Source organism: Marinifilum sp., assembly GCF_965230805.1.
GTDB lineage: Bacteria > Bacteroidota > Bacteroidia > Bacteroidales > Marinifilaceae > Marinifilum.
The window spans coordinates 3,517,957-3,979,329 of sequence record NZ_OZ246019.1; the positions used below are offsets into that span (position 1 = coordinate 3,517,957).

Genomic DNA, 461,373 nt, shown 5'->3' on the forward strand with positions numbered 1-461,373 from the left:
TAAGAGGAAAAGCCGTACCGGTGCAGGAGAAGCAGATCGATGCGCTCAAGTGTTTTCTGGAAAACGAACAAAGAAGTGTTGAAATATGCAATGCTGACCTGGAGCTTGGAAAACGGGTGGAAGTAATGACAGGCCCATTGAAAGGAGTGCAAGGAGAAGTTCTTGAAATCCGAGGCAAGCATCGTTTGGTAATCCGATTCGAATCGCTTGGTGCCTGCGTGCATACAGAAATTAAAACAGAAGAAGTAAAACTGACCGAAGCAGCTGCAATGGTTTAATGTTGGTATTGTGCCGGTATTCGCATGAAATTGCTCTTCTTCTTTTGTCCTTTTGAGTTGATTCTTACTGATAGAATATCGCTATAGCTAAAGCAAAGTCGCTTTTTTATAGCCATGCCTAAACTCAAAATTCTCAAGACCATTTAAGCTCATTTCATAATTTAACTGGTAAAAATCCGTGCTATCGCTGCCTGCAAAGGAGACAGACCAAAAGCCGAGTTCATAATAAAAATAGATCAAAAATTGTAACAAGTCATTTAAAAGCTTAATAACCTGCATGTAAAATATTGAAACATATCGTTTCTTTTTTTTAAGCCAAATACAGGGATCAATACTGGATCAGAAACGCATAAAAAACGGTATTACTGTGGATAGGGTTGGGAGCTGACAAAGAAATTCTAAGGGGATATGACTAAATTGAATAAAAGCCTGTTAAGAGAAATGATGGATGAGGTCATTATCTCGCACAGGAATGGAAAACCATACCTTAAAAGAAGACCCAAAAAGGTTAAAAACCCCAAAACAGAGCAGCAGATTAATCAAAGAGGAAAGTTTCGTGCGGCATCTGCCTTTGTAAGCAGAAACTTGGATGTGTTAATTCGTCCTTACTGGAATCCCGAAGCCAAACGCAGGGGAATGACAGGCCAGAATCTTTTTTGTAAGATCAATACCCAAGCGTTTGATGCCGATGGGAATCCGGATTTTGAAAAATTACAGTTGGCGGTGGGCGACTTAAAGGGAATTGAATGCCTTCGTACCGAAGTGAAAGTTGAGAATTCTATTTACCTGAAGTGGAAAAACAATTCGGGAAATGATAAGACCATTGAAGAAAATGAAATAAAACTATTTGGAGTGGATGAAGCATTGCAGGTTGAAGCGATTGAATGCAATGTCACCCGCAAACAAGAGTCTTGTTTGTTTAGCTTAAATCTTGAAAAATACAGTGCTTTGTTCCTTTTTTTCTGGGACAGGGAATTGCATATGACTTCGATGCCTGAGTGGATTATATTTTAACATTCTGGAAAATTAGAAATCAGAGCTGCTTAAGAAAAGAATAAGGTGAAAGCCTTGTGTTTTAACCTCGTGGCTTCCTCCTGGTTGATGATCGACATGACAAACGAATGAAAATGATAAAGAGATGACAAAAAAACAAATCAAAAACATTTGCTGTATTGGAGCAGGATATGTTGGCGGACCTACCATGGCCGTTATGGCGCAAAAGTGTCCGCACATTAAAGTGAATGTGGTAGACATGAATGAGCAACGAATTGCAGATTGGAACGATAGCGATTTGAACAAGTTGCCAATTTATGAGCCGGGTTTGGCCGAAGTTGTGGACGAGGCGCGTGGCAGAAATTTATTTTTTTCAACTTCAATTGAAAAAGCCATTGATGAAGCCGAAGTGATTTTTATTTCGGTTAATACACCTACCAAAACCTATGGTGTTGGAAAAGGAATGGCTGCTGATTTGAAATACATTGAATTGTGTGCACGACAAATTGCAAGCGTGGCCAAGGATGATAAGATCATTGTGGAGAAATCAACACTTCCGGTTCGAACAGCCGAAGCCATTAAAACCATTTTAGATTCTACAGGTAAAGGTGTACAATTCGATATTTTATCTAGTCCTGAGTTTTTAGCTGAAGGAACCGCCATTCAGGATTTAACCCGGCCGGATCGTTTCTTAATAGGAGGTGAACAAAGCCAAAGTGGAGAAGAAGCTGTGCAAGCATTGGTTGATGTATATAGCAATTGGGTGCCTCGTGAAAATATTGTGACGACTCGTGTGTGGTCATCTGAGCTATCGAAATTGACTGCCAATGCATTTTTGGCTCAACGAGTTTCGTCGATCAATGCCATTTCAGCCTTGTGTGAAAAAACAGGTGCCGATGTTGACGAAGTGGCCAATGCCATTGGCAAAGATTCTCGTATTGGAGCAAAGTTCCTGAAATCATCCATTGGTTTTGGAGGTTCTTGTTTCCAAAAGGACATTCTGAACCTGGTGTATTTGTGTCGTCATTTTAATTTGCCTGAGGTTGCCTATTACTGGGAACAGGTAATTAAAATGAACGATTACCAAAAGCATCGGTTCGCTAAGATGATTATTGATAGCTTATTCAATACAGTTTCGGGAAAGAAGATAGCTTTTCTGGGTTGGGCTTTCAAGAAAGATACCAATGATTCGCGAGAGTCGGCTGCAATATACGTAGCAGATGAATTGCTGCAAGACCGTGCCGAAATTCATGTGTACGATCCTAAAGTAACGGCAGAGCATATCTATGCCGATCTGGAATATTTGCAGGAGCACCGAGTAGGCCAGTATGTAGAGCAGGGAGAAAAAATGAGTATGGAGGAAATCCGCAATCTGGTAACCGTTCACAGCTCAGCATACGAAGCCATGAAAGCTGCTCATGCCATTGCCATTCTTACCGAATGGGATGAGTTTAAAACTTACAATTGGCAGCAGGTTTACAATGATATGTTGAAACCTGCTTTTGTGTTTGATGGGAGAAATATTGCTCCGAAAGAGGAGATGAATGAGATTGGGTTTGAGGTGTATAGTGTAGGGAGAGGGAAGTAGTTGAATTGTCAATACACTAATAAATTTTTATAGAGAATCCTGTAGGTTAAAATAATGCAAGAAGCTAAGAGAGTAGTTTTAAACACGGTGTTTTTGTATGGTAAGATGTTGATTTCAATGTTTATTGCATTGATTTCAACGCGTATTGTTCTAAATGCACTTGGAGTAGATGATTTTGGAATATTCAACCTGGTGGCGGGAGTTATTGCCATGCTTTCATTTCTGAATGCAGCGATGGCGGTTTCCACTCAGCGTTATCTATCCTTTTATTTAGGGGTCAATGACAAGCAAAAGTTGAATTCAATATTTAAGTCAAGTGTTGTATTGCACTTGCTAATCGGAATTCTAGTTGTCGTTGTTATGGAGGTTGCAGGAATGTTTCTTTTCGATGGTTTTTTTAATATTGCTCAAGATAGAATACCTACAGCAAAGTTGGTTTACCATTTTATGGTAGTAAGTACTTTTTTTACAATCAATGCAGTTCCATACGATGCTGCAATAATAACGCACGAAAAACTGTTGTTCGAATCTGTTGTTGGAGTTTTAGAATCGGCATTAAAGCTGGCCATTGCGATAGTTTTAACAATTAGTGTAAAAAATGATAGATTAATTCTGTATGGTGTGTTAATGGCAGCTTTAACTATTGTGATTCGAATTATTAAAAGTGTTTATTGCTACAGGGAATTCTCCGAGTGCAAATCATACCGTCAATCTGCTCTTAAAATTTCCTTGATAAAAGAAATGTTCTCTTTTGCAGGGTGGAATATGTTTGGGGCATTGTGTGGAATAGGAAGAAGCCAAGGCTTGGCAATAATTCTTAATCTATTTTTTGGTACAGTGGTGAATGCTGCTTATGGCATAGCAAATCAGGTAAACGGACAGTTGGCAGCGTTTTCGCAAAACATGCTTAAAGCTCTTAACCCTCAAATCATAAAGAGTGAGGGGCGTGGCGAGCGTCAGAAGATGCTCTTGCTCGCAATGATGGCCTGTAAATATGGCTTTTTCTTGATGGCTTTTTTTAGTATTCCTATAATTTTCGAAATGCCTTATATCTTGAAGTTGTGGTTGAAAATTGTTCCTGATTATACGATAGTATTTTGTCAGCTAGCCTTACTGGCAACGCTTGTTAATCAATTAACAATCGGCCTGCAAACAGCTTTGCAGGCCACTGGAAAAATAAAAGTATATCAATCTATTGTCGGGAGTCTTTTGTTATTTAACCTTCCGATAAGTTGGATCTTACTTAAGCTTGGTATGCCAGCATATAGTGTTTTAATTTCAATGATTTTTATTGAAATGATGGCTTGTTTGATACGGATTATTCTTTTAAAGCAAATAGGTGCATTGAAAATCAGAGAGTATTTTAATAAGGTAATATTAAGAATAATTATTCCTTGCACATTTACATGTTGTGTTGCTTTAATCCCACACACCTTTTGTGATATGGGTTTTCTAAGATTTGGACTGGTGATTATTGTATCGTCATTGACTTTTGTAACATCATTCTATTTTACAGGAATAGATGTTGGTGAAAGAGTTCAAATAAATAAGGCATTGTTGCAGGTTAAGAGTAAATTTTCAAATAATAGATACCGTGAACAATATTCTTGAAAAGGGAAATAACCCTTGCAGTAGTTGTGGCGTCTGTGCCATTATTTGTCCAGAAAATGTGATAAATATTCAGCATAATGATGATGGCTTTTACCAACCAATAGTTGATGAAAATAAATGTATTAACTGTGGGCTGTGTCAAAAAGTATGTTATCAATACTTGGAAACCCCACGAGCTTTTAATAACTATTTTAAGGATAAAGAAATTTATGGAGCTTGGAGCAAAGACGAAGATATTGTTCTAAATTCATCTTCAGGAGGGGTAGGACACGAATTAATTATACAAGCTTTAAACGATGGATACGAAGTAGTTGGAGTGACTTTTGATACGGAAAAAGATACGTGTAGGCATGAAATAGCAGGTAAGATTTCTCATGCGGAAAAATTTCGTTCTTCAAAATATCTACAAAGTTATACCATAGATGCTTTTGATCAGTTTAAAGCAAACAAAAAATATTTGGTAATTGGAACGCCCTGTCAAATCTATGGTCTCAGGAAATATGTACAACTAAAACAATGGGAATATAATTTTATTCTTGTTGATTTTTTTTGTCATGGTACTCCCTCGTATTTGCTCTGGAAGAAGTATAGGCAATACATCCAAGATAAATTCGCACTTAAAGAGTTAGCGCATGTCAAATTTCGAAATAAGCGAGAATCTTCATGGCATTCTTATTCGATGAAGATTGATGATATTAGTGGCAAAGGTTATATGCAAATAAATGCATTTACAGAGGATTTGTTTTTTAAATTTTTTCTTTCAGATACCTGTTTGAATGCATGTTGTTATAAGTGTTTGATGAGACTAGATAATTGCACTTCTGATATAAGATTAGCTGATTTTTGGGGAGATAAGTATAAGGAGAATGAAAAAGGAGTTTCACTTGTTTCTCTTAATACAGATAAAGGGAAAAGCTATTTCAAAAAAGTGGAGGATGCTTTGCAAGTCGAACATTGTTGTTTTGAGGATTTGCAAAATTCACAAGGGAAAAGATTTGGAGCCATTCCTGGAAAAAGAGACTTGGTTATGTCTTTATTAAAATCGGATGTTGGAATTTTAGATATTTATAAGTTAACGATTCGAGCATCATTTATGAAAAGAGCTAAGCATTTCTTAAAAGAATCAATTGTTAAATATCAAAAATAAAATTTGATGAAAAAAAAGACTAAGATTGGAATATTGACTTTTCATTTTGCAAATAATTATGGTGCAGTCATGCAAACTTATGCGTTGTATAATTGTTTATTAGAGTTAGGATATCAACCTACAATAATCAATAGGATTCCTAATTATTCTAATTTCTTGCTAAAAACATTGAAAAGAAGGTTAAATAAATTATTTATTTCTTTCTTTTCACATTCATTTACATTGTTTAGGCGTGAGAATTTCAAATCGATCACTAATGTGATCGCTTCTAATAAAAAAATGAAAGATGTAAGTCATATGTTCGATACCATAATAGTTGGAAGTGATCAGATATGGCGAATGGATTATACTGAAGGACTTGATTATAATTACTTTCTTGATTTTGCTGATGAGAATGTAAATAAAATATCGTATGCGGCGAGTTTTGGTAAGGATTCTTTTTGTGGTTCAGAGGAAAATAAACGCAGAGTAAGAGAGTTGTTATCTCATTTTGATTCAGTTTCAGTGAGAGAGGATTCTGCAGTCCAGATTTGTAAAAATGTTTTCAATATTGAATCACAACATGTGTTAGATCCAACCTTATTGCTTGAGAATTATTCTGATATCATTTCTGATAAAGAAGAAAAAAACTTGGAAGAGTATATTGCCACCTATTTCTTGGATAGTAGTGTGCATAAATTAGATGTTGCTGCGAAAATGTCTTCTAGATTTAAAATAAAAACAAAAAATATATACAGAAAAAGCAACAAAAACTTCTCATTAAGAAACATTAGTTTTCCTTTATCAGATTATAGTTTCCCTAAAGTGGAATCTTGGCTCGGAGGGATTAAGAGATCGAGTTATGTAGTCACAGACTCGTTTCATGGTGTAATTTTTTCAATTCTATTTGAAAAACAATTTGTGTGCATTGGTAATAAGGAGAGAGGTTTGTCAAGGATAACAAGTTTATTGAAAATGTTTGAGCTTGATAATCGATTGGTATTGGAAGGTGAAAAATTAAATGAAAAAAACTTTGATACTATTGATTATGAAAAAACAAATAGAATTTTAAGAAAGAAAAGAAAAGAGTCTTTGGATTTCATGATTTCTGCGTTAAGTAAGAAAAAGTCTATTTGTAATTAGGAGTTTTTGCTGTAATTAATATATAATGAAAACGAAACTCTATAAGGTTATATTAATTGTAATCTTTATTTTGCCTTTTTTTTATGAATACTTTACTGTACTTCCTGTAGCTTTTAAGTGGTTAAATGATATAGTAATTTTTGTTTTTGGATTTTTATACTTCAAATCTAATTTTAAATACCTTAATAAGATTATGAATCGTAAAATGATTCATCTTAGAGGTTTAATAATTTATACAATTCTATCTACTGTATTTTTATTAATATCGAGTTTACTAAATTACTGTCCTTTCATATTGTTATTATTAACTCTTAAGAAAACATTTGTGCCGCTTATTCTGTATTTAATTATTCTAATTGAAATTTCTAAAAACAATTTTTCTAATATTTATGATTTGTACAAAAAAATATTTGTTGTGCAGTTAGTTTTGATTCCTATTGAATATTTATATTTTCTTGAGCCATCTATCAGAAAATATCTGGTTGATTCCTTGGCAATAAATGAACTAGATATAGCTTGTGGTACACTTGGAGCAGGGCAAACAGGAATACTAGGGATGATATTAGTTTGTTTTTTCCTATTTACATTGTTTACTAAACAATTTTTTAAGTCTCTACTATGTGCTATTCCTTTGATATTTATTAATTCTGGAGGGGCGGTAATTTTATTTTGCATAGTTTATTTGCTTTTTATTTTATTAGGAGGTGTCTCAGTGAAGAAAAGGTTAAAGATTTTAATTGCAACGTTAATTATTGTTCCAATCCTATTTGAGTATAGTACTGATTTATTAGGATATGATTTAATCGATCGATATCAGCGTTCATATTTAGGGTATTACGATAATATAGTTGAGAATAAAGCTACTTGGGCAGGAGAGAATGAAACTGCCGATAAACTTGACCGTATTGCAGGATACTTTTACGTATTGGATCAGTTTAATGCTCCAATGGAGGTTGTGTTTGGATTAAGCCCACAAAAATTAGCTAATAGTAAAACCTTAGGTATAAAATCATCAGGAATAGGTGAAGGCGTGACTGATATTAAAAATGATTTTTTATATATACTAATTGAAAAAGGTTTTGTAGGTATTATTGTTTTGTATGGATTAATTATACTAATGATTTTTAATTCATATTCTAAAATGAGAAATAGAGCTTTAAGATTAAAGAAAGTTGGGTTATTTAATTTGATTTTTGCCTTAGCCCTGTTAATAATGTCATTTTATGTAAGAATGATTTATCATTACCAATTAATTGCTGTTATTGTGACATTTATGGCTTTTTTTGATTCTATATATTATAGAGCGCATATTAATGTAAAAACCAAAAAAATGTTAGCCCAATATGATTTTAAACCAGTGATAAAATAATATAAATAGAACATGTTATCTTTTATTGTAATTGGAAAAAACGAAGGTGCAAAACTGTCTAAATGTTTTAAAAGTATAGATAATTGCATAGCGAAAAATAATTTGAAGAATGTTGAGGTTATCTATGTTGATTCGAATTCGAATGATGATAGTATTGCAATAGCGAAATCTTTCAATGTTCAGGTTTATAAAATAAAAGGAGAAACGAATGCTGCACATGGAAGAGTTATAGGTGCTAAAAACGCTAATGGTGATGCTTTTTTATTTCTAGATGGGGACATGGAGATAAATGCAGAAGTGTTTTCTGAATTTTATACTGAAAAGAAAGGGCTTTTTTATCCATTTGTTACAGGAAGTTTTATCGATGTGTTTCATGATTATAATTGGAATAAAATTGGTATTGGGAAAAAAAATGTAGTAACAGAAGATAAATATATTAATTTGGGTGGTGGATTATTTTTCGTTGCTTCTAGTTTATGGAATTCGGTGGGAGGTATGGATCCTAGGTTTAGAATTAATGAGGATTATGAGTTTACTATTCGAGTCAGAAAAAAAGGTGTTAAATTGTTAAAGAAAAAAGAAATATTAGTTAATCATAACACAATCAATTATTTGGATGATTCAAGAAGGTGGGCGATGTTGAAAAATGGATATTTTATGTACTTTTCATATCTATGTAAGAAATATCTATTTGGAAATGGATTACTAAATGTTTTTATTCGAAATAATTACACTTTATTAGTACTTATAAGTAGTCTAATAATAGCGGTTTGTTTTAATTTGTATTGGGTGTTCTCGTTTTATCTTATAATTCTAGTGTTAAGATCCATAATTAAAAAGAAAAATTTAATTCTATTCTATTTTTTAAGAGATCTTCAAGTACTTTATGGATTGTTTTTCTTTCGTCCAAATCTCAAAGAAATTACAATTAAAGAGATTTAATAATTAGATAGTCAAAATCTAATAATTACAACCAATTATGGTCTGTTGTTTATCATATTCGATATGATACGAAGATATATTAGTGTGGTTTGTTATTATATTTTCTAGGCATTTGTTAGAAAGCACCTATCTTTTTTAGGTTGATTTTTTTCTCGCAATTCAGAATGTTCTTGTCCATTTTATCTTTAAATCTACAGGTAAAGGTGGTAATGTTGAAAATAGTAGTATGTTTTGGAATATGTAAAAATGTACATATCGGAAATTATTCTCGAATTGAAAAAATGTAGTATTCCAGCAGATGATAAATAGAGAAGGATGTGTGAACATGAGAAGATGTTATTTATTTACAATTCTATGTAATTTCATTAATTTGATAGTGTATAACTCATGTATTGATTAAAAGGATCTTTCAATCATCAAATGTTAGAATATAAAAAGATGAGAGCCCAGGAGCAAAGATTCTAATTTTTCTTCAAGTAAGCCATTCGGAAAGTTTATTATAATATTATCTGAAAATCATTTGCTCAATAAATTAATAAAGTAAAAAAGGAGCGATAAATTTTTAAATGTAAAATGTATGTTAAGTAATATGACAGAGACTTGTGATAGAATGTTTTCTATCGTAAAATGCATGGTTTTATTATTTCAAAAAAAAATCAAATTTAAATCTCCTTTTTTTATTGGAAAAGGTGCAACATTTTTATTCTCATCGAGCTACTCAAAAATTACTTTTAAGGGGAAGACTAAATTATGTCGTTATGTAGAGATAGGGGGTAGTGGAAAGATAGTTGCAGGCAACCATTTAGTTGTAAATGCTTATAGTAGAATAATAGCAGAAAAACAGATCACAATAGGGCATGATGTTCTAATAGCAAGATATGTTACAATTTTAGATCACGACCATAGTATAGATAATGTATTGAATGGAGATTTTAACACGCTTGAATCGAAGGAAATTTCCATAGGTAATTATGTTTGGATAGGTGATAAGGTGACAATCTTAAAAGGTGTTCATATTGGCAATAAGGTTGTTATAGGTGCACATTCCGTTGTTACGAAGGATATTCCTGATAATAGTGTTGTAATTGGAATTCCGGCAAAGGTGGTACGAAAAATTTAAGTCTGATATAATTATCTAAAGAAAATTTTTAAACTGATATGAAAAGGATAAAAATACTTTTAACAGGTTCTAATCCAAACGCAAAGAAAAATGTTGCAGGAATTGGGACGGTAATAAAGGTTTTGGAAAAAAATACAAATATTGAACCAATCACAATTCCTGTAGGAAGGTCAAGTGGGGAGAAAAGGGGTGTAAGTTGGATTATTTCATTATTGAAAAAGAAAATTGAAGTAAAATCGATAATAAAAAACAATAAAATCGATGTTGGTCATATTAATACATGCATGAATCCTCCTGCATTGCTTAGGGATTATTATATTTTAAAACAGGTAAGGAAACATGGAATTAAAACCATCCTTCATATTCATGGAGGAAAATACCTTTTTAAAAAGACAAAAAATATTTTTCTAAAGTATATCATTGATAGAATGCTTGTTAAGTCAGATTTAATAATCGTTTTGAGTGAATATGAAAAAGAACATTTTCCTTATAATATTTCCAAAACAAAAATTGAAGTACTAAAGAATTGTATTGATACAAAACAAATACCCAATCATCTACCTAATTCACAAAAAGCTAATATTATTTATATGGGTCGAATTGTTGAAAGTAAGGGTATCGAAGATTTATGCATTGCTTTAAAGTTACTTGCTGAAAAGAAGATAGATTTTCATTTTAATTTATGCGGGTCTGGTCCATTGCAAACTAAAATTGTTGAACAGTTAAAAAGTATCATTCCGGAAAAGTTTACTTTCCATGGAATTGTAAGCGGTGATAAGAAATGGAGTTTGCTTTCTCAATCGGAGATTTTTATACTTCCATCACGTTGGGGAGAAGGATTGCCTATGGCATTATTAGAGGCTATGGCACTGGGAAAATGTGCTGTAGTAACGAATGATGCCTCTATGAAAATGATTATTAAAGATCGTCAAAATGGGATTTTAGTAAAAAAACATAATCCTGATGATATTTTTAAAAAATTAAAAGAATTGCTTACCACAAAAGATATTCCAAATGAAGTGGGACAAAGAGCAAAAAAATACTTTCAAAATAACTTTAGTTTGAAAGAGTATTACCATGGTATAAATAACCTATACAATAGATTGTTGAATTAATTATTCTTCGGAATTGATGAGTTTTATAAATAATGATTTTACAAAAGGTTAATATATTCGATTTGCAGATTGCAAATGTTGATATGCAAGAGGCTTGTGAGGAGGTTGTAAACCTTGTTAATACCCAAGGTAAATATCATGGAGTTTTTACACCAAATGCTCACATGACTCTAATGGCTATTGAGGATGATAATTTTAAACAAATATTACAAGATGCATCTTTGTTATTGGCAGATGGCATGCCTGTGGTATGGGCTTCTAAATATTTCGGAACACCTTTAAAGGGAAAAGTATCAGGGAGTACCTTTTTTCAGGAAAGTTGCGCAACTATTTCTAGGTACAATTTAAATGCATTTTTTCTTGGAGCTATGCCTGGGGTAGCCCAATTGGCTGCAGATAAGTTAAAAGAAAAATATCCTCAACTAAATGTAGTTGGATGTTATTCCCCAGATTTTGGTTTTGAAAATGATCCAAAAGAAAATGGAAAAATAATTGAATTGTTAAAAAATTCAGGTGCGGATGTTTTATATGTTGGGTTATCCGAAGGTAAAGGTGAAAAGTGGATTGTCGAGAATAAAGAAAGATATCAAATACCGGTTAGTATCCAAATTGGCGCTGCATTTGACTTTGCGGCAGGCTTAAAAAAAATACCTCCGAAAACTTTAAAAAATGTTGGATTAGGATGGTTGTGGAGGTTGATGCATGAACCCAAAAGATTGTGGAAAAGATATTTAATTAAGGATATTCAGATTTTTGAGCATATAATAAAAGAAAAGAAAAAAAGAAAAAATTATGCATAAAATGAAAAAAGCACTTATAACAGGAGTAAATGGTCAAGATGGCTCTTACTTGTCAGAATTTTTATTGGAAAAAGGATATGAGGTACATGGTTTAATTCGACGTAGTTCTTCTTTTAATCGAGAAAGAATTGAGCACTTATACCTAATAGATTTCTTAAGGGAGAATACATTTAGGGGTAATTTCTTTCTTCATTATGGAGATATGACTGACTCAAGTAATCTAATTAGATTGGTTAAAGAAATTCAACCCGACGAGATTTATAATCTTGCTGCCCAGTCGCATGTGCAAGTCTCTTTTGAAGTTCCAGAATACACTGCAGATGTTGATGGTATTGGAACTTTGCGTTTGATGGAGGCTATACGATTATTAGGGATGGAAAAAAAGACAAGAATATATCATGCATCTACTAGTGAATTATATGGAAAAGTACAAGAGATTCCTCAAAGTGAAACAACACCATTTTATCCACGCTCTCCATATGGTGTAGCTAAACTTTATGCATTTTGGATGGTGAAAAATTACAGGGAAGCATATAATTTTCATGCAAGTAATGGAATATTATTTAATCATGAATCAGAACGACGAGGAGAATCTTTTGTGACTAGGAAAATAACTCTTGCTGTAGCCAGAATTAAACATGGCTTAAAAGAAAAACTTTCACTGGGTAATTTAAGTGCAAAGCGTGATTGGGGGTATGCGAAGGACTATGTTCGGTGTATGTGGTTGATGCTTCAGCAGTCTGAGCCAGATGACTATGTTGTAGCAACCGGAGAGATGCACTCGGTTAGAGAGTTTACCGAGCTTGCTTTTAAAGTAGCTGGAATTGAATTGCACTGGGAAGGTGAAGGTGTTAATGAAAAAGGTATCGACATAGAATCTGGTAAGATACTTGTTGATGTTGATCCCAAATATTTTAGGCCGTCAGAAGTAGAGTTGCTCATTGGAGATCCACAAAAATCAATTGATGAATTGGGTTGGAATCCAAGAAAAACTTCGTTTAGGAAACTGGTAGAAATAATGGTAAATCATGACTTGGAGTATGTGTTAAAGAATAGTGTAAGTTACGTATAAATATATCCGATATGAGTTTTTGGCACAAAAAAAACATCTTAGTAACGGGAGGGAATGGATTTCTTGGAAAAGCTGTAGTTCGAGGATTACATTTACGAGGTGTAGAAGACAAAAATATTATAATTCCTAATTATCCAGAAAATGATTTGCGAGATTATCTTACATGTTTGAATTTTACAAAAGATATTGATATAGTAATACATCTTGCTGCGAAAGTAGGTGGAATCCTTTTTAATCAAAAGCATCCCGCATCAATGATTTATGATAACATTATGATGGGCTTTAATTTAATGGAAGCTTCTCGGATAAATGGGGTTAAGAAATTAGTGAATTTAGGAACAACATGTTCATATCCTGAAAATGCCCCAATTCCTTTCCTTGAGGATAGTCTTTGGGATGGTTACCCAGCTTTGGTTACAGCTCCTTATGGCTTAGCAAAAAAAATGTTGAGTGAATTATCGAAAGGATATAAAACGGAATATGGATTTGAATCAATTTTTCTTCTTCCAGTTAATTTATATGGACCAGAAGATAATTTTATTAAGGAAAATGCACATGTTATCCCAGCTTTGATTCAACGATTTGAGAATGCTTTTAGCGAGGGAACACCTTCTGTAAAAGTTTGGGGTACAGGGAAGGCAACACGTGAATTTCTTTATGTCGATGATGCTGCTGAAGGGATATTGATGGCTACTGAATATTATAATGATACTTCCCCGGTTAATCTTGGTACGGGTATTGAAACTTCGATTAAAGATCTTGTAACAATTATAGCTGATTTGATCGGATATAAGGGAGATATTGAATGGGATTTAAGTAAACCAGATGGTACCCCTCGCAGGTGTCTTGATGTTTCAAGAGCAGAAAAATGTTTTGGATTTAAGGCAAATGTTTCGATGTTAGAGGGGTTACAAAAAACTATTAATTGGTACCGTTCTGCACTTCTCTCAAATGTTTCGTCATAAGATTATAAGATAGGTTTGTTTAAACTTATTAGTTCTACCAATATCTCCCTGAAAACAATTTTATTCTTTTGTCCTTTCAAGTTTATTATTGGATAAAAAATATCGCCGTAGCTGCGGCTATGCTTCTATTTATAGCCTTGACTAAACGCAAAATTCTAAAAACAATTTAAGGCTTCTTTCATCTGTTTATAATTTCTTTCTATTTGCCCGATGGAAGCCACAAGATCAAAGTCATTATTATCGTGTGTGTTTAATAATTATTTTAATCATGCTTGTTTCATAATAAAACAAGTATTATCGCTACGGGTATAGCCAATCGGAACACAAGCTATATCTACTCACAATAAGTTGTAAATCGTTTTACGAATGAAAAAGCAAGAGAGAATATCTTGTTATTTGGATTTTATTATGGTTCTAATCTTTCAATTTGAACAGTATGAAAACTAAAGAAAAAAAATTAATTCTTTTTTATTTTTGGATGGACCTAATTTTATTGAATTTATCTCTAATATTGGTTGGGTTTGTTTATATGAATAAGCACAAGCCTTTTGATTTTATAAACTATGCATTGCTTCTAAATTTAAGTTGGATAATTATTTTCTTTTTGTATCCAAAGAGAAATCTCTTTTTAAGGGATGGATTTACAAATCGACTAAAGCAACAGGTCATTCGTTTTTGTTTATATGCTTCACTGGTTTCGTTTGTGTTATTATTTCTTAACCACTTGTCCTTTATTATTTTATTTGGTACAATTTTACTTTTTTTTAGTTTTAATATCAATGCATTTTTTGCTATCTACACCTATTTGGGTTACAAAAGGCGCCAAGGAAGGCACGTAAGAAAAGTTTTGGTTGCAGGGTATAATTTGGGCTCAGAGGAGATTAATTGTTATTTAAATGATAATCCGGAATTAGGGTATAAAATCATAGGTTATGTTGATTTTAAAGATAATTTAAATGCTAAATTTAATTATTTAGGGGATTTAAATAGCTTTCAAAGTATCTATGATAGATTTTCTTTTGAAGAAGTGTTGATAGCACTTCCGGTTACGTTAAAATCTGAGATTGACAAATTGGTGAAACTTTCGGAGTTTAATGGGGTGAGAATTCGTCTTATACCGGACTATTACAGTTTACTGAAAAAGAATGTGAAAATCAATCAGATTGGAAATGTTCCATTAGTAGATGTGCACAGTGTGCCTTTGGATAAATTCAACTCGAGATTTCTTAAGAGAATATTTGACATTATATTTTCATTTTCGGTTATTGTTCTGGTTCTTCCTTTGATGACAATTGTGGCTTTAGCCATAAAGTTAGAGAGCAGAGGAAGTGTTTTTTACAAACCCGTACGCATAGGTAAGAATGGAAAAGAGTTTTCGGTTTTAAAATTTCGTTCGATGAGAAATTCAGACAGTGTATATGGAGGTGTAAAATCTACAATCAAAGGAGATCCAAGAATTACTAAAGTTGGTGCATTTATTCGTAAAACAAACTTGGATGAATTGCCGCAGTTCATTAATGTTTTAAGGGGAGAAATGTCTGTAATTGGACCACGGCCTCATCGAGTAAATCTGAACAAAGATTTACAACGCAAAATGTCTGAATATATGACAAGAAGTTATATAAAGCCTGGCATAACAGGTTGGGCTCAGGTGAATGGTTGGAGAGGACCAACCGAGACGCGTTTGCAATATAACGGAAGAACCCTTCATGACATTTGGTACATAGAAAATTGGTCGTTTCTTCTGGATATATATATTGTGTACCTAACTTTATTTGGAAAGAAAGTAAGAAAGAATGCTTTTTAATAAAACGATAGATTAATCTAAGCCCCCCTAATAATTGTTTTTGAACGAATAGCCTATTTATTATGAGTTGGAAGAATATGGAAAACTTGGTTTCTGTCTTGTCATGGTCTAACTTTTCGTGTTTTTTGGATTCACATTCTTATAAGGCACAAATATTTTATGATTTAGTGTTGGTATCAATGATTTTTGAATTCGTGCATATCAATAAAGAATGAGGCTTTAGGCCAAAAGCTTTGCGGAAGAATAAAGATTTCAATGATGATAAGGGGGGCATAGCCCTGATATCTGTAATCGAGGTAAATACACATTGGAAAATTCAATAAGCCTTTTGAGAATCAAACAATGATATGATGAGGTCAAGACTAGTGTAAAGAATGCTAATTCCCCGAACTAATTTTTTGACCTATTTTCCTTTCAACTGCGTTAAGCTTTTTCGCCGTAGCTACGGCTATGCCTGTAAACCTTGCCTTGTAAAAAGAAAAATATTTTCAAAAACTTTAATTCGTTTTATTAACACTCTTCACACTAGGCCTCTTTTCTTATTCACCTAAGTTCGATTAAAACTATTCGCCACAGAAATTCAGATTTATACATGATTTGCATTAAAACATCTGAAAGAATATCGGGATATTTTGAAGATTTTTTAAAGTAAAGATTGGGTGAAGATGATTTTTCAAAGAATTTAATTGCTTTTGGCATAAATTTCCTCATATCCGCCCGCAATATCCCGATATTCCTTCGGGAGTTTGAGAAAATTTCTACTCAAAATCAGTGTAAACTGTGACAATATATTTAGTCGAACTCAGGTTAAGCCGACTTGATGTTGATAATCTCAGATTGGTTTTTAAACGAAATTACTACTTTTTAATTATATACCTACAAAACGCTCCAATACAGAGCTTTGAAGACCATTTTTCAATTATTAATAAAATCTTAGCTTTACAAACCTTAAAGAATGAATAAACTATTTTATTTACTCCTGTTAGTTTCAGGATGTTTTTTCAGCTCATGCAAAACCAGCAAGGATCTGGTATATCTAAACAATACCAGCGACGAAGAATTGCTGGAAATTATGTCTGCCAATATTGCAGAGTATGTGATTAAAACCAGCGATAATTTGTATGTGGATATTCAATCCATGAGTCCTGAGGTGAATGCCATGTTTAATCCTACAAAAGGATTGAACTCTACCGGAGGCACATCACAAAATTATGGTCAGCCTTCTTCACAGTATTTAAATGGCTTTCAGGTTGATTTATCAGGCAATGTTAATTTACCGATTATTGGAGATGTTGGTGTTGCCGGGAAAACCTTGAAGCAGGCAAGAGAAACAATTCAGGAACGGGCCGATGAATACTTAAAAGATGCCACAGTGAAGGTAAAATTATTGAGCTTTAAAATTACTGTTTTAGGAGAAGTAAAAAGAGCGGGAGTATACTACAACTACAATAACAACATGACCGTTTTAGATGGGATCTCAATGGCGAATGGAATTACCGATTATGGTAGAATTCAAAAAGTATTGGTAATGCGTTCAAGCGAAAAAGGAGCAAAAACTTATCGTTTAGATCTTACCAATAAGAAATTTTTGAACTCTGAGGCATTTTTCCTACAACCAAACGATGTGGTTTATGTAGAACCGGACAAATACAAAAATGTGAAGCTAAATTCACCAATGTACTCACTTTTCTTATCCACATTATCCACATTAATTCTGATCCTAAACGTATTATAAACTGAATAAAGTTGTAGTGTTTTAAATTTTATTCGTTTTACTATAGTCTTATTTTTATGAATAACAATAATATCAATGAAATGATGGAATTCTTCGAGCAAGAAGAAGGAACAAACATCAAAGAGTTTATTTTTAGATTATTATCGAAATGGCACTGGTTTGTGCTTTGCGGGTTTATTGGCATCTGCTTAGGTTTTTTATTCAGCAAATCAAGTCCGTCGGAATATAATTTAAATGCTTCGGTTTTGATTAACGATGAATCTAAAAGCATGGGCTTGGATGATTTGTTTGATAGCTTTGATTTGAGAGATAAAGCAAACATAGAGAACCACATTCTGATGCTACAATCCTATACCTTAAATCGACAGGCATTGGAAAATTTAAATCGAGAAGTGTCCTGGTTCAAAAGTGGATTGTTGAAAGACACAGAATTGTATGGTTCCTATCCATTTAAGGTAAAAATTAATGATAGGGAAAAGAACTTGTCAGGAATTGAAATCGAAATTACTCCAATAGATAATAAATCATATCGCTTAAGTGCCGACGGCAAGTATCAAGAAAATGATTTGGAAATGGACGTGGCTTTTGAAGTGATAGGGAAATATGACAAAGCTTTTACAAATCAATTCTTTGATTTTGTTATTTCTAAAAATGAGAGTTTTGTTCGTGATCCCGAAGATGAATATTATTTTAAAATCAATAATCTGGATAATTTGACAAAGCTTTGTTTACGGAATTTAAATGTGAGTTTAGCAACTAAAAAGGCCGATGGGATAGTAATTACATATAAAGGGAATATCCCTCAACGGGATGTAGATTATTTAAATGAATTGATTCGTGTTTATATGAATTATGGATTGAACGAGAAGAATAGAACTTCTGAAAATACCGTTCAATTTATTGATGCTCAGCTGCAGGGAATTGTAGACTCCTTGAATATTGCCGGAGATAGGTTTACCAAATTTAGATCGGAAAATGGAATTGTTGACTTGAGCAAAGAAGCAGAACTGGTTGCCGAAACCATTGAAAAATTGGAGGAAGAGAGAGAATTGGCACGCAGACAGCTTTCTTACTTTAAGAACTTACAGGCATACATGGGTAATTCGGAGCAAATGAAACATATGGTAGCTCCTTCTGTTGTTGGTATTGTAGATGCGGGTTTGAATGCTCAAGTCGTAAAGTTAGGGGAATTGTATGGTAAAAGATCTTCTTTGTCTGTTATTGCTAAGGATAAAAATCCGGGTCTTGTAATGATTGACAAAGAAATTGTAATGACTTTAGCTGGTTTGGAAGAAAATGTAAACAACTTAATCGTAAATGCAAAGATTAATTTAAATGGCCTTGACCGACGCATGAAAAAGATCAAGTTGGAATTGACCAGTCTTCCTCAAACCGAACAGCAATTGATTGATATCAAAAGACGTTTTGACCTGAATAACGAGTTATATACTTTTTTACTACAAAAAAGAGCTGAAGCAGCTATTACAACGGCCTCGAATGTTTCGGATGCGCAGGTTCTTGATCCTGCAAGAGTGGAAACTGCTGATAAAATTGGTCCCAAAACGATAATCAATTTGTTAATTGGTGCAATTTTGGGAGGAGTAATTCCTTTTATTGTAATTGTTGTGGGGGATTATTTTAATGATTCCATACAATCAAAAGAAGATATTGAAAAGGATAGCAAATTGCCAATAATGGGAGAGATTACGCACAACCATTACACTTCTGAATTGGCAATTGTAAAACATCCTAGATCAGGAATTGCAGAATCGTTCCGTGGTTTGCGCACAAACTTGCAGTATATGTTCAAGCAGAAAAAAGATTGTAAGGTATTGGCGCTTCACTCCATGATTCCCGGAGAAGGAAAAACCTTTAATGCGGTTAATTTGGCAACAATAATAGCCATGGATAGCAAAAAAGTTCTTTTGGTTAGCTGTGACTTGCGCAGGCCCCGTCTGAATAAAATTTTTGGAGACAACAATAAATCAGGTTTATCAACCTATTTAATTGGTCAGCATTCGTTGAAACAAGTTATAGAAACAACAGATATTAAAAACCTATCATATGTGAATTCAGGTCCAATTCCACCCAATCCTTCCGAATTATTAGGAACGGAAGAATTTGCCAGATTCGTTGAGGAGGCAAAAAAAGACTATGATTACATTGTAATGGATAATGCACCGGTAAGCCTGGTTACAGACGGATTATTGACAGGGAAATATGCCGATGCGAATCTATTTGTTTTGCGTCAGGGATATTCAAATAAAAGCCAGATTAAATTCATAAACCAGATGGCAGAGAAAGAGAGTATCTCGCAGATCGGTATTGTTTTTAATGATGCAATGTATAACGCGCACGGATATGATAAGAATTATGGATACGGATACGGCAATGGCTATTACGACGAAGACATGATAAAACACAATTGGCATACCAAGCTGTTATCTAAATTCTCGAAAAACTAAATCATATTAACCAGAGCTCGACCTAAAATGTCATCCACCGAAACTTCTATTTCTATGAATCGAGTAGGATTAAAATAATTATTAAGCATACACTTTAATGATTATTTTGATCTTGGGGCTTCCATCTGACAAATAGAAGAAAATTATATACAGATGAAATTACTACTTGCTGCAATTGCCTCCCTATTATTTGTGCTTTCTGCAAATAGATGTTTAGCCAGGGAAAGACAAGAATTATTAAGTGAAGAATTGTGTTTGCTTGGCTTCGAGAATGTGAAAGTGCTCACTTCGGGTAATATACTTTTGGCATGTATGGAAAATAATATATACGGATGGAATGTTGAAGGTATTGTCATTGTATTGGATTGCTTGTCGAAGAATAGTACTGCAGAAAAAGAAATCATTCTTTACGCTTTGGATCATGGAATTCCTCAAATACGGATAAAAGTAAATTCGTTGGCCTGGAAAAGCTTTCGCAATGGAGAAATTCAAGCTCATGCCTTGAGAAAAATGTTATCGGTGGATTCTAAACTTCAGAAAGATTACAAATTATTAGAGAATACATTGTATTGGAATTCCAATTTAAATAAAATCGACTTTGTTATTTATCCGCAATTTGCGCTTCAAAACACAGGCTTTAATCAAATTTATGAGACTCAATTAAATTTGGCTCCGGCAATGGAAGTGGATTTGTGGAAAGGAATGCAGTTTACCGGTCAGGTAATTTTCCCCCTCCACAACGAATTGAGTAAAGAGGGAGATGAAGTTCGTCCTGGTTTTGTAAGCATATCTCAGAATTTTAGAATTGCTTCGGATTATTTTGGGAAACTAGTGGTTGGGAATTTTAATGCAAACCGCTATGGGGGCTATATGAGTATGAGACGTCCGATTTGGAAAAACAGAATTGAAATAGGCGCAAATGCGGGAATCACAGGAAGCTCATATTTCTATAAAGGGAGATGGTTGAAAGGGAATGTGAATGAGTTGAATTGGTTTCTTAAGGCCAGGTACTTTCACCATCGATATGATTTGCAGTTTGACCTGAGCTATGGGAAATACATTGCGGGAGATCATGGTATTCGTGCAGATTTAACCCGGCATTTTGGAAGGATAGCAATAGGTTGTTATGTGATGTGTTCTGATGGCAGATCCAATGGAGGTTTTCACTTTAGCCTTCCTTTGGCTAAGAAACAAAATCGTAGGCATTTAATAAGAATCAAGCCTGCAAATTTCTTCGATTGGGAATACAATGCAGGAACTGAATTTGTAAAGGGACGTTATTATGAAACACGGCCAAATGAAAATAGAACAGAGAATAATTATAATCCTATGTATTTAAAAACTCAATTATTGAATTTATGAAAAAGAAGCGAAACCTTAGATTTTTGTCTTTGATCTGTGCAATTCTTATTGTTACAGGATTAGGTGTTTTTCATGCCTGTCAGGAAGACGTAGAACCAGTGTATTTTCAAACACCAGAAGCTGTTCAGACAGTCGAAATTGTGGTAGAAAATTTTGAAACAAAAGCTAACTTGAGTGATGTTAGTGCTCAGATTACTTATCCTGATACTTCAGGAGAAACCGTAACTTTAAGCGACGGTGTTTTGTTACTGGATATAACAAGTCGGGAAGATGGTGAATTGTTGGTTAAGTTTGAAAAAAACGGATTTATTCCTACTGAAACAGTAGTAATAATCGACAGAAGTGAATTGCCGGCTAATTCTGATTGGACCTACGAAACCATGGCTGAAATGGTAGAAATTAACAGTTCTGTTACCGTTGATCCTTCTAAAGATTTGAATGTTGAAGTGGAAGGTTCAGAGGCATCAGTTAAATTTCCAGCTGGCTGCACGAATGAGGTTGCAGAAATAACCATCACCGAGGTACCTGCCGGGGCAGAGCTTGCTGAAGAAACTCATGAAATTCAGTTAAAAGAAGGGCACGTTGCATTGAAATCCTTTAATTTCTTACCGGAAAATCAAAAATTTGAAATTCCTATTGAGATAACTTTCCCAATTCCTGATGAAAGTACAGAACTATTATTTGCCACTCTGGTGGATGGAGATTGGGAAACTACAGAAGTTAGAAAAAACGGAGATGGTACAGGAACAGCCTTGGTATCACACTTTTCTGATTATATTTTAACAACAGTAGATATCTGGGTAATTGAAGGTGAAAGCTTATCTGAACCGATATCATTTGTTGGGAATTGTGATGAAGAGTTGGTAGCAACAATTGAAAATGATTTTAATACTGATGACACGCAAGCAAAAGATGAATTGCCGGAAAATATTCATATCTCATTTTCGGTAAGCAAAACAGTAGAAGCCATGGTTGGTCATGAACGAACAATTCAAGGGGAATACACCATTAAAACCTATAGAAATCAGACCAAAGGTTATAGTATTCAAATACCATCTCTTCCGGTAGTTTGGCAAACTCCGGGACAACAAGTATGTCACACAGGTGGTTCAGGTAATTAATATCCGTATAATTTTAAAATTGAAAAACATGTATAAAAAATTGATCATATGTTTGCTGCTTGTCAATACAGCCTTTATGCTTCAAGCGCAAAATTACAATTGGGCTAACAAACGTTTCAGAAAAAGGAGTGAAAATACTATAGTTCATAGTGTAAATTTAAGTGTAGGTGTTTATTCTCCGAAAATGGATTATTGGAATGATATCTTTTTACCTGCATCAGGTAGTGATGGAGAATTTAAATCGGGTCTGCTTTTAGGAGGAAATATCACTTTTAGGATAGTAGAAGAATTTAGGGCTAGAGTAGGTGCGACATTCTGGTCAGATGAGGTAAAAGAAAGTGGAGTAGGTTTTAATCGATTAGATATTTCTTTCACACGATTTTCAGCAGGAGGATTCTATGTTCCTAAATTTGCATCTTTTGGAGATGGTTTTCAGGGATATGCTGGTTTCGAAATGTATTATTATGACATCAAAAATGAATTGGATATAAGCTCTGATTCGGGCATTCTAAATTCTGGAGAACAGAATGGTCATGATATGGCATTTGCACCAGTTCTTGGACTTGAGAAAGTATTTGGTGAGAATATTTTAGTAGGAGCTGAATTTAGTTATGTCCTTGGGAAGTACAAGCAAGCCGAAGTTGAAGAATCAACAACCTTCGATGTATCGGTAGCAGGGCCGCAATTTACGATTTCCGTAGGATATAAATTTTAGTCATTAATGATAGATACTGTGCTGTGTTAGTTATGGTATCTTATAGATATATAGAATGAATCGCCTAAGTATAAATATGACGATTCATTCTATTGTTTTCTGCAACTTATTGTGAAAAGAATACTTCAATTGATTTTATTATTGTGTTTTTCCATTTTCTCGGAAGCACAAATAATTACTGGCAGTACTGGTTTGTTGAATACACCATCAGCTGAAATGCAAGAAGATGGAACATTTATGTTTGGAGCCAACTTTCTTCCGGAAGAAATGACTCCGGATAGATTTAATTATGATACGGGTAATTATTTCTTAAATCTAAGCTTTCTCCCATTTTTGGATGTTACATATAGATGTACCTTATTTAAGAGAAGTTGGTCGGGAAAATATACAGGCCAGGATCGAACTTTTGGCTTAAGAGCGCAACTGATTAAGGAGAAAAAATACATGCCAGCCATTGTATTTGGAGGGAATGACTTGTATTCGGAGGAAAGTGATGGTAGCAATCAACATTTGGGAGCATTATATGCAGTTGCTACCAAAAATATTCGTTGTAATTATTTTTCTATTGGGATAAGTATAGGACATGGATTTAAAGCTTACAACGGAAGTCAGATCGATGGTTTTTTCGGAGGGATATCTATTTCTCCTGGCAAACGAAAGGCAATCTCTATGATAGCAGAATATGATAGCAATAATGTGAATCTTGGTGCATCTGTTTTGCTTTTTAAACACCTGTATTTGCATTCTTTTTTGTATGACAGCAGGTATCCCGTAGGTGGTTTTGCTTATAAGATATACCTGAAACGTTAAGAGTTCTTATTAGCCAATATCACAATACTTGAACAGGGGCAGTTTTAACGGCTAATTCACTTGAAATGATAAAAGACAGGAACTTATTTCGTAATAATACAAGTATTACACTTTAATTTGTTTAATGGTTAGGGAGCAAGCAATGAGCTTGCTCTTTTGCTTTTATATGGATAGGATCCTGTTTGTGTCTGTGACTAAAATCAGTTCTTGAACTGAAGTGATTAAAGGAACTGGTAAAAACTCTAAATTGATTGGAATTTAGGCATGAGAATCGTTATCTCATCAATTATTTGCTTAACGTGAGTTCGACGTAAAATTCGTTCAGAGTTTGATCTGATTTTGAGTAGAAATTTTCTCAAATTTTCGAAGGAATATCGGGATATTTCAAGAAGATTTGAGGAGATTTATGCCGAAAGCAGGCAAACACATAATGGAAAGTTCTCTTTACGACATCTTCACATTAAAAATTCCTCAAAATAGCCCGCTATTCTTTCCAAATTTTTAATGCAAATCTATCACAAATAGAACTTTCTGTGGATAGAATTTTACGTTGAACTCACGTTAGCTTAAACTATTGGATTGAGATACTACTTTATCCGATGGAAGGGAGCTAAAGTTAAATTGAGTTCGTTACTTGTTCAATTGGAAACTAAAAATTGATGTAATGACAGTATAATGATTTCGATCATTGATAAGGATTTTCCCTTTTTTTGGTTTACGATGTACTTTTTAAAGCAAAAGAAAAGCGACCACCATTAAGGTAATCGCTTTTATCTAAAGTCGGGGCGAGAAGATTCGAACTTCCGACCCCACGCCCCCCAGACGTGTACTCTAACCTGGCTGAGCTACGCCCCGAACTTGAAATGGCAAATATAGCTCACAAATTGTATCTGACAAAAAGTGAAGGAAAAAAGATTAGATAAAATTGATTTGGAGATTTAATCTTTCTATTTAATGAATACAGTTAATTATCTGGATATTTTGTAAATTTGTTTCTCAAATTATTATTTAGAAACAGAATATATAAATATACATGGAATTTAAATCAATGAACCTAAACGAAAAAACACCTGCTAATCAAGAAGGTGATGTTGAGAAAGTTAAATGTTTAATCGTTGGTTCGGGACCAGCGGGTTATACTGCAGCAATTTATGCCGCCAGAGCAAATTTAAATCCTGTAGTGATAGAGGGACTTCAGCCTGGAGGTCAGTTAACAACCACTACCGAGGTTGATAATTTTCCGGGATATCCTGATGGCATTACAGGACCTGATATGATGGCAGATTTAAAGAAACAGGCGGAACGATTTGGAACAGATTGTCGTTGGGGGCTTGTTACAGCCGTTGATTTTTCGGTGTATCCTCATAAAGTTGTTGTCGACGAGAAGAAGCTGATTGAAGCAGAAACTGTAATTTTAGCTACAGGTGCAACGGCTAAGTATCTTGGATTTCCAACGGAATCTAAATACATGGGATCCGGAGTTTCGGCCTGTGCAACCTGCGACGGATTTTTCTATCGAGGAAAGGATGTTGCAGTTGTTGGAGGAGGAGATACAGCAGCCGAAGAAGCTACTTACCTTGCCGGACTTTGCAATAAGGTGTATTTGATTGTACGTAAGCCATTCATGCGTGCATCAAAGGCAATGCAAGACCGCGTTTTTAAAACAAAAAACATTGAACTCTTATTCGAACACAATACAAAGGAATTGTATGGCGATGGTGTTGTTGAAGGAGCAAAGTTGATTAAAAGAATGGGTGAAGCTGAAGAACAAGAAGTGGATATCAAAATTGATGGATTTTTTGTAGCCATTGGTCACACGCCCAACTCAAAAGTGTTTTCTGATTATTTAAAAACAGATGATCAAGGATATGTGATTACGGAACCTGATTCAACCAAAACAAATGTTCCTGGTGTATTTGCTTCTGGCGATTTAAAAGATCCGCATTACCGTCAGGCGATTACCTCAGCAGGTTCAGGCTGTATGGCAGCCATGGATGCAGAAAGATTTTTAGCAGAGAGAGAATAGCAATTCTTGGCAAATAACATTTTAATATCGGTATTACCCGACTATCATTGATGGGGTTGGGTTTTTTTATACTTAAAAAAAGAGGCATCCTTTCGAATGCCTCTAAATATATCTTGAATAATAGTAGGATTACTGATTGAATACATCAGCAAATTTATCCTTACTATACTTTCCTTCTTTAAGTTTCTTAGCAACTTCTTTAAATGCATTCACAGTGTACTCTACATCTTCAAGTGAGTGCATAGCAGTTGGAATCAAACGAAGTAATAGTTGTCCTTTAGGAATTACCGGATACACTACGATAGAACAGAAAATGTTGTAATTTTCTCTCAAATCCATAGTAACCTGAGTTCCTTCGGCAACACTACCCGAAAGGTAAACAGGAGTAACAGGAGACTCAGTAACACCAATATCTAAACCAGCATCTTTTAATCCGGTTTGAAGAGTATTGGCAACGGTCCATAGTTTTTCGCGAAGTTCTGGCATTGTTTTTAACATTTCCAAACGTTTCAGTGAACCTTCAACAATTGGCATTGGAAGAGATTTAGCGAAAATCTGAGATCTCATTGTATATCTTAGGTAAGTACCAACTTCTTCGCTACAAGCAATAAATGCACCAATCCCTGCCATGGCTTTTGCGAAAGTACTAAAGTGAAGATCAACCTTGTCTTCAACACCAAAGTGTTCGATTGCACCAGCACCACTTTTTCCCATCACACCAAAACCGTGAGCATCATCTACCAATAAACGGAAGTTGAAATCATCTTTTAAAGCACAGATTTCATCCAGTTTACCTAGATCACCTGCCATACCAAAAACACCTTCGGTAATTACTAGAATACCACCGCCTGTTTTCTCAGTCCATTTGGTAGCGCGATCCAATTCTTTACGAAGGTTCTCCATGTCGTTGTGAGGATAAACGAAACGCTTACCTGGGTGAAGTCGAAGTCCATCCATAATACAAGCGTGTGATTCAGAATCGTAAACAATTACATCATGACGACCAACAAGAGCGTCAATGATAGAAACCATTCCTTGATAACCGAAGTTCAAAAGAAATGCATCTTGCTTCCCAACGAATTCTGCAAGTTTTGATTCTAATTCTTCGTGGAGGCTTGTTTGTCCCGACATCATACGAGCGCCCATAGGATATGCCAATCCCCATTTTTCAGCCGCTTCAGCATCAGCTTTTCTAACTTCAGGGTGATTTGCTAAACCAATATAGTTGTTCAAACTCCATGTTAATACCTCTTTCCCACGAAACTTCATTCTAGAGTTGATTTCGCCTTCCAATTTAGGGAAAGCAAAATATCCATGAGCTTGCTTTGCGTACTGTCCGATATTCCCTTTTTGGGTCTTAATTTTGTCAAAAATATCCACGATTTATGCTTTTTTGAGTTATTTTCCTTTGTAATTGTGCAAAAGTAATCTTTTTTGGATTTAAAGCAATAAATTATAAAGAATTGTATAATATGCGCAAGAATGTGTGCCATATTTCGTACGAAAACTTTATCTTTGCGAAATGCAAAAAAATATAGTAGCAAGATTTATGAGAAAAATTGTCTTATTGTTCGTGCTTTTCGCTTTCATTTTAGGAGGATGTAGCGAGTATCAAAAACTACTGAAAAGTACCGATAACTCTCTGAAATACAAGAAAGCTGTAGAGTATTATAATTCCGAGGATTATGCAAAGTCTGCAACTTTATTTGAAGAATTACTTCCTATTTTTAGAGGAACAAGTAAAGCAGAAACAATTAGTTATTATATTTCTTATTGCTCCTACGGCCAAGGTGATTACATCTCAGCCGGTTATTTTTTTAGAAACTTTATAAAAACATTTCCGGATAGCCCATATTCTGAGGAATGCTTTTATATGAGTGCATATTGTTACTATTTGGAATCGCCAAAACCAAGATTGGATCAAACGCCAACTCAAAATGCAATTGATGCATTTCAGTTATATATTAATAGGTATCCAAATTCGACACGAATTTCAAAGTGTAACAAATACATTGATGAGTTGCAGGATAAATTAGTTTATAAGTCTTATTTGAGTGCAAAGAATTATTACGACAGAGAGAAATATCCTTCTGCAATTATTGCACTTCAGAATAGTCTAAAAGATTATCCTGTATCATCGCATCGAGAAGATTTAATGTTTATGCTTTTGGAATCTAAGCATCAATTAGCTTTCAAAAGTATACCATCGAAACAACGTGAAAGATACAATAATGCAAAAGAAGAATACTACTCTTTTGTTGATGAGTACCCTGAAAGTAAGCACATAAAGCGTGCTGAAAAAATGCTTGAAGATATTGAAGCATATTTAAGTAAGTTTGATATAAATAATTAAAATAGATTTAATTCACGCACAGTATGGATTACAAAAAAACAAATGCAGCAAGTTCTACCGTTACTCGCAATATGAATGAAATGAGCAAAGAAGTGGGTAATGTTTATGAATCTGTTATGATTATGGCAAAAAGATCAAATCAGATTGCTGTTGAACTGAAAAGTGAGCTGAATAAGAAATTGCAAGAATTTGCTTCTTATACAGATAACTTGGAAGAAGTATTTGAAAACCGTGAGCAGATTGAAATCTCTAAATACTATGAGAGATTGCCAAAACCAACCTTAATTGCGGTTGAAGAATTCATTAATGGAGAAATCTATTATAGAAATCCTTCGAAAGAACAAAAATCACAAGACTAACAAGTAAATAATAGTTTGGTTCCCTTTTTTAAGAAGAGGGAACTTTTTTATTTATAGACCGAGCTTATGTTAATAGATAAAAATATAATTTTAGGTGTTACTGCCAGTATAGCTGCATATAAAGCAGCATCATTGGTTCGCCTTTTGATAAAAGAAGGTGCTAATGTTAAAGTAATCATGACTCCTTATGCCAAAGAGTTCATATCACCGGTAACTATGGCAACTTTATCTAAAAATACAGTGTTGTCTGATTTTTTTAAGCATGATGATGGTTCCTGGAACAGTCATGTTGATCTTGGAATTTGGGCAGATGTATTGCTTATTGCACCAACTACAGCAAATACGATGGCTAAAATGGCTCATGGTATTTGTGATAACTTGCTTCTTACTACTTATTTATCGGCAAAATGCCCGGTGATTCATGCACCGGCAATGGATTTGGATATGTTTAAACATCCTGCCACATTGCGTAATATGGATATTTTAAGGTCTTATGGCGACAACTTTATCGAACCTTCAAGTGGAGAGCTGGCAAGTGGTTTGTATGGTAAAGGAAGAATGGAAGAACCTGAAATTATTGCACAGAAACTAAGTGAGTTTTTTCAGGATAAAAAAAAAAGTTAAGTAACAAAAAGATATTAATTACAGCTGGTCCTACTTACGAGAAAATTGATCCAGTAAGATTTATTGGTAACTTTTCGTCTGGTAAAATGGGCTATGCCATTGCTGAAGAATTAGCTGATCATGGAGCAAGTGTTGTATTAGTGAGTGGGGTAACTGCTCTGAAAACAAAGCATCCAAATATTAGAAGAGTTGATGTTGTTACAGCACAAGAGATGTATGAAGCATGTATAGATAACTATGCGAATTGCGATGGTGGAATTATGACTGCAGCTGTTGCAGATTTCACTCCTTTAACTCCTGAAGACAAGAAAGTGAAGCGGGGAAAGGAAAATTATTCGATTGAACTAACACCTACAAAAGATATTGCAGCTTCATTGGGAAGAGCAAAGACAAACTCTCAATTTTTGGTAGGCTTTGCACTCGAAACAAATGATGAGGAATTCAATGCAAAATCGAAGCTCGAAAAAAAGAATTTAGATTTTATTGTTTTAAATTCCTTGAATGATACAGGAGCTGGATTTCAGTATGATACCAATAAAATAAGCATAATTGATCGTGAGGGCTCAGTCAAAAAGTTTGATTTAAAGCCGAAAAGAGAAGTGGCTAAAGATATTGTTACCGAAATTATCAATCTATACAAGAAATAAGTTGGAGTCTGTTTCGTTATAATTTTTAACTTTAGCTGAACTTTATTGAGATTAAATTATGCGTAGTTTTTTTCTGGTATTATTTATTGCATTGCTTTCGACTCCTCTTTTTGCCCAAGAGTTCAAATGTAATATTCAAGTAGTAAGTCAAAAAATACAAGGAACAAATAAGCAGGTTTTTAGAACCATGCAAACGGCAATTAATGAGTTTATGAATGCCCGACGATGGACTGAGCATGTTTATAGTTACGATGAAAGAATTGAATGTACATTTTTATTCAATCTGACGGAGCAAATATCAGCAGATGAATTTCGGGGAAGCTTGCAAGTGCAGGCAAGTCGTCCGGTGTACAATTCTTCATATAACACGGTAATGCTTAATTTTAAAGACGACGATATACAGTTTAAATATGTCGAATATCAAACTCTTGATTTTAACGAAACAGTTACGCCAAGTGAATTGACAGGATTATTGGCTTATTATGCATATTTAATTTTGGGATTAGATTACGATAGTTTTGCCATAGATGGAGGTGCTGCTTATTACGCAAAGGCAGAATCTATTGTGAATAAAATGCAGAATTCAAATACTTTAGGCTGGAAAGCTTATGAGAGTAAAGATAATAGGTATTGGTTAATCGAAAATATTTTAAATAATTCTTACAGTCCTGTTAGGGAATGTTTGTATCGCTATCACCGTTTAGGATTGGATAGGATGGCTGATCATCTTACCGAATCAAGATCAGAAATTGCCGAAAGTTTAAGCTTGCTCCAAAAGGCGTATCGAGCTCGACCTGGAGCCTTTATCCTAAAGATATTTTTTGATGCCAAGTCGGATGAGTTGGTAAATATTTTTAGAGAGTCTTTTTCAGATGAGAAAAAGAGGGTGTTTAATATATTGCGAGAGATAGATCCTGCTAACATCAAAAAGTACAACAAAATTATTGGACAAAAATAGCACAGGTTTCCAATAAGAAATTTCCTAATCCTTATTTTTACCAAAGTAAATAACTTATAGCTTGAAAAGATGATTCAATCAATATCCATACAAAACTATGCTTTGATAAATCAGCTTGAAATTGATTTTTCTGATGGATTTTCGGTTATAACCGGGGAAACAGGTTCTGGTAAATCAATTTTATTAGGAGCTTTATCCTTGGTTCTTGGTCAAAGATCAGAAGGAAATGTTCTGAAGGATAAAGAAAAGAAGTGTGTTATTGAGTGCACCTTTTTGGTTGAGAAGTATAAGCTACAGAGATTTTTTGAGAAACACGAACTGGATTACGAAAAGGAAACATTGGTTCGTCGAGAGATCCTTCCAAGTGGGAAGACAAGAGCTTTTGTGAATGATACCCCGGTAAATTTAAAAGTCTTAAAAGAATTGGGAGTTCGTTTGGTTGACATTCACAGTCAGAATCAAAATTTGGTACTGGGAAGTTTTGAATATCAGGTGGGTATTGTTGATACTTATGCAAAAAACGCAGCAATGTTGGCTAAATATCAGTCGAGCTTTAAGAAATATCAGCATCTAAAGAAAGAATTGAAATTACAAATGGAGCTGGCTGCCAAAGAGAAGGCAGACTTAGATTACTTTCAGTTTCAATTGGAGCAGTTGGTGGAAGCCAATTTAATTGAAGGCGAACAAAAGGAGATGGAAGAGGAGTTGGAAACCCTCAATCATGCCGAAGAGATTAAATCAGGTTTATATCAATCTTATGGACTTCTATCGGAGGGAGAGTCTTCTGTAATTGCGAAGTTAAAAGAGGCTCGGAGTTCGATTTCAAAAATTCAGGGAGTATACGGGGAGGCTGATGCTTATTTTGATAGGTTGGATAGTGTCTTAATTGAACTGCATGATTTATCGCAAGAAATGGATCGAAGCAATGAATCTATAGAATTTGATAATGCCAGAATCGATTTTTTAAATCAACGCTTGGATACAATCTACTCGCTTCAGCAGAAACATCGAGTGGATTCGGTAGAGCACTTAATTCAAATCAGAGAGGATCTTAAAGGAAAAGTAGGTAAAATTGAATCGAGCGATGAGCGGATTGAAGATTTGAAGCGTCAATTGTCTGAACAGCAATCAAAACTTCGAAAGTCAGCAGAAAGTCTAACAAATAGTAGGAGTAAATCGATACCTAAAATCGAAAAAACAATCATCAACCAACTTGTTTTGTTGGGTATTTCAAATGCAAATTTTAAAATTCAGATTTCAAATAGCGAAGAATTTCAGCTATTAGGAACCGATAAAATTTGTTTTTTATTTAGTGCTAACAAAAATGGGAATCCTGAGGAAGTGCAAAAAGTTGCTTCTGGCGGGGAGTTGTCTCGATTGATGCTGAGTATTAAATATTTGATATCTTCTTCAACAGCTTTGCCTACTATTGTATTTGATGAAATTGATACTGGAGTTTCTGGTGAAATTGCCGATAAAATGGGTGCAATGATGAATCAAATGGCTGAAAATATTCAGGTAATAAGCATTACCCACCTTCCACAAATTGCAGGAAAGGGAAAATATCATTATAAGGTTTATAAGGCCGATGATGAGCACGAAACCTTTTCAAACATTGTGCTTCTTGACAAGCAGAGTCGCATAGAAGAGCTAGCCAAGATGCTTAGTGGATCTGATCTTACCAAAGCAGCGCTTGAAAATGCTAAGGTGTTGCTAGATAGTTAAATATGCAGTTGATTTTTCAATTAAAGAATTTATTCAGTCTTAATTAATGAGCTTGTTTAGAATCATTATGCGAATTAATGGTTATCTTTACCCCCTGAAAAATTGAAAATTTCAAGTTATGTCGTATAATTTATTAAAAGGGAAAAAAGGGATTATTTTCGGGGCATTGAACGAAATGTCTATTGCCTGGAAAGTTGCAGAATTGGCTGTAGAAGAAGGTGCGGAAATCGTTTTAACCAATACACCTGTATCCATTCGAATGGGAACGATCAATGAATTGGCTGAGAAATGCAACGCAGAGGTAATTCCTGCCGATGCAACCAATCCAAAAGATTTGGATGAATTGTTTACCAAATCAATGGAAGTGTTGGGTGGAAAAGTGGATTTTGTTCTCCATTCAATCGGAATGTCTCCGAATGTTCGTAAGGGACACTCTTACGATGACTTAAATTATGAATATCTCAAGAAAACTCTGGATGTTTCAGCAACTTCCTTTCATAAAGTATTGCAGTCAGCAAAAAAATTAGATGCTATTAATGAGTGGGGATCGGTGCTTGCACTCTCTTATGCAGCTGCACAAAGAACGATGTATGAGTATAACGATATGGCTGATGCAAAAGCAATGTTAGAATCTATAGCGCGCAGTTTTGGTTATATTTATGGTCGCGAAAAACGTGTTCGTGTAAATACCATATCACAATCACCAACGCTTACAACAGCAGGTAGTGGTGTAAAAGGTTTCGATTCATTGATCGATTTCTCAGAAAGAATGTCACCTTTAGGTAATGCCGATGCACAAGAGTGTGCAAACTTCTGTATTACTTTGTTTTCGGATTTAACCAAAAAAGTAACCATGCAAAATTTATTTCATGATGGAGGATTCTCAAGCATGGGTATGAGTTACAGAGCCATGAGTCAGTATAACAAGAGTTTTAAAACTTGTGAAGACTGTGAATAACATATAAAAGTACCATTTAGAATCCGAGTTGAAAAGCTCGGATTTTTTTTGCTAAAAACGTGAATGATATAGACTGATTAGATTTTTTAAATCTAGTGATAATACTTACATTTGCGCATAATTTTCTTAAACCAGATGTGTTTTAAGCTATTATAGACTGTTACGTCGTACATTAGTTGGCATCATTGTGTAATGGCTTATTGCTACAGAATTATTTCGTTGTGTGTTTCAATGTACAGAAAGATGTATGTGTAAAAGGAAGCTTGAACGGACGATAAATACCCTTTCGGGGATGAGAAGTAAATAAATTTTTTTCGAATGAAGGAATACAATATTAATCATTTAAGAGAACTTGAGGCGGAATCTATTTTTGTAATTCGTGAGGTTGCTGCTCAATTTGAAAATCCTGTGATGCTGTTCTCAGGGGGAAAAGATTCCATCGTAATGTTTCATCTGGCTCGCAAGGCTTTTGCACCAGCAAAAGTACCATTTGCTTTAATGCATATTGATACAGGTCATAATTTTCCTGAAACGATTCAATTTCGAGATGAGTTGATGGAAGAAACCGGGACTCGACTAATAGTGCGTTACGTGCAGGATTCTATTGATCAAGGAAAAGTTGTTGAAGAAACAGGATTTGATGCAAGTAGAAATAAATTGCAAACCGTTACTCTTCTTGATGGAATTGAGGATTTACAAGTTGACTGTGCTATGGGGGGAGGTCGCAGAGACGAAGAGAAAGCCAGAGCCAAGGAACGATTTTTCTCACATCGTGATGAGTTTGGGCAGTGGGATCCCAAAAATCAACGTCCTGAATTATGGAATCTGTTCAATGGTAAAAAAAACATGGGCGAGCACTTTAGGGTATTCCCAATTTCGAATTGGACCGAAATGGACGTTTGGCAATATATTTATTTGGAAAATATTAAAATCCCAAATATTTACTTCTCTCACGAGCGTGAGGTATTTGTTCGTAATGGGAATTTATTATCTGTTTCTGATTTTATTCCCATGCGTGATACCGAAAAGATTGAGAAAAGAATTGTTCGCTTTAGAACCATTGGAGATGCTACCTGTACGGGTGCTGTGGAATCAGAAGCAAATAGTTTAGAAGATATCATTGAAGAAGTAGCAGCATCAAGAACCACCGAGCGTGGAACTCGTCATGATGACAAGCGTTCAGAAGCCGCTATGGAAGACCGCAAGAAAGAAGGGTATTTCTAATAAGATTATAGTAAAGAGTTTTAAGCTAAGGGCTAACAGCTAACAGCTAACAGCTAAAAATACAGATATGTCAGATAAAACATCAGGATATTTAGATATGGAGCTTTTACGATTCACTACTGCAGGTAGTGTTGATGATGGTAAAAGTACTCTTATCGGAAGATTATTATACGATAGCAAAGCCATTTTCGAAGATCAAATGGAGGCTATCGAAATCAGCAGTCAAAAAAGAGGTGACGAAGAAGTGGATCTAGCTTTATTAACCGATGGTTTAAGAGCAGAGCGCGAACAGGGTATTACAATCGATGTTGCTTACAGATATTTTGCTACTCCAAAACGTAAATTTATTATTGCCGATACTCCAGGTCATATTCAGTACACCAGAAATATGGTAACCGGAGCTTCAACTGCAAATGCAGCTTTAATTCTGGTTGATTCAAGAAATGGAGTGATCGAGCAGACTTTGCGTCACTCATACATAGCCAACCTACTTCAGATTCCTCATATCATTGTTTGTATCAACAAAATGGATTTGGTTGATTACTCGGAGGAGACTTACAATAATATTAAATCAGATTATAAAAAGGTTGCCGAGAAATTGAATATTAAAGATGTGCGCTTTATCCCAATTTCTGCTAAGTTTGGTGATAATGTTGTGGATGCATCAGAACATATGGACTGGTACCAAGGTGCAACTTTATTGAATCTTTTAGAGACCATCGAGATTGTGGATGATAGAAATCACGAAGATGCAAGATTCCCTGTACAATATGTAATTCGACCTCAGTCTGATGAGTATCACGATTACCGAGGTTATGCCGGTCGTGTAGCAAGTGGAGTTTTTCGTCCTGGCGATAAGGTAAAAGTATTGCCTTCGGGATTAGAATCTACGGTGAAGTCTATCGATACCTTCGATGGAGAAATTGAAATGGCATTCCCACCTCAATCGGTAACTTTAAATCTAAAAGATGATGTAGATATTTCGAGAGGGGATATGATTGTAGCAGCCGATAATCCTCCTAAGGTTGAACAGGAAATCGAAGCCATGATTTGCTGGATGAATGAACGAGCTATGATGCCACGCGGTAAGTATACAATTAAGCATACTTCTAACGAAGCTCGCTGTATGGTTCGTGATGTAAAATTCAAAGTGAATGTAAACACATTGGAAGAGGTGTCTGATGATAAACAGATTGGTTTGAATGATATCGCATGCATATCATTTAAATCAGCAAAACCTTTGTTCGTTGATCCATACAAGAAGAATAGAATTACTGGTAGCTTTATCATGATTGATGAAGGAACCAACGAAACTGTTGCTGCAGGTATGATTTTATAAGAGATTAAAATCTTTTTATATAAGCTGATATCATAGGGTATCAGCTTTTTTTGTGCATAAAAAAAGGTGGCCCGATGCCACCTTAAATAACGTGAGTTCGACGTAAAATAATAGTAGTGTTCTATATGATTTAGAATCTAAATCCAAATGTCATTCTTACTTGGTGGTTTTTGTTGTTTAATGTTACAATATCACTTTCCGGATAAAAAACATAGTCTTCATCATATTCTCTGAATTGATATCCCAAATCGAAGAAGAAATTATTTTGTTTGAATCCCAATCCACCAGAGTAAGCTTCATAACTTTCATCAATTGAACCTTTGTAAGGATCTCCGATTTTTGCATAACCGCCTCTTAAACTAAAATTAGGATTTACTCGCAATTCCCCACCAATTCTTAGGTTATGTGTTGATGAATAGGATTCAGATATTCTTTGGTTTAAGTCTCTGTAATCATTATCATCAAACTCATTGTTTGAATAGTCAATCATTTCATAATCTACACTAATAATTGCACGTTTTCCTAGCAGATAGGCACCACTTAGAATAGCTCGAAATGGAGTTTCCAAATCGAAATTACTTCTTGCTACAAATTCAGAATATTTATCGTGATACGCATTTCCATCTTCAGGAAACTCTAGTTGATTATTCATATCAGGAGTAAACTGAGAGCTCATGAAACTTTCATATCTCTCATCAAGATTGTAATAAGTAGGTGTATGTATGGCAATACCTAAGCGCAGATTTTTGACAGGTCTTAGAATTGCACCAATTTTAAAGTTTACACCAGCACCGGAAGTTTTTAAGAACTCTCTGAACGTAAACTCTTCAAGGGCACTTTCGTTTGGAATTATGTTGCCATCAAGTCCATAAATTGTTTCAATATAAGTTGTATTTGATTTATAATAAACATCCTGAATTCCTATGGATGCTCCCAAATAAAACTTATGCGAAACATTAAATCCACCTGCAATAATATACTCTCCGATATATCCTTTTTCATCGATATATTGCATTTGATCCATAACATCATTCTCGTAAAATGGCGTAAAATACCTTAAACTTTCATCCGGACTTAACAGGTAAACATCATAAGCAAGTCTTTCTTCAAATTCGTATAAACCATTTGGATCACCTGGATCCAAATCAGGATTCCTACCTTGAGCTTTTTGTGACCAATAATCTAATCTCGAACTTGGGGATTCCATGGTCATTACAAAACCTTCGCGATTGAAGTTTGCAACACGATTGTAACCAATGGCAAAGTTGAAATTTTGCACCCCTTTTTCAGGAGCCAAACGTGGCACCATACTGGCTACATACCCAATGTTTCCAATTGTGAAACTATACTTATCATTGGTTTCACCACTATTCGAGCTTTTCACTAGCTCAAGGGAAGGAGTGAATGTAAATTCAGAACTGCGGTAAACTGCAATGCCGGCAGGGTTTATGCTCAAGCTGGAAAAATCACCACCAAGGGCTCCAAATGCGCCACCCATCGACAATGATCGGGCTGTACCGCTATAGTTGTGTTTAGAAAATCGTAAGGCATCATCAATGGATTGAGCACTTAGACTTCCCGAAATCATTATAAGAATGAATATATAATAAAAGCGTTTCATATCTAGAGATTTTATTTGTTAATAGAAATAACAATTTCTAAAAGAATTGTGATTTGATGTTACTAGTTAACCAAGAGGAGATGGAGGACTTCACCTCTTGGTTTGGATATTATCTTCTACGAGATCCACCACTGCTTCCACCAGAGGAAGACCTGGATGAGCCTGAGCTTCCTGATGATCTGAATGATCCGGATGATCTGGAACTACTACCACTTGATCTGTATGAGCTACCGGAAGATCTTGATCGACTACTTCCTGATCTGTAGGAGCTGCTATTTGATCTTGATCGTGTTGAACTACTCTTATATCTGGATCCTGAAGAAGAACCAGACCTGTAATTAGGTTTCGATTTAGAAGAATTACTTCTCACTTTTGAGTAAGAAGATCTGGTATTGGTTTTTCCAGAGAAACTAGAACTTCTTCTTGATGAACTGCTTGTAGAGTTGTAAGAAGGCCTTGTGGCCGTTCTGGTTTTGTTGTAGCTTGGCGAACTTGTTCTTCTTGTGTTATTATAATTTGAAGAAGATCGTCTGGTTGTATTACTGTTTTCAGATGATACTGATCTGCGTGTATTTGAATAGGAACTTCTATTTTGATTGTATCTGCTCTGAGAACCATAACGAGTTCGTGTTGCAGGACTACCATCTACATTTCTGCGAGTTGAAGAATAAGAGCTTCTTGTGGCATTAGTTCCGGAGTAAGATCTTCTTGAGCTTGAACTATATCTGGCTGCGGCTCTGCTTCTTCTTGAATCACTCGATGTTGCAGAAGATACTCTTCTGGAAGTTCGTGTATTGGATGTTACAGCTTTAGTTCCAGATGAACTACGCCTTGTTGATGCAGTTGTAGCTCTGGTTCCGGCATTTGACCTTCTGTTTAAGTAGGAATTACTAACATTTCCTGCTTTATAACCATTTGCCCTTCTTGTTCCTCTATAAGTTGGAACTCCATAATATCCGTCATAGTGACCTGCATAATGATGATAGTGACCATGGCCATAATAACCATAGTAATTACCGTAAGGATAATATCCCCAGTGATAAGCATGATGGTAGGAAAGGTGATGCCCCCAACCAAAATGAAGATCCCAATACCAAGGATCCCAACCAAAACCGATGCTCCAACTTGGGTATGAATAGCCATAATAGTCATATGGATATCTGTAAGCCCAATAGTTTCCATATCTCATTGACGAGAAGTTGTATGGGGTGTAAAAATTGTAATTGGTCCAAGTAGGCGTCCACCATACTTTGTCACCATCAACATATACATTCCAATCCGAATCTCCGGCCAACCACATGGCCAAGCTGTAACCACTACCATCGTAGTATCCAAACCCTTGAGGATACATTTCTCTTAAGCGTTCAGCTTCTTCCAAATCACTTTCCGATCCGGTAAAACCACCGTAATAATAGCCCGTTTCTTCCGATTGATAAACCAAGGTATCGATACTACCAATTGAATCATTTGCAAGAATAGCAGAATATTGTTTTTGGATTTCTGCAAAGTCTCGGTCATCAGCGGGAGCAATATTGCTTGTTGTTTCCGTAACTACTTTAGTTTTATTTTTTTGAGCAGGAGCAAGAGCATTGTCTTTTTGTACAATTGCAGTTTTGCTTTCAGCTTTTTGCACAATCAACGGCGTATCGCTGGGATCATAATAAATATCGTCATCGTATAGGGAAGCTCCCATATACGAAGGCGAACATCCTGTTGCAAACAGGGCAGAAATGAATAGAATTTTGAAATAGGTTTTCATCGTATGTCCTCCAATAATGAATATCTAAGATAATTTTATACTTTTGTAAGAAATTTAAATCAGCCTAAAATTAGCAAATACTGTACCAAAACTATATTGAATGGCAAAAGTTTTAACGAGCAGAAGCGAAAATTATTCGCAATGGTATAACGATCTGGTAATGAAAGCAGATCTGGCAGAAAATTCTGCAGTAAGAGGATGTATGATTATCAAACCTTATGGTTATGCAATCTGGGAGAAAATGCAAGCGCAATTGGACAAAATGTTTAAGGATACCGGCCACCAAAATGCATATTTCCCATTGCTTATCCCGAAATCATTTTTAAGTAAAGAAGCAGATCACGTAGAGGGATTTGCAAAAGAATGTGCAGTTGTAACTCACTATCGTTTAAAGAATGATCCCAACGGGAGAGGTGTAGTTGTTGATCCTGATGCTCAATTAGAAGAAGAATTGATTATTCGACCTACTTCGGAAACCATTATTTGGAATACATATAAAAACTGGATACAATCATACAGAGATCTTCCAATTCTTTGCAACCAATGGGCGAATGTTATGCGTTGGGAAATGCGTACTCGTTTGTTTTTGCGTACGGCTGAGTTTTTGTGGCAAGAGGGCCATACGGCTCATGCAACTAGAGAAGAGGCATTGCAGGAAACCGAACAAATGATTAATGTATATGGCGATTTTGCTGAGAAATTTATGGCCGTTCCTGTATTGAAGGGGCATAAAACAGAATCGGAAAGATTTGCCGGAGCTTTGGATACCTATTGTATCGAAGCCCTAATGCAGGATGGAAAAGCATTGCAAGCAGGAACTTCTCACTTTTTAGGTCAGAACTTTGCCAAAGCATTTGATGTAAAGTTTGCCAACAAGGAGGGTAAAGAAGATTACGTTTGGGCTACATCCTGGGGAGTATCAACTCGATTGATGGGAGCTTTGATTATGGCTCACTCGGATGATAATGGTTTGGTTTTACCTCCAAAATTGGCACCAATCCAGGTTGTGATTGTTCCGATTTACAGAAAAGCAGAAGAGTTAGAGAAAATTGCTGCTAAAATAGATCCTATTGTTGGCAAGTTAAAATCGATGGGCATTTCTGTTAAATTCGACGATAACGATAACCGCAAACCAGGTTGGAAATTTGCAGAATACGAATTAAAAGGTGTTCCTGTGCGCTTGGCGATCGGAAATCGCGATTTGGAAAATGGAACCATTGAACTGGCACGTCGCGATAACCTGACTAAGGAAACTCTTCCTATTGATGGAATAGAGGAGGTGATAGATAAACTGATGGAAGAAATTCAAAACAATATTTTCCAAAAAGCACTTGATTTTAGGGCGGAAAAAACAACTAAAGTGGATTCATATGATGAATTTAAGGAGTTGTTGGAGACTAAAACAGGATTCTTTCTGGCTCACTGGGATGGAACAGCAGAAACCGAAGAGCAAATTAAGAATGAAACCAAGGCAACCATTCGTTGTATTCCTTTCGGTGCAGAAGAGGAGGAAGGAGTATGTATGGTAAGCGGAAAGCCATCGAAAAGAAGAGTGGTTTTTGCTAAATCTTACTAAAGGAATTTATACCAAAAGCAATCAAATTCTTAGGAAAGCTTGTTTTTAATCGAACTCAAACTAATAGTAACAGTCATCGAAATATCGGTGACTGTTTTTTTGTATATTTAATGCTTGCAAGAAAACTCGGATAACTGCATTACGCCTTTTTTTAAATCAGGTATTTACGAAAGTAGTATTGGAATATACTTGTTGATTTTTAGAAAAATGACAGGTCTTGTTCTCGAATCTTTCTTATCAAGCACTTATGAAAATCAGCACTTTTAGTGCAGCAATTATTTAGGGATTATACATAAATATCTATACAATGAATATATTAAATACAAAAACTGCCATTTTAAATACAATTCGAGAAAAATCAACATTAAAACAGCAAATCTACAGGAATACAAAAGAGATATTTGAAGATTTACGAATTGTTTTGAAGGATTTGGTGCTCGAGTACAATAATGAATTAAAAGGAGCAGACGAGAAAGTTCTATTGGAATATGAGGACAGAGGCGAATTTGAATTTCAGATTAAAGTGGCTTCGGATATTTTGGTTTTTAGTTTGCATACCAATGTTTTTCAGTTTAATAGAGATCACAATGTTTGGGAGCAGAACTATGTAAGAACCAATCCTGACAATGCATATTCCGGAATCATTAACATTTACAATTTTCTTTACGATTCGTTTAAATATACTCGCTACGATGATTTGGGATACTTGGTAGCCCGTATTTTTATTAATCGCGAGAAGCATTACATTGTTGAAGGTAAGCGTCAGATGGGATTGCTGCAAACAGATTTATCGGCAAGTAAAGCAAACAAGGAGAGCTTACGCAGAATTGTGGAAACGGCCATTAATTACTCCTTAAATTTTGACTTGTTGGTTCCTCCATATGATAATGTAAAAATCATGTCGGTGGCCCAGATTTTTGAGAAAATTCAGAATGCCCGAATACAAACGGGTAAACGTTTGGGATTTCAGTTTAAATCCGATGACGTGTAATGCTGGTATATGGCAATGATAAATAAGGTGAGTTCGACGTAAAATTCTATCCACAGAAAGTTATATTAGGGATAGATTTGCATTAAAAATTTGGAAAGAATAGTGCGGGCTATTTTGAGGAATTTTTAATGTGAAGATGTCGTAAAGAGAACTTTCCATTATGTGTTTGCCTGCTTTCGGCATAAATTTCCTCAAATCTTCTTGAAATATCCCGATATTCCTTCGAAAATTTGAGAAAATTTCTACTCAAAATCAGATCAAACTGTGAACGAATTTTACCTCGAACTCACGTTAAATAAGATTTGTAAGTTAAGGGTTCATATTAAAGGATCATTTTATTAATATTGTAGGCGCTTCATTGGCTTGAAGCGTTTTTATTTTAAGGGTATTACGAATATAATTACAATAAACAAATGAATACATTAATAGATAAATTTTTACGATACGTAAAGTACGACACAGAGTCAGACACAGAAACAGGTTTAACACCAAGTACACCCGGACAAATGGTATTGGCTAAATTATTGGCAAAAGAGCTGGAAGAGATAGGACTGGAAGAGGTAAGTGTTGATGAGAACGGTTATGTAATGGGGGTTTTACCTTCTAATATTGATAAAGAAGTACCAAAGGTTGGTTTTGTATCGCATATGGATACAAGTCCTGATTTTACAGGCAGAAATGTGCAGCCACAGATTATAGAAAATTACGATGGGGAAGATATTGTTCTGAATAAGGAGCAAGATATTATCATGAAAGTTTCGGATTTTCCTGAGTTAACAAAGTACAAAGGGCAAAGCCTGATTACAACAGATGGAACCACACTTTTGGGAGCTGATGATAAAGCAGGAATAGCGGAAATAATGACAGCAGTAGAATATTTGGCTAAAAATCCTGAAATAAAACATGGTTCTGTTCATGTTGGGTTTACCCCGGATGAGGAAATTGGAAAAGGTGCCGATTTTTTTGATGTGAAGAAATTTGGTGCCGATTTTGCCTATACTTTGGATGGTGGTGAGATAGGAGAGTTGCAGTATGAGAATTTTAATGCTGCATTCGCTAAAATCACCTTTAAGGGACGCAATGTGCATCCCGGAATGGCAAAAGACAAGATGATTAATTCGATGCGTATTGCAAATGAATTTGCTGCCAGACTGCCAAAAGATGAGGTTCCTGAGAAAACAGAGGGCTACCAAGGATTCTATCATTTGATTGCCATGAATGGCGGGGTTGAAAATAGCACGCTTCAGTATATCATTCGCGATTTTGACATGGACAATTATAAAGCTCGCAAACAGTTCATAGAAGATTTGTGCGATGAATACAAGAACAAATTCGGAGAAGCTAATCTTAGCCTCGAAATGACAAATCAATATTACAATATGCGCGAAAAAGTGGAACCTGTAAAGTATATTGTAGACATTGCAGAAGAGGCAATGAAAGAGGTTGGTGTTTCTCCAATGGTAATTCCTATTCGAGGTGGTACCGATGGCAGCCGATTGTCATACATGGGTCTGCCTTGTCCTAATATTTTTGCTGGCGGACACAATTTTCATGGTCGATTCGAGTACGTTCCGGTTCAATCTATGCAGAAAGCAGTAGATGTGATTCTAAAAATCGTTGAAATGATTTCGAAAAGGTAATGGCATAAAACTCTTATTACAATTTTTCTAGCAGGTAGGTGCAAATAAACTCCTTTTACAGTCATAGCCTTACATTTACAGCTTGCTTATCGTCGGAGCATGACTTACGGGAAGAAATAAGGACTAGCCCCCTTTGTAGTTTGATGCTCTCACTGGAGTGAGGGTATCAATTATTGTATTCCAAAAGAAAAATTTACCACTAAGGGATAAGGAAGGAACCCACCAAGGAACACAAAGGATGTTTGCTAATGATTCATTTGTTTTTTGATGCTCTCACTCTAAGTTGAGGGTATAAATAATTTACCACTAAGGAATAAGGAAGGAACTCACTAAGGAACACAAAGCTGGTCTGTTATAGTCATAGCCTTACATTTAAAGCTTGCTTATCGTTAGAGCATGACTTGCGGGAAGAGATAAGGACTAGCCCCCTTTGCAGTTTGATGCTCTCACTGGCGTGAGGGTATCAATTCATTGTATTCCAAAAGAAAAATTTACCACTAAGGAATAAGGAAGGAACTCACCAAGGAACACAAAGCTGGTCTGTTACAGTTATAGCCTTACATTTATAGCTTGCTTATCGTTAGAGCATGACTTGCGGGAAGAGATAAGGACTAGCCCCCTTTGTAGTTTGATGCTCTCACTTTAAGTTGAGGGTATCAATAATTTACCACTAAGGGATACAACAAGGACTCAAAGCTTGTCTGTTTTAGAAACCAAGCTGTCTAAGAAATTTATTAACTGCCTTGATCGATTGATAATGGCATATTAAAATTCTCTAGGGCCATTGTTCAAAAGGAAAAAGGCCTTTTGAATTTAAAAACGCACTTTGATCGACTGACAATGCCAAAATTAAATTCAAAATGGCCATTGTTCAAGTGACAATGGCCATTTTAAAATTCATACAGACATTGTTTAAGTGACAATCCGCTTTTTTAAATTCAAAAACCGCTTTTCTCAAAAGTCAAAGCCCTAAAAGTTTAAAAAGCCCTTTTTCCTTTTGAACAATGGCCCTAGGGAATTTCATAGGGCGTTGTCTTTTGAACAATGTGCCTAGAGAATTTCATAGGGCGTTGTCTTTTGAACAATGCCCCTAGAGAATTTCATAGGGCGGTTGCCTTTTGAACAATGCTCCTAGAGAATTTCATAGGGCATTGTCACTTGAACAATGCTCCTAGAGAATTTCATAGGGCATTGTCTTTTGAACAACGCCCCTAGGAAATTTCATAGGGCATTGTCTTTTGAACAACGCCCCTAGGGAATTTCATAGGGCATTGTCTTTTGAACAATGCGCCTAGGGAATTTCTACAGTCATTTTCTCCGACAATGCTTTTTTGTTCTGTTTTCAATTGCCATACTGTTGCAAACCATCCAGACCTAAAGGTATGATATGTTTATTTTGATGCATCAAAATGGCATTGATCCATATTCAACAAACCCAATGCGAATTGTTGCCTGTTGGATCGTGATAATATTGATTATAATTCTTAGATTTGGAATCGTGAATCAAAAATAAGTGCACAATACATACCAATATGGCGTGTATTGTGCACCTTTTTACTCTGAGATAAGAAAAATAAGTGCACCAGTGCACAAATTAATAGTTGTGGGCAATATAAACAGACAAACTGCAAATAAATATGCTATACGATTTATTCATATGTCATGCTTCTGAGGACAAAGACAATTTTGTGAGACCTCTTGCTGAACTCCTTCAAAAAGAGAATGTAGAAGTATGGTATGATGAATTTTCTTTAAAACTTGGAGATAGCATTCGGAGGTCAATAGATAAAGGATTAAGTCAATCCAGATTTGGAGTAGTTGTTATAAGTCCATCATTTTTACAGAAAGAATGGACTCAATATGAATTGGATGGACTTACAGAAAAGGAAATTAGTGGTAAAGAAAAAGTTATATTACCAATATGGCACGATATAGAATACAAAGAAGTCTTACAATATTCACCTTCATTAGCAAATAAAAAAGCTGCACTATCGAAAAACGGATTGCAGAAAATAGTTAAAGAAATAATGGGAGTTATCCATCCTCAAGGGAGTCCATTAGTTTCAGCTAGAGACATGCTTATTGATTGGGGTGTTAAACCACCTGTAGTTACTGATGAATATTGGATAGATGTTATTGAAGCTTCAAATAGAGCAAATTCTTTTGGAGGTACTATTCCAGAAAACTCTATCTGGGGAAGATGGAGTTTTCCTATTCCACCCAAAGATAGAGATGCGAAAAATTGGGGAGAAAGATTAGCTTGGACAGCAATGCAGATGTCATGGACAGATAAGGCTGATTCAATTCCAATTTCGCCATTAACAGACCCTATAGAATTATTAGATTTTATTTACAAAGAATCTGGTTTATATGAAACGTGTTTAACCTTTCCAAATTTTACAGCTGAATATGCTCCTCAGTTAACGATTAGAGGATTTGAAGGTGATTTTGAAGAGGTATTTGAGAAAGAATATTTAATATCCTTGACAGAAGGTCGAAAAAGAAGGGGCGAAAATTCAAATTATGGTTCAGCATTAACAGTTGATAAGCAAAGTCCCGAATGCGAAAGTAGCTGGGCTTTACGACATGAATATTTTGGATACTATACACCAAAACAAGTTGCTTATGAATATTTTAATGGTGGTATGTTTGGACCGCAAGTTTCTCCATTTGAATCTTTCGAACATCTAATCTGGCTATTTTCAAATAAATGTAAGTGGTTACCTGAGCGAATACATAAATGTTTAAAAGAAGGAATGATTGAATCATCAAATTGGATTTGGGGCGAATTAGGTGGTAGTGATAAAGGTGGAAATTGGAAAACAAATGGGTTTTTAGCTGATAAGCTTTATTCCTTCTCAAGAAATAAAAAAGAATTCTCTTGGACGAAGAAAATGATAGATGATTGTAAGAACCGAATTAAACATGCGAAAGAAGAACTTGATTTAAATGAAAGTGTAGATGACCTATTTGATATTTTTGTAAGCACTGAAATGCCTGAAAAATGGATTAAGAATAGAAAGAAAATTAATAAGAATAGGAAATAAATACTGCCCACAACAATGGTAACCGTTGCACAACCAAGTAATATTTCTAAAAAATAAGATAAAAGCGATAAAAGTATGCGGATTTGCAAGCTTTTAAGGCTTTGTTTTTTCTGTGTTTTTTGCTTGTGCTTTAAATTATTAAGTGCTTAAATTAACTCTAATTAAGCCAATACACTTCTTCAGGGAATGAAACAGAACAATGGCCTGATTTGTCATTGTTTCAGCTGTTTTATTCATAAATTTCATTAGTTTTTTAAGGTTATAGGCTGTTGCAGACATGTGCATTACCTTATTGGCCTGGGCAATTCCTATAGTGTTGATTTTTCGAAGTCCCATAAATTGTGTTAAGGTTCCGAATACAGGCTCGACTGTAGATTGCCGTTTGCCTTTCATGTATCTGCCGAACTTGCTCTTCACCCTTTTGTTGTTGCGTTTATACTGTTCTACATACACAGTTATTGCGATGCGTTTTTCGTGACTTTTGCCCAGGCATTTCTTCTTGATAGGACAGTTTTTGCAATCGCTTCGTTTGGTCAGATAATGATTCTGAAGAGAGTTGGTTACCATTTTTGTTTTTCGAAAAGTAACTTTCTTTCCCATGGGACAAATCCAGTAGTTTTCCTCTTTACAGAAAGTAAATCCTTCGGGACCGCCCTTGTAAGTTCCGTGTGGAGGTATGTAGCTGATAATGTTTTCCTTTTCCAGAAAAGCATAGTTTTCTCCGCTACTGTAACCGGCATCGGCAAGAAGGGTTGTCCACAACAAACCTTGATTTTTAAGTCTTCGCTTTAAACGCTTTGTGGCATCCTGCAAGTATTGATTGTCTTTTTTATCAGCATGGTAGGCTTTTACATCGGTGATCACATGATTGGCAGTATCAACACTGATATTATTTAGATAATTCAGCTTTCTGGCTTTGCCAGGTTTTACGCTGATTCTTGCATCGGGATCGGTTGGGCTGTAATGGGTTTTGTTACTGGTATACTTGGCTCCTTTGTTGGCAGCTCCCGGACGTTGATCCTGATTCTTTTGCCAATTACGATTGCGGGATTTTATTTCCTGCAATTCTCTTTTATCGGCTGTAATGATTTGCTGATTGCGAGAAGCCTTATTCTTTTTAGGCTTCCTGTCTTCTCTACTCTGGTAGCGAGCTTTTTGAAGATAAGCCTCCAGCTGTTCTTCAGGAACTTTCAGTTCCAAACTATCCATGCTGGCATTGGCTTTTATTGGTGCTGAATCCATGGCCTGAGTATGACCTGCAACCATTCCCTTGTCTACACACATGCTTAAAATATGAGTAAAAACCTCTTCAAATATCTTTTCGGGAGACAGTTGTCTTGTTCTGCTTAAAGTACTGTGCCATGGCAATTGCTCATCGATATCAAATCCTAAGAAAAATAGGATATCCAATCGCATGGAGCAGTGTTCAATTAACTGTCTGTCACTTATGATATTTTCTAAATACCCAACTAAACAGAGTTTATAAAAAACAACAGGATCAATGCTCTTCTGTCCACATTTCCCGTAGTAAGCTTGAGTCTTTTTGTATAAAAAGGATAAATCTAAAACTGATCTTAATCTTCGATAGAAATTATTTTCAGGAACTCTTCCGGAGAGTTGAAAGCTGGAAAATAACTTCTCTTGGTAAAGTTTCTTTCCTTGCATTTTTATTTACAAGTTAAGCTATTATCATTGCTAAGTAAAGTTATTATTGTTAGTTTTATAAACAAGTTATCAAGAGTTGTGCAACAGGCACAATGTATAAAAAACATAAGTGGCTCAGTGGTTTACGAATCTTTAGAGCATTTAACCAGCTCCGCCAAATCTGCGATTTGACGGGTTTATTTAATATTTTAAATTTGTGTCAAAACGCAAATTTGGCTCAGTGCTATTTGACAGGTAAGAGCTTCGAAATCACTTACGTTTCTTATACTTAACGTTGGCGAGCATTTCTAACATTTGATAGAAAACAAGATTCACTTTTGAATCATCGTGCAGGTTTAAAGTGTTTTGTATGTATAATAAAATTAAAACAGACTCAAAAATGAATTTAATTAGTAAGCAGAATAATACAAATAATATTTCAAAATTGATTAAAATATTCTTTCTACTTATAGTAGTAATTTCTTGTGATAAAAAAGATAATAGCGAAGATTTTGAAGTATTCGAAGATGGGTCTTCTACAGAAGAAATTTATGATTTTGGATTATCAAATTCTGTTATTGACTTTAAATATCCTTTTAGAAAGTTCAATTCAGATTCATCTTTAATTTATTTTATAGGCTTAAAAGAATCAAAGATTCATTTTGAATGTTTTGAGTATAAAACTAAAGATAACTTATTGTCATGGACTGAATTAGAAAAGGCTGAAACAAGTCTATCAATTGATCTTGGCTTCGGTGACATCCAAAGTCATAATATTGAAAATCACAGTATTGAGCAGGTCTCATACAAGAATAACTCACATATTATCATTTTAAATGAATCAGGAACAACAGGTTTATTACGAAGTAATTTATACTTTATATCAAATAATAACTTCAAAAAAGAGAAAACAATTGCGTTTAGAGCAGAGAACCAATCTTCTCCAATATACTACAGTAGAATAATGGATTGGTACGATAATAGCATCTTGGTACTACCTACAGATCCAGTCTTAGACCCTTATAGAGCCGAATTTAAATGCTTTTGTTTTACTACAGGTGGAGACTTAATATATGAAACGAAATTATTACCCTACCAAACATCATATGATTACTCTTTTGCTATAAGTTTTGAAGAATACGTTCAGCTTGAAACTATTTACATTTCTGGTGTTTGTGAAAGAAGCTTCGTTCGGAAAAATGCAAAAACAGGTGAAACCATTTGGTCAAATAAACTATCGGAACTATCAAAATCATCAAACGAGTTAACCATTAAAAATGTTAACACTTCTCAGTTTAACTCTGGTTTTGTCATATTTGATGTTTCTTGTATTCTGCCAAACGGTGAAGAAAGTTTCTTTAAGTTTAAAATTGATATAGAAAGCGGAAGCTTTGTTAAAGAATAACGCTCGCCAACACACGTAACCGTTGCACAACCAAGTAATATTTCTAAAAAATAAGATAAAAGCGATAAAAGTATGCGGATTTGCAAGCTTTTAAGGCTTTGTTTTTTCTGTGTTTTTTGCTTGTGCTTTAAATTATTAAGTGCTTAAATTAACTCTAATTAAGCCAATACACTTCTTCAGGGAATGAAACAGAACAATGGCCTGATTTGTCATTGTTTCAGCTGTTTTATTCATAAATTTCATTAGTTTTTTAAGGTTATAGGCTGTTGCAGACATGTGCATTACCTTATTGGCCTGGGCAATTCCTATAGTGTTGATTTTTCGAAGTCCCATAAATTGTGTTAAGGTTCCGAATACAGGCTCGACTGTAGATTGCCGTTTGCCTTTCATGTATCTGCCGAACTTGCTCTTCACCCTTTTGTTGTTGCGTTTATACTGTTCTACATACACAGTTATTGCGATGCGTTTTTCGTGACTTTTGCCCAGGCATTTCTTCTTGATAGGACAGTTTTTGCAATCGCTTCGTTTGGTCAGATAATGATTCTGAAGAGAGTTGGTTACCATTTTTGTTTTTCGAAAAGTAACTTTCTTTCCCATGGGACAAATCCAGTAGTTTTCCTCTTTACAGAAAGTAAATCCTTCGGGACCGCCCTTGTAAGTTCCGTGTGGAGGTATGTAGCTGATAATGTTTTCCTTTTCCAGAAAAGCATAGTTTTCTCCGCTACTGTAACCGGCATCGGCAAGAAGGGTTGTCCACAACAAGCCTTGATTTTTAAGTCTTCGCTTTAAACGCTTTGTGGCATCCTGCAAGTATTGATTGTCTTTTTTATCAGCATGGTAGGCTTTTACATCGGTGATCACATGATTGGCAGTATCAACACTGATATTATTTAGATAATTCAGCTTTCTGGCTTTGCCAGGTTTTACGCTGATTCTTGCATCGGGATCGGTTGGACTGTAATGGGTTTTGTTACTGGTATACTTGGCTCCTTTGTTGGCAGCTCCCGGACGTTGATCCTGATTCTTTTGCCAATTACGATTGCGGGATTTTATTTCCTGCAATTCTCTTTTATCGGCTGTAATGATTTGCTGATTGCGAGAAGCCTTATTCTTTTTAGGCTTTCTATCTTCTCTACTCTGGTAGCGAGCTTTTTGAAGATAAGCCTCCAGCTGTTCTTCAGGAACTTTCAGTTCCAAACTATCCATGCTGGCATTGGCTTTTATTGGTGCTGAATCCATGGCCTGAGTATGACCTGCAACCATTCCCTTGTCTACACACATGCTTAAAATATGAGTAAAAACCTCTTCAAATATCTTTTCGGGAAACAGTTGTCTTGTTCTGCTTAAAGTACTGTGCCATGGCAATTGCTCATCGATATCAAATCCTAAGAAAAATAGGATATCCAATCGCATGGAGCAGTGTTCAATTAACTGTCTGTCACTTATGATATTTTCTAAATACCCAACTAAACAGAGTTTATAAAAAACAACAGGATCAATGCTCTTCTGTCCACATTTCCCGTAGTAAGCTTGAGTCTTTTTGTATAAAAAGGATAAATCTAAAACGGATCTTAATCTTCGATAGAAATTATTTTCAGGCACTCTTCCGGAGAGTTGAAAGCTGGAAAATAACTTCTCTTGGTAAAGTTTCTTTCCTTGCATTTTTATTTACAAGTTAAGCTATTATTATTGCTAAGTAAAGTTATTATTGTTAGTTTTATAAACAAGTTATCAAGAGTTGTGCAACAGGCACACACGCTATGTACCATTGGCCGGTAACGGTTTTTCGAGGGGTTTGTGCTTTTAACGAGCAACGGCAAGGTAGCCATTTTAGAATTGTTATAGTTAAATGTAATCCTAAAATGACTGCCTTGCCTTTTTATAAAATTTAAAACATAAATCAACTAATGCGACTACGTTACATAGCGCCATCCGTTGTAGGGCATTCCCCATATAAGAACCTCCAGAATAGATATGAATTAAAGTTATCTATACCTCCAGCTCAGATTAAATTCTCTTGCTAACGAAGGGGTATCTCCGAATAAGAAGTTGTGCTATTTTCGTACTGACTCTATGCATGACCGACTTTTTAACTGGTGCTTTAAAAGCCCGTGGCGCATTCTGGTTGAAATGTAAAAAGCCCCTGAAGATGCATTTCAGAGGCCTGTTGATAAATTCAGTGGTGATGCCAGTGGCAACCCCGTTCAGAATATTTCTCGATTCAAAGATACATTTCCTTAGAGTTATTTTTACTAAAAAAAAAGAAAAAATGGCAAGGAAAAAGAAAATTGAAATGGAGATTGTGAATTATAATGCAGCAGGGATTGATGTTGGAAGCCGATCTCATTTTGTAGCAGTAGGACAATCTTTGGAAGATGTAAAAGAATTTGGTGTATATGCTGAAGATTTAGTAGAGCTATGTGAGTGGTTACTTTCCTATGGCATAACAAGCGTAGCCATGGAGTCAACAGGTGATTATTGGCAAAACTTATATGTTGAGTTGCAAAAGCATGGCATTGAGGTTGTTTTATGTAATGGAAAGTTCACGAAAAATGCAAAAGGGAAAAAGACCGATGTAAAAGATAGTCGCTGGATACAAAAGCTTCACTCATTAGGTTTATTGTCCGGAAGTTTTCTACCGGATGAGACCACAGAAATACTTCGTACCTATTGCCGTCAAAGAGCCAATTGGATTGACTTGGCTTCAAGTACATCTCACAAGATGGCTAAATATCTTAAGTTTTTGAACTTTCGGTTAGACGTAGTGGTTAATGATATCTGTAGGCTTACCGGACTAAAAATCATAGGCGATATCTGTAATGGCAACTTAGATCCTTACTCATTGGCAGAGCACCGTCATTACAATTGTAGAAAGCCCAAAGAAGAAATAGCAAAGGCTTTACATGGCAATAACAGAGAAGACTTTCTGTTTGGTTTGAAACAAGAGTTTGATAGCTATAACTACTTCCAAAAGAAAATAAAAGCTTGTGATAAAGAGATTGAGAAACTAATAAAAAAGGAAATTCGTAAGAATCCGGACAAGCAGAAACTTAAAACAACCGAAAAGCCATACAAAAGGGTTAATAAAAATGCTATTGAGATAAAAAACTTTAACCAAATTGCTTACCAATACTTTGGAGGTGTTGATTTGATGGCCATAGAAGGAGTTAGTCATGCAACAGTAATGGCAATCATGAGTGAAGTAGGAATCGATGGCTTTAAAAAGTTTAAATCAGCAAAAGAGTTTTGCTCCTGGTTGCGATTGGCACCCAACAACAAGATATCAGGAGGGAAAATACTAAGCAACAGAATACCAAAAGGAAGTGGCAGATTAAAAATAGCACTTCGTCACTCTGCAAATGCTATAGGAAATTTGAAGGATACGCATATGTCTGATTTCTTTAATCGTATTGCCTATAGAAAAGGCAGACAATCAGCAGTAAGTGCAACTGCAAGGAAACTCGCAACTATAATTTGGACAATGGTATCCCAAAATGTACCTTACAATCCTCCAACAGAATACCTCTTCCTCGACCAAAAAAGGAAGATGGGAATGGCAAAAAGAATTAAAAAACAAATGGCAAAATTTGATATAAAACCGGAAGAAATTGGAATTGGTAACTCATTGACTCCCAATTACAATTTTTAACGTTAGTCAGAATTCCCCTTTTAATTATGACCATTTTTTTATTTGAAGATTAAAAAATACTTTTGATAACTAAAATGCGCCAGATCGAAGCTCGGTGTTTTAAATGGTGTAAAGGTTGTAAAATCAACCCGATCAGAATTCTAGAGATGGGAACATTTTGAAAAATACAATGGTGGAGCGGAAAGCTACCCCGAATACAATAATTTCTAATAGTAATGTATATGTTCCTGTTCTGGCAAATTTTAATTTCTTGGACAAATAGCTTTCCTAAGTTTTCTTGGGTAAGGGATTTTACAACTAAAAATCAAGAATTTGCAACTAAATTGGGGTTTTCGTTATATACAATTCCCCTTTTAATTATGACCATTTTTTTATTTGAAGATTAAAAAATACTTTTGATAACTAAAATGCGCCAGATCGAAGCTCGGTGTTTTAAATGGTGTAAAGGTTGTAAAATCAACCCGATCAGAATTCTAGAGATGGGAACATTTTGAAAAATACAATGGTGGAGCGGAAAGCTACCCCGAATACAATAATTTCTAATAGTAATGTATATGTTCCTGTTCTGGCAAATTTTAATTTCTTGGACAAATAGCTTTCCTAAGTTTTCTTGGGTAAGGGATTTTACAACTAAAAATCAAGAATTTGCAACTAAATTGGGGTTTTCGTTATATACAATACTTTTGATAACTAAAATGCGCCAGATCGAAGCTCGGTGTTTTAAATGGTGTAAAGGTTGTAAAATCAACCCGATCAGAATTCTAGAGATGGGAACATTTTGAAAAATACAATGGTGGAGCGGAAAGCTACCCCGAATACAATAATTTCTAATAGTAATGTATATGTTCCTGTTCTGGCAAATTTTAATTTCTTGGACAAATAGCTTTCCTAAGTTTTCTTGGGTAAGGGATTTTACAACTAAAAATCAAGAATTTGCAACTAAATTGGGGTTTTCGTTATATACAATTAGGTACGTTATACAACCACCTTTTGCACTATCAAAAATACAATTTAGCTAAATATTGCACATTTGATTGTGCATTATTTTATATTTGTATAAACAAATGTCTAAAGCGATGAGAACTCTATACCAGAAATTTGAAATTTTATTACAAAATACGACCTCAGATTTTAAGAGATATCTGTATGAAGAAATTTCTTGGAACAGCCGAATGGTTGGAATTATTGGTCCAAGAGGTGTTGGAAAAACAACAATGATTCTGCAGTATATAAGGGAGAACTTAGGAAGTAAAAGGGCTTTATATGTGTCTGCAGATGATATGTACTTTAGTGAAAATAAATTAGTCGACTTAGCTGACTTTTTTTATAAAAATGCAGGGGAGTACTTATTTATTGATGAGATTCACAAATATGAAAATTGGTCGCGCGAATTAAAGAATATCTATGATTCTTATCCAGATTTAAAGGTTGTATTTACTGGGTCTTCTGTACTAGATATACTTAAAGGTTCTGCCGATTTAAGTAGGCGAGCATTGATATATCGATTACAAGGGCTTTCTTTTAGAGAATACCTCAATTTCTTCCATAAAAAAAACATTGAAACTTTCTCCTTAGAACATATCGTTAATGGTGAGGTTCAGCTTGCAGATATCAAACACCCACTGCCATTATTCAATGACTACCTACAACGAGGTTATTATCCTTTTGGAATAGAAAACGAGCTTAAACTTCGCTTAGGACAAATTGTAGTTCAAACTTTAGAGACTGATATTCCTCAATATGCAAATATGAATGTTGCCACTAGTCGGAAATTAAAACGCTTATTGTCGATAATTTCAGAGAGTGTTCCATTCAAACCAAATGTATCAAAGATTGCAGAAATGATTAATGTAAGTAGAAATTCACTAGATGACTACTTTACGTATATGGAAAAGGCCGGTCTTATCGGGCAACTGCGAAATGAGACTAGTGGGATTCGTGGTTTAGGCAAAGTTGATAAAGTCTATCTCGATAATACTAATTTAATTTATAGTTTAGCTGGCGAAAAATTTAATATCGGTAATATTAGGGAAACCTTTTTCTTAAATCAAATGAGGGTAAGAAATGAAGTAATCTCATCAAAAAATGCCGATTTTGTTATCAAAGATTTTACATTCGAAGTTGGAGGGAAGAATAAACAGCAAAAACAAATCGAAAAAGACGGTAAATCATATATCGTAAAAGATGATATTGAATTCGGATATATGAATATACTACCTTTATGGGCTTTTGGTTTAAATTATTAGAAGAATGCCAGGCACTAATCGAGTAGATGGCCAGTGAGCTACCCGCCCACTGGTACACCTCTCACACCACCGTACGTACGGGTTATACGGCGGTTCGTTAGGTATCAGTGTCATCGCTCTTTACACCAACAACACCTTTGCCCGATTTTAGAATAAGGCTAGACTCAAATAAATGAGAGCTTCCTTATTGAATTTATGACAACCTAAGGTTCAGCCCATCGCTACCTTGTGAGACTTCCACAGTGTCAATTTGTGGCTCATTTCCCCTAACTACTATGGCTTCTGCTGACTTCTTGCCATAACCAACTCGTGGTTGACAAGATATCCCCTGGTAAGAGCATTTTCCTTCCTCCAATTCCTGCCTGATGTACTACTTTGGAAATAGGAATTCGACTATTTGTTTAGGGAAAATCGTTTATATAAGGAAAAATTGAGTTTCACACTTCAAAAAAACATAGGTAATAAAAAAGTTTCTACTGGTATCTTATTAAAGAATTATATAGAATATGAATAGATTCTCATATAGATTTCAACATTTAACGTAAGAACCTGAACTTGTAACGTAAAAAGGAGAGCTTACAACGTAAAAATCTAAGCTTTTAATGTTAAAACCTGAGCTTGCAATATTAAAAAGAGAACGGGTAACGTAAAAAGGTGAGGTTTTAATGTTACTAGCCTAAGTTTGGATGTTTTTTGCTGCCTTTTTAGGTATACAAAGCATGCTTTTTCATTAAAACCTGAGCTTGTAGCATTAAAACCTCAGGTTGTTACGTTCAAAGCTCAGCTAAAAACGTTCGAGGAATAGGTTTTTGCGCTCAAAGCTTAGATATTTACGCAAAAAGCTTAGATATATACGTTCAAAGCTCTGGTATAAACGCAAAAAGCGCATGAAATAATTCCCTAATAACAAAACTAATACTAAGAAAAGATTAAAACGCTTCTTCTAACAGCTTATAAAGAAGTGATGTTTTAGCTTTAAATCGGTATAGTAAAGTGTTTTCGATATTTTAACTAAACTCAGCTTACAATAAAAACTCCTCGAATAATTAACATACACTTCATCTTTCAAGCTAAAAATTCATCTATATTATCGGCGAAAAGCATATCAAACCATCTTTTGATTAAATTTGCGACATGCGAAAAAAGCTTACATTTCATATCTCAAATCCACAAAAGTTTAAGGAACAATTGCTGTTCTGGAGCAAAAAGTTTCAGTATGTGTCTATTTTAGATAGTCATGAGGTAAATCGGAAAGAGAACTCAATGGCAGAATATAATACTTACGAATTGATAGCTGGCATTGATGCTTTGCAAATTATTGAACCAAAACAAGATTTTTTCTGCTATTTAAGCGAAGGAGTTAATCAGATTAAAGACTGGTGGTTTGGCTATTTGGCTTATGATTTAAAAAATGAGATTGAAGATCTAAAATCCGAAAATGAGGATGAGTTGAATTTTCCTGAAATGAATTTTTTTCGACCTCGTTGGGTATTCATATTAGATATCGATACTTTAATAGTTGATTATTTTGAAGAAGAGTTTTCGGGCGATGAGATTTATGCATTGGTAGAGAAGTTACAAAACCTATCGGTTCCAAAAGAAAAGGCAGTTCATGTAAAGCAGATTAAATCAAGAATCAGTCGAAACGAATATATAAACTCTATCAATCAGTTAAAAGATCACATTCGTAAAGGAGATATTTATGAAGTGAATTTTTGCCAAGAGTTTTATGCGGATGATTGCTATATAAAACCTCGCCAAACCTACCGAAAACTAATGAAAGTTTCGCCTACTCCTTATTCTTGTTTTTATAGAATGGGGGAGCAATATCTGCTATCAGCCAGTCCAGAGAGGTTTATGAAAAAAGTTGGCAGCAAAATTATCTCCCAGCCCATAAAGGGTACTGCAAAACGAGGGCTAAACCAAGAAGAGGATAAACAGATTAAGCAAAGTTTGTTAAACGATCCTAAGGAGAGGGCAGAAAATATCATGATAGTTGACTTGGTAAGAAACGACTTATCAAGAACTGCTGCTAAGGGATCTGTTATCGTTGAGGAATTGTGTGGAATTTATACCTTTCCGCAAGTCCATCAGATGATATCTACTGTAGTTTCTGAATTGAGTGATGAGGTTCATTTTATTGAAGCAATTCGCCAATGTTTTCCAATGGGATCGATGACTGGTGCTCCAAAGGTTCGTGCTATGAAGCTGATAGAAAAGTACGAGTCTACAAAACGGGGTTTGTTTTCGGGAGCCGTTGGATACATTACGCCCGAAGGCGATTTCGACTTTAATGTAGTAATTCGCAGTATACTTTATAATGCCAGAAATCATTATCTTTCGTTTATGGTGGGTGGCGCTATTACCATGCAAGCACAGGCAGAAAAGGAGTATGAGGAATGCATGCTAAAAGCCAAAGCCATTATGCGAGTTTTAAAGAATGAGTAAACTACATTTTATTACCTAATTATTACTTGATATTGTGTTTCGAAAATTAGTCCGGTTTGTTGAAGAGGAAGAGTTGTTTTATCGCGACGAGAAAATACTTGTGGCGGTAAGTGGTGGAGTCGATTCTGTAGTACTTTTTCATTTGCTCCTAAAAATGGAATTAGATTGTGCTGTTCTACATTGTAATTTTCAGTTGCGAGGGCTTGAATCGGATGGTGATTATGAGTTTGTTAAGAGCTTGGCAGAAATTAATCAGATTCCTTTCTATTCTAAGAGTTTCGATACCAAAGCTTACGCTGATACCAATAAGATCTCGATTGAGATGGCTGCTCGCGAACTGCGATACGAGTGGTTTTATCAGATACTCGAAAAAGAGAATTACCAATATATAGCAGTTGGACATCATGCTGATGATGTTGCCGAAACGGTTTTTATTAATTTGGTGAGAGGAACAGGAATTCATGGGTTAACGGGAATCAAATCTAAACTGGATAAGGTAATTCGTCCTTTGTTACCATTTACAAGAAAAGAACTGGTAGAATATGCTGTGGCCGAAAAATTAAGGTTTAGGGAAGATTCAACCAATAAAGAAACCGATTTTGTGCGTAATAAAATTCGCCACCAGCTTATTCCAATCTTGGAGAGTATTAATCCATCCATTCGCAAAACCATGAGCGAGAATGTTCAGCGTTTTCGTGAAGTTGAACAGATTTACAATGATGTAATTGAAGAAAATCGGCTTCATCTGGTATTCCAAAGAGAAAATAAATTGTTAATCTCCATTGCTCGTTTGCAGGAGTTAGCTTCGCCAACATCTCATTTGTTTGAGATTCTTTCTCCTTATGGATTTCATCATCGCGATGTAAGAATGATAACAAAATCTTTGGATTCAATATCCGGGAAACGCTTTTTTTCTTCTACTCACCAATTGCTTCGCGATAGAAAGTATTTAATCCTTTCTGAACTGCAAGAGAACGATACCAATGAGTATTTGTTGGAGGAAAAATCTGGGATGATTGAATTTCCAATCGAAATGGAGACTTTATTGTTCGATAGAACGGCAGATTTTATATTTCCTACAAAACCCCAAATAGCATGTTTGGATGCAAGTAAGTTAAGATTCCCGTTAAAACTAAGAAAGTGGCAAAAGGGAGATAGCTTTAAGCCAATGGGCATGAAGGGTAGCAAGAAAGTATCCGACTATTTTATCGATCAAAAATTCTCTTTACAGGATAAGGAGAACACATGGTTGCTAATTTCCGGCGACAAAATAGTTTGGCTGGTAGGACATCGTTTAGATGATCGCTTTAAAATTACGGACTTTACCAGCAAAATACTTAAATTGGAGTTGAAGTAAGAAACAATACTCAAGGGCACTGAAAAATCTTTTTAGCACCCTTGTTGTATAAGCGATATCTCAATTTTCTGTATTGACTAAACTCAAAATTCTCAAAAGATTAAGAATCATTTTATGATAATACTGGCGTTAAACACTCTTCCAGATCTTTTAGAAGAGCCTTTTTTACTTTTCGTGGCTTTTCGGCACTAATTTCTTTAAGAGCTTCGAATGCAAGGTTTCCAATTTCGTATAATCCAACAGGATTTTTATCGAAGTTATAACTTCCTATCACATACTCTAATTTTGATTTTATTTCATCATAAGCAGAATTTCCTGGTTTGTTCAAACAAATTAAGGCTTCCTGACAAACATCTCTTAGTTTTTCGTTCTGTTCGTTCATAGTTAAAGATTTAGAATTAAACATTAACTAAATTTACAAATTGATGTCCATTTGAGGATTAACAGTATGTTAGAAAAACGTTTCTAATTTATGGATATGCTTGTTTTGCTTGTCGAAATTGTTTTCGAAGTGTATCACAATGGTTTTCGTTTGTGATAAGAGAGTGGAATTCAAAAAGGCACAAGCCTATTGTTGTGCCTTTGCTATTATCAATCTGATTATAAAGGAATATTTCCATGTTTTTTAGGTGGATTTTGCTCACTCTTGTTGGTGCACATTTCCAATGCCTGAATCAGTTTATACCTACTTTCTTTTGGTTGAATAATTTCATCAATATATCCCAATTCTGCCGCTTTATAGGGGTGAGCAAACTTATTGCGATAATCTTCAATTGCATCGGCACGATCCGATTCGGATAACCCTTTATGCATAATGTTTACTGCACCTTCGGCACCCATTACTGCAATTTCGCCAGTTGGGTACGAATAATTGATATCTGCGCCAATATGTTTTGATGCCATTACATCGTAAGCACCACCGTAAGCTTTCCTGGTAATTAGGGTAATTTTTGGAACAGTTGCTTCGGCAAAGGCGTAAAGTAGTTTCGCTCCATGCTTGATGATACCACCGTATTCTTGTGCTGTACCAGGAAGGAAACCAGGAACATCCACGAAAGTGATTAAGGGAATGTTAAAAGCATCGCAGAAACGAACAAATCGAGCGGCTTTTGTAGAACTGTTGATATCTAAAACACCAGCCATATTAGCAGGATTATTCGCAACAATTCCGATGGGTTTTCCTGCTAAGCGTGCAAATCCAATGGTAATGTTTTGTGCGAAAAGCGGCATTACTTCAAAGAAATTGTGATCATCCACAATGGTTTCAATAATCTCTTTGATATCGTAAGGTTTGTTGGGATCGGCAGGAACAATGCTTTGTAATTTTTCATCTTCACGATGGATGTTATCGGTACACGGTTTTACCGGAGGATCTTCCATATTATTTGATGGAAGGAAACTGATTAGCTCACGTAGCATCATCATTGCCTGCTCATCGTTATCGGCAGTAAAGTGAGCCACTCCACTTTTTGAGTTGTGGGTTAATGCTCCGCCAAGCTCTTCTTTGCTTACTTCTTCATGTGTTACCGTTTTAATTACATCAGGTCCGGTTACAAACATATAGCTTGTATCCTTTACCATCATTATAAAATCGGTAAGAGCAGGAGAGTAGACAGCTCCTCCGGCACAAGGACCCATGATAGCCGAAATCTGAGGAATTACCCCGGAACCTCTAACGTTTTGATAAAAGATATCAGCGTATCCGGCCAGACTTTGAACTCCTTCTTGAATTCTCGCACCTCCCGAATCATTTAATCCAATAATTGGCGCACCCATTTTCATGGCCAATTTTGTTATTTTTACAATTTTATCGGCATTGGCTCTACTTAATGAACCGCCAAATACAGTAAAGTCTTGGGCAAACACATAAACCAATCGTCCATCTATTTTGCCATAACCACAAACCACACCATCACCCAGAATTTTATTTTTCTCCATTCCAAAGTCAGTCGATCGGTGTGTTACCATTTTATCAACTTCCACAAAAGTTTCAGGATCTAAAAGGTCGTTTATTCTTTCCCGAGCAGTTTTTTTCCCAGCAGCATGATGCTTATCAATTCTCGTTTGTCCGCCTCCTTCTTCTGCAGCCTTATTTAATTCTTCAAATTTTTTGATTTTATCTTTTAATGTTAACATGGTCTATCCGTAAATTATAAATTCATAACTCGATTAATCAATGAAAATTAATGGCTGATTACCATCAATGGTGTCATCTTCATTAACAAATATCTCTTTAATTACACCATCCTTCATGGCTTTGTATTCACTCTCCATTTTCATTGCCGAAACAATGATTACGGTTTCTCCTTTATTAACTTCCTGACCCAATTCTACCAGGATTTTAACCACTTTCCCTGGCATTGGAGAAGAAATCGTACTCTCGGCGGCTTCCAGATTTCCTTCATTTCGAGCCATTAAATATTTGCTTTCAGCATCAATAATTTCAGCTTCGTAAGAATGGTAAAAGGTATTTACTGTATATTTTTTTGGAGTGCCGTTTTCAATTAACTCCACATTATAAGAACGGCCTTTATACATCACCGAGTAAACTCCGTTTTCAACCTGCTGCATGTCCAGGTCGTATTCTCTGTTGTCAACTATAATTTTTACATGATTGCCGTCTTCATTAAGAAGTTCAACATTGGCAATTCTTTGATCTAATTTTATTTCTAGTGCCATAATATATTGCTTAAGTCTTTTTAATTTTCACTTGATCGGTATACACTTCTACGTCGACCAAAATCTTTCCATCTGCTCGAAACATTGGCTGTTTGATCCACTTGTGCATTTTTTAATTTGTGATGATAATCTAAAAAGGCTGTAACTATGGCCAGATCTTCGAATTGTTGCTTGGCTTCATCGTTGGCAAGTAAAAATTCTTCGTTATTCTGAATAAAATGAGTATCATAAGTTCCTTCTCTAAATTCCCGGCAGTCCATAATTCTTTCAAGAAATTTAATCGAAGTTTTTACACCTGTTATTTTGTATTCGTATAATGCTCTGCGCATCCTTTCGATTGCTTCTTCTCTGGTTCTTGCCCAAATGATTAGTTTGGAGATCATTGGATCGTAATGAATGGGAATTTCGTAGCCTTCATACACGTAACCGTCAGTTCTAACACCAAGCCCCATTGGTTCCGTTATGTGAGTTATCAAACCTGGACTGGGCATAAAATTATTGTCGGTGTCTTCAGCATAAATTCGGCATTCGATTGCATGTCCAAACTGAAAGACTTCTGCTTGTTTGATTTTTAATTCCTTTCCTTCTGCAATTAGGATTTGTTGTTTTACAAGATCATAACCTGTTGTTCTTTCCGTGATTGGATGCTCTACCTGCAATCTGGTATTCATCTCCAGAAAGTAGAAATTATGGTCGTTGTCGGCTAAAAATTCTATGGTTCCGGCTCCGTAGTAGTTTACAGCTTTAGCTGCAGCTACTGCCGCTTCGCCCATTTTTGCTCTTAGTTCGGGAGTCATCAAAGGAGAAGGTGTTTCCTCAACTACTTTTTGGTGACGGCGCTGCACCGAACACTCTCGCTCGCACAAGTGAATTACGTTTCCATGTTGATCACCAAGAATCTGAAATTCGATATGATGAGGAGAGGAAATGTATTTTTCTACATAAACGGAGTCATCACCAAAAGCAGTTCTTGCTTCTGATTTGGCAGCTCGAAGGGCATTAAGGATATTTTCTTCTTGATCCACCATTCGCATTCCTTTACCACCGCCACCAGCGGATGCTTTGATCATTACTGGTAAACCTATTTCACGAATCACTTTAAGTGCAGTTTCATCATCGTTAAGATTTTCTTTGGTGCCAGGAACAACTGGAACGCCACCATCTATCATGGTTTGGCGGGCTGTAATTTTATCACCCATAGTAGAAATCACTTCAGGGGTAGGGCCAATAAAAATTATGCCTTCTTCCTCGCATCTTTTCGAAAACTCAGCATTCTCACTAAGGAATCCATATCCGGGATGTATGGCGTCTGATTTTGAGCGTTTGGCAACTTCTATAATCTTATCGATGTTTAAGTAGCTCTCTGCTGAAGCTGCGGGGCCAATATGATATGCCTGATCAGCATATCTTACATGCATTGATGTTCGGTCAACATCGGAATACACCGCAACAGATTGAATTCCTAATTCTCTGCATGAACGCATTACTCGCAGAGCAATTTCACCTCGATTTGCAACAAGGACTTTTGAAATCTTCTTACTCATAGTTTTGGTTAATTGTTGATTCGGCTTTGTAAAAGCCTTTTGTTGAGTCAATTATATACTATTAAATTAGGCATGTTTTCCCCAAAAAAAGATAACGCACAACAAAAACATGTTGTGTAACATGCCAAAAATAGTTAAAAAATCGAAGTTTCCAAGTGATTAGATATGGACATATGTCAATTTACTCTACCGGGAGAACATGACAATAGTCATATGATTGTGTGATTGAATGAGCAATACAGGTATAAGTTTAGCAGTCCGATTTTGATTACAAATATTCTCCTCGGAAAATGAGCTGACAATTCTCAAAATCATTTTAGGCTAAAGAAAGAGTAGACAAAAAAAGGACTGTCGATTACTCAACAGTCCTTGTGATTATATATCAACAATAGCTTACATCAAGAAGCTTAATAGGATACCAGCGCCTACAGCCGAACCAATTACCCCTGATACGTTAGGAGCCATTGCATGCATTAATAGGTGATTTGACGGATCGTTTTGTAATCCCATATTCTGAACTACACGAGCACTATCTGGTACCGCCGATACACCTGCAGCACCAATCATTGGGTTGATAGGGCGATCTTTTGGTGATAACCAGTTCATGATTTTTGCAAAAAATACACCTCCAGCAGTTGCAATGATAAACGAAGCTGCACCAAGACCAAAAATCATGATAGAGTCGGCAGTTAAGAACACATCAGCCTGAGTAGAAGCACCAACTGTAACACCCAACAAGATGGTTATGGTATTGATTAAAGCATTGCTTGCAGTATCTGCCAAACGGTTTGTAACAGTTGACTCTTTTAACAAGTTACCAAAGAATAACATGCCCAATAAAGGCAGAGCTGTTGGCGAAATGTATGCAGTCAACAACAATCCTACAAGTGGGAAGATAATTTTCTCGAGACGAGTTACAGCACGCGGGGGCTTCATCTTTATCTTTCTTTCCTTTTTAGTTGTAAGTAGGTTGATGATTGGAGGCTGAATGACAGGAACCAAGGCCATGTAGGAATAAGCAGCAATCGCAATAGGGCCAATCAGGTTCTTTACGGTTTCACCATTAGCCATTACGTTCATACCATTCGCCAATTTTGACGAAAGGAAGATTGCTGTTGGGCCGTCGGCACCACCAATAATACCAATTGCTCCTGCTTCTGGTGGAGCAAAACCTAACCACAGAGCACCAAGGAAAGTAGCAAAAATACCAACCTGTGCTGCAGCTCCCAATACCATTAATCTTGGGTTTGAAATCAAAGATGAAAAATCGGTCATAGCACCAATTCCCAAGAAAATTAGCGGTGGATACCATCCGTTTACTACCCCGGAATATAGAATATTCATTACGGAACCTGGTTCGTAGATACCCAACTTCAAATTAAAGTCTACCGCCTGGAACATAGGAATATTACCGATAATGATGCCTGTACCAATAGGAATCAATAGTAAAGGTTCATAATCATATCTAATTGCTAAGAATATGAAAACCAAACCAATCAACACCATCAACAAGTGGCCACCTGTAACGTTAGCAAATCCGGTAAATTCATAAAAGTTTTTTAATCCAACTTCTGCACTAGAGTTGTGTTCACTGTCTAATATGGGATTTCCAAAATTTAAGAAATCGCCTTCCAATTTAGCAACACGCTTGCCAATTTGAAGCGTTTCAGTAGTTGTTACATATGCATTTGAACCTGAGTTAGGGTCAGTATTCTTATGCAAGTGAATAACTTCTTTAGGATTAAAAGTCATTGTTAAGTTAGTACCATTTAGTACCCAATTACCTGTAAACCTCTGCTTAATAGAGTCCATTGTAAAGGAATTGTCCTTTTTGAACTGGATCGTTTTGTAACGTTTTACCGTTTTATTCGATTCACCAATTGGATTTGGGATGTAACCATCTGTATGATTTACCCATTTTCCCCTGGTTAATTTTGTCGTTGTATCCTCCTGATCTTGTGCAACAGAGTTTATAGCAAAACCCATTAGCAAAATCATCGAGAATATCAATATATAAAGTTTTCTCATTAGTCTATTAATGTTTAATGATCGATGATTCATGCCTAATGGAAAAGCAGCAATTTGAAGCAAACCACACGCAAGAATTTACAAGCAATTGCTAAAAATGGAATTAAGCATTAATCATCAAACATTCATCATTTATGAAATTTCTATTAGAACATCATCCTGAAGTACACTATCGCCTACTCCAACTTTAATGGCTTTAACAGTACCTCCCTTTTCAGCCATCACATTGTTTTCCATCTTCATTGCTTCCATTACCAACAAGGTATCACCTGGGTTAATGGTATCGCCAACCGCAACGTTGATTTTAATAATGCTACCTGGAAGGGGAGCCTTTATAGTAATTGCACCAGCACCACCTTTTTGAATTTTTCCTTCTCCTGGTTTGTTTACAACAGGCTTACGAACTAGTCTGGGAGTTTTAGTTGCTTTTTCTTCAACGTGTACATCCACATCGTAACTAGTTCCGTTCACTTCAATTTTGGCATTCGATCCTTCAAAATCCTTGATTTCTACATCGTATTCCTGCCCTCTTATCGTAAATTTGAACTTCTTCATTTTTTATCTTGGTTGATTATTTACCCCATAAATCTTAGAACTCCATGGAGAATAATTCTTAGTAACTTTTTTAATTGTGATGATATTGCTTTCTTCATCGTGCAATTGGTTAAAGTGCATATGTAAAGCCATTGCAATAGCAGCATTTACATTTCCTTCAACCGTTAAATCATCAACTTCTGCGCAAGGCTTTCCTTCTTTTACAAGCTTCTTTCTCAAATTAAGATGCAAAAGTTTAGGCAAATTCGTAAAAACAATAACCAAAAGTACCAATGCAACAAATACAATTGAGTACCCCACTAATGCTACTGTCCATCCTCCTTGACTTCCTATAGATAATAAATTCATCATCATAGTGCTATTTTTTACAATGGAATATTAGAGTGCTTCTTAGGTGGATTCACCAACTTCTTGGTCTGTAGAGACTGGAATGCTCGAATTACACGGAAGCGTGTATTTCTTGGCTCAATTACATCATCAATGTAACCGTAAGAAGCAGCATTGTAAGGATTAGCAAATGCTTCGTTGTACTCACTTTCTTTCTCTTCGATGAACTTCACTTTTTCATCTTCGTTCAATTCGGCAAGCTTTCTTCCGTGAAGAACTTCAATAGCTCCTTTAGCACCCATTACTGCGATTTCAGCAGTTGGCCAAGCATAATTCAAATCACCACGAAGTTGCTTAGAAGACATTACATCGTGAGCACCACCGTAAGATTTTCTAAGAGTAATAGTTACTTTAGGTACCGTAGCTTCACCATATGCGAACATCAATTTCGCGCCATGAGTAATGATACCTCCAAATTCTTGTCCTGATCCAGGTAGGAATCCAGGCACATCAACCAATGTTAAAATTGGAATATTGAAACAGTCGCAGAAACGGATAAATCTAGCCGCTTTTCTAGATGATTCAATATCAAGAACGCCAGCAAGGAAGTTTGGTTGATTAGCAACCACACCTACTGACATTCCACCCATACGTGTAAAACCAACAATAATATTTTTAGCATAGTGGCGATGAACCTCCAAGAATTCTGTATCGTCAGCAATTGCATAAATAACATCCTTCATATCGTAAGGCATGTTAGGGTTATCAGGAATAATATCATTAAGAATGTCTTCCATTCTATCAATAGGATCGGTACACGCTACGATAGGAGCTTCTTCTAAATTATTTGAAGGCATGTAAGATAACAACTTCCGGATAATAGCGATACCTTCTTCTTCATCTTCCAACATAAAGTGAGAAACACCTGATTTAGAAGCGTGCATTTTAGCACCACCAAGATCCTCTACTGTGATATCCTCACCAGTTACTGTTTTTACAACCTTAGGACCAGTAACAAACATGTAGGATTTCTCTTCTGTCATCATAATGAAGTCAGTTAATGCCGGGGAATAAACAGCACCACCTGCACAAGGACCGAAAATTGCAGAAATCTGAGGAATTACACCAGAAGCAAGAATATTTCTTTCGAAGATTTCAGCATATCCTGCCAAAGCAGTTACACCTTCCTGAATACGAGCTCCTCCTGAATCGTTTAAACCGATAACCGGGGCACCCATTTTCATTGCCATATCCATGATCTTGCAGATCTTTTGCGCGAAAGTTTCCGATAAGGAACCTCCAAAAACTGTAAAATCCTGAGAGAATACAAATACCAATCGTCCATCGATAGTACCTTGTCCGGTTACAACACCATCACCCAAGAATTTGGTTTTTTCCATACCAAAATTAGTACAACGGTGAGATACGAACATATCGAATTCTTCAAAACTTCCCTCATCAAGAAGCATGTCGATTCTTTCACGAGCTGTGTATTTGCCTTTCTTGTGTTGAGATGCAATTCTTTTTTCACCTCCTCCAAGCTTAGCCTCTGCTCTTAAATCAATTAATTTTTTAATCTTATCCTGACTAGCCATAACTATTGTTGAGTTATTATATATTTATAGAGTTATTATTTTGTGCCGCAAAGTTCTGTTAAAACCCTCATTGTTGATTTTGGATGTAAGAATCCGATCTTTAAACCTTCAGCACCATCACGAGGAGCCTTGTCGATTACCTGGCAACCAGCTTCCTGTGCATCATTCAATGCTTCTTGCACATCTTCAACAGCAAAAGCCAAATGATGCATTCCACCGCCTGTTTTCTCAACAAATTTTCCAATTGGTCCTTCAGGATCAGTTGATTCTAACAATTCAATTTTTGTATCTCCAAGTTTAAAAAAAGCCGTTTTTACTTTCTGATCAACAACTTCTTCAATTGCGTAACACTCCAAGCCCAATACTTTTTCATAAAATGGGATAGCTTCTTCTAAGCTTTTTACAGCGATACCGATATGTTCAATATGCGATGGTTTCATGTTTTTGAATGTTTTAAATTAATACTCGACAAAAATATCTAATCCTAAATTTCTATTCAATGATCTTGAACACTATAAAAGTTGTTCTTCAACATGTTCTTAATAAAGTTTCAAAAATCTTTAATTCTTGTTTATCTGAATATTAACACTATTTGCGGATTCAAATTACACAGATCAGAAGCAAAATCTCCGAAAACCTTTGCATCCATATGCGTCATTTTTATTTGAGAATGTCAAAGGAAGTTAATTTATTTAAGATCCGCAGTAAGAATTCTGAAAGAATAACAGCCTGTATTAAGAATTTTCAGTCGAATTCAGCTTAGTATATTCTTCTACATTTCAGAACAAAACAGCATGAATTGGATCTTTCTAATCTACCCTATAAAAAAGGATCCTGCTATTCATGATTCAGGCAAATCAATACATGATAAAAGTAAAAATGCAAGTCTTTTATTTATATTTGCAGTTTGAAACAACATTCAACCAATTTTATAAACTTATAAGATGATTTTATTCTTCAAAAAAGACGAAGTACACTTTGTTGTTCAGGCAACAAGCCAATTGAATGGATTGGATTTTGATAAGCTGTCTTGGCTGTTTGGTAATGCTGAGTATGTAAATCAGGAAAAGCTTGATGGTATATTTGTTGGTCCAAGAAAAGAGATGATTACTCCTTGGAGCACAAATGCAGTCGAAATCTCTCAAAATATGGGAATTGATGGATTGCTAAGAATCGAGCAATACATACTTGTTAATTCTGAAAAAGCAGAATTTGACCCAATGCTTCAATCAATGTATGAAGGATTAAGCCAAGAGATTTATACTATCGATAAGCAACCCGATCCAATTGTTTACATTGAAGATATTGAAGAATACAATCAGCGTGAAGGCCTGGCATTGAGTGTTGAGGAAATTTCTTACTTGAATCATGTTTCAGAAAAAATTGGTCGCAAATTAACAGACTCAGAGGTATTCGGATTCTCGCAAGTGAACTCAGAACATTGTCGTCACAAAATCTTTAATGGTACTTTTATTATTGATGGCGAAGAAAAAGAATCATCATTGTTCCAATTAATAAAGAAAACATCTAAAGAAAACCATAATAGAATTGTATCGGCTTACAAAGACAATTGTGCTTTCCTTGGTGGACCTAAAGCTGAACAATTTGCTCCTTATTCTCATGATAAAGCAGACTATTTCTATACCAAAGATATTGATACCGTAATCTCGCTTAAAGCGGAAACGCATAATTTTCCTACAACTGTAGAACCCTTTAATGGTGCTGCAACTGGTACCGGCGGTGAAATTCGTGATAGAATTGCTGGCGGTAAAGCTGCTATCCCAATGGCTGGTACAGCGGTTTATATGACTTCATACCCAAGGTTGGAAGCTTCTCGCAGATGGGAAAATGCAACGGAAGCAAGGGAGTGGTTGTACCAAACCCCTGAAGAGATCTTAATTAAAGCATCAAATGGTGCTTCTGACTTTGGTAACAAATTCGGACAGCCTTTAATTGTGGGTTCGGTTCTTACTTTTGAACATTTCGAAAACAATAAGAAGTATGGTTACGATAAGGTAATCATGCAAGCTGGTGGTATTGGATATGGCCGTTTAGAACAAGCTCAAAAGGATGTTCCAGAACAAGGTGATAAAGTAGTTCTTCTTGGTGGAGATAACTACCGTATTGGAATGGGTGGAGGAGCTGTTTCGTCAGTTGCAACAGGTGAGTTCGACAATTCTATTGAGCTAAATGCAGTTCAACGTTCTAATCCTGAAATGCAGAAACGTGTTTGTAATGCGATTCGTGCCATGGCCGAAGCTGATGAAAATCCAATCATCTCTATCCACGACCACGGTGCAGGTGGACATTTGAACTGTCTTTCTGAATTGGTTGAGGAAACTGGGGGGAAGATCGATTTGAATGCCCTTCCGGTTGGAGATCCCACTCTTTCTGCCAAAGAAATTGTAGGCAACGAATCTCAAGAAAGAATGGGATTGGTAATGAAGGAAAAAGACGTGGAGCTTTTGACGAAAATCGCCGAAAGAGAAAGAGCTCCTATCTATCAGATTGGTGAAACAACTGGTGATATGAGATTTACATTCGAAGATAACAAAACAGGCGAAAATCCGATCGATCTTGGTCTTTCTGAAATGTTTGGTAAGCCACCAAAAACAATCATGAATGACAAGACTGTTAAGGAAGGATTTGAAGCTGTTTCGTACGATATAAATAAATTCGAAGAATATTTAGAAGATGTTCTTCAACTAGAATCTGTAGCTTGTAAGGATTGGTTGACAAACAAAGTTGACCGTTCGGTAACCGGTAAAATTGCCATGCAACAATGTGCTGGTCCTTTGCAATTGCCATTAAACAATTTTGGTGCTGTGGCTATCGACTTTAAAGGTGAAAAAGGGATTGCTACTTCAATTGGACATACTCCGGTAGCTGCTTTAGTTGATTCGAAAAACGGAAGCCGTTTGTCAGTTGCTGAGTCATTAACCAATTTGGTTTGGGCGCCAATCGAAAAAGGGTTAAATGGAATTTCATTATCTGCCAACTGGATGTGGCCTTGTAAAAATGAAGGCGAAGATGCTCGTTTGTACAATGCCGTTCAATCTATCAGTGATTTTGCAATCAAACTAGGAATCAATATTCCAACTGGTAAGGACTCACTTTCCATGACACAGAAATATGGAAAAGATGATGTTGTTTACTCTCCGGGAACTGTAATTATTTCTACTGTTGGTGAAATTATCGATATCAACAAGATGATTTCTCCTGTAATGAAAAATGATGCAAATTCTCACTTGGTTTACCTTGATTTCTCGAAGGATAATTTCCAATTGGGAGGTAGTAGTTTTGCTCAAATTGTTAACAAACTGGGAAAACAAACTCCTGATGTTACAGATGCTGATTACTTTGTAAAAGCATTCAAAACTCTTCAGCAATTAATTCTTGATGGAAAAGTATTAGCGGGTCACGATATTTCTGCCGGAGGTATGATTACTGCTTTATTGGAAATGTGTTTTGCTGATAACAAACTAGGTGCTAAGATCGATTTAAGCTCAATTGAAGAGAAAGACTTGATCAAAGTTCTTTTCAGCGAAAATCCAGGTGTAATTTTCCAGGTGAAAGACAAAAATGCCGTAAGCAAAGCTCTTGCTGAGAAAGGTCTTCGTTTCCACTTTATTGGTGCTCCTGCTGAAGCTGGTGCTCTTAATGTTTTAAAAGATAATCAATCATTCAAATTAGATATTGCAAGCCTTCGTGACCTTTGGTACAAGACTTCATACCTATTGGATCGCAATCAATCGGGAAATGATCTTGCCTTAGAGAGATTCGAAAGCTACAAGAAGAACGAATTGACCTACAAGTTCCCAGAGAACTTTACAGGTAAGTTTGCTCAATATAAAATTGATCCGAAGAGAAAAGACAAGTCAGGCGTTAAAGCTGCTATCATTCGTGAAAAAGGTGTTAATGGAGATAGAGAAATGGCCTGGATCATGCACCTTGCAGGAATGGATGTGAAAGATGTTCATATGACAGACTTGATTTCGGGTCGCGAAGATTTAAGCGATGTGAATATGATCGTTTTTGTAGGTGGATTCTCTAATTCAGATGTATTGGGTTCGGCAAAAGGTTGGGCCGGAGCTTTCCTTTATAATGAAAAAGCAAAAGCTGCATTAGATAACTTCTACAAGAGACCTGACACATTAAGTTTAGGTGTATGTAACGGTTGTCAGTTAGTTTCGGAATTAGGATTAATCTACCCTGAGCACGAAAAGCACCCTAAATTGCTTCACAATGATTCTCATAAATTTGAATCTGGATTTGTAAGCGTTGAAGTGCCAGAAAACAATTCTGTTATGCTTTCATCTCTTGCCGGAAGTACAATGGGTATTTGGGTAGCACACGGTGAAGGTAAATTCGAATTACCTTATGACGAAGAGGAATACAATATTCCAATGAAATATGCATACGATCAGTATCCTGCAAATCCTAATGGTTCTCCTTTTGGGACAGCAGCTATCTCTTCTAAGGATGGTCGTCATTTGGCTATGATGCCTCACTTGGAGCGTGCAACATATCCATGGAATTGGGCATATTATGACCAAAATCGTTTGGAAGATGAATTAACTCCATGGGTAGAAGCTTTTGTAAATGCTAAAAATTGGATTATCGAAAACAAATAATCCTTTTCAAATATGATTTTAAATGCCTCTGATTTTGTAGAGGCATTTTTTTTGCTCTTAAAAGAAGAAGCCTCTGTAATTTTTCATACCTTGTAATCTGCTAACTAAAAAATCACAAAAAGTATGAAAAAAAATTTACCTTTTTTGGCAATGTTATTTTTTTGCCTAGGGTGTTCTCCTCCTAAACAAGTGAACAAAACTCCCTCTAATTATCCCACCATCAAGCTTCACGAAAAAAAAGTTGAGTCTAGTCAACAAATTGCACCCGGTACTTGTTATTTATCTTTAAAAGATTGTGAAATAATTTCCGAGAATGTTATCAAGGGAAAGGTTTCTCAATTGCATGGATATGGAGCAGGTTTTACTGAGGTATTTCAATTAAATGAAGAAATTACCATTAAAATAAGTAATAACGATTTACCAAGGATTTATAAACTTCGTAATCTTTCTTGCGTAATTTCTAAAGTTGAAAAGATGAATGATTATTCTTTCCTGAAATTAATTGAAATAAAATAAGGCTTTTTGTTATTGTCGTGTTAGTTGTTTTGGTCTACTTTCAGACTAAACATCCCCCTAATGCCAAAGACTAATTTAAGATTACATGAAAACTACTTGTATCCTGCTATCCTGGGTATAAAACTAAGACAGACTAAAATGAAAAATTTATTAAGCATCATTATAATCATACTTCTTTGTTCTTCTTTGAATGCACAAAATAAAAAGTTTAGTGTAAAGAAGCATAAAAAAGTAGATGTCAAAAACATTGTTATTACCGAAAAAACATATGAGGATATTACCAACAGAACCTTAAACAAAAGAAAGTTATCTAATATAGCGGATAGAGAATCGGGCAAACCAAAGGTAGCTGATGATCCATTGGTAAGAAGACTATTCGAATTGCAGAAACTAAAAAATCCAGCTACGGGTAAGATTCCTGCTAATATTCGAGAATTGGAAAAAGCTTATGTCTTGTCTGCTAAATCGGGGCTGGTAAGCCGAACCAAATCAGTCGGGTTAAATTATACAAATAGTGGACCTAGAAATGTTGGTGGTAGAACCAGAGCTCTGGCTATAGATATTAACGACAGTTCGGGAAATACAATTTTGGCAGGAGGAAGCTCGGGTGGTATGTGGAAGTCTACAGATAAAGGTAAGTCCTGGATTAGGACAACAGAATTGGGAGAACATCCAAGTGTTACAGCCATTGCACAAGACCCAAGAGCCGGGCAAACTTCTACCTGGTATTATACTACAGGAGAATACATTGGATCAGCTAGTGCAAGTGGTGCATTCTATTCTGGAAATGGAGTATTTAAATCAACAAATAACGGCAACTCATGGATCAAATTAACTTCTACTTCCTCTGATACTTTTTCTTCTTTTGATAATTTATTTGATATCTGCTGGAATATTTGTGTTGATCCAAATAATGGAGATGTTTATGTGGCCACATACGGAGGCATCTATATCTCGAAGGATGGAGGAAATTCCTGGACTTTGGAAATTCAAACTGTCGATGCTTCATTAGATCGTGAAAAAAGAAGTTACTCATCAATCACTGATGTAATATGCTCTCCTGCTGGGGTTAAATATGCTACATTAAGTACAGGAGGAAATAAAAACTCAGGTATTTGGAGAAAAGGAGCCGAAACTAACGCTACTTGGGAAGAAATAACTCCAAATAATTTTCCATCAAACTATAGAAGAATTGTTATGGGGCATGCTCCTAGTGTTAAAGATACCGACATCGTATATTTCTTGGCACAAACACCTGGTAATGGTCTGCAAGGTCATAGCTTTTGGAAACTTACTTATGATGCTAATACTACCACTCCGGCAACTTGGGAAGATCGTTCTCAAAACTTGCCCGAAGGTGGCGATGGTGATAGAGATGTAAATGGGTACAACTCACAAGGATCTTATAATATGATTGTAAAGGTAGCTCCTGATGATGAAAATATGGTGTTTATTGGAGGTACAAACCTATTTCGATCGAATGATGCATTTGCAAGTAAAGCTTCTCCTCTTAGCGATGGTGTTACAAATAACTCTAAAACCTATTGGATTGGAGGATATGCTACCGAAAACAATGTATCTCAATACGACAATCATCACCCTGATGTTCATGCATTGGTGTTTATTGATAATAATCAACTTTTGTGTGGACATGATGGAGGGATAAGCCTTACTGAAAGTTATAAGCAATCTCTTGATTCAGGAACCGGTTCAGACAATAAACCCGTTGATTGGGTTTTCTTGAACAACAGCTATTTAACTACACAGGCCTATACTATAGCTATAGATCACGATGTCACTAAAAACAAATATCTTTTAACTGGTTTTCAGGATAATGGTACCTGGATTAGTCGAAACGAATTGGCTGATACTGATTGGACATATTGGGGTTCAGGCGATGGTAGTTATGCAAGTATATTGGATAAAGGGAAGCATTTTCTATCATCTTCGCAAAATGGAACTGTATATTTGGAAAATGATCCTGACGGTCCTGATAGTTATTATTACACCAGGGTTGATCCCGACGGTGCGGAAGGTCAATTGTTTATCAATCCGTTTATTGTTGATGCCAACAATAGTGAAATCATGTACTATGCAGCGGGACAGTTTGTTTGGAGAAATAAAGATATTTTTGAGATTCCTCAATTAAGTACCTCATCAGCTACCGTTAATTGGGAAAAATTAGAGATCACTAAAGTTTCTGAAACAGTTTCTGCATTAGAATCTTCCACTTACCCTGCGCACATTTTATACTTTGGTACTTCGGACGGTAAAATATATATGATGAAAAACTCTCATTCCTCTTCGGCAAAAGTAAGGGATATTACTGGTTCAAATATGCCTAACGGATATGTTAGTTCCATTGATGCCAATCCATTAAATGCAAATGAAGTGATTGTTAGTTTTTCGAATTATGGCATTGAAAGCATTTTCCATACGACCGATGGAGGTGCTAATTGGCAAGCTATTTCGGGTAATTTAGAAGATGGGTCGGATAGTGGAAACGGTCCATCAGTTCGATCGGTTGCTATTATGGTTTCGCCTACCGATACAACTTATTTTGCCGGAACGAGCACAGGATTGTATAGTACTTCAACTTTAAATGGCAGCTCTACTTCCTGGACATTTGATGCTGCTTCTAAGATAGGTACAACCATTGTAGAGATGGTAAAAACAAGGAGAGATGGTTTTATAGCTGCAGCAACACATGGGAATGGAGTATTTACTGCCGATGCGAATTACAGCTCACAAGCCCCAAAGGCGCTAATCGGTATGACAGCGGATACAATTTTTACCGGAGACTCAATCAATTATTTTGACAGGAGTATCGGGGATAGAATCAGTTCATATCAGTGGACATTTTCAGGAGCTGAGACCGAAAACTCGACCGAAGAGCATCCGGAATCAATAAAATATATTAATCCGGGCACATTTGATGTAAGTCTTACGGTTTCGAATAGAGCAGGAAGTGATACTCAAACCATAGCAGGAGCAATTGTGGTAAAATCAGTAGAAGCTAAATTTACGGCTAGTGCAACTGATATAAATGTTGGAGATGTAGTACAATTCAACAACTCATCTACAACTGGCAATTCAGCCGTTTCTTATTTATGGACTTTTCCTGGTGGAATACCGGAAAGCTCGGCAGAAGAAAATCCATCAGTAACTTATAATACTGTGGGAACATATGATGTGAGTTTAACTATAAGTGATAGTAATTTTAACGACACAGAAACCAAGACTGCATACATTACTGTTCAGGATCCTGATGATAAGGAAGATGATCTTCTTTATAACGTATTAGTTGAAGATGAAAGTAAGCTCTCTTTGTATTCCTTTACTGGAGACGAAAATTGGGGATATACTTCGGGGCATAATAGCTTTAATATGTCTGAATTTGCAGAAAAGTTCGAAATGATTAATACAAATTTAAATGTGGTAAGGAGTGTTCAATTAAATCCGGTAATAATTGAATCAAAATCGAGTGAGCCTAAAATACAATTGAAGATATGGAATGGTGATGATATGCCAAAAGAAGAGGTGTATTCTAAAGATATTTTATTTTCGGAGCTACAACGAAATCAATTTAATGAAATAGTATTAAATGAACCTGTAAGTGTTGAAAACACTTTCTTTGTAGGGTACAAGATATTTTATGAAGTTCCGGTTGATACTTTTGCGGTTTATCATCTCCCTATTGATGGAGAAATAACCTGGAACAATAGTGCTTATTTAAAATACAATGATACTTGGTATCCATTCTCTTCTTCTACTGTCTACGAAGCAAACTCAGCTTTAGCTGTGAAAGTGAAAGTGGGGTATGAAGAGGAGCCCGTAGCTGCAGATTTTTCCGCAAATGTAATTACAACCACTACTGATGAAGATGTGAAATTTAATGATTTATCAACGGGATCTTTAGAAAGTTGGGAATGGATCTTTGAAGGAGGTACAGCGGATGACAATACCTTACAGAATCCTACAGTTTCCTATAACGAAGCAGGAACCTATGATGTTTCATTAAGTGTGGTGGGAACAAATGGTGATACAGATACTGAATTAAAAGAGGAGTACATTACTGTTGAAATTGCCACAGCCATTAACGAATTAGGGGAAGAAGTCGAAAACATTCGAATTTATCCAAACCCAATGGTAAACAAATCTAAAATCGAATTTCCTAATAACAAAAATCAGAAATACCGACTAATTGTGGTTGATGCGAGTGGAAGAATCGTTCGTATAATAGAAAATATAACAGGAAATAATGTAATTCTAAACAGAGAACAGCTTAAGCCGGGAGTTCATATCATTAACCTTTCCGGAGAGAAACTTTACAAAGGAAAACTGATCGTGAAGTAAAGCATGGCATATTAGATAGGAATGAAAGAGCTTGCCGGTTCTGGGCGTACCTATTTCTACATTGCGTTAGTCCTGATTTGCAATCAGGGCTTTTGGAACTTAGGATATTTAATCCGAAAAGTTTAAATCAATAAAAGGGATCCGCAGTTAAAGCTTTGTCTCTATTTTGGCATTGATTTAACTCAAGATTCTCAAGACAATTTCAGGATCATTTCATAACAAAACGGGTGTAAATTATATAAATATATGTAATTAACTAATAATTATATGCATAATGCTAATAATTACATGTATTATACCTATAAATATAGTTCTTAAACCAAGATGTAGATGTATTTAACCCATAAATATAGGTTTTTAACCTATATTTATATGTATTTTACTAATAAATATATGTATTCGGCGTATAATTATATGTTATAGGCCAAAAAATATGTATCTAATACATATTCTTATAAGAATAATACATATATTTTTATAATTTTAGAGATATTCAGGAATGTAACAGTCTTAATCTATATGCTATGATTAAAAATCATGATAAAGTGCCATTTGATGTGCCAACAAAGATTCGAAAATACTTACAAGAAAAACGTATTCCTGTTGCTACGCTGTCTAGCGACATTCATGTTACACCCCCTTCATTGCACAAACAACTGTTTCGCAATACCATACAGGTAAATCGCCTTTGGAGCATTTGCAGGGCATTAAGATGGAATCTTTTTCAGGAGATTGCCAACTTAATGGAAAAAGAAATCTATGGAGAACAGGCCAAACAAAAGGGTATCGAAATACAGGATGTTCATGAAGAAGTAAATCAACTCAAACGAAAAGTAGAGTTGCTCGAAAGGGAAAATGATACTTTAAAAGAGGTAATAAAATTATTTAACGTGAGTTCGAGGTAAAATTCGTTCACAGTTTGATCTGATTTTGAGTAGAAATTTTCGAAGGAATATCGGGATATTTCAAGAAGATTTGAGGAAATTTATGCCTAAAGCAGGCAAACACATAATGGAAAGTTCTCTTTACGACATCTTCACATTAAAAATTCCTCAAAATAGCCCGCTATTCTTTCCAAATTTTTAATGCAAATCTATCCCAAATAGAACTTTCTGTGGATAGAATTTTACCTCGAACTCACGTTATTTAAAAGTTAATTCTTAAAAATAGCAAAACAGCATCGAATCCTTTCTATGGGGCGATGCTGTTTGTTTTATAAAATCTTTGTTGATTAGCTTGTTAACTGATCGAGTAAATTCTCTTCATCATCTAGATTAAAGTTTGAAAAATTAAGAGCCGTTTCAACAATGGCCAAATGCGAATAAGCCTGAGGAAAGTTTCCTAACATTCGTTTGGTAGCAAAATCAATATCTTCGGCAAATAATCCCAAGTGGTTAGAATAGGACAAAAGTTTCTCGAACTTTTCTTTTGCTTCTTTTTTCTTTCCAATTTTAAATAAACTGTTAATCAACCAAAAAGAGCAAATGGTAAATGCTGATTTTGGGGTTCCAAAATCATCTTGATTTTTATATCGATACATGAGTCCATCATGTTCTAATTCCTTTTGTATGGTTAGTACCGTAGATTTAAACTTTTCATCTTTTGCATCAATAAATCCATAGGTTTCCATGAGCAAAACCGAGGCATCCATATCTTGCGATCCATAATATTGGGTAAAGGCTTGTTTTTCCTTATTCCAGGCTTTTTTATAAATATTCTCTTTCACCGAATGCCTAAGAACCTTCCATTTGGCTACGTAATAATCACGCTGTAAAAGGTCGGCAATTTTCACCGCCCTGTCGAAAGCCACCCAGCACATTACCTTACTAAAAGTAAAATGCAGACTTCTGCCTCTGATTTCCCAGATTCCCCGATCCGGTTTTTTCCAGTTTTGCTCCACTACTTTTACAATGCTTCTTACAATGGTCCAAAGCTCCTCGCTATGTTCCAGTGAGGTTTCGAACATTTCGAAATGCTGATGGATCAGATCCAAAAGAATACCATAAATGTCGTTTTGCTTCTGCTTGTAGGCTGCGTTTCCTACTCTTACAGGTTTAGATCCTTGGTACCCTTGCAAATGCTCTAACTCGTATTCAGATAATTTCTTCTCTCCATTGATTCCATACATGATCTGAATTTTTTCATTCTTTTCAGGTATAATATCCATGATGAATTTAAGGTAACGCTTTGCCACATTATAATGTCCCAGTTGTGTAAGAATTTTTACCACCATGGAACCATCTCTTATCCAACAAAAGCGATAGTCCCAATTGCGAACTTCGCCAATTGTTTCAGGTAAAGAGGTAGTGAGAGCTGCCAATACTGCTCCGCTTTTTTGATAACTTAGCAGTTTTAAGACCAACGCACTACGCAGCACTTGCTCTCCATATTTGGGCAATTTTTTCGTTCTTTCGGCCCAATCTAACCAATAGGTTTTGGTGCGTTGCAATTTTAAGTAAATCCTTTCCTGTGTTTGTTCAAGCAATTTTTGATTGTAACTTACCAGGCAAAACTCGTCATTCTGCAAAACTATCTTTTCACTTTCCAATATATCAGAGGCATTTAAACTTGAGTATAAATACAAGGAATCGTAATTGCCCGATGTGGTATATGATTTTATAAAACCATCTCTGGAAATTTTACTTTTGGTGTGATTGCGAGCGTAATCGAGTTTCGGATTATACTTTAACCGAAAGCTTGGCTTGCCCGATAACAATCTAAAAAAACGAATGATGTCCGGAGGGGCATAATATTCCTTTTTGTCGGTAATATATCTGGGCATAAAATCAAGCAGCTCGAAACTTCCATCGGAACATTCAAAAATTGTTTTAAGAATATTTGTTGATTTTCTGTACTCTTGCTTAATCGCAACTAAATTTTCAGGAAGAACTTCAAAACTTCCTCCCTTATCGTTATCTAAAATTTTAGCAAATGCCGAAGAGGAATCAAATTGTGGTAAGCACACCCAATCTAACGATCCGTTTTCTGATATCAATGCCGCAGTCCGACAATTCCCAATTACTCCATAATTTAAATTCTTCATAAAAAATCACTACATTAGAGCTTAATCATAAAACCAATCTGTTGTTCTTTTTAATACTCAACAGACATACAACACACAAACACACCAATAACCAAATACTTAACTTGTTTAATTTGAAGAATCTTTAGGATTTTTCAAAGGTTACACTGTTAAATTTTAATCAATTTCGTTAGAAGCAGCTCGGAAATTATAGAATTTTCACGAGAGTTATAGCATTTCTGACAAAATAAAAAAACACATTTTATGAGTAGAATTCACATTGTATCAAATCGATTACCCGTAAGTATAAATGTCGAGAATGAAACTATTGATTTGGTGCCAAGTGTAGGTGGCTTGGCTACTGGAATGAGATCTGTTTACAAAGAGTATAATGGCAAATGGATCGGTTGGCCTGGCTTACCAAGTGATGATTTAAATGAAGAATTAAAATCTAATATTGATGAAAGACTAAAGGATGAAGATTGTGTTTCGGTTCATCTATCGAAAGATGAAATTGATTTGTATTACGATGGGTTTAGCAACAGAACCATTTGGCCACTTTTCCATTATTTTGCGCAATATATAGATTATAGTCCTGAGCTTTGGGATGCATTTGTTGGTGTAAATCAAAAATTTGCCGACAAGGCATTGGAAACATTGGACGAAGATGATACCATTTGGATTCATGACTATCAGCTTTTGTTGGTTCCAGAGATGATTAAATCGAAAAAGCCCGGAGTTACTGTCGGCTTCTTCTTGCATATCCCTTTTCCTTCATTCGAGGTATTTAGAATTTTACCGTGGAGAAAAGAACTTATACAGGGGATGTTGGGTGCCGATTTAATTGGCTTTCATACCTTCGATTACCAGAGACACTTTTTTAGTTGTGTACGTAGGTTGATGGGCTATGAGATATCCTTTAATGAAATACATATTGAAGACAGAATTGTACTTGTTGATTCATTCCCAATGGGAATAGATTACGATAAATTTAGAGATGCGGCAATTCAAACTTTCCAAAAGCCATTGCAAGAAAAATCTAAACTTCATCGCGAGTTGGAAAAGTATTTTTTGGTTTCTCCAAACAGAAAACTAATTCTCTCCATAGATCGATTGGATTATTCAAAAGGGATACCAAACAGACTTCAGGCATTTGCCAAATTTCTGGAAGAATATCCGGAGTTTATTGGAAAGGTAACTTTAATAATGCTAGCTGTTCCTTCGCGCGGAACGGTTGAACACTATATCAACCTTAAGCGAGAGGTGGACGAACTGGTAGGAAATGTTAATGGCCGTTTTGGAAGCATTAACTATACTCCGGTTTGGTATTTCTATCGTTCATTGCCATTTGAAAACTTAATTGAGCTTTATAGTTCGTGTGATGTTGCTTTGGTAACTCCGGTAAGAGATGGAATGAACCTGGTTGCTAAAGAATATGTGGCATCGAGAACGAACAGGACTGGCGTTATTATTCTTAGTGAAATGGCGGGTGTATCAAAAGAAATGGGTGAAGCTTTAATGATTAATCCTAATAACACCGGAGAAATTGCCGAAAGCATTTATCAGGCATTAACCATGCCACTTGATGAGCAAAGGGAAAGAATGATTTACTTGCAAGACAGAATAAAACGATACGATGTATTTAAATGGTCGTCGGAATTTGTTAAATCGCTAAGAAAGGTCGAGAAATTGCAAAGTTCCATTTATGCCAAAAAAGTTAGCTCATCTATTTTAGAGAAAATAAAAACCGAATATACCAATGCGCAGAAAAGATCTATCTTCTTGGATTATGATGGTACATTAACTGGATTTAAGAAAAACCCAAATGATGCAAAACCAGATGAAGAATTGCATAAAATTCTTAACAAGCTGGAAGAAGATCCTAAAAATGTGATAACAATTATTAGTGGCAGAGACAGGGACAGCTTGGAGAATTGGTTTGGAGGTCACAAAATCAATTTGATTGTAGAACACGGAGTATGGATTAAAAAATACAATAAGGAATGGAAAATGTTGGCCAATGCAAATGATACCTGGAAGCCAAGCATACGACCAATTCTTGAAACTTTCGTAGATAGAACTCCGGGTTCGTTTATCGAGGAAAAAAACTACTCTTTGGTTTGGCATTTTAGAAAATCGGAACCAGAACAAGGTGAGTTGCGAGCCAATGAATTAAAAGATGAGTTAACAACAATGATTGCCAATCACAATCTTGAAATTATGGAAGGAAATAAGGTGATTGAAGTTAAAAGTGGTGGTATTAACAAAGGAATGGCATCAGTACAGTTTCTTCAAAATCAAAATTTTGATTTTATACTTGCGCTAGGCGATGACTGGACGGATGAATACATGTTTAGAGAATTGCCTGATTCTGCCATAACGATTAAAGTAGGACTAAAGCATACGGCAGCCAGATATAAGGTAGATTCTGTTACCAAAGTACGCAGTTTACTTTCTGATCTGAATTAAAGAAATTACTTATTCCTAATAAAATTAAGGTGGCAATAATGTCACCTTTTTTCTGATACGAATTCTTATTTTAAAATCAAGCTTTATTTTTCTTCTAAAATCATTATCGATAAGATGAAAATAACTATTTTCGCACGAACCAAGATTTTTCAATAATGTTACACAAACAATTCGATTTTCTAGTAATCGGAAGTGGACTTGCGGGGTTGTATTCGGCTTTCGAAGCCTCTAAATATGGATCTGTTGCGATTGTTACAAAGTCGAAACTTGACGTTAGTAACTCCTATTACGCTCAAGGAGGAATTGCAGCTGTTACGAGTGAGAACGACTACCCCGAATTGCATTTGGAAGATACAATTGTTGCAGGAAGAGGTTTGTGCGATCATACCCCTGTTAATATTTTGGTTAAAGAAGGTCCTGATAGGATTAATGAACTGATAGGCTTGGGTATGGAGTTCGACACCGATAATGGAGAACTGTCACTTGCTCTTGAAGGCGGACATCATAGAAGAAGAGTTTTACATGCCGGTGGAGATTCTACCGGTAAGAAATTGGTTCAATTTCTAATTCGGAAGGTACTTGCTTCCTCAACAATTGAGATATTCGAAAACCAAATGGTATATGAGTTATTGGTTGAAGATAAGCATTGCTTTGGAGCGAAGAGCTTTAATCTGTCCAACCAGTCTAACTTATGTATTCAAGCAAAATCTACATTTTTAATGCTTGGAGGAGCTTCGGCAGTTTATCAGCGATCTACAAATCCTGAAACTACGGTTGGCGATGGAATTGCCCTTGCTTATAAGGTAGGTGCAAAAATTGCAGATATGGAATTTATTCAGTTCCATCCGAGCTCATTTTATTCACAAGAAGGTTATACCTTTTTAATTAGCGAAGCTGTGCGAGGAGAAGGGGCACACCTTCTGAATTTGAAAGGTGAGCGATTTATGGTCGAAATTCACGAATTAGCCGAACTGGCTCCCCGAGATATTGTTGCGCGGTCGATTTTTAACGAGATGCAAAAATATCAGGTTGATCATGTTACTTTAAGTTTGAATCACCTTAATGGTGATAAGATAAAAAAACGCTTCCCTTCGATTTACAAGAGATGTGAAGATTCGGGAGCAGATTTTTTAAACGAAATACCAATTGCCCCTGCTGCCCATTATACTGTTGGAGGAATCAAAACAGATACATATGGTGCAACCAATATTACAAACCTGTATGCTTGCGGGGAACTAGCTTCAACTGGAGTTATGGGAGCTAATCGGCTGGCATCGAATTCACTATTGGAGTGTTTGGTTTTTGGGAAAAGAGCAATAAAACATGCCTTAACAAATAAAGCCAATACCAATAAAATCTCTATTCATAAAAAAGGAATAGAAGTTGATAATTCTCTAAGCTCGAAATTTTTAAAATGTGCGAATGAGATAGCGGAGACAATGAATAATAATGTTGGGATTGTAAGAACTGAAAAAAGATTACAGGAAGTATTAAATTTGATTGCAGAAATCAAAAAGAAGTTCCCTTTTAAACTAGATGAATACTACAGTATTCGAATGTGTAATTTATTATGTGTTTGTTCTTTAATTGCTACTGCTGCAAAGGCTCGAAAAGAAAGCCGCGGAGGTCATTTTCGTGAAGATTTTGATGCGGAAAATGAAGACTTTCTGGCTCACTCTATACAAGAATTAAATAAAGAACTTACTTTTGTGCCCGTACAAGTAAAATCAGAATAATATTATTTCAATCAAATGGAACAATTAGGCTTGAATATTCAAGAATTAGAATATATCATCGAACATGCTTTTCGTGAAGATATTGGCGATGGTGATATTACCACCAATAATTTGGTTCCCGAAAACTCGGTAGCTACAGCCAGTATGACTGCTAAAGCAAATGGTGTAATTGCAGGCTTACCAATTGCTGAAATAGTATTCAAAAAGTTAGATGTAAACTTGGTTTGGAAACCTTTTGTAAAAGATGGAGACACGGTTAAAAAAGGCGATGTAATTGCTGAAATGGAAGGAAGTTTTCGGGCATTGTTGACCGGTGAAAGATTAGCTTTGAACCTAATACAAAGAATGTCGGGAATTGCTAGCGAAACAGCAAAATACGTTTCCGAAGTTAAGCATACCAATGTTCAAATTCTTGATACCAGAAAAACAGTTCCGGGACTTCGGAGCCTAGACAAGTATTCGGTAAAAACCGGGGGAGGTGCCAATCACCGAATTGGATTATATGATCTTGTAATGATTAAAGACAATCATATTAAGATTGCGGGCGGCATTAAGCCAGCAGTTGAGCAAATCAGAAAATCGGTTCCTCCTCATATAAAAATAGAAGTCGAGACTAGCAATCTTGAAGAGGTAAAACAAGCACTAACAGCAGGAGCCGATATTATTATGCTTGATAATATGAGCAATCAAGCAATGTCGGAGGCCGTAAAAATGATAGATGGCAAGGCAAAAACCGAGGCCTCAGGAAATATGAATCTTGAAAGATTAAAAGGAGTTGCAGAAACGGGTGTTGATTTTATCTCAATAGGAGCTCTTACGCACTCGGTTAAAGCTCTTGATATTAGTCAAAATATTATTCTATAATTAAACCGAAAGTAATTTCCTAAAATGGAGAATAAAGATATTGTCAGACAAATTGAGGAGCTGAAAAATGAAAAAAATGCTATAATTCTGGCATTACTATACAAATCCAGAAGTGCAGGATATAGCTGATTACATTGGCGATTCTTTAGGTTTGGCTCGCGAAGCAGGAAATACTAAAGCAGATATTATCGTTTTTTGTGGAGTGCATTTTATGGCAGAAACAGCTTCGGTTATTTCTCCTGTTAAAAAAGTTCTGATTCCTGCTCAGAAATGTGGTTGCTCCCTTGCGGAAAGTATTACAGGAAAAGATATTCAAGCCTGGAAAGAAAAAAATCCCGGAGGATTGGTGGTTTCATATGTAAATACGACAGCGGAGCTTAAAGCTGAAACTGATTACTGCTGCACATCCTCAAATGCCATTCAGGTTATTGAACACTTGGGTAAGGATAAAAAAATATTCTTCACTCCGGATAAAAACCTTGGTGCATATATTATAAAAAAAACAGGAATTAAAATGGACTTATGGGATGGAGACTGTTGTGTTCATGAAAGAATTGATAGCAAAATGATTCTTGATATGAATAAAAAGTACCCTGAAGCGGATATTTTAATTCATCCCGAAAGCAATTGTGTTAATAACAATGAGATTCTTAACATGCAAAATGCATATTTCTATTCAACTGCAGGAATTATTAAACATGCTTCCGAGTCAAACAAAAAGCAATTTATTATTGCTACAGAATTAGGAACTCTTCACCAATTACAAAAGGCTAATCCGGAAAAGGAATTCATATTAATTCATCCTAAAACCATTTGTGGTTCAATGAAAAGAGTTAGCCTACAAGGAGTATTAGAAGCTTTACAGGAAGAAAAATATGAAGTAAAAGTCGCAGGATCTATTTCAAAAAAAGCCATAACTTCCATTGAAAGGATGCTTGAAATAGGATAATGCTAGTTTGATTATGAAACGAGCATGATTAAAATTACTAGTTAAGTGGCTCGGTAATGATTGTTTTGTTCTTGTGGCTTCCACCTGACAAATGGAAAGAAATGATAAACAGAAAATGAGTATTAAGTTGTTTTTATAGCTTTACCTTGATTAAACTCAAAAGAACAAATGAAGGAGACTACTTTCATTGTAATATACTGGTATAAATCTTCAAAAACCTTCCAAAATTTCAAGAATACTTTTCTTTTATTGAACTTTGGTTAGCAGTTGCGTACAATTTCATTATCAATTATTTAATGAATTAAAAAAGAATAAGATATTTTTGACTGATTTTAAGAGTTAAAGTTATGAATTCTTCTAAAACCAAAAGCATTTTTAATCGTACACCGATACTGCAACGTCAAATGAAAACTTAACACTAATACCAAAATGCAATTTCCCCTTAAACTTGTATTGATATTTTGCTATTTTCTACCTAATTCAATTTTTGCACAAAATGTGATCGACCAACTAAAAGATCAGTTATCCAACTCATCCGATATTGAAAAGATTGATTTTTTAATTGATATTGCTTACCAGTACAGTTCTGTTAATCTGGATAGTTCTATTTGTTATGCAAAAAGAGCGCTTGAATTAGCTAAAATAGTAAATGACAACACTAAGCTAATCAACTCCAGACTTACTTTAGCCGATAGTTATTGTAAAAAAGATGATTTTAGTAATGTTTATAATCATTTGATAGAAGCTGAAAAACTTGCACAACAAACACAAGATTCTATTTTGTTAGGGAAATTATATTACCGTTTTGGAATTTTTTATCATAGATCAAGTAAATATGATGAGTCGATTCAGTTCTTTAATCAATCAATACAATACTGCAAAAATAAGAAAAACCAAAGAATACTTGCTAGCTGTTTAAATGGTTTAGGTATTGTTTATTGGGAGCGTGGCAATGCAGAACTTGCATTAAATAAATACCTGGGGGCATTTCAAATCTCCGAGGAAATAGATGATACCTCTCTTCAAAAAGCACTGATGCTGAATATGGCATTGATTTTTACTGATAAAAAGCAAAATAAAAAGGTTTTTGAAGTATATGATGAACTTCTTAAGATAGCTATTGAAGACAATGATAAACAAACTCAGGCTGTAATATATAACAATATGGCCACGGTATATCAGTATGAAAAAAGCTACGATAAAGCATTAGGTTTTTCTAAAAAGAGTTTGACTCTTTATACGGAAGTAGGAGATGAATCGGGTATTGCTTTAGCTATGAATAACATTGGAGAGAACTACTTTAAAACTGGTAAGATTTCGGAAGCGATCTTCTATTTGGATAACTCGTTAGCAATAAATAGGAACCTAAAACTTGATACAGAAATTATTTATAACCTGGAAGTATTAGCAAAGGTGTATTTGTTTTCCGGTCGATTGCGAAAGGTTGAAGATTTGGTTAATGAAGGAATTGAAATCTGTAGGCGACTTAAGATTAAAAATAAAGAACGAGACTTTCTTGAATTAAAGGCTGAATATTACTATTCATTGGGTAATTATAAAAAAGCTTACAAAACTCACGAGGTATACGATCAATTAAAAGACAGCTTAATCGAAGTTGTTAAAGCAGACAAAATTGCACATTTGCAAACTCAGTTTGAGACGGAGAAAAAGGAAAAAGAAAACGAAATATTACGCGTTAGCAACGAGTTAACTCAAGAAAAGCTTGACAAGGAGCGAGCTTTAACCAATTCCCTGATTGTATTCTTTGTCATTACTACAGCACTATTGATCTTGGTATGTTTTTTATATAAGTCAAAGACGAAAATTAATGACAGGATAAAGAAGATAAATGGCATGCTTGAGGAATATAACCAAGAGCTGAAAATCTCAAATGCCACTAAAGATCGGTTCTTTTCAATAATTGCACACGACTTACGATCTCCATTTAATTCGATTCTTGGATTTTCTGAATTAATAAAAGAAGAATTGAAAAAAGGAAAAGACCTTGACTTGATAGAAGAATTTAATGCGAATATCAATGAATCTTCAAATTGTTTATTTACACTTCTTGAAAACCTGCTTCAATGGGCTAAAAGTCAGCGAGGTGAATTGGAATTTAATCCTGTACAATTCGATTTGTATCAATTGGTAGAATCAACCTTAATCATTTTCAAATTAAAAGCAGCTAGCAAGTCTATTTGTTTAAGTTCTAATGTCAAACCAGGTACAGAAGCTTTTGGTGATATCAATATGGTGAGTACCATTTTAAGAAACCTCATTGGTAATGCTTTAAAATTCACCGAATCAAAAGGGAAAATAATCATTTCGGCTGATATAATTAAAGGTTTTGTGTTTCTGAAAGTGAAAGATTCAGGTATTGGGATTAGTAAAGAAAACCAGGAAAAATTATTTAAACTGCATTGCAACTACACAACAGTCGGAACAGCGGATGAAACAGGTAGCGGATTTGGATTAATTCTTTGTAAAGAATTTGCAGAAAAGAATGGTGGCGACATCTGGGTAGAGAGTGAAGAAAACAAAGGAAGTGAATTTATAATAAGCTTAAAAACAGCTTGATAAATAACGTGAGTTCGAGGTAAAATTCGTTCACAGTTTGATCTGATCTTGAGTAGAAATTTTCTCAAATTTTCGAAGGAATATCGGGATATTTCAAGAAGATTTGAGGAAATTTATGCCGAAAGCAGGCAAACACATAATGGAAAGTTCTCTTTACGACATCTTCACATTAAAAATCCCTCAAAATAGCCCGCTATTCTTTCCAAATTTTTAATGCAAATCTATCGCAAATATAACTTTCTGTGGTAGAATTTTACGTCGAACTCACGTTAAATAAGCTAGAGTAAGAGGGATTCGTCATTAGGATTCTGTTTGCAGTGTAATTAATTCCATTATCACATTGAATTGAAACTAATTCTCTTATTGTTTTTGGCGAAGAAAATTGTTTTCAATTGTCATATTAGTATTCATATAATGTTTCAGCGATTAAGGTTTGGGAAAGATAACTGAACAATACCTATATGTTGGTATTTTAAGATAATCTTATCTTTTAATAAATATCTACTCATCACTTTTTAAGTATTTTAATAACTTTGATCTTCTAGGAAGATAGACAAATAGAACAGAAGACATGAATTACATCAGCCAATTTATTATTGATTTTATTGACATTTTAAATGAAATGTCGCCTTATTTAATGTTGGGATTCTTTTTTGCAGGAGTTTTAAAGGTTGTATTTCCTCAACGTTTTATTGACAAATACTTAGGTCAAAAAAACAGTAAATCAGTCTTAAATGCATCATTAATTGGTATTCCTTTACCACTTTGTTCTTGTGGGGTTATTCCTACCGGAATTTCATTTTATAAAAGCGGCGCTACCAAGGGTTCTTTGGTTTCTTTTTTAATTTCCACTCCTCAAACCGGTGTTGATTCCATCTTGGTAACCTATTCTCTATTGGGTTTACCATTTGCTCTTCTCAGACCTCTAATCGCCCTGGTTACTGGTTTTTTTGGTGGTATTTTAGCCAACAAGCTTGATGACTCTTCTGAATCAATTCAAGTAGAAAATATTGACTCTGATTGTTCTTCTGAAAATAAAGATACGTTTAGATGTGACACAAAGAATATGAAAAAAAGATCGAAGTTGTACACACTTTTTCAATATGCTTTTGTTGAGTTTTTGCAAGACATTTCAAAATGGCTAATAATTGGACTATTGTTGGCTGCAGTAATTTCGGTTTTAATTCCTAATGATTTTTTTACCAGTTTTATTGGCAACGACATAATTGGGATGTTTGTGATATTACTTACTTCAATACCATTGTACATTTGTGCAACAGCTTCTGTTCCTGTTGCGGCGGTTCTTATGATGAAAGGATTATCACCTGGTGCAGCCTTGGTATTTTTAATGGCAGGACCAGCCACAAATGCTGCCACCATTACAGTTTTGAGCAAGGTTATGGGGAAAAAAATTATGTGGACTTATTTGGTTTCGATTATTAGTGGAGCAATTTTATTTGGAATACTAATAGATAATTTTCTTCCAAGAGAGTGGTTTGATATAGGAGGTTTACACAAACATATGTCGGCACATGAAGGACATTGGGAACTTCCAGATTGGTTAAAATGCGGCAGCAGCATTAGCCTTGCGCTGCTAATTATTAATGGATACATTCAAAAAAGCATATGTCCTTGAAAACGGAAATTAAAACACGAGAAGAAAAACTGCAAAAGGAGCAAAAGTTAGTAGGGGTTTACGGGATGAATTGCAATCATTGTAAAAGCAGTATTGAAAAACATATAGGATCCCTTCCGAATATTGATATAGCAGAAGTTAACCTTGAACAGAAAATTTTAAGAATTGTTGGAACATCAATTAATCTAAGTCAAATAAAAAAGGAGATTGAAAGTTTGGGATTTGAATTTGATGAAAATGTGGAATGTTAGAGTCCAGCAGTACTTTTTAGTCCCTAGCATTATGAAATTAATAGTGTTCAGAACACTTTGCTTGGGATCGGGAAGTTTCGTCGCATTTGTAAAACTTTCCTTCGAAAGGGATGCATTTTCCGTGGAAATTTGGGACGGTTTTATCTTGTCAAAGATCTATTTCTTATCTTAGCAAGTTGTTATATATTGATTGCCAGTCGTATCAAATGCAAGTTGGTTTTAAGGGAAAAGGCGAGAATGGTTTTATTTTTCGCTTCTCCTGTTTGGTTTTACAGGACTTGCAATCAGTAGAAACAAAAAAGCTTCGATTTTCGAAGCTTTCTATTACCAAAGTTTAAATCTACTTTGTGACTTTTCTTCCTTTTTAGCAATTTTAGGGACTTCAATGTCTAATATGCTATTGATATAAGACATACACTTTCCGCAACCTGTATTGGCTCCTGTATATCGTCTAATTTCTTCTATGGTTGTAGCATTTTTTTCGTGAATAGCTTTATCTATTGTATTTCTGTCTACCATTTGACAATTGCAAACTATGTCTCTCATATTAATCTCAATTTATATATAATTCTGATGTAAATATATATATTCTTACATATAAATCAGAGAAACAAACAAATTAATTTAAAATAGATCTAAATAAACGTGTTTAAAGATTGTTTTCCAGATATATTTTCATTTGACGATACATATCTATTACTTCATCTTTTTTAGGCAGGGATTCATAAATTTTTTTCAAATAATTTTTTTGGCTTACAATTTGAAAACTCATCTGGTAGTTTAGGTCAAAAACCCATGACATTTGATGAATTTTTAGTTCGTTAATGGAGTTTATGTCTTTCTTGTTCACTACCTTTTCTGCCAATATTGATTTGTATACTTTTTGCGATATTTCTGGCTTGTTAGAAAGTTCCAACTCCAGTCTTTTGTTTGTTCCAATTTTACATTCCGAATAATAATTTGATACAATATTTAAAACATCAATTCTATCGGCATCTCTGAGGATTTTAAGATAATCCATGGCATTTTTATTTATGGATTTGGGTAGTTCTTCGATATCATGGAATCTGATGCACTCCAGAATAATTGCAATTGTGTCCTCATTTAAATCGGAAAGTACGTTTTCTTTCTCAAGAATAGATATCCCTAAATCGCAATGGTTTAATTGATCTGATTCAGCGAAGGTTCCGAATTTTGAAAGTTGTATGAATCTTCCTATATCGTGCAGCAGTGCAATGGCTTTAGCAGTTAACGTATCTGTCTCATTGAATTCAAATAATGTACTTAAGTCAGAAATAATCTCAACAGTATTAAAAGAGTGATTCTTTTGTAGATCCAGATTAAGTTGAATTTCTTCTTTTTTACTATAAAAATGCTTGGTGTAATTAATAAACCAACATTCGATGTTTTCGTAAATTTCCTGATTCACATGATTTGAGTTAAAAAATAGCATGCAAAAGTACATTTTTTCTTTGATAACGGAAATTAAATTATCAAAGAAAAGGATTGATCAGACTTATTCCATGCGGATTATAAATAATGTCACAGTTTTAGTTGAATTAAAATTGCATTTAATTTGATGGGATGTTTTGAAGAATATCAATTAGTTGTTTCCAAAATCTTTCGACGGTTTCAATATTAATTCTTTCATCGGGAGAATTTACATCTCTTAAGGTAGAGCCAAAAGAAATCATCTCCATGTCTGGATATTTTTCAAGAAATAGTCAACACTTTAGTCCGGCATGAATAGATCTAACGATTGATTTTTTACAGAATTAACACTTATTGGAATTCGAAGTATAGTTAACATGTTGGAATAAATGTTAGGATTTAAGAACGAATAACCTTCGGTATGTTCAATTAAAGCCCAATTAAATTTAAAACACTACCTACCATTTGAGCACTTTTGTATTGTTCACTTTCGAAGTCATTTCTTTGCGATATAGTGATATGAATCTAATTCTCGACAACAAATTCTGGGGAAGCTGATTTGTAGAAGCTTCAACCATGCCAGGCATTCTTTAATTCATTGTAAAAACACCATTCAAACAAGCATGTAAAGCACAATTAGGTTATTGCTTGTAGCTCTATCTGTTACAAATTTTGGTTTCTCAGCTAATTCAAAAGTGATTTTTGTAAATGTACAATGATTCCAATATGTCGATATTTAAATCTAAACTTAAATCTTGTTTAAAATCTATAAGCTATGAGGTGTTAAAAAAAATGAGCGAAAAGTTAAGGGATATGACAAATGTCATGGTTTGTTTAAAAGTCATAAATTGTTAATTTGCATAAAAAACATAAAAAGACTATATTTAATTTTTACAATATCCATTAACCATTTTACATTATTACTTAATTACTAACTAAAAAAGTTGTTTATGAAGAAAATGATTGGACTGTTTGTGTTTCTATTTCTTATAGGTTCGCAAATGGTAATTGCGCAAAGCAAGCAGATTTCCGGTACGGTTACCAGTGCTGAGGATGGTCTAGGCATGCCTGGAGTATCTGTTGTTATTAAAGGTACCACGATTGGTGCCAGTACAGATATTGACGGTAAATATTCCCTAAAAGCATCTCCTGAAGATGTATTAATGTTTAGTTTCGTAGGTATGGTTACTCAAGAAGTTGCAGTTGGTAATAAAACTGTAATTGATGTTGTATTGCAAACAGAATCTATTGGTGTAGATGAGGTTGTAGTAACTGCCTTAGGTATTACTCGTGAAAAGAAAGCATTAGGCTATGCTGCACAGGAAGTTGGCGGAGATGAATTAAACAAAGTACAACAATCCGATGCGGTTAGTGCATTATCGGGACGAGTAGCAGGTGTTCAAGTTGCCTCTTCTACTAATATGGGTGGATCAAGTCGAATTCTTATTAGAGGTGCCAACTCAATTACTCAGGAAAACCAACCATTATTTATTGTAGATGGAGTTCCAATGGATAACTCTAACTATAATGAGAAAGGTGCTGCTTCCGGTGGAGGTGGTATTGACTATGGTAACATGTTGAATGACATTAATTCAGATGAGATTGAAGATATTTCCGTATTAAAGGGTGCTGCTGCAGCTCTTTACGGTTCTCGTGCTGCAAATGGTGTTGTGTTAATTACAACTAAACGTGGTACTAAAGGTAAAAAAGGATTTTCAATTGATTTTAGCCAAAGTATGAGCTTTGAGACTGTAGCTACTATTCCTGATATGCAACGTAAGTATGGTGGGGGTAGTATTGTTTCTGATGAAGCTGGGGGAGTTAACGGTTTTGCTCAAGTAACTAGTGGTGGACAAACTTATTTACATCCGCAATATCAAGTTGATGAATCGTGGGGTCCAAGATATAATCCTAATGTAAGTGTTGTGCACTGGGATGGTTTTAACGAGGATGGCTCAGTTAAGGAAACCAGACCCTGGGTAGCTCCTAAAAATGATGTTGAAGATTTCTGGGAAACAGGTGTTACATCTACTACATCTATTGGGATCAATAAGTCAGGTGAAGGTTATGGTATGCGTTTGGCATATAAATACACTGATGTTGATGGTACAATGCCTAACTCATCGCAACAGAAACATGATTTCAAGGTTTCAACAAAAGCAGATCTTACTGATAAATTATCTGTTAATGGTAGTATAACATATGTTAGAACAAAGGCAAAAGGTCGTCCGGAATTAGGATATGGTGATAATTCTGTAGGCCAGAAGTTTTTCCAGTGGGGACAAAGGCAATTGGACTATAAGAGATTAAAAAACAGCTATAAAACGTCAATAGGCGAAATGATTACTTGGAACAGAAAATCTTTCACTGATCCTCATGCCAAATATGCAGACAACCCTTATTGGACAGCTTACGAAAACTATTCGGATGATATGAGAAATAGATTCTATGGATCGATTTCGGCTTCATATGAAATTATAGAAAACCTTGTTGCAAAAGGTAGTGTTTATGGGGATTACTATAATTTTACAATTCGTGAACGTACGGCAGTAGGATCGCAATCAACACCATCTTATTACGAAGCTGCACGTGAATACAGTGAATTTAACTACGAAGGTATTATATCTTATTCAAAGAAAATCGATGACTTTGACTTATCTGGTTTAGTTGGTGCTAACAGAAGAGACGTAAGATATGATTTCTTGCGTGGAGAAACATCTGGTGGTTTAGTAGTATCTGGAGTTTATAACCTATTAAACTCAGTTGATCCTGCACTAATGAATGATATCACAGAAGAGAGACAAACAAATTCTGTTTTTGCTCAATTTGCTGTAGGTTATCGCAACATGTTATATTTAGAAGCTACCTATCGTACAGATTGGTCTTCTACTCTTCCTGGTGCTGAGAACAAGTATTCTTATCCGTCAATTTCAGGTAGTTTTGTATTCTCAGAATTACTTAAAGATATTACTTGGTTAAACTTGGGTAAATTAAGATTAGGTTGGGCTGAAGTAGGTAATGATACAGATCCTTATAAAGTGCAGAAAAGTTACGAGTATAATACCGATGGGGCTTTTAATAACACGCCACGTTTAAAAGTTCCTGATGAGTTGGTAAATAAAAACTTGAAGTCAGAAACTACAAGATCAACAGAAATAGGTCTTGACTTAAACTTATTAAACAACCGAATTGATTTAAGTACAACATATTTTGACAATACAACATTTGATCAAATTATGCCATTGCAAATTTCACAAGCAACAGGATATAAAACTCGTTATGTTAACGCAGGTGAAATGTCAAATAAGGGTATTGAAGTTGCTTTAGGGGTTACACCAGTTCGCACGAAAGATTTTGAGTGGAATGTAATGTTTAACTATACTAAAGTAAATAATAAACTAGAAAAGCTTTTTGGTGATCTTGAATCGTTAGACATTCAAAGCGCTCCTTTCGGTGGTGTTTTTTTAAGAGCTAGTTTAAATGATACATACGGAACCTTATGGGGAACTAATTTCATATACGATGATGCTGGAAATAAAGTAATTGGATCTAATGGTTACTATGAATCAACAGCTGATCTTGTTCCGCTTGGTTCAGTATTACCTGATTTTACCTTAGGCATTCGTAATGGTGTTTCTTTTAAAAACTTCGATTTGAATTTCTTAATTGATATTCGCAGAGGTGGTAAATTCTACTCACTTTCACACATGTGGGGAATGTACTCTGGTATGTATGAAGAAACTGCAGGAGTTAATGATAAAGGAAACGAAATTCGTGATGCTGTTGCTGATGGTGGAGGTATTAGACTACATGGTGTAACAGGTGATGTAACTTGGAATTCGGATGGTACTTATACAGTAACCAATACTGCTGAAAATGAAAAGTATGTATCAGCTGCAGGATGGGGAGCAAGACATTACCATGGATTTGGATATCCAAGTGCGCAGTCGGTTTTTGATGCAGACTATGTTAAGCTGAGAGAGGTGACTTTGGGTTACAATATTCCTAAGAGTTTCCTAAATGGAATTTTTAATCGTGCAAGAATTTCTGTTTATGGTAAGAATTTATTTACATGGGGTCTGGATAAAAAAGGTTTTGATCCGGAAATGGCTGCTAATGGTTCCGGTAATGTACAAGGTTTAGAAGGAGGTTTACAGCCAATGTTCAGATCTTATGGTTTTAACTTGAAATTAAACTTTTAGACATTAAAAATTATTGAAAATGAAAAACATAAAAATATTACTAGCGTTCAATCTGATTCTGTTCATGGTGGCGTGCGATGTGGATTACTTCGAAAATCCAAACGAACCAACCGCTGTGCCAACAGCAGCATTGTTTAATAATAATATGAAAAGAGTTGTTGATGCAACTCAAAACACTTGGTTTTCTGGTCGTTTTACATATGTTACCATGCAGTATTGGCAGCAGTCAGAATATGGTGACGAAGATCGTTATGTCTATAGAGAGTCGATGAGACAATATCAAAATACTTTTTATGAAGTAGCGGAAAACTTTAGAGAAATCATTCGTTTAAATGAAGATGAAAGTACAATGTCTGCAGCAGCAGTATCTGGAGATAATCAGAATCAGATTGCGATTTGTCGTATTATGCTTGCTTGGACATTTAATTTAATGGTGGACACTTGGGGAGATATTCCTTACTATTCATACGGAACTGAAGATCCGGATTTTCAAGCATTAAGAGTTGCTGGTTTTGGTGATGATGAAGCTTTGATAAGTCCCGCTTATGCTTCACAAGCAAAAATAAATGAAGATATCTTAAAAGAACTTCAAGCTGCGGCTAATCAACTTGATGAATCAAAAACTGGAATTAGCGGTGATAATATTTTTGGTGGAGATGTGGCAAAATGGAAAAAGTTTGCCAACTCACTTCGTTTAAGAATTGCAAATAAAATTAGAGGTGTAAATGCTTCTCTTGCTAATACTCATATTGCTGATGCCATTTCATCCGGAGTTTTTGAATCAAATGCTGACAATGCAATGTTTGTGTATGAATCTGGTGATAAGAACGCTGCTCCTATTTACAGAGCTTGGAATGTAGATAACCGTAGTGATTTCGCCGTGGGTCATAGTTTTATTAATCTATTAAAGGGTGAAAATCTTGTAGATCACACACACACCGAGGTGACAAGTGGGGCAAATCCAAATCCATTCTTAGGCATTATGGATCCAAGAATTCATGAATATGCTCAACCCAATTCCAATGGAGATTATGTTGGTATGTTTATTTCTGAAAGTTCAGCAGAAGCTGCAACATTTACAATTGAATCATTACCGGGTGATGGTATTATCAATAAGCCTGATTTTGCTGAAACCTTAATGGAATATGCCGAAGTTTGTTTTATTCAAAGTGAATTAAATGGATGGGATCAAACCTGGTACGAAACAGGTATTCGTGCTTCGATGAAAAAATGGGGTATAGAGGAAGCTGATATTGCAGATTATCTTGCTCTTGTTCCTGCAGCTAATATGGAAAATGTTATGACTCAAAACTATATTGCCTTATATATGCAAGGACATACTTCATGGATGAACTATCGTCGTACTGGATATCCAAAAACTGTAATTCCTCCATATGCAGAATATAGTGTTTATGATCCAACTGGAGATACATGGTTAGACAAAGTTTTTAATCCTTTGGTAGAAGAAGTAACAGATCTTCCCTACAGAATGAGATACCCTGCTCAAGAACAAACTTTGAATGGTGATAACCGCAAAGCCGCTGCCGATGCATTAAGCAATGGTGATGTTGTTTATTCCAAATTGTGGTGGGATGTAGACTAATGATTTAATAATCTTATAAAATTATAGCCAGTAAGTTTCCTAATACCTGTTTTATAATGAAATGAGTCTTAAGTTGTTTTGAGAATTTTGAGTTTAGTTAAGGCATAATAATAGATATTAATAACTAAGCGATATTTTTCACTAAGAATAACCTTAAAAGGGAAAAAGAATGAGACTCATTTCATGGTAATGTTGGTATTAAATGATCCATGAAAAGCATTGATTCAGACTTGTAAATGGCAATAAAAATCAAAAAATGAGGCGATCTTAAAAGTAGATTTATGTGTTGGTGAGTTGAGTATTAGAAAAATCTTACAGATACCTATCCGAATACAAAATCCTTTTGAGACAGCCTCATTCCATGCATAATCGGATTTAGATTATTAATAAATAATGTCACAGTTCGAGTTAAATTGAAATTACATTTGATTCGATGGGATATTTTGAAGAATATCAATTAGGTGTTTCCAAAATTTTTCGACGGTTTCAATATTAATTCTTTCATCGGGAGAATGCACATCTCTTAAGGTAGGGCCAAATGAAATCATGTCCATGTCTGGATATTTTTCAAGGAACAGTCCACACTCAAGTCCGGCATGAATAGATCTAACAATAGGTTCTTTACAGAATAAGCGCTTGTACGAATTTACAGCAATGGTTAAAATTTCGGAGTTTGGATTAGGAGCCCAGCCTGGATAACCATCGGAGTGTTCAATTACAGCTCCAGCCAAACTTAAAGCACTACCTACCATTTGAGCAATATTGTATTTTTCACTGTCAATATCACTTCTTTGCGATGTAGTGATATGAATCTTATTCTCGCCAACGAATTTTACGGAAGCCAGATTTGTAGAAGTTTCAACCATGCCAGGCATTCTTGAACTCATTGTAAAAACACCATGCGGACAAGCATATAAAGCATCAAGTAAGTTATTGCTTGTAGCTTTATCTATTACAAAGTTTGGTTTTTCAACTGATTCCAAAGTGATTTTTAGTTTTGGTTCATAAATCTCCCAAACAAGTTCCATTTCTGCAGCATAAATATTTAAATCCGCACGAATATTTTCTTTAAACTCTGATGGAATAGTAATTGTTGCATATGCTTCGCGAGGGATTGCATTTCTTAAGTTGCCACCATTAAATTCATGAATTCGAAGATTGTATTTCTTGTTGATTTGCCAAAGAAACCTGTTCAGTATTTTATTAGAATTGCCTCTTCCTTTGTTAATTTCGTCACCCGAATGTCCACCAAGAAGTCCTTTTACATCTACTTTTAATGCAAAATGTCCAGTTGGAACCTCTTCCTTTTTGTAATCTAGATGAGCCAACGTATCTATGCCTCCAGCGCATCCGATAAATATTTCTCCTTCGTCTTCTGAATCCAGATTAAGAAGAATTTTTCCATCGAAGAAGTCGGGTTGTAAAGCAAAAGCACCTGATAAACCAGTTTCTTCATCAACAGTAAAAAGACACTCAATTGAACCATGCTCAATATTGGTAGCAGTTAAAAGTGCCATTTCAGCAGCCATTCCAATACCGTCATCAGCACCAAGTGTTGTCCCTTTTGCTTTTACCCACCCATTGTCTATCCAAGGCACAATAGCGTCGGTATCAAAATTGTGTTCGGTTTCATTGTTTTTCTCACAAACCATATCCATGTGGGATTGAAGAACAACTGTTTTTAGGTTTTCTTTTCCTGGAGTAGCTGGTTTTTTAATTAAAACATTTCCGATTTCATCTCTCTTGGTTTCAAGGTTGTGCTTATTTCCAAATTCAATAAGAAAATCAATTATTTTATCTTCTTTTTTCGATGGGCGAGGAACTTGACAAATGTCTTCAAAATGTGCCCAGACTTCCTTTGGTTCTAGTTGGTTTAATATATTTTCCATTGTTGTTTAAATTTTTCTCAAATGTAATAAATAAACAAGTACATGAATTAAAGTGACATTGTCTTGTCGAAAATAAACTCATTTAATCCAAAAATATTGGGTAATATGATAATGAATGTTGGCTTTTCAATAAAAGATTAATAAGAAATAGAAAAAATAAGCACCTTTTTATGGTTTTTTTTTGCCCGAAAACTTCTAATGTGATTTTTGTAGATGAGGAATAACTATAATGTGTTGATATTTAAATGAAAGCTAAAATATTGTGTTGAAAATATGTAAGCTAATAATATGCCGTGAAAACAAACAAAAAGTTAAAAAACATGACAAAAGTCATAGTTTTATTGAGTACTAGTGGTTTGTAGATTTGTGTATAAAACATGAAAAATGCTATATTTAGGCTTTAGAATTACCATTAACCATTTTGCATCTTTACTTAATTACTAACTAAAAAGTTTTTTTATGAAAAAAATGATTGGACTGTTTGTGTTCCTATTTCTTATAGGTTCACAAATGGTAATTGCACAAAGCAAGCAGATTTCCGGTACTGTAACAAGTGCTGATGATGGGCTGGGTATGCCTGGTGTATCTGTTGTTATTAAAGGCACTACGATTGGTGCCAGTACCGATATTGATGGGAAATATTCTTTAAAAGCTGAAGCATCAGATGTTTTGATGTTTAGCTTTGTTGGAATGGTAACACAAGAAATTACAGTAGGAAATCAATCTGTAATTAATGTTGTGTTAGAATCTGAGGCAATTGGAGTCGAAGAAGTTATTGTAACTGGTTATACTGCTCACAGGAAGAGTGAGGTTACCGGTTCTACCGTTCAGGTAAGCGGGGAAACCCTTGCGGATATGCCAGTTACTAACATTGAGCAGGCACTTCAAGGTCGCATTGCTGGTGTGAACATTACCGCAGCTTCAGGAACTCCAGGATCGCAACAAAAAATTCGAATTAGAGGGCGTAGCTCCATTACTGCAGGTAATGATCCATTGTATGTAATTGATGGAGTTCCTATTATTGGCGGTAGTGTTTCCAATTTAACATCAACTTCTTCCTTATCTGCAATTGCAGCATTGAACTCGAACGATATTGAAACAATTACTGTATTGAAAGATGCTACTGCAACTGCATCTTATGGTGCTCGTGGTGCAAATGGTGTGATTGTTATTACTACTAAATCTGGTAAATCCGGTAAAGCAAAAATTAATTTCTCTGCTACTTATGGTATCTCTAACGATGCGGTTGATGGTCCTTCTGTGTTGACAGGTGCCGAAAGAGAGGAGTTGTTCTATGAGGCATTGATTAATACTTTTGGAGAAGATAATAATTTCAATGACCAAGCAGGAGCAAGAGCATATTATGAAGCTAATACCAGAGCGTTCCGTTCGGATTATTTAGACTGGAATGCGGTAGGCAGACCAGAAACAGATTGGGCTGACCTGATTACAAATGATAACGCAAAAATGCAAGAGTATAATTTGTCTGTAAATGGTGGTAAAGAGGGTGTTAATTATTATGTATCGGGAGGTTACCTGAAACAAGAGGCAACTGTTATTGGTTCTGAGCTTGAGAAGTTTTCAGGAACTGTTAATTTGGATGTTGATTTAACTCCAAGTTTGAAGTTATCTACCAAGAATACTGCAACTCACATGTTTTTGGATGGTCTATTGGAGGGTAGTGCATATTTCTCTTCACCCCGTTCTTCTAAATTCTTCATGCCTTCAATCGACCAACCCTATACCGAAGATGGTAGACTCGACTACGAAAATACTTCTCTTCCTAATCCTCTTTTTATTGCGCGGGAAGATATTGATGAGCAGAAATACACAAGAATTATTACAAACAATAGCTTGACCTGGAATACTCCAATTAAGAATCTGTCTTTTACAACGAAAATGTCTATCGACTTTCAAGTATTTAATAATAAGACATATGATAACCCGCTTAGGGGTGATGGTGATGGTGATAGACGTGGTCGAGGTAGTGCTGCCAGCAGAAATAGGGCAACTTACGTTTTCCAGAATATCTTAAACTACAAATTGTCTCTAGACGGTGGTCACGAATTCGACTTCAAAGCGATTCAGGAGTACGAAGAAAGAAGAAGATATTTCATGGAGGCTGGAGCGAATAACTTTGCTGATGTTGGTTTAACAAACTTGAGTTCAGCTGGTAATCCAACATTTACAGACTCGGAATATACCGATACAAAGCAAGCTTCTTACTTAGGATTAATTCACTATGCGTATCAAGGTAAATATGTAGCTGATATTACTTACCGTCGCGAAGGTAGTTCTTTATTCCATCCGGATCACAGATGGGGTGACTTCTGGGCAATTGGTGGTGCTTGGAATGTTAATCGTGAAAGCTTTATGGCAAACTACGAGTTTATTGATATGTTGAAGTTAAGAGCATCATATGGTAAGTCTGGTAACAACGATATCGGTATTAATAAATATCAGGCCTTACTTTCATATGACGCTAACTATGCAGGTGAAGGTGCTTCATATCCCGGAACATTTGGTAACGATCAACTTTCTTGGGAAACCTCATACTCTTTAGATATTGGTATTGATTTTGGCTTTTTTAACAACAGACTCTCTGGTTCGGTTGGATACTATAACAGAGAAACTCGAAGAATGCTACTGGAAGAACCACTTCCTCCATCAACATCATTTGAGTCCAGACAAGCAAACATTGGTAGAATGGAAAACAAAGGTTGGGAGTTCGAGTTCAAGGTAGATGTTGTTCGTTCTAATGACTTTAATGTTTTTGTTGGTGGTAATGTTGCAACCAACGATAATGAGGTGTTGGAGTTAGCAAAAGACCCAAATGGAGAATATCGATTAATCACAGAGAGCACAAGAAGAGTGGAACCAGGGCATCCTGTTTACGGATGGTATATGCCAACCTGGGCAGGTGTTGATGCTGAAACAGGTGATGAATTATGGTATGTTGATGGTGAAGGTAGTGCTAAAACTAATGTATTTAACGATGCAAATAAAGTCTGGCAAGGTGGAAGTGCAATACCGAAATTGACGGCTGGATTAAATCTTCATGTCGATTATAAAGGATTCTTCTTGGATGCAAGTGCTTTCTATGCAGGAGGTCACAAGGTATTTGAACATTGGAATCGTTACACAAATGGTACAGACAGGTTCAGTGTTCAGTTTTACCAAGGTATTGATGCACTGCTTGATAGATGGCAAAAGCCAGGCGATCAAACCCGATTTGGTAAGTTTGAATACACTACCAGACAATGGCGAAGAAGTTCAAAGTTCCTTTATGATGGAGATTATATTCGTCTTAGAGACCTTTCTGTTGGATATGATTTCAACAAAAATATTACTGATTCTATGGGATTAGGTGGCTTAAGATTATTTGTGCGCGGTACAAACTTATTAACCTGGGTTAAGGAGGATTATTTGAAGTATGATCCTGAGGTAGATGATGATGGTTTTACTGGTATGGAAACTCCGCCTGTTAAATCATTTATTTTTGGTGTTAACGTGAAATTTTAAGAAGGCATGAAGAAATTAAATATATTATTAAAGATTACAATGTTGTTTGTGTTCGTGCTAGCGATCAATGCATGTACAACAGATGATTTGGATCCATCTACGGAGCAAAACAAAGCAGTTGAAGGAGGAATTGCTTCCGCAGAAAACTTATATGGTGTTTTAAAAGGGGCATATAGTAGATTAACTCAAAGTGGTTATTATGGTAGAAACTATATCATTAATAACGAAGTTCGAAGCGACAACTGTTTTGCAAATGGTAACTCAGGTCGTTTTGTTGTTGAGGCAGCATTTAACTATTCTGCTACTACACTGAGTTTTTGGGATGAAGCTTACGAGGTAATTGGTAGTGCAAATATTATTATCAATTTAAATCCTGACGATTTAACAGGGGATTCTGATTACATTAAGCATATACAAGGCCAAGCATACGTGTTAAGAGCATTGACACACTTTGATTTGGTTAAGCAGTTTGGGCAACAACATGCAGGTGGCAATTTAGGAGTTCCTTATGTAAAGGAATTTAAGGGCGACGATCTATTTTTAGCCAGAAATACAGTGGATGAATGTAAGACTTTTATTATGCAAGACCTTGAAACAGGATTTGCAATGATGAATAAAGATTACGATATCTCAAAAGAGTTTGTTTCCAAGTATGCAGCTAAAGCTATAGAATCAAGAGTTGCTGTTTATTTTGAAGACTGGAGTGCTGCTATTAGTGCTTGTGAGGCTGTAATTGCTTCGGGTGATTATTCAATTATGACTGAAAGTGGATATGTAGCTTCATTTACCACAAAACAAGCGGCTAACTCAATTTTCGAATTGGCATTTAGTGCTACAGATAGTCGTGGAATTAATGGTTTGGCATACATTTACAGAACTACAGGTGGAGGTAGCTATGGTGATATTCAGGTTATTGATGAGGTTATTGATATTTATGATGATGGTGACGTTCGTGCTGATATTCTTGGTTATGAAGGTACAATGTTAAGAAATATTGGTAAATATCCTGATAACTTAGGTAATGACAATGTAGTTGTGATCAGATACGAAGAGGTAATCTTAAACTATGCTGAAGCTTTATTTGAAACAGGTGATTCTGATGCACTGGATCAACTCAACCTGATCACCTCAAACCGTGGTGCAACTGCTCATACTGAGATTACGAAGATGATTATCTTAGATGAAAGAAGAAAAGAATTTATTTTTGAAGGCATGCGTTTCGATGATCTGGTTCGTGCGAAGCAGGATATTGAAAAGAAATCTATGCAACAGAATTTTCTGGAAACTATTCCTTATGGCGACTATAGATTAGCGTTTCCAATTCCAATTGAAGAAATAGATGCAAACTCTAATATTGATCAAAACAAGAATTACTAGAGAGTAAAACAAATGATATAATGCAATGAAGAGTCTGTCCTAAAAGACAAATATAAATGTCATTCCGAGGAAAACGAAGAATCTCTGCAATTGAGAATTAGATTTTTTACCTTGTTTAACATGAATGATTTAAACTATCTTTTTGGACAGGCTCTTTTTTATATCAATTAAATTTGGCACATAATTCCCACCACAAAACTCCTCCCAACGCCTGAAATTCCAGAGGAATAAGGCCTGTAACGCTTATCAAATATATTATCGATAGAGAAATGTAAATCGAAGGATTTAGATATTTGGTAGGAGCTGCTCCAATTTACCACAAACCAGTCCGGAGAGTAGGGCATGCCATTTTTATCTTTTGCATATAAATAGGGCTTATCTTTTTCGACTTCGGCAAGCTTATCGTAGGACATTTTTCCATTGTATTCTAGCTTTAGCATAGAAGTATATTGCCTTGTTTTATAATCTAATTTAAACGAGCCAAATGTAGGGGGAATATGACGAATAGAGCTACCATCCTTGTACTCACCATCGCTATAATTCCAGTTTAGCCTTGCTGTGAGTTGCTGGTTTAATTTGGCAATTATTTGAATATTGGCACCCCATACTTTTGCATTATCAGTATTAACAATTGCCTGCACTTGGCTTTCCACAGCATCGTAAACTATTGTGTTTTGACCATGAAATGTATAATCATCACGAAGCATGGCATCATCAAGAAAGGAGTAAAAAGTATTAAAATCAATAAAAAGAAATTGATTAAAGTTCTTGCTGATGTTAAAATCAAAGTTATAAATGTACTCTGGTTTTAGATCGTCATTTGGTACAACAACTTTGCCTGGTTCTGAATCAAATACTTTACCAATGTCATCGATGTTAGGTGCTCTGAAACCTGAGCTGGCATTAAGTTTTAAATTCCAATCGGATTCTGAATTATAGGTAAGCCCAATTCCTCCGTTTACAGCTCCAGTTGATAAATTAAGATCTGAAAAGGGAAAATTGTAAAAATTATTGTCAAGTTTTGAACTAATGCAAATGTGAGAATACCTAAGCCCAACATTTAAAACCCACTGTGCACTTAATTTATGTTTTAAATTTGTATAAATGGCCGCACTGGTGTGTATTGATTTATCGGGATATCGACTGGCTATTTCTGCAACTTCACCTGTTTCGATATTATCGCTAAAACCTTTTGATCTTAACCTATTGTGGGTAATTTCCGCTCCCCAAAACAAATGACTTGAGCCATTTAAAACTTTTTCAGCATCAGAATTAATAGAATAAATATTTAATCTTTCGGTGCGATTTCTTTTGGTATTAGAGTCAAACTTTCTGTCATGTCTGCTTTCTTTGTAGTGCTGATAGGCACTGTTAATTTTAAAGGAATCGTAAAATGAATTTGATTTTTTAAGTACAAGCTGAAGGTTGTGTATTTGCAGACTTTGTGGTCCGTAATACCATTCTGCATACTTTAAATTGTCTCCTTTGTATTGTGTTAATCTATCGTAGCGAGGAATATCAGTACTTGTTGTGTAATGAAATCCATAAAGTAGATCGGTATTTTCAGTAGCTTTGTATCTGAACTTCTGAACCAAATTGAATTGCTTATAGCCTGATTGTCTTTGCATTTTAGGGTCAGAGTTGGCTACCATTTTGTCAACACCATTCTCTCTAATTGCATATTGATTTCTTAAATAATCATCAGAGCCATCACTACCCATTCTTTGATCATCAAAACGGCTATAGCTAACACTTCCTGCTAAGCTTATTTTTTCTTTGCCATAATTATAAGAGGCATGATTCATGATTTCGTTGTTGGCTGAGGAATAACGATTTTTATATCTAAAACTGGTATTCGACTTGCCAGAGGTAGAATATAGCGGTTTAATTGTATGAAAATCCACTACACCACCAATGGCATCGCTTCCGTAAATAATAGAGCCAGGGCCTAAGATGATTTCAGCAGATTCCAAGCTGTTAGGATCTATATTAATAACATTTTGCAAATTTCCACTTCGGTAAATGGCGTTATTTAAACGAACACCATCTAAAACCAAAAGAACCCTGTTTGCAGCAAATCCTCTAATCATTGGACTTCCGCCACCTAACTGACTTTTTTGAATGTAAACCTGATTGCTGGATTTTAAAAGATCGGCTGATGTTTGTGAAGAAGAGTTCAGTATTTCCTGCTTGTGGATTCTATGCACTTTAAGGGGGACTTCCTTGATGTTTTGTTCCCATTTGTTTGCTGAAACAACAACTTCCTGAATGGAGAAAATATCCGAAACAAGTTCAATTTTGTAGTGTAATAGTTTTAGTTTAGCATGGCTCAATTTTAAATTCAGATAGGATGGATGCTGAAAATAGATAAATCCTTTTCCCGAAAAGTATGAAATGTCGGCTTTGCCGTCTTTGTTGGTGAGGGTGGAGTGATGCGAATCAAAAAGATATACGTTTTCAATTGGTTTTTTGGTTTTTGAATCAACAATAGTAATATTTTGAGCAAAACCATACTGCAAAGCAAGTAAGAGAATGGAAAAATAAATCAATCGAATCATTACAGGAAATAATTGTATTACAAGAAAAGTTAAATATATGATTAATAATTTACTTGAAAACGAAAAGACCCATCAACGATCACCCAACTTTTTATGCCCAGTTAGATAAAATCACCCTCCAGTTGGTAAATTTAATAATTTAGTTGGGAAACAAGTCAACACTTATTCTATTGCTGACTTTGGTATTCTTCTTTGTTGTTCATTTCTTTCGGATACTCAATTCTTGCATGGTATGCATTAATCAAGTTACTTGTAAAAATTTCCTTGATTTCGTTGATGTTTTTAAATGTGATGTCGGCATGGGCAAATCGATTTTCTTGTACCTGCTTGTCGATCATTTTATCTATTAGCTTGCGAATGGTTTCAGGAGTTTTCTCTTTTAAACTTCTCGATGCAGCCTCAATACCGTCAGCCATCATTAAAACAGCAGTCTCTTTGGTAAACGGATCGGATCCGGGATATTGAAATTTTTCTTCGTCTACTTCTTTGTCGGGATACTTATTTTTAAAGGATGTATAAAAATACATTACTTTTCCAGCTCCATGGTGTGTTTCAATAAAATCAATAATTTGCTGTGGCAGCTTGTGTTTTTTTGCAATTTTCACCCCGTATTTTACATGATCAGTAATGATTTGTGCACTTCTGTCATAATCAAGATCATCATGAGGATTTTTATTTGACATCTGGTTTTCGATAAAGTAAATCGGATGTTTCATTTTTCCAATATCATGATAAAGAGCTCCGGTTCTTGCCAACAGAGGATTCCCACCAATTTTATTAATTGCAGCTTCGGCCAAATTGGCAACCTGCAAACTGTGTTGAAACGTTCCTGGCGAATGTTGTATTAATTGTTTAAGCAATGGATGGTTTTGATTAGAAAGTTCGATTAAAGTAACATCCGAAAGAAAACCAAACAGTTTTTCGAAGATGTAAATTAAGGAGTATGAAAAGGTAAGTAGTAAGCCATTAAAAGCAAACCATACAAAATTAAACCATTTAATCTCTGTAATGCTACCTTCCTGAGTTATCGCGAAAGCGAAATAAACAGCACTGTAGGTAAAGAATGTAATGATAGCGGTTAATACCAGCTGGCCTCTTCTTTCTAATCGTGGTAAACTATAAATGGCCATAATACCAGCTGCCAATTGAAGAAATACAAACTCAAATCCGTTTGGAGCCAGAAATCCAGTAATTAAAACAGTTACAATAAACACAAACAATGCCGTTCTGCTGTCCATTAATGTGCGCACCACAATGGTAATAAGTGCAAATGGTATGATGTAGATGTTTGCATCTACATTCTGACCTTGCAGCTTAAGTACAAGAGTCGTAAGTGCAACAAATAACAGCACCAACAAAAATATGAAGAGGAGTTTTTTATTATCGTGCAGGATTTGTCTTCTAAAATTTCGTAAGTATAGAAACAAAAGCACGATGCAGGAAATGATTAATAAGGTTTGTCCTCCAACAATTAGGTAATGATTTTGCGATGCTCCTAAAAATTTTTCATATTCTTTTTTTAGTGATTCTAAGATGAGAAATGTATCGTCATTAATAATATCGCCTCTCAAAACAATGCGAGTTCCAAAATCTACTTTCCCTTTGGTGAGTGAGATGTTCGAAAGCATGCTGTTTTTAATCTGATCGGACATGTTTTTGTCGTAAAAGAGATTTTGCGCAAGAAATGAATCGAGATTTAGACTTTGAATAAAACTTTGAAAAACCAGATTTGTATAGTCGCCTTTTATATTTTGATTAATATCTTGGTAAGCAGTTCTGGCAGAAAAGATTTTATTTGTTGCGATTTGCTCATTAACATTGTTCAACGACTTGTTGATTGTTTCAGGCAAAGTATAATTGTATTGAATTTTTTCGTTTTGAAAATCAGCAATTCCAATTTCGTAGTAGCTTTTTAAGTTCGTTTTTAAATAATTAAAGCAAAGAACTTTCTCAGCAGTGATTCTTTTTTGGGAGTAATTTAGTTTTTTAAATGCCTTCGATTTTTCGAATAGTGTCCATTTTTTCTCAAAATTCTTTTCAAACCGATCCATTACCTTAGGATAAACAGAGGTGTCGACTTTAAAATAGGGGCTGAATCGATTCAAAATACTATCGCGATCCTGATTCAATTCTTTATCAGTTTTTAAAATCGAAAAATCAAATGGGGCAATAAGGGTTTCATGCATCCAAGGCTTACCTTTTTGATATTCATACTTAAAGTTACCTGTATTTGGGAACAAAAGGATGATTAGTACAATGGTTATTGTAGTAATGGTAAATCGATAAATATTGTTTAAGTTTTGTCGAATTAACCTAAAGTATTTCTTCATTCTTTTAAGGCTTAATGTAATGTATGGAAGTGTTGAAATTCTTTGTATAAAATTAATTGAATATTCTTTGGTAAAAAATATTTATTCCTTTCTTTTACCTGCAACATGCAGAGCAAATATATCAATGCAAATGTAAAAACATAATTATATTTTTTATATTTGACCTGTTACAATTATTAAGCAACCACCAAATGAAGTACGGAATTTCCGATTTAAGTATTATTCCAGTTAGAAGAGAACCTGCAGAAAAGAGCGAAATGCTCACCCAAATTCTGTTTGGCGAGCATTTTGAAGTTATCGAAGAAGAGGAAAACTGGTGCAAAGTGCGTTTATCCTATGATAGTTACGAAGGCTGGATTGATTCTAAAATGATTAGTAATGTAGAGTTAGAGTTCTTCAGATTGCTTGATAAGCAGCATTCTGCTGTTGCTAATGATACTTTCAATTTGGTGTTTCAGGAAAAGGATTATTCAAATAAATTGATTGTTCCGGGAAGTTCATTACCTTTTTGTAATCGAGAAGAGAAATCATTTAAAATAGGAGAGAAGAAATATTTCTACCAAGGAAAGGTAACAAACGGATCAGACGAAAATGTTAGGGATTCTATCATTGAAGCTGCGCTTAAATATTTTAATGCTCCTTATTTATGGGGAGGACGAACACCCTATGGGATTGATTGTTCTGGTCTCACTCAAATTGTTTACAAGTTGAATGGAATTGGTTTGCCGCGTGATGCCAGTGAGCAGGTTCTGATAGGTGAACCTTTAACTTTTGTAGAGGAAGCTTTGCCCGGAGATTTGGCTTTTTTCGACAACGAAGAAGGTAAAATTACACATGTAGGCATTATTTGGGATCGTCATAAAATTATTCATGCATCGGGTAAAGTAAGAATTGATAACGTTGATCATCAAGGAATTTTTAATGTTGATACCAAGCGTTATACCCACAAATTAAGAGTGATTAAACGAATTATAAAACAGTGATCAGTAAATTGAAGTTTAATTATTGATGAAGATTGGTTTTTAATTACTCATTCATTCGCTCATCCAAACAAAAAAATCATGTATACCTACCAATATCCACGTCCTGCTTTAACTGTTGATTGTGCTGTTTTTTGCCTTTGCCATTCAGATACTTATGTGTTGCTAATTGAGCGTGCTAACGAGCCGTTTCAGAATAAATGGGCTTTCCCGGGTGGATTTGTGGATATGGATGAAGATTTGGATACAGCGGCTTATCGTGAGCTAAAGGAAGAAACGGGTTTCGAAGCTGTTTCCATTTCTCAATTCAAAACATATGGTGCGGTAAATCGAGATCCACGTGGCAGAACCGTTTCGGTAGTGTACCTGGCACAAATGGAGGCGGAAACTTTACCGCAAGTTAAAGGGGATGATGACGCTTTAAAAGCACAATGGCTTGATGTGAATGATTTGCCAGGATTGGCTTTCGATCACGATCAAATCATGAAAGAGTTAAAAGGTTATCTGAATCTACTTTAACGTGAGTTCGACGTAAAATTCGTTCACAGTTTGATCTGATTTTGAGTAGAAATTTTCGAATGAATATCGGGATATTTCAAGAAGATTTGAGGAAATTTATGCCGAAAGCAGGCAAACACATAATGGAAAGTTCTCTTTACGACATCTTCACATTAAAAATTCCTCAAAATAGCCCGCTATTCTTTCCAAATTTTTAATGCAAATCTATCGCAAATATAACTTTCTGTGGATAGAATTTTACGTCGAACTCACGTTACTTTAAGCAAGATTCAAGATAGTAAGAGCTATCCGAACCCATATTAAAAATCAAATCCAAAATACTTAAGTTAGGGATGAAACCATGTTTATCTCCAAACACCTGAGTGTAGACTTGCGGATGAAACATTTCATCTTTCAATTCTTTCGATTTTTTGGGATGGATGATATTCCTGTAGTCGATCATGTTGGGAGTTTTTAATGGAATAAAATCATCGGTTAGAGCATTCTTGTTTTCTATTTCAAGTATTTCACAAATTTCAGATTGAATTTCAAGATTAAAATCTAAAAGGTAATCCCATTTTTGGGAGAAAAACCGTGCCAAATCATCAACGTAATACTCATAGAAGGGAGATGATTTGTAGGCAGATTCTATTCCTTTCCAATGTAGCTTTTGCCAATTGGTGTCGTATGATATTTTGACATCTTTGGTTAAAACTTTTTTACTTGTAGCCTTTACGACAGGCACAGAAATAGCTAATGCCCCATTTGCTCCATAAATATTGCATCTGTTTCGATACGATTGCTTTGAGTAATTTTCCCACTGTTCAATCATAAGCTTAGGATACTGAACAAACTTGCAATAATATTTAATTGGTGCAAAATATGCTGTAGAAAGCAGAGCTGTAGTGTTTTCCATTTTTCTTCTGTTTGGATTGCGAAACTATAAAAAAATAGAGAAAAGCAAAAGGCACCCACAACAGGTGCCTCTATAATATATTGATTTATATTTCTAATGAATCCATTTAAAAATACGGTTCCATCTAATCTTTTCAAATCCGTCTTGTTCTTTATCGAGCGATAACCAAATAAAAGAAGCTTTACCTACAACGTGATCTTCGGGCACATATCCCCAATAGCGCGAATCTGCTGATTTGTGACGATTATCACCCATCATCCAATAGTAATCCATTTTGAATGTATAAGAATCAGCTATTTTTCCATTGATATAAATGCTTGAATCTTTCACCGAGAGTTCATTTCCTTCATAAGCATGAATGGCTCTTTCGTACAATGGAAGAGTTTTTAAATTCAATTCAACGGTTTTACCTTTTTGTGGGATAACAAGCGGGCCAAAGTTATCTCTGTTCCAGTTGTAGTGCTCGCTAAATGGGAAAACATCTTCTGGTGTACCAATCCCATGAATCATTTTAACCATTGAGGATACATTTCCTAGTTTGCCAATTTTATCGGCTTTTTCTTTTGATAGTGGCATGTGATAAACCGACCCGCTATGAATCATCTCAGCTTTTGAAATATTCATTTCCTGTAATTTTCGAGGATTAATCAATGTACCGTTGGTACGAACCTCGTAATTGAACTGAACTTCTCCTACTTTTTCCTGTGGTTTTCCATTAATATACAATTGACCATCGATACTGGAAATGGTGTCTCCTGGCACAGCAACACATCGTTTGATATAATTCTCACGCTTATCAACCGGACGAGTATCTATTTCCATGTTTTGGGCGAAATATTTTCTGGCTACACGTTCATATTCTTTGTCTGGCTGAATATTTCTGCCTTTTTTCATGTCATTTCCCTTTATGTTGGCCGCTGCCGATCTTAACTGGGAGTAATAATCCGGATTTTCTCTTCCAACAACTATGGTGTCACCTGCCGGAAAGTTGAATACCACAACATCGTTACGTTTTATCTCATTAAATCCTGCAAGACGCTTGTAAGGCCAGTTGATCCATTCCAAATACGATTTGGTTTTGCTTGTACCAGGCATGGTATGATGTGCAAAAGGGAAGGATAGAGGTGTATTGGGCACCTTTGGTCCGTAAGCCACCTTACTCACAAATAAATAATCGCCTACAAGCAATGATTTTTCCATAGAGCTGGTAGGGATAGTGTAAGCTTCGATAAAAAACATACGAATAATAGTAGCCGCAACCACTGCAAAAATAATGGCATCAATCCATTCAATAGCTGTACTTTGTTTTTTAACTCCCTTTTTCTTCCAAAAGGACCAATGAACCTTTTTGCTGATATAAACATCAAAAAGGATGGGTAATCCTAATAAAAGCCAATAACTGCCAATCCATATAATCATTAATAATGTAATGATTAGAGCAATTGAAAACTTAAACCATTTGTTTCTTAGTATGTTTGTCATTCAATAAAATTTAAATGATTATTCAATTTTCATTATAGTTGAAGAAGGTCTTGCATTCCATAAAAACCTTCTTTATTCGGCATGAATTCCGCCGCTAAGACTGCTCCTAAAGCAAAGCCTTTGCGGCTGTATGCCTTATGTTGTATCATAATTTCATCCACCTCCGAATGCCATGTGATAGAATGTGTTCCGGGAACTGCACCATGGCGTTTGGCCAATATGCTAAGTTCGTTTTCTTTGGTGCTGGTGGCTTCAATCCATTTGTCTTTTTTTGGATGATTCTCAAGAATTCCATGGGCTAAGGTTAAAGCAGTTCCGCTCGGCGAATCCAATTTATGGATATGGTGAATCTCTTCCATATCTACGTTGTACGCCTGAAAAGGAGCCATTAGTTTGGCAAGTTTTTTATTCAACTCAAAAAACAGATTCACACCCAAACTAAAATTCGAAGCATAAAAGAAGCCTTTTCCTTCCTTGCATTGTTTTTCAATTTCAGGCAATTTATCAAGCCATCCTGTAGTTCCAGATACTACAGGAACATTTGCTTCAAAGCATTTTAGATAGTTGTCATATGCCGAATCAGGATTTGTAAATTCAATGGCAACATCTATATTTTGCAATTGATCGGCACAAAGATCCTTCGGATTGTGCTGATCGATAATTAATCCGACTTCGTGGCCACGATCAAGAGCGATTTGCTCGATTTCTTTACCCATTTTTCCGTAGCCTATTAATGCAATTCTCATCTGTGGTTGATTTAAAGGGATATTTTTGGTTAATAGCTTCCCAATTTTAACGATTTCAAAAATAGTAAATCCAAAGCATAATAGTAACAGGCCAAGCAGCTATTATTAGGCTTTTTCGATAATGTGCTTAATGTGAGCAATAAGCACTTCTTATTGGATGTTGAAGAATGTAAAAAAGGGATTGTGATTCACAATCCCTTTTCAAAGTAAATAATTTATAGTACTATTTAGCTGTTTGTGCTTTTCCAATAACAGCTTTAAATGCTTCTGGATGATTTACGGCTAAATCTGCTAAAACCTTACGGTTGATTTCGATATTAGCTTTGTGCATCAAACCAATTAGCTGTGAATACGAAAGACCTTCAAGTCTTGCCGCTGCGTTGATACGCTGAATCCACAATGCTCTGAAGTTTGATTTCTTTTTCTTTCTATCACGGTATGCATATTGCAAACCTTTTTCGAAAGTATTTTTGGCTACTGTCCAAACATTAGCTCTTGCTCCAAAGTTCCCTCTGGTTTCTTTTAAAATTCTTTTTCTTCTAGCTCTTGAAGCTACAGAATTTACTGATCTTGGCATAATTCCTAATTTTTGAATGTTAGCGTTCCACTTAAGGACTCTTTGGGGCTAACCACTCGGTTAATAACAAAAAATCAATAACTGATTCTTACAACATGTTAAGCATTAACTTAACGTTTTTCTGGTCTGCTTTATTTACAGTACCAAAGTAGGTAAGATTTCTCTTCCTTTTCGTGCTCTTTTTAGTCAAAATGTGACTTTTAAAAGCGTGCTTTCTTTTGATTTTTCCAGATGCAGTCAAAGTAAATCTTTTCTTTGCACTGCAATTTGTTTTCATCTTAGGCATTGTACAAATTTAAAATTAATGTATATATAAATTATTTTACTTTTTCTTTGGAGTAATGAACATTGTCATACGCTTACCTTCCAATCTTGGTAATTGTTCTACTTTTCCTAATTCTTCAAGGTCTTGAGCGAATCTTAACAATAAAATTTCGCCTTTGTCTTTAAATAGGATCGAACGTCCTTTAAAGAATACGTATGCCTTAACTTTTGCTCCTTCGTTAAGAAATTTTTCAGCATGCTTTAATTTAAAGTTGTAGTCATGTTCGTCGGTATTTGGTCCGAAACGAATCTCTTTTACAACAACTTTAACCGCTTTAGCCTTCATTTCCTTTTGTTTCTTTTTCTGTTGATAAAGAAACTTTTTGTAATCGATGATCTTACAAACGGGTGGATCGGCTTTTGGTGAAATTTCAACTAAATCCAATTCTTGGTCTTCAGCAAATTTCAATGCTTCAGAAATTGAATAAACTCCTGGTTCTACGTTTTCTCCTACAACGCGAACAGTACGGGCTCTAATTAACTTATTAATTTTGTGTTGAGCCTCCTGAGGCTTTCTGGGTCCTCTGTTTCTTTGATGAAATCCAGCTATGGCTAGGTCCTCCTAATTTAGTTAGTAATTCTCGATAGAAGACAATTGTGCTTCTACTTCTTTATTAATAAACTCTGCAAATTCTGTAATAGTCATAGATCCCATGTCACCTTCACCTTGCTTGCGAACCGAAACAGTGTTTTCAGTAGCTTCTTTTTCACCAACAATAATAAGGTATGGGGTCTTTTTCAACTCGTTGTCACGGATTTTTCTTCCGATTTTCTCGTTGCGATCATCTAATACGGCGCGAATATCGGAATTATTTAACGAATTTAAAACTTTTTTTGCATAATCGTTATATTTTTCGCTAATCGGCATGATAACAGCTTGTTCAGGTGTCAACCACAATGGGAATTTTCCACCGGTATGTTCAAGCAGTACAGCTACAAATCGCTCCATCGACCCAAAAGGTGCACGGTGAATCATAATTGGTCTATGTTTTTGGTTATCACTACCTACATATTCCAATTCGAAACGCTCAGGCAAGTTGTAATCCACCTGGATTGTACCCAATTGCCATTTACGACCAATCGCATCTTTTATCATGAAGTCAAGTTTTGGGCCATAGAAAGCAGCTTCGCCATATTCTACTACTGTTTCCAAACCTTTTTCTTCAGCAGCTTCGATAATTGCCTTTTCTGCTTTATCCCAATTCTCTTCAGTACCAATGTATTTTGAGTGATTTTCTTTATCGCGCAAAGAAATCTGAGCAACATACTCCTCAAAGTTAAGCGCCTTGAAAATGATAAAGATAATATCAATAACCTTCTTGAACTCTTCCTTTAATTGGTCTGGAGTACAGAACAAGTGAGCGTCATCCTGGGTAAAACTACGAACACGAGTTAAACCATGAAGCTCACCACTTTGCTCATAACGATATACAGTACCAAACTCAGCAAAACGAACAGGCAGATCCTTGTACGAACGAGGTTTAAATTTATATGCTTCGCAATGGTGAGGACAGTTCATTGGTTTCAACAAATACTCTTCTCCCTCTTGTGGAGTTTGAATGGCCTGGAATGAATCTTCACCATACTTTTCGTAGTGACCGGAAGTTTTGTAAAGATTGATATTACCAATATGTGGAGTGATGATTTGCTCGTAACCGAATTTCTTCTGAACTCGTTTCAGGAAGTTTTCGAGACTTTCTCGCAATTGCGCACCTTTAGGCAACCAAATTGGCATACCCTGACCAACATTCTGTGAGAATGTGAACAACTCCATTTCCTTACCCAATTTTCTATGGTCGCGTTTTTTCGCCTCTTCCATCATTATTACATACTCGTCAAGGTATTTTTTCTTTGGGAAAGTAATACCATATACACGAGTAAGCTGAGGACGTTTTTCATCGCCTCTCCAGTAAGCTCCTGCAACCGAATTTAGTTTGATTGCTTTAATATAGCTTGTGTTTGGCAAGTGTGGTCCTCTGCATAAATCGGTAAAACTACCTTGTTGGTAAAAGCTAATCGTTCCATCTTCCAACTCGTTGATCAACTCAAGTTTGTACTCCTCATTTCTATCGCCGAAAAATTGAAGAGCTTCCTCTTTGCTTACATCAGTTCTTTTATATTCGTTCTTGCTGCGAGCAAGTTCAAGCATTTTTTGTTCAATTTTAGGAAGATCTTTATCGGTAAGAACCGTACCGTTTCCTAAATCAACATCATAATAAAAGCCCATATCAATTGCCGGGCCAATACCAAACTTTACACCTGGATACAATACTTCCAAGGCTTCGGCCATCAGGTGAGCTGAAGAGTGCCAGAAAGCATGCTTTCCTTCTTCATCATCCCATGTATGAAGCTTAATACTTGCATCTTTATTAATCGAGCGTGTAAGATCATACAACTGATCGTTTACGCTTATCGACAAAACCTCTTTTGCCAATCGACTTGAAATGCTTTTTGCGATCTCGATACCAGAGATGCCAGCTTCAAATTCTTTTACTGTTCCATCAGGAAATGTAATTTTAATCATCCTATTGTGTTTAATTGTTTATTCACACCGCTACAAACCAGCATGATATACTTAAAATAGAAAATATGAATTTCACTTTGATATATGGTTGATTCTAATATAAATCAGCCCTTTTAAAATTCAATCCACAAAGATATAACTTTCTGATCAAATAGAACTTTAAATCATGAGCAATATCTAACAATCCAAAAGAATTAGCGATTCTTTAAAATAGGCGATATGATAGTTGTAAGAATTTGAATGAATTCATAAAAAAAATGAGATGCTTGTAAGCTCTGTTGTTTGTGATTTAATCAGGCTTAAAAATTTTTCTTTTTTACAAAAAAGTAGAATCTTTGAATTTTGGAAAAACACAAGCTATACGAATTGTAAACTTTATTCAACAAACATGAAGAAAATAAGATTGATTTTATCAGCGATGATCTTGCTATGTTTCTCGCTCTTGGTTGTTGCCCAACAAGAGGTGAAAAAAATTAGCATGGAAGATTTGATGTTGTATGGAACCTTCAGACAAAATTCAATTCATGGATTAAGATCTATGAACGATGGAGTACATTATACTACTTTGGAAGAAAATGGGACTAAGATTGTAAAGTACAGTTTTGCAACAGGCAAAGCTGTTGAAACCCTTTTCGATTTAAGTGAAATGAAGGATACTGAATTGAAGTATATCAGCGAATACGAATTTAGCAGTGACGAGAAAAGAATTCTTTTGACTACCAAGCAGGAGAGAATTTACAGAAGATCTTTTACTGCCGATTACTACGTGTTTTCATTTAAGAATAAGGAGCTTGTTCCTTTATCGAAAAATGGAAGACAACGATTGGCAACTTTCTCACCAAACGGAAACAGGATAGCTTTTGTTAGAGACAATAACCTGTTTATTCATAATGTGCTGTTCGGCTCTGAAATCAGAATTACCAAAGATGGGGAATTCAATAAAATCCAAAACGGTACTCCGGATTGGGTTTACGAAGAGGAATTTGAATTTAACAAAGCATTTGCCTGGTCGCCTGATAGCAAGTTTTTAGCTTATATGAAATTCGACGAGAGTGAAGTGAAAATGTTTAACATGAACAAGTTCGAGGGATTGTATCCACAGGTTAAAGACAATGCTTTATATCCTGAAAACTACACTTACAAATATCCGAAAGCAGGAGAGGAGAACTCCGAAGTTAGTGTTTGGGTATATAATGTAGATGATCGTATTACCAAGAAAATGGATGTGGGAGATGAAAGAGATCAGTACATTCCAAGACTGAAATGGACCAAGGATCCTAAGAAACTTGCCATTTACAGGTTAAACCGTCATCAGAACAAATTGGAGTTTTTGGTAGCCAATGCAAAAACCGGAGAATCGGATGTAATGTATACACAAGAAAACAAGTACTATGTTGAGGAGCGCAATTTCGACTTTTTGACTTTTCTTGATAATGGAACACAGTTTATTTATGCCGATGAAAAAGATGGTTTTAACCATTTGTACCTGTATGATATGCTAACAGGAAAAGCGGTACAGCAGATAACTTCGGGAGATTGGGACATGACTAACTTTCTTGGTTTTGATGAAGCAAAAAAAGTATGTTACTACGAATCGGCTGAAGTGTCGCCAATGGATAGAAATACCTATTCGGTTAAAGTAAATGGAACAGGAAAGAAATTAATCACGCCTGGCAAAGGAACCAATCAAACTGTATTTAGCAAAGGATTTAAATATTACATCAATTATTTTTCAAGTGTTACTCAGCCAAATACAGTGAGCTTGTACAATTACAAAGGCAAGCAGATTCGTGTGTTGGAAGACAATAAAGCGCTAGTAGAGAAGTTGAAAAACTACCAGTATCATCCAAAAGAATTCACCATGTTGCCAGCAGCCGATGGCATGACCATGTTGAATGCATGGATGATTAAACCATACAATTTTGATCTTTCGAAAAAATATCCTGTATTAGTAACTCAGTATAGTGGCCCTAATTCACAGAGTGTGCAGAATAAATGGAGCTTTGATTGGTATCAGTATTTGGCACAAGAAGGGTACATTGTTGTTTGTGTGGATCCAAGAGGAACAGGAGCACGTGGACAGGAATTTCGCAAGTGTACCTATATGCAATTGGGTAGATTAGAGTCTGACGATATGATTTCAGCGGGAAGAGCATTATCGGAGGAATCATTTGTTGATAAAAATAGAATTGCCATTTGGGGTTGGAGTTTTGGTGGGTTTATGTCGTCGCTTTGTGCAGAGAAAGCTCCGGATGTATTCGCAGCTGCCATTGCCATTGCTCCTGTTACCAACTGGAGATATTACGATACGGTTTACACCGAGCGATTTATGAGAACTCCACAGGAGAATCCTAAGGGTTACGATGACAACTCGCCAATTAATCATGCACATAAATTGCAGGCTAAGTTGTTACTATGTCACGGAACAGCTGATGATAATGTGCACATCCAAAATGTATATGAGTTTGCTGAGCGATTGGTGCAAGCAGATAAGCAGTTTGAAATGCAGATTTATACCAACAGGAACCATAGTATTTATGGCGGAAAAACCAGATTGCATTTGTATAAACGATTCAATAAATTTTTAAGTGATCATTTGTAATATATTGGTATAAGACAAATTGCCTTGATAATATTGTAAGAGAGGAAAAATTGAAGGATTTTTCCTCTTTTCTTTTGTTCAAATATTCAGAAATTTAAGAAAGCCAGTTCTAAAATTTTGAAACAATCAGGATTAAAATGATGATTATACATACTTATTAATGATTATTTTGCTCTTGGGGCTTGCATCTGAAAAATGGAAGAAAATTACAAACAGATGAAACTTTTTTGAAAAAAACACTTGTCAAAACCTCGGGATTATCTATATTTGCATCGCAAAAGTAAGAACAAAGGTTCTTCAAAAAAATGCGAGAATAGCTCAGTTGGTAGAGCATAACCTTGCCAAGGTTAGGGTCGCGAGTTCGAGTCTCGTTTCTCGCTCAAAACGGTTTATCTTTTCCGTTTAAATAAAAAAGAAAATGCGAGAATAGCTCAGTTGGTAGAGCATAACCTTGCCAAGGTTAGGGTCGCGAGTTCGAGTCTCGTTTCTCGCTCTTTTGAAGAAATTTCCACTTGTGTGGATGTTTTACTGTACAAACTAGCATTACTAAGAGGCTGTCTCAAAAGAGGCGGCCTCTTTTTTTTTCAATCATGCGAAAGGGTGCGGCTTTTCTTAATCGCACTTAATAGTCATATCCAAAAACCAAAAATGCGCCTATTTACGATGAAATAAGCGCACTTTGCTTTTAATGTACTTTATAAAAGTGCCCAAGGCGGGAGTCGAACCCGCACGCCCAATCGGACACATGGCCCTCAACCATGCCTGTCTACCAATTCCAGCACTTGGGCAAGGCATGCAAAATTAACAAAAAAGAAATAACTGCAAAAGTTTTTTAATGCAATCAAAAGGGATTACCGATTTAATAAGAATCGATAATGTATTGGAGAATGATTGCAGGTTTAATATCTTTACGCCGCATTAAGAAATACATATGACTGATCAGAAAAAGGACTATTCCTATTTAGATAAAATTGCTTTACAATCGGATAAATGGGATGGTTTACACAAGAATGAAGTGCAGGTTATGACTTTCAGAACCTGCTTTTTATATGGCGAAAGCAGAAACAAAAACATCATTCCCGTACTTTTTCGAATGTATGAATATTTAATAGAAACAAGCTCTGGCGAAGAAAGAACCAAGCTTCTTGCCTCATTAAGTTCTGTAATTCGCAAAAATAAGCCCCAAGCCATTATGGCTTTATTTCCTTTTATACAGGTTGAAACCGATGGAGAAATTGTTCGTGCTGCAAGTCAGTTTTTCGTGAACCTATCTGTTCTGTCGAATAAAGAATTTTATTCAGGATCAAATATCATGTTAAAGCTGATCAAAGATGCTCCCGAAGAAAGAAACTCTGCTTATATCATTTTGGGACTTCTGGATATTGAGAATGATAATATCAAGCAAATGCTTCGATCCGTGAAACCGCAATTGGGAATCGAGGTAATTAGTATACTTCATAACAATGGTGTGCAGCTTTAATAATCAGAACTCAAATTCATTGTGGTCTCAATCTTCGGTCACTTTGTGGCAATTCCCCTACTTTTCGCATATTTTATTGTACTGATGTGATATTTTGCTATACTTTGCCAGTATTTGCTGCACATTCTTTCTGTTTTATTGTGCCCACAAATTATTTTCCTAGCTTTTTATAATGACTTAGTTTCACCTATTGGTATTCTGCCTTGTATGGCACACCAAAAGAAGAACTTTAATCACTAAACTGGCAAAAAAAAAAAACTTCGAACATCAGATTTACCGGTAAATCCGATCAAAAAAAACTTCGAGCATTAGATTTACCGGTAAATCCGATCAAAAAAAAAAAATTTCGAGCATTAGATTTATCGGTAAATGGAACTCTTAATTGTAGAACTGATGTGACGATCTTCTTTTGCAAACTGTCAAGAATAAATGGGAGCATTTAATATCTAACCTGAGTTCGACGTAAAATTCTATCCACAGAAAGTTATATTTGGGATAGATTTGCATTAAAAATTTGGAAAGAATAGCGGGCTATTTTGAGGAATTTTTAATGTGAAGATATCGCAAAGAGAACTTTCCATTATGTGTTTGCCTGCTTTCGGCATAAATTTCCTCAAATCTTCTTGAAATATCCCGATATTCCTTCGAAAATTCGAGAAAATTTCTACTCAAAATCAGATCAAACTGTGAACGAATTTTACGTCGAACTCACGTTATCTATCATTTTGATTTGTTTATAATTTTTCCATTCGTCAGATGGACAATACAAGCTCAAAATAATCATTAAGGGGTAGCTTGTTTCATCATAAAACCAGGATTGTTTCTGTTAAAAATGAAAAAAAATCAAATGGATTGGATGGGCTATCCTTTTTGAACAGTCCATAAATATTGGCTTTAAAGCTTCTTGTAAGGAATGGAAATATTAGAAAAGTTAAATGAAATGATGTGTAATTATATGAAACAAACCAGCATTATTTGCAGGGCGTAGTAGTTGGTAATTCAAGTGTTTTTATAAAACACGATTTACTATTAAAAACTACTGTTCTTATGGCTAAGTTTACTATTTGTTTTATTGTGTTAATGGCTTTATTACCGCTATTAAATTATTCTCAAGAGAGTTCGTTTGAGAAAGAAAAGCTGATTGTTGTTGAATCAGAAAAAGAGTTCGTTTCGGCTGAAGTATATAAATTCTCATATTTTGAAAATTTTAATCAATCCTATTGCGCTAAAGAGCTAGGAAAGCATTCGGGAATTCGCTTGCCAGAGAAAGAATTACCAGGGCTTTTTGTGATTCAATTTAAGCTGCAAAATGAAATTAGTGGTAAAGAATATTGTTTAGTAAGAAAGTTCTATATAGGATTTGATGATAAGAACTTAAGGGTTAAACTAAACAAAGATGAGCAAGTAGAGCTAATTAATTGCAAAGAGGATAAAGTATTTAAACAGTTTGTTTCCAAAGCGAATAAAAGAATTAATAAAATTCGAATCAACGAGTTAGCTCTTGCCGAAAAAATAAAGCAGAATCTCCAGGATAATTCAATCGACATTAAAAAATACAGCCGGAAGATTGAAAAATACAACGATTGGGTTTTTAAAAACAGACAGAGAAATCAGGATAAGTATATTTCCAAGTTCATGTTTTTGTATCAATACCATTGTGATATTGAAAACACGGAGGTACTTCAAGATTTATCTGTAGTAAATACTTTTTACGACCACCTAAATTTTATTTCACACTGTGACCCTCAAATACTAGTAGGCGAAGAATTTGCTCAGCAGTTAGAATCCTATATGGAAAAGGAGATGCGCTATGCTGAGGAAAATCCTGATGTTAAACTTTCGGTCTTATTTAATGAAAGCATATTAAATCTATCAAAAGGTTTAGACAATGGAGCCTCTTCTGTTAGGAACTGGTTGATGCGTTACAGGATTTATAATGCTCAAGTTTATGCTTATGAATTGATGGATCAATAGATTATCCTCTAAACAAAACATTCCTACTTACTGTTCAAGGGATTTGGTATTTCAAAGGATATAAAAATGCGAAAATTTATAAAATATAGAAATGGCAGGGGGTCTGGAATGGATTGTATTAAAAGCCATTGCAGCCTACTGTTAAGACAATGTAAGATGTGTAAGATCTTGAAGTTTGCTTATGTATAAAGAGATTTGAACCAAACGGAAATGTACCCACGTAAATTTTAAAACAAACAAAAAAATCAAAAACTATGCTTAAAAATTTTACTTTATTGATAATTGTATTTGTAGCTTGTTCCTTCCATAGTTTTGGACAAGAGACGATAGATTTAAATTGTTCGGAGGCAGGAGTATACATCTCACCCAATACAAGTTTTTATACTTCTTGTTCCGAGCTATTTTTAAGTAGCGATCATTTTTGGAATGAAGGTCTGGTATTTCTGGATGGTGTTGAAGTAATAAATTGTGAAAACTCTGATTTAGGACCAGGAGTATTCAATCTAAATTCTGAATATGATGTAACGATTAATGGCGATAACATAAAGCTTGGGACCTTTAATCTTAATCTGCCATCAAGCAAATTACATACGAATGCCAATTTTGAAATCAGCAAATTACTGTTTCTAAATTCAGGTTTACTTGTATTAAATAACGGAAATGAATTGTTTGTTTCCAATGAAGATGAAGATGCAATTATTTTTAACAATAGCATCGACAATGAAAGTTACATAGCCGGAACTTTAAAAAGAGCTGTTCGTCCGGGAATCAGTTATTTTTACCCGCTTGGTAATGAAATCAGCTTTCGACCATTTGTTATCTCAAATGCTTCATCAAATGATATATTAAGTGTAACATTCGATGAAAACATTCCTTTTAGCTGGCAAGCATCAAATGTAAATCCCACATTAAAACTAGAAGAAGGTTTAGGCTGGAGGGTAAGTTCAGATCATTTAATTGACAACAAATTCACAGCTTTTGCTTCTAAATTGGATGATAATCAAAGCCTGATTGATAAAGATTTACACGTGTTTTACTCCAGTGACGCTGTCTTTTTTGATGATTTAGTACGAGTAGCTTCTGTAAACGAAACACTATCTCAAATGTATCTGGAAAGTAAAGAGCAGTTTTACACAGGAGCATACTCTTTGGTAGAAAATGTTTTGCATTTGGATGATATTCCCAATGCCATTATTGCAAATGAAAGAAACGAAACCCGATTTAAGTTTGAAACTGAGAAGTTTAAATATCTAAGATTAAGAATCTACGACAGCTTTGGGCGCGAGATTTATAAGAATAACTCTTACGCAAATGAGTTTGATACCAAAGATTTTACCTCGGGAACTTACTACTACTATTTAGAAGGGGAGCTTCTTGACGGAAAGAAGATTAAGAAGAATGATATTCTTGAGATTATAAGAACTGAAGACTAAAACTAATATGAAAAGAAAACTACAAATTATTATCATATTCACCATGTTAGCATTGAGTGGTGAGCCATTGCTTGCGCAATACCAGTCTACAACACAATCATTGGTACGACAAGAGTTTTTTAATCCTGCATACAATTCATTTAAGGATTATTATTCTTTTAGTACGCTAAGCAGGTGGCAGTGGGCTGATGTGGCCTATAGTCCAAAGACCTATGCATTTAATGCATATGTGCCTATAAAAAATAGTGCTTTCGGAATAGGTCCTACCATTATTAAAGAGAATGTTGGTTTAAGAGACATTGTTACGATTTACGGATCGGCATCGCATAATGTAAGATTAACCAAAAAATCATTTTTAGCATTTGGTTTAGGTATTGGTTTAGAAACCTCGAGTTATGATAGGGAAGAATTAAGAACCTATTTAGGTGCAGATTTCTTTGGAGTAGACTATAGTCAACTCGATCCGGCCATTTCGATTGGTGTAATGTATCTGTCTGCGAAGTATTTTGCAGGATTAAGCACCAACACTGTGTTTAGAAGTAATTCAAATGGCAATACTTTGCCTGGCTTTGATTTTTCAGCCGGCGCCATGTATAGCTTAAACGACAATTTAGCATTTAAACCCTGTGTTGTTCTTAAATATTACAAGGAAGGTAATGTGCCAGCCGATGGACTTTACAGAGCTACAAAATACGGAGAAATTATCGCTGATGTATCGGCAAACTTCTACATCAACAATTCAATCTGGTTTGGAACCAGTCACCGATTTACACAAGCACAAACATTTTCGGTTGATCTTAAGGTTTTAAAGGATATTTCATTCGGATACACATTTGAATGGGGAATAGGCGAAGGATTAAATCAATACAGTTCTCATGGCATTCGTTTGGCTTTGGATTTGGAAATGAAATCCAGTAAGAAGAAAAAGTTCAGAGGCTCATTTATCAGAAACAGAAAACCAATACTTTATTTATAGCGTGATGAGGGATAAGATGATACAAATAGATGTGGTTCTAAAAATGATGATTCGAATTGTTGTGTTGATAGTTGTGATTGTATTCATGATTGAATCGATACAAGCACAGGAACATAGGAGGAAGAGTAATCTAAAAAAACAATATCTAAACAACGAAATAGAGAAGCTATTGTCAACTACAGATAAAGATTTGTTAACAATTGATAAGTCCGATGATTTGAGATTGTTAGCAGTGCTTGCCTCGGAAAATGGAGTTTATGATTTGTCTTCGAAATGTTTTGAAAAGCTTTTTCGGGTTCACAAGGATAAAATAAAAACATCAGATCTTATCAATTATTGCCAGACATTAATTGAAACCGACAGGCATGCCATGGTGGATTCAATTTTAGCATCTTATCCAAGCAATGATATATGGTTAACCCACATGAAAGAAGTGGCAGATTGCAGAAGTAGTTTAAAGGAATTAGACGAACAAAATATTGAAGCAAAACCTTTTGACATTAAAATCTTTACGGATTATGGCGTAAGTAGAAAAGGAGATTCGATATACTATTGCACCCAACCATTGGAAGAGCATCAAATTAACCTGATTGAAACAGCTATTATTTTATCAAACAGGAAGCACATTAGTTCATTGGTCAAGGCCGAGTATCATGATGGTGATATTTTAAATATTCAACAGAAGAAATATGTTGAATTTGCTTCTAAAGGCAAGAATGAATTCATCGGAATGAATAGAACAACATCATCAAAGGATATATTTTATTCGGTGCGACCCACAAATGGGAAATCTTTAAAGATTGTAATCGATAAAGATCAACTACCTAAGTTCCCATATAATTCAGATAAGTTTGATTCAAGCATGCCCTATTTCGATGAAGTATCGCAACGCTTATATTTCTGTTCCAATCGTTCTGACGGTTATGGTGGTTGGGATATTTACTATTGCAATTATGATGGTTCAAATTGGGGAAAACCAATTAATGCGGGTAACAAAATCAATACTCCTTTTAATGAGATTTTTCCAACTGTAATCCCGCAAGGCTTATTATTTGCTTCTGATGGGAGAATAGGAAAAGGTGGATTCGACAACTATCTGTATTCAAATGAGCTAGAGGAATGTATCAACTTACATGGTTTCAACACTGGCTCTAACGACTACTGCTTGATAGCCTTTAATGCGGGCAGTATAGGCATAAAAAAAGACAGTTTGGTTGCCTATAATAAAGGTTTGGATGAGGTGTTGGATTCTTATTTACAAGATCATATAGAATTAATGTCCATGATTCGTCCTGTTGAGCATGTTGATAGTACAATCGACTCCATTCAGCTTGAAAAAACTCGCATTGAGATACCAGTATTTGAAGAGCATAAAATATACTTCGATTTCGATTCGGAAAGAATTTCTGAAACAGAACGATTAAAGCTTGATTCTGTAGCCCATTTCTTGTCCGAATCGGATGAAAGAGAAGCAATTTGTTTTTATGGCAGCACCGATGGTTATGGTAAAAAGCCATACAATTACGGATTGGCCTACGAAAGAATTTTATCAACAGTAAGCTATTTAGAGACCATGCTTGGTAAAGGCTTTTTTAGCAATAATGCTAGAATCGTAATGGGGGAAATAACTTCTGCTGATGGCATTAAAACTCCGGAAGATAGATTTGTAAAGATTGTAAACAAGGATATCACCTGCAAGGAACATATCATTATTGCTTTGCATTCCGAAGAATGTGATATAGAGGAGTTGCTTACATCTTACAATATTTCGGATGAGATATTTAATGCCCTGAATGCTTGCAACAAAAATGAACTTCAGAAAAGAAAATATGTCTTCATTCCTGTTCAGAAAATTTACAAAATAAAAGCAGGTGATACTTTGTATAGTATTGGAAGTAAGTTTAATACCAGTATAAAAGAGATCAGAAACATCAATCATCTAAAGAGTGATCTTATTAGAATTGGTAAAACTCTGATTATCCCACTATCAAAAAAATAATAACATGTCGCATAAACAAAATAAAACTATTATGAGAAAAATTTACACACTGCTAATTCTTAGTTTCTTGTTTGTAGACCTTAGCGTTTTTGCACAAGAGAATGGCGTTAGTATCGGAAAAGGAAAAAATCCACCTCATGCGAAAGCGATATTGGAGATTTTCTCAGTGGAAAAAGGATTGTTAACTCCTAGGTTAACAAGTGCACAGCGGATTAACATGTTCGATTCCAACGATGAGTCGGCAAAAGGTTTATTGGTGTTCGATACCGATAACAATGCTTTCTTTTTCTGGGATGGCTTCAAATGGATTGAAGTGAGCGAGAGTACTTCGGGAAATCCTTTGAATGATAAAGATCCGAATGACCCCAATGGAGATGGCGATACCAGCGACGGGAAGTCAGGCGAACTGGGTCAGGTGAAATACAACATCAAAACCGAAAGCTTGTGGTATTACGATGGAAGTCTTTGGATTGAATTGAGCGAAAGCACAGCGGGCGATCCTTTGAATGATAAAGATCCGAATGATCCGAATGGAGATGGTGATACCAGCGACGGGAAGTCAGGCGAACTGGGACAGGTGAAATACAACATCAAAACCGAAAGTTTGTGGTATTACGATGGAAGTCTTTGGATTGAGTTGAGCGAAAGCACAGCAGGCGATCCTTTGAATGATAAAGATCCGAATGATCCGAATGGAGATGGTGATACCAGCGATGGGAAGTCAGGCGAACTGGGTCAGGTGAAATACAACATCAAAACCGAAAGCTTGTGGTATTACGATGGAAGTCTTTGGATTGAGTTGAGCGAAAGCACAGCGGGCGATCCTTTGAATGATAAAGATCCGAATGATCCGAATGGAGATGGTGATACCAGCGACGGGAAGTCAGGCGAACTGGGACAGGTGAAATACAACATCAAAACCGAAAGTTTGTGGTATTACGATGGAAGTCTTTGGATTGAGTTGAGCGAAAGCACAGCAGGCGATCCTTTGAATGATAAAGATCCGAATGATCCGAATGGAGATGGTGATACCAGCGATGGGAAGTCAGGCGAACTGGGACAGGTGAAATACAACATCAAAACCGAAAGTTTGTGGTATTACGATGGAAGTCGAATTTGGATTGAGTTGAGCGAAAGCACAGCGGGCGATCCTTTGAATGATAAAGATCCGAATGATCCGAATGGAGATGGTGATACCAGCGACGGGAAGTCAGGCGAACTGGGACAGGTGAAATACAACATCAAAACCGAAAGCTTGTGGTATTACGATGGAAGTCTTTGGATTGAGTTGAGCGAAAGTACAGCGGGCGATCCTTTGAATGATAAAGATCCGAATGATCCGAATGGAGATGGCGATACCAGCGACGGGAAGTCAGGCGAACTGGGACAGGTGAAATACAACATCAAAACCGAAAGTTTGTGGTATTACGATGGAAGTCTTTGGATTGAGTTGAGCGAAAGCACAGCAGGCGATCCTATTGATGAGAATGATCCGAATGATCCGAATGGAGATGGCGATACCAGCGATAAAAGAATAGGGAAAGCAGGAGATATTAGGTATTCCGAAATCACCAAAACGCTTTGGTTTTATGATGGCCTGGAATGGAAACCAATCAATACAGATCATCAATTGTTTAGTGATATTTTGGCTGTCAGCAGTGATGCAAATGCACAACAAATTAAGAATTTGGCTGATCCTGTTGATGATAAGGATGCTGCAACTAAGATTTATGTAGATGGATTGGTATCTGATAAGGTTGATCAAGTAGCAGGCAAGCAATTGTCGAGCAACGATTATACCGATGCTGATAAAGCAATAGTTAGCGATGCAGAACAGAAGAGCAACAAAAATGCAGCAAACGGATATGCAGGTCTGGATGCAAACAAGAAGATTGATGAGTCGCAGTTGCCAAAAATGACGGTAGGCAATGTTTATGCAGTAAACAATGAAACGGAACAGCTTGCATTAACAGCAGTCACAGGTGATGTTGCCGTTCGTAGCGACGAGAACAAAACCTACATGCACAATGGTGGTGCAGCCGGGGATATGAGCGACTGGACTGAAATGAAAACACCATCGGGTGAGGTGTTTAGTGTGAATGGTAAGAAAGGTGATGTTGTAATTCATGTAGCCGACATACCAGGTTTACAAACTACCATTAACAACATGGCCGATTTAAGTAATGTGTATACCAAAACAGAAACCAACAGCTTACTCGACGAGAAGATTAATACGCCAAGTGGACAGAACAATAAGATTTTGGCCACCGATGGAACAGGAACACTGGTTTGGGCCGACAAGTCTGTATTTACCGATTCAGATGATCAGACCCTTAGCTTGAATGGTAAGAAAATCGCCATTAGCGAAGGAAACGAGATCGACCTGTCAGCACTTTTGGTAGACAATCAGGATTTATCGGATGTTCTGTCACAAGGCAACAGTGCAGGTGGAAAGCACATCAAGAACCTGTTAAGCCCTGTTGACGATCAGGATGCAGCCACCAAGTTGTATGTAGACGGATTGACAGATATCAAAGTTGATAAAGTTTCAGGAAAACAATTGTCAACGAATGATTATACCGATTCAGAAAAAGCGATTGTGGCCGATGCCGAACAAAAGAGCAACAAGAATGTATCAGGAGGTTATGCCGGATTGGATTCGAACCGTAAGATTGACGAATCGCAATTGCCAAAAATTACAGTGGGTAATGTTTATGCCGTTGACACGGAAGCTCAGCAATTGGCATTAAGTGCAAGCCGGGGTGATGTAGCCGTTCGCAGCGACCAAAACAAAACCTACATGCACAATGGTGGTGCAGTCGGGGATATGAGCGACTGGACCGAGATGAAAACACCATCGGGTGAAGTATTTAGCGTGAATGGAAAAAAAGGTGATGTTAGTTTAAACATTACAGACATTCCAGAATTGCAAACCAAGCTTGACGGCAAAGCCGATGCAGGAGCATCATATACCAAGGCACAAGCCGATGCATTATTGGGTAATAAAATTGATACTCCAACAGGCGAGAACGATAAAATGCTAACAACCGATGCCACAGGAAATTTGGTGTGGGCTGATAAAACAAGCTTTACCGATACCGATGACCAAACATTATCATTAACGGGAACAGTATTGGAAATAGCCGATGGCAATACAGTAGATCTTGCTTCGATAAGTTCCGATGATCAGAAAATTACCAAGTCAGGAGCCAGCATTAGCTTGGAAGATGGCGGAACGGTAACATTAAATGATGATGATGCCAATAATGAGATTCAGGATTTAAGTTTTACAGGCGATGTCCTTAAAATAACCAATAACACATCAGCATCAAGCATCGACCTGTCTGCCTACAAGGACAATACTGACGATCAGGCATTATCCAAATCAGGAGCCAGCATTAGCTTGGAAGATGGCGGAACGGTAACATTAAATGATGATGATGCCAATAACGAGATTCAGGATTTAAGTTTTACAGGCGATGTCCTGAAAATAACCAATAACACATCAGCATCAAGCATCGACCTGTCTGCCTACAAGGACAATACCGACGACCAGGCATTATCCAAATCAGGTGCTAGCATTAGCTTGGAAGATGGCGGAACGATTACATTAAATGATGATGATGCTTCTAACGAGATTCAGGATTTAAGCTTGTTAGGCAATACTTTAAAAATTACCAATAATAGTTCTGCTACAAATATTGATTTAACTTCTTACAAGGACAATACGGACAAGCAGAGCTTGATCGTTTCGGGTAGCACATTAAGTATTACCAATGGAAACAGCGTTAACCTAACGGGGGTAAGTCCTGATGAACAAACTTTAAGTTTGTCGGGAAGTACTTTAAGTATTAGCAATGGCAACGATGTTGACTTGAGCAATGTAAGTTCAGACGATCAGAATTTAGCAGAAGTATTAAGTCAGGGAAGCGATGCGGGTTCTAAACAAATTAAGAATTTGGCTGATCCTGTTGATGATAAGGATGCTGCAACTAAGATTTATGTAGATGGATTGGTATCTGATAAGGTTGATCAAGTAGCAGGCAAGCAATTGTCGAGCAACGATTATACCGATGCTGATAAAGCAATAGTTAGCGATGCAGAACAGAAGAGCAACAAAAATGCAGCAAACGGATATGCAGGTCTGGATGCAAACAAGAAGATTGATGAGTCGCAGTTGCCAAAAATGACGGTAGGCAATGTTTATGCAGTAAACAATGAAACGGAACAGCTTGCATTAACAGCAGTCACAGGTGATGTTGCCGTTCGTAGCGACGAGAACAAAACCTACATGCACAATGGTGGTGCAGCCGGGGATATGAGCGACTGGACTGAAATGAAAACACCATCGGGTGAGGTGTTTAGTGTGAATGGTAAGAAAGGTGATGTTGTAATTCATGTAGCCGACATACCAGGTTTACAAACTACCATTAACAACATGGCCGATTTAAGTAATGTGTATACCAAAACAGAAACCAACAGCTTACTCGACGAGAAGATTAATACGCCAAGTGGACAGAACAATAAGATTTTGGCCACCGATGGAACAGGAACACTGGTTTGGGCCGACAAGTCTGTATTTACCGATTCAGATGATCAGACCCTTAGCTTGAATGGTAAGAAAATCGCCATTAGCGAAGGAAACGAGATCGACCTGTCAGCACTTTTGGTAGACAATCAGGATTTATCGGATGTTCTGTCACAAGGCAACAGTGCAGGTGGAAAGCACATCAAGAACCTGTTAAGCCCTGTTGACGATCAGGATGCAGCCACCAAGTTGTATGTAGACGGATTGACAGATATCAAAGTTGATAAAGTTTCAGGAAAACAATTGTCAACGAATGATTATACCGATTCAGAAAAAGCGATTGTGGCCGATGCCGAACAAAAGAGCAACAAGAATGTATCAGGAGGTTATGCCGGATTGGATTCGAACCGTAAGATTGACGAATCGCAATTGCCAAAAATTACAGTGGGTAATGTTTATGCCGTTGACACGGAAGCTCAGCAATTGGCATTAAGTGCAAGCCGGGGTGATGTAGCCGTTCGCAGCGACCAAAACAAAACCTACATGCACAATGGTGGTGCAGTCGGGGATATGAGCGACTGGACCGAGATGAAAACACCATCGGGTGAAGTATTTAGCGTGAATGGAAAAAAAGGTGATGTTAGTTTAAACATTACAGACATTCCAGAATTGCAAACCAAGCTTGACGGCAAAGCCGATGCAGGAGCATCATATACCAAGGCACAAGCCGATGCATTATTGGGTAATAAAATTGATACTCCAACAGGCGAGAACGATAAAATGCTAACAACCGATGCCACAGGAAATTTGGTGTGGGCTGATAAAACAAGCTTTACCGATACCGATGACCAAACATTATCATTAACGGGAACAGTATTGGAAATAGCCGATGGCAATACAGTAGATCTTGCTTCGATAAGTTCCGATGATCAGAAAATTACCAAGTCAGGAGCCAGCATTAGCTTGGAAGATGGCGGAACGGTAACATTAAATGATGATGATGCCAATAATGAGATTCAGGATTTAAGTTTTACAGGCGATGTCCTTAAAATAACCAATAACACATCAGCATCAAGCATCGACCTGTCTGCCTACAAGGACAATACTGACGATCAGGCATTATCCAAATCAGGAGCCAGCATTAGCTTGGAAGATGGCGGAACGGTAACATTAAATGATGATGATGCCAATAACGAGATTCAGGATTTAAGTTTTACAGGCGATGTCCTGAAAATAACCAATAACACATCAGCATCAAGCATCGACCTGTCTGCCTACAAGGACAATACCGACGACCAGGCATTATCCAAATCAGGAGCCAGCATTAGCTTGGAAGATGGCGGATCGGTAAGCTTAAATGATGATGATGCTTCTAACGAGCTTCAGGATTTAACGGGAGCTGTATTAAATGGATCGAATGTTCTGAATTTAAGTATCGAAAATGGAACAGGAACAAGCGTTGATTTATCAGCTTTAGCCGATAATACCGACGATCAGGAAGCATTTGAGGTTAAATACAACAATTCAAGCTCCGGTATGGTGGCAACAGATGTAAAAGCAGCCATCGACGAGTTGAAATCGGGTAGTTCCGACGACCAGGCATTATCCAAATCAGGTGCTACCATTAGCTTGGAAGATGGCGGATCGGTAAGCTTAAATGATGATGATGCCTCTAACGAGCTTCAGGATTTAACGGGAGCTGTATTAAATGGATCGAATGTTCTGAATTTAAGTATCGAAAATGGAACAGGAACAAGCGTTGATTTATCAGCTTTAGCCGATAATACCGACGATCAGGAAGCATTTGAGGTTAAATACAACAATTCAAGCTCCGGTATGGTGGCAACAGATGTAAAAGCAGCCATCGACGAGTTGAAATCGGGTAGTTCTGACGACCAGGCATTATCCAAATCAGGTGCTAGCATTAGCTTGGAAGATGGCGGAACGATTGCATTAAATGATGATGATGCCTCTAACGAGCTTCAGGATTTAACGGGAGCTGTATTAAATGGATCGAATGTTCTGAATTTAAGTATCGAAAATGGAACAGGAACAAGCGTTGATTTATCAGCTTTAGCCGATAATACCGACGATCAGGAAGCATTTGAGGTTAAATACAACAATTCAAGCTCCGGTATGGTGGCAACAGATGTAAAAGCAGCCATCGACGAGTTGAAATCGGGTAGTTCTGACGACCAGGCATTATCCAAATCAGGGGCTACCATTAGCTTGGAAGATGGCGGATCGGTAAGCTTAAATGATGATGATGCCAATAATGAGATTCAGGATTTAAGTTTTACAGGCGATGTCCTGAAAATAACTAATAACACATCAGCATCAAGCATCGATCTGTCTGCCTACAAGGACAATACCGACGATCAGAAATTAAACGAAGTACTGACCGAAGGAAATGATGCCGGAGACATGCAAATCAAAAACTTGAAAGATCCGGTGGATGATCAGGATGCGGTTACAAAATCGTATTCCGACAACTATACCTTTGCGCAACCAATGACAAGTGCCGAAATGTTGGCGATCTCTTCCCCAAAACCGGGCAGACTTGTATTTAGTACCGACCATAGTCCTTCTGGTTCGTTAATGATCTATTACAACGGATCCTGGGTTAGCCTTGGAAGTGCCAATGCATCGCCATATGCGACATCGGTAAGCCAGTCTGCAACGGTACTGAAACAAGGAAACCCCGTAACCGGATCGTACGTTTACAATGATGTTGATGGCGACCCCGAAGCAACTTCTACCTTTAAATGGTACAGTGCCGATGATGAACTGGGAGCAAACGAGGCCGAGATTTCAGGGGCAGTGGCTAAAACCTATACCATACAAACCGTTGATGTGGGGAAATACCTCAGGTTTGGGGTTACCCCTATTGCGGGTAGTGGTGTAGGCCAGGGAAGACATATTAAATCGGGAACTTTTACCGGACCAATACTTGCCAACGAGGTGCCAACGGCTTCGAATGTGAACTTTACGGGTACAGTTAAGCTTGCAAATACATTAACTGGATCATATGATTATGCCGATGCAGAAAATGATGCGGAAAGCGGCACTACCTTTGCATGGTACCGAGCCAACAACAATTCTGGAGATAACGCAGCAGTTATTTCAACAGCAAAAGATTACAAGCTTATAGCTGAGGATGTAGGCAAGTTCATTTCCTTTGCAGTTGTACCAAAAGCCTCGTCGGGAACCAGTCCGGGTAGCGAAGTACGCTCAACATACCAAGGGCCTGTGGCCGACAACGAAGCCCCAAGGGCCTTGAATGTAAAATTTACTGGTACACTAGCCATTACACAAACGCTAACTGGTACTTACGATTACGCCGATACGGAAAGCGATGCAGAAAGCGGTACCACCTTTGCTTGGTACAGGGCTGATAACAATGCAGGCCTGAACGCAGCTGCAATAAGTGGGGCAACGGAAGAAAATTACACGCTTACAGCTGCTGATATAGGCAAGCACATTGCCTTTGCAGTTGTACCAAAAGCTTCGTCGGGAACTGGCCTAGGTAACGAAGTACGCTCGACATACCAAGGGCCTGTGGCTGACAACAATACCCCAACTGTCTCGAATGTAAACTTTACTGGTGCATTGGCCATTACACAAACGCTGACTGGTACTTATGATTATGCCGATATGGAAAACGATGCGGAAAACGGCACCACTTTTGCATGGCACAGAGCCGACAACAGTTCTGGAGATAACGCAGCAGTTATTGGGGCAACTACAAAAGATTATACGCTTACAGCTGAGGATGTAGGCAAATACATTTCTTTTTCGGTAACTCCTGGTGCAAACTCGGGTAGCACACCGGGTAACGAGGCATTCTCGGCTTACCAAGGACCAATACTAGACAACCAGCCTCCTGTAATATCGGATTTATCTATACCAAGTGGGTTATATCAAACTGCAACTATAAATGCAACTTATACATATAGTGACAAAGAAGATGATCCACAAGGTACTCACATTTATGATTGGGAGTTAGCCAATGATAACAGTGGGACAGGGGCAATTAGTGTGAGTACTTCCTCAACTTATACTTTGCAGGCAGCTGATAATGGTAAATATTTACGACTAACGATTGAGCCAAAAGCAACTGCCGGAAGTCCAACAGGATCGAAGGTACAAACAATCTGGGTTGGACCAATTAAAAAATGTGGAGGTACGGTTTCATATTATGGATACACATACGATGAAGTGCTTCTTAAACCAGAAGGTAAAGATGCTACCTGTTGGTTGAAGCAAAGTATGAAAAATAGTGCAGGATATCCAGCGTTTAATACCCGCTTCATTAACGCATATGCAGTCCTTGGTTCTCCTAGTAATTCAACAGACAAGTCTTACAGAAAAACTAGCAGTGTATGTCCTAGTGGATGGGCAATACCAAGTTTTAACGACTGGAATAATCTTGGGACAGAGACCTCGAAGCTTGAACTTAAAAGGATAGGACATTACTATATTGACAAAAGCAATACCAATCCGAATGGAGTCTCTGGTTTTGTTGGAGAGGGAGTGTATTATGGGCTATCTTCTTATTACGAAGTTAATAACTCCGATTATCCAAATAAATATGTTTACGCTTCAAGTTATTATAATGCAAATAATAATTATGGGATTTCATCTCCATCCACAATTTATATGTATCAGCAAAGTAGTGGCAGCAATTGGTTTAAAAGAGAGCTCTATTTTCAAATTCATTGTATAAAAAACGATTAATAGCAAGTATGAAACGAGCAAGATTAAATGATTATTAAACATACACGGTAATGATTATTTTGATCTTGCCGCTTTCATCTAACAAATGGAAAAATTATAAACAGATGAATAAATTAATATGGAAAGCGTTTTTTTTAATTCTTACGCTAACTAGTAGTGCTCAAACACCTATATCGCACGAGCTAAAAGTTAGTGGTGATGTTATCAAACGGTATGCAGTTTCTTTATCGCATTGGGTGAACGGTTATGAAGTACCTGCCCAATTCGATGCGGAAAATAAAGGTGATACACTGGTTTTTCATGTGCCAAATAGTTGCATGCCATGTCAGTTAAATATCAAATTCGAGTCTAATAGCAATGAACAAGGTTCAGTTTCAGTAAGTGTTTTTATGGCAAACAAGGATTTGCATTTAGCAATATCCGATTGGAGGAGCGAACCCAATTGGCATGGAGATTTGGAGAATTTGGCACATAGTGTTTTTACAAAAGAATGTGCCGAAAAAAAGCAACAACTCATGTTGCTTCAAAATTTCCTGTCAAGTTATACCGACGATGATGAACTGAATAAACAAGCCTCTGCTACTTATGTTTCGAAAAGAAAAATTCATAATCAATGGGTAAAACAGCAAGTAAATGAGAATAGTGGATTATGGGTTAGCCGGAAATGGAAAAATCAGTTAATCACAGGCGTTAATCTTTCTTCAGATAAGAAAAGAAATTTGGAGGAAATAATTGACCATGCATTTGATTTTGAAGATTTCAAAGATACCACTCTTCTAAATACCGATTATTACTTAAATCTGATTAATAATTATATGAGTATGAACGAAATGTTGGTGCAGGTAGCAGAATTAAATCGTAACAGTTTAATGACTGAAGCTGGTAATCTGCTGGCGCAAAAGGCATCTTTTGGGGATCCTCGTTTATATGGCTGGGTTGTGGATTATTTATTTACCAATTATGAAAGGTATTCTATTCAAACAGGAATAGATATGCTACAACAACACATAAATAAGCCCAACTGTAAAACCTATAAAAAAATAGAAATAAACAGGCGTTTAAAGGGGAATAAAAAGCTTGCCGTTGGTAAAATTGCACCAAAATTATTACTAAAAAATAGTTTGAATGAAGACTTAGAATATAAACCCGGAGAGGACAAATTAAATCTGTTATTCTTTTACGAGTCCTCTTGTCCTCATTGTGAGGAATTCATGCAGCATATAAGTAAAATAACTCAACTAACTGATTTTTCAGATTTCATGTCAGTAACTACAGTTTCTCTGGATGATGATTTTGATATCTGGCAACAGTATCATGAAAAACAAACTGTCAATTGGGATGATTTTTATGCCGAAGGAGGAATTAATGGCACGATTGCAAAAGATTATTGTTTGCTTTCTACACCAAGTATCTTTTTGTTGGATGAAACGAATAGAATAGAACTAAAGCCTAACAACATTGTTGAACTGCTTGAATATTTTTATGACAAAGATAAAGTGAAGCAATGCTTGAGCTTGTTGTAATTAGCCTTACCAAGACGGAATTATCATCGTAGCTCATCCCAAAGGATAAAAAACGGCAATAGCTGAGAAAGAGACACTGTACTACCCGCCAACTAGGGGTAGTACAGTTACCTATAAAAGCTACTTTCTACACACAATTGTTTTCTGTAAAATTGTTGGCAAAGAATAAGTGATATACACCTACATAAGTGAGAGCATCAAAAACAAAAAGACCCATTTCGCAAGAAGCCTTTGAGTCTCTTGGTGAACATCTTCTTTATCCCTTTGTGTTAATATTTTTTTAGGGATTATAATATTGATACCCTCAACTTAAAGAGAGAGCATCAAAAACAAATAGAAACTTATGGTTTAGAATGGCATAAGAGCTTGGCATTTACGAACTAAACTTGCAAAACATGGAGAAGTTTGGAGCATATAAAATTTTACAGGAAATGCGATTGGTAGTTGAGTATTATCATGGAGTCATCAAATTGGAGGATATCATTGGCTTAAGAAACAGGATAAAAGAGGAAGAAAATTTTAAAGCATACTCGAATACAATACTCGATTTTAGAGATTGTATTCTGGATATAGAGCATGACGAATTACCGGAAATGATTGCTTATTTAAAAAGTAATTCCATAATTAACATGGATCGGAAAGTAGCCTTTTTGGCTTCTACACCAAACGAGGTGGTTTTAAGTATGCTATACCAACAACTCTTGATTGAGTCGGGGATTGTATATGCAACTAAAATATTTTCTACCTGCAAAGCAGCCACTGGTTTCTTTGATTTCGAAAGATTTGGAGAAGATGAGTTAATTGATATTATTCAGAACTTAAAATCATTGCACAGGACAGCAAATGCGAATAGCTATGCAAAATTTGACAACAAGAACATTGCTAGTCCAGATTCGCAATTAGTCTTAATGGAGCACAGGATTTTTAACATTGCTAGTCCTGATTTTCAATCAGGGCTAATGGAGCATAGGATTTTTAATCCGAAAGATCGGAACCTTTGATACTATCAGTTTGGGTCAAAAAACTGCAATACCAATAAAAAAAGAGGAGTAGACAATAGGGCAATTTCGAGCTTCATCACAGAAAAATTGACCAATGGCACACTTCAGCCAGAATAACCATGCAAAAGGTCTCGCTCTATTGTCACAATGATTTTATTCTTTGGCCAGAAGTACTTCCTTAGCCAAGACTAAACCTCTATTGTTTTTGCAGAAAATGATAAAATCCCAATGGGACACAGTGTATCACCAAGGATTTTATCATACGAAAAAAGAGCAATGCCATCGGTTTATAATTATATTCCATTTGTCAGAAGGAAGCCACACGATCAAATAATCATTAGCCTGTGCGTTTAATAATTATTTTAATCATGCTCGTTTCAAAACCAAGAATCTGGATTTATGTTCTGTTATAACGGTATAAATACTCGAACTCAGCTTCATGCCATTTTAATTGAACTAAGCCGGATTGCGTTGTTTTTCCAACAGCCTTACTTTCATTCTCGACAGGGTAGTATAGTGTACCCCCAGGTAATTGGCAATCATTCTATCGGTAATACCATTGTAAATGTCCCCGTATTCTTCAATAAAGTTAAGGTACCTTTTTTCTATGCTTTCCTCTTTTAGCATTTTTAGTTGCAGGTAGGTTGAGCTTAAATCTTGGGTAAGCAGTTTGTAATACAAATCCGAGATTTTATCATCTTTAAAAGTAATGGAACACAAATAATCTCGGTTTATTGCAATTAGTTTTCCTTTACTAAGAAATTTTGCTTTCATATCACCACACTTTTCCTGATCAATTTCGATTGCAGGTCGTAAGGCATTACCAGCACGTTTAAAATCAATAATGGTTTGTTTGTTATACTTTTCAAGCCAATAGAGTTGCACCGTACCTTCCAGAACGATACAAAAATAATTAGGCTTTACAATTTCTTTTGGAACATGATCGTTTTTTTCAAATTCCAATAAGTTTGAATTGGGTTCAAAATCGAACTTATTCATGCTGTCAACAGGTATGCCGGTGGCATCTGTAATTAATTCTGAGAGTTTAATCATTTTTAACAAAATATTGAAATAAAAAATATGAATAAATCCTCCATGTTTATTATAGTAAACCGGTGGGTAATGTTGTTTTTTGGCTAGTAATGTTTGTGTTGGTTGCCGCAAGATACATAACAATTAAGTTATTCTCAAGTCTTACAAGTGGCTTTAAATTTACTATGAATGATTGTATTAATTAGACGAAATCGTTATTTGGCTTACTGGCAGTAAATTAGCATTTGCTAATTAGTGAAATGTTTTTTTAAACGTTAGCGTTTGCTAATGGTATTTTTTCGGTTTGCTACGTAAACTAGCAGTATTAAAAATAATACAACAAAATCGTATTGGCTATGGGCTTATTAAAGCTAAGATGGTTTTAATACCCGATACTGTTTTGTTTATTTTATAATTAACCTACTTGACTAAACTACTTGAACATGAAAAAAATTTACTCTGGATGTATTTCCTTTTTATTGATATTCCTTCTTGCATTGTCAAATGGTTCTTACGGGAATAATTCCTCTTATTCTTCTATGCTTAAGCTAACAAATATCGACCTGATAGAAGGGGAATCAGTTCACAACATTCCTGTTAGAGAGCAGCTTTGGAATTCGAATGCCATTAAGATTCTAGCAAGAGAGAAAATTTTGTTAAAAGTTAAACGGCCGTCAAATGCTGCTATCTATGGGGGAATTGGCATCAAGGGAAAGCTAAAAATTCAAAATGTTTTTCAGCTCACTGATCAAGATGTGTTTGCATCAGTAAAGCAAAACTGGTATGGTATAAACAATAAATCGTTGCCTAAAAATCAAGTTTTTTACCATTGTATTAATAACAAGGAGTATTTGTATGTTGTAGTGGCTAATGAGAACAATATAAATACACATTTAAAAGAAGTTGATTGGTTTAGTGAGAAGGAACTGAATCAAATGATATTCTCTAAGTTTGTTGAAGAGTTTTTTTTAATAGCCATTTTGATGTTTATGGCAATTGTATTTTTGATTGTATACCTTACTTTTAGAGCTAGGTTGTATGCTTTCTATCTTTTAGGATTGTTGTCGGCACTAGCTTATTCCTTTTATTTGTTTGATATAAATTCAGGTTCCCGATTAAATGATGCCTTAATACGCTCATTCGGGCTGGTTCTTCTTTTCAATTATTTCTTTATCTACGAAAGTATAAAGTGCTATTTGGGTGAGAAACTAAATCGGATGGCTAAAATAGGACTAAATATTTTTACTGCTTTTACAGTGCTATCTGTTTTATCAGTAGTATTCGATTTTTGGTACTTTTTTGAAACCGAACTATTTGTATGGATAGTAGCAGTATTGGCTTGCACTGCTTTTCTTATAAAAGCATACAGCAAAATAAAGGCAGAAGAGAAGATATTACTATTTAAAACTTTAGTGTTTAATCTTAGCATGCTATTGATGATTTCGCAATATTTTGATGCTATATCTAACAATTACCTAAGTATTTTTTTAATTGGAATGGTGACAAAAGAAATCATGCTATGTGCTTACTATGCAAAAAAAATAACGATACTTAAAAAATCAAATGGCAAAAAGTTACTCTTTATAAAACGTTTAAAAGACAATTACAATGAAGCGTATCAAGAAAAAAATCTATTAAAAAATGAACTACTTGAAACCGAAGAGAAGATTGTTCAGAATACAATGATGATTGAGGACAAAGAAAAACTCATTATCGATCTGGAAAGACTTCTGAAATCGAATCTCGACACTTTAAAAATGTCGAAGGTGAAGCCGATACTCAATAAAATTCAGGAAATAGAAAGCCATATTGGCATCAAGCAATTCGATTTTCATTTTCAAAGAGTAAATCAGGACCTCTTCGATAAACTGCAATCTTTCTACCCACAATTAACAAGCAACGACCTTAAGCTTTGTGCTTTTATGAGAATGAATTTAAACTCAAAAGAGATTGCAGCCATTACAGGCAAATCGCCAAGTAGTATTGATGTTTCTAAATTTAGGTTACGAAAAAAGTTAGGTGTGGCATCTAACTCAGACTTACAGTTGTTGTTATCTAGCAAGTTGAATGAAAATATTGCTTAATATGAAGGATGCAACTTTAATGTGGGTAGAGCAATTGCCTTGTGTACTTATTAATTTGGATGACTCACAGATTGAATATGAGAATGTGGGTGTTTATGATCTGCATAAAGAGACCCCTTCCTTACTGATCAAAAAAGCCAAAGAATTGTATGCTACCAAAGGAGATGTAATTGAATTGAAAGAAGAAATTCTGAATTTAATTGATTTTGCCAAAGACTGCTCATGGTGTGGTTTTTATAGCAGTAGTGCTGTAACATTTTTTGGAGCGTTTTGCAACAGTGCAAATGTAAAGCCGGGATCAGGGAATACAAATAAATTGTCTGAAAAAATAAATGAGTTGAACCTGCCGGTAATCATTTTAGGAAATGATGACTATATAGAGTATGTAAGCGTAGGAGCCTGTAAATTATTCGATAAGCAGGAGTTTGAGATGAAGTCGGTTGGGTTGGCATCGCTTGTTTTATCTGAACTGAAGAAAGAGCTGTTTGATTCTTATTATTTGAACAAATACAGATCTTACTTTGCATTAAAATCTTTACACGAAAATAAACAAGGCGCATACATTTATAAAAAAATTAACTTTTACAATTTTGGTTCGCGCAAATTGGTTTTATTCGAAAATGTAAAAGATGAACTACATCTCGATCACCAAATCCCATACTATTTAAAGAACTTAAACCTGGATAGTCAAATGTTAGTATTCACAAATATGGATGGAGAAATACAATATGCTAATGAAGCCTTTGAAGATCAAACAGGATTTGATAATAATGAACTTATAGGCCAATCTATATCAATTATTAAGTCGGGATGCCATTTGGGCGACAGGTATAGAGAATTGTGGAATACCATTAAAGCAGGTAATGTATATAAAACTGTAATGAGAAATAAAACAAAGGATAATAAGTATTACTGGGAAGATATTACCATTAAACCCATTTTAGACATTCAGCAACAGTCAATAGGATACCTCAAAATAACGAATGAAAGCTCTATGTGTGTTTTGCATGATGAACTTCTGCGAGAGAATAATAGTAATTATTGGGAAGCTGATCTATATCAAGCCTGATAGAGTTTATAACTTTCTCGGTTGATGATATCAACAGGCAATATTTCGTCTCTATTAATCTCTTGGTGGAGCATCACATGTTCAAATAATTTTTTAACAGCTTTAAATCCTTGTTGGTAAGGATGTTGACCAATTAAATAATTAATTGAACCCTTGTTGAGGTTTTTAATATTCTGTTCAATAGGGTCAAATCCTACCAAAGTAATATCATCCAGTTGATTTCGAAGTAAATATTCGGCAATCTTATATACTTTGGAACCCGTAATGTAAATGGCTTTAATGTTTTGATTTTTAGATAGGATATCGTCTAGCTTCTCTTTTATCAAAGCAGATTTTGAGGTAGGGATTTCAATGTTGATTTTAAGTCCGGTATTTCTGCCATGATCCATGAAATAACTCAAAAATCCTTGTGTCCTCTTATTTAAATGATGAACATTTTCAAGATTTTTTGCCAGGTTAATGATTAAGATATCACCGTTGGCAGGGGTGCTGTAGTCTACTACATTTGCAGCAACACGACCACTATGATATCCATCGCTACCCACATAAGCCAGATAGTTGCATTCCTTGATTTTCGACTCAAGAAAAACATAAGGTATGCCCTGCTCTTCAAGTTTTTCTATAAAGTCCAGGCTTTCCTTTTTAAAAATAGGAGGAAATACAACACCGGACGGTTTTAATTTTAAGATATCCTCTGTTTGCTTTATAAAATCGCTTTCGTTGTAATGCTCAAAAAAGAATTTTTCAACTTTTATCTGAAATTGTTCGAGTTCACTTTCCGCATCGCTAATTCCATTTAGAGGACGCTTCCAAAAGATATCTTCTTCGGATGGGGTAGGCAATAAAGTAGCAAAAACACATGTTTTTTTTGAAGTTAAAGCGCGGGCAATTAAGTTGGGTTGGTAATTGTTTTTATTCGCAATCTCAAGGATTTTTTTCTTGGTTTCTTCGGCTACTTCGCCTCTGTTGTGTAGAACACGATCAACTGTACCTACCGAAACACCTGCTTGTTCCGCTATATCTTTAATTCTGATTTTTGCTTTTGCCATGTTATTTTTTAAAATCGAGAACGAGGTTGTCCAAAAAGTTTAATATGAATGTCGTTCCGGGGAAAACGAAAAATCTCTATCATCAAGAATTGGATGTTTAACTCTGTTTGATCATGATACAACATCATTTGAACTTTTTGGACAGCCTCATTGCAGCTATAATATATTACAATTATGAGTCAAAAATAATCAATCTTATTTAAACGCTATTATATTTTTATTATTCTGTAATTGGTTTATATTTTGGAACCAAGGATTTCATGATGATCCAGCCAATTAAATAAGCGACAGCACAAATTGAGAAGATAATGAAATAACCAGCTTCAATTCCCTGGAATCCCATAAATTTCATGTTTGTATTTGCAGCATGATCAAAAAGAACACCCGATCCTTTATTAATACAGAATGAGCTTAGCCCTCCTGCCATTCCGCCAATTCCGGTAATTGTTGCAATCGAAGAACGAGGAAACATATCTCCTGTTGTGGAGAAAATGTTAGCCGACCATGCCTGGTGAGCAGCTCCGGCAATACCAATAATAATTACAGGAAACCAATAAGAATATTCACCTAATGGTTGAGCTAAAAGAGCCAACAAAGGAAAGAATGCAAATATTAACATCGCTCTCATTCGGCCGGCATAAGGATTCATTCCTTTTTTATCAACAAAGTAAGTTGGTAACCATCCTCCGATTATCGACAATAAAGTAATCGCATACAGCACAAAAAGTAATAACTGAGCCATAGAGTTATCTGACGTTAATCCGTAAACATCACTTAAATAGGCTGGAGTCCAAAATAGAAAGAACCACCAAACACCATCAGTCATAAATTTTCCTAGAATAAACGACCAGGTTTGTTTGTATTTAAAATTATCCATAAATGATAGTTTTAAATCTTCGTTAGCCACATTTGATTCTGTGTTGTTGTTGCTGGAATCTTGATTGATGTATTCCAGTTCGGCCTGGTTAACCTTTGGATGTTCATGTGGTTTTTTATACATGAATTGCCAGAAAAACATCCAAATAAAGCCTAAAGCTCCAATGATAATAAAGGACATCTCCCATCCAAAATGAGAAGCAATGATTGGAATACTAATTGGAGCAGCTAATGCACCAACTGTAGCACCGGCATTAAATATACTTGTAGCATAAGCTCTGTCTTTTTTCGGAAAATATTCGGCAGTTGTTTTAATGGCTGCGGGAAAGTTTCCAGCTTCACCAATTGCAAGTACGAACCTCGCAAAAATGAATAGAACAACGCTTACATTTATTACTTTCGAAACATTACCAACCTGTTCAATCGCATCTTTTGCCCCTTCGAAACCAACAAACCATTCGCCTGCTACAATGCCCGAGGTTGCTATTCCGCAAAAAGCATGTAAAATGGCACCTACCGACCAAACACCGATTGCCCAAAGGAAACCTTTTTTGGTATCGAGCCAGTCAATAAACCGTCCTGCCACTAATAGCCCAACTGCATAGAATACAGAAAATAGAGCTGTGATATTACCATAGTCATTGTTTGTCCAATGAAATTCAGGTGCAATAAAATCTTTCCAGGTAAGTGACAAAACCTGACGATCTAAGTAGTTTATGGTAGTTGCAAAAAACAGAAGGTAGCAAATTTGCCATCTGTATTTCGACATACGTTCTTTTGTTTGTGAAGCTGTCATTGACATCATTTTGAATAAATAATAGGTGTGTAAATTAAAATTTCATCTGTTTATATTTTTTAGCCATTTGCCAGAAGGAAGTGGCAAGATTAAGATAATCATTACCGTGTGTGATTAATAATTGTTTTAATCACGCTTGTTTCATACTGGCAATTAAACCTTGCTCCAAACCTCTCAATTCTGCCAATCCTTTCATACGGCCGTAAAGAGAATATCCTGGGTTGGTTGATTTGGGAAGATCGTCTAACATTTTATTGCCATGATCCGGACGCATAGGGATTTGCCAGTCTTTTCTGCCCGCACTTTTACGTTCTTGTTCTTCAATTAACAAAGCTTTCATAACTGCCGGGATATCTATATCGCCATCGAAAAGGTAGTTTTCGAAGAAGTTTCCTTCAGCATCACGGCTTACATTTCTTAAATGAACAAAGTTGATTCTTGCTGCCAATGTTTTTGCCATTTCAGGCAAATCATTAAAATGACCTGCTCCAAATGAACCTGTACAAAGTGTAATTCCGTTGGATACCGAATCTACTACTTTTGTTAGTTCAAGAGCATCATCTATTGTACTTACTACTCTTGGTAATCCCAGCAGGGCACGTGGTGGATCGTCAGGGTGGATTGCCATGCGAACACCAGCTTGTTCGGCAGTAGGAATAATTTCTCTTAAAAAGTCGTGAAGATGCTTTTTCAGTTGCTCCGCTCCAATTTCTTTGTACCCGTCTAATACCTTCTGAAAACTTTCCAAAGTATAAGATTCTTCAGCTCCTGGAAGGCCAGCAATTACAGTTTTGGTTACCTTTTCGATTTCGTCAGCTTGCATGCTATTGAATTTAGCTATAGCTCGTTCTACTAGTTCGGTTGGATAATCCTTTTCAGCATTCGGACGTTTAAGCATATAAACATCAAAGGCTACAAATGTTACCATATCAAACTTTAGTGCATTCGATCCATCTTCAAAATCAAATTCTAAATCGGTTCTCGACCAATCCAGTACAGGCATAAAATTGTAGCAAATGGTTTCAATGCCGCAAGCTCCTAAATTCTCGATACTTTCTTTGTAATTCGCGATGTATTGCTTATAATCGCCGGTTTGTTTTTTAATATCCTCATGTACCGGAACGCTTTCTACCACCGACCAACGAAGGCCGGCAGCCTCTATTTCATCAATTCTTTTTTGGATTTCTTCTTTCGTCCAAACTTCACCGTTTGGAATATGATGAAGAGCCGTTACAATACCTGTAGCTCCTGTCTGTCTGATTTCTTGTAATGATATCGGATCGTTTGGCCCATACCATCTCCAGGTTTGTTCTAAAGCCATGTTATATTTTTTATAAATGATCAAAGTTTTGCACTTGTACTAAAATAGGTAAAACGGATCGAGGTGATTGTGTTCTAAATCCGCTTTACCATCTTGACATGCTAACCTAACTAATCATATAATTGAAACTAAATTTCTAAAATATCTTTAAATAAAATTGAGCACTGACGGCTCTATCTTTAAACACCACTATAAGCGCTAAACCCTCCATCAACGGGAATAACAACTCCAGTAACAAAAGCCGACCAATCTGACAAAAGATAGAGTAGGGTTCCTTGCAATTCTTCTGGAGTACCGTAACGTTCCATAGGGGTGTTGCCAATAATTTTCTTTCCTCTCGGGGTTGGTTCTCCTGTAGCTTCATCGGTTAATAAAAACCTATTCTGATTTGTTAACAAGAAGCCTGGAGCGATTGCATTTACGCGTACACCCATTTTCGAGAAGTGAACTGCCAACCATTGTGTAAAGTTATTAATAGCTGCTTTAGCTGCAGAATAGGCTGCAATTCGGGTTAATGGGCGATAGGAGTTCATAGAGGAAACATTAACAATTGAACCTTCTTTTGATTCAATCATATCTTTTGCAAAAACCATGGTAGGCAACAAAGTTCCTTTAAAATTAAGGTCAAACACTTTGTCAAAACCTTCCATCTTCATTCCAAAGAAAGTATCGTCTAAATTATCTAAGTCTGCCTCAACCATTTGTTCAACACCTGATGTAGCCAGAGGAGAATTTCCTCCGGCTCCATTGATTAAATAGTTTACACTCCCCAGCTTACTATTAATAATTTCTTTTGCTTGTTGAAGCGATTCTTTATCTAATACATTTGCACCAACACCTACAGAGGGTACTTTGTATTCATTTTCAATTTCTTGAGCTAATTTTTCAACAGCTACCGCATTGATGTCAAGCAGAGCAGTTTTAACTCCCATTGCAGCTAATGATTTTGCCATTGCAGAACAGATTACTCCTCCTGCTCCTGTAATAACTGCAATCTTATGTTCTAAGTTCGTGTTCATATAATTCTAGATTTTAGATGTGAGATTTTAGATGTGAGACTTGTAAAGAGAGATCCTCTCATGCCTCATTTCTAATATCTAGTATTTTAATTCTTGTATGATTGATATTGCGTTAGCCGTAGCCTTTTCAATAGCGCTATAATTGAAAGAACCATCGGCGTTTTTTATTATGAGTTGAGATCCCATCCCAACACAATGAACTCCAGCATTGAACCATTTTTCAAGATTTTCTCTTTCTGGCTTAACACCACCTGTTGGCATGATAGATGACCAAGGGAAAGGCCCTTTTACAGCCTTTACAAAATCTGGCCCGCCAACTTGGGCTCCAGGGAAAATCTTTACCACTTCGGCACCTAACTCTTCTGCATAAGAGATTTCGGTAAGCGAGCCGCAACCAGGCGACCACGCCACTTTTCTTCGGTTACAAACTTTCGCCATTTCAGCGTTTAAAATTGGGGAAACAACAAAGTTTGCACCCAACTGAATGTATAATGAAGTTGTTCCCGCATCGATAATAGAACCAACTCCTAAAATCATTTCAGGACATTCTTTTGCTGCCCATTTGTTTAGTTCACCAAAAACTTGGTGTGCAAAATCACCACGGTTCACAAACTCAAACAATCTTGCACCGCCCTTGTAACAGGCTTTTAATACCTGTTTGCAAACTTCTATATCCGAATGAAAAAACACAGGAACCATTCCCGTTTCTTTCATTTTTAAAGCAACTTCTATTCTTGTAAATCTTGCCATTTTATTCAATTATATAATTACGAATAAATAATCCTTTAGCGTGCAACTCGTCCCGATGCATCACCACTCATAAGTTTCTCTACCTCTTCTACCGAGACCTGATTATAATCTCCATAAATGGTGTGTTTCAAGCAAGAGGCAGCAACTGCAAAATTTAATGCCTTTTGATCATTTTCCGGCCAAGTAATTAATCCATAAATCAAACCACCCATAAATGAATCTCCACCTCCAACACGGTCTACAATATGAGTAATCTGGTAGGTGTTGTTTGCTTTAAAAAGAGTCTCACCATCGTACAATACACCTGTCCATGAGTTGTGGTTTGCGCTTATTGATCCGCGTAAAGTGGTGATTACTTTTTTACAACGAGGGAATTGTTTCATTATTTGTTGCGAAACAGAAAGGTAAGCATCAGCTTCTACCTGTCCACCTTTAACATCAACCCCTTTAGGTTGAATACCTAGTACTTTCTCGGCATCTTCCTCGTTGCCTAAAATTATATCGCAACCAGCAACCAATTCAGGCATAATTTCATCAGCAGATTTGCCATATTTCCATAGATTTTTTCTGTAATTTAAATCTGTAGAAACAGTTATTCCTCTCTTGTTTGCCTCTTTAATTGCCTCCAGGCATACATCGGCTGCTCCTTGCGAAATGGCAGGAGTAATTCCTGTCCAATGAAACCAAGTAGCACCTTCAAAAACTTTATCCCAATCAATCATTCCTGATTCGATTTGAGAAATTGCAGAATGCGCACGATCGTAAACTACTTTACTTCCACGACTAACTGCACCAGTTTCAAGGAAATAAATTCCAAGACGATTTCCACCCCAAACTATGTTGTTAACCCCAACTCCATATTTGCGAAGATCCATCATACAAGCACGGCCGATGTCATTTTTAGGCAGACGGCTAACAAAGTCTACATCAATACCATAATTTGCTAGTGATACTGCTACATTTGCTTCGCCACCACCGTAGGTTGCATTAAAGTTGTCCACTTGCGAAAACCTTGCATAACCAGGAGTTGCAAGCCTCAACATGATTTCACCGAAGGTAATTACTTTGCTCATTGTATAAGTTTTACTTGTTTTAGAAATTGAAATAATTTTTTGCGTTGTAGTAACAGATTCCCTGTACCACTTCTTTTAGTAGTTCTTCATTATATGGGATCAATCCCTTCTCAACATCATTTCCGATGAGGTTACACAAAATTCTTCGGAAATATTCATGACGACTATAGCTAAGAAAAGAACGAGAATCGGTAAGCATACCAACAAAACGGCTTAACAAACCCAGATTTGAAAGGGCATTCATTTGCTTTTCCATGCCATCTTTCTGATCAAGAAACCACCAACCAGAACCCCACTGTATTTTCCCGGCAATTTCGCCATCCTGAAAGTTACCAAGCATAGTTGCATAAACTTCATTATGTGCAGGATTTAGATTGTATAGAATGGTTTTAGTTAGTTTGTCTTCAGTTGCCAACCTGTTTAAAAACTTTGACATGTCCTCGGCAACCAATTTATCTGCAATAGAATCGAATCCCGTGTCGGCACCCAAATGATTAAACATTTTAGTGTTATTGTTGCGAATAGCTCCAATGTGGAATTGTTGTACCCAACCTTTGGAATGATCCAATACGGCAAATTCGTACAGCATGGCAGATTTGAACTTCAGAATTTCGTTTTGATTAAGATCTTCTCCTTTACGGATTTTTGAAAATATTTCAGAGGCTTCTGCATTTGTATATTCTGCAGAGAAGAATTGTTCCAGACCATGATCTGAAGCTTTACAACCCATTTCAGCAAAGAAATCGTGTCTCTTTTGTAAAGCAGATAAAAGACCATCAAACGAATTAATTTCCATTTCTGCAGCAGCTGATAGTTTGTCAATGTATTGGTTGTACTCGATTGCGTTATCAACAGCCATGGCTTTATCAGGTCTCCACGAAGGAACCACTTTGGTTTCAAAATCAGATTCTAGAATGGCTTTATGATATTCCAGAGAATCAGCAGGATCATCGGTGGTGCCAATAACTTCTACATTGGCTTTGCGAATTAAACTTTTGCATGAAAATTCAGGAGTGTTTAGTTTATCATTGCAAGCTGCCCAGATTTCTTCTGAAGTTTCAGGGCATAGAATCTTTTCAATTCCAAATGGTTTTTTAAGCTCTAAATGAGTCCAATGGTATAGAGGATTACGTAATGTATAAGGAACTGTTTTAGCCCAATTTTCAAACTTCTCCTTATCAGTTGCAGATTCTCCGGTTATACCATCTTCCTTAACACCATTGGTTCTCATGGCCCTCCATTTGTAATGATCGCCATATAACCAAATTTGAGTTATATTTTCAAACTGCTTGTCTTCGGCAATCTCTTGCGGAGAGATATGGCAGTGATAATCAATAATGGGAAGATCTGCAGCAAATTCGTGATATAGCTTTTTTGCTGTTTCTGTCTCCAGTATAAAATCTTTATCTAAAAACTTTTTCATGATTGTTTATATTATTCTTTATTCGTTAGCGAGCACGAGCTGTAAGCAAATAAAAATTTAAATCGATTGTATCTCTCTATAAAAAGGAAATGATTTAAATTGGATTTCTCTTGTCGTGCACGAACACGAAGGTAAAATGTTTTTTATTTTTGGACAAATATTTTTATATCCTAAATGGCTTGCCATTTAATTCTTGCAGTAGGATAAATGTTCTACAATTCAACAAATCCGGGAAGATGTTTGCTTTAATATCATCTATTGCAAGCATTAAAACATACTTATTTAAAACTGTTCTAAAGAATTATTAAAGAGTTACCCCCGTTTTAAATATTGCAATTTCTCGGAATCCGGTTTTTTCATGATTCACTTCTTCGCCATTGGCCACTTCGATTACGTAATTTACAAATTCTTCTGACAGAGTGTTCATATCACCGGTTTCCAGTAATGTGCCTGCATTAAAATCAATCCAATGCGATTTTCTCCTGGCTAGTTCACTATTGGTTGAAATTTTCATGGTCGGAATAAAACTTCCAAATGGAGTTCCTCGTCCCGTAGTGAAAAGTACCATTTGGCAGCCCGAAAAACCAAGAGCGGATGCTGCAACCAGATCATTACCAGGTGAGGATAAAAGGTTTAGTCCATTTTTCTTTATGCGTTCTCCATACTTTAAAACATCTACTATTTTAGCAGATCCTCCTTTTTGGGTACAACCTAATGATTTATCCTCAAGTGTTGAAATTCCTCCAGCCTTATTGCCTGGTGATGGATTTTCGTAAATGGGCTGATCGTGCTTGATGAAATAGTCTTTGAAATCATTGATGAGACTAACGGTCTTTTCAAAAACCTCTTCGCTATTGGCTCTTTCCATTAAAAGATGTTCAGCTCCAAACATTTCTGGAACCTCGGTAAGTACAGTGCTGCCACCATTGGCTATTAAGATGTCAGAAAAAACACCTAGTAAAGGATTGGCAGTAATTCCACTAAAACCATCAGAGCCTCCACATTTTAATCCGATTTTTAAATCAGCAATCGGACAGTCGGTTCTTTGATCTTCCTTAATGTTTAAATACAATTCTTCAACCAATTTTAGCCCTTCCTCTATTTCATTTTCAACATCTTGACTATTTAGAAATTTCACCCTTGTTTCATCATATTCACCAATAGATTGTTTTAATTCACTAATTTGGTTGTTTTCACACCCAAGTCCTAAAACCAATACACCACCAGCATTCGGATGTTTGATCATATTTCCCAAAACTGTTCTTGTGTTAACATGATCGTCGCCAAGTTGAGAACAACCATAATTATGGCCAAAAACGTGAATGTTTTCTATTTTTTCGGTATGATGCTGTTGTTTAAACAGTTTAACGATACTATTGGCTTGTCCATTTACACAACCCACAGTTGGAATGATCCACAATTCATTTCGAATTCCTACATCACCATTCTTTCGTTTAAATCCTTTAAAAGTTTTTCCTGAAGTTGCAATATTCAGCTCAGTAAAATTCGGATGATATTCATATTTCATACAATCCGACAACTTAGTTTTCACATTGTGAACATGCACATGATCTCCTGGGTTGATATTTGCCAAAGCATAACCAATAGGATTCCCATATTTGATAACATCTTCTCCTTTATTGATCTGTTGTAAGGCAATTTTGTGTCCCGCCGGAATGTCTGTTGTCAATTTTAGGCTAATGCCATCAATGGTGATTACTTGACCTTTTGAAGTCGCACTTGTTGCAACAAGTACATTATCATTGTCATGAATTTTTAAAACCTGTTCCATTTATGATAGTGTTTGAATTGCATTGTGAATTCCTTCTGATAAAATAAGGTATAACTGCTTGCTCACCAATTCGCCTAGCCCAGGCAATTGATTTAAATCTAATTCCCATAAATCAGAATACGCTAATACATTTTCTGTAAGAGATTTTACATTTTCCTTATTCAATTCAAATCCATCCCAAACCTTCCGCATAAAATCGATGTTCTTCTGATCATCTTGCAGTTCAATTTTCTTTCCATTGTATTCTCCACGATAATATGCGATTAATGCTGCAAGGGAAAATGAAAGGTGAGTAGGTGAGTCATTTTTCATTCTTGCATAATCAACCAGGGAACATAGGTTTCTTGTTTTCCATTTAGACATAGAGTTTAAGGCAATACTATTCCATTCGTGCCTGATGTATGGATTATAAAAACGCTCTAAAATTTTCTTGGCAAATTGGATTAGATCTTCTTTTTCACCCTTAATGGTTGCCAATATTTCATTGTAAACCATATTTTTCATGAATTTTCCGATTATCTCATGCTCTATACTCTCTCGAACGGTTTCAATACCAAATAGTAATGATACTGCGAAACTTCCAGTATGCGCTCCGTTTAAAACACGCACTTTCTGCTCTCTAAAATCGGTCATATCATCAACAAATTTTACTTGTAAACCAGCTTTATTCGCAGGGAATTCATCTTTTACCCATTTTGGAGCTTCAATTACCCACAAGTGAAAATATTCCCCAACAGTTACCAATTGATCTTCAAAGCCAAGTTCTTGTTGCACTTCTTCGATATGATCTTTTGGAAATCCTGGAACGATTCTGTCCACTAGTGTATTGCAAAAGGCACATGCTTCTTCCAACCAAGAAAAGAATTCGGCTTCGAGTTGCCAGTTTTTAGCGTGTTGCAGTACATATTTTTTAAGAAAGTCAGCATTTCTGTTAATTAGCTCACAACAAATAATAATCAATCCCTTTGATTTGTCACCCTTAAATGTTTTGAACCTTCTATATAATAAGGCAGCCATTTTTCCAGGAAACGAATCTTGTGGAGTTTGCTCAAAAGAATCTGATTCATTCCAACTAATACCAGCCTCTGTTGTGTTTGAAATCACAAATCTCAATTCCGGATTGTCAATTACATCCAGATATTTGTCATACTCGGTATATGGATTTAACGCACGGGTAACACAATCAATCAGCTCATTTTCTTGAATTGGTTTGCCATCTTTAATACCTTTTAATAGTACATGGTACAAACCATCTTGAGAATTGATAATTTCAGTCAGTCCTTTTTCAATTGGTTGGGCAATTACAATGCCTGTGTTATAATCAATTTCTTGATTCATCTTATTTACCATCCAATCAACAAATGCACGAAGAAAGTTTCCCTCTCCAAATTGTAATATTTTTTCGGGATATTGATTTAATCTTTCTTTAGATTGTCTATTTAATTTCATAAGAATATAGTTTTAAACGATTTCGAAGCTTGTGTTAGGTGTTATTAAAAATCATTTTATCTAAATATAAAACACGCCGTTAACGAGCACGAAGATAATTCAGCTTTTATAATCTTCCAAATAATTTTACAAAGCGGTTCTCTTTTCCTGATAATAATGATTTGTGAATCATTCTTTTTAACGAAAATTAAAACAAGCATATTCTGCATATTATTTTAAAACACGAAAACAATAGCTTCACATGAGTTTGATATAGTAATTAAATCATTCGCCTGCCTCCCTGTACTTATTAATCCTTTAAAAAAAAGATTTTTGGCTTCCTTGTATGTGCATGTTAAAAAGATTCAAATTTTGGAGTTGTAAATTACATTTTGCACTGGATGATCCTCTGAAAATTAGATTGGATTTTAATTGATTTTTGAGATTTTTTCATATGAATTGTTAAAAAAAACCTAAAAAATAGTTTTCTGTATGCCTTGTAAAAACAAGTGGTTCCAAAGGGTGATGAATATGTCCATGATTTTGAAAAATGCGTCCATTCCCCGAAAACGGTTTCGGTGTATATTTGTGTTAAGATTTGTTTAATAAACCAAAAAATCTATGAAGAAATTTAAGTTCAAATTATTGATGTTAGCCTTACTATTAGGCTTGTCATCTAACACCTGGGCGCAATCGTTAGAAGTGTCTGGTGTAGTCGTAGATGACCAGAATGTAACAATGCCCGGAGTATCTGTTGTATTAAAAGCTACAACTACTGGTACTGTAACGGATATCGACGGTAAATTTGCATTAACAGTTCCAGGCGGAACGGGTACTCTTGTATTTTCTTTTGTTGGATATGAAGCGAAAGAAATTATTCTAGATGGGAAAACCACTTCTTACCAAGTGCAGTTGGCAAGCTCAACAATTGGTTTAGAAGAGGTTGTTGCTATTGGTTATGGTTCTTTAAAGAAGAGTAATGTAACGGGTTCTGTTACTTCGATTGAGCCTGATGATTTTAATCAAGGAGCTGTTTCAGATCCAAGGCAGTTAATACAGGGTAAAGTTCCTGGTTTAACCATGACCAGAAACGGTGATCCAAGTGGTGGGATGAAAATATCCTTAAGAGGTCCATCCTCATTACGTGCAGGTGAAGGTCAGGAGCCTTTGTATGTAATTGATGGAGTTGTAGGAGCATCATTGGACTTGGTTGCTCCAGAGAATGTTGAATCGATGGAAGTTCTTCGTGATGCTGCATCGACAGCAATTTATGGAGCAAGAGCAGCCAATGGTGTAATCATGATTACTACAAAACGTGGAGAGGAAGGAAAGGCAGTAGTTAACTTTAGTTCTTACATGTCTTGGGATAAGATTTCCAATACAATTGATATGCTGGATGCCGATGAATATCGTCAATTTAATTCTGATAACAGCTTGCTGATTGATGATGATCAAAATGCAGATACTGATTGGGTTGATGAAGTTTCTCAAACTGGTGTTACTCAAAATTACAATGTAGGTATATCCGGAGGTAACAAATCCACTACTTATGCAGCTAGTGTAACCTATCAGGACAAGGAAGGTGTGATTAAAAATTCTTCTCAAGAAAAATTTATAGTAAGAGCTAATCTACAGCAAAAGGCACTGAATGATAAATTAAGTTTAAATTTTGATCTTTCTTCAAGTGTTAAAGAGCAAAACAAGATTCGCGAAGAAGTTTTTGAAAATATGCTACGATACCAACCAACTGTTGGGGTTTTTAATGAGGATGGCACTTATTTTGAGAATTTTGATAAAACAGATGGAGGGTCTTATTATAACCCGGTTTCACTTTTAGACAATAATGTAAACAAAGTAAAGACAAAGACCATATTTGCATCGGTAAGTGCAAAGTATAATATTATCAAGAATTTAGACTATAAGCTTAGCATGTCGTACCAGAATACACAGGTGAATGATAATAAGTACTTTGGAAGAAATACCGGATTGTCAGATTATCGCACTTTTAATGGTGTTGCAGAGAGAAAAGCTTATGAAGATGAGCAAAAATTATTGGAAATGATTTTAACTTATGATTATAATATTAATGATCATGATTTTAAATTTTTAGCAGGTTATTCTTGGCAGGAAAACAACAAGGATGATGGTTTTGGTAGAGTTGCAACGAATTTCTCAAATGATAATATTAGCTATTATAATCCAAATTTGGGATCTAATACGGAATCAATTATAGCTCCTAATGTCAGTTTATCAACCTTAAGAATGATTTCTTACTTTGGGCGTATAAATTATAGCTATAAGAGTAAGTACTTATTGCAAGCATCAATTCGTCGTGACGGTTCTTCTGCTTTTGGTGCTAACGACGGCTGGGGAAATCACCCTGCATTCTCGTTAGGATGGAGAGTTACGGAAGAAGGTTTTATGGATAAACAAACATTGTTTGATAATCTTAAACTAAGACTTGGTTATGGTGTTAGTGGTAATTCCTTAGGGTTTAATCCTCTGTCTAATATTATTCGCTATGGAGTAAATACAGATGCTCAGACGTTTTATAGCAATGGAGAATATATAACCGCTACAACAATTGTTCAGAACTACAATCAGCTTTTAGATTGGGAAAGAACTTCAATGTTGAATATAGGTGTTGATTTTTCTGTTTTGGGTGGAAAAATTAATGGTTCCGTAGAATGGTACAATAAGAAAACATCAGACCTAATTCTTGAAGCTCAGGTTGATAGAAGTGCAGGTATTTGGCCAGGGACAAATGGAATGGTTTGGACTAATGTTGGAGAGATGGAAAACAAAGGTTTTGAAGTTTCTCTTAATGCAACGCCAATCAGAAATGCTGACTTTGAGTGGAATACATCGTTAAATGCTTCGTTTAATAGAAACGAAATTACAAAAATGTCTAACTTTCAATTTTCGACAGACTCTATTAGGGTAACTGATGTAGGAGGTAGAGGCCAGAGTGGAGATAGACAACAAATTATTCAAGTTGGTCAAGACTATGGTACATTCTTCACAAGAAAATATGCTGGTAAGGATGCTAATGGTATCACTCAGTTCTATACAAGCGATGGAGGAGTTACTGTTAATAGATCTGATGCTGGATTATTTTATACAGGAAGTCCTCATCCAAAAGTTACTTGGGGATGGCAGAATAATTTGAAATATAAAAACTGGTCATTAAGCTTCTTTTTCCGCGGAGTGGCAGGAAATAAAATCCTAAATGCAACATTAGCTCAACTCAATATGGTTGGAGTAGCTGGTAATTTTAATATTCCTAAATATGGTTTAGGTGATTCAGTTGATGATTACAATTCAGATGTAGTTAGTGACAGATATGTTGAGAAAGGAAATTTTATCAGACTTGATAATTTAACTCTTGCCTACAATTTCAAACTTAATAGCGAGATTTTTAAATCTCTTAGAGTGTATTCAACAGTGAATAATGTGTTTACAATTACAGATTATGAAGGAGTTGATCCGGAAATTGATATTATTGGTAATGAGCCAGGTGTAGATAATGAAAACTTTTATCCATTTACAAGAACCTTCTTATTTGGTGTGAGTGCTACATTTTAACCTGACTTTATGAATAAAAAAATGAAGACAATGAAAAAGAATATATTAAAGGTCTTAATGGGAGCAGTGCTTGCTTTAGTTGTAATGGCATCATGTTCCGAATTAGATGTAGATGTGAAATCAGAGTTTGTAGAAGAGAACTTCCCAACTACACCTGAGGATTTTGAAGCACTTTCGGGAGGTGTATATAATGAGTTAAAGCACGAGTTGTTCATATTATGGTTTTGCTTGGAGTGTTCTGGCGATGCAATGATGTTACCGGCAAATAATGGTGGAGGTTGGTTTGATGGAGGTCGTTATAGAGATCTTCATATGCATACTTGGCCAACAGATCATCAATTTATTACAAGAGCGTGGAATAAGTTCTTTGCAGGAATAACTCAATGTAATATTACTCTGGATGCCTATAAGAATGCAGAGGATAATGATGTAAAAACCAGAGCAGTTGCAGAGATGCGTGGTATGAGAGCATACTATTACTATATGTTAATGGATATGTTTGGAGGGGTACCTATTATAAACGAGTTTGGTGAAATTGTTGAGACGAGAAACACAAGAAAAGAGACATATGAATTTATTGAAAGTGAGTTGTTAGAGATCATGGACGATTTAAGTTCAGCTTCTGATAAATCTACATATTCAAAGGTTAATAAATGGACTGCATATGCTCTTTTGGCCAAAATGAGTCTTAATGCACCTGTTTACATCGGTGAGAATAGGGCAAATGATGTAGTAAAATATTGTGATGCCGTTATCAATGAGGCTACAACAAATGGAACATTTGAACTTACTGATGACTATATGAGTGTGTTCCATTATCAAAATGGTCCTGAAATTAAGGATATCATTTTTGCAATACCATTTGATGGTTGGTTTGATACCAATAATAATTATGCCTTGTTTTTTGCTCGTTATTGGATGACTAAACCTTTCCAGAATGCATGGGGTATTAAAAAAGGCAGCGGTCCAATGCGTGCACAACCTGTTTTTTATGACTTGTTTACCGAAGACCAAAATGATGAGCGTAATGCACAATGGTTAACAGGTCCACAGTACGATTTGGAAGGAAACCCGATAATTATGGAGTTAACATACGAGGAGTTAGATGCTGTGAAATATGCAGGAACTGAATTGGCAGCACGAGATACAGCTTGGCATATTGAATTTACTAAGGAGGTAAATATTCCTAATACAGAATCTTGGCAGTTAATTGCAAAGGATCAGGTTAGACAACATGAAGGATATAGAAGTGTTAAATTTTTTCCTGATGTAAATAATTCTGTTCCAGATCGTCGCCAAAGTAATGATTTTCCGATTTTCCGTTATGCTGATATTTTATTGATGAAAGCGGAAGCAATAACATTGCAGGGAGCTTCAAGTTCAGACGATGCATTGTCTTTAGTTAATGCCGTTAGAGCGAGATCAAGTGCAAGCTTATTTACAGCTGACGAAATTGATTCGGAAGAGGAGTTTTTAGCTGAAAGAGGGCGAGAATTTGCTTTTGAAAACTGGAGAAGAAATGATATGATTCGTTTAGGAGCATTCGAAAGTAGCTATACTTTTAAAACCGACGATAATCTTAAAAAGAGATTATTCCCTATTCCTCAGGAAGCTATAGAAGCAAATCCTTTATTGAACCAAAATCCAGGTTACAACTAAGCCATCAATAATTTGATTAGTTAGTGATAATTCCTAAGGGCAGGCCATAGTTGTCTGCCCTTTCTTTTAGAAAAATCTACTACATTCGGAATTTAAATATTGATAGGGATTCAGATCCATAAATCGAAACAATTTGTCCATATTCATAAAAAGATTCGCACATATTATTGCAGTATAATTAATCAACTATTGTTATTAAACTGAGAACTTACACTTACTATGAATACTTTGAAAATTTATTTTTGGACTTTTTTAATGATTGCAGGCTTAATGATGTCTTGTTCAAGCGAGAAAATTGTTAAGAAAGATAATGCCCAATACATTGATCCATTTATTTGCACTGCAGACGATCACGGACAAACCGACCCTGCTGCAGGAATTCCTTTTGGAATGATTAAACCATGCCCGGATACAGACCCGATTGCGCACTCGGGATACGACTATTCTGCAAATGAGATTGTAGGATTTTCACATACCCGATTTTCGGGTGTTGGCTGCCGCGGAGTAGGAGGTAATATCAGAGTATTACCTTTTATTAAGCGAGATAGCATCCCTCATAAACTGGCATATCGTAAAGAATCGGAAATTGCCAAGCCAGGTTACTATTCGGTAGTGCTTGACGGAAATATAAAGACAGAACTAAGTGCTACAGGAAAGCTGGCATTTCATAAATATACATTTCCTGCATCTAATCAGTCGGGCTTAAGTATTGATTTGGCGAGTTCCTTCGCCGGACATATTTCGGAAGAACATCAGGTAGATGAAGAAGGAATTATTTCGGGAAAAGTAGAATCGGTTAATGTATGCCGATTAGGAAAATACTCCTTTTATTATGCATTTTATTTGGATAAAGAAACTAAGACATTAACCAAAGATGGATCAAAACTATATTATAGTTTTGCCTCTAAAGAAAATGAAATCATAAAGGCTTATTGCGCTGTTTCGATAATAAGTGCCGAACAAGCAATTAAAAACCTGAAAAGTGAAAAATATTTACCATTCGAAGAGGTTAAGGAGTTGGCATACAAACAGTGGAATGATTTGGTAAATATTGTAGATGTTGAAACTACAAACGAATCGTTGAAAAGACTTTTTTATACGCATTTGTATCATGCCACCCAATCTCCTTTCTTAATTAGCGAAGAGGATGGAAGCTACAGAGGAAGTGATGGACTAATTTATAAGACAGGAAGTTCTCCATATTTCCATGGATGGTCGATTTGGGATACCTTCCGAAGTAAACTGCCATTGTTGTCATTCTTATATCCCGAAAGGTATAGTGAAATGATGAATTCTATTGGAGAGCTATACAAACAGGGAAAACCGGATTGGGCAACAGAAACAGAGCCTTTTGTTACCATTCGAACTGAGCATTCAATTGTGGTATTGCTTGAAGCTCACCGAAAAGGATTATTGAGCTATTCTTTAGATGAAATTTACCCTTTCTTAAAAAAGGAAGCTGAAGAACTTCCGTTTAAATCTCCGGATAATGTATTGGAATCGAGCTTTGATCTTTGGGCAATGTCGGAAATTGCTAAGGATTTGGGCTATGAAGAAGATGCTAAAGAGTATCTGTCTAAAGCAATGGATTACCGTAAAATCTGGAAAGAGAAATTTATGGTGATGGGTGAGAATTCTGATATCATGCATGGTGATGGGCTTTACGAAGGTACATTATGGCAGTACCGTTGGTTTGTTCCTTTTGATATTGATGGCATTCAGGATTTGCTTGGAGGAAAAGAAATATTCGAAAATCAATTGGATTATTTCTTCGAGAATGAATTGTTTAACATGGGAAATCAACCAGATATTCAGGTACCCTATTTATATGCTTATACCAATTCGCCATGGAAAACCCATCGTCTTGTGAATACATTGCTTACCGAAGAGACCAACAATTGGTATGGAACACATAAAAAATGGGAAAAGCCATTAACCAGAAAAATATTTGCCGATTCACCAAAAGGTTATATCAAAGAAATGGATGATGATGCAGGAACAATGTCGGCATGGTATGTTTGGTCGGCAATGGGATTCTATCCTGTTCATCCAGGCGATACAGAAATGGTAATTACTGCACCACAGTTCGATAAAATGAGTATTGCTTTGCCCAATGGAAAATTGGAGATAGAAACCAAACGAGCTTCAGAAAAATCAATCTATATACAGAAAGTAGTGTTTAACGGTGAAGAATTAAACTCATGCTTTATCGATTTTAATCAGCTTATTAAAGGTGGTAGAATAAACATTGAACTGGGCGATCAACCGAATAAAAATTGGGGAACGAAATAAGAATGAATCACATGAATAATAAATCAAAGCTTAATATAGTAGCGGCAATATTTGCTTTTACTATCTCATTAATCCTTTTAACAGGCTATACTGTTTCGGCCAATACCAAAAAATTTATTGTTACCGAGTTTGGAGCTGTTAAGGATGGTAAAACCCTTAATACTTCAGTTATTCAAACATTAATTGATAAGGCCAACAAAAAGGGTGGTGGAACCATTGTTTTTCCTGAGGGCAAATACTTGTCGGGGAGTTTACAAATGAAATCGAATGTGAATTTGCACTTCGAAAAAGGTGCTGTTTTGCTGGGAAGTACAAATCCGTATGATTACAAAAAAGTAGAAATGCCTGGCAGACCCGATTCTCCTAAAAAGGATGATAATTCGCAAATGGCATTTTTAGTTGCGCACAAGGCACATAATTTTACTCTTTCGGGTGATGGAAAAATTGATGGACAAGGTCGTGCCTTGGCATTGAATATTGATAGTTTGCACCATGCAGGGGTTTTAATTGATCCTAAATACAATACACGCAGAAATCGTCCGAACGAAACAGCACGCCCAAAATTATTCCGCTTTTCGCAATGCGATAATGTGAACATTCTGGATTTGAACCTTCACAACGGTTCATGTTGGGGCTTGTCTTTCGAATTGTGTAAGGATTTGACTTTGGATAATTTAAAAATTGTAAACAGAGCTTATTGGAATAACGATGGAATGGACATTACGGACTGTACCCGAGTAAAAGTGATGAACTGCGATGTGAATTCGGCTGACGATGGAATTTGTCTGAAATCATATTATCCGGGACACTGTAACGATACCATTTTAATTGAGAATTGCGTGGTTCGTACAAGTGCTAGTGCCGTTAAATTTGGAACTGCCTCTTATGGTGGATTTAAAAATGTTACCATCCGAAACATTAAGGTGTACGATACTTTCCGATCTGCAATTGCAATAGAATCGGTTGATGGGGCTACAATTGAGAATATTGATGTATCAAATATTACAGCCAAAAACACCGGAAATGCTATTTTTATTCGATTGGGTCATCGTGGAGGTGAAAAACCAGGTATCGTAAAGAATGTTCACATTCACGACATAAAGGTTCAGGTTCCTTTTGGAGTTCCGGATGAAGCTTATGATATGAGAGGTCCGGCAGTGAATTTCTTCCATAATCCTATTCCTTCATCCATTACTGGTATTCCGGGGCATTGTGTCGAAAATGTAAGGATCGAAAATGTGGAGATTACTCACCCGGGAAGAGCATCTAAAGGAATGGCTTATGTACCTTTAAGCAGGTTAGATCAGGTGCCTGAAAAAATTGGCAACTATCCTGAATTCTCGATGTTTGGAGAATTGCCGGCATGGGCTTTCTATGTGCGTCATGTAAAAGGAATCACAATAAAAAATGTGAAATTAAAACTGGAAGATGAGGACTTTAGGCCAGCTTTTATTTTTGATAACGTAAAAGGAATTGAAATGAATGAGGTGCAGCTTCCCCAAAGCAATCACAAACAGATCATCTTAAAAGATTCTCAGAAAGTAAGCCTGGGTTCGGATTTAGAAAGTACAAAAAGAGAATTGTAAAATTATAAGTAGGTAAACTCATAAGCTAAAGATATGTTTAAATCGATACCTATTAGACTTGTATTGATAGCGGTAATCTTTACTGCATGTCAGTCCGAAGATCATCCTGTAAATTTGGTGGATTACGTGAACCCTTTAATTGGTACGGCTCCATCGACCACAATTAGTGCCTTGGAACACGGCCATGGTAAGGAAAACAATGCACAGGTGGTGCCATATGTTACCGTGCCTTTTGGAATGACCAACTGGACACCGCAAACCAAGCCAAGCGAAACCAAGTGTCATGCGCCTTACTACTACACTGATTCAATCATCCAGGGATTTAGAGGCAGTCACTGGTTAAGCGGATCGTGTGTGCAAGAATATGCAAGTATGAGCCTAATGCCTTTATCAGGCGATTTAAAATGTTTGCCAACAGTTCGAGGATCAAGATATTCTCACGATAAAGAAAAGGCAACACCATATTTGTATCAGGTTTATCTGGATGATTATGCAATTGATGCTGAAATGACAGCTACAAAACGTTCGGGCCTTTTTAAATTTCGTTATCAGAACGAAGGTCAAGCGCATCTGGTGGTAAATCCAAATAGCGATGAGGGGCAAGGATTTATTCAAGTTATCCCTGAATCGAACGAAATTGTAGGATACAATCCTGCCCACAGAATTTACCAGGGATGGGGAGAACCAACCGGTTTCAGTGGTTATTTTGTGCTTCAATTCGATCGTGATATCCAAACTTACGGAGTATATCAAGGCAAGGAAATCTTCGAAGGAAAAACTCAGATTTCTGATTCGGAAGATTTAGGAGCATATATCTCATTCATGGTTGAGGCAGGAGAAGAAGTATATGTAAATGTTGGAACCTCATTTACCAGTATCGATCAGGCCAGAAAAAATCTTTATGCAGAAACGCATCAAATCGACTTTAGTAAAGCATCGGATGAGCTTAAAAACACTTGGGAAAATCTGCTTGGCAAACTAAGAGTGGAAGGAACAAACGAAGATGATAAAACCAAGTTTTACACCGCTTTGTACCACAGTTTTCTGCAACCACGAACATTTAACGATGTTGATGGCAGTTACGTTTCCTTCGCAGGCAGTAAGCAAATTCTAAATAGTGGAGACAAGGACTATTTCGTTGATTTTTCTATGTGGGATACTTACAGGGCATCGCATCCATTATTTAATATCTTAATGCCTAAAGCTAGTGCTGATATGATGCACAGCTTGTTTTTAAAGGCCGAACAAGGAGAATGGTTGCCAATATTCCCATGTTGGAATTCCTATACTTCGGCTATGATTGGCGATCATGTAATTGCTACAATTGCCGATGCTTATATTAAAGGAGTTATCGATTTAACAGATCAGCAATATGCATATCTGCTAAAAAATGCCTTCGAATCTCCTAAAACCTTCGAGGAATATAAAGAAGGGAAAGGTCGTCGTGCCTTAAAATCTTATTTAAAGTATGGATATATTCCTTTAGAGGATGGAGTGGAAGAATCCTTTCATCAAAACGAGCAGGTATCAAGAACACTTGAATATGCCTTTGATGATTTTGCATTGTATCAGGTAGCCCTTAAAAAAGGGGATAGCAAAAATGCAGAATTGCTAAAGCAGCGTGCCTTAAACTATAAAAATGTTTACAGTCAAGCTGATTCGTGTGTAAGAGGAAGGTTTGCTGATGGGAGTTTTACCGATGATTTCGACAAGTTTATTCGCAAATCATACATCACCGAAGGAACGCCATATCAGTACACCTGGTATGTACCTCATGATGTTGCAGGATTGATTGATTTAATGGGTGGAGATATAGGATTTAATGCCAATTTGGATAGATTTCATAAGGCCGGACAATATTGGCACGGAAACGAGCCCGGACATCAAATTCCGTTCATGTACAATTACAGTGGCCAGCCCTGGAAAACTCAGGAACTGGTTAAAGAGGTAATGAAAAAAGAATATGGAGTAGGGCCTGGTGGATTAAGTGGTAACGATGATGCCGGACAAATGTCGGCATGGTACGCTTTTGCTGCCATGGGGTTTTACCCGGTATGTCCTTCCACGCCCGAGTATGTTATTTCAGGACCGCATTTCGATAAAATTACCATAGAATTGGAGAATGGGAAGAAGTTTGAAATTATTGCAGATGGAGCATCGCAGGGAAATAATTACATACAATCACTTAAGGTGAATGGAAAGGAAAGCGATAAGAACTATTTAAATCATTTCGATATTATCAATGGGGGAATACTTGAGTTTAAAATGGGTAGTACGCCCAATAAATTATGGGGTGTATTTCCCGATTCAAGACCATCTTCTATGAAATAAAAAAGTCGGCAAAGCCAGATCATTATATCGGTATTACCATGAAATGAGTTTTAACTTGTTTTAAGAATTTTGAGTGTAGCGAAAGTAAAAAATAGAGGCATAGTATTCCTTACGGTGATATTTTTTACGGAATTAATAACTCAAAACGACAAAAGAAGGAGACGCATTTCATGGTTTTACTTTTATGATCGTGGCTTGCATTGCAATCCCGAAAGGATATCCTTTTAATCTTCATGATCAATCACCTCCGTTTATTATCAGAAGAAGTTCACCTCTTGGTGATTTCACTTGTCTACTCGCTTAATTTTTCTGCTCCTCTGCTTGAGTCTCTTTCGTCGCTAAAAATAATTTGTTGGTAATGTGTTTTAATACAGAGCAATATGCTTGCAATAATGTTCTTACATATTATTATGTAGCCCCAACGGAAAACCTCAACCGAGCGGCGGAAAACTTTAACCGAGCAGCGGAAAACCTTAACCTGTTGGTGGAAAATCTTAAGCCGGCAATAAATTATTATAAGCCAGCAACGGAAAATGATAAGCAATCGGCAAAAAACGATAAGCATCGGGCGGAAGCTTGCAAGCAGTGGGCGGAAAATGGTAATATAGCTAAGGAAAATCTTAAGCAAGCAGCGGAATGTCATAAGCAGGCAGCGGAATATTGTAACTGAGCAGCGGAATAAGGTAAGCAAGCAACGGAGTGTCATAAGCAAGCAGCAGAATATGACAATAAAAGAACGAAAGCTGATAAGCATGAAGCAAGTGATTTTAAAATGTAGCCGAATTGTTTCTTTTAGCCTAACGGCGATAAAAAAAATCTGCCACGAAAATTCATATTTATTTAATGTGATAGAGAGGTAAATTATGACAATAGATTAATCGAAACCGGTATATTGGCATGCAAGCGCTTCATTCCCAATTTAAATGAAAGATTGATCCATATTTATGAATAAATTATTCATATGCTTGATGTACAAATGTGCTATTATTGTAATATTGCGATACGTCTAAAAAAAGCAAATATGAAGACCATTAATTGCCTCACAAAAGTAAAAATGATTGCAGTCCTTATTGGAATCATTTTAACCGCTTGCCATCAAAACCATTCAGGGATTTTTGATATTACTAATTACGGAGCCTTGGCCGATGGGCAAAGTATAAATACCAAAGCCATTCAGGATGCCATTGATGCTGCCTATAGGAACGGAGGCGGTAAGGTTGTAATTCCTGCCGGCACATTTGTATCGGGTACTTTAATCTTAAAAGATAAAGTGAATTTGCATGTGAGCTTGGGAGCCACCTTATTGGGATCACCTAATCTGGAAGATTACATCGAAATGAGTTGGGGGCATAACTGCGATCGTCAACCCTGGCATTTGATTTATGCCGATTCGGTAGCCAATATTGCGATTACCGGCGAGGGTATAATTGATGGGAATGGCAAATGTTTTTGGGAAGAATATGAGAAAGACGAACAGGGGAACATGATTGTGCCACGTTGGATTAAAGCAAAAAAGCATAAAATTAGTCCTTTAATTGATATTAATAATTCAAGCAATATCACTGTAAAGGATGTTACGGTGAAAACCGGTGGAGGCTGGAACATTCATTTGTTCAATTCCAGTATTGCAAAAATCAAAGGAGTGCGCATAATCAATAACATTTACAGTCCAAACTCCGATGGAATTGACCTGACGGGATGCTCGGATGTAAGGGTTTCGGATTGTTTTATTAAAACCTGCGACGATGCGATTGTTGTAAAAACCGTGGCCAATAGTAATGTGTCGGAGCGAATATCGGTATCGAATTGTATAATGGAAACCCTTTGTGTAGGAATTAAGCTGGGAGCAGGCGAGTCGTACAAAGACATGCGCGACATTAATTTCTCGAACTGCGTTTGCAATGGATCATCTCGTTTTTTTGGATTATACTCTAAAAATGGAGCAGTAATCGAGAATGTAGTAGTAAATAATCTTACAGGAAACACCAATGCCAAGTTGGTGTACAACAGACCCATTCAATTGATGGTGGAAAAGAATGCAAATGGCATTGTGGGAGGAATCAGAAACGTAATCATAAGCAATGTGGCAGCACATACCGATGGCAGGGTATTAATGACTTGCGATCCGGATGGATTTATGGAAGATATTTACTTTCGTGATGTGATTCTGACCTATCCTAGAATCGAAGATCCTGCTGCTATGATCGATGGAGCCGGAAGTAATCAATTTCCGCGTGTAAGCGAGTTTAAAGAAGCAGGAGCCGCTCGTGCAGCTTTTGTTGCCGAGAATTTAAATAATCTGGTAATCGATAATTTAAAAATTAACTGGCCGCAAGAGTTTGTTCCTGAAAGCTGGCAACACAAAGAGCGAATTGAAAATGGAACCAAAAGAATTCATAAAGCCAATTATAGCAATCCGCGCGAAACAGAGTTTTTTGCTTTGTGGGCAAAAAATGTAAAAGGTGGATATATTGATGCATCTTTGGTTCAAGCGTCGAATGCTAAGATGAAAAAATTCAACCTAATAAATTCAACACTTAGAATTAAATAAAAAATGTACAGAGCGATGAGAGTGAGAGTATTTATGCAAATACTGGTATAATTAGCCGAAAGCCTTAAACAGAGGGCAGTGCACCTTAACAATGAGGTGCCGGCAAACTCCCATTAAATTTTGTAGATGAGAGAAATATAAAATAACCAAATATGACAACAAGAAGAGATTTTTTAAAGAAAAGTGCATTGGCAACAGCCGGAGTATCTTTATTAGGAACAAGTGCAGCTTGGTCTGCTGCCAAAAATATCGATTTTAAATCGTGCAGACCTGCATTGACAGATCGCACATTTACAAGCGAAGCAGTAGAGAGAATCATTACAAAAGTGAAGAAGGGGATTAAAAACCCGGAACTGTCATGGATGTTCGAAAACTGTTTCCCAAATACTTTGGATACTACTGTTGATTTTGAATACATCGATGGCAAGCCCGATGCATATATCATCACAGGTGACATTGATGCCATGTGGTTGCGCGATTCGACAGCACAAATCTGGCCGTATTTGCCATTAATTAAAGAAGATAAAAAACTGGCAGATCTTTTTAAAGGATTAATCAACCGTCAGACAAAATGTATTCTGCTTGATCCTTATGCAAATGCCTTTTACAAGGATTTTAATAAGGAAACGCATTGGAAAAAAGACAAACCAACACCTAAACCGGGTGTTCACGAACGCAAATGGGAAATAGATTCATTGTGTTATGCAGTGCGTTTGGCGTATGGGTACTGGAAAGAAGCCGGCGATGCATCGATTTTCGATAAGGAGTGGGAAAAGGCAGCACGCTTGGTTGTTAAGACATTAAGAACCGAGCAACGTAAAAATGGAAAAACACCATATTATTTTGAGAGGGTAAGAAGAAACCGCACGGTTACAGCTCCTTTTAAAGGGAAAGGACGACCTATTAAACCAGTAGGCTTGATTTGTTCGGCTTTTCGTCCATCGGATGACGGCTGTATGTATCCTTTCCTAATTCCATCTAATTTATTTGCGGTTGAATCATTGGCTCAGTTAAGCGAGATCTTCACAGAGGTTTTAAAAGACAAAGATTTTTCTAACGAGTGTTCTACATTCTCAAAAGAAGTATTTGATGCAATTCATAAATATGCTGTGACAGATCATTTGGATTATGGCAAAATATATGCGTACGAGGTTGATGGATTTGGAAACAAGGTATTTGTTGATGATCCGAATATCCCATCGCTTATTGCCATGAAATACCTTATTAAAGAAGAATATTATCAGACTGATGTGTATATGAATACACGTAAATATTTATTGAGTTCTGATAACCCATACTATTTTAAAGGAAAAGCAGGCGAAGGTCAAGGAGGCCCGCATGCAGGAATGGATACCATTTGGCCAATGGGTATTATCCTAAGAGCCAAAACCAGCGAAGATGATAAAGAAATAGTGTGGTGTATCAAACAATTAATGAACACGCACAACGACATGGGCTTTATGCACGAAACCTTCCATAAGGATGATGCATCAAAATTCTCACGTTCGTGGTTTGCTTGGGCAAATACTTTGTTTGGCGAGTTGATTATTAAGCTTTATCAAGAAAAGCCAAAACTATTAAAGTCGATTTAATATTGAGCAATAAGATCATTTCGAATCCTTACTCCTTTGGGGTAAGGATTTTTTAGTTTTATCCCAATGTTTGGATCAGCTTGTTATTTTTATTAGAACGAAATAGGTCTTATTTTCTGTTTATAATAACGTGAGTTCGACGTAAAATTTGTTCACAGTTTGATCTGATTTTGAGTAGAAATTTTCTCAAATTTTCGAAGGAATATCGGGATATTTCAAGAAGATTTGAGGAAATTTATGCCGAAAGCAGGCAAACACATAATGGAAAGTTCTTTACGACATCTTCACATTAAAAATTCCTCAAAATAGCCCGCTATTCTTTCCAAATTTTTAATGCAAATCTATCGCAAATATAACTTTCCGTGGATAGAATTTTACGTCGAACTCACGTTATAATACTTTTATCAACCAGATGGAATGGACAAATAAAGCTTGGTGTATTTTATATCTTTGCTTTAACAAACGAATAGTGTAAAGTATGGAAAACTTGGATATTAAAAGAATAGAATGTGAGGGATTCGAAATTGCTGCCATAGTTGATGCCAAAGGGTACGCCGAGCATCCTATTTATTATCCTGCAAATTTCCTGATCTATGTTGATCAAGGTACACTTAGCCTTGATATCGATGGGAAGATTTATAAGATTCATGAAAACGAATTTTGCCTGGTACGAAAATATACATACGGCAAATTCTTTAAAACATGGGAGGAAAATCAGAATGGATTTAGTGAGCAAGTATTCATTTTAAGAGATGAGTTTATAAAAGATGTAATAAAAAATTTTAAGGTGCCGGATCGTATTATGCCGAGCACTGCACCTTTGATAAAACTACCTGCTGTTCCTTTGCTAAAAGGATTAATGAAATCGGTAGAAGAATATGTTACTGGTCAGGTTCAAATCGATAGAGCATTAATGCGTTTAAAAACCATGGAAGCTTTGTATGCCTTAACAAAGGACAAACCGGAATTAATTCATGTGTTTAATCAATTCTCAGAGTCTGCAAGGGCGGACCTAGTGCAATTCATAGAGCACAATTATACTCATAACTTATCCTTAAATCAGTTAGCCGAAATGTCGGGACGAAGCCTTTCTACTTTTAATCGTGAGTTTAGAAAAGAGTTTAATGCTTCGCCTCACAAATGGATTAAACAGAAAAGGTTAGAGTTAGCAAAGAAATTAATGCTCCAAACAGGTAGAAAAGCTTCAGATGTTTATTTGCAAGTCGGATTTGAAGATTTGGCACACTTTAGTAAATCATTCAAGCAACACTTTGGGCAAAATCCGTCTGAAATAATAGGCTGATTTCGACTAAAAATATGCTTACAATGTAATGGTTTTGCTAAGTGACAAATGAATTTCTATTGAGATCATCCGGCAAGCAATCAGATTAAACGGATTCTTTATTGCAATGACATATTTTGACAAGTGATTAGAAATTTACAAACAAGTAGTATGCTGGTTTTATACCTAATTTTGAATTCCGGATTTGAAAGTAATAACAATAAATATTTAAATGATGCTTACAATTGATAAAACAAAGCCAGTAATGGTAACAGGAGCAACAGGATATGTTGCAGGTTGGTTGGTAAAAAAATTATTGGATGAAGGGTTAACCGTTCATGCAGCCGTACGGGATCCTAAGAACAAAGAAAAACTGAAATTCTTGAATGAGTTGGCAGCCAAGTCGAAAGGCGAAATCAAATACTTTAAAAGTGATTTGTTAACAGAGGGTTCGTACTCAGAAGCTATGCAAGGCTGCGAATTGGTATTTCATACAGCATCTCCTTTTACTACGGATGTTAAAGATCCTCAAAAAGAATTGATTGATCCTGCTAAATTGGGAACAAGAAACGTGCTGGAAGAGGCAAATAGAACTGAATCGGTAAAGCGCATTGTATTAACCAGTAGTTGCGCAGCCATTTATGGTGATAACATCGACTTAAAGAAAACTGCAAATGGAGTTTTTACTGAGGCCGATTGGAACACAAGTTCATCATTAGAGCATGGAGCCTATTCTTATTCCAAGACAGTAGCGGAAAAAGAAGCATGGGAGATCAATAAAAATCAATCCCGCTGGGATTTGGTGGTGATTAATCCTAGCTTGGTAATGGGACCGGCAGTAAATCCTCATGCAGTTACTTCTGAGAGTTTTAATCTGGTGAAACAGTTTGGCGACGGAAGCTTAAAAGGGGGTGTTCCAAAAATGGGTTGGGGAATTGTTGATGTAAGAGACTTGGCCGTGGCTCACTATAATGCAGGCTTTACTCCAGAGGCAAAAGGTCGTCATATTACTTCAGGGCACAATACCTGGTATTTGGATTTGGCCAAAACCCTTGAGCCTAAGTATGGGGCAAACTACCCAATACCGAAAAAAGAGTTGCCAAAATTTATGATTTGGTTAATGGGACCTATGATTAATAAAGCAATTACCCGAAAATTTGTTTCCCGAAATATGGGATATCCATGGATTGGAGATAACTCAAAAAGTATCAACGAGCTTGGAGTAACCTATCGACCAATATCCGAAAGTATGAATGATATGTTTCAGCAATTGATAGACGCCGGAATATTAGGGCAGAAATAAAGGAATGATTAAGATAACATTTAGTGCATATTAAATATTGCCGAAACTTGTGAAAACCTTCTATTATTATTAGAAGGTTTTTTTTCTTAATGTCTGTAAAATAGGCCTTTATAAGGCTTTTTATGTTTTGATTGATTTGTCCATGTATTTGAATAATTTATTCGCTCTAATTTGGCTTTGTTGTTCTAATTTCACAAATTGAGATCGAACGATACAATTTGAATTCATAAAATGTAAAGAATGAAACATATACTAATTGTAATTTCACTGATTATATCTGCATCTTTGGTTTCCTGCAAAAAAGAAGGTATTCGCTTAAACGAAGTTCAAGTGATAGGGAGTCATAATTCCTATAAAATTGCGATAGAAAAGCCACTATGGGAATACTTGTATCAGCACAATCCCAATATGGCCACTTCTCTGCAATACGGTCATATTTCTATTAAAGAACAGCTGGATTTGGGCTTAAGAAATTTGGAGTTAGATGTATTTCACGATCCTAAGGGAGGACATTTTTTGAATCCAAAAGGATTAGAGATTCTTGATAGCTTGAATCTAAAACAACAAGAATTTGATCCGCAGGGGAAATTGAAAGTACCTGGTTTAAAAATGTTCCACATTCAGGACATTGATTTTAGAAGTCATCACCTGCTTTTTAGAGATGGTTTAAAAGAAATAAAAAACTGGTCGGATAACAACCCTGATCACACCCCCGTTATTGTTTTAATGAATACCAAAGACAAAGCAATTGATTCCTTAAAAACACCTTTGCCTTTTAACAAAGATGCCTTCGACAATCTTGATTTAGAAATCAGGTCGGTGTTTAAAGAAAACAAATTGATAACACCAGATTTGGTAAGAGGAAAGTACGAAAGCCTGGAAGAAGCCATATTAAACAAGGCTTGGCCCAAGCTTAATGATGTAAAAGGGAGATTCTTGTTTGTTCTTGATGAAAAAGCAGAAAAAATTGCTTTGTATTTAAAAGGACATCCCAATTTACACGGGCGCATTTTGTTCGTAAATAGTCCTGAAGGGAGTCCTGAAGCTGCATTCAGAATTATAAACAACCCTATTAAAGATTTGGATTATATCAAAGAATTGGTAGCAAAAGGCTATATGGTTCGAACAAGAGCTGATGCCGGAACCAAAGAAGCAAGGAAGAATGACTACACAAAATTCGAGAAGGCCTTGGAGTCGGGAGCCCAAGTAATCTCGACAGATTATTATATACCTACTAATCTATTTGAGTCTGATTTTAAGATTATTTTCAAAAATAATCGCTACGAAAGAGTAAAACAATTACACCATAATAATGAATAAGATCAATTCTGTTTTTTTTAGCCTTTTGGCTATTTTGATTGCCTCCACTGTATATGCAAAACCAGATCGTTTTCCTATTGTTACAGAAGGAAAATCTGCAAGCATTTTAATAGATAAAAGAGATGCAAAAGTTGTTGAAATAGCAGCTAATATTTTGTCGGAAGATGTTTTTAAGATTACAGGACAAAAACTAATTTTTGGGAATAAATCTGCTTATACAATAATTGCAGGAACCATAGGGAATAGCAAATCAATAGATCAATTGATTTCTTCGAAGAAAATAGATGTTTCTTCAATCCAAAACAAATGGGAATCATATTCAATTCAAGTCATTGATCATCCTTTTAAGGGAGTTAATAAAGCCTTGGTTATTGCAGGATCAGATCGCAGAGCTACAGCTTACGGACTGCTTGATATTTCAAGAATGATAGGGGTGTCGCCCTGGGAATGGTGGGCTGATGTAACACCAAATAAAACTGAAGAAATTATACTTGACATTGACAATATGGTTCATACCTCGCCATCGGTAAAATTTCGAGGGATCTTCTTAAATGATGAGGATTGGGGATTGCAAGTATGGGCTGCCTTAAACTATGAACCGGAAACAGGGGATATTGGCCCAAAAACTTATGCCAAAGTGTTTGAGTTATTGTTACGTTTGCGTGCAAATACAATTTGGCCTGCCATGCATTCTTGCACTAAGCCATTTTACTATTATCCTGAAAATAAACAGGTGGCCGATGACTATGCCATTGTGGTTGGGACCTCACATTGCGAACCTATGCTTTGTAACGTTAATGCAGAATGGGATAGTAAAACTATGGGTGAATGGCGCTACGATAACAATTCTGAAACCATTAAAAACTTGTTCAATCTAAGAACAAAAGAAACATCAAAATTCGAGAATATTTATACGGTTGGAATGCGTGGAGAGCACGATTCACCTATGATTGTTGGAGAGGATGATACCGACTCTCAGGTGAAATTGCTTGAAAAGGTGGTAGAGGATCAGCGTGAAATTCTGAGAAACAGAACAGGGAAAAAGGAAAATGAGTTGCCTCAGATATTTATTCCTTACAAAGAAGTATTAAAATACTATCAGGCAGGTATGAAATTGCCCGATGATATTAGCTTGGTTTGGACAGATGATAATTACGGATACATCCGTCAGTTGAGCGATCCGCAGGAACAAACGAGATCAGGAGGAGCAGGTGTATACTATCATACTTCTTACTGGGGACGACCTCACGATTATTTATGGCTGAATTCAACAAATCCGGTTTTGATGTGGGAAGAGATGAAAAAGGCCTATGAATTTCAGGCTCGGAATGTTTGGATTTTAAACTGTGGAGATATCAAGCCGCATGAATACAATATTGAATTGTTTCTGGATATGGCTTGGGATATGAGATCTTTCGATAAGAGTGAAGGCGTAAAAATGCATATGAGCAAATGGGCGGCAAGGGAATTTGGAAAAGAGAATGCCCAAAGGATAACTGATATGATGTATGAGAATTATCGATTGGCTTTCCAGCGTCGCCCCGAATTTATGGCATGGAGCCAGGTCGAGCCCGTAAGCAAAGCAGGAGAAATTGAATTAACACAGATTCATTATGGCGATGAAGTGGGAAAAAGAATAAGCGACTATCAGCATTTAATGAATGAAGTCGAGAGGATTTCCGAAAGCATTCCTGAAAATAGAAGGGATGCTTACTACGAACTAATTACATACCCTATTGTTGGAGCTGCAAGCTTGAATCACAAATGGCTTTATGCATATAAAAATCAATTTGCTGCGAAACAAAGTAGAAGTAGTGCCGAATTTTTCGGAAAGAAATCAATTGACGCATTTGAGAGAATCCAAAAAGAAACAAATTATTTTAATCATGAATTACAAAATGGCAAGTGGAAACATATTATGAGCATGTCTCCACGTTATCTTCCGGTTTTTTCGAAACCTACAGTTGCTACTTCACTAAAGGGAGAAAAAGCAGAATTAGGTTTGGCCTTGGAGAGTTACGAAATGGAAGTAAACTTTGATGCTATAAATTCTTACGCTGATGTTTTGCCAGTTTTTAATGCATACACAAATAGTAAATATTTTGTTGATGTATTTTTGAAAGGAAAAGGCAAAATTAAATGGGAAGCTAAGCCTCAAACGGATTGGATTAAACTTTCAACAAATAAAGGCTTACTTGATAACTCAAATCAGGAAGAAAGAATTTGGGTGAGTATTGATTGGGATAAAGTTCCGGTTGGTGAAAATAAAAAAGAAGCACCTTTAGGACACGACTACCAATTAATACCTCCAAGTTATAAAGTAAATTCTGCTATCGAATTTGTAAGTGCCGACACAACGATTTCGATTGGAGTGTCGGTGTTTAATCCCAAATTGAAAGAGTTGGAAGATTACAAAGGTTTTGTTGAAGATAAAGGATTTGTATCCATAAATGCTGAAAACTATTCTTCTAAAAAGGAAGGTAAGAAAGGCAATTGGGAAGTATACAAAGGAATTGGTTATAGTGGAAGTGTAATTGCCACAAAAGCTGCAACAGAAGAATCGAAACCGGATGAGGGATCAATCTTGGAAAATAATCCAGTGCTTGAATATGATTTTTACACTTTTAATTTTGGTGAAGCTGAGGTATTTGTTCAGGCAGTTCCAACACATGCGGTTCACAAGGGAACAGGTGTAAGGTGCGCAATTGCCATTGATGATGATAAACCAGTAATAGTAGACTTCCAAACAATAGGCAGAAGTGAGCAATGGAAGCAAAATGTTTTGCGAAATGCAAGTGTAAAATCTGCCAAGCAAATCGTAGACAAAGCCGGGAAACATACATTAAAAGTATGGATGGTTGACCCGGGAGTAATGATTGATCAGATTTTAATTGACTTGGGAGGTTGGAAAAAATCCTATGCTTTCCCTAATGAAACAAATCTTTAAGTGTTGTAAAGAATGAAAAACTTGTGGTATTATATTTTGGTCATGCTTGTTGTGGCTGGACTTTATTCTTGTCAAGATATTAAGCAGTCACATTATAAAGCTGTAAAAGTTGCTTTTATGGCTGATGTGCATCTTCAGAACATATACGGAGAGCTTAGTGATAGCGATTACAAAGGAGTGAAGAACCCTGAGAATGGTAAGTATGTTTTTGCACGAACAATGCAATCTCAGTTAAATTCAACCCGAATTTTCAACGAAAATTATTTTGCATTCCTGGCAGCATTGGAAGATGCGGTAAAGAAAGGAATAAAATATGTTGTGCTACCAGGTGATTTTAGTGATGATGGACAGCCAATAAATGTTAAAGGGCTGAAAGAGATCTTGCAAAAGTATGAGAGACAGTATGGCTTAAGGTTTTTGTTAACCACCGGGAATCACGATCCGGTTCGCCCCTTTTTAATGGATGCAGGTAAAAAGGATTTTCTGGGAGAAGGAGGAAAATCACAGCCTATAATGAGTAAAGAAGGAATGTATAAAGCCAAGTCGGAAGACGAATTGAACCCGGTTATTACTAAGGATATCGCTAAAATGGGTTACAAGGGGATTCTAAATCTTTTAAAAGATTATGGATTGATGCCTGATCCAAATGATATATACTGGGAAACTCCATTTTCTGAATATTCCTATAAAAACTATAATTATACAGAAGCACGAAAAGCAGCTCAATTCGAAAATCGTCAATACATTATTCCCCCTTTGCAAACTAAAATTCCTGATGTAAGTTATTTGGTAGAACCAGAAGAAGGAGTTTGGTTCTTAGCCATTGATGCCAATGTATATGTCCCAAGAGCAGAAGCAGAGAAAGATTCGGATAATCCGAAAAACTATAATAGTGCAAGCATAGGATATAATAAACTGCTAAGTCATAAAAATCATATCATTGATTGGGTAAAATCGGTTACAGAAAGAGCTGAAAAACTAGGAAAAACATTGGTAGTTTTTAGCCATTATCCGCTGATTGATTTTAATGATGATGCATCGGAGCATATTAAAGAACTTATGGGAGATGGTAAAATGCAGTTGCATCGGGTTCCCAAAGAAAGTGTGGCAAAGGTTTTTGCTGAAGCAGGCGTTAAAGTACATTTTGGGGGGCATTTGCATATCAACGACACATCGCATAGAAATTTTAAAAATGGGGCTAGCATTACCAATATACAAATCCCATCATTGGCGGCTTACATCCCTGCCTATAAAATAGCCGATTTTAGTAAAGATATGGTGGAGGTTGAAACGATAATAATTGATTCTGTTCCTAACTTTAAAGAGCTTTTTCCTCTTTACGAATTAGAGCATGAATATCTTGAATCGATTCAATCGCCTACGATTTGGAACAAAAATGTTTTATCATCACAAACATATCATGAGTTTACCAATTGGCATTTAAAAGAATTGGTTCGATTGCGTTTCTTGGAAAAGGATTGGCCAAAGGAAATAAAGGAGTTTCTTTTGAATGCTACTGGAAGAGAATTGTCGGAGTTTTCGGGACTTGAAATAAAGGATACAGAGCAAAGTGAATTGGAATCTTGGACAGGCTTGGATATGATATTCGATTTTTATCGTTTACGAAGTGCTGATAAGCTGGCTATAAAAGATATTGGAATTGAAAGGGTAGAAATGTATCAAAAAATTATTGAAAAGATTTTGAATCGCTCCTTTCAATCAGAACAGAATAATAGCTTGAAGGATGATTTGAAAGAGTTTGCTTATATTTTTAATCACTTTTTAAATGGAGATCCTGCAAATCACTTTGTAATTGACTTAAAACAAGGTACTATTAGAGAGCTTAAATAATGCTTGTTTGATTTCAATTTTTAAAAGCATTTGTTGAATTATATTTTTTAAGAACTTAAACCGCAGGGAGAAACCCCTGCGGTTTTGTCTTTTCTTTTAACGAACGATTAATAAGGAATTAAAGACAAAGGGACAAAAGAAGGAGACTTATTTCATGGTAATACTGGTATTACTTATCTTGCGAACAATTACAACGAATTGATATGCTTAGAGGATTATACATATTGATGGGCTTGCTTATGGCCACTCATGCTGTTTGTGAAGAGATAAGGTTCGAACATTATAGCGATAAGAAAGAATTATCACACAATTCTGTCAGAACGATTTTGCAAGACGAAAAAGGATTTCTTTGGTTGGGAACATTTGGAGGAGTAAATCGATTTGATGGATATAGTTTTAAAGTGTATGCTAGCAAGCCAAACAATCCCGGATACCTTCAGGATGATGATATCACCCAAATGGTAATGGATAAAAATGATAACATTTGGATCGGGACAAGCAATGGACTTTCTAAATATCACTTGCCAACCTGTAGGTTTATCACCTATCATGCTTACGAAGGAAGAAACTCAATATGTGGGAATAAGATCAGGGCTTTGTATATCGATTCAAAAGAGAGACTCTGGATTGGCACCAAGTATAATGGCTTGTGTTATCTCGATTTAAAAAGTAATCGTTTTCATCATATTGGTTTAAATGTAGAATATGTCCGATCGATTAGAGAAACTCAGGATGGTAAAATTTGGGTTGGAAGTTTGGACCAAGGAATCTATAGTTTTTCAATAAATACGGAAGGGAATGTAGAAAATTTAGAAAGTTTTGATTGTAAAATGCCTTTGAATGAGAATTCGAATGTTTATTTTATATACGAAGATCATAAGTTTGATATATTCGCAGGTACAAAATCGGGTTTATTTAAATTCAATAAGGTAGAGAAGAAATTTAAACCCATACTTCAAAATGGCTCTCCGGATTTTTATAGATGCATTAGCAGAGGACCTAAGGGAGATTATTGGATAGGAACCTCATACGGATTAATTCGATGCAACCTGTTGGAAGATATTTCTATAAACGAATACAAAAGATATGCAACCGATTTATCGAACAGATTTTCCTTAACCAATAACTATATTTTGTCCTTGTATTTCGATAGAGAAGGAGTTTTGTGGATAGGAACCGAAAACGGACTTGAAAAATATGATCCTTATAAAAATCAGTTTAAGGAAAGAAGGGTTGAAAGTGATGATACAAGAGGAGTGCCTGTAATAAGTAGCATTGCCAATACTTACGACGGAAACTTGTTGGTGGGAACTCACGCTCATGGTGTAGAAATCGTAAAACCAGATAGGGAAAAGATTGTAATCAAAGGAAATGAAAGAATATCATCAATATATACAGATGATGGGAAGATTTTTTATTGTGGAATGTGGAATGGTAAGCTTTTAAAATATGATTATATCAATTCAAAATCTCAAATTCTGGATATTGGTTTTCAGAATGTACCCATATTTTCGTTTTTGAAAAAATCAAATACTACTTTACTAATAGGTTCTAATGGCGATGGGATCGTATCTTTCGACCTTAAGTCCAATACTGCAAAAAAAATATATTCTGATATCTTCGATGAGAAGGATATTAATAAAATGGTGCTAAACCATTCCGACTTGGTTTGGGTTGCAACCGAAAATGGAATAATAAAATTTAATCCAAACTCGGGTTTAATAAAAAAATACGATTCCTTCGAGAATGACACTATTGGCTTGTCAAATGGAAAGATTAAAGATATTGTAATTGATAAAAGAGGGAGAATTTGGGCTGCAACGCGTCATGGTTTAAATTATTACGATCCTTTATCAGATAAATTTATAGTGGCAAAAAATCCCGTAGAACTAAAAAAAATATGGGTAACCGATATTGCCATCGATTCTCTTGATCAGATATGGTTGAATATGAACTACGATCAGATTGGCAGATACAATACTTACAATAATAGTTTTAGTGTATTTACAATTAACAATGGTGTTCGTTCGAATATTTCAAATAAAAGGGGATTTTTAATGGGTAAGGATGGACGAATCTACTTGGGTGGCGAAAAATCTTTAATAGATTTTGCTCCAACCAGTATAGTTGAAAATATATCAGATGCCATTCCAATAATTAGTGACTTTAGAGTTCAGAATAAAGATGTATTACCAGGTGATACCATTAATGGTCAGATAATTCTGAAGGAAGATCTCAATTTTACAAATTTTGTTCGATTAAATTATGAGAATAGAAACTTTTCACTAACTCTTTCTGTTCCATCATTTGTTGATGAGTTACAAAACAAACTGCAATACAAATTAGAAGGCTTTGATAAGAATTGGATCAATATAGTGGGTAATGCAGCTAATGTTCAATACACCAATCTGTATCCGGATGAGTATACTTTTAAAATTAGAGTAGGTAAGCCTAATGGAAAGTGGAATGAACCCCTTACATATCAGATCAAAATAGATCCCCCATTGTGGTTAAGTTTTAGGGTAATTGTTTTATACGTGGTCTTGATAGGATTAATTTCATATCTAATCAGACGACAATTGAAGATTAGAGCCCGGATGAAGCAGGAGTTGTTATTGGAGAAAGTAAAACGAGAGCGAGACGAGAAATTGAATAACGAAAAACTAAGATTTTTCACCAACATATCGCATGAGTTAAGAACTCCTATTTCATTGATTTTAGGACCTACAAAACAATTAATTGAAGAAGGGGGCGGAACCGATTATCAAAAAGGTAGAATGAATTTAATTCTTCAAAACTCTAACAGACTGCTTCATTTGGTAAATCAATTGTTGGATTTTAGAAAAGCACAATCCGGCGAACTTCAATTAAAGGTTTCAAAAACAGATATTCTATTGTATACAAGTAACACCTTTAACTCGTTTAAAAGCTATGCCAAAGACAAAAAAATTAGTTTTAATCTGATTTGCGAAGAAGAAAGTATAAACGGATGGATTGATCGTGATAAATATGATAAGATACTTTACAATTTACTCTCAAATGCTATAAAATTTACGAACAAACATGGTAATGTGGACGTATTTGTAGGACTAAAAAAACTGACTCCGAAAAGATTGGTAATTGAAGTAAGCGATGATGGTATTGGTATTCCAATAGAAAGTCAGAAGAAGATTTTCTCAAGGTTTTATCAGGCCGAAAATAGTAAGGAAGACAATACTGGTTCGGGTATCGGATTATCTCTTGTAAAATCGTTGGTGAAACTTCATAAAGCAGAAATCGAGGTTCAAAGTGCTCCTGATAAAGGGAGTGTATTCGCTTTGGAAATTCCAATTGAAAGGGATTATTATAAGGATTCGGAAGTGTTTGATTATGAATCGAAGCCTAAAGAATCAATTCCCCTTACTACACTTGAATCGAAAAAAACAATTCAATCAACCCATTTAAAAGAGAAAATTTTGCTGGTAGAAGACAATGTAGAATTGAGAAAATTTGCAGTCGAGTATTTGTCGGACTATTTTAAGGTTTACGAGGCAGAGAATGGTGAAGAAGGATTGAAAATTTGTAGACAGGTTAAACCATTACTTTGTGTTTCCGACGTGATGATGCCTGTAATGGATGGATTTCAGTTTTGCGAAGAGCTGAAACAAGATGAAAGTATCAGTCATATCCCTGTGATCCTTTTAACTGCACTATCCGATAATGAAAATAAGATTAAAGGATACAAAACAGGAGCCGATGGATATCTGGTAAAACCATTTGATCCATCCCTACTAAAAACCAGAATTGATAATATCATTAAAGCCAGATCAGAATTGAAACAAAAGTTCTCGCTTGATGAAGAAAGTGATGTGAATGCATTAACACATTCTCCTATCGACGAGGAATTCATGAATAAAATAGGCTCTTTTATCGGGGAAAAGCTGTCTGAACCCGATCTAACTGCTAGTATGATTTGTACTGAATTGGGCATGAGCTCCTCTAAATTGTATCGTAAAATTAAAGAACTTACCGATTTGGCACCTAACGAGTTTATCAGAACAATTCGCTTAAAAAAATCGGCACAATTATTAAAAGAGAAACGCTATAATGTTTCTGAAGTGGCTAGTATGGTAGGATTTAACGATCCACTTTACTTTAGCAGAGTATTCAAAAAACAGTTTGGTTATCCACCTAGCAGGTTGATTAAATAGGAGTCAAGGCTTATTAATCGAACTCATTATTATAATTTCTTTATTTTAGGAGTCAAAAATCAAATTCATGATAGGTACTCTGGTAAATGTTGCTGCAATAATAGTAGGCGGAGGGATAGGATTACTTTTCCGAGCCAAAATTCCTGAGCGTTTGTTTAAAATTGTTTTTCAGGCAATCGGAGTATTTACCTTATACCTTGGTTTTAGTATGGCTTTAAAGGCAAGTCAATTGTTAATCATGGTGTTTAGTTTGGTGTTGGGTTCTTTGCTGGGAGAATTGCTTCGATTGGAAGAACGAGTTGAAAAGCTAAGTGAAGTCTTGAAAAAAAGAATGGGTAGCGGCGATGCAAACTTTTCAACTGGATTACTTACTGCCTTTATGCTTTTTTGTATGGGAGCAATGACCATTGTGGGCAGTTTGGAAGAAGGGATGGGTAAAGAACCAACTTTGCTGCTAACAAAATCATTAATGGATGGCATTTCATCGGTTGCACTTGCTGCTGTTATGGGAGTTGGTGTGATCTTTTCGGTAATTCCTTTATTGATTTACCAAGGCGGACTAACACTTCTTGCTGCCCTGTTTGGTGATATCATTCCAAAAGTTGTCATCAATGAAATCACAGGAATAGGTGGCGTTTTAATTGTAGCCTTAGGTATAAGCATTTTGGAAATTAAAAAAATTAAAGTGCTGAATATGTTACCGGCAATTCTGATTGAAATACTTCTGTGTTATATCTTTTTATAAATTTGTACATCGCATATCAGGATAACCTAAAAATTTACGGAATTGAAACAAGAAATTAAAAATGCTCTGATCCGATTGTTTGAAAAATGGGCTGACGATAAAGTTGTTGAAACCGAATTGCTCCCTCAATCAGGATCATATAGAGAATACATACGATTAATTGGAGAAAAGAGAACCGTTCTTGGAGCATACAATGCGGATATTAAGGAGAACAATGCCTTTATAAACTTTAGTAAGCACTTCTTATCAAAGAATCTTCCGGTTCCTGAAATCTATCATCAAAAAGATGAGGAGGGATTATATCTTCTTCAGGATTTAGGAAAAACCACCTTGTTCGATTACATTCTACACCTTCGTGTTGGCGAAGGATTTGCCAATGATTTGATTTTAATCTACAAGAAAATCATCACACAATTGGTACGCTTTCAAGTAGAAGGAGGAGATGGCTTGGATTACGAAGCTTGTTATCCAAGAGATTGTTTCGATAAGCAATCGATGATTTGGGATCTGCACTATTTTAAGTATTACTTTTTAAAGCTCGCAAAAATTCCGTTCGACGAACAGTTGTTGGAAAATGACTTTCAGAAGTTCTCGGATTATTTATTAGATGCTCCACGAGAATATTTTTTGTATCGTGATTTTCAGTCCCGTAACATCATGTTGGTAAACGGTGAGCCTTGGTTTATCGATTACCAGGGTGGTAGACGAGGAGCTTTGCAATACGATTTGGCATCACTTTTATACGATGCCAAGGCCGATTTACCTCAAGCAGTAAGAGATGAATTGTTCGAACATTACCTGCACGAAGTTCAGAAAGTACAAAAGGTTGATCCGAAGACCTTCAAATCTTTTTTCCAAGGATATGTTTTAATACGTATTATGCAGGCAATGGGAGCTTATGGTTTTAGAGGATTTTATGAGCGCAAAGAACATTTTTTAAAATCGATTCCTTATGCACTTAAAAATCTGGAAACCATTTTGGGAAGAATGGATATTCCTGTAGAATTGCCCGAATTAACCCATGCTTTAAATGAGGTTTTAAATTCAGATTTCTTACAGCAAGTGGGCAAAGAAGAAGAGGTGAAGCTGCATGTTGAGATCAACAGTTTTTCGTATCGTCGTGGAATTCCTTTGGATAAATCAACAAATGGAGGTGGATTTGTGTTCGATTGCAGAGCCATACACAATCCCGGAAGATATCAGGAGTATGTTGAGATGACGGGAAAGGATCAACCAGTGATTGACTTTTTTAAGGAAAAAAGCGAGATGGAAGACTTCTTAAAATCTGTTTTTTCACTAGTAGATATGAGTGTTGACAAATATATCAAACGAAAGTTTACCAATTTACAAGTGAATTTTGGTTGCACGGGTGGGCGTCATCGTTCCGTGTTTTCGGCCGAAAGTTTGGCAAAACATATACGCGAGAAATTTGATGTTAAAGTTTCTTTACGGCATATCGAAAGAGAAATAGAGGGGAATTAGAATGAGTAAGAAACGTTGTAAATTATCGCCAAAAGAATATGTGGATAAGGTTTGCGACTCTGCCAATTTGATCTGTAAAAAATGCAAACGAGTAGCTAAAAATGCTAAGAAACTTTGTAAGCCAGTAAACAGATAAAATATCTTACTTGATTTAATTTTCATAGGTATTTGAATTAGGATTCCGGATAACAGATAGATGAAGAAATGCTGAACACAATGATATTTGCTGCTGGTTTGGGGACCAGGTTAAAGCCTTACACCAATGATAGACCAAAAGCATTGGTAAGCCTTGCAGGTAAAACACTTTTACAAAGAGCCATTGAAAAGTTGAAAGGATTGGGTGCAGATCGAATTGTAATTAATGTGCATCACTTTGCAGACTTGATTGAAGATTTTCTGAAAGAGAATCATAATTTTGGTGTTGATATCCGAATTTCGGATGAAAGGGAGGAGTTACTTGATACTGGTGGAGGATTAAAGAAGGCAAAAGATTTGTTTATACCTAATGCACCCATTCTGATTTATAATGTTGATATTCTCTCATCAATTGATTTGAATGAACTGATTTGGCAGCATGAAGCAAGCAATGCTGTGGTGAGCTTGGTGACGAGGCGCAGGGAGAGCAGTCGTTATCTCTACTTTAATAAGGAACATCAGCTTACCGGATGGAAAAACTGTAAAACCGGAGAAAGCAAAGTGGCGCGCCCTGATATGGAAGAATCGGAAGCTTTGGCATTTAGTGGAATTCATGTGGTTCATCCTAAATTGTTTAATTTGATTGAAGAAGAAGGAAAATTTTCGATTATTGATTTGTATTTGCGATTGGCAAAAACAGAAAAATTGTTGGCTTATAAAGATCAGTCGGATCTTTGGTTCGATTTGGGGAAACCAGAGCAACTGCAAAAAGCAGAGAAATTGATTGTGAAACAAACATGATTAAAATATTTATTGAACATACCCGGTAATGATTATTTTGATCTCGTATCTTCCATCCGGGAAATGGAAACGAATTGTAAGCAGATGAATTTTAAATTATAAATTATGGGTCGTTCCATTGTTCGACTAGTAGACTATTAAAACATATACGAATGAATGTAAAACCAATTTTTTTTGCGGCACTTAGGGTAATACTATATGCCATCCCGGTAGTAGCATCAGCATTGATAATCAAAAGCGATGCAGGTATTCTAATTGAAGGGGGTAAGTTTGGTGAAGGATCACAAACCGAATGGATGCAGCAAATGTATCTGTTGCTAACCAGTATCATGTTTATTTTGGCAGGGATTCGTTCCGGAGATCACCAAGCCATTTCTTACCTGTTTGGAGGTGGTGCTTTGGTGGCATTAATTCGAGAATTCGATGTTTATTTCGATATGATATATCACGGAGCCTGGTTTCCATTTGCTATGTTGGTGCTTTTGTTTTCTATCTTTTTGGTATATCGCAAGCGCCAACAAATTTGTGAAAACCTTGAGGAGTTTTTTACAACACCAGCCTTTGGGACCTTTATTGCTGGATTTTTAGGTGTATTTGTTTTTTCCCGTTTGTTTGGAACCAAGAAGGTATGGCGTGCTTTGTTTGATGTTGAAAAGTTAGAACCAGTGCAGCGTTGGGTGAAAAATGCTGTTGAGGAAGGAAGCGAATTATTTGGATATACTTTGCTGTTTATTGCAGCGGTAGAGTTTTTCGTGTATGTATCGAAGAAAATTAAAGAATAAGAGCATATTTTTCTTAAAATGAATCTAAGAAGGTGTATCCGTCGGTACACTTTTTTGCATTAAAAAAAAGAGGCTGTCTTAAAAGTAGATTTATGTGTTGGTGAGTTGAGTATTTGAAAAATCTTACAGATACCTACCCGAATATCAAATCCTTTTGAGACAGCCTCTTTAATATATACTAGGATCTATTAATCAATCACCCCCGAACCAATCAATTCTCCTTCATCGTACCAAGCAGCAAATTGTCCCGAAACAACAGCGCGTTGTGGTTCATCAAAGTGAATGTATAGTCCTTCCTCTTTAAAATAAATGTTTCCACCTTGTAAAGGTTGACGATAACGAATTCTGATATCGTACCTTCTTTTACAATTTTCTGTTGGCCTTAAATCTTCACGAATAAAGTGGATGTCTTTATTAGGAATATACAAAGCCTTGCGCATTAACAGTGGATGTTCGTGTCCCATTCCAACATACACAATGTTTTTGTCAACATCAGTTCCAATTACGAAAAGAGGTTCTGATTTTCCACCTACATTTAGTCCTTTACGCTGACCCACAGTAAAAAAGTGAGCTCCATTGTGCGTTCCTACTTCTTCTCCCATTTCAGGAGAAAACTGATAGGGTTGAGCGATGTCTTTCAACTCCTCTGATTGTGGAATAATATCTTGTGCCTTGTCGGCAGATATTTCTATGATTCTTCCTTTTTTGGCCTTAAGCTTTTGCTGAAGAAAAACAGGTAAATCAACTTTTCCTACAAAACAGATGCCTTGAGAGTCTTTCTTCTCCGCCGATGCCAATTTTTCTTTTCTTGCAATCTCTCTTACCTCAGGTTTTTCGATATGCCCGATTGGAAACATAGCTTTCGACAATTGCTCCTGCGATAATTGGCACAGGAAGTAAGACTGGTCTTTATTGTTGTCTTCACCGGCAATTAATCGGTATATCTCTTTACCATCTTTCACAATGGTTTCCTTTTGGCAATAATGTCCTGTTGCAACGTAATCGGCACCCAATTCCAATGCTTTTTTTAAGAAAACATCAAACTTAATTTCACGATTACACAACACATCAGGATTTGGAGTTTTTCCTTTTTCGTATTCTGCAAACATGTAATCGATTACTTGTGCGCGATATTCGGTACTTAAATCCACAAAGTGAAAAGGAATATTCAGTTTTTTTGCTACCATTTGTGCAAACAAAACATCCTCTTCAAAAGGGCATTCTTCCGATTTTAATCCGACTGTGTCATTCCAATTTTGCATGAAAAGAGCTTCAACCTCATAGCCTTGTTCTTTAAGCAAATAAGCAGCAACACTAGAGTCAACACCTCCCGAAAGTCCGATTACAATTTTTTTCCTCATGAATAATAATCTCCTTGTTTTTCAAGGAGCAAAAGTATTCATTTTTTATACATGTGACAAGCCAAACATTTCGAAAGAGATGTTAAAAATAAAATTGATTCATGAGATTTGTTCGGGATGCAATCTGAAATTATATCTATCATAGATTATCTTGAATGGTAATTTGTAATTTTCGATGATAAAATTTCTTATGAATTTTTTTGCAAGCATAAATTGAACTAAATTCGTTCTAGATTTCGAAATGGGAATTAACAATTCTACTAACTATACAATTAAAACTAAATTTTAACTGGATGAAAAAGTTTGGGATAAGCTTATTGATCGCTGTTGTTGGACTAGCAGCAATGGCTCAAGAGAAACAAGATACCTCATATTGGAAAAAGGGGGGAATGGTTTCAATTTCTTTCTCACAAACCTCATTGACTAACTGGTCGGGAGGTGGTGATAATGCCGTTTCAACAAATGGGCAGCTTAATTTATTTGCAAATTACAACAAAGGCAAAAATAGCTGGGAGAATAAAATGAACCTTGAATATGGATTGGTAAAACAAGGTGATGAAGGTGTTCGCAAAAGTATCGATAAAATTGAATACAGTACCAAATACGGTTATAAGAATGGTGGACATTGGTACTATACGGTTTTGTTTGATTTTAAAACACAGTTTGCCAAAGGTTACAATTACAGCAGCGAAGATGGGCTTGATGATGTGAAAATTTCAAATTTCCTTGCTCCGGCATACATGAACCTATCGGTGGGTATGGATTACAAACCAAGTGATGTGTTCTCTGCTTACATTTCACCAGTTACGGGTAAGATGACTGTTGTAAATGATGATGATCTATCGGACAAAGGAGCTTTTGGACTTGATCCGGGCGACAATTTTAGAAGTGAGTTTGGTGCTTTGTCAAAAATGAGTTTGAACAAGGATGTCATGGAAAATGTAAACTTAAAAAGTACGCTTGACTTGTTTACCAATTACTCTGAAAGCTTTGGTAATATCGATGTTACTTGGGAAGTAATGCTGAATATGAAAATTAATAGTTTCCTAACCGCAACGGTTAATACCTCGTTGGTTTATGATGATGATGTGGATTACATTGATGAAAACAATATCAATAAAGGTCCGCGAATTCAATTTAAAGAAATTATTGGAGTAGGATTGGCTTATAAATTTTAGAGGCAATTGAGTATTTTTGAAAAATATCACAAAGGTACCAATTATAAAAGGGCTGTTTCAATCATTTGAGACAGCCCTTTTTTAGTATGCATTATCGGCCTCTTCCTCTTTGCACAAGAATGATTCCTGTTTTTTCCTCAACAAACTGAAAATAGTGATACAATTTATAGTTTAGATCAAAACCATAATCTTCGAAAGGATCGTAATCAATGTAATTTTCAAAGTAGGGATGTCCTTGGCTGTGCTTGTTATTCCATTCGATTACATATCTGTGGTTCCAGTTTTGATAATAACTATCAGCACGAGCCATGGAAGGCATATTTCTGGCTGCAAACCATGTTTCGAAACCGATATCCAATATTAACAATTCGTATTCTGTGCTATCCTTAACTTGTGCAAGTTCGGTGTTCTCCTCATTTTCGTAAACCGGAGAGGGTTGATTAAAAGAGGAGTATGAACTACATGCAGCAAACAGGATGAGAGCAAGAACTACAATTCCTATGTATTTCATGATCGAAAATATTGAGTGTAAAAAACGAAATTGCTGTAATTATTGAATAAATCAATACCATAAGAGGCTTTAATACTGGTGTAATAATAGAAACGTTCAGGTAAAGAAAAAGTTGCGAATAAGTTTTCCAAATAACAAAGGCAGATGGTTCACATCTGCCTTCGTAATTATTGCAAATAATCTCTATAATTTAAGTAGTTTTTTAGTTACAACTTCCTCGCCGTCTTCAATAGAAATAAAGTACATACCTGAAGGAAGATCAGAAATATCCAATATGTTATTTTCCATACCTAAGTTTAGAATCTTAATGGTTTTACCAGTAATGGAACTGATTCGAACTCTGGACTGAATATTTCCTTGAATAAATAAATTTACATGGTCTTTGGCAGGATTTGGATAAAGTTTTAACTCTTCAATCGGAGGAGTATCGCTTAATGGCAATCCAACAGCAGCAGCTTTTGTAGCAAAAGTAGGAGCTGAGTTAGAAATATGAATGGTGTAATCTTCTACTTCTCCTTGGTTAAATATTTGACATCCATTGGATGCAGCTCTTCGGTGCTTTAAAATAACTCTCATTCTGGTATGACCTAAGGCAGCATCAGATGGAACATTAACATTTGCTGATGATATACCCGAATTAATGGTATATCCAGAGCTTACAAGTTCACTTCTTTCAAAATTACCGTTTCTGTTAAAATCGATATAAATTTTCCAATTGGCAGTATAGGTTCTACTCTTGTATGCCAATGAGAAATTCAATGTATATGAATTACCAGGAGCAACATTGGCTATTAATCCCGTGTAATCGCCATAACCACCATCATCTCCCGAGGCATTACTCATGTCAGCAAGCTCAACCAAATCAATGTATTCGTAACGAGTGGCTTTACCATACGACTCACAATAGTCTGGAGTTGGCGATTCGCCTAATGTTGTTAGCGATTGTATACTTGAGTAATTGCTATCACCCGAAGAATTGGTTGCCCTAACTTGGTACTCGTAGCTAGTTTCGGCGATGGCACTTGTGTATTCGAAACTGCTTGATGAGGTAGAATAAGATTCCCATGCTCCGCCTTGTTCCCTAATTTGCACATCGTAATTGTCGGCAAATTGCATCGCATCCCAGCTAAGCGTAAATGAACTCGATGTAATATCAGATGCAATGATTCCGGTCGGAATATCAGGAACAGGAATGGCTTGGGTAGTTAAATTTCCGATACTTGAGAATTCACCTGCACCAACTTCGTTATTGCCTCTAACTCTATATTCATAACCTGTGGATGCTTCAGCTGTGGTATAATTATATGAGTTGTCTGTGGTATTAAATGAATTCCGACTACCACCTGTCATTCTAATTTCTACATCATAATTGTTAGCATTTGTTATTGGATCCCAATGAATGGTAAAGGAGTTGTATGTAATGTTCGATGCAAGAACATTTTGAGGAGTAACAGGAACTGTAGGTGCATCGAGCGTAGTAGCCGAAACAATGGTTGAGTATGCACTTGATCCAATGGTGTTGTTAGCTCTCACCCGGAATTCATATGTGGTTTCTCCACTTAAGCCTGTGTAGTTATACGAAGTCTCGGATTGGTTAATTGTTGTCCAAGCTCCGGCTTGCGTACGCACTTGCAGGTCGTAGTCTTCAGTATTGGCACTAGCATCCCAACTAATTGTCATCGAGTTGTAAGTAATTGCTGATGCAGCCAAATTTACAGGAGTTTCGGGAGCGGTTGGAGCTTCGAGGGTAGTTGCCGAATTAATTGCGGAATAATCACTGGAACCAATTTCGTTATTAGCCCTAATGCGGAATTCATAAATGGTTTCTGCTGTCAAGCTGTTGTAGGCATAACTTGTTTCTATCTGATTAATGGTTGTCCACGATCCACCCTGTGGGCGCACTTGCAGGTCGTAATCGTCGGTGTTTTCAGTAGCATCCCAGCTAATTGTCATCGAGTTGTATGTAATTGCAGAAGCAGCCAGATTCACAGGGGTATCAGGAGCTGTAGGAGCAGCTTTGGTTGTTACATTTGCGACTGCCGAATAGCCACTTGAGCCAGTGTCATTATTAGCTCTCACTCGGAACTCATAAGTTGTTTCGGTGGTAGCTCCACTATAATCGTAAGAGTTTGCACTTGTATTAAATGATTGCCAACTGCCCCCTTGTGCTCTTATCTGAAGGTCGTAGCTTGTTGCGCCTGAAACAGTATTCCATTCAATGGTGAACGAAGTTTGAGTAATGTTTGTGGCTGTTAATCCGGAAGGAACAGACGGTAAATTGTCATCGCTTAATGCTTTGTATGCATTTAATCTTCCGCTACCTAGTTTGCCCGCATGCGTTGCACTTTGCAGATGATCAATTGCATCAACATTATCAACAAGCTTGTTCCAAACTTCGCCAGGCGTGATATTACCAGCATATTTAGAAACAATAAGAGCTGCTACACCCGACACATGCGGACAAGCCATTGATGTTCCTTGCATTACACCATACTGATCATTAGGGTAAGTACTGTGAATTGCCGTAGGATCTTCGTTTGTAGTTTCCAATTCTCCACCCGGGGCTGCAATATCTAACCAGTCGCCATAATTTGAATAGAAAGATCTAACATCATTTTTATTGGTAGCTGCAACCGATAAAACTTTATCGTAGTATGCAGGATAGTATCTACCTTGAGAATTGTCGTTACCAGCAGAGAATAATACAATACCGCCATTCATAGGAGCATCCGGTCCACCGGCATTGGCAATAAAGTAATCGATGCCATCAAGAACTGCTTGGTCGTAATAATAAGGATACCTGTATGTCCAACTGTTTTGGGAAATTACTGCTCCGTTATCAGCGGCGTAGGTATATGCTTCGGCAAAGCCTCCGGCCGATTCAGCAAATACATTACATGACATGATTTTAACACCATCCATGTTTCCACTGCCACCTGCAACACCACTAACACCAATGCCATTATTATTAACAGCTGCAATTGTACCGGCAACATGAGTTCCGTGATCTCCAACATAAATTTCACCTGTATCGTCGCCAAAATTGTATCCATAAATGTCATCAACGTAGCCATTATTATCATCATCAATTCCGTTGCCGGGAATTTCGCCTTGGTTAACCCACATGTTTGCAGCAAGATCAACATGGTCGAAATCAACGCCGCCATCTTCAACAGCTACAATTACGCTGGGATTACCGGTTTCTAGCTGCCATGCCCCCAATAAGCTGATGTCAGCTCCGGGAGTACCCTCATTCTGTCCGGTATTTTCATAGTGCCATTGATCACCAAATAATGGATCATTTGAACCGGAAGGTAAGGCTGTAGGGACAATTTTTTTTCCATCATCCATTGCAACATGTTTTACCGCATGAACTCCTTCAGCAATTGAAACCTCAGCAATGTTTTTATAGGAATCGATTAATTGTTGTACCGGGGTGTTCGAATTAAATTCTATTTCATACCAAAGGTGTAATCCGAATTTTTTATGCCGAGCTTCGTGCTTACCTGCGTAGCGGTAAACTCTTTTCATTTTATGAGCTTTAAATTGCTGGTTAACTCGGTTTACACTTTTAAAATTGGTTTTAACAAACTCAGGTTGTTGCTTTAGTTTAACTTTTTTTGCTTCCTGAATCATTTGGTGTAGTTTATCCACCCTTTTATTTTCGGCTCGTTCAAACTTAATTCTAATAATTCCTTTGTATTTACCTTCGGAATTTATTTCTCTTTTTTGGCTGTAAACGATACCAGCTAGAAAAATTAAACAAAGAAAAAGAGTAAAGATTTTTTTCATAACAGAATGGTTTAGAGTGATTATTTTAGAAAACTATGTATAAGTTAATTAAAAATGTTTAGCGAATCAATACCAGAATGTTATAGATATTTTCTGCTTAGAGACGGTTTTTGTTATTGTTAAGGTTGTTGTTTTTGAAAAGATGTTAGCCTGTTCCCGACTAATTGATGGATTAATAAAGATCGGGCAAAAAAAACGCTTTAATTAAAATTAACCTAATTGTAACTTTAGGTTAAGTTTATTTGTTTATCAAAAAAAATAAGCTTTTTTATATGGCTGATTAAAAAAGATTTTCCAGATTGGTTTGAGCTATTCTGATTAGATAATTTGTATTTTCGAGTAAAATCAAAAATATAATGTCGCAATTAAATATCTACAGGGCTTCAGCAGGTTCCGGTAAAACCTATACGTTAACAGGAGAGTTTCTCAACTTGGTTTTTAAGGATCCTTTAAGTTACAAACACATATTGGCAGTTACTTTTACCAATAAAGCTACGGATGAAATGAAGTCAAGGATTTTGAAAGAAATTCATATTATTTCATCAGGAAGCAAATCGCCCTATGCCAAGGAATTGTGCAAAGCAAACCATTTAAATTCCGAAGAGCTAAAGATACGAGCAAAGGAGATTTTAAATCGCTTATTGCACGATTACTCAAGGTTTTCAGTCACTACCATTGATAGTTTTTTTCAGAAGATCGTTCGATCCTTTACCAGAGAGATTGGCTTACAAATGGGTTACAATATTGAGCTGGATCAGGGAAGAGTGCTGAGTGATGTCATTGATCTTCTTTTGCAAGATGTTGATTCCGATCATCAATTAAGAAATTGGTTGTCATCATTTGCCGAATCGAAAATCAGAGATGGAAAAACATGGAATTTTAAGCAAGATGTATTAACTCTTGGCAGAGAGGTTTTCAAAGAAGATTTTCAAAATTTCTCGAAAAAGCTAGTAAAAAAATTGTCGGATAAGCAGTTCTTAAGTGTTTACAGAAAAACCCTGAATGAAATTAAAGAAGATTTTGAACAGTTTTTTGCCTCGAAAGGAAATGAAGCGCTTAGAATAATGGAGACTCGCTCTTTAGGGATTGCTGATTTTTCTTACGGCAAAACCGGTGTAACGGGCTATCTGGCAGGACTCGGAAAAGCGGGCAAATACGAACCCGGAGCAAGAGCAAGGGCAGCTATTGATACACCTAAAAAATGGGTAGCCTCCAAAGCCTCTAAAGAAATAAAGTTAGCTGTTGAAGAGGCAGTTGCAGGGGGCTTAAACGATATTCTTAAGGAGGTTGTAAGTTATTACGATGAGCAATCGATGCTCTACAATTCAACGGAGAAGACCCTAAGCTATATTTATACATTAGGAATCCTTACCGATTTATCGAAAAAGGTAAGAGAGTATTCCGAAGACGAAAACATTTTCCTTTTATCAGATGCAAGTAGACTTTTAAGGGATATCATAGGAAAGAATGACTCTCCTTTTATCTACGAGAAAATTGGAAATGTATACAAACATTTCATGATTGATGAGTTTCAGGATACATCATCCATGCAATGGGATAATTTTAGGCCATTGGTAGGAAACTCTTTGGCAGAGGATGAACATTCATTGGTTGTTGGAGATGTGAAGCAATCCATATATCGTTGGAGAAACGGAGATTGGAAATTATTGGCGAATCGGTTGGATTCAGATTTTAAAGGTTTTGGTGTAAATGCTTTAAGTTTGAATCACAACTGGAGAAGTGCCGCAAATGTAATTGACTTTAACAATTCAATTTTTGCTTTGGGAGCACAGATCTTGCAAAACGCTTACAACGATTCTATTCCTTCTGAGATATCGGATAGAATGGAGGACGAAAAACAAAAAATCTTATCTGCTTACAGGGATGTTTATCAGCATTTCCCGCAAAAAAATGAGAGTTTAAAAGGATATGTTAAGGCTCATTTTCTCGAAAACGAGAATGAATTGGATTGGAGTGAGCAGGTGCTAGCCGAATTGCCATTAAAAATTGAAGAATTGCAAGCAAGTGGATACCATGCCAAAGATATTGCCATATTGGTACGAAACGGGAAAGAAGGAGGCTTGGTAGCCGATTCACTAATGCATTACCGGGCAAGTGAAAATGCTAAGGAAGACATCAACTACGACGTAATTTCCAATGACTCGCTGTATTTAAAAAACTCATCATCTGTTAATTTTTTAATGCACGTGCTTCATTATCTGGTTTACCCCGAGGATAAAATAAATATTGGGTTTTTAAAGCAAGAGTATAGTTTATACATCACCGAGCAAACAAATTGTACATCAGATGACCTATATGAATATTGTAATCACAATCAGTTTAATTCCATTTTTCCCGAAGAATTTCTCGAAAATATAAACGAGTTAAAACGACAGCCATTGTATGATCTTACCGAGAAGCTGATTAAACTGTTTAATTTGAATCTGAATTCTAATGAATTTCCATTTTTAGAAGCATTTCAGGATTTAGTATTAGGTTTTACAAAAAGTGATTCTCCTGATTTAAATTCTTTCGTGCAGTTTTGGGAAGAAAGAAAAGATAAGGAAGTTATCTCTGTATCGGATGAGCAGGATGCAATTCGAATCATGACAATTCATAAATCTAAAGGACTAGAGTTTAAAGCGGTGATTTTGCCTTTTGCCAATTGGGATTTGGATAATACCCGACACACCAATATACTTTGGTGCCAACCAAAAGTTGAAGGTTTTAATCGTTTAGATGTTTTGCCAGTTCGTTACAGCAGTTCCTTAAAAGATACCATATACTATCAGGAGTATTTCGAGGAAAAATTGCAGTCGTATATCGATAATCTAAACTTACTGTACGTGGCTCAAACCCGTGCAGAAGAGGTGTTTGTAAGCTATTCGCCTGTAAATAAGAATAAGGATCTGAAAACGGTGGCCGACCTTCTGCTCTTTGTATTTAGAAATGCCAATAACTATTCAACTGATTTTTTTGGAAATTCGATCATTGCAATTGCAGATTATTGGAATGAAGAAGACAAATGTTTGGAAATTGGAGATTTACCATCCATAAGGTCAGATAAAAAAAAGCTGCCAAGCAGCAAGAACAAAGAATATCCTGCTGCTTTATTAGATGACAGATTAAAGTTAAGATCTCATTCTGCTGATTATTTTGATTTTTCGAGAGCAGAATCGGTAGAATCATTTTCTCCTGTTAGTCGTGGAAATATTTTACACCAACTATTTCAGTTAATAGAATATGCCGATGATATCGAAAAGGCAGTTGAGCAACTTAAATTCGAAGGGAAATTAGACGAAGCTCAAGCCGATGAAGTTCAAGAATTTGCCAAAGAATTATTATCAGAACCTAAAGTTGAAGAATGGTTTTCGAAGAATTGGAAGGTGATTAACGAAAGAGATATACTAAAAGGCAAGGGAGAGGTTTATCGACCCGATCGGGTAATTTTAAAAGGCAATAAAGCAATTGTAATTGATTACAAATTTGGCAAGAAAAAAACAAAAGCACACGAAAAGCAAGTTGCACAGTATAAAAATCTGCTTGAAGCTTTGGGGATGGAAGAGGTTGAAGCCTACCTTCTTTACGGTAAGTTATCCGAAATTGTGAGTGTTTAAGCTCTTGTAACTACTCGAACTTATATGGCGTGTACTACATTTGTGCAAAGCTGTGATAAATGTATTCAATCATACGGGTATTTTTGTATATTCGTATCTTAAACTTCACCCAAAAATTTATATATGCTCTCTCTTGATGCGATCATTGTATTAATCGTATTGGTTTTTATTCTGATTTCTTTCTACAAAGAATGGATAGGTCCGGCCTTTACCTTTTTAATAGGAGTTGTAGTTTTAGGAATTTGTGGAATCTTAACACCTTCCGAAATACTTAGTGGTTTTGCTAACGATCAGGTAGTAGTAATATTAATGTTGCTTTTGATTGGAGATATCATAAGGGATTTAGGTATTGTTGAAACACTTTTCGATAAAGTTTTTCAACGAGCCAAGGGATATAAGGCTTTCATGTCGAGGATGATTTTACTTGTAGGCGGATTCTCAGCCTTTTTAAACAACACCCCTCTGGTTGCAGTAATGATGCCTTACGTTCACAACTGGAGCAGACGCAATAATATATCCCCATCCAAACTATTAATTCCATTGTCTTATGCCGCAATTTTGGGAGGCTGTATCACACTTATTGGTACATCAACCAACCTGATTGTGAATGGAATGCTTAAAGACCAAACCATTATTACAGGGCTTGATTCTCTGGGAATGTTTAGCTTTGCTTATGTTGGTGTGCCAATGATGTTTATTGGTGCTGCTTATTTGCTGTGGGTAAGCAAAAAACTATTGCCGGAAAAGGAGGATATTTTGGGTGATTTTTCTGAAAATACCAGGAAATATATTGTAGAAGCCCACGTAAAGCCCAACTCCGATTTAATTGGAAAATCAATTGAAGAGGCTGACCTAAGAAATTTAAAAGGATTGTACCTATTCCAAATCAACAGGGGAGGAGTTAGGGTAGCAGCGGTTTCTCACGAGTTTAGATTAGAGGAAGGCGATCGTTTATTGTTTGCCGGAGATACGGAAACCATTGCTGATTTGGTTTTGCCAAATTCAGATTTAACATTGCCTACCGTAGGAATGCTTACCCATAAAAAACACATCGAGGTAGTTGAGATTGTAATCTCGCACAATTCAACCTTAATTTCTAAAACCGTTAAAGAGGCCAATTTTAGAGGTCAGTTTGATGCTGCGGTTATTGGAATTCACAGAAATGGAGGAAGAGTAAGCGGTAAAATAGGTGAAGTGAAGTTACGCGCAGGTGATGTGCTGTTGTTACTAGGTGGCGACGATTTTGTTGAAAGAACCCACAGAATTCAAGACTTTTACTTTATCTCGAAAGTGAAAGAATTTAGAAAACAAGAAGGCTATAAAATTGGTTTGCTATTGGGAGGAACTGTTCTGGCTGTAATATTATCGGCCTTAAATATTGTTCCCCTTTTTATGACCCTGATTGTAATGATCATCGTGATTTTAGCATTAAAAATATCCAACCCAAAGGATATTGCCCGAATGGTAGATTTCAACCTGGCCTTAATCATATCGCTCTCCCTGGCTTTTGGAACAGCCATGATTAAATCGGGTTTGGCAGATATTATAGCCGAATTGTTGATATCCGTTTTTATTCCTTTGGGAAAAGTGGGGGTTTTGTTCGGAATATATCTGATAACTTCGGTTTTGGCGGCATATATTACCAATAAAGCAGCTGTGGCCATCGTATTTCCTATCTCCTTAACAATGGCTTTAAACTTGCATTTAGATGCCGAACCATTTGTACTAATCGTGGCATTTGCAGCAGCTGCCAATTTTATGACACCTATTGGATACCAAACCAATATCATGGTTTATGGACCCGGGGGTTATTCGTTTAAGGATTTCTTCAAAATTGGCTTTCCTCTCACCATTATTTACATGATTTTTACGGTGCTAATTCTTTCATACATTTATTTTTATTAGTTGCTTTTCTTGGCGAAGGGTATCTTGCTATTGAACTCACATTATTTGTACATTCATGAATTTAACTACTCGAAAAGTATTGCTTGCAAAGGCAATATCGGCTTCTTTGCTGGCAGGAAAAGAAATTCTTAAAGTATATCAATCAGAGAATTTTGAAGTACAGTTAAAATCAGACGATACTCCTTTAACCATAGCCGACCAAAAAGCGCATGATGCAATTGTTTCTGTTTTATGCAAGTTGGAGATTCCGATTTTAAGCGAGGAAGGAGAACATCAGACTTTCGAAGAACGACAAAAATGGAAACAGTGTTGGATTGTAGATCCGCTTGACGGAACAAAAGAGTTTATAAAACGAAACGATGAGTTTACCATAAACATTGCGCTGGTTGATGATGGAATTCCTCTTTCCGGATTAATTTATGTGCCCGTATACCAACAACTTTACTTTGCAGATAATGAATTGGGCGCTTACCGAATGGATCAGATTACCAGCTGGAACAATGATTTGGATTGGCTGATTCGAAATGCTGTAAAATTGCCTGAAGAAAAGAGCGGCAACGAAACAATAGTGGTGAGTTCCCGTTCGCATATGAATAAAGAAACCAAGCAGTTTATCGAAAATTTAAAACAGGAAAAGAAGGAGTTTAAACTGGTGTCGAGAGGCAGTTCCTTAAAACTTTGCATGGTGGCCGAAGGCAAAGCCGACATCTACCCTCGTTTTGGCCCAATAATGGAATGGGATGTTGCTGCCGGCCATGCTATTGTTTCGGCATCGGGAGGAAAAATTCTGGAATTTAATACCAATCAGGAATTGAGATATAATAAAAGAAATTTAATGTGTCCCGAATTCATATGTTCGCGATAGACTCATTTAATATTTAACCAATAATACAACCTATAACTAAAGGCAAAATGAATTATTTATTTAAAGCTGCATGGCTTTGTTTGTTAGTGGTAAACTTATCGGCTAATGCGCAAAAAATTCCATTAAAACATTCCGACTACGATAATTGGAAGAACCTGAAGAATCAGCAGATATCAGCCAATGGAGAGTGGATAAGCTATGAGGTAAATCCACAAAAGGGAGATGGATTTTTATATCTATATCAGGTAAAAACGAAAACATTAGATTCCATCGCAAGAGGCTACGAAGCGGAATTTTCTCCTGCATCCAAAGTGCTTACTTTTAAGATTAAGGCGCAGTACGATACCCTTCGACAGGCTAAATTAAACAAAGTGGATAAAAAAGATCTGCCAAAAGATTCGATAGGAATTTGGAATCTGAAAAGCAAAAGAATTTTGAAAGTGGCAAAACTTAAATCTTTTCAAATGCCCGAAGAAAAAGGAGAATGGATGGCTTACCATCTAGAAATGCCGAAAGAAAAAAAGGGTAGTTTGGCAAAGGACTCGCTAAAGGCCAAACCATCGATCAAAAAAGGATCGAAGCGAAAAGATAAGATCAAAAAAGGCAAGCTGGTAATTAAAAACTTTGTGAATGATAATGAGTTCGAATTCGACAATGTAACAGATTACGCTCTTGCCCGAAATGGAAATGCGGTCAGCTTTATTCAATCGGTAGGCGATAGCATACAAACTGCCTTGGTTAAAATTTTTCATGGAAAATCTGAGAAAGTGAACCAGGTTTTTGAGAAAGAAGGAAAAGCAGATAAGGCAACAATTTCGGCAAATGGAGATCAAATTTCATTTATCTTCTCGGCTGATACTACTAAAAATAAATGTTTCGAACTGTATTATGGAGATGTAAATTCGAACAGCAAACGGATTGTTGACACCCTGTCGCAACAGATTCAGGACAATTGGACAGTAAGTGAAAATGGAGATATCTATTTCTCGCGCAATGGCGAGAACTTGTTTTTTGGAGTAGCACCCAAACCCGAAAAAGAAGTAAAAGATACCTTATTGGATGAGGAAAAGTACCATCTTGATGTGTGGAACTGGAAAGATCCTTTGTTGCAGCCACAGCAAAAAGTGCAGGCCGAGAAAGAGATGAAACGAAGTTGGTTGGCTGTGTATCACACAAAAGAGGGCAAATTGCTTCAGTTGGCCAATCAGCAAATGAGGAGGGTTGATTTGTATGATCATGGCAATATGAAATGGGCTTTGGGTAGTTCTGCTTTGCCCTATCAGCAGTTGATTTCGTGGGATGGCTGGTATAAAGATTACTACCTGGTGAATGCCAAAACCGGTAAAAAAGAGCTGGTTCTGAAAAAGAAAAATTCTGAAGTGGGCATTTCGCCTGCTCAAAAATACATGATTTGGTACGAAACGCAGGATAGCATTTGGTATAGCTATCAAATTGAAACGAAGAAAATAAGAGCATTAACAAAAAAAATCAAGGCAAACTTTTACAATGAAACACACGATACACCAAACGATCCCAAACCCTACGGTGTAGTGGGCTGGACCAAGGACGACAAGCGCGTAATTATTCAGGATAGATATGATTTTTGGATGATTGATCCGGCCGGAATCAAGCCAGCTGTGAACCTAACAAATGCTTATGGCCGCCGCAAGCATATCCGATTTGATTACCTTAAGTTGGATGACGAAGAGCGATTTGTTGATTTAAAAAAGCCGGTATTGCTTGGGGCATTTCACGAGCTCAATAAAAAATCGGGCATTTACCTTTTGCAAGAAGAGGATAACCCTAAAGAAGTTCTTTTTGAAGATGCCAGGTTTTATGAACCTATAAAAGCTAAAAGTGCCAATCAATTGCTATTTAAAAGGTCAACTTTCGTTGATTTTCCAAACCTTTATACCAGCAATTTAAGCTTAACCAATCAGGTTCAGGTATCGGATGCAAATCCACAACAAAAAAGTTTTAATTGGGGATCGGTTGATTTGGTAGACTGGATCTCGGGCGATGGAGAAAAATTGCAGGGATTACTTTATAAGCCCGAAGATTTTGATCCAAAAAAGAAGTACCCCATGTTGGTTTATTTCTACGAAAGAACATCCGATGCTTTACACGCTTACCATACACCACAACCCAACAGGTCGATTATTAACCCTTCATATTGCGTAAGTAATGGCTACCTTATTTTTATGCCTGATATTACTTATCACAAAGTAGGATATCCGGGCGAATCGGCCTACAGTTCGGTGGTAACAGGAACTCTTGCCATGATGAATCGTTACGATTTTATCGATAAAGAAAATATTGCCTTGCAAGGCCAAAGCTGGGGCGGATATCAAATTGCTTACCTAATAACACGTACTGATTTGTTTAAATGTGCAATGGCGGGTGCTCCTGTATCGAATATGACATCGGCTTATGGCGGAATTCGTTGGGAAAGTGGAATGAGTCGCATGTTTCAGTACGAACGAACACAAAGCAGAATAGGCGGAACGCTTTGGAACAGTACTTTGCAATACATCGAAAATTCTCCTGTGTTTTTTGCTCCTAAAATAAAAACACCCCTATTGATGATGCACAATGATAATGATGGAGCAGTGCCTTGGTATCAGGGAATTGAACTGTTTGTTGCCATGCGCAGATTGCAAAAGCCTTGCTGGATGCTTACCTACAATAAAGAAGCACACAACCTAAAGAAACGACCCAACCGAATGGATTTATCAATTAGAACCATGCAATTTTTCGATTATTACTTGAAAGGAGAACCTGCTCCGCTGTGGATGACTGATGGAATACCTGCCCTTAAAAAAGGAAAAATGGATGGCTACGATTTGCAGAAATAGAATTCACCTTAGAGTGATTCTGGTAAAAACAGGATTATTTTTGATTTTGGGGAAGGCGATTTAAAAAAATAATGCCTTCCCCAACTTGGGAAAAGCTCGTTTAAAAAAAAGAGACCTTCCCCAACTTGGGAAAAGCCCGTTTAAAAAAAAGAAGCCTTCCCCAACTTGGGAAAAGGCAAAATCGAAAAAAGAAAGCTTTTCCCAGCTTGGGAAAGCTCGAATCAAAAAAAAGAAGCCTTCCCCAACTTGGGAAAAGGCAAAATCGAAAAAAGAAAGCTTTTCCCAACTTGGGGAAGCTATAAGCGAAAAAAAACAGTCTTTCCCAAACTTGGGAAAGCTTGGTTAAAAATATAAGGCCTTTCCCCATTTTTAGGGGTAATCAAAATACAAATAAAACACCTTTATTCAGGGTGAATAAAGGTGCTAATAGTAATCTTAATAAATCGTTAGGTGTGTTGTGTTTGTTTAGCTATAAAATAGCTGATATATATGAGTATTTGTTGTTGTTTCAGTGTTATCTGCTGACAAAGTAAAGGTCTTTCCGATAAAAAACATAGTGTTTGTGTTTAAATAAGTAAAAATTACCGATATTGGTGCCGTTTTAAGGCAAAATTGCTTTAGCTTAAATGCAAACGTTATAAATTGAAGTAATATTTCTTTTATGGATAAACTTGATCAAACAGATAAGACAATACTTAGGATATTGCAAACCGATTCGAAAAAGACTGCCAAAGAAATTGCAAGCATGCTTAATCTTACACCTTCGCCGGTTTATGAACGCATTAGGCGACTCGAAAACCAAGGGTTTATTAAAAAGTATGTTGCAATACTCGATAAAAAGAGAATTGAGCGAAGTGTAACGGCCATTTGCCAGGTATCTATGAGATATCACGACGAGACTTTTATTGATGAGTTTGAAGAGCAAATACAAGACTTAAAGGAAGTGCAAGAATGCTACCACATGGCGGGTCAGGTTGATTTTATTCTGAAAATTCACGTCAGAAGCCTCGAAGAGTACCATGAATTTGTGCGTTACAAGTTATCAAAGATTAAAAACATAGGCGTGCTTAATAGCACATTTGTAATCAAGGAAATCAAGCATAGTTCCGAGTTCTATATTTAATGACAGCATGATCATTAAATCAAACTCCTTCTTTTGTCCTTTTAATTGTACTCATCCATAAAACATATGGATTTAGCCAAGCCTAGGCCTTTATTTTTTTACTTAAGCAAACTTAAAAATCTGAATAACGTGAGTTCGACGTAAAATTCTATCCACAGAAAGTTATATTTGGGATAGATTTGCATTAAAATTTGGAAAGAATAGCGGGCTATTTTGAGGAATTTTTAATGTGAAGCTGTCGTAAAGAGAACTTTCCATTATGTGTTTGCCTGCTTTCGGCATAAATTTCTTCAAATCTTCTTGAAATATCCCAATATTCCTTCGAAAATTTGAGAAAATTTCTACTCAAAATCAGATCAAACTGTGAACGAATTTTACGTCGAACTCACGTTGAATAACAATTTAAGTTTTCAGCCTAATAAAACAGGTATAAGCTTGGCTCAACCTGTAATTCATTCCCGATTCGACTTGATTTTAAGTGTAAATTTTCACAAATCGTGCGTTATTTTTTTGAGTGTTAAGTGCAAACATTTCGCAGACAGTACTTTCGGCAACTTAAGTTTAGATTGAACTTAGTGCATAATTAATGCGTTTTTTACAATTGTTTTGGTTATTTGAATAAAATACTTGATTTGATTTTAGTATATTGGTACGGACTACTACAACTAGATTTAATTAAAAATCAATGATTTCGGATAGTTATAGGAATATGTCTCCAGATGAATTTGAGAAGCGCCTGTTTGAGTATCAAAATCAAATAGAACTTTTAACTAAGCGGATTGTGGACTTGGAAAACGAAAATTCCGTTTTAGCCAAGGAGCTTAAAAATACCCGAACCAAAGACGAATACAACTTGCTGTTTAAAGCAAGTTCGCAAGGGATTATCATTCGCGATATCAATGGAAAAATTACCTATGCCAATCCGGCAGCATCCTATATTCTAGGAGTTTCGGCTAATGATTTACTTGGAGAAAAAAGTTTTGCTCCCCGGATTAATAACATTTTGCCTGGTGGGGCGTTATTAGATGCGAATTCGCACCCGGCCAAACTGGCCTTGGAAACCTCTAAGGAAATTAGCAATTCTATTCTAGGGGTATTTAATCCTAAAAAGCAAGAATACATTTGGATTAATATTACTGCAACACCCATATTCGATGAACTTTCCAATAAAGCAAAGCGGGTGTTTACAGTTTTTGAAGATATCAGTAAGAAGCTCGAAGCCGAAAAGCGAATTAAAGATAGTGAGGCAAAAGCAAGAGCATTGCTTCAAACCATACCCGATTTAATAATTCGTATTACCCGCAACGGGAAAATTATTGATTTGCATGGGAAATCCAATGGCTTATTCATCGCTCCCGAACCTATCGAGGATGTTAACATCAACAGCCTTTTTGATGGCGAGCTTAGAGTGAAATTCTCAGAAAATATGGAGGAGGCTTTCGATTCGAAGCAGATTAAAATATTTGAGTACAGCAAAAGAACCGAACACAAAGGGGTTTGCTATTTTGAATTTAGAATTAACACGATTGGCGAGAAAGAAGTAACTACCATTATTCGTGACATTACTCAGCAAAAAAGATCGCAAAGGAAAGTAGCCGAAGCAACCAGACGTTTAACTACCTTAATTGGTAATTTAAAAGGAATGGCTTACCGTTGTTTGGTTGATGAGTATTGGACCATGTTATTTGTGAGCGAAGGGATTAATGATCTTACAGGATATGCTGCCGAAGAAATCAACTACAATTCAAAACTATCCTATAGTGATATTATTCATCCCGATGACAGAGTGAAGGTTCATAAGATTGTTGAAGAGGCTGGAAAGAAAGATCAACGATTTTCGATGGAGTATAGAATCATTACAAAATATGGTGCTGTAAAATGGGTATATGAACAAGGGCTAACCATAAAAGATAGATTGCATAGGCCTTTGTTTATTGAAGGATATATAACGGATATAACAGAAAGAAAGATTACCGAACAGAAATTGGAATTGAGCGAGAGCAAATTTAGAGAACTGTTCAATTCCTTAAACGAAGCTGTTTTTGTATACCCATGGAGTGAAAGTGGCTTGCAAAATTTTATTGAGGTAAATCATACAGCAGTAGAAAGGTATGATTACTCAAAAGAAGAGTTTCTTGAGCTGGATTTAAAGAACATTACAAAAGATGGGGTGTACTCGGCAGATAAACTCGATGAAATTAATGAGGTAATTCGTGAGTTGGGAACTTTTTATATGCGATCGTGGCATTGTCGCAAAAATGGCAAGCAATTTCCGGTAGATGTAACGGCCAATTTTGTTGATTTTAACGATGAGAAATTTATTCTGATTGTTGTTCGTGATATTACCAAGCAGATAAAAGCAGAGGAGGAGCTGGCAAGAAAAAATAGAATCGAAAAAGTAATAAGCACCATTTCTGCGCGCTTTGTTAGTTCATCGATTCAGGATATTGATGCTGCAATTGTTTCATCTTTAAAAAAGATGGCAAAGCTTACAAAAGCAGAAAGGGCATTTACAAACCTTATTATCAATAATGAAAAGTATTTGGAAAGATCGCATGAATGGTATGCAAATAGCAGTGTTCAAAGGTTTAAGAATCCGAAAATCATGGATCTGAAAAATTTTGAATGGTGGAGGGATAATTTCTCGAAAAACAAATATTTTGTCTTCGATGACATCAAAGATATGGATCCCTTGGCATTCGAAAATTTTGTGCACAACCCGCAAAGCTTTGTAAAATCGGTGCTTATATTTCCATTGATTAGTCAGGATAAATTATTAGGATCGGTTAGCTTCGACACGGTTGAAAATACCCAAAAGTGGGACAAAACATATATCGTTCATATAAAGACTTATGCTGATATGTTGGCAGGAGTTTTAAGCAGAAAACGATACGAACAGGAGTTAATTTTTGCCAAAGAAAAAGCAGAAGAAAGCGACCAGTTAAAATCTACTTTTCTGGCTTCCATGTCGCATGAATTAAGAACACCTTTGAATGCAATTATTGGATTTAGTACACTGCTAAAACCAAATTCTCCATCCGAAAAAATTGAGAAATGGAATTCAATTGTCCGATCAAGCGGTAAGCATTTGCTGAAAATAATAGAATCGATTTTTGATGTTTCCTTATTGCAAGCTAAAGAAGTGAAGTTAAACATAGACCAGTTTTCACTGTGCGAAATGTTTGATACCATACAGCAGTATGTTAAGGCAGAGGTGAAAAAGCTGAATAAAACAAATCTTGCAATCAATTACATATCGTTTGGTGAGCGCGATGTTTTTATAACTTCCGATCGCACGAAATTAATGCAGTTAATAACCAATTTATTGAATAATGCCATTAAATATACCGAATTAGGAAAGGTTGAATATGGCTGTAAAATTCATGATGACAGTATTGTTTTCTTTGTATCAGATACCGGAATAGGAATCTCCGAGGAGCATAAAGACATCATTTTTGATATTTTCCGCCAGATTGACGATCCCTATTGGGGCTTGCAATCGGGCGTAGGATTGGGTTTGGCAATTTGCAAGGAAATTACAAATTTATTGAACGGAGAACTGTGGCTTGATTCCGAAAAAGGCAAGGGATCTTGTTTCTACTTTAAATTGAATAATGTGCTTAGCATTCCTGATCAAAAGCAATTTAAAGCCCTAAAGAACATCGAGCCACCAAATTTAAAAGGCAAAACCATATTAATTGTAGAAGATGTTGAGATTAATTACTACCTGCTGGAAGAAATATTGGCTCCAACTAATGCCAACTTAATGTGGGCAAAAAATGGTGTTATAGCAGTTGGCATGGTACAAACAACCCCTGATTTAAATTTGGTATTGATGGATGTTAAAATACCTCATTTAGATGGATATCATGTCACAAAAAAAATACTGAAGCAAAATCCAAACTTGCCGATTATTGCGCAAACAGCCTATGCTTTAAAGGGTGATAAACAAAAAGCTTTGGACTCTGGCTGTGTGGCATATATAACAAAACCGATCGAAAGATCGGTATTGTTCGAATTGTTGCAAGAGCATATATAACGTGAGTTCGACGTAAAATTCTATCCACAGAAAGTTATATTTGGGATAGATTTGCATTAAAAATTTGGAAAGAATAGCGGGCTATTTTGAGGAATTTTTAATGTGAAGATGTCGTAAAGAGAACTTTCCATTATGTGTTTGCCTGCTTTCGGCATAAATTTCCTCAAATCTTCTTGAAATATCCCGATATTCCTTCGAAAATTTGATAAAATTTCTACTCAAAATCAGATCAAACTGTGAACGAATTGTACCTCGAACTCACGTTATATAACTGGCACCAAACAAAAGAAGCTGTCCTTTTGGGGACAGCTTCTTGTTTATTAATTGACTTAAATTTTAATTGTTTTTTTCCTCCGGCATGTCTTGATCCGGAATTTCTGAATTAGCCTTTTCACAGCACTGCAGAACAGATAAGTTTGGCTCGAATAAGTTTGCAATTTTCTCCCAACGTACCATTTTAAAATTTTGGGTAGTTGATTTTCCTTCAAACTTGTTGTAACCATCTTGCGCAATAAACAATCCTTTAGGAAAATCTTCTCCTAAATTATAGTTGATTACTTCAATACCATCTGTTTCTTCGACCCCGTCAATTGTTCCATCGCTTATTCTAAAGCTTCCTAAGTATTTGTGAGGAGCTTTTCTATCGAAAACAGCATATGAATAATTTCCTTGGCTAGATGCAATTAAATATCCTTCACCATTGTCTTCCTTAAAAATACAAAGACCTTCAATGTCTTCATAGATATTTTTATTGCCCTTTACAGTGCTTTGAGAAAGCATTTCAAGCCCCGAAGATTGATTCGGATCAATAGAGATTTTCCAAATGCCTTTGGCTTCTTCTCCAATAAAAAGAGATCCGGCTTCATCGTCGGCAACCATACCTTCCGTTTTGCTTTCCAGCTTTATTTTACGAACCAGTTGGCCTTCAACTTTCTCTTTGCTTAGTTTAATTTCCCATTGCTCTACATTACCAAAAACGCTGTTTACAAAAGCATAAAGCTTATTGTTGTTCATTGCCAAACAAAATCCATAAACTTCATCACTCATTTTTACTTTAACAGCATTGGGGTATTTCTGTAGTTCACCGCTTTCACTAATTCTGTAAAAATCGATTGTATTGGTAGTTCTATTCGAACATGCAGCAATATCAAGCAAATCATTATTTACCTGCACCTTCTGACGAACATCTACATTGTTCATTTTGCCATCGGCATAGAAGAATAGTTCTTTGCCTTGCAGGTTATAAACTGCAATTCCTCCTTTTTTATCCGTTCCAATAATTCTGCTTTGCGACGCATCTGAAAAATTAATCCATATTGCAGGATCATCAGCTGCGTCCTCGCGTGTAGAACGGTTCTTTAAGGCATCAGTTTCAGCATCAGCAGTGGTAACTTTCTCAATTAACAGGGAGGCTTTTCTGGAACCTTCGCTTTCTCTATCGCATGAGTATGCAATAGCCAAGGAAAAAGTGATCCAAATTAAACCTATAAACGTGTTAATATTCCTCATTACACTTGGCTTAGAAAGTTAGGTTTAAACCGATATTTGCTTTTACACCATAGTATTCAGATTGCATTGTTCTGCTTTCTTCGCCTTGGTAGTAACGCAATGGTTCATTTAATAAGTTGTTTGCCGATGCAAAAATACTCCAGTTTTTATTGATATTGTAGCTTGCACTCAAATCAAGATGTGTTGCTTTGTCGTAGTAACGATCGTAGAATGCTGATTTTCCCCATTCATCAATAAACTCATCAGCATGCTGTAATGATAAGCGTACCGATAGTTTTTTGCTTTCGTAGAACAATGAAATGTTCATGTTGTTCTCAGGAGTACCTGCAATTGCTAAATCTTCATCTTCACGTCCCTCGATATTGATGTTTTTCATTTTGGAGTGAGTGTAAGTGTAATTTGCATAAACTCCTAAGTTATTTAGGAAGCCTGGTAGAAAGTCCAATTGACGTTGGAAAGCAAATTCAAAACCATAAAGGTCTGCATCTCCAACATTAATTGGTTGGAAGAATTTTTCCCAAATCTGGTTGTTATAGCTGTAATCCCTTAGTTCAATAGTATTAGAGATATCATCTAATGATTTGTAAAAGAAACCTCCTGAAATTACACCAATATTAGAGAAATAGTGTTCTGCCATTACATCAATGTTCATAGCTGTTGTTGGCTCCAGAGTTGGATTTCCAATTTCAATTTCGCTATCCTCTGTTTTGATTTCACTATGTGGAACCAAATCGTAATAATTAGGGCGTGAAATGGTATTGGTCCAAGCAAGTTTTAATTTGGTGTTTTCTGAGATCGAATATTTAGCAATGATACTAGGTAAAAAGTTATTATAATCGTTAGATTCCTTCTTAGTAGTGTTTAAAGTTATTTCAGCATCTTCGTCATAGTCAGGATGATCTTCATCTTCGATTGGAATGTTTAGTATTCTACCTGAGTATTCTAGATCAGTTCGTTCCATTCTAACGCCAAAAATCATTTTTAACTTGTCTCCAATTTTTTGGTCTACACGAACGTAACCAGCATAAACTTTTTCTTCAGCCTCAAAATTTCCAGCTTCTTCTTCCAAATTCTCCTTCGGATCGTAATCGTTAAAATTCTGCCCACTTAAGAATTCCTTTGAAACAAAGTGCCCAGCCATGTAGTCGCCAGCCATAAAATCACTTTTGCTTGCATCGTATTGATTGGCTAATGCCGAATTAACAAATGAGTCTTCGTTGTCATCACCTAAGTCAATATCGTAAAACTGATTGTCTCTGTTTTTTTCTTTGCTTTTGTATCTAAAACCAGTTTTCAATTTCGTTTTCCCTTTCACAAGCGGAAGTTTAATATCAACTTTAAAGTTCTTATCAATGTCCTCTGTGAATTGGAATTCTTCGGTAAGTTCTTTCAATCCGTATTCGCTGCTTAAATCTGCCAATTGTGGATCAGAAATTGTAAACATTGGCTTTTCAGGGTTTGAAAGATTAGGATTAATGGCTACATCTTTTACTTTTAAAGAGATGTATCTTTCATTAGGCCTATCTTCAGATGCCTTCGCATAACTTCCTTTCCAGTTTACTTCTACACTTCCAAAGTGGTGCTCACCATTCAAAGAGAAGTTCATTGTTTTTTGATCTTCCAAACGGCCATCTTTGTTTGTTCCTCCTTTGGTTTGACGACGAACTTCGGTTGTCCAAGATCCATTTTCTCCCTCGATGTCTTTGTAACGAAGTCTGTATCTGTTTTCCCAGTCTTTTCTTCTGTTATAAATACCCTTTAATTCAATTTTATGGTTTGCATTAATTTCGTAATCGAAGGAAGCAGAGTAACTTTGTCTAATTCTTTGTAAGTAGTAGGTTCTGATCTGAAAATCGGATGCATATAGATTACCATTATCATCTTCCTCCCATTCAGCTTCAATATTATCCGAACCTAATTGATTGTCTTGGTAAGAAGCAGAGAATGTCATACCAAGGCTAGAGTTGCCACCAGTTTCTAGACGATTGCCATATACTGCAGATAATTGAAGTTGTGGGTCATTGCTAAGAAAGTTGTAACCTGTTCCAATACGAGCAGAAAACTGTTCTTTAAATGGATTTGATCTAGTAATTAAATTAACCGAACCACCAATTGCATCAGCTTCCATGTCTGGTGTTACTACTTTGTTTACTTCAATAGTTTGAACCATATCCGAAGGAACCAAATCCAGCTGTATAGAGCGAATCTCAGCTTCAGCCGATGGAATTCTTTCTCCGTTAATCGTTACAGAATTGTACTCAGGCGAAGTACCTCTAATGTGTCCGAAACGTGCTTCACCTTGATCGTACTGTACGTTAATACCAGGAATACGCTTCAAAGCATCTCCAACGTTATTGTCAGGGAACTGACCAACTTGTTCCGATGATACAATATTGGAAATGTTAACATTGTTTTTTTGCTGATTCAAAGCTCTTGATTGTTCTTTCATTATTCCTTGAACCACTACTTCTTGAAGCTTTAAACCTTCTTTAAGAATAATGTTCTCTGTGTAAATAGTCGAAGGTTCAATACTTAGTTTTTTGTCAATGCTTTCGTAACCAATATAAGATACATGAAGCGTGTATTCTCCCGGAGTAATGTTATTAATACGGTAGATACCATTGTGGTCGGTAACTACGCCTTGCTTGCTTTCTGTTAAAACAAGTGTAGCACCAGGTAATGGAGTATTACTCGAATCTAATACTCTACCAGTAATTGATGATTTGTCTCCATTGTTGGAGTTTTCGTCTGCATAAATGTTTTGCACAAATAAGCTAAAAGTCAAAATTAGACTTAAAGCAATCGATAGTTTTTTCATTTTTAGGATAAATTTTGATTTGTGTTAATGCTCAATCTGATATTGAGCCTAATTCAGGTGTATAATTCGGAAATCAAAATTAGTGGATCGAGAGGCGTAGAAGATTAAATCAATCTAATGCTTGTGTGAAATTATTGTTGATTCTATTGCGATTGAATGTCATTTGCATTTCATTGATGTAAAGATCTTTGTATTTGTCGGAAATATTACTTTTTAAATATTACATGATATTGTTAATAGGACTTAACTAAAAATATTGTTACAGTTTTCGCTGATTTTAAGTAGAAAGCTTTTAAAATTACCGAGTGAATATCGTGATATTGCGAGGGGATTTATGCCAAAAGCAATGGAAATCTTTCAAAAGTCATCTTCACCCAATCTTTACTGTAAAAATTCTTCAAAATATCCTGATATTCTTTCAGATTTTTAAAGAAAATCTTGAATAAATCTAACTTTCTGTGGTGAATATCTTACATCGAACTCAGGCTTGTTAGGTTTTTATTATTCAGGTTTTTTTGTCAGTTTTGTTTTGCACCAAAAACAAAAATAACGTGAAATTATCTGTTGTAATTTTAAGTTTGCAAATGCTGTGTTTGTTTGCTTGTAACTATAATTCCCCCAAGAATCAGGACATACTGAATACAGCCAATACATCGAAAAAAGAAATGGCAGTTTGTAAACCGGAATTGGTTTCGGATAGCTTGCCACCTATTACCTTAGAGCAGTCAGGTATGATATGGCATGATAGCTTAATTTGGGTAAACAACGATAGCGGAGGAGCGCCCGAGTTGTATGCCTACAATTTAAATGGAAGCTTAGTTCGAACTCTTCAAATTAAGAATGCTACCAACAATGATTGGGAGGCGCTGGCAGAAGATGAGCAATATTTTTACATTGGTGATTTCGGGAATAATTTTGGAGCACGTAAAAATCTATGCTTGTATAGGGTTGAGAAAGCAGAAATTAAAAATGCAAGTATAATAGTTGCAGAAGCTGATACAATTCAATTTCATTGGGCAGATCAAGAATCGTTTTTGTCTCTAAAACACCATCATAATTACGATTGCGAGGCCTTATTTGCATATGGCGATTCTCTTTATTTCTTCACTAAGAATTGGGAGAATTTGAAAACAAGAATGTATGCAATGCCAAAATTCGGTAAGGAGCATAGCTTGCATCCTAAGGCAAGTTTTAATGCTGATTTGTTAGTGACCGGAGCGGATATTAGTTCAGATGGAAAACTTGTTGCTTTGGTTGGCTACAAGGATTATAAAACTTATTTATATCTGTTTTATGACTTTAAGGGGGTAGATTTTTTGGATGGTAAAAACATACGATTGGATTTAAGTATTTTAGGAGGCGTCCAGACAGAAGGAGTTGTTTTTACCGACAATGGAGATTTATTTATTAATTCCGAAGCCACAAAGCAAAAGCAAGCTATTTATAAAATAGATTGGAAACAGTTTATTCAGAATTAGGGTATTCTTATTGCCCTAACAAATAATCTCACGCTTTGATTTTGAAATCCTTAAAAAGCTTGTAATTTTGTAGCCCAATTTGCTAAACAGCCACAATTTTTGGATTGTTTGAAAAGAATAAGGAAAAGATTTTGAAAGATAAGTACAGAGAAATATTTGATAGGGGAACCGATTTGCCATTGGTAGAAGACTTCTATACTATCCAGGGTGAGGGATATCATACGGGTAAGCCTGCTTACTTCATTCGAATTGGAGGTTGTGATATTGGCTGTCGTTGGTGCGATAGTAAAATATCATGGAACCCTGCGGAACACAGATTAATTTCGGTTGAAGAAGTGGTTCGTAAGGCAGTAGAATCTCCGGCAAAATCTGTTGTTGTAACTGGAGGAGAGCCTTCTTTATATAATCTAGAGCCACTTTGTACCGAGCTGAAAAGACACAATATTGAGAATTTTCTGGAAACTTCAGGTGCATATGAAATCAGTGGGGAATGGGATTGGATTTGTTTATCGCCTAAGCGAAATAAACTGCCTGTGCCATCATCTTATCAAAAAGCTAATGAGCTAAAAGTAATCATTTACGATCTGGAAAAAGATCTTGCATGGGCCGAGGAACTGTCCAAAAATGTTGGAGATGATTGTTTATTGTACCTTCAGTCAGAATGGAGTCGGTATGTTCACAATGTTAAACCCATTGTGGAGTATGTGAAGAATAATCCCAAATGGAATATTTCGCTGCAATCGCATAAATTTATGAGGATACCCTAGCATACAATGGAACTTTTAAATAGCCGGATCAACTAATGATTCGGCTTTATTGTATCAGTAAAATAGGTCTTTAGTCCGAATTCACTATCCGGATTTTGTTGAATATCTTAAGTTCGTTCCCATTAAAAATGTCAATTTAAGCATATGGTAAATAACGTGAGTTCGTCGTAAAATTCTATCCACAGAAAGTTATATTTGGGATAGATTTGCATTAAAAATTTGGAAAGAATAGCGGGCTATTTTGAGGAATTTTTAATGTGAAGATGTCGTAAAGAGAACTTTCCATTATGAGTTTGCCTGCTTTCGGCATAAATTTCCACAAATCTTCTTGAAATATCCCGATATTCCTTCGAAAATTTGAGAAAATTTCTACTCAAAATCAGATCAAACTGTGAACGAATTTTACGTCGAACTCACGTTAAATATTCTTAAAACGAAGTTGCTACCCTAACATTTACGTGCTTTTTATAATCAATATAAATAGTTTGATTTAGGTTCATATCACTTTCCTGATCCTGAAAAAAAAATGATCTTAGCATAACAAAATCAAAAAAATAATAAGCATGAGTATAAAAGGAACTCAAACCGAAAAGAATTTGTTAAAAGCATTTGCTGGCGAATCTCAAGCAAGAAGCAGGTATACATATTTTGCAAAAAAGGCAAAAAAAGAAGGGTACGAGCAGATTGCAGCATTGTTTATGGAAACGGCAGAACAAGAAATGCAACATGCAAAACGCTTTTTTAGTTTTTTAGATGGTGGTGATGTGGAAATTACAGCAGTCTATCCGGCGGGTATTGTTGGTAGTACTGCTGAAAATTTAAAAGCCGCTGCTGCTGGCGAAAATGAAGAGTACACCGACTTGTATCCTGCATTTGCAAAAATCGCAGAAGAGGAAGGATTTAAAAAGGTTGCAACTGCTTTTAAATTGATCGCTAAGGTAGAGCAAGAGCATGAGAAGCGATATCTTAAGTTGTTGGAAAATATCGAAAAGGAAAAGGTATTTGAATCCGAAGAAGAGGAGGAATGGTATTGCCGCAAATGTGGCTATGTTCATAAGGGTAGAAAAGCTCCTGAAAATTGTCCTGCATGCAATCATCCTCAAGCTTATTTTGAGAAAAAAGCAAAAAACTATTAAAACGGAAAAAGGCTCATGATTGAGCCTTTTTTTTTATTCATCTAATAAATCGGGGCGTAATTTTTTCGTTCTCAAATAGGCCTGTTCTTCTTGCCACTTTTCAATTTTCTTGTGATCTCCGGACAGCAAAATTTCTGGCACTTTCCAGCCTCTAAAATCTGCAGGTCTGGTGTAGATTGGCGGAGACAATAAATTGTCTTGAAAAGAATCTGTTAAAGCAGAGGTTTCATCGTTCATAGCTCCCGGAATTAAGCGAACAACACTATCGGTAATAACAGCAGCTGCCAGTTCCCCACCAGTTAATACAAAATCTCCTATCGAGATTTCCTTCGTGATAAAATGATCTCTTATTCTTTGGTCGATTCCTTTGTAGTGACCACAAAGGATTATAATGTTTTCTTTTAATGATAGAATATTTGCAGTTTTTTGTTCGAATTTTTCTCCGTCAGGGGTGGTAAAAATGATTTCATCATACTCTCTTTGATCCGTAAGGTGTTCAATTGCTTTTACTACCGGTTCCAATCGCATTACCATTCCTGCACCGCCACTAAATGCATAATCATCAACTTTATTGTGCTTGTCCTCCGAAAAATCACGTATGTTGTGAATGTGTATTTCAACTACTCCATTATCTTTTGCACGCTGAATGATAGAGTGGTTTAAAGGACTCTCCATTAATTCAGGAACTACTGTTAATATATCTATTCTCATTAATTCTAAATTTTCAGCAAAAGTAAATATCAGATACAAGCGATGCAAGTAATTGAAAGAACAAGAGGGTAAATCAACTTTTAGAGACAATGTGTCAGCAATAATATTGCAAATAATGACATTATGACGTTATATTTTGAATCTAAACTGACGATTTGAATCACCAATTGTAATGGTATGCAGTTTGATTAATGAATTGTGAAAATTAAATAAATAATATCGGAATCCGGAACCGAAGATTTAATAAAAAATGTATAGGAGATTATAGTTATGACATTATTAAGATATTCAAAAAGACCAAATGATTTTTTTACAAATCAGTTAATGAATCAATTGTTTAAAGAAACTCAAGATAACCTTAAAGCTTCAGTGGAAAGAGAAGCTGGCTTTCGTCCTGCTGCCAATGTTTTGGAAGAAGAGAAATATTTTTTGATTGAAGTCTCAATTCCAGGATTTGCAAAAGAGGATGTGAAAATTAATATTGAAAATGATTCTCTTAAAATTTCAGTAGAAAAGAAATCAGAGGAGAAGGAAAAAAAATACTTGAGAAGAGAATTTGGAGCGAGCAAATTCGAACGTAGCTTTAAATTGGCTGATACAATTGACCAGCAAAAAATATCGGCAGAAGTGAAAGACGGTATTTTAAATATTACTCTTCCAAAAAATGAAGAAAAAAAGCCTGAAATTCACAAAATTGAAATCAAATAATGGATTTAATGCCACACTACTATAATAAGACTTATTTTATAGCAAAGCTGGTTTAAAATAAACATCCATTTTTAATATTCATAATAGTGAATAAGGTTTAAATAGGCGTATTTTTTTTACTTACTGGGAATTATTCATGTTAGTTAATTAGTTTAATTTGGATAAGAGGTTCGTTCAACAGTACGAACCTCTTTGTTTTTAGGGGAAAAGAAAAATATTAAAATCTTTGAGGTTTAGCACATAATTAGTTAAATTCGTAAGGGTAGGCTTAAAAGTTTTCTTTTAGGTGATATTGTTAACTCAAATTTCATATGGTTTGAAATTTAATCTAACTCAATTTACATGAAAGCACCAGATCTGTCAAATCCCTCACATGAGAATGAATTAAATGAAAATTTAGAAGCGAAAGAAAAGGTAACTGATTCTCATGAAATTAAAAAAGCAGAAGCAAAATCTGTTAATTTAGAAAGTTCAGAAGCTAATTCTGATGAAGAAGCTTTTGAAGAAAAAACTGTTATTGGTTCAGAAAATGAATCCGAACTACAGAAAGAACCAGATTATACATTAATGGAGAAAGGCGAGTTGAAAAATCGCTTAACTTTACTTCTGGAAAATGAATCTCTTTCGGCTATTAAAGATAAAGTTGAAGCAATTAAGCTGAACTTTTATAAAAAGCATAATGAAGAAATTGAAGCGGCGAAAAAGAGGTTTATTAATGACGGGGGTGCTGAGGAAGATTTTCAACTAGGCTCGGACGAGCTAGAAGTTCAAGTTCGGGAAATGTTGCAAAAGTTTAAGGAGAAAAAGTCCGAATTGAACCGAAACATCGAACAGGAAAAAGAAGATAATCTTAAAAAGAAATACCAGATTATCGAGGATATTAAAGATTTGGTAAATCGCAAGGAGTCTTTCGATAAAACATTTCATGAATTCAGAGAGTTGCAAAAGCAATGGCACGAAATTGGAATGGTGCCTCAGCAAGCTTTAAAGAACTTATGGGATAATTACCATCACCATGTAGAGAATTTTTATGACTATATAAAAATCAACAAGGAACTCCGCGATCTGGATTTGAAAAAGAATATGGCTTTAAAGGTTAAGCTGTGTGAGGAGGCAGAGAAGTTGTTGAATGAGCCGTCTGTGGTGAAAGCTTTTAATACTCTGCAGAAATATCATGAGCAATGGCGAGAGATTGGACCTGTTCCAAGAACTGAAAAAGAAAAATTGTGGATCAGATTTAAAGAGGCTACAACCATTATTAATCGAAAGCATCAGGAATATTACGAAGGTTTAAAATCTGAACAGAAGAATAATCTTGCCAAAAAGACTGTGCTTTGCGAAAAGGCAGAGGAAATTGCCAATAGAGAAATTGCTTCTCATAAAGAATGGAATTCAAGTTCAAAAGAGATAATTGACTTACAAAAGGAGTGGAGAACAATTGGTTTTGCTCCCAAAAAGGATAATAATAGAATATATCAGAGATTCCGAGCAGCTTGTGATTTGTATTTTGATAAGAAACGAGATTTTTACATGGTTTTGAAAGAAAAACTAAATGTAAATCTGGAAAAGAAAAAAGAGTTGTGCGAAATTGCAGAAAGCCTTCAGGATAGTCAGGACTGGAAAGAGACAACAGATAAACTGATTGCGATCCAGAAAGAATGGAAAACAATAGGGCCTGTACCTAGAAAAGTATCAGAAGATCTGTGGGTACGCTTTAGAGCGGCTTGCGATAAATTTTTCCATAATAAATCGAATCATTTTGATAATGCAGATGCTGGACAAATAGAGAACCTTAAGCTTAAAGAGTCTTTAATTGAGAAAGTACAAAATTTTGTGCTTGCCGAAGATAACGAGAAAAATTTAAGTGCTTTGAGGAAGTTCCAAAAGGAGTGGACGCAAATTGGACATGTTCCTTTCAAGAAAAAGGATAAAATTCAGGAGCTATTCAGAAAAGCTATAAACAGCTTGTATGACCGCATGAATATGGATAGCGAGAACAAGGAAGTGCAAAAATTTAAGACCAAGATTGATACTTTCTTGAGCATGAGTAATTACGAGGATAAGATTATTATTGAGAGAAATAAAATTGTAAATAAGATGAGGCAATTGGAAAGTGACATTGCTTTGTGGGAAAACAATGTAGGTTTTTTCTCTTCTTCAAAGAATTCGAGTGTTGTTAGCGAAATTGAGGAGAAAATTGAGAGAGGAAAACAAAATCTCGCAATATTGAGTGAAAAGCTTAAAATTATTGACGGATTGGTTTCGTAGTTTTTTGTTAATTCAATTTAAAAAGGCATTTCTCATTGTGGGAAGTGCTTTTTTTATGGAATTTGGGTTAGTATTCATAAATGGAATACTGGTGTTATTACGTAATAAAATAAATCAGGATTTGATGGTTCGAAACATAGATTTCGTTTCTTAAAGACTTATAATTTGACTACTTTTGCAGCTTTAATAAATCAACTAAAAAAGTTTATACAGTGTCAACAACCAAATACATCTTCGTTACAGGTGGGGTAACCTCATCATTGGGAAAGGGAATTATAGCATCTTCGCTGGCTAAATTATTACAAGCCAGAGGGTATTCTGTAACCAACCAAAAGTTAGATCCATATTTGAATGTAGATCCTGGAACATTAAATCCGTATGAGCACGGAGAATGTTTTGTTACAGATGATGGTGCTGAAACAGATCTGGATTTGGGACACTACGAACGTTTTACAAACGCTCCAACTTCTCAGGCAAATAATGTTACCACAGGTAGAATTTATCGTAATGTTATCAACAAAGAAAGAAAAGGTGATTTCTTGGGAAAAACGGTTCAGATTATTCCTCATATTACTGATGAAATTAAAAGAAACATCAAAATGCTTGGAACAAAGCAAAAGTTTGATGTTGTAATTACAGAAATTGGTGGTACTGTTGGTGATATTGAATCATTGCCTTATATCGAGGCTGTTCGTCAGCTAAAATGGGAATTGGGACACGATGCTCTTGTAATTCACTTGACTTTGGTACCATATCTTGCAGCTTCGGGCGAGTTGAAAACTAAACCAACTCAGCATTCAGTAAAATCATTGTTGGAAACGGGAGTTCAGCCAGAAGTATTGGTGTTGAGAACTGAACATGAATTAACAGCAGATGTTCGTAGAAAAGTGGCATTGTTCTGTAATGTTGAACCAAAAGCAGTGGTGCAATCTATTGATGTATCTACAATTTATGAGGTTCCTTTAAAAATGCGTGAAGAAAAGCTTGATCAAACGGTTTGTGAAAAGCTTGGACTTGACTTGAAGAACGAACCTAAATTAAAGGAGTGGACAAAATTCCTTACTCGTCTTCAGAATCCTAAATCGGAAGTAAAAATTGGTTTGGTAGGAAAGTATGTGGAGCTGCATGATGCGTATAAATCAATTGCAGAATCTTTTATTCATGCGGGTTCGGTTAACGAATGTAAGGTGATAATTGAGTGGATTCATTCTGAAAAGTTGAATGACGCAAATTATCAGGAAGTATTAAAAGGTCTGAAAGGTATTTTGGTTGCACCAGGATTTGGTCACCGCGGATTGGAAGGAAAAATTTTAGCTGTAAAATATGCGCGCGAAAACAATATCCCATTTCTTGGTATTTGTTTAGGTATGCAGGTTGCGGTAATCGAGTTTGCACGTAACGTACTAAAACTTGAAGGTGCAGATTCTTTGGAAATGAATCCAAAAACTCCACATCCGGTTATCAACTTGATGGAAGAGCAGAAAAATGTTACCGAAAAAGGTGGCACCATGCGTTTGGGAGCTTACGATTGTATCTTAAAAGAAGAATCGAAAGCATTTGCAGCATACAAGCAGAAAGAGATTTCGGAACGTCACCGCCATCGTTACGAGTTTAACAACGAGTATTTAGAGCAATTCGAAGCTGCTGGGATGAAACCTGTAGGTATGAATCCTGATACCGGATTGGTGGAAGCAGTTGAGTTGCAAGCTCACAAGTGGTTTGTAGGGGTACAGTTTCATCCGGAATACAAAAGTACAGTAATCAGGCCTCAGCCATTGTTTGTGGAGTTTGTAAAGGTTGCCATGGAAAAATAAAAATGGCATGTATTAAATATTGGCTGTTGGAAGAAGATAATTGCCAGATGTCATTTCATCAGAAAATAGTTAATGGTCATTTGTCAATGGGAACATTAAAAACAGTTTGTTTATTACATATACCTAAAAGATATTTATAATTGAAATAGAAAATTGGTTACTTCCTTACTAATGACTAGTTACGAGTGACTAATGCACGATCAAGAAAAGAAATATGGATAGAAATTCGATTTTGGGCTTGGTGCTCATCGGTGCGATTTTGATCGGGTATACATACCTGACAAAACCATCGGATGAGGAGATCAAAGCCATGAAGACCAGAGATTCGATTGCTCGGGTTGAAAGATTGCATAATGAGCAACTTGAAACAGAAAGAGTTGAGGCTTTAAAAAAAGAGTACGCAGAAAAGAAGCAAGATACTGTAGCACTTCAAAATGAATATGGTGCATTTGCAGGGGCTGTTCAGCAAAAAGATGAGATCATTACCCTTGAAAATAAATTGGTGAAAATAAGCATCAATACTTTAGGGGGTAAGATTGCCAATGTTGAGTTGAAGGATTACAAAACTCACGATGCTGAGAAATTGATGCTTTGGGGTGATAAAAACTCAAAGTTCGGATTGACTTTCTATGCCAGGAACAAAGCATTGAATACACAGGATTTGTATTTTACTCCTGTTAACTCGGTTAAAACCGTTGATGCGTCAACGGCTCAGCAGATAGTTAGCATGCGTTTGCAAGCTGGCGAAGGAAAATACATCGAGTACAAATATTCATTACAGCCAGATTCTTACATGCTTGCATTTGATATCAATGTTGTAGGAATGCAGGATGTAATTTCTTTGAATCAAAGAGATTTAACTTTCAATTGGGCTGCCGATATTCCTAGCCAGGAAAAAGGGCACAAGTTCGAGAATCAGTATACCAATATCTTTTATAAATTTTTTGAGGACGATGTAGAAAGCATGTCTGCATCAGGTGAGGATGAAGAAAGTTTGTCAACAAAAGTAAAATGGATTGGCTTTAAGCAACAATTCTTTTCATCTGTGCTGATTGCCGAGGAATCTTTTAAAGGAATAGAGTTGAAGTCGGTTAATATGGATGAGCAATCGCCAATTTTGAAGAATTTCTCTGCTTCTATTTCATTGCCTTATCAGGGTTCTCAATTAGAGAATTACCCAATGAGTTTCTATTTCGGTCCTAACAAATACAAAACTCTGAGAGAGTATGGTAAGGATATGGAATTGCATTCTTTGGTGAATTTGGGATGGAAAATGTTTGCTTGGGTAAACAAATGGTTGGTAATTCCTGTTTTCAATTTCTTGGAAAATCACATTGCAAACTATGGTATCATTATCCTGATTTTAACAATTATCATCAAGTTGATTTTAGCACCATTAACTTACAAGTCGTATATGTCGACTGCTAAGATGAAGGTGTTGAAACCACAGATCGACGAAATTAACGAAAGAATACCCAAGGATAAAGCAATGGAGCGCCAGCAAGCAACTATGGCATTGTATAAAAAAGCAGGAGTAAACCCAATGGGTGGATGTTTACCTATGTTGGTGCAGTTCCCAATACTAATTGCATTGTTCCGATTCTTTCCCGCGTCAATTGAACTACGCCAGAAGAGCTTCTTATGGGCCGACGACCTGTCATCATATGATTCTATTATTGATTTACCATTTAGTATCCCATTTTATGGAGATCACATCAGTTTATTTTGTTTGTTGATGGCAATTACCAACTTGGTATACACTCGTATGAACAGCCAAATGCAATCGTCGCAGCAAATGCCTGGTATGCAAACCATGATGTACTTAATGCCAGTAATGTTCCTATTCTGGTTCAATAGTTATGCATCAGGTCTTTCGTACTACTATTTTATTGCTACATTATTTACCGTAGCTCAAACATGGGCAATTCGCAAGTATATGGTTGACGAAGACAAAGTATTGGCAACAATCGAAGCCAACAAGAAAAAGCCAGTTAAAAAATCGAAATTCCAACAGCGTTTGGAAGAAGCTGCAAAGCAAAGAGGTTACAAACCTCCTAAGAAATAAGATCGATAGATGCGATATATAGGCCCCACATTTTTTTTGTGGGGCTTTTTTTGTGAAGATTGATAGCTTTTCTAAAATAATTATATACGCTCGAATTCATATAACATCTCTTTTTTTAAACAAAAATAAGTTATCAACTGGCTTTGTTGGTACTTGCCTATTTGTATTCAATACTAGCATAAGCTATTTTAAAACTTCTATCGATAAATTCGATGCCAATACGATCAACAAAGAGATTCAAAGATTTTGTTTTAATCTTAATTGTTGAGTAGTACATCATAATATAATAAGATATGCCCTACACGAAAATCGATAGTAAGATGCCTAAGTGCTTTGTAATGGCCTGTAAAACAGACGTTGCTAGATATGGATTCTCATTGTTTTTTGAATCTAAATAAGTGAGATCATGGTAGTTTAAAGTCAATTTTTATATATGTTTGTCCTATTCATTAACTATATGCATGTCTAAATCACCTGAATATCTACTTATCAAGGGTCTTAAGGAGGGAAAAATGGCTTTCTATCAAAGACTTTATGATATGAAATACTCTACATTTCATGCATTTGTGCGTGGTTTGATTAAAGATGAATGTGTTGCAGAAGATATTGTGCAGAACATCTTTATGAAAGTATGGATTAACAGGGAGAAACTGGACTGTAACCAATCCATTCACAATTATTTGTATGTTTTGGCAAGAAATGAAATCAGGGATTACTTTAGAAGAAAAGTAAATTCATTACACGTCGAAATAAAAGAAAATACCAAGCTTTTCTACGAGGATTTTGAAGGAGTAATGGATGCCAATATGATGAGAGAAAAAATTGACATTCTTATTGCCAACTTGCCCGAACAACGCAGAAAAGTGTATGTAATGAGCAGAGAAGATAAATTATCTAACAAAGAAATTGCAGAAAAACTTGATCTCTCAGTTCGAACGGTTGAGCGCCATATCTACTTGGTATTAAAGGAAGTGAAGAAGGTTCTTCCAGCTTTCGTATTCTTTATTTATTCCACTTTTTTAAAATAATTGAAAAAAAGTCATTTTTTCATTGCGTAGTCAAAGCTAGTCATGCGTTCTTTTAATACAGTCCATTAAAATGGGATATTAAAAACAGTATGGATAAAAAGACGATTAGAAATTACTATTACAATTTGTGCTCAGAGAATGAGGTGTACGAAGTAGAAAGGTGGTTGTCAACCATTAAGCACAACAGTGAAGACGATGAGCTTTTAAGAAGTTTTTTGAGCGAATTGCAAATAGATAAGGATATTTCTCTTAATAAAGCTGCCTTTGATAAGTTTGAATCTACAATAAGTGACAAAAGGGACAAGAGCTTTATTCATAGAATTGGTAAAATCTACCGATACGCAGCTGCAGTTTTAATCATACCTTTGTTGCTTGCGGCAGTTTACTTGTATGTTGACAACAAGAATCCGAAAGAGTGGGTAGAAGAGTATGTGCCCTACGGCAAAAGTAAAATGGTACAATTGCCAGATGAGTCTAAAATCTGGTTAAATGCCGGAACGAAATTAATTTATCCTAAAAAATTCAACAATTCCCTCAGACAGGTATATGTAGCAGGTGAAGCCTATGCTGAAATTGAAAAAGACAAAAGCAGACCTTTCATCATGTCAGCAGGAGAAGTTTCGATAGAGGTACTAGGTACAAAGTTCAATGTAAAATCATACAGCGAGGATGATAACATTGCCGTTTCTCTTATAGAGGGATCTATTAGGATGAGCACGAATCATAAGAACGAAATAAACACAAGACTTCTAAAACCTGGTGAGATTGTTAAGTTTAACAAATTGAGCGGAGAAATCGTTAAGAGTGAATTTATGATCGCTAGCCGAACCCAATGGTACAATGGTAAAGGATTTTATTTTATTGACGAGTCTCTTCAAGAAATATCAAGCTCATTAGAGCGATATTTTGATGTTAGAATTATTATTGAAAATGAGTCTTTAAAATCAGAAAGATTCTATTCCATATTTATAAATAATGAAAGTATTGATGACATTTTATCGGCATTAAACGCAAGTGGTAAAATGAAAATAAGAAAAACCCCGGGAATAATTTATATAAACTAACAACTAGAATAACCTAAATAATGAAGCCTATGATAATATCCTAAACAGAAAGCAACAAAATAAGACAGAGAATCTTGCCCATTCCCTGCCTTAGTAATCAGTTAAATTTTATGAAAATTATTAAACTAATAACACTACAAGTATATGAATTTAAAAACAATGTTCCTCAATTTGACTCGTTCAAAGTTGAAGAAAGTTATTATTGTACTTATTATTTCTTTTTTTGGAGGACTTGCACCCATATTTTCTCAGTCAATTTCTGTAAAGTTTAAAGACATTACAATTAAAGAAGCTGTTGAAATTTTAAGAACAAAACACAACTATTCGTTCTCAATGAATATAAGTGATATCGATATGAATAAACGAATCACTTATAAAGCAAATAAGGTTGAACTAACCGAGGTTCTAAATACGATATTTAAGGATCAGGGTATTAAATGTTCAATAAATGGAAATATTATAACGGTTAGAAAAGACGACGCACAGGAACAACCCAAAGGCAAAAAGGTGAGCATAAAAGGTAGGGTGTTTGACGAAAAAGGGGATCCGTTGGTTGGTGCAACTTTAGTAATAAAAGGAACAACAAATGGTACCATAGCCGATTTTGATGGTAATTTTTCTCTTGAAGCAAATACTTCAGCAATCCTACTTGTTACAACCATTGGATATACCGATCAGGAATTTGTTATTAATGATCAAACCGAATTTAATATTACAATGACTCCATCTGTTGTTGGATTAGATGAAGTTGTAATAACTGCTTTAGGGATTAAGCGTTCTAAAAAGGCACTAAGCTACAATGTTCAAGAAGTTTCGAGTGAAGATTTTATTAAGAACAAAGATGCCAACATTATTAACTCACTTTCAGGAAAAGTTGCTGGTTTAAATATTAACTCTAGTTCATCAGGTGTTGGAGGAGCCAGTAAAGTAATTATGCGTGGTACGAAATCGATTGAACAGTCGAGTAATGCATTATACGTTATTGATGGAGTACCAATGTTTAATTTTGGTGGCAGTGGCGACATTGAATTTGGATCCAGAGGAACAACAGAGTCAATCGCAGATCTTAATCCTGAAGATATTGAGAACATTTCTGTTTTAACCGGAGCAGCCGCTGCTGCATTATATGGTAGTAATGCAGCCAATGGCGCAATCGTTATAACTACTAAAAAAGGTAAGGCAGGATCAACATCCTTAACTATTACAAGCACAACCGAGTTTATGAGAACATTCATTACTCCGGAGTTTCAGAATAGATATGGTACTGGAGATTTAAGTTCGGAAGTGAAGGTTGCTGACAGAAGTTGGGGTGAAAGACTTAATTATGCCAATTATATGGGATATTCTCCAAAAGATGACTTCTTCCAAACAGCAATGGTGGCTACAGAATCTATTTCATTTTCTACAGGAAACGAGAACAATCAGACTTATATTTCGAGTAGTTATATCGATTCTAAAGGAGTTATTCCAAATAACGAATACGATCGAATGAACTTTACATTTAGAAATACAACGAGTTTCCTTGATCAAAAAATGAAGTTGGATATTGGTGCAAGCTATATAAAACAGAGCGATCGCAATATGCTTAATCAAGGGATTTATGGCAACCCATTGGTTACTGCTTATTTGTTTCCAAGAGGAGATGACTGGAATGATGTAAAAATGTACGAGCGTTACAATTCTTCTCGTAAGATATCTACGCAGTATTGGCCACAGGGCATAGATGAGTTTGTGGGGCAAAATCCGTATTGGATTGCACATCGTAACATAAGAGAAAACGAAAAGGATCGTTACATGATGAACGTAGGCTTGAGTTACGATATCTTGCCATGGTTAAATATTTCGGGACGAGCCAGAATTGACAATTCGGTAAACGACTATGAAGAAAAATTCTATGCAACTTCCAATACTACAATTACCGAAGGATCAACAAATGGTCTTTATGGCATTAGCAGAACAAAAAATAAGCAAACTTATGCAGATGTTCTTGTTAATATTAACAAGACGTTTAGTGACGACTTCAATTTGCAAGCGAATGTAGGTACTTCAATTTCAGACTTACAAGAAGATGTATTTCTAAATCGAGGACCAATTAGAGTGGATGGTATTCCGAATGTGTTTAATGTATTTCAGTTAGACAATGAAAATGTGACTCGCGCACAATCGGGATGGCGTGAGCAGACTCAATCCGTTTTTGGAAGTGCCGAAATAGGATTTAAGAATGCTTATTATTTAACCTTAACAGGAAGGAACGATTGGCCTTCTCAGTTGGCTGGCCCACATTCTAATAAAAAATCTTTCTTCTATCCATCGGTTGGTACATCCTTCGTTTTATCTCAAATATTCGAACTGCCTAAACAAATTCAGTATGCGAAGTTAAGAGCATCATATGCATCGGTAGGTTTGCCTTTTAAAAGGAATATTGCTAATCCTACGTATGTATGGGATAATTCGATCCAACAGTCACAATCATTAACTCATTATCCATTGTTTAATCTTAAGCCTGAAAAAACAAGATCATATGAGTTTGGTTTGACTACAAAATTGTTAGGACATATCGATTTAGACCTTAGTTATTATAAAACGGAAACCTTTAATCAAACGTTTGATCCCAAGATTTCTGTGTCTTCTGGATTTACAACATTATATGTTCAAACAGGTAATGTAAAAAATACGGGTTTCGAATTAAGCCTTGGGTATAGCAATAAATGGGGAGATTTTTCATGGAATACCAGTTATACTTTAGGATCTAATGAGAATGAAATATTAGAATTGGTAGATAACTATACGCATCCCGAAACTGGCGATAAGATTAGCAAAGATCGATTGGATATTCAAGGTTTGTCAAGTGCCCGATTTATCCTTAAAAAAGGTGGATCTCTTGGCGATTTGTATTCTATAGCTGATTTAAAGCGCGATAGTAATGGGGATATTCTGGTAGATGCAGATGGAAAAGTAAGTGCCGTTTACAATGTGGATGATATCAAGTTAGGTTCTGTATTTCCGAAAGCCAATATGGCTTGGAGAAATAGTTTTAGCTACAAGAACTTTAACTTCGGGTTTATGCTTTCAGCCCGATTAGGAGGTATTGTTTATTCGTCTACTCAAGCTACTCTCGATTATTATGGAGTATCTGAAGATTCAGCTGTAGCTCGCGATAGGGGAGGCGTAAGCGTAAATGGAACCGATATTGTTGGCGCACAGAATTGGTATACTGTGATTGGTGCACGATCCGGTATTCCTCAGTTCTACACCTATAGTGCAACAAATGTTCGCTTACAGGAGGCTAACATTGGTTATACAATACCAAGGGAAAAGCTAGGAAATATTGCAGATGTCTCCTTATCACTAATTGGGCGAAATTTGTTTATGATCTACAGTAAAGCTCCTTTCGACCCCGAGGCTGTAGCTACTACCGGCAATTATTATCAAGGTGTCGATAATTTCATGATGCCAAGTCAAAGTAGTGTAGGGTTCAACGTAAGAGTTAATTTCTAACAATCTAATTTTAATTACAATGAATAAATCAAATATTATATTGTTATTGTTTGCCCTCGTTTTAGGAGTTGTTTCATGCACTTCTAAATTTGAGGACTATAATACAGATCCTTATGATGTAACCAGTGAACAGTTGCAGTACGATGCATACAGTTTAAGATCTGCATTGGTGGCTATGCAAGGATATGTGATTCCGGTTGATGTTAATCTATGTCAGTTTACCGATTGTTTATTAGGGGGATCTTTTGGTGGTTACCTGTCAGATTCAAACTCAGGATTTGTTGGCAAAAATTATGCTACTTATAATCCCGAAGAACACTGGATTCAGGCACCTTTTAATGATATTATCCCTAGAATATATATCAATCAGGCGCAGATAAGATATGTTACCAACGACCCTGTTCCATTGGCTGTGGCCGATATTGTTAAAGTGGCATCTATTCATAGAATCACTGATATTTATGGCCACATTCCATATTCAAAAATTGGAGAGGATGGTAAACTTGAAGCAGAATATGATTTGCAAAAAGACGTTTACGCTAAGATGTTTGAAGAGTTGGACGGTGCCATTGCTGCACTCACTGCTTTACAAACATCCGATTTCAATCCCTTAGCTGATAGGGTTTATAATGGAAAAGTGTTAAGCTGGATTCATTTTGCAAACTCATTAAAGTTACGATTGGCAATGAGAATTGTTTATGCTGATAAAGCTTTGGCAAAACAAAAAGCCGAAGAGGCAGTTAACCATGAGATTGGAACCATTGTTGATAATGGTGATAACGCTTATTATCGTGTAAACAAGTCGCCATTTCAAGTGGTGATGTATGAGTACAACGGTGGAGATTCCCGGGTGTCAGCCGATATTACTGCTTACATGAATGGCTATAACGATCCACGTCGTGATAAATACTTTACAATGAGTACTTTTGAAGAGACTGACCGTCCGGAATTTCCGAATGGATATTACGGATTAAGAAACGGAATACAAATAGCCTCATCTGCAATTGCTCATAAGTACAGCAACATGATAATCGATGAAGCCGATCCACGTTTACTTTGGATGAACGCCGCAGAATCAGCCTTCTTAAAGGCCGAAGGAGCCTTAAGGGGATGGAACATGGGTGGAACAGCTCAAGACTTTTACGAGGAAGGAATCCGCTTATCTTTCGACCAATGGGGAGCAAAAGGCGCAAATACATATACCAATGATACCGAAAGTATTCCTGAGGCCTATAAAGATCCGTTGGGAGAAAACAATAGTTCCGAAACTCCATCTTTAATTACAATTAAATGGGATGAAGCCGTTGGTTTTGAAGCAAATCTTGAGCGTATTATTACACAAAAGTGGATTGCAAACTTTCCGCTGGGACACGAAGCATGGGCCGAATTTCGCCGAACAGGCTATCCTAATTTAATGGCAGTACCTCACAATTTAAGTAATGGTATTGTTGATGATGAAATGATGGCACGCAGACTTCCTTATCCTTTAAGAGAATACAAAGAAAATAGTGATAACCTTCAGAATGCAGTAGATGCGCTTGGTGGTCCTGATAATATGGCTACAAGAGTTTGGTGGGATTCAAAAGAAAAATAGAACTAGCATGAGAAAGACATATATAAACAAAATTGCTTTATGCCTTATTAGTGTTATTACACTTTGCTTGGGCGCATGTAGCGATTGGACAGAAATAGAATCTGTTGATATTAATCAGCCAAGCATTTCAGAAACTAATCCTGCTTTGTACGAAGAGTATCTTCAAAACTTGCGAGATTACAAGAGTTCTGTTCACAAATGCTTGATTGTAGAATTCGATAACAGTGAAAAACAACCATTTAGTAGGTCGCAGCATATTAATGTTGTGCCCGACAGTGTAGACTATATCTCATTAAAGTATCCTGCAAACCTAAGTGAATGGGAATTAAACGAAATCGACAGCTGTCGTATGAATAAGGGTACAAAATTTTTATTTACCATCAGGTTTGATGCCATAAAGCTACAGTACGAGCAGAAAGTGATTGAACGCGAAGCAATAGTTGACGCACTGGAAGAGGGCGAAGAAGAACCAATGGAGCTTCCAAGTTTCTTTAGCTATATGGTTGACTCATTAAACACAACCATAGGTCTGGTGAACGAATATGAGTACGATGGGATTTGTTTTGGCTACAAAGGAAAAAGCATCCGTCATATGACAGAAAAAGAGCTTGTTGAGTACTCCGGCTATCACAATGCATTTATCGGAATACTTAAAGATTGGAAATCGAGGAATACCGGTAAAGAATTGTTGTTTGAAGGAAAACCGCAGAATTTGCTCGATAAAACATTCCTTGAGGATTGTAAACACATCATTATTCCATGCAACACAGTGGGTAATGCATCAAAAATAGATTACAATTTGTTTTTAGCAAATGTGGATGGTGTTCCAAACAATCGCTTTGTGGTTTCGGTTGAAACCACATCATTGGATGAAACTGATATTAAAACCGGTTATTGGGCCGATGGATCGATTGCGATTAACGGAGCAGCTCAATGGGTAGCTTCTGAACACCAAGGATTCCAATCAAGTGGTTTATCAATCCTAAATGTTGCAAACGATTATTTTAGCGAAGAGCGCTTATACAATCATACAAGAAGTGCAATAAATATTATGAACCCATCTTTAAAAAACTAATCGATGATGAAACACTATATATTATATTCTTTTCTGTTTTTAATGATTCTTTTTTGCGGATGTGAAAAAGATGATGATTCCTTTGATAATAAGGTATACCTTAATGCTGCTTCAAAAGTAGATGAGATTCTCTTAAAAGGTGGTGTTGAGGAATCTGTAATGAAAATTAGCGCGGCAATCGCAAAGCCCGAAATGCAGAATATTACGGTTACCTATAAGGCCGATCCTTCATTGGTTTATCAATACAATCAGGCCTACTACGACAAGGCCATTAAGTTGCCTTCGGCCAATTATAGTCTGGAAGAAACGCAAGTTGAAATTGCACTTGGTAATGTAAAATCAAAGGATACCGAAATTAAATTTATTAACCTGAGTGCCTTAGACCGCGATTTGGTTTATGTGCTGCCGGTAAGCATTTCCGATGCCAACATTCCTATATTAGAAAGTGCTCGTACACTATATTTTGTAATAAAAGGAGCAGCACTTATTAATGTGGTGGGTGATATTGAAGAAAACTACCTCGAAGTAAATTGGGTAAACCCGGATGTATGCAATAACCTGTCTCAACTAACCATGGAAGCATTAATTAGAGCCCGCGATTACGATCGACTAATTAGTACGGTTATGGGTATCGAAGGAAGATTCTTAATTAGAATTGGAGATGCAGGATTTCCTTCCAATCAGATTCAAATAGCCACCAATAGAGGGAATTTCCCTAATGCAGATTCGAACAAAGGTTTGCCAACAAACGAATGGGTGCACATTGCATTAACCTACGATTCGGCTGACGGAAGCATGATTGTTTATGTGAACGGTGTAAAGCAATCCGAAGGTGTGAAAGATGTGGGACTTGTTAATTTAGGAATAGGTGGTTCCAACGGATTTTTAATAGGAAAATCTTATGCCAATGATCGCTTTTTAGCTGGAGAAATTGCCGAATGTAGAATCTGGAATGTGGTAAGAACAGGCGAAGAGATTGCAAACAATCCATATTTCGTAGCTCCCGATTCCGAAGGCTTGGTAGCTTATTGGAAGTTTAATGAAGGTTCTGGTGATGTTGTTGAAGATCAAACAGGCAATGGTAATTTTGCCAAGGCGGTTAAACCAATCATTTGGAATCCGGTAACATTGCCAGCTCCTGCTGATAAATAAATCAATCATTAAAAATTGAATATTATGCAATACAATATATCATTCAAATCAAAAATTACCAGCCTTCTTGCAACTTGTATGTTGCTATTTGCGGGCTGCGACGAAAATATAGATGTCATATCAGTGGACGAAGGTGCTTATGAAACAAATAGTAATTCGCTGGCTTATGTGGTTAATGATGCAGGTAAGTTGTCCTCTTCGTTATTCGAATTTAGAAACGAAGGAATGGCTTCATTGTACCTGTCCTTAACAAAAACAGCAGAATCTCAGGTTTCAGGATCCTTTAAGTACAATTCGGCCGTATTAGATGCCTATAATAACGATAATGGCACCAATTACGAGGCTTTTCCTCAGGAACTGGCCGAGATAATGGGTAATATCGAAATAGCTAAAGGTGCAGTTAAGTCTGATCAGGTAATGGTTAAGCTTACTACTCATGCCGATTTAGATCCTGATAAAACCTATGTGCTGCCAGTTTCGGCAGAAATAGCATCAGGAAGTATAAGCCTATCCGAATCTGCATCCGATTATCTTCTTTTTGTTAAAGATCTTACCAAAATTTCAAGTACCGATAAGGCAAGCGGGATAAAGATAATAAGCTGTATGGAGGTAAATGATACCAACCCGCTTAATAACTTGTGTTTTACTCTTAAAGACAGTGGAAAACCATTTGTAGATATGGTTATTCTATTCTCGGCAAACATTAATTACAATGCCGAAACAGGTCGTGTTTATGTGTATAACAATGACAATGTACAGCATTTGTTAGATAACAAAGAAAAGTACATTAAACCATTACAAGATCGCGGAATGAAAGTAATCCTGGGAATTTTGGGTAATCACGATCGCTCGGGTATTGCTAACCTTGCCGATGAAACAGCTCGCGATTTTGCACAAGAGTTAAAAGCAGTTTGCGATGCATACCATCTTGACGGTGTTTTCTTTGATGATGAATACTCTAATTATCAATATCCTGCTCCAGCAGGTTTTGTATATCCATCAACCCAAGCTGCATCAAGGTTATGCTACGAAACGAAAAAAGCAATGCCCGATCGTTTGGTTTGTGCTTACGTATATGGCAGAACAAGGTCTCTACCCGATGTAGAGGGTCAAACTTCAGGTACCTTTGTTGATTATGGTATAGCTGATTACCTTCAAGGTTCTGACCTGGGCAACAACTATCCGGGTATGCCAAGATCTAATATGGCAATCTATTCGCAAGAATTTGCCAGAGGGTACTTTGCATCAGAAGCAAGACTTGATTATTTGCGCAGCAATGGTTACGGTTCGAATATGATTTTTGCAATGGATCCAAATCGCTCAAATTTCTACAGACAAAAGAGTGCAATGGAGCTTATGGCTACCAAGTTATTCGATGATGAGTTGGTTTATAATGAACAACCTTATCCGAAAGATTGGTAGAAGAATATCTTATTAAGAATAGTCAATTCCGAAACAGGAATTCATGTTAAATAGGATTCTTGTTTCGCTTAATAATTAAACTTTTGAATCATGAAAAACGAGATATATAAAATACTGCTGATGTTTATTGCATGTACATTTGTATTGGCTTCATGCAGCGATGATGATGACGTGGAATTACTTCAGGAAGAGGAAATGCCAAAAATTGAACTGGAGCAAGAATCGATCGAAATTGAGGTGGGTACCACATCAAGCGTGAGTATAAAAGATGGAGCCGGTGAATACTCAGCATTTTCGGCAAACCCCGATATAGCTACCGTTACATTAGAGAATAACGAGATTAAAATTAATACTCATTCTCTTGGGCAAACATCAATAATCATATCGGACAATAACAGTCAGTATAACGAAGTAAGTGTAACAAGTTTTTACAGCCAGATTTTACTGGAAGAAGAGGACATTACTATTAAAAAGCGCCTTGGGCATACGGGTGTGGGACGAATACGCATAGCGCAAGGAAACGAAGGCTACCAAGTAAGTTCCGAAAGCGAAAATATATCAGTATCTATAGATAATGATGTAATTGTAATTACAGCATTTGCCGAGGGCGAAGCAATTATAAAACTAACCGATTCTTACGGATTGGAATTGTCTTTCACAGTTACGATATCGGATACAACAATTCCTTATAATCAGGAGCAGTTGGATGAGATAATGGCTAACGATCAGAATCGTTATTATTATAACGAAACGAGCATAGGCAGAACTTATTACACACAGCATAATTCTTTCGAAGATGGAGTAAATTTAATTGGACAGGATTACCGTGGGTATCGTTATTATTTCTTGGTTTATTTCCCTGGCGATAAGTCTGTGGGCAAGAAAGAGGGAACTACTATAAATGCTAAAATTTTTAGACCGCGTGTAATATTCAACGAAGAAGTAGAGTTTGAAATCATTAAAAACGACGGTACAAAAATTTGGGCCATTTATTCTTTCGTTATGAATAACAAGTTAGTTTATGGTCATTTCTGTCAATTGATATAAACCAGCATTACATTTTGATTTTTTACATGAGTTGCCTCGACAAGTGGGAGTGGGTTCTTCGAAATCTTGGCAGCTCTGGTTTCCTCTTTGTGTGCTGTTCTTTATAAACATTTTTTGGTGTAAATATAAATAATACAATGAACTTGATATGCAACTGTTTAATGGAATATATCTCTCTTTTTAGCGAGATCTCGATCGTTTTCGGGAAAGAATAGCCGAGGACATGTAAATAACTTCATAGATGTTAAAGCAGCACTAAGATGATTCAATCAACTTTTTGCTGCTTTTTATGTTTTAACTTTACTCACCTTAAAGTAAATACCAATTGTTGTTTTAAGTGTCTGGTTTACTGTGTCCCGGACAGCATGTAAGCCGTCAAGGACACAAGGTGCTTGCTCAAGGATAGAAAAGATAGTCAATGCCGTTTGGTATGGACCACTTTCCTAGATTTTCTTTTGATCGGATTTACCGATAAATCTGCTTCCCAAATTTTCTTTTGATTGGATTTACCGATAAATCTGCTTCCCAGATTTTTTTTTGATCGGATTTACCGATAAATCTGTTTCCCAAAATTTTTTTTGATCGGATTTACCGATAAATCTGCTCCCCAGATTTTCTTTTGATCGGATTTACCGATAAATCTGCTTCCCAGATTTTTTTTTGATCGGATTTACCGATAAATCTGCTTCCCAGATTTTTTTTTGATCGGATTTACCGATAAATCTGCTTCCCAGATTTTCTTTTGATCGGATTTACCGATAAATCTGCTTCCCAAATTTTCTTTTGATCGGATTTAATGATAAATCTGCTTCCCAAAATTTTTTTTGATCGGATTTATATCAAAACAATTGTAAACCTATTCCTGAAAATATCAAATTGATAAATAACGTGAGTTCGACGTAAAATTCGTTCACAGTTTGATCTGATTTTGAGTAGAAATTTTCTCAAATTTTCGAAGGAATAACGGGATATTTCAAGAAGATTTGAGGAAATTTATGCCTAAAGGAGGCAAACACATAATGGAAAGTTCTCTTTACGACATCTTCACATTAAAAATTCCTCAAAATAGCCCGCTATTCTTTCCAAATTTTTAATGCAAATCTATCCCAAATATAACTTTCTGTGGATAGAATTTTACGTCGAACTCACGTTATTTACTAATGTAAGCTTCAGTTTTGTTGTGCTAATCAAATATACCTATGAAACCAAATTGTCCGTACAATCCTTATTTCCATCTTGCTATTCCAATCCGCAAAAGCACAATAATGCTGCCTTAAATTTTTTGAAGCAAAGCATGCTGCAAAACATTTCTTTCCCTCTTTCCATTCAATAATTATTGTCGGAATTTTAATAGAGTAAAACTCCCTTGGTAAGGAACAGTGAAGTTGAGAAGTTTTATATCATGCTCCACATAGTTTCTACTATTAGTTCCCTTAAGGTGCCCACCACCAAAAAAATCAAAAAAATAACAAACTGCAATTGATCTACGGCCATTTATCGGTGAACAAGTGAGCATTTGTCAATGACCACTTAGTATGATCAGTTGATCTTAATTAGTAAATATTATGGCAAAATTTACCAAAGAGGATGCATTAAATTACCATGAAGGCAAACGTCCCGGGAAAATCGAGGTTGTTCCAATTAAACCACATTCTACACAATTGGATTTATCGCTGGCTTACTCGCCGGGAGTGGCCGAACCTTGTCTGCAAATAAAGGCAAATCCTAAAAATGTTTACAAGTATACGGCCAAAGGAAACTTGGTGGCTGTAATATCGAACGGTACAGCTGTTTTAGGTTTGGGCGATATTGGTCCCGAAGCTGGTAAACCGGTTATGGAAGGGAAGGGCTTGCTGTTTAAAATTTTTGCCGATATCGATGTGTTCGATATAGAAGTAGACAGCAAGAATGTAGACGAGTTTGTTAAAATTGTTAAGGGGATTGCACCAAGCTTTGGGGGCATTAACCTGGAAGACATTAAAGCGCCCGAATGTTTTGCCATTGAGGACAGGTTAAAAAAGGAGTTGGATATTCCGATTATGCACGATGATCAGCACGGAACGGCTATTATATCGGCTGCAGGCTTAATTAACGCCCTTGAACTACAGAATAAAAAATTAAGCGATATAAAAATTGTGGTGAATGGAGCAGGAGCTTCGGCGGTAGCTTGCACACGATTATACATTGCCTTGGGGGTGAAAAAAAAGAACATCATCATGCTCGATAGCAAAGGCGTAATTCATAAATCGCGCACCGATTTAAGCGATATCAAAAAGGAATTTGCTACTTCCAATAGTGCAAAAACCCTAAAAGATGCCATGAATGGAGCGGATATGTTTTTGGGTTTATCGGTGGCCAATGTGTTAACGCCAAGCATGATACTTAGTATGGCCGATAGGCCAATCGTGTTTGCTTTGGCCAATCCCAACCCCGAAATTACTTACGATTTGGCAATGAAAACGCGTAATGATTTGGTGATGGCAACCGGTCGATCCGATCATCCAAACCAGGTAAACAATGTATTGGGATTTCCATTTATTTTTCGGGGAGCATTGGATGTAAAAGCAAGAGGAATTAACGAGGAAATGAAAATAGCCGCTGTAAAAGCTTTGGCAGAATTGGCAAAAGAAGATGTTCCTGATATGGTAAACACAGCATATCAGGAAATGAATTTGACCTTTGGCAAGGATTATATCATTCCAAAACCTCTCGATCCGCGCTTGTTAACCGTTGTTGCTCCGGCTGTAGCAAAGGCTGCAATTGATTCAGGAATTGCACAGGCTCCAATTCACGATTGGGAAGGCTATAAAACACAACTGGAGAAGAGGTTGGGAAGAGACAATAAATTGTTGCGTGCTTTAACCGATAAAGCCAAAGGCAATCCTAAAAAAGTAGTATTTGCCGAAGGAGCCAATTTTAAAGTGTTAAAAGCTGCTCAAACAGTTATGAACGAAGGGATTGCCATTCCTATACTTTTAGGTAATCCCGAATACATCCACAAAGTGATAAAAAAGAATGATTTGGATTTGGATGATGTGACGATCATTAATTGGAAAAGTGCTGAGGAGAGAACCAGAAGAGAGGAGTATGCTAAAATATTGTTCGGCAAGCGAAATCGAAAAGGACTTACCTTGCGTGAGGCTATTGATAAAATGACCAATCGAAATTATTTTGGAGCCATGATGGTTGAAACAGGAGAGGCTGATGCTTTTATTAGTGGATCAACTTCGAAATATGCCGATACCATACGCCCTGCCATTCAAACAGTAGGAATTAAACCGGATATCAATCATATAGCAGGTATGTATTTATTAATGACCGAGCATGGACCAATTTTCTTTTCGGATACTACGGTAAATCCTCGTCCCGACGCTCTAACCTTGGTTGATACATGTTTGCTTACAGCCGAAGCCGTTCGTAAGTTTAATATCGAACCTGTAATTGCCATGGTATCCTATTCTAATTTTGGATCAATAAGAGCCGGAAGCCCTGTACGTGTTCAGCAGGCGGTAGAAAAACTGCATCGCGAGCATCCTGATTTAATTGTTGATGGCGATATTCAAATGAATTTTGCGCTGAATCCGGAATTAAGAACCAAAATGTTCCCATTCTCGAAATTGGGGAGTCGAAAAGTAAATACAATTATATTTCCAAACCTTAGTAGTGGTAATATTGCTTATAAAATGATGCAGGAAATTGGAGGAGCAGAGGCCATTGGTCCAATTTTGATTGGTATGAACAAGTCCATTCATATCGTGCCTTTGGAAAGCTCGGTTCGTGAGATTGTTAATATGGTTACCATAGCGGTGGTTGATGCGCAATAAAGTGTATGAATGATATGGATTTTAAGGGGATCTGTAAAAAGTAATTTCTTTGCATTCAACAGGAATTTGTTTGATAACCAATACCTATGGGAGCATAAGTTTTTGGGCGGGTTAAGCATATTAGCAATTGAGTGTTTGAACGGCTTACTTTTTAAATATGCTTTTTTCATTTAAAACGAGCCAATTAATCGTAGAATTACTTAACGGATAATAAATGTAAGTGATTGGTAAGTAGGGTTGTGTGCTGTATTTTTTTGGTGTTAAGTTTAAGAAAATATAACCAAGAGCCAACAGTTTAATTATTCTTATCTATTGATAATCAGGTAAAAGAGTGAGTTAGTCAGGAAAGATGGTGCTCTTGCCAAAATAGCCTGGATTTAATTTAGCTAATGTGTTCGCAAATTTGTTCATATCAGAAAATCTAACGAAATTTTCATTGTCGTTTGAAAGTACACCCAGTTTAAAGAGTGACTTTTAATCGGCATACATAAAGATAATGCCCAACTTTATGTAAGCATAATTGCTACCCATACATTTTAATAAACACCCTGAAAAAGATTCGTCTTTTTCAAAATTATTAATTGAAAAAAATCGGCAGACTAGTTTTCTGTAACCGAGGAAGCGAAGCTGTGCCGTGACAGTACATAAAAAATCAGAGCGCTATACGCCTTTAATAAAATGATCCGGGGCTTCAACCACCCTTCAATCAAGATTGTTTTTTGTTGGCGGACCTTTATTTATTCACGTATAAACCTTATAACTCAACCAACCATGCAAATCTTAAAAAGGCCATATTTTTGGCATGCGATCTATACCAAATCGCGTACGGAAAAAAGGCTGTACAATGAGTTGCGCTCAAGAAACATTGAGTGCTACCTTCCTTTAAGAAAAGAGCTTCGCCAGTGGAGCGATCGAACAAAGTGGGTCGAAGAACCACTTATTCGTTCTTATTTGTTTGTAAAAGTCAGCGAAAGGGAGTATTACGACGTAATCAATTCTGGTTATGCCGTTGGGTATGTAACTTTTGGTGGCAAAGCTGTGCCTATACCTGAAGAGCAAATTAAAGCCCTTCGAGTTTTTCTTGACGATGAAAACCGTAAGGTAGATTTAAGTCATGATAATTTGATAAAGGGAGAATTGGTTCAGGTAATGGGTGGTCCTTTAGAAGGAATTAAAGGCGAATTCATTCAAATAAAAGGAAAGGATCGTATTGTAATTAGATTCGATTCTTTGGGAACTTGTGTTTATACCGATATTTCGTTAGAAAAGATTAAACAAGTTCAACACCTTACTTGATACTATTTACAGTATCACAAAATCAGAAAAATTTTATGAATAAGTTCGAAGTAGTTACCACAATTGGATTGGGGTATATCGGACTTCCTACGGCCTCACTTATAGCCAGAAGTGGGATTCGTGTGCAGGGAGTAGATGTAAATCCAAAGGTAGTAGAAGCCGTTAATTTGGGTGAAATTATCATCGTTGAACCCGAATTGGATGATTTAGTTCATCAAGTTGTAGAGGATAATTTGTTATCAGCTCATTTGGAAGTTCAGGAAGCAGATGTGTTTACCATTGCTGTTCCAACACCATTCAAAGGAAATCACGAACCCGATATTTCTTACGTGTTGAACGCAACAAACGCAGCTATTCCATTGCTTAAAGAAGGAGATTTGTTCATTATTGAATCAACCTCACCTGTTGGGACAACCGAAAAAGTGCGTGATTTGATCTATTCCAAACGTCCTGAATTGGAAAACAAATTGTTTATAGCCTATTGTCCTGAAAGAGTGCTTCCCGGAAATATTATATACGAATTGGAGCACAACGATCGGGTAATAGGAGGAATTGATGAGGAATCAACCGAGATGGCATGTAAGTTTTTTAGATGCTTTGTTAGGGGTGAGCTTCATAAAACCAATTCCAGAACCGCAGAAATGTGCAAATTGGTAGAGAATTCATCGCGCGATGTTCAAATTGCTTTCGCTAACGAGTTATCTATTATTTGCGAAAAAGCGAATATCAATGTTTGGGAACTGATTGAACTCGCAAACAAGCATCCAAGAGTAAATATCTTAACTCCTGGTTGTGGAGTGGGTGGACACTGTATTGCAGTCGATCCTTATTTTATTGTTTCGGAGTATCCATTAGAGAGCCAGATTATAGGTAAAGCTCGTGAGATTAACAACTATAAAGCATTTTGGTGTGTTGAGAAAATTAAAAATGCTCAACTTCAATTTCAGATCGAGAGAGGTTATGCTCCAAAAATTGCAATCATGGGACTGGCATTTAAGCCCAATATTGATGATTTAAGAGAGTCTCCTGCCATGTATATTGCTAGTAAAGTTGCTCAAAGCAAGAAGGAAGATTTTTTATTTGTTGAGCCTAATATCGATGAGCACGACGACTTTAAGATTAGCGATTTTCAGCTTGCTTTTGATATGGCCGATTTGATTGTATATCTGGTTGCTCATAACGAGTTTAAAACCCTTACTTATTCCGACGAAAAGGTGATTCTTGATTTCTGTGGAGTTACAAATCGCCAAAAAAGAATTGATAATCGGATTTCTGTTGAAGTTCTGAAAGCAAAACAGGACAAAAAGAATGGCTTGCAATAACATTAGGTTTTCACATTTTTAATTCAAAAGTTATGAGTAATAATAAATATAGAGTATTATTGGTTTTTGGCACTCGCCCCGAGGCTATCAAAATGGCTCCTTTGGTAAAGGAATTTCAAAAATATCCTGAACAATTTGAAACCATAGTTTGTGTTACCGGTCAACATCGCGAAATGTTAGATCAGGTATTGAACTTGTTTGAAATTGTACCTGAATATGATCTGCAAATCATGAAATCAGGTCAGGATTTATACGACGTTACCAGTCGTGTTCTTATTGGTATGCGTGATGTTTTAAAAGTTTCAAATCCTGATTTGGTTTTGGTTCATGGTGATACCACTACATCATCAACAACAGCATTGGCGGCATATTATCAGCAAATACCCATTGGGCATATCGAGGCAGGTTTACGAACAAATAATTTGTATTCGCCGTGGCCCGAAGAGGCCAACCGACAAATAACCGGACGATTGGCACAATGGCATTTTGCACCTACTATAATGGCACAAAAAAACCTGATGGATGAAGGCATTTCTAAAAATAGAATTGTGGTTACCGGTAATACTGTTATTGATGCATTACAGCTAACCTTAACAAAAATTCATCGCTCTTCAAAGGTGGTAATGAATATTGTAAACGTGCTACAATCCAAAGGAATACCAACAAGTTTGGTAGCCGAATGGGTGTATCGAACAAGAAAGATGGTTCTGATTACAGGACATCGAAGAGAAAATTTTGGTAAGGGATTTTTAAATATTTGTGAGTCCGTAAAGTTCTTGGCTGAGAAATATCCACATGTCGATTTTGTTTATCCTGTTCATTTAAATCCAAATGTTCAAAAGCCGGTTTACGATATTCTGGGAAAAAACTCTGAATCAGGCAGAAATAAAAATATTTTCCTGATTGACCCAATTGATTATTTACCATTTGTTTACTTAATGGATTTGTCTTACCTGATTCTTACCGATTCGGGAGGAATTCAGGAAGAGGCTCCTTTCCTTGGCAAGCCGGTACTTGTAATGAGAGATACTACCGAGAGGCCTGAGGCACTAACAGCGGGAACGGTGAAACTGGTGGGCACCGATTCGCAAAGAATCATTGAATCGGTTGACTTGCTATTTCAGGAAGAAGCCAGTTACAGAAAAATGGCACAAGCCATTAATCCATACGGAGATGGTAAAGCCTGCATTCGAATTGTTCAGGAACTAAAAAAAGCATCTTCCATTCGCGAAAGAATTGTTGCCTAAGTTATACAACTTATGTCCGAATTAAAAAGTCAAACTATAAAAGGGGTTTTCTGGAGTTTTGTAGAAAAATTTGGGAGTCAGCTTATTCTTTTGATTTCTCAAATTTTTCTGGCTCGCTTGCTCGAACCCCGTGATTTTGGTTTGCTAGGAATGCTGGCCATATTTATTGCAGTATCTCAGATATTTATTGATAGTGGTTTTGACAATGCACTCATTCAAAAACAAGATGCGAATCAAACTGATTTTTCAACGGTTTTCTTTTTAAATATTAGTTTGGGTGTCGTATTTTACCTGATACTTTTTTTTGCAGCACCTTTAATTGCTGATTTTTTTAGAACTCCGGAATTAGTGGATCTAACTCGTGTTGTTTGCTCTATTTTAGCGATAAATTCTTTTGGCTTGATTCAGTTCGTAAAATTTAAAATTGATATGAACTTTAAAGCCATTGCGCAAGTAGTTGTTACAGCAAACATTCTGTCAGCGATTTTAGGCGTAGTGTTGGCATTATTAAATTTTGGAGTTTGGGCATTGGCAGCACAGGTAATGGGAATTTATGTGTTCCGAACCATATTGTTTTGGCTAAAAAGCTCATGGCGTCCAAGTTTTATTTTTTCAATAAAATCATTTAAAAGTTTATTCAATTTTGGATCTAAATTATTGCTGTCGGGCTTAATCAGTCAAATATTCGAAAACATGTACCTATTGGTAATTGGTAGGATGTATTCGGCTACAGCATTGGGATTCTACGATCAGGCCAAAAAATTTCAACAAGTACCGGTTACAACCTTGGCACAGGTAGTAGGGAATGTAACCTACCCGGCATTTTCTAAAATTCAGGACGATAATGAAAAGTTGCGATTGGGGTTCAGAAAGCTGATCAAACTGCTGGTCTTTATCAACTTTCCGTTGATGGTTGGTTTGGCAGTAATTGCAGAACCATTGTTCCTGATTGTTTTGGGTGAAAAATGGATGCAATCAGTTCCCTACTTTCAATTGCTATGTATTGCAGGAATGATATACACCGTGCATTCGTCCAATACGAATATTCTGAAAGTGAAAGGTAGGTCGGATCTGTTTTTATATTTGGAAATTGTTAAAAAAATATTTGTTGTACTGGCTATTATCATTGGATTGCAATGGGGAATAATTGGCCTGGTGGTTGGGCAAATTGTAACATCATTCATTAGTTTTTTTATAAATGCATTTTACACAGGGAAGTTAATTTCCTACTCCACAATCAATCAGTTAAAGGATATAAGTCAAACATTTTTGATCACACTTGTTACGGCTGCAGTTATGAGTATTGGTTGGCTAATACAAAACCATATGCTGTCCTTCTTATTTCAGATCGTATCAGGTATCGGAACATACCTGCTATTGGCTTATGCTACAAAACAAGAAGCAGTTAGCGATGGGCTTTTAATACTTAAAGAACTTATACCCTTAAGAAAGTGGAAAAAAGTATAATATTTAGGAACTCGGTCTCAATTACCGACACCAATTGAGTCTATTCCTTGCTAAAGCAAATGTTTTGGATTGGGAATAAAGCTGTTATGAGCGTAAGGGATTATTGAATTATGCAAGATAAAAAAAAGAAAATACTAATTCTTGGAGGAACATCTTTTCAAGTTCCATGTATTAAATATGCAAAGGCAATGAATTACCATGTTGTTACTTGCGATGATTCGCCCATTAATCCCGGTCATGAATATTCTGATGATTTTTACAAGGTAAATATCACCGATTTAAAAGCAATGTTGAAATTGGCAAGAAAGCTTGAAATTGATGGAGTTTTGGCATATGCATCCAATCTGGCAGCCCCAACTGCTGCTTTTATAGCCGAAAAAATGGGCTTACCAGGAAACCCTTACCAATCGGTAAAAACATTATCGGAAAAAGATTTGTACCGACGCTTTTTGCGAATACAAGCTTTCAATACTCCGCGCTACGGAGCCTATTCGAGTCTTAAAGATTATGCCAACTCAAGTGAGGAGTTTCAGTATCCTGTTCTGATTAAGCCTGTAGATTCATGCGGTAGCAAAGGAATTAGCGCTGTTAATGATTTTTGGGAAATGGATCAGGCAATTACCTATGCCATGAAGTTTTCACACTGCAAAAGGTTTATAGTTGAGGAGTTTATCGAAAAAAAATATCCGCAGTTAGATGGAGATATCTTTGTGTATGATGGTAAAATCATCGCCTATTATTTGGGTGATCAGGGCAACGATTTGGAAGTAAATTCATTTGTTCCCTCAAGTATCAATTATCCATCTTTACTGTCTGCCGACATTCATGAAAGAATCCAATCGGAATTGCAAAGAGCAATCGACCTGTTAAAAATAAAGTTTGGAGGTCTTAATATTGAGGTGATTGTTGATAAGCATGATGATGTTTACCTGATTGAAATGGCAGCTCGAAATGGTATCAATTGCATTCCTGATATCATTAAAAGTGCCAGTAATGTGGACATGATTAAAATGAGTGTAGATGCTTGCATGGGTATTGAACCCCAAATTGAAAACCACAAGAATATCAATCACTTCTATACCAGTTATGTGATACATTCTAATCAGGATGGAATATTTAAATCGCTTAAGGTACACGAAAGCATTTTCGATTATATACTTGAAATTCGACTTATGGTTGAAAAAGGAGGAAACATTTACAGATTTAACGGATCAAATTGTACTGTAGGAATAGGATTGTTGGAGTTTCCAAATATAGAGGTGCGAGATAAAATGATGGATAAAATTGAAGAATTAATAGCTGTTGAGCTTGAATAATTAAAACATGACTAGAGTAATAGGTGGATATTTTGAGTTGGAGAATCGATTTGAATCGGAGTATTATCCGAATTTAATTCGCTTGAATACAGGCAGAAACTGCCTGGAATACATCTTGCGAACAAAAGCTTACAAAAAAATATATTTGCCTGAATATTCCTGCGATACTTTAATTGAGCCCATCCTTAAATTGGATATTGAATTTGAAAAATATCCCATTAATATGAATTTGGAACCTGAAAAAATTATCTATCCAAAACAAGACGAGGCGTTTTTAGTGATAAATTATTTTGGATTAAAGGGAAGGTATGTAAATTCTTTAACCAGTCGCGTGAACAATTTAATCATCAATAATTCTCAAGCATTTTTTGAAGCTCCAATTAAAGGTTTCGATACATTTTATTCGGCCCGCAAATTTTTTGGAGTTGCCGATGGTGCATATTTGCATACCGAAGATGCACCTGAAATGGATTTTAAACAAGAAGTTTCATGGAAAAGAAGTGAACATTTATTGCGCCGCCTGGAAAATGGGGCAAATGATGGATACAAGGCGTATAAAAGAAATGAAGAGTATTTGAGCGGAAAAGAAATAAAATTGATGTCAGACCTTTCATATCGTATTTTATCAGGCATCGACTATTCAGCAGTGAAAAGTCGCAGGAACAGAAACTTTAAATATTTACATCTAAAGCTGAAAGGGCTAAATGGCATTTCATTTAGCGATTGGGATATTGATGGGCCAATGGTTTACCCTTTTTATTTGGAAAATGATGATTTAAGAAAAGAGTTAATTCTTAAGAAAGTATACGTAGCCAGATATTGGCCAAATGTTTTGCAGAATATCGATGAAGATAAACAGGAGTATAAGCTTGCCAAATTCCTGTTCCCACTGCCTGTTGATCAAAGATATGGTTTGTTGGATATGGACAAGATTTGCAAGTTAATTACATCATTTTTGAAGCGATGAAGTACATTGAAATTGGATTTTGGTTTCTGCTATTTTTTCTGGCCTTTTATTTAAAAGGCTTTACTGTTGGCGGACAAGAAATGGTTTACTTGTGGAAACTTCCCTTGATTCTGTTTCTGATTTCAAGAGTGCTTGGGCAGGAAACCAAGTATACATTTTTAGTTCTGGGATATCTGTTTGCTATAAAAAATCTGGTGAATGTTGGATTCTTTAAGTTTCCGGTTGATTCAATCATTAATTTTATAAAATACTTAAGCATTCCGCTGTTTGTGCATTGGTTGTATTTAAACATTAAGCATGTAAAGGCATTAAAGCAATTAAGATTAATACCGGTATACATGGCAGCCTTTTTCATTCTTTGTAATGTTCCCTATTATTTTGGAGTATTCTCGGCTCCTGTAACTACCTTGCTCTGGATGGAAGATACCACCATTGATGGTTTGGTTGGCTTATTGGGAGCACCGCACTATACATCGGCTGTTTTGGCTGTTTCGAGTGTGGTTTTGGTAGATTTTATTGTAAAAAGGCGAGGCGATTTACGAATTAATTTAATTGTAATTCCAATCCTTTTTGCAGGGGTTTTTTTTCTGTTTAAAACATACGCCCGTACAGGTTGGCTAATGTTTGCAGTTGGAATTATGGTTTTGTTTCTCAGGAAAATTTCTTTTAAAGATTTAGGGAAAATTGCTATTGTTGCCGCTTTTTTACTTATAGGCTTATCAGCATTGTTTCAAACCAATGAGGGGTTTAGGCGCAGAATAATGGACGATAGAGCCGGGCAAGAAGAAAAATCGGTTTATGAAACTGTTGGATCGGGGCGTTTACAGATTGCCAAAACCTACCTTCAAAATTTCTATCACAGTAATTTTGTTACCCACCTAATTGGGATGGGAATGAAGGAATCGGGACGGCGTTACGAAAAGATAGATGGCACAGCACTTTTTGCTCACAATGGTTTTATACAAACTTTAGTAGATAACGGATTAATCGGATTTGCGATTTATATCATGTTTCTGATTAGCTTGTACAGATCGATATCGAGGGCTAAAACGAGTCATAACCAGTTGACTGTTGCGTTGTTTTTTATGTTTTTGTCGTGTCTGGCAACCCAGCAGGCCAATTACTTTTTAATTGATGCTTTTCTATCTATTTACATTGGAATTGCCTTAATCGAACACCGAATTAACAGTTTTATTGAATTTAGGCGGAAGTCGGAATCCTACGAAAGTGTAAAACAAATATATCCTGCATATCGCAGATAAAGAAAATCATACCAATTTCATGATAAGATATCAAAATGTATAGTTTCAGAATAATCACATTAGAAGATATAAAAGAGATAAACTATTTCTCAGAGTTTCCTGGAAATCAAGCCAGTTGGTTAAGCGATTGGTACAACACTTTTAACTCCAGGAACGACAACGACTTTGGAAGTCATAAAAAGCCATATATCATTGCAGCTTATCAAGGCAGTAAGTTGGTTGCCATAGTTCCATTAATGAAACTTAGCCGCACTTACTTTAAGATTTTTAAACTACAGTTTGTTGAGTTTTTAGGACAACAATGGTCGGGAATGGGCTATGATATTTTAGAAATTGGTAAACTGAAAGATTCATTTGCAAAGGAACTGGTAAGATGGATGAAAAGAAATATTTCGTATCACTTCATGTTTTTTAAGTACCTGCCCAAAACCAGCCTTCTAAGAAATAGGTTCAAATTTTACAGGTATGCAGGAGCGTTGTATTTAAAACCTTTGGCTTATAAGAGTTACGAAGATTTTACTCTAAATGTATATGCAAGAAAATTTCGTGAGGATTTACGCAGAACAGTCAGACGAATTAAAAAAGATGGATATGAAATGTCGGTTGAACAAAAATTACTTAATCAAGAGAGTTTAAAGTTGATACGGGAGATATCAGCAAGTAAAACCGAGGATGGCAAAGGCAATTTATATGAAAGCAAAGTGAAAGAAGAATTTCACATGAAAATGTATGAGAACATGCAGTCGCAGGTGATCTTTATCAAGTTTAACGGAAAAGCAGTTGCCTACGGTACGTTTATCGATTACAATGAGCAAAGAATAGGTATTGATGCTGCTTTCGATCGAAAATATAGAAAATATGGAGTAGGGATTCATTGTATTGATCAGGTGATTCGCTCTAGCTTTCGTGATGAGAAACAAAAACTCTCCTTTGGAGTTGGAATGGATACCTACAAGTTTCAGTTTACCAATTGCATCGAAGAGTTTTACATGTGTTTCGACTTCAAGTTACGACCCGCAGCTTTACTGGCCTTGCCATACTTTAAATATCGATTATTAAAAACAAATAAACAGGTGCAAGACCTGATGGATAAGTTATTGCCCAACAAGCCTGCACAAGTTCAGAAAAGCAGTGATGATAAAAAGAACATTGTATTGGCAGGAGAAAAGAAATTGCAACACTCAAGTTAATATGGATATACTAAAAAAATACATTGGAAATATAATAGGATTATTGCTCATCCTGTTATGTAGCAAATCAGCATTAAAACAATTCGATAAGCAGGTGTTATCAATTTATTTTCACAATCCATCACTGCCTCTTTTCAAAGGGATTATTCGATTTCTGATCGCAAAAGGCTTTAGCTTTATTTCTGAAGATGACTATTACAAGATCGTTGAAGGAGAGAAAGAGGTACAAGGCAGAACCGCATTTGTTTCGTTTGATGATGGATGGAAAGGGAATTTAAAATTGATTCCTGTTCTAAAGAAATACAAGATTCCTGCAAGCTTTTTTGTTCCTGTAAGATCGGTAATAACAGGTAATTTTTGGTGGGAATTTGCACCAATCGTAATCAAAGAAAATCCGGAATATACTTCGGTTGAAGAGCTCAAGAAATTGCCGAATCACGAAAGGTTGAGTTTGATTCGCGATGTATCCTCCCGGCATGTTCTTAAAAGATCTTGTATCGATCTTCTCGAATTAAAACGCTTGAGCGAGCATCCATTGTTTTCCATTGGCTCTCATACCTATCATCATCCTATAACAATAAAATGTTCGGATGCTGAATTGGATTTTGAATACTGTGAATCGAAGAAAACACTGGAAGAATGGCTGGATATAAAGATTAAATCCTTCTCTTATCCCAATGGTGATTTCAATCAAAGAGATATTGCCTTGTTAAAAGAATACGAGTACCAAATGGCTTTTACCACTGAACCCGATTTAGATAATGGAAGAATCTCGGTATACCAAATACCAAGGGTTTCGATTAACTCTAATGGTGGAACTTATGAGAATATTGCCCGCATGCTTAGAGTATGGCACAAGTTTGTGCAGCCTCTTCAGCAAAAGCCATTGTTAGGAATTATGCCAACACTAATAGGAAGTTAAAACTACATTGTAAGGTGAAAGAAGTTCTGTACATAGCACCAGGAAATCAAAACTCAAAAGGTGGCATTGGTTTGTGTGTAAACAATTACTCAAAATACATGTCTGATTTTAAAGTGTTGGTAACTCATCGCTTTTCATCCAGTCTGTTGAATACCATTTGGTTTCCGCTTTGCATTATCGAGATGTTGTTCATCCTGATAAAAGACAGAGAAATTAAGATATTGCACATTCATGGAGCTTCGAAAGGAAGCTTTTATCGCAAATATATTCTTTTTGTTATTGCAAGGTTTTTTACGAGAAAGAAAATCATTTATCACATTCATGGAGGAGGTTTTCGCGATTTTTATCTGGGCTCATCAAAGTTTGTGCAGCGAAGAATTCGTTTTGTAATTAACACAGTCGATATGGTGATTTGCTTATCGGAAAAGTGGAAGCATTTTTATTCCAGTGCCTTTAATCCGAAGCAGATTCGAATTTTAAACAACATGATTATACCGCCAGTAAATACCGAGCGGATGATTACCAACAATAAATTTAAATTGTTGTTTCTGGGATTAATTGGTGACAACAAAGGCATTTTCGATTTAATTAAGACCATTGCCAAAAATCGAAATCAATTCGAAGACCAGCTGGAATTAAAGGTGGCTGGTAATGGTGAAATTGATCGACTTAAGGCTAGCATTTCGGAATGGAATATACAGGAAATGGTTTGTTTCGAAGGTTGGGCCGACAGCCAGAAAAAAGAGGAGCTTTTCCGCTTGTCTGATGCTTTTATTTTACCGTCGTACAAGGAAGGATTGCCATTGTCTATTCTCGAAGCCATGAGTTATGGCTTACCAATTATTTCAAGTAAAGTTGGAGGAATTCCCGATTTAATTTACAAAAGTAAAAATGGAATTTTGATTGATCCGGGAAATCAACAAGCCATAAAAAACGCCATTATCAAGTTAATGAACAATAGAGCTCTATATCAAAACTACTCACTAAATTCAACCAAAGCGGTTGTTGACTTTTATCCAGACAGTGTATTAAAAACATTATTCTCAATATATCATGAGCTACAAGGGAATAAAGGATTACTTTTTGAGCAAAATTAAATTCGGAAAAGGATTTGAAAAGGAATTGAAAAGAATTAAAGAATTACACTCAATAAGCGAATCCCAATTACAAGAATTAAAACACATAGAATTTGTTAAGCAATATCGCAACGCTTTCTTGCACTCAAGCTTTTACAACGAATTGTACCGCAAACACGGATTAAACATCAACTCGGTAAAATCGCTTGATGATGTTGAAAAGCTTCCAATCATCAAAAAAGATGACATCAGGCATTGCGTTGACGATTTATTAACCACCAATCGTGTGTTTGTATACAAAGCATTTACCAGCGGAACAACAGGTTCGCCATTAAAGCTATATCGCGATTATCAATCGGTATGCAAGGAGTATTCTTACGGATATCATTTTCAGAACACTCATGGATATACTTTGGGCGATAAGGTAATCTCAATAAAAGGAGATCTTGACAAGGATGAAATTTTTAGGTTTGATAAATCCTTAAACACCATGCATTTGTCGAGTTACAATTTAAATGAAAAAAACATCTTAAAATATTACGAGTTAATTCGCGAGTTTCAGCCCAAAGTGGTGAAGGCATATCCAAGTTCTTTGCAGATATTATCAACCGAATTGTATAAAAAAGGCTTGGAGCTTCATATTCCCATTGCTTTTACTTCATCGGAGGTGCTTCACGATTGGCAACGACGAATTATTGAAAAAGTACTGCAGTCAAAACTTATCGATTGGTATGGGAATTCGGAACAAACCATCGCTTTGGGGCAGGTAAAAGACGATTTGTACGAGGATGTTCCACTTTACGGACACATCGAGGTAAAGGAAAATCATATCATTACAACAGGTTTTATCAACAAATCTTTTCCATTAATTCGTTATCAGGTAGATGACATTATCAAATTGCATTGCGGTTCGAGTTGCGTTAGGTGCAGAACATCACGAATTCTTGGGCGCGACAATCAGTATGTAATGCTAGAGAATGGGCAGCAAATAGGTTTACTCGATCATGCATTTAATTTCAATAACATCAAGAACATTTTGGCGGCTCAAATTGTACAGAAGGTACCTGGAGAAATCAATTTGAATATTATACCCGATTCTAATTTTACACACACAAACAAGGCTGAACTTCTTAAAAACCTAACACAATTGGTAACGGAAGATTGTAAAATCCATTACAATGAAATTACCGAGAAGGAGATTATTAGAACCGAAGCCGGAAAATTTAATTTAATGGTTTCCTATTTGGATACCAAGGAAAAAGATAATACAACAAAAGAGATTTTAAAGGAAATAGATAAAGCTTAAAGGATTTATAAGCGAATCTCGCCAATTGCACGAATTAGGAACATTCCCGGCAAATTATATATTGTATGTTTGGTTGTTTACTTGATTATAATCACCGGGGATGGATGAATGTGAGGTAAAGGTGAAATGTTTGATGATTCCTAATTCGTGTAATTGGTGGTATTCGTGTTTATTTTATTCAAGATATGTCGTTAATTAAAGATTTAATTACCTATAAAATAAAATTTGGTAGAGCTTTCAAACGTGAGTTAGAAAGAATAGTTGAATTGGATCAAATGTCGGAATCTGAGATTCTGCATTTAAAAAGTGAGGAGTTTGTAGCTCAATATCGAAATGCTTTTTCGAATACAGTTTTTTACAAGAATTTGTATCAAAAGCATGGTTTAGATCTGAATTCGGTTAAAGATTTATCTGACATTGGCAAATTGCCAATCATATCGAAAGCAGAGGTTCGGGCAAATGCAAGCCAGATGTTGGCAAAATCACGCATCTGTGTTTTTAAAGCCTATTCGAGCGGAACAACAGGAACACCATTACAGGTATACAGGGATTTTTCATCCACAATAAAAGAGTATGCCTATGGCCATTTCTTCCAGCAAATGCATGGTTATCAACTAGGCGACCCTGTGGTGTCGCTAAGAGGAACATTAAACAGAAATACCTTTTCGTATTTCGACAAAAGCAATAATGTTTTGTACTTGTCATCCTATCATTTGAAGTCTGATCGAATAGATGAATATTATCAGTTAATAAAAGATTTTAAACCCAAAGTGATTAAAGCCTATCCAAGCTCTATGCATATTTTATCCACCGAATTACACAAAAAAGGATTGAGCTTAAATATCCCTGTTGGTTTTACTTCATCCGAGGTGTTGCACCAGTTTCAGAAAGAAATTATAGAGAAAATATTAAATACAAAACTATACGATTGGTATGGCAATGCCGAGCAAACAGTGGCACTAGGACAGTTTCAGGATGAACTTTACCGCGAGTTTCCGCTCTATTCGCATACCGAGTTTCAGGATGATCATTTAATTACAACAAACTTTATAAATGCAGCTTTTCCTTTGATTCGCTACAGGGTTGATGATATTGTGCAGTTGGCTGATTGCAGCAACGGAATTTGCGTGATTAAAAAAATTGAAGGCAGGGATGATGATTACGTTGTGTTAGAAAATGGACAAAAAATTGGTCGACTTGATTTGGCTTTTAAACAGGTCAAAAATTTGTTAGCAGCTCAAATTGTTCAGAATGAACGCGGCATAATAGTCGTAAACCTGATTCCTGACGAAAGATTCGATAAAAAAGATTTAGAGGGTATAGAGTCGAACTTGCGCGATTTGCTTGGGAATGAATGTGGCCTTCGATTTAATACAATAGGCACCGATCAGCTGATTAAAACCTCAAAAGGAAAATTTAATCTTGTGGTTTCGAGCTTAAAGCAGTAGTATGAAATGAAGCATGATTAAAATAATTATTATACCTGCACGGTAATGACTGTTTTGATCTTGTGGCTTCCATTTGGAAATGGAAAAAAATACAATAGATGAAAATATCGAAGGAAAAAATATTGATTGTTGGAGCAGGACCTCAGGCCTTGTTTTTGGTTCGTGAGTTTAGCCGTTTAAATTACCATGTAATTGTAATTGGCAGAAAAAACGAAATTGCAATGCACTCGAAATATGCCGAGAAAAAAGTGATTTGTAGTGAAGAACAACTAGTGTTAGAACTTAATGCTTTGGCAAATATTCATCCTAAACTTAAGGCATACGTTGCCAGTGGGTTTTATCTGGCTTTTATGATGAATCATTTTCCAAGCTTTTTTCAACTTTTTAGGGTGATGCCAGAGCATAAGGCGTCAATCGATCAGCTGATGACAAAAAGCAAAACTTACAAGCTGGCAAAAAATGGTAAGGTATTGTTTCCCAACACTCATTTATTGATTGATGTAGAAATTCAGAAACTGGTGAATCAGCTCAACTACCCGCAAATTGTAAAATGGGATAGAGATATCTATTTGTTTAGTAAGCCAAGCTTTAAAACGCAATTGGTTAGGAGTGTTGCAGAAATGATTGCTCTGCTTAAAGCTCTAGGTGAACAGGAAAAGACATCGCTTATTGCTCAAGATTTTTTGGGTGCTAATTTGAAATGCAATTTTTCCTATGGCGCATATGTGCAGGAAGGGAAGGTAAAGCTGGATATCTGTGTAAACGAAGTTCGTCATTTTCGATCGGGAGTTTCGTCGGTGGTTGAGGAGTATAATGGAACTTATGCTAATGAAATTAAACGACAGTCAGAAGCAATTCTGCATCAAACACAATTTACCGGCTTTTTGGATGTTGAATTTAAGGTAAAAGAGGGAAAGATCTATTTGCTAGAGGTGAATCCACGTCCTTTTGGATTTATTAAAATCATGAAAAAGAAATATCCTGATCTGATAGCTTATGTCATGGGACATAAACAAGAGGTCAATAAAAATCCAAATCCTGTAAAGTGGATGAATGTGCTTCGCGATATAATATTGGTTTTTAAGAATCCAAGCGAGGGAATACACATGTTAAAAGTGCTTTTCGATTTTAACACACGAACTTTTGATGTTTGGGACATCAGCGATCCGCTGCCATTCTTCTACCAAATGAAGAGGTAGGATCGCCATGCCCCAACTCTAAGCAAGCTGTAAATGTCAGGGTATGACTGAAAAACAGACAACAACAATCAGATAATCATCATAGTCCAATTCCTGGCAAGCTGCAAATGTTAGGCTATGGATGATATAGAAAACAATAATAATGAATCAAAAATCCTTTTCGGAATGACCATTCCCCGTCGAATGATAACTCCTCAAACTGGAATAATCAATCTTCAGCACAGAATTGTAACACCGATATAACAATCGGAGTTTACATCTGCTACATCATATAAAACAAAAAGTAACACAATACAATGACAACGCTTTGTTTGACTCTCGACTATGAGCTATTTGGTTCGGGAAAAGGTAATGTATACAAACACATTATTGAACCTACCAACCATTTACTTGCCATTTGTGCCAAGTATGAAATGAAACTTACCATTTTTTTCGAGGTGGTAGAGTATTGGAAAATAAAGGAAACATTTGAAAATGGCGAAACGATGGGATATGATAAGAATCCTGCTGAAGCTATGGCCAAGCAAATTCGGATAGCTCACCAGTTAGGACATGATGTTCAATTGCATATCCATCCACAATGGGTTGATGCACAATATAAAAATGGAGAATGGATTTTGAATATGAAGTATTGGCGTTTACCCGAAGTTCCGGAAAATGCCACAGAGGATATTAGCATAGGATTAGGGGAACTAATTCGAAAAGGAAAAGAGGAGTTGGAATCCATTCTCCATCCCGTTAATCCGAATTATACATGCAATGTATTGCGTGCAGGTGGATATAATATCGATCCATCGGAACAATTGCTAAAGGTTTTAAAAGAAAACGGATTTGTAGCCGATAGTTCGGTTTACTATGGAGGCAAAGTCGATAGCGGCTTGTCGCAATACGATTACACCCATGTAAAAAAAGAGATTCCTTATTGGTTTGTAAATGATTCTTTGCTTGCTGCCAGCAATACTAAGACGGATTTTTTAGAGCTGCCAGTGTTTGCTAAAAACATTACACGAATTAGAAAATACGATTTGGTAAGAGTTCGATCGGCCTTAAAGAATAAAGCAAACTCTATAGAAAAGTTGAAAAACAGTAGTGCAAAAAAATCGAAGTGGGAAAGTATAAAACATTTAATGGCTAAGGAAGCAGTAACCTGGGATTTTTGCCTGTTCTCGAAATCAAAAATGAACGAATTCTTCGAGTCAGCTATCAAAATCAGCAAAGCTTCTGAAGTTTCCTTTCACCCTTTTGTTTTGGTAGGGCATCCAAAAGATTTTTATTTCACCCACGCTATCGATTATCTGTCTGAAAAAGCCAATTCAAATCGCATTAAATTTTGCACCATTAGTGAAGTAATAGCACGAATTAAAAAAACAAACTCGCAAAAATGATAGAACAAAGCCTCGAAAAACTTCGAGAATATATAGAAAGCCAAGAATACAAAGGCTGGGATCCGTATGATGGATTAAGCTCCAAACTTTTTCAATCGATTCCTTTTTTTAACAAGAGTCGATTAATGAGGTTGATATGGATACAAGCCTTTAAAAGAAATCCAATAAATTTCCGGGGTCTTGCAGGGATTAAAAAAGCTTATAATCCTAAAGGTCTTGGTTTATTTCTTAGTGGTTATTGTAAGCTTTATCACATTGATCGCACACAGGAGGTAAGATCCCGGATTCTTTTTTTGAGTAAAAAGATATTGGAATTGCAATCATCAGGATGGTCTGGAGCATGCTGGGGCTACAATTTTGATTGGCAGGCAAGAGCATTTTTTCAGCCTAAGGGAACGCCATCGGTAGTGGTAACATCCTATGTAGTGAATGCTTTATTGGATGCATGCGAAATTCTTGAAGACAAGGCATTATTGCAGACAGCAATTAGCGCAAAAGATTTTATTTTGAAGGATTTGCATCGCACCTACAATAAGGAGGGCAACTATTGCTTTTCCTATTCGCCATTAGATCAAACCAGTGTTTTTAATGCCTCTTTGTTGGGCAGTAAAACTTTGGCAAGGATTTATTCCATCACCAAAGAGGAAATTTTAGCCGAAGAGGCCAAGCGATCGGTTCAGTTTAGTGTAAACCATCAAAATGAAGATGGATCGTGGGCATATGGAACCCTTCCTTATCATCAATGGGTTGATAATTTTCATACAGGATTTAATTTGGAAGCTATGGCTGATTACCAAAAGTATACTGGCGATGATACTTTTAATGATGCAATACAAAAAGGATTAGAATATTACCTGAACAATTTCTTTACAGATGAAGGAATCCCAAAATATTACAACAATACGGTTTACCCGATAGATATACATTGTCCGGCACAACTGCCCATTACACTTGGTAAATTAGGAGCATTTCAGCAGAATCAGGAAGTGGTGGAAAGAGTGCTTTGTTGGACCATATCAAACCTGCAAAGCAGTGAAGGGTTTTTCTATTTCCGATCGGGCAAAAAAATCAAAAACAAAATACCTTACATCCGTTGGGCACAAGCCTGGATGTTTTTGGCATTATCTACTTACAAATCAGAAACAATTCGGCTGAGAAAAAAAATCAAAGCTTCGGCTGTTATTTAAAACAAGCAAAAAATCCAGTGACATGAGAAAACGAATTACTATTATGAATTCGCCGGTTGATGTGTTAAGCATGAGCGAAACCATTGATTTAATCGATGATTCCATTTGCGAGAAAAAACCCATACAACACATTGTTGTTAATGCTGCCAAGCTCGTAAACATGCAAAAAGACCAGGAATTGTATCAATCGGTTGTAAAGAGCGATATTATCAATGCTGATGGAATGGCAGTGGTATGGGCAGCCGGATTATTAGGAAAGCCACTACCCGAGAGAGTTGCCGGAGTTGATTTAATGCAGAAGCTGGTGATTCTGGCCTCAGAAAAAAATTATAGAATATTCTTTTTTGGAGGCAGAGAAGAGGTGGTTTCGGAAGTTGTTAGAAAATACAAATCGGTATTTGGCGATGATATCATTGCAGGTTACCGAAACGGATACTTTAATAAAGGGGAGGAGTCAGGAATTGCTGATCAAATTGCCGAATCGCATGCTGATATTTTATTTGTAGCCATTAGTTCTCCTACCAAAGAGATTTTTTTGAATACCTATAAAGATCGGTTGAAGGTTCCATTTATTATGGGCGTTGGCGGATCATTCGACGTAGTTGCGGGTAAAGTAAAACGAGCACCCAAATGGATGCAAAACTCAGGATTGGAATGGTTTTACCGATTCCTTCAGGAACCTGGCAGAATGTGGAAGCGATACCTGGTAACCAATTCGAAGTTTATTTACTACGTACTAAAGGAGAGGATACAAACGATGTTTCGGTAATACCATCTTCCTTGGCTCCATTTCAGATCAGGATTCAAGGGAGTAAGCAATATAAACAAGCAGAATCAAATTCACTTAAAAACCTTAAATAAAACCAACCATGATTAAAGGAAGAGAAAAAACCTTGGCAAGGATAAGCACCGTTATACAGGTGGCCTTATCTGTAGGCTGTTTCTGGTTTGTTGCCTGGGCAATAAACAAATTTATGCGGCCTGTTGATATTACTGCGCAGGATACCAATATTATTTATCTAATGATAATGGCGATATGGTATACTCTGATTAAGGAATTCAATCTCGACAAAGTGTTAAGAGTAAAGACCTACTCCGAACTTTTTGCCGAATATTTTGCAATGGTATTTATAAGCTCAGGCCTGTTGCATTTGGGAAGCCTGTTCTTAACTGATACGGTTCCGTTCCTGATTCTGGCACTTTTTGCCTGTTTAAATTTGATTTTGTTGTTCTGTTACAGAATGACGACTTATAACATTTTTAAATACATCAGAGGAAAAGGCTACAATACTCGTAATGTATTGATTGTTGCTGATGATGAATCATACCTGCGTTTTATCGACCGGATGTTGTTCGTTAGCGACTGGGGATACAGAGTATGGGCCATCATGTCGGATGGAAAAAACATCAAAAACAAGTATGCATCGCAAGTGAAAATAGTAAATGAGCAATTTCAGTTGAACGAAATCATCGATGCCAATGTGGTGGATGAGGTTATTTACTGCAAAGGAAAGTTCAACAACGATGAGGTACGAGCTTTAATTTATGCCTGTTCCGAAGTAGGAGTAACCTTCAGGGTACATTCTGAGCTCTTGAGCGTGGTAAGTATGCGTTCTCATTTAACATACTTTAAAGAACTTCCCTTTCTTACTTTTTCGAATAATACCAAGAATTATTTTGCCTTAAAAGTGAAGGAGATACTTGACTTTGTATTCTCTTTTCTAATTATTCTATTGATTTCGCCTGTGTTGCTTGGGATCGCCATTGCAATTAAAATTGAGGATGGCGGATCGATTTTCTTTAAGCAAGAACGCGTAGGGCTAAACGGACGACTTTTTAAATGTTTAAAGTTTAGAACAATGGTTGAAAATGCCGAAGCATTGCGCGAAAAGCTTGAAAAAATGAACGAACAATCGGGACCTGTTTTCAAAATGAAGAATGATCCAAGAGTAACTCGTATAGGCCGTTTTCTTCGTAAAACTTCGCTTGACGAATTGCCACAGTTCTTTAATGTACTCAAAGGAGAAATGTCTATTGTAGGTCCGCGACCGCCAATACCTTCCGAAGTGAAGCAGTACCAGCGATGGCAAAGGCGCAGATTAAGTATGAAACCAGGTATTACTTGTATCTGGCAAGTGTCTGGTCGAAACAATATTCCCTTCGATGAATGGATGAAACTAGACATGGTGTATATAGATACCTGGTCCTTAAAATTAGACTTCATGTTATTCCTAAGCACCATTAAAGTGGTAATCACCGGTGATGGACAATAATCAATAACCATCCCATCCGTCATGCTCTGACTCTAAGCAAGCTGCAAATGTCAGGGTATGACTTTAAGCATCTGTCATATTTTGACTTTATACAAGTTGTAAATGTCAGGTTATGATTAAAAACAAAGTTATCAGTAAGCACAGAGAATTATTAATACCTCCTGTAACTTATTCATAATTCTCGCTGCACCATATGTAAGAAGTAATTTCTTGCAGTTATGAAAACGAGCATGATTAAATAATTACTACACCTACGCGGTAATGATTGTTTTGATCTTGTGGCTTACATCTGACAAATGAAAAATTATAAACAGATGAATCCCTCATGTTTCGATTCATAAATTATAAATCACTTAAAAAACCAAGACCATGAATAGAAAAATGATTATCCTAATGAGCCTTGTTATAGTAATGGGGTTGATTTCCTGTCGATCAAATGAAGATCTGATATACATGCAGGATGTTGAAGCAGAAGTGTTGACACCTGATTTTGTGACCAAAGTGCCTGAGTATATTATCAAAACAAACGACAATTTGTTTGTGAGCATTAAATCTACAAACCCAGAAATTAATAAGTTGTATAATCCTGCTCAAGCAGTAGGAGGGCAGCAGGGAGCTTTGAATCTTTACAGCCAACTTCCCGATCAGTATTTAAATGGTTACCAAGTTGATTCGAATGGTAATATTTCCTTGCCAAACCTTGGCAAGGTGGGAGTGGCAGGATTAAGTCAGAACGAAGCACAAGCTAAAGTGCAACAGCGCGCCGACGAATACTTGAAAGATGCAAGTGTTACGGTAAAGCTTTTAAACTTTAGAGTATCGGTAATGGGAGAAGTAACAACTCCCGGAGTTTACTATAATTACAGCAGCCGTTTTAGCATTTTAGAAGCATTAAGTATGGCAAACGGTATTACCGATCATGCCAGAATCAACAGAGTTTTGGTGATTCGTACCAACGATAAAGAGAGTAAGACTTACAGAATTGATTTGTCGAATAAGAACTTTTTAAAATCCGAAGCATTCTTCCTTCAACCCAATGATGTTGTATATGTTGAACCTCATAAAATTAAAAACACCGAAATGAATTCAAGTGTGTACAGCCTTTTGCTCTCAACAGTTTCAACAGCTGTACTCATTACAAGTTTAATTATTTCCAATTAAGATAGAACTGTTATGAAATACGTTGATGAAGTGATGGATTACTTTGATAGCAAAGATGGTCCTGACGTTAAAGATTTCCTCTATCGGATTTTATCAAAGTGGAAAATTTTTTTAATCTGTGGAGGTTTGGGAATTTGCATTGCTTATTTCGTAAGCAAATATTCTGCTCCGGTATATATGATGAGAAGTACCCTGTTGGTGCATGTTGATCCTAATGAAACAAATGCAAAACAAATGTTCGAAGGCAATCAACTTCGCGATAAAGCCAATATTCAAAACCATGTTGAAATATTAAAATCTTTTACGATTAACCGAAAAGCGATGGAGGGCTTGGCCTGGCATCAATCCTGGTATAAAAAGAACTTTTTTGCAGATAAGGGATTGTATCGAAAAGAACCCTTTGAGCTGATACAACATGAAGGTACAAATCTTACAAACCTGCCGGTATTCATCAAGCAGATGGATAAGTATTCTTACAAAATAAAAGTAGATGGCGAGACCGAGTACAATGGGGAAAAAGTGAAGGTGAAATTCGAAAAAGAGGGGTTGTTTACTCAACCTTTTAAAAACAAATACTTCAACTTTACGATAAATACCATAGGCGATAAAGTAGATAAGGAAGACAAATATTATTTTGTAATTAATGATCTGGATAAACTTACGCTTGAGTACATGGAGAGTATGGTAATTTCGGTTGCCGAAAAAAAAGCGGAGTTAATCCACTTGCGAATTGATGATACAGAACCCGCTCGTGGTGTTGATTTTTTAAATGAGTTGAATTGGGAATATTTGCAATTTAGGCTGATTGAGAAAAACAAAAAGTCGGAGAATACGGTTCGATTTATCGATTCACGATTGGAAGGTATTGTGGATTCCTTGCAATTGGCAGGTACCAGTTTTACCAATTTCAGATCAAGAAACCGAATTGTTGATTTAGGACAAGAGGCTGGTGTTGTTGTAGCCAAAAAGCAAGAGCTGGAAAGTAAACTTTCACAGGCTCAGATTTTATTGGAATACTACAATAAACTACTTACAAATTTGGGTGATGCCAATCAGATGAAACAGGTGGTTGCTCCTTCTGTTGCCGGAATCACCAATCCAACACTTGATGCATTGGTTACAAAACTTACCGATCTTTACGGCAAAAGAGAGGTGCTCTCCTATAGCGTGCAAGCCAAGAATCCAAGCTTGCTAGTTCTAAACAGAGAGATTGATGTGATTCGAGAAAGTTTGGAAGGAAATTTAAAATCGCTGGTATCCAATTCACAAATCGAAGTTACCAGTTTAAATGAAAGAATGACCAAGGTTCGTGATCAGTTGTCGCGTATGCCTAAAAACGAACAGAAGTTTATTAACATGAAACGTAATTTTGACTTGAACAATGAGTTGTATACGTTTCTACTAAAGAAAAGAGCAGAGGCAGCCATAGCCAAGGCTTCCAATGTTTCCGATGCGCAGATTATCGATCCTGCCAGATTGGCTACAATAATTAAAATCAAACCAAAACTTGCCATTAATTTACTAATAGGCTTGATTTTAGGTTTGGGCTTGCCATTTTTGGTGATCATTCTAAAAGAGTTTTTTAACGATAACATTCAGAGTAAGGAAGAGCTCGTTAAGAAAACCAGATTGCCAATACTGGGTACCATAGCGCATAACAGATATTCAAATAGTTTGCCTGTTTTTCATCAACCTCGATCTTCAATTTCTGAGTCATTCAGATCTCTTCGAACCAATTTGAATTACGTATTGCCCGATAATCAAACAAACATTATAGGAATTCATTCAACCATTCCATCTGAAGGAAAATCATTTACTGCGGTTAATTTGGCTAGCATTGTTGCCATGAATAACAAAAAGGTTTTGTTGATTGGCGCTGATATGAGAAAACCAAAGATTGAGAGTATGTTCAATTTAGAGAACAAGGTTGGGTTAAGCACATATTTAATTCGATACAACAAATGGCAAGAGGTGGTGCAAAATACGAATATCAAGAATTTGTATTGCGTTACATCCGGACCTGTTCCTCCAAATCCAGCCGAATTGCTCGAGAATGGTAGGTTAGAAATGTTTTTGAATGCAGTGAAAGGGAAGTTCGATTACGTGTTTATCGACAATGCACCAATTTCTATGGTAACAGATGGATTTATTACCGGGAAGCTAGCCGATGCTAATTTATTCATATTACGACAAGGATTTAGCCACAAAGAGCAAATTAACTATGTGAACCAAATTGCTGAGCGAAATTCTTTAAGTAATGTTTCTCTGGTATTAAATGATGTTACCTCAAATGGAATTTATGGTAGTTATTCAAATGGAGAGGGTTATTATTATGAGGAACCTTCGTCTGGAATTGTTCGAAGGCTTTGGGAAAAAGTTAGCAACAATTGATAAAATGAGGTTCGAATATTTTTCGAACCTTTTTTCTTTTCATTAAGTATCGAAAGCTTGGAATAATTATATAATTTTAATGCTGCTAAATTTCAAATTAATTTAAGATTTATGATTATTGCAGTTGATTTTGACGGAACTATTGTTCAACATAAATATCCTCAGATTGGTGGCGAGATACCTTTTGCCATTCAAAGCTTATTAGAATTGCAGAAAGAAGGGCATCAACTTATTTTATGGACATATCGTACAGGCGAACTGTTAGATGAGGCTGTTGATTTTTGTGAAAACAAAGGATTGGAGTTTTATGCTGTAAATAAGAATTATCCCGAAGAAGAATTTGATGAAAGTATCAGTAGAAAAATATATGCCGATTTATACATCGACGACAGGAACATAGGAGGATTACCCGATTGGGGTCAAATATATAATATGATTTCTGAAAAAGGCAATTATCCTCCCGAAAGAAAATCTAAAAGTTCATTTTCAAGATTTCTGGATAATCTATTCGGGGAATAAAATAAAGAAGACAAATGGTCGACAGGTGAAATAATTATTGAGCTTTAACTGCTTTCGGCTATTTTATGAAGTAAGGCTGAATACCTAAATCTTTAACGAATTGTACTCAAAACTATCTTGATAATAGAAGTTTCAATTTCTTTTTCTTGATTCTTTCGTGATTAAGCTTGTTTACCAATTTTTTACCCAATCCTCTTTTAACAGCCACAAAAGAGGTGTGATCCAATACATCAATTTTTCCCAGTTCATCTTTTTGCAGATTTCCTTTCTTGAAAAAAAATCCAACCAAATCAATTTTATTGATTTTTTCCTTCTTTCCCAAACCTATATACAGGGTTTCCCAATCGGGAGGATTAGGGATCTGTACCTCTTTATGGATAGAAAAAACAGGAATGTCTTCAGAAATAAACCCTGGAACTATCTCTTCTTGCGCAAGAACAATAAAGGAATTCCCTTTCGCATGCATTCTGGCAGTTCGGCCATTTCTGTGAACAAACGAGTCTTCAACTTTTGGCAGTTGATAATGAATAACATTTTGAATTTCGGGTATATCAAGCCCACGAGATGCCAGGTCCGTGGTAATCAGTAAATAATTGCTTCCATTTCTGAATTTAATTAATGCACGTTCTCTATCCGCTTGTTCCAAACCTCCATGAAAAATATCACAACGGATATCTTGTTCTTTTAGCAAATCAGCGATACGCTCTACTGCATCTCTGTGATTACAGAATACCAAGCAAGGCTGATTACCAAGTGTAGAAATCAATCTGAGCAACGCATCTAGCTTGTCCTTTTCATTGGCAATTACCTTTCTTTGAGTAAGAGCAATTGATTTTTGCTTTGGCAGGAAGTTGATTTCCATTGGAGAATTCATTTTGGCAAATTCAGGAATTTCAATTCCATGTGTTGCCGATGTTAACACCTTTTTTACTCCCTTTGGCAGGGATTTAATTACCTCTGACATTTCCTTCTGAAAGCCCAATTCAAGAGCTTTATCAAATTCATCCAGAACAAGAAACTTAATGTCGGAGCAATCAAAGTTTTCTCTTCGGATATGATCGGAAATTCGTCCCGGCGTGCCGATTAAAACAGATGGCGGGTTTTGCAAATTGTTCTTTTCAATTCGCATCGAATGACCGCCATAGCAGCAATTCACCTTATATGAGGTTCCCATTGCTTTAAACACCGATTCAATTTGAAGAGATAACTCTCGGGCTGGCGATAGAACAAGAGCCTGAACACCGTTCTGTTCTGCATCTAACTCTTCTAGTAAGGGCAAAAGAAAAGCTAGTGTTTTACCAGAACCAGTCGGCGATAAAAGAATCAAATCATTAGACTTCTTCCATGATTTGGCACAAACATTTTGCATCTCATTTAATTCCAGAATGCCAAGTTTCGTTAATATATCTTCAGTTTTTATTTGCATGCCGCAAAGTTAACAACAATTGGCAGTTATTAATTATCTGTAAACCGTTATCAGTAAAAAGCTATTTTGGCCTAAATTGATCACCGCTGTTCTACTTTGCTTGTAATACATGTAATAATGGTATTGCCATTTATAAACAAATCGGTGTAACAATTTAATGAGTTTAAATTAACCTAAGTGAAATGCTTTCTAAAAATGCCTTTCTTACTTTAGCGTCAACAAAAATCCACAAATCAAAATCATGAAAGCAAGTAAAGAAGGAATGTACAGAATCGAAGTCATCAACCTGGCTGGAGATATTGTTTATCTTAGCATCGATTCATTAAATAGATTCAATGAAGAAGCATTGCCAGGCAATTTGCCGCAAGATGCATACACTGTTCGTATTTCGGGTAATGATGATTATTTATATGAAAAGTTATTAGTGGCCGAGGAGTGTTAAGATTCCCTCCGAATCAGATTTTCTCAAAAGCAATAAATGTGTTAGGTTTGTGATGTTTATTTATTGCAGACCATACACATGACCCGAAAATTATCACTTTTAAATTTCTATAAAAAGCATAAGCACTTCCGTGAGTTGAAAGAACTTTTGCCTCATGTTTTCGAGGGTGATTTATTGGATATTCAAAAGTTGAAGGAGTTTGTGGGCGATTCTAATTTTATCGATCAATTAAATTACGAACTTTCATGGTTCGATAAAAAGCAGGCTCTTGAGGCAAGCCAAAAGGATTGTGAGGCGGAGTTGAAATTTGTTGAGGATAAATCGATTTTACCCAATCAATCAGATAATCTTTTTATAGAAGGAGATAATCTTGATGCTCTAAAATTGTTGAGGAAGAATTATCAGGAGAAGATTAAATTCATCTATGTAGATCCTCCATACAATACAGGAAAGAACTTTGCTTATAGCGATAATTTCCATTTGGCATCAGATGATTACCTTGAGTATTTAAATTATTCGAGCATAGGTAGAGTTAATCAGTTCAAACAACATCGAATAAAAAGTGGAGAAATTCATACTCAATGGCTGAATATGATTTTTCCTCGCTTAATTTTGTGCAAAGATCTTTTAACTGCGGATGGAGTAGTTCTAATTTCAATTAATGAATTGGAGAAAGCCAACTTGCAATTGATTTGCAACGAAGTGTACGGAGAAGAAAATTTTGTGGGTTGCTTTGTTTGGGAGAACAGAAGTATCACAAATGATTCTTTGCATTTATTTTCATCTGTTCACGAATACATTCTGATTTATGCACGGAATAAATCGAAGGTAGTTTGTAAGGGAGAAGAAAAGGATTTCTCTAATTATTCTAATCCTGATGATGATGCTAATGGCAATTGGATTCCGGATAATCCAACCGCAGCAAGTGGAAATAAGAAATCTCGCTTTCCAATTATCAATCCATTTACAAATGAGAAGTACTTGCCGCCTAATGGAAGATATTGGGCATTCTCGGAAAGCAGAGTCGAAGAGTGGACTAAATCCGGGAAATTAGTTTTTCCAAAAGAAAAAGGGAAGCGCTTTATTCTAAAAAAATATAAAAGCGAATTGAAAAGTGAAAGAAAACCAATTTCGTCTATTATTTCGGATATACCAGGCATGAAAGGAACCAAAGAGTTAAAGGTCTTGTATCCCGAGGGAATTCCTTTTAAACACCCCAAACCAACCGACCTGTTAATAAAGTTATTCGATCAGTTTACAGGAAATGAAGATATTGTTTTGGATATTTTTGCAGGCTCGGCTTCTACTGCTCATGCCATATTTAAAATGAACAAAGCTAGCAGTTCAAACAGAAGCTTCATTTGTGTGCAAAACAATGAAGAACTCTCAGTCAAATCTACTGCCTATCAATTGGGCTATTCGTCAATAAGTGATATTGCTATTGATAGAATTAAGAGAGCAGGAAAACAGAAGTCTGGCAATAATTGTGGTGTTAATTATTTTAAAATTGAATCTTTGAAGTAATTATTGCTTGTGTTTGTAGTGTTTTGCCATAATTACAGCTACTTGTTGGAGCCTTGTTGAATTCATCCAGCTTTATTTACTTAATGAATACCAAGGAACTTGAATTTAAGGACAAGTTTTTTTACTTTGTGTGAGGTTTTTATGGTGATATACAGGATGAATCATTAAATAACCAGAGTAGATATTCAACTAAAACTAACAAACACATACAAAATTATGGTAAAAATGAAAGCACTTGTTAAATCCAAGCCTGAAAAAGGAATCTGGATGGAAGAAGTAGATATTCCTGAATTAGGAGTAAACGACGTTCTTGTAAAGATCAAAAAAACGGCAATTTGTGGTACCGACTTGCATATCTATAAATGGGATGAGTGGTCGCAGAATACTATTAAACCAGGAATGATTATCGGACATGAATATGTTGGAGAAGTTGCAAAAGTAGGTGCTGGAGTTACCGGTTTCGAAATTGGAGATCGTGTAACTGGCGAAGGACACATTGCTTGTGGACATTGTCGTAACTGTCGTCGTGGGCGTAAGCATGTTTGTGAGAATACGGTAGGTATTGGAGTAAATATTGATGGAATATTTGCTGAATATGCTGCAATTCCAGCATCGAATCTAATGAAAATGAGTGATAAAATTTCAGATGAGATGTTGGCAATTATGGATCCTTTCGGGAATGCAACGCACACTGCTCTTTCTTTCCCTTTAATTGGCGAAGATGTGTTGGTAACAGGTGCAGGTCTAATTGGTAGCATGTGTGTAGCCGTTGCCAAATTTGCAGGCGCTCGATATGTTGTTGCAACAGAAACCAATCCTTTCAGAATCGAGTTAGCTAAAAAAATGGGAGCTGATCGCGTAATCAATCCTATGGAAGAAAAGCTTGATGATGTAATTAAAGACTTGGGAATGATAGGTTTTGATATTGGGTTGGAATGTTCGGGAGCTCCGGCAGCTTTTAATGATATGGTTGGACACATGTACAATTCGGGTAAAATCTCATTACTTGGTATCTTACCGTCTCAAACTACTGTAAACTGGAACGATATTATTTTTAAAAGTCTTCAGCTAAAAGGGATATACGGTCGCGAAATGTATGAAACATGGTATCAAATGGAACAGATGCTAATGAGTGGCTTGGATCTTGCACCAATGATTACTCACCGCTTTAAAGCTGATGAATTCCAGAAAGCTTTCGAAATCATGGAAAAAGGAGATTGTGGAAAAATAATTCTGGATTGGGAATAATATCAGTATTACCATGAAATAAGTCTTAAAACAATTCAATTCTTATTTTGATCTGTTTACAATTAGATTGCATTTGTCAGATGGAAGCCACAAGATCAAAGCCTATCATTACCATGCGTCTCTTATAATTATTTTAATCATGCTCGTTTCATAAGTGAATCCCGATATGATTTCAGATTGATTGTTAACCACTCATTTTGATTTGTATTCAAGCTAAAAGCATACAATTGATTGCTGTTCATATAAAACAGGATAACCTTTGATATCATGAATTTCATACTTCAATAAAAAATTAATCAAAAACAATTCACCCTATTTTAAAATAGAACGTCCTTATTGTGGTAGGTGCTTAAAAAGCACACAAAACCAATTAATTTTTTATAAACACCTAAATTGCTTAAATAAAGTTAGAATGAAAAAAATAATGTATTTATTGATCGCAAGTTTGTTTTTATTTGCCTGTAATCAAGAGTCAATAAAGCTAAAGGGAGAATTAGAAGGTTTAGAGGATGGTACGTTATTGGTAAAAATGAAAACCAATAAAAAAATTAGAGAAAAATGCATTGATACCATTCAGGTAGTAGATGGGGAATTTGAGTTTCGCTCGAATGATATTAAACCACCTGTTAGATTAACCATGTTTGTTAGCGAAGATTGCGAATTTGATGTATGGATAGGAAAGTATGGAAGCTATTCGGTAACTGGTAATTTGAATGAGATAAAAGAACCGCTTGTGTATAAAGATGATTTGGCTAAGGAGTATCAAGCTTATTATCACCGATTAGATTCGGCATACATCATCCCTGTAAGAGAAAAAATGCAATGGGTAAAGCAAAAAAATGAGCAGATTAAAAATGGAGAAAAATTATCGCAAGATGATGAATTTACCATGTTTGATTACAGGAAAGACATAAAAAAAGCTTTCTCACGCCGCCGCATGTCTATTGTAAAGACTGTACGAGCAAATCCAAATTCGCCGATTGTAATGGCAATAGTTCAAAAAGAATATAAATCATTTAATAATCGACATAAAGAGGAGATGAAAAAAATCTTTAGGAGAAGATTTAGTGATACAGCTTTGTATTGGCAGTTATGCCCATAGAAGATTTGTAATTATAGTTGGTTTACGATCTCATGTAAGTTGAGGGTTCAATAATTGTAAATTGATTAGTTAGTTGGCGCAATAAGAGCAGTCGTATTTAGTTCGACTGCTCTTTTTTTTAGTCTGAAAAATCTTGGGTAGAAGCAAAAGTTAGCGCTTACTTCAAGGTTCTTATAATTTTTTCCTTTGTAAGAAAGAAGTCGAAAGATCAAGAAAATCATTAGCGCAAAGGCTTAATAATAATTTTAATCATACTTGTTTCATAATAAACTTGTATAACTGGATTTATGCCTTGGGATCTTTCTTTATGTTCTTTGTGGTTAATGTAGTGTTTGCAGAAAACAAAAATAATTACAAGCTTTGGGGCTCTAACTTGTTATGAGAATCACCGATCAGTATATATGCTATCTGTTATCGAAGGATAACAAACAAGGAATGAATCTATTGTTTAAGAAATATTTTGAGTCATTAGTGGTTTGGGCTGATACTTTTTTAAATGATATGGATCAGTCCAAAGACTTGGTGCAGGAACTTTTTGTGAATATATGGCGAAAAAAATCTTACCACAATTGGATGCCCGATAAATTATCTTCCTATTTACATGTATCCGTAAAGAATGCTTGTTTTAACAAACTTAAAAAAGTTGATGTATTAAAGCATGCCGATGAAATTGAAAGTTTCGATAAGATCTACGATGAGTTCGAATCCAATAAGGAAGAAATTGTAGCCCAGATTCTGGAAGAAGTCGAAAAACTACCGCAAAAAGGCAAAGAGGTTGTAAAATGTGTTTACCTAAAAGGAATGAAGTATCAAGAAGCTGCCGATGAGCTGAATGTATCTCTCCAAACAGTAAAAACACATTTAGTACGTTCCCTTAAAACACTTAGAGCTAATTCTGAAAAGCTTGGAGACTTCTTTCTTTTGTACTTTTTTTCAAAAAAATAGAAATTCTTGTCAACCATTTTAGTTCTTTTCCTGTACTTGTACTGAAAGTGCACTTATTTTACAGGAAAGCAGATGAATATTACCGATCAAAAATATCAGGAAATTGTAGATTACATCTCGGGTGAACTCAGTAATGTTGATAGAAAATCCATGCAAGCATGGATCAATACCTCTGATATGAACAGGAAAACCTATGAGAAGATTCTTAAAGATTCTCTTTTCCTTCGCTGGAGTTTAAAATCCAAGCAAATTGATACAAAATATGAACTGAAGAAATTTGAGAATAGGATTAATTCTCGTGTGCGTTTCATTTCTTGGGTTGCTATAGCGGCTGGTGTTATTCTGGTTTTAAGCTTGTCTGTTCCATACCTTTGGAACCAATACCAATCCAATAAAGAATTGGTAGCTTCTACTGCACCAATTCAACCAGGTAAAAAAGGAGCGCAGTTGATCTTATCAAATGGGAACAGTTTTGATATAGAAGATCAAGACCAAGAGATCAAAGAAAAGGATGGTTCGGTGATTCAGTTAGATTCTAAAACGGGTTTAGAATATTCTAAAAGTAACACAAAAAGCACTAAACTAATCTACAATACGCTGAAAACTGCTCGTGGTAACGAGATGAATGTGAAATTGGCTGATGGAACTTTTGTTTGGCTAAATGCAGATTCGGAGTTGAGATTTCCTATCAATTTCACTGGAAAAAAAAGACAGGTTTATTTGAAAGGGGAAGCCTATTTTGATGTAGCTCCAGATAAAGAAAAAGCCTTTATTGTGACCTCCTACAATCAGCAGGTGAAAGTGTACGGGACTGAATTTTGTGTGAGTGCTTATAATCAGGATGAGATAAAGACAATTTTGGTAGAAGGATCGGTTGGGCTAAAAGCTGGGAATAATGATGTGGAAACCAAATTAAATCCCGGAGAGTTAGGTTTGGCCAATTCGAAAACCGGTAAAGTTGAGGTAAAGCAAGTAAATGTTCGCCCATATATTGCATGGAAAGATGGTGACTTCGTGTTCGAAAATCAAAGTTTGGAGGAAATCATGTATCGTTTGGAAAGGTGGTATAATGTAAAAATATTCTATATGAATGAGGAGTGTAAGGATTACCGCTTTTCTGGTGATATCGAAAGATATACCGATGTTAGAAGACTGTTGTATCTAATTCAGGAAACATCAAATGCGAAATTTGAAATTAATAATAATACCATTGTGGTAATGACTAAATGATACCTAAATGTAAATAAAAACGGAAGGTTTTGCAGAACCTCCCGTTTCGAATTAAGTAATCGAATAGATACTTGGCGGTCTCTATTCAAATTTTAACTCATTTCAATACTAAATTATGAAAAAAAACCATTTGTTGGTACATTTCCCTAAAAGGAAATGGCTAAAAATCCTATTGGAAATGAAACTAGTACTCTTTCTTACACTGGCACTTTCGATAAGTGCATCAGCAGGAGTTTACTCGCAAAACCAGAAAGTAAGTTTCGCATTTAAAGATGCTACTATTCTAGAAGTGCTCAATGAAATTAAATCTCAAACAGGATTGAGTTTTATCTACAACGAAGATAAAATTCAAGAACTAGATCATGTAAATGTAGATGCTTTTGATAAAACAGTTGAAGAGGTGTTGTATGAGATTTTAGATAATAGCAATCTAGAATCTCGCTTCGACGAGAATGTGATCATGCTTGTGGAAAAGAGTCCGGATCTTATTATCGAGATGGAACAACAAGAAATTAAAACCATCAAAGGTAAAGTAACTGATGCTAATGGACGTCCTCTGCCAGGTGTATCTATAGTAATTAAAGGATCGACTATTGGCGTGGCTACTGATATTGACGGGAATTACTCTTTAGAATTCGAAAATGACAATGTTGTTTTGGTATATTCATTTGTGGGTATGTTGCCACAAGAAATTAAATATACAGGACAAGTTATGCAGAATGTAAGCCTATTGGCTGATACCGAAACTATGGACGAAGTAGTAGTTACCGGTTACCAAGCTATTTCTGCAGAACGTGCTACGGGTTCTTTCCAGAATGTAAAAGTAGAAAAGGTTTTGGAGCAAAGAACCACAACCAATGTGGTGAATGTGCTGGAAGGTGAGGTAAATGGATTATTATTTGATCAAACTGCCGATGGAAGCACTCCAACAATTAGCTTAAGGGGTATAAGTTCCTTTGATGTAGGTAATAATGCTAATATGCCATTATTGGTAATCGATGGTTTTCCTGTTAACAATGGTGTGTCTTCTGTTGAAACTTCAGTTAATGAAGATGATATTTATAATATTATGGCAAACATGAACCCGAATGATATCGAAAGTATTTCGGTACTAAAGGACGCAGCAGCGGCTTCTATATGGGGAGCACAGGCAGCCAACGGGGTAATTGTTATCACTACCAAAAAAGGAAAAAAATCAGACAAGCCAAACTTTAATTTTAGTTCCGCTTTCTCAATCCGAGAAAAGCCAAATTATTCGGATGCCTATATGGCTACAGGTTCAGATATGCTTGAATTGGATAAATGGGCATTGGATAATGGTTTACTTAACCCAGCTAGTCGCACCGACGATACCGGAAGAGATTTATACTCTAAGGGCAAAGACCTTTATTATAACTATGCCAATGGGTTAATTACTGAGGGCGTTTTTAACAGTTTAGAAACAGGCCTTAAGCAAAATGATTTTGTTAAAGAATATAGTGATCTTTTCCTAAGAAACTACACACAGCAGCAATATACATTTTCGGTGAGCCAGGGAAGCGATAAGTTTCAATATTATGCCTCGCTTAATTATACCGATGAGAAAAGCTTTAATAAAGGAGCTGGCAGCCAAAGTTACCAGACTTTAGTGAATCTTTCGGCCGAAATTATTAAAGGGGTAAAATTGAGTACAAAAATTAACTATTCTGTAAGAGATATAGAAAATAATGCTGCGGCACCTCTTGCAAATTTTACTCCTTATGAACGTATTCTGGACAACAATGGAGATTATGTTGATATGTACTCTGGTGGCCCAAGAGCTTCTGTGAGGGAAGAAGTACTTGCCATGATGGGAGATGTTCCTTACGACTGGGAGTATAATATTAAACGTGATTTTGATAATAGCGATAATTCATCTCAGGTAAGAAACAGTGATATTCAGGTAAAATTAGATGTTGATATTCTTAAAGGTCTTAAAGCTGAATTGAGCTACAACCACCGACACGGGATGAGGGAGATATCTAATTACCGAAACGAAGAAATGTATGCAAACAGAGATCGTTATTTCCAAAACGCCAAGTTTGACAATGCAGAAAATTTTACGGGGAAGACCGTATATCCTGCAGGAGGCACTTTAGATGGTTCTTATCATTCTACCACCTCATCAGATTACAGGGGATTACTAAACTATTCAGGTTATTTGGATAATGGAAAAGAACATTTTGTAACGGCCATTGCAGGTATCGACTATAAAGAAGACAAAATGAACCATAGAACCCTGGAAACGCTTTGGGGCTACGATCCTTATTCACTTAGTAGTACACCGCTTGACAGGTATCAGGATCAATATTACAATTGGTTCAATTCCTCTAGAACTTTAAGTGGAGGAACGGGAATGGCTAGTACTGATAAAGATAAAAATCGCTATTTGTCTAATTATTTTAATCTTGGGTATACTTTTAAAGGTCGTTACAACCTTACCGGTAGCTGGCGCTTGGATGATTCCAACCTGTTCGGCTCCTCTTCTCAATACCGCAATGTACCTTTGTGGTCAACAGGAGTAAAGTGGCGCATGGCCGAAGAAAGTTTTATAAACCTACCTTTTTTGAATCGTTTGGATGTGAGGGTGAGTTATGGTACCGGCGGACGTATAGATAGAGGCTCTTCTCCGTTCCTTACTTTTTATAAGCAAACTTCGCCGGATGTTTATACAAATTTAACGTATTCTCGGACCAAGGACAGAAGAAATCCCGAACTACGCTGGGAAACTACATCCACTGTAAATGCAGGTTTTGATTTTGCTATGCTTAATAACCGTTTGTCAGGTTCGTTTGAATACTATAGCAAATATACCAAAGATGTAATGGGGCGTAATCAAATTAACCATACGTTTGGAGCCGAAAGTATGCTCATGAACTATGGTGAAATTTCCAATAAAGGTTTTGATATTAGCTTAAATTATAAGGCTATACAAGGCAAAGATTTAAGCTGGAACATTGGGTTTTTAATGAATCATAATGTGAATAAGGTGGAGGAATTTAGTGGTTATGAGATACTATCAGATTATTTATCTGCTAGTAATTATTCTATCGTTGAAGGATATGCTATAGACGAGCTTTATACCTATCGTTGGGCCGGTTTATCACCCGTAGATGGTTCTCCACAAATTTATGTGTTGGATCGTAACCCGGATGATGCCGATGTAGACGAAGATGATCAGTACGATATAGTTGGAGTGAATGATGATGTTGAAATAACGAAAGACGACTTAAAGTATATGGGGCATACAACGCCCAAATTCTTTGGTAGCTTAAGTAATTCAGCAAGCTATAAAGGCTTTACGCTGGATGTGCTGCTGACCTATAAATTCGGATATAAGTTTCGCGCAAGTAGTATTAGACCAGATGAAGAGTTTGCTAATTTAACTAGTCTACCTCGTCATGAAGACATAGCGAAAAGATGGAGAAAACCGGGGGATGAGCAATTCACTAACGTTCCTGCCTTAACAACAGGATATAATTTAAAAGTGAGTAATTTTTATTCGCTTTCAGATGTATTGTATGACGATGCCTCTCATATCCGAATTCAATCCATTGGTTTATCGTACCAATTAGATAAAAAAATATTGAACAACACCTTTATCAAAGGGGTAACAGTAGGAGCCAATGCACGAAACTTAGGTTTATTATGGAAAGCCACCGATAAGGATATCGATCCTGAGATAAATAATTTCCAAGGAACCTACAGAAACAGAGCTACTTATTCGTTTAATTTAAAGCTTAACTTTTAAGATTTAAAACATAAGAAAATGAAAAATATAAAAATATTATACCTATTTGTATTAATAGGCTTGCTGGCCTCTTGCGACAGAGATGAGCTGCTGAATATTAAACCCTATAATAAGGTTCTTCCGGAAACAGTAGAAGATTACCGCTCTTGGATGAACTCTCGTGTTGGTAGAACTTTCATGTATGAAATTGACCGATATATGACTGACGACATAACAGTGCCGGACGGAACTTACAATAGTTTTGTAGATTGGTCACAAAGAACAAGGTATCAGGATGCCCTTACCTGGAAAAAAATCTTTGGTGACATAGAGCAAACTGATGAGGAGTGGTTGACATTATATGAACATGTATTTGAATCGCTCATGGTAGAAGAAAATATGCTGGAAAAAGGTGTATCTGGATCGGAGCAAGAGGCTCAAAAGATAATTGCAGAGCTAAAGGTACATAGGGCTGCGGCTTACTTTGCATTGGTGAATTTGTATTCGGTACAATATAATCCGGCTACTGCCGACAGCGATTTAGGAGTACCCATACATGCAAACGCCCAATCCATAGAGGTGGCAACCCCAAGGGCATCGGTACAGGAGGTTTACAACGAGATTATTCGAAACCTAACGGAAGCCATAGAATTGAATGCCTTGGAAGAATCGGTACCGACAATTAACTTTCAGGCTTCAAAAGTAGGTGCGTATGCTGTGTTGGCTAGGGTTTATCTGCAAATGATGAAGTACGAAGAAGCACGTGATGCGGCTCAAAAAGCACTTGATATATACTCAAATCTGGCCGATTGGAACGAATGGCTTGCTACTGCATATCCAAAAAATACAGACAATCCTGAAGTGATTTTATTAAAAAATTTCATTCTCGATCGGAAACCGTTAGTAGCATATATCTCAGCTGAAGTTTTAAATTTGTTCGACAGCGATGATTTAAGACCTGAGTTAAGATTCATGGAGGGTGACAAAGGAAAGTATATATATGAACATGATTACTATAATGCTAGACAATATATTGGTCCATCTGTTCCCGAAATGTATCTAATCCGTGCAGAATGCAATGCAAGAATTAATAACGGAGCGGAATTTCAAAAAGCAATTGATGATTTAAACACGCTAAGAGTAAATCGTTATGCAACGGGTACCTATGTTGACTTAACAACTACAGAATTACCCAATGCTACTGCTACTCTGGCTTTTGTTAAAGAGGAAAGAAGAAGGGAGTTATTTGACAGGGGAACGCGCTTATTCGATCTTAAACGATATAATCTTGATGACGACGCTAACATTAGCATTGTTAGGAATATCGATGGGCAGATAACTGTACTTCCTCCAAATAGTCCTAATTGGACCGTTCCAATTGGTGAGATAGTAATATCTCTGGCTCCTGAAATCAAACAAATTGAAAGAGAAGATTTAAACTAAATTAAAACACATGAAACGAGCCATGAGAATAAGTTCTCAAACAGGAGAATGTTCAAATTTGGCGAGTTCCATGTGGCAATAAAAAGCAAAATTTAGACACATGAAAAAAATAATATATAAGCTAAATACAGGATTAGTTGCTTTGCTACTAACCGTATTAATTACATCTTGTAACGATGTGGAGTATAGAGGTATTGTACCTGATGCACCGGTAGCAGGCTTTGCTATTCCTGATTCATCAGACACCGGATTAAATGGAAATGTTTTTACCGTCAATACTTCGGTAAAGGGCGTTGATTATTTTTGGTATATCAATGGTGAATTGGTGTCAGAAGAAATTGAACCTGTATTATCATTTACTAATGCAGGTACCAATACTTTAAGAATGGTGGCACAAAATGGCTTACCGGGTAATTTCTTAACCAGCGAATTTGAGCAAACTGTTGAGGTTACCACCAGTGCCTTTGCTTATTTTACAATGCCCGCAGTTGTTAAAAAAGGAGAGGAGATTCCTTTTGTCAATAAGTCGGCCAGAGCAACGAAGTATCTTTGGGATTTTGGGGATGGTAATACCAGTGAGGAAGAAACCCCTGCTTTTGCTTATGCGGCAGCAGGTGAATATACCATCACTTTAACGGCCGAAAACGAAGATGGCAAAAAAAGCACCTGGACGTATGATGTGACTGTAATTGCTCCTTTGTTTGAAGAATTATTTAATGAGGATGTAAACCTTCCGGAAGGTTGGTCAGTCATTGATGGCGGAACCGCTGGTAATACGTGGAATGGGCTCGGATGGGGAGGCTATGAGGATCATGTATCTATTAGCCTCTATTACTATTATAATACCGACGGTGTGGATGATTGGTTGGTGACACCAAAAATAACTTATGATGGTGAAGCTGTTCTAACCTTTGATATTAAGCAGGACATTTTTGCTGGTTTTGATGATTTCGCAGCTGTACCGGTTAGTGTGAAGCTTTCAAAAACAAATGCAGAATCAGGAGAGGATTTTACAATTGAAGTAGGCGTTATCAATTTAAAAGATGCTGAGGGTCTGCAGTGGGTGCCTCAGACTTTTGAACTAAGTAATTACCTATCAGAAGGCGAAGAATTTTACATCGGGTTCCATGTGAATACATCAGGAGCCGCAACCTACCTTGATAATGTAGTGGTAATATAATAAAATCATTAATTATAACTCAAGAGGAGCACCTACAAGTGTTCCTCTTGTTGTAAGATAGTATTTCGTATTAACCTTAATTAACCTAAAAAGGGAACGGGGAGTAGGGAGCAAGGTGCAAGGAATAAAGAATTTACAACTTTCAATTGCCAACAGCTAAAAACCAACACCTAAAAGCAAAAAAAGAAAATAATATCTAAGGCAAATAGAACAATTAAAAAGTTAGTTATAGCTTTTAGAGCCAATAGCAAATAGCCAACAACTAACAGCTATTAGCCAACAGCCAATAACTAACAGCTAACAGCTAGATTAACATGAAAATTACATTAAAAATTGCAAAACTGCAGCTGCTCAACCTGATGTATTCGCCCATATCCTGGGTCGTGCTGATGGTTTTTGCGCTCTACTCCGGTATTAGTTTTACCGATGGACTGGAGTCCTTACACCGAACGTTCAAACAGGTACCCGACCTGATGAGCCTTAACACGAATCGCTTGTTTACTCAGGATCGCTGGGGCTACTTCTTTAAAATGAAGGAGCTTATGTTCCTGTTTGTACCCATTTTAACCATGGGCTTTATCAGTAACGAGATGAACAGCGGAACCATTAAGCTCTTGTATTCATCGCCTTTAAAAATCAGGAATATTGTTGTGGGTAAATACCTGGCCATGTTAATATTCAGCTTGTTTATTGTATTGGTTATGGCAATAGCCATTTTTGGCGCAGGCTTGTTTATTCCTGATATGGATACGGGGGTGACCATAGCCGGTTTAATCGGTTTCTTTTTACTCATTGCTACCTACTCGGCCATCGGTTTGTTTATGTCTTCTCTATCGCGTTATCAGATCATTTCAGGTATTGCAACCATCGCCTTTTTATTTGTGCTCGATTTTCTTGGAGGCCTGGCACAAGACGTACCCGTATTAAGAGACATATTGTATTGGTTATCCATTTCAAACCATAGCACACCAGCACTACAGGGCTATTTGGTGAGTACCAATATCTTTTATTTTATCATTGTATCGGTTTTATTCCTGGCCTTTACAGTGAATAAATTGCATGCCGACCGCCAAAATAAAAAAGGAAAACAAAAAATCCGCTTGCAATCGGCAGCCTACCTGTGTATTGCCATTGTTTGCATTGGCATAGCTGCCATTCCTAAGTTAAAGCTGTACGGCGATATGACCGAAACAAAATTACATACAGCCCACCCGGGTACACAGGAAATATTGGCACAGCTAAAGGAAGACCAGCTAAAGGTCAAGTTTTTTGCACACATTAATAACCATGATGTCCGACCTCAAAGACGCAAAGGGTATGAAAGACGATATTATGGCAGCTACACCCGCTTTTTGCGCGATACCAAATTCGAATACCAAATTTTTTATTCTCCGGTAAGAAGTGATATGTTCCAAGGGGAGTTTAAGAATTACAGCCCCCGTAAAAAAGCTGAACTGATTGCCTATTACAAAGGCCTTGATATGAACGAAATTAAAGACATTAAAGAGCTGGATGCAGAGGATCAGGAAGTTTTGGGTAGGTATGATATGACTTATAGCGATCTGCATAATTTTGTTTACAAAGACCAACAGGCCTTTTTTATGCGAGGTCGCGATGATCGTGCGTTAAATGCAACTGAGATTGAATGGGCCACTGCTTTTAAAACGCTTGTGCATGCACCTTACCAGGTGGGCTTTATTACAGGCCACAAAGAAAGAAGCATCGAGCGTGCCTGGGAGCAGGACTGGAACCGTATGGCAAAGGTATCGAAACACCGTTCGGCGCTGGTAAATAATGGTTTTATTCTGAATAGCCGGGATATTACAAAAGGAGATATTAAGGAGGATACGGATATTCTTATGATTTTGGATCCTATGCAGGCTTATAGCGAGGAACAACTTTCGAAAATTAAATCCTACATCGATAAGGGAGGGAATCTTGTTATTGCGGCTGAAGGCAAAAACAGTGCTTTCATCAATCCTGTTTTAAGCTTGATTAATGTGGAAGTTCAGAATGCTTCCATTGTAAGCGACCATACGGGGCGTGTGAGTGAGTTAAGTTTGGGAACAGTCAATAAAAATGCCCCAGGCCTGCTTACCGATTACGGCATGGATGATATAGAATTGCCGGGAGCCTCTCCGCTTACTTATGAAGAAAAGGATGGTTTTAAGGTAACTCCATTGCTTACAACTAACAAGCAATATACCAGTCTGGCCGATCAAGATAAAAAGGAAAGCTTTACCGTGGCCTTGGCATTGGAACGTGCTCAAAATGGCAAGCAACAAAAAATTATTGTAGTAGGAGATGCTGATTTTGCCGCCGATAAAGTGATCCTAAAAAATATGGATACCAGAGATCCTTTTACAGCAAACACACTTTTCTATAAAAACATTTTCCGATGGTTCACTGCCGGTGAATATCCATTGTTGTTCGAAACCATTAAAGGAAGCGACAATACGATAATCATGAGCAATGCCAAAGAGAAGGTTTATAAGATCTTTTACATCTGGGTTTTCCCATTCGCCTTATTATTTATTGGCGGATTTATTTTCTGGAGAAGAAGAAGGATGTGATGCAGTTGTTAATGTGTAGGAGTGAAACGAACTACGCATTTACAAATGCACATCCCGATGACTATCGGGATAGCTTTCAAATCAACAAATAAACAGTTAAACAAATCAACTATTAAAGTCATGTCAAACAAAATATTAGAAATCAAAAACCTGTCGCACCGCTATACTAAAAACTGGGCTATCCGCGACATCAATATAGAAATGCACTCCAACGAAATCCTTGGATTATTAGGATCCAACGGAGCCGGTAAATCAACTACCATGAATATTCTTTGTGGTGTTTTGAACCAAAGCGAGGGAGAGGTATTTATTAATGGGATCGACCTGCGTAAAAACCCGGAAGAAGCCAAAAAGAACATTGGCTTTTTACCACAAAAACCACCGGTGTATCCCGATTTAGCCGTAGAAGAATACTTAAAGCATACGGCACACCTACGTTTTGTGCCGGAGAAAGAAATTCCGGCAGCCTTGGAAGCAGCCATGGAAAAATGTGGTTTGCTGCACATGCGCAAAAGACTAATTCGTAACCTATCGGGAGGTTACCAGCAGCGTGTAGGTATTGCACAGGCCATTATCCACAAACCAAAGCTGGTTATTTTCGATGAGCCAACTGTTGGTCTGGATCCAAACAATATTGCTGAGATCCGTGAGTTGATTCGTGAAATCGCACAGGATCGTGCCGTTATTCTTTGTACCCACATTCTGCCTGAGGTACAGATGATTTGTAAAACGGTTAAAATGATTGAACAAGGTAAGTTGGTATTCTCTGATAGTATTGATGCCTTTAATGATTATGTAGAGCCGGATACGCTGTTTGTAGAAATGGGCAACCCACCATCCATCGATGCTTTAAAAGCCATTGATGGCGTATTAGAGGTTGAGCCTAAAAACGGAAACCAGTTCCGTGTGAAGTTCGATTTCCACAAAAATGTATCGGAAGAAATCATTAGCCAGAGTGTGAAAAACGATTGGAAACTTAAAGAAGTAGCCATCGAAAAGCAATCGCTTGATTTAATTTTTGCACACTTATCGGGGAAGGTAAAGAAGTAATAATTGCTACAAGTTACAAGCCACAAGCCGCAAGCCAGAAATACATCTGCTTGCACAAAGCTTGGAGCTTGGAGCTTGAAGCTTGAAGCTTTAAAAAAATGAAAACAACAATAAGAATAGCAAAACTCGAATTGAACAACTTGTTCTATTCGCCATTGGCATGGTTGGTGCTGGTGGGCTTTAGTATTTTTACAGCCTACGAAATTATTCCTACTCTTAAGTTCATTGCTGAAAGGATAGGCATGTATAATTCGGAAGCAGGCAGGTCAATAACTGAATCAATATTTACCGGAGAACACCGTACTTATTTTGCATACATGCGTGATTTGTTAATGGTCTTAATTCCCTTAATCAGCATGGGGGTTATCAGTCGCGAGGCCAGCAGTGGTTCCATTAAACTACTGTATTCTTCACCCATTAAGCTGGGTTCCATTGTAGTGGGAAAATACATTGGTGTAATGGTGTTTGTAAGCATGCTGATGTCCATATCCTTGCTGGCTATCTTTATCGGTAACTTTACGGTTGAGCACCTGGATTTTGGACGGCTAATGAGTGTCTTTATCCATTTATATCTGTTTGCAGCTTTAATTGCTGCCATTGGGGTATTTATTTCCACCTTTTCAGCTTACCCCATTGTGGATGCGGTAGCCACCATTGCCCTGGTATATGGATTGGATTTACTGTATGGCCTGGTGGACGAAGTACCCGTTGTCAATGTTATTATGTACTGGATAGCACCCTCGCAACAAATGGAATATGCCTATAGAGGTTTGGTCACTTCACAGTCCCTGCTCTATTTTGTGGTATTGATCATCCTGTTTGTATCCTGGGCTTTCCTTAGAATGGTGCTAAAGCGCCAAACAAGTACGGCCAAGTGGATGACCCGTGCAAAAATGACAGCTTTGCTTGTATTTGCCATGGGGGTAATCTATACCACTACCAAGCCTGCATTTCTTTGGTACAAGGATATGAGTGCCACACAAATAAATGTATTAAGTCCGGTAAGTAAAGAGGCTTTGGCAGATTTGAAGGATCAACCCATTAAAATTACTACTTATGTGAATTTGTTTGGGGAAGACACCTATGGTTTAATGCCTAAAGATCATGTTAGCGCCAAGGCATTTTTTCATAAATACTACCTGGAATATCCACAAATTGAAATGGACTATGTGTACTACTACAATCCACCGCAATTGGAGGCTTATCAAGATAATGTCATGTTTGGCAAACGCATTAGTTTGGAAGAGACCATCGATTATATGTCCAAATTAATAAAAATGGATAAGAGTGACATTCACCATATCGATGAGTTGGGATTAAGTGATGATATCCTTAAAAATTATGCCAATTTCCATTTCAGAATATTGGAAAGCAAGGGGAAGAAAAGCTTGTTAAAGTATCAGTTTGATGATATGATTGGCTGGCCTGATCAGGCACAAACAACGGCAGCATTCAAAAGACTGGTTGCTAAGTCCTATAAGATGGCCTTTGTAGAAGGCCACCAGGAAAGAGGAATGGATGTGAATGAAAAAGTAGCGAGAGCCCGAAGAGCTTATTATCAAAAGGTAAACTACCCTGAAAATTACGATTTGGCCATTTCATCAGCCGATGAGCGACATGCCTTAAAAAACAATGGATTTGATGTGGTGAGCTTAAGTCTTACTCAGGAAGTGCCTTCGGATGTGGATGTACTGATGATTGCAGAACCCCAATCAGAATTTTCAGATAAGGAACTAGCCAATCTTAAAAAGTATGCTGATAAAGGAGGGCATCTGATCATTACCTCTGGTCGTGGCAACGAAAAGGTGATGAACCCGATTGTGGCAGAATTTGGCGTAGAATACCTGCCCGGTATGTTGGTAAACGATAATCCAAACTATCCGGCTGATTTTAACCTGGCAGAACCACAAGGTGAATTCAAAGAAAGCCTTTTTTTTAAGCCGGATGTGCAGGTAATTAAAGCCACTGCTTTAAAGCTGGATGAAAACAAGGGCTTTAAATCCTTTGTCCTACTTAGCTCAAAAGGCAAGGAAACCTGGATGGATGCTACTGGACCAAATGAGTACGGAGAAATTACCTACAACGAAGCCGAAGGCGATAAAAAGGCAAGTTTACCAATCGCTGTTCAATTGGAAAGAAAGGTGAACAACAAAAGCCAGAAAGTGCTGATTGCCTCGGATGCAGAATTTCTGAGCAATGCAAGGCGTTATCAGGCTCCGAAAGGAATCCGTGTTGCCAATGCAAGGTTCATGTCTTATCTGTCAAAATGGTTGACCGGTGGCGATTATCCGCTGGATATTCCACGTCCTGAAGACAAAGACCTTCGAACTACTATAGCTTGGGAAAACATTATTTGGCTAAACTTACTGCTATACGGATTAGTACCTGGCCTGTTTGTCTTCTTTGGCGGTAGAATGTTGTTGAAGAGAATGAGGAATTAATTTTAAGAATCAAGACTTAAGTATCAAAGCCTGCTCCGATTTTTCGGAGAAACAAGAAAATCCCTTGATGCTTAAGTTTATATATTTCCCACGCTACCGCGCGAGTCCCCTCGCGTGGTTATTAAGAAATTAGGAGTACAAACTAAAAATAAATAAAATGAAAAAATTTGTTGCAATCAGTTTGTTGGTTATGGGTATAGCCTTACAAACATTAACAGCACAAGTAGTTGTAAACGTTAATATAACAGGTGATAATGTGCAAGCTCCCGGAATTATTATGCTGGGGGAAGAATTAATTAGAATCCTCCCTGAAAGTGAAGGGAACAAAGGCAAGGGTACATTGGAACTGGATATTACGGAACCACAATTCATTACTTTCAGAAATGCCTGGGGTATGAATCACATTCGATTTTATGTGTCACCCGGTACCGAGTTAACGATCGAAGGGGAAAATAATAGAGCCGATATTGGTTGGCCCGGAAGAGTTTCTCAACCTACAACGATTACCTGTAACGATGGAGGTATTAACCAGTTTTTGCTGGATTATCAGAAGGCCAATTCAAAAGTGTATTATGCTCCCTTTACGCAGAAGGATATCGATAATAAGGGTGCCAATATAGTGGAAAGATTTCATGCAATTGAAAAGAATGTACAGGACCAATTGGCTAAAACCAATTTTTCCGAAGAGGTAAAAAAAGAAGTAAGCAATTATCTGACTTTCTTCAATATGTATGGACTCATGAGCATCCCTTATCTTGTTAGAGAGGCCGGAAACCAGTTTGAAGGAGAAGAAGCGTATTACCAACTATTGAATTCCCTTGTAAAAGAAGATGAAAAGTTGTACAAGACGCTTTATCTCTATACAGAATACTTTTCGATGCTTTTGAGTGAAATAGCCGGAGCCGGAGGCGCAGAAGACTATGAGCTTGCTTTAAAAGTGGTAAAAAGAGCCTTGAAGTTTGAGTCGAAACTGATCAGAGAACGAATGGTTTATATGACTACTGGCGGTTATATTGAGCACAGAGGTAAAAAGGGTACTGAAGAGTTGCAAAAACTATTTGCCGATAATGTAACCAACGAAGAATATAAAAAGGTAATTGAAGGTCTGCTTTCAAAAGCTTCGGGCATAAAAGAAGGGGATATTTCGCCCGACTTTAATTATGTAGATATTAATGGCAATATGGTGTCCTTAAAAAGCCTGCGAGGAAAATACGTTTACATTGACTTGTGGGCAACCTGGTGCGGACCTTGCAAGGCCGAAATACCACACTTGGAAAAACTCGAACATGATTATGCAGGTAAAAACATCAACTTTGTAAGTATATCAACAGACAAACCAAAGGATATAGAGAAGTGGAAAACCATGGTAAAGGAAAAAGAAATGGGAGGCATCCAGCTTTTTGCCAATGGCGACGAAGATTTTATCAACGCTTATAGTGTGAAGGGAATACCACGCTTTATACTAATAGACAAAGAAGGACGGGCGCTTAAAATGAATGCACCACGTCCATCATCAAAAGAAATACGACCGCTTTTGAATTCTTTAGAGGGCTTGTAAAATTTATGTTGCTACCGCGCGAGTACGATAACAATCATACTCGTGTGGCAGCTGTGTTTGAGGAGTTTGAAAAAATACAATGAAAACTTCACTTATAATACTTTTAAAAAGCGGATGGCAACAAGAAAAAAGCCTTGGAATATTTAGAGAAATACAAGGAAGCAGCTAAAAAGAGGTTCAACAATCCTAAAAAAGGATTGCCAGGTTTTGTAAAAGAATTTATAGAAGAGATTGAGCAGATGTAAGAGAAATTCATTGTATAAAAGCAAACCAACTTCAATTTATAATCATTTATTCTCAAAATCATTCCGAGAGGCAATAGATAAAATTAGTTTAGTTGCTTAGTTTGGATTAGCCACAATTGGGAGTGGCTGCTCCTTTATACCTAAATAAAAGTTTCAGTTTTTTCAAATTTAACGATTTGGTTTAGGGATACTTTCTATAGCAATCAGTATAGAAAAGTATTTCATTTGATTAGTTGGCAAGGAGCAAGCAGGTAAGGGGGCTTGCTCCTTTTTTGCATATTGTAATGTGGGGCAGTAATTGAGAGCATAAAATAATCAATTGAGATTGAGAAAATACCAAGTGGAATATCTATTTGATCAGTTATTGGCATAAAAAATCGAATTGAGATCGTACTTTTTTCAATGGGGATAGTAAAACAATAAATTGAGATTGTACTTTTTTCGATTGAGATAGAAAATGAAGTCAGGGGATGCATTCCAAGGCCAATTATTGGGTGCTTTTTTCAAATTGAGTTCGAAATTTGACCGAGGGGATGGGTAAAAAATCAAATTGAGATACTTCCCGACTTAAGGGGGACTGAAAAATTCCCCCATGGCGAGTCAAATCTTTATCGGGGGCAGTATTTATAAAGGTTTTGCCAAATTCAACTTGTACGTATCCGTAAAAAAACCTGCACACAAAAATAAAAAACGTAAGTTCGTGTTTTTTAGTAGCGAAATGATAATTTTTCTCTACTTCATAAAAAGTACATTTTTATGAAATAATCGATAGATTTTTTAAAATCATAAATATATTTGTATTCTAACCAAATTGACCATGCCCACTGATTACAGCATTTTAGAAGCAATAAAAAATGGTGATAAAAAAGGACTTAATGACTTGTTTGCAAGATATTACAAGCCACTTGTTTTATTCGCCAATGCTTACTTGAATGATATTCATCTCTCCGAGGATATTGTGCAAGAGCAATTTATTAAATTCTGGAATACTGAATTGTACAATGATTTACAGACTTCGAAAGCACTAAGTTCCTATCTGTTTACTCTGGTTAAAAATGCTTCCCTAAATCAAATCAAAAAAGTGGATGTTTTGGCCAATACTGCCCAGTTTTCTCATTTCGATATTGCAGAAGAAGAAGCAAAGCGTTTGGCTGATGAAGGAATACAAAAGCTTCACAGAGCATTGGCAGAGCTACCGGAAAAAACAAGAAAAGTGGTTGAATGCATTATGCTTCAGAATATGCCTTACAAAGAAGCAGCTAGAGAATTAAAAGTCTCGGTGAATACAATTAAAACACTTCTTCGTAATGGACTGGCTAAACTAAAAGAAAGTTTGAAAGACCGTAAGGATCTGTTCATTTTATTCTTAATGAAATAATAGTTTAACGTGAGTTCGACGTAAAATTCGTTCACAGTTTGCACTGATTTTGAGTAGAAATTTTCTCAAATATTCGAAGGAATATCGGGATATTTCAAGAAGATTTGAGGAAATTTATGCCGAAAGCAGGCAAACACATAATGGAAAGTTCTCTTTACGACATCTTCACATTAAAAATTCCTCAAAATAGCCCGCTATTCTTTCCAAATTTTTAATGCAAATCTATCCCTAATATAACTTTCTGTGGATAGAATTTTACGTCGAACTAACGTTAGTTTATATCTCTACGTTATCCCAAACAAAGTGATGGATCTGTTTAATTAAGCATGAGATCCCTTGGTTCCTTAGGATGACAGCAGTTTGATTTCTCTTAATTGGTATTTTTCATTTGTAATTTTACCATTCTAACCCTTTGTTTTGTAGCTGCATTTAGCTTTTTTTCTCAATATCTTGAAAAAAAAGTTCATTTTTTATTCACCCATTTCAATTTAAATTTTGTTCCACTAACAAATCAAAAAAAACAAATGGATAATCATACCGATCATATTGATAAAATAGTTGACTTTTTAGTAGGAGGGGCTTCTGAGGATCAGGTGAAAGATTTGGAGATGTGGCTTGCTGAGAGCGATGACAATAAGGAAGTTTATCGTGATGTGGTGAAGTCATACTACCAGGTAAATAACCATGCCAATTGGGACAAGCTAAATGTATTTGCGGCCAAAAAGAATATTGAATCGAAATTACAAAGGAAAAAGAAAATTCCATTCTGGTCAATTGCAGCATCTGTTGTAATGATTCTTGGAGTAGGGCTTACCCTTTTGTTTACCGATTTTAGTAAAGAAGAACAACTGGCACAAGTTGAAACAATAGAGGCAGGACAAAGAGGAGCTGAATTGATTCTTTCCAATGGAGAATCGTTAGAATTAAATGAAGCACAAAAATGGTTGAAAGAGAAAAATGGCTCGATACTTAAAGTTGATTCTGTAAAAGGAATTATATACGATACCAAAGCAGCCAAATCGGATCAATTAATTTACAATACCATTAGAGTTAGCAGAGGACAAGAGTATAACATTCAGCTGGCTGATGGTACAAGAGTGTGGTTAAATGCAGATTCGGAACTAAGATTCCCTGTTGAGTTTGTTGGCAAGAACAGAAAAGTATTCTTAAAAGGAGAAGGATATTTTGATGTTGCTGATGATAAAAACAAACAATTTGTGGTGAATGCCTTTGGCCAGGATGTAAAAGTTTATGGTACCGAGTTTAATATTAATGCTTACAACGAAAGTTTGATAAAAACAGTTTTGGTAGAAGGTAGCTTAGGAGTATCAATGAAATCATTCGATTTGGAAGAGAAAATGATACCTGGTGAAATGTTCATGGCTAACTGCAAGAATGGAAATACCAGTAAGCAAAAAGTAGATGTTTATCCATATATTGCTTGGAAAGACGGCAATTTTCTTTTTAGGAATGAGCGATTAGAGGATATCATGCAGCGTTTGGAACGTTGGTACCAAATTAGAGTATTTTTTGCAGATCATGAATCAAAGGAACAGTTGTTGGTTGGTGATATGAAGCGATACGATAGCATTGATAAGTTGTTGTACTTTATTCAGAAAGGCACGAACGTACAGTTCGATGTAAATGGAGATGTAATTGTTGTGAAATCGAAATAAGTTTAAAATCTATGAATAAAAAAAACGGAAAGTTCGGCAAAAACTTCCCGTCTAAATATCCCTGAATAAATATCGGCAAAATATTTATTCGAAATTTTTAACTCTTAACAATACAAATTTATGAAAAAAAACAACCCATTAGGCTGTTTCTTTACAAAGAAGTGGCGTAAAATCCTGTTGAAAATGAAGATACTAAGTTTTTTAATATTAGTTCTTTCGTATAGTGCAACGGCAAAAACTTACTCGCAACAACAAAGGGTAAGTATGGAGATGGAACAGGCAACAATCCTTGAGGTATTAAATGAAATCAAAGAACAAACTGGTTTGCGTTTCGTTTATTACAAAGACATGTTCGATGAATCGGCAAAAATGGATGTCGAAGTTGAAAATGAAGAAGTAAAACAAGTTCTTGACGAGCTGTTAAGAGAAAGAGGTTTAGAGTGTGAAGTTGAAGAGGAGGTAATTACCTTTAGACAAGTAGTGCTATCTGCTCCGACTCATGTAAAACAAGAAAAAAATATAGTAACAGGTAAAGTTACAGATAAAGAAGGAGTACCAATACCTGGAGTTTCTGTTCTTGTTAAAGGAACTACTGTTGGAGTTGCTACGGACGTTGATGGATTATATAGTATTGAATTTGATGGAGGTAATGTACAGCTAGTTTTTTCTTTCGTTGGAATGCTTTCTCAGGAAATAACTTATTCTGGGCAAGAAGTAGTTGATGTTACACTTACTGCTGATTCTGAACAGATGGAAGAAATAGTAATTGTTGGTTATGGCAAGGTTGACAAAAGAGATCTTACCGGTACTGTTTCCACAGTTAAGTCTGAAGAATTGGCATTGGTAAAAACCCAAAGTGTTGAATCTGCATTAGCTGGTCAAGTAGCCGGTTTGCATATTGCTACTTCTAATGGGCAACCAGGTAAAGGAAGTGTTGTCCATATTCGAGGTTTAAGTCAGATTAAAGGAGATAACCAACCATTGTATGTGGTAGATGGTGTGCCAATTGTTACGAATCCTGCATTTGGAACTTTTGCAAATGCTCAAAATCTAAATTCAAGAGAGAATCCACTTCTTGCGATTAATCCGGATAACGTTGAGCGTATTGATGTTTTAAAAGATGCATCGGCAGCAGCAATTTATGGTTCTCGTGCAGCTAATGGAGTTATATTAATTACAACAAAACGCGGATCAAAAAATCAGAAACCTATTGTAAGATTCTCAACTAATGCTGTAATTCAAAATCCTGTAAATACCCATGATTTTTTGAATGCTGAAGAGTATATTGCAGCAACTAAGGCACAAGCGACTGTTACATTAGATAATTCTCCTTATCCGCCAGCATGGTGGCCATTTTTGTACAAAGTTGAAAATGCAATTATTAATGATCCTGACTATTTTGGCAATGCAGATATGGATTGGCAAGATGAAATTATAAATAAGAATGCATTATGGATGCAATACAACCTAAGTGTTTCAGGAGGTACCGATAAGACCAACTATATGATGTCGGCTTCTGTTTCGGATCAAGAAGGTGTATTAATTGGTAATGATTTTAAAAGATATAGTTTTAGTTCGAATCTAGATTCAGAAGTAACGGAAAGACTTAAGCTTGGTGCATCTATTAGTTACAATCACTCTACAAATAACACATCTGGAGTTAACTCTTTAATTAATGGAAATTTTCGTCCTGATGTACCTATGTTTAATGAGGATGGTTCTAAAGGGTCATTCTACAATGCGAGATCTGACATTGATGAAATTAATCCTGTTGAGGGTATTGGCAAAGCAAGCAATAAAACAATTGCTAAAAAACTATTTGGATCTATTTATGCTGATTTCAAAATCTTAGATGGGTTAAATTTTAAATCTCAGTTGAACGTAAGTGTGGGTGATGCCACAGTTCGAAACTTTAATCCTTCTTTCAATAGGGCTTTCTATGCGAGACATAGGGCAGAACCAGGGGCAGTCTTAAATTCAAATAACAATAACTCTTGGACAACATCTTTTGAGAATACTTTAAATTTTAGTAAAACTATAAATGAAGTTCATAGGGTAAATTCTGTGATTGGTATTTCTTGGGATAGATCAAGGTATGATCTTGAAGGTCATCGATTAAGAATTTTTCCGGATGACAAGAGCCTGATTAACCAAAATTCGGCAAGTATTATTGAAAGTCCCGTTAGTGATCATTTCGAAAATGCATTAAATTCACAATTTGGACGAATCAATTATGTATATGATAATAGGTACATGGCAACTTTTACCGCTCGTAGAGATGGTTCGATAAAATTTGGGTCAGATAATCGATATGGTTTCTTCCCTTCAGGTGCCTTGGCATGGAATGTTCACAATGAAACTTTCATGAATGATATTAAATCTCTGGATAAATTGAAATTGAGAGCTAGTTTGGGTAGAACCGGATCTGATAATCTACCTGCTTTCTCTTATCTGGCATATTATCAGGCAGGTAATTTTTATAACGGAGTAAATGCCATTGGAGTTACAGGCGTACCGAATTCAAAGATTAAATGGGAAACTACTAATCAGTTAGATTTAGGATTGGAATTTAGTTTGTTTAATTATCGTATTAATGCGGAAATAGTTTATTTTGAAAAGAATACTTCAGATATTATTCTTTATATACCTATTCCATTCGAAACAGGTTCAACACACAGGTCTACTAATGTTGCGGATGTTTCAAATAAAGGATGGGAGTTCGCAGTTAATGGTGATGTATTAAGAGGAGAATTTACCTGGAACTCGGCCTTTAATATTTCCTTCATCGATAATAAAGTGGAGAAAATGAATGGAGGAGCTACCGAGACTTTTGGCTCTCGCGGTATTGTTGAAGGTGAACCCATTGGAGTGATTACAGGTTATGATGTGTTGAGAATAGCTCAAAATCAACAAGAAATTGATGATTTAAATGCTGCAGCTGATGGTGATGTGTACCAAAGTTCCTTAACTCAACCAGGTGATTATATCTTCAGGGATGTTAATGGTGATGATAAAATTACTGGCGATGATAGAATTCCATTGGGAGATATCACACCAGACTTTTTTGGAGGTTGGAACAATCGTTTTAGCTACAAGAATCTCTCATTAGGAATGAATTGGGTGTTTTCTTACGGAGCAGAAAAAGAATATACTAAGGTTACAGAATTGCACGCTCCGGATTTGATTAAAAACTTTGACAGAATTGTATTGGATACATGGACTCCTGAGAATACGGATGCTACGTATGCAAGATGGGGATCTCCAACAAATGGTCGCACTGCAACATCCAGATCAGTGGAAGATGCTTCATATATCAAGTTGCAGTCATTATCATTAGCGTATAATTTACCAAAGACACTGTTAAATAAATTGGGTCTAACATCAGCTAAACTTTCGTTAATTGGTAATAATCTAATTACCATAACCGACTATCCGGGGCTTGATCCGCAGGATGCTAGTACGAGATTTTCAGACAGCGCCACTCAAACATCAGATAATGGTTTTTCTTATCCTAATACAAGAACATATAGCATTGGGTTAAATGTAACTTTTTAATGAATTAAAGTATTGTAAAAATGAAAATTATAAGTTTTAAATATATATCAGTTTTAATGATTCTTTTGGTTGGAGTTACTTCTTGTGAACTTACCAAAGAATTAGATGAGTACGAGCCATTGTACTCTTTGGTGGCAGAGACAGCTATCGATAATGAAGATGCGGCAAACCTAGCTTTACAAGGTGCTTACGCTGCATTCAAGAAACGAGATCAAGAGGGTACACCATATATTTTTGTTTTTCCTGAATTGATGGGTGCTTATGTTGCACCTGGTTCTACTCTTCTTAGATTTCCTGTTTGGGTAAGCGTTGCTAGTAATAATCCTGTTACAGATGCTAATTTTATTGTGGATGGAATGTATTCGGGAATGTATAAGTTAATTAATAATACCAATTGGATTATTCAAGAGGTTGATTTATTGGATGAGGAAAAATTTACTAATCCTAATAGAAAGATTGAGATTATAGGTGAGGCCAAAACACTTAGAGCATTAGCTCACTTCTATTTATTAAGATTATATGGGCAGTTTTATGATATTGATTCGGAATATGGGCTTGATGTAAGGTTAAGCCCAGTGATGGATGCATCTGCATATTCAAGAAAAACGGTTCGTGAGACATACACAGCAATTTTAGAAGATCTTGATTTTGGAATTAGTAATAATCCTGATTTGACTGAACGCTACTTTGTTAATAAAACTTTTGCCAGAGGTTTAAAGGCAAGGGTTCTACTTTATATGGGAGACTATGCAAACGCAGCAACAGAAGCAAAGAATGTAATTGACAATGCCGCAGGAGATTTTGCTTTAGCCCCGGATTTTGCCGGACAATTTCAGCCTCATTCATCTCCTGCTGTATGGGATAATTCAGAAGTTCTATTTGGAACAAGTGGTACCGAAGGCGCTGACAATGAAAACGTAGGAATGGGATCTGTATACGGCGGATTTATTGCAGGAGGAATAACCCAAAATTATATGGACATGGCAGCCGGGACAATAGATGTAAATACTACTCCTGTTGTTACAATTAATTATGATGGCAATAGAGCTACAACTATGGCAACCTCAAATACAGGTGCAGCGCCATACAGTGTAAATAAATATATAGTTGCAAGAATTGGAGAATACGAAATGGTTTATCATATGAGGTTTGCTGAATTGTATTTGATTTTAGCCGAGGCTAGTGCTAGAGATGCTTCTGCAGTTACAACAGAGGCTTTAGATGCTATAAATGCGTTAAGAGTAGCACGTGGTGCAGCTGAACAGGATGGTGTAACTCCGGTTGGAGGCTTTGCAGCATATCCTGCCGAAATAAGCTATGATCAGTTTTTAGAAGCGGTGAGGGTTGAAAAGGCAATTGAATTGGTTGCGGAAACAGGTGAGTCCTGGTTCGATTTAATTCGATACGATTATGCTGATGGATTTGGTTCTGGATTCCAGGTATCAGATCATAAATCAACTGCAACAAATTCCGATAAGTTTATATTACCTATTCCACAGGCTTCAATCGATGCTGCAGGAGGAGTGGTGAAACAGAATCCTACGTATGAGTAGGAAAGACAATAATAAATGAATTGAAGGGTAGGAGGCATTATAAGTCTCCTATTCTTGATTTATCGCAAATAGTATTAACCTAAATTAACATAGATGATATTGGTATGTTCTGGAAGTCCTTCCTTACTTTTAATAAGGGGTGGTTGATACAATGACAGCAACGAATAATCAAATATGAAGCAAAGATATTATTCTCTAAATTAACACACAAGCGAGCCCTCAAGCTAATAGTTGTCGCTTAAATACTTTGATGAAGTTATAATTAAACAAGTAAGCCATGAGTAAAAAGATAACAGTACTATTGATTTGGATATTTTGCATTGGGTATTCTCAAGCCCAGCAAAAACAAAATATCAGCATTTTATATGTAGGCTATAGTCCTGATAAGGAAATGCCAGCCAAAAGGCCAGTTTATTGGACCTCAGCCGAACGATTCGAACAGGAATACAAAACCAGAATGCCGGCTTTTGTGAATTACTTGAACCAATATTTTACAAAGGTGGAAAGTGTTGATTGTAGAGAGTACACAGCCGATTTGTCAACTAAATATGATGTTACCATTTTCGATGAGGAAGTAAAACCGATTAAAGAAAGAGTATTTCACAAAGATCCGGAAACAGGAAAAATCGTATCTGTGGATCCTGCTGTTTACCTTCCGGAGAATTACCGAAGTCCTTCGGTTTTTATAGGACATCCTGCAAATTATTTAGGTAGAACATTAGGATCAAAATTGGACTGGTATTGTTTGTGTCTCGATCGTTATGCACACCATACTAAATTCGATCATGCCATTTTTAAAGGACCATTTAAGGTGAAACCTACTATTAAAAACCGCCCTACACCAAAACCTATTCTTAAATCGTGGGATGGACTTGATATGCCGACAGAAATTCCAATGTGGGAAGTAAATACCGAAGGATATCATGATGAAAAAGGATACCGTATTGGTTTGGTTTCGAGAGGATGGGGATTTGAAGATTCACCCGATGCAGAAATCATTTCCAGCGGTGTTTGCGACAAGCAGAAAACAGCTGTGGCTCTTGGTAGGCATGGAAACCATTTCTTATGGGGATTTGCAGGATCGCCAGATTACATGACAGAGGAAGCCAAGCAGGTATTTGCCAATGTTATTGTTTATACCTATAAAAACAAAGACGAAAAGTTTATTGCCAAAAAATACAATGAGCGAATTGCAACGAAGAAGTGGGCTGACGAGTTGCTATTTTATATTACTAAAAGGGGGTACGACGAGAACGTGAAGTTTATGAAAGATTTCAACGAAAAGATGTTGCAAGTATCAAAAAAAGCTCAAGAAAAGAAAGCCGAAGGTAAAGCACTTACTGAAATGGAAAAAATGATGCTTGATTTTCAGCCTAAGCCAATACTTACACGCATGCAGTATTTAAAAAAGATGATTGGCAGAAACTCCTGGAGTAGCATTACTGGTTTGGATACAATAAAAGTTAGAGCATTCCTGAAAGAAAACCGACCCTATTTCTATTCGCAGCCTGATGTACGGGTCGATTTAAGAGTTGATGAAGATGCGAAGAGCCTGGGAATTGCTAATAATGATATTAAAATTTTAGATGCAGCCATATCCTTACTCGAACAAGGAAAAGATATTGAGAAAGCCAACAGATTGTTGTGGCGTTATACCATCGAAGATTTTTCTACAGCCAAGGAATGGAGAACCTGGTATAACAAATACAACAGCCAGATGTTCTTTACCCAGTCAGGAGGATATGTTTGGTTAATCAACGATGCAGATGCCAATCCTGATGTGCGACCAAGAAATGACAAAAAGATAGAGAAGAAGAAAGAAATAACAAGTCTGGAATTAGTTGAACCAAGCCATGAGAAACCAGTAAGCGTTGGAGCTGCGGTAGTGGATGGTGACATTAAAGGCGAGAAAGTAGTGGTGATTGAAACCAAAATTATGGATGGTTATCACATCTATGCCTATGTGCCAAAAGGAGAAGCTTATATTAAAACTGAACAAGGTATTGAATTGCCAGCAGGAACTGAGTTTTCAGGTGATTGGCAAAAACCTTCTCCGGCACCATATCCGGGTAAGGATAAACTTTTGATTTATAATGGACAGAACACTTTTAAACGAGCTATTAAAGTAGGTGAGAATACGAAAGATGGTTTAACACTAAAATGCTGGTTCTACTATCAGTGTTGTGATGCTACAATTTGCTTTCCGCCTAAAAAGAAAGAGTTTGAATTGAAATTGTAAAGTAAAAATGATTAAGCAATTATTCACAAAATAAAAATGTATACAATGAAAAATATCAAAACAGCATTATTGATTTGCGCAGTACTAATTCTTGGTGTCTCTTGCCAGACAAAGGATGAACAGGATGGTTTCTTAATAGAAGGAACTGTTATAGGTATGGATGATGTGTATATAAAATTGTGCGAAACTGGAGATTGGAGGAATTCACGTGTTATTGATAGTACCTTAATTGAGAACGGTAAGTTTACATTTAAAGGTAAGTTAGAGCATGTGGATTTATTTAAATTAGATATTGACTCAAGAGTAATGGGTTTAGTAATGCTGGAGAATAGCAAGATTAAAGTGAAATTTGATCTTTCTGACATGGATGATAATACATGGTCTGTCACGCCAGTTGTGAGTGGTTCTAATAGCCATACAATGTATACTCAAATAAAGGATAAGGCAAGTGCGGTATTTAAAAAGGAAAAGTATAAAGCCATAGAAGAACTCAGACAGCAAGTTATTGCAGCTAAAAAATCTCAAAAGAAGGAAGATATGGATAAAGTTTTGGCTCGTGCTAAGGAATTGGAGCCTTTAAACAAGGAGATGATTGATGAGAGTAAGAAAATAAAATTTGATTTTATTGATCTTAATCCAACATCTCCAGTGGCAGTTCATGTCATGGGATTTGAATTCACCGAGGGAAAAATGGGCAAGGAGAACATAAAGAAATATTACGACTTTTTTCAAGCTGATGCCAAGAAAACACCATTCTATAAGGAGTATATGACCAAGATTTATAAAAACTTATTTGAAAAGGCTGCTGTTGGAAATATTGCTCCTGATTTTACCCTTAAGTCTGTTAATGGGAAGGAGATAACCTTGTCTCAAGTTGAAGGAAAATACCTATTGGTTGATTTTTGGGCAAGTTGGTGCTTGCCATGTCGCGCTTCATTCCCACACCTAAAAAAAATAAGAGAAAAATATTTGAAGGATGGATTTGAAATTGTAGGGATAGCAACAGGAGATACTGAAGACAAATGGCGAAAAGCAATCCAGAAAGATCAAACTCCATGGATTAACTTGTTTGATGAGAGCGCAAAAAGAGGGGTTTTAGGAACTGTAGCTGAAAAATATGGAGTGGCTGGTTTACCCAATGTATTTTTAATTGATAGTGAAAGAAAGATTTTGCTTCGAAATCCTTCAAAGAATGAGTTGGAAGCCAAATTGAAAGAATTGTTTGGAGAGTAATAAAATACAATAAAAAGCTGGCGGCTAAAGGCTAGCTGCTAGTAGCTAAAATAGAAAAGATGAAGAAACTTCTTTTAGGCTTAACGGCACTAATTGTCTCAGCCAACCTAATGGCGCAAGGCATACAATTTGAACATAGCACTTTTGCTGAAGCATTGGCCAAAGCTAAAGCGGAGAATAAACTCGTATTTATGGATTGCTACACCACCTGGTGTGGCCCCTGTAAGGTTTTAGCCAAAAACGTTTTTCCTCAACCAGAAGTGGGCGATGTGTTTAATGAACAATTTGTCAACTTAAAAGTAGACATGGAAAAAGGCGAAGGTATAGAGTTGGCTAAGAAATATGAAATAAAGGCTTTTCCAACACTTCTATTTATGGATGCAAATGGAAAAGTATTGCACAAAGTGGTGGGTGGAACTGATGTGGATGGTTTGATAGAGCATGCAGGCATAGCTGCCGATCCTTCAAAACAGATTGAGACCCTGCATAAAAAATATGCAGATGGAGAGCGTAATGTAACGTTTTTATCGGAGTACATTAAGGCTTTGGCAGCTGCCTATGAGAGGGATAAAATGTTACCAATTGCTCAGGAATTTATTGCCAATACACCCAAAGAGGAATTGATTAATATGCATGCTTTTACCGTTATCGGTTATTCCAAAGTTTTGGAGTATGGTAGCGAAACCTATCAATACATTATTGACAATAAAGACCAGTTTATTGCTGCCGAAGGTATTGGACAAGAAGAATTCGATGGAGTACTGGTACAGTGTGTGATTCCTTATCTTATGAAAAAAGCCCAAACTGCTGATTCATTAGAAGAGCTGAATAAAGAGATTGCAAAAGTAAAAGAAGGCTTTAATTCATCACAGTTGTCTATGATAGAAGGATTGTTTATTAGCACCTTCTATTTGTTGGACCAACAGTATGTGAATTGGTATGAGTCCAGTATAAAACATGCCGAAGAATTAAAAAAGCAAGACGCCCAAATGGCAGAAAATATATTGATTCAAACGGCTTTTAGAATAAGCACCAGTCCTAAGTTTGCAGATGCTGGATTATACCCGAAAGCCATTGACCTGGTGAAAGGTTTGTTAAAAGAGAATGCCGAAATTACAGTTGGATATTACTATTTAGCCAGCCTTTACAAAGCCACTGGAAATAAAGAGAAGGCACTTAGCAATATAAATACTTTTATGACCAAGCATGCAGAAAAGGGTGATCAAAACGATCCGCGTGTGGAGAAACTGAAAAAAGAAATTGAGGCGATGTAAAAAGAAATTGTTTTATAAAGTAGGGAGTTTTATACACTAGTGAAGAGTGTTAATATAACGAAAAAGAAATTGTTTTACAAAGTAGGGAGTTTTATACACTAGCCTCATTCTTCGGAGTGGGGCTTTTTACCACGGTTTAGCGCACAGAAGAAAAGGCTAGAAAAAAAAGAACTATACCACCCAAACAGTTCGGGTCATACTGCCCAAACAGTTCGGGCTATACTACTCGAACTTTAAATGGGAATAAGAAGACTTAGTCCTATAATGCTGACTCTTCATAAAAATTGTTAGTATAGAAGCATTTTGTTGGTTATAACGAGTCATATTGCTGCTTGTACAACGATTTGCTTGCATTCAGGAATTAAGCTATCTCACCCCTTTAGATGAGAACTTTAGTGAAAATTCTATCGAATATTTGAGCACACTTACAGGTGTTTACTTTTTCCTGTTTTCCGCACTTTATTACACAAAAGTGCACTTCCGGCCAAGCCATAAAAATTGCAAAACAATGCATTCGGTAGGCATTGTTGATCCAAAAATGAGGTAAGCTTACAGAACAAAAACATCTTGCCAAATAATTTCATTTCTAATTAGCGTGTCCCGGCGATAAACTCAGGAAAAGCATAGTGATCTCCTGTTTTTGCAATTATAAAATAAGGTGAGTTCGACGTAAAATTCTATCCACAGAAAGCTATATTTGGGATAGATTTGCATTAAAAATTAGGAAAGAATAGCGGGCTATTTTGAGGAATTTTTAATGTGAAGATGTCGTAAAGAGAACTTTCCATTATGTATTTGCCTGCTTTCGGCATAAATTTCCTCAAATCTTCTTGAAATATCCCGATATTCCTTGGAAAATTTGAGAAAATTTCTACTCAAAATCAGATCAAACTGTGAACGAATTTTACGTCGAACTCACGTTAAAATATCAACATCATTTACCTTAGCTTCGCTTGGCAAATTTGATTTCTTACAATCAATTTCTATTTTTGAGCTCTAATAACCCACAAAAAATGACCACTAACTCACTATTTAAACGCATCAGATCAGGAGATGTAAAAGCTTTTGAAGAGCTTTTCAACCAGCTGTATCCATCAATGTGTGTAGTGGCGCGTGAGTATGTAAAAGACAATGATATTGCAGAAGATATTGCCCAGGAAGCATTTATAAAACTGTGGAACTGCCGGGAAAAGTATAATTCCATTTCATCATTAAAATCTTTTCTTTATGTAATGGTAAAAAATCTAAGTCTGAATTATCTGAAAAGAGACAAGCTGGGAAATCAGTATACAGATAGTTTGATTAAAGAGGATTTTTTGAATTTTAACAACCAAATTATAGAAGAAGAGACTTATAGAATTTTACAACAAGCAATAGAGGAATTACCAAAACAAAGTGCAAAGGTGATGATCTTGAGCCTGCAAGGTATGCAAAATCAAGAAATTGCAGAAAGACTTGATGTTTCGGTAAATACGGTAAAAACCCTAAAATACAATTCTGTAAAAACCTTAAGAACCAAACTGAAAGACTATTTCTTTTTGTTGCTGTTGTTGCTTGGAGAGGTGTAGTCAGTTATCAGTTATCAGTTATCAGTTATCAGTTATCAGTTATCGGTTATCCTCGGGTTACAAGCTTCAAGTTCCAAGTCATAAGAGTGAACTATTAAGAATATGCAGTCATCCCGAGCTTGTTGAGGGATCTCTTTCCAAAATCTCAAGCTTTAAGTATCAAGTTGCGAGATTGTAAAGGAGTCCCGAACTTTGTATTACTATTCTACTTTTGTTCGTTCCTTAAGAAAACCAGCAAAAACGAGAAGTGTAGATGAAATTGTTAAAAAATGTTTATTTTTTTCACCTTGCAGTTCATCTACTACATTTTTTCAATTGTTTTACTAATAGAAAACCAAAAATTCTAAATGGAAAAACTACACACCTCGTATAAAATTGCTCAATTAATATCGAGAAAACTCATTGATAACCTGACACCTGAAGAAGGGCAAGTGTTGGAGAATTGGAAGAATAGTTCTGGTGATAATAAAAACTTGTATGAGCAAATAAAACAGGGCGAGAAGCGTAAAAGCAGAGATGCTTATGTGGAATCCTTGAATAAAAAAGCTGCATGGGAAAAGGTTCAGCAGGAAATTAAACCAGAAAGGAAAGTAATTCGCTTGAAAGAATGGAATCTGAGAATTGCTGCAGCATTGGTAATTGGTATCTTGATTGCCAGCCTTGTTCATATTTCTACAAAAGATATTGAAATGGGACAGGAATTAGCTGAGATTAAAATTGAACCAGGTTCTTCTAAAGCAGTATTGCAATTGCATAATGGAGAAACCATTCAGTTGGAAAATGTGAAGAACGATAGCATTCTGGAAAAGGATGGAACATTAATCAGTAACCAAAAAGGAAAATTGGCTTATGCCTTGGTGAATGCGAATAATGAAAAGATATTATATAACCAGGTTAAAGTTCCTGTTGGAGGTGAGTACCAATTAGCATTGGCCGATGGCACTAAAGTTTGGCTAAACTCAGATTCTGAAATTAAGTATCCTGTTCAGTTTAATCAGGCGATAAGAAAAGTTTGGATTGCCGGTGAAGTATATTTTGAGGTAGCCCATAAAAAGCAAATGCCTTTTATAGTTGATGCAAAAGGTGTAGAAGTTCAGGTTCTGGGAACAGAATTTAATATTGAAGCTTATCACGATCAGAATACCGTTACAACAAGTTTGGTTGAGGGTAGCGTGAGTTTGCGAAAGGGAAATGAGAGCGTTACCATTCAGCCTAATCAACAAGCCATTATTGCAGATAATGAAAGGCAGTTTGCAATTCGGAATGTTGATGCCATAGCTTATGCTTTATGGAAAGATGGAATATTCTACTTTAAGGAAGCAAGTTTGGCAACCATTATGGAAAAACTGGAGCGATGGTACAATGTTAAAGTCTTTTTTATGAATCAATCAGTGGCGAATAAAAGGTTTTCGGTTGAAGTAAAAAGATATGAGGATATTAATAAGATACTTGATATTCTATCGAGAACCGAAAAAGTGAATTTTAAAATTAAATCAAATATCATAACTGTAACAAATTAGTAAAACAAAAGAGCAGAAATTGCTGCAACAATCTCTGCTTAATGAATAATAACCCAATTCCCTGCAAGGAATTGAATTGTTAAACCCTAATTACAAATTTATGGAAAAAAATGAAACCAGGAGTTTCTTTCACAAGAACCTCTACAAACCTTTATTAGCTATGAAATTTACATTTATGCTAATGGTTTTGAGTGTTGTTCAGCTTTCTGCCAGTGTTTATTCGCAGAATACAAAGTTCAACTTGGAGCTTACCAACCAAACTTTAATACAGGTGTTTGAGGAGATTCGTAACAATAGTGAATTTTCTTTTGTTTACGATTTGGATGATGTTGAGCGTATTATGGACGTAAATGTATCGGAAAAAAATGCTACTGTTGAAGAGATACTAAACTCATGTCTTGAAGATACCAATCTTACTTATGAAGTTGTAGATAAAGTAGTGGTTGTAAAGCAAAAGCCTTATGTTGCTCCAAAATTGGAACAACAAGAAACCAAAACGGTAAAAGGAAAAGTTACCGATAAAGATGGAATGCCTCTGCCAGGTGTTTCTGTTGTGATTAAAGGTACCAGTGTAGGTGCTGCTACCGATATTGATGGAAATTATACATTGGAATTTGATGATGAGAATGTTGTTTTGGTATATTCTTTTGTGGGGATGTTGCCGCAGGAAAGAAATTACACAGGTCAACTTGTAATTAATGTTGAACTTTACCAGGATAATGAGGGATTGCAAGAGGTAGTTGTAATTGGTTACGGAACCATTACCAGAGAAAGAGCAACGGGAGCCAGTACTAAAGTAGATCCTGTTGTATTACAAAATACTCAAAATGTATCCTATGCCGATGCATTAATTGGTATCGTACCAGGAATGTATGTTGAAGAATCATTTTTGAGTCCTGATGCTTCTCCGGAAATTATTCTAAGAGGTATTGGTTCTATTTCTGGAGATGTTTCTCCTTTAGTAGTAGTTGATGGTGTGCAAATGCCCGAAGGATTTGAGTCTTCTACCATAAACTCAAGCGATATTGAAGATATAAGTGTGTTGAAAGATGCTTCGGCAACCTCAATTTATGGTTCGCGAGGGTCGAATGGGGTTATCATTATCAATACCAAAAGAGGAAAGAAAAATACCAAACCTCAGGTTACATTTAATGCAAGTTTTGGGATGAAAAGACCAGATACTTCATTCCGGGATGACATTATGAATGCCTCCGAGAAGTTATCATATGAGGAGTCGTTGGGCTTGTATCCTGAAGATGACGATGCAGCACAAGCTTTGTTAGCAGAAAGACGTGCCTCTGGTAATGATGTAAATTGGTCTAATCTAATGCTTGACAATGAATCGAACCGTAAGTACGACTTTTCGATTGGAGGTGGCAATGATAAAATGAATTATTACTCTTCACTTTCTTACAATAAGGTTAATAATATATATGGTAGCAATTACGAAAGATATACAGCAACCCTTAAGTTCGATTTCGAGATTGCTAAGAATTTAACCCTGGGTCTTTCGGGTACTTATGGAAATGTAAATCAAAAGGACAGAAGAATTGTTGGGAGTCCTGTTGCAAACTCCTTTTTACTAAACCCTTGGGAAGATGTATATGATGAAAATGGAGATCCACAAAGAAACTTAAGGTATGCTCAATCGTCGGGAGTTGTATACAATCCATTATTTATCCGCGACAACACGGATATAAAATCAGTAAGAAGAAATGTGTTGGGAACAGCCAAGTTGACTTATAAACCTCTAGAGTGGCTTACCTTGAGTGGTAATATTGGGGGCAATTTTAACTATTCAAAATCTCGTAATTATGAGAAAATTATTATTGAAGGTGGAGAATTAGCCATTAACAATGGGGATAACAACAATGTTACAGGAACCGTAACGGCTAGTATCGATAAAGAATTCGATCAGCATTCGGTAAATGTGGTTTTAGGTACTGAGTTTATAGAGAATGAAAGCTTTGCATATATTGCACGTGCAAGAGAATTTCTTTCAGATGCGGTTCAAATCATTAATTCAGCAAATAATATTGATTCTCCGAGGGAAAGTAAATCACAATCGGGAGGAGTAAGTTATTTTTCCAGATTAAACTATTCTTATGCCAATACTTATAACCTTACGGCATCAATCCGTAGAGATGGTTCATCGCGATTTGGAGACAATCACAAATGGGGTAATTTTTGGGCACTTGGTGGTTCCTGGAATATTCACAAGAACTTCACAAATGAGCAAAGTGTATTAAGTACCTTAAAATTAAGAGGGAGTATTGGTACCTCAGGCAACGACCGTATTGGTGATTTTGAATCTGTTTCTTTATATGATTTTAGAGCATCTTACGACGGAAATGATGTTGCCACTTTGAATCGTGGAGACAATCCGAACCTAAGTTGGGAAAAGAACAGAAACAGAAATATTGGATTGGATGTGGGCTTATGGAAAAACAAGTTGTACGCCACTTTCGATTTCTATATTCGAGATACTTATGATTTGATTAACAAGGTACAGATTCCTTTGCAATCGGGATTTGAAGACTTGACTTCTAATATTGGAGATTTTAGAAATAAAGGATACGAAATTTCATTGCGTAGTACCAATTTCGCAACGAAAGATTTTATGTGGAGCACCAATTTTAATTTCTCTTACAACAAGAGTGAAATTAGAGAGTTGATTGATGATGATAATATCATTCAATTGGGTAATGTAGCCTACAAAAAAGGCAACCCAATTGCATCCTTATATATTGCCGAGTGGGCAGGTGTAAATCCTGAAACTGGTTACAACATGTATGTAAACCCCGATGCAACGGGATTGGATGATATGTTGGTAGATTATCAGACCAACACCGGGTCTACAAATCGATCCGAGATTACCAGCTTTAAGCGCGTTACAAACAAAGTGGGAAATCCTAAATATTTTGGTGGTTTTACCAATACTTTCCGTTATAAGAATTTCGATGCATCTATTCTAATTTCGTTTGCAGGTGGGCACTACGTAGTAAACTCTGCCAATCATAAATTAAGAAACGATGTGTGGTTAAATCAGCATAAAGATGTAAACAACGCTTGGAAGCAAGCAGGAGATCAATCGGAACTAGCAGTTCGTGCATTAGATTTTAGGCGACCTTTGTCACGAAGAGTTGAGTCTGACTATCAAACCTCATCTCAATTTTTGCAAGATGCCGACTATGTGAAGCTGAAAAACTTTACCATTGGTTATACCCTTGATAAAAGTTTAACCAGTAAAATTGGGATTGACAGATTGCGATTCTATGTACAAGGACAAAATCTATTCACAATTACTGATGTGGATTATATAGATCCCGAATATGCTACATTAGGCGGTGTAGGATTGTCATCAACTGTATTGAGAGGATATTCTTTTGGAATAAGTGCTAATTTTTAAATGAGAAGAAGATGAAAAATATAATGAAATTCACATATTTATTCTTGCTGCTATTGGTGTTCTCAGCTTGCGAGGATGAGTTCATTGAGAAGCAACCATTAGACGAAGTGTCTCCAGAAACACTATTTGAAACCGAAGCCGGTTTTAGAACAGCTTTGGATGGTGTTTATGCTACCATGAAAACAGATTTTTTAGGCTACAACTTCTGTATTTACTCGATACCTGAGGCAATTAACGATGATATCATTGCTGGCAATGAACGCGGATTTACCTTTGAAAATACTCATGTTGATATCTATCCTTTGGATTATGATTTTGAAGATTTTCAGATTGAGGGATTCTGGACTTTTGCTTATGAAGCGATCAACAATGCCAATTCAATTATCAAATATGGTCAGAATAGCTCTTTAAGAGATAAAGACCAGTATGTTGCTGAGGCATTGGCACAGCGTGCACTTTTGCATTACGATTTGTACCGATTTTTTGCTCCTGCTTATAATGTAAATCCAGATGCATTGGCAGTACCTTATCGTTTGGATACCGATGAATTGTTGGTGAAAAAGCCACGAAATACCGTTCAGGAAGTGATCACCAATGTATTGGATGATTTAAATGCTGCAGAAAAAATGGCAACCAATGATGTGAATTCTTATCGCATTTCGAAAACGGCCATTCAGGCTTTATTGGCTCGTGTGTATCACGAAACAGGTGATTATGAAAATGCCATGAAGTTTGCAAAAGAAGCATTAAAAGATACAAGATATGCTTTAAATGCCGATGCTGCATCTCTGGAAAATCAGTGGAGACAGGATGATTCTGATGAGATTATTTTTAGAATCAGGTTTGACGAAACAGACAATGGATCCAATGCAGCCTTGTTAGCAATTCCATTATATTTCAGCTTTCCTTATTATGTGTCTGATGACTTGATTAATCTGTACGATCAAGAAAACGATATTCGCTTTGATATTTATTTTGAATCAGATCCTTTGGGATCAGGAAATTATTACCCTGAAAAGCATGTTGGTATGAGAACTTCTGATTATGACAATTTCAAGCCTGGTTCGGTTGATGTTAAATTGATTCGGGTTCCTGAACTGTATTTGATTATTGCCGAAGCAAGTGAGCGTTCGGGCGGTTCTGATGGTCTTACTTATCTGAACACTTTGAGAAATGCACGTGGTTTAGGTGATTATGCAGGTAGTGATTTATTAACTGAAATCATGAATGAGCGTCGCAGAGAGTTGGCCTTTGAAGGCTTTCGTTTTACTGATTTAAAACGTCTTGAAATGGGATTCACCAGACCGGATGGTTCAGGATTAGAGGCAAACAGTACCAAGTATGCACTTCCTATTCCTAAATTGGAAATTGATCGTTCGGGAATTCAGCAGAATCCTGGATACTAATGCCATTGTTCATTTAAAATTGACAATGATAAATTGGAGAGGTAGTAGCTGGTAAGGAATAACTACTAGCTACTATCCTTAAATTTCTCTAACCCTTCTTCTCGGTATTATTAACTTACTAATGTATAGTGCAAATGACCAGAGTAATATTTGTGAGTCTATTGGCTCTGTTATGCCTTAATTTGAAGGCTGAGAAAAAATCACAAAAAACTGTTTTTGTAAAAGATGCTTTTATTATAAACATGCATTCCAATGAAAATCCACGAAAGGGTAGTGTTTTAATTAAAGATGGTAGAATTACATCTGTAAGCTATGATTTAAATACACCTATACCAATTGGGGTGGAAGTGATTGATGCCAATGGAAAGTATTTAATGCCAGGGCTGGTTGATGCTCATGTGCATGTAACCACAGGTAGCGAAAAAGATTTCGATAAGCTAAAAAAATACTCAAAAGACCTTCTGCAGAAAATGTTGATGGGAGGAATTACCTCTATTCGTGATGTAGGAGGAAAGGGTAAATTGTTAAAAGTATTGCAGGAAGAGAGTTCAATGTTCGAAATTGAATCTCCTAAGATTTACTACTCGGCTTTCTTTGCAGGTCCATCTTATTACGAGAAAAGAAAAGAAAAGAATTTTGATGCCTGTACGCAATCTGTTGATGCTTCAACCAATGTTCAGGAGGCTATGGCAAAAGCCAAAAAGGCTGGTGCTACAGGGGTAAAACTGTACGCTGCCATCGATCCTGAACTGCTAAGCAAATTAGCTAAAGAAGCAAGGAAGCAAGGCTTGGGGATATGGGGACACGCTACGGTAATGTCGGCCAAACCTATGGATGCTGTAAATGCTGGAATGGAGGTAATGTCGCATGCCGAAATGTTAAAGTGGGAACAATGTCCTTCTCTGTCGATGAGTATGTTGGACAATTACAAGAAATACTATGGCAAGTTTAAGTTTGATTTTCCGGAATTGGATGCGCTTTTTGAGAGAATGAAGGAGAAAAACATTATTCTTGATGCTACCTGCTATCATGGAAGTGTGAATGGCCTAAAAGAAGCAGCAATATTTACCAAGAAAGCACACCAAATGGGCGTAAAAGTTTCAGCCGGAACAGACTATTTAGGTGATCAGGAATTACCATATCTGCACAATGAACTGGAAATTTTGGTTGATAGCTGTGCTTTTACACCTTTTGAGGCATTACGATCGGCAACAATCATTGCCGCCGAAACTTTTAAGAAACAAAATGAGATTGGGACAATTGAGAAAGGCAAAATTGCAGATTTGTTATTATTGAATTCAAATCCATTAGAAAATATCTCGAATACAAAAGACATCCACACTGTAATTAAAGAAGGTGTGATGTATAAAATATAAGATAGCATGAAGAATTTAATCATAGTTGCTGCCCTGTCAGGTATATTTATGACATCCTGCAAAGAACAAAAGGAAGAAGTAAGAACAGATACATTTGAGTACTCTATTTCGTTGGATATAGTAAAGCTTAGAGGTCCTGTAATTCTGTTAGATCGAACAACGAATGAACCCATTAAAACCGTTTATTCCAAGACACCGGAATTTAAGATCGAAGGTGAATTGCCTTTGGACAAGATGCATGCTTCTTATGTGTTGCACTTTCCGTCGAAGTATTCAAATCCGTACATGTATCCTGTAGCAGAAGCTTGTGCCATAGATTTCTATATGGATAAAAACACTAGAATTAAAGCACACTACGATTCCTTGCTTTTCTCAAAAGTGGAGAACCAACACATGAACGAAATTAAGGCATTTAAAAAGGAAAACTTGCCTGTTGTAATGGAGTTCGAAACATTTAATATGAATGGCTTTCGCAATAGCAATGGTGAGCGAAGAAGTAAAAAAGAACAAATCGCTTATGCAAACAAGGGAAATGCTTTGCTGGATGCGGTAAGAAAAGAATTGAGTAGAAAGACAGGACAGTTTACCAATAGCGAAGAAATGGCAGTTGTTTTGGCTAGTTGGGGTGGACAATTAGGCGTTGAGAAACTAGATTCACTTGCGTCATTGTTTCAACCTACTGTGAAAGAAACAGCTGCTTACCAAAGAATTTCAGCTGTCTCAGATTATATGAAAAAACAAAAAGCTCCACAATCCTTAAAAGTCGGTGAAAAGGCTCCTGACTTTACTTTAGAAGATGCTATCGGTAATGAGCATAGCTTATCAGATTTTAAAGGCAAGCTTTTGGTGATTGACTTTTGGGCCTCTTGGTGTGGACCTTGCAAAAAAGAAATGCCATTTATGAGGGATTTATATGCTAAATATCATTCGAAAGGATTGGAAATGTTGGCCATTTCAACCGATCAGGATCCCAATGCATGGAAAAAGGCAATGAAAAAGTTGAACATGCCTTACTTGCAATTGCATGATAAAAATGGTAAGGTTGCATCTTCTTACTTTGTACGAGGTATTCCCTATGTATTACTGATTGATCCTAAAGGGGATATTATAGCCATTAAACGTGGAGAGGAATTGGAAGAATTAATTAAGACGAACTTAAAATTATAATTGATTAGAGGATATGAAATATTTAATTCGAAATGTATTTGTAGTTTGTATTCTATTTGCTGGATTATCTTCTTTCGCACAATCCAATGATTTGGTAATGAAGATATGGCATGCCAAAAAAGAGACAAAGCTATCTGATGAGGCTGCAAAAAGCTTTAAGCATTTCAAAAATCAAATGATGGAGATCTTAAACCAAATTAAAGATTTGGAATCTGAATATTACAATGCGCAGGTAAAGGATAAAAAGCTTAAAAGTAGTATTCTAAAGCTGTATGCTCAAAAACATGGTTTGGTGGATGAAATTAAACATCAAGCCATAAAGAATAAAGATGAGGCTTTGTTTTTAGAGTTGATCGAGCACATTCGTCCTAAAGATTTAACGAAGCTGCTACAAGATGAAGAATTGAATATGACTCGTCGTGATCTTTATAAGAAATGGCTGGAAAGTATCCGGCATACAACTATTGGAAGTCAGTTGATAGACTTTAGGCTTATGGATCAAAATGGTGAAGAAATAAATACGCTTGATTTAAGAGGAAAAATGTTTTGGATCGATTCCTGGGCTTCTAAATGTGGGCCTTGCATTAAGAAACTTAAACAAATCAAACCTATATATAAACAATATCATCCTAAAGGGTTTGAAATACTAGCGGTGAGTTGGGATTATACGGTTCGTGGATACATTAAAAACATGGACGAGGCAAAGGCAGATTGGAAGAAGGTGATGAACAAACATGAATTCAGTTGGTTGAATGTATTTGATGCAGGAGATAAGATTATGGAAGGGCAATTTGGTTCGGTAGGCAAAAACTTACTCATTGATGAAAAAGGAATTATCATTGGTTTTGATTTGCATCCTATAGAGATAGAGGCTCTTTTAGAGAAAAGGTAAAATTAAGTTAGTTTAAATTAAAAGGAGCAAGCAGGTAAGGGGGCTTGCTCCTTTTTTGCATATTGTAATGTGGGGCAATAATTGAGAGCATAAAATAATCAATTGAGATAGAGAAAATACCAAGTGGAATATCTATTTGATCAGTTATTGGCATAAAAAATCGAATTGAGATCGTACTTTTTTCAATGGGGATGGTAAAACAATAAATTGAGATTGTACTTTTTTCGATTGAGATAGAAAATGAAGTCAGGGGATGCATTGGGAAGCCAATTATTGGGTGCTTTTTTCAAATTAAGTTCGAAATTTGACCAAGGGGATGGGTAAAAAATCAAATTGAGATACTTCCCGATTTAAGGGGGGCTGAAAAATTCCCCAATGGCGAGTCAAATCTTTATCGGGGTCAGTATTTATAAAGGTTTTCTATCCTTTATAGTTAAATGCATACTTTTCTTTACGATCTTCGTTCTTCCAAAAAACGTAACGAGCATATTCGCGGATCGACTCAGACAATCATTTAAAAAGACAGAAAGATTGTACTGTGGGGAGTGCGAATATAATCTTAATTTGCATTTCCAAAATCTATTCCTATTTTTGGCTCCTAATGGAAAATCAGTTATTGTTTAAACAATTGTCGGAAGGAAATCGGGTAGTCTTCAAAAAAATTTTTGAGGAGTACTATCGTCCGCTCTGTGGATTTTCCAAAAGATTTATAGCTGATGCTGAGGTATGTGATGATCTTGTTCAAGAATCATTTTTGGGTTTGTGGAACAAGCGAACAGAAATAGACAATTACAAAGCAATAAAAAGTTACTTGTATTCATCAGTTCGAAATGCCTGTCTTAATTACCTTCGCCACGAAGATGTTAAACAAAAAAGCGAAGAAGACATTAAATCTTTATCTTCCGATTGGTATTCAGAAGATTCTATTTTAGAAGAGGAAGTACATTCTCAAATTTACGAAGCCATTAAGAAGCTCTCTCCTCAATCACGTAAGATTATTATTATGACCATGAATGGTCTAACCAATCCTGAAATTGCTGAAGAATTAGATGTTTCGTTAAATACCATCAAGACCTTGAAAAAAAGAGGATATACTTTTCTTAGAGAAAAACTGAAGGGAATTCATTGGGTGCTGTTGCTTCTGCTAGCATAAAGCTGTTAGCTGACAACTTTAAATTCCCAATCCCAAAAAATCAAGTATTAATCCAGCTATGCTGTTCACGAGTATCGGGATATTAAGTATTCTTAATGAGATTTTCGAACTCACGTTATTCTACTATTCAGGACTTTTCCAAACTCTTCGAAACCATTTGACTTTCTTTTCTTAAAATTGATAAAAAAAAATTGGTGCACTGTCACCCACTTTTTAATCATCCGTTTCTTAGAAGCAAATCAGGAAAGAATATGCATATTTCAGAGTATAAGATATCAGAATTAATTGTGAAGCATTTAAAAGACCAATTAAGTGCAGAGCAAGAAAATCACCTCAACAAATGGTTGAAGAAGCCAGAGAAAAAAGAGCTTTTCGATCAAATTGTTTCGAAAGAACGAATTCTGAAAAAAAGTCTTGAGTACGACGAATTTAATCAGGAAGCAGCTTGGGCGAAACTAGATAAACAAATCAAACCGAAGATAGATTACAGGAAGTGGTTGGCTTATGCTGCAGTCTTATTGATACCTATGGCAATTGGATTCCTCTTGTTGTATGAAACTCCGGAATACGAACTTAGTTTGGCAGAAGTTCAGGAAATAAAGCCAGGAAGCAGCAATGCTGTCATCTATTTTTCCAATGGTGAGGTTGTTGATCTATCGAAAAACAATTCGGAAGTAATTCGTTCCAAAGAAAATCTTTTGATAGAGCGAGACAGTAATCAGCTAAAGATTAATGATACTGAATTATTGGCTGGTAAACTGGGTGAAATGAATCGTATTGTAACTCCAATTGGTGGAGAGTATCAAGTGACTTTACCCGATGGCACTAAAGTTTGGATGAATGCCGATTCTTACATAGAGTTTCCCTCGAAATTCTCAAGCAAACACAGAAAAGTAATTGCAAAAGGGGAATTGTATTTCGATGTAGAGAGCAATAAAGAATGGCTCTTTATAGTAGAGACCAAAGGAATGGAGTTGAGAGTATTGGGAACGGAATTTAATTTAAGGGCTTACGAGGATGAAGCGGAAATTCTTTCGACTTTGGTAGAAGGAAGTGTGCAGGTAAACAATTCTCTTGGCAAAAATGTAATATTAAGTCCAGGTCGTCAAGCAGTAATAAACAAATCAAATAATTCAATTAAAGATTTGGAAGCCAATATCGAAGAGGTAACAGCCTGGAAAAACGGTCAGTTTATTTTCGATTCGCGCAGACTGGAAAATATCATGTACGACTTGGCCCGATGGTACGACATCAAAGTTTTCTTTGCCAATGCTACTGTAAAAGACAAGAAATTCTCGGTTGATGTACAACGGTACGGAGATATTAAAGACATCCTAAAATTAATAGAAGGTACAGGAGATGCACAGTTCACCATTAAAGGAAATGTGATAACCGTACAATAGTGAAAATGTAGAGACGCAAGATCTTGCGTCTTTAGCCGATGTGGAAAGAAGAAGAATAAAAATAAAGAAAAGCTGAAAGCTAATTGCTGACAGTTGAATACTATAAATAAAAAAGGGATGCGCTAACATCCCCCAATTAATTAAATCAAGCGCAAGTGCGAATTGCGCTAAATAGTAACTAACAACCCAAATTTATGAAAAAAAATCATGATTTCGGTCATTGCTCAAGTAATGCCTGGATTAAAACCTTAAGGGTTATGAAATTAACAGCCATTTTATTCTTTCTGGCAATATTTACCGTTGCGGCAGAAGGATATAGCCAAGGAACAAGAATCTCCATGAAAATGGAAGATCCTAGTTTGAAAGAAGTTTTTAAGGAATTGAAATCACTTTCAGATTATACTTTTGTGTATAGCGAAGGTATGGTAGCTGATGTGAATATTGATGAAATCAACTTTCAGGAAGTGAGTGTTGAGGAGGCTTTGAACGAATGTTTGGAGAGTACCGATTTAGAATACTACATTGAAAATAGTGTTGTGGTAATTCGTAAAAAAGCTCCGGTTGTTGAACAGCCTGTACAACAACAAAAGAAAACCATTAAAGGGAAGGTAACCGATAAAGAAGGTGTACCTCTTCCTGGTGTATCTGTAGTAGTTAAAGGCACAACGCTTGGTGTGGCTACAGATATTGATGGAAACTACTCTTTAGAATTCGAAGGTGAAAATGCTGTTTTGGTATACTCATTTGTGGGTATGGTTCCGCAGGAGATAAAATATACAGGACAAGCTTTGCAGAATGTGAGCCTATTGGCTGATACCGAAACCATGGACGAAGTGGTTGTTACGGGTTATCAAACCATCTCATCTGAACGAGCCACTGGTTCTTTTACAAATGTTAATGTGGAAGAGGTACTGGAGCAAAAAACCACAGATAATGTATTGAATATCATTAATGGCGAGGTAACGGGCTTATTGTTTGACACTCCAACTACCGAGGGAGGAACACCTGATATTGTTATGAGAGGGGTTAATAGTTTTAGTTATAATGATCCGGATGAGCTGATGCCTTTGGTGGTGGTTGATGGTTTTCCTGTTAATGGAGTGTCGGATCAAGGAGATAGGTGGGGAGATGATTTCTATCAAATTATGCAGAATATCGACCCTAATGATATTGAAAATGTTTCGGTATTAAAAGATGCTGCGGCCGCTTCTATATGGGGAGCATCGGCAGCCAACGGGGTTATTGTTATTACCACTAAAAAAGGAAAGAAATCAGATAAACCGAAGGTTACTTTTTCATCATCATTATCATTTAAGAACAAACCAGATTATAAGGATACATATCGTGCCGATTTGAATACTTTCTTAGAATTGGAAGAGTGGTACGCCAACAACCGTATGCGTGCGCCATCTAAGTCTAGTACTCGTTATACATCTCCAGCGGCTGAGATTTACTATGATTTTGCCCAAATTGCAGACCCTACGGCGGAGGATATTGCTGCCAAAGATGCGGCTATTAATGAGTTGAAAAAGAATGATTTCATCAAAGAGTATAGCGATTTATTCTTGCGTAATTATACAAGACAGCAGTATGCTTTATCAATAAGCCAGGGTAGCGATAAATACAACTATTATGCATCTTTAAAGTACAAAGATGAAAAAGAGTCGGTTAAGCGCGTCGGAAATCAGGATTATTCGGCACTCATCAACCTATCGGCTAATCTAGCCAAAGGAGTTAAGTTGAGTACTAAGTTGACTTACTCTAAAAAAGATGTGCAGAATAATAGACCTACAAATCATGGTGTGTTCACTGAATATGAAAGAATTCTTGGCGATAATGGCGAGCAGCTGGATATGCCTTACACATATAATCAGTTTACCCTTGACAGATATGAAAGTGATGGACGTCCATACGATTACCATTACAATATAGTAGAAGAACATCAACTAAAAGATAATACCAATGAAATAATTAACAATAACTTCCAGACAAAGTTAGATATTGATCTGTTTAAAGGTTTAAGAGCTGAATTAAGTTATAATTACCAATTTGGTAGCAACAAGGGAGTTAATTTTAGAAATGAAAAATCTTATGATGTAAGAAGTACGATTAATAGTACAGCAATATACGAAGCTATAGATCCGAGTAGACCGCGGATGGGGGTTGTAGGTACAGGTAAGACTTATCTTCCACTAGGAAATATCTTAGAAGGAGAGGATTATGCAGCTTGGTCCAGTGATTATCGAGCTATGCTTAACTACTCAGATTATTTGGATGCTGCAAAAGAACATTTTGTAACTGCTCTTGCAGGTATCGATTACAGAGATGAAAGAACAGAATCCCGTGTTTTAGAAACACTGTATGGGTACAATACTCAGACCTTAAATTATAAATCGTTCAATAAGCAGGGTACATATATGACCGATAGAGGCTATGAGTCACAAATTAGGAATACTGTGAATGAGGCATCTTTGAAGAAAAACAAGAACCGCTACTTATCCAATTATTTCAATGCTTCTTATACTTATAAAGAAAAATATACTGTAACGGGAAGTTGGCGCTTAGATGATTCCAATCTATTTGGTTCATCTGATAAATACCGAAATGTACCCTTATGGTCGATGGGAATGAAGTGGCGCATGAAGGACGAAAGTTTTATGAACGTACCATTCTTAAACCGTTTGGATGTGCGAGTAAGTTACGGTACGGGAGGTCGTATCGACAGAGGTAGTTCTCCATTTTTAACGATTGAAATGTGGAATAGTAGGGAAACAAGCGTTGACTTTGCTATGGTTAGAACTTGGGAAAATGAAGAGTTGAGATGGGAAACAACCACAACTTTTAATGTTGGTGTGGATTATGCTTTGTTTAATAATAGGTTGTCGGGAACAATTGAATACTATTCGAGATACACCAAAGATTTATTGGGCTCCGTAGAAATGAACCCTACTTTTGGAGTTGTAGGTATGTCTAGAAACTATGGTGAAATATCCAATAAAGGTGTTGAAATGTCTCTGAATGGAACTGTTCTTCAGAACAAGGATTTGCGATGGAACATGAGTCTTTTATTGAGCCACAATAAAAACAAAGTAGAAGTATTAGAAAGTTCAGAAACAGTAAGTAATTATGTGAATGGCATAGCTAAACAAGGACATGGTATGGATGAGTTTTATGCCTTTAGATGGGCAGGACTTTCAAATACCGGTACCGCTCAGGCATTTGATAAGGATGGCAATATAGTCGGTATTGACGAGCCATTGGCAGAAATTGATGACCTTGTATTTATCGGTCAGAAAACACCAAAGGTTTATGGTACATACCGAAATTCAGTAAGTTATAAGGGTTTAACTTTGGATGTGTTACTAAGTTATAAGTTTGGTCATAAGTTTTTTAGAAATACATTTGGTTCTACAGATGCTATCCATGGCACACGTTCCAAAACATTCCACGAAGATGCAGCTAACAGGTGGAAAGAGCCTGGGGACGAGAATCGCACTGACATTCCTGCATTGGCGAAGTCCAACGGGTCTGGCTATTATTATGAGAAGTATTCAGATCGCTTGGTTGAAGATGCTTCACACATCCGTATTCAATCGATAGGATTAAATTATAAATTAAACAAAAAACTATTTGAAAATAACTTTATCGAAGGGGTAAGCATAGGTATTAATGCCCTTAACCTTGGTTTGTTGTGGAAAGCAACAGATAAGGATATTGATCCGGAATACAACAACTTTGCCTCTACATTTAAAGGTAACAGAGCTATCTACTCATGCAATTTGAAAGTTAACTTTTAAACAGAATTACGATGAAACAAATACTATTATATAAAACTCGAATGGGCAACTTTGAGTCAGGAATTGTCCATGCTGCAATGCAACTAAAAAAGCTGATATACGCACTGGTTCTAACAGGGCTTTTAGTATCCTGCGATCGCGACGAACTCTTAAATTTTGCTCCTTATGGTGTAACAACGCCGGAAACTACAGCCGATTTTCGCTTATTGATGAATCAAAAATCTGGGATGTTTGGCAGTGGGACATCTGGTTGGGCGAGCTCTTATAGCATAGACCGAGTGTTGACCGATGATATAAAAGTGCCTGATGGTTTTGCTACGGAGTACCTGAGTACATATAAATCAAGGTTTTATGGTGCTTTAACATGGAGTGAGAGTATTGGCCTATTGGAAGAAAACGATGAGGACTGGGGGGGCTTGTATAATAATATTCAAACCGCTCATTTGATTATTGAAAAAGTGGTTGATCCTAATGTTAGCGGTAGGGAAGATGAAAAACAACAAATTGTTGCAGAGTGTAAAGTGCAGCGTGCCTATGCTTATTTTTCTTTGGTTAATCTTTACAGCAAGCAGTACGATGCGGCTACGGCCAAAGATGACTTAGGAGTTCCCATCCGAACCAATTCAACTATGTCTGGCCCTACACCAAGACAATCAGTTCAGGCAGTGTACGATGTGATTTTGCAGGATTTAAAAGAGGCTATTGAAAGTGAATCTTTGGAAAAAAGTCATACCGAAATGAATTGGCAGGTAACAGAGGCTGCAGCTTATGGATTAAGAGCTAGGGTTAATCTACAAATGGGTAATTTTGCTGACGCTTTAAGCGATGCATCAAAGACATTGGAATTGTACAAAAAACCAATTTTGGACTTAAGTACGATTTCAGTATATCCATTTAACTACGATAATGAAGAGATAATACTGTTGAAAGAGTACCGAACAAATATGCCTGAGAATAGTGTTTATGCTGCAGATGAACTAATTGCACTTTATGAAGCTAATGACCTGAGGTTGGAATGGCGGTTTGAAGAGGATATTGTCATTGGTGGGTATGAATTTGTTTTTCAGCCAGGTAGGTATCAACCTAGGTTATGTTATACTGGAATTTCAGTACCAGAAATGTATCTTATCCGTGCAGAATGTATTGCAAGATTAGATGGAGACTTAACACAAGCGATTAGTGATTTAAATACACTTCGAGTAAATCGTTATGCAACTGGTACCTATGTTGACTTAACATCTGCAGAATTGCCAGATGCTCCAACAACTTTGGCTTTTGTCAAAGAAGAGAGAAGAAGAGAGTTGGCTGACAGGGGAATGCGTTGGTTCGATTTAAAACGATACAATGCCTACGATAAAGCCAACATTACAATAATAAGAATTATCGATGGTGAGGTGGTTACATTGGAACCAAACAGTAACGGCTGGATTGTTCCACTTGTCCCTAAGGTATCGAAATGGCTATAATAACTAAAGTTAAAAGAAATTAGTTCTTAATTATACCTTAAGAGGAGCACCATAAAGTGCTCCTCTTGTTGTATGATATCAATCCGTATTAACTTTAACCCCAATTATGTATTAAGGTATTCATTTATTAATGATCAATCAGCTTTGTTTTTTAACGCAGGAATTTCAGTAGCAGTAATAAACAGTGGAGAACAAAAATATGGTCATGCTGAATTTCATGGAAATTTCGAGAGAGAATTTACACGAGCGGCAAATTTATTTTTTGGAATTAGCTTTAAAAGGAAAAGCTTTTCTGTTGAGTGCAGATATAGAAGTGAAAGGGAACTTCTTAATGAAGTTAGGTATTCACTAGAAGATAAAGTCTATAAAATATCAGTCCTTATCTTTTGTCTTATGCTATTTTCTAAATTCTATTAAAAGAATAAATTAACGTGAGTTCGACGTAAAATTCGTTCACAGTTTGCACTGATTTTGAGTAGAAATTTCCTCAAATTTTCGAAGGAATATCGGGATATTTCAAGAAGATTTGAGGAAATTTATGCCGAAAGCAGGCAAACACATAATGGAAAGTTCTCTTTACGACATCTTCACATTAAAAATTCCTCAAAATAGCCCGCTATTCTTTCTAAATTTTTAATGCAAATCTATCGCAAATATAACTTTCTGTGGATAGAATTTTACGTCGAACTTACGTTAAATTAGATCACGAGTTTATACTTTATATTTCTCATCCTTAAAATGAATTATCTCAAAAATTCAACATAGGTTTAAAACATAATAGAAGAGTATAAGTTTCTGATAAATTATGCTTTTAAATTTTACAGGATATAAGAAATCCCGATGCTCATGCAATGGCATCGGGATTTTTTTAGATGTTAAACTTTTAAAAGAAATTGATTTTAATCAAATCTGAAGTAAAATCATTTATTTCTTCTTGGCTACTGTTGATTTCTTTACAGTTTCCACTTTTTCTTCATCACGTGTAGTGATGTAGTTAATCCCAGTTGAATCAACAACAATACGAACACCCTTTGTTTGTGAGTTTACAATTGTATCACTACTAGTATTTAAAACAATTTTTCTTCCATCAGATAGTATCAAAGTGGCCTGTCTTTTTCCAGGTTTAATTTTTTTATCTGATGCCAATACTTCATTGCTTAATGGTAGTATACAAACAGCCAATACAAATGCAATTACAAACTGCTGAATGCTTATTCGCAATTTTTTGCATGCTTTCTCAACTTTGCCATTAATGCCAATTTGGATTTTTGATTTGGCAATACCTCTCTTCTTCATTATTTCCCCCTTAATGATTAAGCTATTTATAATTTTAAAATAATTGTCTGAATAATAATAATGCCAATGAATAGGTTCTATTTTACTACTTAAATCTATGCCATTAGCAAACTCATATTATTCTTTCTAATTCATACACTACAATAACAGCTAAATCTGAAAATAGGGTGAATCTTTAAATGTTATTTTCTGTTAAAAAAACATTAAACCAATACTCGGTAGGTGAAGTGTTGGGGTTAATGTGTTGATATTTAAGTCAAAGGAAGGGGTGAAAACAATAATAAAATGAGGATTAATATTTAAAATTCTTTCCATTATTATCTACCAAGGGTAGTTTTTTAGATTTCCATGCTGTTAAACCACCTTTTAATTCATACACATTGTTAAAACCTAAATTGACTAATGATTTTACTGCTGCCGGACTTCTTAATTCTTTTCCACAGTAAACCATTATCTGGTGATCTCTGTGTAATTCCTTCAAAGCCTCATTAAAATAGCTAAAATCATAGATCAATTTTGCTCCTTTAATTCTGGGTTCTGAAACAAATACTTCTCTTGGGCGCACATCATAAATCTTAACACTGTCGCAGGTTTGGATTAATTGATGAAATTCAGCAGCTTCAACAAGTCCGGTAATGTCTCGGTATTGGCTGTATTCTTCTGGAAGTTTTTCATTGTTTATGCTTGAATCTTTTTTTTTCGGTTCATCTTTTTGATTTGAATAATTACAAGATTCAAGAAGAACAACTAATATGATTAGGCAAGTAATTCGCATGTTATTTTGTTTTCGTATGATGTTGTGATCAGAAACACTGACTTTTCTAAAATCGGACTAAAGATATAATTTCCGGATGCAATCATGGCACGCAAACATCTTATTTAATTCTTGCCCTAAGAATTATATTGATTTCTTCCTTTCAAAAAAAACTCTATTTTTGCTATCAAACCCTTGCTTAGAGCAAGCCACTATTCTAAATAACCACATGCCCGAACCAAATAACATTTTAAATGAACTGCTGCACAGCGGAAGTAAGAAAGCCTACGAAGCATTCTTTAAGCATTACTATCAGGACTTATTCTTATGGGCAAATAGTATATTAAAAAATACTGAAGCATCAGAAGATATAGTTCAGGAGTTTTTTATCTGTTTTTGGGAGAAGAAGAAATATAAATCGGTTACCTCAAATCTACAATCATATATTTACAGAGCTGTTAAAAATGCTTGTTTAAACTATTTGCAACGTGAAAAAAAGCTCATTCATGATCTTGAATATTTGGAAGAAAAAGAATCTGCCCCAAAGGTAAATGAACAGGTCATCGAAAATTCCCAACATATTCATTCGGCAATTAACGAACTGCCCGAAAAGTGTAAACAGGTATTTATGCTATGCTGTGTAAGTGGTTATACTTATAACGAAGCTGCCGAAATACTGGGTGTATCAATGAATACTGTTCGTACCCATATGGTTCGTGCATTTAAGATGTTGCGCGAGAAATTGAAATCACCACATTTGTTTTACATGCTTTTCTTTCATGAGTAGTACTGGCTTATCAATTAATTGGTTTTCTTTCACTACAACTATTCTTCATTAGTAGCTCTTTTCATCTAACCAGAGTTTGATATTTTAGGATTGGCTTTTTTCAAATAAATGAAAAAAAAGTTCACAATCTTGTCACATCATTTCAAAACAGCTTTGTCTTTAGATTAAAGACATGAAATCAATAGATTGATTTAAAAATTACAGATGGAAGAAAGAATTATCGATATTATTGCCAAGTCACTTGGAGGAAAGCCAACTAGCAGCGCAGAGAACAAAGAGCTGGAAGCATGGTTGAGCGACAAAGGAAATAAGCGATTTTACCAAAACATGAAGCAGTTTTCTGAGGATGCTAAGGAATCTTTAAAGGCTAAGGAGGCTAATGTTGATAAGGCATTCAAAAAGCATCTTGGTAAAATGAAGGAATCTCGCAAGACAATACGAATTAGAACTTTTAAAAAAGTTTTGCCTTACGCAGCTTCTATATTGCTAATGGCAGGATTATTCTTGGTGATGATGTACTTAGGTCATGAAGATTCGGTTATTTCGCAGAAGGAACAATGGTTGACTGCATTAAAGCCAGGCTCTAATAAAGCTGAGTTGGTATTGGCTAACGGAAAGGTGCTGGATTTGGATGCAGACTGGAAGAAGAATGTAATTAAGGAGAAGGATGGAACTGTAATTAATCATACAGGTTCAGGTTTGATCTACGATGCAAGTAGCAAGGATAGCGATGAGATTAGCTACAATAGTTTGCTTGTGCCTAGAGGCGGTGAATACCAATTGGAATTGGAAGATGGCACCAAAGTTTGGGTAAATTCTGAAACCAGATTAAGGTATCCGACTAAATTTCCAGATGTGGAGAGAGTTGTTTTATTGGAAGGGGAAGCATACTTTGAAGTAAGCAAAGATCAGAACCGACCATTTATTGTGAAAACACAAGGTGTTGATGTTAGAGTTTTGGGAACCCAATTCAACATTACTTCTTATGCTGAAGATAAAGCCATTCAAACCACTCTGGTAGAGGGACGTGTGGCTGTAATGGACAGTAATAATCCAAGAACGAACCTGCTGCTTCAACCTGGATATCAAGCGGTATTCTCGAAACAGGAGAAAGAACTTGAAAATAAGAAAGTAAATGTTGACCTGTATACATCATGGAAAGATGGAAAGTTTGTATTCGAGCAATCAAGCTTGTATGATATCATGAATAAAGTATCGCGTTGGTATGATGTGAAAGTGTTCTTCCAAAACAACGAAGCAGGTGATATCAACTTTACAGGATCATTAAAACGATATGAAAACTTAGATCGATTACTGGGCATGATAGAAAAGACGAACGAAGTAAAATTTTTCTTTAAAGACAATACGATAATTGTTCAAAAGCAATATTAGATAATGATGAATTATAAATACCTAAACCTAAAATGATTATTTGATAATAACTAGCCACTATCAAAACCCAATATAGAAACAAAAAAACGGGTTTGCTACCAACAAACCCGAAATGATAATAATTACGGTATTCATCCCTGAGTGGAATCAATAGATGAATACATATGTGTAACTGTAATCCTTACAAATTTATGAAAAATTCATTTGGAATATCTTCCTTTTTTGTAAAAAGAAGGTGGAAGAAAACTTTGATGCGTATGAAGTTACTTACAATGTTGATGCTGGTGGGCGTGTTGCAACTGTCGGCAAATGTGAGAGGGCAAAATGCCTTGGTGAACATGAGTATGCATGACGCAAACCTAATCGAGTTCTTCTCGGAGATCGCTGACCAAACCGATTACGAATTTCTTTACAATCACGATTTAGTTAAAAGTAAAGAAACAGTAAGTCTTGAGGTGAATCGAGAAGACCTTAAAGAATTATTGGAAGATGTATTGTTCGAGCGCGGACTTGATTTTGAGATTGATGATAATGTTATCATCATCTCGGAAAAAGAATTTGTGATTCCTGAAGCAGAAACAGCTCCTGTAGCTCAAAAGAAAACAATCAAAGGAAAAATTACTGATAATAAAGGAACCCCACTTCCTGGTGTATCTGTAATAATTAAAGGGACTAGCATAGGTGTTGCAACCGATATTGATGGGAATTACTCTTTGGAATTTGAAAACGAGAATATAGTCTTGGTGTATTCTTTTGTGGGAATGGTTTCGCAAGAGATAAAGTACAATGGTCAAGCAATCCAAAATGTAAATCTTTTAGTTGATACAGAACAAGTAGCAGAAGTAAAAGTATATGGAACAGGTTTGACGAAGATTTCAAAAGAAAGAGCTACTGGTTCATATAGTGTTATGAATAGCTCAGACTTTGAAAGTAGTCCTAATGACGAGATTGGAGCTACTTTAGAAGGAAATGTTGTTGGTCTTCAGCAAAACTACAATGCTACTACTGGCAAAAGTGAAATAAGCATTAGAGGGATTAGTACAATTGGAAGTAATACTGCTCCATTAATTGTTGTTGATGGTTTTCCGGTTGAAGGAGATTTTTCAACCATTAACCCAAATGATATTCAAAATGTAACTGTGCTGAAAGATGCGGCGGCGGCTTCAATTTGGGGAGCAAGGGCTGGTAATGGTGTTATTGTTGTAACTACCAAAAAAGGGAAGGATAATGGGAAAATTAATGTTGAGTTGAGCTCTTTTATGCAGATTGGAGAAGAGTTTGACATGGACTATAATCTGCCTGGAGCATCAGTTGAGAGTTATTTGAAAATAGATGAATATCAAGTTGCCAATAATTTCGGAACAGGTTTTGGAGTTCCAAACGACCTAAGTAATGGGCATCTTTTTTACTCAAAAGGGAGGCAGGCATATTTCGATTATCAGCAAGGCAATATCTCAAAAGCTGATTTGGATCGAAAGATCGCCCAATTAGGAGAAATTGATTACAGAGATGATGTAAAAAAATACCTTTTGAGAAGGCCTGTAAACCATCAACACAACATTCTTATTAATGGAAGTACAGATAAATCAAATTATGCCTTGTCTGTTTTGTATAATAACTCAAAAGATCAATTTAAAGAAAATGATAATCAAAAAGTTCTGGTCAATCTTCGAAATACTTATCAAATAAAAGATTGGTTACAGCTTCGTTTTGCTTTAATGACAGAGTTTAAGGAAAATGATTTTAGTGGTGCAGACCTTGGAATGATAAGAAGAATGTCGCCATATGAAAATTTAGTGAACATCGACGGTACATATGCACCTTTAAATCATTGGGTAAATCGAAATGTAGTTGATCCTGTTACAAGAACTGCTGGAGGTTTAGGACTGCCATATAAAAATTGGATGTATAATCCACTACAAGAAACTTTAAACAGAGATTATACAACGAAGTATAATAATACCCGTATTCAGGCAGGTTTAGATATAGAATTATTAGAAGGTTTAAGATTTACTCCTAGTTTTCAGGTTGAAAAATTTTCTACTGATACAAAAAGATATGATTCAGAAGAGACATTCTATACCAGATATATGGTAAATAACCATATTGATTATGACAGAGCTACCAATGAGGTAAGCACCCATTATGTTCCTAAAGGAGGGATTTTGAGTCAACAGTTTAACGAAACAACCTCCTATGATCTACGAAATCAGTTAACCTATGATAGACTAATTGGAGAAGATCATGAAATTAATTTAACAACGGCGATTGAGCATATTTGGACAAAGCAAGAAGGATATAGAGATTATACTTACGGATATGATTCAGATAAAAACACCTTTGTAAATCCACCTTATGGTTTTGGTTCAAACGAAGTTGTAATGGGGCATTTTGTTTTGCCAAATGATGGGTATTTTGGCTATATACCTTCAGGAAAAGGATTTGATTATTCTAACCGTCGTGTATTTTCTTTCTTTTCAAATGCTGCTTACACCTATAAAAAGAAATATACAGTAACGGGAAGTTACCGTACGGATGCTTCGAATATGATTGTAGACGATCCGGAGTTCCGTTATTCTCCATTTTGGTCGGTAGGAGGAAGCTGGAATGCCAAGTTCGAACCATTTCTTAAAGATGTAGAGTTTGTAGATAAATTAATTATCAGATCTACTTACGGTGTATCAGGTAATACCATTGCAAACGCATCGCAAGTCCCAGTTGTCTCTATCCGTTCAACACCATCTATTCGAACGGGAGAAGCTACAGGAAGCATTATTGATCAGGGAAACCCTACATTACGTTGGGAAAAAGTGAAGTCGACAAACTTAGCTGTTGAGTTCTCATTGTTCCAGCGTTTACTGTTTGGTTCTTTAGAAGTGTACAATAAACAGAGTGAGGATTTGCTGGCAAATGTTTCTATTGCTCCAACATACGGTAGTAGCAGTCAGCAACTGAATGCTGCCGAAGTATCAAACAAAGGATTTGAATTGAGTTTAAATTCAAATATGAAATTTGGCGAATTGACTTGGAAAACGGGTGCTAATATCGCTTATAATAAAAGTGAGGTAACAGCTCTGCAAGTCGAGTTTATGGGAAATTCAGTTACAAGCGCGAGATATGTAGAAGGTCATGAGGTAGCTCCAACCTACTCTTACGTATTTGGTGGTATGCAAGATCCGAATACGCCATATATAAAAGGAGAAGACGGCATTGACTTTAATTTTTACGAAGGTTTTGATGGAGATGGAAGAGATGTATTACGTAACATGGGTACACAAATACCACCAACATTAGTAGGGTGGAATAATACTTTAACTTATAAGGGCTTTACCTTTAGAGCATTAATAACAGGTAAATTTGGACATGTTTTCAGAAGGCCTACCTATGAATATGATTTTTCTGCAATTACAAAACCATCATTAATGCATGAGGATTTAGATGCAATATTAAGTGGCCAGGCGGAGGAAATGGGGCTTCCTGGTTTACCTGAATCTTTTGTAAATTCAACATTCAGATGGTCATGGTATGTTCCTTATTTGAATTCTTTGGTTGAGAAGGCCGACCATATTCGTGTAAAGGAATTGTATTTAGGTTACGATTTATCTTCAAATACATGTTCAAAGCTTGGTTTAAGTAAACTGACTCTTTATGCCCATGCACGAAATTTAGGAACAGTATGGACTGCTAATGATAAGGATGTTGATCCTGAATACATCAAGGGAAGTAGAATTAACCCGGGAGCTACTTATACTTTAGGTTTCAAATTAGGATTTTAAAAGATTATTAATAAGAAACAATCATGATTAAAGTAACACGCACAAGAAGGTAGCATCCTCCGAACATGATTCGGAGATTAAAACGATTGTCTCTTTAATTAAGAGTTCATAGGTCTTGCGTCTTGATACTTGAGTCTTGATACTAATTTTTTAAACACATGAAAAATATATTATTACTTATAATGATTGGAATTGCTGCTGTATCGTGTGATTCGTTTTTGGATGAGCCGATAGAAAAATCTTCAGCAAAAAGTTTAGAAACAGCTGAGGAATTAGATGCAGTTATTGAAGGACTACCATTTTTATACCCCTCGGAAACTGATTTTTTCTGTACTGATAATTTTACCATACCCATTGACTTTTATTCAGACTTGCCAACCAGTTTCGATATTAATATGGAACAGCAATATGTGATGACTCCATTTACCGAAAATTCCGGGGATATTATATGGAACCTCCACTATGAAACCATTTGGACATGTAATTTGGCAATAAAATCTATCAATGAAGGAGAGCTAAAAGGCGATAAAGTTCTTTTATCAAAGCTTAAGGCTGAGGCACATTTTATCAGGGCTATGTCGTATTTTTCCTTAGTACTAAATTATTGCTTACATCCAAGCACTCAGAATGAAAATGAACTTGGCTTACCGCTAAGAACCAATACAGATGGAGAAGAAAATTTAACCAGGTCTGGATTAAAAGAGACTTATGAGTTTATCGAATCGGACCTGGCAGAGGCATTAAAAGCTGATATTGAATTTACACGAAATTGGCGAATTAGTACTGTAGCTGTTAAAGCTTTTGCAGCACGTTACTATTTGTATGTAGGTCAATTCGATTTAGCTTCAGTTTATGCAGATGAGGCCTTAACGGAATATTCAGACATGATAGATTATGCTACTGAATTTCCCACAGTTGAAATGTTTGATGCAGAATATCCAATTTCGTTTGAGTATAGCCAAAACCGAAACGATAGTCGCTCATTAGCATTTTGGAAAGGGCAGTATTACAACAGGTTTAAGGCAAATTTTCGCGAAAACACAATCCCTAGCCAAGAGCTAATAGATTTATTTAATCCCTTGGACAAACGTTACGAGTTGTTTATGGTTGAGGGGTATTTTAAACGTTTTGGAGGTTCTGGTGATTTACCTTTAGGTTATGTACAGGGAGCAGGCGGAGCGTGTATTTCAGGTCCTTCAACTGCTGAGATGTATTTGATTAGGGCAGAAGCAAAGGCACGTAATAATGATATAGCTGGTGCCGCAGCAGATGTTGAACAAGTTCGTATGCATCGTTTTGCCACAGCAGATTATGTAGCTATGGATGTCCCAACAGATAAAAAATCTGCTATAGAAATGGTTATCGACGAACGCAGAAGAGAAATGCCCTTTACAAGCAGATGGTATGATATACGCAGGCTTAATGCAGATGCAGAGACTGATGATATTGTTATCCGCAGAAGCTTTTATCCTGTAAGTATGGGAAGTGCCAATACTAATGCAGAGCTTATGGATTATGTGATAGAAGCTAATTCAAGATTGTTTGCTCGTCCTCTTGCTTCAGGTATAATTAACTTGAGCAATGGACAAACAAAGCAAAATGAGTACTAATTGTTTATAACATAAAGCAAATAAAGATGAAAAGAATAAAATATATATATATGCTTTTGGTTGCAGCAATTACAACTATTGGCATGTACTCTTGCGATGAAGAAGAGTACGCAAAAGATGATTTTAATATTAAGCTTGCAACGGTAACTTATGTTACTCCGGGAGAATTTAATAACTTCTTTTTTGCCTCAAACTTAGAAAGGTTCGAAGTAGGTGAATTTGATTTAGACTTGCTTATTGTACCTGGTAAAGAAGATGATGTTATTGAGAAATTAGAGGTTTATGCATATTTTTTGGAAGATGTAAACGGTGAGCAAGTGGTGCATGGAGGCACCGAGGGTAAATTAATGACAACATTAGTTGACTTGGAAAATACATTGGAAGTAAAGGTGAATGTAAATGTTGATGATCTTTATGACTTATTTAGCTCAGATCTAATTGATACCGACAGACCTTATAAACTTAAGGCGAGTGACCACTTGGAATTTAAGTGGGTTATTACTACGGCTGAAGGCGAAATTACTGATACTAGATATGATTGTACAGGAGCAGATTGTCAGCATATCATAGGTGTAGATTCGGGTATAGCCTGTCCAAACAATTTAGATGGTAACATTTCATTTGTGTGGATTGACGCAGGTGGAGCTCTTTCGCGTAACATAGGCAGGTCTGGAAGTATTAATATTAAAAGAATAAGCCTTGCCGGAGAGTATGAGGTGGATGACTTTGAGTTTGGATCAGGGCCTCCTCAGTCAGGAACTATGGTAGATGATAATTGTTCTGGCAAAATGCTTATTACAAATTATGGTAATACAGTTTGGGAGTTTACAAACTTTAATGGATCATCAGTTGATGTGAAGTTTACCAATCGTTACACAGAAATGTATCCACAATATGGTATTTGGGGTCAGGTGCGCTTAACCCGCACTGATGGCAAAGACTGGCCTACTGATCTTAAAGGAGCCAATCAATAGGAATTAAATTTAGAGGGTATTTACGGAAATACCCTCTTTTTCTTTAAACATTTTAATTAAAATAAAAATGAGACTATTAGTTGCGATATTATTTATAAGCACAATGTTTTCTTGTGGCGAAAAGGATCAGTTTATTCTGAATGGCCATATAAAAGGAGTGGAAAATGATAAACTTGTATTGGGCATCTGGGACAAAAGTACCAAGTCTTTAATAGGTATGGATACGGTTGCTGTGGAGAATGGCGATTTTGTTTTAAAAAAGAAACAACTTGAGGTTAATCAATACATACTTCGTTTTTTAGATTCAAAAGTATCAATACCATTGTTGTTGGAGAATGGTATGCTTGAGTTGACTGCAAATGCCGATGATGCGAAGCGTGGTTACATTCAAAAATTCGATTTAAAAGGCTCAAAAAATCATGATCTTATCCAAAGATTTAATGCTATGGAGGATGAGATTTTAGAGCAGGAAAAATATGCTCAGAGTAAGCAATTGAAAGCCAAAATAAAGCATGTTACCAATCGCGATGAGTATGATGAAATTAGGAAAGAACTTAATAAGCTTTCACCTAACTTAAATACAGAAGTTAAAGCAGCCAAGCTTGATCTGATTAAGAATAATTTAAACCAATTTTTTGTTGTCTCGGTTTTTCCACAGATCAAGAATATTGCTACCATTGAACAAGTGAAAGAAGTTTTTAATAGTATGCCCGAAACCTTCAAATTGCATCATAATGTTACAGATATGATGAAAGATATTAAAATAAAGGAAAGCATTCAGCCCGGAAAACTTGCCCCAGATTTCACGCTAAAAACTCCAACAGATGAAGATTTAAGTTTGTCTGATTTAAGAGGCAAGATTGTATTGGTAGATTTTTGGGCTTCATGGTGTAAACCATGTCGTGCTTCTTTTCCACACATGAAGGAATTGTATCAAAAATACCATACCAAAGGATTTGAAGTACTTGGCGTTACAAATGATACCAATCACAAAGCATGGAAAAAAGCCATTAAGGATGATGAACTTCCATGGTTGAATGTCGCAGATCAATTTCCGCCGGAAGGAAGAGGGATGGTTATTGGATCTTATGGAATGGATTATTTGCCTTCTACAGTATTGATTGATAGAGAAGGAGTTATTATCGCGAAATTAATTCATGGCGATGAACTGGATAAAAGCTTGGAAGATATTTTTGGGTTCTAAAGAGTAGGTCAACAAAACGATCTCGTGTAAATCTATTAATCCAGCTTAATTCTTCAAGTTGTTACAAAAACGAGTAAAGTATGCCTTGTAAGCTAACACGCCAGGCTTTATTTTGGTTGAATATGCTTTGCAAGCTTACACTGCATGCTTCACGAAAATAAAATGGTAATTGTAAGCTTACACGGAATACTCATTGGAAAAAATAATAGCCTTTGCAAGCTTGCAAGTCATATTTTATTTTGGTCGAACTTGCTTTGCAAGCTTACACAGCATGCTTTTCGAAAGTAAAATGTTTATTGCATTCTTACACAGCATACTTTTCGAAAAAAAATTAACTTCTGCAAGCTTACACGGCATACTTTTCAAAAGAAGAATAGCTTGTGCAAGTTTAACTGCTTGTATTACAACCCATTTTAATTTTAGGCATGATTGGCTATTTGGCCAACCTGCAATGTCTTCCGTGCTTATACAATCGTAGCAGCCTAATTATGAATTGAGTCTTAGGTTGTTTTAAAAATTTTGAGTTCAGTCAAGAAAAGATAGATTCATATCCTTTGCTTACGAGATTTTTTAACGAAGAATAAACTATAAGGAGAAAGGATACAATCAAACCTAGGTTAATTTAACTTGAGTTCGACGTAAAATTCTATCCACAGAAAGTTCTATTTGGGATAGATTTGCATTAAAAATTCCTCAAAATAGCACGCTATTCTTTCCAAATTTTTAATGCAAATCTATCCCAAATAGAACTTTCCATTATGTGTTTGCCTGCTTTCGGCATAAATTTCCTCAAATCTTCTTGAAATATCCCGATATTCCTTCGAAAATTTGAGAAAATTTCTACTCAAAATCAGATCAAACTGTGGATAGAATTTTACGTCGAACTCACGTTAATTTAGGTTAAAACCGTTCTTCTTGTTCACTCTTTTGCTGTTTAGGTGTGTCCTACTAATGTGTAAGAATTGCTATTGCTAAAGTTTAATTCAAAATGAAAAACTTAATAATGCTTTGGTTTACTGCTTTTTTAAGTAAAGGTATGTTTGCACAAGGAATTGAATTTGAAAATTTGCTGAAGCTTTAGCAAAGACGAAAAAAGAGAATAGGAAAGAAAAAGCATTGGAGAATATCAATGTGTTTATCTCCAAAAATGCTGAAAAAGGAAGTGCAACTAATGCGCACTTTAAGCAATTAAAAGAAGAAATCGAAATATGTAATCTAATTATTGATTATTTTTAGCAAGGATAAAAGGTTAGGCTGTTTAAATGGGGCGCCAAATCTTATACCATGCCTTCAATCAATAATTCAAATCGTAAAAACTGATCAAATGAAATTTAAATTGAACCTACTAATTGTTCTGGCAACTATGTTAGGAGTTTTTGCCTGTAACAATGCTAAAAATGAAGCAAAGTCAGGAATGACTTTAACAGGAACCATCACAGGTGTTAAAGATGGAACTAAAATTGAACTGGCTCATTATACTTCAGAAGGAGTACAAAGTGATACAGCTATAGTAAAGGAGGGAAAGTTCGTAATAAAAGGAGATTATCCTACTCCAACGCTTTGTCGTCTTTTGGTTTCAGAGACAAATGCTTTTGCTGTTATTTATGTAGAGAATACCTCAATTGCAGTTAAAGCCGATGCTAAAGATATGGATAATGTAACTGTAACAGGAAGTAAAGAGCACGACCTATATGCACTTTTTGAAAAGGAGAGCAATAGAATTGGCGAGAAATATAAAAATGTAATAACACAGCTTTATAAGAAAGGAATTACAAAAGAACAAGCTGAAGACTTAAAGAAACAACTGGAGCCTCGGGAAAAAGAATTTACGGATTTGGCCGAGAAATTCATCAAGGATCACCCTTCTTCGGCTCATGCGGCAAATTTAGTTTCTCGAATGGTATCGGGTAAAAGTGCTGCCGAAACAGCAAAGATGATTAAAGCAATGCCTTCTGAACTGCAAAGCAATCCTATAATTGTAAAATTATTAACAGATGTAGCCAAGAAAGCAGAGTATGAAGTGAGCATTGAAGAATTAATGGCCAATGTGAACAATATAGCATACAAAGTAGATACAAAATATGCTGGCAAAGAGTTGAAAAATGTAATTTATTTAGGTGTTTTAAAGAATGGAAATCTTTGTGCATTAAAGAAAGATGGAACAGTTCAGATTATTGATACTAAAGGAAAAGTAGCTAATCAATTTAAAGCTAATTTAAAAGGCCAAGCATCTTCCTTAGCGGTTGATTCTGATAATAATATCTACTTGTTGTGCTCAATTAAGGAAGAGGTTATTAAGAAGGTAAGAGGTAGAAAAATGAAGAGGATGATGCCTAAATCTGTTGAGTGTGTTGTTTTTGACGAGAAAGGTAAAGAGCTACGAAAATACATGCTTAAAGGTGTTATTACGGCAACCGGAGCAAGAGTAGTAGATAACAATTTGGTGGTGGCTGATTGCAGAAAAGCAAAATTGGCAATGTTTAACAAAGAAACAGGAGCAGCTGGAGCGATAATGAAAGATATGCGTCCATGTTGTGGAATTCTAGATTTTAATGTGAATGCAAAGAACGAAATTATGGTTGCTAACCTTGGAGCATTTCGCGTTCAAGGTTTTGATTTTACTGGAAAGAAAATTCTTTCGTTCGGGCAAAGGGGGAAAAGCATAAACGATTTCCATGGTTGTTGCAATCCGGTAAGTGTAACAAGCTTGTCGAATGGTGCAATTGTAACGGTTGAAAAAGATCCAACTCGTATCAAAATCTACAGTAAAGAAGGAGCAAAACAAATTGCAGGAATCGAAGAATTGGTAAAAGGATGTTCATACATTCCAATGATTGTTGATGGCAGCGATAACCTTTATTTAGCTTCGGCAGAAAAAGGAATTGTAAAGTGTGTATCTGTAAATTAGCTTAGGAAGCTTTAATCCAACAGGGGCTGTTTCAAATGGTTGAAACAGCCCTTTATATTTGTTATACCTATTTTGGACATTTTTCAAATATTAAACGGTAAGTGAGTTAATCTGACTCATGATACAATCTCTTTTTGTCCGATTAGTACGTACTTCATTTTAATGAGCTGATTCAGAAATGAATGATTCGGTTTTATTTTTAATAAAATGGGGATTAATCAAATTTATTATTTGTGAAATTCATGTGGGGATTTTATTTTTAGCATCTAAATAATACCAGTATTACCATTAAATAGGTCTCAATCTTTAATCCTTTTGAGTTTATTCTTCATAAAAAATGTCGCCGTAGCTGATGTTATGCCTCTATTTTAGTCTTGACTAAACTCAAAATTCTCAATACAACTTAAGGCTCATTAATAAAAAAACTGGTAGAATGCAATTATACCTTAAAATAAAACTAATAAAGAATTAAAATGAGTTCAGAGCAAGAAAGTGCGGTAAAGGAAAAGTTTTCAAGAGCCTTTTGGGTAGCCAACTCGGTTGAATTACTCGAAAGAGCAGCTTACTATGGAGTTTTTATTGTTATTACAATATATCTGTCAAGAATCCTAGGGTTTACAGACTTCGAAGCAGCAATGATTTCCGGATTGTTTTCAGCGGGTTTATACCTGCTACCAACATTTAGTGGAGCTTTAGCTGATAAAATGGGATTTAGAAAGGCCTTATTGTTAGCATTTGCATTATTATCAATTGGTTATGCCGGACTGGCTATTCTACCTACTATGCTCGAATCGGCAGGATTGGTTGAATATACTGAGGTAACAAAATTTACAGGATTAGAGAATACAAAATGGAAATGGATGATTGTTCCAATTGTAATCGTGATTATGGTTGGAGGATCATTTATTAAATCGGTAATTACAGGAACTGTAGCTAAAGAAACTACAGAATCCAATCGTGCAAAAGGCTTCTCTATCTTTTACATGATGGTGAATATTGGGTCATTCTCAGGAAAAACCATTGTAAAGCCATTGCGTGAGGCTATGGGGAACGAAGGTTTGGTAAACCTGAACTTTTTCTCTGCTGCAATGACTTTAGCGGCAGTTTTTGCCGTGTTTTTCTTTTTTAAGACTTCGAAACATGAAGGTGAAGGAAAATCATTAAATGAAATATGGCAAGCATTAGTCAGAGTTGTTGCAAATGGTCGTTTGGTAGCTTTAATACTAATCGTAACAGGGTTTTGGATGGTACAACACCAGTTATATGCAACAATGCCAAAGTATGTACTGCGTATGGCAGGTGAAGGAGCATCTCCTTCCTGGTATGCTAACGTAAATCCACTGATTGTTGTTCTTTCGGTTGGTTTAATTACACAGTTGATGGCCAAGCGCACAGCTCTACTTTCAATGACCATAGGGATGTTTATTATGCCTGTTTCAGCATTGTGCATGGCGGCAGGTAACTTGCTAAATGTAGATACTATTAACTTGGGATTGTTTAACATGCACCCTGTGGCATTTATGATGATTGTTGGGATTGTATTCCAAGGTTTAGCCGAGTCTTTTATATCTCCTCGCTTCTTAGAATACTTCTCGTTACAGGCTCCCAAAGGAGAAGAAGGACTGTATTTAGGATTTAGTCACTTACATTCATTTGTATCTTCGATCTTAGGTTTTGGTTTATCAGGAGTTCTTCTTACCAAATATTGTCCCGATCCAACTTTATATGAGTCAAGAGCAGAATGGGAGTTGGCATCCGCAAATGCACATTACATTTGGTACTATTTTGTTGGGATTGCGGCAGTATCAGCAATTGCCTTAATTATTTACGGAAGAGTAACAAATAAGCTCGATAAGAAGAAAGTTCAAAACAAAGAGCTAATATGATCTCATAACCGATTCTTTGGAAGAGATGTTTATACAGAAATTTACAAAGGTTAATTAAGCTTAATAAAAACCTATTATTCTCATCCTATTTTGTATTATTGTAGTCTTAAATACAAATAAGGATAAACACTAATTGCGAAAGAGTTTTCTCTTTCGTTTTGAAAAAGGTAATGATATGAAAAGAAAAGTAGCAGTACTATTAGTACTAATGTTAAGTGTTTCAGCGGTTTCATTTGCTCAAATTTTAAAACCTGCAAAATGGACAGTGGAGTTATCAAAGAAAGATATCAAAGTAGGTGATATTATTGAAGTTGTCTTCAAGGCCAAAATAGATAAGACTTGGCACGTGTACTCAAATGATTTTGATGCAGATTTAGGTCCTATTCTAATTGAATTCGATTTTGAAGATGATGCAAGTTACGAGAGAATTGGAAAAGTTAAGCCAATTAATGCTCACAAGAAATACGATAAAATTTGGGAGGGCGAGGTGAGTTATTTTGAAAATACTGCTGAGATGCGTCAAAAGATTAAAGTTAAAAAATTGCCATTGCATGTTGAAGGAACATTTGATTTCCAAACATGTTCAGATGAAACAGGCCAATGTGTTATGGGTGATGACGAATTCGATTTGAATTTCCCAAATAAATAAAACAAATTGATTTAAGTACGAGCTAAGAGGCTGTCTTTTTAGGCAGTCTTTTTTTGTGAAAAAAAATTACCAGACTTGCACCGATGCTTAACTTCAACAATTTCTTTCGATGGAGCAATGCGAATCGTCTTCAGACTAAAAAAAGTGATGAGGGGCGTTTGAAGAAAGCTCAAGCCTTTAGGTTAATTTAAGTGAAAAAAATAATCTAAAAAGATCAGATAATGCTTGTTAAGCAGTTCTTGGGTTAAATAAGGTTAAAAGAGATTCGATTTTCTCCTATAAACTCGAAAATAAAAAGCAATGATTGTATTATTGTACAGGATATAAACTTTTTGTAAAGTAGTTTAGATAGAATATAAATAAAGGAAATCTCTTCGTTCTATTTAATTTAGAGTAAATATGAATTAAGAAGAATGTGACGGATTTTTTCATCCATTTCAATGGGAACGATGTCATATAAGCAAACACAAAGAGTTTGAACTTAAAATTCATGGATCAAAAAATGTTCTTTTTATAAATTTTTCTGCTTTAAAATTTTAAGGATATACGGTTTTTATTGATTGTTTAAATACACAATATCAGAACCAATTCGTATATACAGTCTAAGAAAAATTAAATGAGTATGATTATTTTTTATATGGTAATCTGAATCTTACCAATGAAATAAAACTATAAACAGATGAATAAAATTATAAACAGATGAAATCACCAATTAAATTTTTTGCAGCTGCACTACTAATCAGTTTTTTTGCAGCTTGTAATGAAAAGCCAAAAAAGGAAGTAAAGAAAGATGAAGGATTTGAGGAAACTGCCTTCATGCCATGTTGTGGAGAGCCATCATCAAAAGAGAAATTATTAACTATTAATCTTGCTTTAAACGATACATATTGCAAGAAAACTGCTTGTGCATGTATTCACGATATTGCGGCAAGAGAGTATGAGGAATTGCAAAAGCAATTGTTGGAACAATTTAATATTGATTTACAGATTACCTATTACATGGAGCCATACATGATGGAGGATCAGTTAAGAGCCAAAACTCATGATGGTGTAATTACAAAACCTTGGAATGCGTTCATGTTAACCAAGGAAAATAATCTACGTTACGAAAGAATTGCTGACATCCTTGATGTGAACGACAACCAATGGCTAACTGGTGTTTATTTGGTGAGAAAAGATTCAGACATTAAAACAATGGCCGATATTAATGGCAGAACAGTTGTAGCCGGACAAGAGGATGCTTACGAAAAATATCACGCTCCATTACGTCAGCTTGATAGTTTAAACATTAAACCAGGGCATATTTATTATAAAGCTAGTTGTCTGGAGAGCATTAATGAGCTAATAGATAAAAAGGCTGAAGTAGCGATTGTATCAGATTATGTGTTAACAGCAAGTTGTGCCGTTGATTTGGCAAGCGAGGATGATTTTAGGGTGATCGGTAAAACGCAAAAAATGCCACTATGTTCGGTAGTTATCGATCGCAAGAAAATTTCAAAAGAGGATGCAATGCGTTTTCAAGCAGCCTTGTTAGCTTTATCAAACGATAAATCTCCTGAGGGTATGCTAAGTGCAGGATTCGTTAAACCTGCATCGTGGATTCCACTTCCTTACAATAAAAAAATAGCCCAAAACGAAAAATAAACTATGACTGAGAAGAAGAATTGGAACAGACGAAGCTTTCTGCGTAAAGCTGGTCAGGCAACATGTGCTCTTGCGCTTGGAGGGATAGCTTACAGAATTGTAGGTCAACATCTAAATGAAGAAACAGCAGGACCGCGATCAAGATATGTTTGGCAAATTGATCCTGAAAAATGTACCAATTGCGGAAAATGCGAAACGGCATGTGTTCGCACACCTTCTGCAGTTAAAGCTGTTAATGATCAGAAAAAATGCTCTTGTTGTGTAGTATGCTATGGTCATATTAAGAACAAGCAAATCGAGTCTGATAAGATTATGAGCCACGGAGAAAGAGTTTGTCCTTACGATGCTGTAACTCGCAAAAATTTCTCTGGAGGAGAAGATGGTTACTTCATTTATGACATCGATCACGATAAGTGCACTGGATGCGGTAAATGTGCAGAAGCTTGCACAGATAAAGGAACAAAGTCAATGTTTTTGATTATTCGCCCGGATTTATGTCTGAATTGTAATTCTTGTGATATTGCCAAAATTTGTCCAGAACAAGCAATTGATCGTTTGTATATCGGACCAGAAGATGATTTTAAAGGAATTTATGAATTGGAGTACCCTCAAAATGATATGAACGGTTATGGAGCTTAAAGGATTAAAGATGAATATTAGATTGATTTTTGTAATTGTATTTACAATTACTTCTTTCATAGCTTCGATAAATACCAGTATGGCTTTGCCCGTGCCTCAGGAAAATGAGACTCACGATTGTCATAGTATTGATGATCTTAGCAGAGGAAATATACGTGAATTTAAAGACAACTATATTCCAAAGGAATATTTTCCGACTCCAGAATACATGGTGTTTGTAGATTTGGGTGCTTTGGTACTATTACTTTTAATTGGGGTGTTCTTTGTTTGGAGAAAGAAATCGCAAAAGGCAATGACCGTAATGGCCATCATAGCATTTGCTTATTTGGGTTTTATTAGAGGGGGATGTGTTTGTCCTGTAGGAGCTATATCTAATACCACAATGGGCTTGATTACACCTGCCGAAGTTGGATTAGCAAGTTTAATCATTTTTATGCTTCCTCTAATAATTGCTTTAATTATTGGTAGGGTTTTTTGTACATCAGGATGCCCTTTAGGAGCAGTTCAGCACATCGTACAAAAATCCAAAAAGACGATTAAGTTACCTAAGAAACTGAATAATGCACTAAAAATTGTACCAATCCTAATGTTAATTGCAACTGTTTATTTTGCTATTCAGAGTGCGTGTTTCTTTGTGTGTGAGTTGGAGCCCTATAAAGTGCTGTTTTTCACAGGACAAACTTGGTTTGAACAAGCACTGGCATTTATAGTTGGTAATCCAATGGAACCTAAGTTCTTAATTGCATTCGGTTTTGGAACTTGGTTGTATTTAATTGGCATTCTTGTTTTGGGTTATTGGGTTCCACGACCTTTTTGTCGTTTTTTGTGTCCATATGGAGTATTATTAGGACTTGTTTCATTCTTCTCATTCAAACCAAGAAAAATTAAAGATGTTAATTGTGCGTATTGTGGCATGTGCGAAAAAATATGCCCAACACAGGCAATTGTCATTGATAGAAAGAATAAGTATGCCTATGTGTCGAATTACGACTGTGTACAGTGCAATAAATGTAACGATGTATGTAGAAAAGATGCTTTTTAATAAAAGATATTAATCTAGTATGAAAAAAGGGGTGTCCGTAAGTTATGGATATCCTTTTTTCGTTATTTCTTCAATTTTAAACATTTCTTTCGAAAAAAGTTGCAAAAGGTGTAAAGGAAAGTTCAGAGGGGATCTTGTACCAATTTTAATAAAGTAATGAGACTTAAATGGGTTTAAAGGTTGTGTCTTTATTAAACACAAAAGGACAAACAAGAAGACTGATTTCATGCTAATACTGACATTATAAAAGATGGGTTCATTACCTTAAATTCAATAAGGAAAAGTATGAATATGTAGAGGTCCGATTTTATAGTTCATCTAGTTTGAACTTGATAATTTATGTCTTATAGTTTGAAATCAAGAACCCCCTTATTATCTACGATTCATTAGTGAAAGTGTAGATAGAATTACAATCAATGAAAAAAAGTAATAAAAAATTCACTTTTTTTTCACACTCTTTTTTTAACTAATCTGGATTGTAATTGAAATTATTAGCTGTAGATAATCAGAGAGTTTGTGTATTTAATGCAAAACAATATAAATGATAGATTGTTTTCTAGGTGTCTGTTAATGTGACTTTTGTTAACGTTAATTAACGATATTTTTTACTTATTTAGTTCACCCAATTAGAGGTTTTGGTTGTCTCTAAAAGGAAAGTAATAACCAACCAAATCAACTAATCAACTCAACTTGGTTGTAATCTGGAATGAATGATTATGACCACTTATAGACTAAAAAAAAACAGATGAAAGGTAAAATTACAATTCTAACCATCTTGATGATGGTTTTTAGCGGACTTTCTTTCGGACAGGTTATAGAACCTACCAAGTGGGAAGTAGAGTTTTCTAAGAAAGATGTAAAGGTAGGAGACGAATTAGATGTTGTTTTTAACGCAACAATAGACAAAACATGGCACGTTTATTCTAACGATTTTGATGCGGAATTAGGTCCTATTTTAATTACTTTCGATTTTACAGAGAACTCAAGCTACGAAAGAGTGGGAGAGGTAAGACCAATTAATGCCCACAAACATTACGATGAAATTTGGGAAGGTGAGGTAAGCTACTTCGAGAATAAAGGTGAAATGCGCCAAACCATTAAAGTGAAAGAATTGCCATTGCATGTTGCAGGTACTTTCGAATATCAAACTTGTTCTGATGAAACAGGTCAATGTGTAATGGGTGATGATGAGTTTGATTTGAAAATTGGTAAAGGAGTTGTGGCTGAAGACTCGGCTACAGGAGATCAAGAGAGTAAAAAAGGACTTTGGGCAATTTTTATTGCAGCATTCTTAGGAGGTTTAATTGCAATTGTTACTCCTTGTGTATTTCCTATGATTCCGATGACAGTAAGTTATTTTATGCATTCAGGAGGAGGAAATAAAGCTAAGGGTAGAATGAATGCTTTCTTTTATGGATTTTCAATTATAGCAATTTATACAGTAATTGGTACAATCTTGGCTGTAGTAATGGGGCCGGATTTTGCTAACTTCCTAAGTACGCACTGGATTCCGAATATTCTATTCTTCCTGATTTTTGTTTTATTTGCTTTTTCATTCTTTGGTATGTTCGAAATTACAATGCCAAGTTGGATGGTGAATAAATCAGTGGCGAATGAAGATAAAGGTGGTTTCATGGGGTCTTTCTTCATGGCATTTACTCTTGTTCTTGTTTCATTTTCATGCACTGGTCCAATTGTAGGTTCTATTCTTGTAGCTTCGGCAGGTGGTGAAGTATTAATGCCAATTATTGGAATGTTAGGATTTTCTTTAGCATTTGCATTACCTTTTACATTGTTTGCAATTTTCCCAGGCTGGTTGAACAATCTTCCAAAATCAGGAGGATGGTTGAACTCGGTAAAGGTTGTATTAGGATTTCTGGAATTGGCATTAGGTCTAAAATTTTTAAGTGTTGCTGATCAAACTTACCATTGGGGAATATTAGATAGAGAAGTATACATTGCGATTTGGATTGTAATTTTTACTCTATTAGGATTCTATTTATTGGGTAAATTAATGTTTGCACACGATAGCCCATTAAAAAGTATTAGTGTTCCACGTTTAATGTTGGCAATAGCTTCATTCTCATTTGTGGTTTACATGATACCGGGTATGTTTGGAGCACCGTTGAAAATGCTATCAGGATTTACACCACCATTAGCAACGCATGATTTCAACTTAAGTCAGATTATTAGAGAGAATTCTGGAGGAGGGGCTGTTGTCAATAAAGTACCACACAAGGCGAAGTATTCGGATTTCTTGCACTTGCCTCATGGATTGCAGGGGTATTTTGATTACGATGAAGCTTTAGAAGCTTCGAAACGTGAAAACAAACCAATTTTTGTTGACTTTACTGGACATGGTTGTGTTAACTGTCGTGAAATGGAAGCAAATGTTTGGTCTGATCCAGCTGTGCTTAAAAGATTACAGCAAGACTTTATAGTAGTTGCTCTTTACGTTGATGATAAAAAGAAATTGCCAGAGGATCAATGGTATGTGTCAGAATATGATGGAAAGAAAAAGAAAACCATAGGTAAGCAAAATGCCGATCTTCAGATTCGCAAGTACAATGTAAATGCTCAGCCATATTATGTGATCCTGGATGCGAAAGGAAATGATTTAACAGAGCCAACGGCTTACGATTTAGATGTGAGCAAGTTTGTTAAGTTTCTTGATGAAGGAAAGAAGAATTACAAAAATAAGTAACGTTTTAAGTAGTTAATTAAACATTTCAATATAAATATAGTTTAGATTGCTTAGTGATTTTTCATTGAAAAATTTAAAACAGAATAGTACTACCATAACTTATTAAAAGAAAACAATAAATACTAGTTAGTGGTTACGAGCAGGGCTGTAAAGGACTTTACCCCAATATCTGATCTGTAAACTCCCTGCTCACACCTCTTTTCATTAGAAAACCAATTACCAAACCATTTTTTCTTTGTGAAAACATAGAAGAATTTAGTCTTGAACTAAAGAACTCTCGGAATGATTTTGAGAAAACTAAAAAAAACAACAAAATGAAGAAATTCTTGACCTTACTCGTTATGAGTACAATTTTGTTTTCTGGTTTAAGCCAGGCACAGAATACAACAACAATCCCTTTGAACCCTAAGGTAAAGCATGGTAAGCTTTCTAATGGTATGACTTATTACGTGATGCACAATGAAGAACCTAAAGACAGAGCAAGTCTTTACTTTGTGCAAAATGTTGGAGCAATTTTGGAAGAAGAACCTCAAAATGGTTTGGCTCACTTTCTGGAGCATATGGCTTTTAATGGACTTGAGCATTTTCCGGGAAAAAGTATGTTTGAGTATCTTGAAAAGCATGGAATTAAGTTTGGTAGAGATATTAACGCCTACACTGCTCAGGATGAAACAGTATATAATATCAGTAACATTCCAACCGAAAACGAAAATCTTTTGGATTCAGCTTTACTTGTTCTGCACGATTGGTCGGGTGGACTATTGTTAGAAGGAGAAGAAATTGAGGCGGAAAGAGGTGTAATTCATGAAGAATGGAGAACTCGTAGAAATTCTCGTTTCAGGATTAATGCTCAAACTACTCCGGTATTATTCAATCACTCACAATACGCTAAACGTGATGTAATTGGATCTCTTGATGTAATCGATAATTTTGAACACAAACAACTTCGTGATTACTACAAAAAATGGTATCATCCGGACAACCAAGGAGTAGTAGTAGTAGGTGATTTTGATGTGGAAAAAATGGAGGCGAAAGTGAAGTCTCTTTTCTCACAGATTCCTATGCCTAAAAACGTTCCTGAAAGAATATACTATCAGGTAGAAGACAGTAAACAGACTCAATATGTATTGGCGAAAGATAGAGAAGCACAATCTGTTTCTATTAACTGGATTTTCCGAAAGCCGGCTTTTATGAATCGTGACGAGAATTACATGAGAGAAGGTTTGGTGCAGGGAATGTTCAATACCATGTTTAACAACCGTTTGAAAGAGTTGATGCAAAAACCGGATTTTCCTGCTGTTGGAATGCAAGTTGGAAACTTTGACTTGTGTCGTACAAAAGCGGCTAACTACATTGGTATTTCTCCAAAAGAGAATAAGGAAATTGAAGCGTTTGAAGCTTTTATTAAAGAATTTGCTAGGGTTCAACGTTTTGGATTTACCGAGTCGGAATTGGAAAGGGTGAAAACTTCTTTCCTGAGAAGCTATGAATCATACATGCAAGGAAAGGATAAAATTTCAAATGAAGACTGGGCTAAAACATTCCAAGAACATTTTTTAAAAGCAAATCCTGCACCTTCGGTTGAATGGGAAGTTGAATTTGGACAGAAAACCATTCCATCCATTACTTTAATGGAAGTAAATTCAATGTTGAAAAATTATGGAAATATCAACAACAGTGTTTTTGCATTAAGTGGTCCTGATAAAGCTGAAATTAATTATCCTACAAAAGAGGAGTTGTTTGCATCTATTAAAAAAGTGATGTCTTCGAACATTGAACCTTATGCTGATGAAATTGACGATTCTCCGATGATATCAGACAAATTAACTGATAAGACATTTATATCGGAATCAGTGGTTAAAGGTACCGAAGCGAAATTATATAAATTAGAAAATGGTGCAAGAGTAGTGGTACTTCCTACAGATTATAGCAAGGATGAAATTCTTTTCAGCTCATATAGCTTTGGAGGTACTTCGGTACTTGAAAGAGAAGATTTAGAGTCTGGAGATCTTGCAACTATGTTGGCTCAAATATCTGGTGTTGGTGAATTCAACGCAATTCAGTTGAGAAAGAAATTAACAGGGAAAATTGCAGGTGTTAAACCAGCCTTAGGTACATATACTGAGGGATTTTCAGGATCGGCTTCACCAAAAGATTTTGAAACCATGCTTCAATTGCTCTATCAATATTTCGAAAATCCAAGGTTCGATCAAAGTGTATTCCAGGCTCAGATGGGAAGAATCAAAAATAGTCTTCAGCATGCAAAAGCAGATAATGACAAAGCATTAAAGGATACTATTGGTCAAATGATGACAAACCACCATGAACGCTCATTAATGTTCAATGAAGAGTTTGTAAACAACATCGATTTCGAAAAGGCTAAAAAGATCTATTTGGATAGATTTAAAGATGCAAGCGATTTTACTTTCTTTTTTGTAGGTAATATCGATGAAGAAAAACACCTGCCTTTAATACGCAAATACGTCGGCAGTATCTCTTCTGAGAACCGCAAGGAAAACTGGGTTGATAGAAAAGTTCGCATGGCAGATGGAAAAGCACAAAATATTTTCGAGAGAGAAATGGAAGTGCCAAAAACAACTGTATATCTTGCTATCGATAATGAAATGAAATACAATCTTGAAACCAGAATGTATGCTAGAGTACTTTCTGACTTGTTATCGAAAAGATACATGGAAACGATACGTGAGCAGGAAGGTGGAACTTATGGAGTTCATGTAAATCCTTCTATCGGTAAGCGTCCATACGAACATGTAGGTTTGAAAATTCAATTCGATTGCGGACCTGATAATCAGGAGAAATTAAGAAAGTTGATTTATAAGGAAATTGATGCAATTGTTAATACTGTTCATGAAGCGGATCTGGAAGAGATTAAGAGCAATTACATAAAGAACAGAGCTGAGGCTGAAAAACAAAACTCTTTCTGGTTAAGCGTAATTCAGTCATCATTAATGAACAATGAACCAATTACAAATACTGAAGAGTATATTAAATTGGTAAAAAGTATCAATGCTAGGAGTGTAAAAGAGTTTGCTAAAAAATTATTTAAGAAATACGATTCTGTTGAGGTAGTAATGAATCCAAAGAATTCGTAAGACAAAATCAATAGTCTGTTTTGGTTTAGTTTTGGATCGGTTGGAGGTAAGGGGCCAGCCGATCCGTTCTTTCATATATTAACAGTTAATTACCAAAAACAACAAACATTTAATTTTATCCAAACTAATGAAGGAAGTATTCTTGCAAAAGCTGAAAGAGGAGTTTGTACCAGCTCTTGGATGTACAGAGCCAGTTGCTGTTGCCTATGCGGCGGCTAAAGCTTGTGAAGTTTTATCTCTACAGCCCGAACGTATTGAGTTCTTTGTAAGTGGGAACATTTTAAAGAATGGGATGGGAGTAGGAATCCCGGGATCGGGTATGGTTGGACTTACTATTGCTGGAGCTTTAGGAGCTTTGGGAGGCGATCCAACTGCGGGGCTTGAAGTATTGGATGGCATCAGTAATGATGTTATGGAATTGGCTAAAACTTTTGTGGACGAAGGAAAGGTTACCGTTGATGTGAAGTACGAAGTACCTAAGTTATATATTGAATGTATCTGTTATAATGGTGAGAATAAAGGGCGAGTGGTTATTCAGGATCGTCACACTAATATTGTTGCTGTAGAAAGAAATGGAAAGATTATTTATAGTAATTCAAGTAATTCAGATAGTACAGGAGGGACTGATTTTTCTACGTGGAGTTTTGAAAGTATCTACAATTTTATAAATACTGTAGATATATCCGAAATTAGATTTATAGAGAAAGGCATCAAACTTAACAAATCAATCGCAGAAGAGGGCTTAAAAGGAAATTATGGTCTACAGGTTGGAAAGTCGATGATGTTAAATATTAAAAAGGGTTTGTTATCCTCTGATTTAATGAATCGATCTATCATGTTAACAGCTGCAGCTTCTGATGCGCGTATGGCTGGTAGTACCATGCCTGTGATGTCGAATTGTGGCAGCGGAAACCAGGGAATTAGTGTTACCCTGCCTGTGGTTGTTACTGCTGAGGAATTGCAAGTTGATCAAGAAAAGTTGTTAAGAGGTCTGGCTTTGGCATTACTTACTACAATTTATATGAAATCATTTGTTGGGCAATTGTCAGCATTATGTGGTGTATTGCTTTCTACAGCCGGGGCTGGATGTGGAATTACATACATTATGGGTGGAGATTTTAAACAACTTGGAATGACCTTGCAAAACATGACTGGTAGTGTAACAGGTATGATTTGCGATGGAGCAAAATATGGCTGTTCACATAAGATCTCGGCAAGTGTCAGTGCGGCCATTCAATCATCGCTATTGGCAATGAATCACAATGTGCTAAATGGAATGAATGGTATTATTGATGATGATGTTGAAGCAACTATAAGAAATATAGGACGCTTGGCCAATGAAGGTATGGAAGTTACCGACGAGGTAATTTTAAAAACCATGTTGGAGAAAATGAAAAAGTTATCGTAAGCGTAAGAAATATTTAAAAAGATGGATGTGAACGAGAATGCTATAGAGAGAGTTAAGTGTTTGATAATTGGATCTGGACCAGCTGGTTATACGGCAGGGATTTATGCTTCAAGAGCAAACCTAAGACCTGTGGTTTATGAAGGACTTCAACCTGGTGGGCAGTTAACTACAACAACTGAGATTGATAATTTTCCAGGATACCCTGAAGGAATTAGTGGTCCGGTAATGATGGGTGAGTTGAAGAAACAAGCTGAAAGGTTTGGGTGCGATTGCCGCTGGGGAATTGTTACTGATGTTGATTTTGAGCAAAGGCCTTTTAAAGTTACGGTTGATGGAAAAACAGAAGTTGAAGCAGAATCGGTTATTATTGCAACTGGTGCAACTGCGAAATATTTAGGATTGGAAAGTGAAGAGAAATTTAAAGGCTCCGGAGTATCGGCATGTGCAACTTGCGATGGGTTTTTCTATCGTGGAAAAGATGTTGCAGTAGTTGGAGGTGGTGACACTGCTTGTGAAGAAGCTTCTTACTTGGCAGGACTTTGCAATAAGGTTTACTTGGTGGTTCGTAAAGATCATTTGCGTGCTTCGAAAGCAATGCAGGATAGAGTTTTCAAAACAGAGAACATTGAGATATTATTTGAGCACAATACCAAAGAATTAACAGGAAACATGGGAGTTGAAGGCTGTACTTTAATTAAAAAAGCTGGAACTCCGGAAGAGGAAGAAGTAAAAATTGCTATTGATGGATTTTTCCTGGCAATTGGACATCATCCAAATTCAGATGTTTTCTCAAAATATATAAAAACCGACGATCAAGGTTATATTTTAACAGAGGAAGGAACACCTAAAACGAATGTACAAGGAATATACGCTTGTGGTGATGTTCAAGATCCGGTTTATCGTCAGGCAATAACATCTGCTGCTTCGGGTTGTCAAGCAGCAATGGAAGCGGAAAGATATTTGGCAGAATTAAACTAAGGAATTGTCTTTTTTTTCGTAAATCACTAAAAGATTTACAACTTCCATTATATTTAAGTGTAAGTTTCAGCAAAGTTGGCAACTCTACAAATTAATTACACATGTTTTACTGTAGAGTTGCCTCTTTTTTTAATGTGAAAAAGATAAAAAGATCCTAATAGTAGGAGTATGTTTAACAACAAAATATAAATACTAACAAAATGATTTCAAATCCCCTAAACAACAGATTAATGGGTATTTCCAGCTTAATTGGAAATACACCTTTACTTGCCATAGAATTTACTTACAAAGGAAGTAAGCGAACCATTTATGCTAAAGCAGAATACTTGAATATGACAGGTAGTATAAAAGACCGAATGGCTTTTCATATTTTGCAGAAAGCATATAGCAGTGGGGCATTAAAAGAAGGTGATCGTATTATTGAGGCAACTAGTGGTAACACTGGAATTGCATTCTCGGGAATAGGTAGGGCAATGGGACACCCGGTAACCATTTATATGCCAGATTGGATGAGTCAGGAAAGAATCAACCTTATTCAGAGCTATGGTGCCAAAATTCAACTGGTTAGTAAAGATGAAGGTGGTTTCTTGGGTAGTATCGAAATGGCAAATAGACTAGCCGAAGAAGATGAAAAAACCTTTTTGCCGCGTCAATTTTCAAATTGGGACAATTGTGAAGCACATTATAAGACAACCGCTCAAGAACTGTGGTGGCAATTAAAGTATAGAAATTTGGTTCCGGATGCATTTGTTGCTGGAGTTGGTACGGGAGGAACTGTGATGGGCGTTGGTAAATTTTTGAAAGAGCAAGATCAGACCATTAAAGTACATCCGTTAGAGCCTTCAAACTCACCGACTATGTCAACGGGTTATAAGGTTGGGAAGCATAGAATTCAAGGAATTTCGGATGAGTTTATTCCATCTATTGTTGAATTGGATAAGTTAGATGAGATTGTTAGTGTTGACGATGGAGATGCTATTTTAATGGCTCAGAAGCTATCATCTGTATTGGGTCTCGGTATTGGTATTTCATCGGGAGCCAACTTCTTAGGAGCTCTTAAATTACAGGAAGAATTAGGTTCGGATGCGGTAGTTGTTACAATATTTGCTGATGATAACAAGAAATATTTAAGTACCGATTTAATGCGAGAAGAGCCGGTTAAGGAAGGTTTTATGGCTCCGGGAGTTTTACTTCATAGGTTTCGTGCATTTAAGCGTGTTTGCCATACTTGTTGCGATCCTACCGATTGCGTGGAAGGAAATTATAGTGATGCTTACGATATGGTTAAATTACCATATTGTCCAAGACGAAATTAGTATATCTAAAAATAGTTCTAACCTCTGTCCAATTAGGCAGAGGTTTTTATTTCTCCTCAATTTGAGAAGCTTTTTGAGCCAGCTGCTTGGTGACTTCGGCAATATTGTACAGTAAAACCAATTTTTGTCGTTGAATTCCCCTCTCTGTAAGTTCTAGTTTATTGCCCAATTTTTCAAGGATCAGATTCAATTCGCTGTAAGAATATTGAAGGTTGTTTTTTCTTAAAGAATCAGCAACCATCCGAAGCACTTCCTCAACCTCTTTGTACATATGTCTTACCTCATCGTTCATGTAGCCTTTTACATTTCGATGAGATCCTAAAGCCGATAAATACGAGAGTAATGCATGATTTAAATAGGTTATCGAAAATGCTCTTTTTTGTAATTTTTGATGTTTTTTAGGCTCTAATTTCATTCCGCGCCAAGCTAAAGCCAACGAGTTATCAGCCTGATGTGCTTGATATCTGGAAATCCGATAAGGCAAATCATCTTTACTAGGGGAATCGTATTCCAATAAAATCCTGTTAAAGTACACTTTGTTCTTTTCTATAGCCGTTGCCAATAGGGTAGGAAGCTGTTTGTATTGCCAATCGGGCCACATAAATCGAACCACCAAAATTGCCAATAGGGCTCCAATAATTGTATCTATTATTCTCGGAATCATTACTGCAACTCCCTTATCAGCAATTAAATTAAAAGCTGCAATTACAAATATTGTCACAAAAATCACAGAAATGGCATAATTCTGTTTTAGCCATGCAAAAAAGAAGTAAGCAGCGATTATAAGTAAAACCACCTGTCCGCCTATGGTAGGAAGGATTTGAACAACTGAAACGCCAACAATAACACCGGTAATAGTTCCCAAAATTCTCTGAAATATTTTTAATCTGGTTTCACTATAGCTGGGTTGACATACAAATAAACTTGTAAGTAATATCCAATACCTTTTTTCAATATCAAAAACTTGCATAAAAAAATATCCAATTAGGAAACAGGTTGATAATCGGATCGCATATTTAAACCTGGGATGTTTCCAATTGAGTAGATTTGTAAAGCGTTTCCGCAAGCTACTCGAATCCCTGTCAACTCTTGGCAGATAGCCAGCATCAACATTAAAATTCATATTCTGTAATGAGATATGCGATTGGTTTAAGTTCTGTAATAGTAAACCAAGATCGTTCTTGTTGGTAGTTTGTTTGATATCATTCAAGTGCGTTTTTATTGCATTAATGGTCCATTTTATGGAAATTGGATGATGGTATTCCGTTCCCATTAGCAAACTCTTTGATACCTCGTGAGTGGCAAGAGATAGCTGAAGCAGTAACTGACCTAAGCCTTCTAAAATTTCTCTATTGTCTGAATCAGCACTTAATAAATCGTAGCGATCATGACTTGAGGCTGCTCGTTCATGAAGACTTTGTAAAAGAATAAATTTATATAGATATGGGCGAAGTTGATTGATATCGTCAACAGCATCAGTGTAACTGTTTAATACATTTTTGCAACGCCCCAAAGATCCAATCATTTGTACATTTAAAGAAGCCAGCCTTTGCCTTGTTTTCTTTTGAATGGATTCTTGACTTGGAAACAGTTTTGATTTCTCTTTCATGTATAAAGAAAGGTTTTCAAATCCATCGGCCAGTTGTTCTTCCAATAATCTTGCAGGATGCAGATAGAGCAATGTCAGCGATAGTAAACCATAGCAAAGAGCACCTGTAGGCAATAAAATAACTTGAGTATACCAATTGAGGGGTATTTCGGCTCCTAGCATGGTATATATAGCTACAAGTAAGGCGCCAAATGTTATTCCTCGATAGCGCTCACCCAGGCCGCCGATTAGAATAAAAGTGATGGTTGAACCTGCTAATCCTATTCCAAATAAAATGGGGTAGGGAAGCAATAATTCTACAGAAGCACTTGAGATGATAAAGCTAAGAATGGAAAGCAGCAGTGCTTTTACTCTTCCCTTGGGGTGATCATCTGTTTCCGATAATGCGCCAGCCAATGCTCCTAATGCAAGTGTAACTCCAACGAAAGGCAGGTTAAAAATTACAAATGGAATTAATAAAGCACCCATTGTAAAGGCTGATTTTAGAGCCAAAAGACGATTAGGATATCGCCAAATATTTCGAACCCATAATTCATACCACTGTTGTCCTCGAAATTGTGTAACTCTTAGTTTGTTCTGCATACCAGAATTTTTTAGATTAAAGATAGCAGAAAACGAAAAAAGCGCAAGAAGCATAAAGAGGAACAATAAAGCATTAAAAAAGCAAATCGGGATAAGTTGCTCAGTCTATGAAGCCATTCATTGAGCTAATGATTGTTCATCCCAAAACAATAAACTTAACTGATAAAAAAGAGAAAGGGTTCTTTCTTGTTGTCCCATTTGACATAACAAAACCCTCCAAATATCAGAGGGTTTTGTTTGTTTACTGCGGAAAGGAAGGGATTCGAACCCCCGAAACGCTTTTGGCGTTTACTCGCTTTCCAGGCGATATTCCCTAAATTTTTAGTTTTATTGAAAAATATAGATAAATTTCATAAGTATCATAAAATCAACCATAAGCATACTTTATTTTGCTTTTGTTTTCTTGTTTAAATAAGTAATAAATAGTATCTTGTTTAAAGAAAAGTTTAAACCATGTTTAAACCAGCTCGAAACAAACAAGATTATGGCAAAAATCAAAGCAGTTCTTTTTACCTCCAAAAAACTTAAGGATGACACTTCTCCTGTCATGTTAAGGGTGACCCATAAAAGAAAGATCAAGTACATATCAATGAATATATCGGTTCCAGAATCACATTGGGATGAGAAGGAGTCATTGCTACTTACAAGTGTCATATCAAAAGGGCGTTTATATAAAAGAAAGAATCTTGAGATTCAAAGTGAGATTGTAAAGTTAAGCGAAGTCATTCTTGATTTAGATTCTTCAGGAAGAAATTATACAATTCATGATATCGCGAAAGCAATTAAAGTACTTGAGCCAGGTTCGTTTTCAGAATACGTTGATAAATTAGTCGCAGAACTTGTAGAGTTAGGGAAAAATGGAAATTCAAATGCATATAAAAACACAAAAAGTGTATTTATAAAAAAGATAGAAAATAAAGATTTGACATTTGATGATATTGACTATACTCTTTTAAAGAAATTTGAAACCATACTTTTCAATGATGGAGTAAGTGTTAATGGAATCTCTTTTTACATGCGCACAATTCGTGCTATTTATAATAGAGCCATAAAGGAAGGATATGCTAAAAAAGAGAATTATCCATTTGATAATTACCAGATAAAAAATGCCAAGACACAAAAAAGAGCACTCACAAAGGAAGATATCATCAAGCTTAGGGATTTGGACTTAAACGGAAAACCAGCTCAGGAAAGAGCCCGAGATTATTTCATGTTTAGTTTTTATTGTATGGGGATGTCTTTTGTGGATATAGCTAATTTGAAAGTGTCGGACATTGTCAATGGAAGACTTCAATATTCAAGACAGAAAACAGCTCAGTTGTATAATTTTGAATTGGTGCCTCCCGCCTTAGATTTGATTAAAAAATACTCAGACTTAAAGAATCCAGAAGATTATATATTTCCAATTATAGATGCGGATCATCCTGATCCTTACAGGTGTTATCGAACGAGAATGCAAGCTAATAATTATAGGTTAAAGGAAATTCAAAAGCATTTGGAATTACCAATTGCATTGACTTCTTATGTGGCCAGGCATTCTTGGGCAACTATTGCTAAAAGATCTGGTATTCCTACCGCTGTTATTTCTGAAGGACTTGGTCATACAACCGAGAAAACTACCCAGATTTATCTGGACAGTTTTGAAAACTCAGTTTTGGACGAAGCAAACAAAATTATAACCCTTTAAATATTTTATCTCTAAGCGTAATAGCTTATTGTTTTGTAGGATATAGCGATTTTGATTTGCTATGATGTGCATCATTTTGCCAAATCTAATTTGTAGTATATTTAATAATTGTTAAATTAGTGTGACAATAAATTTTCGTATGATAATCGAAAAGCACTACTTACTACTGAAAGATGAACTGTCCAGGACAGTCGTCGAATTTGAAAAAGACAACAATGACTACAAGACATTTTTTAATGGCCATTCAAATCTGGAATATTACAAACTCCACCTGAACAAACTTCAAATTGACTTTGTAAATGAATTGCGTAGCAACCTGACAGATTGTAAAACTCAGGGAGAAATTCATATGTACCTATTGACAACAAAACGCATTTTTGAGTTGATCAAAGCCAGATTGCAATCCACAACAGAAACAGACTATTCAGGACTGAATGTCAAGATGATTTCAAAATTAAATAATGAAATCTCTTGTATTAATACAGGACCTGAAGAGTTCATGTATGTGGAGCAGTATCTGCATTGTCAATATCAGGTTACATTGGATGTGATCTCTGTGGTTAATGATTGCTTGGAGAACTTTTCCCAATCTGGTAAAAAGAAATCGTCAAAGAAAAACAAGTTGGAAAAAGGATCTTGGCAGGATGACATAAAAGAACACTACAATACTATCATGAAGATGAAAGATGATCTTTATAGAATCATCTCATTGGAAGAAAAAATGGAGCATGTTCTTAATGTAAAGGAAGGTTTAGTTTTGCAATTTCAGAATAGTGGCAAAGATTTCTACAGTTCTTCATTGAGCGTACTATTTGAAATCAGACTCGATTGTTACAGAGAGATGCTGTTGTCTGCAGATAAAGGCAAATCAGAGAAACAAATTTTTTCTCGATTACTATGGAATAAAAGCAAAACAGACTTTCTGGAAATTATGGATGCATTCCATTTGACAAAAGCTATTAGCTCAACTTCCGGAGATCCTCCAACTAGGAAAGAGCTCATCGAAATATTTGTGACCTTTCTGAATATTGATCCTATCCCAGATCACGATAGTCGAATTACAAAATTGCATGATAGGATTAACCCGTTCTCATTTTTAGAAAAATTAAAGAATGCAATTGAGCTCTATATATCTAAAAGATAAAATCAAATTAATCAGTAAATTGAAGTTTCCCCCTTACTTCAATTTGCATTCACCCTGCATCCACCTTGAATCCTCATCGAAGCATTCAAGGCAAAAGCAAAGCAATCTTTTAAAAAAGTGACAAAAAGCAAACTGCCAGCAATCTCACATTCCTAAAGCGATACCGATTCCTCATCCACAATTTCACCATAAAAATACATCATTCAAGTTGGATATTTAATCTGCTTGCCTGTCTTAAACTTGTTGTATCAAAAATTTAACAACATGGAAAAAGACAACGCTACCCTTAAATTGTTTCTTTCTATTAATGAGAAAATCTCATCCATAGAGAAACAAGTCAGACAACTGTCACTCAATGAAAGAAATCCATTAGGAGATACATACCTTGATACCGATGAGGTGTGTGAACTATTAAAAATCTGCAAACGCACATTGCAAAAACATCGCGACGAAGCTTCCGTAGCTTACATCCAATTCGGAGGAAAAACCCTCTACAAAAAGACCGACATTCAGGATCTCCTTGAGAAGCACTATCAACACGCCATCAATTAATCACTATTGACCATTGATCTTTCTTTCGGTTGCTGAGCCCTTATCCTGAGCGAAGTTGAAGGATAGTCGAAGTAAACTGATAACCGTCAACCATTGACTAATGACCATTGGCAAGGTCCGTAATTCGTAATTCCAAATTCGTAATTCCCATGCGCAGCATGAACATCCCCATCGAACTACTTGTCTTTGCACTCTCAAAGCGCAAAGTCAATCAGGTGCGACTCTATCTTTATTTAAAGAGTCAGTGTTCAGGATACCTGCCATGGAATCAGGAAACAATACAAAAAGTCAAGGATGATCTTGGAATCATTGAAAACAGAACAGTATCCAATAACCTCAAATGGTTGCTAAAGAATTCCTGGGTAGTCATGAATTCAAAGAAAGGTGTGATTCGTGTAGTCAGTTACATTGTGCTTTCTAAAAAGCTACAATTCCACTCTGCTACCGGAGCACTCTTCGACACTACCCAGTTTCACAATTTCCGACCATTCATTTATGCGGCAGTAGTAACCTACTATCTCAAATACAAGCATCGGATAGCCAAACAATCGGAACGAAAAAAAGGGCGTTCCATTACGAATTGTAGCTACCAGGATATGCCGGCACAATACTTGGCCAATGTATTGGGAATGGGAAAATCTACCATAGTTCGCTATCGCCAGAGAGCATGGGATGCAGGATTTATAAAAATGAAACACCGTTACAAACCACTATTTCTTCCAATAGAAGAACTTCCATTTTGTCGTATCTATGGCGATGAGGAAGCCTGGCAACTGGTCATTCATAACAACCAGGTGAAGGTTCAACTTTCAAATGCCATTACCTCATACATTCGCTTACGAACAAAACCGGGACTGAAAAACACATTCGATCCAGGGAAAAACTGGACCCGTTATAAGAAGGGATCCTAAGGGAAGACTGCGATAGCAGAAATTCCCGCAAGGATCCCGTAGGGAAACGCCACGGCGTGTCCAATTCAAATGGCCGCCAGATTTATCTGGTGCGAAACGTAATTCGTAATTAAAACAATTGTCATGAATAATCTTAAGCACTACCTAACCAACCTCCACTACCTAACCAACCTCCTCATCAGCTTCTTTTTGGAAAATAGCTCCTTATTGTCCGACGAGATAATTTCCCTCATGGACAAAACCCAGTTGGAACTCCACGATTTAATGGAAATAAAAGGAGAGTTGGAGAGCAAGTTAAATTGCTTCGAAAACATCGAAACAATTTGCAAGCACCCACGATATTTTAACATCGAAAAGCCTTCAGAATTAATCCAATTTTATACTTCAAAAGAATCCTTCAGAAAAAACACCTATGCCTTGAATACCTTCCTGGCATATGCCAATTCATTCGCACAGGCAATGCACAAGTCAAACCTCGAGGTAATTGAAAATTTACCACCCTTGTATCAATCCATTTTGAATCATAGTAGAAAAAATAGGAGAGAAGGATTTAGAGAAGCTTTGGCTAAGATTATTTACGAACATCCATTTCCGGAAATCCTAACTGCAGAATACATCCGCATCACAACATTGATTGCCGACTTGGCCAAATCCAAAACAGCCCTCAAATATTTCATCTCAACCTTGGAGCAGCAATTTTAATTGGTAGCTGAGCGAAGTTAAAGCTTGAACTCCAGCTTTGCTGGTCTCTCCTGATCATTCGGGATTCGACTTTCAAAAACAAGAAAACCTCCCCAAAACAGGGAGGTCCTTTACAACTATTAACTACGGTTAATATTAATTATTTACGACATTAAAGGTAAAGAAAAATTTTATCTTAAAGTATCTGTTTTTAGAAAGTATTTACAATTATTAACTGCGAGGATAAAGAAGCATTTATTAAAATCAATTTCGTTTATTTTGTTAATTTTACATCAGTTTGTAAATAATGTAGTGAAGGAGCGTGCAAAAGTGATTTGGTTTATTTACAATGTTGAGCTTAATTAATAATTGAAATGAAAAGCAACTTCCATTTTTTTAATACAGAATTTTCCGATTTAGCAAAATTGGGACAATTGGCCGAGCGCAATCTTCATGAAGATCCACAAACCACGATGAGTAAACTTAGGTTACTTTGTGAAAGGATCGCATCTTACATATGCCAACTGGAATCTTTTGAAATTGAAACAACTGTACAATTTGAAAGGCTGAATTTTTTAAAAAAAGAAGATATTATTCCAGGAAGAGTATTACAGCATTTTCATTCTATAAGAAAATTAGGAAATAAAGCTGTTCATTATAATGAAGCATCATTTGATGATAGTTTACTTAGGTTGCGTCAAGCCTGGAATGTTAGTGTTTGGTTTTATCAAAACTATTCTGAAGTAAGTGATTTTTTACCAGAGGAATTCATAGTTCCTCAGGCTCAGATATCTCTGAAAGAAACAACTGAGAAATTAGAACAAGAAATTGAAATCTTAAGAATTCAAAATCAAAACCTACTTCAGGAAAAACAAAATCTGATTCAAAAGGAATCACAACGTGCAAAGCAAAAACGTCGAGAATTTGCAGTAGAATCAGCGAAAAGATTAGATATTTCCGAAAAAGAAGCTCGATTAGTTATTGATGAAGCTTTAAAGAAAAATGGATGGGAGATTCTCCATTATACAAAGGGTATGGATACAACTTCTCTTCAAAATCATGCAGTAGAAGAATATCCTACCGAATCTGGTCCCGTCGATTACGCTCTTTTTGTGGAAGGAAAACTTTTAGGAATGCTGGAAGCAAAACGTCCATCTACAGATCCTCAAAATGTTCTGGATTCACAAACCAAGCGCTATGCCAAAACAGTAAAAGAAGGAGTAGGAAATTGGTATGGTTACAAAGTCCCATTTTTGTATGCTTCAAATAGTGATAGAATCTTTCATTTAGATGTTAGAAGCAATTTAAATACGGACCGACAAATTTATGGATACCATACTCCAGAGGCATTAAAAGAAAAATTCGAAAGAGATGAGCATGCTGCAGAAACCTGGTTGGTAAACCATAAGGTGCAACACCCTTGGATTAGAAATTATCAAGAAAATGCCATAAAAGCGGTTGAAGAGACCATTATTGATGGCAAAACAAAACTAATGCTTGCCATGGCTACTGGTACAGGTAAAACCTTCACTGCAGCCAATTTAATTTATCGTCTTCTAAGATCAAAGAAAGCAAAGCGGATCTTATTCTTGGTAGATCGTAGATCTTTGGCAGTACAAACCGTAAGTAGTTTTCATGGCTTTGAGACCCCTGATAAAAACAAACTCAATCAGGAATATGAAATCTACAGTCAAAAATTTTCGAAAAATGATTTTCAGGATGAAAAATTCGATAACGAAGTACTGCCGAAATCATATTTGACAAATCCGGACGGATCAAAAACCTACATTTATGTAGCTACCATCCAACGAATGGCATACAACCTATTGGGTAAATCTGCTAAATTGAATAATTCTGATGAGTCCGATGCTGAAGAAGATGTAAAACCTCTGGATATACCAATTCATGCTTTTGATGTGGTAATTGCCGATGAATGCCACCGTGGTTATACATCCCGTGAAAACAACATCTGGCGTCAAGTACTAAACCATTTCGATGCTATTAAAATTGGATTAACTGCGACTCCTGCAGCACATACAGTTGCTTTCTTTGATATGCCTATCTTTGAATACCCTTTTAACAAGGCCGTTGAAGAAGGATACCTCTGTGATTACGATCCAAAATTAATTCATTCAAAGGTCAAAATTGAAGGTGCTTTCCTAAAGGAAGGAGAATTAATTGGTGAAATTGACGATGATACAAAAGAAGAGATACAATACAATTTAGAGGCGGAACGAGAATACCGTTCAAGCGAAATTGAATCTAAGATAACAGTTCCGGATACCAACAAAAAAATCTTAATGGAACTGAAAAAACACTGCGATGATTTTGAAAAAAGACATGGACGCTTCCCAAAAACTCTAATCTTTGCAGCCAACGACAAAGCTCCAAAATCTCATGCAGACCAATTGGTCACAATGGCAACCAAGATATTTGGCAGAGGTCACGATTTTGTAAAAAAAATCACCGGCAATAAAAATGTGGACAAACCTCTTCAGCTGATTAAACAATTCAGAAACAGACAGGAAACAAAAATTGTTGTGACTGTCGACATGTTAAGTACCGGAGTAGACATTCCCGAATTAGAATTTATTGTATTTTTGCGCCCCGTAAAATCTCGTATTTTGTGGGAACAAATGCTGGGTAGAGGGACACGAAAATGTGATGAAATCAATAAGGAATGTTTTTACGTATTTGATTGTTTTGGAGGTACGCTTTTCGAATACTTCAAGAATGCAAGTAAGATGTCTGAAGAAATAAAACCGGATACCATCTCATTGCAAGAAGTAATCGAAAGAATTTTTAGAAACGAGGATCGTTCATATAATCTCAAAAAACTAATGCGACGTTTACGTAGAATTGAGAAAACAATGAGTGGCGAAGCTTACGAGCAATTTGAACCCTTTATTCTCAATGGTGACATAAAAAGTTTCACAGATCAACTGGAAGATAAAATCCAAAATGATTTTATCAATACTATGAAATTACTCCGGAATAAAGATTTTCAAGATCTTTTGCTTCATTACAAGCGTCCAAGAAAACGATTTACAACGGCTTACAATTACATAGATGAAGTTCATTCCGAAGAATTGTTTAAAGTTGGGGAATCAAATGAGTATTTAAAACCTCAGGATTATCTCTTACAGTTCAAAGAACATATCGAGGATAACAAAGACATTGTAGAAGCATATAAAATCATATTGGAGCGCCCGGCAGATTGGAACACCAATGCATTAATGGAATTGAGAAATAATTTAAAACGCAATGGTTATCCGGTCGAAAAGCTAAGGAAAGCGCACAAACTAATTTACGACAAAGAATTAATCGATATCATTTCAATGATAAAACATGCAGTTTATGAAGAAGAACCTTTATTAAGTATTAATGAAAGAATCGATAAAGTAATTCAAAAGGTATTTTCAAATATCGATCTAACACTAGATCAATTGAATTGGGTAGAATACATCAAAGAGCATTTGAAAGAGAATTTAACAATCGATGAAGATGATTTCAGAGATTTACCCATCTTTACGGACCGAGGTGGTTGGAATATATTCAAAACTACCTTTGGTGAAAAATGCGAAACTATAATTAAGGAAATTAACAAAGCAATAGCGATTTAGAATACATATGAACAATCTGGCAAACAAACTGTGGGGATTCTGTAACACTCTTCGTCATGATGGAGTAGATTACGGAGATTATATTGAACAACTTACTTATCTGTTGTTTTTTAAAATGGCGGAAGAAAAAGATATTGATTTGCCATCAATCGAATCATACAAAGATGCAGATGACAATGAAATCGAAAACAAGGAAGTATCTTGGGTAGAATTAAAAAAACAAAGTGGTGTTGAATTAACTCACCTTTATGGCGAAGTGTTGCGTCATCTGCGTAAGCAGGAAGGAATCATTGGCGACATGTACTTCCAGGCAATGCCGCGTTTGAACAACCCAACAAATCTTAAGAAACTAATTGCTTTAATCGATGAAGAGGATTGGACCAGCATCGATGTAGATGTAAAAGGAGAAGCCTTCGAAGCTCTTCTGGAAAAATCAGCTTCCGAAGGAAAAAAAGGCGCAGGACAATATTTTACACCTCGCCCCTTAATCAAAAGCATGGTGCGCTTAACCCAACCTGACCCTTTCAATACAACAGAGAAAGAATTCAAAGTTTATGATCCATCATGTGGAACAGGTGGTTTCTTGGTGAGCGCTTATGAATGGCTATTCGAGCAAAAAAAAGGCGCATTTAAGCGTGAAGAAATACCACGCATAAAAAAAGAAACTTATTATGGTCAGGAATTGGTGCCTCGCCCTCGTCGTTTGGCATTAATGAACATGTATCTCCATAACATCGAACCAATCATCTATTTGGGCGATACCATCTACGAAGAGCCAAAATCGGAACGTTTCGATGTAGTATTGGCGAATCCTCCTTTCGGAACAAAAGGAGCAAACAATGCGCCGGCGCGTCAGGATTTTACCATCGAAACAACTAACAAACAATTAAACTTCCTGCAACACATCCTTACCGTATTAAAACCTGGTGGACGTGCTGCTGTAGTTTTACCCGACAACTGTTTGTTCGAGGATAAGGCAGGCGATGTATTTAAAATCTTAATGCAGGATTGTAACCTACATACCATTTTGCGCTTACCTAATGGTACATTTGTACCATATGCCAACGCCAAAGCAAATGTTATCTTTTTCCAAAAAGGAATGCCAACCGAAAATGTTTGGATCTACGACAACCGTACCAACATTCCTTCTCTTACTAAAAAAGACAGACCTTTAAGCGAGGAACACTTTGTAGATTTCGAAAAATCATTCGGAAAAGATGTATTCGGAAATAACAAACGCAAAGAATCCAGTCGTTTCAAATCTTTCAACATTTCTGAGATTAAAGAGAGAAACTACAAGTTGGATATTACCTGGTTGAAAGAGGAGAACGGAGAAAGTGAAAATGGCTTTACAGAACCCTCCGAAATCATTTCTCAAGCTACAACAGAGTTGAAAGATGTAATCAAAGATTTAAATAAAATCTTAAAATTGATAGGGGATGAGTAAAAAAGGTTGGACAACTGTTAGTTTAGGAGATATTGCATCATGGAGTTCAGGAGGTACACCTAAGTCTACAAACTCTAAATTTTATAATGGAGATATACCATGGATAGTAATAGGAGATCTAAACGATTCATATGTTGAAAATTCAAAGAAATCAATTACAGAGGAAGGATTAGAAAATAGTAGTGCAAAACTAGTAAAGCCTGGTTCTTTATTAATTGGTATGTATGGTAGTATAGGAAAATTGGGCATTGCCAAGAAAAAATTAACTACAAATCAAGCTATTGCATTCACACAGAGGATATATGGTAATATTCCTGTTAAATTCCTGTTTTATTTCATACTCTACAAAAGAGAATATCTTTTAAGTATTGGGAAAGGTGGGGCTCAACAAAATATAAGTCAAGCTGTATTGAAGAATGTTAAGATTTCTCTTCCTCCCCTAAACGAACAAAAACGAATCGCAAATAAATTAGATCAAGCATTCCTACATATCGACTCGCTTCAAAATCGCCTCAATACAATTCCGGAACTGCTAAAACAATTCCGTAAAATGATTCTGCAAAAGGCTGTTAGTGGAGAGTTAACAAGTAATTGGAGAAAGGCTAATACTAGAACAGCAAGTACTTATTTGAAGGAGCTCCAAGAATTGAAGTTAATTAAAGCAAAGAATAAGAAACAAATTGAAGATATTAATTCTTCATTTAATATATCAATCAGAAAACCTTTTGATATTAATGAAACATGGGATTTTGTTAAGTTAGATTGTCTTGTAAATAAACTATCATACGGTACATCAGCTAAATCAAATGAATCAGGAGAGGTTCCAGTATTGAGAATGGGAAACATTCAAAATGGATCAATAGATTGGGGTAATCTTAAGTATTCATCTAATGATTCAGAAATAAATAAATATCTTTTAAAAAAAGGAGATTTGCTTTTTAACCGAACTAATAGTGCGGAACTAGTGGGTAAGACTGCCATTTACAGAGGTGAAAGAAAAGCAATTTATGCAGGATATCTAATTAGAATAGATGTAGTTCCAAATGTTTCTTCTGAATATTTAAATTTTGTTTTAAATTCATCTTATGGTCGCGAGTGGTGCGAATTAGTTAAGACTAATACTGCGGGACAATCTAATATCAATGCTCAAAAGTTGTCTAATTTCATGGTTCCAATTCCACATATTGATGAACAACAAGAAATAGTTAAACACGTAAGTGAGTTATTTAGATTTGCTGACCAAGTTGAATCAAAATTCAATAAAACAAAACATCAGCTAGATACTCTACCTCAGCAACTATTAATCAAAGCATTTCGAGGCGAATTAGTTGCTCAGGATCCAAACGATGAATCAGCAGAAAAACTATTGGAACAAATAAAACAAGAAATCGAAAACCTAAAACGAACAAAGAAAAAAAGCAAATAATCAACAAAAACTAATGCGCATAAAATCCCTATACATCAAAGAATACAAAATCCTCAAGGATTTCTATATAGACTTCCACGAGGACATCAATACCAATGTCATCATTGGAAAAAATGGCTCCGGAAAAACAACTCTATTTGAAGCCATTATTCATATTTTTAGAGAGCCTTCCTTAGTCAATAACGTTCAATATCTAAAAAAAGCTTTCAAAGCTTTAAAATTAGAGTTTGAAATAAACTACCAATGTAAGGGGAAAGAAATACATTTTAGTCACATTGATGACAAATTAGTTTGGCTCGCAGATGGAAACAATATTCTTGAAAACGATAACTTATTTGCATATCATGAGCTATTTGATAATACACCATATGTACCTAAAAAGATTTTAGATTTTATGCCAGATCACATTATAACCTATTATGCAGGTGAAAGTGATCGTATAACATCTTTATTCAAAATACCATTAGATGATGCCGCTAAATTATTACAAAAAGGAAAGCAGATTCCCTTAAGACAATTCTTAAATGTTAATACCAAAGACATCAGAAAAGTTTTAGTCTCTCTATTTGTTTTTAATGGCATTAAAAGTTTAGATATTAAAAATTTGGAGGAATTTCAATTGCTATTTAAAAAGCCTAAATGGTATACTACGGCAAAGAATAATTTCAACAAACTAGAAGAAACTGAAGGTATTGAAAACGCAATAGAGCAGTTTAATCCGGATTTTTATTTTGCTGAAGGAGTAATTGGTACTTTTTTAGAAAATTTAAGAAAGCTTGCTTACACAGGTGGTTTTGATATGGAAAGTGAACCACATCATGTTTCACAATTATATATTAAAGCGGATGACCTTACATTATTGAAGGAGTCGAAAATAAATATTTCTGACAAAATAGATCTTTTTAAACTATTAGATCATACAAAACATTCAGACCTACTGGAAGGCTTGAAGCTTTATTTTAAAATTGAATCAAAGAAAGATCCAATTGAATTATCCCAATTTAGCGAAGGCGAACAACAGATCAAATTAGTAACAGGTCTTTTCGAACTTTTCAAAAACCAAGAAACTCTCTTCCTTTTTGATGAGCCAGATACATACTTGCATCCGGAGTGGCAGGTGAAACTATTTAAAACTCTTCTTAAAGCTAGTAAATCTCAAACAATAGTCACCTCTCATTCTTCTATTGCTTTAGCTCTGTTAAAACAAGAAAATTTATTTTCAATGAAAAAAGGTAAGTTATCTCAAATAAAAGAGAAACCTTTTGCAGCAGATGTAGATAACATTTTATTTAATGTTCAAAATGTACTTCAACCTCATAGCGAACTTGAAAATCAAGATAAATACAAAGAAATCATTGCTGCTATTGATATAGAAGATTTTGAAAATGCATACAAATTACTTGCAGAATTTATTGAGTTAAATCAAATTGATGAAATAAACTCAATAATTTCTGAATTGAAAATGAGAATACGAAATAAAGAGTTGTTTGGAGAATGAAATATATAAATAAATCAGAAGCACCAAGGTTTTATAGAGATAAGGTTCGAGGAAAAATAGCTTTAATTCAAACAATGTTTGCTAACGGTGATAGTAGAAGTGATATTTGGAGTGAGTTTTGGAATAATAAAAATGGTTCGAAACAGAAGAAAAGACTCAGAGAATGTTTATTAGTTGACCAAGGTTATGTTTGCTGTTACTGTGGGAGAAGAATAAATATACAAGAAACAGTTATTGAACATCTAGAACCAAAAGAAAATGCGGATAGACTAACCAATTTTAATAACTTATATGCCTCTTGTAGTGGTGGTAACCAAACTACAATCATTGCTGGTTCAATGACTCTGAATGAGATTTGCCAAGAGTATTCTACAACTTCAGGTGCAATTTATGCACTTAACGGTAAAACTTCATTCCAAAATGGAGAAGAGATTAAAGTTCCAAAAGATGGAAATGGAGGTTATTGCGATCATAAGAAGAATGCAGATACAATTCGTGTGAAACCCAACCAAACAGATGTGGCTGATCGATTTCAGTATTCGAATCATGTCTACGTAGAGGATAATAAAAATAAAACAGGAATAGGAATAGATGCACATCCCAATGATGACGAAGATGTAACAAATACCATAGATACATTAAATCTAAATCATCAAACACTATTGAAACGTAGGCGTGATTTTGTGAAAAAAATGAATCTAGAAATAAAGGGAAGATTTGAAAAGTGTGCAAATGACAATGATGTTTTAGATGTAATCGAAAGATATATTGGTTATTATGGACGGAAAAATGGAGGAAGATATGAACCATTCTATTTTGTTTGTCTTTTTGACTTACAAAAGAAAAAAGATAAAATATTGGAAAGAATAGGCTTAAACTAATCATGCAAACCTACACAACCCCCGATCCATTCTGGGCATCATTCAATAATACCCAAACCCATCAACAATTCATCCAAAACTACGTCATTCAGGGCCGCTTCCATTCCCTTGTCCCGGATGACATAGTCAAGGACTATAAAGTAGTTGAATACATCTTGGCATCAAGTTATTTTCATTATCCTTTGTTCGATGAAGCATTTCGAAAATTGGCTGCAATGTTCGAAATGGCACTAAAATTAAAATACAAACAAATTACCAATCAAAACTGGAGCGATAGAAAAGAGTTAAATGCAAGAGGGAAAAAGGAGTCGAACAATTTAAACAACCTAATAAAATGGTTAGGAAATAAAAATTACTTGCATCGGAGTTTAGATTATTATCATGCCATTAGAGAATTTAGAAATTTCCTAATTCATCAGGAGGTTGCCAATAAAGGATATTTATTGTTTCGAAATAAACTGATTGACATCCTAAACTGTTTCAATGAATTATTCATCCCTACTGAAATATTTGAAAACAGATCAAAGAAATTAGAACATTACAAACAAGAGATAGACAAACTATTTCAGAAAACGGTCAGTATTTACCACAATGGCAAAAACATTCATTACAAATCCATTGAGGTATTGTATTACTTGGAAAACCGTTTAATATTACGATTCACTCCGTTTTATTCCGAAGTTAAGTGTTCAGAGCAAAGCATGACTTGTCCTGAAGATTTAATTGTAACAATTAAAGATTTCTCTTTTCAAGGAAAAAATCTAATTGGAAGCGATCCCAATAACGAAAATCCTATATTGATATCACCATCAAACCAAACAATTTCTCAATTAGAAATTGAAAAAACGATAGAATTCCATAAAAGTCACTTTACAATACCATACTATGGAGCTTTGCAAAAAAAGATTAATGATTATCTCAACTGGGAGCTATATCAGGCAAATTGTATTATTAATTTATAAAAATCCCGTCAGGTAGCATTCTCCTGACGGGATTCTTTCCTTAAAACTGACAGCGTCCTACTCACCTGTCAGTATTTTTTTTTAATAGATTACGAATTGCTTAATCAACGCTTATGACAAGCCTCACAACAATGAGCACATCCATCAGCTGTACTATAGTAATTCTTTGCTGCAGCCACAGCTGAAGCACAGCCAGAATGAATTCCTAAATCTATCTTATCAAAAGGCATCCATGAACATCCTTCTTTATGTACTTCGTGATCGCCATTCGGCTGTTGGTTTTTATTGACGTAATATCTTGGCATTTTTTATACATTTTACCATTTCTGACCAATTTGAAGGTATGGTCTATTAACCTACAAAAATTACTTCTCTTTTCGGACTCCCTTAAAAGGCGAACCATCTTTTTTAACGTCCATGAAACGTCCAGTTTCAGAATCTCTTTTTACATATTGTTCCGTTTTTGGATTATACGTTTGAGATCTTTTTCGAACTGCACCTTTTCTGTGTCCATCACCTTTGGGTGGATTCGTTGCCATAATACATTTCAGATTAAAATGAGTTACAGAGGTAGCTTTTCCTCAAGCAATCGTAATTTCTTTTTTCTTTCAGTCAAAAATGATATTTTTGAGTCGCTAAAAACAAAAGTCATTTCGGCTTTCAGGCAGACCTTCACGATTTTACGGGTCTGCCTATTTTACATCAAACCCCTTGCCATTAATTATTTTACTGTCAAATTAGCAATTTCTAAATATGATAGACATATGGAATTATATACTATTCCTTTCCACGCCTGATTTATCAATACAAATAGACATGTCAAAAAAATGTCAGGCTGCATGTCATATTTTCTTCTCAGACAACAAAGTCTTTTATTCTTCTTGTAATCAGAATGTTTACAAGCCATGCTTTAACCAAAGTTCGTATTTAAACCAGCTTTAGGTTTCAATATTATTTTGACTCATGAGTATCGCAAAGTTCACTTGGCATAGCTACATGTAAAACAAATTCATGATTTAAAAATTCATTGAGGTGAGGATTTTTTGTAAAAGCAATCATCTTTTCTGTTAATTGCCTAAACCCTTCTTCTTTCTGACTTATTTCAGAGCTGCTCTTTAGATATTTTACTTCTAATTTCAGAACCTGATAACAGTAGCTGAAAAAACTATAATAATCCCTATAATCTTTTAAGAATTGTTCATCTTTGTTTTCTTTGTAACGATGATTTTCATTCATAAACCGAACCGAATTTTTCATATTATGCAATGCATATTGAATACTGTTTTGCATCGAAAAAGAGGTATTCCTAATGAGTAATTCATTTTTACTAAATCCTTCTAGGAAAGATGGAAAAGGGTACGATATGCCAAAGCTATTTCCCATGTGATTCACGTTCTGATATTGCCTGTATTTTCCATCATATTTAGCTAATTCAGTCAAATAGCCATTACTTAGTAGTGATTGACAGTTTTTAATTTCCATCATTCCTGCTTCAATAAGCTCTATAGTTTTATCTTTTTCAGTGTTTTGCATCTCTAATCTATTAAAATACAACCCCATAACAACTGCAAGAAAAGTACCTAGAATCGTTAAAGAGAGTTGAGTCAGATTTTCAAATCTTTTTAAATATGGAAAAAAGGCATTGGTTATTAGTGCGATAAAGATTATTACCGTTATTACAATAGTAGTTTTGATCATTTTTTTTAAAAGTTATTGTTAATTATTAAGTTTGAGACAAAAGAAGTATCTATCTATCTATGATAAAATCATCTAATCAGCTTGATATCATGTTTTGTACCTATAAAAATTGTGTATTTTTACCATCTATCTGGATGCGTTCCTCTCGCTACCCATTTCCCAGTCTCGTACCAAATCTCATAGTAATACAACCACCAGGTAATCCAAACTATGAAAGTCTCTGCGATTAAATCAATATTTGGATTGATCCTCTTAAAATCTAGGCATAAGGTTCCATCTGAATTAACGTGAGGTAATTCTCTTTTATCAGCTCTCATTTTTAATTTTGGAGATATTACTCTTACTTCTGGATTCCTAAATAATTGATATTTCACCTCTATTTCATAGGATGGGCTAATAATAGTAGGTTGCACCCTTCCTTTTAATATAAGTTGATTTTGACCTTTTATAGAACCAGACCAATTATCATAGGTCTGGTTCACTTTTTTCATTTGCTCTTTTAATGATATCATAGGTCAGCGTGAAAAATATTAGCTTTATCTTTTTGTTTATCCTTACCTGACAGTCCTCCTGCCATACCACTACCTACATGAATACCTGTTTGATGTTTATCACGCATTTTCTGCACATATTCACCTTGCGATCTCATGGCATTTTCAAATACTCCACTTCCAAAGTGGGATTTGAATAACTCAAATAAATCTCTACCATAGGATTCATTTAGCTTTCTCCATAAATCTTTTAACGCTTTAATGAATTCAATAAATGCTGCAAATAGTTCAGGTTTTTCTTCCCATTCCTTCGTAAATATTTCTTCAGGCAATACCGGATTTGAAATATGAAATTGTTGATAAGATCGTTTCTTCTTGGCCACTGCCAATTCGAATCGCTCTATTACCTGATTCATAGTTTCATAAATTGAATCTTCACCATTGTATAACTGTCCTACCAATGTAGTTAATACAATACTTGATGGTGCTAGATGCTCCCTGCGCTCAAAATAAATATCTCTATATCTTTTAATCAACTGAACAGCATGTTGCAAAGGTTGTTTCAAGTAGTTTGGATCATCTTTTGGTAATTCCTGTGCTGCTCTAATTTCCATGCCTTCATAGAAATTGTGCAAGTAGATCGAACTTTGTGAAATGTATTTGTTTTCAAACCATTTTGCATAGCCTTCCGGATTGCTGATTACCCAACTATGCTCCTTTTTGTCTGGAACCATAATTCTATTTGGATCTCCATAGCTGCTTTCCGTACAGGTTGGAATTATATCCATATGAAACTCATCTGCATAATCCAAGCGTATGCATCTTGATTTTTCTTTGACAAGCTTTTCCCAATTTCCATTTGATTTCATAAGACTCTTGAATTCCTTATAAATCTGCTGAAATGGCATACTTTGCCAATCCTTATTAATTTGAACAACAAAATCCAAATCATATTCTTCACCTTGTCTTGGGCGAACAGTTGTGCCTAATCGGTAGGATCCTTGTGCATAAATTTCAGCATTGTGAAACATTCCTTCCGATTCTTCTATAAAGGAACTTACAGCATCATAACGTTCCTCCACCAACTTTCTTCTGGATGGATTTAATTGTAATGATTCTGTAATTCGTTTAAGGATGTCATCCAAATACGCTTTTCTGTCTTCTGTTACTAACTTTCTCATTGATATAAAACTTTAGATTAATATTTCTGCACTGTGATCGGTAATAAGGAATGGAGCTTTTTGTAGTTCCGCCCTAAAACCTTGTTGTTTAATTGTATTCGCATCAACCCATTTGAATTTATCTGATTCAGGTTGATTAAGCATTTCTTTTAAATGGTTTAATTGTTTTCCTGTTGGAGATAATTCAACAATATCATAGATGTGAACTTCCTTACAATCCAAGTGTTCCGAATATTTTACATTCGTGACAACTTGTTTCCTAAAATTGATAGTTGGATAGGGAAATAAGGGTTTAGGTAGTATGTCTGTTTCAACCAGTTCTTCATAAAACTCCCTGTCGTAACTGACTTCTCGTTCTTTATTAGGTTGATTGTACCAATTTAAAAATCTACCCAATCGATAACCTTTAATATAAAGCCTAAGATCATCTTTAGAATTGCCTCCATTTGTAAACTTATCATCAGGTTCAACTTCAAGTTTATTCAAGAAAGAATTGGAATACTTTCCTCTTTTAAAGTTTCCACCTACTGGTTGAAACTTACTATGCTTCCTGCTTTTTACCAAAAGGTATTTATCTTCAACCTGTATTTTATAAAGATAGCTGCAAGATAATCGCAGATGCTTTACTGTTAAAGCTTTTGATAAAGTACCTATTACCTTTCTATTTTGAATAAACCAGTCCAGCCAGTTAGCGAAAGCGGTTAATGTCACTGCAAAACAACCTCCCAGAAGCATGTTCTTATGGTCTTTGTCTTCTATAAAAAGTGCAATTACTAATAAAACAACTGCAATAATTAAATTAATTAGTTTTGAATAACTTTCTTTCATTTGCGTATATTTACGTTTACATTTTATACAAATGTCAGCAACGTGACTCCAGAATAGCCACAGTCAAAATTTTAATTTCATTTTTTATGAGAAAAAAATCAATTCCAGACTTTCGCCACCAGGTAATCGATTCTTGCCTATGTAATAAATGCAACAAATGGACTAAGGAAAAATTAATCGAAAGGATTAACGAAAAGTTGTACGATCAACTTGGAATTGAAGGAATTTCGGAGTCTACTTTTTATAGTGATCTTAAGACTATGAGGTCTGAATGGCCAAAGGGTCATGACGCCCCTATCGAATGTGTTAATGGGGCTTATATCTATACTGATCCCAATTTTACAATTCAGAAAGGTAATTTGAAAGATGAAGATATTGAATCGATAAACAAGGCGATAGAGGTACTGTCTCAATTCAAACAGTTGGGGATTCATCATGAGCTCTCTTCTGTAAAAGAAAAAATACTGGGGTACAATTCTTCAGTTGAAGAAGAACACCTGATTGAATTTGAACAAATTTCTGTAAAAGGGACAGAGTTTATTTCAATTTTATATCCCCTCCTAAAGGAGAAAAGAGTAATTAAAATAAAATATCACCCATTTAAATATGACGAACCCAAAGAGTTTATTGTTCATCCATATTATTTAAAGCAGTATAAGCACAGATGGTATTTGGTTTCATTTTGTGAAACGCACATGGAAATAGCAACCTATGCCCTAGATCGATTTGTAAATATTACAGAAATGCCAGATATTAAATTCAGGGAGGAAGATTATACCAGACTTAAAAATCGATTCAAGAATATCATTGGAGTTACTAAAATTTCCGACTTAGAGCCTTTAGAAATTAAGATTTGGGTGGCAAAAAAATTGCTTCCTTACTTGTTGACGAAACAAATTCATAGATCTCAGAAAATTATAAAGCAGAATACACAGGGGGCAACTCTTAAGTTATTATTAATTCCGAACTATGAATTTTACTCTACAATTCTAGGGTTTGGAGAAGATATAAAAATTCTTTCTCCTCATTCAATCGTAGATAATATGGAAGAAAAACTTCACAAATTAATAGAGCAATACGAACACTAATTTACATTCCATCTTATTTTAAAAGAGCATGATTTTATAGACAGTATTGTCAAACATATGGTGTTCAATTAGCTTACATTAAAATTTTAGCATCATAAGGAACAAATACTTGCCTCAATAGATCATTCATAGTACATTAATAATGCAAAATCAATTTAATATTTTCGATATCCTTTTCAAGGATAATAAAGAATTGTCACATTCTGCAGTAATTAAATTCTTACTGGAAGAAGATGATTTTTTCTACACTCATTTTCTAAATACAACAAAACCCCAAAATCCTGAAATTCATTTAGAATACAAACTAAGTAAATACAATCGGGCAGATATTTTAATCACTGGAGAGGATAAAATAATAATCATAGAAAACAAGTTCAAATGTCTTCCCAATGCAAATCAACTAAATGAATATTCAAAAGAACTATTTGACTTACCCCAAAAAAAGGAAAACGAAAAAGTAATAGAAAAGTACTTACTTTATTTTCATGACAGTATTGATTTTCATATTCCAATTGATTGGAAGCAAATTACATATTTTAATCTGGTTGAAATATTGAATCAATATGCTGATAATAATATAATTAATCCTGATAAAAGAATCTTTTTAAAACATTATTTGGAATCATTAACGCACTATACTGAGAATTATTTACGCATTAAAAACAGGGATAATCTCGATGATTTCTTTAACATTACAGACAATGATTCTAATTTTTGGCTAAATATTATTTTTCATGAAATCAACTCCATCATCTCAAAAAAAAGAAATTACCCAACTTGGGTGGGAAGTGGTAGCACATATATACCTTTAATTAATATTCATTATCCAGCTTGGACTTACGACAATTGTAATAATGTTGAATATGTCATACAATTAAATGGTAAAAAATTAAAATATTATGCCCATCTAAATCGCATTGAAGACAATGAAGCCAAAATGATAATCGTTCAAAATGAAATTCAAAGATTAAATCAAAATGGCTTCGATTCAAAACCTTGTGGTGAATTCAAAAAAATAACCCAAAGAAAAGTCAAAACCTGCTTTATCTATCAAGAAAATATCCTCGAAAGGATAAAATCCGAAAATAAAATCGTCAACATCGATTCACTTATCTGGGCTATTGAAGATCTAATGGAACGTATCAATAAAGTTGCATAATGCTTCCTCAAACTTTGCTGAATGGCATCATTTTACGATTTAATCTTTATGTGTAAAGTAAGTATATGATTAAATATGAGTTGTCTTTTTGAGTTTTAATGATTTGTAAATTGGCAAATTTGCCAATTGGCAAATATCTTTGTAACTTGTTAGAAATTATTAATTAGAAGTGGCGGCAACACTATAAATACGGTAAATATTATTATGACTCAAGTAACATTTTTAGACAATGCTACCATCAATGTGGTGGCACTTGATGGAGAGATCTTCACGCTTAAGCCTTTTTTACCAGTTCCAAGAGAAAATCAACAGGACATAGCGAAATCATTAACATTCTACTTTAATGAGTGTTTCTCTGATGATAAAATGGCAATGGTGTATGATGTTTTAATGAAAATGATGGCAAATGTTGGTTTTTCATTTTCTTATGTCGGTAGCGATAGAAGTGAAGAAAGAAAACGAATCGGAGCCAGAATTCGTCAATTAAGAGAAGAGAAAGGCATTGAAGCAAAACAATTGGCAATAATGGCTGATATCGATGCAGCAAACCTCAGTCGAATAGAGAAAGGGAAATATTCTGTCGGCTTTGATATTCTTACCAAAATAGCCAATGCCTTAAATGTTAAAGTCGATTTAGTATGATCACCCGACTCCCAGCTCCCGCAAATTTGTAATTTGCGGGCTTTGAGTTAAGGATTTTGAATCCGGAGAAGATGAGTTTTATTTTCACCTAATCACCTTCACACCCACTTCATCCAAAATAAAATCCACAATAATACCTTTGCTTAAGAAGATTTGATTGTACGTGATAGATTCACTACAAATTATATTCTACGGAATTTGTTATTTAAGAATAAATTATTTTATATTTGCACAACATCATGGCAGATATTTCGCACAGCGACAATTTTTAATATTTTAGCTATGATGAACAAACAAATCAAAGAAGAAGCAAGAGACTTATATTCTAAAAAAGAATATATCTCTGCACTATCGCACCTACTAACTCTTAACGCAGATGATGCAGTTAAATTTTTAACTGATAATAGTGCTGAAAACGAGTGGTTCCAAAACTATAAATTTTGTAATAAGCTTGCACAAGATGAAAGTCTAATGCGTAAATTGTTGTGCATGGATCGTGCAGATGAAGTTTTGTATGAGAACTTTATAAATTGTTGGAATGTTGAAAGTAAACTAAATCCAAAACCTTTCCAATTAGCGGTACTAAAATTTTCGCCTGAACTTTTTGTTAATGCCGTACGTGTTTCCCAGGCATTTCTAAAAAATGACTGGTACGCCAATTCTAAGGAAATATCTCTTCCTTCCAATTGGGATACTCATAAGAAAGTATGGAAACACATTTCAGATAATGAAATGAAATTCTGGAATGGCGTAGAAGATTCCTTAATGAAATTGTTGGGATCAGAAATGCAACTTAACGAGGTCTTAATTGAAATCACGATTGCAATAGAAGTGTCTTTTTACAATGATAGAGGAAAAGTGAATTCGCATAATTTGGGAAGGTTGTATAGTGTATTAGTTCAATTGATTTTCTCAAAACTTCCCAAGGGGATTGAAATACCTTTGCCTAAGCCTGTGAAAATAAAAGAAGCATTTATTGCACGAGTAAATTCTTCTAAAAGTATTTTGCCTGACTTGAATAATCTTATTGTTGCTGTACGCAATTGGTTGAATTATATTGAAACCAGGGTGGAACCTTATTGTTTCGATCCAAAGATTACTCCAAAAGATAATGCCGGTCTTATCTCATTTAACAGAGAATCATCAGATTATTACAAATGGGAATTGGATGGAAAACGATATGAAATTAATAAGCTGGATTATCTGCTCGATGCTGAAGAAATATTTTCTAATCAATTAAAGAATGGTGTTTTTTCATTTCCGAATGAAGCTACGCAGGCTGATATTGATTACGAATGGAGATGTCAGACCCAAACACATGCACTTTATAATTTCATGAATGATCTGAATCTCTCAAAGTTTCCTGCAGCGAATAATTTAAATTCCGTAAGGATATTCCAACCGCTTATTTCATCTTCAAATATGATGAAATCAGTTATCGAAAATCATTTATATGGGAATAAAGATACTTTGAATTGGTTTGAAGCATACAAGGAGATGTACAAACAAGTTCCTGATTATGCAGAGATAGATAATCTGCCTTTTTTATTTATTAAACCTAAAGAGTTCTATGACACATTCGATGCTCAATCAAAAATAGAAAAGGATTATAATACTAGAGTTAAGTCGCTTTATAAGCCTATTAGCTTTAAGCCGCAAATAGGAAAAGAGATTGACCGGTTTAATTTAAAATATGATGTTTTTAAGAAGCCGTTTTTAAAATTGGGTGAATTCATTTTTTGTCCTATTCATTTTTTAGCCAATAACGATTGGTTTTATTCAATTTCTCAAAATGCTTTAGAATTGTTAGGAGAACCTTTTAATGATAAAGTACGAAAAGATACTGCGACTAGAATGGAAGAGAGGTTGAGGGATTACTTCACAGAGTTAGGTTTTAAGGTTAATATTTTTGAAGGACATGAATTTGGAGAAGGTTTGGGAGATGTAGATTTGGAAGTTCATGATGGGACACATACCATATTGATTCAGCTGAAAAGAACAAAAATGAGGCTGAATCTGAGAGATGCATACACTGAATACATTAATACCGATCGCAAAGCAAGCAGGCAGATAAATCGAGTGGAGAACTATTTTAACAGTAGATCTGGAGTAAAATACAAATGGATTGTTACCAATTCTTACGAAAATGTTTACACCGAAATAGATTCCTGTTTAAAAGTGAATTATTTTGATTTAATTACAATTCTTAAATCATTTACTTATCTAAAGGGTTTTTCAATTAAAGATTTGGTAGATCGGATAACTTCTGACTCTCAGATCTCAGATGTATTGGATTACAAAGCAATATTGGAACCGCAGAAATTAGACTGGTTTACCTTTAAAGATTTAATTGCTTCAGGCAAGTTTAAACGACTTTTTCCATGTCGAAGCGAATTGGAGATCTATCGTTCATATGATATCCCGCTTGATATTGTTGATCCAATAAACTATCGGGAGACAAAATTTGCATTCTCACAAAAGGGAATTGATGTGGTGCAAAAGTATAATAAAGCAGTGGATGCAGATAAAAAGGGTGATACTAAATTGGCAGCAAAACTTCTATGTGAATGTCAAAAGGAAACACCGGATGATATAGATGTATTAGGAGCTTTGGCAAATGTATTGGTAAATATGGGTGAATATGAAAAAGCCTATGAGTATTTTGAAAAAGCATTAGAAATCTCTCCAAAAGATCTTTTTGTACTTCGAAATTATTTTCTTGCACTTACAGAGGACAAAAAAAGTAGCAAAGTCATACAGGTGATGAAGAAGCTTCAAAAAGAATACTGGTATGTTGATTTACGACTATTAAAGCCAATTGGAGATATGCCTTTTGAGAAGATTTATCAGGAATTAAAGTAATTGGAAATAAGGCGTTCACTCCTCGGGCCTCGGCAAAAATTCCGCCAGGGCTTTCCAAAATCCTGTTGCCCATTTTCGCTGGTATTCCAACACTAGCTCTATAACTTTTAATATTGGGTCTCAATGGGCAACAGGCATTTGTCAGAGAATTCACCCTTGCTTTAGCTGGGGTGTTTGTTTTTTCAGGGTCTCACTTCAGCTGAGGCCCTGAATTAGATCAATCTTAACTACAACAAGGGTTCACCCTGTCACAATTTTTTCGCTCAACCACTCGTCGTTCACAGCAATTCCCGGCTCCCTTGTTCCTCGACTTTCCAATAAAAGTTAGTCGGTGCCTTGTCTCAATTATTCTTATTTAATACTATAGGTTTCTGAGCGTAGTCGAAGAACAAAAAAGCCTCCATTGCTCATTGAAAGCGAGCCTGCTGGGTCGGGTGCTATCAGTTTTTGTCATCTTTTTTGAGCGGCCACGGCCAGTACTTTGCCCTGGTAAAAATTTTGCATTTCCAATAAAATAAAGGCAGTTTCTAATGGAGAAGGAGAGAGGCAAAAGAAGAGAACTGTCATTTACTCGCAAAATTTTCTACCACATCAAAGCACTTTTACCTACGCACCCGGGTCAAGCACCTCCAACCCAATTGTTTTCTCATACATTCCATCCGCAAGCATTCAAAAACAAACAACCCAGTGCTTCACCCGGCAACATCCACCACAGCTTCAAAAAAGCCGCCAAAAACTGCTGGCTGTCAATCACAGAAAACAAGTTTCTGTTTTACTTGCCAGTCACACCCTCCCACTCGCGGGCGGCTCGCCTCTCCGTAGTAAGCGCCGCTACTGACCACCACAAACCCCACCACCACCCATAAAACTTTTTGCAGGAAGCAAAGAGTTAACAGGACAGGGGGTAATAAACAAAAGCCTGGATTCATAAATTTGAATCCAGACTACATTTAAACTAGTTAGTGATGATAGTATTGCTATGAAACATTCTTATTTTCTTAATACAGCTTTTCCTGAAGCAACAACAGAATTGTTGGCAAGTAATCTGTAAATATAAACGCCACTGGCCATTTTATTACCGCTGGCATCAGTACCATCCCAATCCACATTAATACTTCCGGGATCAATCGTACCGGAATAAAGCACACGTACCAATTGACCTTGCATGTTGTAAATCGAAAGAGTAACATCACTCTTTTCTGTTACCCCAAAAGTAAATGTGGTATTTGAATTGAATGGATTTGGATAATTTTTAACAAAGCCAGCTTCTGGCAATATCTCTTCCTTTTCTAAACTCTTTTCTGCTGTTAGACCAGATTTAGCATAGATACCAGCAATCATATCTAATGGTGCATCTCCAGTCTCATAACAACCACTATATGTCTCGTATGCAGGAGTATCTGCAATAGCCATTTTAGCTGGTGCAGAAACCAACATTCCAAATTGACATGTTTCTATTGCTTCATTGCCTACTTCATCTTTTAAGGATAGATGCACAGTATAAACCCTTCCATTACCACGAAAATCAAACTCTCGTTTTAAATCAACCGATTTACAATCGTCCGAAATAATAATATCTTTTTCCCCCTGATTTCTTAAGCGTAAAGACCTTCTCGTATCTTCCGGTTCGTCACAAGTAACCTTGGTGATGACAACATCATCAGGAGAAAGATCAGAGCAATTGTCCGATACCGATTCCACCAGCTGATTAATTGTAATCGTTTCATATTTCCTCTGATGTTTCAATAGATCAAAGTTTTCACGGCTTGGTCTGCGAGGTGTTTCATAAATCTCATTGCTCTTAAAGTTAACTGGCCATAGTGGTACTTCTTCACTTTTATAGTTCGATGGGAAAATTGTAAAAGAATAAGCCAAAAGCTCTTCAATAACCGGAGGCGTCACATCTTCTACAATCACAATTTGTTCCTGGGTTGCTACATTCCCATTCCCATCATCATAAGTCCAGATAATTGTATATGTACCCTGTTCGGTATACTCAAGAGGATCTTCTGTTGTTCCGGTTATTGTTCCGGCAATTGCATCTGTCGCTGTTGGTATGGTATTTACATTAACAGAACATTCCCCATTTAGATCGGGAAGAGTTGCAATATCAGGAACAGGAGGATCGTAATCTCCTCTTAAGGATTGTAGTGTATCCCAATCCTCTTTAGTCAATTTTTCCAACTCTTCACTTAAACCAAATACTTGTTCATGATTACCCAATAAACCTGCTGCATATCTATAAGGAGCTTTAAAGCATAACCTCCAGTTTCTGTTTCCAATTTTTAAAGTAAAAGATCTTAACCAGAGTTTTTGACTTGGAACTGATACATAATTACTAAATAATAAGTCAGCAAGAAATGAAGTGTTTTTTAGTGTACTCCATCCTGTGAATCCATTCATAATTGAGGCCTGACTTTCAAAATCTGATTTATTACTAAACTTTGACAAATTCAGTATTTTATTTTCATAGCCATCCCATTCTTTTGATGTAAGCAATTGTTCGGCAATAGCAGTTGTAATATTGCTAACTGATTTCATATCCTTAACAAATGATGAATCTCGAGTAGAACCAGTTGGTTTGGTACTATGTCCATCATTCTGACAATTACCGACCATAGTTTCGTGTCCTCCAGGGACTTCCACCAACCAAACTTTAGATTTGGTAGGTAATTCACTTTGGTCAGGGATTACTGGTTCAAACATATACGACCTTTCATCTCTCGCATATATTCCAATATATTGATTAACCTTTGCGGGAAGAACAAGATCATACCCATGTCGGTAAATAGGATCTGGATCTCCAGGTACAGGATCAAATGCAAGTATGTTGATTTTCTTAATTTGATTATTATCAGCAACTCTTCTGGCTATTTTCATACAAAGTATGCCACCACGACTAAAGCCAATTAAATTTAATGTTATTCGCCCCCCTTGACTAGAAATTTTACTAAACACCTTTTGTCCTTCATTTAATACTTCCTCCCAGCCGCGATTCCCAAGGTCAGCATTTGCTTTCTCCAGGACATTAACAAAACTTGGTCCATATCCAATGCCATTTGCTATATATTTATAGTGCTTCTTTCCTGTAGTTGTGAATATATCGGTTACAATATTTGTCTTAGGATCAATAATTTTATTTATTGGTGTTGAACTATCATTATAATACAAGTTGGCAACTAATTCAGGAGTGACCTCCCATCCTTGATGATTGGGTAGCCACCATGTTTCTGCACAACCTGAGCCACAAAAATAAATGGTTAATACCTTATCTTGAGCAAAGCTATTTCCTGATGCAAGTATAAAAAAGAGTAATACTAGTAATCGGATTAGTACCTTATGGATCTTAAACAAGCTAATTTTTAATAATTGTGTGTAAATCTTCATCATTTGTTCTTTTTAAATCTTATAAACGAGCACAATTGGAACTCAATACATGAAATTATCATGCACATAGGAGAGGTCTAACTAAAAAGAATTCAGAAAGATCTGTTCAATTGTGATAATAGAAACAATTCCTTACATCACGAAAGGAAAATGAGAAGTATAATTTTGTAGGAGTTTCAATTCCAATATTTTAATGGGATTAAGAAATTGGAATGGAATAATTTTTCAAATTTGTTTAAATTACGAAAGTAAAGGTGTGAATTTGAATTAAGATGATTTTAGCTTTTTCAGGATAAGTTGAAATCGTCTATATGATTCCATTAAATTTAGAGTATAAGTAGGCATTTATTCTAAAAATATGCTTTCTGGATTTCATTTTTTATAGAAACATAAGTTAATGTTTTTTTGTGCAGAATTCAATAGTTGAAGGTTTTTATATTGTTGTGTATTAGTGTTCTAAGTGGGTATTGTGATTAATTTAAATTTATCGATAGATAAAAATAATGGAGGAATATCACTATTTTGTACATTAAATGTGATGATTTTAAAAAAACTAAATAGGAATAAATTTTAAACGAATAATAAGAAGTCATTTTATTAAATATGAGTTAGTTAAAGAAAAATTAAATAGTTTCTGTTCATTGTTTACGGATAATTGATAACTGAAAATTCCCTCCTCCTTGATAAATAAAGATATTTCCTCTTGCAGTTCCAATATCAGCGGTTTAGTACGCGTAAAGTTTGCAGCTTACTCAACAAGTCAAGCTTATACAAAGTTTTAATGGATTTTTTTATGGTATAATTATTCAGGATAAAATAATCCATCAAAAAGCTTGACATCCCACCCGCATTTCGGTCATTTTTTGATGCTTATCAGATAGCAGGAAAAGCCCTGGATGAGGATCAGCTGTTGATAATCTCAAACACCACCTCTTTCCCTGATTCAATTGCCTGATCAATCAAACAGGTCAATTCTTTCTCCAGACTTCCCTGAATTACCTCATCCGAAATCCGGTTCCTGGCAATGAGAATACACCCCGAAGTATCAGTGTGCCGGTTCCCACCATGAAAGCGAATTCCGGTAAATTGAACACCCAAAGCATCTATGCTTCCATCATCCTGATTGTAAATCAAACACATTCTCCTTTTAAAATGATTGCTGTAATTAATTTTGATTTGATAGATATAAGCAGGAATCGCAGTATGTCCTATGACTTTAATTCCATGCGCACGTACGGTATCTTCCAGAGTATATCCAAAAAATACACCATTAACAAACAATTTTCCCGATGTCGCCTGTACAGAATACCTGTCTCTGATTAATCTGAGCTGTAAATGTTGTGTCTCTTTCATCTCGCAAATATTAATTTAAAGCAGTGTAGTGTAAACTAAAGTAAATCAATCTGTTGGTGTGGATTTCTCTGGGAAAGATACATAAGTTTGTGATAAGTATTAACCAAATTATCAGATTATGAATAAGATATCATCATTTTTAGTCGGGACTTTATCTACTATGGGATTAGCCGAATCTTTAGGTTTGCAGCCAGAGACATTGGATGCTGTTCAAACTTTACCAATTGACAGTCCTGAGGCAGTCGTTTCTGTGATTGGTGGAGCCATCTCTACTATCATCGTAACCTTACTAAAGCGCTGGTGGAAAAAATTGGATGAGAAAAAGAAACGGACTAATACTACCTAGGGTTCAAGTCTGTATCTGTCTCAATTCTATGTTTACTAACTAATTACTAATTAAAAACCTTTAATTATGGGGAAATACAATCAAGGAATCCTGGGGCCATTTACGGGGAAAGTGGGCTCAGTAGTAGGTAGCAGTTGGAAAGGTGTGAATTACATCAAGTCACTACCAGGTCCAAATGCATCAAATACGGAAGGGCAACAAAAGCAACGCAGTAGGTTCAAAGCCGTTGTAAGTTTTGCCTCTTCTTTGTTGGAAACACTCATTCGTCCTGTTTGGAATCTTTCAGCAGGAAAAATGACCGGCTACAATTTGTTTGTGAAAACAAACATTGCTGCCTTTGATGAAACGGGAGATTTATCAAACTTCTCTCAATTTAGAGCATCAGTAGGTAATTTGAGTTTGCCAGCTAATCTTACCATCCAGGATGATACCGAAGTGTCATCAGGAATCGAGATGAGTTGGAAGGATGAAAGCGCTACTGGAGTAGGGAATGCTAGTGATAAATTACATTTGCTTGTAATGAGTGGTTCAAAAGTTCATATGATCCATTCCACTGCAGCAAGATCTGATCAATCTGCAGAGATTACCCTTCCAGTGGATCCAGGAGCAACTCACATTTATGCTTTCTTTGGAACAGTAGAGGCTGATGAATACTCTTTAGACCAATACCAAATGGTTAATGTGACTTAAGATCTTGTAATTTTAGGGTGCTTAAAGCTGCTGCGATTTTCGTGGTGGCTTTTTGTTTTTTATAGCAAAAAAACGTGCAAATTGTTTAAACCATGTTTAAACCAAACAAAAATATGAAAAAAAGCAGCGTTTTTACAAAACGCTGCTTTCCTTTGTTTATGCGGAAAGGAAGGGATTCGAACCCCCGAAACGCTTTTGGCGTTTACTCGCTTTCCAGGCGAGCCAGTTCAACCACTCCTGCACCTTTCCAGTTTCGCAATAATTGAGCTAGAACACAAAAGTAGAATAAATTTACATATTTAAAAACAGGGGGGACAATAAAATTTCTTTCTCTCTTTTGTTAAAGAATGAGACTTGTTTCGAACTGGTGATAATTTTTTCCATTTGTCCAATTGAAATCGCAAAATAACAATGATCATTACTGTCTATGTTTAATAATTATTTTAATCCTGTCAAAAGGAAAATTGGGAAACAGATTTAACGGTAATCTCAAATTTTGTGTAGATAATTTGATGGACTTACATTAAACTCTTTTTTAAAGCAACGCGAGAAATAGGAAATATTTGTAAATCCCACAGCATACATTACTTCGGTAACATTCATGTTTCCTTCTTTTAATAATTGTGCAGCTCGTTTTAGTTTTATCGACCTTACCAACTCGGCTATAGACATATCGGTTGTGGATTTAATTTTGCGATACAAAGTTGAATAGCTAAAACCTAAATCTGCACATAATTGTTCGTTGTCTAATTCGGGATCAGACATATGGTCTTCTACATACTTTACAATTTTCAGTAGAATTTTTTCTTCTACAGATTGCGTTTTTATTGGTTGTGGAGTGGTAATATCTTGAATAGCAATGTTGCCAGTTCTATCTGTATTTAGTTTTAGCAAGCTTTCGATATAAGCTTCTAATAGTCCAATATCAAAAGGTTTTGGCAAATAACAATTGGCGCCACAATTAATTCCTTTAATCTCATCATCGATTAATGTTTTTGCCGTTAACATTAAGATGGGGATATCAGGATACAATTTTTTTACTCTTCTCGACATTTCATAACCATCCATTACTGGCATCGAAACATCACTTATCACAAGATCTATATTCTCTTTTTTTAACCTTTCAAGACCTATTTGTCCATTTGCAGCCGAAAAGAAATTATATTTTCCCTCAAGACTAATTTGAATAAACTCAATAATTTCAGGTTCATCTTCAACAATTAATACATTTTTTCGATCTTGACCCGTGTGAAGATTTTCGGTTTTTGTTAGCTCTTTCTTAATCGAAGTTTCTATTTCAGGTGTTTCTTCCTTCCTGATAAATTTGTCCTGTTCTTTAATGTGTTTATTTCCCAATGGAATTAAAAGTTCGAAACTAGTTCCCTTATTAAGTTGGCTTTGAAGTTTTATTGTACCAGAATGACGTTCGATATATTCTTTTACCATTGATAAGCCAATGCCGGAGCCTTGTTGCTTTCCTCTGTTTTTACTTGATTGAAAGAACCTTTCAAAGACTTTATCTTGTTCCTCTGGAGGGATACCAACTCCACTATCTGAGACACAAATCGATAAAGCTCCACTGTCACAATCCGTTTGATTTACTTTTTGAATACTAAGCGATATTTTTCCGGGTGCTTCGGTGAATTTAAAAGCGTTTGACAGCAGGTTTGATACGCAGGTTTCAATTCGTTGGATATCAACCCAAGTTGCGATGTGAGATTCCGAACAGATAAATTCGTATTCAATGCCTATGTTTTGTGCATGAGATTGGTATAAAGTGAAAATGTTTTTCAATATTGGGATAATATTATCAACTCGTGTAACTCTAAGTCGGATGGTATTACTCTCAACCTTTCTAAAATCTAAAATTTGACTTACTAATCGTTGCAAGCGGTTACTGTTTTGCAATGCAATTTGTGCTTGTTTTTTGATAGAAATGGGCAGATCCGGATTTTGATTTATTTTTGTTAGCGGTCCAGAAATTAAACTTAATGGAGTTCGAAGCTCGTGAGAAATATTGGTGAAGAATCGTTGTTTAGTGGATATAATTTCTTCGTTATGCAGTGCCTTAAGCTTTATAATTTTCATTTCATTTGTACTGTGAAGAATTCTTAGCCTAAATGAAACAAATAGGTAAATCAAGCTAATGGTGATAATAATATAGATTCCTATTGCAATATTGGAAAATAAAGGATGTGGGCTTATAATCAATTTTAATTTGCTTGCGATGTTCATTGCATTTCCGTAATTATCAACACCCTTAACTTTAAAAGTATATTTTCCAGGTCGTAAATTAGAGTAATTAATTGATGTATGTCTGCCACTAGTAGTTTGCCATTTAGTATCAAAGCCTTCTAGTATGTATTTGAACTTGTTCTGTTCTGCGGTCGAATAATTAAGAGAGGCAAAATCGAGTGTAATTGAATTTTGAGAATAGTTTAGAATGATATCATCCAGGAATGCAATATTTTCACGTAAAACTACTTTTCCTTCAAATTTTTTATTTACCGGTACAGTTTTGTTTTTAATTTTGATATCGACAATCTTAATTTGCTGTTCTGTATGGTGGTTGTTAACAGATAAGTTTTCATTAAAAATAACAAAGCCATCATATCCCCCAAAAGCAATCTTGTCATCCATACTAATGCAGCAACAGTTAAAAATTAACCGATTAATTAACGACTTTTCTTTAATAGAGAAATACTCAATTTGATTTTTTTTATTCAACTTAAAAACAGTTTGTGCGCCCGCCCCCCAAACGTTTCCATTCTTATCGCAGATAAGATTCCCTAGTCCTGATAAATCTGATAGGCTTAATGAAATCTTTTTTAATTGGTTTGTCTTGCGATCGTATTTTATAATTTCTTTACTGGTTCCAAGCCAAATTAAAGAATCGCCACAAGATGCAATATTTTTGGAGTTGTTGGTAACAAAGGACTCTAATGACTTGGTAATTGTAATCCTGTTTTCTACAAAGTCAAAATACTCCAAGCTTCTATTTTTAAACATCCAAAAGCCATTCTTTTCAAATAATAATTTTCCGTTATTGGATGTTTTAAATTGTTTAATGTTATAATTCTTATTTGAATCCCTTGTGATTTGAAATAAATTTTGTGCATGGTTTATTACCCAAAAATGATTGTCATGGATTAAATGCAAGCTAATTGGATATCTCAATTTATTGTCGGTCATCAATCCCGTAGGCAAACTGGTCATTTCTTTGGTTTGATTATCCCAAATATTGATTCCTGCCGAAGTTGTGATGTAGATTTTGTTATTAAAATAATCGATGTCATTTATTCTCGTAGCCAGTAGCTTAAAATTCGAATATTCATCTTCAATTGCTGGCAGGATTTTATTCTTGTACCTTAAAACACCTGAGTTAGTTGCTAGCCAATAGGTAGAATCGGAAGCAAATGTGATTGCTGAAATTCTATTTGCAGCAACAGTCCTGTCTGGCGTTGTGTTAATAATTACCGTTTTTATCGGAATTGGTTTTGTATCGGTAATGCATAAAGAATTTCTTGTACCAATCCAAAGAACATTGTTTTTATCTAAAAAGGTATTAAATACATAATTGTTTCCCAAACTGGTAGGTATTAGGGCTTGATGAAAGTAGCTCTCCATTTGGTAAGTGTTCTTATTCATCTTATAAAGTCCCATTGTTGAACCTATCCAAATGTGTTGTTCTTGAACCGTAATAGAGTTAATTAAATTGCTTTTAAGATTTGAATTGTCTGTTCTAAAAGCCTTGTATGTTCCTGTTTGCGTATTAAACAGACACAGTCCAGTTTGTGTTCCTATCCATAAAGAATCGCAATTGTTTTTTGCATAAGCTTGAATAGAAGTAATCAGATTATTTGCAATATTAGGATTAAAATCTTTTTTAAGATCATAAATAGTAAGCTTGAAATCTGATAAAGAAATACGGTTTAGTTTGTTAAATGTTCCTGCCCATAAATATTCATTATTAGGAGTTATATACAAAGAGCGAATACGCTTGTGACTCAAATCAGAGTGAGTTTTGAGCCACGATAATTTACCCGAACTTTTATTAAAGTATGCAATCCCTCTGTTGGTTCCAATCCACAAAATGTCTTTATGATCTACAAAAGCACTTAAGATATTGGCTTTTTTAACATTTGTTTTTCTTAAAACCTTGTTTGTTCTGGTATCATATAGGAAAATCGTTTTCCTACTACAAACCCATAGGGCATCTTTTATACTTTTTGATGGATTAATAAATTCAATGTTCTTATTGTTGAACCTGTTGATACTTTTACTATTTAAGCCATTGTATTTTGATAATCCTCTCAAACTTCCAATCCATATAAATCCGTTATTATCTTGCGATATATGATTTATTGATAATGCTAGCATATCCTCCTCAATAAACTTATTGTTGAAAATTTGCTGCGCACTTGAATAGATGGAGCAACATTGATATAAAATGATGAATAGAAATTTTGTGAATAATTTCATGCAATAATTAATAATAATAAACTTAACCATTTAAAAATATAAAAAACCTATAGTAATAGATTGTTTTACGCATTCATTTCATAAATAAATTGCTGCTTTCGTTATAGTTGAACAAATAAGTCAAGGATTTGAATAAATAATGCAAGTAATCAATACACAGGAAAAGTTTTTGAATAAATAGTGAACACAATTGAGGTGAATATGGGATAGATTTGATATGTGCAAAAATGCATCTAATTTCTAACCTAAATTGTAAAACTATGAAGAAAAACTTCCTGGTGTGGCTATTGACACTATTTTCGGTAGTGGTTGGTAGTGCTCAAACTATCAATTCCGATAGTGGGAATTTCATTGTTTCGGGAACAGTTACTGATGAGAAAGGTGACCCAATTCCCGGAGCTAACGTAATTGTTAAAGAATCGTTTCAAGGAACAATTACCGACATTAATGGTAAGTATACATTAAATGTACCAACTGATAAAAATGAGTTGGTTTATTCATTTATTGGTCTCTTATCACAAACGATTGAAATTAATGGACGATCATTAATTGATGTACAACTTCAACCTGATATTGAGAACTTAGAGGAAGTAGTTGTTGTTGGGTATGGTACACAAAAGAAAATTAGTGTTACAGGTTCGGTTTCTGTTGTAAAAGAGGAAGCCTTACAATCGACGCCTTCAACTACTTTAGCAACAGCTCTTACAGGTCGTATGCCTGGTGTTGTGGTTGTTCAAAATAGTGGTGAAGCTGGAGCTCAATCAGCACGTATCAGAATTAGAGGTGCCGAAGGTAACCCCTTAGTTTTGGTTGATGGAGTTGAGCGTAGTTTTGAAGATCTTGACCCGGATGAAATAAAGAATATTTCGGTTTTGAAAGATGCTTCGGCAACTGCTGTTTATGGTATTAGAGGTGCTGATGGAGTAATTATTGTAACTACAAAGCGTGGTAATTTCGGAAAACCTAAGATTAAATTTTCTGCCAATTTTGGATTGGTACAAGCAGCTGATCTGCCAGAAATGCTAAATAGCTACGAGTATGCCATGCTTAAAAATGAAGGTACTCTTAATGATGAAGGAGAAAATGCTTCATTACCATACACTGAAGAGGATTTGAGATTGTACCAGACAGGGGAAGATCCTATTTTTCATCCTGATCACAGATGGTATGATGAAATGACAAATGATTTTGGATACCGTCAAAAATATGGTGTAAATATCTCTGGAGGAGCTTCGAAGATTAAATATTTCGTTTCATTAGGTTATAATAAGGAACGAGATATTTTTAAAGATTTCAATGTTGGATATGATGATGAATCATACTACAACCGTTACAATGTAAGGTCAAATCTGGATATTGATTTGACACCTACCTCTGTGTTAAGTGTTGATATTGGAGGGCAATTTGCAAAACGTCATAAACCAAATACTGATTTGAGCGGTTCTTATGGTATTGCCTACTCTGCATTTAGAACGCCGCCAGATGCATTTGCAGGTTTAGTAGATGGAAGGTTGGTTCAATTGGATCGAACAATAGATTACAATACTCCATTAGAAATGCTTTTCGATAATGGATATAAGGAAACATCTACAAACAAGGTACAGCTGACTGCCAAGTTTAAGCAAAAATTAGATTTTATTACAAAAGGCTTGGCATTTAATGCAGCAATTTCTTACGATCATGGATACTCAAGTACACTAACTGCAAGTAAGAATGTTCCGGTTTATTATCCTGAAAGAGATGATGCAACAGGTGATATTACGTATATGCGAGATGGTGCAGAGTCGAGATTAGGAAACTCGAGAGGAGCAGATACTCAATCAAAATTAATAAAGTTTAAATCCGCCTTAAATTACTCAAGAGAGTTTGGCGATGGTCATCATATTTCTGGAGTAGGTGTATTTACTACAAACGAGAGACATTATTCAGGAATTGGAGATTATTCATATGTTCCTAAAAAATATGTTGAGTTGGCTGCACGTGTTTCATATAATTACAAGCACAAATATTTTCTTGAAGGAAACTTTGGGTACAATGGTTCAGAAAACTTTGCAGAAGACAAACGATATGGTTTCTTCCCTGCGGTTTCAGTAGGATGGGTAGTTTCAAAAGAGAAATTCTTCCCTACAAATAGCATACTATCATTTATGAAATTTAAAGCTTCTTACGGAGAAGCAGGTAGAGATAATTTTGGTAGTCAAAGATTCTTTTATACCGATGTATATACAATGGAACTTACCGGAGGATATCGATTTGGTATCGACCCAAATGGACAAGGAATTGGAAAGGAATCCAGACTTGGAGCCACAGAATTAACATGGGAAACTCATTACAAACAAAATTATGGGATTGAAACCAAATGGTTTAGAGATTTTTTGCATGTTGATTTTGAGTATTACAAAAATAGAATCGAGGATAATTTAATAACCAGAAACTCTGTTACTGAATTGATTGGAGTAAAATTACCTCCTGTAAATGCTGGTAAGAGTGAAGTGAAGGGATATGAAATTCAAGCTTCAGTTCAAGGTAAGATTGGAAAAGTAAAATACAATCTATACGGGAATTACAATTTCTCAGAGAATAAGAGAATCTATTTCGATGAGGTTGCCCAGGAATATCCATGGCAAGTTAAAACTGGTAAATCTAGAAATGTAACCACAGGTTTTGAATGGGTAGGCTTTTATACCCAGGAAGAGGTGGATGAAATCGCAGCTGGAAATGCTACACCTGATAATCCTGCTTCGGGATATACAGGTAACCTTCAGGCTGGTGACATGAAGTATCGTGACCTAAATGGGGATGGTATAATCAATCAAATTGATGAGAAAGTTTTTGAAAATACCTCGACACCAAAAACTACATTTGGTTTTGGAGGAGGATTATCCTACAAAGGGTTTAGTATGAATCTTCATTTTCAGGGAGTTACAGATGTTACTTATAATATACAAGGTCGAATTAAGGTTCCATTCTTTAATGGCAATGGTAATGGTCTAACTTATGTATTAGACAGATGGACGCCAGAAACTGCGGAAACTGCTAAATTCCCAAGAATGAGCGCAACAGGTAAAGCTGGAGATCATAATTACAGATCATCTGATTTTTGGTTTAGAGATGCATCTTACATCCGTTTAAAGAATGCTGAAATTGCATATAGTTTTGCAAATAAGAAGCTAAAGAATTTAGGTATTTCTAAATGTAAGATCTATGCAAATGGATCAAACCTTTATACCTGGACAGATCTAAAGCTTGTTGATCCAGAAGCCAAGAATGGAGATGCAGTTCCTATTCCACCTAACAAGGTGTTTAACTTTGGAGTTAATGTTACTTTTTAATTGTGTTTTTGAAAGTATAGAAGTATGAAAAATATTATAAAATATATAGGAGGGATAGCTGTACTTGGGCTAATGGCTCATTTCAATTATTCTTGCGATAATTATTTTGACGAACCAGTAGTGCAAGATATTACTACTGAAGATATTTATGGCGATACAATTAATGCCATTACATCTCTAAATGGTGCTTACTATTTAGTACCACACTTGTGGCCAAGTCATACCGGATTTCAGGATGGTGGAAACCGGAACTCTAATAGGATGGATTTAAATCTTACTGGAGTAATCTGTGATGAGGCAGCAAGTAGTCCAAACTGGATGGGGGCTCATAAGTTATACTATAATGGTTCTATAAATCCTGCGAATACGGATGTTAAACAATCTGAATTTCTTTTTAAAGAGCCTTATTATTACATGAGAAGAGCATTTAACTATCTAAATAATGTTGAGAATATACCAAATGCCACTGAAAGTTATATTAAAAGAACTTCGGCTGAGGCCAGAATGCTTGTAGCTCTTGGGTATTTTGCACTAATAAAAAGATATGGTAGTGTGCCTTGGATTGATAAAGCTTTAACGGCCAATGATGAGGTAGATGAGACCAGAATGCCTTTGGTTGATATCATTGGGAAGGTGGATAGCATTATTGTAAGAGCTCTACCAGATTTACCTGATAGATGGAGTGATAATCATCAGGGAAGAGTAACTAAAGCTTCTGCTTACTTTTTAAGATCACGCTTAGCATTATGGGCTGCGAGTCCGTTGTTCAATACAGGTACTCCTTATTTGGATGCTGGAGAAGCTAATTCTGCAATCTGTATGGGAAATTATGATCCAAATCGTTGGAGAATCGCAGCAGACAGAGCTAAAGAAGCAATCGATTATTGTGAATCACAAGGTTTTGAACTGGTGAATACAGGGGATCCAATTGCTGATTATACATTTGCGACAAGAGATTTAGTAGGAAATCAGAGAAATACAGAAGTAATTTTGTTTTCAAGAATCCATTCTTCGCGTCAGGCTAAGAATAATCCATCAGGCACCTTTTATTTTAGACACATGCCTCCTGGTAAAACCAAATCTTCAAAAGGAGCAGCAGCATTATGTCCAACTCAGAATTTTGTAGAATTGTACGAAACAGTTGATGGAAGCGAAGTAGATTTAACCAAGTCTAATCCATGGGCTAACTTAGATCCACGTTTTCATGCCTCAATTATTCATGATAAAGCAAGCTTTGGAGGATCCAAATTGGGAATTATGCCTAAGAAGCATAAAGATGCTGATAAGAAGCTTGATAAGTATAATGATCAATGGGTGACAGGTTTCTTTATGAGAAAGTTTTTACATGAAGAGCAATATACCGATCCAAATTTATCTTTTGATGCTCCTTATTTCTGCATGCGTTTACCCGAATTGTATTTCAACTATGCGGAGGCATTAAATGAATATGACCCAGGTAATGCAGATATTACAACCTACCTTAATAAAACTCGAGAAAGAGTTGGAATGCCAGATATTGCGTCGATGGGACAAGATGAAATGCGTGAAGCTATCAGAAATGAAAAGGCAGTTGAAATGGCATTTGAAGATCAAAGATTTTTTGATTTAAAAAGATGGAAAATGGGTGAGAAGAGCATGGAAATACGTCGCGGAATTCAAAGAATTAAGTCAGGAGGATACGAAATTAAAAACTGTACTGACGATCGGCAATTTTCGCAAGGTTGGCAGGATAAGTATTACCTGTGGCCTTTCCCATTGGAGGAAGTGCAAAGAGGGTTTGGATTGGTTCAAAATCCAGGTTATTAAAAGTTTAATGAATTGAAAGAATAACCTATGAAAAAAAATATAATAAAGATGAGCAAACTGATATTAATGATATTAATACTGTTTGCAGGTTCCTCACAAGCGTTTGCAAAAACATATCAGAAAATAACTGGTATTGTAAAAAATGGAGATCAGTCTCCAGCATCAAATGTTGTTGTGTTTGAAGCCAAATCGGGAGCGATCGTAACAACAAATAGTAACGGGATTTTTAATATTGAGAATCTTAAAGGCGATAGGTTAACGATTAAAAAAGGAAATGATATTTTAAAGCAGATTGATGTTGATTCATCTTATGTAGAGATTGTTCTTGATCGTTTGTTTGAAGACAAGAAGGTTACAGTTGCTTTTGACAATCAGAAGCGAAGTGAGATGACAGGTGCTGTTGATGTAATTAATTACGATGATTTTGATAACATGAGTGTTACTAATACTCATCATGTAACACAGGGACAATTTGCAGGTTTGACCACCAGATTAGATGGAGGTGAACCTGGAAGTAATGGCATGACTTTCCTTGTAAGAGGCAGAGGATCGTTTAATTCTAATAAACCTCTAATGTTAATAGATGGTTTTGAAGGAAACTTTGCTCATTTAAGTTCGGACGAAATAGAGAGTATCACTGTATTGAAAGATGCAGTATCAACAGCAATGTATGGTATGCGTGGTGCAAATGGGGTAATACTGGTTACAACAAAAAAAGGATTCGAAGGCAAAACAAAATTCACCGTAAGCGGGGAGACAGGAATAATGAAGCCTTCGGAATTACCAAATTTTGTAAATGCTAATCAATATGCATCATTGGTAAATCAAACTATGATGAATGAGGGCTTGTTGCCAAGATATACCAATGAACAGTTGCAAGCTTACCAAGCAGGAAATGATCCATATAACAATCCTGATATTGATTGGATGGATGAGATGCTAAGAAGTTCAGCTATGTATTATAATGCAAGTGCACAAGCAAGAGGTGGTAGCGACCGATTGAAGTTCTTCGTTATGGGATCGTACATGTATGCTGATGGATTACTGGATCATACTGAGGAAAATTCAGGTTATAGCACACAAACTAAATTCGGACGCCTTAATTTTCGTTCAAATGTAGAAGTGAAAGTAAATGAGAACACCGATTTTGCTGTAGGATTTGGCGGAAGGCTTGAGGATCGTGATGATCCGCAAGTGGGTGTTGGCGATTTTATGGATAACTTATATGCTACACCAGCCAATCGCTATGTCATGTACAATGAAGATGGATCGTTTGGAGGTACTGACAAATACCGAAACAATCCTATGGCTCAAATGGTTGGGAAAGGATATAAGGAAGCACACAACAGAACCTTTAATGTTGATTTAAGACTAAATCATAAAATGGATTACTTGTTAAGTGGTTTAAGTGCTGGTGTTGATGTTTCATTTAGAAATTACTTTTCGGTTACCGAGAAATACAAAGCTTCTTATGCTGTTTTTGATAAGGTAGGAACAACGATTAATGAAGAAGGTGATGAGGTGCCAGTTTATCATCAATATGGAACAGAATCTCCTAGAGAATATGATAAAAGAGAGAAATCGCAAGACCATTCGAATATGTATCGAGCATATTTGGAGTACAACAAATCAGTTAATGAGAGTGATTTTTATGCTAAAATCATTTATCAAGGCGATAAATATGTGCGTGGAAATGACGCTGAGCCTTATTTATATAATGGAGTTTCAGCACGATTTAAATACGGATATAAGAAAAAGTACTTTGCAGAATTAACAGCAAGTTATAATGGTTCAAATGCTTATAATCCGGATGATCAATATGGATTCTTTCCAGCTCTTGGTGTAAGTTGGATTTTAAGTAATGAGGATTTTATAAAAGAAAATTCTGCAATTAATTTTATGAAATTGAGAGCATCATTTGGTAAAACGGGTAGTGATCTATTAGATGGTTATAGGAGGTTTATGTATTTGTCGAATTATAATGCTGGGGATGACAAGTATAGGTTTGGAACTAACAAGTTAACTACTTACGATGGATTATCAGAGCAAGATATTGCAAATCCTGATGCTAAATGGGAAGATTCATATATGGGTAATATTGGTGTAGATGTTCGATTTCTTACCAATTGGAATTTAACTGTTGATGCTTTTTATGAAAGAAGAATAGATATACTTCAATCATTAGACAATGTTACATCTGACATGATTGGTATTACTTTACCAAGAATCAATTTTGGTGAAGTGGAAAATAAAGGTGTTGAATTCACATTGGCGTATAAAAATCAGGTAACTGATAAATTGTTTGTAGGATTTAGAGGTAATTTGGGATATACAAGAAATGAAATCAAGGAATATTATCAAGGGGATAATGTGATTACACCTAGAATTGGTAATTCTGTTGGGCAAACCTACGGATATATTACAGATGGATTTTACGCAGATGCTAATGATATAGCAAACTCGCCAATTAATACTTTTGATAATGTACAAGCTGGAGATGTGAAATATCGTGATATTAGTGGACCAAATGGAACCCCTGATGGTCAAATCGACAAATATGATGAAACCGCAATTGGTTACCAGGATGTTCCTGAGATTCACTTTGGATTTCAACTAGATCTTGCTTACGGAAACTTATACTTAAATGCAATGTTTGATGGTGTTGCCAATCGTGATATCATGATGAATGATAATGACATTTATCGACCACTACGTGGTGGCTACGATAACATTTCAGATTTTGCAGCAAATAATTATTGGACTCCTGAAAGAGGCAATTCTGCATTACTTCCTCGATTAACGGTTAAGGATAATTACAATAACTATAAACAAAGTACCCTTTATCAGGTTAATGGTAATTACATCAGATTACGCTCGGCAGAGCTTGGATATAAAATTCCAAGAAAATTGTTGAACAATTTAAAAATTGCTGATGCAAAGCTGTTTGTAAGAGGTTATAATATTTTCTCAATTGACAATGCAAAAGGAGTTGATCCTGAAATACAGAAGGGTTACCCATTGTTGAAATCATACAATATGGGAGTTAAAGTTCAATTTTAAAGATTCATGACAATGAGATTAATAAATAAAATCAAAATATATTTCCTTGTCTTTACAAGTGTTTGTGTTGGATTTTCATGCGATAGTGATTTAGAGTATGAAGATGAAAAAGCATTTAGTGAAGATTTGGTTTGGGCAGAGTATGATTACATACGACGAAGTATGGCGGCTGTATATGCAAGAGTTCCTAAAGTTCAAGCGCATGTTGATGGAGCATATTTAGCTTCCGCAACTGATGATTCTGATCATTCTAATGAAAGTTCTGATGTTGCTCGTTATAATAGAGGAAGTTGGGATATGCATAATAATCCATTGGATTCATGGGAACGCAATTACCGTGGAATTTATCTTGCTAATGAGTTTATTAGAAATATCGATACCGTTACACTATACAATGAAAGGTTTAATGAAACCAATTATGAGGCTTTCCTGGAAGATGTTGAAAGGTATAAAGGAGAAGCCCGTTTTTTAAAGGCATACTTTCATTTTGAACTGTTAAAACGATATGGAGGTATTCCAATCATGGATGAAGTTAGTTCAATTGAAAATGGAGTAGATCTGCCAAGAAATTCCTACAACGAAGTGGTTGACTACATTGCTGAAACCTGTGATTCGGCCATGAATTATATGCCAGATTACGTGAGTGCTGATGTGGATTATGGTACAGCGTCCGATGCTGCAGCATTGGCATTAAAATCAAGAGCTTACTTGTATGCAGCAAGTGAATTGAATAATCAATCAGGTACTCACGATAATTACTATGATAGTTGTGCCGTAGCTTCTGCTGCAATTATTAATATGGGGCATTTTCAACTAGAAAATTACGGTGATTTATTTACTGCTATGGATGGTAAACAAACAAAAAATCTAGAAGTAATTTTTGATTTCAGAGAGGGGACTTCAAATGATTTAGAAATTAATAATTATCCTGTTGGTTACGATAAAGGTAAAGGCTTTACAAATCCATCGCAAAATTTAGTGGATGCCTACGAAATGACAGACGGAACAACATTTGATTGGAATGACCCTGTTCATGCAGCGGATCCATACCTTAACCGAGACGCTCGCTTTTATGCAAGCATTATTTACAATGGAGCTACCGTTCAGGGAAGAGAAGTTGAATGTTATACCGGAGGGTTAGATGCTCCAGGGCAAACAGATTTCTATGGAACAAAAACAGGATATTATCTTAAGAAAGGTTTAAATATGGATTTAGATCTTGTTTCAGATGGAAAATCTAAACATTATTGGTTTTACTTCAGATATGCTGAAGTGCTATTGAATTATGCCGAAGCAATGAATGAATTGTATGGTCCTGATTCTGATCCAAATGCATATGGATTAACCGCAAGAGAAGCAATTAATATGGTTCGAACTCGCGCAGGTCAGCCTGATTTGTCAGCTGTAACTGCTCCTGATCAGGATACTTTCAGAGAGCGATTGAGAAATGAACGTCGTGTAGAACTGGCTTTCGAGGATCATAGATTTTGGGATGTTAGAAGATGGATGATCGGAAATGAAACCCTTGGAGCAACAGTTAAAGGAGTTGATGTTGTTAAAAATGAGGATGATACTTTTACTTATACTGTAAAAGATGTGGAGAATAGAGTTTTTGAGGATAAAATGAACTTTTTCCCAATTCCATATGATGAGATGAGAAGTACATCAAATCTTACTCAAACTACGGGCTGGTAGATAAAAGATTTTCTTAGTTTACAGAGAACATTGAATTGCTTGATTAATGTTCTCACCACGGTTATTTTATCTAAGATGATTAGATGTTAATATTTGAGTATAATATAACCTACGGGAGCGTTTTCGAAGATTGAGAACGTTCCCGAAATCAATTTTTAACTCAACTTTAAAAATAGGGGTGTGATAAAATTATATTTTTGAATATAATTTTGAATTTGACTTATTAAAAGATGTATAAAATAATGATAATAAAAATCAAGTTTTTGCTTTTGCTGACATGTATTGTTTATTCAGCATGTGCGAAAAAGAACAATGAGGAGGTAAAGCCGAATATCTTATTAATTAATATTGATGATTTAGGTTGGAAAGATGTTGGATTTATGGGGAGTGAATATTATAACACTCCTAATTTAGATAATCTTTCAACTAAAGGTATAGTATTCACTAATGCTTATGCTGCAGCTTCTAATTGTGCACCATCGAGAGCCTGCTTAATGAGTGGTGAATGGCCCCAAAGGCACGGAATATTTACGGTTGATAATTCGGAACGAGGCAAATCAAAAGATCGTAAAATTATTCCTGTTAAAAACACAACTGATCTTGGAAAAGATTTTGTGACAATCGCTGAAACATTAAAGTCGAATGGCTATGCAACTTGTCATGCTGGTAAATGGCATTTGTCAAACGACCCTAAAGATCATGGTTTTGATATTAATATTGCTGGAACGCATGCAGGAAATCCAGGGAAATATTATTCTCCATATCCACGAAAATTAAAGTACAAATCTGATACAGATGAATATTTAACAGATGCTATCATGAATGATGTTTTATCGTTTATTGATGGAGTGGATGATGAACCATTTTTCCTATACTACTCACCTTATGCAGTGCATACTCCTATAAATCCTATAGATAGTTTAATGCCGCGATACGAGAATAAACCAGGGTGGAGAGGACAAGATAACCCAGGTTATGCAACAATGATAGATAATTTGGATCGAAATATTGGAAATTTAATAGCATTACTTAAGAGAAAAGACTTGTATGCAAATACACTAATCATTTTTACATCCGATAATGGAGGTACATGTAAGGTAACGGAACAAAGACCATTGCGTGCAGGAAAAGGATCATATTATGAAGGTGGAATTAGAGAACCATTCTTTGTGGTTTGGCCAGGGAGAATAAGCCCTGGTTTAATATCTAATGTTCCAATTTCAAATTTGGATATTTATCCAACTCTTCTGGAAGTCAGTCAGTCGAAGGTCTGCTCGAATTATTTATTAGACGGCCAAAGTATAACAGAATTATTTGATGGTTCGGAACCTGCAAGCTGGATGAATAGAGAGTTATATTGGCATTATCCTATTTACCTTCAGGCAAACTCCAGAAAGGGTCAGTTTAGAGATGACAAATTTAGAACTAGACCAGGCTCTGCTATGCGAAAGGGAAATTGGAAATTGCATCAGTATTTTGAGGATGGTAGTTTTGAGTTATTCAATTTAAAAGAAGACATAGGAGAACAAAACGATCTTTCAAAATCAAATCCTAAAAAATTGAAAGAATTGCGTGAATTGCTTACTAAATGGCAAAGAGAAACAAACGCACCAATCCCTACTAAAGCAAATCCCAATTATATATCTGAGTAGCTGTTTGTTTAAATGATTTAGGTATCGAGAGATATCTGGCATTATGCAATTGCAGCTTATAGTAATGAAATAAATTCGTATATTAGCACCATACTAGTACCAACCAGTATTAAAAAATGATGAATTGTAAAACTGTTTTATCCGTAATATTAATAGGATTAATCTTTGCATCTTGCACAAGTAATATAAAACCTGAGAAGCCTAATGTAATTATTGTTCTCGCTGATGATGCAGGTTATGCAGACTTTGGTTTCAATGGATGTAAAGACCTAAATACGCCCAATATAGACATGCTTGCAAAGCAAGGAATTGTATTTTCTGATGCACACGTTTCTTCAACAGTTTGTTGTCCCTCTAGGGCAGGATTAATTACTGGAAGATATCAGCAGCGTTATGGTAATGAATGCAATGAAGGAGAAGGTTTTTTTGGATTACCTAAATCTGAGCTTACATTGGCAGATCGTCTTAAAACGGTTGGTTACAAAACTTCAGCAATTGGGAAATGGCATTTGGGTCATAATGAAGGATATCATCCAAATGATAGAGGATTTGATTATTTCTATGGATTTTTAGCTGGTGGTAGAAGTTATTTTCCAGATAAGAATAATGATAGAAAAGGAGATACTCATGCCATGTTGGAAAATCATGAGCATGTTTTGTTTGAAGGTTACCTTACAGATGTTCTGGGAGATAAGGCATGTAATTTTATAGAGGAAAACGCCGAACAACCATTTTTTATGTATTTGGCATATAATGCAGTGCATACACCTATGCACGCAACAAAAAAAGATTTAGCATTATTTGAAGGACACCCGAGGCAGACCTTGGCTGCTATGACCTGGGCATTAGATAGATCTGTTGGGAGCGTGGTAAGTAAATTAAAGGAAAAGAACCTGTTGGATAATACCATTATTTTCTTTTTAAGTGATAACGGCGGAGCTCACAATAATCAGTCGTCGAACTATCCACTAAATGGATTTAAAGGAAACGAGTTTGAAGGTGGGCATAGGGTTCCCTTTTTTGTGTATTGGAAAGAGAAATTAAGTTCGGGCGAATTTGATGGATTAACTTCTTCCTTGGATATAGGCGCTACAGTTTGTGCTTTAGCCGGGATTTCGGATGATGCAGATTTGCCATTGGATGGTGTAAATCTAATTCCATTTTTATCAAATGAAAAAGCGGGTGAACCACACGACAAATTGTTTTGGAGAAAAGATAAGATGGCAGCCGCACGAATTGGAAATCATAAACTGGTTCGAGTTGAAGGATTGAACAGCACGGTTTACAATCTGGAAAAGGATTTATCTGAGAAAGAAAACTTGGCGAACAGAATACCTGACCTTAAAAACCAATTAGAAACCGAATTGAAAAATTGGGAAAAGGATATGATTCAGCCATTATGGACCGAAGGACATAAATGGGACACAGTTACCTATATGATCCATGAAGATTTGATGTTGAATCGTAAAATAAGAGTGAAAAATCCCTGGCAATTAAAAAAGTATAAATCAAAGTTGAGAGACAGTAAATAAAAAAATGAATGTACGATACAATATCATATTAATAGTTAGTGTTTTAAGTTTGCTTGTAAATGCAAAATTAGCATCAGGGCAAGATAAATCAGCGAAGCCCAACATCGTAATCATTTATGTGGATGACCTTGGTTATGGTGATTTATCTTGTTATGGTGCTACAGAAGTGCAAACACCCAATGTGGATCGATTGGCAGCTGGAGGAATTAAATTTACCGATGGTCATTGTACGGCAGCTACCTGCACGCCTTCCAGATTTTCTCTACTGACGGGAAGTTATGCGTTCAGAAAAAATGCAGCCATTCTTCCTGGTGATGCACCAGCCTTAATACAGCCAGGTACACCAACGCTTCCTGGATTGTTACAGAAAAATGGCTACAAAACTGCTGTAATAGGAAAATGGCATCTTGGTTTAGGAGATGGCAACCTGGACTGGAACGGAAAAATAACTCCCGGACCACTCGAAATAGGTTTTGATTATTCATATTTGATTCCTGCTACCGGCGATAGAGTTCCTTGTGTTATGGTTGAAAACCATCATGTTGTTGATTTGGATCTTAATGACCCAATTCAGGTTAGTTATAAAAAGAAAGTTGGTAATGATCCTACCGCAATAGAAAATCCAGAATTAGTAAGGTTTGCTGCGGATGGACAACATGGTAAAACCATTGTGAATGGGGTGAGCAGAATAGGGTATATGAGCGGAGGAAATTCAGCAAGATGGAGAGATGAAACTGTTCCATATCAAATGTTGAGAAAGGCCAGAGGCTTTATTAATGAAAACAAAAAACAACCATTCTTCTTGTATTTTGCATTTCATGATATTCATGTTCCTCGATTGCCAGATCATAGATTCGAAGGTGCTACGGATATGGGAGTTAGAGGCGATGCGATTGTTCAAATGGATTATATCACAGGTCAGTTAGTGAATTATTTGGAGAAAATGGAATTGTTGGATAATACGTTGATTATTTTTTCTTCTGATAATGGCCCTGTATTGAGCGATGGCTATAAGGATGAGGCTGCGGAAAGATTAGGAAAGCACAAACCGGCAGGACCATTCCGAGGAGGAAAATATTCTTGTTTAGAAGCAGGAACAAGAGTGCCTACCATTATACATTGGCCAAAAAGAATTAAGTCATCACAAGTAAGTAATGCACTATTTAGTCATGTTGATTTGTATGCTTCCATTGCCGGGATTTTAAATTATGAATTGGAGGATGGCGAAGCGCCCGATAGTTTTAATCTGCTGCAAACAATTCTTGGAAATGATAAAGTAGGGAGAGAATTTTTACTGGAAGAAGCTTACAGTTATTCAATAAGATATGGAAAATGGAAGTATATAAAGCCAGTAAAAAATGCCAAAATGAATGGTTGGATTAAATCTAATAAAGGGATAGATACAGGATTTTCTAACGAACCACAACTTTTTGATTTAACAGAAGACATTCAGGAAGAAAAAAATCTTGCTAAGCAGAATGAAAAAGTTCTTAGAAAAATGGAAAAAGAACTTCAGCGTATCTTTACTGATAACAAAAGCAGATAGAATAATGATAACCGAAATAACTAAGAATATGAGACACCAAACGATTTTGAATTCTTTGCTGTGTGCTATTGCAGTATCTGTAATAGCCTGCACACCAAAGAGTAAGTATGAGAATGTTGCTTTCGAGGAGAAGACTCCTGCCGATTGGGAAAATCAACATGTTTTTCAGATTAACAAGGAAGAACCAAGAGCTTCTTTTATACCATACAAAAGCAAGGAGAATGCTTTACGAGATGTAAAATGGGAATCTTCATTATTGCATTCTTTAAATGGGAAATGGCAATTTCATTTGGCAAAAAATCCTTCGGAAAGACCGTATTATTTCTTTAAGGATGATTATGATACCAGAGATTGGGGAGAAATAAATGTTCCTTCAAATTGGGAGATGGAAGGATATGACATTCCTATTTATACAAATGTGAAATATCCACATGATAAAACTCCACCAACTATTCAAAAAGATTATAATCCTGTTGGGTCATATAAACGAACTTTTACCATTTCTTCTGATTGGAATGACAAAGAAATTTATATTCATTTTGGAGCTGTAAGTTCAGCCTTCTATTTGTGGGTAAATGAACAAAAAGTTGGATATAGTGAGGACAGTAAAACACCTGCTGAATTCAATATTACCAAATACCTAAAGAAAGGGGAAAATACACTGGCTGTTGAGGTGTATCGTTGGAGTGATGCCAGTTATTTGGAAGATCAGGATTTTTGGCGCTTAAGCGGAATGACTCGTGATGTTTATTTAATGGCTCGAAACAAAACTCACATTCGTGATTTTAGAGTAATTGCTGATTTGGATGAAAATTACACCAGTGGATTATTCAACCTATCTGTTGAAATTACCAATAAAGCCAATGAAGAGAATACTAAAAGTGTTATTGCAGAAATTCTGGATAATGGCAAAAAGATAATTGATCTGTCTGTATCTAATAAAGTAAAAGCAGGTGGATCTAGCACCTATGATTTTGAAGCTAAAGTTGATGCCGTAAGAAAATGGACTGCAGAAACCCCAAACCTTTACCAATTAGTAGTTAGTTTGAAAAATGAGAAAGGTAATGTAGTTGAGGTGATTAAGCAGGATATTGGTTTCCGAAAAATTGAAATCAAAAATAGCCAACTATTGGTAAATGGCAAAGCAATCTATCTTAAAGGAGCTAACCTTCATGAACATCATGATGTAAAAGGTCATGTGGTTGATCGTGAGACCATGATCTTGGATATTCAAAGAATGAAGGATCATAATCTTAATGCTGTTCGAACTTCGCACTATCCTCAACCGGAGGAATGGTATAAACTGTGTAATGAGTATGGATTGTATCTGATTGATGAGGCCAATATCGAATCTCATGGAATGGGGTATAAGAAAGAATCATTGGCTAAAGATTCAACATGGATGGGAGCTCATGTATATCGTACAAATAACATGTACCAACGGGATAAAAACCAGCCTTCAATTATTATTTGGTCATTAGGGAACGAAGCAGGTAATGGTGTAAACTTTATGGAAACATATAAAATGTTGAAAGAGTATGATTCTACCAGACCAGTGCAATACGAGCAAGCTCATGGCGGTGCAAATACAGATATCAATTGTCCGATGTACATGAAGATGGAAGGAATGGAGAAGTTCGCAAAAAATAAAGCAGATAAGCCTTTAATTCAGTGCGAATATGCTCACGCTATGGGTAATAGTGTTGGTAATCTTCAAGACTATTGGGATTTAATAGAAAAGTATGATTGTTTGCAAGGTGGTTTTATTTGGGACTGGGTTGACCAGGGTCTTTTAACTAAAAATGAGCAAGGAGAGGAATTTTGGGCTTATGGTGGTGATTTTGGTCCGAAAGATGTTCCATCGGATGGAAATTTTTGCTTGAATGGTTTGGTTGATCCTGACCGTGGAGTTAAGCCACACTTGCTCGAAGTGAAAAAAGTATATCAATACATTGGATTTGAGGATGTTGATTTAGCGAAGGGAGCAGTTAGAATTAAAAACAAATACGACTTTATAAATCTTGATAAGTTTGATATTACATGGAAAGTAGTTGGTGATGGTAAAGTTGTAGCAGATGGAAAATTGTCTTCAAATGTAGAACCAGGAGAATCTGAACTTGTTGATCTTGACTACAAATTTAAAGCTAAAGTAGGTGTTGAGTATTTCCTTGAATTTAATGCAGCATTGAAAAATGACTGGACAATCGTAAAAGCCGGAACTACACTAGCCAGTGAACAGTTCAAATTGCCAATTTTTAAACCTGTAAATAAAGTAGATGTTACGAAGTTTGCAGGTTTAAAATTAGAGGATGCTACTGAATCCGTAAATATTTCAGGGGATGCCTTCTCTGTGACTTTTGATAAAGAAAAAGGTGAATTATCAAGCTTTAAATCAGGAGAAACTGAACTGTTAAAATCAGGACCAGTTCCAAACTTTTGGCGTGCGCCTATTGATAATGATTTTGGTAATGCGCTGCATAAAAGAGCAAAAGTATGGAGAATAGCCGGACAGAATAGAAAGGTTGAAAGCATTACAGTTAAGAAGATAGCAGAAAATACAATCTCAATTTTAGCTGATTTTACTTTGGTAAATGAAAAACAAGAAGAGATTGCAAAATACCAATCAGAATATACAGTTTATGGGTCGGGTGATGTTTTAGTGAATAATCACTTTAAAATGACAAAGGAGAAATTACCTGAGATTGTTAAAATGGGTATGAACCTTGAAATGCCTCGTTCATTTGATCAAATGTCGTGGTTAGGTCGAGGGCCACATGAATCATATGTTGATAGAAAAACCAGTGCATTTGTTGGAAATTACTCAGGAAGTGTGGCAGACCAATATTGGGCTTACATTCGTCCGCAGGAAAACGGCAATAAAACCGATGTTCGCTGGATGAGCATTACTGATAAGAATGGACTTGGTTTATTATTTACCGGAATGCCTCTGTTAGAAGTAAGTGCACATCACAATATCATGGAAGATTTTGAATCTCCTGAGCGTTCGGATGGAAGGCATGTTGATGGCGAACCAGTTGTAAATCGTCACACAACTGATGTGAAACCAAGAGATTTAACCTCCATTGATATCGATTATATGCAAATGGGTGTTGGTGGAGATAACAGTTGGGGAGCATGGACCCATGATAAATACAGACTAACAAAGAAGGAATATCGTTATCAGTTTAGAATTAGAGCGATTACCGGTAATGATGATGTGAATGATTTATCTAAAAGGAAGTTTTAGAATTTAATAAAAAAGCAGTAGTTGATCGAGTTCACTGCTGCTTTTTTTGACCTTAATAATAGGAATAATTGAATATGAAGAAATTACTTATTTTGATGAGCTTGCTACTTGCTTTTTTTTCTTGTGCAACAGCCAAAAAAAAAGCAACTAATAAAAATAAACCAAACATCATTTTTATTCTTGCTGATGATTTGGGATATGGTGACCTTGCTTATAATGGGGGAACAAAAATCAAAACTCCTGCATTAGATAAAATGGCCGATGACGGAATGGTGTTTACTCGTCATTATGCCGGTTCAACTGTTTGTGGTCCTTCACGCGCTTGCTTAATGACTGGATTGCATACCGGACATGCTCCGGTTCGGGAAAATCCTGCCTGGACTAAAAGTGGTAAACCTGCTGATTTAAGTGCCAGTGATAATACAGTTGCAAAAGAACTAAAGAGAGCAGGTTATAAAACAGGCATCATTGGAAAGTGGGGGCTTGCCGAAAAACTAGATGAAGGAATGCCATTGAAACAGGGATTTGATTATTTTTATGGATTTTGCACACACAAAGCTGCCCATCACTATTATCCTGAAGAAATTTGGGAGAACGATAAAAAAGTGAAAATTGAAGGCAATGTGTTAAAAGAAAAGAAAGGAACCTATTCCGAGGATTTATTCATGGATAAAGCACTTGATTTTTTGGATGACAGTAAAGATGAGCCTTTCTTTTTGTATTTCGCTTCAACCCTTCCACATTACGAATTAACAATTGCTGAAGAAGAGAAAGAATATTATTATAAGCAAAATTGGCCCTTACGAAAAATGCGACCAGGTAATTATCTGCATGATGAAAACGGATTTGTTACGTATGCAGCAATGGTAACACGTTTGGATAAAACTGTTAGGGCAATAAGAGAAAAACTGAAAGATCTGGGAATAGATGATAATACGATTGTAATTTTTGCAAGTGATAATGGGCACGAATTTGATAAACCCAAGCAGGAATTTTTAAATAGCAATGGTGAATTCAGAGGTAAAAAACGGGATTTATATGATGGTGGAGTGCATATTCCTTTCATAGCTTGTTGGCCAGATAAAATCAAAGCTGGCTCAAATTCAAATCATGTGTCTGCATTCTGGGATTTTTTGCCAACTGTATGTGATATTGCAGGACTAAAACCAGAGTCGGAAACCGATGGAATATCTTACTTACCAAGTTTACTAGGTAAACCTGAAAAGCAAGAGAAACATGATTTTCTTTATTGGGAGTTTAATGAAAGAAGAGGACCTATTCAGGCCATATTAAAAGATGATTGGAAGCTGGTTCACTTTGTAAATAAGAAATATGAATTGTACAACTTATCAAATGATATTTCAGAAAGTAATAATGTTATTGATGACTTTCCGGAAGTTGCGAAAGAGCTAAAGGAAAAATTAAAAGATGCCAGAACCGAACATCCCGAATTTCCTTTGGTACCACATGCAAAATTATTTAAGAAGAAAAAGAAGTAATAATAGATGAAAATATTATCGATTATAAAATTTTACTTTCCAGTAGTACTTTTCTGCTCATCATGTGCTTATAAAGAAAAAAGCAAAAATAATATTGAACAAACAAAACCCAATATCATCTATATATTAGCAGATGATCTAGGTTATGGTGACTTGAGTTGTTATGGACAGAAAAACTTCTCAACTCCCAATATTGACAAAATGGCAAGTGAAGGTATGATGTTTACACAACACTATGCCGGATCTACAGTTTGTGCACCTTCCAGATCTTGCCTAATGACGGGTCTTCATACTGGTCATACCCCTATTAGAGGAAATATGGAATGGGAGCCTGAAGGGCAGATTCCAATGCCAAATGAGATAATCACTTTGCCTAAGATTTTGAAAAATACTGCTTACGTAACCGGAGCATTTGGAAAATGGGGATTGGGTTATCCCGGATCAGAAGGCGATCCTAACCAGCAAGGATTTGATGAATTTTACGGTTATAACTGTCAGAGATTGGCTCATAATTATTATCCGAATCATATTTGGCACAATCAGGGAAAAGTGATTTTAGAAGGCAATCAAGGTAATGAGATGAATGTTTATGCTCCAGAATTAATCCATAAAGAAGCATTAAAATTTATCGAAAAAAATAAGGATAAACCGTTTTTCATGTTTTATCCCAATGTTATTCCTCATGCAGAGTTATTAATTCCGGAAGAGAAACTTAAGGAATTTAGAGGAGCATTTTTACCTGAGAAAGTATACAATGGAGCCAAACCGGGTGATAAAAGATTTAGAGAAGGAGCTTATGGCTATCAGGAGGAATCGCATGCAGCCTTTGCCGCAATGGTAAAATTGTTGGATCAACAGGTTGGAGATATTCTGAATAAATTAAAAGAACTTGGTTTGGATAAAAATACCATTGTTGTTTTTACTTCAGATAATGGTCCACACCAGGAAGGAGGTGCCGACCCTGATTATTTTGATAGTAATGGAATTTACCGAGGCTACAAAAGAGACTTATACGAAGGTGGAATTTTAGAGCCAATGATTGCCTGGTGGCCTGAAAAAATAAAATCTGGAACTAAAACCAATCATGTTTCTGCTTTTTGGGATGTACTACCAACTTTTGCTGAAATTGTTGGTGCAGATGTACCAAATGAGATTGATGGGATTTCATTCCTGCCAACTTTATTAGGTAATGAGAATCAGAAGCAACATGAATCATTGTATTGGGAGTTTCATGAAAGAGGTGGTCGACAAGCTGTGCGTAAAGGTGATTGGAAACTGGTTCGATACAATGTTTTTAAACCCGAAAGGACTACCACCGAATTGTACGATTTGTCGGTAGATCCTATGGAAAATAATAATTTAGCAAAAGAGTATCCTAATGTTGTTCATGATCTTATGGAAATTATGAATCAAATCAGGAAAGAATCTGATTTATTTCCTTTTGGTAAAAAATAAATATGTTTTAATGAAAAACGAGCAAGGTCAAAATAATCAATAAACATACGCGGCAATGGTTATTTTGAACTTGCGGCTTCCATCTAACAAATGGGAAAAACTATAAACAGATGAAAAAGATAGTTAGCTTAATTTGCATTGTAATGGCCATTGTTGGCAACATACCAGCACAAGATAAACCGAATATACTATGGATTACAATTGAGGATACATCACCTCAGTTTATTGGATGTTATGGAGATGAAAATGCCAAAACTCCGGTAATTGATAAACTTGCTGAAGAAGGGGTTCGATTTACAAATGCTTTTTCAACAGGAACCGTTTGCTCACCAAGTCGATCGGCAATTATTACAGGTGTTAAAACCTACAAGTTAGGTACTGGTAATCATCGTAGTAATTATCAAATTCCGGAAAGAATAAAAGGATTTCCGTACTATTTAAGAAAGCAAGGTTACTATACCACCAATAACAATAAAACAGATTATAATGTTGCCAACGGTAAAAAGTTTATAAAGGAAGCATGGAATGAGAATTCTGGTAAAGCCGGATGGTGGAATCGTGAACCTGGCCAACCATTTTTTGCCATTTTTAATTTTATGGATTCTCATCAATCCAGAACAATGACAAATGACTATAGCTGGTATGAAGATAAGGTCTTGTCAAAACTTTCGGAAGAAGAGAGAATTGGAGACAATGAATTTGAGATGCCTCCATTTTATAAGGATAGTCCGGAAATGAGAAAACAGATGGCGCGAGTATACAATTCTATAAAACTTACCGACAACAAGATAGGAAAACTGTTGAAAAGATTGGAGGATGATCATTTGCGTGATAGCACTATTATTTTCTTTTATGCCGACCATGGAGAAGGAATCCCCCGTGGTAAAACCAATGGCATTAATCTTGGCTATAGAGTACCATTTGTGGTGTGGTTTCCCGAGAAGTACAAACATTTATCACCATGGGGTACAAGTGGTGTTGTAACTGATGAGTTGGTAAGTTTTGAAGATTTGGCACCTACTTTAATAAGCATTGCCGGAGGAAAATTGCCTGAGCATTTGGAAGGCAGAAGACTTCTTGGGAAAGATAGGGATAAACCTACAGATTGCTTGATATTATCAGCCGATAGAGCGGATAATGGAATAGACATGGTTAGGACTGTGACCGATGGTGATTTTATTTATTCGAGAAACTTTTATCCATATCAGCCCGAAGTTCGCTATATAAGGTATATGGAAATAGGACAAATCAAAAAACAAATGAGAGCCGATTATGCAGCAAAAGAGTTAAATGATTTGCAAAGCAGTTTATTTGAAGCACGTCCAGCAGAATTTCTTTTCAATATTAAGGATGACCAATGGGAAACCAAAAATTTGGTAAATGATCCTCATTACAAAAGTGTTTTAAAAAAAATGAGAAAACAATTGGATCGCCAATTAACAAAGGCTCGTGATGTTTTGTTTTTGCCAGAGTTTGAAATTGCTAAAATTTCCAAAAACGAGACTGCATATGATTTCCGATTGGATAAGAAAAGATATCCATTCAAAATGATTTACAAGGCAGCTTCCCTTTCTGGTGTTCGCTCCGGGAAAATTGCAGAGCAACAAGTAAAACTCATGCATAGCACAAATAAGTTTGTAAGGTATTGGGCCATTATGGGGATGCGATCTCAACACGAGAATGTAATCAACAAATACAAAGAGGAAATTGCCGGTTTATTAGAGGATGAATACCAACCTGTTGCTGCGGCTGCATCGGTTATCATGTTTCAGTTTTTTAAAGATGACAAAGCGAAACAACTAGTTCGTGACTATATGAAAAGTAGCAATGATCAGGTGGCTATGCAAACCATAAACATGATGTGTTATTGCAAAGAAAAAATGCCATTTGCAGATGTTGCCAAGATGGTTCAAGCTGAAAAGAACCGTAATAAAAATGTGCGCGGTGCTTGTGAAGACTTTTTAAGGTATTTATAGCTTTTTAAGCTATCGTGGAATTTTGTTCCATTAAAATGTAGAATTGCTGTTGTTGTCTGTAGAAGTGAAAATGCATCTCTTTTACTTTTTTCCGCCAGTGTTAGCATAAAATAATACCATTTTTAAGCCAAAAGTTTCTATTTGTACTCTTTAAGCATGTAAGTTTTGCACTTGATTTGACAGGTTTCTTATCCAAAAACAAACACCGTAAGGAGTAGAAGTTAAGAAAATGAAACCAGCAGGATTAAAAGAATTATTAAACACACACGATAATGATTATTTTGATCTTGCAGCTACCATCTGGCAAATGGAAAAGTTATAAAAAATGAAATTGTATGGTAAAGAAGGGGATTGGTTTAGGCTTTATATTCTTGTTGCTTATTAGCTGCAAAATGCAGCAAGAGAATTTCGCATCTGACGGCAATATTATTCTATATCCTGAAAAGTACAAACAAACCGTTTGGGGGATAGGATTTGAAATTCAATCTGATGCAATTGGATCAGGTAACAATGGATTGCCTGATGAACTTCATGCAGTTCCTCATGATCTTATTCCTTCGGAAAGAGAGAGGCTTGCAAAAGAAATGTTGTCAGGATTTAGATACTGCCGTTTGGCAGGAGGCCTGTATTGGCGTGGGTTGGATAAAGAACAAAAGTACTTGCAACCAAGATGGCCCGAACAACTTGAGGAAATCCGTCAAATGATGGAATGGGCAGGAGTTGAGGGAGTGTCTTTAGAATATTGGTCGCCTGCTCCTTATTGGAAGGCAAATAATAGCTACGTAGGAACCGGTGAAAACGATAGAACCAATGTATTGCGTTGTTTCGGGCCGGACTTTAAAAAAGATCCTGTATATCATGGAGATACCCTGGCCTTTTTAAATGATTTTGCAGAAGCAACTGTAAGAGATATTCAAACTTTAAAAGCAGCAGGAATCAAAACCTCTAAGTGGGGTATGCAAAACGAACCCTTTACTAACAATGGGTCATACTCTGCTTGTAAATATTACAAATCGGAAAATTATATTCGTGCATATACTAAAGCTGCTAAGGCAGTTAGAGACTACGATCCGAATATTCTGCTTTTTGCGGATACCGAATGGGGGTTTCCAAAGAAAATAGCTCCGGGAATGAACCAAAAGGAAGTAGCTGATTTAGTTGATGCTTATTGTATTCATTGCATTGGAGTTGATTCGGAAAAGATTAAGGATTATCATAAAAAAATACGAAATGAATTGCCATTGAAGCCATGGTTTCAAAACGAATACGAATACCTGCAAGGTGGAGCTACTCCAAAAAGATGTTTAAATACAGTGCAGCACATCATGAATTGTTTTCAGATTGGAGAAAACCCTACATGGTATTGGATTCATGCTTTAAAACCATTTAAAAACTCCGAAGCGAGTGGCTATTCGTTGGGATTCTGGAAATCATTATTGCCCGGACACGAACCTAAAGATATTGGCAAATACGAGCGTTGGATGAAAGGGGATATTATAACAGAGATGCCTGAAGAATTTAAAGAAATGGAATATCTGAATGGTATGCGAAAATCAGAAAAAAAACCAGGTGTATATTATAGTTGTGTTATTAATCAGCCTGTAACGGCTTATATGTTGGTTGATCAGGTTGGAAACTATGTACCTGAGGGCTGGACAAAAACAGATTTAAAAGTGCTTCGATCAAAGGGAACAGATGTTGTATACACCAGAAAAATGGAGAAAGGTAAGATATCCATTCCCAAACATGATGGTAGAGAAGGCGATGTTTACGGTGCCCCACATGCCATATTTCTACAAGCAGAAAATATGGAAACCTTCGATGTGGCAGTTGGAATCAACAGTCCGATGAAGATCCGCTCCAAGGCAATAAAATTGGAATTAGAAGCTGCTAAAATGAAGCCAGGAACATGGATTTATAACGATTTTAACTGGAATGCAGTTGGTAGTTTTGTTAAGCACATGCCTTGGGATTGTAAGGTTATCGAATTAGCAGAGGAGAACTATAATAAAGATGCAAGAGTGTTTGCTTTCGAAAGACCGAATGGGAAACGAACTATAGTGGTTTCAAATCGTTCAGGTAAGGATTATACTTTTAGTATCGATACGAATGTTAAAAGCGGAAAGTGGAAAGGATATCGATATACGCCTTGGGAGCGAGGAGAAAATACAATGGGAAAGAAACTTAAAAATAAGAAAGGAAAGGTATTAAAGATGGCACTTCCTAATTTGTCTTGGGAATTTTGGGAAGAGCAGTAAGAAACTATCACTGTGAGTAAGGCAGTGATGAGAAAATGTTTTTATTTTACTTATCGCAATTAACTGGAAATAAGAACATAGTGCAATTGTAAGAGAGATTACTTTATAGTGGTCTCTTTTTTTATCCTACTGGTAGCAACAGTTAGGGTAAATTATGACTTAATTTTCGAGAACGTTATCGTAAAACGAGAGCGTTCCCGAAAACGTTTACGATAAATTTATTAATGCAATCGTTATAAAAGTATTTTTACCTAGCATATTTTTAGATTGGCTTGAAATAATATTGAGCATAAATAAAATCTACTAATTGTAAGTTTGCTTTGTAAGAATTTGTGATTATTTGTTTGACAAATAAGTTATAAAGCAATTTGTGTAATATAAAAACTGATCTATTATGAAATGTAAACTTAAGAGACTCCTGAAGCCAGCAGTCCTGTTTCTCCTATTGGGATTTGGACTTATGGCATCAGCTCAAAATCAAACCACTCTAAGGGGGTATGTCTACGACAAAGGTGAACCACCAATGTCCATTCCGGGTGTTACTGTGCATATTCCCGCTACCAATACAGGAGCAGTAACCAATTTTCAAGGGTATTTTGAAATTAGGGCAAATGAAGGTGATTCAATTCAATTTTCATTTGTAGGGTACAAAACCTTTAAGACAAAGGTTAAGAACCTAATGAAATCAATGACTGTTTCTCTGGAGGAAGATGTTGAGAAGTTAGAGGAAGTTATTGTTGTTGGTGAAACTACTATGCAAAAGCAACATGTTGCTGCAACTGTTGAAAGAGTAGATGTAGTAGAAGCATTACAAGGAAAACCTGTTACAAATTTATCTCAATCATTACAAGGTGGAGTTACAGGTGTCAGAATTTCTCAATCATCAGGTAAACCAGGGAGCGATCAAGCCAGCATAAACATCAGAGGAGTTACCACATTAGATAACTCAGGGGCGCTTATTTTGGTTGACGGAATTGAAATGAGTATGGATGATATAAATCCTGATATAGTTGAAAGCATGACTGTCTTGAAGGATGCTGCCGCTGCTGCTATTTATGGGTCAAGAGCTGGGAAAGGTGTTGTTCTGATTGAAACGAAGAGAGGGGTTCCAGGTGAGATGCGAGCATCGTATAGCGGCTACGTGGGTATTCAAACACCAACTCGTTTACCAAAATTTGTTGATGCTGTAACATATATGAATATGTATAATGAAGCGGAAATAAATGATGGAAGTAGCCCTAGCTTTAGTCAATATGATATTGATAATACTGCCAGTGGTTTATACCCTGTAAGTTATCCTGATACAGATTGGGTGGGTGAAGTTGTTGACAAATCATCAATTGTAACCAATCATTCGTTTAGTGCTTCTGGGGGAAATAGCTTGGCACGTATTAATCTCTCAGGGAGATATTTATTTCAGGATGGAATGATAGACTATGTTAAGGCTAGAAAATTTAATTTCCGTGCGAATTCTACAGTTACGATGGCAAAAAACCTTCTCTTTTATATCGATGCAAGTTTCAGTAGAGATTTAAATGAACAGCCTAGTAATTATGATCCAATATTAAGATCAATGTATGAAAACCCGCCAACAATGATTGATAAATTTCCTATGAAACCGGGGGTTGACAAGCAATTTTATGGAAAGTATTCAGGAGATCTCATGAATAATCCACTTTTGTATACGGAGCAAGGAGGATCAACAAAAAGATTTAGCGATCGTTCTTTAATGAATTTTAGAATAAAGTATAATCTTGGTGAAAATTGGAGGTTAAGTGCAAGTTACAATTTCGTTTTAGATAGTAAACACAAGCAAGTATCAAGAAAACCATTTGCATTATACAATTATTGGACTGACGAGCTAATTAAAGAATGGGATTATAAATTTTCTGGAGATACGGAAAAAATATTTTCATCTGAGACAAAGTTAAAAGCTAACTTTAACAAGGATTTTGGTCAGCACAAGTTGAATGCAGTTGTAGGAACATCGCTTAGAAATAAGAGTCCCGATGAATTTAATAAGCATGAAATGCTATCGTTCTATGGTAAAATTAGTTATTCTTTAAAGAATAAATATTTATTTGAAGCAACTACTCGATATGATGGTTCATCTAAGTTTGATGAGAAAGAAAAATGGGGAGTTTTTCCATCGTTTGCTCTTGGCTGGAATGTACACAAGGAAAATTTTCTTGAAAACAGTAATTTAATTACCTATCTAAAATTAAGAGGATCCTGGGGGCAATTGGGTAATAATAATGTGGGATTATATAATTTTCAATCAACGATTGACCCGAAAAATGGAACTGAAAAAGTTATTGGTAACCGCAATTTGAAATGGGAAACCGTTACCATGACAAACTTGGGTGTTGACCTTGGATTATTTCATAATCAGGCAGTAGAATTGAATTTTGAAGTTTACCGAAAAGTAACTACAGATATGATATTGAAGCCACCTATCAGTCAGATTGTTGGAGTAGGTGCTGCAAAAGGAAACCTGGGAGAAATGGTTAATGAAGGGTTTGAGGTATCTTTAAATATTCAGAAAAAACTGTCTGATAAATTGAAGTTTAGTTTTGGAACAGGTTTGGCTTTTAACAGAAATAAAATCGAAAAACTAGAAGGAGGTCCTTACATTAGCGGTTGGGGGATTAAAGAAGAAGGATATAGTGTGAATGATTATTATGGGTATAAAACCGATGGATTAATTCAAATTGGTGAGATTGAAAATGGATTGCCAATCTTTGCAGGACAAGAAGCCGGTGATATTAAGTTTCTTGATTTAAACCGTGATGGAGTACTGACTGAAAAAGATATGACTCATATTGGTCGATCTAACGCAAAGTTTGATGCATTTACAAATCTTAAAATCAAGTATAAAAGCTTTGATATAAGTGCTCAGCTGACAGGTACTTTTGGACTTGATGGAAGGGCAACAGGTAGAGTTGCATACCCATTCTACAACGGAGGTAAACCGCAAGAACATCATGTAGGAAGTTATTGGACTCCTGAGAATCCAAATGCATACTATCCTAGGTTAAGCCTAAAAGCGTCTGGCTTAGAACAACAGCATGATTATTTTTTGAGAGATGCAAGTTATATAAGACTTAGAAATGTGCAAGTAGGTTATACTTTGAATAGGAACACTCTCCAAAAAATTGGAATTAGAGGATTAAGATTGTATGTAAATGCACGTAACCCTCATGTATGGACCAAGATGAAAACATTAGATCCTGAATCCAGAGGAAATGATGAAACTTATCCTATCATGGCAACATATACAATGGGTATGAAACTTAATTTTTAAAGATTATAAAAATGAACAAATTATATATTTTTATTATAGTAGGTATTCTATTTTCATCTTGTGATGAATTGGTAACCTACGATAATCCTAAGGCTGTTACAGATGAGGATTGGTGGAATTCAGAACAAGATGCACGATCTGCATTAAATACAATTTATTCTTTTGTTCCTAAGGGGATTACCGGTGATGGTGGGAGATTAAATTATAATTATTCAGCCGATGAGGCTTACCAAGTAAATAAGACAGATTATACATCCATTGCCAATGGTAATTTAATTGCAGAAAATAAAAAAGCTGAGGACATTTGGAAGGGAAGTTATACATACATAAGACGAGCAAATCGATTCTTTAAGTATGTTGATAATTGTGCTGTTGAAGCTTCTTTATTAGAGCGATTCAAATTAGAGGCGAGAACTCTTCGCGCATGGATTTATCTTGAACTGGTAATGTGGTATGGAGATGTACCTTTAACAACCGAAGAACTTTCTCCTGATTTAGAATCCTCACTTGCAAAAACAGATAAAACAGAGGTCTTAAATTTTGTGATAACAGAGTTAGAAGCTGCAAGTAATGGATTACCTAAAGAATATTCTTCTAATGATAGATGGAGAATGACAAGTGGTGCTGCTTTATCTTTTAAAGCCTTAGCACATTTATTGTTAGATCAATGGGAAGAAGCTGCGAGTGCTGCCAAATTGGTTTGTGAATCAGGAGTGTATGAATTATACAATAATTTGGATGACCCAGCCAATAGTTATCGTTTGTTATTTACTCAGGATGGGATAAATAATAAAGAGACAATTATTTATAAATCAAAAGGTTGTAGTTCTGCTTATAGCAATAATACACCAGCAAGTTTGGGAGGTGTGTCAGGTTTTGCTCCCTTGGGTAATTTGGTGGATATTTATGAAACCTTACAAGGTAAAACCTTAGCTGAAATGAGTATTGACAGTGTAGATTATTATAAGCGTAATCCTGGTTTTAACCGTGATCCTAGATTAGACGCTACTGTAATTCTTCCTGGTACCTCATTTAATGGTCAAACCATCAGTCCATTCGATGATTCTGCTACTAATGACAATAGAATCGGAGCAAAAGATAGTTCTCCTTCTGGTTATTGGATGAAGAAATATGTTGACATACGAGAGAAGAAAGTTGGGGGTGTTATAGATTATATGATTCTACGCTTGCCTGATGTAATGTTAATGTATGCTGAAGCAATGATCGAGCAAGGAGAATTTCATGATGCTTTAGCCATTTCGTATATTGATGAAATTCGTGCAAGAGCAGGTATGCCACCTGTTGATCTTACCAAATACAACTCAAAGGAAAGTATGAGACAACTTTTAAGAAGAGAAAGAAGAGTGGAGTTGGCATTGGAAGGAAGACGTATTTATGATTTGCGCAGATGGGAAGAGGGAGCATTGTTACAAGTTCCTGCATATGGAGCTACTAATCCTGCAACAGGAGAAACAGTTCAAATTGCAACAAGAAACTTTATCATCCCTGATCATTATTTACTGCCAATTCCGCAAAGTGAAATGTTGGTAAATGATAATATGATCCAGAATGATGGTTATTAAAATGATAAATATTAGAATTATGAAAAAACTATTATATACAACTGGATTGTTTGCAATAACTGTGTTATTCATCACATCCTGTAATGATGAACAATTAAAGGAATGGTATTTCGAGGAACCTCCACTACCAGCAAACGCAACTGTTTTTGGTAATGAAAGTTACAATGTTGGTATAGATGAAAATTCAAGTTTCTTTGTGAAACTAAAAGGAGAACCACCTTTTGATTTTACTTATTCTGATGGAGAACAGGAGATTACAATTACTGATATAGACACATCCGTATATGAAATACCTGTAATGCCTGATTATACAACCTATTATAAGGCGGTAGCTGTATCAAATGTTATGGGAGAAGGATCTATCGAAACAGATTCCGCAGTAGTAAATGTTTTCTCTGTTAAAAATATCTTTCAGTCTAATTTTAATAGCTATGTTCAACGTAGCGAGAATGGAAAAGGACGTGATCACTCTTCTGATGAGTTACTTTTATTAAAGAATGCTTCGGATGAATACGCCAGAACTTCGTTTTATTCATTTGATCTAAGTAGCTTTGTTGATGATATTGCTAGCGAGGATGAATTTTTCTTTACATTTTCAATACTATATTCGAATAATACAACACAAAATTCAATTATTGTGGAAGCCTCTGATGTATCTATTGATAATACTATTGATTGGGGTTCTCAACCTTTAGATGAGTTGTTTGAGAAAGTTGGTCAGTCTGAGCATAAGAGTTTTGGAACGGATAAAGATGCCTCAACATTAATCGAAAATCAAACATTTGATTTAACCAGCTATGTTCAATCTTTGATTGCGGACGGAAAATCTTCATTCACGCTTAGGTTGACTCTGAAAGATCAAAATGCAGCATACTTGAGAATTGGATCAAATAATAATTCTAACGAAAGTTTTCGTCCAAAACTTGAGATTAAAGGGCAAGTATACAAGCCTGAGATCAATGAATAATAATTCGAGTTAGATTAGCTATTAGTTATTAGTTATTGGGTTGATTCAGTTTATCTGGGTCAACCCATTATTATCTAAATGAATATATAGTGTTACTATGTTATTTTACAACTGCCGATTTGCAATGATATCATTTAAAATAAATTTGCTGTTAATGGCAATGTCTTTACTGCTTGCATGCTCGGCTGATGCCGATGTGCAGATTAATTCTAATGCAGATGTGAATGTAGATAAGGACAAATCTAAAATTGATACCAATTCACCCAAAGGTGTTCAACCATTTTTTGCTGATAACAATAATCCGGATATAGAGTGGGAGCTGGATTTTACTGATGAGTTTAATGATGAGGTGCTAAATAGATTTAAATGGACAAAAAATAACAGCTCAAAGAGTAGGGCAGCACGTCCTAAAATTGGTGTAAAAAATTGGTACTGGAAACCTGAAAATGTGAGACTGCAAGATGGAAAGTTGATTTTAGAGGTTGTAAAGCACGATCGCAACACCATGCATTGTGGAGGAGTGTTTTCGAAAGATAAGTATGAAACAACTTATGGCTATATGGAAGCTAGAATTAAAATTGCTGATGCATATAAAGGAACTCACACAGCATTTTGGCTGCAAGGCAAGGGAATGTCAAACGTGGATGGTACGGCAAATGATGGAGCTGAAATAGATATTTTTGAATCGGCATGGCTAAAAGATTTTACCAAATGTGTAGTTCATATCGATGGATATGGCTCTAATCATAAGGCAAATACAAAGAAATACAATACACCAGGAATTCATGAAGGATACCATGTTTTCGGCTTACATTGGAGCAAAGATTTCATGAAGATCTATTACGACGGCGTTCTAAAGGCATCGTATACTGGTGATAGTTGGATAGTTCATGCCAATGAGTATTTGTGGTTATCTAATGGCGCCAGCTTTGGAATCGAAGGAGATTACTTTACCAGTCAACCCAATGGAACATTAACTTTTGCCCAGGTGGATTACCTGCGGGTTTGGAAACAAAAATAAGAAGAAGCAATACTTATGAATGTATGGCGGTACAAAATTTTTCTTTCATATCAGTTTTGTTGGTTTTTTTGTACAAAAAAATTCGATAAGACTCTTGTGGAGTGCAATTTTGTACAAAAAAATCGCCTTTAATGATCTTGATCGGAAAATTTGCACAAAAAAAACGTAAAAATTGATTTTGAAGACGGAAATCGTACAAAATAATCGCCAATATCGATCTTAAAGCTCAGATTTGGACAAAATATTGACAATTATTGATCCTGAACGATAAATTTGTACAAAATTGCCGCTCAAATCGATTTTAACGCCCGGATTTGTGCAAAATTAGCACCAATATCGATCTTGAAGCTCGGATTTGTGCAAAAAAAGCAGCATATCTTATCTGCTTATTATTTTGTGCACAATCCTTGTCACATCGATCTTTTTACTCATTTACTCAGAAGAATATTGCTTTTATTCAAAAATGAGGAGAGCTATGTTTATTTGCGATTTTTGTTTTATCATGAATGAGTACGGTTGCTGTATTTATACTTAACGTGAGTTCGACGTAAAATTGGTTCACAGTTTGATCTGATTTTGAGTAGAAATTTTCTCAAATTTTCGAAGGAATATCGGGATATTTCAAGAAGATTTGAGGAAATTTATGCCGAAAGCAGGCAAACACATAATGGAAAGTTCTCTTTACGACATCTTCACATTAAAAATTCCTCAAAATAACCCGCTATTCTTTCCAAATTTTTAATGCAAATCTATCGCAAATATAACTTTCTGTGGATAGAATTTTACGTCGAACTCACGTTACTTATATCAATTAAGAAGGCTTTACTTTGCTTTTGAGGACTGTCTAATGTTTAGTTTTCCGTTTAAAATTAAGGTTTGAGGCTTAAAATCATTCGGATTTTCAATTTGTTGAATAAGAAGTCTCGCAATAGAACGACCTATTTCAGTAGTTGGTTGCTCAACCGATGTGAGTGGAGGATCGACATGAAGAGCCAAACCAGACTCTGAGAAGCCAACAAACGCAATATCCTCAGGTATTTTATATCCATGCTCCTTAAATACTTTCATAGCACCGATTGCCGCCGGGTCATTTGCAGCAAATATGGCATCCGGAATGTCATTTTTCGCAATTAATTCTTCTGCCGCATTTTTGCCATCTTCCATCATAAAACCTGCTGGTACAATTTGATTTTCAGTTAGCTCGATTTTATGTTTTTTGTTGGCATCAATAAATCCTAATTTCCTGTTTTTAGATAAGCTAAGGTTTGATGGTCCGGCCAAATGGTAGATTCTTTTATATCCCTCATGAATTAAATGTTCCGTAGCAAAAAATGACCATTTATAATCATCAAAAATAACTTTCGGGGTTTTTAAATTTTCATTGGTACGGTTAAAACAGACAATTGGCAAGCCTGATTCGATTAATTCCTGATAATACTCAACATTATCATCGCCCATTAACGAAATGATAAGCCCATCAACCATGTTGTCAACCAGTGTTTTAACATTGGATTTCTCCATCTGGATGGACTGGTTTGCTTGGGTAATAAGAACTTGGTAACCTTTTTCAAATAGTATCTCCTGAGCTCCAATAATAACTTTTGGAAAGAAATCATTAATAAATTCAGGAACAACTATTCCAATGTTAAAGGATCGTTGCTGGATTAACTTTTTAGCAATAGGATTTGGGTGATAATTTAATTCTTTTGCAGTTTCTAAAATCAGCTCTTTTGTTTCTTTTCTAATATCATACTTATCGTTAAAAGCTCTGGAAACGGTCGAAATAGATAGGTTTAATTTTTTTGCTATATCCTTAATTGTAATATGTTTCATATGTGGTATACTATTTTATTTTAATGTCTTGCCATTAAATTTTGTTATAAATCTATAAAAAGAAATACAACTTAAATATTTTCGCAATAACAATCAATTCATCGGGAACGTTTTCGAAAAAAAAATCGTTTTCGGAAGCGTTCCCGAAATTATTTCCGCAGAATTAATTGCAAACCTTTTCATAAGGATCTTAATTGCAAAAAATATTAAAGAGAATTGAAAAATTATGGGGTTTATTGATTTAGGTGTTGTGTTAGCATTCTCACTTCTTGTTTTTGTATGTGGGATCTCTTTTGCCAAGTCTGGTAAAAATATGAAATCTTTTTTTGCGGCGGGAGGAAATTTACCTTGGTGGATGAGTGGTTTGTCTTTGTTTATGTCTTTTTTCTCGGCAGGAACTTTTGTGGTTTGGGGATCTATCGCTTATACCAGTGGTTGGGTAGCTGTTTCTATTCAATGGACAATGTGTATTGCGGGTTTTATCATCGGTTTTGTGATTGCTCCAAAGTGGAGAAAAACAAATGCATTAACAGCTGCTGAGTTTATTACAAACAGATTAGGTTACAATACCCAAAAAATATACACCTACATTTTCTTGTTTGTTTCGATTTTTACTACAGGGGCATTTTTATATCCTGTAGCAAAAATTGTTGAAGTATCTACAGGTATTCCCATTACAGCAAGTATTGTGTTTTTAGGCTGTCTTATTTTAATATACACTGCCGTAGGAGGTTTATGGGCAGTTATTGTTACTGATGTTTTGCAGTTTGTTGTACTTACAGCTGCAGTTCTTATAGTTGTGCCTCTGGCATTTGATAAGATCAACGGCATCGAAAATTTTGTGGCCAATGCTCCTGAAGGATTTTTCTCTTTAATCAATGAAGAATACACAGGTGGATTTCTAGTGGCTTTTGGTTTGTATAATCTCTTTTTTATAGCAGGCAATTGGGCCTACGTACAAAGATATACAAGTGTTTCCACACCACGGGATGCAAAAAAAGTAGGTTGGATTTTTGGAGCCCTTTACACAATAAGTCCACTGGTGTGGATGTTACCTCCAATGATTTATCGGGTGTTGAATCCAAACCTGGATGGATTAGCTGATGAAGGAGCATATTTGTTGATGTGCAAAGAGGTGTTGCCTGTTGGAATGCTTGGCTTAATGTTGGGAGGAATGATTTTTGCAACATCCAGCTCGGTAAATACAACCTTAAACATAGCAGCAGGGGTATTAACAAATGATGTGTTTAAACATTTTAAGCCGAATGCCAGCGAAAGTGTATTGGTAAAAGTAGGAAGAATAGCTACCGTAAGCCTCGGAATTTTAACAATTCTTGTGGCACTAATGGTTCCATTAATGGGAGGAATTGTTGAAGTGGTACTAAGTCTTGCTGCATTAACCGGAGGAGCACTCTTTTTACCTCCTTTGTGGGCTTTGTTTTCAAAAAATCAGAATGGAGTAAGTGTCTTATCAGTAACAATGGTTTCATTGTTAGTAAACGGTTTTTTTAAGTTCATAAGTCCCGATCTTTTAAATATAAGCTTAAGCAGAGGAGTAGAGATGGCTGTAGGAGTTGGTATCCCAATTGTTCTGCTCGGGAGCTATGAGATTTTTGCAATCCTGACAAAAAAGAAACAAACAGCATATTTAGCATACATCAATCATCAAAACAAATCAACAGTTGCAGCTGATGAAGATGAAAATGACGGTGCTCAGAATAAAAAAGGAGGCCGGGTAATTGGAATAGGTGTGGCTGTAACAGGCTTAATGATTGCTGTTCTTTCACTGATAGGTAGTACTGGTAAAATACTGGTTGGTATCATGGGCTTATTGGTTCTAACATTAGGATTAATCGTAATTCGAAAAAACAAATAAATAAAATCATAGAAGCAATGTTGGTAGAAGAATTTTCTGAAAAAACACGTCAAAATAAAACAATCGAATTAAATACAGATGTAACAGTTGTAGGAGGAGGATTGGCAGGAGTTTGTGCTGCTGTTACTGCTGCAAGGTCTGGGGTAAAAGTAGTATTGGTTCAAGATCGCCCGGTTTTAGGCGGAAATGCTTCAAGTGAGGTGCGTTTATGGATTCTGGGCGCTACCTCTCACATGGGAAATAACAATCGATATGCAAGAGAGGGAGGATTACTTGATGAAATTCTTGTTGAGAATTTATATCGCAATAAAGAGGGAAATGCATTGATTTTCGATACCATATTGCTTGAGAAAATAAATGGAGAGAAGAACATTACTTTGTTACTTAATACAGCAGTGTATGAAGTTGAAAAGTCGGATCCTGAAACCATTAAAAGCGTTAATGCATTTTGTAGTCAGAATTCAACAAATTACTTGATAAATGCACCACTGTTTTGTGATGCTTCCGGTGATGGTATTGTTGGATTTCAAGCCGGAGCAGCATTTAGAATGGGAGCCGAAAAACCCGAGGAATTCGGAGAGAAGTTTGCTCCGGATATTTCTTATGGAGAATTGCTTGGCCACACCATGTATTTCTACAGTAAAGATGCAGGAAAACCAGTGAAGTATGTTGCACCCGAATTTGCTTTGAAAGATATTACCGAAATACCAAGATACAAGGTAATCAGTGAGAAAGATTATGGATGCAGACTTTGGTGGCTTGAATATGGAGGAAGAAAGGATACCATACATGAATCGGAAGATATTAAATGGGAACTATGGAAAGTGGTTTATGGGGTTTGGGATCATATTAAGAACTCAGGCGAATTTCCTGATTCCGAAAATCTTACATTAGAATGGGTAGCCACAATTCCTGGCAAACGGGAAAGCAGAAGGTTCGAAGGTTTATATATGCTAAAGCAACAGGATGTTATAGAGCAAACCAATTTCGATGATGCAGTAGCATTTGGAGGTTGGGCTCTTGATTTGCATCCATCTGATGGAGTATATAGCGAAAGACCAGGTTGTACGCAGTATCATTCAAAAGGAATTTATCAAATCCCTTTAAGAAGCTTCATTAGCAAGAATATTAAAAACCTGTTCTTGGCAGGAAGAATCATTAGTGCCAGCCATGTGGCTTTTGGATCTACCAGAGTGATGGCAACTTGTGGACATGGTGGACAAGCTGTTGGATTTGCTGCTGCACAATGTATAAACGAGGATATTAAGGTAAATGAGTTGTTGGATCCGATTAATCTAAATAAACTACAGCAAGCATTAAGTCTTAACGGACAGGGAGTTCCTGGAGTTGAAATTCTAAAAGAGAACAATCAGGCAAGTTTGGCTCGCATCGAAAGTTCGAGTGAATTTAAACTGAATAATTTTTCAGGAAATGGTTTATGGATGTCTTTAGAAACGGCTGTATCTCAGATGTTACCATTAAGTTCTAATACCAAATATACATTTCAGTTTGAAATTGAAGCTTTTGAGAATACCTGCATTACCGCACAATTGAGAAGTAGCAGTAAACTGGGAAACTATACACCTGATACAGTAATTCAGGAGCTTAAGCTTGATTTAATTACAGGAAAGCAAAAAATCGATATTCCGTTCGACAGTGTTTTAAAAGATGATCAGTATGGATTTATAACTTTTCTTGAGAATTCAAATGTAAACATTCGTTGCACTGATGAAAGAATAACAGGTGTAATGACCTTGTTCAATGGGAAGAATAAGGCTGTTAACAACCATGGCAAGCAGATTCCTCCAACCAATAGCGGAATTGAAGAGTTTGAATTTTGGATTCCAAAGAGAAGACCAGAGGGTGAGAATTTAGCATTTAATGTGAGTCCATCTATAAATTTATACAGTGCCGATAATATCTGTAATGGTATTGTGCGTCCGTTTCTAAAAACAAATGCATGGGCAGCAGATTTATCAGATGATTGTCCTGCTTTAACCATGAACTGGGAGCAAAAGCATTGTATAAAAAATATAAAACTTTTTTTTGATACAGATTATGATCATGCAATGGAGTCTACTTTAATGGGGCATCCCGAGAGTGTGATTCCATTCTGTATTCGAAACTATAAAATATATGACGACAAGGATAAATTGATTTACGAGAAAAAGAATAATTATCAAACAATTAATGAAATCAAGCTGGAGAATTCTATTTCAACCAAGCAATTGAGATTTGAGTTTGAACATCCTTCTAAAACAACTCCGGCTTCAATTTTTGAGATTGTTTGTTCGTAATCCATTATAACCCTAATTGTAAACTAAATAAAAACCAAATGAAAAAGTTAATTGCGATTTTCTATTTCTTATTGTTGAGTTCGGTAATATGGGCTCAACAAAGAAATATTACCGGTGTCGTATTCGATGAGTCCGGTCTGGCTTTGCCAGGTGTAAATGTTGTTGTTCAAGGAACTACCGTAGGAACAATAACCAACATCGATGGACAATTTAGTATCCAAGTAAATGAAGGGCAAAATGCACTTGAGTTCTCATTTATTGGATATAAGTCTCAAACAATTGATGTAAGCTCAACTGAAAACCTTACAGTGAATATGGAGCCAGATGCTATAGGCTTAAATGAAGTTGTAGCGGTTGGATATGGAGTTCAAAAGAAAGTGAACTTGACAGGAGCTGTGGCTGTAGTTGATTCTGAAGAACTGGCTTCAAAACCAGTAATGCAAACCTCGGTTGCCTTGCAAGGATTGGCTGCAGGTGTAACTGTAACTCAAAGTTCAGGACAACCAGGAAGTGATAAAGGTACAATACGAATTAGAGGGCTTGGATCTGTTAGACAAGATGGTAAGACTGATGATGCAGGTCCATTGGTTTTAATTGATGGACGTGAAGGAAATATAAATGATGTAGATCCTAATGATATTGAGAATTTTTCGGTATTAAAAGATGCAGCATCATCGGCGATTTATGGTTCCAGAGCTGCCAATGGAGTAATTCTAATTACTACCAAACGTGGTACACAAGGAAAATTTAAAGTACGTTATAAGGGATATGGTGGTTTTCAAACCATTAGTGAGAAGCCTAAGTTAGTTGATGGATTAACTTTTATGAAAAATCGTAATTTGTCACTTTTAAATGATGGAGAAAATCCTGAATTCTCCGAAGAATACATCCAGGAATACGAGGCAAATTACAAATCAGATCCGGATCATTATCCGAATACTGATTGGCAAGATGAAATCTTACAAGGATCTGGATTTCAACAGCACCATAATGTCAATATTTCAGGGGGTAACGATTGGTTCAGCACCAGAGCTTCCATGTCTTTTATGGATCAGAAAGGACTGATAAATAACACCAGTTATAAAAAGTATACATTTCGTGTGAATAATGATATGCAGTTAAGAGATAATCTAAAACTGAGTTTAGATTTATACGGAAAAAGAAGTATTCAAAAGCAACCTGCTGATGAAGCAAAAAGCGTTTTCGATCAGGCTAATCGAATTCCTAATATTTATCCTGCTCAATTTACAAATGGAAAGTACGGTGAAGGATGGAATGGTCAGAATCCATTGGCAATGGCCGAAAGTGGAGGAGTTGACCGAAGAAATTATAACAGATTTAATACAGAGATTAAGCTGGAGTATAAGCCTGTGAATAATTTAAATGTGGTATTGAAATATGCTCCTGATTTTAAATTTGATCGCGAAAAGAAATTTAATCGCACATATGAAATTTATGATGCAGACGGAGAGTTTTTGCTTGAAAAGCCAAGTGTATCAAAATTGAAAGAGAAGAGAAAATACACTTTTAAACAGCAGTACAATGCTCTGGTTACTTATAACAAGTCTTTTAACGATCATAACTTTACCGTTTTAGGTGGTTTCGAACAAATTGACGATTATGTTGAAGAATTGTCTTTACAAAGAGACAATTATACTTTTCAAGATTATCAGTATATAGATGCTGGTAGCGAGGAGAATGATCAAACAACTGGAAAGGCAAATGAAGTTGCATTAAGATCATATTTTGGGCGTTTGAATTACGATTATAAAGGGAAGTATTTATTTGAAGCCAATTTAAGATATGATGGTTCATCACGTTTAGCTCCTGGTAATAAGTGGGATTGGTTTCCGTCTTTCTCGCTTGGTTGGAGACTATCAGAAGAAAACTTTATGAAAGATTTAGATTGGCTTTCAAACCTTAAATTAAGAGCATCTTATGGTGAATTAGGAAATCAGAAAATGCCGGATAGATATCCTTGGTCTGCAACTGTAGATATCAAAGATATGGGCTATTTGTTTGGAGATCCGCTGACAATGGCACCAGGAGGAGCGATAAAAACAGCATCAAATGCAAGTTTAATGTGGGAAACAGCAAAATCTACCAACTTTGCACTTGATGCAGGATTCTTTAACAACCGATTGACCTTTACTTTTGAATATTTTGAACAGGTTAGAAAGGATATGTTATTTAAACCAGCCATATTAATGACTACTGGTTTAAATCCAACATATCAGAATGTGGGAGAATTGGAGAACAAAGGTTGGGAGCTTTCTGCAAGTTATCGTGGTAATATTGGAGATTTTAAATATAATGTAACTGCTAATGTGCATGATATTAAATCTACAATGAAATCAATTGGTTTGGCAGATAAGTTTGTTAAAGATAGTAAGATTTTACGCGTAGGTGACTATGTAAATGCTTACTATATCTTAGAAGCAGATGGATTGTTTCAATCTCAGGAAGAGATAGACAATTATGGCGCTACAGTAGAAGGTAATGAACTTCAACCTGGAGATATTAGATATGTTGACCAGTTAACCATTGACTCGAATGGAGATGGAATAATGGACACTGCGGATGGGGTAATTGATGCCAATGACCGTGTGGTAAAAGGTGATTCCAGACCTAGGTATGAGTATAATTTAAATTTGAATGCATCATACAAAGGATTTGATATGATGATGTTTTTCCAAGGTGTAGGTAAAAGAGATGTATTACTAGGAGGACATGCAGTAAAAGCATTTAGCAATGCAAGTAACATGCAGGAGTGGCATTTGGACTATTGGACTCCCGAAAACCCGAACGCATCATATCCTCGCTTGTGGTCAACCTCAACAAACAATAGCAAAGCATCTTCATATTGGTTGTTTAGCCGTGCTTATCTAAAACTAAAGACGGTACAGCTAGGTTATACTTTCCCTAAAAAACTACTGAAAAAATCTTTTGCAGAGAAGTTGAGAGTTTATGTAGCCGGAAACAATGTATTCAGCATTGACGATATGCCGTCAGGATGGGATGCAGAAGAGGGTGAAACAAATGGTGGAGGATACCCGATTGTATCAACCTACGTATTTGGTATTGATTTAACATTTTAATCTTAAAACTTTACAAAAATGAAAATAAAAGCAATTATATACGGATTGATTGTTTTGGTTGGCTTTTCGTGTAGCGATGACTATATTGAAAGATATCCATTGGTTAATCCTTCGTCGGAAACCTTTCTTTCTACAGGACCGGAAATGGAACTGGCAATTAATGCAGCCTACCAAAAAATGTATTGGAGCGGTGGTTATAATACAACGAATCATTATAGAATGGATTTTGCGACTGATATAGGAATGTTCCGCCCGGAATGGGGAGCAGATGGTTTTAATTCCATATCCAGAGGTGATCATACAACTCTAACATCTACTTTCAAAAATGCTTGGGATAACTTCTACACAGGAGTAGGCCGTTGTAATAATATTTTGGAAAACATTGAACGAGGTCGCGAAAATGTATCTGAGGAATTTTACAACCAGATTATTGCACAAGCACTTTTCTTAAGAGCATATTATTACATGTATCTAACAGAATTATATGGTGATGTGCCATTGGTAATAACTGTTCAGGATCCTACCGTTTATGAATTGGCAAAGGATCCAAAATCTGCTGTTGTGAATCAAATTTTACTTGATTTGGATGAGGCAATTAAATATTTGCCATCCGAATGGACAGGAGGTGATAAGGGAAGAGCTACTTCGGGTGCTGCACTAACTTTAAAAGCTAGAATTGCATTGTATAATGGAATGTATGAGATGGCAGCGGATGCGGCAAAACAAGTGATGGATTCTAAGGTTTATTCTTTGCATCCAAACTATGGTGAGGTGTTTGATTTCGAGCATCAACGAAACAGTGAGGTTATTTATGACCTGCCTTACTTAATCGGAGAAAAACATCAAGCTTGGGTGAAAATAAGTAGTACCCGTAATGCAAAATGCTGGAGTACTTCTTATCCAACCAGAGATTTGGTTGATTCTTATGAAGACATTAATGGAAAAACGATTGATCAGTCAGATATTTACGATGCTGCAAAACCATTCGAAAATAGAGATCCTCGATTGGATTATACCATTCTTCGCGAAGGAAGTATTTTTGGTGGATACTTGTACACGCACCATCCTGATAGCGCCAAATGTGCATTCTATGAAAATGGTGTTTTCAAAAAGCGTGTAAAAAATTTCGAAGTATCAAAAGGGATTTATGCTTCGAGAACAGGTTTTAATGTAAAAAAATGGTTTCATGACTCAGATCTTGAGAATATCAGTGAATCTGATCTTAACTTCATCTTAATGCGATATGCAGAAGTTCTTTTGATTTATGCTGAGGCAAAAATTGAATTAAATGAGATTGATGCAAGTGTTTATGATGCGATTAATGATGTGAGAGACAGAGCTGGTATGCCTGATGTTGCTGCTGGAAAATCTCAAGCAGAACTTCGTACAATTTTAAGAAGAGAACGTAAGGTGGAATTGGCATTCGAAGGTTTGCGTTTATTCGATATCAGAAGATGGAGAATAGCAGAACATGTAATGCCTGGTGATGTAGTGGGTAAGAGAACAAAGAGCTATTGGTATTCATCGGAACCTGTACCAACAATCAATGCGTATGGTAAGCCGGTTTACTCAAAGGTGTCGACCTATTTTGCTACGACCCCAGCTACACGAATCTTTGATCCAAACAAAGATTATTTGTGGCCAATACCACAGGCAGAAAGGGATATCAATCCGCTTTTAGAACAAAATGATGGTTATTAAATAAATCTAAAAAAAGAACCTGCTATTTTTGGCAGGTTCTTTCAAATATAGGCTTGTTATCATCAAATCTTAATTGATTAAGAAATGTAAATGCTAACAGCAAGTTAGATTTATTTTAATAGTAGAAAAGTAAACTGGAAGGTTCTGAAGAGGGCTCAGTAATAATTTCGTTCTTGTTGAGTGCATGCTTTTAAAGGTGTTGAGTGTATGCTTTAAAAGAGGACAAGTGTATGCACTTGTAGGCTCAAAGTGCTGGTATTGATAGAAAAAGTACTCCGCTCAAAAAAAACAAATTGTGATTTTTAATCAAAAACAGATAAATACATCACAAATCGGGCTGGCATTAATCTTTAATTTATTTGCTTTAGCAGGATTTTCACAAAGCTATATTCACGATGCAGGTGGTAAACCAGTTAAAGTTTAATTGTAAAAAATAGGTTCATTGAGCTTGCTTTCAGGATCCGAAATGAATCCTTTCAATAGCAAGGGTAGACCAAAATATGGTGAAGTTTTAATTTCACATAATGCAAATTGGAATTGAAGTTTGTGTTATCGAAACATATTGGAAAATACTAAGGGAAGGTTTCCCGCAAAAAAAATTGAACGGTAAGATGTTTAAAATTAAGAAGACAGCATTAGTTCTCATTAGTGCATTTATTTTAACTGCTTGTGCAGAAAGTAAAGTGGAAAAACAGAGACCAAACATCCTTTGGATTAATTCGGATGATTTGGGTGTTGAGTTGGCATGTTATGGCAATCAGGATGTAAATACTCCTAATATTGATCAACTGGCTAGCGAAGGTGTATTGTATAAGAATTGTTACGCACCATCTCCAGCTTGTTCTCCAAGTCGATCGTCCATGATTACCGGCATGTATCCCACGGCAATTAATTGTTTGGAACATAGAACGGTTGACAAGAGGGAATTGCCCAATCCTATACAACCAATTACAGATTATTTTAGAGAAGCTGGTTACTTCTGTACCAATGGAAGTTCAAAAAATATGAGCAAGTTTGGGAAAGGTGATTTTAACTTTAAAGGGAAAGATATATTTGATGGAACCGATTGGAAAAATCGTAAACCCGATCAACCTTTTTTTGCACAAATTCAGATCTTTACCCCGCATAGACCTTTCCATCACGATAAGGAAAACCCAATTGATCCATCAACAATTACACTTCCGCAATCTTACCCGGATCATCCTCTTTTAAAAGCCGATTGGGCGATGTATCTGGAAAGCATTCAACTAACCGACAAGAAAGTAGGTGAAATTATGAAAAGGTTGGAGGATGAAGGTGTAGCTGATAATACAATTGTTGTCTTCTTTGGTGATAATGGACGTCCGCATTTACGCGATAAGCAGTTTTTATATGAAGGAGGACTTAAAGTTCCTTTGATTATTAGATGGCCGGAAAAATTGGAATCCGGTAAAAAAGATGATCAGTTGGTAAGCTTGATTGATGTAACAGCAACATGTATGGATGCAGCGGGTATCAAGGTTCCTGAATATATGCATGGACAAGTGTTTTTAGGCGAAAAGGCTAAAAAGAGAGAATATGTGTTTGGTTTTAGACAAAGAGCCGGAGATGCCATTGATGATATTCGAAGCATAACTGATGGAAGATATAAACTGATCTGGAATAGAATGCCTGAGATACCTTGGATGCAGATGAGTGGATATAAAAAATCTGAATATCCCGCTTATGCATTATTTTATCAGCTGCAAAAGGAAGGAAAGTTAAACTATCCTGTTAGTAATTTTATGGCAGATAAAAAGCCTGAGATAGAGTTGTTCGACTTAAGAAACGATCCTATGGAGTTTAAAAACTTAGCCAAGGATGCTAAATATGCTGATGTTAAAAACCGTTTGTTCAATACTATAAAAGAAAACTTGAAGGTATTTGAAAAAGGCATGATTCCTGAAACTCCTGAAACAACTGCTAAGGCTGTTGCTTCATCTAAAAAATATTTTAAATCAAAAATGAAAAAGATGGGTTTGAATCATGATTCATCCAACGAAGAAATTATTGAATATTGGAATAAAAAATTATTGAATGAATAATATGAGATTACTTGTTGTTTTAGTCCTTATTTTGTTTTCTTCCTGTACAGGAGAAAAAAATAAAACTTCTGTTCCCGAGGGGTATGAATTAGAGTGGAGGGATGAGTTTAATCAGGCTGATTTAAATTCTGATAAATGGGCATATCGCACCGACAATAAGCACAGAAGCATTCAGCAAAAAAAGAATGTTAAAATAAAGGATGGATCTTTGATACTGAACTTGAGGGTGTTTGATAAGCCGGTTGAAGGAAAAATGGCAGCAGGAGCAGGAATTGTTTCAACTCGTAGGTTTAAGTATGGTTATTACGAAGTGAAAGCCAAGTTGGGGGATGGTATTGATGATGACAATGATGGAAAAACAGATGAAGGATGGCATCACTCGTTTTGGGCCATGGCAGCTTCTATTGATGATAAAGGAGAGGTAAATACAACCTACCCAGGTATCAGAAGAACAGAGATTGATTGCTTTGAGAATCCAACAGAACATCGACATGAACCCGAATTGAATGGCTTGAATAATTTTGTACAGCATGTAATTGTTTGGGATGAATCAGGAAAGGAATGGGGACGTTTGCCAAAACCTCCGGCTGATGTTTTGGCGAATGAGAATTTTGATGCCAATCAATGGCATGTATATGGATTTGAATGGGATAAAGACCAAATAAAATGGTACGTTGATGGCAAAATAACGAAAGTGGCAGACTATCCTGCTGATAAATTTGTTCACGATGAAATAAATGTTTGGCTCACCGCAATTGCCGCTAATTGGAATGGTAAGGACCAGGAAGAAAGCAGGGCCGAATATGACTATTTTAGATTTTATAAGAAAAAAGAATAACAAAACAAGTAGTTCGTAAGCATGAAACGAGCAATATTAAAATAATTGGTAAAACTACCTACTAATGATTATTTTGATCTTGCGGCTTACATCTGGCAATCGAAGGAAAATTATAAACGGATGAAGATAAGATTTGTAATATTAGGTTTGTTGATTTCTTTAAGCGTATCGGCACAGGATAAGTTAAGTCTGGATGGCGATTGGAGCTTTAAAGTGGATCCTTATAAAAAAGGAGAAGCTCAACAATGGTATCATTCAAAAACCAATTATGAGAATTGGGATTCGATGAAAGTTCCGGGAAACTGGGATTTGTATAACGAATATTCTGAATATGCTGGCGACGCTTGGTATAGCAGAACATTTAAAAGTGGTGCAAATTGGGATGGAAAACAGGTTCGATTAATTTTCGAATCGGTTTATAATGATTGCCAGGTTTGGGTGAATGGAACTAAAGTTGGAGAAAATCACATCGGTTTTTTAGAATTTGGATTCGACATTAGCAATTTAATTCAAGCGGGTACGAATAGGATAACATTAAAGGTGAACAACCTTTTCAAGCGAGGAGCAATTTGGAACTGGGGAGGCATTCGTCGACCGGTATGGCTTGAAATTACTGATCCTGTTAGATTGGAATATCAGCACATTATGGCAATACCGAATCTTAAGAATAAATCGGCAAGCATCCAGGTAAAAGTTGTAGCGAGTAATTCCAGCCCAAATGAAGCGAGTGTAGCTTGCGAGCTTGCCATTAGAAAGGATGGGAAGTTGTTAGTGCAAAAGAAACTAAGTGCAAAAATTCCTGCTAATACTAAAGAGCATATAATAGAGTTCCCAATTAAATTATCAAAATCAAAAACTAAATTCTGGCATTTTGATTATCCTGAATTGTACGAGTGCAGTATTGATTTAATTCGAGATGCTAAGAAAGTTCACCAGATACATGATAGATTTGGAATTCGTAAAATTGAGATAGCAGGAAACAAGCTGTTGCTAAATGGAGAGGAAATTCGCCCGGTTGGTTTCAATTTGGTGCCGGAAGATCGAGTTACCGGTAACACTTTGCCATTCGAACGCATCAAAGAAGATGTGGATATGCTAAAGGAGTTAGGAGTTAATTTCTGTAGAATTAGTCATTTGCCTTTGCCAAAAGAATATTTGGATTACCTGGACGAAAAGGGATTAATGACTTTCGAAGAAGTAGCACTTTGGGGTAAGGATAAATGGGTTGATCCTAAGCATCCAATGCCAAAAGAATGGTTGTCTCGAATGATTCAGGAAAAATACAACCACCCATCTGTTGTAGGCTGGAGTGTAGGGAATGAAATTGGTTATTTAAATGCCAATCCTAAAGTAATGGAATATGTAAAAGCCGCTATCGAGATGTCGAAAAAACTAGACCCGAATCGTTTGGCAGTATATGTTTCTCATTCAGCAAATAATCAGAAAATTGATCCTGTAGAATTCTCCGATTTGATCATGCTAAACAGTTACGGAAATTGGGGGAAAGCAGCACAGAAAGCATGGGAAAAACATAAAAAGCCCATTTTTATGTGCGAATATGGTGGTGTTCTAAATCACGAAGATCCAAACCTTGCTAATATCGATGCTGCGAAAATGCTAAACCAAATGAGGAACAAAGAATATCTGTTGGGAGCATCCTTATGGACTTTTAATGATTACAGAAGTTTTTGGCACGGCGGAAAAGGCTGGGCTACTCCAGTGTCTCAAAATCGTTGTTGGGGGATTGTGAATACCTTCCGTCAAAAGAAAAGAGCTTACGCTGATTTTAAAAATGAATATGCACCGGTTAAAGGAATGGAGATATCTAAAATAAATGAGGGAGCAATAGCGGTAAGCATTGAACCTCGAGATAAATTAGATATCCCTGCAAATATCTTAAAAGGATATTCAGTTGTAAGCAGTATTGCCAATGCTAATTTTGAGTTTAGTAAATTAGGATCGGTTCAGCTAAAGAATATTTTACCAGGAGATAACCGCTTTACAGTCGAAATTTCAGGCAAAACAAAAGATGCTTCGGCTATTAAAATTCAATTGCTTGATCCGCAGAACTACGTGGTTTTAGAAAAGATTAAGTATTTATCGGTGCCCAATCAAGCAAAAATTTCGTTTACAAATACAGCCCAGAATGGAGTAAGAATCCTTTTTGACAAAGTACAAGGTGCCGAAGAGTATTTTGTAAGCTATACCAATGGCGATAAAGTGTTTTATTCTGATACAACCATAAATCAATTTGTAACGATTACCGACAAGAAAATTAAACGAAATATTGATTGGGAATATCGTGTAATTGCGTTAAACGGGAAAGGTGCAAGCAAGGCTTCCGAGAAAGTTGTACTTAAGAAAGATGAGGATGAATTGCCGCCTGTAATTTGGGATGTAAAGCGTGATGATACTGATGTTGTGATTGGCTTTACTTCTTCTCCGTATGATTATTTATACGAAGTTGAATACGGAAATCAGTCTGGCGTATACCATAAAATGGTAAGCTTTAAAACCAAAGGAGTTGCCCGCATTCCGGATATTTGCCATGATGAACCTCTTTACTTACGTTTAAGGTTAAGAAAGCAATGGGGATTTGCCAGTGAGTGGACTCAAGAGATAAAAGTAGATTAATTATGCAAGAAGAAAAAGATGAAAAAGAGATTCGTTTATTTATTTTATATAATTTCCATATTTTCCTTAGGGGCTTGCTCAGAAACAAAAAAGGAGAAGAAGCCTAATATATTAATTATATTGGCAGATGATGCCGGTTATGCCGATTTTGGCTTTATGGGTTCGCAAGACCTGAAAACTCCTAATATCGATAAAATTGCAAAAGAAGGTGTGCATTTTACCGATTTTCATGTAACAGGATCGGTTTGTAGCCCTTCCAGAGCCGGATTGCTAACCGGTAGATTTCAGCAAAGATTTGGACATGAACAAAATTTGGGCTCAAGCCTGGGAATGGATACCTCGGAGGTAACCATAGCAGACATGCTTAAAACAGAAGGTTACAAGACAGCAATCTTTGGCAAGTGGCACTTGGGTGACGATGCAGAATATCACCCAAATAGAAGAGGTTTTGATGAATTCTGGGGAATGCTTGCGGGACATCGCTCTTATTTTTACAATGAAAAGAAAGACAAACCGGGAAATTCAAAATCGATTCAACACAATGGAGAATTTGTACCCTTTAAAGGATATCTTACCGATGTGTTGGGAGACAAAGCAATTGAATTCATCAAAAATAATAAGGATAACAAATGGTTTACATACCTTTCTTATACTGCCGTGCATACACCAATGGAAGCAACAAAGGAGGATATGGCTTTGTTCGAGGGACATCCTCGGCAGAAATTGGCTGCAATGACCTGGGCTATGGACAGGAGCATTGGAAAAGTAATTAAGACGCTCGAAGAAACGGGTCAATTAGACAATACTATCATCTATTTCTTTAGTGATAATGGTGGACCTAGCCGATCAAACCAATCCAGTAATTTGCCCTTAAAGGGGATTAAAGGAATGGAGTTTGAAGGAGGTCACAGAGTAGCAAGTGCAATAATGTGGAAAGGGCATGTAAAAGCAGGAACACAGTTCAATAAGCTTACATCTTCATTGGATGTTTATAAAACCACCATGGCTGCTGTAGGGGTGCAAAAAGATCCCGGTAAAGCTCTTGATGGGGTGAATTTGTTCCCTTATCTAAACGGTGAAATATCAGGAGCACCACATGACGAATTGCATTGGAGAATTAGTCCTTGGGCAGCATCGCGAATGGGTCAGTACAAATTAATAAGAGCTAAAGGTCTTGGTTATCGATTGTATGATTTGAGCAATGATATCGGAGAGTACAATGATATCAGTAAAAAGGAACCTGAACTTCTTAATAAAGCAATTCAAAAATTAGAAACGTGGGAAGAAGGCACAATCGATCAACTTTGGGATGGCTATCCCGGATGGATTGAGGTGAAAAAATTTATGTATTCCGATTTGATGAATAATCGGGATATTAGATTTTACAGTCCGGGACAATTAAAATCACACAAAAAGAAAACAGGCAAAGATCCGGAACTATTAAATGAATATTAGTAGTACTGTTTTGTTGGTTTTTTAATCTTTAAACAGAGCGGAAAATTAATGTGGTACAAAGCTGTATCGAATGCAGATACAGCATAAAATTAAAATGGGATATGTATAAGGAACTAGTGTTTGTTTTGTTGATGTTTGTGGGAACGGTTTTTCAATCAGAGGCAGCAAAAAAAGATCGCCCTAATGTAGTATTAATTGTAGTGGATGATTTGGGCTGGAAAGATATCACCTGTTTTGGGAGCGATATGTATCAAACTCCTAATGTTGATGCATTGGCTTCGAATGGCGTAAAATTTACAAATGCCTATGCCGCCTGTACAGTTTGTTCGCCTACAAGAGCTAGTTTAATGACTGGTAAGTATCCGGCCAAATTGCATTGTACCGATTGGATTGAAGGATGGAAATATCCTCATGCAAAACTTCAGGTTCCCGATTGGACCATGTACTTGGATCATGAAGAAACAAGTCTGGCCGAAGTTTTTAAAGCAGCAGGCTACCAAACTGCACATGTTGGCAAATGGCATTTGGGAGAAGAGGAGAAATATTGGCCTGAAAATCATGGTTTCGATATAAATATAGGTGGTTGGAAAAAAGGATCTCCAAACAGAAGTAAAAAAATAGGATCGAAAGGATACTTTGCTCCATATGGAAATCCAAGATTGACAGATCCTGAAGGGGAGGAATATCTTACAGAGAGACTGGCAGACGAGGCTTGCAAATTCATAAATAAAGCCAATGGCCCTTTCTTTTTGAATTTATGGTTTTACAATGTGCATACTCCTTTACAAGCCAGAGAAGAGAAGATCGAGAAGTACAGGAACACGGTGGATTCTTCTAAATATCAAAAAAATCCAATCTATGCAGCAATGGTAGAACATATGGATGATGCCGTAGGAAGAGTGATACAACAACTTAAGGATCTTAATTTATACGAGAATACGATTGTTATTTTTACATCTGATAATGGGGGACTAATTCGAAGAGGCAAGAAAAAGGCAACCAACAACTATCCTTTGCGCTCAGGTAAAGGCGATGTTTATGAAGGGGGCGTAAGAGTACCTTTAATTGTTAGAGCTCCCGGTGTAACTACAGATGGCATGCAGAATTCTAATGTTGCCATTTCTCCTGACTTAATGCCAACTTTAATAGATCTGGCCCATTTAAAAGTGAGTTCAAAAATCAGGAATGCTTTCGATGGACTAAGTTTAGTTCCGGTATTGAATTCCAAGCCAATTCAATTGGATCGGAAAGCGGTTTATTGGCACTATCCGCATTACCATATGGAGGGAGCAACCCCCTATAGTGCAATTCGAAAGGGAGATTGGAAACTGATTCATTTATTGGAAAACGATTCGTATGAATTATACAATTTAAAAAATGACATTGGCGAAAAACAAAATCTTGCCAAACTTAATGTTACAAAAAAAGAAGAGTTAACTAAAGATCTGGAAGCTTGGCTGCAAAAGATGAATGCTCAGATGCCAAGATCAAATCCTAACTATGACCCTTCGAAAAAAAGATAATCGAAAATGAGGAAGTTATTTTACGTATTGGCATTGCTACAGGTCATAGGTGTATCAGTAAGTTCTTGTAGTGCAAAAATAAAATCAGATCAACCAAATATCATTGTAATTTTAGTTGATGACATGGGGTATTCCGATTTGGGATGTACAGGTTCAGAAATAGAAACTCCCAACCTTGATGCCATGGCTAAAAATGGAGTTTTATTTACCAATTGTTATAATACATCGCGATGCTGTCCCTCTCGTGCTAGTTTATTAACCGGCCAATATCAGTGGGATGCAGGAATAGGGCATATGGATTATACAAGAAGCAATGAACCCGAATATCAGGGGTATTTAAACAAGGAATGTGCAACAATTGCTGAACTATTAAAGTTGGAAGGCTATCAAACTTTTATGTCGGGGAAATGGCATGTGGGGCATAAGAAAAGAGAAATGTGGCCTGATTACAGAGGCTTCGATCAGTTTTATGGAACGCCAAGTGGTGGTGGAATTTATTTTTATCCATCAAAGTTCTACGATAGGCCGGTTTATCACAATGGAGTGAAGGAGGAACCGGATTCTAGCTGGTATTCGACAGATGCTTTTACCGATTATTCCATTGATTACATCAAAAACAGACGCAACAAAGAGCAACCTTTCTTTATGTATATGGCTTATATTGCTCCTCATTTTCCTTTACAGGCAAAAAAGAAAGACATTAAAAAATACAAGGATACCTACAAAAAAGGCTATGATTTTATACGTCAGGCGCGATTTGAAAAGCAAAAACGTTTGCAAATAGTTGATCCTAATACATCAGCATCCGAACCAGTTTATACAAATTGGGAAAATGTTGAAGATAAAGAGAATGAGGCTTTAAAGATGTCTGTTTATGCTGCTATGGTCGACTGCCTGGATCAGAATGTGGGTAAATTAATGCAATCATTAAAGGAAGAAGGAATTGATGATAACACAGTGATCCTGTTTTTGTCCGACAATGGTGGGTGTCCTTCTGATTTTAATAAAACTCCGGATACCGAAATTGGAAACAGAAATAGCAATGCTACCTATGGCATTTGGTATAATGTTAGCAATACACCTTATCGAATGGGTAAGCGCAAAGAACATGAAGGTGGTATTATTACTCCGCTAATTGTTCATTGGCCTAATGGCATAAGTAAAACCGGATTAAACAAAGAGCCTTTGCACATTACTGATATCATGCCTACTTGTTTGCAATTGGCAGGGGGCGAATATCCAAAAGCGTATAAAGGGGTTCAGCTCGATCCTCTTGATGGAAAATCCTTATTGCCATTATTGCATGGTAAAAAGCAAGATTTAAACAGGGTATACTATTGGGAACACGAAGGAAACAGGGCAGTTAGAAAAGGGAACTGGAAACTGGTTGCCCTTAAAAAGAAGCCTTGGGAGCTCTATAATTTGGCCGATGATCCTTATGAACAGAAGAATTTGGCGATTAATAATCCTAAAAAGTACGACGAACTTCGGGCTTTGTACAAGAAATGGGCAAATGCGCATGGGGTAAAACCTTGGCCATTAAAAAAGAAGAAGAAAAAGTAAAAAAACAAGCACACGAAAAAGTGGAAGTTAAGTCCTGAGGATCTTATTTGTAATGAGGCTCTCATTAGTAAACCATTGATACTAAAATAAAGTCTGGATGTTTTTAAAAAATGTCTGGACTTTTTTTTAAACAAGTCTGTATATTTTTGCAGAAAGTCTTGATCTTTTCGCTTAAAAGTTTTGACTTTTTGGGATACTATCTATAACGTGAGTTCGACGTAAAATTCTATCCACAGAAAGTTATATTTGCGATAGGTTTGCATTAAAAATTTGGAAAGAATAGCGGGCTATTTTGAGGAATTATTTGGCATGTTGTTAATCCTGATATCATTTGAAGACCTTTTTTCTGTGAAAGAAGATCAATATGCAATTTTTGAATACAAACTCAGGTTATAAAGTTCGAAAACATTTTTAGCCAATCATCCGTTTATTAAGGAGCCTTCAAAATTATTCTTCTACATGCATTTGTCTTTGAATTTCATACTTTTTTTTATGGGATGGCAGCTTAAATGATAGAATTTTAAAGATAAAAGTTCCTTTTTCGATCTTATAGTATTGAAAACCGAAGCTCGAAGATTGAAATTGAAACTTAGAGGCTCGAATTTCAATAAAAAAAGCATGAAATTCGAAGATCAATTCATCCAATTCAATGATTAAAGATTGAAAATCAAACCTAAATCCAAGCTATATTCCAAAAAAGGGATGGATTTTAATCTTTTAGCCATTAAATTCGCAAAACATCCACCTTCAAAAGCAAAAAATTATAGTTATACAGAATCTCTAAAAGAAGTTATATTACAATAATAATTTTCCTGGTTTTTTTATAGGTTGAGATTCTTTTTAATACCAATTAACTCCGTTATTAAATTAGTTTTATTTCTTAAAATGAGTATTTTTAAAAGTTTTCGATATTATTAATATAAGAAACTAGTTCACGAGTTGCCTTATGAATTTTCTCAGACTAATAGTCCTTTTTCAATTCTTTATCACATTTCATATTCAGGCTCAAACGATTAAAAGCAAGATCGATCTTTTTCAAATACCCGAAAAACCTGAATTTGTAAGTAATGTAATTCGTGATATCTATCAAGATAGTCTTGGATACCTTTGGTATTGTAAAGAGGATGGTGTTTTTCGATATGATGGTTTCAAGTATGAACATTTTGTAGCAAAAAGTAGTGGAAAGAAGGGGCTATCTAATTCAATTTCAAGTTGTATTGCAGAGATAACCAATAATCGACTTTTAATAGGAACTAAACTAGGTCTCAATATTTATCATCGAATTGATAACTCTATTGATCACATATTTTTATCTGATATGACTAAAGATATTCAATCAGATAGAATTAAATGTATTAATGTGATTAACAATACGAAAGTATTGGTAGGTACGGATCAGGGTTTGTTTTTAATTGATGATTTTGACGATTTACATGAGATTTCCATTTTTTCTGGGAAGATAGGGAAAGTACATCAAATCCTAAATTATTCGAAAAATTCATGTTTGGTGTGTACCGATTCAGGATTCTATTTGGTTTCGTTAGGAACCAAACAGATAAATGCTCTGCATTTTACGAAAAATAATATCCCATTTAATGAGTCAATTAAACGAGTTTTTTTAGATAATGAGCAGCAACTTTGGCTTGTAAGTAAGACTGGATTGTATATCTCGAAGCCTATTCATGACTTAAGTGCCTTTAATGCAGTTAAAATTAAATCGATTCAGGATGTTTATCCATTTATCGATGTTGAAAACCAGATACAAATCAAAAGCTTTTATCAGGACTCTAATCAAATGATTTGGATTGCTGTTTTCGGTAGTGGATTTTATAAAATTAATATTCCAAACGGAAAATGTGAACATTATTCCATATACAATTCATCGCTCAGAACCAACTTTGTTACATGCTTTTGTGAAGATTTTTTAGGACAAATATACATAGGTACCGAAGCAGGAGCTAATATATTCAGGCATTCTGCAAATCAGTTTATCAACTACAGTAAAATTCCTTACAAGAATAAACAAGCCATATATAACCTTCACGAAATACTTAAAGATAAGGACAATCGTTTATGGGTTGGATCGCGTGGTAGTGGACTAACGGTTATAGATTCCACCAAAAAGCAGTCTTGGAATTTTAGTTATCAGACCGGACATCCCATCGACACAATTCGAATGATATTGCTTGATAGCAAGGATAAAATATGGATTGGTAGTGGCTCGGGTGTTTATATCTATGATTACAAAGAAACTAAGAATTTAGAAGCATTTGACAGAAGTAATCCCTTTAAAAGAAATATTCGGCTCAACAATGAGTATATATATTGCGCTTTTGAAGATCGTTTCTCGAATGTATGGATTGGAACCTTAAGTGGATTATGGTTTTACGAAAGAGCAAAAGATACCATTACAAAGGTAACAGGTAATGCACTAGGTAAATTCTTATATAATGAGGTGGTATATTTTATCGAAAAGGATAAGCAAGGAAGAATTTGGCTTGGAACGCTCGGAGGGAAGTTGGTTTATTTCGAGGACCTTGAGCCAAATTATCATCAAAATCCTGAATTTGTTAAGATTAACCAAAGATATGCCACAACACCTGCAATTTACTTCATTGACCTATTAAATTCCACTAAGGGTCAGATCTGGCTAACAACAAATATTGGATTGTATCAGGTAGATCTGGAAGCCAATACAATAATTCCGGCTTTCAAAGATAATCTTTTCCAAATTAATATGTTTGGTATATTAGAAGATCAGTATCATACGCTGTGGATCAGTTCTTCCAAAGGATTATATAGGTATGATTATGAGAAAAATAGTGTTGAACACTATTTGCTTAAGGATGGTTTACCTACTTTGGAATACAATGGAGGAGCTGCGTTTAAGGACTCATTGGGGAATCTTTACTTCGGATCGAGGATGGGGATGTTGAAAATCAAACCAAAACCGTTTTATGTTGCCAAGCACTCTCCAAATAATACCATTCATCTGGTAGGTTTAAGTGTAAATGGAAATGTTATTGATCCGAAAATTGCTCCTTCTGTAATTACAAAGCACATTTCTATTGCAGATGAAATACATTTGGCCAGTAGTCAGCGATCCATTGGAATTGAAATTTCGGCATTCAATCATTATTACCCTTCTAATAATACATTCCTCTGTAAAATGGAAGGTATCGATGGTAATTGGATAGAGTTGCAAAATACAAACTCAATTAACTATGTAAATATGCCTTCGGGCGATTATAAATTTTTGTATAAAATCAAAGGCACAAACGATTATAAAAGTGTTGCAGTTAATGTTGATAGTTACTGGTATGTTCGTTGGTGGTTTATAAGTTTATTGGTGCTTACGATTCTTGGTGTGATGTATTACATTTATATTGTTCGATTGAAGAAAATAAATCTGGAACAAAAATTACAAATTGCAAATATCGAAAAAGAAAAGTCGAATGAGTTTTATGAAACAAAACTTCGATTCTTCACCAACATATCCCACGAAATTAGAACACCCTTGTCTTTAATAATTTCTCCTATAAAAAATTTACTTAAAAATTACCAGTTCAATCATGAGGTTATCGATCGCCTAAAAGTTGCAGAGCGCAATAGTCACAGGTTATTGCATATCGTGGATGAATTACTCGACTTTAGGAAGATAGATCAAAATAAAGTACAGATGAAAGTATCAAATTACGATATTCAGTCAGACCTGGCTGAGATCTTTGAGAGCTTTTCATATTACGCTTTGGATAAAGGAATCAATTTAAAGTTTGAGAAGACTAAAAGCATTAATCTTTGGTACGATAGGTCAATGATTAATAAAGTAGTGGTAAATCTTGTGTCAAATGCCATAAATGCTTGCAAAGAAGGTGATGTTATTACGATAAGTTGTTTTAATGATGATACTAAATTTAGATTTGAGCAGGGTGAATCTTTTTTAGTTCTGAATCCAAAACAAAATAAAAGGTTTTTTTATATAAAAGTTACCGATTCTGGTTTTGGCATGTCTAAAGAAATGATTGAGAAAGCATTTGACCGGTTTTTTGTAGGAGCTAAGTCATCGGGTACTGGAATTGGTTTGTTTTTGGTTAAAAGATTTATCGAATTTCATAGTGGTTTGCTAGCGGTAAACTCTAAAGAGGGTATTGGAACAATTTTTACAATTGGCTTACCATTTGGCAAGGAGCATTATAAAGAGTCTGATTTAAGGGGATGTTATATTGCAGAAGAAAGTGATTCCTCGCACGAGTATTTGTTAGAAAAAACAACAAATTCAAACCTATTGGTGAATAAAAAATGTGATGAGGATAAACCTTTACTTCTCATCGTAGAAGACAATGTGGAATTGCGAAATTTTATTGAGCTTGAATTAAGTGATAACTATCGAATTAAAACGGCTTCGAGTGGAGAGGAGGCTTGGAGTGGCATTCAGAAAGACAGCCCGGATATTATTATTAGTGATGTGGTTATGAATGAAATGAGTGGATTTGAACTTTGCAGTAATGTAAAAAATACACTTGATTATTGTCATATTCCGGTAGTCTTATTAACCGCAAAAATTCTGGATAGTGACCAGGTGGAAGGATTTACATGTGGTGCAGATGCATATGTAAAAAAACCTTTTAATATCGAAATATTGATTGCTAATATTAATAGTTTATTAGAGAATCGGAAAACTTTAAAAGATCATTTCAATAAGATTGGAACATTTAATTTTGAAAGCATAAAAATTAATGACCTGGATAAAGACCTGCTGCAAAAAATAAATAAGATCATTGAAGAAAATATAAGCAATCCGGGATTGTTAATGGATGATTATGCATTAGAGTTGGGATTGAGTCGTACTCAGTTCTATCGTAAAATAAAATCCTTAACCGGACAAACTCCAAACAATTTTGTAAAGATTACCCGAATAAATGTTGCCCACAAATTAATAAAGGATACAAATTTAACCATAGCAGAAGTGGCATATAAGACAGGATTTACTAATCCAAAATATTTTAGTAAATGTTTTAAGCAACAATTGGGCTTTCTTCCATCAGAAGTAATATGAGAATTCTCACCATAAATATTGACAATTTGCTTGTTTGTACAATATTTACCCTCTTTTGGTACAATTCTCCCCACGCTTAAAAAGCAAAGATGAGAGAGTATAAAGTCCAAACATATAGGTAATTATAATTTTGCTGAAATGGTTTGGAATAAAAATTACCCCTTTTTGGTATAATCGATACCCATTTTGAAATGAGAAGGTTTATAGATTTGAAAGACTTTGACCGCGGAGTTAATTAATAAATCATTTTAACCTAAATCATTTTAATATGAAACAACTAAAATTACCCGGAAGGGTTAAACGAGTCTTATTGGCAATGGGAATTGCTATAACAAGTACTTCGGGATATTCTTTTGCAGGTGTAGTAGAGAGTATTAATCATGATAATGATGCGATATTCTCGGAGCAGCAAGAACAAAAGATTACAGGAACTGTTACCGATGACAGTGGCATTGGTTTGCCCGGAGTTTCGATTTCAATTAAAGGAACAACTACCGGAACAGTTACCGATGTATATGGCAAATATCAGATTTCAGCCTCTCCAACCGGAGTTCTGGTTTTTTCATTTGTAGGTATGAAAACACAGGAGGTAAATATTAATGACCAAAAAATTATTAATGTAACTCTTGAAAATGACGCAATCGGTTTGGATGAAATTGTTGCCGTTGGTTACGGATACCAAAAGAAGGCTAACCTTACGGGGGCAACCACAATCGTTAAATCGGAAGAATTGGTAAAGAGACCGGTTAGTAACAGTGCATCAATGTTACAGGGGCGTGTTGCGGGTTTAAATATTGTTCAAAATTCCGGTCAACCGGGTGATGAAGGTATTAGAATAAGACTACGTGGAATCAGTAGTTTTAAAAACTCTACACCTTATGTATTGATTGATGGAATAGAAGGTGATTTGTCAGCACTTAACCCAAGTGATATTGAAAATATAACTGTGCTTAAAGATGCTGCATCAGCTGCAATTTATGGTTCAAGAGCTGCCAATGGAGTTGTTTTGGTAACAACAAAAAGCGGTGTAAAAGGTGAAACCAAGGTAGAGGCCAGTGTAAATTTTGGCTTACAAAAGGCTACAATCTTACCTGATTTTATTTATAATTCTGTAGAACATATGGAATTGTGGAATAAGGGTGCTGCTCACACCGGAGTTTCTCAAGTGTATCCGCAAGAAATGATAGATGCCTATAGAAATGCAGAACCTGGTGATCCTAGGTATCCGAATTTTAATTGGATGGATCACATGTTTAAAACAGCTAAGAGACAGGAATATCAATTGGCTATTAGTGGAGGTAGTGAGAAGAATACTTACTATATAAACATGGGCTTCATGGATCAGGAAGGTATAATGGAAGGGTATGGTGCAAAAAAATACTCAGCCAGATTTAAAATGGATCTTGAGCTTAACAAAAGCATAAATTTTGGATTCAATACTGGTTTCGTTTATCGTGATGAGGAAGAACCTACAAATGAAAGTATTTATGAGCAGATGCTTTATGCATATACAATGCCTCCAACAATGTCTCCTTATTTGTCTGATGGATCAGGACGACATTCGGCACGCGATATTCCAGAAATCTGGAGAAATAGAAATCCTCAAGCGGTAGCTGATAATCCGGGATATACTCATTACGATAAATACGAGATAAGTCCGCAAGCATATATAGATATCCATCCATTTAAAGGATTTTCCTGGAAAACTACTGCAGCATGGAGATATGATCGCACAGAAAAGGAACATATGTATGAAGAAATGACAGGATATGTGTTTTCAACAAATGAATTTTTTGGGACCTATGAACCATTTCAGGAAGGTGTGTATCATAACGACTGGAGAAGTTCGAATATTCATTTCAACTCCATTATAAATTATAACAAAGCGATTGAAGATCAAAATTTTAGTCTTGTTGCTGGTTACGAACAACAGGAAATGAACTATGACAATATATATGCCTATCGTCCGAATTATTCTTCCATTAAAACAACGGATATTGATGCAGGTACTCCTGAAGATCAAGAGTTGTCAGGAAATACTAGTTCATGGTCATTGCAATCACTTTTTGGAAGGCTTAGCTACGATTATAAAGGAAAATACCTTGTCGAAGGTAATTTACGTTACGATGGAACATCTAAGATGGCTAAAAAGCATCGTTGGGATCTGTTTCCTAGTATGTCTTTAGGATGGAGACTGTCTGAAGAAGATTTTATGGAAGATTTAAGCTGGTTAGATAATTTAAAGCTTCGTGTTTCTGCGGGCCAGTTAGGTAACCAAGCGGTGTTAAGCGATTATCCATATCAAGAATTGTATGCAAATTCGTTGTATCCTGTAAATGGGAGTTTGCAATCTGGTATAAGTGCTAATGCATTATCGAATCCAGACTTAGTATGGGAAGTGGTAACAACCTATAACCTAGGGGTGGATCTTTCTGTAAAGAATGGATTGTTTGGTTTGGAATTAGATGTTTACAAGAAAGAGACAGAAGGAGGTCATGATAGAGCTCAAATTCCTGCAAGTGTTGGAAAAACGCCACCTTTGGTGAATTATAAAAACATGGAAAATACTGGCTTTGAAATAACTCTGCGACATTCGAACCGAATTGGAGAATTCAAGTATGATGTAAGTTTTATGGCAGATCATTATAAAAACAAAATTACTAAAATCGAAGATAATAACTGGGGTAGTACATTTTATGGTAGATCTAATGTAGAAGGTCATGCTATTAACGAGTATTACATGTTGGATTGGATAGGAATTTATCAAAATCAAGATGAAATTGATAATTTGCCAATCTACGAACCGTTTAGATCACAAACACAGCCAGGTGATCTTATTTTTAGAGATGTTAACGAAGATGGAGAGATAACCATTGAAGGTGGAAAAGGTGATAGAGTTTTTATAAAAGGTTACCATCCAAAATTGAATTACTCTTTTAATCTTAATATGGAATATAAAAATTTCGATTTATCGATGTTTTGGCAAGGAGTAGCAGGTAAAAAGAATCTAGCACGTTGGATAGGTTATGAGCCATTTATGCAAGGAGGTCCAGTCACTAAGAAATGGAGAAATGCATGGGATGGCGAAGGTTCAACGAACTCTATGCCGGCTTTGTATAACATTGGTCAAATATATAGATATAATCCAATTACGGAAAGAGTAAGTGATTTCCATTTGCATGATGCTTCATATTTAAGATTAAAAAACATACAATTGGGCTATAATTTGCCACAGACTATCTGTTCAAAAATAGGTGTTCACAATTGTAGAATTTATGTTTCGGGTGATAACTTAATTACATTTACAGATTTTGAATATGATCCGGAAAGATCTAATGATAATTTCACTACCAATACTTTCCCTCAACTTAAGACGTATTCTATTGGGGCTAAATTAACTTTCTAAAGATTTAATATTATGAAAATAATTAATATCATATACCTAATCATTTTGGTGGTCTTTAGCTCATGTGAAGACTATCTTGAAAAAGTTCCTAATTACTCAGCATATGCTGAGGGTTATTTTGATTCTGAAAAAGCAGCCCAAGAGTCTAGAATTGGCTTATATGCGAAAATGTGGCTTCGTGGTCATGATAGCAATGACAGACCTATTTATAATCGTTATTTAACTGATAACAGATATACTTTAGATGCAACAACGGATCAATTGTATGCACAATATGATTGGGGAGCCTCAAAATCAATTTATCAGGGAATAATCACACCTGAAACTGGCGGATTAGTCAGTGGATTCTATAAAGAAGCTTTTTCGGTAATTGCGGCTGCTAATGATCATATTGCGAATGTTGGTGCAATGAGCGATGATTTGTTCGAAAATATGACAAAAGAGGCGTATTTGGCAGATGCAAGATTCTTAAAAGCGTTTTATTATTTCTACTTAACAGAACTTTACGGAGGAGTACCGCTGTATAAGGAAAAGATTGCTAATAATGATCTTGATGCTTATGAAATCGCCAAATCATCAAAAGCAGAGATCGTTGAATATATTTTATCAGAGTTAGATATTGCTATTAATTCACTTCCCGAAAAATCCTATGATGGATTTATTACAAAAGGTGCGGCTCAAGCATTGAAAGCTAAAATTTTATTGCAAAATGGTCAGTGGCAGTTGGCTGCCAATGCGGCCGAAGAAGTTATTAAATCCGGGCAATTTAGCTTGGATCCGGATTACTTTAACCTATTTATAAAAAAAGGGCAGGCAAATAGTAATGAAATTATTTTTGCTTCAGAATTCCAATATCCTGATGTAGCTCACAGTTTAACCAGAACTTTGGTTCACTCCTCAGGAGGAACACCTCGTCAGGAGTTTGTTGATCAGTATTTGATGTCTGATGGTCTTGCAGTTGGAGTTTCATCTCTTGAAAGTGCAGATTATCAAAATCGAGATCCTAGATTCTATCTTTCAATTTATCCTGAAAATCACGACTGGTATGATGCTATTGGAAAACTGGTAAAATACGAACCAACCCAGACAGGTTGGTATATTAAAAAATATTTCGATAGAGATATAACCGACGATAATTCTATTCATGTTGGTGGATCTAGTGAGCAAAGTATTATTCATCTTAGATATGCAGATGTTCTTTTAATGTATGCCGAGGCAAAATATGAACTTGGTCAGTTTGATCAGACGGTTTATGATCAAACAATTAAATTGATTCGTAACCGAGTTGGAATGGCTAATGTAAATGTTGATACAATGCAGGATACTGATAAATTTAACCTGATAAAATACGAGCGCAATATTGAGTTGGCTTTTGAAGGTCATAGGCGTTTTGATTTATTGCGTTGGGGTGAATTAGGAGAAACGATCGTAACTCTAACTGATCCTTTGGGGGTTGCAATTGTTTGGAAGGATCATTTTACACTTTGGCCTTTTACAAATAGTGAGCTTAATCTAAACCCAAATTTGGTACAGAATTTAGGTTATAATTAGAAATTTTGAGTATAAGTAATTACAGGCATCAAAATTAATAATCGACACGCATAATATATTTTTATCGCCTTATCTGATTCAGATTAGAGTGTTTAAATATTGTATATGGTAAAGAATGCATGTAATTCGCAACTATGAGTTAAATCGTTAGTATGACTCTCCGAGATTAGTGCTACCAGCACTAATCTCGGAGAAAATTTAAGTCAAGAATTTATGTTTGCAAGAATATGAATCTATGTTTTGGCAAGAATGCTATGTATAAATGGGAACCTGTTAGGAATGAATATAAATTTAAACAATTAGACTTTTTTCGACAGAGTTTAAATGATAATTAGTAAGTTAATCAAGCTTGTGAAATCATTTTTTTATAGGTTACACGTGTATAAATGGCTTATAGAAAGGACAGTTTTAAGATAAATGCTATAAAAGTTATTTTGGTTATATAATAAAACAATTATAACCAACAATTTGATTGGAGAGTTGAGAAATTATATGGGGTGTTTATAAATCAGTTTATTATGAGATATTTACAATTGGTGATTCTTTTTTTAAGTTTTAGTTTGTTGGCAAAGGGACAAGACGAGCTAAAGTCTCCGGATGGGAAAATAAAACTTACAATACAATCTAATCAGAGTTTAAGTTTTTCTGCTAAGCTTAATGGTCAGGAGATGATAAATAAAGCCGAATTAGAGTTTTTATTTAACAAAGAAAGCATCTTGGCAAAGAATAAATTTAAATCAAGATCATATCATGAGAAAGACATGATAAAGCCGGTTGTATCTCATAAAAATTCAACAGTTAAGCATGAATACAATGCACTGGAATTAAAATTAAATGCTAAATGTAGTATTCAGTTAAGAGCCTATAACGAGGGAGTTGCATACCGTTATATAACTAATGTAAAAAATGAAGTGGAAGTGCATGAGAAGCTTGAAATTACTTTTTCAGATGATTACAACAGTTGGGCTTCTTTGTACAAAACTTATCAAGGCTGCTATCAGGAGGAGTATACAAAGTTAAATGTATCTCAGTTTCCTGATACCATGTACACTTATTTACCTTATCTGTTAGGGGACAAAAAAGGAAATAAAATACTAATTACTGAAGCTGACCATTACGATTATCCGCATATGTTTCTGAAAAAAGGAGAAAAAGAAAATCAATTAACTGCTACTTTCCCTCCCTATCCACTAGAAACAGAATTGTATGGTGACCGAAGAAGCCGTATTACCAAAGAAGCGGATTTTATTGCCAAAACCAAAGGGACAAGAAGTTTCCCATGGCGAGTTTTCTTATTAACAGAGAATGATGGACAGCTTATAGAGTCTGATATGATCTATTGTTTGTCGAGGGAAAACAAAAAAAAGGATAACTCATGGATAAAACCCGGTAGGGTTGCTTGGGACTGGTGGAATGCGTCTAATTTATATGGTGTTGATTTCGAGTCGGGCTTGAACACTAAAACCTGGAAATATTATATCGACTTTGCGGCAAAAAATGGCTTAGAATATATCATTTTAGATGAAGGTTGGTCAGTTTCAACAAGGGATCTAACTAAAGCTAATCCTGAAACAGATTTGCAATACCTAATTGATTATGGCAAGAAGAAGGGGGTAGGTATTATTCTTTGGGCCACTTGGCGAGCATTAAACGAGCAGTGGGAAGTATTAGATAAATTTGTAGAATGGGGTGCTGCCGGTATCAAGGTAGATTTTATGGACAGAGCCGACCAGTGGATGGTTAACTTCTATGAAAAAGCTGCAAAAGAAACTTACAAGCGAAAGTTATTGATTGATTTTCATGGAGCATTTAAACCAACAGGATTACGCCGATCATATCCAAATATTGTTTCATACGAAGGAGTGGGTGGCTTGGAAGAAAGTAAATGGAGTAAACAAAATACACCAGAATTCAATCTTGAACTTCCTTTTATAAGAATGGTATGCGGACCTATGGATTATACCCCGGGAGCCATGCGGAATTTTCATTCCAAAGAATTCAAATGGAATTTTAATCGACCATCAAGTCAAGGAACCAGATGTCACCAGATTGCTCTTTTTGTGATTTATGAGAGTGGTGTGCAGATGTTTGCAGATAGTCCTTCTAATTATGAAAGAGAGCAGGAAACAACCGATTTTTTAACGCAAATTCCAAACACCTGGGACGAAACAAAAGTGTTAGAGGCTAAAGTTGGGGAATACCTGGTTATGGCACGAAGAAAAGGTAATACTTGGTTTTTAGCAGGTTTAACTAATGATGAATCTCGCGAGTATAATATTGATTTGTCTTTTTTGGCTGAGCATAAATATGGTATAGAGATGATGCAAGATGGTATTAATTCAGACAAGTTTGCAGAAGATTATAAAATCAGCAAGAAGGAAATAAATAAACACGATAAGTTTAAACTAAAAATGAATAAAGAAGGTGGTTTTGTGGCCATAATAAAGCCTTTGTAAGTATTAAATTTTGATTATGAGAATTATTTATCTGTTAGTATTCGTTGCATTAAGCCACTCAGTTTTAGCCCAAATTTCCGTCAACGATTATAAAAGGGCCGATTCAACTTATCTGTTTAACAGTTTGGTGACCCATCATCAGCTGGAAGCAACATGGTTGACCGATTCTACCTTCTGGTATAAAACTAACGGGTCTGAAGGAATAAAATACAAGCTAGTTTCAACATCAAGCCTAAACAAGAAGGAGCTTTTTAGGAAAGATTTGCTATTGCGGCAGTATAATAGCTTATTTGGTACCAATAAGAAATCTGATTCTTTTAGCTTGAAAAATTTGAAAGTTGATAATGAAGCAAACACCTTGTTTTTTGAGGCTGAAAATTATCATTGTACTTATTTTATCGATAAAGATAAACTGGAAAAGGGAAAAGCGGTTGAGAAAAAAGAAGATACCTACTGGGCCACTTCAAAAGATGATTTAGATAACGATCCTGTTCTTTCGCCTGATTCGATTTGGATGGCATATATTAAGAATTACAATGTTTTTGTTAAAAATTTAAAAACAAAAGAGGAAACACAATTAAGTAATGATGGCTCGGCTGGTGATTTGTATTCTGCATTTTTAAAATGGTCGTCCGACTCAAAAAAGCTTGCCACATTTAAAGTAAGGCAACATCACAAGCAATATTTTTACATGATTGAATCCTCACCAAAGGATCAATTGCAACCTAAATTGCATAAACGAGAATATTTAAAACCCGGCGATGTAGTGCCAATTAGGCGTCCGGCATTATTCTCTGTTGAGGATAAAAAGCAAATTCATGTTGATGGTTCAGCATTTGAACATCAGTTTTACGCAATATCGTTGAAATGGCGAAATAACAGCTCCGCTTTTACTTTTGAGTACAATGAGCGCGGACACCAGAAATATCAGGTAGTTAAAGTAGATGCCACATCCGGGAAAATTACAATTTTGGCCGAAGAAAAAAGCAAAACTTATGTAGAGTATATTCAGAACCAAAGATGGGATTTAAATGATGGTGAAGAGATGATTTGGAAGTCGGAACGCGATGGATGGTTTCATTTTTATTTAATAGATGGAAATACCGGAAAGATAAAGAATCAAATCACCAAAGGTGACTTCTATGCAAGAGACATTATCCATGTTGATGAGGAAAAAAGAGAAATGATATTCTCGGCAAATGGCGTAAAAAAAGGAGCAGACCCATACTTACTTCAATATTACCAGATAAAATTGGATGGCTCTAAAATGAAAAATATTACGCCTGAAGAAGCTCATCATAAAGCATGGTTTAATGAGTCTAAAACACTGTTAGTAGATAAATATTCAAAGGTTGACAAAGCACCGATTACAGTTTTACGAGATGCAAAATCTGGTAAGAAACTAATGACCATAGAGCAGTCTGATGTTAGTAAATTACAACAAAAAGGATGGCAATATCCTGAAGTTTTCACAGCCAAAGGGCGCGATGATAAAACAGATATTTGGGGTATTATTTATCGTCCATCTAATTTTGATCCTAATAAAAAATATCCAATTCTGGAATATATATACGCAGGACCAGGCAGAAATCACGTACCTAAAAACTTTTTTGCTTATGAATGGAAGTTTAGTTCAATAGCCGAATTAGGCTTTATCGTGGTGCAAATTGACGGAATGGGTACGGGTTACAGATCCAAAGCATTTGCTGATGTGGCCTGGAAAAACTTGAAAGATGCAGGTTTGCCCGACAGAATAAAATGGATAAAAGAAGCTGCCAAAAAGTATCCATACATGGACATTAATAAGGTTGGTATTTATGGAGGTTCTGCTGGGGGGCAAAGCTCTACAGCAGCAGTGTTGCAATATCCTGATTTTTATAAGGTAGCTGTTTCCGCTTGCGGTTGTCATGATAACCGCATGGATAAAATATGGTGGAATGAGTTATGGATGGGATATCCGATAGACAAAAGTTACAAGGAAAACTCCAATGTGACTATGGCAAAGAATTTAGAAGGCAAGCTGATGCTCATTTTAGGTGAGCTGGACGATAATGTTGATCCATCGTCTACATTGCAGGTTGTAGATGCATTAATAAAAGCGGGTAAAGAGTTTGAATTTGTTATCTTACCGGGAGTAGGGCATACGCTTGGGGGCAAGTTTGGAGAGCGCAAACGAAGAGATTTCTTTATTAAACATCTAATGGGAATAGAACCACCAAACTGGAATAAATAAAACGATAGTATCATAAAACTTATAAGAATGAACAACTTACCTAATGTTATAGTTATTGCAATGCTATTTGTAATTGCTATGTCGTGTAACAAACCCAAAAAAAGCATGAATAATGCAAAGGATAACGTGACGCATACCTCAGTCAATATGGAAAAGATGAAGCAAATCTACGATGAGTTATCTACCGAATATGACCGTTTGCGTCCTCAGGTAATCAAGCAACCGGAAGGATATTTAAAATATCCCTATTTAATTCCGGCTGGTTTTTACAGTCAACTTTGGGACTGGGATGCCTTTTTTATGGCAAATCACTTTATAAGTAAAGGACAGCCGGAGTTTATGAAATATTGGGCCTTAACTTACATGGAAAATATAGATGAGGAAGGTTATGTGTCAGGAGGAATGACCACCAAAGGACAACGTAAAATATTTGGCAAGTTTGCCATGAAACCTTTCCTTTCACAAGGAATATATCATTATTCTGAAGCAGTAGGAGATTACTCATGGATTGAACCTTACTACGATAGAATTACTAAAATATTAGAGTATCGCGAAAACACACAGTTTAATAAAGAATTTGGCTTATATTATTGGGAAATAGCCATGCAAAGTGGTGCTGATAACAACCCGGCTATGAATTATTTTACAGACGATTCACGAGAGTTTGTGTGTGCAGATGTTAGTGCATTCCAATACGGAGAATTGTTAGCTCAATCGGTAATAGCTAAGAAGTTAGGTAAACAAGAAGATGCTGCCAAGTTTAAAAAGGCAGCCGAAACTTTAAAAGCCAATATTAACAAACACCTTTGGAATGCAGAAGATAAGGTTTATTACAATGTTGATATTGATTCTAAAAAACATTACAAAAGAGTGAGCTATTCAAGTTTTATACCGCTAATGTATAAGATTGCTACTCCCGAGCAAGGAAAACAGACTATTGAAGCTCACCTTACCAATCCCAAATGCATGAAAGCCAAGTATGGTTTCAGATCCCTTTCTGCTCAAGATGTTGATTATAACAATAAAAATGTAATTGTACCATTCTCAAATTGGCAAGGACCGGTTTGGCCAATTGCTAACTATATTTTTTCTATTGGTCTTAAAAACTATGGGTATGATAAGGAGCTAGCTTGGTTGGCAGAAACTCTGGGGCAATTATTGGTTGATGACATTAAAGAATGGGGCATCATGCATGAAAACTATCATGCGGATACTGGTGCACCATTAGCTCCATCTGCCGATCATGTAGATAAAAATGGAAAATTCGTAGGGTTTATCAGTTGGAATCTTTGCATCCAAAATGTAATGGAAGGAGTATTGGAAGATAAGTGGATGTTGTTGCAGATTGAAGAATAACATTTTATTGACATTTAAAATGGAAATGGCTATGAATTTAATTATAAGAAGAGCATTGGTAATTGCTTTGTTTTTTATGGGAATCAATGCAAAGGCGCAGGAATATAAACCTAAAGCAAATCCTAAAGCTGTAGTAACTTCAGGCAATGCGAGATTTACAGTTTTAAAGTCTGGTTTAATTAGGATGGAATGGAGCAAAAAACGAAAGTTTGAAGACAAGGCTTCATTGGTATTCGTAAATAGAAATTTACAAGTTCCAAACTTTCAAAAGTCACTAGAAAATGGTGTGTTAATCATTATTACGGATAAGCTTACTTTAGAGTATAAAGAAAAGAGTGGGCCTTTTTCAAAGGAAAACCTATCAGTAGCAATACATACCGGAGGAATGGAACTTGAATGGTATCCTGGTATGGAGAACAAAGGGAACCTTTTGGGTACTACTCGTACGCTTGACCGCGCTGATGGAGCGTATTATCTTGGTGAGAACGGTAAAACAAAAATTGAATTAGAAGAAGGTGTTTTATCCCGTGATGGTTGGACTCTGATAGATGATTCGGGTAAGCCCGTATTCGATAATTCGGAATGGGCCTGGGTAGAAGAAAGAAAACTAAAGGAAAATCAGGATTTCTATTTTTTTGCCTATGGAAACGATTACAAACAAGCACTTGCTGATTTTACATCTGTAGCAGGAAAAATAGCACTACCACCACGTTATATTTTTGGTTATTGGTTTTCACGCTGGCATCCATTTACCGAAGCCGAATATAAAGAAATGGTGGGTCAATTCGAATCACTAAATATTCCATTAGACGTGTTGGTAATGGATATGGATTGGCATGCTACCGGTTTAAAAGAGTTTTTTAAGGATGGTAAAAGAGCAAAAGATAAAAACGATCAAATGTATGGTTGGACTGGCTTTTCGTGGAATAAAAACTATTTTCCCGACCCAGCAAAGTTTCAGGACTGGGCTGAAGAACATGGATTAAAAACCTGCTTAAATCTGCATCCTGCTTCAGGTTTTCACCCCCACGAGGATGTTTACGAAGTGATGGCAGAAAAAATGGGGGTAAATGCAAAAAAAGGAGAACCTGTTCAGTTTGATATTGTAGATAAAAAATTCGCTAAGCACTATTTTGAGCAGGCACTTCACCCAATGGAAAAAGATGGAGTTGATTTTTGGTGGTTGGACTGGCAACAGTGGAACAACACCTCTATAGAAGGTGTCAATCCAACATTTTACCTTAACTACGTTCACTATTCTGATATGGAACGTCAGGGAAAAAGACCATTGATTTATCACCGTTGGGGAGGTTTAGGTAATCACCGATACCAAATTGGTTTTTCAGGCGATACAAAAATTACCTGGGAATCATTGGATTACCAACCTTATTTTACCAGCACAGCCTCAAATGTTGGATGGGGCTTTTGGGGTAATGATATTGGGGGTTTTTATGGAGATGTTGATAAACCTGAAACCACTTCCGAGGAGCTGTTTGTTCGTTGGTTTCAGTATGGAACATTTAGCCCTATTTTAAAAACTCACGCTACCTGCCGAGCGTTAATCAAACGTAAAATTTGGGAATACTCGCCCGATAACTTTTTTCACTTGCGTCATTTAACACAATTGCGTCGCGAGCTTATTCCATATATATATCATTCTGCACGCCAGGCATATGATTCAGGTGTTTCGCTTTGTCGTCCAATGTATTATGAATATCCTGATAAGGATGAATCCTACGAATATAAAAACCAATACTATTTTGGCGACAATATGTTAGTTCATCCGATTACTAAACCAGCCCTTGGTGATAGCCTTTTTGTAGAGCAAACAACCTGGCTTCCTGAAGGGGAGTGGACTAGCTGGTTTACGGGAGAAAAAATAAAAGGAGGTCAAGTTAATACAAGTTCCTTTGCCTATGACGAAACACCTGTTTACTGCAAAGAAGGAGCGATTATTCCTACCATGGATTTTGAAGTAAAATCAGGAGCTATCCCTGATAAATTAGCTTTTAATGTATTTGAAGGGAAATCAGGCAAACTAGATTTATATGAGGATGCGGGAGACGATAATGGTTTTAATAGTGGAGAATATACCATAACTCCTGTATCGTTTAAAAAAGATGGGAATAAATTACTTGTAAATATTGATACTATAAAAGGTAGCTACAAGGGAATGCCGACTAAAAGAACCTACGAAGTACGCCTAATAAATCAGCTGTTTCCAAGATCTGTAGTGGTTAATGGAACACCATACAGATTTTCTGAAAAAGGTGGTGAAAAAACTTATAGACTGGAATCAGAAAAATTAAGCACTCATATCTACTTACCGGAAACCACTGTTGATAAGCCCATAAAAATTGAAATAGAGTTGATAGAAGGAGACTCTGAACGATTAAGCAGAAAAGTACAGAAAATGAAAACGATGTTTAAGTTTTCTAAATTTCTGGCAGAGCGCAGAAACTTCTGGAAACAAGACGAATGGAATGATGCTTACTATTCAAGCGATGTGGTAAAAGATGCTGCGGCTACAGCAATTAAACTGGAAAGGGAACCTTTAAAAATGCTTGAGATATTAACAAAATTTGATGAGCAATACGATAGTATCATTTATATGCTACAAGAAATTACTAAAGAGCATCAAGTATTTGAACCATATTTAGAACTTCTGGAATCTATAAAGTAAAATACAACTAAAGAAATGAAAAAATCTACAAATTATATCATTGCATGCATCTTCTTAATTTTATGCGGATGCACAAATACGGATGACTACTTTAAAGCCCCGGACAAAGGCTTTACAAGCATTAGCTGGGCAGATAACCCAAAGGAATTTAAAAACGGATTGTTAACCGGAAATGGCACAATGGGAGCAATCGTTCTCGGACGCCCCTTTGATGAAAATATATATGTGAGCCATGCCGGTATTTATCTGCCGCGAAAAAAAGGAGATAAACTTTTTGAGATGACCTCAAAGATGGAGCATATTCAAAAGTTGTGTCTGCAAGGGAAGCTAAAAGAAGCTGGTATGTTGGTAAATACAATGCGTATGGAACAAAACTATATGGACTGGCGTGATCCGTATATAGGTGCGTGTATTCTAAACATTAAACAACCCGAAGGTGAGATTAAAAAATATCAGCGTTCAGTTGATTTTATGACTGCTGAAACCAATGTAAGCGTTTCTAATTCTAAAGGTACGTTTCAGCGAACTGCATTTGCTTCAAGAGAAGATGATGTAGTTGTTGTACGATTAAAAGGTGATGGGAAACAAACAGCCGAGATATCTTTGAGTGGCCTTGTACCTCATAATGATAGGGAAAGAGAAATGCAGAAGGAAGGCGTTAAGTCATCAGAGAAAAGTATTAAAGATGGTTTGATGTACATGCGCACCTTGTTTGCACACACCAACAAATACAACCCTAATTTGGGTTTTGAAGGATTTGGAAAAGTAATTTCAAAGGGAGGAGAACGCACTGAAACGGACTCAAGTGTTATTATAAAAGATGCTGATGAAATTCTCGTTTTGATTAAGGTAGAGCCGATTACTAAAGGACAGGAATCTTTAAGTAATTACGAAACGATTAAGAAACAAATTGAGGGTGTAAATACGGATTATAATACTTTATTAGCATCACATTCTAAAAAGCATGGCGAGCTAATGGGACGTGTTGATTTTTCTCTTAATGCTCCTGAGTATGATCGCCAACAACCCAATGAAATATTAAAGGGGCTATCAAAAGAAGCACCTTTGGCTATGATTGAAAGAGCTTTTTATGCTGGTAGGTATAATATCATCTGTAGCACCGGACTCAATCCTCCTAACTTGGTTGGTTTATGGAGTGCTACCTGGTCGGCCAACTGGGAAGGTAGTTTTACAACCAATGGAAACTTACCATGTGCCGTAGCATTTAATTTGATGGGAAATACTCCTGAACTGATGGAGCCCTATTTCAGATACCATGATGAGCGATGGGAAGGTTTTAGAACCAATGCAAAACAATTATTTGGAACGCGAGGATTTAATATTCCCGGGCAGTTAACCATGGGTCCTTTGCAAACCGATTTCAGCTATTGGAATCCACATGTATTCTGGCATGCCGGTGCTGCATGGACTTTATTGTATTACTACGATTATTATCGTTATTATGGTGATGAGGAATTCCTGAAGAATCGCACATATCCTTTAATGAGACAGGCATGTGAGTTTTACGAAGATTTTTTGACTCGAAAGGATAAGAATGGGAAATACATCTTTGTACCTACCTATTCGCCTGAGAATTTTGCCAATGGTAAAGAAGCGACAACCATCAATGCCACCATGGAAATTGCAGCAGCCAAGCAGTTACTAAATAACTCAATAACAGTAGCCAAACAACTGGGCGTAGATGAGTCATTACAAAAAAAGTGGGCATCTATACTTAAAGACTTACCAGAATATGAAGTGGATGAAGATGGTTATTTCAGAGAGTGGTTATGGCCTGGTTTAAAAAACAACTTAAGGCACCGTCATGCATCACAACTATATCCATTGTATGATGATGCACCTGAAGAAATCATTAACAATCCAACATTAGTAAAGGGAATCGAGAAGTTTTTAGCTTATCATCTTCCTTATAAAGACCGAAGTGGCGATATGGCATTTGGAGTTGTTCAGGACGGTTTAGCTGCAACTCGTATTGGTAATAGTCAATATACTCAAGAGGCCATTAACCTATTGTCAGGAGACTATTGGACATATAGCATGTCTTCTTTGCACGATCAGCGTAAGATAATGAATATGGATATTTCCGGTGGTTTTCCTTATTTGTGTTCTTCAGCATTAGTGTATGCCGATCCTGGTTACATCAGGTTTTTTCCGGCTCTACCGGAACAATGGAAAGAAGGTAGTATTAAAGGTATTCGCTTAAGAGGTGGAATATTAGTGAAAGAACTAACATGGAATGAAACTTCAGCACAGGTAATTTTAATTTCTGATAAAACACAAACTATAGATATTGAAGTAAA

284 protein-coding genes, 5 tRNA genes and 3 pseudogenes (2 of these 292 cut by a window edge) are annotated in these 461,373 nt (G+C 35.9%); 231 read left to right on the forward strand and 61 right to left on the reverse strand.

The annotated features are described in order from the left end of the window. The 20 genes from ACO05S_RS14005 to ACO05S_RS14100 all read left to right on the forward strand — a co-directional run. Positions 1-278 carry the 3' portion of a UpxY family transcription antiterminator gene (locus tag ACO05S_RS14005; protein ID WP_421918634.1) on the forward strand. It extends 265 nt beyond the left edge of the window, so 278 of the gene's 543 nt are visible here — the last part of the coding sequence; its start codon lies beyond the left edge, outside the window; the stop codon is at positions 276-278. Positions 279-686: 408 nt separating this feature from the next. Further along, positions 687-1,292 (forward strand): DUF6266 family protein, encoded by a 606-nt coding sequence (locus ACO05S_RS14010; RefSeq protein ID WP_421918635.1) that lies wholly within the window; start codon positions 687-689, stop codon positions 1,290-1,292. A 124-nt stretch (positions 1,293-1,416) separates the two neighbouring features. Next, positions 1,417-2,859 carry a UDP-glucose 6-dehydrogenase gene (locus tag ACO05S_RS14015; RefSeq protein WP_421918636.1) on the forward strand — a complete coding sequence of 481 codons (1,443 nt, stop codon included), beginning with the start codon at positions 1,417-1,419 and terminating at the stop codon, positions 2,857-2,859. A gap of 54 nt (positions 2,860-2,913) precedes the next feature. Further along, the gene (locus tag ACO05S_RS14020) at positions 2,914-4,470 is read left to right on the forward strand and encodes a lipopolysaccharide biosynthesis protein (protein WP_421918637.1); all 1,557 of its coding nucleotides are present in this window, start codon (positions 2,914-2,916) and stop codon (positions 4,468-4,470) included. Next, a complete protein-coding gene (locus tag ACO05S_RS14025; RefSeq protein WP_421918638.1) occupies positions 4,454-5,617 on the forward strand; it encodes a Coenzyme F420 hydrogenase/dehydrogenase, beta subunit C-terminal domain in 1,164 nt (387 codons plus the stop codon). Before ACO05S_RS14020 ends, ACO05S_RS14025 begins: the two co-directional genes overlap by 17 nt. Before the next feature lie 6 nt (positions 5,618-5,623). Next, entirely contained in the window at positions 5,624-6,739 is a 1,116-nt protein-coding gene (locus ACO05S_RS14030) for a polysaccharide pyruvyl transferase family protein (RefSeq protein ID WP_421918639.1), read from the forward strand. A gap of 25 nt (positions 6,740-6,764) precedes the next feature. After that, the gene (locus tag ACO05S_RS14035; RefSeq protein ID WP_421918640.1) at positions 6,765-8,108 is read left to right on the forward strand and encodes a hypothetical protein; all 1,344 of its coding nucleotides are present in this window, start codon (positions 6,765-6,767) and stop codon (positions 8,106-8,108) included. Between the two features lie 12 nt (positions 8,109-8,120). Beyond that, the gene (locus tag ACO05S_RS14040; RefSeq protein ID WP_421918641.1) at positions 8,121-9,050 is read left to right on the forward strand and encodes a glycosyltransferase family 2 protein; all 930 of its coding nucleotides are present in this window, start codon (positions 8,121-8,123) and stop codon (positions 9,048-9,050) included. A gap of 577 nt (positions 9,051-9,627) precedes the next feature. Then, complete coding sequence (locus tag ACO05S_RS14045; protein WP_421918642.1) at positions 9,628-10,170, forward strand: acyltransferase; 543 nt, start codon at positions 9,628-9,630, stop codon at positions 10,168-10,170. 38 nt (positions 10,171-10,208) lie between these two features. Then, positions 10,209-11,285: a glycosyltransferase family 4 protein gene (locus ACO05S_RS14050; RefSeq protein ID WP_421918643.1), complete on the forward strand. Its 1,077-nt coding sequence runs from the start codon at positions 10,209-10,211 to the stop codon at positions 11,283-11,285. Between the two features lie 32 nt (positions 11,286-11,317). Then, positions 11,318-12,085: a WecB/TagA/CpsF family glycosyltransferase gene (locus ACO05S_RS14055; protein WP_421918644.1), complete on the forward strand. Its 768-nt coding sequence runs from the start codon at positions 11,318-11,320 to the stop codon at positions 12,083-12,085. A gap of 1 nt (position 12,086) precedes the next feature. Continuing rightward, positions 12,087-13,157: a GDP-mannose 4,6-dehydratase gene (gmd, locus tag ACO05S_RS14060; RefSeq protein ID WP_421918645.1), complete on the forward strand. Its 1,071-nt coding sequence runs from the start codon at positions 12,087-12,089 to the stop codon at positions 13,155-13,157. Between the two features lie 11 nt (positions 13,158-13,168). Next, positions 13,169-14,122 (forward strand): GDP-L-fucose synthase family protein, encoded by a 954-nt coding sequence (locus ACO05S_RS14065; protein WP_421918646.1) that lies wholly within the window; start codon positions 13,169-13,171, stop codon positions 14,120-14,122. Positions 14,123-14,558: 436 nt separating this feature from the next. Further along, a complete protein-coding gene (locus ACO05S_RS14070) occupies positions 14,559-15,929 on the forward strand; it encodes an exopolysaccharide biosynthesis polyprenyl glycosylphosphotransferase (RefSeq protein WP_421918647.1) in 1,371 nt (456 codons plus the stop codon). Positions 15,930-16,884: 955 nt separating this feature from the next. Beyond that, positions 16,885-17,664, forward strand: a complete 780-nt coding sequence (locus ACO05S_RS14075) for a polysaccharide biosynthesis/export family protein (protein ID WP_421918648.1) — start codon at positions 16,885-16,887, stop codon at positions 17,662-17,664. A 56-nt stretch (positions 17,665-17,720) separates the two neighbouring features. After that, a complete protein-coding gene (locus ACO05S_RS14080) occupies positions 17,721-20,129 on the forward strand; it encodes a GumC family protein (protein WP_421918649.1) in 2,409 nt (802 codons plus the stop codon). 153 nt (positions 20,130-20,282) lie between these two features. Continuing rightward, positions 20,283-21,491 carry a hypothetical protein gene (locus tag ACO05S_RS14085; RefSeq protein ID WP_421918650.1) on the forward strand — a complete coding sequence of 403 codons (1,209 nt, stop codon included), beginning with the start codon at positions 20,283-20,285 and terminating at the stop codon, positions 21,489-21,491. After that, on the forward strand, positions 21,488-22,612 hold the full coding sequence (locus ACO05S_RS14090) for a hypothetical protein (RefSeq protein WP_421918651.1): 1,125 nt from the start codon (positions 21,488-21,490) through the stop codon (positions 22,610-22,612). Before ACO05S_RS14085 ends, ACO05S_RS14090 begins: the two co-directional genes overlap by 4 nt. A 28-nt stretch (positions 22,613-22,640) precedes the next feature. Further along, entirely contained in the window at positions 22,641-23,327 is a 687-nt protein-coding gene (locus tag ACO05S_RS14095; RefSeq protein ID WP_421918652.1) for a hypothetical protein, read from the forward strand. Between the two features lie 111 nt (positions 23,328-23,438). Then, positions 23,439-24,137 carry a YjbH domain-containing protein gene (locus ACO05S_RS14100; RefSeq protein ID WP_421918653.1) on the forward strand — a complete coding sequence of 233 codons (699 nt, stop codon included), beginning with the start codon at positions 23,439-23,441 and terminating at the stop codon, positions 24,135-24,137. 780 nt (positions 24,138-24,917) lie between these two features. On the opposite strand, the gene ACO05S_RS14105 is transcribed toward ACO05S_RS14100, so the two are convergent. Then, positions 24,918-24,992, reverse strand: a tRNA-Pro gene (locus ACO05S_RS14105). Positions 24,993-25,185: 193 nt separating this feature from the next. On the opposite strand from ACO05S_RS14105, the gene trxB (ACO05S_RS14110) reads away from it, so the two are divergent. Further along, positions 25,186-26,163: a thioredoxin-disulfide reductase gene (gene trxB, locus ACO05S_RS14110; RefSeq protein ID WP_421921292.1), complete on the forward strand. Its 978-nt coding sequence runs from the start codon at positions 25,186-25,188 to the stop codon at positions 26,161-26,163. Between the two features lie 129 nt (positions 26,164-26,292). Here the strand turns inward: trxB (ACO05S_RS14110) and ACO05S_RS14115 are convergent, their stop codons facing one another. Then, positions 26,293-27,543, reverse strand: coding sequence for an aminotransferase class I/II-fold pyridoxal phosphate-dependent enzyme (locus tag ACO05S_RS14115; protein ID WP_421918654.1), 1,251 nt, complete (start codon positions 27,541-27,543; stop codon positions 26,293-26,295). Positions 27,544-27,712: 169 nt separating this feature from the next. On the opposite strand from ACO05S_RS14115, the gene ACO05S_RS14120 reads away from it, so the two are divergent. From ACO05S_RS14120 to cysN, 9 genes are all read left to right on the forward strand, one after another. Continuing rightward, positions 27,713-28,516 carry an outer membrane protein assembly factor BamD gene (locus ACO05S_RS14120; protein ID WP_421918655.1) on the forward strand — a complete coding sequence of 268 codons (804 nt, stop codon included), beginning with the start codon at positions 27,713-27,715 and terminating at the stop codon, positions 28,514-28,516. Between the two features lie 23 nt (positions 28,517-28,539). Then, the gene (locus tag ACO05S_RS14125) at positions 28,540-28,875 is read left to right on the forward strand and encodes a DNA-directed RNA polymerase subunit omega (RefSeq protein ID WP_421918656.1); all 336 of its coding nucleotides are present in this window, start codon (positions 28,540-28,542) and stop codon (positions 28,873-28,875) included. Positions 28,876-28,941: 66 nt separating this feature from the next. Continuing rightward, entirely contained in the window at positions 28,942-29,499 is a 558-nt protein-coding gene (locus ACO05S_RS14130; protein WP_421918657.1) for a flavoprotein, read from the forward strand. A gap of 44 nt (positions 29,500-29,543) precedes the next feature. After that, a complete protein-coding gene (locus tag ACO05S_RS14135; protein ID WP_421921293.1) occupies positions 29,544-30,146 on the forward strand; it encodes a phosphopantothenoylcysteine decarboxylase in 603 nt (200 codons plus the stop codon). A 58-nt stretch (positions 30,147-30,204) separates the two neighbouring features. Next, a complete protein-coding gene (locus tag ACO05S_RS14140; protein ID WP_421918658.1) occupies positions 30,205-31,104 on the forward strand; it encodes a DUF4835 family protein in 900 nt (299 codons plus the stop codon). Between the two features lie 69 nt (positions 31,105-31,173). Beyond that, positions 31,174-32,829, forward strand: coding sequence for a DNA repair protein RecN (gene recN / locus ACO05S_RS14145; RefSeq protein ID WP_421918659.1), 1,656 nt, complete (start codon positions 31,174-31,176; stop codon positions 32,827-32,829). Between the two features lie 118 nt (positions 32,830-32,947). After that, entirely contained in the window at positions 32,948-33,787 is an 840-nt protein-coding gene (locus ACO05S_RS14150) for an enoyl-ACP reductase FabI (RefSeq protein WP_421918660.1), read from the forward strand. Positions 33,788-34,105: 318 nt separating this feature from the next. Continuing rightward, complete coding sequence (gene cysD, locus ACO05S_RS14155) at positions 34,106-35,011, forward strand: sulfate adenylyltransferase subunit CysD (protein ID WP_421918661.1); 906 nt, start codon at positions 34,106-34,108, stop codon at positions 35,009-35,011. Between the two features lie 67 nt (positions 35,012-35,078). Then, positions 35,079-36,350, forward strand: a complete 1,272-nt coding sequence (gene cysN / locus ACO05S_RS14160; protein ID WP_421918662.1) for a sulfate adenylyltransferase subunit CysN — start codon at positions 35,079-35,081, stop codon at positions 36,348-36,350. Positions 36,351-36,480: 130 nt separating this feature from the next. Here the strand turns inward: cysN and ACO05S_RS14165 are convergent, their stop codons facing one another. Continuing rightward, positions 36,481-37,971 (reverse strand): OmpP1/FadL family transporter, encoded by a 1,491-nt coding sequence (locus tag ACO05S_RS14165; RefSeq protein ID WP_421918663.1) that lies wholly within the window; start codon positions 37,969-37,971, stop codon positions 36,481-36,483. 109 nt (positions 37,972-38,080) lie between these two features. Then, the gene (locus tag ACO05S_RS14170; protein WP_421918664.1) at positions 38,081-39,730 is read right to left on the reverse strand and encodes a hypothetical protein; all 1,650 of its coding nucleotides are present in this window, start codon (positions 39,728-39,730) and stop codon (positions 38,081-38,083) included. Between the two features lie 100 nt (positions 39,731-39,830). On the opposite strand from ACO05S_RS14170, the gene proS reads away from it, so the two are divergent. The 4 genes from proS (at position 39,831) to ACO05S_RS14190 (ending at position 46,984) form a co-directional block, all read left to right on the forward strand. Further along, positions 39,831-41,306 (forward strand): proline--tRNA ligase, encoded by a 1,476-nt coding sequence (proS, locus tag ACO05S_RS14175; protein WP_421918665.1) that lies wholly within the window; start codon positions 39,831-39,833, stop codon positions 41,304-41,306. A gap of 307 nt (positions 41,307-41,613) precedes the next feature. Continuing rightward, a complete protein-coding gene (locus ACO05S_RS14180; RefSeq protein WP_421918666.1) occupies positions 41,614-42,297 on the forward strand; it encodes a hypothetical protein in 684 nt (227 codons plus the stop codon). A gap of 413 nt (positions 42,298-42,710) precedes the next feature. Next, the gene (gene pepT, locus ACO05S_RS14185; protein WP_421918667.1) at positions 42,711-43,937 is read left to right on the forward strand and encodes a peptidase T; all 1,227 of its coding nucleotides are present in this window, start codon (positions 42,711-42,713) and stop codon (positions 43,935-43,937) included. 1,637 nt (positions 43,938-45,574) lie between these two features. After that, complete coding sequence (locus ACO05S_RS14190; protein ID WP_421918668.1) at positions 45,575-46,984, forward strand: toll/interleukin-1 receptor domain-containing protein; 1,410 nt, start codon at positions 45,575-45,577, stop codon at positions 46,982-46,984. Positions 46,985-47,122: 138 nt separating this feature from the next. Here the strand turns inward: ACO05S_RS14190 and ACO05S_RS14195 are convergent, their stop codons facing one another. Beyond that, entirely contained in the window at positions 47,123-48,649 is a 1,527-nt protein-coding gene (locus ACO05S_RS14195) for an IS1182 family transposase (RefSeq protein ID WP_421918669.1), read from the reverse strand. A gap of 349 nt (positions 48,650-48,998) precedes the next feature. Here ACO05S_RS14195 and ACO05S_RS14200 point away from each other — a divergent pair, with 349 nt between their 5' ends. Next, positions 48,999-50,033: a hypothetical protein gene (locus ACO05S_RS14200; protein WP_421918670.1), complete on the forward strand. Its 1,035-nt coding sequence runs from the start codon at positions 48,999-49,001 to the stop codon at positions 50,031-50,033. Positions 50,034-50,168: 135 nt separating this feature from the next. Here the strand turns inward: ACO05S_RS14200 and ACO05S_RS14205 are convergent, their stop codons facing one another. Beyond that, a complete protein-coding gene (locus ACO05S_RS14205) occupies positions 50,169-51,695 on the reverse strand; it encodes an IS1182 family transposase (RefSeq protein WP_421918671.1) in 1,527 nt (508 codons plus the stop codon). Between the two features lie 607 nt (positions 51,696-52,302). On the opposite strand from ACO05S_RS14205, the gene ACO05S_RS14210 reads away from it, so the two are divergent. From ACO05S_RS14210 to tilS, 4 genes are all read left to right on the forward strand, one after another. Next, positions 52,303-53,682, forward strand: coding sequence for an IS110 family transposase (locus tag ACO05S_RS14210; protein ID WP_421918672.1), 1,380 nt, complete (start codon positions 52,303-52,305; stop codon positions 53,680-53,682). Positions 53,683-54,758: 1,076 nt separating this feature from the next. Then, on the forward strand, positions 54,759-55,928 hold the full coding sequence (locus ACO05S_RS14215) for an ATP-binding protein (RefSeq protein WP_421918673.1): 1,170 nt from the start codon (positions 54,759-54,761) through the stop codon (positions 55,926-55,928). Between the two features lie 1,134 nt (positions 55,929-57,062). Beyond that, entirely contained in the window at positions 57,063-58,376 is a 1,314-nt protein-coding gene (gene pabB / locus ACO05S_RS14220) for an aminodeoxychorismate synthase component I (RefSeq protein ID WP_421918674.1), read from the forward strand. A 34-nt stretch (positions 58,377-58,410) separates the two neighbouring features. Beyond that, on the forward strand, positions 58,411-59,733 hold the full coding sequence (tilS, locus tag ACO05S_RS14225; RefSeq protein ID WP_421918675.1) for a tRNA lysidine(34) synthetase TilS: 1,323 nt from the start codon (positions 58,411-58,413) through the stop codon (positions 59,731-59,733). A 112-nt stretch (positions 59,734-59,845) separates the two neighbouring features. On the opposite strand, the gene ACO05S_RS14230 is transcribed toward tilS, so the two are convergent. From ACO05S_RS14230 to mce, 9 genes are all read right to left on the reverse strand, one after another. Continuing rightward, a complete protein-coding gene (locus tag ACO05S_RS14230; protein WP_421918676.1) occupies positions 59,846-60,115 on the reverse strand; it encodes a hypothetical protein in 270 nt (89 codons plus the stop codon). Positions 60,116-60,333: 218 nt separating this feature from the next. After that, positions 60,334-61,869: an acyl-CoA carboxylase subunit beta gene (locus ACO05S_RS14235; RefSeq protein ID WP_421918677.1), complete on the reverse strand. Its 1,536-nt coding sequence runs from the start codon at positions 61,867-61,869 to the stop codon at positions 60,334-60,336. Between the two features lie 33 nt (positions 61,870-61,902). After that, entirely contained in the window at positions 61,903-62,412 is a 510-nt protein-coding gene (locus ACO05S_RS14240) for a biotin/lipoyl-containing protein (protein ID WP_421918678.1), read from the reverse strand. 20 nt (positions 62,413-62,432) lie between these two features. Beyond that, entirely contained in the window at positions 62,433-63,956 is a 1,524-nt protein-coding gene (accC, locus tag ACO05S_RS14245; protein ID WP_421918679.1) for an acetyl-CoA carboxylase biotin carboxylase subunit, read from the reverse strand. A gap of 393 nt (positions 63,957-64,349) precedes the next feature. Then, positions 64,350-65,984, reverse strand: a complete 1,635-nt coding sequence (locus tag ACO05S_RS14250) for a sodium ion-translocating decarboxylase subunit beta (RefSeq protein ID WP_421918680.1) — start codon at positions 65,982-65,984, stop codon at positions 64,350-64,352. Between the two features lie 132 nt (positions 65,985-66,116). After that, entirely contained in the window at positions 66,117-66,539 is a 423-nt protein-coding gene (locus ACO05S_RS14255) for a biotin/lipoyl-containing protein (RefSeq protein ID WP_421918681.1), read from the reverse strand. A gap of 3 nt (positions 66,540-66,542) precedes the next feature. Then, positions 66,543-66,893: an OadG family protein gene (locus tag ACO05S_RS14260; protein WP_421918682.1), complete on the reverse strand. Its 351-nt coding sequence runs from the start codon at positions 66,891-66,893 to the stop codon at positions 66,543-66,545. 11 nt (positions 66,894-66,904) lie between these two features. Then, positions 66,905-68,461, reverse strand: a complete 1,557-nt coding sequence (locus ACO05S_RS14265) for an acyl-CoA carboxylase subunit beta (protein WP_421918683.1) — start codon at positions 68,459-68,461, stop codon at positions 66,905-66,907. A gap of 35 nt (positions 68,462-68,496) precedes the next feature. Further along, positions 68,497-68,901, reverse strand: a complete 405-nt coding sequence (gene mce, locus ACO05S_RS14270; RefSeq protein ID WP_421918684.1) for a methylmalonyl-CoA epimerase — start codon at positions 68,899-68,901, stop codon at positions 68,497-68,499. Positions 68,902-69,405: 504 nt separating this feature from the next. Here mce and purL point away from each other — a divergent pair. The 4 genes from purL to ACO05S_RS14290 all read left to right on the forward strand — a co-directional run bounded on the left by purL (position 69,406) and on the right by ACO05S_RS14290 (position 78,872). Beyond that, a complete protein-coding gene (gene purL / locus ACO05S_RS14275) occupies positions 69,406-73,095 on the forward strand; it encodes a phosphoribosylformylglycinamidine synthase (protein ID WP_421918685.1) in 3,690 nt (1,229 codons plus the stop codon). A 123-nt stretch (positions 73,096-73,218) separates the two neighbouring features. Continuing rightward, on the forward strand, positions 73,219-73,611 hold the full coding sequence (locus ACO05S_RS14280; protein ID WP_421918686.1) for a hypothetical protein: 393 nt from the start codon (positions 73,219-73,221) through the stop codon (positions 73,609-73,611). Between the two features lie 138 nt (positions 73,612-73,749). Next, positions 73,750-77,967, forward strand: coding sequence for a PKD domain-containing protein (locus ACO05S_RS14285; protein WP_421918687.1), 4,218 nt, complete (start codon positions 73,750-73,752; stop codon positions 77,965-77,967). Between the two features lie 524 nt (positions 77,968-78,491). Continuing rightward, complete coding sequence (locus ACO05S_RS14290) at positions 78,492-78,872, forward strand: hypothetical protein (protein ID WP_421918688.1); 381 nt, start codon at positions 78,492-78,494, stop codon at positions 78,870-78,872. A gap of 326 nt (positions 78,873-79,198) precedes the next feature. Here ACO05S_RS14290 and ACO05S_RS14295 read toward each other — a convergent pair whose 3' ends face one another. Next, the gene (locus tag ACO05S_RS14295) at positions 79,199-81,010 is read right to left on the reverse strand and encodes a glycoside hydrolase family 15 protein (protein WP_421918689.1); all 1,812 of its coding nucleotides are present in this window, start codon (positions 81,008-81,010) and stop codon (positions 79,199-79,201) included. 243 nt (positions 81,011-81,253) lie between these two features. On the opposite strand from ACO05S_RS14295, the gene ACO05S_RS14300 reads away from it, so the two are divergent. The 7 genes and pseudogenes from ACO05S_RS14300 (at position 81,254) to ACO05S_RS14330 (ending at position 91,471) form a co-directional block, all read left to right on the forward strand. Further along, entirely contained in the window at positions 81,254-83,458 is a 2,205-nt protein-coding gene (locus ACO05S_RS14300; RefSeq protein ID WP_421918690.1) for a bifunctional alpha,alpha-trehalose-phosphate synthase (UDP-forming)/trehalose-phosphatase, read from the forward strand. Between the two features lie 155 nt (positions 83,459-83,613). Then, complete coding sequence (gene nadB / locus ACO05S_RS14305; RefSeq protein ID WP_421918691.1) at positions 83,614-85,194, forward strand: L-aspartate oxidase; 1,581 nt, start codon at positions 83,614-83,616, stop codon at positions 85,192-85,194. A gap of 15 nt (positions 85,195-85,209) precedes the next feature. After that, positions 85,210-86,058: a carboxylating nicotinate-nucleotide diphosphorylase gene (gene nadC / locus ACO05S_RS14310; RefSeq protein ID WP_421918692.1), complete on the forward strand. Its 849-nt coding sequence runs from the start codon at positions 85,210-85,212 to the stop codon at positions 86,056-86,058. A gap of 103 nt (positions 86,059-86,161) precedes the next feature. After that, positions 86,162-87,007: pseudogene (gene nadA / locus ACO05S_RS14315) on the forward strand (quinolinate synthase NadA); the annotation flags it as partial. A gap of 498 nt (positions 87,008-87,505) precedes the next feature. Continuing rightward, positions 87,506-89,584 (forward strand): tetratricopeptide repeat-containing sensor histidine kinase, encoded by a 2,079-nt coding sequence (locus tag ACO05S_RS14320; protein WP_421918693.1) that lies wholly within the window; start codon positions 87,506-87,508, stop codon positions 89,582-89,584. A 571-nt stretch (positions 89,585-90,155) separates the two neighbouring features. Beyond that, positions 90,156-91,220: an SO_0444 family Cu/Zn efflux transporter gene (locus tag ACO05S_RS14325; RefSeq protein WP_421918694.1), complete on the forward strand. Its 1,065-nt coding sequence runs from the start codon at positions 90,156-90,158 to the stop codon at positions 91,218-91,220. Next, positions 91,217-91,471, forward strand: coding sequence for a heavy-metal-associated domain-containing protein (locus ACO05S_RS14330; protein WP_421918695.1), 255 nt, complete (start codon positions 91,217-91,219; stop codon positions 91,469-91,471). The genes ACO05S_RS14325 and ACO05S_RS14330 overlap by 4 nt, the downstream gene beginning before the upstream one ends. A 324-nt stretch (positions 91,472-91,795) precedes the next feature. Here the strand turns inward: ACO05S_RS14330 and ACO05S_RS14335 are convergent, their stop codons facing one another. From ACO05S_RS14335 to ACO05S_RS14345, 3 genes are all read right to left on the reverse strand, one after another. Continuing rightward, complete coding sequence (locus ACO05S_RS14335) at positions 91,796-92,017, reverse strand: (2Fe-2S)-binding protein (protein ID WP_421918696.1); 222 nt, start codon at positions 92,015-92,017, stop codon at positions 91,796-91,798. A gap of 103 nt (positions 92,018-92,120) precedes the next feature. Next, positions 92,121-92,924 carry an HD domain-containing protein gene (locus ACO05S_RS14340; protein WP_421918697.1) on the reverse strand — a complete coding sequence of 268 codons (804 nt, stop codon included), beginning with the start codon at positions 92,922-92,924 and terminating at the stop codon, positions 92,121-92,123. Positions 92,925-93,042: 118 nt separating this feature from the next. Then, positions 93,043-93,171, reverse strand: coding sequence for a hypothetical protein (locus ACO05S_RS14345; RefSeq protein WP_421918698.1), 129 nt, complete (start codon positions 93,169-93,171; stop codon positions 93,043-93,045). Between the two features lie 681 nt (positions 93,172-93,852). On the opposite strand from ACO05S_RS14345, the gene ACO05S_RS14350 reads away from it, so the two are divergent. Both ACO05S_RS14350 and ACO05S_RS14355 read left to right on the forward strand, forming a co-directional pair. Further along, positions 93,853-97,104 (forward strand): SusC/RagA family TonB-linked outer membrane protein, encoded by a 3,252-nt coding sequence (locus tag ACO05S_RS14350; RefSeq protein WP_421918699.1) that lies wholly within the window; start codon positions 93,853-93,855, stop codon positions 97,102-97,104. A 19-nt stretch (positions 97,105-97,123) separates the two neighbouring features. Further along, a complete protein-coding gene (locus ACO05S_RS14355; protein ID WP_421918700.1) occupies positions 97,124-98,707 on the forward strand; it encodes a SusD/RagB family nutrient-binding outer membrane lipoprotein in 1,584 nt (527 codons plus the stop codon). A 419-nt stretch (positions 98,708-99,126) separates the two neighbouring features. Here ACO05S_RS14355 and ACO05S_RS14360 read toward each other — a convergent pair whose 3' ends face one another. After that, entirely contained in the window at positions 99,127-100,596 is a 1,470-nt protein-coding gene (locus ACO05S_RS14360; RefSeq protein ID WP_421918701.1) for an aminoacyl-histidine dipeptidase, read from the reverse strand. A gap of 459 nt (positions 100,597-101,055) precedes the next feature. Between ACO05S_RS14360 and ACO05S_RS14365 the strand changes: the two genes are divergently transcribed. Next, the gene (locus ACO05S_RS14365) at positions 101,056-104,118 is read left to right on the forward strand and encodes a SusC/RagA family TonB-linked outer membrane protein (RefSeq protein WP_421918702.1); all 3,063 of its coding nucleotides are present in this window, start codon (positions 101,056-101,058) and stop codon (positions 104,116-104,118) included. Positions 104,119-104,124: 6 nt separating this feature from the next. Beyond that, a complete protein-coding gene (locus ACO05S_RS14370) occupies positions 104,125-105,495 on the forward strand; it encodes a RagB/SusD family nutrient uptake outer membrane protein (RefSeq protein WP_421918703.1) in 1,371 nt (456 codons plus the stop codon). A gap of 167 nt (positions 105,496-105,662) precedes the next feature. Here ACO05S_RS14370 and ACO05S_RS14375 read toward each other — a convergent pair whose 3' ends face one another. Together ACO05S_RS14375 and ACO05S_RS14380 are read right to left on the reverse strand one after the other, a co-directional pair. Then, positions 105,663-108,053, reverse strand: a complete 2,391-nt coding sequence (locus ACO05S_RS14375) for a TonB-dependent receptor plug domain-containing protein (protein WP_421918704.1) — start codon at positions 108,051-108,053, stop codon at positions 105,663-105,665. Between the two features lie 167 nt (positions 108,054-108,220). Next, entirely contained in the window at positions 108,221-110,383 is a 2,163-nt protein-coding gene (locus ACO05S_RS14380; RefSeq protein ID WP_421918705.1) for an HD family phosphohydrolase, read from the reverse strand. Between the two features lie 191 nt (positions 110,384-110,574). Between ACO05S_RS14380 and ACO05S_RS14385 the strand changes: the two genes are divergently transcribed. Together ACO05S_RS14385 and ACO05S_RS14390 are read left to right on the forward strand one after the other, a co-directional pair. Continuing rightward, the gene (locus ACO05S_RS14385) at positions 110,575-111,366 is read left to right on the forward strand and encodes an NlpC/P60 family protein (protein WP_421918706.1); all 792 of its coding nucleotides are present in this window, start codon (positions 110,575-110,577) and stop codon (positions 111,364-111,366) included. A gap of 78 nt (positions 111,367-111,444) precedes the next feature. Beyond that, positions 111,445-111,882 carry an NUDIX domain-containing protein gene (locus ACO05S_RS14390; RefSeq protein WP_421918707.1) on the forward strand — a complete coding sequence of 146 codons (438 nt, stop codon included), beginning with the start codon at positions 111,445-111,447 and terminating at the stop codon, positions 111,880-111,882. A gap of 253 nt (positions 111,883-112,135) precedes the next feature. Here the strand turns inward: ACO05S_RS14390 and ACO05S_RS14395 are convergent, their stop codons facing one another. The 7 genes from ACO05S_RS14395 to thrS all read right to left on the reverse strand — a co-directional run bounded on the left by ACO05S_RS14395 (position 112,136) and on the right by thrS (position 118,430). Next, the gene (locus ACO05S_RS14395; protein ID WP_421918708.1) at positions 112,136-112,777 is read right to left on the reverse strand and encodes a WbqC family protein; all 642 of its coding nucleotides are present in this window, start codon (positions 112,775-112,777) and stop codon (positions 112,136-112,138) included. A 93-nt stretch (positions 112,778-112,870) separates the two neighbouring features. Then, positions 112,871-114,259, reverse strand: coding sequence for a signal peptidase I (lepB, locus tag ACO05S_RS14400; protein ID WP_421918709.1), 1,389 nt, complete (start codon positions 114,257-114,259; stop codon positions 112,871-112,873). Positions 114,260-114,291: 32 nt separating this feature from the next. Next, positions 114,292-115,005, reverse strand: coding sequence for a 4-hydroxy-tetrahydrodipicolinate reductase (gene dapB / locus ACO05S_RS14405; RefSeq protein WP_421918710.1), 714 nt, complete (start codon positions 115,003-115,005; stop codon positions 114,292-114,294). A 223-nt stretch (positions 115,006-115,228) separates the two neighbouring features. Further along, the gene (rplT, locus tag ACO05S_RS14410) at positions 115,229-115,582 is read right to left on the reverse strand and encodes a 50S ribosomal protein L20 (protein WP_421918711.1); all 354 of its coding nucleotides are present in this window, start codon (positions 115,580-115,582) and stop codon (positions 115,229-115,231) included. Between the two features lie 88 nt (positions 115,583-115,670). Beyond that, a complete protein-coding gene (gene rpmI / locus ACO05S_RS14415) occupies positions 115,671-115,868 on the reverse strand; it encodes a 50S ribosomal protein L35 (RefSeq protein ID WP_054722596.1) in 198 nt (65 codons plus the stop codon). A gap of 36 nt (positions 115,869-115,904) precedes the next feature. Then, positions 115,905-116,456 carry a translation initiation factor IF-3 gene (gene infC / locus ACO05S_RS14420; protein ID WP_421921294.1) on the reverse strand — a complete coding sequence of 184 codons (552 nt, stop codon included), beginning with the start codon at positions 116,454-116,456 and terminating at the stop codon, positions 115,905-115,907. Positions 116,457-116,477: 21 nt separating this feature from the next. Beyond that, complete coding sequence (gene thrS / locus ACO05S_RS14425) at positions 116,478-118,430, reverse strand: threonine--tRNA ligase (protein WP_421918712.1); 1,953 nt, start codon at positions 118,428-118,430, stop codon at positions 116,478-116,480. Between the two features lie 388 nt (positions 118,431-118,818). Here thrS and ACO05S_RS14430 point away from each other — a divergent pair, with 388 nt between their 5' ends. The 3 genes from ACO05S_RS14430 to ACO05S_RS14440 all read left to right on the forward strand — a co-directional run bounded on the left by ACO05S_RS14430 (position 118,819) and on the right by ACO05S_RS14440 (position 121,525). Beyond that, positions 118,819-121,032, forward strand: a complete 2,214-nt coding sequence (locus ACO05S_RS14430) for a S9 family peptidase (protein WP_421918713.1) — start codon at positions 118,819-118,821, stop codon at positions 121,030-121,032. Positions 121,033-121,339: 307 nt separating this feature from the next. Beyond that, a tRNA-Gly gene (locus ACO05S_RS14435) sits at positions 121,340-121,412 on the forward strand. 40 nt (positions 121,413-121,452) lie between these two features. Continuing rightward, positions 121,453-121,525: transfer RNA gene (locus ACO05S_RS14440), tRNA-Gly, on the forward strand. Positions 121,526-121,736: 211 nt separating this feature from the next. Here ACO05S_RS14440 and ACO05S_RS14445 read toward each other — a convergent pair. Further along, a tRNA-Leu gene (locus ACO05S_RS14445) sits at positions 121,737-121,820 on the reverse strand. 143 nt (positions 121,821-121,963) lie between these two features. Between ACO05S_RS14445 and ACO05S_RS14450 the strand changes: the two genes are divergently transcribed. The 8 genes from ACO05S_RS14450 (at position 121,964) to ACO05S_RS14485 (ending at position 140,683) form a co-directional block, all read left to right on the forward strand. After that, the gene (locus ACO05S_RS14450) at positions 121,964-122,512 is read left to right on the forward strand and encodes a hypothetical protein (RefSeq protein WP_421918714.1); all 549 of its coding nucleotides are present in this window, start codon (positions 121,964-121,966) and stop codon (positions 122,510-122,512) included. Between the two features lie 1,047 nt (positions 122,513-123,559). Further along, on the forward strand, positions 123,560-124,486 hold the full coding sequence (locus ACO05S_RS14455; protein WP_421918715.1) for a hypothetical protein: 927 nt from the start codon (positions 123,560-123,562) through the stop codon (positions 124,484-124,486). 254 nt (positions 124,487-124,740) lie between these two features. Next, positions 124,741-125,919, forward strand: coding sequence for a gliding motility-associated C-terminal domain-containing protein (locus tag ACO05S_RS14460; protein ID WP_421918716.1), 1,179 nt, complete (start codon positions 124,741-124,743; stop codon positions 125,917-125,919). A 7-nt stretch (positions 125,920-125,926) separates the two neighbouring features. Further along, entirely contained in the window at positions 125,927-126,895 is a 969-nt protein-coding gene (locus tag ACO05S_RS14465; RefSeq protein ID WP_421918717.1) for a PorP/SprF family type IX secretion system membrane protein, read from the forward strand. A gap of 16 nt (positions 126,896-126,911) precedes the next feature. Then, complete coding sequence (locus ACO05S_RS14470; protein WP_421918718.1) at positions 126,912-128,894, forward strand: LysM peptidoglycan-binding domain-containing protein; 1,983 nt, start codon at positions 126,912-126,914, stop codon at positions 128,892-128,894. Between the two features lie 31 nt (positions 128,895-128,925). Next, complete coding sequence (locus tag ACO05S_RS14475; RefSeq protein ID WP_421918719.1) at positions 128,926-138,159, forward strand: hypothetical protein; 9,234 nt, start codon at positions 128,926-128,928, stop codon at positions 138,157-138,159. A 104-nt stretch (positions 138,160-138,263) separates the two neighbouring features. Further along, positions 138,264-139,682 (forward strand): TlpA family protein disulfide reductase, encoded by a 1,419-nt coding sequence (locus ACO05S_RS14480; protein ID WP_421918720.1) that lies wholly within the window; start codon positions 138,264-138,266, stop codon positions 139,680-139,682. 395 nt (positions 139,683-140,077) lie between these two features. Further along, positions 140,078-140,683, forward strand: a complete 606-nt coding sequence (locus tag ACO05S_RS14485; RefSeq protein ID WP_421918721.1) for a hypothetical protein — start codon at positions 140,078-140,080, stop codon at positions 140,681-140,683. A 456-nt stretch (positions 140,684-141,139) separates the two neighbouring features. Here the strand turns inward: ACO05S_RS14485 and ACO05S_RS14490 are convergent, their stop codons facing one another. Then, positions 141,140-141,736 (reverse strand): Crp/Fnr family transcriptional regulator, encoded by a 597-nt coding sequence (locus ACO05S_RS14490; RefSeq protein WP_421918722.1) that lies wholly within the window; start codon positions 141,734-141,736, stop codon positions 141,140-141,142. Between the two features lie 422 nt (positions 141,737-142,158). Here ACO05S_RS14490 and ACO05S_RS14495 point away from each other — a divergent pair, with 422 nt between their 5' ends. Beyond that, a complete protein-coding gene (locus ACO05S_RS14495) occupies positions 142,159-143,799 on the forward strand; it encodes a hypothetical protein (RefSeq protein WP_421918723.1) in 1,641 nt (546 codons plus the stop codon). 1 nt (position 143,800) lies between these two features. Continuing rightward, positions 143,801-144,868 carry a PAS domain-containing protein gene (locus ACO05S_RS14500; protein ID WP_421918724.1) on the forward strand — a complete coding sequence of 356 codons (1,068 nt, stop codon included), beginning with the start codon at positions 143,801-143,803 and terminating at the stop codon, positions 144,866-144,868. Here the strand turns inward: ACO05S_RS14500 and ACO05S_RS14505 are convergent. The 9 genes from ACO05S_RS14505 to ACO05S_RS14545 form a co-directional block, all read right to left on the reverse strand. Continuing rightward, a complete protein-coding gene (locus ACO05S_RS14505) occupies positions 144,859-145,917 on the reverse strand; it encodes a substrate-binding domain-containing protein (protein WP_421918725.1) in 1,059 nt (352 codons plus the stop codon). The genes ACO05S_RS14500 and ACO05S_RS14505 overlap by 10 nt on opposite strands. A 220-nt stretch (positions 145,918-146,137) precedes the next feature. Beyond that, positions 146,138-147,589, reverse strand: coding sequence for an MFS transporter (locus tag ACO05S_RS14510; RefSeq protein WP_421918726.1), 1,452 nt, complete (start codon positions 147,587-147,589; stop codon positions 146,138-146,140). Between the two features lie 130 nt (positions 147,590-147,719). Then, positions 147,720-148,910, reverse strand: a complete 1,191-nt coding sequence (gene uxuA / locus ACO05S_RS14515; RefSeq protein WP_421918727.1) for a mannonate dehydratase — start codon at positions 148,908-148,910, stop codon at positions 147,720-147,722. 179 nt (positions 148,911-149,089) lie between these two features. Then, positions 149,090-149,929 carry an SDR family oxidoreductase gene (locus ACO05S_RS14520; protein WP_421918728.1) on the reverse strand — a complete coding sequence of 280 codons (840 nt, stop codon included), beginning with the start codon at positions 149,927-149,929 and terminating at the stop codon, positions 149,090-149,092. A 78-nt stretch (positions 149,930-150,007) separates the two neighbouring features. Beyond that, positions 150,008-150,679 carry a bifunctional 4-hydroxy-2-oxoglutarate aldolase/2-dehydro-3-deoxy-phosphogluconate aldolase gene (locus tag ACO05S_RS14525; protein ID WP_421918729.1) on the reverse strand — a complete coding sequence of 224 codons (672 nt, stop codon included), beginning with the start codon at positions 150,677-150,679 and terminating at the stop codon, positions 150,008-150,010. Positions 150,680-150,714: 35 nt separating this feature from the next. Further along, positions 150,715-151,752, reverse strand: a complete 1,038-nt coding sequence (locus tag ACO05S_RS14530; RefSeq protein WP_421918730.1) for a PfkB family carbohydrate kinase — start codon at positions 151,750-151,752, stop codon at positions 150,715-150,717. A 19-nt stretch (positions 151,753-151,771) separates the two neighbouring features. After that, on the reverse strand, positions 151,772-153,175 hold the full coding sequence (uxaC, locus tag ACO05S_RS14535; RefSeq protein WP_421918731.1) for a glucuronate isomerase: 1,404 nt from the start codon (positions 153,173-153,175) through the stop codon (positions 151,772-151,774). A gap of 304 nt (positions 153,176-153,479) precedes the next feature. Continuing rightward, positions 153,480-154,967: a UxaA family hydrolase gene (locus ACO05S_RS14540; protein WP_421918732.1), complete on the reverse strand. Its 1,488-nt coding sequence runs from the start codon at positions 154,965-154,967 to the stop codon at positions 153,480-153,482. Then, positions 154,968-156,416 (reverse strand): tagaturonate reductase, encoded by a 1,449-nt coding sequence (locus tag ACO05S_RS14545; RefSeq protein ID WP_421918733.1) that lies wholly within the window; start codon positions 156,414-156,416, stop codon positions 154,968-154,970. A gap of 600 nt (positions 156,417-157,016) precedes the next feature. Between ACO05S_RS14545 and ACO05S_RS14550 the strand changes: the two genes are divergently transcribed. The 18 genes from ACO05S_RS14550 to ACO05S_RS14635 all read left to right on the forward strand — a co-directional run bounded on the left by ACO05S_RS14550 (position 157,017) and on the right by ACO05S_RS14635 (position 188,829). Then, complete coding sequence (locus ACO05S_RS14550; RefSeq protein ID WP_421918734.1) at positions 157,017-159,980, forward strand: SusC/RagA family TonB-linked outer membrane protein; 2,964 nt, start codon at positions 157,017-157,019, stop codon at positions 159,978-159,980. Positions 159,981-160,010: 30 nt separating this feature from the next. After that, a complete protein-coding gene (locus ACO05S_RS14555) occupies positions 160,011-161,639 on the forward strand; it encodes a RagB/SusD family nutrient uptake outer membrane protein (protein ID WP_421918735.1) in 1,629 nt (542 codons plus the stop codon). A gap of 219 nt (positions 161,640-161,858) precedes the next feature. Then, on the forward strand, positions 161,859-163,931 hold the full coding sequence (locus tag ACO05S_RS14560) for a GH92 family glycosyl hydrolase (RefSeq protein WP_421918736.1): 2,073 nt from the start codon (positions 161,859-161,861) through the stop codon (positions 163,929-163,931). Positions 163,932-163,942: 11 nt separating this feature from the next. Next, the gene (locus tag ACO05S_RS14565) at positions 163,943-165,517 is read left to right on the forward strand and encodes a glycoside hydrolase family 28 protein (protein WP_421918737.1); all 1,575 of its coding nucleotides are present in this window, start codon (positions 163,943-163,945) and stop codon (positions 165,515-165,517) included. A gap of 33 nt (positions 165,518-165,550) precedes the next feature. Further along, the gene (locus ACO05S_RS14570; RefSeq protein ID WP_421918738.1) at positions 165,551-167,848 is read left to right on the forward strand and encodes a GH92 family glycosyl hydrolase; all 2,298 of its coding nucleotides are present in this window, start codon (positions 165,551-165,553) and stop codon (positions 167,846-167,848) included. Positions 167,849-168,206: 358 nt separating this feature from the next. Then, the gene (locus ACO05S_RS14575; protein WP_421918739.1) at positions 168,207-168,518 is read left to right on the forward strand and encodes a hypothetical protein; all 312 of its coding nucleotides are present in this window, start codon (positions 168,207-168,209) and stop codon (positions 168,516-168,518) included. Between the two features lie 351 nt (positions 168,519-168,869). Further along, positions 168,870-170,399: a glycoside hydrolase family 28 protein gene (locus ACO05S_RS14580; protein WP_421918740.1), complete on the forward strand. Its 1,530-nt coding sequence runs from the start codon at positions 168,870-168,872 to the stop codon at positions 170,397-170,399. A 152-nt stretch (positions 170,400-170,551) separates the two neighbouring features. Continuing rightward, positions 170,552-171,991 (forward strand): glycoside hydrolase family 125 protein, encoded by a 1,440-nt coding sequence (locus tag ACO05S_RS14585; protein ID WP_421918741.1) that lies wholly within the window; start codon positions 170,552-170,554, stop codon positions 171,989-171,991. A gap of 478 nt (positions 171,992-172,469) precedes the next feature. Continuing rightward, a complete protein-coding gene (locus tag ACO05S_RS14590; RefSeq protein ID WP_421918742.1) occupies positions 172,470-173,294 on the forward strand; it encodes a helix-turn-helix domain-containing protein in 825 nt (274 codons plus the stop codon). A gap of 211 nt (positions 173,295-173,505) precedes the next feature. Beyond that, positions 173,506-174,576 (forward strand): NAD-dependent epimerase/dehydratase family protein, encoded by a 1,071-nt coding sequence (locus tag ACO05S_RS14595; RefSeq protein WP_421918743.1) that lies wholly within the window; start codon positions 173,506-173,508, stop codon positions 174,574-174,576. 240 nt (positions 174,577-174,816) lie between these two features. After that, complete coding sequence (locus ACO05S_RS14600) at positions 174,817-175,896, forward strand: phosphatidylinositol-specific phospholipase C1-like protein (RefSeq protein ID WP_421918744.1); 1,080 nt, start codon at positions 174,817-174,819, stop codon at positions 175,894-175,896. Continuing rightward, positions 175,889-178,843: a glycosyl hydrolase 115 family protein gene (locus ACO05S_RS14605; protein ID WP_421918745.1), complete on the forward strand. Its 2,955-nt coding sequence runs from the start codon at positions 175,889-175,891 to the stop codon at positions 178,841-178,843. The genes ACO05S_RS14600 and ACO05S_RS14605 overlap by 8 nt, the downstream gene beginning before the upstream one ends. A gap of 12 nt (positions 178,844-178,855) precedes the next feature. Next, the gene (locus ACO05S_RS14610; RefSeq protein WP_421918746.1) at positions 178,856-180,694 is read left to right on the forward strand and encodes a metallophosphoesterase; all 1,839 of its coding nucleotides are present in this window, start codon (positions 178,856-178,858) and stop codon (positions 180,692-180,694) included. Positions 180,695-180,897: 203 nt separating this feature from the next. Further along, positions 180,898-184,884: a hybrid sensor histidine kinase/response regulator transcription factor gene (locus ACO05S_RS14615; protein ID WP_421918747.1), complete on the forward strand. Its 3,987-nt coding sequence runs from the start codon at positions 180,898-180,900 to the stop codon at positions 184,882-184,884. A gap of 67 nt (positions 184,885-184,951) precedes the next feature. Continuing rightward, positions 184,952-185,629: a DUF554 domain-containing protein gene (locus ACO05S_RS14620; RefSeq protein ID WP_421918748.1), complete on the forward strand. Its 678-nt coding sequence runs from the start codon at positions 184,952-184,954 to the stop codon at positions 185,627-185,629. A gap of 42 nt (positions 185,630-185,671) precedes the next feature. After that, the gene (locus ACO05S_RS14625; RefSeq protein WP_421918749.1) at positions 185,672-187,111 is read left to right on the forward strand and encodes a RapZ C-terminal domain-containing protein; all 1,440 of its coding nucleotides are present in this window, start codon (positions 185,672-185,674) and stop codon (positions 187,109-187,111) included. A 216-nt stretch (positions 187,112-187,327) separates the two neighbouring features. Further along, complete coding sequence (locus ACO05S_RS14630) at positions 187,328-188,047, forward strand: nucleotidyltransferase family protein (protein ID WP_421918750.1); 720 nt, start codon at positions 187,328-187,330, stop codon at positions 188,045-188,047. A 152-nt stretch (positions 188,048-188,199) separates the two neighbouring features. Beyond that, positions 188,200-188,829 (forward strand): hypothetical protein, encoded by a 630-nt coding sequence (locus ACO05S_RS14635; protein ID WP_421918751.1) that lies wholly within the window; start codon positions 188,200-188,202, stop codon positions 188,827-188,829. Between the two features lie 188 nt (positions 188,830-189,017). Here ACO05S_RS14635 and mnmA read toward each other — a convergent pair whose 3' ends face one another. Then, entirely contained in the window at positions 189,018-190,190 is a 1,173-nt protein-coding gene (gene mnmA, locus ACO05S_RS14640) for a tRNA 2-thiouridine(34) synthase MnmA (protein WP_421918752.1), read from the reverse strand. 293 nt (positions 190,191-190,483) lie between these two features. Between mnmA and ACO05S_RS14645 the strand changes: the two genes are divergently transcribed. Next, positions 190,484-191,368 (forward strand): DUF3078 domain-containing protein, encoded by an 885-nt coding sequence (locus ACO05S_RS14645; RefSeq protein WP_421918753.1) that lies wholly within the window; start codon positions 190,484-190,486, stop codon positions 191,366-191,368. Between the two features lie 91 nt (positions 191,369-191,459). Here the strand turns inward: ACO05S_RS14645 and ACO05S_RS14650 are convergent, their stop codons facing one another. Further along, complete coding sequence (locus ACO05S_RS14650) at positions 191,460-191,879, reverse strand: DUF6146 family protein (RefSeq protein ID WP_421918754.1); 420 nt, start codon at positions 191,877-191,879, stop codon at positions 191,460-191,462. Between the two features lie 183 nt (positions 191,880-192,062). Next, positions 192,063-195,671 carry a fibronectin type III domain-containing protein gene (locus ACO05S_RS14655; protein WP_421918755.1) on the reverse strand — a complete coding sequence of 1,203 codons (3,609 nt, stop codon included), beginning with the start codon at positions 195,669-195,671 and terminating at the stop codon, positions 192,063-192,065. A gap of 356 nt (positions 195,672-196,027) precedes the next feature. Between ACO05S_RS14655 and ACO05S_RS14660 the strand changes: the two genes are divergently transcribed. The 6 genes from ACO05S_RS14660 (at position 196,028) to ACO05S_RS14685 (ending at position 210,075) form a co-directional block, all read left to right on the forward strand. Then, the gene (locus ACO05S_RS14660; protein WP_421918756.1) at positions 196,028-199,288 is read left to right on the forward strand and encodes a UvrD-helicase domain-containing protein; all 3,261 of its coding nucleotides are present in this window, start codon (positions 196,028-196,030) and stop codon (positions 199,286-199,288) included. Positions 199,289-199,411: 123 nt separating this feature from the next. After that, on the forward strand, positions 199,412-201,193 hold the full coding sequence (locus tag ACO05S_RS14665; protein WP_421918757.1) for an SLC13 family permease: 1,782 nt from the start codon (positions 199,412-199,414) through the stop codon (positions 201,191-201,193). Positions 201,194-201,248: 55 nt separating this feature from the next. Further along, positions 201,249-202,058 (forward strand): 3'(2'),5'-bisphosphate nucleotidase CysQ, encoded by an 810-nt coding sequence (cysQ, locus tag ACO05S_RS14670; protein ID WP_421918758.1) that lies wholly within the window; start codon positions 201,249-201,251, stop codon positions 202,056-202,058. 47 nt (positions 202,059-202,105) lie between these two features. Next, positions 202,106-204,913 (forward strand): alpha/beta hydrolase family protein, encoded by a 2,808-nt coding sequence (locus tag ACO05S_RS14675; protein ID WP_421918759.1) that lies wholly within the window; start codon positions 202,106-202,108, stop codon positions 204,911-204,913. Between the two features lie 661 nt (positions 204,914-205,574). Then, on the forward strand, positions 205,575-206,036 hold the full coding sequence (locus ACO05S_RS14680; RefSeq protein ID WP_421918760.1) for an Lrp/AsnC family transcriptional regulator: 462 nt from the start codon (positions 205,575-205,577) through the stop codon (positions 206,034-206,036). Between the two features lie 685 nt (positions 206,037-206,721). Then, positions 206,722-210,075, forward strand: coding sequence for a PAS domain-containing hybrid sensor histidine kinase/response regulator (locus ACO05S_RS14685; RefSeq protein WP_421918761.1), 3,354 nt, complete (start codon positions 206,722-206,724; stop codon positions 210,073-210,075). A gap of 336 nt (positions 210,076-210,411) precedes the next feature. On the opposite strand, the gene ACO05S_RS14690 is transcribed toward ACO05S_RS14685, so the two are convergent. Then, positions 210,412-211,584 carry a phytase gene (locus ACO05S_RS14690; protein ID WP_421918762.1) on the reverse strand — a complete coding sequence of 391 codons (1,173 nt, stop codon included), beginning with the start codon at positions 211,582-211,584 and terminating at the stop codon, positions 210,412-210,414. A gap of 10 nt (positions 211,585-211,594) precedes the next feature. Further along, on the reverse strand, positions 211,595-214,402 hold the full coding sequence (locus ACO05S_RS14695; RefSeq protein ID WP_421918763.1) for a TonB-dependent receptor: 2,808 nt from the start codon (positions 214,400-214,402) through the stop codon (positions 211,595-211,597). A gap of 551 nt (positions 214,403-214,953) precedes the next feature. On the opposite strand from ACO05S_RS14695, the gene ACO05S_RS14700 reads away from it, so the two are divergent. From ACO05S_RS14700 to rbr, 3 genes are all read left to right on the forward strand, one after another. Next, the gene (locus ACO05S_RS14700; protein WP_421918764.1) at positions 214,954-215,880 is read left to right on the forward strand and encodes a hypothetical protein; all 927 of its coding nucleotides are present in this window, start codon (positions 214,954-214,956) and stop codon (positions 215,878-215,880) included. Positions 215,881-216,011: 131 nt separating this feature from the next. Further along, positions 216,012-216,647 (forward strand): 7-carboxy-7-deazaguanine synthase QueE, encoded by a 636-nt coding sequence (locus ACO05S_RS14705; protein ID WP_421918765.1) that lies wholly within the window; start codon positions 216,012-216,014, stop codon positions 216,645-216,647. A gap of 563 nt (positions 216,648-217,210) precedes the next feature. Further along, entirely contained in the window at positions 217,211-217,783 is a 573-nt protein-coding gene (gene rbr, locus ACO05S_RS14710; protein ID WP_421918766.1) for a rubrerythrin, read from the forward strand. A 33-nt stretch (positions 217,784-217,816) separates the two neighbouring features. Here rbr and trmD read toward each other — a convergent pair whose 3' ends face one another. Next, entirely contained in the window at positions 217,817-218,494 is a 678-nt protein-coding gene (gene trmD / locus ACO05S_RS14715) for a tRNA (guanosine(37)-N1)-methyltransferase TrmD (RefSeq protein ID WP_421918767.1), read from the reverse strand. Between the two features lie 333 nt (positions 218,495-218,827). Here trmD and ACO05S_RS14720 point away from each other — a divergent pair, with 333 nt between their 5' ends. The 34 genes and pseudogenes from ACO05S_RS14720 to ACO05S_RS14885 all read left to right on the forward strand — a co-directional run bounded on the left by ACO05S_RS14720 (position 218,828) and on the right by ACO05S_RS14885 (position 265,987). Continuing rightward, positions 218,828-219,202 (forward strand): Hsp20/alpha crystallin family protein, encoded by a 375-nt coding sequence (locus ACO05S_RS14720; protein WP_421918768.1) that lies wholly within the window; start codon positions 218,828-218,830, stop codon positions 219,200-219,202. A 342-nt stretch (positions 219,203-219,544) separates the two neighbouring features. Continuing rightward, the gene (locus ACO05S_RS14725; protein WP_421918769.1) at positions 219,545-221,470 is read left to right on the forward strand and encodes a DUF349 domain-containing protein; all 1,926 of its coding nucleotides are present in this window, start codon (positions 219,545-219,547) and stop codon (positions 221,468-221,470) included. Positions 221,471-221,682: 212 nt separating this feature from the next. Beyond that, positions 221,683-223,284 carry a CTP synthase gene (locus ACO05S_RS14730; RefSeq protein ID WP_421918770.1) on the forward strand — a complete coding sequence of 534 codons (1,602 nt, stop codon included), beginning with the start codon at positions 221,683-221,685 and terminating at the stop codon, positions 223,282-223,284. Between the two features lie 214 nt (positions 223,285-223,498). Further along, complete coding sequence (yidC, locus tag ACO05S_RS14735; protein ID WP_421918771.1) at positions 223,499-225,349, forward strand: membrane protein insertase YidC; 1,851 nt, start codon at positions 223,499-223,501, stop codon at positions 225,347-225,349. Between the two features lie 512 nt (positions 225,350-225,861). After that, on the forward strand, positions 225,862-226,377 hold the full coding sequence (locus ACO05S_RS14740) for an RNA polymerase sigma-70 factor (protein WP_421918772.1): 516 nt from the start codon (positions 225,862-225,864) through the stop codon (positions 226,375-226,377). An 89-nt stretch (positions 226,378-226,466) separates the two neighbouring features. Continuing rightward, a complete protein-coding gene (locus tag ACO05S_RS14745; protein ID WP_421918773.1) occupies positions 226,467-227,441 on the forward strand; it encodes a FecR family protein in 975 nt (324 codons plus the stop codon). 144 nt (positions 227,442-227,585) lie between these two features. Next, a complete protein-coding gene (locus ACO05S_RS14750; protein WP_421918774.1) occupies positions 227,586-230,939 on the forward strand; it encodes a SusC/RagA family TonB-linked outer membrane protein in 3,354 nt (1,117 codons plus the stop codon). Positions 230,940-230,958: 19 nt separating this feature from the next. Further along, positions 230,959-232,533 (forward strand): RagB/SusD family nutrient uptake outer membrane protein, encoded by a 1,575-nt coding sequence (locus ACO05S_RS14755; RefSeq protein ID WP_421918775.1) that lies wholly within the window; start codon positions 230,959-230,961, stop codon positions 232,531-232,533. A 7-nt stretch (positions 232,534-232,540) separates the two neighbouring features. Continuing rightward, positions 232,541-233,608 (forward strand): glycoside hydrolase family 18, encoded by a 1,068-nt coding sequence (locus ACO05S_RS14760; protein WP_421918776.1) that lies wholly within the window; start codon positions 232,541-232,543, stop codon positions 233,606-233,608. 3 nt (positions 233,609-233,611) lie between these two features. Then, positions 233,612-234,760 (forward strand): DUF1735 and LamG domain-containing protein, encoded by a 1,149-nt coding sequence (locus tag ACO05S_RS14765; RefSeq protein WP_421918777.1) that lies wholly within the window; start codon positions 233,612-233,614, stop codon positions 234,758-234,760. Positions 234,761-234,784: 24 nt separating this feature from the next. Further along, a complete protein-coding gene (locus ACO05S_RS14770) occupies positions 234,785-236,182 on the forward strand; it encodes a BT_3987 domain-containing protein (RefSeq protein ID WP_421918778.1) in 1,398 nt (465 codons plus the stop codon). A 90-nt stretch (positions 236,183-236,272) separates the two neighbouring features. Then, the gene (locus ACO05S_RS14775; RefSeq protein ID WP_421918779.1) at positions 236,273-237,229 is read left to right on the forward strand and encodes a hypothetical protein; all 957 of its coding nucleotides are present in this window, start codon (positions 236,273-236,275) and stop codon (positions 237,227-237,229) included. Positions 237,230-238,794: 1,565 nt separating this feature from the next. Next, a pseudogene (locus ACO05S_RS14780) lies at positions 238,795-240,018 on the forward strand (malic enzyme-like NAD(P)-binding protein); the annotation flags it as partial. A 72-nt stretch (positions 240,019-240,090) separates the two neighbouring features. Beyond that, positions 240,091-241,053, forward strand: a pseudogene (locus ACO05S_RS14785) (phosphate acyltransferase); the annotation flags it as partial. Positions 241,054-241,824: 771 nt separating this feature from the next. Continuing rightward, positions 241,825-242,349 carry a UpxY family transcription antiterminator gene (locus tag ACO05S_RS14790; protein WP_421918780.1) on the forward strand — a complete coding sequence of 175 codons (525 nt, stop codon included), beginning with the start codon at positions 241,825-241,827 and terminating at the stop codon, positions 242,347-242,349. A gap of 35 nt (positions 242,350-242,384) precedes the next feature. Next, positions 242,385-243,671, forward strand: a complete 1,287-nt coding sequence (wecC, locus tag ACO05S_RS14795; protein WP_421918781.1) for a UDP-N-acetyl-D-mannosamine dehydrogenase — start codon at positions 242,385-242,387, stop codon at positions 243,669-243,671. Positions 243,672-243,703: 32 nt separating this feature from the next. After that, positions 243,704-244,918: a non-hydrolyzing UDP-N-acetylglucosamine 2-epimerase gene (gene wecB / locus ACO05S_RS14800; protein ID WP_421918782.1), complete on the forward strand. Its 1,215-nt coding sequence runs from the start codon at positions 243,704-243,706 to the stop codon at positions 244,916-244,918. A 12-nt stretch (positions 244,919-244,930) separates the two neighbouring features. Next, positions 244,931-246,385, forward strand: a complete 1,455-nt coding sequence (locus tag ACO05S_RS14805) for an MOP flippase family protein (RefSeq protein ID WP_421918783.1) — start codon at positions 244,931-244,933, stop codon at positions 246,383-246,385. A 110-nt stretch (positions 246,386-246,495) separates the two neighbouring features. Beyond that, the gene (locus ACO05S_RS14810; protein WP_421918784.1) at positions 246,496-247,701 is read left to right on the forward strand and encodes an ATP-grasp domain-containing protein; all 1,206 of its coding nucleotides are present in this window, start codon (positions 246,496-246,498) and stop codon (positions 247,699-247,701) included. 7 nt (positions 247,702-247,708) lie between these two features. Continuing rightward, entirely contained in the window at positions 247,709-248,668 is a 960-nt protein-coding gene (locus ACO05S_RS14815) for a hypothetical protein (RefSeq protein ID WP_421918785.1), read from the forward strand. Continuing rightward, positions 248,665-249,930: an O-antigen ligase family protein gene (locus ACO05S_RS14820; protein WP_421918786.1), complete on the forward strand. Its 1,266-nt coding sequence runs from the start codon at positions 248,665-248,667 to the stop codon at positions 249,928-249,930. Before ACO05S_RS14815 ends, ACO05S_RS14820 begins: the two co-directional genes overlap by 4 nt. 35 nt (positions 249,931-249,965) lie before the next feature. Next, positions 249,966-251,120 (forward strand): GNAT family N-acetyltransferase, encoded by a 1,155-nt coding sequence (locus tag ACO05S_RS14825; RefSeq protein WP_421918787.1) that lies wholly within the window; start codon positions 249,966-249,968, stop codon positions 251,118-251,120. A gap of 1 nt (position 251,121) precedes the next feature. Next, the gene (locus tag ACO05S_RS14830) at positions 251,122-252,042 is read left to right on the forward strand and encodes a polysaccharide deacetylase family protein (RefSeq protein WP_421918788.1); all 921 of its coding nucleotides are present in this window, start codon (positions 251,122-251,124) and stop codon (positions 252,040-252,042) included. A 14-nt stretch (positions 252,043-252,056) separates the two neighbouring features. Then, positions 252,057-253,139 carry a glycosyltransferase family 4 protein gene (locus tag ACO05S_RS14835; protein ID WP_421918789.1) on the forward strand — a complete coding sequence of 361 codons (1,083 nt, stop codon included), beginning with the start codon at positions 252,057-252,059 and terminating at the stop codon, positions 253,137-253,139. After that, a complete protein-coding gene (locus tag ACO05S_RS14840; RefSeq protein WP_421918790.1) occupies positions 253,126-254,424 on the forward strand; it encodes a hypothetical protein in 1,299 nt (432 codons plus the stop codon). Before ACO05S_RS14835 ends, ACO05S_RS14840 begins: the two co-directional genes overlap by 14 nt. Positions 254,425-254,609: 185 nt before the next feature. Further along, positions 254,610-255,872: a hypothetical protein gene (locus tag ACO05S_RS14845; protein WP_421918791.1), complete on the forward strand. Its 1,263-nt coding sequence runs from the start codon at positions 254,610-254,612 to the stop codon at positions 255,870-255,872. Positions 255,873-255,970: 98 nt separating this feature from the next. Further along, entirely contained in the window at positions 255,971-257,071 is a 1,101-nt protein-coding gene (locus ACO05S_RS14850; protein ID WP_421918792.1) for a hypothetical protein, read from the forward strand. Between the two features lie 296 nt (positions 257,072-257,367). Next, positions 257,368-258,456 carry a hypothetical protein gene (locus tag ACO05S_RS14855; RefSeq protein WP_421918793.1) on the forward strand — a complete coding sequence of 363 codons (1,089 nt, stop codon included), beginning with the start codon at positions 257,368-257,370 and terminating at the stop codon, positions 258,454-258,456. Continuing rightward, complete coding sequence (locus ACO05S_RS14860; RefSeq protein ID WP_421918794.1) at positions 258,453-259,643, forward strand: hypothetical protein; 1,191 nt, start codon at positions 258,453-258,455, stop codon at positions 259,641-259,643. Before ACO05S_RS14855 ends, ACO05S_RS14860 begins: the two co-directional genes overlap by 4 nt. Positions 259,644-259,665: 22 nt before the next feature. Then, on the forward strand, positions 259,666-260,412 hold the full coding sequence (locus ACO05S_RS14865) for a WecB/TagA/CpsF family glycosyltransferase (RefSeq protein WP_421918795.1): 747 nt from the start codon (positions 259,666-259,668) through the stop codon (positions 260,410-260,412). 100 nt (positions 260,413-260,512) lie between these two features. Further along, positions 260,513-261,916, forward strand: a complete 1,404-nt coding sequence (locus ACO05S_RS14870) for a sugar transferase (protein ID WP_421918796.1) — start codon at positions 260,513-260,515, stop codon at positions 261,914-261,916. Positions 261,917-262,285: 369 nt separating this feature from the next. Then, positions 262,286-263,077, forward strand: coding sequence for a polysaccharide biosynthesis/export family protein (locus tag ACO05S_RS14875; RefSeq protein ID WP_421918797.1), 792 nt, complete (start codon positions 262,286-262,288; stop codon positions 263,075-263,077). A 12-nt stretch (positions 263,078-263,089) separates the two neighbouring features. Further along, positions 263,090-265,468 carry a GumC family protein gene (locus ACO05S_RS14880; RefSeq protein WP_421918798.1) on the forward strand — a complete coding sequence of 793 codons (2,379 nt, stop codon included), beginning with the start codon at positions 263,090-263,092 and terminating at the stop codon, positions 265,466-265,468. A gap of 111 nt (positions 265,469-265,579) precedes the next feature. Continuing rightward, positions 265,580-265,987, forward strand: a complete 408-nt coding sequence (locus ACO05S_RS14885) for a BT0820 family HAD-type phosphatase (protein ID WP_421918799.1) — start codon at positions 265,580-265,582, stop codon at positions 265,985-265,987. A gap of 112 nt (positions 265,988-266,099) precedes the next feature. On the opposite strand, the gene ACO05S_RS14890 is transcribed toward ACO05S_RS14885, so the two are convergent. Beyond that, positions 266,100-267,413, reverse strand: coding sequence for a DEAD/DEAH box helicase (locus tag ACO05S_RS14890; RefSeq protein ID WP_421918800.1), 1,314 nt, complete (start codon positions 267,411-267,413; stop codon positions 266,100-266,102). Positions 267,414-267,654: 241 nt separating this feature from the next. Here ACO05S_RS14890 and ACO05S_RS14895 point away from each other — a divergent pair, with 241 nt between their 5' ends. The 31 genes from ACO05S_RS14895 to ACO05S_RS15045 all read left to right on the forward strand — a co-directional run bounded on the left by ACO05S_RS14895 (position 267,655) and on the right by ACO05S_RS15045 (position 320,207). Next, entirely contained in the window at positions 267,655-267,855 is a 201-nt protein-coding gene (locus ACO05S_RS14895) for a hypothetical protein (protein WP_421918801.1), read from the forward strand. Between the two features lie 78 nt (positions 267,856-267,933). Then, a complete protein-coding gene (locus ACO05S_RS14900) occupies positions 267,934-269,379 on the forward strand; it encodes a site-specific DNA-methyltransferase (protein ID WP_421918802.1) in 1,446 nt (481 codons plus the stop codon). Between the two features lie 225 nt (positions 269,380-269,604). Next, on the forward strand, positions 269,605-270,627 hold the full coding sequence (gene tdh / locus ACO05S_RS14905; protein WP_421918803.1) for an L-threonine 3-dehydrogenase: 1,023 nt from the start codon (positions 269,605-269,607) through the stop codon (positions 270,625-270,627). 412 nt (positions 270,628-271,039) lie between these two features. Further along, the gene (locus ACO05S_RS14910) at positions 271,040-271,729 is read left to right on the forward strand and encodes a DUF4369 domain-containing protein (protein WP_421918804.1); all 690 of its coding nucleotides are present in this window, start codon (positions 271,040-271,042) and stop codon (positions 271,727-271,729) included. A 378-nt stretch (positions 271,730-272,107) separates the two neighbouring features. Beyond that, positions 272,108-272,674, forward strand: a complete 567-nt coding sequence (locus ACO05S_RS14915) for a sigma-70 family RNA polymerase sigma factor (RefSeq protein WP_421918805.1) — start codon at positions 272,108-272,110, stop codon at positions 272,672-272,674. 72 nt (positions 272,675-272,746) lie between these two features. After that, complete coding sequence (locus ACO05S_RS14920; protein ID WP_421918806.1) at positions 272,747-273,904, forward strand: FecR family protein; 1,158 nt, start codon at positions 272,747-272,749, stop codon at positions 273,902-273,904. A gap of 178 nt (positions 273,905-274,082) precedes the next feature. Next, positions 274,083-277,673, forward strand: coding sequence for a SusC/RagA family TonB-linked outer membrane protein (locus ACO05S_RS14925; RefSeq protein WP_421918807.1), 3,591 nt, complete (start codon positions 274,083-274,085; stop codon positions 277,671-277,673). 18 nt (positions 277,674-277,691) lie between these two features. After that, positions 277,692-279,095, forward strand: coding sequence for a RagB/SusD family nutrient uptake outer membrane protein (locus ACO05S_RS14930; protein ID WP_421918808.1), 1,404 nt, complete (start codon positions 277,692-277,694; stop codon positions 279,093-279,095). Between the two features lie 100 nt (positions 279,096-279,195). Further along, positions 279,196-280,275, forward strand: coding sequence for a choice-of-anchor J domain-containing protein (locus tag ACO05S_RS14935; protein ID WP_421918809.1), 1,080 nt, complete (start codon positions 279,196-279,198; stop codon positions 280,273-280,275). Positions 280,276-280,589: 314 nt separating this feature from the next. Beyond that, positions 280,590-282,848, forward strand: coding sequence for a Gldg family protein (locus ACO05S_RS14940; RefSeq protein WP_421918810.1), 2,259 nt, complete (start codon positions 280,590-280,592; stop codon positions 282,846-282,848). A gap of 120 nt (positions 282,849-282,968) precedes the next feature. Further along, positions 282,969-283,898: an ABC transporter ATP-binding protein gene (locus ACO05S_RS14945; RefSeq protein ID WP_421918811.1), complete on the forward strand. Its 930-nt coding sequence runs from the start codon at positions 282,969-282,971 to the stop codon at positions 283,896-283,898. Between the two features lie 98 nt (positions 283,899-283,996). Then, positions 283,997-286,339 carry a Gldg family protein gene (locus ACO05S_RS14950; protein WP_421918812.1) on the forward strand — a complete coding sequence of 781 codons (2,343 nt, stop codon included), beginning with the start codon at positions 283,997-283,999 and terminating at the stop codon, positions 286,337-286,339. A gap of 157 nt (positions 286,340-286,496) precedes the next feature. Then, positions 286,497-287,897 (forward strand): TlpA family protein disulfide reductase, encoded by a 1,401-nt coding sequence (locus ACO05S_RS14955; RefSeq protein WP_421918813.1) that lies wholly within the window; start codon positions 286,497-286,499, stop codon positions 287,895-287,897. A 1,062-nt stretch (positions 287,898-288,959) separates the two neighbouring features. Next, complete coding sequence (locus ACO05S_RS14960; RefSeq protein ID WP_421918814.1) at positions 288,960-289,520, forward strand: RNA polymerase sigma factor; 561 nt, start codon at positions 288,960-288,962, stop codon at positions 289,518-289,520. Positions 289,521-290,044: 524 nt separating this feature from the next. Beyond that, the gene (locus ACO05S_RS14965; protein ID WP_421918815.1) at positions 290,045-291,196 is read left to right on the forward strand and encodes a FecR family protein; all 1,152 of its coding nucleotides are present in this window, start codon (positions 290,045-290,047) and stop codon (positions 291,194-291,196) included. 120 nt (positions 291,197-291,316) lie between these two features. Next, positions 291,317-294,751, forward strand: a complete 3,435-nt coding sequence (locus ACO05S_RS14970; protein ID WP_421918816.1) for a SusC/RagA family TonB-linked outer membrane protein — start codon at positions 291,317-291,319, stop codon at positions 294,749-294,751. A gap of 20 nt (positions 294,752-294,771) precedes the next feature. Then, the gene (locus ACO05S_RS14975) at positions 294,772-296,304 is read left to right on the forward strand and encodes a RagB/SusD family nutrient uptake outer membrane protein (RefSeq protein ID WP_421918817.1); all 1,533 of its coding nucleotides are present in this window, start codon (positions 294,772-294,774) and stop codon (positions 296,302-296,304) included. Between the two features lie 277 nt (positions 296,305-296,581). Next, entirely contained in the window at positions 296,582-298,543 is a 1,962-nt protein-coding gene (locus ACO05S_RS14980; RefSeq protein WP_421918818.1) for a protein-disulfide reductase DsbD domain-containing protein, read from the forward strand. A 45-nt stretch (positions 298,544-298,588) separates the two neighbouring features. Next, positions 298,589-299,776: a redoxin domain-containing protein gene (locus tag ACO05S_RS14985; RefSeq protein ID WP_421918819.1), complete on the forward strand. Its 1,188-nt coding sequence runs from the start codon at positions 298,589-298,591 to the stop codon at positions 299,774-299,776. A 59-nt stretch (positions 299,777-299,835) separates the two neighbouring features. Next, positions 299,836-301,050 (forward strand): thioredoxin domain-containing protein, encoded by a 1,215-nt coding sequence (locus ACO05S_RS14990; RefSeq protein ID WP_421918820.1) that lies wholly within the window; start codon positions 299,836-299,838, stop codon positions 301,048-301,050. A gap of 1,013 nt (positions 301,051-302,063) precedes the next feature. Next, positions 302,064-302,618 (forward strand): RNA polymerase sigma-70 factor, encoded by a 555-nt coding sequence (locus tag ACO05S_RS14995; RefSeq protein ID WP_421918821.1) that lies wholly within the window; start codon positions 302,064-302,066, stop codon positions 302,616-302,618. A gap of 347 nt (positions 302,619-302,965) precedes the next feature. Further along, a complete protein-coding gene (locus ACO05S_RS15000) occupies positions 302,966-304,138 on the forward strand; it encodes a FecR family protein (RefSeq protein ID WP_421918822.1) in 1,173 nt (390 codons plus the stop codon). Positions 304,139-304,298: 160 nt separating this feature from the next. After that, entirely contained in the window at positions 304,299-307,547 is a 3,249-nt protein-coding gene (locus ACO05S_RS15005) for a SusC/RagA family TonB-linked outer membrane protein (RefSeq protein ID WP_421918823.1), read from the forward strand. Between the two features lie 11 nt (positions 307,548-307,558). Beyond that, the gene (locus ACO05S_RS15010) at positions 307,559-308,953 is read left to right on the forward strand and encodes a RagB/SusD family nutrient uptake outer membrane protein (protein ID WP_421918824.1); all 1,395 of its coding nucleotides are present in this window, start codon (positions 307,559-307,561) and stop codon (positions 308,951-308,953) included. Between the two features lie 134 nt (positions 308,954-309,087). Beyond that, positions 309,088-310,329 (forward strand): amidohydrolase family protein, encoded by a 1,242-nt coding sequence (locus ACO05S_RS15015; protein WP_421918825.1) that lies wholly within the window; start codon positions 309,088-309,090, stop codon positions 310,327-310,329. A 6-nt stretch (positions 310,330-310,335) separates the two neighbouring features. Then, positions 310,336-311,496 (forward strand): peroxiredoxin family protein, encoded by a 1,161-nt coding sequence (locus ACO05S_RS15020; RefSeq protein ID WP_421918826.1) that lies wholly within the window; start codon positions 310,336-310,338, stop codon positions 311,494-311,496. Positions 311,497-311,509: 13 nt separating this feature from the next. Then, entirely contained in the window at positions 311,510-312,388 is an 879-nt protein-coding gene (locus ACO05S_RS15025; RefSeq protein ID WP_421918827.1) for a peroxiredoxin family protein, read from the forward strand. Between the two features lie 601 nt (positions 312,389-312,989). Then, positions 312,990-313,541, forward strand: coding sequence for an RNA polymerase sigma-70 factor (locus ACO05S_RS15030; RefSeq protein WP_421918828.1), 552 nt, complete (start codon positions 312,990-312,992; stop codon positions 313,539-313,541). 251 nt (positions 313,542-313,792) lie between these two features. Further along, entirely contained in the window at positions 313,793-314,944 is a 1,152-nt protein-coding gene (locus tag ACO05S_RS15035; protein WP_421918829.1) for a FecR family protein, read from the forward strand. 194 nt (positions 314,945-315,138) lie between these two features. After that, positions 315,139-318,741, forward strand: coding sequence for a SusC/RagA family TonB-linked outer membrane protein (locus tag ACO05S_RS15040; RefSeq protein WP_421918830.1), 3,603 nt, complete (start codon positions 315,139-315,141; stop codon positions 318,739-318,741). 11 nt (positions 318,742-318,752) lie between these two features. Then, complete coding sequence (locus ACO05S_RS15045; protein WP_421918831.1) at positions 318,753-320,207, forward strand: RagB/SusD family nutrient uptake outer membrane protein; 1,455 nt, start codon at positions 318,753-318,755, stop codon at positions 320,205-320,207. A 924-nt stretch (positions 320,208-321,131) separates the two neighbouring features. Here ACO05S_RS15045 and ACO05S_RS15050 read toward each other — a convergent pair. Together ACO05S_RS15050 and ACO05S_RS15055 are read right to left on the reverse strand one after the other, a co-directional pair. Beyond that, positions 321,132-321,503 carry a hypothetical protein gene (locus tag ACO05S_RS15050; protein WP_421918832.1) on the reverse strand — a complete coding sequence of 124 codons (372 nt, stop codon included), beginning with the start codon at positions 321,501-321,503 and terminating at the stop codon, positions 321,132-321,134. Positions 321,504-321,795: 292 nt separating this feature from the next. Next, complete coding sequence (locus tag ACO05S_RS15055; protein ID WP_421918833.1) at positions 321,796-322,278, reverse strand: rhodanese-like domain-containing protein; 483 nt, start codon at positions 322,276-322,278, stop codon at positions 321,796-321,798. Positions 322,279-322,486: 208 nt separating this feature from the next. On the opposite strand from ACO05S_RS15055, the gene ACO05S_RS15060 reads away from it, so the two are divergent. The 17 genes from ACO05S_RS15060 (at position 322,487) to ACO05S_RS15140 (ending at position 350,287) form a co-directional block, all read left to right on the forward strand. After that, positions 322,487-323,044, forward strand: a complete 558-nt coding sequence (locus ACO05S_RS15060) for an RNA polymerase sigma factor (protein ID WP_421918834.1) — start codon at positions 322,487-322,489, stop codon at positions 323,042-323,044. Between the two features lie 204 nt (positions 323,045-323,248). Then, a complete protein-coding gene (locus tag ACO05S_RS15065; RefSeq protein ID WP_421918835.1) occupies positions 323,249-324,436 on the forward strand; it encodes a FecR family protein in 1,188 nt (395 codons plus the stop codon). A gap of 257 nt (positions 324,437-324,693) precedes the next feature. After that, complete coding sequence (locus tag ACO05S_RS15070; protein WP_421918836.1) at positions 324,694-328,212, forward strand: SusC/RagA family TonB-linked outer membrane protein; 3,519 nt, start codon at positions 324,694-324,696, stop codon at positions 328,210-328,212. 158 nt (positions 328,213-328,370) lie between these two features. Next, on the forward strand, positions 328,371-329,822 hold the full coding sequence (locus ACO05S_RS15075) for a RagB/SusD family nutrient uptake outer membrane protein (RefSeq protein ID WP_421918837.1): 1,452 nt from the start codon (positions 328,371-328,373) through the stop codon (positions 329,820-329,822). 26 nt (positions 329,823-329,848) lie between these two features. After that, positions 329,849-330,796, forward strand: coding sequence for a hypothetical protein (locus tag ACO05S_RS15080; RefSeq protein ID WP_421918838.1), 948 nt, complete (start codon positions 329,849-329,851; stop codon positions 330,794-330,796). 67 nt (positions 330,797-330,863) lie between these two features. Then, positions 330,864-332,000 carry a redoxin domain-containing protein gene (locus ACO05S_RS15085; RefSeq protein ID WP_421918839.1) on the forward strand — a complete coding sequence of 379 codons (1,137 nt, stop codon included), beginning with the start codon at positions 330,864-330,866 and terminating at the stop codon, positions 331,998-332,000. Between the two features lie 1,324 nt (positions 332,001-333,324). Next, on the forward strand, positions 333,325-334,908 hold the full coding sequence (locus ACO05S_RS15090; protein WP_421918840.1) for a DUF4369 domain-containing protein: 1,584 nt from the start codon (positions 333,325-333,327) through the stop codon (positions 334,906-334,908). A gap of 473 nt (positions 334,909-335,381) precedes the next feature. Beyond that, the gene (locus ACO05S_RS15095; RefSeq protein ID WP_421918841.1) at positions 335,382-336,794 is read left to right on the forward strand and encodes an MFS transporter; all 1,413 of its coding nucleotides are present in this window, start codon (positions 335,382-335,384) and stop codon (positions 336,792-336,794) included. 175 nt (positions 336,795-336,969) lie between these two features. Further along, positions 336,970-337,443 (forward strand): protein-disulfide reductase DsbD domain-containing protein, encoded by a 474-nt coding sequence (locus tag ACO05S_RS15100; RefSeq protein ID WP_421918842.1) that lies wholly within the window; start codon positions 336,970-336,972, stop codon positions 337,441-337,443. Positions 337,444-338,142: 699 nt separating this feature from the next. After that, the gene (locus ACO05S_RS15105; protein WP_421918843.1) at positions 338,143-339,087 is read left to right on the forward strand and encodes a phosphate/phosphite/phosphonate ABC transporter substrate-binding protein; all 945 of its coding nucleotides are present in this window, start codon (positions 338,143-338,145) and stop codon (positions 339,085-339,087) included. A 3-nt stretch (positions 339,088-339,090) separates the two neighbouring features. Continuing rightward, complete coding sequence (locus ACO05S_RS15110; RefSeq protein ID WP_421918844.1) at positions 339,091-339,726, forward strand: 4Fe-4S dicluster domain-containing protein; 636 nt, start codon at positions 339,091-339,093, stop codon at positions 339,724-339,726. 10 nt (positions 339,727-339,736) lie between these two features. Continuing rightward, positions 339,737-340,768, forward strand: a complete 1,032-nt coding sequence (locus tag ACO05S_RS15115) for a 4Fe-4S binding protein (RefSeq protein ID WP_421918845.1) — start codon at positions 339,737-339,739, stop codon at positions 340,766-340,768. Between the two features lie 745 nt (positions 340,769-341,513). Then, positions 341,514-343,472, forward strand: a complete 1,959-nt coding sequence (locus tag ACO05S_RS15120) for a cytochrome c biogenesis protein CcdA (RefSeq protein WP_421918846.1) — start codon at positions 341,514-341,516, stop codon at positions 343,470-343,472. Positions 343,473-343,786: 314 nt separating this feature from the next. Continuing rightward, entirely contained in the window at positions 343,787-346,585 is a 2,799-nt protein-coding gene (locus ACO05S_RS15125) for a M16 family metallopeptidase (protein WP_421918847.1), read from the forward strand. Positions 346,586-346,712: 127 nt separating this feature from the next. Continuing rightward, on the forward strand, positions 346,713-347,993 hold the full coding sequence (locus tag ACO05S_RS15130; protein ID WP_421918848.1) for a serine dehydratase subunit alpha family protein: 1,281 nt from the start codon (positions 346,713-346,715) through the stop codon (positions 347,991-347,993). A 21-nt stretch (positions 347,994-348,014) separates the two neighbouring features. Continuing rightward, positions 348,015-348,971, forward strand: a complete 957-nt coding sequence (gene trxB / locus ACO05S_RS15135) for a thioredoxin-disulfide reductase (protein ID WP_421918849.1) — start codon at positions 348,015-348,017, stop codon at positions 348,969-348,971. 200 nt (positions 348,972-349,171) lie between these two features. Further along, positions 349,172-350,287: a PLP-dependent cysteine synthase family protein gene (locus ACO05S_RS15140; RefSeq protein WP_421918850.1), complete on the forward strand. Its 1,116-nt coding sequence runs from the start codon at positions 349,172-349,174 to the stop codon at positions 350,285-350,287. A gap of 46 nt (positions 350,288-350,333) precedes the next feature. On the opposite strand, the gene yccS is transcribed toward ACO05S_RS15140, so the two are convergent. Then, a complete protein-coding gene (yccS, locus tag ACO05S_RS15145; RefSeq protein WP_421918851.1) occupies positions 350,334-352,478 on the reverse strand; it encodes a YccS family putative transporter in 2,145 nt (714 codons plus the stop codon). A gap of 484 nt (positions 352,479-352,962) precedes the next feature. On the opposite strand from yccS, the gene ACO05S_RS15150 reads away from it, so the two are divergent. From ACO05S_RS15150 to ACO05S_RS15200, 11 genes are all read left to right on the forward strand, one after another. Further along, positions 352,963-354,165, forward strand: coding sequence for a phage integrase SAM-like domain-containing protein (locus ACO05S_RS15150; RefSeq protein WP_421918852.1), 1,203 nt, complete (start codon positions 352,963-352,965; stop codon positions 354,163-354,165). Between the two features lie 139 nt (positions 354,166-354,304). Next, positions 354,305-355,309, forward strand: coding sequence for a hypothetical protein (locus ACO05S_RS15155; RefSeq protein ID WP_421918853.1), 1,005 nt, complete (start codon positions 354,305-354,307; stop codon positions 355,307-355,309). A gap of 264 nt (positions 355,310-355,573) precedes the next feature. Further along, positions 355,574-355,861 carry a helix-turn-helix domain-containing protein gene (locus tag ACO05S_RS15160; protein ID WP_421918854.1) on the forward strand — a complete coding sequence of 96 codons (288 nt, stop codon included), beginning with the start codon at positions 355,574-355,576 and terminating at the stop codon, positions 355,859-355,861. A 149-nt stretch (positions 355,862-356,010) separates the two neighbouring features. After that, positions 356,011-356,772 (forward strand): hypothetical protein, encoded by a 762-nt coding sequence (locus ACO05S_RS15165; RefSeq protein ID WP_421918855.1) that lies wholly within the window; start codon positions 356,011-356,013, stop codon positions 356,770-356,772. A 123-nt stretch (positions 356,773-356,895) separates the two neighbouring features. After that, the gene (locus tag ACO05S_RS15170; protein ID WP_421918856.1) at positions 356,896-357,474 is read left to right on the forward strand and encodes a hypothetical protein; all 579 of its coding nucleotides are present in this window, start codon (positions 356,896-356,898) and stop codon (positions 357,472-357,474) included. 353 nt (positions 357,475-357,827) lie between these two features. After that, entirely contained in the window at positions 357,828-361,076 is a 3,249-nt protein-coding gene (locus ACO05S_RS15175; protein WP_421918857.1) for a DEAD/DEAH box helicase family protein, read from the forward strand. Between the two features lie 7 nt (positions 361,077-361,083). Continuing rightward, a complete protein-coding gene (locus ACO05S_RS15180) occupies positions 361,084-362,523 on the forward strand; it encodes an N-6 DNA methylase (RefSeq protein WP_421918858.1) in 1,440 nt (479 codons plus the stop codon). Further along, positions 362,516-363,949, forward strand: coding sequence for a restriction endonuclease subunit S (locus ACO05S_RS15185; protein ID WP_421918859.1), 1,434 nt, complete (start codon positions 362,516-362,518; stop codon positions 363,947-363,949). The genes ACO05S_RS15180 and ACO05S_RS15185 overlap by 8 nt, the downstream gene beginning before the upstream one ends. A gap of 13 nt (positions 363,950-363,962) precedes the next feature. Further along, the gene (locus ACO05S_RS15190) at positions 363,963-365,447 is read left to right on the forward strand and encodes an AAA family ATPase (protein WP_421918860.1); all 1,485 of its coding nucleotides are present in this window, start codon (positions 363,963-363,965) and stop codon (positions 365,445-365,447) included. Further along, positions 365,444-366,328 (forward strand): hypothetical protein, encoded by an 885-nt coding sequence (locus ACO05S_RS15195; RefSeq protein WP_421918861.1) that lies wholly within the window; start codon positions 365,444-365,446, stop codon positions 366,326-366,328. The genes ACO05S_RS15190 and ACO05S_RS15195 overlap by 4 nt, the downstream gene beginning before the upstream one ends. A 2-nt stretch (positions 366,329-366,330) precedes the next feature. Continuing rightward, entirely contained in the window at positions 366,331-367,290 is a 960-nt protein-coding gene (locus ACO05S_RS15200; protein WP_421918862.1) for a hypothetical protein, read from the forward strand. Between the two features lie 104 nt (positions 367,291-367,394). Here the strand turns inward: ACO05S_RS15200 and ACO05S_RS15205 are convergent, their stop codons facing one another. The 6 genes from ACO05S_RS15205 to ACO05S_RS15230 all read right to left on the reverse strand — a co-directional run bounded on the left by ACO05S_RS15205 (position 367,395) and on the right by ACO05S_RS15230 (position 371,488). Continuing rightward, entirely contained in the window at positions 367,395-367,595 is a 201-nt protein-coding gene (locus ACO05S_RS15205; RefSeq protein WP_421918863.1) for a hypothetical protein, read from the reverse strand. Between the two features lie 60 nt (positions 367,596-367,655). Continuing rightward, on the reverse strand, positions 367,656-367,829 hold the full coding sequence (locus tag ACO05S_RS15210; protein ID WP_421918864.1) for a hypothetical protein: 174 nt from the start codon (positions 367,827-367,829) through the stop codon (positions 367,656-367,658). A gap of 412 nt (positions 367,830-368,241) precedes the next feature. Then, complete coding sequence (locus tag ACO05S_RS15215) at positions 368,242-368,988, reverse strand: hypothetical protein (RefSeq protein WP_421918865.1); 747 nt, start codon at positions 368,986-368,988, stop codon at positions 368,242-368,244. Between the two features lie 119 nt (positions 368,989-369,107). Further along, a complete protein-coding gene (locus ACO05S_RS15220; RefSeq protein WP_421918866.1) occupies positions 369,108-369,500 on the reverse strand; it encodes a hypothetical protein in 393 nt (130 codons plus the stop codon). Beyond that, positions 369,497-370,660, reverse strand: a complete 1,164-nt coding sequence (locus ACO05S_RS15225; RefSeq protein WP_421918867.1) for an SMODS domain-containing nucleotidyltransferase — start codon at positions 370,658-370,660, stop codon at positions 369,497-369,499. Before ACO05S_RS15225 ends, ACO05S_RS15220 begins: the two co-directional genes overlap by 4 nt. A gap of 12 nt (positions 370,661-370,672) precedes the next feature. Beyond that, a complete protein-coding gene (locus tag ACO05S_RS15230) occupies positions 370,673-371,488 on the reverse strand; it encodes a hypothetical protein (protein ID WP_421918868.1) in 816 nt (271 codons plus the stop codon). A gap of 86 nt (positions 371,489-371,574) precedes the next feature. Here ACO05S_RS15230 and ACO05S_RS15235 point away from each other — a divergent pair, with 86 nt between their 5' ends. The 4 genes from ACO05S_RS15235 (at position 371,575) to ACO05S_RS15250 (ending at position 377,239) form a co-directional block, all read left to right on the forward strand. Continuing rightward, a complete protein-coding gene (locus tag ACO05S_RS15235; protein ID WP_421918869.1) occupies positions 371,575-372,576 on the forward strand; it encodes a helix-turn-helix transcriptional regulator in 1,002 nt (333 codons plus the stop codon). A gap of 142 nt (positions 372,577-372,718) precedes the next feature. Then, a complete protein-coding gene (locus ACO05S_RS15240) occupies positions 372,719-373,735 on the forward strand; it encodes a PD-(D/E)XK nuclease family protein (protein WP_421918870.1) in 1,017 nt (338 codons plus the stop codon). A 204-nt stretch (positions 373,736-373,939) separates the two neighbouring features. After that, the gene (locus ACO05S_RS15245) at positions 373,940-374,377 is read left to right on the forward strand and encodes a helix-turn-helix domain-containing protein (protein ID WP_421918871.1); all 438 of its coding nucleotides are present in this window, start codon (positions 373,940-373,942) and stop codon (positions 374,375-374,377) included. A gap of 282 nt (positions 374,378-374,659) precedes the next feature. Beyond that, positions 374,660-377,239 (forward strand): tetratricopeptide repeat protein, encoded by a 2,580-nt coding sequence (locus tag ACO05S_RS15250; RefSeq protein ID WP_421918872.1) that lies wholly within the window; start codon positions 374,660-374,662, stop codon positions 377,237-377,239. A gap of 990 nt (positions 377,240-378,229) precedes the next feature. On the opposite strand, the gene ACO05S_RS15255 is transcribed toward ACO05S_RS15250, so the two are convergent. Continuing rightward, a complete protein-coding gene (locus ACO05S_RS15255) occupies positions 378,230-380,629 on the reverse strand; it encodes a FlgD immunoglobulin-like domain containing protein (RefSeq protein WP_421918873.1) in 2,400 nt (799 codons plus the stop codon). Between the two features lie 900 nt (positions 380,630-381,529). Continuing rightward, complete coding sequence (locus ACO05S_RS15260; protein WP_421918874.1) at positions 381,530-381,979, reverse strand: DUF5675 family protein; 450 nt, start codon at positions 381,977-381,979, stop codon at positions 381,530-381,532. 118 nt (positions 381,980-382,097) lie between these two features. On the opposite strand from ACO05S_RS15260, the gene ACO05S_RS15265 reads away from it, so the two are divergent. Then, positions 382,098-382,325: a hypothetical protein gene (locus ACO05S_RS15265; protein WP_421918875.1), complete on the forward strand. Its 228-nt coding sequence runs from the start codon at positions 382,098-382,100 to the stop codon at positions 382,323-382,325. 66 nt (positions 382,326-382,391) lie between these two features. Continuing rightward, the gene (locus ACO05S_RS15270) at positions 382,392-383,015 is read left to right on the forward strand and encodes a DUF6266 family protein (protein ID WP_421918876.1); all 624 of its coding nucleotides are present in this window, start codon (positions 382,392-382,394) and stop codon (positions 383,013-383,015) included. Between the two features lie 161 nt (positions 383,016-383,176). On the opposite strand, the gene ACO05S_RS15275 is transcribed toward ACO05S_RS15270, so the two are convergent. Next, a tRNA-Ser gene (locus tag ACO05S_RS15275) sits at positions 383,177-383,264 on the reverse strand. A gap of 240 nt (positions 383,265-383,504) precedes the next feature. Then, on the reverse strand, positions 383,505-387,395 hold the full coding sequence (locus tag ACO05S_RS15280) for a hybrid sensor histidine kinase/response regulator transcription factor (protein WP_421918877.1): 3,891 nt from the start codon (positions 387,393-387,395) through the stop codon (positions 383,505-383,507). Positions 387,396-387,757: 362 nt separating this feature from the next. Between ACO05S_RS15280 and ACO05S_RS15285 the strand changes: the two genes are divergently transcribed. From ACO05S_RS15285 to ACO05S_RS15360, 16 genes are all read left to right on the forward strand, one after another. Continuing rightward, complete coding sequence (locus ACO05S_RS15285) at positions 387,758-390,829, forward strand: SusC/RagA family TonB-linked outer membrane protein (RefSeq protein WP_421918878.1); 3,072 nt, start codon at positions 387,758-387,760, stop codon at positions 390,827-390,829. 24 nt (positions 390,830-390,853) lie between these two features. Continuing rightward, on the forward strand, positions 390,854-392,635 hold the full coding sequence (locus ACO05S_RS15290) for a RagB/SusD family nutrient uptake outer membrane protein (protein WP_421918879.1): 1,782 nt from the start codon (positions 390,854-390,856) through the stop codon (positions 392,633-392,635). 27 nt (positions 392,636-392,662) lie between these two features. Further along, positions 392,663-395,695 (forward strand): SusC/RagA family TonB-linked outer membrane protein, encoded by a 3,033-nt coding sequence (locus ACO05S_RS15295; RefSeq protein WP_421918880.1) that lies wholly within the window; start codon positions 392,663-392,665, stop codon positions 395,693-395,695. 12 nt (positions 395,696-395,707) lie between these two features. After that, a complete protein-coding gene (locus ACO05S_RS15300; RefSeq protein ID WP_421918881.1) occupies positions 395,708-397,390 on the forward strand; it encodes a RagB/SusD family nutrient uptake outer membrane protein in 1,683 nt (560 codons plus the stop codon). Positions 397,391-397,632: 242 nt separating this feature from the next. Continuing rightward, positions 397,633-399,042, forward strand: a complete 1,410-nt coding sequence (locus tag ACO05S_RS15305; RefSeq protein ID WP_421918882.1) for a sulfatase — start codon at positions 397,633-397,635, stop codon at positions 399,040-399,042. Positions 399,043-399,158: 116 nt separating this feature from the next. Continuing rightward, positions 399,159-400,574 (forward strand): sulfatase-like hydrolase/transferase, encoded by a 1,416-nt coding sequence (locus tag ACO05S_RS15310; protein WP_421918883.1) that lies wholly within the window; start codon positions 399,159-399,161, stop codon positions 400,572-400,574. A 4-nt stretch (positions 400,575-400,578) separates the two neighbouring features. Next, a complete protein-coding gene (locus ACO05S_RS15315) occupies positions 400,579-402,120 on the forward strand; it encodes a sulfatase family protein (RefSeq protein ID WP_421918884.1) in 1,542 nt (513 codons plus the stop codon). After that, positions 402,053-405,367 carry a glycoside hydrolase family 2 TIM barrel-domain containing protein gene (locus tag ACO05S_RS15320; RefSeq protein ID WP_421918885.1) on the forward strand — a complete coding sequence of 1,105 codons (3,315 nt, stop codon included), beginning with the start codon at positions 402,053-402,055 and terminating at the stop codon, positions 405,365-405,367. The genes ACO05S_RS15315 and ACO05S_RS15320 overlap by 68 nt, the downstream gene beginning before the upstream one ends. A gap of 74 nt (positions 405,368-405,441) precedes the next feature. Further along, the gene (locus ACO05S_RS15325; protein ID WP_421918886.1) at positions 405,442-406,866 is read left to right on the forward strand and encodes an arylsulfatase; all 1,425 of its coding nucleotides are present in this window, start codon (positions 405,442-405,444) and stop codon (positions 406,864-406,866) included. A 6-nt stretch (positions 406,867-406,872) separates the two neighbouring features. Further along, positions 406,873-408,321, forward strand: coding sequence for an arylsulfatase (locus tag ACO05S_RS15330; RefSeq protein WP_421918887.1), 1,449 nt, complete (start codon positions 406,873-406,875; stop codon positions 408,319-408,321). 110 nt (positions 408,322-408,431) lie between these two features. Beyond that, complete coding sequence (locus ACO05S_RS15335) at positions 408,432-410,297, forward strand: sulfatase (protein WP_421918888.1); 1,866 nt, start codon at positions 408,432-408,434, stop codon at positions 410,295-410,297. Positions 410,298-410,632: 335 nt separating this feature from the next. Continuing rightward, positions 410,633-412,555, forward strand: a complete 1,923-nt coding sequence (locus tag ACO05S_RS15340) for a glycoside hydrolase family 30 beta sandwich domain-containing protein (protein ID WP_421918889.1) — start codon at positions 410,633-410,635, stop codon at positions 412,553-412,555. Positions 412,556-412,949: 394 nt separating this feature from the next. After that, positions 412,950-415,859, forward strand: a complete 2,910-nt coding sequence (locus ACO05S_RS15345) for a SusC/RagA family TonB-linked outer membrane protein (RefSeq protein WP_421918890.1) — start codon at positions 412,950-412,952, stop codon at positions 415,857-415,859. Positions 415,860-415,870: 11 nt separating this feature from the next. Beyond that, positions 415,871-417,442, forward strand: a complete 1,572-nt coding sequence (locus ACO05S_RS15350; protein WP_421918891.1) for a RagB/SusD family nutrient uptake outer membrane protein — start codon at positions 415,871-415,873, stop codon at positions 417,440-417,442. Positions 417,443-417,461: 19 nt separating this feature from the next. After that, complete coding sequence (locus ACO05S_RS15355; protein ID WP_421918892.1) at positions 417,462-418,409, forward strand: DNRLRE domain-containing protein; 948 nt, start codon at positions 417,462-417,464, stop codon at positions 418,407-418,409. Positions 418,410-418,563: 154 nt separating this feature from the next. Next, a complete protein-coding gene (locus ACO05S_RS15360) occupies positions 418,564-419,430 on the forward strand; it encodes a glycoside hydrolase family 16 protein (protein ID WP_421918893.1) in 867 nt (288 codons plus the stop codon). Positions 419,431-420,252: 822 nt separating this feature from the next. On the opposite strand, the gene ACO05S_RS15365 is transcribed toward ACO05S_RS15360, so the two are convergent. Continuing rightward, the gene (locus ACO05S_RS15365) at positions 420,253-421,263 is read right to left on the reverse strand and encodes a LacI family DNA-binding transcriptional regulator (RefSeq protein ID WP_421918894.1); all 1,011 of its coding nucleotides are present in this window, start codon (positions 421,261-421,263) and stop codon (positions 420,253-420,255) included. 313 nt (positions 421,264-421,576) lie between these two features. On the opposite strand from ACO05S_RS15365, the gene ACO05S_RS15370 reads away from it, so the two are divergent. The 19 genes from ACO05S_RS15370 to ACO05S_RS15460 form a co-directional block, all read left to right on the forward strand. Further along, on the forward strand, positions 421,577-423,139 hold the full coding sequence (locus tag ACO05S_RS15370; protein WP_421918895.1) for a sodium:solute symporter family protein: 1,563 nt from the start codon (positions 421,577-421,579) through the stop codon (positions 423,137-423,139). 17 nt (positions 423,140-423,156) lie between these two features. After that, positions 423,157-425,436, forward strand: a complete 2,280-nt coding sequence (locus tag ACO05S_RS15375) for an FAD-dependent oxidoreductase (RefSeq protein ID WP_421918896.1) — start codon at positions 423,157-423,159, stop codon at positions 425,434-425,436. Positions 425,437-425,474: 38 nt separating this feature from the next. Further along, positions 425,475-428,534, forward strand: coding sequence for a SusC/RagA family TonB-linked outer membrane protein (locus tag ACO05S_RS15380; protein ID WP_421918897.1), 3,060 nt, complete (start codon positions 425,475-425,477; stop codon positions 428,532-428,534). A gap of 18 nt (positions 428,535-428,552) precedes the next feature. Continuing rightward, the gene (locus ACO05S_RS15385; RefSeq protein ID WP_421918898.1) at positions 428,553-430,235 is read left to right on the forward strand and encodes a RagB/SusD family nutrient uptake outer membrane protein; all 1,683 of its coding nucleotides are present in this window, start codon (positions 428,553-428,555) and stop codon (positions 430,233-430,235) included. 295 nt (positions 430,236-430,530) lie between these two features. Beyond that, positions 430,531-430,659, forward strand: coding sequence for a hypothetical protein (locus ACO05S_RS15390; RefSeq protein ID WP_421918899.1), 129 nt, complete (start codon positions 430,531-430,533; stop codon positions 430,657-430,659). Between the two features lie 100 nt (positions 430,660-430,759). Next, entirely contained in the window at positions 430,760-432,298 is a 1,539-nt protein-coding gene (locus tag ACO05S_RS15395) for a sulfatase (RefSeq protein ID WP_421918900.1), read from the forward strand. Further along, on the forward strand, positions 432,291-433,136 hold the full coding sequence (locus tag ACO05S_RS15400; protein ID WP_421918901.1) for a glycoside hydrolase family 16 protein: 846 nt from the start codon (positions 432,291-432,293) through the stop codon (positions 433,134-433,136). Before ACO05S_RS15395 ends, ACO05S_RS15400 begins: the two co-directional genes overlap by 8 nt. 120 nt (positions 433,137-433,256) lie before the next feature. Next, positions 433,257-435,770: a glycoside hydrolase family 2 protein gene (locus tag ACO05S_RS15405; protein WP_421918902.1), complete on the forward strand. Its 2,514-nt coding sequence runs from the start codon at positions 433,257-433,259 to the stop codon at positions 435,768-435,770. Positions 435,771-435,788: 18 nt separating this feature from the next. After that, positions 435,789-437,225, forward strand: coding sequence for a sulfatase-like hydrolase/transferase (locus ACO05S_RS15410; RefSeq protein ID WP_421918903.1), 1,437 nt, complete (start codon positions 435,789-435,791; stop codon positions 437,223-437,225). A gap of 101 nt (positions 437,226-437,326) precedes the next feature. After that, positions 437,327-438,748, forward strand: a complete 1,422-nt coding sequence (locus ACO05S_RS15415; protein ID WP_421918904.1) for a sulfatase — start codon at positions 437,327-437,329, stop codon at positions 438,746-438,748. Between the two features lie 6 nt (positions 438,749-438,754). Then, positions 438,755-440,311 carry an arylsulfatase gene (locus ACO05S_RS15420; protein ID WP_421918905.1) on the forward strand — a complete coding sequence of 519 codons (1,557 nt, stop codon included), beginning with the start codon at positions 438,755-438,757 and terminating at the stop codon, positions 440,309-440,311. A 946-nt stretch (positions 440,312-441,257) separates the two neighbouring features. Continuing rightward, positions 441,258-445,367, forward strand: a complete 4,110-nt coding sequence (locus tag ACO05S_RS15425; RefSeq protein WP_421918906.1) for a response regulator — start codon at positions 441,258-441,260, stop codon at positions 445,365-445,367. A 268-nt stretch (positions 445,368-445,635) separates the two neighbouring features. After that, positions 445,636-448,773, forward strand: coding sequence for a SusC/RagA family TonB-linked outer membrane protein (locus ACO05S_RS15430; protein ID WP_421918907.1), 3,138 nt, complete (start codon positions 445,636-445,638; stop codon positions 448,771-448,773). A 12-nt stretch (positions 448,774-448,785) separates the two neighbouring features. Then, entirely contained in the window at positions 448,786-450,324 is a 1,539-nt protein-coding gene (locus ACO05S_RS15435) for a RagB/SusD family nutrient uptake outer membrane protein (RefSeq protein ID WP_421918908.1), read from the forward strand. 518 nt (positions 450,325-450,842) lie between these two features. Next, positions 450,843-452,780 (forward strand): glycoside hydrolase family 97 protein, encoded by a 1,938-nt coding sequence (locus tag ACO05S_RS15440; protein WP_421918909.1) that lies wholly within the window; start codon positions 450,843-450,845, stop codon positions 452,778-452,780. Between the two features lie 16 nt (positions 452,781-452,796). Next, entirely contained in the window at positions 452,797-455,013 is a 2,217-nt protein-coding gene (locus tag ACO05S_RS15445) for a prolyl oligopeptidase family serine peptidase (protein ID WP_421918910.1), read from the forward strand. A gap of 27 nt (positions 455,014-455,040) precedes the next feature. Beyond that, a complete protein-coding gene (locus ACO05S_RS15450; RefSeq protein WP_421918911.1) occupies positions 455,041-456,369 on the forward strand; it encodes an MGH1-like glycoside hydrolase domain-containing protein in 1,329 nt (442 codons plus the stop codon). A 31-nt stretch (positions 456,370-456,400) separates the two neighbouring features. Next, positions 456,401-459,052, forward strand: coding sequence for a TIM-barrel domain-containing protein (locus ACO05S_RS15455; protein ID WP_421918912.1), 2,652 nt, complete (start codon positions 456,401-456,403; stop codon positions 459,050-459,052). A 15-nt stretch (positions 459,053-459,067) separates the two neighbouring features. After that, a protein-coding gene (locus tag ACO05S_RS15460) for a glycosyl hydrolase family 95 catalytic domain-containing protein (RefSeq protein WP_421918913.1) crosses the window boundary here: on the forward strand, positions 459,068-461,373 show its 5' portion. 58 nt of this gene lie beyond the right edge of the window; only the first 2,306 of its 2,364 coding nucleotides appear in the window; its start codon is at positions 459,068-459,070; the stop codon falls past the right edge of the window.

Coding starts and splice junctions, on each gene's coding strand:
- ACO05S_RS15445 (WP_421918910.1), top strand. CDS start 452,797: ATGAGAATTATTTATCTGTTAGTATTCGTTGCATTAAGCCACTCAGTT.
- gmd (WP_421918645.1), top strand. CDS start 12,087: ATGAAAAAAGCACTTATAACAGGAGTAAATGGTCAAGATGGCTCTTAC.
- ACO05S_RS15325 (WP_421918886.1), top strand. CDS start 405,442: ATGAAGAAATTACTTATTTTGATGAGCTTGCTACTTGCTTTTTTTTCT.
- ACO05S_RS15285 (WP_421918878.1), top strand. CDS start 387,758: ATGAAGAAAAACTTCCTGGTGTGGCTATTGACACTATTTTCGGTAGTG.
- ACO05S_RS14460 (WP_421918716.1), top strand. CDS start 124,741: ATGCTTAAAAATTTTACTTTATTGATAATTGTATTTGTAGCTTGTTCC.
- proS (WP_421918665.1), top strand. CDS start 39,831: ATGGCAAAAGTTTTAACGAGCAGAAGCGAAAATTATTCGCAATGGTAT.
- ACO05S_RS14740 (WP_421918772.1), top strand. CDS start 225,862: ATGGCTTTCTATCAAAGACTTTATGATATGAAATACTCTACATTTCAT.
- ACO05S_RS15345 (WP_421918890.1), top strand. CDS start 412,950: ATGAAATGTAAACTTAAGAGACTCCTGAAGCCAGCAGTCCTGTTTCTC.
- ACO05S_RS14370 (WP_421918703.1), top strand. CDS start 104,125: ATGAAGAAATTAAATATATTATTAAAGATTACAATGTTGTTTGTGTTC.
- ACO05S_RS15385 (WP_421918898.1), top strand. CDS start 428,553: ATGAAAATAAAAGCAATTATATACGGATTGATTGTTTTGGTTGGCTTT.
- ACO05S_RS14500 (WP_421918724.1), top strand. CDS start 143,801: ATGAAGGATGCAACTTTAATGTGGGTAGAGCAATTGCCTTGTGTACTT.
- ACO05S_RS14725 (WP_421918769.1), top strand. CDS start 219,545: ATGAAAGCACCAGATCTGTCAAATCCCTCACATGAGAATGAATTAAAT.
- ACO05S_RS14610 (WP_421918746.1), top strand. CDS start 178,856: ATGAAAAACTTGTGGTATTATATTTTGGTCATGCTTGTTGTGGCTGGA.
- ACO05S_RS15235 (WP_421918869.1), top strand. CDS start 371,575: ATGAGAAAAAAATCAATTCCAGACTTTCGCCACCAGGTAATCGATTCT.
- ACO05S_RS15320 (WP_421918885.1), top strand. CDS start 402,053: ATGAAAAAGTTCTTAGAAAAATGGAAAAAGAACTTCAGCGTATCTTTA.
- ACO05S_RS14295 (WP_421918689.1), bottom strand. CDS start 81,010: ATGAAGAATTTAAATTATGGAGTAATTGGGAATTGTCGGACTGCGGCA.
- ACO05S_RS14825 (WP_421918787.1), top strand. CDS start 249,966: ATGTATAGTTTCAGAATAATCACATTAGAAGATATAAAAGAGATAAAC.
- ACO05S_RS14325 (WP_421918694.1), top strand. CDS start 90,156: ATGAATTACATCAGCCAATTTATTATTGATTTTATTGACATTTTAAAT.
- ACO05S_RS15410 (WP_421918903.1), top strand. CDS start 435,789: ATGAAAAAGAGATTCGTTTATTTATTTTATATAATTTCCATATTTTCC.
- ACO05S_RS14035 (WP_421918640.1), top strand. CDS start 6,765: ATGAAAACGAAACTCTATAAGGTTATATTAATTGTAATCTTTATTTTG.
- ACO05S_RS14265 (WP_421918683.1), bottom strand. CDS start 68,461: ATGGCTAGTCAGGATAAGATTAAAAAATTAATTGATTTAAGAGCAGAG.
- ACO05S_RS15160 (WP_421918854.1), top strand. CDS start 355,574: ATGGAAAAAGACAACGCTACCCTTAAATTGTTTCTTTCTATTAATGAG.
- ACO05S_RS14150 (WP_421918660.1), top strand. CDS start 32,948: ATGTCGTATAATTTATTAAAAGGGAAAAAAGGGATTATTTTCGGGGCA.
- ACO05S_RS14805 (WP_421918783.1), top strand. CDS start 244,931: ATGTCCGAATTAAAAAGTCAAACTATAAAAGGGGTTTTCTGGAGTTTT.
- ACO05S_RS15130 (WP_421918848.1), top strand. CDS start 346,713: ATGAAGGAAGTATTCTTGCAAAAGCTGAAAGAGGAGTTTGTACCAGCT.
- ACO05S_RS14365 (WP_421918702.1), top strand. CDS start 101,056: ATGAAAAAAATGATTGGACTGTTTGTGTTCCTATTTCTTATAGGTTCA.
- ACO05S_RS15180 (WP_421918858.1), top strand. CDS start 361,084: ATGAACAATCTGGCAAACAAACTGTGGGGATTCTGTAACACTCTTCGT.
- thrS (WP_421918712.1), bottom strand. CDS start 118,430: ATGATTAAAATTACATTTCCTGATGGAACAGTAAAAGAATTTGAAGCT.
- ACO05S_RS14375 (WP_421918704.1), bottom strand. CDS start 108,053: ATGATTCGATTGATTTATTTTTCCATTCTCTTACTTGCTTTGCAGTAT.
- ACO05S_RS14665 (WP_421918757.1), top strand. CDS start 199,412: ATGCTCTCTCTTGATGCGATCATTGTATTAATCGTATTGGTTTTTATT.
- ACO05S_RS14690 (WP_421918762.1), bottom strand. CDS start 211,584: ATGAGGAATATTAACACGTTTATAGGTTTAATTTGGATCACTTTTTCC.
- ACO05S_RS15360 (WP_421918893.1), top strand. CDS start 418,564: ATGGCAATGTCTTTACTGCTTGCATGCTCGGCTGATGCCGATGTGCAG.
- ACO05S_RS14130 (WP_421918657.1), top strand. CDS start 28,942: ATGTTAATAGATAAAAATATAATTTTAGGTGTTACTGCCAGTATAGCT.
- ACO05S_RS14090 (WP_421918651.1), top strand. CDS start 21,488: ATGAAAAAGAAGCGAAACCTTAGATTTTTGTCTTTGATCTGTGCAATT.
- ACO05S_RS14765 (WP_421918777.1), top strand. CDS start 233,612: ATGATGAAACACTATATATTATATTCTTTTCTGTTTTTAATGATTCTT.
- ACO05S_RS15240 (WP_421918870.1), top strand. CDS start 372,719: ATGCAAAATCAATTTAATATTTTCGATATCCTTTTCAAGGATAATAAA.
- rbr (WP_421918766.1), top strand. CDS start 217,211: ATGAGTATAAAAGGAACTCAAACCGAAAAGAATTTGTTAAAAGCATTT.
- ACO05S_RS15020 (WP_421918826.1), top strand. CDS start 310,336: ATGAAGAATTTAATCATAGTTGCTGCCCTGTCAGGTATATTTATGACA.
- ACO05S_RS14815 (WP_421918785.1), top strand. CDS start 247,709: ATGACTAGAGTAATAGGTGGATATTTTGAGTTGGAGAATCGATTTGAA.
- ACO05S_RS15045 (WP_421918831.1), top strand. CDS start 318,753: ATGAAACAAATACTATTATATAAAACTCGAATGGGCAACTTTGAGTCA.
- ACO05S_RS15055 (WP_421918833.1), bottom strand. CDS start 322,278: ATGCGAATTACTTGCCTAATCATATTAGTTGTTCTTCTTGAATCTTGT.
- ACO05S_RS14385 (WP_421918706.1), top strand. CDS start 110,575: ATGAAGTACGGAATTTCCGATTTAAGTATTATTCCAGTTAGAAGAGAA.
- ACO05S_RS15435 (WP_421918908.1), top strand. CDS start 448,786: ATGAAAATAATTAATATCATATACCTAATCATTTTGGTGGTCTTTAGC.
- nadC (WP_421918692.1), top strand. CDS start 85,210: ATGGAACAATTAGGCTTGAATATTCAAGAATTAGAATATATCATCGAA.
- ACO05S_RS15125 (WP_421918847.1), top strand. CDS start 343,787: ATGAAGAAATTCTTGACCTTACTCGTTATGAGTACAATTTTGTTTTCT.
- ACO05S_RS15415 (WP_421918904.1), top strand. CDS start 437,327: ATGTATAAGGAACTAGTGTTTGTTTTGTTGATGTTTGTGGGAACGGTT.
- ACO05S_RS14565 (WP_421918737.1), top strand. CDS start 163,943: ATGAATAATAAATCAAAGCTTAATATAGTAGCGGCAATATTTGCTTTT.
- ACO05S_RS15205 (WP_421918863.1), bottom strand. CDS start 367,595: ATGCCAAGATATTACGTCAATAAAAACCAACAGCCGAATGGCGATCAC.
- ACO05S_RS14180 (WP_421918666.1), top strand. CDS start 41,614: ATGAATATATTAAATACAAAAACTGCCATTTTAAATACAATTCGAGAA.
- ACO05S_RS15405 (WP_421918902.1), top strand. CDS start 433,257: ATGAAGATAAGATTTGTAATATTAGGTTTGTTGATTTCTTTAAGCGTA.
- ACO05S_RS15355 (WP_421918892.1), top strand. CDS start 417,462: ATGAAAAAACTATTATATACAACTGGATTGTTTGCAATAACTGTGTTA.
- ACO05S_RS15070 (WP_421918836.1), top strand. CDS start 324,694: ATGAAGTTACTTACAATGTTGATGCTGGTGGGCGTGTTGCAACTGTCG.
- ACO05S_RS14015 (WP_421918636.1), top strand. CDS start 1,417: ATGACAAAAAAACAAATCAAAAACATTTGCTGTATTGGAGCAGGATAT.
- ACO05S_RS15225 (WP_421918867.1), bottom strand. CDS start 370,660: ATGAGAAAGTTAGTAACAGAAGACAGAAAAGCGTATTTGGATGACATC.
- ACO05S_RS15150 (WP_421918852.1), top strand. CDS start 352,963: ATGGCAAAAATCAAAGCAGTTCTTTTTACCTCCAAAAAACTTAAGGAT.
- ACO05S_RS15215 (WP_421918865.1), bottom strand. CDS start 368,988: ATGATCAAAACTACTATTGTAATAACGGTAATAATCTTTATCGCACTA.
- ACO05S_RS14695 (WP_421918763.1), bottom strand. CDS start 214,402: ATGAAAAAACTATCGATTGCTTTAAGTCTAATTTTGACTTTTAGCTTA.
- ACO05S_RS14350 (WP_421918699.1), top strand. CDS start 93,853: ATGAAGAAAATGATTGGACTGTTTGTGTTTCTATTTCTTATAGGTTCG.
- wecC (WP_421918781.1), top strand. CDS start 242,385: ATGAATAAGTTCGAAGTAGTTACCACAATTGGATTGGGGTATATCGGA.
- ACO05S_RS14820 (WP_421918786.1), top strand. CDS start 248,665: ATGAAGTACATTGAAATTGGATTTTGGTTTCTGCTATTTTTTCTGGCC.
- ACO05S_RS14495 (WP_421918723.1), top strand. CDS start 142,159: ATGAAAAAAATTTACTCTGGATGTATTTCCTTTTTATTGATATTCCTT.
- ACO05S_RS14490 (WP_421918722.1), bottom strand. CDS start 141,736: ATGATTAAACTCTCAGAATTAATTACAGATGCCACCGGCATACCTGTT.
- ACO05S_RS14230 (WP_421918676.1), bottom strand. CDS start 60,115: ATGAACGAACAGAACGAAAAACTAAGAGATGTTTGTCAGGAAGCCTTA.
- ACO05S_RS14020 (WP_421918637.1), top strand. CDS start 2,914: ATGCAAGAAGCTAAGAGAGTAGTTTTAAACACGGTGTTTTTGTATGGT.
- ACO05S_RS14340 (WP_421918697.1), bottom strand. CDS start 92,924: ATGCTATTTTTTAACTCAAATCATGTGAATCAGGAAATTTACGAAAAC.
- ACO05S_RS14545 (WP_421918733.1), bottom strand. CDS start 156,416: ATGAAATTAAATAGACAATCTAAAGAAAGATTAAATCAATATCCCGAA.
- ACO05S_RS15455 (WP_421918912.1), top strand. CDS start 456,401: ATGAATTTAATTATAAGAAGAGCATTGGTAATTGCTTTGTTTTTTATG.
- ACO05S_RS14255 (WP_421918681.1), bottom strand. CDS start 66,539: ATGAAGAAGTTCAAATTTACGATAAGAGGGCAGGAATACGATGTAGAA.
- ACO05S_RS15200 (WP_421918862.1), top strand. CDS start 366,331: ATGCAAACCTACACAACCCCCGATCCATTCTGGGCATCATTCAATAAT.
- pabB (WP_421918674.1), top strand. CDS start 57,063: ATGCGAAAAAAGCTTACATTTCATATCTCAAATCCACAAAAGTTTAAG.
- ACO05S_RS15030 (WP_421918828.1), top strand. CDS start 312,990: ATGGAAAATCAGTTATTGTTTAAACAATTGTCGGAAGGAAATCGGGTA.
- ACO05S_RS14205 (WP_421918671.1), bottom strand. CDS start 51,695: ATGCAAGGAAAGAAACTTTACCAAGAGAAGTTATTTTCCAGCTTTCAA.
- ACO05S_RS15075 (WP_421918837.1), top strand. CDS start 328,371: ATGAAAAATATATTATTACTTATAATGATTGGAATTGCTGCTGTATCG.
- ACO05S_RS15335 (WP_421918888.1), top strand. CDS start 408,432: ATGAAAAAGATAGTTAGCTTAATTTGCATTGTAATGGCCATTGTTGGC.
- ACO05S_RS14615 (WP_421918747.1), top strand. CDS start 180,898: ATGCTTAGAGGATTATACATATTGATGGGCTTGCTTATGGCCACTCAT.
- ACO05S_RS15430 (WP_421918907.1), top strand. CDS start 445,636: ATGAAACAACTAAAATTACCCGGAAGGGTTAAACGAGTCTTATTGGCA.
- yidC (WP_421918771.1), top strand. CDS start 223,499: ATGGATAGAAATTCGATTTTGGGCTTGGTGCTCATCGGTGCGATTTTG.
- ACO05S_RS15265 (WP_421918875.1), top strand. CDS start 382,098: ATGAATAAGATATCATCATTTTTAGTCGGGACTTTATCTACTATGGGA.
- ACO05S_RS14470 (WP_421918718.1), top strand. CDS start 126,912: ATGATACAAATAGATGTGGTTCTAAAAATGATGATTCGAATTGTTGTG.
- ACO05S_RS14475 (WP_421918719.1), top strand. CDS start 128,926: ATGAGAAAAATTTACACACTGCTAATTCTTAGTTTCTTGTTTGTAGAC.
- ACO05S_RS15220 (WP_421918866.1), bottom strand. CDS start 369,500: ATGATATCATTAAAAGAGCAAATGAAAAAAGTGAACCAGACCTATGAT.
- ACO05S_RS15370 (WP_421918895.1), top strand. CDS start 421,577: ATGAAATCTTTTTTTGCGGCGGGAGGAAATTTACCTTGGTGGATGAGT.
- ACO05S_RS14140 (WP_421918658.1), top strand. CDS start 30,205: ATGCGTAGTTTTTTTCTGGTATTATTTATTGCATTGCTTTCGACTCCT.
- ACO05S_RS15440 (WP_421918909.1), top strand. CDS start 450,843: ATGAGATATTTACAATTGGTGATTCTTTTTTTAAGTTTTAGTTTGTTG.
- purL (WP_421918685.1), top strand. CDS start 69,406: ATGATTTTATTCTTCAAAAAAGACGAAGTACACTTTGTTGTTCAGGCA.
- ACO05S_RS14125 (WP_421918656.1), top strand. CDS start 28,540: ATGGATTACAAAAAAACAAATGCAGCAAGTTCTACCGTTACTCGCAAT.
- ACO05S_RS14480 (WP_421918720.1), top strand. CDS start 138,264: ATGAATAAATTAATATGGAAAGCGTTTTTTTTAATTCTTACGCTAACT.
- ACO05S_RS14985 (WP_421918819.1), top strand. CDS start 298,589: ATGAAAAATATCAAAACAGCATTATTGATTTGCGCAGTACTAATTCTT.
- ACO05S_RS14605 (WP_421918745.1), top strand. CDS start 175,889: ATGAATAAGATCAATTCTGTTTTTTTTAGCCTTTTGGCTATTTTGATT.
- ACO05S_RS14685 (WP_421918761.1), top strand. CDS start 206,722: ATGATTTCGGATAGTTATAGGAATATGTCTCCAGATGAATTTGAGAAG.
- recN (WP_421918659.1), top strand. CDS start 31,174: ATGATTCAATCAATATCCATACAAAACTATGCTTTGATAAATCAGCTT.
- ACO05S_RS14955 (WP_421918813.1), top strand. CDS start 286,497: ATGAAAAAATTTGTTGCAATCAGTTTGTTGGTTATGGGTATAGCCTTA.
- ACO05S_RS14080 (WP_421918649.1), top strand. CDS start 17,721: ATGAATAACAATAATATCAATGAAATGATGGAATTCTTCGAGCAAGAA.
- ACO05S_RS15000 (WP_421918822.1), top strand. CDS start 302,966: ATGGAAAAACTACACACCTCGTATAAAATTGCTCAATTAATATCGAGA.
- ACO05S_RS14070 (WP_421918647.1), top strand. CDS start 14,559: ATGAAAACTAAAGAAAAAAAATTAATTCTTTTTTATTTTTGGATGGAC.
- ACO05S_RS14645 (WP_421918753.1), top strand. CDS start 190,484: ATGAAAAAGTTTGGGATAAGCTTATTGATCGCTGTTGTTGGACTAGCA.
- ACO05S_RS15015 (WP_421918825.1), top strand. CDS start 309,088: ATGACCAGAGTAATATTTGTGAGTCTATTGGCTCTGTTATGCCTTAAT.
- trmD (WP_421918767.1), bottom strand. CDS start 218,494: ATGAGAATAGATATATTAACAGTAGTTCCTGAATTAATGGAGAGTCCT.
- ACO05S_RS14890 (WP_421918800.1), bottom strand. CDS start 267,413: ATGCAAATAAAAACTGAAGATATATTAACGAAACTTGGCATTCTGGAA.
- ACO05S_RS14885 (WP_421918799.1), top strand. CDS start 265,580: ATGATTATTGCAGTTGATTTTGACGGAACTATTGTTCAACATAAATAT.
- ACO05S_RS14395 (WP_421918708.1), bottom strand. CDS start 112,777: ATGGAAAACACTACAGCTCTGCTTTCTACAGCATATTTTGCACCAATT.
- ACO05S_RS14380 (WP_421918705.1), bottom strand. CDS start 110,383: ATGAAGAAATACTTTAGGTTAATTCGACAAAACTTAAACAATATTTAT.
- ACO05S_RS15010 (WP_421918824.1), top strand. CDS start 307,559: ATGAAAAATATAATGAAATTCACATATTTATTCTTGCTGCTATTGGTG.
- ACO05S_RS15190 (WP_421918860.1), top strand. CDS start 363,963: ATGCGCATAAAATCCCTATACATCAAAGAATACAAAATCCTCAAGGAT.
- ACO05S_RS14520 (WP_421918728.1), bottom strand. CDS start 149,929: ATGAACACGAACTTAGAACATAAGATTGCAGTTATTACAGGAGCAGGA.
- ACO05S_RS14120 (WP_421918655.1), top strand. CDS start 27,713: ATGAGAAAAATTGTCTTATTGTTCGTGCTTTTCGCTTTCATTTTAGGA.
- ACO05S_RS14065 (WP_421918646.1), top strand. CDS start 13,169: ATGAGTTTTTGGCACAAAAAAAACATCTTAGTAACGGGAGGGAATGGA.
- ACO05S_RS15250 (WP_421918872.1), top strand. CDS start 374,660: ATGATGAACAAACAAATCAAAGAAGAAGCAAGAGACTTATATTCTAAA.
- ACO05S_RS15165 (WP_421918855.1), top strand. CDS start 356,011: ATGCGCAGCATGAACATCCCCATCGAACTACTTGTCTTTGCACTCTCA.
- ACO05S_RS15400 (WP_421918901.1), top strand. CDS start 432,291: ATGAATAATATGAGATTACTTGTTGTTTTAGTCCTTATTTTGTTTTCT.
- ACO05S_RS14430 (WP_421918713.1), top strand. CDS start 118,819: ATGAAGAAAATAAGATTGATTTTATCAGCGATGATCTTGCTATGTTTC.
- ACO05S_RS14920 (WP_421918806.1), top strand. CDS start 272,747: ATGAATATTACCGATCAAAAATATCAGGAAATTGTAGATTACATCTCG.
- ACO05S_RS15315 (WP_421918884.1), top strand. CDS start 400,579: ATGAATGTACGATACAATATCATATTAATAGTTAGTGTTTTAAGTTTG.
- ACO05S_RS15005 (WP_421918823.1), top strand. CDS start 304,299: ATGAAATTTACATTTATGCTAATGGTTTTGAGTGTTGTTCAGCTTTCT.
- ACO05S_RS14850 (WP_421918792.1), top strand. CDS start 255,971: ATGAAAATATCGAAGGAAAAAATATTGATTGTTGGAGCAGGACCTCAG.
- ACO05S_RS14250 (WP_421918680.1), bottom strand. CDS start 65,984: ATGAGAAAACTTTATATATTGATATTCTCGATGATTTTGCTAATGGGT.
- ACO05S_RS14810 (WP_421918784.1), top strand. CDS start 246,496: ATGCAAGATAAAAAAAAGAAAATACTAATTCTTGGAGGAACATCTTTT.
- ACO05S_RS14995 (WP_421918821.1), top strand. CDS start 302,064: ATGACCACTAACTCACTATTTAAACGCATCAGATCAGGAGATGTAAAA.
- ACO05S_RS14280 (WP_421918686.1), top strand. CDS start 73,219: ATGAAAAAAAATTTACCTTTTTTGGCAATGTTATTTTTTTGCCTAGGG.
- accC (WP_421918679.1), bottom strand. CDS start 63,956: ATGAGTAAGAAGATTTCAAAAGTCCTTGTTGCAAATCGAGGTGAAATT.
- lepB (WP_421918709.1), bottom strand. CDS start 114,259: ATGACAAACATACTAAGAAACAAATGGTTTAAGTTTTCAATTGCTCTA.
- ACO05S_RS15260 (WP_421918874.1), bottom strand. CDS start 381,979: ATGAAAGAGACACAACATTTACAGCTCAGATTAATCAGAGACAGGTAT.
- ACO05S_RS14040 (WP_421918641.1), top strand. CDS start 8,121: ATGTTATCTTTTATTGTAATTGGAAAAAACGAAGGTGCAAAACTGTCT.
- ACO05S_RS14770 (WP_421918778.1), top strand. CDS start 234,785: ATGCAATACAATATATCATTCAAATCAAAAATTACCAGCCTTCTTGCA.
- ACO05S_RS15290 (WP_421918879.1), top strand. CDS start 390,854: ATGAAAAATATTATAAAATATATAGGAGGGATAGCTGTACTTGGGCTA.
- ACO05S_RS15120 (WP_421918846.1), top strand. CDS start 341,514: ATGAAAGGTAAAATTACAATTCTAACCATCTTGATGATGGTTTTTAGC.
- ACO05S_RS14465 (WP_421918717.1), top strand. CDS start 125,927: ATGAAAAGAAAACTACAAATTATTATCATATTCACCATGTTAGCATTG.
- uxuA (WP_421918727.1), bottom strand. CDS start 148,910: ATGGCTTTAGAACAAACCTGGAGATGGTATGGGCCAAACGATCCGATA.
- ACO05S_RS14390 (WP_421918707.1), top strand. CDS start 111,445: ATGTATACCTACCAATATCCACGTCCTGCTTTAACTGTTGATTGTGCT.
- ACO05S_RS14990 (WP_421918820.1), top strand. CDS start 299,836: ATGAAGAAACTTCTTTTAGGCTTAACGGCACTAATTGTCTCAGCCAAC.
- ACO05S_RS14965 (WP_421918815.1), top strand. CDS start 290,045: ATGGATAATCATACCGATCATATTGATAAAATAGTTGACTTTTTAGTA.
- ACO05S_RS15080 (WP_421918838.1), top strand. CDS start 329,849: ATGAAAAGAATAAAATATATATATATGCTTTTGGTTGCAGCAATTACA.
- pepT (WP_421918667.1), top strand. CDS start 42,711: ATGAATACATTAATAGATAAATTTTTACGATACGTAAAGTACGACACA.
- ACO05S_RS14755 (WP_421918775.1), top strand. CDS start 230,959: ATGAATAAATCAAATATTATATTGTTATTGTTTGCCCTCGTTTTAGGA.
- ACO05S_RS14940 (WP_421918810.1), top strand. CDS start 280,590: ATGAAAATTACATTAAAAATTGCAAAACTGCAGCTGCTCAACCTGATG.
- ACO05S_RS14165 (WP_421918663.1), bottom strand. CDS start 37,971: ATGAAACGCTTTTATTATATATTCATTCTTATAATGATTTCGGGAAGT.
- ACO05S_RS14620 (WP_421918748.1), top strand. CDS start 184,952: ATGATAGGTACTCTGGTAAATGTTGCTGCAATAATAGTAGGCGGAGGG.
- ACO05S_RS15425 (WP_421918906.1), top strand. CDS start 441,258: ATGAATTTTCTCAGACTAATAGTCCTTTTTCAATTCTTTATCACATTT.
- ACO05S_RS14190 (WP_421918668.1), top strand. CDS start 45,575: ATGCTATACGATTTATTCATATGTCATGCTTCTGAGGACAAAGACAAT.
- ACO05S_RS14555 (WP_421918735.1), top strand. CDS start 160,011: ATGAAAAAGAATATATTAAAGGTCTTAATGGGAGCAGTGCTTGCTTTA.
- ACO05S_RS14870 (WP_421918796.1), top strand. CDS start 260,513: ATGATTAAAGGAAGAGAAAAAACCTTGGCAAGGATAAGCACCGTTATA.
- ACO05S_RS15025 (WP_421918827.1), top strand. CDS start 311,510: ATGAAATATTTAATTCGAAATGTATTTGTAGTTTGTATTCTATTTGCT.
- ACO05S_RS15040 (WP_421918830.1), top strand. CDS start 315,139: ATGAAAAAAAATCATGATTTCGGTCATTGCTCAAGTAATGCCTGGATT.
- ACO05S_RS15175 (WP_421918857.1), top strand. CDS start 357,828: ATGAAAAGCAACTTCCATTTTTTTAATACAGAATTTTCCGATTTAGCA.
- ACO05S_RS15255 (WP_421918873.1), bottom strand. CDS start 380,629: ATGATGAAGATTTACACACAATTATTAAAAATTAGCTTGTTTAAGATC.
- ACO05S_RS14030 (WP_421918639.1), top strand. CDS start 5,624: ATGAAAAAAAAGACTAAGATTGGAATATTGACTTTTCATTTTGCAAAT.
- ACO05S_RS14055 (WP_421918644.1), top strand. CDS start 11,318: ATGATTTTACAAAAGGTTAATATATTCGATTTGCAGATTGCAAATGTT.
- ACO05S_RS15350 (WP_421918891.1), top strand. CDS start 415,871: ATGAACAAATTATATATTTTTATTATAGTAGGTATTCTATTTTCATCT.
- ACO05S_RS14950 (WP_421918812.1), top strand. CDS start 283,997: ATGAAAACAACAATAAGAATAGCAAAACTCGAATTGAACAACTTGTTC.
- ACO05S_RS15085 (WP_421918839.1), top strand. CDS start 330,864: ATGAGACTATTAGTTGCGATATTATTTATAAGCACAATGTTTTCTTGT.
- trxB (WP_421921292.1), top strand. CDS start 25,186: ATGAACCTAAACGAAAAAACACCTGCTAATCAAGAAGGTGATGTTGAG.
- ACO05S_RS14360 (WP_421918701.1), bottom strand. CDS start 100,596: ATGGAAAATATATTAAACCAACTAGAACCAAAGGAAGTCTGGGCACAT.
- ACO05S_RS15170 (WP_421918856.1), top strand. CDS start 356,896: ATGAATAATCTTAAGCACTACCTAACCAACCTCCACTACCTAACCAAC.
- ACO05S_RS14215 (WP_421918673.1), top strand. CDS start 54,759: ATGAGAACTCTATACCAGAAATTTGAAATTTTATTACAAAATACGACC.
- ACO05S_RS14660 (WP_421918756.1), top strand. CDS start 196,028: ATGTCGCAATTAAATATCTACAGGGCTTCAGCAGGTTCCGGTAAAACC.
- ACO05S_RS15050 (WP_421918832.1), bottom strand. CDS start 321,503: ATGAAGAAGAGAGGTATTGCCAAATCAAAAATCCAAATTGGCATTAAT.
- ACO05S_RS15060 (WP_421918834.1), top strand. CDS start 322,487: ATGCCCGAACCAAATAACATTTTAAATGAACTGCTGCACAGCGGAAGT.
- ACO05S_RS14680 (WP_421918760.1), top strand. CDS start 205,575: ATGGATAAACTTGATCAAACAGATAAGACAATACTTAGGATATTGCAA.
- ACO05S_RS14485 (WP_421918721.1), top strand. CDS start 140,078: ATGGAGAAGTTTGGAGCATATAAAATTTTACAGGAAATGCGATTGGTA.
- ACO05S_RS14510 (WP_421918726.1), bottom strand. CDS start 147,589: ATGACAGCTTCACAAACAAAAGAACGTATGTCGAAATACAGATGGCAA.
- ACO05S_RS14575 (WP_421918739.1), top strand. CDS start 168,207: ATGTGTTTTAATACAGAGCAATATGCTTGCAATAATGTTCTTACATAT.
- ACO05S_RS14085 (WP_421918650.1), top strand. CDS start 20,283: ATGAAATTACTACTTGCTGCAATTGCCTCCCTATTATTTGTGCTTTCT.
- ACO05S_RS15140 (WP_421918850.1), top strand. CDS start 349,172: ATGATTTCAAATCCCCTAAACAACAGATTAATGGGTATTTCCAGCTTA.
- ACO05S_RS14845 (WP_421918791.1), top strand. CDS start 254,610: ATGTCGTTAATTAAAGATTTAATTACCTATAAAATAAAATTTGGTAGA.
- ACO05S_RS15450 (WP_421918911.1), top strand. CDS start 455,041: ATGAACAACTTACCTAATGTTATAGTTATTGCAATGCTATTTGTAATT.
- ACO05S_RS14865 (WP_421918795.1), top strand. CDS start 259,666: ATGAGAAAACGAATTACTATTATGAATTCGCCGGTTGATGTGTTAAGC.
- ACO05S_RS14050 (WP_421918643.1), top strand. CDS start 10,209: ATGAAAAGGATAAAAATACTTTTAACAGGTTCTAATCCAAACGCAAAG.
- ACO05S_RS15375 (WP_421918896.1), top strand. CDS start 423,157: ATGTTGGTAGAAGAATTTTCTGAAAAAACACGTCAAAATAAAACAATC.
- ACO05S_RS14290 (WP_421918688.1), top strand. CDS start 78,492: ATGATTAAAAATCATGATAAAGTGCCATTTGATGTGCCAACAAAGATT.
- ACO05S_RS14630 (WP_421918750.1), top strand. CDS start 187,328: ATGATATTTGCTGCTGGTTTGGGGACCAGGTTAAAGCCTTACACCAAT.
- ACO05S_RS15340 (WP_421918889.1), top strand. CDS start 410,633: ATGGTAAAGAAGGGGATTGGTTTAGGCTTTATATTCTTGTTGCTTATT.
- ACO05S_RS14170 (WP_421918664.1), bottom strand. CDS start 39,730: ATGAAAACCTATTTCAAAATTCTATTCATTTCTGCCCTGTTTGCAACA.
- ACO05S_RS14010 (WP_421918635.1), top strand. CDS start 687: ATGACTAAATTGAATAAAAGCCTGTTAAGAGAAATGATGGATGAGGTC.
- ACO05S_RS14235 (WP_421918677.1), bottom strand. CDS start 61,869: ATGTTAACATTAAAAGATAAAATCAAAAAATTTGAAGAATTAAATAAG.
- ACO05S_RS15305 (WP_421918882.1), top strand. CDS start 397,633: ATGATAATAAAAATCAAGTTTTTGCTTTTGCTGACATGTATTGTTTAT.
- ACO05S_RS15035 (WP_421918829.1), top strand. CDS start 313,793: ATGCATATTTCAGAGTATAAGATATCAGAATTAATTGTGAAGCATTTA.
- cysQ (WP_421918758.1), top strand. CDS start 201,249: ATGAATTTAACTACTCGAAAAGTATTGCTTGCAAAGGCAATATCGGCT.
- mnmA (WP_421918752.1), bottom strand. CDS start 190,190: ATGAGGAAAAAAATTGTAATCGGACTTTCGGGAGGTGTTGACTCTAGT.
- ACO05S_RS14595 (WP_421918743.1), top strand. CDS start 173,506: ATGATGCTTACAATTGATAAAACAAAGCCAGTAATGGTAACAGGAGCA.
- ACO05S_RS14300 (WP_421918690.1), top strand. CDS start 81,254: ATGAGTAGAATTCACATTGTATCAAATCGATTACCCGTAAGTATAAAT.
- ACO05S_RS14570 (WP_421918738.1), top strand. CDS start 165,551: ATGTTTAAATCGATACCTATTAGACTTGTATTGATAGCGGTAATCTTT.
- ACO05S_RS14045 (WP_421918642.1), top strand. CDS start 9,628: ATGTTAAGTAATATGACAGAGACTTGTGATAGAATGTTTTCTATCGTA.
- ACO05S_RS15420 (WP_421918905.1), top strand. CDS start 438,755: ATGAGGAAGTTATTTTACGTATTGGCATTGCTACAGGTCATAGGTGTA.
- cysN (WP_421918662.1), top strand. CDS start 35,079: ATGTCAGATAAAACATCAGGATATTTAGATATGGAGCTTTTACGATTC.
- ACO05S_RS14900 (WP_421918802.1), top strand. CDS start 267,934: ATGACCCGAAAATTATCACTTTTAAATTTCTATAAAAAGCATAAGCAC.
- ACO05S_RS14925 (WP_421918807.1), top strand. CDS start 274,083: ATGAAACTAGTACTCTTTCTTACACTGGCACTTTCGATAAGTGCATCA.
- ACO05S_RS14745 (WP_421918773.1), top strand. CDS start 226,467: ATGGATAAAAAGACGATTAGAAATTACTATTACAATTTGTGCTCAGAG.
- ACO05S_RS14650 (WP_421918754.1), bottom strand. CDS start 191,879: ATGAAATACATAGGAATTGTAGTTCTTGCTCTCATCCTGTTTGCTGCA.
- ACO05S_RS14935 (WP_421918809.1), top strand. CDS start 279,196: ATGAAAAAAATAATATATAAGCTAAATACAGGATTAGTTGCTTTGCTA.
- ACO05S_RS14980 (WP_421918818.1), top strand. CDS start 296,582: ATGAGTAAAAAGATAACAGTACTATTGATTTGGATATTTTGCATTGGG.
- ACO05S_RS15280 (WP_421918877.1), bottom strand. CDS start 387,395: ATGCTAGCATTATCAATAAATCATATATCGCAAGATAATAACGGATTT.
- ACO05S_RS14590 (WP_421918742.1), top strand. CDS start 172,470: ATGGAAAACTTGGATATTAAAAGAATAGAATGTGAGGGATTCGAAATT.
- ACO05S_RS15195 (WP_421918861.1), top strand. CDS start 365,444: ATGAAATATATAAATAAATCAGAAGCACCAAGGTTTTATAGAGATAAG.
- ACO05S_RS15110 (WP_421918844.1), top strand. CDS start 339,091: ATGACTGAGAAGAAGAATTGGAACAGACGAAGCTTTCTGCGTAAAGCT.
- ACO05S_RS15100 (WP_421918842.1), top strand. CDS start 336,970: ATGAAAAGAAAAGTAGCAGTACTATTAGTACTAATGTTAAGTGTTTCA.
- ACO05S_RS15295 (WP_421918880.1), top strand. CDS start 392,663: ATGAAAAAAAATATAATAAAGATGAGCAAACTGATATTAATGATATTA.
- ACO05S_RS15115 (WP_421918845.1), top strand. CDS start 339,737: ATGAATATTAGATTGATTTTTGTAATTGTATTTACAATTACTTCTTTC.
- ACO05S_RS14345 (WP_421918698.1), bottom strand. CDS start 93,171: ATGGAGATGATTTCTTTTGGCTCTACCTTAAGAGATGTAAATTCTCCC.
- ACO05S_RS14880 (WP_421918798.1), top strand. CDS start 263,090: ATGAAATACGTTGATGAAGTGATGGATTACTTTGATAGCAAAGATGGT.
- ACO05S_RS15270 (WP_421918876.1), top strand. CDS start 382,392: ATGGGGAAATACAATCAAGGAATCCTGGGGCCATTTACGGGGAAAGTG.
- ACO05S_RS15365 (WP_421918894.1), bottom strand. CDS start 421,263: ATGAAACATATTACAATTAAGGATATAGCAAAAAAATTAAACCTATCT.
- tdh (WP_421918803.1), top strand. CDS start 269,605: ATGAAAGCACTTGTTAAATCCAAGCCTGAAAAAGGAATCTGGATGGAA.
- ACO05S_RS14750 (WP_421918774.1), top strand. CDS start 227,586: ATGAATTTAAAAACAATGTTCCTCAATTTGACTCGTTCAAAGTTGAAG.
- ACO05S_RS14600 (WP_421918744.1), top strand. CDS start 174,817: ATGAAACATATACTAATTGTAATTTCACTGATTATATCTGCATCTTTG.
- ACO05S_RS14335 (WP_421918696.1), bottom strand. CDS start 92,017: ATGAGAGACATAGTTTGCAATTGTCAAATGGTAGACAGAAATACAATA.
- ACO05S_RS14505 (WP_421918725.1), bottom strand. CDS start 145,917: ATGGCAAAAGCAAAAATCAGAATTAAAGATATAGCGGAACAAGCAGGT.
- ACO05S_RS14760 (WP_421918776.1), top strand. CDS start 232,541: ATGAGAAAGACATATATAAACAAAATTGCTTTATGCCTTATTAGTGTT.
- ACO05S_RS14285 (WP_421918687.1), top strand. CDS start 73,750: ATGAAAAATTTATTAAGCATCATTATAATCATACTTCTTTGTTCTTCT.
- cysD (WP_421918661.1), top strand. CDS start 34,106: ATGAAGGAATACAATATTAATCATTTAAGAGAACTTGAGGCGGAATCT.
- trxB (WP_421918849.1), top strand. CDS start 348,015: ATGGATGTGAACGAGAATGCTATAGAGAGAGTTAAGTGTTTGATAATT.
- ACO05S_RS14970 (WP_421918816.1), top strand. CDS start 291,317: ATGAAAAAAAACAACCCATTAGGCTGTTTCTTTACAAAGAAGTGGCGT.
- ACO05S_RS15380 (WP_421918897.1), top strand. CDS start 425,475: ATGAAAAAGTTAATTGCGATTTTCTATTTCTTATTGTTGAGTTCGGTA.
- ACO05S_RS15395 (WP_421918900.1), top strand. CDS start 430,760: ATGCAAATTGGAATTGAAGTTTGTGTTATCGAAACATATTGGAAAATA.
- ACO05S_RS14455 (WP_421918715.1), top strand. CDS start 123,560: ATGGCTAAGTTTACTATTTGTTTTATTGTGTTAATGGCTTTATTACCG.
- ACO05S_RS14560 (WP_421918736.1), top strand. CDS start 161,859: ATGAATACTTTGAAAATTTATTTTTGGACTTTTTTAATGATTGCAGGC.
- ACO05S_RS14585 (WP_421918741.1), top strand. CDS start 170,552: ATGACAACAAGAAGAGATTTTTTAAAGAAAAGTGCATTGGCAACAGCC.
- ACO05S_RS14975 (WP_421918817.1), top strand. CDS start 294,772: ATGAAAATTATAAGTTTTAAATATATATCAGTTTTAATGATTCTTTTG.
- ACO05S_RS15230 (WP_421918868.1), bottom strand. CDS start 371,488: ATGAAAGAAAGTTATTCAAAACTAATTAATTTAATTATTGCAGTTGTT.
- ACO05S_RS14450 (WP_421918714.1), top strand. CDS start 121,964: ATGACTGATCAGAAAAAGGACTATTCCTATTTAGATAAAATTGCTTTA.
- ACO05S_RS15245 (WP_421918871.1), top strand. CDS start 373,940: ATGACTCAAGTAACATTTTTAGACAATGCTACCATCAATGTGGTGGCA.
- ACO05S_RS15330 (WP_421918887.1), top strand. CDS start 406,873: ATGAAAATATTATCGATTATAAAATTTTACTTTCCAGTAGTACTTTTC.
- ACO05S_RS14240 (WP_421918678.1), bottom strand. CDS start 62,412: ATGGCACTAGAAATAAAATTAGATCAAAGAATTGCCAATGTTGAACTT.
- dapB (WP_421918710.1), bottom strand. CDS start 115,005: ATGAGAATTGCATTAATAGGCTACGGAAAAATGGGTAAAGAAATCGAG.
- ACO05S_RS14540 (WP_421918732.1), bottom strand. CDS start 154,967: ATGGAACAGGTTTTAAAAATTCATGACAATGATAATGTACTTGTTGCA.
- ACO05S_RS14960 (WP_421918814.1), top strand. CDS start 288,960: ATGCCCACTGATTACAGCATTTTAGAAGCAATAAAAAATGGTGATAAA.
- ACO05S_RS14355 (WP_421918700.1), top strand. CDS start 97,124: ATGAAAAACATAAAAATATTACTAGCGTTCAATCTGATTCTGTTCATG.
- rplT (WP_421918711.1), bottom strand. CDS start 115,582: ATGCCAAGATCAGTAAATTCTGTAGCTTCAAGAGCTAGAAGAAAAAGA.
- ACO05S_RS14830 (WP_421918788.1), top strand. CDS start 251,122: ATGGATATACTAAAAAAATACATTGGAAATATAATAGGATTATTGCTC.
- ACO05S_RS14580 (WP_421918740.1), top strand. CDS start 168,870: ATGAAGACCATTAATTGCCTCACAAAAGTAAAAATGATTGCAGTCCTT.
- ACO05S_RS15185 (WP_421918859.1), top strand. CDS start 362,516: ATGAGTAAAAAAGGTTGGACAACTGTTAGTTTAGGAGATATTGCATCA.
- ACO05S_RS14915 (WP_421918805.1), top strand. CDS start 272,108: ATGAGAATCACCGATCAGTATATATGCTATCTGTTATCGAAGGATAAC.
- ACO05S_RS14675 (WP_421918759.1), top strand. CDS start 202,106: ATGAATTATTTATTTAAAGCTGCATGGCTTTGTTTGTTAGTGGTAAAC.
- ACO05S_RS14210 (WP_421918672.1), top strand. CDS start 52,303: ATGGCAAGGAAAAAGAAAATTGAAATGGAGATTGTGAATTATAATGCA.
- ACO05S_RS14655 (WP_421918755.1), bottom strand. CDS start 195,671: ATGAAAAAAATCTTTACTCTTTTTCTTTGTTTAATTTTTCTAGCTGGT.
- ACO05S_RS15210 (WP_421918864.1), bottom strand. CDS start 367,829: ATGGCAACGAATCCACCCAAAGGTGATGGACACAGAAAAGGTGCAGTT.
- yccS (WP_421918851.1), bottom strand. CDS start 352,478: ATGCAGAACAAACTAAGAGTTACACAATTTCGAGGACAACAGTGGTAT.
- ACO05S_RS15065 (WP_421918835.1), top strand. CDS start 323,249: ATGGAAGAAAGAATTATCGATATTATTGCCAAGTCACTTGGAGGAAAG.
- ACO05S_RS14525 (WP_421918729.1), bottom strand. CDS start 150,679: ATGGCAAGATTTACAAGAATAGAAGTTGCTTTAAAAATGAAAGAAACG.
- ACO05S_RS14790 (WP_421918780.1), top strand. CDS start 241,825: ATGCAAATCTTAAAAAGGCCATATTTTTGGCATGCGATCTATACCAAA.
- ACO05S_RS14530 (WP_421918730.1), bottom strand. CDS start 151,752: ATGAGCAAAGTAATTACCTTCGGTGAAATCATGTTGAGGCTTGCAACT.
- ACO05S_RS14860 (WP_421918794.1), top strand. CDS start 258,453: ATGATAGAACAAAGCCTCGAAAAACTTCGAGAATATATAGAAAGCCAA.
- ACO05S_RS14075 (WP_421918648.1), top strand. CDS start 16,885: ATGAATAAACTATTTTATTTACTCCTGTTAGTTTCAGGATGTTTTTTC.
- ACO05S_RS15105 (WP_421918843.1), top strand. CDS start 338,143: ATGAAATCACCAATTAAATTTTTTGCAGCTGCACTACTAATCAGTTTT.
- ACO05S_RS14875 (WP_421918797.1), top strand. CDS start 262,286: ATGAATAGAAAAATGATTATCCTAATGAGCCTTGTTATAGTAATGGGG.
- ACO05S_RS14855 (WP_421918793.1), top strand. CDS start 257,368: ATGACAACGCTTTGTTTGACTCTCGACTATGAGCTATTTGGTTCGGGA.
- ACO05S_RS14895 (WP_421918801.1), top strand. CDS start 267,655: ATGAAAGCAAGTAAAGAAGGAATGTACAGAATCGAAGTCATCAACCTG.
- ACO05S_RS14910 (WP_421918804.1), top strand. CDS start 271,040: ATGAAAAAAATAATGTATTTATTGATCGCAAGTTTGTTTTTATTTGCC.
- ACO05S_RS14635 (WP_421918751.1), top strand. CDS start 188,200: ATGAATGTAAAACCAATTTTTTTTGCGGCACTTAGGGTAATACTATAT.
- uxaC (WP_421918731.1), bottom strand. CDS start 153,175: ATGAAAAAGTTTTTAGATAAAGATTTTATACTGGAGACAGAAACAGCA.
- mce (WP_421918684.1), bottom strand. CDS start 68,901: ATGAAACCATCGCATATTGAACATATCGGTATCGCTGTAAAAAGCTTA.
- ACO05S_RS15090 (WP_421918840.1), top strand. CDS start 333,325: ATGAAATTTAAATTGAACCTACTAATTGTTCTGGCAACTATGTTAGGA.
- ACO05S_RS14550 (WP_421918734.1), top strand. CDS start 157,017: ATGAAGAAATTTAAGTTCAAATTATTGATGTTAGCCTTACTATTAGGC.
- ACO05S_RS14200 (WP_421918670.1), top strand. CDS start 48,999: ATGTATAATAAAATTAAAACAGACTCAAAAATGAATTTAATTAGTAAG.
- ACO05S_RS15095 (WP_421918841.1), top strand. CDS start 335,382: ATGAGTTCAGAGCAAGAAAGTGCGGTAAAGGAAAAGTTTTCAAGAGCC.
- ACO05S_RS15155 (WP_421918853.1), top strand. CDS start 354,305: ATGATAATCGAAAAGCACTACTTACTACTGAAAGATGAACTGTCCAGG.
- ACO05S_RS14945 (WP_421918811.1), top strand. CDS start 282,969: ATGTCAAACAAAATATTAGAAATCAAAAACCTGTCGCACCGCTATACT.
- wecB (WP_421918782.1), top strand. CDS start 243,704: ATGAGTAATAATAAATATAGAGTATTATTGGTTTTTGGCACTCGCCCC.
- ACO05S_RS14195 (WP_421918669.1), bottom strand. CDS start 48,649: ATGCAAGGAAAGAAACTTTACCAAGAGAAGTTATTTTCCAGCTTTCAA.
- rpmI (WP_054722596.1), bottom strand. CDS start 115,868: ATGCCTAAGATGAAAACAAATTGCAGTGCAAAGAAAAGATTTACTTTG.
- ACO05S_RS15310 (WP_421918883.1), top strand. CDS start 399,159: ATGATGAATTGTAAAACTGTTTTATCCGTAATATTAATAGGATTAATC.
- ACO05S_RS14095 (WP_421918652.1), top strand. CDS start 22,641: ATGTATAAAAAATTGATCATATGTTTGCTGCTTGTCAATACAGCCTTT.
- ACO05S_RS14930 (WP_421918808.1), top strand. CDS start 277,692: ATGAAAAATATAAAAATATTATACCTATTTGTATTAATAGGCTTGCTG.
- ACO05S_RS14260 (WP_421918682.1), bottom strand. CDS start 66,893: ATGATGATGAATTTATTATCTATAGGAAGTCAAGGAGGATGGACAGTA.
- ACO05S_RS14775 (WP_421918779.1), top strand. CDS start 236,273: ATGAAAAACGAGATATATAAAATACTGCTGATGTTTATTGCATGTACA.
- nadB (WP_421918691.1), top strand. CDS start 83,614: ATGTTACACAAACAATTCGATTTTCTAGTAATCGGAAGTGGACTTGCG.
- ACO05S_RS15300 (WP_421918881.1), top strand. CDS start 395,708: ATGAGATTAATAAATAAAATCAAAATATATTTCCTTGTCTTTACAAGT.